This is a genomic window from Altererythrobacter chaiwopuensis (assembly GCF_054957735.1).
Map to the genome: position 1 here is coordinate 110,876 of NZ_JBTXJF010000002.1, position 365,348 is coordinate 476,223.

At 60.3% G+C, this 365,348-nt stretch carries 321 protein-coding genes, 3 tRNA genes, 5 pseudogenes and 1 other annotated feature (1 of these 330 cut by a window edge); of the genes and pseudogenes, 144 read left to right on the forward strand and 185 right to left on the reverse strand.

What is annotated here, in order from left to right:
- Positions 1 to 614 carry the final stretch of a TonB-dependent receptor domain-containing protein gene (locus ACX3VQ_RS09850; protein ID WP_462581204.1) on the forward strand. The gene continues 2,083 nt to the left of window position 1, outside the view, so 614 of the gene's 2,697 nt are visible here — the last part of the coding sequence; its start codon lies beyond the left edge, outside the window; the stop codon is at positions 612 to 614.
- Between the two features lie 105 nt (positions 615 to 719).
- Here the strand turns inward: ACX3VQ_RS09850 and ACX3VQ_RS09855 are convergent, their stop codons facing one another.
- The 4 genes from ACX3VQ_RS09855 to ACX3VQ_RS09870 all read right to left on the reverse strand — a co-directional run bounded on the left by ACX3VQ_RS09855 (position 720) and on the right by ACX3VQ_RS09870 (position 4,444).
- Positions 720 to 1,424, reverse strand: coding sequence for a response regulator transcription factor (locus ACX3VQ_RS09855; protein WP_462580882.1), 705 nt, complete (start codon positions 1,422 to 1,424; stop codon positions 720 to 722).
- 84 nt (positions 1,425 to 1,508) lie between these two features.
- A complete protein-coding gene (locus tag ACX3VQ_RS09860; protein ID WP_462580883.1) occupies positions 1,509 to 2,534 on the reverse strand; it encodes an aldo/keto reductase in 1,026 nt (341 codons plus the stop codon).
- Positions 2,535 to 2,551: 17 nt separating this feature from the next.
- The gene (locus ACX3VQ_RS09865) at positions 2,552 to 3,289 is read right to left on the reverse strand and encodes an SDR family NAD(P)-dependent oxidoreductase (RefSeq protein ID WP_462580885.1); all 738 of its coding nucleotides are present in this window, start codon (positions 3,287 to 3,289) and stop codon (positions 2,552 to 2,554) included.
- 12 nt (positions 3,290 to 3,301) lie between these two features.
- Positions 3,302 to 4,444, reverse strand: a complete 1,143-nt coding sequence (locus tag ACX3VQ_RS09870; protein ID WP_462580886.1) for an acyl-CoA dehydrogenase family protein — start codon at positions 4,442 to 4,444, stop codon at positions 3,302 to 3,304.
- 195 nt (positions 4,445 to 4,639) lie between these two features.
- Here ACX3VQ_RS09870 and ACX3VQ_RS09875 point away from each other — a divergent pair, with 195 nt between their 5' ends.
- Entirely contained in the window at positions 4,640 to 4,876 is a 237-nt protein-coding gene (locus tag ACX3VQ_RS09875; RefSeq protein ID WP_462572987.1) for a hypothetical protein, read from the forward strand.
- A 36-nt stretch (positions 4,877 to 4,912) separates the two neighbouring features.
- Here the strand turns inward: ACX3VQ_RS09875 and ACX3VQ_RS09880 are convergent, their stop codons facing one another.
- Together ACX3VQ_RS09880 and ACX3VQ_RS09885 are read right to left on the reverse strand one after the other, a co-directional pair.
- Positions 4,913 to 5,212, reverse strand: coding sequence for a YciI family protein (locus ACX3VQ_RS09880; RefSeq protein WP_462572985.1), 300 nt, complete (start codon positions 5,210 to 5,212; stop codon positions 4,913 to 4,915).
- The gene (locus tag ACX3VQ_RS09885; protein WP_462580888.1) at positions 5,212 to 5,967 is read right to left on the reverse strand and encodes an enoyl-CoA hydratase/isomerase family protein; all 756 of its coding nucleotides are present in this window, start codon (positions 5,965 to 5,967) and stop codon (positions 5,212 to 5,214) included. The genes ACX3VQ_RS09880 and ACX3VQ_RS09885 overlap by 1 nt, the downstream gene beginning before the upstream one ends.
- Before the next feature lie 356 nt (positions 5,968 to 6,323).
- On the opposite strand from ACX3VQ_RS09885, the gene putA reads away from it, so the two are divergent.
- The gene (gene putA, locus ACX3VQ_RS09890; protein WP_462581205.1) at positions 6,324 to 9,887 is read left to right on the forward strand and encodes a bifunctional proline dehydrogenase/L-glutamate gamma-semialdehyde dehydrogenase PutA; all 3,564 of its coding nucleotides are present in this window, start codon (positions 6,324 to 6,326) and stop codon (positions 9,885 to 9,887) included.
- Between the two features lie 122 nt (positions 9,888 to 10,009).
- Here the strand turns inward: putA and ACX3VQ_RS09895 are convergent, their stop codons facing one another.
- A complete protein-coding gene (locus ACX3VQ_RS09895) occupies positions 10,010 to 12,301 on the reverse strand; it encodes a TonB-dependent receptor (protein WP_462580890.1) in 2,292 nt (763 codons plus the stop codon).
- Between the two features lie 223 nt (positions 12,302 to 12,524).
- On the opposite strand from ACX3VQ_RS09895, the gene ACX3VQ_RS09900 reads away from it, so the two are divergent.
- A complete protein-coding gene (locus ACX3VQ_RS09900) occupies positions 12,525 to 13,508 on the forward strand; it encodes a LacI family DNA-binding transcriptional regulator (protein ID WP_462580891.1) in 984 nt (327 codons plus the stop codon).
- Positions 13,509 to 13,562: 54 nt separating this feature from the next.
- Here ACX3VQ_RS09900 and ACX3VQ_RS09905 read toward each other — a convergent pair whose 3' ends face one another.
- Entirely contained in the window at positions 13,563 to 14,846 is a 1,284-nt protein-coding gene (locus tag ACX3VQ_RS09905; RefSeq protein ID WP_462580892.1) for an MFS transporter, read from the reverse strand.
- A gap of 182 nt (positions 14,847 to 15,028) precedes the next feature.
- On the opposite strand from ACX3VQ_RS09905, the gene ACX3VQ_RS09910 reads away from it, so the two are divergent.
- Positions 15,029 to 16,612, forward strand: a complete 1,584-nt coding sequence (locus ACX3VQ_RS09910) for an alpha-amylase family glycosyl hydrolase (protein ID WP_462580893.1) — start codon at positions 15,029 to 15,031, stop codon at positions 16,610 to 16,612.
- 44 nt (positions 16,613 to 16,656) lie between these two features.
- Here the strand turns inward: ACX3VQ_RS09910 and ACX3VQ_RS09915 are convergent, their stop codons facing one another.
- Complete coding sequence (locus tag ACX3VQ_RS09915) at positions 16,657 to 17,508, reverse strand: universal stress protein (protein WP_462580894.1); 852 nt, start codon at positions 17,506 to 17,508, stop codon at positions 16,657 to 16,659.
- A 14-nt stretch (positions 17,509 to 17,522) separates the two neighbouring features.
- Positions 17,523 to 19,007 (reverse strand): SulP family inorganic anion transporter, encoded by a 1,485-nt coding sequence (locus tag ACX3VQ_RS09920; RefSeq protein WP_462580896.1) that lies wholly within the window; start codon positions 19,005 to 19,007, stop codon positions 17,523 to 17,525.
- Positions 19,008 to 19,104: 97 nt separating this feature from the next.
- Positions 19,105 to 19,158, reverse strand: a sequence feature (sul1 is cis-regulatory element that is thought to sense ions involved in sulfur or methionine metabolism; They are found in Alphaproteobacteria).
- Between the two features lie 629 nt (positions 19,159 to 19,787).
- On the opposite strand from ACX3VQ_RS09920, the gene ACX3VQ_RS09925 reads away from it, so the two are divergent.
- A complete protein-coding gene (locus ACX3VQ_RS09925; RefSeq protein WP_462580897.1) occupies positions 19,788 to 20,198 on the forward strand; it encodes a DUF302 domain-containing protein in 411 nt (136 codons plus the stop codon).
- 173 nt (positions 20,199 to 20,371) lie between these two features.
- Here ACX3VQ_RS09925 and ACX3VQ_RS09930 read toward each other — a convergent pair.
- Both ACX3VQ_RS09930 and ACX3VQ_RS09935 read right to left on the reverse strand, forming a co-directional pair.
- Positions 20,372 to 20,448: transfer RNA gene (locus ACX3VQ_RS09930), tRNA-Met, on the reverse strand.
- A gap of 74 nt (positions 20,449 to 20,522) precedes the next feature.
- Positions 20,523 to 21,035, reverse strand: coding sequence for a 2'-5' RNA ligase family protein (locus ACX3VQ_RS09935; protein WP_462580898.1), 513 nt, complete (start codon positions 21,033 to 21,035; stop codon positions 20,523 to 20,525).
- Between the two features lie 77 nt (positions 21,036 to 21,112).
- Between ACX3VQ_RS09935 and ACX3VQ_RS09940 the strand changes: the two genes are divergently transcribed.
- Complete coding sequence (locus ACX3VQ_RS09940; RefSeq protein ID WP_462580899.1) at positions 21,113 to 23,062, forward strand: alkyl/aryl-sulfatase; 1,950 nt, start codon at positions 21,113 to 21,115, stop codon at positions 23,060 to 23,062.
- 22 nt (positions 23,063 to 23,084) lie between these two features.
- Here the strand turns inward: ACX3VQ_RS09940 and mltG are convergent, their stop codons facing one another.
- From mltG to aspS, 4 genes are all read right to left on the reverse strand, one after another.
- On the reverse strand, positions 23,085 to 24,047 hold the full coding sequence (gene mltG / locus ACX3VQ_RS09945) for an endolytic transglycosylase MltG (RefSeq protein WP_462580900.1): 963 nt from the start codon (positions 24,045 to 24,047) through the stop codon (positions 23,085 to 23,087).
- 1 nt (position 24,048) lies between these two features.
- The gene (fabF, locus tag ACX3VQ_RS09950) at positions 24,049 to 25,308 is read right to left on the reverse strand and encodes a beta-ketoacyl-ACP synthase II (protein WP_462580901.1); all 1,260 of its coding nucleotides are present in this window, start codon (positions 25,306 to 25,308) and stop codon (positions 24,049 to 24,051) included.
- A 141-nt stretch (positions 25,309 to 25,449) separates the two neighbouring features.
- Positions 25,450 to 25,686, reverse strand: coding sequence for an acyl carrier protein (locus tag ACX3VQ_RS09955; protein ID WP_462572949.1), 237 nt, complete (start codon positions 25,684 to 25,686; stop codon positions 25,450 to 25,452).
- A gap of 118 nt (positions 25,687 to 25,804) precedes the next feature.
- Entirely contained in the window at positions 25,805 to 27,601 is a 1,797-nt protein-coding gene (gene aspS / locus ACX3VQ_RS09960; RefSeq protein ID WP_462580902.1) for an aspartate--tRNA ligase, read from the reverse strand.
- 181 nt (positions 27,602 to 27,782) lie between these two features.
- Here aspS and rnd point away from each other — a divergent pair, with 181 nt between their 5' ends.
- Positions 27,783 to 28,985 (forward strand): ribonuclease D, encoded by a 1,203-nt coding sequence (gene rnd, locus ACX3VQ_RS09965; protein ID WP_462572946.1) that lies wholly within the window; start codon positions 27,783 to 27,785, stop codon positions 28,983 to 28,985.
- Between the two features lie 621 nt (positions 28,986 to 29,606).
- Positions 29,607 to 30,503: a LysR substrate-binding domain-containing protein gene (locus tag ACX3VQ_RS09970; RefSeq protein WP_462580903.1), complete on the forward strand. Its 897-nt coding sequence runs from the start codon at positions 29,607 to 29,609 to the stop codon at positions 30,501 to 30,503.
- A 9-nt stretch (positions 30,504 to 30,512) separates the two neighbouring features.
- Here the strand turns inward: ACX3VQ_RS09970 and ACX3VQ_RS09975 are convergent, their stop codons facing one another.
- Both ACX3VQ_RS09975 and pgsA read right to left on the reverse strand, forming a co-directional pair.
- Entirely contained in the window at positions 30,513 to 30,851 is a 339-nt protein-coding gene (locus ACX3VQ_RS09975) for a hypothetical protein (RefSeq protein WP_462572942.1), read from the reverse strand.
- A gap of 118 nt (positions 30,852 to 30,969) precedes the next feature.
- Entirely contained in the window at positions 30,970 to 31,563 is a 594-nt protein-coding gene (gene pgsA, locus ACX3VQ_RS09980; protein ID WP_462580905.1) for a CDP-diacylglycerol--glycerol-3-phosphate 3-phosphatidyltransferase, read from the reverse strand.
- 115 nt (positions 31,564 to 31,678) lie between these two features.
- On the opposite strand from pgsA, the gene ACX3VQ_RS09985 reads away from it, so the two are divergent.
- Positions 31,679 to 32,989, forward strand: coding sequence for an MFS transporter (locus ACX3VQ_RS09985; protein WP_462580906.1), 1,311 nt, complete (start codon positions 31,679 to 31,681; stop codon positions 32,987 to 32,989).
- Here the strand turns inward: ACX3VQ_RS09985 and ACX3VQ_RS09990 are convergent.
- Complete coding sequence (locus tag ACX3VQ_RS09990; protein WP_462572938.1) at positions 32,986 to 33,177, reverse strand: hypothetical protein; 192 nt, start codon at positions 33,175 to 33,177, stop codon at positions 32,986 to 32,988. The genes ACX3VQ_RS09985 and ACX3VQ_RS09990 overlap by 4 nt on opposite strands.
- A 138-nt stretch (positions 33,178 to 33,315) precedes the next feature.
- Here ACX3VQ_RS09990 and ACX3VQ_RS09995 point away from each other — a divergent pair, with 138 nt between their 5' ends.
- Positions 33,316 to 34,977, forward strand: a complete 1,662-nt coding sequence (locus tag ACX3VQ_RS09995; protein WP_462580907.1) for a thiamine pyrophosphate-binding protein — start codon at positions 33,316 to 33,318, stop codon at positions 34,975 to 34,977.
- On the opposite strand, the gene ACX3VQ_RS10000 is transcribed toward ACX3VQ_RS09995, so the two are convergent.
- Entirely contained in the window at positions 34,974 to 35,399 is a 426-nt protein-coding gene (locus ACX3VQ_RS10000; protein ID WP_462580908.1) for an EVE domain-containing protein, read from the reverse strand. The genes ACX3VQ_RS09995 and ACX3VQ_RS10000 overlap by 4 nt on opposite strands.
- 178 nt (positions 35,400 to 35,577) lie before the next feature.
- On the opposite strand from ACX3VQ_RS10000, the gene dapF reads away from it, so the two are divergent.
- The 5 genes from dapF (at position 35,578) to ACX3VQ_RS10025 (ending at position 39,838) form a co-directional block, all read left to right on the forward strand.
- Positions 35,578 to 36,408: a diaminopimelate epimerase gene (gene dapF, locus ACX3VQ_RS10005; protein ID WP_462580909.1), complete on the forward strand. Its 831-nt coding sequence runs from the start codon at positions 35,578 to 35,580 to the stop codon at positions 36,406 to 36,408.
- Positions 36,405 to 37,580, forward strand: a complete 1,176-nt coding sequence (locus ACX3VQ_RS10010) for a MiaB/RimO family radical SAM methylthiotransferase (RefSeq protein ID WP_462580910.1) — start codon at positions 36,405 to 36,407, stop codon at positions 37,578 to 37,580. The genes dapF and ACX3VQ_RS10010 overlap by 4 nt, the downstream gene beginning before the upstream one ends.
- Complete coding sequence (ftsY, locus tag ACX3VQ_RS10015; RefSeq protein WP_462580911.1) at positions 37,577 to 38,515, forward strand: signal recognition particle-docking protein FtsY; 939 nt, start codon at positions 37,577 to 37,579, stop codon at positions 38,513 to 38,515. The genes ACX3VQ_RS10010 and ftsY overlap by 4 nt, the downstream gene beginning before the upstream one ends.
- Positions 38,515 to 39,165 (forward strand): inner membrane-spanning protein YciB, encoded by a 651-nt coding sequence (locus tag ACX3VQ_RS10020; RefSeq protein ID WP_462580912.1) that lies wholly within the window; start codon positions 38,515 to 38,517, stop codon positions 39,163 to 39,165. The genes ftsY and ACX3VQ_RS10020 overlap by 1 nt, the downstream gene beginning before the upstream one ends.
- Positions 39,166 to 39,265: 100 nt before the next feature.
- Positions 39,266 to 39,838 (forward strand): urate hydroxylase PuuD, encoded by a 573-nt coding sequence (locus ACX3VQ_RS10025; protein WP_462580913.1) that lies wholly within the window; start codon positions 39,266 to 39,268, stop codon positions 39,836 to 39,838.
- 74 nt (positions 39,839 to 39,912) lie between these two features.
- Here the strand turns inward: ACX3VQ_RS10025 and rimK are convergent, their stop codons facing one another.
- The 3 genes from rimK to ACX3VQ_RS10040 are packed head-to-tail and all read right to left on the reverse strand — an operon-like array spanning position 39,913 to position 42,316.
- Positions 39,913 to 40,818: a 30S ribosomal protein S6--L-glutamate ligase gene (rimK, locus tag ACX3VQ_RS10030; protein ID WP_462572926.1), complete on the reverse strand. Its 906-nt coding sequence runs from the start codon at positions 40,816 to 40,818 to the stop codon at positions 39,913 to 39,915.
- Positions 40,819 to 40,822: 4 nt separating this feature from the next.
- Positions 40,823 to 41,293: an ATP-dependent zinc protease family protein gene (locus tag ACX3VQ_RS10035; protein WP_462572925.1), complete on the reverse strand. Its 471-nt coding sequence runs from the start codon at positions 41,291 to 41,293 to the stop codon at positions 40,823 to 40,825.
- Complete coding sequence (locus ACX3VQ_RS10040; protein ID WP_462580914.1) at positions 41,294 to 42,316, reverse strand: Vgb family protein; 1,023 nt, start codon at positions 42,314 to 42,316, stop codon at positions 41,294 to 41,296.
- Between the two features lie 298 nt (positions 42,317 to 42,614).
- On the opposite strand from ACX3VQ_RS10040, the gene ACX3VQ_RS10045 reads away from it, so the two are divergent.
- The gene (locus ACX3VQ_RS10045) at positions 42,615 to 43,184 is read left to right on the forward strand and encodes a phosphoribosyl-AMP cyclohydrolase (RefSeq protein ID WP_462580915.1); all 570 of its coding nucleotides are present in this window, start codon (positions 42,615 to 42,617) and stop codon (positions 43,182 to 43,184) included.
- Positions 43,185 to 43,273: 89 nt separating this feature from the next.
- Here the strand turns inward: ACX3VQ_RS10045 and ACX3VQ_RS10050 are convergent, their stop codons facing one another.
- The 3 genes from ACX3VQ_RS10050 to ACX3VQ_RS10060 all read right to left on the reverse strand — a co-directional run bounded on the left by ACX3VQ_RS10050 (position 43,274) and on the right by ACX3VQ_RS10060 (position 46,649).
- The gene (locus ACX3VQ_RS10050; RefSeq protein WP_462580916.1) at positions 43,274 to 45,133 is read right to left on the reverse strand and encodes a M2 family metallopeptidase; all 1,860 of its coding nucleotides are present in this window, start codon (positions 45,131 to 45,133) and stop codon (positions 43,274 to 43,276) included.
- Between the two features lie 113 nt (positions 45,134 to 45,246).
- A complete protein-coding gene (locus tag ACX3VQ_RS10055) occupies positions 45,247 to 46,038 on the reverse strand; it encodes an alpha/beta fold hydrolase (RefSeq protein ID WP_462580917.1) in 792 nt (263 codons plus the stop codon).
- Entirely contained in the window at positions 46,002 to 46,649 is a 648-nt protein-coding gene (locus ACX3VQ_RS10060; protein WP_462580918.1) for a DsbA family protein, read from the reverse strand. The genes ACX3VQ_RS10055 and ACX3VQ_RS10060 overlap by 37 nt, the downstream gene beginning before the upstream one ends.
- A gap of 79 nt (positions 46,650 to 46,728) precedes the next feature.
- On the opposite strand from ACX3VQ_RS10060, the gene ACX3VQ_RS10065 reads away from it, so the two are divergent.
- Genes ACX3VQ_RS10065 through ACX3VQ_RS10075 form a run of 3 tightly spaced genes read left to right on the forward strand, consistent with a single transcriptional unit; the run spans position 46,729 to position 49,849 of the window.
- Positions 46,729 to 47,172 (forward strand): MarR family winged helix-turn-helix transcriptional regulator, encoded by a 444-nt coding sequence (locus ACX3VQ_RS10065; RefSeq protein WP_462580919.1) that lies wholly within the window; start codon positions 46,729 to 46,731, stop codon positions 47,170 to 47,172.
- Positions 47,165 to 48,253 (forward strand): HlyD family secretion protein, encoded by a 1,089-nt coding sequence (locus ACX3VQ_RS10070; RefSeq protein ID WP_462580920.1) that lies wholly within the window; start codon positions 47,165 to 47,167, stop codon positions 48,251 to 48,253. The genes ACX3VQ_RS10065 and ACX3VQ_RS10070 overlap by 8 nt, the downstream gene beginning before the upstream one ends.
- A 3-nt stretch (positions 48,254 to 48,256) precedes the next feature.
- Positions 48,257 to 49,849, forward strand: coding sequence for a DHA2 family efflux MFS transporter permease subunit (locus ACX3VQ_RS10075; RefSeq protein WP_462580921.1), 1,593 nt, complete (start codon positions 48,257 to 48,259; stop codon positions 49,847 to 49,849).
- Positions 49,850 to 49,861: 12 nt separating this feature from the next.
- Here the strand turns inward: ACX3VQ_RS10075 and ACX3VQ_RS10080 are convergent, their stop codons facing one another.
- From ACX3VQ_RS10080 to ACX3VQ_RS10100, 5 genes are all read right to left on the reverse strand, one after another.
- The gene (locus ACX3VQ_RS10080; protein ID WP_462580922.1) at positions 49,862 to 50,887 is read right to left on the reverse strand and encodes an aspartate-semialdehyde dehydrogenase; all 1,026 of its coding nucleotides are present in this window, start codon (positions 50,885 to 50,887) and stop codon (positions 49,862 to 49,864) included.
- A gap of 88 nt (positions 50,888 to 50,975) precedes the next feature.
- Positions 50,976 to 53,201 (reverse strand): S9 family peptidase, encoded by a 2,226-nt coding sequence (locus tag ACX3VQ_RS10085; RefSeq protein WP_462580923.1) that lies wholly within the window; start codon positions 53,199 to 53,201, stop codon positions 50,976 to 50,978.
- A 180-nt stretch (positions 53,202 to 53,381) separates the two neighbouring features.
- Positions 53,382 to 53,750, reverse strand: coding sequence for a 50S ribosomal protein L19 (gene rplS / locus ACX3VQ_RS10090; protein WP_462580924.1), 369 nt, complete (start codon positions 53,748 to 53,750; stop codon positions 53,382 to 53,384).
- Positions 53,747 to 54,607, reverse strand: coding sequence for a tRNA (guanosine(37)-N1)-methyltransferase TrmD (gene trmD, locus ACX3VQ_RS10095; RefSeq protein WP_462580925.1), 861 nt, complete (start codon positions 54,605 to 54,607; stop codon positions 53,747 to 53,749). The genes rplS and trmD overlap by 4 nt, the downstream gene beginning before the upstream one ends.
- Positions 54,604 to 55,524, reverse strand: a complete 921-nt coding sequence (locus tag ACX3VQ_RS10100) for a LysR substrate-binding domain-containing protein (RefSeq protein WP_462580927.1) — start codon at positions 55,522 to 55,524, stop codon at positions 54,604 to 54,606. Before ACX3VQ_RS10100 ends, trmD begins: the two co-directional genes overlap by 4 nt.
- Before the next feature lie 104 nt (positions 55,525 to 55,628).
- Between ACX3VQ_RS10100 and ACX3VQ_RS10105 the strand changes: the two genes are divergently transcribed.
- A complete protein-coding gene (locus ACX3VQ_RS10105; RefSeq protein ID WP_462580929.1) occupies positions 55,629 to 55,916 on the forward strand; it encodes a hypothetical protein in 288 nt (95 codons plus the stop codon).
- 98 nt (positions 55,917 to 56,014) lie between these two features.
- Here the strand turns inward: ACX3VQ_RS10105 and rimM are convergent, their stop codons facing one another.
- The 5 genes and pseudogenes from rimM to ACX3VQ_RS10130 all read right to left on the reverse strand — a co-directional run bounded on the left by rimM (position 56,015) and on the right by ACX3VQ_RS10130 (position 59,291).
- Positions 56,015 to 56,518, reverse strand: a complete 504-nt coding sequence (rimM, locus tag ACX3VQ_RS10110) for a ribosome maturation factor RimM (protein WP_462580931.1) — start codon at positions 56,516 to 56,518, stop codon at positions 56,015 to 56,017.
- Positions 56,519 to 56,637: 119 nt separating this feature from the next.
- Positions 56,638 to 57,102: pseudogene (rpsP, locus tag ACX3VQ_RS10115) on the reverse strand (30S ribosomal protein S16); the annotation flags it as partial.
- A gap of 33 nt (positions 57,103 to 57,135) precedes the next feature.
- Positions 57,136 to 58,626, reverse strand: coding sequence for a signal recognition particle protein (gene ffh, locus ACX3VQ_RS10120; RefSeq protein WP_462580933.1), 1,491 nt, complete (start codon positions 58,624 to 58,626; stop codon positions 57,136 to 57,138).
- Positions 58,627 to 58,797: 171 nt separating this feature from the next.
- Positions 58,798 to 58,873 (reverse strand) — tRNA-Ala (locus ACX3VQ_RS10125).
- Between the two features lie 79 nt (positions 58,874 to 58,952).
- On the reverse strand, positions 58,953 to 59,291 hold the full coding sequence (locus ACX3VQ_RS10130) for an FYDLN acid domain-containing protein (RefSeq protein WP_462572904.1): 339 nt from the start codon (positions 59,289 to 59,291) through the stop codon (positions 58,953 to 58,955).
- A gap of 197 nt (positions 59,292 to 59,488) precedes the next feature.
- On the opposite strand from ACX3VQ_RS10130, the gene aroA reads away from it, so the two are divergent.
- From aroA to rpsA, 3 genes are all read left to right on the forward strand, one after another.
- On the forward strand, positions 59,489 to 60,787 hold the full coding sequence (gene aroA / locus ACX3VQ_RS10135; protein ID WP_462581206.1) for a 3-phosphoshikimate 1-carboxyvinyltransferase: 1,299 nt from the start codon (positions 59,489 to 59,491) through the stop codon (positions 60,785 to 60,787).
- The gene (gene cmk, locus ACX3VQ_RS10140; protein ID WP_462580935.1) at positions 60,784 to 61,413 is read left to right on the forward strand and encodes a (d)CMP kinase; all 630 of its coding nucleotides are present in this window, start codon (positions 60,784 to 60,786) and stop codon (positions 61,411 to 61,413) included. The genes aroA and cmk overlap by 4 nt, the downstream gene beginning before the upstream one ends.
- 347 nt (positions 61,414 to 61,760) lie before the next feature.
- On the forward strand, positions 61,761 to 63,467 hold the full coding sequence (gene rpsA, locus ACX3VQ_RS10145; RefSeq protein WP_462572901.1) for a 30S ribosomal protein S1: 1,707 nt from the start codon (positions 61,761 to 61,763) through the stop codon (positions 63,465 to 63,467).
- A 66-nt stretch (positions 63,468 to 63,533) separates the two neighbouring features.
- On the opposite strand, the gene ACX3VQ_RS10150 is transcribed toward rpsA, so the two are convergent.
- The gene (locus ACX3VQ_RS10150; RefSeq protein ID WP_462580937.1) at positions 63,534 to 63,965 is read right to left on the reverse strand and encodes a hypothetical protein; all 432 of its coding nucleotides are present in this window, start codon (positions 63,963 to 63,965) and stop codon (positions 63,534 to 63,536) included.
- Between the two features lie 52 nt (positions 63,966 to 64,017).
- Here ACX3VQ_RS10150 and ACX3VQ_RS10155 point away from each other — a divergent pair, with 52 nt between their 5' ends.
- From ACX3VQ_RS10155 to ACX3VQ_RS10165, 3 genes are all read left to right on the forward strand, one after another.
- Positions 64,018 to 64,617: a TetR/AcrR family transcriptional regulator gene (locus tag ACX3VQ_RS10155; protein WP_462580938.1), complete on the forward strand. Its 600-nt coding sequence runs from the start codon at positions 64,018 to 64,020 to the stop codon at positions 64,615 to 64,617.
- Between the two features lie 61 nt (positions 64,618 to 64,678).
- On the forward strand, positions 64,679 to 65,434 hold the full coding sequence (gloB, locus tag ACX3VQ_RS10160) for a hydroxyacylglutathione hydrolase (protein WP_462580940.1): 756 nt from the start codon (positions 64,679 to 64,681) through the stop codon (positions 65,432 to 65,434).
- Between the two features lie 5 nt (positions 65,435 to 65,439).
- On the forward strand, positions 65,440 to 66,420 hold the full coding sequence (locus ACX3VQ_RS10165; protein ID WP_462580942.1) for an NADPH:quinone oxidoreductase family protein: 981 nt from the start codon (positions 65,440 to 65,442) through the stop codon (positions 66,418 to 66,420).
- Here the strand turns inward: ACX3VQ_RS10165 and ACX3VQ_RS10170 are convergent.
- From ACX3VQ_RS10170 to ACX3VQ_RS10210, 9 genes are all read right to left on the reverse strand, one after another.
- Positions 66,417 to 66,977 carry a PepSY domain-containing protein gene (locus ACX3VQ_RS10170; RefSeq protein WP_462580944.1) on the reverse strand — a complete coding sequence of 187 codons (561 nt, stop codon included), beginning with the start codon at positions 66,975 to 66,977 and terminating at the stop codon, positions 66,417 to 66,419. The genes ACX3VQ_RS10165 and ACX3VQ_RS10170 overlap by 4 nt on opposite strands.
- 165 nt (positions 66,978 to 67,142) lie before the next feature.
- Positions 67,143 to 67,676 carry a F0F1 ATP synthase subunit B family protein gene (locus tag ACX3VQ_RS10175; protein WP_462580945.1) on the reverse strand — a complete coding sequence of 178 codons (534 nt, stop codon included), beginning with the start codon at positions 67,674 to 67,676 and terminating at the stop codon, positions 67,143 to 67,145.
- Positions 67,669 to 68,163, reverse strand: coding sequence for a F0F1 ATP synthase subunit B family protein (locus ACX3VQ_RS10180; RefSeq protein WP_462580947.1), 495 nt, complete (start codon positions 68,161 to 68,163; stop codon positions 67,669 to 67,671). The genes ACX3VQ_RS10175 and ACX3VQ_RS10180 overlap by 8 nt, the downstream gene beginning before the upstream one ends.
- Before the next feature lie 78 nt (positions 68,164 to 68,241).
- Positions 68,242 to 68,469, reverse strand: coding sequence for a F0F1 ATP synthase subunit C (locus ACX3VQ_RS10185; protein ID WP_027442220.1), 228 nt, complete (start codon positions 68,467 to 68,469; stop codon positions 68,242 to 68,244).
- A gap of 46 nt (positions 68,470 to 68,515) precedes the next feature.
- Positions 68,516 to 69,274, reverse strand: coding sequence for a F0F1 ATP synthase subunit A (locus ACX3VQ_RS10190; protein WP_462581207.1), 759 nt, complete (start codon positions 69,272 to 69,274; stop codon positions 68,516 to 68,518).
- Positions 69,275 to 69,342: 68 nt separating this feature from the next.
- Positions 69,343 to 69,678, reverse strand: coding sequence for an AtpZ/AtpI family protein (locus ACX3VQ_RS10195; RefSeq protein ID WP_462572888.1), 336 nt, complete (start codon positions 69,676 to 69,678; stop codon positions 69,343 to 69,345).
- Between the two features lie 142 nt (positions 69,679 to 69,820).
- The gene (locus tag ACX3VQ_RS10200; protein WP_462572887.1) at positions 69,821 to 70,210 is read right to left on the reverse strand and encodes a YdbL family probable chaperone protein; all 390 of its coding nucleotides are present in this window, start codon (positions 70,208 to 70,210) and stop codon (positions 69,821 to 69,823) included.
- A 15-nt stretch (positions 70,211 to 70,225) separates the two neighbouring features.
- Positions 70,226 to 70,468 (reverse strand): YnbE family lipoprotein, encoded by a 243-nt coding sequence (locus ACX3VQ_RS10205; protein ID WP_462580949.1) that lies wholly within the window; start codon positions 70,466 to 70,468, stop codon positions 70,226 to 70,228.
- 11 nt (positions 70,469 to 70,479) lie between these two features.
- Complete coding sequence (locus ACX3VQ_RS10210; RefSeq protein ID WP_462580951.1) at positions 70,480 to 73,707, reverse strand: intermembrane phospholipid transport protein YdbH family protein; 3,228 nt, start codon at positions 73,705 to 73,707, stop codon at positions 70,480 to 70,482.
- A 26-nt stretch (positions 73,708 to 73,733) separates the two neighbouring features.
- Here ACX3VQ_RS10210 and radC point away from each other — a divergent pair, with 26 nt between their 5' ends.
- From radC to ACX3VQ_RS10255, 9 genes are all read left to right on the forward strand, one after another.
- The gene (gene radC, locus ACX3VQ_RS10215; RefSeq protein WP_462580952.1) at positions 73,734 to 74,492 is read left to right on the forward strand and encodes a RadC family protein; all 759 of its coding nucleotides are present in this window, start codon (positions 73,734 to 73,736) and stop codon (positions 74,490 to 74,492) included.
- 116 nt (positions 74,493 to 74,608) lie between these two features.
- A complete protein-coding gene (gene purB / locus ACX3VQ_RS10220; RefSeq protein ID WP_462572881.1) occupies positions 74,609 to 75,922 on the forward strand; it encodes an adenylosuccinate lyase in 1,314 nt (437 codons plus the stop codon).
- Between the two features lie 79 nt (positions 75,923 to 76,001).
- A complete protein-coding gene (locus ACX3VQ_RS10225; protein WP_462580953.1) occupies positions 76,002 to 76,334 on the forward strand; it encodes a DUF1049 domain-containing protein in 333 nt (110 codons plus the stop codon).
- The gene (gene pyrF, locus ACX3VQ_RS10230) at positions 76,334 to 77,008 is read left to right on the forward strand and encodes an orotidine-5'-phosphate decarboxylase (RefSeq protein WP_462580954.1); all 675 of its coding nucleotides are present in this window, start codon (positions 76,334 to 76,336) and stop codon (positions 77,006 to 77,008) included. The genes ACX3VQ_RS10225 and pyrF overlap by 1 nt, the downstream gene beginning before the upstream one ends.
- Positions 77,009 to 77,016: 8 nt before the next feature.
- Entirely contained in the window at positions 77,017 to 77,649 is a 633-nt protein-coding gene (locus ACX3VQ_RS10235; RefSeq protein WP_462580956.1) for a phosphoribosylanthranilate isomerase, read from the forward strand.
- Entirely contained in the window at positions 77,646 to 78,860 is a 1,215-nt protein-coding gene (gene trpB, locus ACX3VQ_RS10240) for a tryptophan synthase subunit beta (protein ID WP_462580957.1), read from the forward strand. Before ACX3VQ_RS10235 ends, trpB begins: the two co-directional genes overlap by 4 nt.
- A 570-nt stretch (positions 78,861 to 79,430) precedes the next feature.
- Positions 79,431 to 80,234, forward strand: a complete 804-nt coding sequence (gene trpA / locus ACX3VQ_RS10245; protein WP_462580959.1) for a tryptophan synthase subunit alpha — start codon at positions 79,431 to 79,433, stop codon at positions 80,232 to 80,234.
- On the forward strand, positions 80,231 to 81,079 hold the full coding sequence (gene accD / locus ACX3VQ_RS10250) for an acetyl-CoA carboxylase, carboxyltransferase subunit beta (RefSeq protein ID WP_462580961.1): 849 nt from the start codon (positions 80,231 to 80,233) through the stop codon (positions 81,077 to 81,079). The genes trpA and accD overlap by 4 nt, the downstream gene beginning before the upstream one ends.
- A gap of 115 nt (positions 81,080 to 81,194) precedes the next feature.
- A complete protein-coding gene (locus ACX3VQ_RS10255; protein ID WP_462580963.1) occupies positions 81,195 to 82,445 on the forward strand; it encodes a bifunctional folylpolyglutamate synthase/dihydrofolate synthase in 1,251 nt (416 codons plus the stop codon).
- Here the strand turns inward: ACX3VQ_RS10255 and ACX3VQ_RS10260 are convergent.
- Positions 82,442 to 83,767: an AmpG family muropeptide MFS transporter gene (locus ACX3VQ_RS10260; protein WP_462580965.1), complete on the reverse strand. Its 1,326-nt coding sequence runs from the start codon at positions 83,765 to 83,767 to the stop codon at positions 82,442 to 82,444. The two genes, ACX3VQ_RS10255 and ACX3VQ_RS10260, sit on opposite strands and share 4 nt — an antisense overlap.
- Positions 83,768 to 83,839: 72 nt before the next feature.
- Here ACX3VQ_RS10260 and ACX3VQ_RS10265 point away from each other — a divergent pair, with 72 nt between their 5' ends.
- The 4 genes from ACX3VQ_RS10265 to ACX3VQ_RS10280 are packed head-to-tail and all read left to right on the forward strand — an operon-like array spanning position 83,840 to position 88,690.
- Positions 83,840 to 85,012, forward strand: coding sequence for an aromatic ring-hydroxylating oxygenase subunit alpha (locus tag ACX3VQ_RS10265; RefSeq protein ID WP_462580966.1), 1,173 nt, complete (start codon positions 83,840 to 83,842; stop codon positions 85,010 to 85,012).
- A gap of 18 nt (positions 85,013 to 85,030) precedes the next feature.
- Complete coding sequence (locus ACX3VQ_RS10270) at positions 85,031 to 85,795, forward strand: pseudouridine synthase (protein ID WP_462572869.1); 765 nt, start codon at positions 85,031 to 85,033, stop codon at positions 85,793 to 85,795.
- Positions 85,792 to 86,337 (forward strand): 16S rRNA (guanine(966)-N(2))-methyltransferase RsmD, encoded by a 546-nt coding sequence (rsmD, locus tag ACX3VQ_RS10275; RefSeq protein ID WP_462580968.1) that lies wholly within the window; start codon positions 85,792 to 85,794, stop codon positions 86,335 to 86,337. Before ACX3VQ_RS10270 ends, rsmD begins: the two co-directional genes overlap by 4 nt.
- A 43-nt stretch (positions 86,338 to 86,380) precedes the next feature.
- On the forward strand, positions 86,381 to 88,690 hold the full coding sequence (locus ACX3VQ_RS10280) for an ATP-dependent helicase (RefSeq protein WP_462580969.1): 2,310 nt from the start codon (positions 86,381 to 86,383) through the stop codon (positions 88,688 to 88,690).
- Positions 88,691 to 88,719: 29 nt separating this feature from the next.
- Here ACX3VQ_RS10280 and ACX3VQ_RS10285 read toward each other — a convergent pair whose 3' ends face one another.
- Positions 88,720 to 90,135, reverse strand: coding sequence for a DEAD/DEAH box helicase (locus tag ACX3VQ_RS10285; protein WP_462580970.1), 1,416 nt, complete (start codon positions 90,133 to 90,135; stop codon positions 88,720 to 88,722).
- A 138-nt stretch (positions 90,136 to 90,273) separates the two neighbouring features.
- Positions 90,274 to 90,849: a hypothetical protein gene (locus ACX3VQ_RS10290; protein WP_462580971.1), complete on the reverse strand. Its 576-nt coding sequence runs from the start codon at positions 90,847 to 90,849 to the stop codon at positions 90,274 to 90,276.
- 135 nt (positions 90,850 to 90,984) lie between these two features.
- Here ACX3VQ_RS10290 and ACX3VQ_RS10295 point away from each other — a divergent pair, with 135 nt between their 5' ends.
- Both ACX3VQ_RS10295 and ACX3VQ_RS10300 read left to right on the forward strand, forming a co-directional pair.
- Positions 90,985 to 92,433: an FAD-binding oxidoreductase gene (locus ACX3VQ_RS10295; RefSeq protein WP_462580972.1), complete on the forward strand. Its 1,449-nt coding sequence runs from the start codon at positions 90,985 to 90,987 to the stop codon at positions 92,431 to 92,433.
- Between the two features lie 75 nt (positions 92,434 to 92,508).
- Positions 92,509 to 93,306, forward strand: a complete 798-nt coding sequence (locus tag ACX3VQ_RS10300; RefSeq protein WP_462580974.1) for a SapC family protein — start codon at positions 92,509 to 92,511, stop codon at positions 93,304 to 93,306.
- Between the two features lie 199 nt (positions 93,307 to 93,505).
- Here the strand turns inward: ACX3VQ_RS10300 and ACX3VQ_RS10305 are convergent, their stop codons facing one another.
- The gene (locus tag ACX3VQ_RS10305; protein WP_462580975.1) at positions 93,506 to 94,456 is read right to left on the reverse strand and encodes an N-formylglutamate amidohydrolase; all 951 of its coding nucleotides are present in this window, start codon (positions 94,454 to 94,456) and stop codon (positions 93,506 to 93,508) included.
- A 123-nt stretch (positions 94,457 to 94,579) separates the two neighbouring features.
- On the opposite strand from ACX3VQ_RS10305, the gene cpdR reads away from it, so the two are divergent.
- From cpdR to ACX3VQ_RS10330, 5 genes are all read left to right on the forward strand, one after another.
- Positions 94,580 to 94,969, forward strand: a complete 390-nt coding sequence (cpdR, locus tag ACX3VQ_RS10310; protein ID WP_462572858.1) for a response regulator — start codon at positions 94,580 to 94,582, stop codon at positions 94,967 to 94,969.
- Between the two features lie 82 nt (positions 94,970 to 95,051).
- A tRNA-Val gene (locus tag ACX3VQ_RS10315) sits at positions 95,052 to 95,126 on the forward strand.
- Between the two features lie 119 nt (positions 95,127 to 95,245).
- Complete coding sequence (locus tag ACX3VQ_RS10320) at positions 95,246 to 96,469, forward strand: NADP-dependent isocitrate dehydrogenase (protein WP_462580976.1); 1,224 nt, start codon at positions 95,246 to 95,248, stop codon at positions 96,467 to 96,469.
- 98 nt (positions 96,470 to 96,567) lie between these two features.
- Positions 96,568 to 98,208, forward strand: a complete 1,641-nt coding sequence (locus tag ACX3VQ_RS10325; RefSeq protein ID WP_462572856.1) for a GNAT family N-acetyltransferase — start codon at positions 96,568 to 96,570, stop codon at positions 98,206 to 98,208.
- Between the two features lie 60 nt (positions 98,209 to 98,268).
- Complete coding sequence (locus ACX3VQ_RS10330) at positions 98,269 to 100,032, forward strand: cation:proton antiporter domain-containing protein (protein WP_462580977.1); 1,764 nt, start codon at positions 98,269 to 98,271, stop codon at positions 100,030 to 100,032.
- Between the two features lie 11 nt (positions 100,033 to 100,043).
- Here the strand turns inward: ACX3VQ_RS10330 and alaS are convergent, their stop codons facing one another.
- The 6 genes from alaS to smpB all read right to left on the reverse strand — a co-directional run bounded on the left by alaS (position 100,044) and on the right by smpB (position 108,732).
- Entirely contained in the window at positions 100,044 to 102,710 is a 2,667-nt protein-coding gene (alaS, locus tag ACX3VQ_RS10335) for an alanine--tRNA ligase (RefSeq protein WP_462580978.1), read from the reverse strand.
- A gap of 49 nt (positions 102,711 to 102,759) precedes the next feature.
- Positions 102,760 to 103,590 (reverse strand): class I SAM-dependent methyltransferase, encoded by an 831-nt coding sequence (locus ACX3VQ_RS10340; protein WP_462580979.1) that lies wholly within the window; start codon positions 103,588 to 103,590, stop codon positions 102,760 to 102,762.
- A 195-nt stretch (positions 103,591 to 103,785) separates the two neighbouring features.
- A complete protein-coding gene (gene recA / locus ACX3VQ_RS10345) occupies positions 103,786 to 104,850 on the reverse strand; it encodes a recombinase RecA (protein ID WP_462580980.1) in 1,065 nt (354 codons plus the stop codon).
- 159 nt (positions 104,851 to 105,009) lie between these two features.
- Positions 105,010 to 107,412, reverse strand: a complete 2,403-nt coding sequence (locus ACX3VQ_RS10350) for a response regulator (protein ID WP_462581208.1) — start codon at positions 107,410 to 107,412, stop codon at positions 105,010 to 105,012.
- Between the two features lie 47 nt (positions 107,413 to 107,459).
- Positions 107,460 to 108,062, reverse strand: a complete 603-nt coding sequence (locus ACX3VQ_RS10355) for a DUF2062 domain-containing protein (RefSeq protein ID WP_462580982.1) — start codon at positions 108,060 to 108,062, stop codon at positions 107,460 to 107,462.
- A 187-nt stretch (positions 108,063 to 108,249) separates the two neighbouring features.
- The gene (gene smpB / locus ACX3VQ_RS10360; RefSeq protein ID WP_462572848.1) at positions 108,250 to 108,732 is read right to left on the reverse strand and encodes an SsrA-binding protein SmpB; all 483 of its coding nucleotides are present in this window, start codon (positions 108,730 to 108,732) and stop codon (positions 108,250 to 108,252) included.
- A gap of 191 nt (positions 108,733 to 108,923) precedes the next feature.
- Here smpB and ACX3VQ_RS10365 point away from each other — a divergent pair, with 191 nt between their 5' ends.
- Entirely contained in the window at positions 108,924 to 110,846 is a 1,923-nt protein-coding gene (locus ACX3VQ_RS10365; protein ID WP_462580983.1) for an alpha/beta hydrolase family protein, read from the forward strand.
- Between the two features lie 45 nt (positions 110,847 to 110,891).
- Here the strand turns inward: ACX3VQ_RS10365 and dapA are convergent, their stop codons facing one another.
- Positions 110,892 to 111,779 carry a 4-hydroxy-tetrahydrodipicolinate synthase gene (gene dapA / locus ACX3VQ_RS10370; protein ID WP_462580984.1) on the reverse strand — a complete coding sequence of 296 codons (888 nt, stop codon included), beginning with the start codon at positions 111,777 to 111,779 and terminating at the stop codon, positions 110,892 to 110,894.
- 104 nt (positions 111,780 to 111,883) lie between these two features.
- Between dapA and ACX3VQ_RS10375 the strand changes: the two genes are divergently transcribed.
- The 5 genes from ACX3VQ_RS10375 (at position 111,884) to ACX3VQ_RS10395 (ending at position 116,680) form a co-directional block, all read left to right on the forward strand.
- A complete protein-coding gene (locus ACX3VQ_RS10375) occupies positions 111,884 to 113,854 on the forward strand; it encodes a lytic transglycosylase domain-containing protein (RefSeq protein ID WP_462580985.1) in 1,971 nt (656 codons plus the stop codon).
- Positions 113,855 to 113,860: 6 nt separating this feature from the next.
- Positions 113,861 to 114,340, forward strand: coding sequence for a GreA/GreB family elongation factor (locus tag ACX3VQ_RS10380; RefSeq protein ID WP_462580986.1), 480 nt, complete (start codon positions 113,861 to 113,863; stop codon positions 114,338 to 114,340).
- Entirely contained in the window at positions 114,333 to 114,860 is a 528-nt protein-coding gene (locus tag ACX3VQ_RS10385) for a hypothetical protein (protein ID WP_462580987.1), read from the forward strand. Before ACX3VQ_RS10380 ends, ACX3VQ_RS10385 begins: the two co-directional genes overlap by 8 nt.
- 36 nt (positions 114,861 to 114,896) lie before the next feature.
- Complete coding sequence (gene rlmN / locus ACX3VQ_RS10390; RefSeq protein ID WP_462580988.1) at positions 114,897 to 116,147, forward strand: dual-specificity RNA methyltransferase RlmN; 1,251 nt, start codon at positions 114,897 to 114,899, stop codon at positions 116,145 to 116,147.
- A gap of 146 nt (positions 116,148 to 116,293) precedes the next feature.
- Positions 116,294 to 116,680, forward strand: a complete 387-nt coding sequence (locus ACX3VQ_RS10395; RefSeq protein WP_462581209.1) for a glycine zipper 2TM domain-containing protein — start codon at positions 116,294 to 116,296, stop codon at positions 116,678 to 116,680.
- Positions 116,681 to 116,748: 68 nt separating this feature from the next.
- On the opposite strand, the gene ACX3VQ_RS10400 is transcribed toward ACX3VQ_RS10395, so the two are convergent.
- The gene (locus ACX3VQ_RS10400; protein ID WP_462580989.1) at positions 116,749 to 117,594 is read right to left on the reverse strand and encodes a PhzF family phenazine biosynthesis protein; all 846 of its coding nucleotides are present in this window, start codon (positions 117,592 to 117,594) and stop codon (positions 116,749 to 116,751) included.
- Between the two features lie 65 nt (positions 117,595 to 117,659).
- Between ACX3VQ_RS10400 and ACX3VQ_RS10405 the strand changes: the two genes are divergently transcribed.
- From ACX3VQ_RS10405 to ACX3VQ_RS10415, 3 genes are all read left to right on the forward strand, one after another.
- Entirely contained in the window at positions 117,660 to 118,430 is a 771-nt protein-coding gene (locus tag ACX3VQ_RS10405) for an SDR family oxidoreductase (RefSeq protein WP_462580991.1), read from the forward strand.
- Positions 118,431 to 118,510: 80 nt separating this feature from the next.
- Positions 118,511 to 119,827: a class I SAM-dependent methyltransferase gene (locus ACX3VQ_RS10410; protein WP_462580992.1), complete on the forward strand. Its 1,317-nt coding sequence runs from the start codon at positions 118,511 to 118,513 to the stop codon at positions 119,825 to 119,827.
- Positions 119,828 to 119,841: 14 nt separating this feature from the next.
- The gene (locus ACX3VQ_RS10415) at positions 119,842 to 120,753 is read left to right on the forward strand and encodes a haloalkane dehalogenase (RefSeq protein WP_462580993.1); all 912 of its coding nucleotides are present in this window, start codon (positions 119,842 to 119,844) and stop codon (positions 120,751 to 120,753) included.
- Here the strand turns inward: ACX3VQ_RS10415 and lptB are convergent.
- A complete protein-coding gene (gene lptB / locus ACX3VQ_RS10420; RefSeq protein WP_462580994.1) occupies positions 120,750 to 121,496 on the reverse strand; it encodes an LPS export ABC transporter ATP-binding protein in 747 nt (248 codons plus the stop codon). The two genes, ACX3VQ_RS10415 and lptB, sit on opposite strands and share 4 nt — an antisense overlap.
- Positions 121,497 to 121,706: 210 nt before the next feature.
- On the opposite strand from lptB, the gene ACX3VQ_RS10425 reads away from it, so the two are divergent.
- Positions 121,707 to 122,954, forward strand: coding sequence for a class I SAM-dependent methyltransferase (locus ACX3VQ_RS10425; RefSeq protein ID WP_462580995.1), 1,248 nt, complete (start codon positions 121,707 to 121,709; stop codon positions 122,952 to 122,954).
- 120 nt (positions 122,955 to 123,074) lie between these two features.
- On the opposite strand, the gene ACX3VQ_RS10430 is transcribed toward ACX3VQ_RS10425, so the two are convergent.
- The gene (locus ACX3VQ_RS10430; RefSeq protein WP_462580996.1) at positions 123,075 to 123,866 is read right to left on the reverse strand and encodes a trypsin-like serine protease; all 792 of its coding nucleotides are present in this window, start codon (positions 123,864 to 123,866) and stop codon (positions 123,075 to 123,077) included.
- On the opposite strand from ACX3VQ_RS10430, the gene ACX3VQ_RS10435 reads away from it, so the two are divergent.
- The 5 genes from ACX3VQ_RS10435 (at position 123,865) to ACX3VQ_RS10455 (ending at position 130,147) form a co-directional block, all read left to right on the forward strand.
- The gene (locus tag ACX3VQ_RS10435) at positions 123,865 to 124,569 is read left to right on the forward strand and encodes a hypothetical protein (protein WP_462580997.1); all 705 of its coding nucleotides are present in this window, start codon (positions 123,865 to 123,867) and stop codon (positions 124,567 to 124,569) included. The genes ACX3VQ_RS10430 and ACX3VQ_RS10435 overlap by 2 nt on opposite strands.
- Positions 124,570 to 124,663: 94 nt before the next feature.
- Positions 124,664 to 125,905 (forward strand): S41 family peptidase, encoded by a 1,242-nt coding sequence (locus ACX3VQ_RS10440; protein ID WP_462580998.1) that lies wholly within the window; start codon positions 124,664 to 124,666, stop codon positions 125,903 to 125,905.
- A 117-nt stretch (positions 125,906 to 126,022) separates the two neighbouring features.
- Positions 126,023 to 126,769, forward strand: a complete 747-nt coding sequence (locus ACX3VQ_RS10445) for a hypothetical protein (RefSeq protein ID WP_462581000.1) — start codon at positions 126,023 to 126,025, stop codon at positions 126,767 to 126,769.
- A gap of 853 nt (positions 126,770 to 127,622) precedes the next feature.
- Positions 127,623 to 128,861, forward strand: a complete 1,239-nt coding sequence (locus ACX3VQ_RS10450) for an argininosuccinate synthase (protein WP_462581001.1) — start codon at positions 127,623 to 127,625, stop codon at positions 128,859 to 128,861.
- A 767-nt stretch (positions 128,862 to 129,628) separates the two neighbouring features.
- Positions 129,629 to 130,147 carry a septal ring lytic transglycosylase RlpA family protein gene (locus tag ACX3VQ_RS10455; RefSeq protein WP_462581003.1) on the forward strand — a complete coding sequence of 173 codons (519 nt, stop codon included), beginning with the start codon at positions 129,629 to 129,631 and terminating at the stop codon, positions 130,145 to 130,147.
- A 45-nt stretch (positions 130,148 to 130,192) separates the two neighbouring features.
- Here ACX3VQ_RS10455 and ACX3VQ_RS10460 read toward each other — a convergent pair whose 3' ends face one another.
- Positions 130,193 to 130,636, reverse strand: coding sequence for a CHRD domain-containing protein (locus tag ACX3VQ_RS10460; RefSeq protein WP_462572822.1), 444 nt, complete (start codon positions 130,634 to 130,636; stop codon positions 130,193 to 130,195).
- Positions 130,637 to 130,710: 74 nt separating this feature from the next.
- Positions 130,711 to 131,475 carry a hypothetical protein gene (locus tag ACX3VQ_RS10465; RefSeq protein ID WP_462581004.1) on the reverse strand — a complete coding sequence of 255 codons (765 nt, stop codon included), beginning with the start codon at positions 131,473 to 131,475 and terminating at the stop codon, positions 130,711 to 130,713.
- Between the two features lie 585 nt (positions 131,476 to 132,060).
- Between ACX3VQ_RS10465 and ACX3VQ_RS10470 the strand changes: the two genes are divergently transcribed.
- A complete protein-coding gene (locus ACX3VQ_RS10470) occupies positions 132,061 to 132,921 on the forward strand; it encodes a DUF7946 domain-containing protein (protein WP_462581006.1) in 861 nt (286 codons plus the stop codon).
- A 717-nt stretch (positions 132,922 to 133,638) separates the two neighbouring features.
- On the opposite strand, the gene uvrA is transcribed toward ACX3VQ_RS10470, so the two are convergent.
- Complete coding sequence (gene uvrA / locus ACX3VQ_RS10475) at positions 133,639 to 136,563, reverse strand: excinuclease ABC subunit UvrA (RefSeq protein WP_462581007.1); 2,925 nt, start codon at positions 136,561 to 136,563, stop codon at positions 133,639 to 133,641.
- A 213-nt stretch (positions 136,564 to 136,776) separates the two neighbouring features.
- On the opposite strand from uvrA, the gene ACX3VQ_RS10480 reads away from it, so the two are divergent.
- The 3 genes from ACX3VQ_RS10480 to ACX3VQ_RS10490 all read left to right on the forward strand — a co-directional run bounded on the left by ACX3VQ_RS10480 (position 136,777) and on the right by ACX3VQ_RS10490 (position 140,135).
- Positions 136,777 to 137,556, forward strand: coding sequence for an AraC family transcriptional regulator (locus ACX3VQ_RS10480; RefSeq protein WP_462581008.1), 780 nt, complete (start codon positions 136,777 to 136,779; stop codon positions 137,554 to 137,556).
- A gap of 78 nt (positions 137,557 to 137,634) precedes the next feature.
- Positions 137,635 to 139,188 carry a serine hydrolase gene (locus ACX3VQ_RS10485; protein WP_462581009.1) on the forward strand — a complete coding sequence of 518 codons (1,554 nt, stop codon included), beginning with the start codon at positions 137,635 to 137,637 and terminating at the stop codon, positions 139,186 to 139,188.
- Between the two features lie 296 nt (positions 139,189 to 139,484).
- Entirely contained in the window at positions 139,485 to 140,135 is a 651-nt protein-coding gene (locus ACX3VQ_RS10490) for a hypothetical protein (RefSeq protein ID WP_462581010.1), read from the forward strand.
- Positions 140,136 to 140,137: 2 nt separating this feature from the next.
- Here the strand turns inward: ACX3VQ_RS10490 and ACX3VQ_RS10495 are convergent, their stop codons facing one another.
- The 4 genes from ACX3VQ_RS10495 to ACX3VQ_RS10510 all read right to left on the reverse strand — a co-directional run bounded on the left by ACX3VQ_RS10495 (position 140,138) and on the right by ACX3VQ_RS10510 (position 145,185).
- Positions 140,138 to 142,195 carry a TIR domain-containing protein gene (locus ACX3VQ_RS10495; RefSeq protein WP_462581011.1) on the reverse strand — a complete coding sequence of 686 codons (2,058 nt, stop codon included), beginning with the start codon at positions 142,193 to 142,195 and terminating at the stop codon, positions 140,138 to 140,140.
- A gap of 379 nt (positions 142,196 to 142,574) precedes the next feature.
- On the reverse strand, positions 142,575 to 143,324 hold the full coding sequence (locus ACX3VQ_RS10500) for an ABC transporter ATP-binding protein (protein ID WP_462581210.1): 750 nt from the start codon (positions 143,322 to 143,324) through the stop codon (positions 142,575 to 142,577).
- Positions 143,324 to 144,301: a FecCD family ABC transporter permease gene (locus ACX3VQ_RS10505; protein WP_462581012.1), complete on the reverse strand. Its 978-nt coding sequence runs from the start codon at positions 144,299 to 144,301 to the stop codon at positions 143,324 to 143,326. Before ACX3VQ_RS10505 ends, ACX3VQ_RS10500 begins: the two co-directional genes overlap by 1 nt.
- Positions 144,298 to 145,185 (reverse strand): ABC transporter substrate-binding protein, encoded by an 888-nt coding sequence (locus ACX3VQ_RS10510; RefSeq protein WP_462581013.1) that lies wholly within the window; start codon positions 145,183 to 145,185, stop codon positions 144,298 to 144,300. The genes ACX3VQ_RS10505 and ACX3VQ_RS10510 overlap by 4 nt, the downstream gene beginning before the upstream one ends.
- Positions 145,186 to 145,374: 189 nt before the next feature.
- Between ACX3VQ_RS10510 and ACX3VQ_RS10515 the strand changes: the two genes are divergently transcribed.
- From ACX3VQ_RS10515 to lpdA, 7 genes are all read left to right on the forward strand, one after another.
- A complete protein-coding gene (locus tag ACX3VQ_RS10515) occupies positions 145,375 to 145,698 on the forward strand; it encodes a hypothetical protein (protein ID WP_462581015.1) in 324 nt (107 codons plus the stop codon).
- Positions 145,699 to 145,826: 128 nt separating this feature from the next.
- Positions 145,827 to 147,791, forward strand: a complete 1,965-nt coding sequence (locus ACX3VQ_RS10520; RefSeq protein ID WP_462581017.1) for a putative bifunctional diguanylate cyclase/phosphodiesterase — start codon at positions 145,827 to 145,829, stop codon at positions 147,789 to 147,791.
- Between the two features lie 205 nt (positions 147,792 to 147,996).
- A complete protein-coding gene (gene mdh / locus ACX3VQ_RS10525) occupies positions 147,997 to 148,959 on the forward strand; it encodes a malate dehydrogenase (protein WP_462581018.1) in 963 nt (320 codons plus the stop codon).
- Positions 148,960 to 149,042: 83 nt separating this feature from the next.
- Positions 149,043 to 149,933 (forward strand): succinate--CoA ligase subunit alpha, encoded by an 891-nt coding sequence (sucD, locus tag ACX3VQ_RS10530; RefSeq protein WP_462581019.1) that lies wholly within the window; start codon positions 149,043 to 149,045, stop codon positions 149,931 to 149,933.
- Between the two features lie 64 nt (positions 149,934 to 149,997).
- Positions 149,998 to 152,835: a 2-oxoglutarate dehydrogenase E1 component gene (locus ACX3VQ_RS10535; protein WP_462581020.1), complete on the forward strand. Its 2,838-nt coding sequence runs from the start codon at positions 149,998 to 150,000 to the stop codon at positions 152,833 to 152,835.
- A 12-nt stretch (positions 152,836 to 152,847) separates the two neighbouring features.
- Positions 152,848 to 154,104, forward strand: coding sequence for a 2-oxoglutarate dehydrogenase complex dihydrolipoyllysine-residue succinyltransferase (odhB, locus tag ACX3VQ_RS10540; protein ID WP_462581021.1), 1,257 nt, complete (start codon positions 152,848 to 152,850; stop codon positions 154,102 to 154,104).
- A gap of 99 nt (positions 154,105 to 154,203) precedes the next feature.
- On the forward strand, positions 154,204 to 155,604 hold the full coding sequence (gene lpdA / locus ACX3VQ_RS10545; protein ID WP_462581022.1) for a dihydrolipoyl dehydrogenase: 1,401 nt from the start codon (positions 154,204 to 154,206) through the stop codon (positions 155,602 to 155,604).
- A gap of 51 nt (positions 155,605 to 155,655) precedes the next feature.
- Here lpdA and ACX3VQ_RS10550 read toward each other — a convergent pair whose 3' ends face one another.
- Positions 155,656 to 157,470: an SLC13 family permease gene (locus ACX3VQ_RS10550; RefSeq protein WP_462581023.1), complete on the reverse strand. Its 1,815-nt coding sequence runs from the start codon at positions 157,468 to 157,470 to the stop codon at positions 155,656 to 155,658.
- 115 nt (positions 157,471 to 157,585) lie between these two features.
- Positions 157,586 to 159,256: a dipeptidyl-peptidase 3 family protein gene (locus tag ACX3VQ_RS10555; protein WP_462581024.1), complete on the reverse strand. Its 1,671-nt coding sequence runs from the start codon at positions 159,254 to 159,256 to the stop codon at positions 157,586 to 157,588.
- 155 nt (positions 159,257 to 159,411) lie between these two features.
- On the opposite strand from ACX3VQ_RS10555, the gene ACX3VQ_RS10560 reads away from it, so the two are divergent.
- From ACX3VQ_RS10560 to ACX3VQ_RS10570, 3 genes are read left to right on the forward strand one after another with little or no spacing between them, the layout of a single operon-like run.
- Positions 159,412 to 160,758 carry an amidase family protein gene (locus ACX3VQ_RS10560; RefSeq protein WP_462581025.1) on the forward strand — a complete coding sequence of 449 codons (1,347 nt, stop codon included), beginning with the start codon at positions 159,412 to 159,414 and terminating at the stop codon, positions 160,756 to 160,758.
- 6 nt (positions 160,759 to 160,764) lie between these two features.
- Positions 160,765 to 161,442: a PepSY domain-containing protein gene (locus ACX3VQ_RS10565; protein WP_462581027.1), complete on the forward strand. Its 678-nt coding sequence runs from the start codon at positions 160,765 to 160,767 to the stop codon at positions 161,440 to 161,442.
- Positions 161,439 to 162,077 (forward strand): trimeric intracellular cation channel family protein, encoded by a 639-nt coding sequence (locus tag ACX3VQ_RS10570; RefSeq protein WP_462581028.1) that lies wholly within the window; start codon positions 161,439 to 161,441, stop codon positions 162,075 to 162,077. Before ACX3VQ_RS10565 ends, ACX3VQ_RS10570 begins: the two co-directional genes overlap by 4 nt.
- On the opposite strand, the gene ACX3VQ_RS10575 is transcribed toward ACX3VQ_RS10570, so the two are convergent.
- The 35 genes from ACX3VQ_RS10575 to rpsL all read right to left on the reverse strand — a co-directional run bounded on the left by ACX3VQ_RS10575 (position 162,078) and on the right by rpsL (position 185,921).
- Entirely contained in the window at positions 162,078 to 162,848 is a 771-nt protein-coding gene (locus ACX3VQ_RS10575) for a hypothetical protein (RefSeq protein ID WP_462581029.1), read from the reverse strand. It lies immediately after the preceding gene.
- Between the two features lie 120 nt (positions 162,849 to 162,968).
- Complete coding sequence (locus ACX3VQ_RS10580) at positions 162,969 to 163,541, reverse strand: hypothetical protein (protein WP_462581030.1); 573 nt, start codon at positions 163,539 to 163,541, stop codon at positions 162,969 to 162,971.
- A gap of 135 nt (positions 163,542 to 163,676) precedes the next feature.
- Positions 163,677 to 165,038, reverse strand: a complete 1,362-nt coding sequence (locus ACX3VQ_RS10585; RefSeq protein WP_462581031.1) for a serine hydrolase domain-containing protein — start codon at positions 165,036 to 165,038, stop codon at positions 163,677 to 163,679.
- A gap of 137 nt (positions 165,039 to 165,175) precedes the next feature.
- Positions 165,176 to 165,595: a 50S ribosomal protein L17 gene (gene rplQ, locus ACX3VQ_RS10590; protein ID WP_462572794.1), complete on the reverse strand. Its 420-nt coding sequence runs from the start codon at positions 165,593 to 165,595 to the stop codon at positions 165,176 to 165,178.
- A 171-nt stretch (positions 165,596 to 165,766) separates the two neighbouring features.
- A complete protein-coding gene (locus ACX3VQ_RS10595) occupies positions 165,767 to 166,822 on the reverse strand; it encodes a DNA-directed RNA polymerase subunit alpha (RefSeq protein WP_462572793.1) in 1,056 nt (351 codons plus the stop codon).
- Positions 166,823 to 166,923: 101 nt separating this feature from the next.
- The gene (rpsK, locus tag ACX3VQ_RS10600; protein WP_462572792.1) at positions 166,924 to 167,313 is read right to left on the reverse strand and encodes a 30S ribosomal protein S11; all 390 of its coding nucleotides are present in this window, start codon (positions 167,311 to 167,313) and stop codon (positions 166,924 to 166,926) included.
- A 64-nt stretch (positions 167,314 to 167,377) separates the two neighbouring features.
- A complete protein-coding gene (gene rpsM / locus ACX3VQ_RS10605; protein WP_462572791.1) occupies positions 167,378 to 167,746 on the reverse strand; it encodes a 30S ribosomal protein S13 in 369 nt (122 codons plus the stop codon).
- A 320-nt stretch (positions 167,747 to 168,066) separates the two neighbouring features.
- A complete protein-coding gene (locus tag ACX3VQ_RS10610) occupies positions 168,067 to 168,750 on the reverse strand; it encodes an SRPBCC family protein (protein ID WP_462581032.1) in 684 nt (227 codons plus the stop codon).
- Positions 168,751 to 168,843: 93 nt separating this feature from the next.
- Positions 168,844 to 169,488, reverse strand: coding sequence for an adenylate kinase (locus ACX3VQ_RS10615; RefSeq protein WP_462572789.1), 645 nt, complete (start codon positions 169,486 to 169,488; stop codon positions 168,844 to 168,846).
- 33 nt (positions 169,489 to 169,521) lie between these two features.
- Positions 169,522 to 170,886, reverse strand: coding sequence for a preprotein translocase subunit SecY (secY, locus tag ACX3VQ_RS10620; protein ID WP_462572788.1), 1,365 nt, complete (start codon positions 170,884 to 170,886; stop codon positions 169,522 to 169,524).
- 115 nt (positions 170,887 to 171,001) lie between these two features.
- A complete protein-coding gene (gene rplO, locus ACX3VQ_RS10625) occupies positions 171,002 to 171,526 on the reverse strand; it encodes a 50S ribosomal protein L15 (RefSeq protein ID WP_462572787.1) in 525 nt (174 codons plus the stop codon).
- A 78-nt stretch (positions 171,527 to 171,604) separates the two neighbouring features.
- Positions 171,605 to 171,790 carry a 50S ribosomal protein L30 gene (gene rpmD / locus ACX3VQ_RS10630; RefSeq protein ID WP_462581034.1) on the reverse strand — a complete coding sequence of 62 codons (186 nt, stop codon included), beginning with the start codon at positions 171,788 to 171,790 and terminating at the stop codon, positions 171,605 to 171,607.
- Between the two features lie 5 nt (positions 171,791 to 171,795).
- A complete protein-coding gene (rpsE, locus tag ACX3VQ_RS10635) occupies positions 171,796 to 172,638 on the reverse strand; it encodes a 30S ribosomal protein S5 (protein WP_462581036.1) in 843 nt (280 codons plus the stop codon).
- Positions 172,638 to 172,982, reverse strand: coding sequence for a 50S ribosomal protein L18 (gene rplR / locus ACX3VQ_RS10640; protein WP_462572784.1), 345 nt, complete (start codon positions 172,980 to 172,982; stop codon positions 172,638 to 172,640). Before rplR ends, rpsE begins: the two co-directional genes overlap by 1 nt.
- Before the next feature lies 1 nt (position 172,983).
- Entirely contained in the window at positions 172,984 to 173,517 is a 534-nt protein-coding gene (gene rplF, locus ACX3VQ_RS10645) for a 50S ribosomal protein L6 (protein WP_462581037.1), read from the reverse strand.
- A complete protein-coding gene (gene rpsH, locus ACX3VQ_RS10650; protein ID WP_462572781.1) occupies positions 173,517 to 173,912 on the reverse strand; it encodes a 30S ribosomal protein S8 in 396 nt (131 codons plus the stop codon). Before rpsH ends, rplF begins: the two co-directional genes overlap by 1 nt.
- Before the next feature lie 11 nt (positions 173,913 to 173,923).
- Positions 173,924 to 174,229 (reverse strand): uS14 family ribosomal protein, encoded by a 306-nt coding sequence (gene rpsN / locus ACX3VQ_RS10655; RefSeq protein WP_462572780.1) that lies wholly within the window; start codon positions 174,227 to 174,229, stop codon positions 173,924 to 173,926.
- Positions 174,230 to 174,271: 42 nt separating this feature from the next.
- Complete coding sequence (rplE, locus tag ACX3VQ_RS10660; protein ID WP_462572778.1) at positions 174,272 to 174,862, reverse strand: large ribosomal subunit protein uL5; 591 nt, start codon at positions 174,860 to 174,862, stop codon at positions 174,272 to 174,274.
- Positions 174,855 to 175,175 carry a 50S ribosomal protein L24 gene (rplX, locus tag ACX3VQ_RS10665; protein WP_462572777.1) on the reverse strand — a complete coding sequence of 107 codons (321 nt, stop codon included), beginning with the start codon at positions 175,173 to 175,175 and terminating at the stop codon, positions 174,855 to 174,857. The genes rplE and rplX overlap by 8 nt, the downstream gene beginning before the upstream one ends.
- Positions 175,175 to 175,543: a 50S ribosomal protein L14 gene (gene rplN / locus ACX3VQ_RS10670; protein WP_066765590.1), complete on the reverse strand. Its 369-nt coding sequence runs from the start codon at positions 175,541 to 175,543 to the stop codon at positions 175,175 to 175,177. The genes rplX and rplN overlap by 1 nt, the downstream gene beginning before the upstream one ends.
- A 59-nt stretch (positions 175,544 to 175,602) precedes the next feature.
- Positions 175,603 to 175,893, reverse strand: coding sequence for a 30S ribosomal protein S17 (gene rpsQ / locus ACX3VQ_RS10675; protein ID WP_462572776.1), 291 nt, complete (start codon positions 175,891 to 175,893; stop codon positions 175,603 to 175,605).
- 11 nt (positions 175,894 to 175,904) lie between these two features.
- On the reverse strand, positions 175,905 to 176,114 hold the full coding sequence (gene rpmC, locus ACX3VQ_RS10680; protein WP_462572775.1) for a large ribosomal subunit protein uL29: 210 nt from the start codon (positions 176,112 to 176,114) through the stop codon (positions 175,905 to 175,907).
- Positions 176,111 to 176,548 (reverse strand): large ribosomal subunit protein uL16, encoded by a 438-nt coding sequence (gene rplP / locus ACX3VQ_RS10685; RefSeq protein WP_462572774.1) that lies wholly within the window; start codon positions 176,546 to 176,548, stop codon positions 176,111 to 176,113. Before rplP ends, rpmC begins: the two co-directional genes overlap by 4 nt.
- Before the next feature lie 21 nt (positions 176,549 to 176,569).
- The gene (gene rpsC / locus ACX3VQ_RS10690; RefSeq protein ID WP_462572773.1) at positions 176,570 to 177,265 is read right to left on the reverse strand and encodes a small ribosomal subunit protein uS3; all 696 of its coding nucleotides are present in this window, start codon (positions 177,263 to 177,265) and stop codon (positions 176,570 to 176,572) included.
- Position 177,266: 1 nt separating this feature from the next.
- Positions 177,267 to 177,644, reverse strand: a complete 378-nt coding sequence (gene rplV, locus ACX3VQ_RS10695; RefSeq protein ID WP_462572772.1) for a large ribosomal subunit protein uL22 — start codon at positions 177,642 to 177,644, stop codon at positions 177,267 to 177,269.
- Positions 177,644 to 177,919, reverse strand: a complete 276-nt coding sequence (gene rpsS / locus ACX3VQ_RS10700) for a 30S ribosomal protein S19 (protein ID WP_165197486.1) — start codon at positions 177,917 to 177,919, stop codon at positions 177,644 to 177,646. Before rpsS ends, rplV begins: the two co-directional genes overlap by 1 nt.
- A gap of 6 nt (positions 177,920 to 177,925) precedes the next feature.
- Positions 177,926 to 178,762: a 50S ribosomal protein L2 gene (rplB, locus tag ACX3VQ_RS10705; RefSeq protein WP_462572770.1), complete on the reverse strand. Its 837-nt coding sequence runs from the start codon at positions 178,760 to 178,762 to the stop codon at positions 177,926 to 177,928.
- Between the two features lie 11 nt (positions 178,763 to 178,773).
- Complete coding sequence (locus ACX3VQ_RS10710) at positions 178,774 to 179,082, reverse strand: 50S ribosomal protein L23 (RefSeq protein WP_462581038.1); 309 nt, start codon at positions 179,080 to 179,082, stop codon at positions 178,774 to 178,776.
- Entirely contained in the window at positions 179,075 to 179,710 is a 636-nt protein-coding gene (rplD, locus tag ACX3VQ_RS10715) for a 50S ribosomal protein L4 (protein WP_462572768.1), read from the reverse strand. Before rplD ends, ACX3VQ_RS10710 begins: the two co-directional genes overlap by 8 nt.
- 3 nt (positions 179,711 to 179,713) lie before the next feature.
- Positions 179,714 to 180,532, reverse strand: coding sequence for a 50S ribosomal protein L3 (rplC, locus tag ACX3VQ_RS10720; protein WP_462572767.1), 819 nt, complete (start codon positions 180,530 to 180,532; stop codon positions 179,714 to 179,716).
- 264 nt (positions 180,533 to 180,796) lie between these two features.
- Complete coding sequence (gene rpsJ / locus ACX3VQ_RS10725) at positions 180,797 to 181,108, reverse strand: 30S ribosomal protein S10 (protein WP_006831877.1); 312 nt, start codon at positions 181,106 to 181,108, stop codon at positions 180,797 to 180,799.
- A gap of 352 nt (positions 181,109 to 181,460) precedes the next feature.
- Entirely contained in the window at positions 181,461 to 182,651 is a 1,191-nt protein-coding gene (tuf, locus tag ACX3VQ_RS10730; protein WP_462572766.1) for an elongation factor Tu, read from the reverse strand.
- Positions 182,652 to 182,743: 92 nt separating this feature from the next.
- The gene (fusA, locus tag ACX3VQ_RS10735; RefSeq protein ID WP_462572765.1) at positions 182,744 to 184,837 is read right to left on the reverse strand and encodes an elongation factor G; all 2,094 of its coding nucleotides are present in this window, start codon (positions 184,835 to 184,837) and stop codon (positions 182,744 to 182,746) included.
- A gap of 63 nt (positions 184,838 to 184,900) precedes the next feature.
- Entirely contained in the window at positions 184,901 to 185,371 is a 471-nt protein-coding gene (gene rpsG, locus ACX3VQ_RS10740; RefSeq protein ID WP_462572764.1) for a 30S ribosomal protein S7, read from the reverse strand.
- A gap of 178 nt (positions 185,372 to 185,549) precedes the next feature.
- Positions 185,550 to 185,921: a 30S ribosomal protein S12 gene (gene rpsL, locus ACX3VQ_RS10745; protein ID WP_007164630.1), complete on the reverse strand. Its 372-nt coding sequence runs from the start codon at positions 185,919 to 185,921 to the stop codon at positions 185,550 to 185,552.
- A 583-nt stretch (positions 185,922 to 186,504) separates the two neighbouring features.
- Here rpsL and ACX3VQ_RS10750 point away from each other — a divergent pair.
- The 3 genes from ACX3VQ_RS10750 (at position 186,505) to ACX3VQ_RS10760 (ending at position 189,623) form a co-directional block, all read left to right on the forward strand.
- The gene (locus ACX3VQ_RS10750; protein ID WP_462581039.1) at positions 186,505 to 187,230 is read left to right on the forward strand and encodes an AbiU2 domain-containing protein; all 726 of its coding nucleotides are present in this window, start codon (positions 186,505 to 186,507) and stop codon (positions 187,228 to 187,230) included.
- The gene (locus tag ACX3VQ_RS10755) at positions 187,227 to 188,270 is read left to right on the forward strand and encodes a hypothetical protein (protein WP_462581041.1); all 1,044 of its coding nucleotides are present in this window, start codon (positions 187,227 to 187,229) and stop codon (positions 188,268 to 188,270) included. Before ACX3VQ_RS10750 ends, ACX3VQ_RS10755 begins: the two co-directional genes overlap by 4 nt.
- Positions 188,271 to 188,867: 597 nt before the next feature.
- Positions 188,868 to 189,623 carry a hypothetical protein gene (locus ACX3VQ_RS10760; protein ID WP_462581042.1) on the forward strand — a complete coding sequence of 252 codons (756 nt, stop codon included), beginning with the start codon at positions 188,868 to 188,870 and terminating at the stop codon, positions 189,621 to 189,623.
- Here ACX3VQ_RS10760 and ACX3VQ_RS10765 read toward each other — a convergent pair.
- The 10 genes from ACX3VQ_RS10765 to ACX3VQ_RS10810 form a co-directional block, all read right to left on the reverse strand.
- Positions 189,604 to 191,628 carry an ATP-binding protein gene (locus tag ACX3VQ_RS10765; RefSeq protein WP_462581044.1) on the reverse strand — a complete coding sequence of 675 codons (2,025 nt, stop codon included), beginning with the start codon at positions 191,626 to 191,628 and terminating at the stop codon, positions 189,604 to 189,606. The two genes, ACX3VQ_RS10760 and ACX3VQ_RS10765, sit on opposite strands and share 20 nt — an antisense overlap.
- 246 nt (positions 191,629 to 191,874) lie before the next feature.
- On the reverse strand, positions 191,875 to 192,900 hold the full coding sequence (bioB, locus tag ACX3VQ_RS10770; protein WP_462581045.1) for a biotin synthase BioB: 1,026 nt from the start codon (positions 192,898 to 192,900) through the stop codon (positions 191,875 to 191,877).
- Positions 192,897 to 193,133, reverse strand: a complete 237-nt coding sequence (locus ACX3VQ_RS10775) for a hypothetical protein (protein ID WP_462581046.1) — start codon at positions 193,131 to 193,133, stop codon at positions 192,897 to 192,899. The genes bioB and ACX3VQ_RS10775 overlap by 4 nt, the downstream gene beginning before the upstream one ends.
- A 112-nt stretch (positions 193,134 to 193,245) precedes the next feature.
- Positions 193,246 to 195,495 carry a methylmalonyl-CoA mutase gene (gene scpA, locus ACX3VQ_RS10780; protein ID WP_462581047.1) on the reverse strand — a complete coding sequence of 750 codons (2,250 nt, stop codon included), beginning with the start codon at positions 195,493 to 195,495 and terminating at the stop codon, positions 193,246 to 193,248.
- Position 195,496: 1 nt separating this feature from the next.
- A complete protein-coding gene (locus ACX3VQ_RS10785; protein WP_462581048.1) occupies positions 195,497 to 196,282 on the reverse strand; it encodes an enoyl-CoA hydratase-related protein in 786 nt (261 codons plus the stop codon).
- Between the two features lie 27 nt (positions 196,283 to 196,309).
- A complete protein-coding gene (gene mce / locus ACX3VQ_RS10790; RefSeq protein WP_462581050.1) occupies positions 196,310 to 196,759 on the reverse strand; it encodes a methylmalonyl-CoA epimerase in 450 nt (149 codons plus the stop codon).
- Positions 196,760 to 196,991: 232 nt separating this feature from the next.
- Positions 196,992 to 197,246, reverse strand: coding sequence for a hypothetical protein (locus ACX3VQ_RS10795; protein WP_462581051.1), 255 nt, complete (start codon positions 197,244 to 197,246; stop codon positions 196,992 to 196,994).
- An 8-nt stretch (positions 197,247 to 197,254) separates the two neighbouring features.
- Entirely contained in the window at positions 197,255 to 198,802 is a 1,548-nt protein-coding gene (locus tag ACX3VQ_RS10800; RefSeq protein WP_462581052.1) for an acyl-CoA carboxylase subunit beta, read from the reverse strand.
- 67 nt (positions 198,803 to 198,869) lie between these two features.
- Positions 198,870 to 199,592, reverse strand: a complete 723-nt coding sequence (locus ACX3VQ_RS10805; RefSeq protein WP_462581054.1) for an SDR family oxidoreductase — start codon at positions 199,590 to 199,592, stop codon at positions 198,870 to 198,872.
- Positions 199,592 to 200,611 carry an NAD-dependent epimerase/dehydratase family protein gene (locus tag ACX3VQ_RS10810; protein ID WP_462581055.1) on the reverse strand — a complete coding sequence of 340 codons (1,020 nt, stop codon included), beginning with the start codon at positions 200,609 to 200,611 and terminating at the stop codon, positions 199,592 to 199,594. Before ACX3VQ_RS10810 ends, ACX3VQ_RS10805 begins: the two co-directional genes overlap by 1 nt.
- Before the next feature lie 67 nt (positions 200,612 to 200,678).
- Between ACX3VQ_RS10810 and ACX3VQ_RS10815 the strand changes: the two genes are divergently transcribed.
- Positions 200,679 to 201,791, forward strand: coding sequence for an NAD(P)/FAD-dependent oxidoreductase (locus ACX3VQ_RS10815; protein ID WP_462581056.1), 1,113 nt, complete (start codon positions 200,679 to 200,681; stop codon positions 201,789 to 201,791).
- Between the two features lies 1 nt (position 201,792).
- Here the strand turns inward: ACX3VQ_RS10815 and gorA are convergent, their stop codons facing one another.
- Positions 201,793 to 203,139 carry a glutathione-disulfide reductase gene (gorA, locus tag ACX3VQ_RS10820; RefSeq protein WP_462581057.1) on the reverse strand — a complete coding sequence of 449 codons (1,347 nt, stop codon included), beginning with the start codon at positions 203,137 to 203,139 and terminating at the stop codon, positions 201,793 to 201,795.
- A 100-nt stretch (positions 203,140 to 203,239) separates the two neighbouring features.
- The gene (locus tag ACX3VQ_RS10825) at positions 203,240 to 204,652 is read right to left on the reverse strand and encodes a DEAD/DEAH box helicase (protein WP_462581058.1); all 1,413 of its coding nucleotides are present in this window, start codon (positions 204,650 to 204,652) and stop codon (positions 203,240 to 203,242) included.
- Between the two features lie 389 nt (positions 204,653 to 205,041).
- Between ACX3VQ_RS10825 and ACX3VQ_RS10830 the strand changes: the two genes are divergently transcribed.
- Entirely contained in the window at positions 205,042 to 205,821 is a 780-nt protein-coding gene (locus ACX3VQ_RS10830; protein WP_462581059.1) for a DUF2189 domain-containing protein, read from the forward strand.
- Here ACX3VQ_RS10830 and pgi read toward each other — a convergent pair.
- Entirely contained in the window at positions 205,813 to 207,354 is a 1,542-nt protein-coding gene (gene pgi / locus ACX3VQ_RS10835; RefSeq protein ID WP_462581060.1) for a glucose-6-phosphate isomerase, read from the reverse strand. The genes ACX3VQ_RS10830 and pgi overlap by 9 nt on opposite strands.
- A gap of 49 nt (positions 207,355 to 207,403) precedes the next feature.
- On the opposite strand from pgi, the gene lepB reads away from it, so the two are divergent.
- The 4 genes from lepB to ACX3VQ_RS10855 all read left to right on the forward strand — a co-directional run bounded on the left by lepB (position 207,404) and on the right by ACX3VQ_RS10855 (position 211,346).
- The gene (lepB, locus tag ACX3VQ_RS10840; RefSeq protein ID WP_462581061.1) at positions 207,404 to 208,234 is read left to right on the forward strand and encodes a signal peptidase I; all 831 of its coding nucleotides are present in this window, start codon (positions 207,404 to 207,406) and stop codon (positions 208,232 to 208,234) included.
- Positions 208,231 to 208,902 carry a ribonuclease III gene (gene rnc / locus ACX3VQ_RS10845; RefSeq protein WP_462572723.1) on the forward strand — a complete coding sequence of 224 codons (672 nt, stop codon included), beginning with the start codon at positions 208,231 to 208,233 and terminating at the stop codon, positions 208,900 to 208,902. The genes lepB and rnc overlap by 4 nt, the downstream gene beginning before the upstream one ends.
- A 109-nt stretch (positions 208,903 to 209,011) precedes the next feature.
- The gene (gene era, locus ACX3VQ_RS10850) at positions 209,012 to 209,908 is read left to right on the forward strand and encodes a GTPase Era (RefSeq protein WP_462581062.1); all 897 of its coding nucleotides are present in this window, start codon (positions 209,012 to 209,014) and stop codon (positions 209,906 to 209,908) included.
- A 184-nt stretch (positions 209,909 to 210,092) separates the two neighbouring features.
- Positions 210,093 to 211,346, forward strand: coding sequence for an MgtC/SapB family protein (locus ACX3VQ_RS10855; RefSeq protein ID WP_462581063.1), 1,254 nt, complete (start codon positions 210,093 to 210,095; stop codon positions 211,344 to 211,346).
- 11 nt (positions 211,347 to 211,357) lie between these two features.
- On the opposite strand, the gene ACX3VQ_RS10860 is transcribed toward ACX3VQ_RS10855, so the two are convergent.
- From ACX3VQ_RS10860 to plsY, 5 genes are all read right to left on the reverse strand, one after another.
- Positions 211,358 to 211,942, reverse strand: coding sequence for a response regulator (locus ACX3VQ_RS10860; protein WP_462581064.1), 585 nt, complete (start codon positions 211,940 to 211,942; stop codon positions 211,358 to 211,360).
- A complete protein-coding gene (locus ACX3VQ_RS10865) occupies positions 211,939 to 212,211 on the reverse strand; it encodes a hypothetical protein (RefSeq protein ID WP_462572718.1) in 273 nt (90 codons plus the stop codon). Before ACX3VQ_RS10865 ends, ACX3VQ_RS10860 begins: the two co-directional genes overlap by 4 nt.
- Positions 212,212 to 212,303: 92 nt before the next feature.
- Positions 212,304 to 214,832: a type I DNA topoisomerase gene (topA, locus tag ACX3VQ_RS10870; RefSeq protein WP_462581065.1), complete on the reverse strand. Its 2,529-nt coding sequence runs from the start codon at positions 214,830 to 214,832 to the stop codon at positions 212,304 to 212,306.
- 84 nt (positions 214,833 to 214,916) lie between these two features.
- Entirely contained in the window at positions 214,917 to 216,032 is a 1,116-nt protein-coding gene (dprA, locus tag ACX3VQ_RS10875) for a DNA-processing protein DprA (protein ID WP_462581067.1), read from the reverse strand.
- Between the two features lie 16 nt (positions 216,033 to 216,048).
- Entirely contained in the window at positions 216,049 to 216,639 is a 591-nt protein-coding gene (gene plsY / locus ACX3VQ_RS10880; protein ID WP_462581068.1) for a glycerol-3-phosphate 1-O-acyltransferase PlsY, read from the reverse strand.
- Between the two features lie 116 nt (positions 216,640 to 216,755).
- Here plsY and murI point away from each other — a divergent pair, with 116 nt between their 5' ends.
- From murI to ACX3VQ_RS10900, 4 genes are all read left to right on the forward strand, one after another.
- Complete coding sequence (gene murI / locus ACX3VQ_RS10885; protein ID WP_462581069.1) at positions 216,756 to 217,556, forward strand: glutamate racemase; 801 nt, start codon at positions 216,756 to 216,758, stop codon at positions 217,554 to 217,556.
- Positions 217,557 to 218,030 (forward strand): hypothetical protein, encoded by a 474-nt coding sequence (locus ACX3VQ_RS10890; protein ID WP_462581070.1) that lies wholly within the window; start codon positions 217,557 to 217,559, stop codon positions 218,028 to 218,030.
- Between the two features lie 128 nt (positions 218,031 to 218,158).
- A complete protein-coding gene (hemA, locus tag ACX3VQ_RS10895) occupies positions 218,159 to 219,379 on the forward strand; it encodes a 5-aminolevulinate synthase (protein ID WP_462581211.1) in 1,221 nt (406 codons plus the stop codon).
- A gap of 80 nt (positions 219,380 to 219,459) precedes the next feature.
- A complete protein-coding gene (locus tag ACX3VQ_RS10900) occupies positions 219,460 to 220,152 on the forward strand; it encodes a nitroreductase (protein WP_462581072.1) in 693 nt (230 codons plus the stop codon).
- A 35-nt stretch (positions 220,153 to 220,187) separates the two neighbouring features.
- Here the strand turns inward: ACX3VQ_RS10900 and ACX3VQ_RS10905 are convergent, their stop codons facing one another.
- On the reverse strand, positions 220,188 to 221,015 hold the full coding sequence (locus ACX3VQ_RS10905; protein WP_462581073.1) for a universal stress protein: 828 nt from the start codon (positions 221,013 to 221,015) through the stop codon (positions 220,188 to 220,190).
- A gap of 261 nt (positions 221,016 to 221,276) precedes the next feature.
- Between ACX3VQ_RS10905 and ACX3VQ_RS10910 the strand changes: the two genes are divergently transcribed.
- Positions 221,277 to 221,711, forward strand: a complete 435-nt coding sequence (locus ACX3VQ_RS10910) for a hypothetical protein (protein ID WP_462581074.1) — start codon at positions 221,277 to 221,279, stop codon at positions 221,709 to 221,711.
- Between the two features lie 88 nt (positions 221,712 to 221,799).
- The gene (locus tag ACX3VQ_RS10915; protein WP_462581075.1) at positions 221,800 to 222,576 is read left to right on the forward strand and encodes a hypothetical protein; all 777 of its coding nucleotides are present in this window, start codon (positions 221,800 to 221,802) and stop codon (positions 222,574 to 222,576) included.
- A gap of 56 nt (positions 222,577 to 222,632) precedes the next feature.
- On the opposite strand, the gene ACX3VQ_RS10920 is transcribed toward ACX3VQ_RS10915, so the two are convergent.
- Positions 222,633 to 223,853 carry a type III PLP-dependent enzyme gene (locus ACX3VQ_RS10920; RefSeq protein WP_462581076.1) on the reverse strand — a complete coding sequence of 407 codons (1,221 nt, stop codon included), beginning with the start codon at positions 223,851 to 223,853 and terminating at the stop codon, positions 222,633 to 222,635.
- A 57-nt stretch (positions 223,854 to 223,910) separates the two neighbouring features.
- On the reverse strand, positions 223,911 to 224,174 hold the full coding sequence (locus tag ACX3VQ_RS10925) for a hypothetical protein (RefSeq protein WP_462581077.1): 264 nt from the start codon (positions 224,172 to 224,174) through the stop codon (positions 223,911 to 223,913).
- On the opposite strand from ACX3VQ_RS10925, the gene ACX3VQ_RS10930 reads away from it, so the two are divergent.
- Positions 224,173 to 225,603 (forward strand): MBL fold metallo-hydrolase, encoded by a 1,431-nt coding sequence (locus ACX3VQ_RS10930; RefSeq protein WP_462581078.1) that lies wholly within the window; start codon positions 224,173 to 224,175, stop codon positions 225,601 to 225,603. The genes ACX3VQ_RS10925 and ACX3VQ_RS10930 overlap by 2 nt on opposite strands.
- A 3-nt stretch (positions 225,604 to 225,606) precedes the next feature.
- Here the strand turns inward: ACX3VQ_RS10930 and ACX3VQ_RS10935 are convergent, their stop codons facing one another.
- Together ACX3VQ_RS10935 and ACX3VQ_RS10940 are read right to left on the reverse strand one after the other, a co-directional pair.
- The gene (locus ACX3VQ_RS10935) at positions 225,607 to 226,785 is read right to left on the reverse strand and encodes a carboxynorspermidine decarboxylase (RefSeq protein ID WP_462581079.1); all 1,179 of its coding nucleotides are present in this window, start codon (positions 226,783 to 226,785) and stop codon (positions 225,607 to 225,609) included.
- Positions 226,786 to 227,034: 249 nt separating this feature from the next.
- Positions 227,035 to 228,258 (reverse strand): saccharopine dehydrogenase family protein, encoded by a 1,224-nt coding sequence (locus tag ACX3VQ_RS10940; RefSeq protein ID WP_462581080.1) that lies wholly within the window; start codon positions 228,256 to 228,258, stop codon positions 227,035 to 227,037.
- Positions 228,259 to 228,465: 207 nt separating this feature from the next.
- Between ACX3VQ_RS10940 and ACX3VQ_RS10945 the strand changes: the two genes are divergently transcribed.
- From ACX3VQ_RS10945 to ACX3VQ_RS10955, 3 genes are read left to right on the forward strand one after another with little or no spacing between them, the layout of a single operon-like run.
- The gene (locus ACX3VQ_RS10945) at positions 228,466 to 229,419 is read left to right on the forward strand and encodes a threonine ammonia-lyase (protein WP_462581212.1); all 954 of its coding nucleotides are present in this window, start codon (positions 228,466 to 228,468) and stop codon (positions 229,417 to 229,419) included.
- A 59-nt stretch (positions 229,420 to 229,478) separates the two neighbouring features.
- A complete protein-coding gene (locus tag ACX3VQ_RS10950; protein ID WP_462572705.1) occupies positions 229,479 to 229,928 on the forward strand; it encodes an MAPEG family protein in 450 nt (149 codons plus the stop codon).
- Complete coding sequence (locus ACX3VQ_RS10955; RefSeq protein ID WP_462581081.1) at positions 229,925 to 230,371, forward strand: MAPEG family protein; 447 nt, start codon at positions 229,925 to 229,927, stop codon at positions 230,369 to 230,371. The genes ACX3VQ_RS10950 and ACX3VQ_RS10955 overlap by 4 nt, the downstream gene beginning before the upstream one ends.
- Positions 230,372 to 230,393: 22 nt before the next feature.
- On the opposite strand, the gene trxB is transcribed toward ACX3VQ_RS10955, so the two are convergent.
- A complete protein-coding gene (trxB, locus tag ACX3VQ_RS10960) occupies positions 230,394 to 231,368 on the reverse strand; it encodes a thioredoxin-disulfide reductase (protein ID WP_462581083.1) in 975 nt (324 codons plus the stop codon).
- A 77-nt stretch (positions 231,369 to 231,445) separates the two neighbouring features.
- A complete protein-coding gene (locus ACX3VQ_RS10965; RefSeq protein WP_462581084.1) occupies positions 231,446 to 232,225 on the reverse strand; it encodes a tyrosine-protein phosphatase in 780 nt (259 codons plus the stop codon).
- 90 nt (positions 232,226 to 232,315) lie between these two features.
- Here ACX3VQ_RS10965 and ACX3VQ_RS10970 point away from each other — a divergent pair, with 90 nt between their 5' ends.
- Positions 232,316 to 232,483 (forward strand): hypothetical protein, encoded by a 168-nt coding sequence (locus ACX3VQ_RS10970; RefSeq protein WP_462581085.1) that lies wholly within the window; start codon positions 232,316 to 232,318, stop codon positions 232,481 to 232,483.
- Between the two features lie 13 nt (positions 232,484 to 232,496).
- Here ACX3VQ_RS10970 and ACX3VQ_RS10975 read toward each other — a convergent pair whose 3' ends face one another.
- The 8 genes from ACX3VQ_RS10975 to infA form a co-directional block, all read right to left on the reverse strand.
- The gene (locus tag ACX3VQ_RS10975; protein ID WP_462581086.1) at positions 232,497 to 233,249 is read right to left on the reverse strand and encodes an acyl-CoA dehydrogenase family protein; all 753 of its coding nucleotides are present in this window, start codon (positions 233,247 to 233,249) and stop codon (positions 232,497 to 232,499) included.
- Positions 233,249 to 234,400: an acyl-CoA dehydrogenase family protein gene (locus ACX3VQ_RS10980; protein WP_462581087.1), complete on the reverse strand. Its 1,152-nt coding sequence runs from the start codon at positions 234,398 to 234,400 to the stop codon at positions 233,249 to 233,251. Before ACX3VQ_RS10980 ends, ACX3VQ_RS10975 begins: the two co-directional genes overlap by 1 nt.
- Before the next feature lie 125 nt (positions 234,401 to 234,525).
- On the reverse strand, positions 234,526 to 236,169 hold the full coding sequence (locus tag ACX3VQ_RS10985) for an acyl-CoA dehydrogenase family protein (protein WP_462581088.1): 1,644 nt from the start codon (positions 236,167 to 236,169) through the stop codon (positions 234,526 to 234,528).
- Positions 236,170 to 236,375: 206 nt separating this feature from the next.
- Entirely contained in the window at positions 236,376 to 236,612 is a 237-nt protein-coding gene (locus ACX3VQ_RS10990) for a hypothetical protein (RefSeq protein WP_462581089.1), read from the reverse strand.
- A 76-nt stretch (positions 236,613 to 236,688) separates the two neighbouring features.
- A complete protein-coding gene (locus tag ACX3VQ_RS10995; protein WP_462572695.1) occupies positions 236,689 to 236,898 on the reverse strand; it encodes a cold-shock protein in 210 nt (69 codons plus the stop codon).
- Between the two features lie 199 nt (positions 236,899 to 237,097).
- On the reverse strand, positions 237,098 to 237,352 hold the full coding sequence (locus ACX3VQ_RS11000; protein ID WP_462581091.1) for a hypothetical protein: 255 nt from the start codon (positions 237,350 to 237,352) through the stop codon (positions 237,098 to 237,100).
- 2 nt (positions 237,353 to 237,354) lie between these two features.
- Complete coding sequence (locus tag ACX3VQ_RS11005) at positions 237,355 to 237,507, reverse strand: hypothetical protein (RefSeq protein ID WP_462572693.1); 153 nt, start codon at positions 237,505 to 237,507, stop codon at positions 237,355 to 237,357.
- Between the two features lie 45 nt (positions 237,508 to 237,552).
- A complete protein-coding gene (infA, locus tag ACX3VQ_RS11010; RefSeq protein WP_462581213.1) occupies positions 237,553 to 237,819 on the reverse strand; it encodes a translation initiation factor IF-1 in 267 nt (88 codons plus the stop codon).
- A gap of 315 nt (positions 237,820 to 238,134) precedes the next feature.
- Here infA and ACX3VQ_RS11015 point away from each other — a divergent pair, with 315 nt between their 5' ends.
- Positions 238,135 to 239,349, forward strand: a complete 1,215-nt coding sequence (locus ACX3VQ_RS11015; protein ID WP_462581093.1) for an alginate export family protein — start codon at positions 238,135 to 238,137, stop codon at positions 239,347 to 239,349.
- 15 nt (positions 239,350 to 239,364) lie between these two features.
- Positions 239,365 to 239,742, forward strand: coding sequence for a limonene-1,2-epoxide hydrolase family protein (locus tag ACX3VQ_RS11020; protein WP_462581095.1), 378 nt, complete (start codon positions 239,365 to 239,367; stop codon positions 239,740 to 239,742).
- A gap of 88 nt (positions 239,743 to 239,830) precedes the next feature.
- Here ACX3VQ_RS11020 and ACX3VQ_RS11025 read toward each other — a convergent pair whose 3' ends face one another.
- From ACX3VQ_RS11025 to ACX3VQ_RS11040, 4 genes are all read right to left on the reverse strand, one after another.
- Entirely contained in the window at positions 239,831 to 240,961 is a 1,131-nt protein-coding gene (locus ACX3VQ_RS11025; RefSeq protein ID WP_462581096.1) for an acyl-CoA dehydrogenase family protein, read from the reverse strand.
- A gap of 27 nt (positions 240,962 to 240,988) precedes the next feature.
- The gene (locus tag ACX3VQ_RS11030) at positions 240,989 to 242,185 is read right to left on the reverse strand and encodes an acyl-CoA dehydrogenase family protein (RefSeq protein ID WP_462572689.1); all 1,197 of its coding nucleotides are present in this window, start codon (positions 242,183 to 242,185) and stop codon (positions 240,989 to 240,991) included.
- Between the two features lie 380 nt (positions 242,186 to 242,565).
- Positions 242,566 to 245,028, reverse strand: coding sequence for a TonB-dependent receptor (locus tag ACX3VQ_RS11035; protein ID WP_462581097.1), 2,463 nt, complete (start codon positions 245,026 to 245,028; stop codon positions 242,566 to 242,568).
- Positions 245,029 to 245,266: 238 nt separating this feature from the next.
- On the reverse strand, positions 245,267 to 245,485 hold the full coding sequence (locus ACX3VQ_RS11040) for a hypothetical protein (RefSeq protein ID WP_462581098.1): 219 nt from the start codon (positions 245,483 to 245,485) through the stop codon (positions 245,267 to 245,269).
- Positions 245,486 to 245,572: 87 nt separating this feature from the next.
- On the opposite strand from ACX3VQ_RS11040, the gene ACX3VQ_RS11045 reads away from it, so the two are divergent.
- Positions 245,573 to 246,775 (forward strand): sulfotransferase, encoded by a 1,203-nt coding sequence (locus ACX3VQ_RS11045; protein ID WP_462581099.1) that lies wholly within the window; start codon positions 245,573 to 245,575, stop codon positions 246,773 to 246,775.
- Positions 246,776 to 246,914: 139 nt separating this feature from the next.
- On the opposite strand, the gene ACX3VQ_RS11050 is transcribed toward ACX3VQ_RS11045, so the two are convergent.
- Genes ACX3VQ_RS11050 through ACX3VQ_RS11080 form a run of 7 tightly spaced genes read right to left on the reverse strand, consistent with a single transcriptional unit; the run spans position 246,915 to position 254,374 of the window.
- Complete coding sequence (locus ACX3VQ_RS11050; RefSeq protein WP_462581101.1) at positions 246,915 to 247,520, reverse strand: 3,4-dihydroxy-2-butanone-4-phosphate synthase; 606 nt, start codon at positions 247,518 to 247,520, stop codon at positions 246,915 to 246,917.
- Positions 247,520 to 248,095 carry an NADPH-dependent FMN reductase gene (locus ACX3VQ_RS11055; RefSeq protein WP_462572681.1) on the reverse strand — a complete coding sequence of 192 codons (576 nt, stop codon included), beginning with the start codon at positions 248,093 to 248,095 and terminating at the stop codon, positions 247,520 to 247,522. The genes ACX3VQ_RS11050 and ACX3VQ_RS11055 overlap by 1 nt, the downstream gene beginning before the upstream one ends.
- Complete coding sequence (locus tag ACX3VQ_RS11060) at positions 248,092 to 249,591, reverse strand: glycerol-3-phosphate dehydrogenase (RefSeq protein ID WP_462581214.1); 1,500 nt, start codon at positions 249,589 to 249,591, stop codon at positions 248,092 to 248,094. Before ACX3VQ_RS11060 ends, ACX3VQ_RS11055 begins: the two co-directional genes overlap by 4 nt.
- Before the next feature lie 7 nt (positions 249,592 to 249,598).
- On the reverse strand, positions 249,599 to 250,396 hold the full coding sequence (locus tag ACX3VQ_RS11065; protein ID WP_462581103.1) for an LLM class flavin-dependent oxidoreductase: 798 nt from the start codon (positions 250,394 to 250,396) through the stop codon (positions 249,599 to 249,601).
- Entirely contained in the window at positions 250,396 to 251,310 is a 915-nt protein-coding gene (locus tag ACX3VQ_RS11070) for an aldo/keto reductase (RefSeq protein ID WP_462581105.1), read from the reverse strand. The genes ACX3VQ_RS11065 and ACX3VQ_RS11070 overlap by 1 nt, the downstream gene beginning before the upstream one ends.
- Complete coding sequence (locus tag ACX3VQ_RS11075) at positions 251,307 to 252,320, reverse strand: LacI family DNA-binding transcriptional regulator (protein WP_462581106.1); 1,014 nt, start codon at positions 252,318 to 252,320, stop codon at positions 251,307 to 251,309. Before ACX3VQ_RS11075 ends, ACX3VQ_RS11070 begins: the two co-directional genes overlap by 4 nt.
- Entirely contained in the window at positions 252,317 to 254,374 is a 2,058-nt protein-coding gene (locus ACX3VQ_RS11080; RefSeq protein WP_462581108.1) for an alpha-glucosidase, read from the reverse strand. Before ACX3VQ_RS11080 ends, ACX3VQ_RS11075 begins: the two co-directional genes overlap by 4 nt.
- A 123-nt stretch (positions 254,375 to 254,497) precedes the next feature.
- On the opposite strand from ACX3VQ_RS11080, the gene ACX3VQ_RS11085 reads away from it, so the two are divergent.
- On the forward strand, positions 254,498 to 254,698 hold the full coding sequence (locus ACX3VQ_RS11085; protein WP_462581109.1) for a hypothetical protein: 201 nt from the start codon (positions 254,498 to 254,500) through the stop codon (positions 254,696 to 254,698).
- Positions 254,699 to 254,732: 34 nt separating this feature from the next.
- Here the strand turns inward: ACX3VQ_RS11085 and ACX3VQ_RS11090 are convergent, their stop codons facing one another.
- Positions 254,733 to 255,770: a LacI family DNA-binding transcriptional regulator gene (locus ACX3VQ_RS11090; RefSeq protein WP_462581110.1), complete on the reverse strand. Its 1,038-nt coding sequence runs from the start codon at positions 255,768 to 255,770 to the stop codon at positions 254,733 to 254,735.
- Entirely contained in the window at positions 255,771 to 257,105 is a 1,335-nt protein-coding gene (locus ACX3VQ_RS11095) for an MFS transporter (RefSeq protein ID WP_462581112.1), read from the reverse strand.
- 173 nt (positions 257,106 to 257,278) lie between these two features.
- Between ACX3VQ_RS11095 and ACX3VQ_RS11100 the strand changes: the two genes are divergently transcribed.
- The 6 genes from ACX3VQ_RS11100 (at position 257,279) to ACX3VQ_RS11125 (ending at position 264,975) form a co-directional block, all read left to right on the forward strand.
- Entirely contained in the window at positions 257,279 to 259,750 is a 2,472-nt protein-coding gene (locus tag ACX3VQ_RS11100; RefSeq protein ID WP_462581113.1) for a TonB-dependent receptor, read from the forward strand.
- Positions 259,751 to 259,830: 80 nt separating this feature from the next.
- On the forward strand, positions 259,831 to 260,946 hold the full coding sequence (locus ACX3VQ_RS11105; protein WP_462581115.1) for a glycoside hydrolase family 68 protein: 1,116 nt from the start codon (positions 259,831 to 259,833) through the stop codon (positions 260,944 to 260,946).
- Positions 260,943 to 261,818 carry an ROK family protein gene (locus tag ACX3VQ_RS11110; protein ID WP_462581116.1) on the forward strand — a complete coding sequence of 292 codons (876 nt, stop codon included), beginning with the start codon at positions 260,943 to 260,945 and terminating at the stop codon, positions 261,816 to 261,818. The genes ACX3VQ_RS11105 and ACX3VQ_RS11110 overlap by 4 nt, the downstream gene beginning before the upstream one ends.
- A gap of 458 nt (positions 261,819 to 262,276) precedes the next feature.
- Complete coding sequence (locus ACX3VQ_RS11115) at positions 262,277 to 262,786, forward strand: PilZ domain-containing protein (RefSeq protein ID WP_462572666.1); 510 nt, start codon at positions 262,277 to 262,279, stop codon at positions 262,784 to 262,786.
- Between the two features lie 273 nt (positions 262,787 to 263,059).
- Positions 263,060 to 263,485: a hypothetical protein gene (locus ACX3VQ_RS11120; RefSeq protein ID WP_462581117.1), complete on the forward strand. Its 426-nt coding sequence runs from the start codon at positions 263,060 to 263,062 to the stop codon at positions 263,483 to 263,485.
- A 359-nt stretch (positions 263,486 to 263,844) separates the two neighbouring features.
- Entirely contained in the window at positions 263,845 to 264,975 is a 1,131-nt protein-coding gene (locus tag ACX3VQ_RS11125) for a cell wall hydrolase (RefSeq protein WP_462581118.1), read from the forward strand.
- 64 nt (positions 264,976 to 265,039) lie between these two features.
- Here ACX3VQ_RS11125 and ACX3VQ_RS11130 read toward each other — a convergent pair whose 3' ends face one another.
- Both ACX3VQ_RS11130 and ACX3VQ_RS11135 read right to left on the reverse strand, forming a co-directional pair.
- On the reverse strand, positions 265,040 to 265,702 hold the full coding sequence (locus ACX3VQ_RS11130; protein ID WP_462581119.1) for a LuxR C-terminal-related transcriptional regulator: 663 nt from the start codon (positions 265,700 to 265,702) through the stop codon (positions 265,040 to 265,042).
- A gap of 246 nt (positions 265,703 to 265,948) precedes the next feature.
- The gene (locus ACX3VQ_RS11135) at positions 265,949 to 266,551 is read right to left on the reverse strand and encodes a polysaccharide biosynthesis/export family protein (protein WP_462572661.1); all 603 of its coding nucleotides are present in this window, start codon (positions 266,549 to 266,551) and stop codon (positions 265,949 to 265,951) included.
- A 284-nt stretch (positions 266,552 to 266,835) separates the two neighbouring features.
- Between ACX3VQ_RS11135 and ACX3VQ_RS11140 the strand changes: the two genes are divergently transcribed.
- The 7 genes from ACX3VQ_RS11140 to ACX3VQ_RS11170 all read left to right on the forward strand — a co-directional run bounded on the left by ACX3VQ_RS11140 (position 266,836) and on the right by ACX3VQ_RS11170 (position 276,843).
- Complete coding sequence (locus tag ACX3VQ_RS11140) at positions 266,836 to 267,585, forward strand: sugar transferase (protein ID WP_462581120.1); 750 nt, start codon at positions 266,836 to 266,838, stop codon at positions 267,583 to 267,585.
- Positions 267,585 to 269,279, forward strand: coding sequence for an outer membrane beta-barrel protein (locus ACX3VQ_RS11145; protein WP_462581121.1), 1,695 nt, complete (start codon positions 267,585 to 267,587; stop codon positions 269,277 to 269,279). Before ACX3VQ_RS11140 ends, ACX3VQ_RS11145 begins: the two co-directional genes overlap by 1 nt.
- A gap of 69 nt (positions 269,280 to 269,348) precedes the next feature.
- A complete protein-coding gene (locus tag ACX3VQ_RS11150) occupies positions 269,349 to 271,484 on the forward strand; it encodes a GumC family protein (protein WP_462581122.1) in 2,136 nt (711 codons plus the stop codon).
- Positions 271,485 to 271,518: 34 nt separating this feature from the next.
- Positions 271,519 to 272,622 carry a glycosyltransferase gene (locus tag ACX3VQ_RS11155; RefSeq protein ID WP_462581124.1) on the forward strand — a complete coding sequence of 368 codons (1,104 nt, stop codon included), beginning with the start codon at positions 271,519 to 271,521 and terminating at the stop codon, positions 272,620 to 272,622.
- 12 nt (positions 272,623 to 272,634) lie between these two features.
- Positions 272,635 to 274,089 carry a glycoside hydrolase gene (locus ACX3VQ_RS11160; protein WP_462581125.1) on the forward strand — a complete coding sequence of 485 codons (1,455 nt, stop codon included), beginning with the start codon at positions 272,635 to 272,637 and terminating at the stop codon, positions 274,087 to 274,089.
- Between the two features lie 118 nt (positions 274,090 to 274,207).
- Positions 274,208 to 275,320: a GNAT family N-acetyltransferase gene (locus ACX3VQ_RS11165; protein ID WP_462581127.1), complete on the forward strand. Its 1,113-nt coding sequence runs from the start codon at positions 274,208 to 274,210 to the stop codon at positions 275,318 to 275,320.
- A complete protein-coding gene (locus ACX3VQ_RS11170) occupies positions 275,317 to 276,843 on the forward strand; it encodes a lipopolysaccharide biosynthesis protein (protein WP_462581128.1) in 1,527 nt (508 codons plus the stop codon). Before ACX3VQ_RS11165 ends, ACX3VQ_RS11170 begins: the two co-directional genes overlap by 4 nt.
- 49 nt (positions 276,844 to 276,892) lie before the next feature.
- Here ACX3VQ_RS11170 and ACX3VQ_RS11175 read toward each other — a convergent pair whose 3' ends face one another.
- From ACX3VQ_RS11175 to ACX3VQ_RS11205, 7 genes are all read right to left on the reverse strand, one after another.
- Positions 276,893 to 277,993: a glycosyltransferase family 8 protein gene (locus tag ACX3VQ_RS11175; RefSeq protein WP_462581129.1), complete on the reverse strand. Its 1,101-nt coding sequence runs from the start codon at positions 277,991 to 277,993 to the stop codon at positions 276,893 to 276,895.
- 51 nt (positions 277,994 to 278,044) lie between these two features.
- Positions 278,045 to 279,277, reverse strand: a complete 1,233-nt coding sequence (locus ACX3VQ_RS11180) for a class I SAM-dependent methyltransferase (RefSeq protein WP_462581130.1) — start codon at positions 279,275 to 279,277, stop codon at positions 278,045 to 278,047.
- Complete coding sequence (locus ACX3VQ_RS11185; protein WP_462581131.1) at positions 279,274 to 280,539, reverse strand: class I SAM-dependent methyltransferase; 1,266 nt, start codon at positions 280,537 to 280,539, stop codon at positions 279,274 to 279,276. The genes ACX3VQ_RS11180 and ACX3VQ_RS11185 overlap by 4 nt, the downstream gene beginning before the upstream one ends.
- 10 nt (positions 280,540 to 280,549) lie before the next feature.
- On the reverse strand, positions 280,550 to 281,605 hold the full coding sequence (locus ACX3VQ_RS11190) for an NAD-dependent epimerase/dehydratase family protein (protein ID WP_462581132.1): 1,056 nt from the start codon (positions 281,603 to 281,605) through the stop codon (positions 280,550 to 280,552).
- Positions 281,529 to 282,410, reverse strand: a complete 882-nt coding sequence (gene rfbF, locus ACX3VQ_RS11195; RefSeq protein WP_462581133.1) for a glucose-1-phosphate cytidylyltransferase — start codon at positions 282,408 to 282,410, stop codon at positions 281,529 to 281,531. Before rfbF ends, ACX3VQ_RS11190 begins: the two co-directional genes overlap by 77 nt.
- Before the next feature lie 3 nt (positions 282,411 to 282,413).
- Positions 282,414 to 283,331 carry a glycosyltransferase family 2 protein gene (locus ACX3VQ_RS11200; RefSeq protein WP_462573075.1) on the reverse strand — a complete coding sequence of 306 codons (918 nt, stop codon included), beginning with the start codon at positions 283,329 to 283,331 and terminating at the stop codon, positions 282,414 to 282,416.
- 377 nt (positions 283,332 to 283,708) lie between these two features.
- Positions 283,709 to 284,020 carry a hypothetical protein gene (locus ACX3VQ_RS11205; protein ID WP_462581134.1) on the reverse strand — a complete coding sequence of 104 codons (312 nt, stop codon included), beginning with the start codon at positions 284,018 to 284,020 and terminating at the stop codon, positions 283,709 to 283,711.
- A gap of 517 nt (positions 284,021 to 284,537) precedes the next feature.
- On the opposite strand from ACX3VQ_RS11205, the gene ACX3VQ_RS11210 reads away from it, so the two are divergent.
- Together ACX3VQ_RS11210 and ACX3VQ_RS11215 are read left to right on the forward strand one after the other, a co-directional pair.
- The gene (locus ACX3VQ_RS11210) at positions 284,538 to 285,251 is read left to right on the forward strand and encodes a GIY-YIG nuclease family protein (protein WP_462581135.1); all 714 of its coding nucleotides are present in this window, start codon (positions 284,538 to 284,540) and stop codon (positions 285,249 to 285,251) included.
- A 167-nt stretch (positions 285,252 to 285,418) separates the two neighbouring features.
- A complete protein-coding gene (locus ACX3VQ_RS11215) occupies positions 285,419 to 286,663 on the forward strand; it encodes a polysaccharide pyruvyl transferase family protein (protein ID WP_462581136.1) in 1,245 nt (414 codons plus the stop codon).
- Here ACX3VQ_RS11215 and ACX3VQ_RS11220 read toward each other — a convergent pair.
- A complete protein-coding gene (locus tag ACX3VQ_RS11220; protein WP_462581137.1) occupies positions 286,634 to 287,509 on the reverse strand; it encodes a glycosyltransferase family 2 protein in 876 nt (291 codons plus the stop codon). The two genes, ACX3VQ_RS11215 and ACX3VQ_RS11220, sit on opposite strands and share 30 nt — an antisense overlap.
- Positions 287,510 to 287,692: 183 nt before the next feature.
- Between ACX3VQ_RS11220 and ACX3VQ_RS11225 the strand changes: the two genes are divergently transcribed.
- The 4 genes from ACX3VQ_RS11225 to ACX3VQ_RS11240 all read left to right on the forward strand — a co-directional run bounded on the left by ACX3VQ_RS11225 (position 287,693) and on the right by ACX3VQ_RS11240 (position 292,679).
- Positions 287,693 to 289,324 (forward strand): glucosamine inositolphosphorylceramide transferase family protein, encoded by a 1,632-nt coding sequence (locus tag ACX3VQ_RS11225; RefSeq protein WP_462581138.1) that lies wholly within the window; start codon positions 287,693 to 287,695, stop codon positions 289,322 to 289,324.
- Positions 289,321 to 290,670 (forward strand): glycosyltransferase family 4 protein, encoded by a 1,350-nt coding sequence (locus ACX3VQ_RS11230; RefSeq protein ID WP_462581140.1) that lies wholly within the window; start codon positions 289,321 to 289,323, stop codon positions 290,668 to 290,670. The genes ACX3VQ_RS11225 and ACX3VQ_RS11230 overlap by 4 nt, the downstream gene beginning before the upstream one ends.
- Before the next feature lie 2 nt (positions 290,671 to 290,672).
- Positions 290,673 to 291,806: an aspartyl/asparaginyl beta-hydroxylase domain-containing protein gene (locus ACX3VQ_RS11235; RefSeq protein ID WP_462581141.1), complete on the forward strand. Its 1,134-nt coding sequence runs from the start codon at positions 290,673 to 290,675 to the stop codon at positions 291,804 to 291,806.
- A gap of 93 nt (positions 291,807 to 291,899) precedes the next feature.
- Positions 291,900 to 292,679 (forward strand): glycoside hydrolase family 16 protein, encoded by a 780-nt coding sequence (locus ACX3VQ_RS11240; protein ID WP_462581143.1) that lies wholly within the window; start codon positions 291,900 to 291,902, stop codon positions 292,677 to 292,679.
- A gap of 7 nt (positions 292,680 to 292,686) precedes the next feature.
- Here ACX3VQ_RS11240 and ACX3VQ_RS11245 read toward each other — a convergent pair whose 3' ends face one another.
- A complete protein-coding gene (locus ACX3VQ_RS11245; RefSeq protein ID WP_462581145.1) occupies positions 292,687 to 293,544 on the reverse strand; it encodes a proline dehydrogenase in 858 nt (285 codons plus the stop codon).
- Position 293,545: 1 nt separating this feature from the next.
- The gene (locus ACX3VQ_RS11250) at positions 293,546 to 294,616 is read right to left on the reverse strand and encodes a GNAT family N-acetyltransferase (protein ID WP_462581146.1); all 1,071 of its coding nucleotides are present in this window, start codon (positions 294,614 to 294,616) and stop codon (positions 293,546 to 293,548) included.
- A gap of 193 nt (positions 294,617 to 294,809) precedes the next feature.
- Between ACX3VQ_RS11250 and ACX3VQ_RS11255 the strand changes: the two genes are divergently transcribed.
- The 4 genes from ACX3VQ_RS11255 (at position 294,810) to ACX3VQ_RS11270 (ending at position 298,394) form a co-directional block, all read left to right on the forward strand.
- Positions 294,810 to 295,919 carry an NAD(P)/FAD-dependent oxidoreductase gene (locus ACX3VQ_RS11255; protein ID WP_462581148.1) on the forward strand — a complete coding sequence of 370 codons (1,110 nt, stop codon included), beginning with the start codon at positions 294,810 to 294,812 and terminating at the stop codon, positions 295,917 to 295,919.
- A gap of 60 nt (positions 295,920 to 295,979) precedes the next feature.
- The gene (locus tag ACX3VQ_RS11260) at positions 295,980 to 296,255 is read left to right on the forward strand and encodes a hypothetical protein (RefSeq protein WP_462581150.1); all 276 of its coding nucleotides are present in this window, start codon (positions 295,980 to 295,982) and stop codon (positions 296,253 to 296,255) included.
- A 244-nt stretch (positions 296,256 to 296,499) separates the two neighbouring features.
- Entirely contained in the window at positions 296,500 to 297,855 is a 1,356-nt protein-coding gene (gene gdhA, locus ACX3VQ_RS11265) for an NADP-specific glutamate dehydrogenase (RefSeq protein ID WP_462581152.1), read from the forward strand.
- A 5-nt stretch (positions 297,856 to 297,860) separates the two neighbouring features.
- The gene (locus tag ACX3VQ_RS11270) at positions 297,861 to 298,394 is read left to right on the forward strand and encodes a Pycsar system effector family protein (protein ID WP_462581154.1); all 534 of its coding nucleotides are present in this window, start codon (positions 297,861 to 297,863) and stop codon (positions 298,392 to 298,394) included.
- A gap of 11 nt (positions 298,395 to 298,405) precedes the next feature.
- On the opposite strand, the gene ACX3VQ_RS11275 is transcribed toward ACX3VQ_RS11270, so the two are convergent.
- Entirely contained in the window at positions 298,406 to 299,266 is an 861-nt protein-coding gene (locus ACX3VQ_RS11275) for a tetratricopeptide repeat protein (protein ID WP_462581155.1), read from the reverse strand.
- Between the two features lie 165 nt (positions 299,267 to 299,431).
- Here ACX3VQ_RS11275 and ACX3VQ_RS11280 point away from each other — a divergent pair, with 165 nt between their 5' ends.
- From ACX3VQ_RS11280 to ACX3VQ_RS11295, 4 genes are read left to right on the forward strand one after another with little or no spacing between them, the layout of a single operon-like run.
- A complete protein-coding gene (locus ACX3VQ_RS11280) occupies positions 299,432 to 301,882 on the forward strand; it encodes a cyclic nucleotide-binding domain-containing protein (RefSeq protein ID WP_462581157.1) in 2,451 nt (816 codons plus the stop codon).
- Complete coding sequence (locus tag ACX3VQ_RS11285; protein ID WP_462581159.1) at positions 301,882 to 302,766, forward strand: hypothetical protein; 885 nt, start codon at positions 301,882 to 301,884, stop codon at positions 302,764 to 302,766. Before ACX3VQ_RS11280 ends, ACX3VQ_RS11285 begins: the two co-directional genes overlap by 1 nt.
- Positions 302,767 to 302,773: 7 nt before the next feature.
- Complete coding sequence (locus ACX3VQ_RS11290) at positions 302,774 to 304,534, forward strand: cytochrome c3 family protein (protein ID WP_462581161.1); 1,761 nt, start codon at positions 302,774 to 302,776, stop codon at positions 304,532 to 304,534.
- 1 nt (position 304,535) lies between these two features.
- On the forward strand, positions 304,536 to 305,402 hold the full coding sequence (locus tag ACX3VQ_RS11295) for a phosphodiesterase (protein ID WP_462581163.1): 867 nt from the start codon (positions 304,536 to 304,538) through the stop codon (positions 305,400 to 305,402).
- Between the two features lie 18 nt (positions 305,403 to 305,420).
- On the opposite strand, the gene ACX3VQ_RS11300 is transcribed toward ACX3VQ_RS11295, so the two are convergent.
- The 5 genes from ACX3VQ_RS11300 to ACX3VQ_RS11320 all read right to left on the reverse strand — a co-directional run bounded on the left by ACX3VQ_RS11300 (position 305,421) and on the right by ACX3VQ_RS11320 (position 316,838).
- A complete protein-coding gene (locus ACX3VQ_RS11300) occupies positions 305,421 to 309,440 on the reverse strand; it encodes an LVIVD repeat-containing protein (protein WP_462581165.1) in 4,020 nt (1,339 codons plus the stop codon).
- Positions 309,440 to 311,263 carry a hypothetical protein gene (locus ACX3VQ_RS11305; RefSeq protein ID WP_462581215.1) on the reverse strand — a complete coding sequence of 608 codons (1,824 nt, stop codon included), beginning with the start codon at positions 311,261 to 311,263 and terminating at the stop codon, positions 309,440 to 309,442. Before ACX3VQ_RS11305 ends, ACX3VQ_RS11300 begins: the two co-directional genes overlap by 1 nt.
- A gap of 11 nt (positions 311,264 to 311,274) precedes the next feature.
- Entirely contained in the window at positions 311,275 to 313,221 is a 1,947-nt protein-coding gene (locus ACX3VQ_RS11310) for a heme-binding protein (protein WP_462581167.1), read from the reverse strand.
- Positions 313,218 to 314,525 (reverse strand): multiheme c-type cytochrome, encoded by a 1,308-nt coding sequence (locus tag ACX3VQ_RS11315; RefSeq protein WP_462581216.1) that lies wholly within the window; start codon positions 314,523 to 314,525, stop codon positions 313,218 to 313,220. The genes ACX3VQ_RS11310 and ACX3VQ_RS11315 overlap by 4 nt, the downstream gene beginning before the upstream one ends.
- 78 nt (positions 314,526 to 314,603) lie before the next feature.
- On the reverse strand, positions 314,604 to 316,838 hold the full coding sequence (locus ACX3VQ_RS11320; RefSeq protein ID WP_462581169.1) for a CHASE2 domain-containing protein: 2,235 nt from the start codon (positions 316,836 to 316,838) through the stop codon (positions 314,604 to 314,606).
- 237 nt (positions 316,839 to 317,075) lie between these two features.
- On the opposite strand from ACX3VQ_RS11320, the gene ACX3VQ_RS11325 reads away from it, so the two are divergent.
- From ACX3VQ_RS11325 to ACX3VQ_RS11335, 3 genes are all read left to right on the forward strand, one after another.
- Positions 317,076 to 318,206, forward strand: a complete 1,131-nt coding sequence (locus tag ACX3VQ_RS11325; RefSeq protein WP_462581171.1) for a hypothetical protein — start codon at positions 317,076 to 317,078, stop codon at positions 318,204 to 318,206.
- Positions 318,207 to 318,220: 14 nt separating this feature from the next.
- Complete coding sequence (locus ACX3VQ_RS11330; RefSeq protein WP_462572618.1) at positions 318,221 to 319,060, forward strand: FecR family protein; 840 nt, start codon at positions 318,221 to 318,223, stop codon at positions 319,058 to 319,060.
- A gap of 352 nt (positions 319,061 to 319,412) precedes the next feature.
- On the forward strand, positions 319,413 to 320,000 hold the full coding sequence (locus ACX3VQ_RS11335) for a hypothetical protein (RefSeq protein WP_462581173.1): 588 nt from the start codon (positions 319,413 to 319,415) through the stop codon (positions 319,998 to 320,000).
- A 210-nt stretch (positions 320,001 to 320,210) separates the two neighbouring features.
- Here the strand turns inward: ACX3VQ_RS11335 and ACX3VQ_RS11340 are convergent, their stop codons facing one another.
- The gene (locus tag ACX3VQ_RS11340) at positions 320,211 to 321,557 is read right to left on the reverse strand and encodes a sensor domain-containing phosphodiesterase (RefSeq protein ID WP_462581174.1); all 1,347 of its coding nucleotides are present in this window, start codon (positions 321,555 to 321,557) and stop codon (positions 320,211 to 320,213) included.
- A gap of 273 nt (positions 321,558 to 321,830) precedes the next feature.
- Here ACX3VQ_RS11340 and ACX3VQ_RS11345 point away from each other — a divergent pair, with 273 nt between their 5' ends.
- Positions 321,831 to 322,844: a GGDEF domain-containing protein gene (locus tag ACX3VQ_RS11345; RefSeq protein WP_462581175.1), complete on the forward strand. Its 1,014-nt coding sequence runs from the start codon at positions 321,831 to 321,833 to the stop codon at positions 322,842 to 322,844.
- A 200-nt stretch (positions 322,845 to 323,044) separates the two neighbouring features.
- Here the strand turns inward: ACX3VQ_RS11345 and ACX3VQ_RS11350 are convergent, their stop codons facing one another.
- From ACX3VQ_RS11350 to ACX3VQ_RS11365, 4 genes are all read right to left on the reverse strand, one after another.
- Complete coding sequence (locus ACX3VQ_RS11350) at positions 323,045 to 324,151, reverse strand: M14 family metallopeptidase (RefSeq protein WP_462581176.1); 1,107 nt, start codon at positions 324,149 to 324,151, stop codon at positions 323,045 to 323,047.
- Positions 324,152 to 324,238: 87 nt separating this feature from the next.
- The gene (locus ACX3VQ_RS11355) at positions 324,239 to 327,274 is read right to left on the reverse strand and encodes a TonB-dependent receptor domain-containing protein (RefSeq protein WP_462581177.1); all 3,036 of its coding nucleotides are present in this window, start codon (positions 327,272 to 327,274) and stop codon (positions 324,239 to 324,241) included.
- Positions 327,275 to 327,291: 17 nt separating this feature from the next.
- Complete coding sequence (locus tag ACX3VQ_RS11360; protein WP_462581178.1) at positions 327,292 to 328,149, reverse strand: alpha/beta hydrolase; 858 nt, start codon at positions 328,147 to 328,149, stop codon at positions 327,292 to 327,294.
- An 80-nt stretch (positions 328,150 to 328,229) separates the two neighbouring features.
- The gene (locus ACX3VQ_RS11365; protein ID WP_462581179.1) at positions 328,230 to 329,621 is read right to left on the reverse strand and encodes a dicarboxylate/amino acid:cation symporter; all 1,392 of its coding nucleotides are present in this window, start codon (positions 329,619 to 329,621) and stop codon (positions 328,230 to 328,232) included.
- Between the two features lie 210 nt (positions 329,622 to 329,831).
- On the opposite strand from ACX3VQ_RS11365, the gene ACX3VQ_RS11370 reads away from it, so the two are divergent.
- From ACX3VQ_RS11370 to ACX3VQ_RS11410, 9 genes and pseudogenes are all read left to right on the forward strand, one after another.
- Positions 329,832 to 331,502 (forward strand): sensor histidine kinase, encoded by a 1,671-nt coding sequence (locus ACX3VQ_RS11370; protein WP_462581180.1) that lies wholly within the window; start codon positions 329,832 to 329,834, stop codon positions 331,500 to 331,502.
- Positions 331,499 to 332,821 (forward strand): sigma-54-dependent transcriptional regulator, encoded by a 1,323-nt coding sequence (locus ACX3VQ_RS11375; protein WP_462581181.1) that lies wholly within the window; start codon positions 331,499 to 331,501, stop codon positions 332,819 to 332,821. The genes ACX3VQ_RS11370 and ACX3VQ_RS11375 overlap by 4 nt, the downstream gene beginning before the upstream one ends.
- Positions 332,822 to 333,258: 437 nt before the next feature.
- Complete coding sequence (locus ACX3VQ_RS11380) at positions 333,259 to 337,665, forward strand: chemotaxis protein CheB (RefSeq protein WP_462581182.1); 4,407 nt, start codon at positions 333,259 to 333,261, stop codon at positions 337,663 to 337,665.
- Positions 337,666 to 338,133: 468 nt separating this feature from the next.
- Complete coding sequence (locus ACX3VQ_RS11385; protein ID WP_462581183.1) at positions 338,134 to 338,280, forward strand: lmo0937 family membrane protein; 147 nt, start codon at positions 338,134 to 338,136, stop codon at positions 338,278 to 338,280.
- Positions 338,281 to 338,329: 49 nt separating this feature from the next.
- On the forward strand, positions 338,330 to 338,518 hold the full coding sequence (locus tag ACX3VQ_RS11390) for a Thivi_2564 family membrane protein (protein ID WP_462581184.1): 189 nt from the start codon (positions 338,330 to 338,332) through the stop codon (positions 338,516 to 338,518).
- Positions 338,519 to 338,625: 107 nt separating this feature from the next.
- A complete protein-coding gene (locus tag ACX3VQ_RS11395; protein ID WP_462581185.1) occupies positions 338,626 to 338,808 on the forward strand; it encodes a CsbD family protein in 183 nt (60 codons plus the stop codon).
- A 47-nt stretch (positions 338,809 to 338,855) separates the two neighbouring features.
- A complete protein-coding gene (locus ACX3VQ_RS11400) occupies positions 338,856 to 339,182 on the forward strand; it encodes a hypothetical protein (protein WP_462581186.1) in 327 nt (108 codons plus the stop codon).
- Between the two features lie 179 nt (positions 339,183 to 339,361).
- Positions 339,362 to 340,927, forward strand: a complete 1,566-nt coding sequence (locus tag ACX3VQ_RS11405) for a L,D-transpeptidase family protein (RefSeq protein WP_462581187.1) — start codon at positions 339,362 to 339,364, stop codon at positions 340,925 to 340,927.
- A gap of 900 nt (positions 340,928 to 341,827) precedes the next feature.
- Positions 341,828 to 342,109, forward strand: a pseudogene (locus ACX3VQ_RS11410) (DDE-type integrase/transposase/recombinase); the annotation flags it as partial.
- A 48-nt stretch (positions 342,110 to 342,157) separates the two neighbouring features.
- Here ACX3VQ_RS11410 and ACX3VQ_RS11415 read toward each other — a convergent pair.
- The 9 genes and pseudogenes from ACX3VQ_RS11415 to ACX3VQ_RS11455 all read right to left on the reverse strand — a co-directional run.
- Positions 342,158 to 342,463: pseudogene (locus ACX3VQ_RS11415) on the reverse strand (IS6 family transposase); the annotation flags it as partial.
- A 74-nt stretch (positions 342,464 to 342,537) separates the two neighbouring features.
- A complete protein-coding gene (locus tag ACX3VQ_RS11420) occupies positions 342,538 to 345,351 on the reverse strand; it encodes an autotransporter domain-containing protein (RefSeq protein ID WP_462581188.1) in 2,814 nt (937 codons plus the stop codon).
- A gap of 214 nt (positions 345,352 to 345,565) precedes the next feature.
- A pseudogene (locus ACX3VQ_RS11425) lies at positions 345,566 to 346,273 on the reverse strand (IS6 family transposase).
- A 314-nt stretch (positions 346,274 to 346,587) separates the two neighbouring features.
- Complete coding sequence (locus ACX3VQ_RS11430) at positions 346,588 to 350,031, reverse strand: pyruvate carboxylase (RefSeq protein WP_462581189.1); 3,444 nt, start codon at positions 350,029 to 350,031, stop codon at positions 346,588 to 346,590.
- Between the two features lie 145 nt (positions 350,032 to 350,176).
- Complete coding sequence (locus ACX3VQ_RS11435; RefSeq protein ID WP_462581190.1) at positions 350,177 to 350,833, reverse strand: DsbA family protein; 657 nt, start codon at positions 350,831 to 350,833, stop codon at positions 350,177 to 350,179.
- Positions 350,834 to 350,917: 84 nt separating this feature from the next.
- Entirely contained in the window at positions 350,918 to 352,540 is a 1,623-nt protein-coding gene (locus ACX3VQ_RS11440; RefSeq protein ID WP_462581191.1) for an AMP-binding protein, read from the reverse strand.
- Between the two features lie 173 nt (positions 352,541 to 352,713).
- Positions 352,714 to 355,170 carry a TonB-dependent receptor gene (locus ACX3VQ_RS11445; RefSeq protein WP_462581192.1) on the reverse strand — a complete coding sequence of 819 codons (2,457 nt, stop codon included), beginning with the start codon at positions 355,168 to 355,170 and terminating at the stop codon, positions 352,714 to 352,716.
- A 66-nt stretch (positions 355,171 to 355,236) separates the two neighbouring features.
- Positions 355,237 to 355,890: a glutathione S-transferase family protein gene (locus ACX3VQ_RS11450; RefSeq protein WP_462581193.1), complete on the reverse strand. Its 654-nt coding sequence runs from the start codon at positions 355,888 to 355,890 to the stop codon at positions 355,237 to 355,239.
- 3 nt (positions 355,891 to 355,893) lie between these two features.
- Positions 355,894 to 356,832, reverse strand: a complete 939-nt coding sequence (locus tag ACX3VQ_RS11455; RefSeq protein ID WP_462581194.1) for a fumarylacetoacetate hydrolase family protein — start codon at positions 356,830 to 356,832, stop codon at positions 355,894 to 355,896.
- Between the two features lie 33 nt (positions 356,833 to 356,865).
- Here ACX3VQ_RS11455 and ACX3VQ_RS11460 point away from each other — a divergent pair, with 33 nt between their 5' ends.
- On the forward strand, positions 356,866 to 358,026 hold the full coding sequence (locus tag ACX3VQ_RS11460) for an alpha/beta hydrolase (protein ID WP_462581195.1): 1,161 nt from the start codon (positions 356,866 to 356,868) through the stop codon (positions 358,024 to 358,026).
- A 72-nt stretch (positions 358,027 to 358,098) separates the two neighbouring features.
- Here the strand turns inward: ACX3VQ_RS11460 and ACX3VQ_RS11465 are convergent, their stop codons facing one another.
- Together ACX3VQ_RS11465 and ACX3VQ_RS11470 are read right to left on the reverse strand one after the other, a co-directional pair.
- Complete coding sequence (locus ACX3VQ_RS11465; RefSeq protein WP_462573147.1) at positions 358,099 to 358,743, reverse strand: TetR/AcrR family transcriptional regulator; 645 nt, start codon at positions 358,741 to 358,743, stop codon at positions 358,099 to 358,101.
- Positions 358,744 to 359,069: 326 nt separating this feature from the next.
- Positions 359,070 to 360,467 carry an MFS transporter gene (locus ACX3VQ_RS11470; RefSeq protein WP_462581196.1) on the reverse strand — a complete coding sequence of 466 codons (1,398 nt, stop codon included), beginning with the start codon at positions 360,465 to 360,467 and terminating at the stop codon, positions 359,070 to 359,072.
- Between the two features lie 395 nt (positions 360,468 to 360,862).
- On the opposite strand from ACX3VQ_RS11470, the gene ACX3VQ_RS11475 reads away from it, so the two are divergent.
- The 3 genes from ACX3VQ_RS11475 (at position 360,863) to ACX3VQ_RS11485 (ending at position 365,044) form a co-directional block, all read left to right on the forward strand.
- On the forward strand, positions 360,863 to 363,334 hold the full coding sequence (locus tag ACX3VQ_RS11475; protein ID WP_462581197.1) for a TonB-dependent receptor domain-containing protein: 2,472 nt from the start codon (positions 360,863 to 360,865) through the stop codon (positions 363,332 to 363,334).
- Positions 363,335 to 363,529: 195 nt separating this feature from the next.
- Positions 363,530 to 364,093 (forward strand): carboxymuconolactone decarboxylase family protein, encoded by a 564-nt coding sequence (locus ACX3VQ_RS11480; protein WP_462581198.1) that lies wholly within the window; start codon positions 363,530 to 363,532, stop codon positions 364,091 to 364,093.
- An 81-nt stretch (positions 364,094 to 364,174) separates the two neighbouring features.
- Positions 364,175 to 365,044, forward strand: a complete 870-nt coding sequence (locus tag ACX3VQ_RS11485; RefSeq protein WP_462581199.1) for a 3-hydroxyacyl-CoA dehydrogenase NAD-binding domain-containing protein — start codon at positions 364,175 to 364,177, stop codon at positions 365,042 to 365,044.
- A 218-nt stretch (positions 365,045 to 365,262) separates the two neighbouring features.
- On the opposite strand, the pseudogene ACX3VQ_RS11490 reads toward ACX3VQ_RS11485, so the two are convergent.
- A pseudogene (locus tag ACX3VQ_RS11490) lies at positions 365,263 to 365,348 on the reverse strand (IS6 family transposase); the annotation flags it as partial.

Genomic DNA, 365,348 nt, shown 5'->3' on the forward strand with positions numbered 1-365,348 from the left:
ATCCGATCGAAGCTTTCATCACCTCTTCAGGTGGCGGGCGCCTGCTTACCAGCTTTGCCAATGCACCCGAAGCCACGCTTTATGGCGGCGAGGTTGAACTGCAATACGGGATTGACCTGATTGACCTTGGCGGCTTGTTCGAAACCAAGCAGCTGTTGCTCATTGCCAACTATACCTACACCAAATCGGATATCTCGGTGGTTGATGGCGACATCACCTTGCTCCCTCCCAATGGGGCAACTCCGGCCTCGCAATTGTTCGACGATGGCGATGCGCTAACCGGCCAGTCAGACCATGTTGCCAACTTCCAGGTCGGGATCGAGGACACCGAAAAGACGCAGCAGGCTACCTTCCTGTTCAACTATGCCAGCAAGCGAGTGACCAGCCGTGGTTTCCAGCGCCCTGACGTGCTCGAGAATCCGGGCCTGACCGTCGATTTCGTTTCGCGGGCGGAAATCGGTGCGTTCGGGCAGCCATTCGAGCTTTCGTTCGAAGTGCGCAACATCTTCGGGCGCGACAATTTCGAATTCCAGCGGAACGAAACCAACCGCATCGAGATCAACAGCTACGATGTCGGTACGAGTTTCTCGATCGGAATCTCCACCGAGTTCTGACCTTTCCTCCCAAGGTCAGAAGGGCCGCCTTGTCTTGACGAGGCGGCCCTTACCATTGGACAGAACAGGGAATACGGCGGACCCCTCAATCAACCGCATGAGCGCTCAATATGTGTCGAACACATATCCCAGCGCGTGAACCGTGCGCAGCGGATTGCCCGCACCTGCGGCCTTGAGCCCGCGCCGCAATCGCCCGACCCAGACATCGACCGTACGTTCGTCGATCGGCGGTTCGCGCTTGCCCAGCCCCGTGATCAATTCCTGCCGAGACAGCACCCGGTCGGGATTCTCGGCGAAATAGCGCAGCAGGCGGAATTCGTTCGGGCTCAGTTCAATCGGCTCACCTGCCCACCTCGCCTGATGGCCAAGCGTGTCGATGGTAAGCTGGGCAAGCTCGATCAGCGGCACCATGCGGCGCGCAGCAAGCGCAGTGGTTTCCCCAACCGCGTCATGCGCCTTGAGCGCCAATACCCGATCAAGCATCATTTTGCGGTCGATCGGGCCGACCATATAATCATCGGCCCCTGCACGCAGGGCGCGGCGCCGGTCTTCAGGATCATCCTCTTCCAGCACCATCGTGATATGCGCATCGGCAGTGCGGGGATCGGCGCGCAGACGGCGGCACATTTCAAGTCCGGCAAGGTCTTCCATCACCCAGTCGACAAAGGCCCAGACCGGCCCTTCGATCAGGCTGCGCGGACCCTCCGGGCCGACCCGGTCGAATTTGAGATGGAATGCATCATGCACGAAATCGTCAAGCGTTTCGCCCAATTCGCTGGTCAGCAAAATATTGATGACACCCACAGCCATTCACCCTGTTTCCAGCGGTGGAATGGCGCATGCGTGTGACGCGTTCGTGACGGATTGGTGCGTTTTCGCATAGGCTAGCCGCGATCAATCCTGGCGCAGTGTAACATGCTCCATCGGCGGCATGGGCAAGCCCAGCCCGTTCGGCCACTTGGGCCGATAGGGCGCTTCGAGCGCGGCGATCTCTTCCGGCGTCAACCCGATTTCGAGGGCGGCCAGCGCAGCATCGATATGCTGCGGTTTGGTCGCCCCGATGATCGGCGCCGTGACCGCCGGCTTGGTATAATGCCACGCCAGCGCAACGCTGGCGCGCGCCGCACCGCGTGCATCGGCGACCTTGCCGATCACATCGATCACCTCGCGATCGGCCGCATCCCCTTCCTTGTAGAGCACCTTGCCAACGCCGTCAGTCTGGCTGCGCACGGTTTCCTGGTCATTGGCACGGGCCAGCCGACCGCGTGCCAGCGGGCTCCACGGGATCACACCTACCCCTTCTGCCTCGCACAGCGGCAACATTTCGCGTTCTTCTTCCCGATAGAGCAGGTTGAGCTGGTTCTGCATCGAGATGAAACGTGTCCAGCCATTGGCGCGCGCCGCCTCCTGCGCTTTCGCGAACTGCCACGCATACATGGAGGAGGCCCCGATATAGCGCGCCTTGCCCGCTTTCACGATGTCATGCAGCGCTTCCATCGTCTCTTCAATTGGTGTCGCATCATCCCAGCGATGGATCTGGAACAGGTCGACATAATCCATCCCAAGCCGCCGCAGGCTGTCATCGATCGCCTGCATCAGGGCCTTGCGCGAATTGCCGCCGGCATTGGGCGCGTTGCGCCACGGGAAATAGGCCTTGGTCGCGACCACGATTTCGTCGCGCAGCGCCATTTCCTTCAGCAACCGGCCGGTAATCTCTTCCGACGTGCCGCCCGAATAGACATTGGCGGTATCGAAGAAATTGATCCCGCTCTCCAGCGCCTTGCGGAAGAAGGGACGGCTCTGATTCTCGTCGAGCAGCCAGTCGCCGTGCCACCCCTTGGTCGTATCGCCATAGCTCATGCAACCGAGGCACAGCCGCGAAACCTTGAGCCCGGAATTGCCGAGGCGTGAGAATTTCACCTTCTATCTCCTTGAGTTTACAATGAAAGGCCGCCATCAACGATCAGCGACTGCCCCGTAATATAGCTCGCAAGCGGCGATGCCAGAAACAATGCCGCCCCGGCCATGTCCTGCGGCGTTCCCATCCGCGCGAGCGGAATGCGCGCAATCGCTCCTTCGCGGCGCTTGTCGTTCTCGGTCGTGATCCTGGTCATCTTGGTCGGCACAAAGCCCGGAGCGATACCGTTGACCCGGATGCCCTCGCGCGCCCATGCCTGTGCCAGCGAGCCGACCAGGCTGGCGGCACCGGCCTTGCTCGCACCATAGGCCGGGTTGCCGATCATGGCGTGGAACGCCCCGGTCGAGCTGACGATGATGATCGAGCCTTGGCGCTGTGCCAGGCCGTGATGGAAAGCCCGCGCGCAGTCCATCACCGAATTGAGATTGACGTCGATCACCGCGTCCCAGCCTTCGCGCTCGAATTCCTCGCGGCCATATCGCACCGCGCCCTGGCACAGCACCAGCACGTCCACCGCGCTAAGCTGTGCCGCCAGCCTGGCGGCGGCATCGCGGTCGGTCACGTCCAGCTGGTGGTAGGTCAGCCCGGTGAAATCGCTGTCTTCAGCTTCGAGATAGTCGCCTTCATCAGGACGCCTGCCGGTTACATGCACCTCAGCTCCCCGCTCGCGGAAGCCGTGAGCGATGCCATTGCCAATCCCGCCCGATCCGCCCACCACCAGGACGCGCCGCTGCGAAAAATCGAGTGGATTGGTCATGCTTTTCTCCCTTCAGATCGAACGGCTGATCACTTCCTTCATGATCTCGTTGGTGCCGCCGAAGATGCGCGTTACGCGCGCATCGCGCCACAGCCGGGCGATGGCATATTCATTCATGTAGCCCGCACCGCCATGCAGCTGCAGTGCCGTGTCGCAAGCCTCCCACTGCAGGTCGGTGTGCCACAGCTTGGCCGCGCTCGCTTCATCGGTGGTGAGCTCACCCTTGAGATGCCGAGAGATCGCCCAGTCGAGATGCGCCCAGCCCACCTGCAGCTTGGCCTTGAGATCGGCCAGAGTGAACTTGGTGTTCTGGAATTCGAACACGGTCTTGCCAAACGCCTTGCGATCCTTGGTGAACTTCACCGCTTCATCGAAAGCGCGCTGCGCCCCCGCCTGCGCCGCCACCGCAATGCCCAGCCGTTCCTGCGGCAGTTCCTCCATCAAATGGACGAAGCCCCGCCCTTCGCCGCCCAATATGTTCGTCTTGGGGACGCGGCAATCGTTGAAGAACAGTTCGGATGTGTCGGCGGAATGCTGGCCGATCTTGTCGAGATTGCGGCCACGCTCGAAGCCCGGCGTATCGGCATCGACCAGCACCAACGTGGTGCCCTTGGCCCCCTGGCTGGGATCGGTCTTGGCGACCACGACCACGCAATCGGCGTTCTGGCCATTGGTGATGTAAGTCTTGGAGCCATTGATCACCAGGTGATTGCCATCTTCCACTGCTGTGGTTCTAATACCCTGCAGGTCCGAACCCGCGCCCGGTTCGGTCATGGCGATGGCGGTGATGATGTCGCCCGATACCATGCCGGGGAGATACTTCTGCCGTTGTTCCTCGGTGCCCAGCCGCTGGAAATAATTGGCGGTGATATCGTTCTGGAGCGTGAAGCCGGCAGATGAACCGAGATAGGACAGTTCCTCGCACAGCACGCAGTTGAAGCCGAAATCGAGCCCCAGCCCGCCATTCTCTTCGCTGACCGTGGGGCAAAGCAGCCCTGCCTCGCCCATTGCCTTCCAGGTCTCACGCGGGACGATGCCCTTTTCCTCATGCTCATCGAGATAGGGAGTGAGGTGCTGGGCAAAGACCTTGCGAACCGTGTCACGAAAGGCCTCGTGGTCCTCATTGTAGGCGGTGCGCTTGCTGGTATCGAGCATTGATCTGGCTTTCTTAGGCTCAGGATTGAAACTTGTGGCCGCTGTTCATGGCAATCAGGCCGAACTGTGTCATGCCAGCACAGACGCGACAACAAAACTTGGCTAATATGACAGCATTGACCGATATTGGCGTTGGGGCGCAAGCACGCTATTCACTGCGACACAACCAGGGTCGCGCAATCTGGGAGGCGGTCAATGGATCCACTCGATTCCGGCGCGCTGGTAGGCTGGAAGATCAATGATCTGGGACAGCGCATGGTGCTGCGACTGCAAACCATGCACCGGACGGAACAAGAAGATAAACAGCTGCGCGAACGTGCGGTGCTGCTGGATCGCAACCAGGCAGTCCTGTTGGCGAATTACCTCTACGAAGTAACCGGCCAATCCAGGCCGAAACGGCGTGGTCTCCTGCAGATGCTGTTTGGCAATTGACCGTATCCTGGCGGTCGGCCGTGCCAACGTTCCGCGCTATTGCCCGCTACCGCCAGCCCAATCACCGAACAACGGCTGGAATTCGTCCGCGCGAATCGATTGCCACACCCCAACCGAGAAATAGGGGATGGCTTCAAGCCTGGAGCGGGCTTCGGCTTCATCCCTGGCCTTGATGATCAGCAGCGAACCAACAATCTTGTCGCCCTTGGCCAGCGGGCCGGCGACCGCGAAATGCTCGCCATGCTCTTCGAAGTGCTTGAGCAAGGCGTCATGGCTATGCTCGCGAAAAATCTCGCCGTGCTCGCCGTCGCGGCAGTAAAAGGCGAATAGCTTCATCAGCTGAATTCCGGTTTGCGCTTCTGTGCGAATGCAGCCGCCCCCTCGGCGAAATCATGCCGCGTGAAGGCAGCGCCAAAGATCCCCAGAGTTTCTGCATCATCCTGCGCCTGCCCATCGAGCACGCGGCGCACGAAGCGCTTGTTTTCGACGGCAGAGTGCGTGGAAGTGGCAAGAATCTGCTCGATCAATGCGTCCGAACTGTCCGCCAGGATTTCGACAAGTCCGATACGTTGGGCTTCCTGCGCGTTCAGAAGCTCTGCGGTAAACAGAATGCGTTTGGCCTGGCCGGGCCCGACCAGATCGGTCAGCAGCTTCACATCATGCAGCGGATAGACCAGCCCAAGCTTGCCCGGCGTGATGCCGAAGCGCGCTCGGCCCGTGGCAACGCGAATGTCGCACGCCAGCGCCAATCCGCAGCCGCCGCCAATGCAATCCCCATCGATAAAGGCAATGGTAGGCAAACTGACGCGCGCAAGTTCGCGCTGCACACGGTTTATTTCCGCCTGGTTGGCCTCGCGCCAGGCCATATCATCCTTGTGCGCGAGCATTTCCTTGATGTCGGCCCCGGCACAAAAGGCGCCCGTCCCCTCCGCTGAGCGCAGCTCCAGCACCCGGATCCCAGAATCGCTTTCAGCGTCGGCAATAAGGCCGGGCAATGCCTCCCACATCGTCATGTTGATCGCATTGCGCGCCTCAGGCCTGTCGATCAGCAGCCGGGCAACGGTCCCCGATTTTTCCAGCCTCAGGTTCATTGCGTACCTTTCTCACTCGCCTTGTCCCGGCTCGCCGCGCCTTCGCCGAATCTCGGGTCGCAAGCTTATCTGCTGCGAGTGGGATAGCAAAACGATTGCAGTGCGCCATAATAATGACGGTCCGGGCGGTGCTTGATAGCCATTCCAGAACGATTGCATCCCACATTGTAGCGGGCATTCGCGGTCATGGCCGCGGCATCGATAGCCCGCCACCGCAGGACTGGACGCTGGCCTTGACATTGCGCTGTCTCATCCGCACCTCGGGCAAAGTTGCCGCGCAATTCAGCCAGAGGGACAGCCAATTTCCCCGGCCTGGAAAAATTGCCCCCACCCACACCGGATTCGCCGTGGACCAGTTGACTCACTCCTCCCCCTTCACCCGCTTTGCCCCGCCGATCAGCGCCCCCACGCCGTTGCGGCGCGCGATTACCGCAGCCTATCGCCTGCCCGAGCCTGAGGCGGTTCTGCCGCTGATCGAGGCTGCACGGGTATCGGCTCAGGACAATGCGGCCATCGCTGCGATCACGCGCGAATTGATCACGCGTTTGCGCCGCAAGGGGCAGCGCGGCGGGGTCGAGGGGTTGGTGAAGGAATACTCGCTGTCGACGCAGGAAGGCGTCGCGCTGATGTGCCTTGCCGAAGCGCTGCTGCGCGTGCCCGACAAGGCCACCCGCGATGCGCTGATCCGTGACAAGATCGCGCATGGCAATTGGCGCGCGCACCTGGGCGATGGCCGTTCGATCTTCGTCAATGCCGCCACCTGGGGCCTGGTGGTTTCGGGCCGGCTGGTTTCGCCGGTGCGCGAGCGCGGACTTGCCGCCTCGCTCTCCGGCCTGATCAAGCGCGCGGGCGAGCCGGTGATCCGCAGCGGCGTGAACATGGCGATGGAGATGATGGGCGAACAGTTCGTCACCGGCGAGACCATCTCCGAGGCCTTGCGGCGCGCGCGCAAGCAAGAGGAACTGGGCTTTGCCTACAGCTATGACATGCTGGGCGAAGCGGCGATGACGATGCGCGATGCAGAGCGCTATTACGCCGATTACGAGCGCGCGATCCATGCCATCGGCAAGGCGGCGAAGGGCCGCGGGGTTTACGCAGGCCCCGGCATTTCGATCAAGCTGTCCGCGCTTCACCCGCGCTATGTCCGCGCGCAGGCCGATCGCGTGATGGGCGAGCTGCTGCCCAGGGTGCGCGAACTGGCGCTGATGGCGAAGCAATATGACATCGGGTTCAATATCGATGCCGAAGAAGCCGACCGGCTCGAACTGTCGCTCGACATTCTCGAAGCGCTGGCGCTCGATCCCGAGCTCGCGGGCTGGGACGGCCTGGGCTTCGTGGTGCAGGCCTATGGCAAGCGTTGCCCCTTCGTGATCGACTGGATTATCGATCTTGCCCGGCGATCGGGGCACCGCATCATGGTGCGGCTGGTCAAGGGTGCCTATTGGGACAGCGAGATCAAGCGCGCGCAGGTCGACGGCCTGCCCGACTTCCCGGTCTTTACCCGCAAGGTCCACACCGATGTCAGCTATCTCGCCTGCGCCCGCAAGCTGCTGGCCGCACGCGAGCACGTGTTCCCGCAGTTCGCGACCCACAACGCCCAGTCGCTGGCCACGATCTATCACCTGGCAGGCGAGGATTTCAGCACCGGCGATTACGAGTTCCAGTGCCTGCACGGTATGGGCGAAGCGCTGTACGAGGAAGTGGTGGGCAAGAAGAAGCTCGATCGCCCGTGCCGGATCTATGCCCCGGTCGGCACGCATGAGACGCTGCTGGCCTATCTGGTGCGCCGCCTGCTCGAGAACGGGGCCAACTCCTCTTTCGTCAACCGCATCTGGGACGAGCAGGTGTCGCTAGATGAACTCTCGGTCGATCCGGTGACAGAGGCCGAAGCGATCGATCCTGTCGGCTCGCTCCATCCGATGATCAGGCTCCCGTGCGAGCTCTATCCCGATCGCGTCAACTCACGCGGGCTCGACCTGACCGATGAGATGGTGCTGGCACACTTTTCGGAGACCCTGCGCGAAAGTGCGGGCAGAATGTGGCGCGCTGCGCCGCTCATCCCAGGCCTGCAGGCGACCCGCAAGGCCGAAGCCGTGCTGAACCCGGCCGCTCACCGCGATGTGGTGGGCCAGGTCGAGAATGCGCTTGCCCGCGATGCGCAGCTCGCCGCGCGCAACGCGGCCGCGGCCTTCCCTGCCTGGGCGGCAACGCCGGTTGATGCCCGCGCTGCCTGCCTGGAGAAGGCAGCTGACCTGCTCGACGCGCGGATGGAGGAACTGCTGGGCCTGATCATGCGCGAGGCGGGCAAGTCGGCCTCCAATGCCATTGCCGAAGTGCGCGAGGCAGTCGACTTCCTGCGTTACTACGCCAACGAGGCGCGCGCCGGGCTGCAGGGCGCCGAGGCGGTGGGGCCGATGGTCTGCATCAGCCCGTGGAACTTCCCGCTGGCAATCTTCACCGGACAGGTCGCCGCCGCGCTGGCGGCTGGCAACACCGTACTCGCCAAGCCGGCCGAGGAAACTCCGCTGATCGCCGCGCAGGCGGCGGCGATATTACATGAGGCCGGGATCCCGCCGGGCGTGCTGCAGCTGGTGACGGGCGCGGGCGAGATCGGTGCCGCGCTGGTATCGGCCCCCGAGACCTGCGGGGTGATCTTCACCGGTTCGACCGAAGTGGCCAAGCTGATCCAGCGCCAACTGGCCACCCGCACCCTGCGCGATGGCGCGCCCATTCCGCTGATCGCCGAGACCGGCGGACAGAACGCGATGGTGGTTGATAGCTCTGCCCTGCCCGAACAGGTGGTGCGTGATGTAATCGCCAGCGCCTTCGACAGCGCCGGCCAGCGCTGCTCAGCGCTGCGGATCCTGTGCGTGCAGGACGACATAGCCGACGAGCTGATGGAGATGCTGCGCGGCGCGCTGAAAGAGCTGCGGGTCGGCCCGACCGACGCATTGCGGGTCGATGTCGGCCCGGTGATCAGCGCCGAAGCGCAGGGCAACATCACCGCTCACATCGAAGCCATGCGCAAGGCCGGGCACCGGATCGAGCAGCTGGAGCTCGATCAGGCAGCTGACCAAGGCACCTTCGTTGCCCCCACGATGATCGAGATCGACGATATCGCGCAGTTGGAGCGCGAGGTGTTCGGGCCGGTGCTGCATGTGCTGCGCTATGCGCGCAAGGACCTGCCCGGCGTGATGCGGCAGATCAACGCCACCGGCTACGGCCTCACCTTCGGGCTGCACAGCCGGATCGACGATTCGATCGAAGAGATCATCTCGCACGCCGATGCCGGCAATATCTACATCAACCGCAACGTCATCGGCGCGATCGTGGGCGTCCAGCCCTTCGGCGGGCGCGGCCTGTCCGGCACCGGCCCCAAGGCTGGCGGGCCGCTTTATCTGGGCCGGTTGGTCAAGGATGCGGAGCCCAGTTCGGCGATCCTGCGCGACGAACAGGGCGCACCGATGCTGGGCCACATGACCGGGCTGCCCGGCCCGGTGGGCGAACGCAATCTCTACAGCGTCAAGCCGCGCGGGCGGGTGCTGCTGTTGCCGCAAACCAGCGAGGGGCTGTACGCCCAGCTGAAAGCGGTCGCGGCCAGCGGCAATAGCGCCGCGCTGCCCGATGACGCGCAGACGCGCCAACTGCACGGCGATCTGCCCGTGGAGGTGATCGAGGACACCATCTGGGTCGCCGACTGGACTGCCGAGCCGCCCTTTGCACATGTGCTGATCGAGGATGCGGGGCAGGACATCCGACCCACCCTCGCCGCCATTGCCGCCAAAGACGGGCCGATCCCGATCGTCCAGCTAGGCGGGGAAACCCGCGCCTATCGCACTGACTGGATGTTCGAGGAAGTCGCCATCTCGGTCGACACCACCGCAGCAGGCGGCAACGCCAGCCTCATGGCAGTGGTGTGACCCGGCCAATCCGGCAAACCGCCACAAATTCGTTTCACCAACAGAAAACTGGCGGGCCAAGGATTTTTCCCTGACCCGCCAGCCTCAGCAATGCGACCCTGCAAGAGCTGAGTTCAACCGCTTCAGAAGTTGTATCCGACCGTGAACTTGACCGAACGCCCAAGGATCGGGCGACCATTCGGTGCCGTCGGATTGCGCGGATCGCCTTCGGTGATGCCATGCGAATTGTTCAGATTATCCGCATGGACCTGGCCATAAAGGCCCGATTCATGGCGAACCAGAACGCCCAGATCAAGCTTCTGATAACTCGGCAAATCGACGGTATTGGCATTGTCGCCAAACCGCTTCCCGGCATGGGTCAGGCTGCCATAGAGCGTGCCAGATAGCGTTCCGAGATCGAAATCATAGCTTGGCGAAAAGCGGGCCTGGAATTCGGGCTGACGCTGAACCTGATTGCCGATGTCCGCCGTGATAGTCGATCGCGTGATATCCGCATCCTGATAGGTGAGCGTGCCGGCAAGGCCGAAACCGCCAAACCGCAAGGTCGATTCGACTTCCACCCCATAGGCTTCTGCGGTGAAGAACGAAGCGGGGACACTACCGCCAACCGTGTTCGAGAACTGGTCCGTCTTGGTGTAGAAACCGGTAACGAACAAGCCAACGGTGCCATTGTTGAATTTGGCGCCGGTTTCGGCCTGTTTGATGCTTTGAACAGCAGTCGAACCATCGCGAATCTGGTCAAAATCAGGGAACCGATAACCGTCTGAATAACGGCCATATACCATCAGATCAGGCGTAAGATCGTAGCTGAGCGCTGCGGTCCAGGCGATTTCATCATCCGATTCCGAAAAGGTAAGATCCCGTACACCGTCCGGAAAGCCCGGCCCGGTGTCGAGCACGAAATTGATGTCGATGTTCTCGAAACGAACACCGCCATCCAGTTTGAGCCCTTCGACCAGCTCGAAAGTTCCACCGGCATAGAAGGCCAGAATATCGGCATCGCCGGCATCGGCCAGGCCGAAGTTGAACCCGCCATTGCCGCCAGCTGTGGCAATATCTCCGGGAGTGACATTCGCCAGCGTATCGCCATTGGGCGCATTGTGAACGGCAATCGGGTTGCCAATCGACCACCAGTCATCCGAACTGAACGAGGAGGTATAGACACCAAGGGTGAGTTCGTGCTGATCACGATCACCGAGCAATTGCGTGAGGCTGAGATCGTTCGAGAACGATTCGATGTCCTTGAGCACAACCCAGTGGCCATAGGTCTGCACGAAGTCATCGGATGCCAGTGTCACGCCGCCAGTGGTTTCCACAGGGCCGCCGATCACGCTTTCAACCGCGCCCACGGTTACCGCGGAACCTGCCGGGACGAACCCGAAAGTATCCGCGTTGCCGTTGACGTAATTGAAGTTGTCACGCAGCGTCAGGCCGTCGGCAATTTCAAACTCGGCATTGGCGCCGACCACATAGCCGTCCCAGCCGCGACCGTCAGCGAAGTCGAAGGTCTCGGTTGTGCCGCTGGGGTCGACCTGAAGTGTGCGAAGCCGCGTGGCATTGCCCAATTGCGAGAACTCGCCAAGGTCGAGATTCGGGTTGGCGAGGTTGAACGGCAGATACCATTGGCCGTGATCATCGGTGTACCGCCCGTAGAGGTTCAGCTTGCCGTTATCAAAGTGCTTGGTAAGCTGAACGGTCAGCTGCTGCCCCTCTTCAGAGGTGAACTGAGCGTCGCGCACACCATCGGAACGGCGGACGTAGCCGCCCACCATGTAATAGAAATCATTGCCCAGCGGCCCGCTGAGCACCGTATCGAAGCGCGTTCCGCCAAAATCGGTAATCGACGCTTCCACCGCACCTTCGGTTACATCGGTGCCTTCCTTGAGCCGGAAGTTGATTGTCGCACCCGGCTCACCGCGCGCAAACACCGCATTGGGGCCGCCGCGCAGCACTTCGACGTTGCTGACCGTCAGGTCAGGCCGGAACAGGGTGCTGGTTTCGAAGAATGAAAGTGTGTTTGTCCCGAACAATGGCGAGCCGTTGACAGAGAATGTCACAAAGGGAGCATCACCGCCCGAAGGAATGCCGCGGACCATGATGTTCGCGCCAGCAACGCCGCCGGAGCTCTCAGACCAGATGCCGGGAACGCCCTTGAGCAGATCGGCCGAGCTTTTCGGGCTCAGGATTGCCAGGTCTTCCTGATCGAAGGTCGTGACAGAGAAGCTCGCGTCGAGCTTGTTGATGCCCTTACCGCCGGCCGTACCGATAATAATGATTTCGTTGCCAGCTGTATCAGCGCTCTCGCCGCCGGCAGCATCCGTGCTTTGCGCATATGCCGAAACCGGCAATGCTGTGATGGCCAAGGTGGCTGCACCAGCCATCAGGTTGAAAATTTTTATGCGACGGCTCTTCACGATACACTCTCCCTTGAAGACTACCCTTATTAGGACTTGGCGTCCTGTAACCAAATGTGAAATGCATTTCAAGCACCAGTTGCGCTTATTCCACGTTGTGGCATGTAGTGCCATGTTGCATCGGGGGAGGAGCGCAGCTTTGAGCGAACCGGGGAATGATTGAATGACCAGTGAAAAAAGCCCGCCAACGCGACACGGGAGGTCTCGCGCAATGGGGGTCAGCATGGCGGACATTGCCCGGCTGGCCAATGTATCCAAGCCCACCGTGTCGCGCGTGCTCTCTGGCAGCCCGCTGGTAACCGAGAAAACGCGCGAGCATGTGCTCAGGATCGCGCGCGAACATGGCTATGCCGTCAATCGCAATGCACAAAAACTCCGCCAGACCCGCACTGACACGATCGCAGTTGTGCTCGATTTCGGCTCGTTCCGCGGTGGCCGCATTGCCGATCCGTTCATTTTCGAATTGCTCGCCGGGGTAGCCGAAGCCCTTTCGGTCCGAAATCTTGACTTGCTCCTGGCCCCACCTTCTTCAGGGGACGCACGCGACTATCTGGACCAGATCAACGCAAGGGTGGTGGACGGTTTCGTTTTCCTGGGCCAGGGCGAACGCGATCCCTTGTTGCGTAAACTGGCAAAAACCAAGGTTCCCTTCGTGGTTTGGGGCGCGGTTGACCCATCTGAACCCTATTGCGCGGTGGGCAGTGACAATTTTCTGGGAGGGCAACTGGCGGGCCGTTATTTCCTCCGTTCAAATCGCAAGCGCTGGCTTTATGTCGGCAATGACAATCATATCGAATTTCGCATGCGACATGCCGGACTTGAATCGGCGGCGCACGAATCCGGCGCTGAAGTCACCATCGATACGCTGCCGGTGCCGGCTATGTCCTATTCCGCCACATTTGACGCGGTGAAATCCTATATCGGCCGGAATCCGGCCCCCGATGCGATTTTCTGCTTTTCCGACACTGCCGCAATGGCAGCAATCTCGGGATTGCGCGAAGCAGGCCTGAACTCTCCTGGAGATTATTCGCTGGTCGGTTACAACAACATTCCGCCCGCAGCGGACTTCACACCCGCAATCACCACGGTCGAGCAGGAGACCCACCTCGCGGGCGCCATCCTGGTCGAAAAGCTGATGCAGCTCGTCGAAGGCGGGCGGGCCAATTCGACGTTATTGCCGACCCGGCTGATAGAGCGGGAAACCTGAAACTGCCGACCAGCCCGAGCTAGCCCTTTGCCAAAGGGCCCCTGCCGCCAACCGTCAAGCCTGGGCCAGCCGGCGAAGCCAGACAGTGGCTGCAGCCAACAGGATGATCGGAAGCAGCAGGCTGTAGAGCACATCGGCACTGGGAATGGCGGAAAACAGCTCCGCGACCATGCGTGAGCCAGCGGTGCCGCCCAATGCCGAAAAGACCACGATCAATCCGATCAACCCTGCCTGCTTGGCCGGGGGAATGGTGGAAAGCACCACCGAATTGAGCGTTGGATAGATGGGAGCCATGAAAAAGCCGATCGCCGGCAAAACGAAGGTCACGAATGGAACATCGCCCCAATTCGTCACCTGCCTGCCATCGACGGCGGCAGCCAGGCTTGGAACCACTCCCAGAATCAGCGCCATTCCAATGAAGCACCCCATCAGAAGCGCAAACCATCCAACCCGTGTCACGACCAGTCCTGCACAGAAACGCCCGGCTGCTATCGCCAGCGCGAAGACCGAAGCCGCCTGCACGGCAATCTGGCCATCAAGCCCAAGCATCTGATGATTGATAGTGGGAAGCCAGGTTCCCAGGCCCTGCTCGATGAATACGTAGAGAAATACGCCGACAACGAAAATCTGGGTTACCCGCAGGACCACGAGGGCGATCATCTCGCGAAATGCAACCGACGCCGGCTTGCCTTCTGCTTCTTCTGCAAGCCGGCTTTCATCGATCTGCATCACAGCGACAAGCAGACCGGCCACAAGGCACAACGCTGCCAGTAACCAATAGGTATCGAGCCAGGATGACGAAGCGGCATCGGTCGGATCAATGAAGTATGCAAAGATCCACGCGCTGGCGACAACAGCGGTCATGAAGACCGCCTCGATAATGCCAAGCAAGCGGGCGTGGGTGGCCGTGCTGTCGCTAAGCAGCCCGACCGCTGAATAGACCGACACCTTCATCAGGGCGAAACCGAAACCGGTGCAAAAGAACATCGCCTGCGTTGCCCAGAACACGTCTGCAAGCGGAACCAGCACGCAACCTGCCCCGGCTATCGCCAAGGCGGCAAGCATCGATCGCTTGAGCCCGAAGCGAGGCAATTGCGCGGCGATAATGAATGATACGACCGCAATCGTCAGGTCCTTGAATGCCTCAAGCGTTGACGCAGTAACATTATCGACCCGAAAATAGACGATCGACTGAAGAATGACCGTTCCCACGCTATTGAGCAGGATTGCGAACACTGCATAGGCTGCACTCAAGATGGCCGCCGTCGCAAAAAGTCCTGTCATCCGGCTTTTCACCGATACGCCAACTGGATCAACAGCGCTTGCGTCAGACGTCATCGAGCTTGCTCCCCCCTCAATTAGCCCGGACCAGCGGTTGCTCCGCCCATCATTCGTCCAAGGTCACTTGCAAAAGCCCTATCATATCATTTATGAAATGCATATCATAAGAATTGCATCGCTGGCTTTGCAACGGTTTGCAACGACATGCCATCCAACAATCCCCGGAGGACCGAGCAAAAATGACCGAATGGTGGCGTGGCGGAGTAATCTATCAAGTTTATCCCCGCAGCTTTTGCGATTCCGACAATGACGGCGTGGGTGACCTGCCCGGCGTTTTGTCGCGCATGGATTACCTCGCGCAACTGGGCGTTGACGGAGTCTGGCTTTCGCCGTTCTTCGAATCGCCCATGCGTGATTTCGGGTATGACATCTCCGATTATCGCAAGGTCGATCCCATCTTCGGCACGCTTGCCGATTTCGACAATGTTCTTGAGGGGGTGCATGCGCGCGGCCTGAAACTGGTGATCGACCAGGTTTACTCGCATACTTCCGACCAGCACGAATGGTTCAAGGAAAGTCGCCGCTCGCGCGATAATCCCAAATCCGATTGGTACGTCTGGGCCGATGCCAGGCCCGACGGGGGGCCACCGAACAACTGGATCTCGCTGTTCGGAGGGCAGGCCTGGTCATGGGACTCGCGGCGTAAGCAGTATTACATGCACAATTTCCTGTCCGAACAACCCGATTTGAACTTTCACAACGCCGAAGTGCGCGCGGAGATACTCGATGCCGCGCGATTCTGGCTTGAGCGAGGGGTCGACGGTTTCCGCCTTGATGTCGCCAATTTCTATTACTGCGATCCGCAATTGCGCGACAATCCGCCCAAATCGCCGGACGGCGGGTTCGCCCGCCCCTATTGGCATCAACGGCATCTCCATGACCGGTCACAACCCGAAAATCTCGAATTCATGGGCGAACTGCGGCGCGTGGTCGACAGCTATGGCGAATTGATGACCGTGGCGGAGATCGGCAGCGATTCCTATATCGACCGCTCGATCGAATATACCGAACCTGGCAGGCTCCACACAGCGTATAACTTCCTGCTGCTCGAAAATGGACCGCTGACGACGGGACTCATCAGGAATGCGCTGGAAAGCTGGACCAGCGAAACGTCCTGGCCAAGCTGGTCGTTTTCCAATCACGATGTCGTGCGCGCCCGTACCCGTTGGGGCGGCGAGGCAGCCGGTGATGAGTTTGCGAATCTGCTGATGGGAATCCTGATGTGCCTGCGGGGCACAATATTCCTCTATCAGGGTGACGAACTTGGCTTGCCGCAGGCAGATGTGCCGTTCGAAAGGCTGCAGGACCCGGAAGGAATCCGGTTCTGGCCTGACAGCCTTGGGCGCGATGGCTGCCGCACTCCGATTCCCTGGGCCAAGGATCAGCCCAATGCCGGATTCAGCACCGTCGAGCCATGGCTGCCGGTGGATCCCCTGCATCATGACTATGCCGTGGATGTTCAGGAATCCGATCCGGCTTCCACCCTGGCGCTGACCCGCAAATTCATCGCCTTTCGCAAGGCCCACCCGGCCTTGCGGCTTGGCAGCAGCCGGTTCCTTGATGCGCCCGAGCCGATCCTGGCGTTTGAGCGCGGCGAGGCAGAAGGTGATGGCCCGCTGCTGTGCCTGTTCAATCTCGGCGACAAGGAGGTTGAATATCAACTTCCCTGTCCGGCCGAGAAACTGGATTATGGCCTGCCCGGAACTGTTGAAGGCAGCAAGGCGGTGCTGCCCCCTTGGGGCGGGCTTGTGCTCGCGATCTGAACGGCGGCGCAGCTCATCGCGGAAACGGGCTGGATCGATCGGCGCTATCGCACCATCAGCACCGGAACCTTCACCGTGCGTACCATCTCGGTCGTCGTGCTGCCCACGATCATGCGGCGGATCGGCGAGTGGCCATAGGCGCCCATCAGCAGCAAGGCGTGATCGGTTGAGGCGACTACGCCCGGAATGACCTGCTCGGCCTTGCCGCTTTCCATGATTGTGGTCACCGGATGGCCCGGCGCAAAGGCGGCCTCTGCCCTCGCAAGTTGCGCACGCTTTGTCTCGCCTTCAGCTTCGGCCATCACGATCGTAACCGGCAGGTCGCCGAACAACGGCGAATTGGCGAGCCGTTCAAGCGCACGGTCGGCCGCGGGGCTGGCGTCATAAGCAAAAATGACATGCTTCGGCTCGGCGTATTCGCGTGAAGCGACCAGCACCGGCTTGGCACTTGCCCTGACCACACGCTCGATCATCGAGCCGATGTGATCTGAAGCATATTCGTGCCCCACACCGCGCTTGCCCATAACCACGACCCGCGCATGGTCCTCGCGCTCAAGGATCGTCTCGACGACCCCGCCATGCCGGTGAAGCGTCGTAACATCGGCAATGCCCGCCTCGCGCAGCAGCTGCTCGCCTGCCGCCAGCAGCACGCGGCCCTTCTCGATCTCATTACGGCTGCTCGCTTCGGACAGGCGCACGAGCTCTTCCATCAGATGGCTCTTGACGCCAAGACCTATGGCACCTGACAGATCCCTGCGCGCGGTCACCGGATCTTGCCGCTGGACGACGTGCAGCAGTTCGACGGGAAGCGACAGGCGCCGTGCTGCCCATCCGGCATAGCCGCAAACGCTGGCCGCATAAGCCGAAGCGTCAATCGCCGCGAGGACGCGTTCCATTCTTGTCTCCCCCATCAGTGTCCTCCCAGCTGCGCATCGGCGCCGGGCTTGTCATGAATAGCATAGCGCTCGATCATGGTCGCGCTTGCCTCGTTCAGGCCAATGACTTCGACAGCCGTGCCTTCGCGGCGAAACTTGAGAATGGCCTTGTCGAGCGTACCCACTGCCGAAATGTCCCAGAAATGTGCCTGGCTGACATCAATCACCACGCGGTCGAGCACTTCCTTGTAGTCAAAGGCTTCAACGAAGCGGTCGGAGGAGGCGAAAAACACCTGTCCTTCGATCCGGTAAGTGCGCGTGCGACCGTCAGCCGACACCTCGCTTGCAACTGTGAACAGCCGCTTGACCTTGCTGGCGAAAAACAGGCCCGACATGATCACGCCCACGAGCACGCCCTGCGCCAGATCGTGCGTCCACACGACCACCACCACGGTGACGATCATCACCGCTGAAGACTGCCAGGGATGATGGCGGATGTCCTTGATCGAGCGCCACGAGAACGTGCCGATCGAAACCATGATCATCACCGCGACCAGCGAAGCCATCGGGATGATCGCCACCAGCGGGCCAAGCACCAGCAACAGGAACAGCAGGAACACGCCCGATACGAAAGTCGACAGCCGGGTCTCGCCGCCAGACTTCACGTTGATGACCGACTGGCCGATCATCGCGCAGCCGCCCATGCCGCCAAGGAAGCCGGTTAAGAAATTGGCGATGCCCTGCCCCTTCATCTCGCGCTCCTTGTCGGACGGGGTATCGGTAAGATCGTCGACGATCTGTGCGGTCATCATCGATTCAAGCAGGCCGACTGCCGCCATCGTTGCCGAATAGGGCAGGATGATCTGCAGCGTTTCAAGCGTGAACGGCACATCGGGGATGAGCCACACGGGCAGCGAAGAGGGCAGCTCGCCCATATCACCCACCGTGCGCACATCCATGCCGGTGTAAAAGACGACTGCGGTGAGGACAGCGATCGCGACCAGGGGCGACGGCACGGCCTTGGTGAGGCGAGGCATGACATAGATTATGGTAAGCCCCGCCGCGACCAGAATATAGGTCAGCATCGGCACGCCGGTCAGTTCGGGCAGCTGGGCGATAAAGATCAGGATCGCCAGCGCGTTGACGAAGCCGGTGATGACCGAGCGCGAGACATATTGCATCAGCAGATGCAGCCGCAGGAAGCCCGCAAGCACCTGGATAATACCCATCAGGATTGTGGCGGCGAACAGATATTCCACCCCGTGGTCCCTGACGAGCGGCACCACCAGCACGGCAATGGCTGCGGTCGCGGCCGAAATCATGCCAGGCCTTCCGCCAACCAGAGATATGATGACCGCGATTGAGAACGAGGCATAAAGCCCGACACGCGGATCGACACCCGCGATAATCGAGAAGCCGATCGCCTCGGGAATAAGCGCCAGCGCAACGACGATCCCGGCAAGGATGTCTCGCCGGGGATTGGAAAGCCATTCGCGCTTCAGCGCCGAAATATCGATCATGTGAACCTTTGTCTGACACGCGCAACCGGCAATGCGCACCGGCGCAGAGCGGCAGCAGCGACCACGATGTGCGGCATTTGAAAAAGCCGGTCTGGAAAATTGTCCCGGGGATAGGCGCCGGGCCAAGCCACCCGGCAGCGCCGGGTCCGATGAATGGCCGCGCACCTAACGACAGATGCCTCATGTTGCAAGTGCGAAGGCTTTTTCATTAATGACCCGGCTCAGGCCGGCCGCCATGGCCGTTGGACACTGGCAACCGCCATGGCGTTTGCCGAGGTCGCCGGGTTGATATCGCATTGGCTCAAGTACCCGCGCTCGAAACACGAACAGGCCCTGCTTGGCAACGAGACGTGGAGTGTTGGGCGTGGCGGACGTACACCGGCACAAGCGAGGCTGTGAGGGCACAAATTCTAGGGTCAGAACCCAATTCTGTTGAAGCAATCGGCGTCGGTCGTCGGGTAAGCGAAAGCATTTTGAGCTGAAAAGCCTGGTAGCCGAGGAGGTGGGCGCCCCCCGACACGCAAACGCCCTCCCTGCAACGTCGAATTCCTGATCTTGAGCCCTCATCCCGCCCCGGAGCCAGCCGATCAGGCGGTGCAATAGACGCCCTGCCATCGACAATCAGGACTCGAAAGAGATGCGAAGGTAATCTGAAGCTGACCTTCAACGTAGAGCCAGATGGCCGCCATTCGATCTTTGCGTTGAAAGGGTGTAGTTCAGCTTGGGTCAGAATGAATCCAGACACACACGTCTCACCTTCCAGCGAATGGAGACTATCCATTGACCTACTATCTAGCGACAATTCTGGAGACCTCGTTCTCCGAAGCGATCAAAAGGACCGAACTGGCCCTTCAGACCGAAGGCTTTGGCATTATCTCACGCATCGACATGCAAGAGGCTCTCAAGACCAAGATCGGTGTGGAATTCCGCCCCTATATAATCCTTGGGGCTTGCAACCCGAAGCTGGCCTATCAGGCACTGCAGATCGAGGACAAGGTCGGGACGATGCTGCCATGCAATGTCGTTGTGCAAGCGATCGATGATAGGCACACTGAAGTGGCGGCGATTGATCCAGTTGCATCGATGCAGGCTATCGAGAACCCGGATCTTGTGAGCGCTGCCGGCGAGGTGCGGGCAAAACTCGCCAAAGTTATTGAAAGCCTTGATGCCGGTAACGCTACAGATCGTTAATTCGCCAAACGGGTGTTCGCGCCGCACCCGATTTCGGCCAATTGGTTTAGGGGCAAGCGCATAAATGATGGAAATTCCGGGCGTCGACTGGATCGATGCCCAAGAGCCGAGCTTAAGCCAGCGCTCATGGCCAGCGGCGACAACGCAAACCAGACCGCAATTGCTGAATGAAATGGTAGCGGAGGAGGGACTCGAACCCCCGACACGCGGATTATGATTCCGCTGCTCTAACCACCTGAGCTACTCCGCCCCGAAAGGCTTGCCGGGGCAAACGCCCGCTCGGCAGGCGGCGCATTTAGGGCGCAGCCTCGCCCCGGTCAACTGCTATTGCCGCCGAAAGGCGCAACGCTTCACAAACTCCCACGGGCCGCCGCGATAGATGTGCAGTTCGAGCGCGGGAAAGGCGAACTCTCGCGGTTCGATGGCACCGCGCAAACCCGCCTGCAGCGCGCGCGCCTCTTCCTTCGTCACCTTGTTCTGGATGGTGATGTGCAGCCGCGGCTCGTGCAGGTCCTGCGCGGTCAGGCTGCCGTGAAAATGATCGGCAATCTGTGCCCTGATCCCGAGCAGTTCGGGGCTGTGAAGCGCGATCGCGGTCCCCTTCCCTAGATTCATCAACCCGGCAATCCGCCCCACCGGCGGCGCAAATTCGCGCGCAACCCGCGGCAAATAGTCGCGCAATTCCTGAAACAAGGCCGGGGCAAAGGCGTGGAACAGGGTGACGTGGGCATGCAGGTGGTTGCGTTCAGGCGGGAAGTGGGCACGCCGCAGGGCGTCGGCCCAGGCGAAGATGTCATCGGGCAGCGCCGCGGTGACGATGAATGGCGAGCTTCCCATGCGGCGCCTCCTGATATGATAGCTTGTCGCCGCAGCCCATATCGAGCAATCTGGCGACAAGACAAGGGGAGAGGGAAATGACAAGAACCATGCTGGCAGGCTTCCTGGCCGGGATCTCGTTCGCGAGCGTCGCAGCGGCGCAAGAGGGGGCAAAGGCCGCCTCGCCAGCAACGGTGGAAGCGCAGCAGGCCGTGGCAGCAGCCCTGCCGACTGACGGCACGCGCGATGCGGATTTCGCCCTGCGCGGCTTCGTGGCCACGCGCGATGACCCGATCATCCGCAATGCGGCAGGCGAGCCAGTCTGGAACCTCGATGCCTATGGTTTTGTCGAGGGCGAGGCGCCCGCCACGGTCAACCCCAGCCTGTGGCGGCACATGCGCTATCTGAGGCACCACGGCCTGTTCGAAGTGGCAGGCGGCGTGTGGCAGGTGCGCGGCTTTGACCTTTCGAACATGACGGTGGTGCGCGGCGAAACCGGGTGGATCCTGATCGATCCGCTGACCACCAGCGAGGTTGCAGCTGCGGCGCTCGAGCTGGTCAATGCTACACTGGGCGAGCGCCCCGTTTCCGCAGTGATCTACAGCCACAGCCATGCCGATCACTTTGGCGGCGTGCGCGGCGTGACAAGCGCCGAAGATGTGGCGGCGGGGCGCACACAGATCATCGCGCCCGAACATTTCATGGAAGAGGCAGCGTCCGAGAACGTGATGGCTGGCGGCGCCATGCAGCGCCGCGCGGCCTATCAGTTCGGTGCCGGGCTGGTGCCGGGGGATAGTGGCCAGATGGGCAGCGGGATCGGCTCGGCCGTATCTCGCGGCACGATCAGCCTGCTCCCGCCCACCGACACGATCACCCGCACGGGGGAGACCCGCACAGTCGATGGCGTGGAACTGGAGTTCCAGATCGTTTCAGGCAGCGAGGCGCCCGCCGAACTCAATGTGTTTGTCACGCCCGCCAAGACATTCCTTGCGGCCGAGATCGCGACCTGCACCATGCACAATATCCTCACCCCGCGCGGGGCGAAGGTGCGCGACGCACGTGCCTGGGCACATTTCCTCGACGAGGCAGTGCAGGATTTCGCGCCGAAAAGCGACGTCGTGATCTCGAGCCACTGCTGGCCGCAATTCGGGCGCGAGGCAGGGGTGGCGTGGCTCAGCGCCCAGCGCGACAATTACCGCTACCTGCATGACCAGACCGTGCGGCTGATGAACCGGGGCGCGACCATGGCCGAGATCGCCGAGGCGGTGCCGCTGCCGCCGCAATTGGCCGAAGAATGGTCGAACCACGGCTATTACGGCACCTACAGCCACAATTCGAAGGCGATCTACCAATATTATCTCGGTTGGTATGATGCTGTGCCGGCCCACCTCAACCCCCACCCGCCGGTTGCCCGTGCGGCCCGCCTGATCGCGGCGCTGGGCGGCGCCGATCGCGTGATCGCGCTGGCCCGAAATGCCATGGCCAAGGGTGACTATCGCTGGTCATCAGACCTGCTGCAGCAGCTTGTATTTGCCGATCCGGAAAATGCCGAAGGCAAGGGTCTGCTGGCTGACAGTTACGAGCAGCAAGGCTACCAGTCAGAAAGTGCGATCTGGCGTAACCAGTTCCTGGCTGCCGCCTACGAGCTGCGCAACGGAAGGCCAGACAATTTCGCCACGCAAAGCACTGATTTGATCGCCGCAGTTCCCACTGGCCTGCTGCTTGATTCGGTTGCAACCCGCTATGATCCCACCCGGCTTGGGCGCGATCTCCTGCGCGTGCAGATCAATCTCAGCGATCGCGGCGAAACGGCGGTCCTGGAAGCCAATGACAGCGTGTTGATCGCGCGGATGGGCGAAACCGGCGAGGCGGCGGCGGCGACCATCACCGGCCCGCGGCAATTGCTGCTGGGGCTGATGTTCCTCAAGCTGCCCCTGGCTCAGATGCAGGCAGCCGGGCTGAAGGTGGAAGGCGACGCGGGGGCGCTGCAGGACTTGCTTGACGCGCTCGACCCGATGCCGGGAACCTTCGACATCGTCACGCCTTAAGGCGCCGCCGAGGGTCCTGACCCTAGATGCCCTTCTCCGCGCGAAACCTGCGCCATGCCGCCACATTGCGGTTATGCTCTTCCAGCGTTTCGGCAAACACGTGCCCGCCGCTGCCATCGGCGACATAGTAAAGCGCGCTGGTTTTCGCCGGATTGAGCGCCGCCGTTATCGCCGCACGGCTGGGGTTGGAGATCGGCCCAGCGGGTAGCCCGGCTATTGCTCTGGTGTTGTAGGGATTGGCATCGCGCAGTTCCGACCGGCGGATCATGCGGCCCAGCGGCTTGCCCTTCGTGATCGGATAGATGGTGGTCGCATCGGCGCCCAGCATCATGCCGATGCGAATGCGGTTGGAGAGCACGCCGGACACTAGGCCAAGCTCCTCCTTGTCCTGCGTTTCCTTCTCGATGATCGAGGCCAGGATCACCGCTTGGCGTTTGGACTTCACTGCCGCACTGGGGCTGCGCTTTTCCCACGCCTGATCGATATAGCCGGTCATCGCATCCTGCATCCGCGCAAGGACCGCAGCGCGCGGCTCACCGCGTTCGAAATCATAGGTATCGGGCAATACCGATCCCTCGGCAGGCACCGCGACTTCACCCGTAAGCAGTTCCTCCGCCATCAGGCGTTCGTAGACCATGATCGACGGCATGCCTTCGGGAATGGTCACGAAACGGCGGATCACGTCACCCTGCTGGAAGGCGCGCAGGATGTCGCCCTGCCCCATATCCGGGGTCAGCCGGAATTCCCCGGCCTGAATCGGCGCATCTCCGCCCAGCAACCTGGCATGCAGAACGAAACCGTCAGCCGAACTGATCAGCCCTTCATCCTCAAGCTTCTTCGCCACTGCGGTGAGCGACGAGCCTGAGGGAATGACAAAGGCTGTCGGCTGTTCGATCCTGGCTGAACCGAACAGCACCGACAGCGCAATCGCCCCCGCCACGAGCAGCGCCAGGATGGCCGCAACGAGGCAGCCGCCGCGTTTCACGTCAGCTGACCTGCTTCATCACCAGCGAGGCATTGGTGCCGCCAAAGCCGAAGCTGTTGTTGAGCACGGCACGAACTTGCCGCTTTTTTGCCTTGAGCGGGACCAGATCAACGCCTTCCGTGCCCTCGTCCGGATTGTGCAGATTGAGCGTGGGCGGCACGATCTGGTCGCGCATCGCCAGGATACAGAAGATCGCCTCCACCGCGCCAGCGCCGCCCAGCAGGTGGCCGATAGCCGATTTGGTGCTGCTCATCGATGCCCCCGAAAGGTCATCACCCAGCACACGCTTGACTGCCGCTAGCTCGATCGTGTCGGCCATGGTCGAGGTGCCATGCGCATTGACATAATCGATGTCGCCACGTCCCATTCCGGCCTTGCGCAGCGCCATTTCCATCGCCAGCTGCGCACCCTTTCCTTCAGGGTGCGGGGCAGTGACGTGATAGGCATCGCCCGACAGGCCATAACCAACCACTTCGGCATAGATCTTCGCGCCGCGCGCCTTGGCGTGTTCGTATTCCTCAAGCACGACCACGCCAGCACCTTCGCCCATCACGAAGCCGTCGCGGTCCTTGTCATAGGGGCGGCTGGCCTCTGTCGGGCGGTCATTCATGCTCATGTTGAGCGCGCGCGCCTGCGCGAAACCGGCCACGCCGAGCGGATTGATGGTCGATTCCGAGCCACCCGCCAGCATTACATCGGCATCGCCATCCTTGATCATGCGCGCTGCATCGCCGATGGAGTGCGCCCCGGTCGAACAGGCAGTGACGACCGCATGGTTGGGCCCCATCAACCCGTATTTGATCGAAACCTGGCCGCTGATCAGGTTGATCAGGCGACCATGGACGAAATGCGGGCTGACACGGCCCGGCCCGCGTTCGTGCAGCACGATCGATTCGCTTTCGATCCCCGGCAATCCGCCAATGCCTGAACCGATCGAGCAACCGGTGCGCAGCTTCAGGTCTTCATCCATCTCGGCCAGGCCGGCGTCTTCGAGCGCCTGGCCCGCCGCGTCGATGCCGTAGATGATGAAGGGATCGACCTGGCGCTGGACCTTGTGATCGACGCGCTTGTTGGGATCGAAGCCGTATTCATGATCGGCCGGTTTCACTTCGCAGGCAATCTGACACTTCTGGTCAGAGGCATCGAAACGGGTGATCGGGCCCGCCCCGCTCTTGCCAGCGATCAGATTGCTCCAGCTCGTCTCTACATCGCCACCCAGCGGGGTAACAAGGCCAAGACCGGTAACGACGACACGACGCATCGATTTCTCCGTATTCCAGTTCAGGATCGCACTTTCGGGCGACCAGAATGCAACAGGCTCAACCCCAAGGGGCCGAGCCTGTCAATATCCCGCCAATGTGATGGCGTTGCCACCTGCGTGCGGGCGAAAGACGTGAAGGACCTAGCCCTTGTTGTCTTCGATATATTTCGTGGCATCACCAACGGTGGTGATCTTTTCAGCCGCATCGTCAGGGATTTCGACGCCGAATTCCTCTTCGAACGCCATCACCAGTTCGACGATGTCGAGGCTGTCTGCGCCCAGATCGTCGATGAAGCTGGCTTCCTGGGTGACCTTGTCGGCCTCAACACCAAGGTGCTCGACAACAATCTTCTGCACGCGGTCGGCAGTATCGCTCATAATGTTCCCTCTGCTTATGGGGTTTTGAATTTCGTCATTCGCCCTAATGAACGGATCGGCGCAGCGCAAGAGGCATAGGAATTCGCTTCTGCGACTTTGCGCCGCGCTTATGCGCCCCTTATGCCCCTTCACCCTCTTTCTTGGGCGGTTCGACCACCCGCAGGTGCAATTCGCGCAGCTGCTTGGGATCTGGCCTGCTGGGCGCGCCCATCAGCAGGTCTTCGGCCTTCTGGTTCATCGGGAACAGGGTGATCTCGCGCAGGTTCTGCGCCCCGCACAGCAGCATCACGATCCGGTCCACCCCGGCGGCCATCCCGCCATGCGGCGGCGCGCCATACTGGAAGGCGCGGTACATGCCGCCGAACTGCTGTTCGACGTCCGCCTTTGACAGGCCGACAATCTCGAACGCCTTGACCATGGTTTCGGGCCGGTGGTTACGGATCGATCCCGATGCGATCTCATAGCCATTGCAGACCAGGTCATACTGATAGGCGTTGATGGTCAGCGGATCCTGGTTCTCCAGCGCGTCGAGCCCGCCCTGCGGCATGGAGAAGGGGTTGTGGCTGAAATCGACCTTCTTCTCGTCCTCGTCATACTCGTAGAACGGGAAATCGACGATCCAGGCGAGTTCGAAGCGGTTCCGGTCGATCAGGTCGAGCTGCTCGGCCACGCGGATGCGCGCGGCCCCTGCCAGCTTGGCGGCATCGGACTCCTTGCCCGCAGCAAAGAACAGTCCGTCATTCTCGCCCAGGCCCAGCTCGGCATAGAGCACTTCCATACCCTCTTGCCCGTGGTTCTTGGCGATCGGCCCGCCAAACTCGCCCAACTTGCGCGTGACATAGCCCAGCCCCGCGAAGCCTTCCTTGCGTGCCCAGTCATTCATGTCGTCGAAGAACTTGCGGCTTTTCTCATGCGTGCCGGGCGCAGGAACCACACGCACCACGCCGCCGCCGCCCACGATCTTCTCGAACAAGCCGAAGCCCGACTGCTGGAAGTGCTGTGAGACATCGCTGATTATCAGCGGGTTGCGCAGATCGGGCTTGTCGGTGCCATATTTCAGGATCGCTTCGGCATAGGGGATGCGCGGAAAGCTGCCCGCGGGCGTTACATGTTTGCCATTGGCGAACGCCTCGAACGTGCCGGCGATCACCGGCTCCATCGTCTCCCACACCTCTTCCTGCGTCACGAAACTCATCTCGAGGTCGAGCTGGTAGAATTCACCCGGCAGCCGGTCGGCGCGCGGGTCTTCGTCGCGAAAACAGGGCGCGATCTGGAAATAGCGGTCGAACCCCGCCACCATCAGCAGCTGCTTGTACTGCTGCGGGGCCTGCGGCAGCGCGTAGAACTTGCCCGCGTGGATGCGGCTGGGGACCAGGAAGTCGCGCGCACCCTCGGGGCTGGAAGCGGTCAGGATCGGGGTCGAGAATTCGTTGAAGCCCACCGCGCGCATCCGCTCGCGCATGTCAGCCACCACCGCCACGCGGGTCATGATGTTCCGGTGCAGCGTTTCGCGGCGCAGATCGAGGAAGCGGTATTTGAGGCGGATATCCTCAGGGTATTCCTGCTCGCCCGCAACCGGCATCGGCAGTTCTTCGGCGGCACTCTGGATCGTGACCTCGCGCGCGAAAACTTCGATCGCGCCGGTCGGCAAATCCTTGTTCACCGTTTCGGGCGTGCGCGCCTTCACATTGCCGTCGATCGTCACGACCGATTCGAGTCGCAACCTTTCCAGCACCGGCAATGCAGCCGAATCCTCGTCCGCCACGATCTGCGTAATGCCGAAATGATCGCGCAGGTCGATGAACAGCACCCCGCCATGGTCGCGCTTGCGGTGGATCCAGCCCGAAAGACGGACGGATTCGCCAACATTTGCTTCACCAAGCTGTGCGCAATTGTGGGTACGATAGGCGTGCATCTAATATCTTTCCAAATTCGGGTGTATGGCGCTATGGGCGCGCCCAGGCAAAAGCGCGCAAGCCCGTGTGCGTTTCAAGCGCGCGCTAACAGGGGAAGAGGGTGGCTTTGTCAAGGTTCCCCTTCCGAAATGGGCCGCAAGGCCCGAGGGCGGTACTCCGCCCCACACAAAGAAAAGACGGATGAAAATACACGATCTGATAACCACAACCGACGCTCTGACACAGCTGTGCGAGCGCCTTTCCACTTCCGAATTCGTGACGGTCGATACCGAATTCATGCGCGAAAACACCTATTGGCCCGAACTGTGCCTGGTGCAAATCGCGAATGATAAAGAGGCCGCCGCGATCGATCCGCTGGCAGATGGCATTGACCTTGCCCCGCTGCTGCGGCTGCTGACGGAAAATGAGGATGTGCTCAAGGTGTTTCATGCCGGCGGGCAGGATGTCGAGATCATCGTCAACCTTGCCGGAAAAACCCCGCACCCGATCTTCGACACGCAGATCGCGATGATGGCAATCAGCCAGAACGACCAGATCGGTTATGCCAATCTCGTCGAAGCCTGGCTCGACATCACCATCGACAAGGGCGCGCGATTTACCGATTGGAGCCGCCGCCCGCTCACTGACCGGCAGATCGAATATGCCATCGGCGACGTTACGCATCTTTCGAAAATCTTCCCCAGGATCCTGAACAAGCTGATCAAGACCGGGCGCGGCGACTGGCTCGACGCGGAAATGGACAAGCTTGCAGATGCCTCCAACTATCTGATCGATCCTGACCAGGCCTGGCGGCGAATTCGCCAGTCCGGGCGCAATCCCCAGGTGCTTGGGCGGCTCAAGGTTCTGGCGGCGTGGCGCGAAAGCGAAGCGCAGCACAAGAATATCCCGCGCGGCCGGATCATGCGCGATGAGACCCTGGCCGATATCGCCAGCCACCCGCCGCGCCAGCAAGCCGATCTGGCCAAGGTGCGCGGGCTTTCATCCGCCTGGCGCGACAATGACATCGGCAAGCGGCTGATGAAAGTGCTCGAAAAGGCGGAGCCGATCGACAAGGACGAGATTCCCGAAAAGATGAAGCGCGGCGCGCCATTGGGCAAGGAAGGCGCGCTGGTGGCGGACCTCCTCAAGCTGCTGCTCAAGATCCGCAGCCGCGAGATTGACGTCGCCACTCGGCTGTTGACGCGGGCCGAAGAGATGGAGGCGCTCGCTGCCGGGGTGCGTGACCTGCCGGTGCTGCAGGGCTGGCGATATGACATTTTCGGGCGGGACGCGCTGCAACTGGTGGAAGGCAAGCTCGCCTTTGCGGTGAAGCGCGGCAAGCTGACGATGACGCATATCGACGATATACAGGCCGAGATGGAAGAGGCACTGGCAGCGGAGTGAGGGCTACCTGCGTGCGGCGGGTGTCGGGATCCGGGCAAGTTCTCGCGCGGAGACGCGAAGGCTAGACCGTGAGCCCCTCTCCCTCAAGGGAGGGGAGGTAAAGCTCGGCATCTCTGCGTGAGGCGACTCCCCTCCACCACCCTGCGGGCGGCCCCCTCCCCGCTTCGGGGCAGACCGCAAAAATCCCCCTCTCCCAACCCTCTCCCGCAAGGGGAGAGGGCTTGGCGCCTTTGCGCCTTTGCGCGAAACCAAATGTTGCTGACTGCCACACTGGATTGCTTCGTCGCTTCGCTCCTCGCAATGACGAGCTACGTGGCCCGCTTTCCTACTTACATCGCTAGGAGCTAGGCCTTGTGCCATGCCAGCAATCCCTAGCCCCATCGCTCCCACCCAAAAGTCACATGTCCTTCGCCGCAAAGTGACGCTTTGCGAGCCGCAGAGTCACGCTTCCGCGTAGCAGGTTTACACTTCCGCACGCCAGCTTCACGCTTTTCGGCAAACGGTCACACTTTTCGCCCCAAGGTTCACACAATGGCGCTTTTTGCCTTTAGACCGTGTTCCATGTGTTCCATCCTGCGGGACTTTGCGCCTTCGCCGTGTCGGGCTAAGGGCATAGGCAGCATGTCCACCTACCTCCCCACCATCAAGCAGCTGCAATATCTCGTCGCACTCCACGAACACGGCCATTTCGGGCGCGCGGCGGAAAGTTGCTTCGTCTCGCAATCGACGCTTTCGGCGGGGATTCGCGAGCTCGAATCGCTGCTGGGCGTGACCTTGGTCGAGCGCACGCGCCGGGTGGTGCGCTTTACCGCGCTGGGCGAGCAGGTGGTGGAAAAGGCGCACCGGCTGCTGCGCGAGGCAGAGGAGCTTTCGGATCTGGTGCAGGCAGCGGGCAAGCCGCTTTCGGGCACGCTGCGGATGAGCGTGATCCCCACAATCGCACCCTTCATGCTGCCGCGCATCCTGCCGCGGCTGAAGCGCGAGCGGCCCGAGCTCAAGCTGATGCTGCGCGAGGAAACCAGCCACGACGCGGTCGAATCGCTGCAGCACGGGCGGGTCGATTGCGTGCTGCTGGCCCTGCCCTTTGCCACCGGCGAGGTGGAGATGGCGCATATCGCCGATGACCAGCTTTATGTCGCCTTTCCCAAGGATGACCCGCGTGACCCGCCAGATTCGATCCCCGCCTCGATGATCGATGAAGGCAGGCTGCTGCTGCTGGAAGACGGGCATTGCCTGAAGGAACATGCGCTGGCGGCGTGCAACCGGCCCGAACTGCGCGCCTCTGCCACCATGATCGGCACTTCGCTGCATACGTTGGTGCAGATGGTGAACAATGATCTGGGCCTGACGATGCTGCCGGAAATGGCGCTCGATGCCGGAATCCTCAACGGCACCGATGTGGTCGCACGGCCATTGCGGGCGAAGAATGCCAAGCGCGAGATCGCGCTGATCTGGCGCAAGAACAGCCCGCGTTCGGAAGAGTTCGAATTGCTGGCGGAGGAATTGCGCGAAGGTTAGCGCAGGGTGTCAGGCCTTGGCGGGTGCGAGGCGGGACTTGGCGAAACGCTCAAATTTCCGCGCCGCGAACAATGGCACCACCACCGACAGCGCGATGCCGGCCAGCGAACAGAAGCCGAGCCACAGGGCCATGAGCGACCCGCCTGACTGATACATCGCATAGAGGACCGGCACAGCCATGATCACGCCGCGCACTTCGTTGAAGACGATGGCGACCCAGCCAATCTTGAGAAAGGCGGCAATCAAGGTGGAAAGCGTGGCGCTCATGGGGCCTTGGTATCCCCAAATGCTTTCCAAGAAGTTGATGTTGGCTGCGGCAAATGCCGCTGGCCAGATCAAACCATTCATGTTCGCGGCCTTTCGCTTTGCGAGCGCTCAGTTCCTGAATGGAATACGCACCAGAAGCGCATTTGGTTTCAAGACGCCGGTTGATTTCATGCCCGATTATCTGATTCGCAGCGAAGGTTCAGTCCATGTGCTTGAGGCCGACACGCAGGTAATCCCACCCCGTCATCAGCGTCAGGATCGCAGCCGCCCAAAGTGTGGTGAGGCCAACCGTATGCGGCACATTGGCCTCGATCCCGCCAATGTCCATGTTCCATTCGGGCAGCCCGCGCCCAAGGATGAGCGCACCCAGCGCGATGATCTGGAAGGTCGTTTTCCACTTGGCAAGCTTGGTCACCGGCACGGAGACCTGCAATCCGCCCAGGAATTCGCGCAGGCCCGACACGGCGATCTCCCGCACCAGAATGATCAGCCCGGCAATCACATGCATGTCACCGACATAGGGGCCGCGCAGCACGCCCTGTGCGGTGAGCACCAGGATCACGGCGGCTATCATGATCTTGTCCGCGATCGGATCGAGGAAGATGCCGAGCCTGGACACTGCCCCGCTGGAGCGCGCGAGATAGCCGTCGAAATAGTCGGTGATGCCCATCAGGCTGTAGAGCACGAAAGCGATCAAATAGCCGGTTTGCCAATTCGGCCACCACAGGAAGAAGGCCAGCAGCGGCACCGCGCCGATCCGGGACAGGGTGAGGATATTGGGCAAGGTCAGCATCAGGCACTTCCCTTAGCGCGTTGCGGCGCCGGGCAAAAGATGGCTGGAAAGGCTTGTTCACCGCTCACCCCCACCCTAGGATCATCTGCAATGAAGCGGCAGCGGGGCTGATTGGATGAGCACTTCAACGCATCTGCTGCGCCGGCGGCGCTTCCTGCCGCTGTTCTGCACCCAATTGCTCAACGCCTTCAACGACAATCTCTACAAGACCGCGATGGTGCTGTTCGTGGTTTACAGCGTCTATGATGACGAAAGCGCCGAAGGCATCTTCAGTGCGGTGGCATCGGCGCTGTTCATCCTGCCTTTCTTCATCCTTTCGGCGCTGGCGGGGCAGCTCGCCGACATGCGCGACAAGGCGAAGATCATCCGCACAGTGAAGATGTGCGAGATCGGCCTGATGCTGATCGGTGCGAGCGGGCTCTATCTCGCCTGGCGCGGAATTTCGGTCGATACGCTGGCGATCCCGCTGCTGCTGCTGGCATTGTTTCTCACGGGCGTGCAGTCGACCTTTCTTGGCCCGATCAAATACGCCATCCTGCCGCAGCACTTGAAGAAGGATGAAGTTCTGGCGGGCACCGGCCTGGTCGAAGCGGGGACCTATATCGCGATTCTGACCGGTACCATTCTGGCCGGATGGATACCGGTCGAATGGGCAGCCGGCGGCATCATCGCAACATCCGTCATAGGTTATTTGACAAGCCGCCAGGTCCCCGCTGCCCCGCCCATTGCCGATTACGAGAAGCTCGACTGGCACATCATTCGCGCATCGATCGGGCTGATCAGGAAAACGATGCTCGATCGGCAGATCTATTATGCCATATTGGCGATCAGCTTTTTCTGGACCATTGGAGCCGTCCTGTTCATCCAGTTCCCGCCACTGGCCAAGAACACGCTCATGGCAAGCAAGGAAGTCGCCAGCCTGTTCCTGGTGATCTTCTCGGTAGGGGTGGCAATCGGATCGATATCGATCAACGCGCTGCTCAAGGGCACCGTATCGGCGCGCTATTCACCAGCCTCGGTGATCGTGATGGGCCTGTTCGTGATCGCCTTCTACCTCGTGTGCCGCATGTGGCACGCTGACCAGCCGACCGAGCTTCTCAGCGTAAGCGAATTTCTCGCCTGGCCGCTGGCCACAGTCATCATGCTGTGCCTGCTGGGGATAGCGATTGCGGGCGGGATGTTCGTTGTGCCGCTATACGCATTTCTCACCACCCGCTGCTCGCCTGATGCCGCAGCGCGCACGATTGCCGCGAACAACATCGTCAATTCCGGTGCGATGGTGGGCGGTGCGCTGGTCGCCATGGCGCTAAGCGCGATTGGCGTGCCGGTGGTGGAACAATTGCTGCTCAGCGCGGCGATGTGCCTGATTTCTGCATACCTGGGCCGGCAGCTGCACAGGGCCGAGCTGGAGGCTGGGCCGGTCTAAGCGAAGAAAACGAGCACCGCTGCGAATGTCGCGAAGTAGGCGGTGGCGAATCCGCGCACATCTTCGCGCGTCAGCTTCCACAGCACTTCGGCGGGTGCCTCATACTCATTGCTGCGGACATGCGCCGGCAACAGCGCCCGAAATGGGTGCCTTGCCTGCTCGTCGGTCAATACCAGGTTCCTACGCATGGGGGTTTCTTAACCCGATGCTAACCATTTCGCGCGCTCTGATTTCGGGCTGTCGCAAGGCGGGACATTAAGCATCCCTGTTCATGGTGACCTGTGGATAGATTGCTTCGCTTGCAATGCAGGTTTAAGCCCCGCGACATGACTGCACGCCCTACTCCCGATGCCGCAAAGCTGCTGGTCGAATGCCTGATCGAACAAGGCGCAGACCGCATCTTCACCGTTCCCGGCGAAAGCTTCCTGCAAGTGCTTGATGCGCTACATGGCCGCGACGAAATCGATCTTGTCACCTGCCGCCAGGAAGGCGGCGTCGCTTTCATGGCCTGCGCAGATGGAACGATGACCGGAAGGCCGGGCATTGCCTTTGTTACGCGCGGCCCGGGCGCGACCAACGCCAGCATCGGGGTGCATGTGGCGCATCAGGATTCGCAGCCGATGATCCTGTTCGTGGGCGATGTCGACCGCTCGATGCGCGAGCGCGAAGGGTTTCAGGAAGTGGACTTCCCGGCCTTCTTCAGCCCGATCTGCAAATGGGCGGCACGGATCGACAGCGCGGACCGGATTCCCGAATTCGTCGCACGTGCCTTTGCCACTGCGATCTCGGGCCGCCCCGGCCCGGTGGTGCTTGCCCTGCCCGAAGACATGCTGGATGATGCCACGCAGGCTAAACCGCGCCCTTTCGTAACCCGGCCATCGCAAGCCGCCTGCCCCGATGCGATGCAAGCGCTGATGGCGCTGATCGGTGATGCGGCCAGCCCGATTGCGATCATCGGTGGGGCTGGCTGGAACCCCAAGGCACGCGAATACTTCCGGCAATTCGCCGAACGAATCGGCCTGCCGGTTGCGACGGCGTTCCGGCGGCAGGACGCAATTTCGCCTTCTTCACCGGTTTATGCCGGTAATCTTGGCTACGGGCCCAACCCCAAGCTGGTCGAGCGGGTCAAGCAGGCCGATCTGGTCATCGCAGTGGGCGCGCGCCTGGGTGAAGCGACAACAGACGGTTATACCTATCCCGAACTCGACCGCACCGAGCAGCGACTCGTGCATATTCATCCCGACCCGGAGGAATTGAACCGGGTCTATATGACCGATCTGGCGATCTGCTGCGCGATGGATGAATTCGCCGAGGCGGCGGCGCTGTGGGAAGACAATTCGATCATTTCTTTCGACGCCGGGGCTGAAGCACATGCAGAATGGAAGGCATGGTCCACGCCGAAACCGGCCGATTTCCCGCTCGACCTGGGCCAATGCGTTGCCTTCATGCGCGAAACCTGGCCCGCCGATACGATCATCTGCAACGGCGCAGGGAACTTCTCTGGCTGGTGGCACCGCTATTGGCGTTACGAAGGGTTCGCCACGCAGCTCGCCCCTACAGCCGGCGCGATGGGCTATGGCATACCGGCAGCCGTCGCTGCCGCGCGCCGCTTCCCTGATCGCGCAGTGGTGGCGCTGGCGGGTGACGGCGACTTCCTAATGAACGGGCAGGAACTGGCCACCGCCGCCCAATATGGCTGCAACTTGACCGTGCTGGTGATCGATAACGGCGCCTATGGCACGATCCGCATGCACCAGGAACGCGAGTTTCCCGAACGGGTTTCAGGCACACAGCTCGCCAATCCGGATTTTGCCGCGCTGGGTGCCGCATTCGGAGCATGGACCGCCCGCGCGGAAACCACCGATGATTTCAAGCGAGCGCTATCCGAAGCGCGCGGTCGCCAGGGGCTGAAGCTGATCCACTGCAAGATCGATGTCGAACAGCTCGCCGCCAGTGGCGCCACGGTTAGCGGGCTCAGAAGCCGTTAGACGCGATCGGCCAGGCCGCCGCCCATTTCCAGGATCACCTTCCATTCTTCGGGCGTGATCTCGGCTACTGAAAGGCGCCCCAGCCGCACCAGCTCGCAATCGGCAAGCTTTGGCTCTGCCTTGATCTGCTTGAGCGTCACAGGCTGCCTGAGCCTGGCCTTCGGCTTCACCTTCACCGCTGCCCATTTGCCTTCCGGATCAGTCGGATCGGTGATCCCCTCAACCGAAACGGTCACTACACCGACGATCTCCAGCCCTTCGCGAGAATGGTAGAAAAAGGCTTCGTCGCCTATCTTCATCGCTGCAAGATTGTTCTTGGCGCGGTGATTGCGCACGCCGTCCCAGGTGCCTTCCTTTTCGGCCACAAGATCGTCCCAGCTGTATTTGAACGGTTCGGATTTCATCAGCCAGTAGCGTGGCAATATTCTGCTCCTTCAGATTGGAATTTGCGCATCCCTAGAGGCAATTCCCATAAAGCCCAAACCCGCAAGATCGCCTTTGTCATGATCAGCCCCGGCCTGGTCAACCCCGAGATATTCATCCCGGTAGCGACCGAAATGCTGGACGCAGCCCCTGCGCAGGCATAGAGCGCGCTGCGCGATGCGTATTCCCTTCACCAAGATGCACGGCCTCGGCAATGACTTCGTCGTCCTGGATGGGCGCGAAAGCCCCTTGCCCGCGCTGAATGCATTGACTGCAGCCGCGATCGCCGATCGCCGGCAAGGCATCGGCTGCGACCAACTGATCGTGCTCGAGCCGTGCGAACATGCGAGCGCCGATTTCCGTATGCGAATTTTCAACTCGGATGGCGGCGAGGTGGAGGCATGCGGCAATGCCTCGCGGGCCGTAGCACTGCTGCACGGCTCACCTGCAAGGGTGATGACCGGCGGCGGAGTGATCGCGCTGGAGCCGACCGCTGGCGGCGCGCGGGTCGACATGGGCACGCCGCGTTTCGAGTGGGACGCTATCCCGCTCGCCTATGCCATGGATACGCTCAGCATGCCTGTCAGCTGGGAGGATTTGCATGCGCCCTGCGCGGTCAATATCGGCAATCCGCATATCGTGTTCTTCGTCGAGGATTGCGACGCAGTGGAGCTTGAGCGGCTCGGCCCCGAGATCGAGCATGATCCGCTGTTCCCCGAGCGCGTCAACGTGAACGTGGCAACCATCGAGGCAGCTGACCGCATCCGGCTGCGGGTGTGGGAGCGCGGCGCCGGGCTCACCCGGGCCTGCGGAACGGGGGCTTGCGCCACCGCGGTCGCAGCCGCGCGGCGCGGCCTGAGCGGGCGCGAAGTGACGGTAGAGCTTCCCGGTGGCGAGCTTGATATCGCATGGCAAGAGGATGGCAGCATCCTCATGACCGGCCCGGCGACGGAAAGCTTTCGCGGCAGCTTCGCGTGGGAGGACTACGCGAAAGTCACCGCGCGATGAAAGGCCCCAATATTATCTCGCTTGGTTGCCGACTCAATATCGCCGAGAGCGAGCGAATGCGCGGCATGCTCGGCGATGAGCACAATCTGGTTGTGATAAACAGCTGCGCTGTTACCGCCGAAGCCGTGCGCCAGACCCGCCAGGCAATCCGCCGCGCGCGCCGTGCGAACCCCGATGCCCGATTGTTGGTGACGGGATGTGCTGCCGATATCGAACGCGAGCAAATTTCCGCAATGCCCGAAGTGGACGGGTTGATCGCCAACCAGGCCAAGCTTGATCCGCGCGTGTGGAATGTGCCTGCTGCTGCAGTACCCATCGCGCCAAATCGTACCCGCGCCTTCATCGCAGTGCAGAACGGGTGCGATCACGCCTGCACCTTCTGCGTGATCCCGCAGGGCCGCGGCCGCAGCCGGTCACTCACGGTGGCGCAGGTCTTGCGCGAAGTGGAACAGCATCTGGCGCAAGGGGCGGCCGAAGTCGTCCTGACCGGTGTCGATGTTACGAGCTGGGGGTACGATCTGCCCGGCAAGCCGCCGCTCGGCAGCCTTGTGAGCGCGATTTTGCGCACTTTCCCGGAACTGATGCGGCTTCGCATGTCTTCGCTTGATGGTATTGAAATCGATGAAGAACTTTTCGATTTATTTGCCTGTGAACAGCGACTGATGCCGCATCTCCATCTCTCGCTCCAGCACGGTCATGATCTGATCCTCAAGCGGATGAAGCGTCGACACTTGCGCCGCCATGCGGCGGAGCTTGTCGCGCGGCTCAAGCAGCTTCGCCCTGAGCTGGCAATCGGTGCCGATCTGATCGCGGGCTTCCCGACCGAAACCGAAGAGCATCATCGGGCCAATCTCTCGATCATTGGCGAACTGGAAATCGTGCACGGCCACATCTTTCCCTATTCGCCTCGCCCCGGCACGCCCGCCGCCCGCATGCCGCAGCATGATAAGGCGCTGATCAAGCGCCGGGCCAGCGAGCTGCGCGGCATGGCGGCAGAAGTTCATAGCGGCTGGCTCCAGACGCTGGTTGGCAAGGAAATGTCGGTCCTCGCCGAACGGGACGGTACAGGCTATGCGCCTGACTTCGCACGGGTCGCGGTTCCCGCCGGCATTGAAGCCGGCTGCATCGTCAAACTGTGCCCGACACAGATCAAGGAAGGACTGCTCGCATGAGCGAGGCGGATAATCCCGGTAAATCCTGGACCGATCGGCTATTTGGCGGATTCCGCAAGACCTCCGAACGGCTGAGCGAAAACCTGACCAGCGTGGTCGGAACCGCCAAGCTTGATGACGCCACGCTCGACGATGTCGAGGACGCGCTGATCATGTCGGACCTTGGCCCGTCGGCGGCAGCGCGCATCCGCACCAGGCTGGCGGAAAAGCGCTTTGGCCTCGAAATCAGCCAGCACGAGCTGAAAGAAGCCGTCGCAGAAGAAATCGCCGAAATCCTGAGACCGGTTGCCAAGCCGCTGGAAATCACTGCCTTCCCGCGCCCGCAGGTGATCCTGGTGATCGGCGTCAATGGCAGCGGCAAGACTACCACCATCGCCAAACTGGCGCATCTGCTTCAGGAAGACGATTATGGCGTGATGCTGGCGGCGGGCGACACGTTCCGCGCAGCGGCGATCGGCCAGCTCGCCACCTGGGCCAAGCGGATCAATGTTCCGATCATTCGCGGCCCCGAAGGCGGCGATCCGGCCAGCGTGGTATTCGACGCGGTCAAGGCGGCGACCGATAAAGGTATCGATGCGCTGATCGTCGATACCGCTGGCCGGCTGCAGAACAAGCGCGAGCTGATGGACGAACTGGCCAAGATCCGCCGCGTGCTGGGCCGCCTCAACCCCGAGGCACCGCATGACGTGGTGCTGGTGCTCGATGCCACCAACGGCCAGAATGCGCTGGCGCAGATTGACGTGTTCAAGGAAGTGGCAGGCGTGACCGGATTGATCATGACCAAGCTGGATGGCACCGCACGCGGCGGCGTGCTGGTCGCTGCGGCCGAGCAATACGGCCTGCCGATCCATGCCATCGGCGTGGGCGAAAAGATTGACGATCTGCGGCCGTTCGATCCTGACCTTGTGGCACGCGTGATTGCTGGAGTAGCCTGATGACAGACAACGGGAAAGATAAGACCAAAGGCACCGGGTGGCTCAATGTCGCGGTCGATTACGGCCCGCTGCTGGTGTTTCTTGGTGTCTATCGCTGGTCCGCACCAGAGGAAGCCGCGCCGATTGCGGAACTGGCCGCTGTCATCAAAGGCACCATAGCATTCATGGTCGCAGCGGTGATCGCGCTGGCTGTATCCAAATGGCGGTTGGGCAAGGTTTCGCCCATGTTGTGGTTTTCAACCGCGCTGATCGTGGGGTTCGGCGCGCTGACGGTGTTCTTTGGCGATCCCACCTTCGTCCAGCTCAAGCCAACAATTATCTATACCATTTTCGGCGTCGCTTTGCTGGTGGGCGTATGGCGTGGGCGGGCACTACTGCAAATATTGCTCGAAGCGGTATTCGAAGGGCTAAGCCAGCAGGGATGGCTTAAGCTGTCACGAAATTGGGGCATCTTCTTCCTGCTGCTGGCGATCCTGAACGAAACTCTGCGCGCACAGATGAGCTTCGAGGGTTGGCTCTGGGCCAAGCTGTGGGTGTTCCTGCCGCTGACTTTCCTGTTCACTTTCAGCCAGATCCCCATGCTGCTGAAGCATGGCCTCAGCCTTGAAGGCGTGGACGAGGAAACCCGCAACCCTCCACCGGCGGGATAACACCGGGACTTGCCAAGCCCGGCAATTGTGACCAGTGTCCGCTCGCTGCGCGGCGCCACAAGGCTGCGCGTTCCGCAACGGACTCTTTAGGGGGAGAACAATGGCAAAACTCTTCGGAAATCTTCATCTCGTCATGGCAATCGGTCTGATTGCCGCACTCGCACTGATGCTCGGCTTTGGCGCCTATACGCCGGTTGACTCCAACTCGGTCGCTCGCTGGCTACACCTGTTCTTCGGCGTGCTGTGGATCGGCCTGCTCTATTACCTCAATTTCGTGCAGGTGCCGACCATGCCGTCAATTCCTGACGAACAAAAAGGCGCCATCTCGAAGCACATCGCGCCCAAGGTGCTGTTCTTCTTCCGCTGGGCTGCTTTGCTCACAGTGGTGACCGGCCTTTGGATAGCCATGGTCAACGGCTACATGGTCGAAGCTCTCACCTTCGCTGGCGAAGGCGCGGTCGACCTGATCGGTGCAGGCATGTGGATGGCGCTGGTGATGGCCTTCAACGTGTGGTTCATCATCTGGCCGGCGCAGAAAAAGGTGCTGGGCATCGTGGAAGCGAGTGCAGAGGAGAAGGCCGCAGCGGCACCCCGCGCACTGATCGCCAGCCGCACCAACGTGCTGCTGTCGATCCCCATGATGTGGGCGATGGTGAGCGCAAACCTGGGCTAAATCGCCGCTATTTTACGGGCCAGTGGGGGCGCTGCGGGCAAATCCGTAGCGCCCCTTTTCCTGTCTGGTCTCCATCAACCCTTGCCCTTGGTCTTGGTCTTACCGGCCTTGGCGTTTTCCTCGATGAACTTGATGATCAGGCCGGCCACATCCTTGCCGGTCGCTTTCTCGATCCCTTCGAGGCCGGGCGAGCTGTTCACTTCCATGATCACCGGCCCGTGATTGCTGCGCAGCATGTCCACGCCGCAGACATTCAGGCCCATCCAGCGCGCCGCACGCACCGCAGTCGCGCGTTCTTCCGGCGTGATCTTGATCACTTCGGCGCTGCCGCCGCGATGCAGGTTGGAACGGAAATCATCCGCCGCCCCGGTGCGCTTCATCGCCGCCACCACCTTGCCGCCCACCACCAGCGCACGAATATCGGTCCCGCCCGCTTCCTTGATGAATTCCTGCACCAGAATGTTCACATTGGCGCCGCGGAAGGCCTCGATCACCGACTTGGCGGATGACATGGTTTCCGCCAGCACCACGCCGATGCCCTGCGTGCCTTCCAGCAGCTTGATCACCACTGGCGGGCCGTTCACCGCCTTGATGATCTCCTCTGCCTGCTTGGGATCATTGGCATAGGCCGTCAGCGGCAACCCGATCCCGTGCTTGGCAAGGATCTGCATGCTGCGCAGCTTGTCGCGGCTGCGCCCGATCGCCACGCTTTCGTTGAGCGGCCACACCCCGGCCATCTCGAACTGGCGCAGCACGGCCAGGCCATAATTGGTGATCGAGGCGCCGATACGCGGGATCACCACATCATAGCCCTTCAGCGTCTGCCCATCATAGGTCAGTGTGGGCCGATGGCTGGCGATGTTGACCGTACAGCGCAGCGTGTTGAGCACATCCAGCGTATGGCCGCGCGCCACGGCAGCCTCGACCAGCCTTTTGTGCGAATAGAGATTGGCATTGCGCGCCAGCATGGCAATTTTCATGGGTTTATCCTTGAGATTTGAGAAGTTTGCGCTCTTGCCGGGATGATTGGAGCCAGGACCTCCCCGGATCGACCAGGAAGCGGTTCTTGAGCGCGGTTCGCCCGATCAGTATGGGAAATTTCATGTCCGATCGGTCTGCCAGGCTGAACTCGGCACGATATACATGTTCACCCAGCCTGAGCCGGGTCTTGATGATAAAGCGGTCCTGCCCTTCCCCGTTCGAGCTGGTGATGATGCGCCGGTCAGCACGCGGAACTTCGCAAGTGACCGGCTCGCTTCGCCCGTCGCCCAGGTCGAGCAGAAAGCGCACCCAGCGCTGGCCATCGCGGTCAAAGCGTTCGATCCGGGTCGCGTGAAGCGACGAAGTGCGCGCGCCCGTATCAATCTTCGCCGGGATCCGCGCCGGGACAAAGTCAGGCAATCCGACCAGCTCGCGCCAGCCGACAAGTGACTGGGATTTCTTCTCGCCAGGCACTCAGCTCGCGTCCAGAATCGCAAGGCCATCGCCGCCCTCGCCCGTGGTCAGGCGGCGCAGCACCTGGCCACTCTCGAAATCGACCTCGGCCACCGTATTGGTGCCGGTTTCGGCGACATAGATCCGTTCGCCATCGCCGGACCACGCGATGGTTACCTGGAAACGCCGCTCAGCCTCTTCCGGGCTGGATACGGCGATGGTGCGGATGACTTCGGCGCTGGCGGTGTCGATCACGGACAAGCCCCCATCGGCAAGGTCAGAAGTCACTGCCACGTCGCCCTGCGGGCGCACGGCGATGCGCAGCGGAAAGCGGCCAGTGGCGATCTCGTGGCGCAGTTCGAGCGTTTGCGGATCGAGCGCGAATGCCTTGTTCGAGCCGCGCGCGGAGACCCATAGCGTCCCGCCGTCCGGCGCAAGCGAAATGCCTTCAGGCTCTATACCCACCTCACGTGAAATGAGGGGATCATTCCCCGCAAGATCAATGCGCGTAACGGTCTTCGACCCAAGATCGGTGGTCCACGCGGTATGCGCGTCAGAGGCGACAGCGAGCATATGGCTGCCGCGCTGGTTGGTTGCGAACTCGCTGGTGTCGGCGGCACCGGTCGGATTCGCAACTCGGAAGATCGACTGGCGCCCTTCGGCGGTGACATAGAGATCGCCATTGGGGTGCCAGACGATGCCATGCGGCCGGGCATTTTCGCCCAGCTCGATGCTCTTGACCTTGGCCAGATCCGCAGTGCGGAACAGATCGACGCTAGTCCCGCCGTAACATGCCAGCGCGACATGCTGGCGGTCAGGAGAAACGGCCAGTTCGTGCGGGTTGGTGCAGCTGTCCACCCGTTTGACCTCTGCTCCGCTGGCAAGGTCGATCAATGACAGGGTGTTGCCGCGCTTGTTGGCGACGAAAACCGAGCCTTCTAGTGGCGCGCTTGATGCCAAGGCCTTGCCTTCAACCGGTCTATCCACCGGCTCGCAGGCAGCGAGGCCCAATGCGCAAACCGCCGCGCCAATCGCCAATCTCATCTCCGATCTCCCAAGGTCTGCATCACCCGTCTTTTTCGCGCCTTACCGCACCAATCGAGCCCAACCAAATCGCATTCTTGGTCTGCGAAAATTTTTCCGCCGCAGTCTGGAACCAAGCACGAGATATATTGTTATATGCGCACGGGCCGGGCCCCTCTGGCGTGCGACACGAAAACGCACGTGATGTCGGACCGTATCGACTCTGGTCGAGTGGCGGTCCGGCAAATGACTGCCTCTCCAGCGTCGATAATGCTCATCAAATTCCCCCCTAGGGGCACAAAATTCGTTGGAGAATTCAATGCGCAAGTTTGTAATGGTACCCGCAATCGCCGCGGCCAGCCTCGCTCTCGCCGCTTGCGGCGAAACCGCAACCGAAACCGCCCCGACCGGTGAAACCGCCGCCGCTCCGATCACTGCCGAAGAAGTCACCGCAGCCCAGCAAGCGTGGGGTCAAGGCATCGTCAACATCGGCAAGGTTTCGACCGACGGCGGTGACGTGAAGCAAGCCGCCACCGACCACATCAACACCTTCTACGCCTATGAAGACGGCATGCCTGTTCTGTTCAAGCCGACGCTGGCCGCCGAGGACCAGTTCCGCGGCACCTTTGACGAAGCGCTGAGCTACTTCATCGGGACCGAAGGCACCGAAGACGGCGGCTTCGCGGTCAAGCCCTGGACCAACGTCCGCTGGGAAAACGAAGGCACCATCATCGACGGCGACAGCGCGATCGCAATGGGCAATTATTACTTCACCGACACCGATGGTAAGGACACCAAGGTGGAATACACCTTCGGTTACAAGAAGAATGCCGACGGTGACCTTGTGATCGACCTGCATCACTCGTCGGTGCCGTTCAGCGCCGAATAATCGCGTCTCAGCGAGGTCGCTCCCATAGAGCGATGGAGGGCCCCCGTCGCAGCGATGCGGCGGGGGCCTTTCCGTTCCGGTCGAAGGCCTCACCAGCCCTTGGGCTTGCCCTGGTTCTGCTCTTCCAGCCACGCCATCAGCGGGGCGAAATACTCGACCATCGCCTTGCCGCTCATCTGGCGCTCGCCGGTGAATGCTTCGAGCGCATCGGGCCATGGCTTGGACGCACCGATTTCCAGCATCGCGTTCAGGTTCTTGCCCACTTCTTCATTGCCGTAGAAGCTGCAGCGATGGAGCGGGCCCTTCCAGCCCGCCTGGTCGCAGGCCGCCTTGTAGAACTGGAACTGCAGCACCCGCGCGAGGAAATAACGCGTATAGGGCACGTTGCCCGGTACGTGATATTTCGCGCCCGGATCGAACGCATCTGGGCCGCGCGGCACCGGCGGCACGATGCCCTGGTATTGGTAGCGAAGGCGGGTCCACGCCTCGTTGTAATCCTGGGGCGCAACCGATCCGTCGAACAGGCTCCAGCGATAGCGGTCAACCATCAGGCCGAACGGCAGGAAGGCAACCTTGTCCATTGCCTGGCGCAGCAGAAGGCCAATATCCTTGTCCGCACTGGGGACATCCTTGGGATCGAGCATGTCGATCTGGACGAGGTATTCGGGCGTGATCGACAGCGCAACCATATCGCCAATCGCTTCGTGGAAGCCGTCATTCGCGCCGCTCAGGTGCAGATAATCCTGCTGATTATAGGCACGCTGGTAATAGTTGTGGCCAAGCTCGTGGTGAATGGTGATGAAATCGTCCGCATTGGGCTTGATGCACATCTTGATGCGCAGATCGTCGACATTGTCGAGGTTCCATGCGGAAGCATGGCAGATAACTTCGCGGTCGCGCGGCTTTGTGAACTGGCTGCGTTCCCAGAAGGTTTCGGGCAGCTGCTCAAAGCCGAGCGAGGAGAAGAACTGCTCGCCCACCTTGACCATGTCGGTCTCCGACAGGCCCTTCTGCGCAATCAGATCGGTTATGTCATAGCCGATATCGCCGGCGCCTTCGGGCGCGACCAGCGGATAGATATTGCCCCACTCCTGGGCCCACATATTGCCCAGCAAATCGGCGCGGATCGGGCCGGTGGCGGGCTGCACATCATCGCCATATTTATCGTTGAGCTTGCTGCGGACATAGGTGTGCAGCGCAACATAGAGCGGCTTGACCTCCTGCCAGATGCGTTCGGTTTCGGCGGCAAACTGGTCAGGATCCATATCATAGTTGGAGCGCCACATTGCGCCCAGATCGGCAAAGCCCAGATCCTTTGCTCCTTCGTTCGCAATCGCGATCATGCGGGCATAATCGTCCTTCATCGGCGCGCCGACATTATCGTGCCAGCTGGCCCACATCTCGGCATATTCGGCGGGCGTATGATCAAGGCTGCCCATTTCGGCCTCGATGTCGGAACCGCTGATTTCCTTGCCGTTCAGCGTGCCCTTGCCCTTGCCGTAAGCCGAACCCAGGGCGGTCGCGATTTCGTTCAGCTCGGTCGCCGCCCCATCGCGCACTGGTGCAGGCATGACGATGCCGTTGCGCAGGATATCGAGTTTGCGCGCAACCACCGGGTCGAGCCCGGCCACAGTCGCGTATTTCGCCGCCTCATTGACATAGGCAACGCTCTTCTCGGTCGCGATTGCACCATACTTGGCGGCGAGTGCATCGGAATCGTGCGTGATGTAGGTCGCGTTTATCCACGAGACTTGCGCATAGTCGATGCCGAAACCGAACAGGTCCTTCTCGACCATGTCGATCCATGCGGCTGCGCCTTCCGGAGTCATGGGATAGGTCTCAGCAGCGGCAGGCGCGGCAGTGGTGCTTGCAACTTCCTCAGCTTGGACACTGGTGCAGGCGGCAAGCGATATTGCCAGCGCAGACAGCGCGACTTTCGTAAATCTCATTGGAGCGGTCCCTTTTTCACGAAACAGGTTTCATGTTAAACCAGTTTGGCCGCGCAGAGCCGTTGAATCAAGCGTCTGCCCTGAAAAATCGATGAATGGCGATCCAGCCTGGATCAACCGGCAAGAAAACGGGCAATTGCCTCACCCATCTCCGGCTTTGTCGCGCTGATCAGGTGATTGCCGGGTGTTTCGACGAAAGTGGCATTGGGCAGTATTGCCGCCAGCTCCTCCGCCGATCCATTGTCACGATCCTCATCGCCGCACACCACCAATGCAGGCATGGTGACGTTGGCCAGCTTATCCAGCGCCATGTCCGGCATGGTGCCCAGCAACATGCGTGCTGCGGCCCGGTCAACGCCTTGCGATTTGAGGAACTGGCGCGAGTACCACGCCGGATCATCGGGTTTCATCGTGTCGAATTCGTCGATCACGCGCTTGAAATGCGCCGAACGCTTCTGCCATTCGCCCAGCCCGGCGGTGCCCATCCCGCCCACGATCAGCCTTTGCGGGTGTAACACGCCGCCCGCCACCGCATGCAGCGCGGTGCGTGCGCCGAGCGAGAAACCGCCGAGATCATAATCCTCAAATCCGAGATACTCGATCAGCGCTGCGACATCGCGCACGAGCACATTTTCAGGATAGGCAGCGGGATCGGACGGGCTTTCGCTTTGCCCATGCACGCGGAAATCAAGCATGATGACTTCGAAGCCCTCACGCGCAATCCGCTGGTCATGGCCCCATTTGATCCAGTTCATTTCGGAACTGGAAAACAGCCCGTGCAGCAAAATGACCGGAGGCCCCTCACCTATGCGATGGATCGCCAGTTTGGTACCATCGAAGCTTGTGAAATACGAAGTCTCGACCCCGCTCACCGCTTTTTCAGCCCCTTTTGCTCCATCCGCCACTTGACCATGTCGATCCGGTCCTGGCCGAAGAAGGGCTCACCGGCAAAAACCAAAGTCGGCACGCCCCAATGCCCCGCATCCTCCAGCGCCTGCTGATTGGTGGCGATCTCGGCATCAAGCGAATCGGCCTGTGCTGCGACTTCGGCATCGAGTTCGGCCAGATCCAGCCCGGCACGCGCAGCGGCGCCAGCCAGGTGATCGCCCTCGTTCCAGCCCTCGGCCCCGCCCCAGATCAGCGCCGCGGCCTCAGCCGCAAAGCCAAGCCCCGTGCCGCGCCGCGCCGCCGCCTGCCCCAACCGCGTGATCCGGCGGATATGAGGCTGCTCGGGCGCAATCTCGCGCGTCATCATGTTCTGGATGATCGGATCGGGGCGCGGCGCACCAAAAGGTATACCGTGGAACTGCGCCACGCGGATCATGTCGCGCATGGTATAGCCCAGCCAGTTGGAGTGGTTGCGTTCGAAGAAATCGGATTGGCGCAGCGCCAACGGCCAAACCGGACGCAGCGCAATATCGAGGTCAAATTCCTCGGTCATCGCGCGATAACGCCCTACGGCGAGATAGCTGTAGGGCGAACGAAAGCTGAAAAAGAGATCTGCCTTGAGTGTCATGGCGGCACGCTAGCCGCGTTTTAAGCGCCTTGCCAGCCTTCGCTTGCACTTACTAAGCCAGCTTATTATATGTGCACGCATGGTTTCCGAACTTGGCTACCGGATGGCGGATAATTCGCGCATGTTGCGCCGCCTGTTTGACGACCGTGTGCGCAGCCTGGGGCTTACCGCCGTGCAGGCTAGGCTGCTTTTGTCGCTTGAACGGCAGGGCGGGCAAAATCAGGCCCATTATGCAGAATTGCTTGAAGTCGAGCCCATCACCTTGACCCGAATCATCGACCGGATGGAGGATGCAGGGTGGATCGAGCGGCGCCCGGACCCGAGCGACCGGCGTGCGCGCATCCTGCATCTCACCGCCAAGAGCAAGGGCATCGTAACCCGGCTTGAGGCAATCGTCGAAGATATGTTCGGCGAAGTGCTGCGAGGGTTTTGTGACGCTGACAGGCAAGCACTGTCGCAACTTCTGGAGCGTATGGGCACCAACCTTGCGCTCGCGCGCCAGGGGGCGGTGGTCAATGGCTGAAGCAGATCCAGCTTTCTCCGATCTGGAGCCCCAGGCGATACCCGCTGAAGCAAATGCGGGGCCCAAGGCCCGCCCGCGCAATCGCTGGCTGCGGCTGATAACCATGCTATCGGTTCCGTTGCTGCTGCTGGCCGGAGCGGGGATTTACTGGCTTGGCCTGCAAGGCAAGGTCTCGACCGACAATGCCTATGTCAAACAGGACAAGGTTTCGATCAGCGCCGAGGTGAGCGGCAAGATTATCGAAATCATGGTCGAAGACGGCGACATGGTCGAAGCCGGCCAATTGCTGTTCCGGATCGATCCCGAACCATACCTGTTGCAGCTGGCAGAGGCAGATGCCGCGATCGCAGCAGCGCAGGCCAATGTCATCGCGCTGAGCAATTCGACCGATCTGACCGGGGTCGATATTTCCGCCGCGCGCGAAGACATCGCCTTTGCCCAGGCCAAATTTGACCGGGTTGATGCGCTGCACAAGCGCGGCTTCAGCACCAAGGCTGATTTTGACGCCGCCTCGCACGAACTGGCCAAAGCACGCGAACAATTGCGCCAGGCGCAGGCGCGCCAGCGCGAGGCGCGCGCCAGGCTTGCCACCGGCGCGGCCGTGCCCGGCGTGAATCCGCAGGTTGCCGCGGCACTGGCGAGCAAGGCCAATGCCCAGCTCGCGCTTGCCCGCACCGAAGTACGCGCACCGATCGCCGGGCGCGTGGCACAGGCTGACCGCCTGCAACCCGGGCAACAGCTCGTCTCAGGTCTGCCGGTGCTGACGTTGGTGGCCGAGCAATCGACCTATATCGAAGCCAATTTCAAGGAAACCGACCTTACCGACATGGCCCCCGGCCAGCGCGCCAAGGTCGAATTCGATGCCTATCCCGGCCTTGAGCTGACCGGCCATGTCGAAACCATCGGTGCCGGCACAGGTTCGGAATTTTCGGTACTGCCTGCCCAGAACGCCACCGGCAATTGGGTCAAGGTAACGCAGCGCGTGCCCGTGCGCATTGCGATCGACCAGCAGAGCGAAAAGCGCCTGATCGCCGGCCTTTCGAGCGATGTAACGGTCTATACCGAACCGCGCGGCGAGTAGTCCGTGGCCAGCGCTGCTGCCCCTTCCCCCGCATCCGAAGCCCTGCCCGGCACTGTTCCCGGGGATGAGGCATATCTTCAAACGGGCAATTACTGGCTGCTGATTATCGGGGTCATGTCTGCATCGCTGCTGCAGATCCTCGACACCACCATCGCCAATGTCGCGATCCCGCACATGCAGGCTTCGCTGGGCGCGACGATCGACAGCGTCACCTGGGTACTGACCAGCTATATCATCGCCTCAGCCATCGCCTTGCCGATCACCGGCTGGCTGGCGGACCAGATCGGTGCGCGGCGATTGTTCATCGGATCGGTGGCGGGGTTCATCATCGCCTCGATGTTGTGCGGCATGGCCCAGAACCTTGAGGAGATGATCGCCTTCCGCGCGCTTCAGGGCGTCGCCGGGGCCTTTATCGCACCGCTCAGCCAGGCATTCATGCTTGATGTCACCAAACCCAGCAAACATCCGCAGGTGATGGCGATCTGGGGGATGGGAATCATGATCGGTCCGATCCTGGGGCCAATTCTGGGTGGTTGGCTGACCGAATCGGCCAACTGGCGCTGGGTGTTTTACGTCAACCTGCCAATCGGGATTCTTTCACTGGCTACGCTGATCGCTTTCCTGCCGCATCGCGAAAAGCGCAAACGGCGGTTCGACCTGACCGGGTTTATCCTTCTTGCCCTGGCGCTTTCGGGGCTCCAGCTGCTGCTCGACCGCGGCGGTCACGTTGACTGGTTCGATGCCACCGAAATCTGGATTTACACAATCGTGGCGGCGGCGGCGGCCTGGATGGTGGTGGTGCACCTGGCGACGGCGGATAATCCCTTGTTCCACGTCCGGCTGTTTACCGATCGCAATTTCGTGATTTCGCTTTTGTTCATGCTGCTTACCGGCGTGGTCATGTTCGCGGTGATGGCGCTGTTGCCGCCAATGCTGCAAAACCTGTTCGGCTATGGCGTGATCGACACCGGCATAGTGCTGATGCCGCGCGGAGTGGGCATTCTGATCAGCATGCAGTTATCCGGGCTGATGATGCGCTGGGGGTTCGATGCGCGGGCGATCGTGGCCACCGGGCTTTTGATGACCGCCTTTTCATTGTGGCAGATGGCGCATTGGTCGCTGGCAGTCGACAATATGCATATCATCGGTTCGGGCCTGATCCAGGGGCTGGGCATGGGGCTGGTATTCATTCCCCTGCAGGTGGTGGCCTTCGCCACGCTGCCCCCGCACCTGCGGACGGAAGGATCAAGTCTGCTCAACCTGAGCCGTTCGCTGGGCGCTTCGGCGGGGATCGCCTTGATGATGGTGTTGCTGGGCCGCAATATCCAGGTCAGCCACAGCGACCTTGCCGGACATGTTACTGCGCTGACCGGCAATATTATCGACGTTTCGACGATCGAACGATTTCAGGCCATGGGGGACGTGGTGCTGCGGATTGCCGATGCCGAGGTGAACCGGCAGGCGGCCATGATCGCCTATATCAATGATTTCTGGCTGATGATGTGGGTCACGCTTGCCGCTGCCCCGCTCGCCTTCCTGCTGCGGATCAACCGGCGAGCGAGAGCCGCCCCTGTGGCCGAGGCAGCCCCGCACTAAGGCCTGCGGGCGTCAACCCTTCTTGAGATGGCGGCGCCCCAGCAGCTCGGCAATCTGCACCGCGTTGAGCGCAGCGCCCTTGCGCAGATTGTCCGATACGCACCACAGGGTAATGCCGTTCTCCACCGTCGGGTCTTCGCGCACGCGGCTGACATAGGTCGCGCCGTCGCCCGCGCATTCGACCGGGGTGACGTATCCGCCGTCTTCACGCTTGTCGACCAGCATCACGCCAGGCGCCTCGCGCAGGATGTCCTGTGCCTGCTCGGCGGAAAGCTCGTTCTCGAACTCGATATTGACCGCCTCGGAATGGCCCACGAAGACTGGCACCCGCACGCATGTGGCGTTGAGCTTGATCCGGGGGTCGAGGATTTTCTTGGTCTCGACCACCATCTTCCATTCTTCCTTGGTCGAGCCATCATCCAGGAACACGTCGATATGCGGGATCACGTTGAACGCGATCTGCTTGGTGAATTTTTCCACCATAACCGGATCGCCGACAAAGATTGCGCGGCTCTGGTTGAACAGTTCGTCCATCCCCGCCTTGCCCGCGCCCGAAACCGATTGATAGGTCGACACCACAACCCGCTTGATTGTGGCGGCATCGTGCAGGGGCTTGAGCGCAACCACCAGCTGCGCGGTCGAGCAATTGGGATTGGCGATGATGTTACGCTTGGAATATCCGTCGATCGCGTCCGGGTTCACTTCAGGCACCACCAGCGGCACGTCAGGGTCCATCCGGTAGAGCGAGCTGTTATCGATCACCACGCAGCCGGCTGCCGCCGCCTTGGGCGCATATTCCTTGGCCGGGCCGCTGCCCGCCGCGAACAGGGCGATATCCCAGCCGGTGAAGTCGAAATGCTCGATATTCTTGCATTTGAGCATCTTGCCGGTGTCGCCGAATTCCACTTCGGTGCCGATCGAACGGCTCGATGCAACCGCCGCAACCTCGTCGCACGGAAACTCACGTTCGGCGAGAATCTGCATCATCTCGCGCCCGACATTCCCCGTCGCCCCGACAATCGCCACTCGATAGCCCATTCACACTCACTCCATTAAAGGCAAGACGCGAGGCCATAGCGTCTGTGCGCTGCACTGCAAAATAATTCGGCTTGGGGCGGCTAAACCGTCACTCCGGCGCAGTGACCCCGTGCCGCTCAAGGAAATTGAAGATGGTGTTCCACAGATGCGGCGAAATCTGCTCGCCCGCCACGCGGTGCGTCTGGCCGGGATAGAGCATCATCTCGAACTTCGTGTTGCTGCCTTGCAGCTTGGCGATCAATTCGGATGAATGCTCGAACACCACATTGTCATCCGCCATGCCGTGGATCAGCAGCAGCGGATCGGCGATCTTCGCGGCATTCTCCGTTGCATTGGCCGCGCGATAGGCCTCGGGCAGCTTGTTCGGGTCACCCATATAGCGCTCGGTATAATGGGTGTCATAAAGCTCCCACCTGGTCACCGGCGCCCCGGCAATCCCGGCGGCATAAAGGCCGGGATCGGCCTGTAACTGCTTGAGCGTCATGTAACCGCCATAGGACCAGCCATAGAGCGCGATCTTGGCCGGATCGACGAAATCGAGCGCCTTGAGGAATTCGGCACCGGCCTTCTGGTCGGCGACCTCGACCCCGCCCATTGCTTGATAAAGCGGTTGTTCGAATTCGACGCCGCGATTCGCACTTCCCCGATTATCGAGCACAAACCAGATATAGCCCCGGTCCACTACGGCCTGCGCCAGCGCGCCTTCCCAGGCGCGATCGACCATTTGCGGCCCAGGCCCGCCATAATGATAGAACAGCACCGGATATTGCTTGCCCGGTTCCATCTCCGGCTTGAGCATCATCCAGTGCATCGGCGTTCCGTCATCTGCGGCGACCGTGCCGAATTCAGGCGCGACATGGCTGGCGAGATAGGGCGCATAGGGATGGCTGGCATCAAGCGCATTCTCTTCGACCCATGCAATGCGTTTTCCTGCCGTATCTGCAAGATAGGTCTGCGAAGGCTGAGTGGGCGATGAGCGCGTCACCAGCAGGGACTGCGCCTTGTCGTCCATCACTGCGGCATGGACATGGCCTGGCTCGGTCAGCCGGTCCCACTTGCCGGGCGTGTCCAGATCAAGCGCGTAGACATGCCGTTCGAGCACGCCATCGGCATTGCCTTCAAAATAGAGGCGGCCCTGCTTCTGGTCGACGCCCGCAAGGCGTGTGACAACCCATCCGCCGCTGGTCAGCTGGGTCCACTGGCCATTCCTGAAATGATAGAGATGCCCGAAACCGTCGCGCTCGCTCCACCAGATCAACGATCCGTCATCCATGAAGCGGTAGTCATTGCCCAGATTGATCCAGTAATTCGCGCGCGCGGCATGCTCGGTGAACCAGGTTTCGCTTGCGCCGGTTGCCGGATCAATTTTCAGCATGTCGAGCACGGTCTGCTCACGGTTCTGGCGCTGAACATAGATCGCGCTGCCATCGGGTGCCCAGTCGACGCGCGCAACATAGATGTCGGCTTCCTCGCCCAGATCGATCCTGACCCGGTTCTGGCCATCAGGGTCCATCACGTAGAGTTCGACGATCGCATTGGCGGTGCCCGCGGCGGGATAGCGCTGGTCAAACACTTTGGTGCCGGTCGCGCCGATCGCCGCGCGGGTGACCACTCCAACCGGGCTTTCATCGGTGCGCTGAACCACCAGGCGGCTTTCATCGGGTGACCACCAAAAGCCGGTGTGGCGGTCCATTTCTTCCTGCGCGACGAATTCCGCCTCGCCCCAGCGGATCGTATCGGCCTCGCGGGGCGTAACCGGCCTAGCCTCTTCCCCTGCCTTGCCGACCCACAGTTGGCGATCGCGCACGAATGAGACAAACGCCGATTTGGGGCTGAGCGCGGGATTGAGTTCGCTTTCCTCGGTATCGGTCAGGCGCGTCACGCTGCCATCGAGCCCGGCAAGGTAAAGATCGCCATCGAGCGGGACGAGCACCGATGCACCGTCGCTCGCCCATTGATAGCTGATGATGCCCTTGAGATTGCCGACACGCAGCCGTTCGCGCTGCATCTTCTCGTCTTCGGAAAGCTCGCGGCCCGAACCGAGCTTTTCACTGTCGACCAGCATGGTCCATTCGCCGCTTTCGCGGTCATAGCCCCACAAATCGTAGCGTTCGCGGTCCGTTTCGCGGTTGCGCAGCAAGGTCAGCCAGCGCCCGTCTGGCGAAAGCTTGGGCTGGCGCGGGCTCGGCCCGTCAAGCGAAGGCGATGCGAAGACGCGCTCGAAGGTGAGGCTGGGGGCTTCAGCGGTCATTGGCTCCTCCGCAAAGGCAGGAGCGGCGGCAAGCAGAGCGGCAGCAAAAAGTAAGGAGCGCATTCCAATTCAGACCTCGTCATTGCAGGCGGAGCGAAGCAATCCATGGACGAGCGATGGATTGCCGCGCAAGCTTTCGGTTGCTCGCAATGACGAAAATCGGAAGTGATTGCAAAGCCCAAACGAAAAAGGGCGACCCCGCAGGGCCGCCCTTTGAATGCTTAGCGTTGTTTACGCCGCGGCCTATGCCTTGGGCGTGTTGTCGCGGCGTTCGGCGATGCGCGCACGCTTGCCGGTGCGGCCACGCAGGTAATAAAGCTTGGCCCGGCGCACCACGCCGCGGCGAACCACGGTGATGCTGTCGACGATCGGCGCGTAGAGCGGGAACACGCGCTCCACACCTTCGCCGAAGCTCATCTTGCGCACGGTGAAATTGCTGTTGATGGAGCGGTTCGAACGGGCGATCACCACACCTTCGAAATTCTGAATACGTTCGCGGTTGCCTTCCTTGACCTTCACGCCCACGCGAACGGTGTCGCCGGCACGAAATTCAGGAATATCCTTGCCAGCTTTGGCAATTTCTTCCGCTTCGATCTGCTGGATCAGATTCACTGGTCCATTTCCTTCTTTTTCGACTGCGCACCAGAGGCAGAGCGGACCGGATCGCCACTATAGCGTTCCCATAAGTCCGGCCTGCGTAGCCGTGTTGTCTCTTCCGCCTGGGCTTTGCGCCAGGAAGCGACTTTCGCATGATCCCCCGATCGCAGCACTTCAGGGATCGTGCGCCCTTCCCACTCTTGAGGTCGGGTGTATTGCGGATATTCGAGCAATCCGTCTTCGAAGGATTCCTCCTGCCCGCTTGAAGGCGCGCCCATTACGCCGGGGAGCAGGCGAATGCAAGCGTCAAGTATGGCCAGCGCGGCGGGCTCCCCGCCCGACAATACGATGTCTGCAAGGCTGACCTGCTCGATCTCGGGGCGCGCCTCGAACAGCCTTTCATCGAAGCCTTCGAACCGCCCGCAGATGATGGTGACGCCTGGCCCGGCTGCAAGTTCGCGGATGCGCGCTTGGGTGATCGGCTTGCCGCGCGGGGTCATGGCAAGAATGGGGCGAATATCCTCCCCCAGCGGGGGAGGGGGACCATCCAAGGCCTTGGCCGCCGGATGGTGGAGGGGCATGGGCGAATTTGCGGGAGGTGCCCCTCCACCGTCTTCGACGGTCCCCCTCCCCGTTTCGGGGAGGATTGAGTCAAGCGCCCTCGCCAGCACATCTGCTTTCAGCACCATGCCCGCCCCGCCGCCGGCTGGCGTGTCATCGACGGTGCGATGCTTGTCAGTCGCAAAATCGCGGATCTGGACAGTTTCGCACGACCAGTCCCCCCGCTCCAATGCCTTGCCCGCCAGCGAAACGCCCAGCGGCCCGGGAAACATCTCTGGGTAAAGCGTGAGGATGGTGGCGGCAAAGGTCATTCGGGAACTTCCCATATTGTTGCGCGCGAATGCTTGCGCTCTTCCAACAGTTCGTCGTGCAGCCATTCGCGGAAACGCTCGATCTTGCGCACACCGACCCTGCCCGCCGGATTTACGAGATAATGCGAACTGAGCGGCACGTAGAGCGATTCGAACGGCTGGACCAGCCGACCTGAATCGATGTCCGCGCGCCAGAAGATCGGCGTGAGCAAGGCAATGCCATAACCTCCAAGAATCGCGCTCGCTTCCTGCATCTGGCTATCCATGACTACGCCCGGGCGCGGCGGCGGCGGCGGAGTGTCCAGTCCGGCAGCGGCAAACCAGTTGTTCCACACGGAATCGTTGGGCGAAAGCCTTTCAACCCGCAAGATATCTTCCGGTTTCGAGATTGCATTGCGTTCGATAAATTCGGCGGTGCAGACCGGTGAAAAGTGCTGTCGAAACAGGAAATCTGCGCGCAGCCCGCTCCATTGTCCGCGACCGGCCCGCAATGCCACATCGACGCTGCTGCCGGCAAAATCGATAAGTTCGTTCGACAGCGAAAGCCGCACGGCAATGTCCGGATAGCGCAGTTGGAAGCGACCGATCCGCGCTGAAAGCCACGCCCCGCCGATCGACATGGAAGCATTCACCGACAGGATTTCCGCGTCATCTTCGCGCAGCGTTTCAAATGCATCGGCAATTCCGGCAAAGCCGCCGCTGACCGCCGGAAGCAACCGCTGGCCCGCCTCGGACAGCCTGACGCGGCCCTTTTCACGCACAAACAGTGGCTTGCCGACCCGGTCTTCCAATTGGCGGATTTGATAGCTGATGGCCGCCTGTGTCAGCCCCAGTTCCTCCGCCGCTCGCGAAAAATTCTCATGGCGGCCCGCCGCCTCGAAGGCGCGGACAGCGGTAAGAGGAGGGAGCCGATTCATTCCATTACCTATAAATTCAACTTATAGCTATTGCCAGCGCTTTTGTTGGCTCAATGCGTACGAATGAGGCATTTGGCATCCATCACGAGCCAAGGAGAATACCAATGTTGGAAGCCCAGATTATCCGGAGGGACAGCGATCTGTTCGCCGGTCGTCCAATCGAGAACGAGAAAAACCTGATCGAACAGCTCAAGCCCTATCTGTCATCCATTGAAGTCAAGTTGCTCGGCTTCGATCCGGCCAACGACGAAGGCCAGGGGCATAGCTATTTGCCTTCGTTCCTCGCCGGACTTGGCGCAACTGCCTCGACCACACTGCTCTTCAGCGTGGCCTGGTTGCTGGCAACGCTCGGCCTACCCGATGCCGCGACCGTTGCTCCCCGGCTCGTATGACCCCCACAAGCGAGCCGATACCGTCGGGCCGAGGCTGACAGGCGCCCCCCTAAGCCCCGAAAAGTCAGCCTCGGCCCTTCAAGCGCTGCCCACGGACCTCACTGATCCACAAAGTCGCCGGAGATTACCAGCCACTCGGCATCCCACCTGGGAACCGCCTGCGGCGTCATCGGCACCATAAAGGTCTTCTGGCCCTTTTCGGGTGCAGGGTCTTTCTCGATCTCGATGATATCGGTGGCGCCGAAATTGTGCACGGCGATTGTGCGGCCAATGCCCTCGCCGCTATCTGTCACGACCGCAAGCCCGATCAGATCGGCGTGATAGTATTCGCCTTCTTGCAGCGACGGCAGTTTTTCACGCGATACGGTGAGCGCCGTGCCGCGCAGTTTTTCAGCCGCATCGCGGCCTGAAACCTCGGCGAAGCGCGCGATCGCCCCGCCCTTGTTGTCGCTGCGGATTTTCGTGAGGGTCAGCGACCCCTCGTTGAAGCTCTTGTGGGCGATGAGCGCATCGACGCCCTCGCCCAGCAGCTTAAGGCGAACTTCGCCCGCCACGCCATGCGCACCGGTGATGGCGGCAAGGGTGACGGGCTTGTTCGACATGGGAAGGCTTACTCGGCCTTTTCTTCAGCAGCGTCCTCAGCGGGAGCTTCCTCGGCAGGAGCTTCTTCGGCTGTAGCCTCCTCGGCGGGAGCCTCTTCAGCAGGTGTCTCTTCAGCAGGTGCCTCTTCGGCGGCTGCTTCTTCAGCCGGAGCTTCCTCGGCGGCTGCTTCCTCGACAACTGCCTCTTCTTCGGCCGGAGCTTCTTCAGCAGGTGCCTCTTCGGCAGCCTTGGCGGCTTCTTCGGCTTCAGCCAGCTTGGCTGCCTTTTCTTCGGCGCGTTCCCTGGCTGCTTCGCCCGGCTCACCCTTCTTCGGGTTGCTCTTTGGAGCACGCTCAAGGATGCCGGCTGCATCAAGGAAGCGGTGCACGCGGTCAGAAGGCTTGGCACCAACCGACAGCCAGTGACGCGCACGATCTTCGTCAAGCTTCACGCGCTCGCCCGAATCCTTCGGCAGCATCGGGTTGTAAACGCCGATCTGCTCAAGATACTTGCCGTCACGCGCGGATCGCGAATCTGACACCACGATGCGGTAATAAGGACGCTTCTTCGCGCCACCGCGCGACAAACGGATTGCAACTGCCATAATAAATTACCTTTCCAGTCTAAATTCTTGAAATTACTTCTTGTTCAATAAATCACGAAGATCGGGCGGCAGGGTGTCGGGATCGACCGACGGCCCCTTGGGCCCGCCCAGTCCGTGCATATTGCCACCCATTCCAGCACCGATTCCAGGCCCGCCCAGGCCAGGCATGGCGCCGCCCAGGCCGCCTTTTCCGAACAGTGCGCCGAGCCCCTTGAGCCCGCCCATCTTCTTGATCTGCTTCATCGCGCGGCCCATCTCCTGGTGCATCTTCAGCACCTTGTTGACCGCCTGCACATCGGTGCCGCTGCCCGCCGCCACGCGCTTCTTGCGCTTGGCATTCATCAGTTCGGGCCGTGTGCGTTCCTTGGCCGTCATCGAGCCGATGATCGCATCCATGTGAACCAGCACCTTGTCATCCATATTGCTCGCCGCGAGCGCCGCCTTAGCCTTCTTCATGCCCGGCATCATGCCTGCCAGCATGCCCAGCCCGCCCATGCTCTGCATCTGCTGCAGCTGCATGCGAAGATCGTTGAGATCGAACTGGCCCTTGGCCATGCGCTTGGCCAGCGCTTCAGCGTCCGCTTCCTTAATCGTCGCCGCGGCCTTTTCGACCAGGCTGACGACATCGCCCATGCCCAGGATCCGGTCGGCCACGCGCGAGGGATGGAAGGCCTCGATCGCGTCGAGCTTCTCACCGGTACCCGCAAACTTGATCGGCTTGCCGGTGACATGGCGCATCGAAAGCGCCGCACCGCCGCGCGCATCGCCGTCCATCCGGGTCAGGATCACGCCCGTCAGCGGCACTTCGCCGCTAAAGCTCTGGGCCACGTTGACGGCATCCTGCCCGGTCAGGCTGTCAACCACCAGCAGGACTTCGTGCGGGGTTGAAACGCCTGCGACGGCCTTCATTTCGGCCATCAGCGCTTCATCGACATGCAAGCGCCCTGCGGTATCGAGCAGCAGCACATCGGCATTCTGCAGCCGCGCCGCTTCCATCGCGCGGCGCGCGATATCGACCGGCTGCTGGCCCGCCACGATTGGCAAGGTGGCGACATCGACCTGCGTGCCCAGCACCGCCAGCTGTTCCTGTGCAGCCGGGCGGTTGACGTCGAGCGAGGCCATCAGCGCCTTCTTGCCGTGCTTCTCACGGATCAGCTTGCCCAGCTTGGCGGTGGTGGTGGTCTTGCCTGAGCCTTGCAGGCCGACCATCATGATCACCACCGGCGGTTTGGCATCGAGATCGAGGCCGGGAGTATCCGCCCCGCCCAGCATCTCGACCAGCTCGTCATGGACGATCTTGACGACCTGCTGCCCCGGCGTGATCGAGCGCAGCACGTCCTGGCCCACGGCCTTTTCGGTGACCGCATCGATAAAGCGGCGGGCGACCGGCAGCGCGACATCGGCTTCGAGCAGGGCGATGCGGACTTCGCGCATGGCATCGCGCACGTCCTGCTCTTTCAGCGCGCCGCGGCCCTTGAGCTTGTCGAACACCCCGCCAAGGCGATCGGACAGATTGTCAAACATCGACTTCTTCTCCTCGCCCGCCGGACATGGCAGGTGTTCCTTTCCGGTCGTTTCCCGAACTGAAAAAGTGAAACGCCACTTTTTCCGGGGGACTCCCGTAAACGCGAAAAACGCCGGCGGACGAATACTCGTCGGCCAGCGTGCGGTCGTTAAACCGACTTTTACAGTGACTGGTGGAGCCTAGCGGGATCGAACCGCTGACCTCTACAATGCCATTGTAGCGCTCTCCCAGCTGAGCTAAGGCCCCGCGCCAGTCATTCATGCAAGCCCTAAGGCCTGCGGGAAGCGCCCTTTATAAAGCGCGCTTCCCCTTTGCAACAGCTAAATCAGCTTTCATCATCCTCGTCGTCGCCCTTGCCCTTGCTCACGCCAAGGTCGTCATCGCCGCCAAGGTCAACGTCATTGTCGGGCGAATCGTCATCTTCGTCGATATCGCCCAATTCTTCCAGATCGTCATCGCCGCCAAGATCGCTGTCAGCCTCGGCTTCCTTTTTCTTCTTCTCGTCCTCTTCGAACGGAATCGGCTGCTTGGGCTTGAGCACGGGCTCTGGATCCCATTCCTCGCCGCATTCGATGCAAGTTACCGGATTGTCATTACCCAGATCGTAGAAGCGTTCCCCGCATTTGGGGCAGGAACGCTTGGTGCCCCATTCTGGCTTGGCCATATCTTTCGTATTCCCTTGGTCCGGCCCGGTTTCGTGCTTGGCGGGCCGCGCAAAAATTTCTCTTTCTTGATGGGTAGCGATTCACGCCGAATCAAGAGCGCGGCGCGCCTTGCCATAGGGGCATGGCGCTGTCAAAAGCCGCGCTCGCAACTGCAACCCCGTTTTCAGCCGAGATTCCCTTGCCTGCTCACCGCTTCATGCCCCTTGGCCCGTTCAATGGCCGCCTGCGCGTTCCCGGCGACAAGTCGATCAGCCACCGTTCGATCATGTTCGGTGCGCTAGCGGTGGGGGAAACGCGCGTCACCGGCCTGCTTGAAGGCGAAGACGTGATGGCCACTGCCCAAGCAATGCGCAAGATGGGCGCCACGATTGAGCAACGGGGCGATGAATGGTGCATCCACGGCGTGGGCGTTGGCGGGCTGCTAGAGCCTGAAAGCGCCCTCGATATGGGCAACAGCGGCACCAGCACTCGCCTGCTGATGGGCCTCATCGCAAGCCATGCCATCAGCGCCCGCCTGGTCGGCGATGCCAGCCTTTCGAAACGTCCGATGGGCCGCGTGATCGAACCGCTCAGCCGGATGGGAGCGAGTTTCGATGCGTCGGAGGGCGGCACCCTGCCGCTGACCATACGCGGCGCGCAGCCAGCGGTGCCGATCAGCTATCGCCTGCCGGTGGCATCGGCGCAGGTGAAAAGCGCCGTGCTGCTTGCCGGGCTCAATACGCCGGGCATAACCACGGTAATCGAACCTGTGCCAACCCGCGACCATTCGGAGCGCATGCTCAAAGGCTTCGGTGCGGAACTCGAGGTAGAGCAGGTCGGCGGGGAGCGAATCATCCGCATCCGCGGCGAGGCGGAACTGAAGCCGCAGCGGGTGGAGGTGCCCGGCGATCCCTCTTCCGCCGCCTTCTTCATCGTCGCGGCGCTGATCGTGCCCGGTAGCGACCTCAGAATCGAGAATGTCGGGCTCAATCCCACCCGCGCGGGCCTGATCGAAGTGCTGCGCCAGATGGGCGGCAGTATCGACGAACTGAACCGCCGCGAAGTGGGCGGCGAGCCGGTGGCGGACTTGCGCGTGCGCCATTCCATCCTCACCGGGATCGAGGTAGATCCGGCAGTCGCACCCAGCATGATCGACGAATTTCCGGTGCTGTTCGTGGCCGCCGCGCTGGCGCAGGGGACGACGCGAACCAGCGGACTCGATGAATTGCGGGTCAAGGAAAGCGACCGGCTGGCCGCGATGGCAGCCGCGCTGACGCTGGCAGGTGCGCGGGTCGAGGAAACTGACGATGGGCTGGTGATCCACGGCACCGGCGGTGATCCGCTGCCCGGCACGCCAAAAGGCGCCGCCATTGCCACCCATCTCGACCACCGTATCGCGATGAGCATGGCGATTGCCGGGCTTGCCAGCCGTGAAGGAGTAGAGGTTGACGACACCTCGCCCATCGCCACCAGCTTTCCGGGTTTCATAAGCCTGCTTGAGGACGCCGCAGCATGATCATCGCCGTTGACGGCCCCACCGCATCGGGCAAGGGCACCATTGCCAAGGCGCTGGCCGCGCATTTTGCCCTCCCGCATCTCGACACCGGCCTGCTCTATCGCGCGGTCGGGCGGCAGGTGGCGCTTGATGGCGGCAATCCTGACGATCCCGCCGATGCCCTGGCCGGTTGCGAATTCGCTGACGAGCTGGTTGCTGACCCAGCCTTGCGCAGCGAGGAAACGGGCGGGTTCGCCAGCCGCGTCTCGATCCATCCGGCGGTGCGCCAGGCGCTGTTCGAGCGCCAGCGCGCCTTTGCCACGCAGCCAGGCGGCGCGGTGCTGGATGGGCGCGATATCGGCACGGTGATCGCGCCAGATGCCGACGTAAAGCTGTTCATTACCGCCAGCGTTCATGAACGCGCGCGGCGGCGCTGGATGGAAATGCAGGATCGCGAACTTGAGATACCGCTGGTGGAAATCGAACGCGACATCGTGATGCGCGACGAGCGCGACATCAGCCGCAAGGATGCACCCCTTCGTGCAGCGCCTGACGCGCTGGTGATCGACACCACCAGCCTTGGCCGGGAACAGGCGATCGAGGCAGCGATAGCGGCAGTGCAGGAGGCGCTTGGCCCAGCCTCATAGTTTTACAAATCCATGTCCTACATCGGGGCCCCGTGGCATGGTCATGGCATGTTGCTCCGTTCCGCCATGGCCCCGCCCGGATTCGATCTTCAGGACTGTGTTCCATGTGTTCCATCCTGTTGGATTTGACGCTCGCCATCCGGGGGCTTTGCGCTTGCCTTTTGCGGCCATTTCCACTAGGCGCCCGACCGTTCATGCAATCCCCGGATTGAAGAACTCCTGCGGCGGCATTCGGCCCTGCGGGAAATCGGCCCTTTGCCCCGTTTGCCCCGCAATGGTGCGGGAGACGGAGAAAGACCCCGGAAAAACCGGCGGCCGGTAGCAAAACGAACAGGAAACCCACATTGATGGCAACTTCAGCCAATCCAACGCGCGACGATTTCGAAGCGCTACTCAACGAACAACTTGGCGGTGCAGGCGACGAAGGCTTTGAAGGCCGCGTCGTCAAAGGCACCGTGACCGCCATCGAAAACGGCATGGCGATGATCGATGTCGGCCTCAAGAGCGAAGGCCGCGTCGCATTGAAAGAATTTGCCCGCGGCGAAGACGACCACGGCCTGACCGTCGGCAGCGAAGTCGAAGTGTTTGTCGACCGCGTCGAAAATTCCGACGGCGAAGCGATGCTAAGCCGCGACCGCGCCCGCCGCGAAGCCGCATGGGACAAGCTGGAAAGCGAATTTGGCGAAGGCAAGCGCGTCGAAGGGCGCATCTTTGGTCGCGTCAAGGGCGGCTTCACGGTCGATCTCGACGGTGCGGTTGCCTTCCTGCCAGGTTCGCAGGTCGATATCCGCCCGGTGCGCGATGTCACCCCGCTGATGGAAGTGCCGCAGCCGTTCCAGATCCTCAAGATGGATCGCCGCCGCGGCAATATCGTGGTTTCGCGCCGTGCAGTGCTGGAAGAAACCCGCGCCGAACAGCGCAGCGAACTGATCGACAAGCTGGCCGAGGGCCAGATCACCGAAGGTGTAGTGAAGAACATCACCGATTACGGTGCCTTTGTTGACCTGGGCGGGATCGACGGCCTGCTGCATGTCACCGACATGAGCTACAAGCGCGTCAACCACCCCAGCGAAGTGATCGAAATCGGCCAGAGCGTGACCGTGCAGATCATCCGCATCAACGAAGATACCCAGCGCATCAGCCTGGGCATGAAGCAGCTCGAAAGCGATCCGTGGGACGGTGTGGCGGCGAAATATCCGGTCGGCATGAAGCTGAGCGGCACTGTCACCAACATCACCGAATACGGCGCCTTCGTGGAACTGGAAGCGGGCATCGAGGGCCTGGTCCACGTTTCGGAAATGAGCTGGACCAAGAAGAACGTGCACCCAGGCAAGATCGTGTCGACCTCGCAGGAAGTCGAAGTGATGGTGCTGGAAGTGGACAGCGACAAGCGCCGCATCTCGCTCGGCCTCAAGCAGGCCCAGGGCAACCCATGGGAAGAATTCGCCGAGAAGCATCCGGTGGGCAGCGAAGTCGAAGGCGAAGTCAAGAACGCCACCGAATTCGGCCTGTTCATCGGCCTGGATGGCGATGTCGACGGCATGGTCCACATGTCGGATATCGCATGGGGCATCTCGGGCGAGGACGCGCTGGCGCTTCACCGCAAGGGTGAGCAGGTCAAGGCGATCGTGCTTGACGTTGATGTCGAAAAGGAACGCATCAGCCTGGGCATGAAGCAGCTCGAAAAGGGCGCACCTTCGGCAGAGGGTTCGGGTTCAGGCGCACTGCGCAAGAACCAGACCGTGACCGTGACCGTACTCGAAGTGCGCGATGGCGGGCTGGAAGTGCAGGTTGGCGAGGATGGGGCGACCGGCTTCATCAAGCGTTCGGACCTTGGCCGCGACCGCGACGAACAGCGCCCCGACCGCTTCCAGGTCGGCCAGAAGCTCGACGCCATGGTGATCGGTTTCGATCGCTCGAAGAAGCCGAACTTCTCGGTCAAGGCGCGCCAGATCGCCGATGAGAAGGAAGCGGTTGCCCAGTTCGGTTCGTCCGACAGCGGCGCATCGCTGGGTGACATCCTGGGTGCAGCGCTCAAGGGCAAGGACAGCTAAGCAAAGCTGCCCGTCGATTGATAAGGAAAGGCCCGCCGGTTCAGATGAACGGGCGGGCCTTTCTGGTTAGCGAAGTTGTGCAGTCTCGCGCTTCCCTGCGGTCAGCAGCAAGCCGGCCAGGATTCCGCCCGCGGCGGCCATGACCATTACCGCTGCCTGTGCGGCGGGGCTCAAGGGAATGCCGTCACTATGGCTCATGGAGCCACCGTATAGCGGGCTCATAAAATGCGCGACAAGGAAACTGCCGATGACGATCAACCCGACCACGCAGCCTTCGCGCTCGCGACCGCGCAGCCACACCAGCCAGGCCATATAAAGCGCAAGGGTGGAGTGCGTTATCAGTTGCCAGACATCGTGCAGCCGCGCATGGCCGGGCCAATCCGGGTTGAACACATGAGTGGGACTGACTTCCAGTACCGGCGTGACGACAGCAAATGGCAGGATTGCCAGTGTAAACAGTAATTTTCGAATCATCTCGTCCTCCGTTGATATTGACATTGTCAATATAAACTTGATTGACAGTGTCAATCTTCCAGGAAAAGGCGCAAGCATGGCGAGAGTGGGTTCTAGCGGCCAACGAAAAGGTGACGCAGCGGAAAAGCTGCTAATTGCAGCCCGCAAATTGCTGGACGCAAAAGGCGCCGATCATGTCACCATCCGGGAGACCGCGCGCCAGGCGGGCGTCTCCCACGCAGCGCCTGCCAATCACTTCGCGGATCGCCGGGCCCTGCTTACTGCGCTCGCGGTTCAGGACTTTGACGATCTGGCCGAGCAGGTAGAAACGGCGACCTCCCGGCTACCGCCGGCCACCCCGGCACGTGCGCGTACCATGGCGGATGCGGTGCTGAAATTTGCGTTGCACAATGCCCACCGTTATCGCTTGCTGTGGCGCGCTGACCAGCTTGACCTTGCAAATCCGCAACTGGAAGACGCCATGGAGCGCCTCTATGCAAACTTGCTTGCGACCACGGGTGACGAGGCTCGCCTAGAAGTCCCGGCCAGCACCAGTCGCTCGCTGGCATTGTGGTGCCTGGTCCATGGCTATGTCAGCCTGACAATCGACAGTCTGCTAAGCCTGCAGGCGGACGAGACGTCCGGCGCCCCTCGACTTCATGCCATGGTCGACCTGTTGTTTGACGACAAGCTATAGCATCAACAGTTCGCCCGGTTCGGCCTTCCCTAGCGCGCCATTCGCTCCTACATTGCAGGACATGCTACAAATCCACCAATTCCCATGCCTGTCCGACAATTACGGATTCCTCATCCACGATCCCGCCAGCGGAGAGACCGCCGCCATCGACACGCCCGATGGCAAGGAGTATCTGCGCCAGGCCGATGCCAAGGGATGGAAGATCACGCAGATCTGGAACACCCATTGGCACCCCGATCACGCCGGCGGAAACAAGGACATCGTCGATGCCACCGGCGCCATGATTGTGGCGCCGGGCGAAGTCGAGAAAATCAGCTCGATCGATCGCGTGGTGAAGCACGGCGATTCCGTTGCGCTTGGCGATTTTACTGCCGACGTGATCGATGTATCGGGCCACACCAATGGCCACATTGCCTATCACCTTCCCCAAGCGGGCGTAGCCTTTGTGGGTGACAGCGTGTTCGCGCTGGGTTGCGGGCGAATGTTCGAAGGCGAACCGAAGCAATTCTGGTCAAGTCTTGAGCGGATCAAGGCCCTCCCGCCTGAAACCACGCTCTATTGCGCGCACGAGTATACCGCGGCGAACGCACGCTTCGCGCTGCACGCCGATCCGGGCAATGCCGCCCTGCAGGATTATTGTGCAGAGATTGATGCCAAGCGGGCCAAGGGCGAATGGACCGTGCCGACAGGCCTCGCCCGAGAGTTGGCGACCAATCCGTTTCTGCGAGCTGACGATCCGGAAATGCAGGCGAAATGGGGCGGCAGCGCACCGCATGAAACCTTTGCCGCGCTTCGCAGTGCGAAAGATAATTTCTAGCCGCCATGCAGGCGCTGCGCGTCGAAAAGCTGGCTGACGACCTGTCCGGCGTCACGCTGGCTGACATTCCCGAGCCCGAGCGATGCCCTGGCGAGGTACTGGTGCGTGTGCGAGCGGCCTCACTCAATTTCCCTGACCTGCTGATGACGCAGGGCAAATACCAGTTCAAACCCGATGTGCCCTTCACCAGCGGGATGGAACTGGCGGGCGAAGTGATGGAAGCCGATGCCGATAGCCGGTTCAAGCCGGGTGACCGGGTGATCGGCGGCAACAAGACTGGTGCCTTCGCCGAATTTGCCGTCATTCCGGAACGCGGCCTGCACCCCCTCCCTGCCGGAATCGGCTTTGCAGATGGAGCGTCAATGGGCGCGGCCTATTCCACTGCCTATACCGGGCTGGTCGAGCTTTGCGGGCTCAAGCCCGGGCAATGGGTGATGGTAACGGGCGCCAGCGGCGGGGTGGGCCTGGCGGCGGTCGATCTGGCGCAAGCTTTGGGTGCAAAAGTGATCGCGGCTACCGGTGTTGAAGCCAAGCGCGCGCGAATCGCCGCGCGCTATGCGCCCGAAGCGGTCATTCTGAGCGAAGGCCGGTTCCGCGAACAGGTGAACGAGATCACCGCAGGCCACTTGTGCGATGTGGTTTTCGACCCCGTTGGCGGCGATGTGTTCGACGAATCGACCCGCTGCGTCACCTTCGGCGGCAAGCTGGTGGTGGTCGGCTTTACCAGCGGCCGGATCGCCGAGATTGCCACCAACATCCCGCTGATCAAGGGGTTCTCGATCATCGGCTTGCGAGCGGGCGAATATGCCCGGCGTTTTCCAGAGCGCGGTGCCGCCATCAGCGCAGCCATTGCCGAACTGGCGTCTCAAGGGCGCATCAAACCCGCGATTGACCGCACACTGCCGCTTTCGCGCTGGCGCGACGGCTTCGAGGCGATGGCGGGGCGCGAACTGATCGGCAAGGTGGTGTTCGAGCCGGGTGCCTAGCCCAGCAGCACGAAACCCACGAATACCGACAGGCCTGCCACGCCGCTGCCGATAGTGAGCTTCCGTAGCGGTTTCGCCTGAAGCCCCATCACTACCCCGCTCAGCACAAGCAGAAAAAGCGTAACGGCCAGCAGCGTCGCGTAGAGCTTGAACGCCGTGCTGCCCTTGGCCTTGTGCAACTGCACCAGCCAGCGGTGAAACGTGGCTTCCTTGACCGTAACTTCGGCGACCATCGGATCATCGGAGGCCGCTACGCTCACTTCGCTGCGTGCGCCCGTCCAGGCAAGGGTCTGCCCTGCTCCCTCGCCGCTCAAGCTGATCCCACCGCTCGGTTCAGGCAAGCCGTTGGCTGCCAGTGCAGCAATGGCTGCGCCGCGCAAGTCCGCATCGCTCTGCTGGGCATAGGGCTGCGATAATTGGGTCAGCTCGGTGCGCTCACGCCACTCGCCCTTATTGCCCCAGGTATAAAGCGCGCCGGTGGTAAGAAACATCAGCATCGCCGGAAACATGAATGCTGCGAAAGCAAGGTGAAGCTTGGTCAGAATGGTGCGGTTCACGAAGAGAGAATCCTATCGATTATGAATTGCGAATACTTCGCATTAGCATCTGATTCTTCCGCGCCAAGACCTTTATGTGGCGGCTCCCGATTGACCGGGATTCCCGCGCCCGAGCAAAGAAAAGGCGGCCATTGGCCGCCCGTCCCTGTTGGAATTGTTGGTCGATCAGATCGAAGCGATGACCTCGTCGGCCAGCTTCTTGTCTGCATCCGCGCCGTGGTATTCGGCAATCAGTTTGCGCGCGGCAGTAGTTGCGGCAGAGACGGCAGCGGCCTTGACCTGTTCGATTGCCTCACGCTCGGCGGCCGAAATCTTGTCCTCCGCCATGCGCTTGCGCCGTTCCACCATCAGCTTGCTGTCAGCTTCTGCCTTTTCGAGTATCGCATCGGCGTCACGCTGGGCATTGGCCAACATGGCATCTGCATGCTTTTCCGCATCAGCCATCTTGGCGGCGTATTCATCGCGCAAGGCCTCGGCTTCGGCGCGCAGCGCCTTGGCTTCGTCAAGCTGGTCCCTGATCGCCTGGATCCTGGCGTCGAGCCCACCGGTGATAAGCCCTGGGACCTTCTTCCAGATGAAGATGCCCACCAGGATGAGCATCGAGAGCGAAACCCATTGATAGGAATCAAGGTTAAGCGCGGTAGGTTCGGAATGGGCGCCTTCTGCGGCACCGGCGAGGAGCATCAGAATATCAGCCATTGGCCAAGGCCTCCTTCACAGCCGCATTGGCTGCGGCAGCATCAACAGATGCACCAGCCAACCGGGCGACGATGTCTTGCGCCGCTTCGGCAGCGACGGCCGCAACTTCCGTCATTGCAGCGCTGCGCGCCTGAGCGACCCGCTGTTCCGCTTCCGCCAGCTTTTTGTCCAACCGCTTCTGGGCGGCGGCCACTTTCTTTTCGGTCTTGGCCGAGCCATCAGACTTGGCCTTGGCAATTACCGCCTGCGCCCTGGCATGATTATCCAATTCGCGCTTGCGCCATGCCTCTTCGCGCTCATCTGCTGCATCCCGCGCAGCCTGGGCTGCAGCGAGATCGTCAGCGATCTGCTTGTCACGCAGCGCCACGGTGTCCATCACCTTGGGCACCATACCGCGCCCGATGACGAAAAAGGTGAAGCCGAAGAAAATCAGCAGCCAGAAGACCTGGCTGGCATATGTATCGGCAAGCTGCGCAATTTGAGGCATGTGTCGGGTCCGAAAATCAGTCGACTGGAATATCCCACAGCCGACCGGCATGAACCGGTCGGCCGTTGGAAACCGTCGTTAGGCGACGAAGATCAGGATCATCGCGACGACGAAGGCCAGCAGGCCCAGAAGTTCCGCCGCAGCGAAGCCGATGAACAGGCGGCCCTGCTGGCCATCTGCCGCACCCGGATTGCGGAGCGCCGACTCAAGGAATGAGCCGAACACGTTACCCACACCGATGGCGGCCATGCCGGCACCGATTGCTGCGAGGCCAGCACCGACGAGCTTGGCTGCTTCTGCTTCCATTTGAAAAACTCCTTTGGGTAGAAACTGTCGTTTGGTTGAATGAAACTTAGTGAAGATTCTCTGCGTCGTTAATATAAAGCGACGTCAGAAGAGCAAAAACATAGGCCTGGATACCGGCAACGAGAATCTCGAGCGCGCTGATTGCAACCATCAGCACCAGGCTTGGCACGCCGACAAACCCACCAAAAACGGCGCCCGCGTTGACGCTACCGATCACGAAACTTGCGAGAACCTTGAGCAATACGTGCCCGGCCATCATCGCCACGAACAGACGCAGACCAAGACTGAAGGGTCGCACCATAAACGAAATCAGCTCGATCACCGGGATCAGCCAGATCAGCCACAGCGGCGTGCCATGCGGCACAAACAGGCTGAAGAAATGCAGGCCATGTTTCCAGAAGCCAACAATCAGCACGATCGCAAAACTCAGGATCGCGAGCACGCCGGTGACGGTGAAATGGCTGGTAAAGGTGAAAGGATGCAGTCCGAAAATCCCGATCGGCATCAGGCCCAGCAGGTTCGCAAACAGGATGAACATGAACAGGCTGAAGATATAGGGCACATATTTGCGCCCTTCCTTGCCGACATTCGCCTCCAGCATATCGTCAATGAAGCCGGTGAAGCTCTCCACCGCCATCTGCCAGCGGCCGGGCACCAGCTGGCGCTTCATGCCGCCCGCCACGAACGCCCAGAGCAGCACTGTGGTGATCAGCATCCACAGCGCCGAATTGGTGAAAGCGATGTTGTATCCGGCCACTTCCCATCCGCTCGTGCCGAACATCGGCTCGATGGCGAATTGCTTCATCGGATCGACCTTGCCCTCTGCGGCTGCCACGATCGTTGTTTCCCTAACGCCTGTTTTCCGACCCGCCGCTATTGATCCTTACCGGGATCGTCAGGGCGCGTGTTCGCTGCACGAATTATGTTCCTGAAGGCAACGATGATCCCAAGGAACAGCATTACCAACAGACCCCAGGGCGCTGTCCCGGCGAAGCGATCGATCGCCCAACCGATGACAAGGCCTCCGAAAATCCCACCAAGCAGATCCGCCAGTACCCGGTTGCCGCTGCGATAGTTCGCGTCAGCACCTTTTACCTGCGGCCGGTTGCGCTTTTCTTCACGCTCGCGTGCGGCCTTAAGCCGCGCTTCGAGCGCGTCGATACGCGCATCTTCAGCGATGGGTTCCCGTGCGGGTTTCTCGTCGCTCATGCCAGCCTCCGATTATTGGAACGCACAGCACGGGCAGAGGTGCCCGCCGAGGGCGCCGCCCCCTTAGGCGGGGGGCATGGGCGAGTCAACCGGTGGAAGGGGGTTCTTGAGTGCGAATTGACCGGGCAGCTTGGCCCGCCGCTCAGGGGCAACGAGCGTCACGCTGCGGCGGGGCATCGGTGCGGGTCTGCCACACGCCGCCCGGTGCCTGGTACTTTTCCCCCGGCACGGTCTTCATGATCAGCTGACATCCGGTGGAAAAGGCGTATTCTTCCAGCGTCACATTGTTCTCTTGCGCCCTCTCGGAATAGACAGCGCGGCGCTTGATATTGATGTCACTGACCAGCCGGCGGAGTTCGGGCGTTTCCGCCACGACGATGCCGAGATAGCCGTCCATTTTCTCGCCGATCTGGCCCGAGGAACGCGCTTCGGCATAGGCCGGATCACGCTGTGCCTGAACCGGCGCGGCAGCCACGCCCAGCGTCAGCGCGGCCAGCACGCCCGAAATGGCTATATTGCGCAACCTATTCATCCTGTTTGCCTTCCTTCAGAAGATATCTGCATTCTCTTCGATCGTCTCGGCCGCATCTTCGGCGAGCATATAAACCACTTCCTGCCGGATATTTATGTTCAGCTCGATCACGATCGGCTTGTCAGGCGTCTCAACGTTGATGCACCCTCCGATCATCGCGACTGGTGCCAGCAGTGCTCCGGCCTTGAGCCACGCCCATCGATGATGCCTTGCCCCGCGCATGGGCACGGTTGTGGCATCGCCTTCAAATGCGGTCAATTTCGCATGTGTCATCGCATGCTCTCGCTTTCTTCTGTCTGAATGGGCTGTTTTTCACCGGAAAGCTCCGGCGTGTCTGAAGCTGTATCGGGTTCGTCCTTTGCATCCTGCGGGCGCACCAGACGGCCGCCAGCCACGTCGAGCAACCCCAGGTCGCGCGGATCGCGTATGAAGGCCGGATCGTAGGTTGCTTTGAGGCTGGTGATCAGCTGATAGAACGGCGCGCGGATATTGACGCGGAATCGGATCGGAAGCTTGGCAATCCGGCGGGTAATGAAGTTCTGGTTCGCACCCTGCCCCTGCCTGACGCCGTCAAAATTCACCTGCGTCACGATCTCGCCCGTCAGCGGGCCGTTCATTTCCACCATCATCTGGTTGAAATCGAGCGAGCGCAGCGACTGGAAGGCGAAATTGGCGATTGCGCCAGTGTCTTCATAGGTCAGTTCGCCAATGTACGACAGATTGCCGCCTGGTGGCCGCGAGATCAGCAAGCCGTTCACGATTTCGCCATTGCCCATCTCGTCAAACACCAGCGGCACGGTGCCGTCGAAAATACCGGTCGCATTGAGATTGCCCATCTCCATCGCGGCCATGAATTGCGCCGCGTCGGCGCCGACGATCTCGATCACATAGCTGCGCTGCTCGGCCGCAGCGAGGTTGAGCTCGATCGGGCGCAAGATCATCGTACCGCCGAAGAATGGCCAGCGCCCGCCGCGAACCGAAACGAAGGTCGTATCGCGCACAGCGAAATCGAGCACCCCGTCGAACACTTCGACACCGGGGTTGATCGCGCCAATGTTGAGCCGCTGAGGCCCGGCAGTGGTGAGGTTGAGCAGATCGCTGAATTCAACCGTGCCCGAAACGCTCTCAACCGGGCCGAAAGCCGCAGCGAAATCGAAATCCCTGGTTGAGAAAGTGCCATTGCTGGTAACCCCGTCCGCGTTCCAGTCGATCCTGCCATCGCCCGCAATTGTCCCATCCGCCAGCGCGATGACACCATCGGCCAAAATGGTCAGCTCGCTTGGTTGCAGCCGCTTGTCGAACACCAGGCCGGGCACGGAAAGGTCGGCATGGCCGGTACCGCTGGCAAGATCGTGGCGCAATGTGACATCGGTGACCTCGCGGCTGCTGCCAGGGTGTTCAAGCCTGGCCTGCGCCGCAATCGTATCATCGCGCAGGGTGAGCAAGGCACCGCGACCGCGCAGCGGGTAGAAACGTGGCTCGGCCTGCCGGTCGCTCAGCGTGAAACTTGCTTCAGCCAGCGTCAGCACGCCGCCCTCATAGCGCCACTCGCCCGCACCCTTCGAGAGGTCGAGCGGTACCGCTGCCAGCTTTCCCGAAACGCCGCTGAAGGTGCCTGCCATGCCGCCTGCCGATGATGATCGGATTTTGTCCGCAAGAAGTTCGCTGCGCGAATCCCCCTCGCCCAGCGTCGCGGCGATCTTGCGCGCCATAAGCCCTTCTGCAGAGGTAAATTCCAGCTCGCCCACTCCAATCGAGAGCGCACCTTCGCCGAGCTGCCCTTGCAGCGCCAGCCCTTCGGTTCGCGCGGAAATCAGGGTGCTTTTCCCTGTGGTCCGCACGATCGCGCCACCGGCAGCTGGGCAAAATCCGACGTTCTGCCGCTCGAGCGTGAGGTCAGAAAGCGCAAGCTTGCCGATCGTCACCTGCACGCACCGCTGCCATAGCGCCAGCTCCCCGACATGCGACAGCTGGCCGGTTACCGGCACTACCAACCCCTCGGCAAAGCCGCCCGGTATGGCACCGCTGGCAGCGAGGAGGCCGTCGATTTTCCAGTCGCCTGCTGCGTTCTGCGCCAGGTTCAGGCGCGGCAGGGCGAGGCTGCTGGAGCCGCTGCTATAGGGCTCCATCCGCAGGCGCAGGGTGGTGCCGCTGCCTTCGCCTGCTTCCATTCGCCCGTGAATCTGTGGCAGGCCTTCGCCGCCGGTAGCGAAATTACCGGCCAGGCGCGGCGCGGCGTCCCCGCGCGAACTGTATTGCAATTGCGAGGCGGCCAGCAGGCTGTCGCCGCGCGAATCGCGCAGACGCGCTGTTGGCGCCACTATGGTGAAGCCGTCATTTGACTGGCGGTAAGTCAGTTCGCTCTTGAACGTGCTGCCCGGCAAAGCCGCGCCTAGCCGCCGCGCGAATTGATCCAGCAACGGCTCCGCTAGCGTTCCTGTGCTGGCCTTACGCCAATCTTCGAGCGACGCCTCGAAGCCCGCACCAAGCCGCGGGTCATTAGCATCGATGGCTGCGTCGATCTCGAGTCGCCCATCCTTCGCCCGCATTCGCGCGGCGCCGCGTGCTTGAAGCCCGGCAAGAGATAGTGCGGGCGACGAAACCCTGCCCGCGCCGAGCCGATAGCGCGCATTGGCAAGCCCGTCGCGCCAGTCGAGATCGGCTGAGCCCTTGATTCCGGGGCTGCGCAGGTCCCCAGCCTGAATGGCACCGCTATTCAGCGCAAGCTTGGCCGCAAGCCCGGCAAGGTCACGATCACCGGTCAGTTCCAGCGCGATTTCGATCTGGTCGACGGTGGTTTCATTATCGGAACAGGCGGCCCTTTCCACTTGCAAGGGCCCATTAAAGCGCGGCTGCCCCCGCGCTACGGAGATTCGCCCGGCCAGGCGTGCATTGGCGATCTCGCAGCCGCCCAATTCAAGCTTCGGGCCTGCTGCTGCCAGGATGCCGCTGAATCCGTGGTTGAGCCGCCCCTCCCCTTCGGCCTTGGCGCCGATCACACCATGGTCGGTGAAGATACGCGCCCGTCCGTCAACAATTTTCAGGCGCCAGCCGGGCAAGCTGACCGGCTCTTCGCTTTCGATCTCGAGCAGCGGATCGAGCGCGCCAAGGCTCAGCCGTCCATCCTTGTAGCTCGCACGCAGCCGTGGGCGGATCAGCGTAATAGAGCCAATCCCCGGACCGGTAAAGCCGACGACGGGCACCACCTCTACCCGTTCGATCGACAGGTCGGGCCGGGCCGGGTCGCCAATGGAGAAATTACGCAGCACCTGCCGCGTTGGGCCGATCGAATCGATCTCGTAGCTCGCATCGATGCCCAGGCGTTCGAGCTCGGATTCGACGAGATTGCCCACAATGGTCTCGCGCGAGTGCCATGTCAGTATGCTCGAGACCACCAGCAGGAAGATCAACACGAGCAGGAACTGCCAACGGCGGCGGCGCGGCCAGTAGCGCCGCGATCTGGCTGTGTTCTCCGGGATTTCTTCGGCATCCGCCATTGGTGCGCACTCTTGCGCCTTTCGCGATGCGAAGGCAATGCTGTGATCAATGGGTCGTAGCGGGGGCAATCTTGCCGCAAGCTGAAGAAACTGCTGGCAAACATTCAGGGCAAAGGCATTCGGGCCTTGGCCATCGCGCCCGCTTGCGCGAAAGGCTGATCAGCGGCGGTACAGAGGCGCTGGCCGATTACGAACTGCTCGAATATCTGTTGTTTGCCGCGATCAGGCAGGGTGACACCAAGCCAGTGGCCAAGGCCTTGCTCAAGCGATTCGGATCATTGGCCGGCGTGCTCAATGCCGATCCCGCCGCGCTGCAACAGGTAGAAGGCATCGGCGAAACCAGCGCGGCCGCGCTCAAGAGCGTGGCGGTGGCGGCGCGGCGCATGGCGCGCAGCGAAGTGCAGGGCAAGCCGGTGCTGGGTAGCTGGCAGTCATTGCTCGATTACCTCGCGATCGACATGGCGCACCTCACCGTCGAGCGTGTGCGCGTGCTCTATCTTGATGCGCGCAACCGGCTGGTCGACGATCATCATGTCGGCGATGGCTCGATCGACGAAGCCGCGATCCACCCGCGCGAGGTGATCCGCCGGGCGATGGACCTGGGTGCCAGCGCACTGATCCTGGTCCACAATCACCCCAGCGGCAGCCCCGAGCCGAGCCGCGCCGACATCCAGATCACCGCCCGCATCGCCGAGGCGGGGCGGCTGCTGGGCATCACCGTGCACGATCACGTGATCATCGGGCGCGAAGGCCATGTGTCGCTGAGATCAAAAGGGCTGATCTAGAGCAGTTTCCGCTCGAGACGGGGAAATTGCCATGGTGCCGGGCGCGCAACCCTTGCATTGCAGCGCCACTCGGCATAGCCGCCGCCCCAGTTCAGATTGCCACGCCGGAGTTTTCGATGGTCCCCCGCTACGCCCGCCCCGCCATGACTGCGATCTGGGAACCAGAGGCGCGCTATCGCATCTGGTTCGAGATCGAGGCGCACGCCACCCAGAAGCTTGCCGAGCTGGGGGTTGTGCCGGAAAGCGCGGCCAGGGCATTGTGGGACTGGTGGGCAACCAATCCCGCCATCGATGTTGCCGCGATCGACGCCAAGGAAGCCGTGCTCAAGCATGATGTGATCGCCTTCCTCGATTGGGTGGCTGAGCAGGTCGGGCCCGAAGCGCGCTTCATGCACCAGGGCATGACTTCGAGCGATGTGCTCGACACGACGCTGGCGGTTCAGCTCAGCCGTGCAAGCGATATCCTGCTTGATGACATGGACGCGCTGCTCGCCGCGATCCGCCGACGTGCCGAGGAGCATAAATATACCCCCACGATCGGGCGCAGCCACGGCATCCATGCCGAACCGACCACATTCGGGCTCAAGCTGGCGCAGGCCTATGCCGAGTTTGACCGCTGCCGCACGCGGCTGGCGAATGCGCGCACCGAAATCGCCACCTGCGCCATTTCAGGTGCGGTTGGCACCTTCGCCAATATCGATCCACAGGTGGAGGAATATGTCGCAGCGCAGCTTGGCCTTGCTGCAGAACCGGTTTCGACCCAGGTTATCCCGCGTGATCGCCACGCGATGTATTTCTCGACGCTGGCCGTCATCGCCAGCTCGATCGAACGGCTCGCGGTCGAAATCCGCCACCTGCAGCGCACCGAAGTACTGGAGGCGGAGGAATATTTTTCGCCCGGCCAGAAGGGCTCAAGCGCGATGCCGCACAAGCGCAACCCGATCCTGACCGAAAACCTCACCGGTCAGGCGCGCATGATCCGCAGCTATGCCCTGCCCGCACTGGAGAATGTAGCACTGTGGCACGAGCGCGATATCTCGCACTCTTCGGTCGAGCGCTTCATCGGGCCGGACGCCACGATCACGCTTGATTTCGCGCTCGCGCGCCTCACGGGGGTGGTCGACAAGCTGCTGGTTTACCCCGAACGGATGCAGAAGAATCTCGACCGGATGGGGGGCCTTGTCCATTCGCAGCGAGTCATGCTTGCGCTCACGCAGGCCGGCCTAACGCGCGACAACGCCTATCGCCTGGTTCAGCGCAACGCGATGAAGGTCTGGGAATCGGACGGTTCATTATCGCTGCTTGAACTGCTCAAGGCCGATGCGGAAGTAACCGCGGCGATGAGCGGCACGGAACTCGAGGAGAAGTTCAACCTGGACTACCACTTCAAGCATGTCGACACGGTTTTCGAGCGGGTGTTTGGTGGCTGACTGCTTGGCAGAAGCGCTGCCTAGACTCTGCCGAGAAAAGCCTTAGGCTCATCCATGAGCGCTTGCAGGGAGAAGACTTATGCAGATTGTGCGCACGATAATCTGGGTGCTGATCCTGTTCGGATTGCTGCTGTTTTCCATCTTCAACTGGGACCCGGTCGAGGTGCGCCTGTGGAACAATCTGGTGCTGGAAACCAAGGTTCCGGTGCTGGTGATCGTGGCCTTCATACTGGGCCTGCTGCCGATGTGGCTCTATCACCGCACTTCGCGCTGGAATCTGCACCGGCGGATCAGCTCGCTTGAGAACGCCGTGCGGTCGAACGCACTGAGCACCCGCCACAATCCGCCGCCCACTGGCTCGGTGGGCGAAGGCACACAAGCTGACGACACGTTGAAACCCGGCGACATCTGATGGGCAACCCGGTTTACCTCGCGCTGGACGTGCCGCAGATCGATGCGGCCAAGGATCTGGTTTCAAAGATCAAGTCGCACATCGGCGGGGTCAAGCTGGGGCTGGAGTTCTTCTGCGCGCACGGGCACCACGGGGTGCATGAAATCGCACATCTGGGCCTTCCCATTTTCCTCGACCTCAAGCTGCATGACATTCCCAACACCGTGGCCGGCGCGATGCAGGCCATCCACGTACTGGAGCCTGCGATCGTCACCGTCCATGCCGGCGGCGGGCGGGCGATGATGGAAGATGCCAAGGCCGCTGCTTCAAATGGCACCAAGGTGGTTGCCGTCACCATGCTCACCAGCCTTGATGAGCGCGATATGGCGCGCACGGGCATAGGCGGCAGCGCGCATGACCAGGTGCTGCGCCTGACAGAGCTGGCGCATGATGCCGGACTCGACGGGATTGTGTGTTCGGGCCACGAGCTGAAGGCCGTTCACAAGCAATGGAAGGACGGTTTCTTCGTCGTTCCGGGCTTGCGCCCGGGCGGGAAGGCGACGGGTGACCAGAAGCGCGTCGTCACCCCGCGCCAGGCCCGTGATGACGGGGCCAGCGTGCTGGTTATAGGGCGTCCGATCAGCCGCGCGGAAGATCCGCTTGCAGCTGCAAGGGCGATAGAGGCGACGCTTTAAGGCAAGGCATGGGCGTGAAAATCAAGATCTGCGGGCTTTCGACCCCCGAGACGGTGGAAGCTGCCATCGCAGCGGGCGCAACGCATATCGGGCTCAATCTGTATGAGCCAAGCCCACGCTATGTCCCGCTCGGCACGGCTGCGGAGCTGTGCGAGCTGGCGCGAGGACGAATCAAGGTGGTGATGCTGCTGGTTAACGCCGATCCTGAATTCACCGCACGCGCCATTGCCACGATAAAGCCCGACGCGGTCCAGTTTCATGGCAACGAAACTCCCGAATGGTGCGGGCTCGTACGCGACAGGAGCGGGCTTGAAGTGTGGAAAGCGCTTGGCATGAAGGACGCCGGTACGCTGGAGCGCAGCATGAAGTTCTTCGGCAAGGTTGACCGGCTGTTATTCGATGCCCCGGCCAAGGCCATGCCCGGCGGCACCGGTGAGACATTCTCGTGGGACCTGCTCAAGGGACACCGGCACACGATCGACTGGGCGCTGGCAGGCGGATTGACGCCGGAAAATGTCACCGATGCCATCCGCCAGACTGGTGCGCCGCTGGTCGATACGTCCTCTGGCGTTGAGACCGCGCCCGGCATCAAGGATGTGGACTTGATCCACGCCTTCTGCAAAGCGGCGCAGTTGATATGACTGACATCAAGAATTCCTTCCGTAACCAGCCGGATGAGCGCGGCCATTTCGGCCAGTTTGGCGGGCGTTTTGTCGCCGAAACGCTGATGCCGCTGGTGCTCGATCTGGAGCGGGAATATCGCGCCGCGCAGGCCGATCCCGCGTTTCAGGCCGAGTTTGACGATTTGCTCGAACATTACGTAGGTCGCCCTTCGCCACTCTATTTCGCGCCGCGCCTCACCGAAGCGCTCGGCGGCGCACAAATCTGGTTCAAGCGCGACGAGCTCAACCACACCGGCGCGCACAAGATCAACAATTGCATTGGGCAGATCCTGCTCGCCATGCGCATGGGCAAGACGCGCATCATCGCGGAAACCGGCGCGGGCCAGCACGGGGTGGCCACCGCCACGGTCTGCGCGCGCTTCGGCCTGCCCTGCGTGATCTACATGGGCGCAACCGACGTGGCGCGACAGGCGCCCAATGTGTTCCGCATGAAATTGCTGGGCGCAGAAGTGATCCCCGTCACCAGCGGCGCAGCAACGCTCAAGGACGCGATGAACGAGGGGCTGCGCGACTGGGTCGCCAACGTCCATGACACCTTCTACATCATCGGCACCGCCGCCGGCCCGCACCCCTACCCCGAGATGGTGCGTAATTTCCAGAGCGTGATCGGCAAGGAAGCGCGCGCGCAGATGCTCGACCGGGTGGGCCGCCTGCCCGATTTGCTGGTCGCGGCGATTGGCGGCGGCTCGAATGCATTGGGCCTGTTCCATCCGTTCCTTGATGATGCCGACGTAAAGATGCTGGGCGTCGAGGCGGCGGGCTATGGGCTTGACGGCGATCAGCACGCGGCATCGCTGCTGGGTGGATCGCCCGGAATCCTCCACGGCAACAAGACTTACCTGCTGCAGGACGAAGACGGCCAGATCACCGAAGGCCACTCGATCAGCGCGGGGCTCGACTATCCCGGCATCGGCCCGGAACACGCCTGGCTGAAGGAATCGGGCCGGGTGGAATACACCGCCGTCACCGATGACGAGGCGCTAGACGCTTTCCAGCTGCTCTGCCGCACCGAGGGGATCATTCCCGCGCTCGAGCCCAGCCACGCCATCGCGGCAGTCGCGAAAATCGCGCAGGATATGCCCAAGGACGCGATCATCCTCGCCAATTTGTGCGGTCGCGGCGACAAGGACATTTTCACCGTGGCAGAAAAGCTGGGAGTGGAGATGTGAGCACTAGTCCGGAAATTCCGATCCGTAGGCTGCTAATTGCCGCTTCAATAGCGGCCTTCGGACTCATCCCGGTGCTATGGTTTTATGCTGAGGTCGATGTCGCCTATTACTGGAACTATTGGGAAAGTCAGGGGCGACCCGGTCGGAATACGAAATGGGTCTTGGTGCTCCCTTTAGCGCTTTATTTCGTTTTCTTGGGCTTCTTGGCCAGATGGTCAAAAGGAAAAGGCCAGGATGACTGACCGCCTCTCCTCAGCCTCCCACAAACCCCAAAAGCCCTCTCACCGACAGGAGAGAGGGCTAATGCGCAACGCCACACAATTCGTCATTCCGGACTTGATCCGGAATCCAGGGCGGCTCGAATTGCGCTCTGTAACTCTGGATTCCCGCTTTCGCGGGAATGACGATTGTTGGACTGTCCTACATACCCACATCAATGCCAGAAGACACATATGAGAACCGCATCAAACCTCAGGAACATCGGCGAAAATCGCGACAGCTTGGCGAAACACTTTTCGCCCCCAGGACTGTGTTCCAAGTGTTCCATGCTGTAGGACTTCGCGAGCAAAAATGACCGAATCCAACCGCCTTTCCACCACCTTCGCCGCCCCTCACCCCGCGCTCGTGTGTTTCATAACGGCAGGCGATGGTGACACTGCGGCCAATCTCGACGCGCTGGTCGCGGGCGGCGCGGATGTGATCGAGCTGGGAATGCCCTTCACCGATCCGATGGCCGATGGCCCGGCGATCCAGGCAGCGAATTTACGCAGTCTCGCGAAGGGCACGACGACCGCTGACATTTTCGCCATCGCGACAGCTTTCCGCGCGCGTCACCCGGACACTCCGCTGGTGCTGATGGGCTATGCCAACCCGATGGTGCGGCGCGGGCCGGAATGGTTCGCCGCCGCAGCTGCCGAAGCGGGCGTTGACGGCGTGATCTGCGTGGATATCCCGCCCGAGGAAGATGATGCTTTGGGCCCGATGTTACGCGAATTTGGCATCGCCCCAATCCGCCTCGCCACCCCCACCACCGATGCCGCGCGTCTGCCGCAGGTGCTGAACGGTTCGGCGGGGTTCCTCTATTACGTCTCGGTCGCCGGGATCACCGGCAAGCAGCAGGCCGCAATCGAGTCGATCGAAGCCAATGTTTCCCGCATCAAGCGTTCGACAGACCTGCCCGTTGCGGTCGGCTTTGGCGTGCGCACGCCGCAGCAGGCAGCCGAGATCGCCAGGGTGGCGGACGGTGTGGTGGTTGGCTCCGCTCTCGTCGAACTGGTCGGGGAATTTGGCAAAGATGCCCCGGCCAAGCTAAAGGAGCTGACTTCAGCCCTCGCCAGCGCGGTCCACGCCGCCCGTCAGGAGCAACAGGCATGAACTGGTTCACACGCGTCCGCAAATCCTTCAGCTTCGGCTCGAAGCGCACCAGCGATAAAGACTTGTGGGTCAAATGCCCTTCCTGCGCAGAAATGCTGTTCGAGCAGGAATACCAGGACAATCAGTGGGTCTGCCCGCGCTGCGACCATCATGGCCGGATCGGCGCCGATGCGCGGCTGGCGCTGCTGCTGGACCACGGCTTCGAGATGCTGCCGCAGCCTGAAGTCACCGAAGACCCGCTGAATTTCAAGGACAGCAAGAAATACACTGACCGGCTCAAGCAGGCCCGCGCAAACAATCCGCATGCCGATGCTTTCAGCGTGGGGTCAGGCACGATTGACGGGCGCGCGGCGGTGGTGGGCGTACAGGATTTCGGATTCATGGGCGGATCGATGGGCATGGCGGTGGGCGCGGCCTTCGTCGCCGGGGCGCAAAAGGCACTTGATCGCAAATCCGCTTATGTCGTGGTGACCGCCGCCGGGGGTGCACGCATGCAGGAAGGCATATTGTCGCTGATGCAGATGCCCAAGGCGACAGTGATGACCCGCCGCCTGAAGGAAGCCGGGCTACCCTACATCCTGCTACTTACCGACCCGACAACCGGCGGCGTCACCGCCAGCTATGCCATGCTGGGCGATGTGCATATCGCAGAGCCAGGTGCGCTGATCGGCTTTGCCGGACAGCGCGTGATCCAGGACACGATCCGCGAGAAACTGCCCGAAGGTTTCCAGCGCGCTGAGTATCTGCACGAACACGGCATGGTCGACATGGTGGTACACCGGCGCGACCTCAAGGCAACGCTCGCCACGCTGCTCGGCTATCTCCAGCCGCGCAAGGCGGCGTAAGGAGCTGTGTCATTGCGGGGAGTGAAGCGACGAAGCAATCCATGGAGCTGCGCCTGCCGCAATCTCGATCCATGGATTGCCGCGCGGCTTCGCCGCTCGCAATGACGAGGCTGGCTTGAAAGACTTCGGCAGATCCGATCATCCCGGCGTCCAGGCGCAGCTTGACCGGCTAGCCGCGCTCAGCCTGCCGCAGGGGCGGCTGGGGTTGGATACGATCCGGGCAATGATGGCACAGCTAGGCGATCCGCACAAACGCCTGCCGCCGGTGTTCCATGTCGCGGGGACCAATGGCAAGGGATCGGTCTGCGCCTTCCTGCGCGCGATGCTGGAGGCAGAGGGATACAAGGTTCACACCACCACCAGCCCGCATCTGGTGCGTTACAACGAGCGTATCCGCATTGCTGGCGAGTTGATTTCGGATGAGGCACTGGCGGTGCTGCTCGAGGAAGTACTCGACGCTTGCGAGGACATCGGCCCCAGTTTTTTTGAAGTCACCATCACCGCCGCCTTCCTCGCCTTTGCCCGCGCGCCTGCGGACGCCTGCGTGGTCGAGGTAGGCATGGGTGGCCGCTTCGATGCGACAAATGTTCTGGAGCCGGGCGTGCTTGCAGCCTGCGGGATCGCCGCTCTGGGCATCGACCACGAACGCTTCCTGCTCGCGCCAGAGGAAGGCGCCCCGCAAGAGCCGATGGCGCGCATCGCCTTCGAGAAAGCGGGAATCGCGAAACCGGGCGTGCCGCTGGTGACCATCGCCCAGCCGGAACTGGAAATGACCGCCATTCGGGCTGTAGCGGAACGGGTGGGGGCGCCGGTTATCCTGGCCGACCCCGCACCCGACCTTCCCCTCTCCCTGCCCGGTCCGCACCAGCGCGTGAACGCCGGGCTGGCGGTGGCGATGCTGCGCGCGCAGAACGCGCTGCCGGTGTCCGCCGAGGCGATTGCTAGCGGATTGATGCAGGCCCGCTGGCCCGCACGGTTGCACATGCTCGCGCCCGGTCCGCTTGCCGGTGCACACCCAGATGCCAGGGCGGTGTGGCTCGACGGCGGACACAATCCCTCTGCGGGCGCGATGCTGGGCGCGCATTTCGCAGGACAGAAACTGCACCTTGTGATCGGGATGATCGAAGGCAAGGACCCGGCGGCGCTGACGAGGCCGCTCGCCGCCTCGCTTGCCAGTATCACGGCAGTGCCTGTGCCGGCGCATGATTGCCACCCGCCCGAGGCCTTCGGACCAGAGGCAAAACCGGCACCCGATGTGCCCGCCGCGCTCGCCGCGCTGCCCGATGACGGACTGCCGGTGCTGATCGCAGGCTCGCTCTACCTCGCAGGCGAGGTGTTGCGGCTCAATGGTGAGATGCCGGGCTAGCGTTCTTCGGTGCCGGCGGTGCCCATTGCTGCATCGACCAGCCCTGTTCGCATCATCCACCAGAACAGGGCAATGCCCGGCAGCGCTAGCACCGTGGTGAGCAGGTAGAAATTCACATAGCCCATCCATTCGATCAGCGCGCCCGCCGTGGTGCCGGTGAGCAACCTACCAACGATACTCGCACTCGCAGATATCAGCGCATATTGCGTCGCAGTGAAGCGCAAGTCGCATAGCGCCGAGAAATAAGCCACCACCACTACGCCGCCATAGCCGCTGGCGAAATTCTCGAATCCGATTGCCGCCGCCATGCCGATGTTCGATTGGCCCGCAGCAGCTAGTGCTGCAAAGCTGACGTTCGAGACCGCCATCAGGATCAGCGCGATCAGCACCGAACGCTTGAGGCCCATCCGCGCATAGATGATCCCGCCCACGAATACGCCGATGATCAGCGCCCAGAAGCCTACCCCAACATCGTAAATCGCGATTTCGTCGTTGCTGTAGCCGAGATCGTCAAAAAGCAGGCGGAAGGTAAGATTGGCCAGCGTATCGCCAATCTTGTGGACCAGGATGAACAGCAAGACCATCCAGGCGCCATTGCGACGGAAGAATTCAGCGAAAGGTCCCGCCACCGAATGCCACATTTCGGCCATGCCCTTGCGTTCACCGGGTTCCCTGTGACGCGGCGGTTCGCCCATGATTAGCGCTGTCAGGATGGCTGGGAGAGCAAAGATCGCACAGGCCATATAGGCCGCGCTCCAGCCGTATCGCGCCGCGACGACAAGCGCGAGCGCGCCTGCACCTGCTGCCCCGATGCGCCAGCCATACTGGCTCATGCCCGATCCGGTGCCGAGCTGATAAGGTTTCAATGTCTCGATCCGGTAGGCATCGATCACGATATCGAAAGTCGCTCCCGCCACACCCAGGATCACCGCGCTGGTCGCCGTCCACACAATGTCCCCCTTGGGATCGGCCAGCGCCATATTGACCGTTGCCGCCATCACCAACAGGCCCACCACAATCATCCACGAAACGCGCTGCCCCAGCCGGCCCAGCACGGGAATACGCACCCCGTCGATGACCCAGGCCCAAAGGAACTTGAGGTTGTAGACCAGAAAGGCCAGCGTGAAGGCAGTAATGGTCGATTTCTCGATCCCGTCCTGCGCCAGCCGCGTGGTCAGCGTTGCTGCCAGCAAAGCGAAGGGAAACCCCGACGAGACGCCGAGGAAGAACGCCGCGAGCGACTCTTTCTCGAGGTAGGGCTTGATCGAGTCCCACATGTTCCGGCGCGTGGCCGGGACGGTTTGCCCGAATACCTCACCCATTCCCTAGCGTCCTTCCTGATTTCACCAATTTATGCGACACTAAACGCGGAGAAGAGAGATAGGAACGCCCCGATGAACGAGGCCGACACGAAATCACCACCTTTGCGCCCGACCAAGGGTCAATTGGCCTTGGCCAGAGCGATCGAACGCGGCGAGCAGCGCGCGGAAAGCGGCATCACCCGCGTTCCTGCCAGCGTCTATACCGATCCCGATCACTGGAAGCGCGAGAAAGCCGCGCTGTTCGATCGGCTGCCGCAGGTGCTCTGCCCCAGTGCGGTGCTTCCCGAACCGGGCATGGCTTTGCCGCATGATGCGACCGGGCGCCCGCTGCTGATAACCCGCGATGGCGATGGCGAAGCGCACGTCTTCCTCAATGTCTGCCGCCACCGCGGAACGCGGCTGGTCGAAGGCGATGAGGTGCAATGCGCCAAACGGCTGGTATGCCCCTATCACGCCTGGACCTATCGGCTTGATGGCAAACTGCTCGCGCTGCCCCGGCCGGAGACTTTCCCAGGCATGGACAAGGGCGAATTCGGCCTGGTCGAACTGCCCAGCTGTGAGGCGGGCGGGCTGATCTGGTTCTCACCCGTTGAAGATGCCGATTTTACCCATGCACGCGAGTTGGGGGCGGACATGGACACTTTCGGCACGCGCGACCTCGTGCTGTTCCGGCGCAAGCTTCACACGGTGAAGGGCAATTGGAAGCTGATCATGGATGCTTTCCTGGAAAGTTACCATGTCACCCGCCTGCACGCGCAGACCATCGGCCCGTTTTTCAAGGACGGGGTGACCAGCGGCGACCAGATCGGCCCGCACCAGCGCAGCGCCGTTGGCAGGCTCGAAGAAATGGAAGGTGTCGACCTCACCGATATGGCCGCGCTGCGCAGGGTCGTGACTTTCGCCTACCAGTTGCTTCCGGCCACGGTGATCATCCCCAGCCCCGATTATCTCAACGTGATGGTGCTGATGCCGCAGGCGCATGATTTGACGCTGGTCGAGGATTTCATGCTCATCCCCGAGGCGCCCGCCACCGGCCCGGAAGGTGATAGGGCACGCGGCCATTGGGAACGCAGCTGGGCGCTGCTCGATGGCGGCGTTTTCGCAAGCGAAGACTTCCGCGCCGCCGAGCTGGGCCAGCAAGGCCTTGAAACCGGCGCAATAGACCATCTTACCCTGGGCACACTGGAAGGCGGCATCGACCGTTTCCACCAGATCGTCGATGAGGCGTTGCGCGCAGCCAATTGAACGCCTACTCGGCGGATGATGAAGTCGGAACCACGCCCCGAAGGCGAACGTATTGCAAAATTGCTCGCACGCGCCGGCGTTGCCAGCCGCCGCGAGGTCGAACGCATGATCGCCGATGGGCGTATCGCGATCGACGGATTGATCCTTGAAACGCCGGCTACGATCCTGAAGGATCTCACGGGCGTGACGGTTGATGGCAAGCCGGTTGCGCCGCCCGAGCCCACGCGGCTGTTTGCGTTCCACAAGCCGACCGGCCTGATTACGGCCGAAAGCGACCCCAAGGGGCGCCCCACGATCTATACTGCATTGCGCAATGCCCTGCCGAAAAAAACCCCGCGGCTGATGCCGATCGGTCGGCTCGATCTCAATACCGAGGGGCTGCTGCTGCTGACCAATGACGGCGAGCTCAAGCGTCAGATGGAGCTACCTTCTTCGGGCATCCCGCGCACGTATCGGGCCCGCACCTTCGGTGATGTGACGCAGGAGCAGCTTGAAGAGCTGATCGAAGGGATCACAATCGACGGCATCAATTACGGCAACATCGATGCCAATCTGGAGCGGAGCACAGGGCGCAACCAGTGGGTCGAACTGACCATAACCGAAGGCAAGAACCGTGAAGTGCGCCGGGTGCTCGAACATCTCGGGCTACAAGTCAGCCGCTTGATTCGCACCGCCTATGGTCCGTTCGAGCTGGAAGACCTGCCGCGCGGCGCGGCGCGCGAGATCCGCAGCCACGAACTAGGGCGCTTTCGCAGTCAGATGAAGCGCACATCCGGCCAATGAGAATCATTGCAGGGGATTGGCGCGGGCGAAAATTGATCGCACCGCGGGGAGACGCGACGCGACCAACGGCTGATCGTACCCGCGAAACGCTGTTCAATATGCTCGCCAGCAGGCTGGGCAGCTTTGCAGGACTGCGCGTTGCCGATCTGTTCGCCGGCTCGGGGGCGCTGGGGCTGGAGGCGCTTTCGCGCGGCGCGGCGCATTGCCTGTTTGTTGAACAGGACAAGCCCGCTGTCGATGCCATCCGCGCCAATGTCCTCGCGCTGGACGCCCGCGAGCGCGGCGCGGTGCAGCATGGCTCTGTCATGTCGCTTGGCTCGGCAAAGGAGCCCTATGATCTGATCCTGCTCGATCCGCCCTATCGCACCGGCGCTGCTGCGGTGGCGCTGGACCGGCTGCTGCGGCTCGGCTGGATCGGCCCCGCGACCTGGGTTGCTGTCGAAACTTCGGACAAGGAAAGCGTTGAAGTCAAAGGGCTTCAGATCGCCGCCGATCGCAAGGTCGGCAAAGCGCGGATCACGCTGTTGACCAGCGCCGCGTGAGGCTTGCCCGCTTCGCCAACGTTCTCTACCTGTTCACATAGCGATGCCCGATCCGAACACCCTTCCCCCTGCCCCGAACGGCCGCGATCTGCCGCCCTATGCCGCGCAGCTTAACCCGCCGCAGCGCGAGGCCGTGCTAACGACCGAAGGCCCGGTGCTGATGCTGGCCGGTGCGGGCACTGGCAAGACTGCCGCCCTCACCGCGCGATTGGCGCATCTTGTCGCCACCCGCCGCGCCTGGCCCAGCCAGATCCTGTGCGTCACCTTTACCAACCGGGCGGCGCGCGAAATGCGCGAACGCGTGGGTCGGCATCTGGGGCAAGCGGTCGAGGGCATGCCGTGGCTGGGCACTTTCCACTCGGTCTGCGCCAAGATGCTGCGCCGCCACGCCGAACTGGTGGGGCTGGAAAGCAATTACACCATCATCGACCCTGACGACCAATTGCGCCTGCTCAAGCAGCTCATCACGCAAAACGACCTTGACGAGAAGCGCTGGCCCGCGCGCCAGCTCGCCAGCTTGATCGATCGCTGGAAAAACCGCGGGCTGGGTCCCGGCGATCTCGATGCGGTGGAAAACGAAAGCTACGCCAATGGCCGCGGCAAGCAGTTCTACCAGCTCTATCAGGACCGGCTGAAAGCATTGAACGCCTGCGATTTCGGGGATTTGATGCTGCACATGCTCAACATCTTCCGCACGCACCGCGAAGTGCTGGAGGAATACCAGCAGCGCTTCAAATATATCCTGGTTGACGAATATCAGGACACCAATGCCGTCCAGTACCTGTGGCTGCGGCTGCTGGCGCAGGCGCACAGGAATATCTGCGTTGTGGGTGATGACGACCAGTCGATCTATTCCTGGCGCGGGGCGGAAGTCGCCAATATCCTCAAGTTCGAGAAGGATTTCCCGGGCGCCAAGGTGGTCAAGCTGGAGCAGAACTATCGCTCTACCCCGCATATCCTTGGCGCTGCGTCGGGCCTGATCGCAGCGAATAGCGAGCGGCACGACAAGACGCTGTGGACCGAGCATGACCATGGCGAAAAGCTGCGCGTGATCGGCGTGTGGGACGCGCCCGAGGAAGCGCGCCGCGTGGGGGAGGAAATCGAGCGGCTCGAGCGTGAAGGCGCTGCGTTAGACCGGGTGGCGATCCTGGTGCGCGCGCAATACCAGACGCGAGAATTTGAAGACCGCTTTATCCAGATCGGCCTCAATTACCGGATTGTCGGCGGATTCCGCTTCTATGAGCGCGCCGAAATCCGCGATGCACTGGCCTATCTGCGGGTGATCGCCCAGCCGCAGGACGATCTCGCCTTCGAGCGGATCTACAACCAGCCCAAGCGCGGGCTTGGCGCGAAGACACTCGAAAAGATGCACCTTCATGCGCGGCGCACCGGCATGCCGCTTGCAGCCGCCTCGCTCCAGCTGGCGGACAGCGACGAACTCCCCGCCCGCGCCGCGAACACCATCGGCGCCCTGCTGCGCCAGTTCCTCCACTGGCGCGAACAGTCTGAGCAGGTCACCCCGGCCGAATTGCTGCGTATGGTACTCGATGAATCGGGCTATTCCGCCATGCTGGATGCCGAGAAGACTGCCGAGGCCAAGGGAAGGATCGAAAACCTCTCCGAACTCGCCCGCGCGTTGGAAGAATATGAAACATTGGGCGATTTCCTCGAGCACGTATCACTTGTGATGGACAATGACGCCGCCGATGATGGCGAGAAGGTCACCATCATGACCATGCATGCGGCGAAGGGGCTTGAGTTCGACCATGTCTTCCTGCCCGGCTGGGAAGAAGGCGTGTTCCCATCACAGCGCGCGCTCGATGAGGGCGGGTTGGCGAGCCTCGAGGAGGAGCGCCGCCTGGCCTATGTCGCGATCACCCGCGCACGGCGGCGCTGCACCATCCTGCACGCCGCCAACCGCCGGATATACGGGCAATGGACCAGCAGCATCCCCAGCCGCTTTATCGAGGAGCTGCCCGAAGAGCATTTCGAGCAGGAAACGACACTAATTGGCGGCGCATCGCTGTGGCGCGCCAACTGGACCGAGAGCGAGGATCCCTTCGCGCATGTCAGCCGCGACCGGCCCGAACGATCGTCGCACAGAGGGCCCGGCTGGCAACGCGCGATTTCAACCGGTTATGAGACGAAACAGGTGCGCGTGCGCGAAAACACCCGCTCTGCCGCCAGCTTCGCCGCCAAGCCGCGCAGCGACATCGCTATTGGCCAGCGCGTGTTCCACGAGAAATTCGGCTATGGCACCGTTACCGACCAGGAAGGCAACAGGCTGGAAATCCAGTTCGAGCACAGCGGCACCAAGCGGGTGATCGACAGCTTTGTGAGCGCGGCGGATTAACCCAAATCCGCCGCCCGGGGCAATTCGGGCTAGCCCAGCCCCACATCAAGGAAACCCGGGCGCGGGCCATTCCATTCCCCGGCGGGAACGGCTTGATCGTCTTCATCGCGGGGCTTGCGCGGCGCCCTGGCCTTTTCAACCCTGGCGGGCTTTTCGCGAGCCTCTTTCCTGGGGCGCTTTTTGGGGCGCTCCTCGCGCGCCTCGGCATTGCGTGGCTCATTCTCGCGAGGTTTGTCTTCGCGAGGCTTGTCTTCGCGCTGCTCGGATTTCGCGCGCTGCTGCACGTCAGGCTTGGCTTCGTCTGCCGCAGCCTTGAGCTCTACCCGCACATCTTCCTTGCCAAACACCTTGATCTTGTTGCCGGTCAGTTTTTCGACATTCGCGATGGCTTCGGCATCCTCTTCGGAAACGAAGGTGAACGCACGGCCCAAAGCCCCTGCACGGCCAGTGCGACCAATGCGGTGAACGTAATCGTCTGGATGCCACGGCGTGTCATAGTTGAAGACGTGGGAGACACCTTTGACGTCCAGCCCGCGCGCCGCAACGTCGCTGGCGACGAGAATGTTCACATCACCCGACTTGAACCTTTCAAGCTCCTTGATCCGCGATGACTGGTCCATGTCGCCATGGATTTCGCTGCTGGAAAATCCGCTTTGCTGCAGATACTTGTTTACCTCGCGCACGGTGGTTTTGCGATTGGCAAAGATGATCGCGGTCTCGACGTGGTCGTTCTGTAGCAGCCACCGGAGCGTATCGCGCTTTTGCCGCGACTTAACCGGAACCTTGAATGCGGTGATGTTTACATTGGTCGACGCCGCGCGGCTGACCTCGATCCGTTTCGGGTTATTGAGGAACGTCTTTGCAAGCTTTGCAATCGGCGGCGGCATGGTTGCCGAAAACAGCATGGTCTGGCGCGTTTCGGGAAGTTTGGAGCAAATGAACTCGATGTCGGGAATAAAGCCCATGTCCAGCATCCGGTCCGCTTCGTCGATGACCAGCAGCTCGCATCCACTGAGCAGGATCTTGCCGCGCTCGAACAGGTCCATCAACCGCCCCGGCGTGGCGATCAGCACATCAACCCCGTCGGACAGCGCCTTGAGCTGATCACCCATCTGCACGCCGCCAATGAGCAGTGCCATCTTGAGATCATGGTTTTCGCCGTATTTGACGAAGTTTTCCGCCACCTGGGCGGCAAGCTCGCGGGTAGGCTCAAGAATAAGCGAGCGCGGCATCAGCGCGCGCCGGCGCCCGCTCGCAAGAATATCGATCATGGGAAGCACGAAACTGGCGGTCTTGCCTGTGCCGGTCTGTGCGATCCCGATCAGATCTTTCATCATCAGCACGGCAGGGATAGCCTCTGCCTGGATTGGAGTCGGCTCCGTATACCCGGCAGCTTCAACCACCTTGAGCAATTCAGGAGAAAGGCCGAGATCGGCGAATGTCATGCGTAGATTGTTTTCCGGATAATGGGCGCCAAAAAGGCGCCGGTAATTGAGCGGCCGCGCTTTACTGCGCCGCGCACGCCGCGCCTGTTGCCGAAAACCGGCTCAAAGTCAAGAAATCAAGCGTTATCGGCGCTGGATTCAATCTGACGCAGGCACCAGTTCGCGCAACCGGTCAAGCTCGCAATTCGCACCGGCGCGCGACAGCAATTTGTCGCGATCGACACAGATCTTGCCGTCCTCGTTTCGCTCGAGATAAAAACCGGAATAGAAATCACGCGCGCGGCAGGCTTTCTCCAGCCGCGCACTGACCATCCTGCGGTCACGCAGGAACAACACCAGCCGGTCACCACTGCCGGTTTGGACACCTGTGATATCGTCGATCGCCAGGCATTTGCCCATTTTGCGTTCTTCAAAACGGGTGGGTTGTGGTGGCCGGGGAATTTCAGCCATCAGGCTTTGGCGCGGGGCGCTGCTTCGCGGAACGACGCGGACCGTTATCCGCCGCTCAATCCTGACCTGGTGCGCACTGTCGCGCTGCACAGCCCATTCACCGACCAGCATGTTTCGCACCGCGGCAGAGCGCTGTACCGGCAGTTCGGCCTCGTCCGGGCCGAACCTGGCCGAGTCCTGCAGAACAGGCGAACGAGCCTCTTCCACAGCCCCGAAAGGCAGCAATAGCGCAAGTGGCGCGAAATAGGCGAGCAGGCTGGGCATTATGTGTAGGATCAGGACCCCTGAGTAGCCAAGACCATGCCGATCTAGCATGTCGGCTTGAATGGAGGCTTAATCCATTTTCCTCAGCGCGCAAATGCTGGCTATTTCCGGCAGCACTATGGCATAGGCACAGCCATGACTTCGCCCGATCAATTTGCCCGCCGCGCGGCCGACCTGCTGGGGCCCGGCGGCTTCACCTGTGATCCCGAACTGCTTGAACCCTGGCTCACCGACTGGCGCGGGCGCTATCATGGCAGGGCGCTGGGCCTGGCCTCACCCTCATCGCGCGAGGAAGTTGGCGCATTCGTGAAGCTGTGCAACGAATATCGCGTGCCGATTGTCCCGCAAGGCGGAAACAGCGGCATGTCAGGCGGGGCAACGCCCGACGAAAGCGGAGATTCGGTCCTGTTGTCGCTGCGGCGGATGAACAGAATACGCAAGCTGGATGCTCCTGCCAGGCAGGCAGTGTGCGAGGCCGGCGTAATCCTGCAGACGCTGCATGAGGAAGCCGAACGGCACGACCTGCGCTTCCCGCTGACGCTGGGCGGAAAGGGTTCGGCTACCATCGGCGGATTGGTTTCGACCAATGCCGGCGGCACGCAGGTGCTGCGCCATGGCACGATGCGCGCGCAGGTGCTGGGAATCGAGGCAGTCCTGGCTGACGGGCAGATATTTGACGGGCTTACCGTGCTCAAGAAGGACAATCGCGGTTTCGACCTCAAGCAGTTGCTGATCGGTTCCGAAGGGACGTTGGGGATCGTGACCGCAGCAACACTGCGCCTGCTTCCAGCGATCGGAGAACGGGTTGTAGCATGGGTTGGCCTGGGCTCGATCGGTGATGCGCGGCGCTTGCTGCTGCATTTCGCCGATGAAATGCCCGAGGAACTGGAAGGCTTCGAAGTGGTGCCCGCACATTGTCTCGACAGCGTGCTTGCCTACCTGCCAGATGCCCGTGCCCCGCTGGCCGAACCATACCCCTGGAACGCGCTGGTCGAGTTGGTGGCATCGCCAGCGCAAGCCCATGCCCTGCGTGAAAAGGTGGAGGCTACGCTGGTTCAGGCGCTGGACGCCGGCCTTGTGCGCGATGCCGCGATTGCCACAAGCGAAACCCAGGCCGAACAGTTCTGGCAGCTGCGGGATGCGATCGCTCCGGCGGAGCGCGCGATCGGCCCCGCAATGCAGCACGACATTTCAGTGCCGGTGGAAAGCATGCCCGATTTTATCGAGGCAGCTATTCCCGATGTAGAAACGCGGTTTCCCGGCGTAACCGGTGTGGCCTTCGGGCATCTGGGGGACGGCAATGTGCATTTCCATGTGCTTGCGCCACCAGGCGTGGTGCGCGGCGAATGGGAACAAGCCGAAGGCCAGTCCATCAGTCGGCATGTGCATGACCTGGTGACCGAATATGGCGGATCGATCAGCGCTGAACACGGAATCGGACGAATGAAACGTGACGAACTGGGGCGCCTGGCCGACCCTGCCGTGCTGTCGATCATGCGCAGCATCAAGCAAGCGCTCGATCCCATGGGATTGCTCAATCCCGGAAAACTCCTGCCGCTTGCCTCTTCAGGCACTAAGCCCTAAAGCGCCCGTCGCTCGGCCCGCTGGCTGTCCAGCGAGGCCGCTTCATTATTCAGATTGCCATTTTGGAGAATTTCAATGGCCAGCGCGCCGCAACCCCAACTGCCACTGTTCTACAAGGACTTGATGCCGCTCAACAGCCGTGACCACAAGGGCTGGAAGGTCACACAGTTCGAAACCGCCGCCTTTATCGGCCAAACACATGCCGTCCCTGTTACAGTGGATGAGTTCATCGACACGCAACGTCACTTCCCGATCGTTTTCAGCGCCGGTGAAAATCCGGTTCCGCTGGCGCTGATGGGTCTCAACGAAGGTGTGAACACCTTTGTGGGCGAGGACGGCAAGATCTCCGAGAATGTCTACCTTCCTGCCTACACGAGGCGATATCCTTTTATGCTCGCCAAGTTGCGCCCGGATAGCGAAGAGCTGTCGCTGTGCTTTGACCCGAGCGCGGGCGTGGTCGGCGAATTTGCCGAGGGTAACGAGGTGTTCACGGCTGACGGCCAGCCCACTGAATACACCAAGGGCGTGCTCAATTTCTGCCAGTCGTTCGAAGAATCGGGGATGCGGACACGGGCATTCATGGACGAGTTGAAAAAGCACCAACTGCTGATGGATGGCGAAATCGCCATCACCCGCAATGAAGATCCTGACAAGCCGTTCATCTATCGCGGATTCATGATGGTTGACGAAAAGAAGCTGCGCGAGCTTCCGGCCGCAACGCTTGAAGAGCTCAACAAGGGCGGTGCTCTGCTGCTCATCCACGCGCATCTCTTCTCGCTCAATCTGATGAGCGTTATCTTCGGCCGGCAATTGCAACAGGGCCGGGTTCCGTTGCCCAATGCCGGCACTGAATCGATCGACGCGGTCAGCTGACGGCATCCAGCGGCGCTGTGCCAGGCCCTTGAAAGCCTTCGCACTAGCTCCTAGATTGCAAGTGTTCGGGTAGGCTTCCCTCATTGCCTGCCCGGATTTTGCACCTTTTCAGGTGCATCCTCCCTGAACCTTGGCCACCTCGTGCGCTTGCACGAGGTGGTTTTTTATTTGTTATCAGGAAATTGATGTCACAGCGGCGCTATTCAGCCGCCTGCCGCATATCTCCGCCGTGCCCCATGCGCGCGGTTGCCTCGCCCAGATCGCGCACCAGGCCGGCCAGCAGCCTTGCCAGCGGCGCTATTCGCGCGGTTGGCCGCTCAAGCCGGGCGTCAAGATAGATCGAGCGACACACTTCGAGCTGCAAGGCATGGATGCCCAATGGCGGGGCGGAATGGGTATCCAGCACAAACCCGCCAGCATAAGGCCGGTTAAGCGCTGCCCCCTTGCCCCTGCTTTCCAGATACTGGCAGCCGCGAGTAACCAGCGCCCCATCGCATGCCGTGCCAAAACGATCCCCGATGACAAACTGCACCGGCTCGGGCCGGTCGTTCGACACGCGCAGGGGCGGCATCGAATGAAGGTCGATCAGCAGCGCAGCGCCCCACTCGTCACGGATTCTCTGAAGTTCACGCGAAGTCGCAGCGTGATAGGGTTGATGAATCCCCTCGATCCGCCGGGCAAGCTCTTCGTGTTGCAGTTTTTCCCGCCAGATCTCGCCAAAGCCCGGCAATCGTCGAGGCACCAGCCCCAACCCGCTGCGAGCACGGCGATTGGCCTGCGAATGGCGCACCGGGTGGGGTTTGGATCCTGCGATCATTTCCCAATCGACGTCATCGCGCGCACGATTGAGATCAAGCATTGCCCGCGGCGCATGCGCGATAATCAGCGCTGCCCCGGTCGCATCGGCAATCGCCTGCGCAACCTCGTCGATATAGCGATCTTCCAGCCTGAGGCAGGCGAAATCAGGGTCGCGCATTTGCGCCAGCAACGATGAGGGATAGTCACGCCCGGCATGCGGAACCGTGATCAAGACAGGAATAGGCAGCGATTTCGGTGCCGTCAGCGAGAACGCCGGCCGATCGTCGAGCCCGGTGATGAAGCCGCCCGGTTCCAGCCGGATATGGGATGATTCGACCTTGTGGTTAACCATGCAGCATTGCTGCATGCTCGCGGAACTCCTGTCAAAGCCCAAAACCATGCGGCGCACCGCAGGGACAGTCAGAACAGGGAGGGTGAAAAAGGTTTCTTAAGTGCTTCGTGCTAACTGGGGCGGATGACAGCACAAAATTCCTTGCGCATCCTGTTGGCAGAGGACGAGGAAGCCATGCGCACCTATCTGGAGCGCGCGCTAACCAAGGCAGGATATGAAGTGGTCGCGGTCGATCGCGGCACGGCTGCGGTACCTTTCTTGCAGGAACAGCACTTTGATCTCCTGCTATCCGATATCGTGATGCCGGAAATGGACGGGATCGAATTGGCCCAACGCTGTGCGGAAATCGCGCCGCGCACCAAGGTTATGTTCATTACCGGGTTTGCCGCGGTTTCGCTGAAGGCCAGCCGTGAACAACCCCATGCAAGGATACTCTCCAAGCCGTTCCACCTGCGCGATCTCGTGTTGGAAGTGGAACGGATTTTTGAAGACCAGCGCGAAGCGTCCATTTGAATATTCCCGAATCGCTTGATCGGGCGCGAGGCTCAAGCTAAGGGGCCTCTCCCCCGTTCCTGGAACGGCATTGCGATGGTGCGGGCGTATAGCTCAGTGGTAGAGCACTATGTTGACATCGTAGGGGTCGCTGGTTCAATCCCAGCTACGCCCACCATCGAAAACCCGCCGCAAGTCGGCGGGTTTTTTATTGCGCCCCGCCTCCCTTGCACGCGCGCCTTGCTCTGCTAAAGCCCTCGCAAATTCGAACATCCCCATAAGAGGCAACAGGCAACCATGCAGAAAATCCAGGTCAAAAACCCGATTGTCGAGCTCGACGGCGACGAAATGACCCGCATCATCTGGCAGTGGATCCGCGAGCGGCTGATCCTGCCCTATCTCGACGTCGACCTGAAATATTACGATCTTTCCGTCGAAAAACGCGACGAGACCGATGACCAGATCACCATCGATGCCGCCAATGCGATCAAGCAATATGGCGTGGGCGTGAAGTGCGCGACCATCACCCCCGATGAACAGCGGGTCGAGGAATTCAGCCTCAAGAAAATGTGGAAGAGCCCCAACGGCACGATCCGCAATATCCTGGGCGGGGTGGTGTTCCGTGAGCCGATCGTGATCGACAATGTCCCGCGGCTGGTGCCGGGCTGGACCGACCCGATCGTGGTCGGCCGCCATGCCTTCGGGGACCAATACAAGGCCACCGACACGCTCATCCCCGGCCCCGGCAAGCTGCGCCTGGTGTTCGACGGTGAAGACGGCACCAAGATCGATCTCGACGTGTTCGATTTCCCCAGCGCAGGCGTCGCCATGGCGATGTATAATCTTGACGATTCGATCCGAGATTTCGCCCGCTCGAGTTTCAACTATGGTTTGAACCTTGGCTGGCCGGTTTACCTTTCCACCAAGAACACCATTCTGAAAGCCTATGACGGGCGCTTCAAGGATCTGTTCCAGGAAGTGTTCGACAACGAAGGCTTCGCGGAAAAGTTCAAGGAAGCAGGCATCACCTACGAACACCGCCTGATTGACGACATGGTTGCCAGCGCACTCAAGTGGAGCGGCAAGTTCGTGTGGGCCTGCAAGAACTATGACGGCGATGTGCAGTCCGACACCGTGGCGCAGGGCTTTGGCTCGCTCGGGCTGATGACTTCGGTGCTCATGACGCCTGATGGCAAGACCGTGGAAGCCGAAGCCGCGCACGGCACCGTTACCCGCCATTATCGCCAGCACCAGCAAGGCAAGGCAACCAGCACCAATCCGATTGCCTCGATCTTCGCCTGGACGCGCGGGCTGATGTATCGCGGCAAGTTCGACAGCACGCCCGACGTGGTGCGCTTTGCCGAAACGCTTGAGCGGGTTTGCATCAAAACCGTCGAGAGCGGCGCGATGACCAAAGATCTGGCGCTGCTGATCGGCCCGGAACAGAGCTGGCTTACCACCGAGCAGTTCTTCGAGGCGATCGTGCAGAACCTTGAAAAGGAAATGCAGGGCTGGAACTGATCTTGGGAACAGCAACTACGCCATAGCGCAAGTTAAGGGCAGCCTATTCGAAACCGGAAAGGCTGCCCTTTCTATTTAAGGTCGGGTAGAAGATTTATATGACACAGCCGCGAAGCAAAGCCCGCCTGGAAGTTCGTCAGGCCGAACTGTCCGACGTTCGTGCCATCGCGGACCTTGTGCGCCGCGCCTATCATGACCTGCCCGCCTATACGCACGGCGAGATCCGCGGACAGATTAACAATTACCCAGAGGGCTGCTTCATTGCACGCCTTGACGGCAAGCTGGTGGGCTATTGCGCCTCAATGAGGCTCAGCCAGCAACTCGCTTTTTCCGATCACAGCTGGGACGAAGTGACCGGCAACGGCTTCGGCAGCCGCCACAATGCCAAGGGCGAATGGCTGTATGGCTATGAAATGTGCGTCGATCCCAAGGTCCGCGGCACACGGATCGGGCGGCGGCTCTACGAAGAACGCCGCGCACTGGCCGAACGCCTGGAACTGAATGGAATCGTGTTCGGCGGTCGAATGCCCGGATTTGCCCGCGCCCAGCGCCGCAAGACCAACCGCACGCGCACGCCCGGCGAATATCTCAAGATGGTGCTCGAAGGTAAGATCCACGATCCTGTCCTGCGTTTCCAACTGGCCAATGGCTTTGAGCCGCAAGGTATACTCGAAAAATACCTGCCTGAAGACAAGCAGTCGAAAGCCAATGCCGTGCGGATGGTGTGGCGCAATCCCTATGTCGATGGCGACACTCCGAGGAAGCATCGCCTGCCACGTGACGTCGAGAGCGTTCGGATCGCCACTTGCCAGCTCCAGGCGCGCGCGGTTTCGGGATTCGACGAGTTCATGAAACATGTCGAATATTTCGTTGACGTAGCGGCGGATTACGAAGCCGACTTCATCGTCTTTCCCGAAATGTTCACGCTGATGCTGCTGAGCGCGGAGGAAAAGGTGCTGAGCCCGCAAGAAGCGGTCGAAACGCTGAGCCATTATACCCCGCGTATCCGCAAGGCGCTGAGCGAAATGGCGCTGGGCTATAATATCAACATCATCGGCGGGTCGCACCCGACGCAGATGGATGACGGCGACATCCATAATGTCGCCTATGTTTGCCTGCGCGACGGATCGATCCACGCGCAGGAGAAGATCCACCCCACTCCCAATGAAGCCTATTGGTGGAACATCAAGGGCGGCGACAGTATCGACGCGATCCCGACCGATTGCGGGCCGATCGGCGTGCTAATCTGCTATGACTGCGAATTTCCCGAGCTCGCCCGGCGGCTGGTTGATGAAGGCGCGCGGATCATCTTCGTGCCCTTCTGCACCGACAACCGCCAGGGATATATGCGGGTGCGCTATTGCGCTGCGGCCCGGGCGGTCGAGAACCAGTGCTTTGTCGTGCTTTCGGGCAATGTCGGTAATTTGCCCAATGTCGCCAATATGGACATCCAGTATGCACAAAGCTGCATCCTGACCCCATGCGATTTCCCCTTTGCACGCGACGGGATCGCAGCCGAAGCAAGCGAAAACGTAGAAACGCTGACGATCAGCGACGTGAACCTCGCCGATCTCAGCTGGGCTCGGGCGGAAGGCACAGTGCAGAATCTCGCCGATCGCCGGTTCGATCTTTACCGTATCGAATGGGACAAGCGCGTGGGCCAGGTGAGCCCGCGGATCGGCGAAGATGGCGACTCGGTAGAGCCGTCAACCGGTCCGCATGGCGGGCGCGGGGGATAGACCGGCGGGATAGAGCGGCAAAGCGGGTGACGGACGCGACGGGCGCGCTATAGATACCCCATGGCTGGCGAACTTGCTCCCTCTCCGATGTTGTCCGATGCGCTGGTGATCCTGGGCGCCGCAGGGATCGTGATCCCGGTCTTCGCCCGTTTCCGCATCACGCCGATCATCGGCTTCATCCTGATCGGGATAGCGGTTGGCCCCTTTGGGCTGGGCACGCTGGTGCCCGAGATACCTTGGCTCAGATATATCACGATCACCGATTCCGGACGCCTCACGCCGTTTGCCGATTTCGGGATCATCCTGTTGCTGTTCGCAATCGGGCTGGAGCTCAGCTTCAATCGGTTGTGGCAATTGCGCAAGCTGGTGTTCGGCCTGGGCGCGCTGGAACTGCTGATCATCGGCACCGCTCTGGCGGCCTTCCTGGGCCTGGCAGGCGGACAGGCCTGGACGGGGGCGCTGGCGCTGGGTTTTGCGCTCGCCTTCTCCTCGACTGCGATCGTGCTGCCGATATCGGGAACCAGAACACCGGTCGGGCGCGCCGCGCTGTCGATGCTTCTGTTCGAAGACATCATGATCGTGCCGATCGTCTTCATCCTGGGCGCGATGGCCCCCTACGCGGCCGACGCCGGCTGGGAAGGAATGGCCAACACATTGTGGCAGGGCGGGCTGGTTGTGCTGGTGCTGTTGGTGCTTGGCCGCATCGGCTTGCCCCGGTTGTTCGCGCAGGCTGCACGCACGAAGAGCCCCGAACTCTTCCTGGCCGCCTCGCTACTGGTGGTGATCGGCGCAAGCCTTGCCACGTCTGCAGTCGGATTGTCGCCAATTGTCGGGGCCTTGATCGCGGGCCTGCTGATTGCCGAAACCGAATATCACGGCGAAGTCGAATCCATCATGGAGCCATTCAAAGGCCTGGCGCTGGGCGTGTTCCTGATTACGATTGGCATGAGCATCAACCTGATCACCATCTGGGAAAATCTTGGCTCGATCACAATGGCGGTGGTGGGCGTGCTGGTATTCAAGGCACTGGTGACGGGCATATTGTTGCGCCTGATGGGCGCGCGGCGCGGCACTTCGGCAGAAACCGGCGTGCTGATGGCGAGCCCCAGCGAAACCACGCTGATCGTACTTGCCGCCGCCAGCTCGGCGCTGTTGATCGACGCTGAAACCGCGCAGTTCTGGCAGATAGTGACTGCCATCGGATTGACGGTCACGCCGTTGCTCGCTCGCCTCGGCCGGTCGATCGCATGGCGGGTCGAGCCTGCACCGGAACTGCCCGAGGATGACAAGGACGAGCCGCGCACGATCATCGTTGGTGCCGGACGGGTAGGACGGCTGATTGCAGATATGCTTACCGTGCATGGCAAGCCTTATGTTGCGGTTGATTCGGATTCAGACATGATCGAACGCGCCAAGCGGGAAGGCTATCGTGCGATATTCGGCGATGCAGCGCGCGGAGATGCCTTGTCGCGGCTCGGTATCGAAACCGCGCCCGCAGTTGTGCTGACAATGGACGAGCCGGTTCTGGTGCAAAGGCTGGTCGCAAAGCTTCGCGCCCAATATCCTGATTTGCTGATCGTCGCCCGCGCGCGAGATCCCGAACACGCTGCCGAGCTTTACCGCGCCGGGGCAAGCCATGCGGTGCCCGAAACGCTCGAGGCAACACTGCAATTGTCGGAAGCCGTGCTGGTCGATATCGGCGTGGCAATGGGCCCGGTGATCGCCTCGATCCACGAAAAGCGTGACGAATTCCGCTTGCAGCTGGAACGGGATGGCGAACTCGACCATCGCCCCAAACTGCGCACCGGCACGCTCGAAAGTTAACCTGGCAGGGGTTAGGCGCTGACCTTGGCCAGCGCATCGCGCACGGCTGCAAGCGCTTCCTGCGCCTTGCTGCCATCGGGCCCGCCGCCCTGTGCCATGTCGGCCCGCCCGCCGCCGCCCTTGCCGCCCAGCGCCTCGACGCCCACGCGCACCAGGTCGACTGCGCTGAAACGCTCGGTCAGGTCGTCGGTGACTGCCACGGCAAAGGCGGCCTTGCCGTCATTCACCGCCACGGCTGCCGCAATGCCCGATCCAAGCCTGTGTTTGGCTTCATCGAGCAGTGGCCGCAGCTCCTTGGGGTCGAGCCCGTCGAGCACTTGCCCGCTGAAGGTGACGCCGGCGATTTCCTCATCCGCTATTTGCACCGGCCCCGAAGAACCGCCGCCCGCAAGCGCCAGTGCCTTTTTCGCTTCGGCCAGCTCCTTTTCCAGCACCTTGCGTTCGGCCAGCAAAGCCGCAAGCCGGGCAGGCACCTCTTCCGGGGTCGCGCGAATTTCGCTTGCGGCAGTCTTCAGCGCTTCCTCGCGGTCGACCAGCCATTTGCGCGCCGCCTCGCCGGTAAGCGCTTCGATCCGGCGCACGCCTGAACTCACCGCGCCTTCCGATACGATACGGAAAATGCCGATGTCGCCGGTTGCCCGCACATGCGTGCCGCCGCACAGTTCGACCGAGTAATTGCGCCCGCCCTCGCCCGCGCGGCCCATCGCCAGCACGCGCACCTCGTCGCCATATTTCTCGCCAAACAGCGCCAGCGCGCCCGCTTCCACAGCATCATCGGGGCTCATCAAACGGGTCGAAACCGGCTCATTCGCGCGAATCTCGGCATTCACTTCGGCCTCTACGGCTGCGATTTCCTCTGCTGTCAGCGGCTTGGGGTGAGAGAAATCGAACCTGAACCGGTCATCCGCAACCAGCGAACCCTTCTGCGTCACATGCGCACCCAGTGCGTTGCGAAGCGCCGCATGGACGAGATGGGTGGCCGAGTGGTTGGCACGAATCCGATTCCGCCGCGCAGCATCGACTGCGAGGTGGACGGTATCGCCAACCGCGACTTCACCGGCGGCAATCCTGACATGATGCGCGTGCAACCGGCCAAGCGGTTTTGAAGTGTCAACGACATCCGCCCGCAGGCCCGCCGCAGTCGAAATGCTGCCCGCATCGCCGGTCTGCCCGCCGCTTTCGCCATAAAAAGGCGTTTGGTTGGTCAGGATCACCAATTCATCGCCCGCAGTCGCGCGAGCCACTTCGGCACCGTCCTTTACCAATGCGACGACACGCCCTTCGCCGCTGGTGGCAGTATAGCCGGTAAACTCGGTCGCGCCTTCGCGCTCGGCAATGTCGAACCAGACCTCGCCCGAGGCCGCATCGCCAGAGCCCTTCCACGCCGCGCGGGCCGCCGCCTTCTGGCGCGCCATCGCGGCATCGAAGCCGGCGCGGTCAACACTGATGCCGCGCGAACGCAGCGCGTCTTCTGTCAAATCGTATGGGAAACCGTAGGTATCATAGAGCTTGAAGGCGGTTTCGCCCTCGAGTTCTCCGCCCTCGCCCATGCTGCCGGTCGCCTCGTCCAGCAGGCGCAGCCCCTTGTCGAGCGTCTTGCGAAACTGGGTTTCCTCACGCTCGAGCACTTCCTCGATCAATGCCTGGCCGCGCACGAGCTCGGGGTAGGCCTGGCCCATCTCGGTGACCAGCGCTGGCACCAGGCGGTGCATGAGCGGCTGCGACGCGCCCAGAAGATGCGCATGGCGCATTGCCCGCCGCATGATCCGGCGCAGCACATAGCCGCGCCCTTCGTTGGACGGCAGCACGCCGTCGGCCATCAAGAAGCTGGTCGAACGCAGGTGATCGGCAATCACGCGGTGGCTGGCTGCCTGATCGCCTGCGGCCTTTACCCCGGTGAGGTTTTCCGAGGCGCTGATCAGCGCCTTGAACGTGTCAGTATCGTAATTGTCATGCACGCCCTGCATCACCGCAGCGATCCGCTCCAGCCCCATGCCAGTGTCGATCGAAGGCTTCGGCAGATTGCTGCGCGAACCGTCCGCCTGCTGGTCGAACTGCATGAACACGAGGTTCCAGATCTCGACAAAGCGATCGCCGTCCTCATCCGGGCTTCCCGGGGGGCCGCCGAAGATATGCTCGCCGTGATCGTAGAAGATTTCCGAGCATGGCCCGCACGGCCCGGTGTCACCCATCGACCAGAAATTGTCACTAGTGGGAATACGGATGATGCGTTCCTCAGGCAGGCCGGAAATCTTGCGCCACAGATCGAACGCCTCGTCATCGGTGTGATAGACCGTGGCGGTGAGCTTTTCCGGAGCCAGGCCCCATTCCCTGGTCAGCAGGTTCCAGGCGTGCAGGATCGCCTGCTCCTTGAAATAGTCGCCGAAGGAAAAATTGCCGAGCATCTCGAAGAAAGTGTGGTGCCGCGCGGTATATCCGACATTGTCGAGATCATTGTGCTTGCCGCCCGCGCGCACGCATTTCTGCGAGCTCGTGGCGCGCGGAGCCGGCGGGGTTTCAAGCCCGGTAAAGGCATTCTTGAACGGAACCATCCCCGCATTGACGAACATCAGGGTAGGATCGTTGTAGGGCACAAGCGGCGCGCTCGCGATCTCGGCATGTCCTGACGAGGCGAAATAGTCGAGAAAGGAGCGGCGGATTTCGTTGGTCGATATCATAGAGGGCAGTTAGGCAATCACACGCGCGGCGACAAGCCGCTTACGACAATCAATTGCTGCGGGCGCTAACGATCCACACGCCGGCCGTAAGCCCGACCTCTCCCTTGTGAAGATGGTGTTGCGAAAACTCGCGCAGCCGCTCCTTGAAGGACGCGCGCAAACTGTCATCCATCGCCGCAATCGCGCGCGCCGCGGGCCCGATCCGGGTAAAATAGGATACCGCATCACTGACCGGATCATCGCCTGCACCGGCGATCATCCGAAAATCGAACCGATCGAAGGTCACTCCTTCCCACCCGGCTTCGTTCAGAATTGCGCGGACCCGTGCATCGTCCGCAAAGGCAAAGGGGCCGGGAGCGGCGGGGTCAGGCGGAGGCGCCGCGCCTTCGAGCAACTCGCCGATCGCGGCAAAAAACGGGTTTTCCTGAATGGATCGGAAGCATGAAAACAGCAGCCGCGCGCCCGGCGCCGCATGGTGACGCAGATTGGCAAAGGCGCTGACCGGATCGCTGAAGAACATCACACCGTGGCGCGAAAACAGCACATCGGGCACGAAATCCGGCGCGGGTTTCCAGCCCGCCGCATCAGCCAGTTCGAACCGTAAATTGCCGACACCGCTTGATCGATCGCCCGCCACCTCGATCAAGTCCGGCGAAATATCGACGCCCAGCACCTGTGAAGCTGACATGGACCTTGCAACCGCAATTGCGAGTTCCCCAACACCGCAGCCGATGTCAAGCGCAGCAGAGAAATCGATCGCTTCGATGCGGCGCAGAAGCTCCGCAGTCAAAGGAGCGAAGCTGCGATCGGTACGTTGCCATTCCGCCGCCCACGACTTGCCGACGCGGCCCTGCCATTCCTGCGTGTCGAAATTCGTCACTTTCAATCCTCCACCAACCGATCAGCCATATAGATCGGTTCGTTCCCTCATGGTGGGTCAGGCAAAGCATTGCAATTCAGGCACAGAGGCAGAAACGAAAAGTCGGCGCCAACTCGGAAGATGAGCGAGCGCCGACTTTCCGGTTTTCCGGGCACGCCCGATGAACCGCCAGGGTTCAGCGCGCCCGCTTGAGGATCAATCGTCGGAATCCGCGTCCGGGCCCGCCATCATCACCTCGGCGACAGCATCGGTGCGGCCGCGGATAGCGGCTTCCAGCTTGTCGCAAATCTCGGGGTTTTCCTTGAGATAGGTTTTTGCATTCTCGCGGCCCTGGCCGATGCGGATGCTGTCATAGGAGAACCAGCTACCCGACTTCTCGACAATGCCGGCCTTGACGCCAAGATCGAGAATTTCGCCGATCTTCGAAATGCCTTCGCCATACATGATGTCGAATTCGACCTGCTTGAAGGGCGGTGCCACCTTGTTCTTGACCACTTTGACGCGGGTGGTGTTGCCCACAACTTCGTCGCGGTCCTTGATCTGGCCGGTGCGGCGGATATCGAGCCGGACCGAAGCATAGAACTTGAGCGCATTGCCGCCGGTGGTGGTTTCGGGATTGCCATACATCACACCGATCTTCATGCGCAGCTGGTTGATGAAGATCACCATGCACTTGCTGCGATTGATCGAACCGGTCAGCTTGCGCAGCGACTGCGACATCAAGCGGGCCTGCAAGCCGACATGCGAATCGCCCATCTCGCCTTCGATCTCCGCCCGCGGCACCAGCGCAGCAACAGAGTCTACCACCAGCACGTCAATCGCGTTCGAGCGTACCAGCGTATCGGTAATCTCGAGCGCCTGCTCGCCGGTATCGGGCTGCGACACGATCAACTCGTCAATATCGACGCCCAGCTTCTTGGCATAGACCGGGTCAAGCGCATGCTCGGCGTCAACAAAAGCAGCGGTGCCGCCGTTCTTCTGCGCTTCGGCAATTACATGCAGCGCCAGCGTGGTCTTGCCCGAACTTTCAGGGCCATAAATCTCGATCACGCGCCCCTTGGGCAGGCCGCCAATCCCCAGCGCAATGTCGAGGCCAAGCGATCCGGTTGAAATCGATTCGACATTCATCGTCTCTTTCGAGCCGAGCTTCATGGCCGATCCCTTGCCAAAGGCGCGATCGATCTGGGCCAGCGCAGCTTCAAGAGCTTTTTGACGGTCCACCGAGGATTCCTTTTCTACCAGCTTCAGATTCGTCGCCATCGCATGGCCTCCCTTGCTTGCCTAGAGGCGGTTATCGAGTTTTAACCAGCCCCTCTGTGGGAATGCAATGTATCTGATTTGTTCCAATAGAACAAGTAGGGAACGCAATTTTTTCAACCAGGCTTCAAAGCCAGGGCAAACAGCGACTTGGCTGAGGCGTTACTGGCGCGCAATCCCGCGCATCACACCGGCTACCTTGTCACTGATCTGCTGGACGCTGAACGGCTTGGGGAGGAAATGCATCTTGGGAATGTCGATATCCTTGCGCAGTTGCTCTTCGGCATAGCCCGACATGAACAGCACCGGCAGGTCAGGATGTGTCTCGCGAATGGCGCGCGCCATGGTGGGTCCGTCCATTCCCGGCATCACCACATCGCTCACCACCAGATCGAATTGCCCACCACCAGTGATCGCGGCGAGACCCTCCTCGCCGTCGGCGCAGGCAGTGACTTCATAGCCCGCACGGCTAAGCGAACGTTCCGCAACCGCGCGCACCATATCCTCGTCCTCGACCAGCAGGACACGTCCTCCACCCGACCAGTCGCTGGACTGCTCCTCGATCGGCGCCTGCGCCGCTTGCGGCACCGCCCCCTGGTGCACTGGCAAATAGACTGAAAAACGCGCGCCAATCACGCGCCCGCCGCTGCCCTTCACATTGTCTGCGAACAGGAAGCCGCCCGATTGCTTGACGATACCGTAAGCGGTCGACAAGCCCAGGCCGGTGCCCTTGCCTTGCTCCTTGGTGGTGAAAAACGGTTCGAACAATTTGGGCATCACATGCGCGGGAATACCGCCCCCGGTATCCTCCACCACCAGCACGGTATAATCCGCCGCAGGCAGGATTTCAGAGCCCATCTGCTCCACTTCGCGCATGTTGACGCGCTTTGTGTTCAGCGTGATCCGCCCGCTTCCGCCCCGATGCATCTGGATCGCATCGCGCGCGTTCACGGCCAGGTTCATGATCACCTGTTCAAGCTGCTGCGGGTCTGCCCTGACCGGACCCAAGCCGCGGTCATGCTGCACCTTGTATTCGATCTTTTCGCCCAACAGGCGAGCAATCAGCGGGCCAACTTCGCTTACGACATCGGGCAGTTGCAGCACCTCGGGGCGCAGCGTCTGCTGGCGCGAAAAGGCCAGCAACTGGCGCGTCAGCGAGGCGGCGCGGTTCGAATTGGCACGGATCTGCTGAATATCGTCATAGTCGCTGTCACCCGGGGTATGGCGCAGAAGCATCAGATCACAGGTGCCAATAACCGCGGTCAGCACATTGTTGAAATCATGCGCCACCCCGCCTGCCAGCTGGCCCACTGCCTGCATCTTGGTGGCTTGCGCCACCTGCCGCCTGAGCTGAGCCTCCTGGCTCGAATCAGCCAGGCTCAGCAACACCGCCGCCTCGCCCAGGCCGCGCACCCCCGCAAGCCCCATCGAAATCGTCTCTTCGGGTGAATTGCTCAGGCGGACTGCCATATTCCCGCTGGTCGAGGGGCCACGCCCGTGGCGCCGCACGGCATCGGATAGCGCCGCCTTGTCTTCGCGTACAACCAGGTCAGTGGGAAAAGCGGGCAGGCCGCGCTCCTCGCGTTCGACTGCGCGCAGGAACGCCTCGTTCGCAAACAGGAAGCGCCCGTCGCGATCGGTCATCGCCAGACCAAGCGGCAATTGGGCCAGCAAGGCTTCAAGCTGCGCCACCCCTTGCGAGGAGGATTCCCAGCCCGATCCGATGCCCACCCCGCTATCGACCAGCAGCATCAGTGATTGCACCTCATCCGGCCCCGCCGGTGAAGGGTCGTCCGGATCGTCCAGCGGCACGTGGATCAGTGTTTGCGGCGTACCGCTGCGTCCCTCTCGCGCGAAGTAGATACGGTCACGGTCGTCTGAGCGGAGGAAGGATACGAAGTCCTGCCCGGCCAGGGTCGAGCTGGAATCGCCCACCGCACGCTCGCCGAACCCGGCGCTGGCGGACTTGATGGTACCGTCCGGCCCGGTGATCGCAGCTTCGATACCGGCCTTGGCCAGCATCCGGCCAAACGGGCCGGTCACATCGTAGCTGGCGAGCGGATCTGCCACCCGCGGCTCGATCTTGCGGAAACGCCAGATCAGGTGATCGTCGCCCCGCCCCGCGCGCTCTGCCGCCGCGCTCCAGTGAACCGCGCCGCCTTCGCCTTCAAGCCGGTCGGCCCGCGCACTTCCATCGCGCCAGGCCCGGCGCATCAGGCGCACCAGTTCTTCGAGGCTCTGCCGCTCGAGCGCTAGGTTGGGCGGCGCCGCCGTGGCACCGAACCATCCGGTATAGGCCGCATTGGCACAGGTCAGGCGATTGGCGCGGTCGGTAATCGCGATGGCTTCACCCGGTTGCTCGATCGCCGCGACAGTAACCGACCAGTCCGGCACCGTCATCGTTTCTGCCTGCGGCAAGCGCTGGACCCGCTGCAAGGCCAACCCGCCGCTCAGCAGCACGCCAAGGCCAAGGGCGTAAGCAAGCACCAGCAAGCTTTCCCCGGTTGCGAGCCACAGCACCCCCGCGCTTGCCAACATCGCAACGGCGATGCCGCCGAAAAGCATTACCGGCTGGTTGCCCCCGCCTCCTTCGAGCAACTTGGCGGTCAGCTTCATCCCTGCCTGACCCCCAGCCGATCATCCAGGCGAGCTTCCATTCCGCGTAATTGCCGGGCGCGCCTTCGCATGACCATGATCCGCCATACGAAGCTGGCGAGCACATATCCCATCGCCGCGCCGACAATGGCCAGGACAACAAAGCCGAACACCGTGACCAGCACTGTCACGCCGGTCCCCTCGAACAGTTCGAGAAGCCACGCCCAGCGGCCGCTATCGATTTCCGATTGGGCGGCCCCCCCTGTCGCTGCGCTGTCAATTTTCAGTATGAGAGCTCCGACCCGGTTGGCCACCACAGCCCAGAATGGAAAGGTAAAAGGATTGGTAACGAAGGTTACAGCAGCCGACAGCGGAACATTGGCACGCGCCGGCAAGGCCAGGAACGCGGCCAGAAATATCTGCCCGACCGGAATGATAAAGCCCGCAAACACGCCCAGCGCCACCCCGCGCGGAACCGAACGGCGCGTAAAGCGCCAGAGTTCGGGGCTGAGAAAGCGGTGTGCGATCGGCGCAAGCCAGCGATTGCTGGCCATTTCCTCGCGCGTGGGGAAATGGCCGCGAATTTTGTCCGCCAGCCAGGTTTTCGATCTTTTAGCCATCACTTTTCCGCCGCCGCATTGCGCCTACAGGAGCCGATCCGCAAGGGCATCCGGCGCTTATTTCGGCAAAGCGGTTATACTGTCCGATATGGGTAGCCCGGCCTCCCTGACAATATGATGAATCCACCCGGATTTGCATATTTTTCTGGTGGGCTGGGAGCGCCCGCAGCCTGGCCGCGTTCGCGCTTCAGGATTTCTCTCTGAGGATTCTGGCCTTGTCGCGCTTCCAGTCACGCTCCTTGATCGATTGGCGCTTGTCATGTGCCTGCTTGCCCTTGGCCAGCGCCAGTTCGACCTTGGCCCGCCCGGTCGAATTGAAATAGATTGAAAGTGGCACCAGCGTCATGCCCTTGCGCTCGACTGCGCCGAACAGCTTGTCGATCTCGCGTTCGTGCAACAGCAGCTTGCGCGGCCGGCGCGGTTCGTGATTCAGCCGGTTGCCGTGGCTGTATTCGGGAATGTTGGCGTTGATCAGCCACACTTCGCCGTCGCGTACCTCGGCGTAGCTTTCCGCAATCGAGGCTTCGCCCGCCCGCAATGCCTTCACCTCAGTCCCATGCAGCGCCAGCCCGGCCTCGAACTTGTCCTCGATGGCATAGTCGAACCGCGCGCGCCGGTTTTCGGCGACGGTCTTCTGCTTGTCGAAAGTGGCGGGTTTGGGGCGGGCCATGATGGCGCGCCAGATAGACGCCTGCAGCGATTTGGCAAAGCCCTGTAAAAAAATATTGCCATCGCCACTTCCATGGGATTTACTGATGCGGTCGCAGAGAGGCGTGGAAGCGCCTGAATTTCGGGGATCAATCCATTCTTTCAACTATCCGTGTTGTAGTCGCTGCAGCTTGCAGCCTTGGCCTGTTCTTTATGCAGCCCGTTGCCGCGCAGGAGCCAGCCTCGGCTCCGGCAGCACCGAAGCCTGTCTCCCTTGAAGAGTACGGCAAGCTGCCAGATGTCGAAGATGCGGCGCTTTCTGCCTCCGGCAATCGCCTTGCGATACTGTCAACGGTGCAAGGTGTCCGTAGGCTGATCATAATTGAAGACCAGACAAAGGTCGTGACCTCGATCGGGGTCAACGACATGAAAGTCCGCTATTTCGAATGGATCGGTGATGACCGTATCCTGCTGGTCTCCAGCCAGACTCAGGATCTTGGCTACTCCTTCACCACTGACAAGGCGGAAATGTATGTTGCGCGGGTAATTCCTGTTTCAGGCGATGCGCAGGCAGGACTGATTTTCGGCAATCGCCGCGATCTGGTCGGGGCAATTTTTGGTAATTACGGCATCCGTCAAATCGATGGCCGCTGGTATGGCTTTTTTGGCGCGCTCGAACTGGAAAAAACAGGCCTGACGGGGTACTCATTCAATCATGGCCGCCCGTTCCTTTACCGCGTTGACTTGCAAGACTTCTCGAGCAGGCGTGTGGCCGCTGCGGCGCGCGAAGGGAGAGATGCAGATTGGCTGCTGGATGCCAATGGCAATGTCGCGGCCACGATGGAAATCAACAATTCCAATGGCGAATGGAAGCTGCGTGGCCCGCAAGATGATATCATTGCGAGCGGGACGAATCCCCTCGGAAGGATTGGCCTGATCGGCCTTGGTTATGACGGCACTAGCGCGCTGATCACGGAACGCACTGAAGACGGGGTCGAATGGTTTGAAATCCCGCTGGCCGGAGGAAAAATGCAGCCCTTCCTGAACGAGGAGGATGTTGATCGGCTTTATTTCGATGACCTGACCGGACACCTGATGGGTTACCTTGAAGGCGGCAAGTCTCCCCAGCCAGTGCTGCGCAACCCCGCCCATCAGGAGGCCGCGCGCAAGGTACGCAAGGCTTTCGCCGATTTCGATATGCGGATGATCGATTGGACCAGTGATTTCGGCGATGTGATCGTGCGTACCACTGGCAATCTGGATAGCGGTACGTGGTTTACGGTGGATCTTGCCAGCCGGCGTGCCAATGCCATCGCCTATGAACGTTTGGCGATCGCCCCCAACCAGGTTGGCCCGATCTCGGTGTTTGAATACACCGCAAGCGACGGCATGGAAATGGACGGCATCCTGACCTTGCCGCCGGGCCGCGAGGCGCACAACCTGCCTGCCATCATCATGCCCCATGGCGGTCCGCACAGCCACGACACCAAGAGTTTCGATTGGTGGGCGCAGGCCTTTGCCTCGCGCGGCTACGCTGTCTTTCAGCCCAATTTCCGCGGGTCCACCAATCGCACGGGCGCGTTCCGGTTGGCAGGCTACGGCGAATGGGGTCGCAAGATGCAAACCGACAAGTCCGACGGGCTGATGGCGCTGGTGGAGCAAGGAATCGTCGACCCGTCGCGCGTATGCATAGTGGGCGCGAGTTATGGCGGATATGCCGCCTTGGCGGGAGTAACCTTGCAGCAGGACATCTATCGCTGCGCTGTGGCAGTTGCGCCGGTCAGCGATATTGCCAACATGTATCTTGAGGATTACCGCGCCTCTGGCAACCAACGGACCACCAGAGCGGCCTTGCTCGACCAACTTGGCCCGCGCGATGGCTGGAACGCGGTGTCACCCTTGCGCGCCGCAGACCGCGCCGATGCCCCGATCCTGCTGATCCATGGCCGCGACGATGTGGTGGTTCCCTATAGCCATTCGACCCGCATGGCGAAAGCGTTGAAAAAGGCAGGCAAACCGCACGAGCTAGTCACACTTGATGGCGAAGATCATTGGCTGTCCCGCTCGCAGACACGGCGGCAAATGCTGGAGGCAGCAATTGACTTTGTGGAGCGGCACAACCCTCCCGATCGCTGAGCTATCGGTCCAGATACGGTGGCCAAATACGGCCGTCGTTCCCGATTACGCGGCGATCATTCCGGCGTGCTCCAGCGCCTCGTCCACCGCCTTCTTCGCCGCGTCACAGCATTCGACCAACGGCAGCCGCACCGTAGGCTCGATCCAGTCATGCACCCGGCTCAGCGCATACTTCACCGGCGCGGGCGAAGCATCGCTGAACATCGCGTAATGCAGCGGGAACAGCCGGTCGTTGAGTTCGCGCGCGCGTTTAAGCTCGTTGGCCGCAATCGCTTCTTGGAATTCGGCGCACAGTGCGGGCGCGACATTGGCGGTAACCGAGATGCAGCCCCTGCCCCCTGCGGCAGAATGCGGCAGCCACAGCTCGTCATTGCCCGATAGCTGGCAGAATTCGTTCGACAGGCCCATGCGGTGGTCGGCCACGCGCGACAGATCGCCGCTGGCATCCTTGATCGCCACGATCCGGTCCGGATATTTGCGTACCAGCGCTACCACCGTCTCATCCTCGATATCGGTCACGGTGCGGCTCGGCACGTTATAAAGAACGATTGGCAAATCGCTGTTTTCCGCAAGAAAGCTGAAATGCGCGATCAGGCCGGCCTGGCTCGGCCGGTTGTAATAAGGAGCAACGCACAGCCCCGCAGCCGCGCCCGCCTTGCGCGAGAAATTCATATGCAGCAGCGCGTTGCGCGTGTCGTTGGAGCCGCAGCCCGCAATCACCGGCACCCGCCCCGCCGCCTGCTCGATGCATACCTCGATCACCCGGTGATGCTCTGCATTCGACAAGGTCGATGCTTCGCCGGTTGTCCCGCAAGGAACCAACGCCGAACTGCCTTGCTCGATCTGCCAGTCAACCAGCCGCCGGAATGCGGCTTCGTCGAACACTCCACCGCGAAAAGGAGTCACCAGAGCCGGAATGGAGCCAGAAAACATTGATCTTAGACCTTTCTCGGTGGCATAGTCAGCCGCGAGGGGAAAATCGCAGTGCCATAAGCCATTCATGGCCTGATAAGGAGCGGACAGGCACAATGTCCAGCATGCAAAACAACCCTCGCAGCAAATATATTCTGGTCACGGCGCTGCTCGGCACTGCCGGGCTGACGATGGGTGCCCCCGCTGCAACGCAAAATGCCGCCAGCTGGGACATGGCGCGGGCGCAACTGGTGGCACAGCAGCCAACCGGGATGAGCCTGGCGATCAGCCGCTGGGAAGAGCTTAATGCCAATGACCGGCTGGGTTTCAACGCCTATTCGGGATTCCTGCTTGCCTATCCCGATTTTCCGCGCCCCAGCCGCTTGCAATCGCGCGCCGAGAACGCGCTCGACGCAGAGGCACCTTCATCCGAAGCGCTGGTCGCCTATTTTGACGAGCACCCACCGCTGACCAATTCGGGCCGGGCGCGCTACGCTTTGGCGCTGGCTGCGGTGCAGCGCCCCGAGGCGGCAGAAACCGCGCGTGCCGCCTGGCGTAACGGCGCGATGAGCGAAACGTCCGAGGCTTACCTGCTGGGCCGATATGCAGGCAGTTTCACCCAGGAAGACAATGACGCGCGGATGGAGGCCTTGCTGTGGCAGGGCGAGGCGGATGCAGCCGCACGCCACATTTTGATGACATCGCCCGGCAAGCGCGATTTGTTCGGCAAGCGCCTGGCGCTGTTGCAGGACGAATTGCCGGTTGATGACAGCTTGGCGATCCCCCGCGACGCGCTAAGTCAGCCGGGCGTGGTCTACAATCTGGTCCGTTATTTCCGCAAGAACCACAACTTGCACAAGGCGATTGAAGTGCTCGCCAGTCGCCCGGCCTTCACCACTTTGCCGCATGACAGCGCCGACATGGTGAGCGAGATGCTGGTGATTGCCAAGGGAGCGGGCGCACGCCGCGCAGTGCAAATCGCCGCTTCGGTGGACGATTCGTTCGCGCCCGGCACGGACGTGAGCGAAGGGTCATTCCGCCTGCGTGACAAATACACCGATCTGGTGTGGCTGGGCGGTACGGAAGCACTCTGGAAGCTGGGCGATGGCGCCGCGGCCGCACCGCTGTTCTACCGCTATGGCGCCGCCGCCAAGACCCCGCTCACCCGCGCCAAGGGTTTTTACTGGGCGGGCCGGGCCTCACAGCAGGCGGGCAATAGCAATGACGCCAATCGTTATTTCGGCATGGCCGCGCAATATGCTGACCAGTATTACGGCCAACTGGCGCTGGGTGCGCTGGGCCAGCCGATGCCGCAATTTGCCGAGCCGCCCAAGGTTGAGCCAAGCGCCGAACAGCGAACTGCGTTCAACCAGCAGCCGCTGGTCAAGGCGCTACGTGCCTTGGCCACTTCGCGGCGCGACTGGCGTACCGAACGCGCCTTTTTCGAAGCCTTGTCGGACAAGGCAACGACGCCGCAAGACATGGCGCTGCTGGCCGATCTTGCGCGCGAACTTGATATGGCCGAATTTGCAGTGGTCGCCGGGGCCACAGCGCCCGAGCATGGCCTGGCCGGCTTCGAACGCTTTGCCCATCCCACCGTGCAGGTTCCGCTCACTGCCGACTGGACCATGTCGCATGCAATCATGCGGCAGGAAAGCGAGTTTGACCGGCACCGCGTCAGCCATGCCGGCGCGCGCGGGATGATGCAGCTGATGCCGGGTACTGCGCGCGAACAGGCGGGCAAGATGGGCATGAACTACATGTCGGCCGATCTGACCGGCGATACCCAATACAATATCCGGCTGGGCGATGCCTATTTCCGCCGCATGCTGGACTATTACGGTGGTGCCTATCCGCTCGCCATCGGCGCCTATAATGCGGGCCCGGGCCGGGTGAACCAGTGGCTGCGGATGAATGGCGACCCGCGCACCGGCGAGATCGACTATGTCACCTGGATCGAGAAGATCCCGGCCAATTTCGAAACCCGCTATTACATCATGCGCGTGCTCGGCAATGCGGTGGCCTATGACAATATGCACCCCAGCCGCGCACCAGCCGGGAAGCCGCGCACGATTGCCGATTTCCTGCGCCGTTAAACACCGATGAAACCGCAAGGTGATCCCATTTCGCCCCAGGGTATGGCGGCGCTCAAGGCGCGCTACGATCACCTGCTGGGCAGCGAGCGGCCCGAAATCGTGGAGATCGTCAGCTGGGCGGCGGGCAATGGTGATCGCAGCGAGAACGGCGATTACCTCTATGGCCGCAAGCGCATGCGCGAGATTGACCGCGAACTGGCACATCTCGCCCGCCGGATGAAGGCGCTGCGGGTGGTCGATCCACACGAACAACCTGACCGATCAAGGGTGTTTTTCGGCGCGAAGGTCGAGCTCGCCGACGAGGATGACGCGCGCAAGATCGTGACGCTGGTCGGCGACGATGAGCAGGATGCCGGCGCAGGCCGGATCGGCTGGAATTCACCCATGGCCCGGGCGCTGCGCGGTGCATCGGTTGGGGAATTGCGGACGGTGCGGCTTCCCTCCGGCAGCAAAGAGTGGGAAGTCGTGACGATCCACTATGAATAAGCGCCGCCGCCCGCTCCTGTTTCTTGCCATTGCCGCAACGCTGGCCTCACCGCTTGCCGCCAAGGACAGCCTCGGCGTGTTCAGCGGTTGGGCGGCGTTCCGCGATCCGCAGATCCCGCGCTGCTATGCCATCGCCAGGGCGCAGCCGGTCGGCCCGCAAGGCATGGCGGCGCGGGACTACGAACCCTATGCCAGCGTGGGCACCTGGCCCCAGCGCCGGATCAGGGGGCAAGTGCATTTCCGCCTGTCGCGCGAGATGGCCAGGGGCGCGCGGATTTCGCTGCGAATCGGAAGTCGCAGTTTCGCCCTGACCGGCGGCGGCGGCGACGCATGGGCGGCGGACCATGCCATGGACGCTGCGATCCTTGGCGCGATGCGATCCGCCGATACGATCAGCGTTACCTCGACCGCGCGCAACGGGCGGCGCTTTACCGACCGCTACCAGCTGGCAGGCGCTGCCACTGCGATCGATGCCGCTGCGCTTGGCTGCGCCCCGGCGGCGCTTGGCCGCAAGCGCTAGCCAAATCCTTGCCCGCACACTATATGCGCGGCCTCCATGGCCGATACCGCTCTCATGCCGATCCCCGGACAGGTGGATCCCCTTCCCGTCGCACGTGAGATCACGCCGCGCGCCGATGGCCGTATCGATCTGATCGGCCTGCCCAAGCAGCATATCCGCGATCTTTTCGCGGAGGCCGGGCTTGACGCCAAACAGGCCAAGCTGCGCGCCAAGCAGGTGTTCCACTGGCTCTACCATCGCGGCGTGACCCAGTTCGAAGCGATGACCGATATCGCCAAGACCATGCGCCCCTGGCTGGCGGAACGGTTCGTGATCGGCCGGCCCGATGTCATCGAAGCGCAGCATTCGACTGACGGCACACGCAAATGGCTGCTGCGCACGACGGACGGCCACGATTTCGAGATGGTGTTCATCCCCGATGCTGACCGCGGCACGCTGTGCGTTTCCAGCCAGGTCGGCTGCACGCTCAATTGCACCTTCTGCCACACTGGCACGATGAAGCTGGTGCGCAATCTCACCCCCGGCGAGATCGTGGGTCAGGTGATGCTGGCGCGTGACGCGCTGGGCGAGTGGCCCAAGGGCAATATGGCCTTTGATCATGGGGCGGGGCTGGATGACGCCGAAGACGCGGGCCATTACACTGCGGACGGGCGCCTGCTCACCAATATCGTGATGATGGGTATGGGCGAGCCGCTCTACAATTTTGACAACGTCAAGGGCGCGCTGGGGCTGGTGATGGATGGTGATGGGCTGGCGCTGTCAAAACGCCGCATTACCCTTTCGACCAGCGGCGTGGTGCCGATGATGGAGCGTTGTGGTCAGGAAATCGGCGTGAACCTGGCAGTCTCGCTCCACGCGGTGACCAAGGAAATCCGTGACGAGATCGTGCCGCTCAACCGGAAATACGGGATCGAGGAACTGCTGGCCGCCTGCGCCGCCTATCCCGGCGCGAGCAATGCCCGGCGCATCACCTTCGAATATGTCATGCTCAAGGACAAGAACGACAGCGACGAAGATGCGCATGAACTGGTTCGCCTGCTGAAACAATACAAGCTGTCCGCCAAGGTCAATCTGATCCCGTTCAACCCCTGGCCCGGCGCGAATTACGAATGCTCGACGCCCGAACGGATCAGGCGTTTCTCCAACATCGTGTTCGAAGGCGGCATCAGCGCGCCGGTGCGCACGCCCAGAGGGCGTGACATTGATGCTGCCTGCGGCCAGCTCAAGACAGCGGCAGAAAAGAAGAGCCGCGCCCAGCTGGATCGCGAAGCGGCCGAGTCGGCCTGAGCCATCGGATCGCGGCAACGGTTCGTCGGACATCGTCCTGCAATTCGTCGCAAATGCCCCATTTACCCTGCCCGTTCAGCTTGCGTTGTGGCGCAATGAACGAGATCTCGCATGTCTCCGTCAGAAACACGGAAGGGACAGAAATGATGAAGAAAATCGCTCTCGCATTCGCCGCCGGCACGATGGCTCTGACCGGGCTTGGCACAGCTGCCCCCGCAGCGGCTGATCCGCCGCCCTGGGCCCCTGCCCATGGCAAGCGCGCCAAGGACCGCGCCATCTACGATTCGCGCGGCTATTACCTCGAACCCCGCCGCGTTACCCGTGACAGCCGTATTTGGCGCGGCGATGACGGGAGATATTATTGCAGGCGCGACAATGGCACCACCGGGCTGCTGATCGGTGCCGGTGTCGGTGCGCTGGCCGGCCACGAGCTGGCGGGGCGCGGCGACAAGACGCTGGGCGCATTGCTGGGCGCGGCAGCCGGCGGCGTGGTCGGTCGCGCGATCGACCGCGGCGACCTCAAGTGCCGTTGAATTAGAGCCAGAAATTCCTGAAGGGCGCGTCCATCATGCGTGGGCGCGCCCTTTTTGGTGGTCACTACTCAAACCAGGGCCCTCAACGCCCCTTGCGACGAAACGGTGGCGCAGTTCCCGCCAATCCAGACATCGCCGCTGCCATCCTGGCTGCACTGGACAAGGCCGTTCGCGCCGGTCTTGCGGCCTTGCGCCGCGCGATAGCTGCCCCTGGCCAGCCCGGTTTCGAACAGGTGCATTGCCACGCCGGCATTGAAGCTGCCGGTAACGGGATCCTCGACGAACCGCCCGATCGCGTCGGCAAAGAAAGCGCGCAACTCCCACTCAGTTTCCTCGTTTTCTCCGCTGGGTCCGGCGAGCCCGATATCGGTGCCAGTGGGTGCCTTGGCGACGGGATCGGCGGCCAGAACATCTTCCGCCGAACGCAGCCGCAGCAATTGCCACTTGGGGCCATTGGCGACATGCACGGCTTCGACCACGGCAGCCGGATCGACACCGGCCAGTTCGATCGCAGCCGCCCGTTCCCGCTCGCTCAGGGGCCCGTGGCGAGTAAAGGGCGGCGCCTTGAAGGCCAGCGCGCCGCCGTCCTGCCTTACCTCGACCAGCCCGACGCCGCATTCCTGCACCACCGTGCCCGGCTCCCGCGGCACACCCCCAGCCTCAAGCCAGGCATGGCAGCTGCCCAGCGTTGGATGCCCGGCAAACGGCAGCTCGCCCGCAGGATAGAATATCCGCACGCGGTAATCCGCTGCTGGATCGGTCGGTGGCAAAAGGAACGTGGTTTCCGAGAAACCCAGCCACCGCGTCAGCGCCAGCATCTGCGCAGCATCGAGATCATCAGCGCCATGCACCACTGCCAGCGGATTGCCGCTAAGCGGGCCAGAGCCGAATACATCCACCAGATCGAGTTTCATCACATATCTCCATTGAACCTGGCCACTCCCTAGCCAAACGGCAGCGAATCTGCTGAATAGAATTTATGTCGAAGCCCGCAGTATTGGTAACCGGAGGCGCAGCTCGGATTGGCGCCTGCATTGCGCGGGCATTTGGCGATGCAGGCTGGCATGTGGTGATCCACTATCTCGGCTCGGACGAGGAGGCGCGCACGCTGGCTGACAGCCTGCCCACTGCCGAAATCATCCAGTGCGACCTTGCCGATGGCGATGCTGCGGTGGCGATGGTGCAGCAGCTTGCCGCGCGGCTGCCCGATTGGCGCGTGCTGATCAACAATGCCGCAATTTTTCCCTACGATGCGGCCACCGATCTTGACCCCGCGAGCAATCGGTCAGTCATGCAGGTCAATGCGCAAACTCCGGCGCGCATGGCGCAGGCTTTCCTTGCCAAAGCGCGCGCCGAAGGTGGCAGGCGCGTTATCCATGTCACCGACCAGAAGCTGGAGAACCCCAACCCGGATTTCTTCAGCTACACGATGAGCAAGCACGCGCTGGCGGCAACCATTCCAATGCTGGCCATGGGCCTGGCGGGTCCGCAGGACCGGGTTTACGGCCTTGCCCCCGGGGCGATCCTTCCCAGCCATGACCAGAGCGAAGAGGAGATCGAGCTTTCGCACCGTTTGAATCCGCTCGTTCGCAAGACCGGGCCAGGCGAAGTCGCCGCAGCCGCGCTGATGCTGGCACAAGGGTATCTGCGCAGCGGAGAGACGATCTTCGTCGACAGCGGCCAACACCTGCTAAGCCAGCCGCGCGACGTGATCTACCTCGCGCGCGAAATGACGGCGGCCAGATTGTGAACCGCCACGCCCTTCGCAATTGACAGGCTGTTGCTGCACGCGCACTTTGAGAATTTGACCAATATGGGGGACGCAAGCCGATGTGGCTGCTCGACAAGTTTCTGAAAAAAGCGATCAATCACGGCCAGCTGGTGGTCACCGACCATGACGGCAGGGAATATGTCTATGGCAGCGGAGCGGGCAGTTATCCTGAGGAACAAGGCGGCAAACCCGGCCCGGTTCGCATCAGGCTGACCCACCCCAAGGCCGCAGCCCATATCGCCCGCTATCCGCAGCTGGGCGCTGGCGAAGCCTTCATGTGGGGCTGGCTGGTGGTGGAAGAGCCACACGATATCCGCGACATGATCCTGTTCGTCACGATGAACGCCCGGCGGCTGGGTGAAGAGGCCCTGAAGGCACAAGGCCCGCTGCGCAAGCTGGCGCAAAGGGTGATCGCGGCGGTTGATGGGATCAACCAGCGCGCCTCCGCCCGCAAGAATGCCGAGCATACCTACAACCTCACTCGCCAGCTTTATGAGCGTTTCCTCGACGAAGACCGGCAATACACCATGGCCTATTACCGCGAGGGCGATCCGGCATCGACCTCGCTCGAACAGGCGCAAATGGACAAGAAGGCACATCTTGCCGCCAAGCTCTATCTCAAGCCAGGGATGAAGGTGCTCGATATCGGCTGCGGCTGGGGCGGCTTCGCGCTTTACCTCAACAAGATGTACGATGTTGAAGTGCTGGGCGTGGCACTTGCGCCTGACCAGATCGCTTTCTGCAAGGAACGCGCCGAGGCGCTTGGCGTGGCCGACAAGGTCAAGTTCGAACTGATGGATTACCGCGATGTCACCGGCGAGTTCGACCGCATCTCTTCGGTCGGGCTGCTCGAACACGTCGGCACGGTCCACTATCCGCAGTTCTTCGAACACACGAACCGGCTGCTCAAGCCCGATGGCGTGATGATCAGCCACTGCTGCGGGCGCGCGGGCCCTCCGGGCTATACCGATGCCTGGACGCGCAAATATATCTTCCCCGGCGGTTATATCCCGGCGCTGTCGGAGCTGGTGACCGAAAGCGAACAGGCCGGCTGGCAGGTGATGGATGTGGAGGCGATGCGCTTCCACTACAGCTATACGCTGGAAGAATGGTACAAGCGCACGGTGATGCACCGCGACGAGATTACCGCGATGTATGATGACGAATTCTATCGCATGTGGTTGTTCTATCTTGCCGGGGCGGAACAAAGCTTCCGCAATGGCACGATGGTGAACTGGCAGGTGCAATATGTGAAGGATCGTAACGCAATCCCGATGACCCGCGAATATATCGAAGAAGAGTCAGCCCGCTTGCGCGCGAAGGGTGAAGTGCCGACATGGCGTTTCGATCCCGAATTGAAGGAAGCGGCCGAATAGAGGGAAAATAAAAAATGGCAGGAATTTACCGCACACCGGACGATCGCTTCGCAGACCTGCCCGATTTTCCCTTTGCCCCGCATTACCACGAGCTAACTGGCGGGCTGCGGCTGCATTATCTCGACGAGGGGCCGCGCGATGGCCCGGTAGTGCTGATGATGCATGGCGAGCCGAGCTGGTGCTTCCTCTACCGCAAGATGATCCCGCCGGTGGTCGCCGCCGGATACCGCGTGCTTGCGCCCGACCTGATCGGCTTTGGCAAATCCGACAAGCCGACCGCCAAGAGTGCCTACAGCTATGCCGGGCATGTCGCCTGGATACGCGAATGGCTGGAGGCGATGGGCGTGAAGGACATACTGCTCGCCTGCCAGGACTGGGGCTCGCTGATAGGGCTCAGGCTGGCGGCGGAGATGCCCGATCACTTTGCCGGGGTGGTGCTGTCAAACGGCGGGCTGCCCGAAGGGCAGGAGGCGCCCAAGGCATTCGCAGCCTGGCGCATGTTTGCGCGGATCACTCCGGTGTTCCCGATCGGCGGGCTGTTGCAGAAGGCGACCAAGACGCAGTTGAGCGAGGCGGAGGTCGCCGCCTACAACGCCCCCTTCCCCAATCGCGCGAGCAAGGCGGGCGCGAGGATATTCCCTGAACTGGTGCCGCTGGGCGAAAATGTCGCCGTGCCTGACCAGAAAGTGGCGTGGCAAGTGCTCGAAAGCTTCGACAAGCCATTTACCTGCGCCTTTTCTGATGGCGATCCGATCACACGCGGCGGCGACGCGCCATTCCTTGAACGTGTTCCCGGCGCAAAGCTGGGCGCGCACCGCACGCTGAAAGGCGGCCACTTTATCCAGGAAGACGATCCGGCAGGGTTTGTTAGCGCGATCTTCGATACCGCCAGGGCGGCGGGGACGGCGCCGGCAAGTGCCGCCTAGTTCTGCGTATTGCCAAGATAGCGTTCGATCACCGCAGCATCGTGGGACATATCCTGCGGCGATCCCTCGAAGATGACTTCGCCTTCGTGGATTACATAGGCGCGATCGATAACGCTGCGCATTTCACGCACGTTCTGATCGGTCAGCAGGATGCCGATATCGCGCCGTTTCATCTCGCCGATCAGGTCCTTGATGCTGCCGATCGTAAGCGGATCGATCCCTGCGAACGGCTCGTCCAGCATCATGATCTTCGGGTCGAGCGCCAGCGCCCGGGCCACCTCGCAGCGGCGCCGCTCCCCCCCGGACAGCGAATGGGCCATGGCATCGCGCAGATGCGACATGTGCAGCGCGTCGAGCAGTTCCTCCAGCCGCGCGGCCCGCGCTTCAGGCTCCGGCTCGACAATCTCCAGCATGGCGGAAACATTCTGCGCCACGCTGAGCCCGCGAAAGACTGAAGGTTGTTCGGGCAAATAGCCCAGGCCCAGGATCGCCCGGCGATAGAACGGCAGCCGCGTGATATCCCGCGTGCCCAGCGTGATGCGCCCGCCATCCGGCCGGAGCAGCCCTAGCATGCAGTAAAAACTGGTTGTCTTGCCTGCACCGTCACGCCCGAACAAGCCCACCACTTCGCCTTGCTGCACAGTCAGCGAAAGTCCCTTGAGCACCTCGCGACCACCGAACGACTTGCGGACCTCCACCGCCTTCAGCGTGACCGGGCATTGCGGATCGCCAGCATGATCCATCACCGGGCACAAGGCCGCGTCACTGCCGGTTCTGGCTGGTCGGGATGAGGATCGTGACAGGCTGGAAATGACATTCTGCAACAATATTAGGGTTGAATGGACATGCAGTGCCACAGGAATTGGGCTATAGATAGGTTGACGATTGAGAACTCTGACCCGGTGCGAACGAATTGAGCCGCGCAAGGGCATCTCGCAAGGCATGAGGTTCGCATGAAAAACGCTTTGGTCGAAAAGTTTCTCAAATCTGCGATCCGCAAGGGCAAGCTGACCCTGACCATGGCCTCGGGCACGGTGCATGAACTGGGCGAACTGGCAGAAGGCTTTCCCGAGGTCGCGATCCGGCTGACCGACCACCGCGTGCCGCGCGACATATTGCTCGACCCGCGGCTGGGCGCGGGCGAGGCCTATATGGATGGGCGGATCGTGATCGAGCGTGGCGATATCATGCAGCTGGTTCAGCTGCTGCGGATGAACAAGCCGTGGGAAAGCGGCGCCGGGCTGATGGAACCTTCGCTGCTGCGACGGGTCGGCGGGCATCTCAAATTCCTGGCGACATCGTTCAACCAGGCACGCTCGGCAAAGCGCAACGTCGCGCATCATTATGACATCGGCAACGATCTCTACCGGATGATGCTGGATGCCGCCCACATGCAATATAGCTGCGCCTATTGGGCGCCCGGCGTCGAAACATTGGCCGAGGCGCAGGAAGCCAAGCTTGCGCATATCGCCGCCAAGCTGGCATTATCAGACGGGCAGCGCGTGCTCGATATCGGCTGCGGCTGGGGCGGGATGTCGATCTATCTCGCGCGCCATTTCGATGTGAAAGTCACCGGCATCACCCTGTCCGAAGAACAATTGGCGCTGGCACGCGAGCGCGCCGCGGCCGCCGGGGTGGCAGGCCGCGTCAGCTTCGAGCTGATCGATTACCGCGACCTGGCCCGGGGCCGGTCCAAATTCGATCGCATCGTTTCGGTGGGCATGTTCGAACATGTCGGACGGCCCCAGTACGAAACCTTCTTTCGCGCCTGCGCCAATCTGCTGACCGATGAAGGCGTGATGCTGCTGCACACGATCGGGCGTTTTGGCGGGCCAAGCTCCACCGATGCCTTCACCGCCAAATATATCTTCCCCGGCGGCTATATCCCGGCGCTGAGCGAGACGCTGGCCGCGAGCGAAAAGTCACGCCTGATCCACAGCGATATCGAAACGCTGCGGCTGCATTACGCCAAGACACTGCGGGCATGGTATGCCAATTGCGAGGCCAATCGCGAGGCGATTATCGCCATGTTTGACGAGCGCTTCTACCGCATGTGGACCTTCTACCTATCGGGCGCGACCGCCGCCTTTGAAAGCGGCGGCATGGGCAATTACCAGATCCAGTATACGCGCAGCCGCCACGCGCTGCCGCTGACGCGCGACTATATGGGCGAGGCTGAGCACAAGCTGCGCGGGGGTTGAGGCAAAGGCGGCAGCGATTGAGGCGGGTTTGACCGGAACTCAGGCCTCGGAAAACTGCTCAGGCTTCTTGATCGAGGCTTTCGCCAGAGCAGTTGCATAATCACAGCTATGATCTGGAATTCAGAGAGACTCTCGCAATCCTTCGGCAGAGTCGCTCAGAATTTCTTCGATCCAGTCGGCATAGAAGGACAGGCGGACACTGTATGTCTGTTGCCCGTATACGCTCGCAGGAAGGCGAAGGTCAGGGTTACCGCCTTGCCACGATGTCAGGCCTGCCAGCATCCAGCGGCCTTTCTCCTTGATAAGCACCGGCCCGCCGCTGTCGCCACTGCCACTCATTCCTTCCAGACGATGCGCACGGCGCCCCTTGTCGAACGTGTAGGCGATCCAGCGGTCATCGACTTTCGAAATCCGGTTGAACGCCCGGCGCAGGGTGCCCCGTTGCGGGCTATCGGGCAACACGCCGGTCAGCCCGGTTCCGGTCGCACCCTTACCGAGTAATTGGACCGTCCTGCCCAGTTCCCCTTGTCCGGTGTAGATGCCGACCGGCTCGACATCGGACACAGGGTCCGACAGCCGGATCAGGGCGATATCGTGATTGGCGGCAAGGAACTCCATGGCCTCGGTCGCATCGTTCGCCGCCAATGCCCGCTCCACCATGATCTCGGGCAAGCCGCGATATCCAGGATGGATGATGACCCGCTCGACCTTGCGGGCCTGTCCGGCGATCACGATCTCTTTTATCTCGCCCTGAATCGTATGTGCCGCAGTTACCACCCATTGCGGGGCGATGAGCGCGCCGTGCCCCACGCCGGGCATGTCGGCCAATTGCGGAAACATGCCTTCATCGGCCTGATACCGCTCATCCGGCGTATCATGTCGAATGACAACGGCCCAGGCGGCTGAACACATGAAAAACGCACACGCGCCGACGAGAAGCCATATGGAAGGGCGGAACATGCGATGGTTTTCCTGTTTGTGGCTGGTGCGCGCGCAATCGCTGCTGGTGCGGCTGCCTGGCGGTAAGTCACTGCTTTTCCGAAGTCAACCGGTGGACCTTGACGCCCGAATTGGGCTGGCGCAAGCTCGGCAAGCAGATCGCTGGAAGGCGGCATTCAAATCAATTTGGGGCGCATGTGATATGAAAATTGCTTCGGTAAGCTGGGTTATCTCGGCCGCAATCCTCGGCCTGGCTTGCGGGGCCGCGTCAGCAGCACCGGCCTCGATCCATATACCGCCGCCGGGAAAGACCCCGGAAGCCACAGGCAGGCCCGTCCCCCAAGACCTTTTGCGGAAGGCCGATGCAGCAAGTCTCGCCTATGTCGATTGCCGCTTTGCGGTCGGGCGTGACGCGCACCAGGCGAATCTGTCGGCCAGTGATTTTGCGCGGAATTTGGCGAAATCATGTGCTGCCGAGGAACGGGAATGGAAGCGGAATCACATGGCAATCCTGCAGTTTCGTGGAGATCCTACGCCGCGGGCGACAACCGAACGTTTCGCCCAAGAACTCCGCGCCAATGCCATCGAGGTATATCGCAAGAACAAGGCCATCTCCAAGGAATTGCAAGACTTGGAAGCGAAGTGTGGCTCCGATTATCGGCGCTGCCCGAATTGAGCCTTGCTTGGCTGGTCAGCCGCAACCTGTCGCCCGCCGAACCCGCAATGCGGTATCCTCAAGTTGATTACGTCGCAAACTCAGGAAAACATTGATGCTTAAAGCCTTTCTAGTTGCCGGATGCCTGATCGCAGGCGCGGGTGCACCCGCGCTCGCACAGGATTATGTTGAGACGTTTGACGCGCTCGACCAATCGGTTCGATCCAACTTTTACGATCCGCACTATGGGGGGCGCGACTGGAACGAGATCAGCAGGCGCTATCGCGCACAACTCGACGGTGTGAAGTCCGATGCGGAATTCCAGCGTCTGGGCCTGCAGATGCTCTCCGAACTCGGGGTATCGCACGTTGGCCTTAACCGGCCCGACAGCTCGGGCCCGACCATGGGGCTGGCGGCGCTGTGGGAGACGATTGACGGCAGCCCGGTCATTGTCGACATCGACCCGGCATCAGGCGCGCGGGCGGCAGGTTTGCGCCTGGGCGATCGCATCCTCAATCCGGCAGCCATCAGGGGGCCGCGGCACGAGCCGGCGCTGCTCGATATCGAGCGTTGCGACGGCAGCCAGGTTCGCCTTTCGGTGCCACGTGAATCCGCCTATTGGCCTCCCCGGCAACGCACGATTTCCTGGAGTGTGCTGCGGCGCGGCGATGGCCGGTCGGTAGGTTACATTCGAGCCGACCGGTTCTCAGACGATGCAGCCGGCCTGATCGATGCTGCCATGGAAAGCCTGGGCAAGACCGACGGTTTGCTCATCGACATCCGTAACAACAGCGGCGGGAACACTTCGGCGCTTCGTTTGCTGGCCTATTTTGCGAAGCCGGGGCCCGCCGTCGCGCTGTTGTCCAGGCCGTTTCTCGAAACTCTGGATGGACCCGTGGAGGCAGAGGATCTCACGTCAATCCATCGGGTCTCGCGTGCTTACACCACCGAAGCTGTCTTCGATGCAGTGCGCGAAGGTAACGGGGCAGTCATGATGATGATCGAGGATCTCGCTGAGCGGCGATATGACCAGCCGGTGGCGGTGTTGATCGGGCCGGAAACCGCAAGCGCGGGCGAAGGCTTCGCATGGACGGTAAAGGAGCAGACCGACGCCACACTGGTAGGGCGCCACACTGCGGGCGTGCTGCTCAGTTCTGAGCGGTTCAACCTGCCGGGAGGCTGGCGGGTGACCCTCCCGGTCCACGGCAACTGGGCGCCTGACGGCCGGGATTTTGCCGATAAGCCGGTTCCGCCCGATGTCATGACGGAAACTACCCGCCAAACGATCTGTAACGGCGAAGATGCCGACCTTGTGGCGGGCATCCGGAGCCTGGAGATGGCATGGGATAAGCCATAGCCCCATCGAAGCGGAGTTCCGGGAATTCCGGGGACGAATTCCGGTACTGTCCCCGGAATTTCCCGGAATTTTTTGTCGGGCATTGAGCTCCACGGTCGTTTTTCACAAGGAAGGCAAATGAGATTTCATATTAGTGCGGCAATTGTCACACTTGGACTAACTGCCTGTCAGCAGACGGATAACGAGAGCGCGCTGCAATCGCCTGCCGAGGAGACTGACATGGCGTCAGTTCTTCGAGAATTGAGCAAAGACCCGCAGTTCGTCTGGCTTGCGACTTTGCAGAAACTTTATCCTGGCGAATTTGAAACGGTAGGGGCGACCATGCAGCAATCTGCAGACAATGGCGCGGAGCTTCGCAGTACCAAGTTAGCTTTAGCCGAGGTGCTAAACCCAATTATGGCGCGACATCGCGACGCGGTGAAGGGCGCGCCGGATTCTGAAATCGTTTCATACCTTACCCGCACTGCCGCTGTGACGGAAGCCCTCGCCGAACAGGATCCGAAAGCCTGCGCCGAAGTCTTTCAGGGCAATTTGGACCCCGCGACCGAACTTCCCGACGCGACGTGGAAATTGATGTCGGAAGGGACTGCCCAGTTTTTGGAGGCCGCCCATGCGGGCGAAACTTCCCCAGTGCATCGGACTGATCTCGCGCTAACGCCAGATGACTTTCAGTCATGGTGGGCGGCCATGGAGAGCGTGGGTGCCGACGCCGACACATTCCAGATAATAACGGACCCGAAACGAAAGGCGGCAGCCACTCCAACTGAGACTTGCCGCGTTCGCCTCCAGATGATGCACGGGGCACTTAAACTGCCCGATGCGATCGCGGCCAAAATCATGCTTAACACGCTGGGCTTGCGCTAACACTCCATCCGTTTCGATTACGGTGACACGATTGCGATTACGGTGACAGTGCATTAATTTGACCGCCCAGCCAGAGTCATCCGCGCTGCAAATTGGGCGCGTTTCCAACCAATTGCACGCTATCTTTGTGCCTTTGTGTCTTCGTGTGGGAAAAATTCTATCGACCTTGCAGATTAGTACACCCACCCCCAACCCCTCCCTCATGGGAGGGGAGCTAAAACTCTGCGTGCTCCATACCTTCGCGATCTTCGCGTTCTTCGCGTGAGCCAAAATATCGCTACCCGTCAAACTGGATCCCGGCCTGCCGCAAAGCGGCAGTTTATCCTGAGCGACGCCGCAGGCGACGTCGAAGGGCCGGGATGACGGATGCGCAAGGCACATTTCCTACTCGCATGCCGCGCGCTAATTCGGGTGGATGGCCAACGCCTCATTCGTCATTGCGAGGACACCGGACCTACTCCGGGGGACGAAGCAATCCAGCATCCGGCCTTGCAGGGTGCGGGTAGGTCACAGGCTGGATTGCCGCGTCGCCGCCTTCGCTTCGCTCAATCGGCTCCTCGCAATGACGCGGATGGATTTAAGTGTCGCTCCTTTCACGCCGCGCAGCCGCAAGGTGACACCTTACGGGGCGCAGGATCACACATTTGCGCGCCAGGGTGACGCTTTGCGACCGACGATCACACTTTTCGCCCCCACAGTCACACAATCGCGCTTTTTGTCTTTGGACCGTGTTCCATGTGTTCCATCCTGCAGGGCTTGCAGGCGGATTGCTCGCGGCCCAGCCGCCCTTTTCGCAATTGCACAATGGCGCTGTGCCTGTTACCCGCGCGCCGTCAATTCCGGGGTAGATTCCATGTCCGATATCAAACGTGTCGTCCTTGCCTATTCCGGGGGTCTCGATACCTCCGTCATCGCCAAGTGGCTTACCGTCGAACGCGGGCTGGAAGTGGTGACCTTCACCGCCGATCTGGGCCAGGGCGAGGAAATCGAGCCTGCGCGGGCCAAGGCGCGCGCCATGGGCATCCCGGACAAGCATATCTTCATCGAGGATCTGCGCGAGGAATTCGTACGCGATTTCGTGTTCCCGATGATGCGCGCCAATGCCCGCTATGAAGGCGATTATCTGCTCGGCACCTCGATCGCCCGCCCGCTCATTTCCAAGCGTCTGGTCGAGATCGCGCATCAGACAGGGGCCGATGCGATCGCGCATGGCGCCACCGGCAAGGGCAATGATCAGGTGCGCTTCGAGCTTAGCGCCTATGCGCTCGACCCCGATATCAAGGTGATCGCGCCGTGGCGCGAGTGGGACCTTACCAGCCGCACCGCGCTGATCGCCTGGGCCGAGGCGCACCAGATCATGGTGCCCAAGGACAAGCGCGGCGACAGCCCGTTTTCGACCGATGCCAACCTGCTGCACACCTCGTCAGAAGGAAAGGTGCTTGAGGATCCGTGGGAAGAAACGCCGGACTATGTCTATTCCCGCACGGTCAACCCCGAGGATGCGCCCGACAGGCCCGAATATATCACGCTGGAGTTCGAGCGCGGCGATGGCGTTGCGCTGAATGGCAAGGCGATGAGCCCGGCGACGCTGCTCACCGCGCTCAATGAGCTGGGCCGCAAGCACGGCATCGGGCGGCTCGATCTGGTCGAGAACCGCTTTGTCGGCATGAAAAGCCGTGGCATGTATGAAACGCCGGGCGGCGAGATCTATGCCCGCGCGCATCGCGGGATCGAGCAGATAACGCTCGATCGCGGCGCGGCCCATCTCAAGGATGAGCTGATGCCGCGTTATGCCGAGATGATCTATAACGGCTTCTGGTTTTCGCCCGAGCGCGAAATGCTGCAAGCGGCAATCGACCACAGCCAGGCAAAGGTTTCGGGCACGGTGCGGCTCAAGCTCTACAAGGGGCAGGCAAGCGTGGTTGGCCGCAAGAGCGCGAACTCGCTTTATTCGGAAGCGCATGTGACCTTCGAGGACGATGCCGGCGCCTATGACCAGAAGGATGCGGCGGGCTTCATCAAGCTCAATGCCCTGCGTCTGCGCCTGCTGGCGCAGCGGGACAGAGAACGGGATCGCAGCAAAGGCAGCTGATTTTTGCGACCAAGCGTTGAGTTATCCACTCTCGTCCACAGCTGATCTGCGGAAAAGTGGAAAACTCGGGGTTGCCAAACTTGCGCGACTCACTGCGAAGGCGCAGTCTCAAGACATCGGAAGGGAGAGAAATCCAACCGGAAATTCAGCTCTAACGAGTTGATTTCACGAGAGTTTCTCAGAACAACCGACGCGGTGGTGATTGTCCACGCGGTCTTTGAGACTGGACATGCAGAAGGTGCAAGCTGGAAGCAAGTGCAGTTGTCTGAGGAGAACGCGATCGCAGATCCACCGGATAGGCCAGGAACCTGGTTGCTGATCGATGGAGGGATGACGCCCAGGCGAAATCCAGCCGCTTGAGAGAAGTGACCACCAAAAGGGGAATGGTCTCGGAATCGCCGGAAGGTCGGCACCGCTTGGAAAGGCTTCGGCCATGAAGAGCAGGATCGACGGGAAAGCGAAACCGGATGCCGGCGCGAGCGCCGGTGACGAAACCCTCCAACCCGTTGGAGGATTAGACATCGGGCGCCAAGCGCTTCTTGAAAGGTTCGCCGGAAGAGAAGTCCACGCGCTGGTGAGAGTGGGGTCGGTAGCAATACCGGCCCCATTTGCATTGCGGCGGCCATTTTATCTTGTCCTATGCCCATAGCGAATACTTTCAGTTCACCGCAAAGCACGCACCATTCTAGCTCAACCCGGCTTCGCTTGCGCCGATTTGCACAGCGCCGATTTGCACTGTTCGCCGTACCCGGTGTAAAAAGCGCTCCATGGAATGGGAGGCTGTCCCGGCTGGAGCGCGCCTGTGGCTTGCGCTTGCGCTCAGCGCGCTGCTGGCGGCGGGCGTGCAGGCCCAGGAGTCAGATCCCGCCCCCTCGCCCGATTTCGAAAGCGGGTTTGCGGAATTCGACATACCGCCGCCCCCGCACGATCACCCAGAGAGCGCAGTCGACCTGACCGAGCTTGCTCCGCCGCCCCCCGGCGAAGTGGTGCAGCAGCTCGGCAGCGGCCGCGCGTCATACTACGGGCGCCGCTTTGCCGGCCGCCCCACCGCCAGCGGTGAGCGCTTCGATCCGGGCCAGCTCACCGCCGCGCACCGCACGCTCCCCTTCGGCAGCAAGGTGCGGGTCATCAACCCGAAAAACGGGCGCTCGGTGGTGGTGCGCATCAACGACCGCGGCCCGTTCCACGGCAATCGCGTGATCGACATCAGCCGCGCCGCCGCCGAGGAAATCGGCCTGGTCAGCAGCGGCGTGGGCGAGGTCGAGCTCGAGCTCCTCGCCGACTAGCGCGCCCGCACCAGCGCGCCCACGCGCCTACAGCCCCCCGCCGGCCTATTCGCCCAATTGCCCGCGGATCGCGCCCTCGGGAAAAGCTGCCGTGTGGACATTGACGTAATAGCGCTCCGGGCTGCGCGCGATCTTCTTCAGCAATTCGGCATCGACATCGGTGCACACATCGTCACCACTGTCGCCCGCCAGTTCCAGCGCAGCGACGGGCGGCCCATTCTTGCCCGGTGCGGCTTCATGGATATGCGCGGCGGTGAATGTGTCGAGCCCGTCGACCTCAAGCAGATAGCACATCCGCCCCTTTGCCAGGTCCAGCTCGGCGGAAAAATCGCCGCTGGCTTCCTCGCCCGCGCCGGTGTGGTCCACTTCGTTCTCGCCGAACAGGCTGGCCCCGACATAGGCGAAATTGCCGCTATCCTGCGCGGCAGCGGCGCCCGCGATCCCCAGTGCCAGCGCCAGCGCGCCAGTTGAAGCAATACCGAACTTCATCCAGTCTCTCCCGCAACAAAAGCGCCCCGCACCGGCCATACAACAGGCGAGCGAGTCGGGCCAAGCAGCTGCAGCTAGCCGGATTCGTGCTCCCCCTCGCCGGAAACCAGCCACCACAAATCCATCCCCGCCTCGAAAGCGAGCAATTGCCGCCATTCAACCTCGCCCGCATCGCCCAATTGGCTGACCGGCGGGGCATCGGCGGGCCGCGCCGCCTCCATCGCCCGCAGGCGCAGCTCTAGCGGGGGCTCGGGCAGGGATTCGCCCGCCTCCTCCGCCGCATCTTCCGCCGGATGATCCCCATGCGATGGAACACATGGAACACGGTCCTGTTGAAAATTTTCCGCCTTATCGTGAGGTCCTGCGCAGGCAGGAGCCCCGGGCTGCTCGCACGGCGGCTCCACCAGCTCCTCCCCGCGCCCCAGCGCCTCCACCGCATCGTCGAGATCGGCCAGCGCGGCGCTCACCTCCGCCCGCTCGGCCAACTTGTCGAGCCGGGCAAGATGCGCGAGCAGCAGCCGGTCGGAATAGCGGCGGCGCGTCGCCACCTCCTCCCCGTGATAGAACACCGCTTCCTCCCACCCGTTGAGCGCACGATCGGCCAGCACCTCCTCGGCATGTTGGCGGGCCGCGAGCAGCGCCGCATCCCACAGCGCCGCGAATGCGGGGGACTTGCGACGCGCGCGATAGGCGGTTTGCGGGCTGACCGAACCCGCGCGGCAGGCGAGCCGCACATTGCCGAACTGCGCCAGGTGTTCGAGGAATGCGGCCCTGGCGCGCGGGGTGAGGATGGAATGGCCCTCTCCCTGCGGGCCAGCGAGCGACACAAGCGCGTTCATGCTGCTCCTCCAACGCTGGTGGATGGCGATGTATCGGGCCGAAGGCCCGCAAGGGCGACCGCCCGCCCGAGCTTATGCGAGGAAATCGCGAGCGCGGATGCGCTTGCGGAAAACAAAAGGGTCATAGGTCCGGCTCCGTGAGGGGAAAAGGACCGAACTAGTTATACCTGTTGGTGTGTGTAGGACAGTTTTCCCCTCATTCGTCATCCCGGCCCCCGAGCCGGGATCCCGCTTACTTCGGGTGCGCCGGAAAAGGGATCGGGACCCCGGATCAGGTCTTCCTGCGGAAGAGCTTCGCTTCCCGGGGTGACGAAGATGGCGGATGCCCGCGCCGGCGCTTGAGGCCAACAAAAGCGCAAATGGACCGGGTTATTTAGGGCATGTGTAGCTCTGTAGGAAAGTAGAACCCTTGGTATACATCGCGCCCTATCACCGAACGGAGCTAACGTACTATCCTGAATCATTCTAACGGCACTGCATTGACCTTAGCGAGCACGCGTTCGAAGTAGACAATTCAATACTAGGCAGTATTGCATATAAATTTAGAACTTCTTCTGATTCAAAGTTTGATGTGAGGGCCACATAATGCTCGATTTTGAGCTGACATTCGAGGGCGGCGAGGCCGATCAGGGGCTGCTCGAATTTTATGATGCCGCACGTTCCCTCGCTGGCTTTCAAAGATCACTGGCCCTTACCGTTCACCTTGTACTGCACGGTGAAATTATTACTCAAGCTCCGGCCGCAAAGGGTTTCACAATCTATGTCCCACCCTTCGAAGAAGGTAGCTGGAAAACAAAAGCAAAAGTCGCAATCGGCGCGGCTTTCATAGTGGGATCAGTTGGAAAGGATTCGCCGGTCGGGCATGTCGTCACATCCATTTACGACTTGGCACTTCAGACTACCATGGGCTTTCCTGCCGACTACGATAAAACGCTTCAACAGCTCTATTATGAGAACCGCAAGGGTACGATTACTGAGAGCAAAATAGACAGCCTTTGCGAGAAAATTGAAGCAAGCGTGGCCGATATGCATCGTCCAATTGTGATCTCGAAGTCTGCAAATCGGGCACAGATTACGAAGTGTGGTTATGATAGCCGTGCTGTTGGACCATTGATGACGCCACTTACATACGATTACGTGAAGCAAACCAAGAGGGAGCACAGTGAAGACGACTTTTTAGGTTATATATCAAGCTATAATATAAATACATACACGGGAAGAATTTTTTCAATAAAAGAAAACAGGCCTATACCGTTTGAATTGGACGAAGAATGTCGTGACAAGACGACTATTGGAATCATTACGCGGAGCCAACACTTTAACGGGCAGAACCCATTTGATGAGAAGGCTTTGGTAACTTTGACCTGTGATCAGCTTGTTAGTGCGGCAGGCAAGTTGAAGAGGTTAGTTGTTCTCGCTGCAGTCGAGGGCGATAGCAGTCTCTAGCCTTCCCCCATGTCCAAAGTTTCTGCGGTGCAGCCGCCATCCGCACGCCATCTTCGTGTCTTCGTGCCTTAGTGCGATCCAAAAAATCTGGCCCCCGCCTGCACCGGGGTGACGGGTTAGGTCTCGCTCCGTGCGGACGTGCCCCTCCACCACCCTTCGGGTGGTCCCCCTCCCCGTTTCGGGGAGGAACTCTTTGCGTCTTAGCGCCTTTGCGTGAAATTCCCCCTCTCCCATCCCCGGATCAGGTCCGGGCAGGCTCCTCTCCCGCATTGGGGAGAGGGCTCCTTCTACTCCGCGTCTCTGCGCGAAACGAAAATAGCTGGACCCCGGCCTGCGCCGGGGTGACGAGGTACGGGGGCCTGCGCCGGGGTGACGAGGTACGGGGGCCTGCGTCGGGGTGACGAGGTACGGGGGCCTGCGCCGGGGTGACGGGTGAGGGTGTGGCTCCGGCTGAACGTGCCCCTCCACCATGCGTTGCATGGTCCCCCTCCCCGTTTCGGGGAGGATCTGATCCGCCGCTTCGCGCTGCCGACAAGCTCAGGATGAGCGGATGTGGTCCCCCTCCCCGTTTCGGGGCGGAATTCTTCGTGCCCAACTTCTGACGTGGGTGCACCCACCCCTCAATCCCCTCCCTCAAGGGAGGGGAGGACTTATTCGCCAGCGTCGTCCATCTGGATTGCCGCGCCGCCTGTCGGCGGCTCGCAATGACGGCTTACCTTACTCCGCCGCATCCCGCTGCCGATCAAGCATGGGTTTCAGATACTGCCCGGTAAAGCTGCGCGGTTCTGCCGCCACCTGTTCGGGCGTGCCCTGCGCCACCACTTCCCCGCCGCGCACGCCGCCATCGGGGCCAAGGTCCAGGATCCAGTCCGCCGTCTTGATCACATCCAGATTGTGCTCGATCACCACCACCGAATTGCCCTGGTCGACGAGGCGGTGCAGCACTTCCAGCAGCTTGCGCACATCCTCGAAGTGCAGGCCGGTGGTCGGCTCGTCCAGAATGTAGAGCGTTTGCCCGGTGCTGCGCTTGGACAGTTCCTTGGCCAGCTTCACCCGCTGCGCCTCGCCGCCGGACAGCGTGGTCGCCTGCTGGCCCACCTTGACATAGCCCAGCCCCACCTCGTTCAGCATATGCATCTTGTCACGGATGGGGGGCACGGCCTTGAAGAAGCCCTCCGCATCCTCGATCGTCATGTCGAGCACGTCGGCGATGGAGTGGCCCTTGAACTTCACCTCCAGCGTTTCGCGGTTGTAGCGCTTGCCGTGGCATTCCTCGCAGGTGACATAGACATCGGGCAGGAAGTGCATCTCGATCTTGATCAGCCCGTCGCCATGGCACGCCTCGCACCGCCCGCCCTTGACGTTGAAGCTGAAGCGGCCGGGCTTGTAGCCGCGCGCCTGCGCCTCGGGCAGGCCGGCAAACCAGTCACGGATATTGGTGAAGGCGCCGGTGTAGGTGGCGGGGTTTGAGCGCGGGGTGCGGCCGATCGGGCTCTGGTCGATCTCGATCACCTTGTCGCAATATTCGAGGCCGGTGACCTTGTCATGGCTGCCTGCGACCACGCGGGCCCCGTTGAGCGCGCGCGCGGCGGCGGCATAGAGCGTGTCGATGGTGAAGCTGGACTTGCCGCTGCCCGATACGCCGGTAACGCAGGTGAAGGTGCCGAGCGGGATGGCGGCGGTGACATCGCGCAGGTTGTTGGCGCGGGCGCCGTGGACGGTGAGCTTGTGGCCATTGCCCTTGCGGCGGGCGGCGGGCACCTCGATCCGGCGGCGGCCGGTGAGGTAATCGGCGGTGAGCGAGCCGGGGGTGCGCAGCACGTCTTCCAGCGTGCCCTGCGCCACCACCTCGCCGCCGTGGACCCCGGCGCCGGGGCCAAGGTCAACGATATGGTCGGCGCTGCGGATCGCATCCTCGTCATGCTCGACCACGATCACCGTGTTGCCGAGGTCGCGCAGGCGCTTAAGCGTTTCCAGCAGCCGGTCATTGTCGCGCTGGTGCAGGCCGATGCTGGGCTCGTCGAGCACGTAGAGCACGCCGCTGAGCCCGCTGCCGATCTGGCTGGCGAGGCGGATGCGCTGCGATTCCCCGCCGCTCAGCGTGCCGCTGGTGCGATCGAGGTTGAGGTAATCGAGCCCGACATTGTCGAGGAAGCCCAGCCGCTCGTTGATCTCCTTCAGGATGGCGCGGGCGATCTGCTGCTGGGTGTCGGTGAGCTGCGCCTCCAGCCGCAAGAACCACGCCTTGGCGTCGGCCACGCTCATCCTGGTTGGCTCTGCGATGTCGGTGCCCGCAACCTTGACTGAAAGCGCTTTCTCGTTGAGCCGCTTGCCGCCGCAGGCCTCGCACGGCTGCGCGGTCTGGTATTTGCTCAGCTCCTCGCGCATCCACGCGCTCTCGGTCTGGAGCATCCGGCGGTTGAGGTTGCCGATCACCCCCTCGAACGGCTTGGAGACGGTGTATTCCTTGCGCCCGTCCTTGAAGGTGAGCGCAACCGGCATCCCGCCAGTGCCGTGGAGGATGATCATCCGCTGGTCCGGCTCAAGCTCGTTCCACGGCGTGGTCAGGTCAAAATCGTAAGCCTTGGCCAGGCTGGCCAGCACCTGCATGTAATAGGGCGACGGCGGGTTCGACTTGGCCCAGGGCACCACCGCCCCCTGCTTGAGCGAAAGCGCCTCGTTCGGCACCACCAGCTGCGGATCGAACAGCAGCTTCTCGCCGATCCCGTCGCATGTGGCGCAGGCGCCCTGCGGCGCGTTGAAGCTGAACAGGCGCGGTTCGATCTCCTCGATGGTGAAGCCCGAAACCGGGCAGGCGAACTTTTCGCTGAACACGATGCGGTTGGCGGGGATGCCGGCGCCTTTCATTCCCGAGGTTTTCGCGTGGCCTTCGACAAGCTCAGGCTGAGCGGAACTGGGCGCTACATCCGCCAGATCGACATAAGCCAGCCCCTCGGCCAGCTTCAGAGCGGTTTCGAAACTGTCGGCCAGCCGCGTTTCAAGGCCCTCCTTCACCGCCAGCCGGTCAACCACCACCTCGATATCGTGCTTGTATTTCTTGTCGAGCGCAGGCGCTTCCTCGATCGGATAGAACTCCCCGTCAATGCGCACGCGGGTGAAGCCCGCCTTCTGCCATTCGGCCAGCTCACGGCGGTATTCGCCCTTGCGGCCGCGCACCACCGGCGCGAGCAGGTACAGCCGCGTGCCTTCGGGCAGCGCCATCACCCGGTCGACCATCTGGCTGACGGTCTGCGCGCTGATCGGCTCGCCAGTGGCGGGCGAATAGGGCACGCCCACCCGTGCCCACAGCAGGCGCATGTAATCGTAGATCTCGGTAACGGTCGCCACGGTACTACGCGGGTTGCGGCTAGTGGTCTTCTGCTCGATCGAGATGGCGGGCGAAAGCCCGTCGATATGCTCGACATCGGGCTTCTGCATCATCTCGAGGAATTGCCGCGCATAGGCGCTCAGGCTTTCGACATAGCGCCGCTGCCCCTCGGCATAGATCGTATCGAAGGCGAGCGAAGACTTGCCGCTGCCTGACAGGCCCGTGACCACGATCAGGCTATCGCGCGGCAAGTCGATATCGAAACCCTTGAGGTTGTGCTCGCGCGCGCCCCTTACTTTGATGTGGGTCAGCATGAGCGAAGCTCATGCAAGGCGGAAATATGCGTGAGTGCCATGCTGGGCCGTGTTCCGGTAATGTTCGCAATTGTCAAGGGGCTTCTGCCGCGACTTGCGAGGCGCGAACCGCTCAGCCAGGGCGCAAGACTTGACAGCACTGTATTATGTCGACAACACAGTATGATGTTAACGGACTTGGGGTTTCAACCGGCAGCTTCTGGCTGGCGGCGAATGGGTGGCGGCGGCGGCCCGGTGGGCTGGTTCAATCAGCGCACCCAAAGCCTTGCGATCTCGCTGGCCTATTATCCGCCCGGTCACGAACAAGAGCTGCATTGCCATGATCATGCGCAACTGACCTTCCAGCTGGCTGGCATGTTGCAGGAGTGCATTTCCCGGCAGGAATATGAAGCTTTGGGAAGCGCGATCGGCTTCAAACCCGCAGGATCTCCGCATAGGGACCGTTGGGGCGCGGCCGGAGCCATGCTGCTGACACTATCGATGCCGCAGGAATTGGCTGACCGGCTGCTTGGTGCGCAAGAGCCGGGATGGACGCCCAATTCATTGCCATCGTCAACCATCCAGGCAATCGGACTGTTGCTCGCTGGCCAGCCCGCAGAATTCAAAAACGAGACGGTGATTGACCTTCTGGCCCTGGCCAGGCGACGTGAAGGGTTTGCGGCGGCGCAGCAGGCACCGCAATGGCTTGTACGTGTCAGGGACGCGATCGCGGGCGATCCGGCGGGCTGCAGGATTGAACACATTGCTGAAGCCGCAGGGGTCCACCGGGTCTATCTGGCGCGCCAGTTCCGCCGTTATTTCGGAACCAGCCCAAGCCTGTTCAGGCGGAGCATGATGACTGCGAGCCTGATAAACCATATGTCAAACCGGGATCTGCCGCTTTCCCTCAGCGCCCAGGATGCAGGCTTTTACGATCAGAGCCACGCCGCGAAGTCGCTGCGCGGCGAGTTGGGAATCAATCTGTCTCAGGCCCGTGCATTATTCCGGTGCTGATGGTTTCATCGATACAAGCCGTGCCGTCTTTCGCATCCTATCGTGTGCGGCAATCAGGCAATTTGCGAAAGGCGATCGATGACCCGGAATTCCCTCAAATCTCTCCTTGCGGCAACGTGCATCGCGGTCACCTTCCCCTCAATGGCGGCGGCACAGGAAACCCGGACTGCGCCCGCGATAGAGGCCCAGGATATGGCGTTCAATCGCGACCTTGATGCACTGGTAAACGATACCCTGGCGCGGTTCGACCGCGTGCCGGGCCTGGCGGTGGCAGTGACCCGCAGCGATGGACCCGTGCTGGCCAAGGGTTGGGGCATGGCTGATCTGGAACGGCAAATTCCGGCAACTGCGGATACGAGATATTACATTGCATCGACCACCAAGGCCTATGTCGGCACCGCGCTGGCGGCGCTGGATGCGAGGGGCGAAATCGACCTCGACTGGACGCTGGCCGAATTGGCACCCGATGTCACATTCAAGCCGGAAGTGCGCGCAGGCGAGGTCAGTTTGCGGCACATGATTTCGCTGCGGCATGGTTTGCGCAATGATGCGATCCCGTTCCGGCTGGCCTATAGCGGACAGGCGGACACACAGACCCTGTGGTCCCTGCTGAGCCGGACCGAAACCAATCCGGACGCTCCACTGGGGACATTCCAGTACAACAATCTGGGATTCAACCTGGCCACTCTGTTGATCGAGCGTAGACTGGGCTTGCGCTGGCAGGAAATTCTGGAAAATGAGATATTCGCGCCGCTTGGCCTGCGTCAGACGCACGCCCAGGGCTTGATCCAAGCGCGCAAGGCAGCGCAATTTGCCGCGCCCTACCAAAGCCTGCATCCCGATGGGACCGAGCGGCTCTATCTCGAAAAGCATGACGATACGATGCAATCGGCAGGCGGGCTCTATTCCAGCGCCAATGACATGGCATCCTGGCTCCAGTTGCAATTGAGCGCGGCCAGCAGCGCTGCCCGCACGCCCTTGGCGCTCGCGGCGGCCCAGGCGCACCAGCCGTTAAGCAGTTTCAACAAAAGTTTCGGACCGTCGATCAAGCGCACAGGCTACGGTCTGGGCTGGTATTCAGGCCCCTATCGGGGTGCCACCCTTTATCACGCCTTCGGATCATTTTCCGGAACGCGCGCCCATGCGTCATTCCTCCCGGAACATGACCTTGGTGTAGCAGTGATGGTGAATGACGAGGGAACGGGCTTCATGCTGGCCGATGTCATCGCCGACTTTGCCTATGACTGGTTCATTCTTGGGCCGGAGCAGGCCAGGGGCAATGCCGCGCAGGCAATGGATTTGCTGAGTGCAGGATCGGCCAGGCAGATCGAGAAAATGCGCCAGAGCATCGCCCAGCGCGCGGAACGAAGCTGGCTGCTGTCGCTTCCCGCAAGCGCCTATGAAGGCAGCTATTGCAACCATGCCTTCGGAACGATCGCGGTTCAATCTGGGGACGATGGCCTTTTCGCGCAATTTGGCCGCCTGAAGGCAGCGATGGAGCCCTTTACCGAAAGCGATTCTGCGCGGGTCGAGCTTGTCCCCGGCAGCGGCCAGGTGATCCGCTTTCAAATCGCGGATGGCCGCGTGGAGAGCTTGCAGGCCGATGGGCAGGATTACCCGCGCTGCGATTGAAAACACAGAAATACCCTTGAGGCTATGCTCGCGCGCGCTGCAAGGCGGCCAGCCCCACCCTTCCGCACAGACATTTACATTTCCCCGATTCAGGCGCAGTCTGCCGCGTAGGCGCTGTGTCTGACAGAGCAGCGCAAGATCGGCACCCAATAGGCTGAATGCCCGCACGAATGGCGGGCGAAAAGCAAGACTGGAGGTGCCGCAACGCAATCGGGTCTGCAAAGCAGCTGCGCAAGCCGGGGTAATACCCCTGTGCCGGCCTGCGCGCCCATGCGTATCAAGGGGAAAGGGAACCGATGATGGAACAGCAAATGTCCGCGCAGATGCAAAGCTCGCCGCAGGATGACAAGAAGGATCGCAAACTGACGATAACGGTCACGCCAACATTGCATTGGAACAGCACCGATCCGCTCGATATCACTGCGTCAATTGCCTTTGCGGCGTCAGACTGCAAGCCAGCCGATACCGCAACGGTCGATAGCGCCACCGGCAAGATCGATATCTCGCACATGCCCCCAGACACCGGCTACAATGAGAATATCGACATCGAACTGTTGCTCGATACGAGCCAGATGAAGGATGCCAATGGCAATCCCTTGACCGGTAACGCTACCCCGCGCTGGGCAAAGGATGACGAAGGGCCGACCTATACGGATTCGAAGGGCAAGACCAAGCATCTGGGCTTTGGCTGGTTCTGCAAGATCAACGATCTTGGCCCGCCGCTGGATTACGATGTCTCGCCTCCGATCAGCATCGACAAGATGAGCTTCAATCGGAACAGTGGCACCAAACTGCTGATCGATGACGATACGCCCGATGCCAGCCCCGCCTATGCCTACATGATGGCGTTCGTGCTGCCAGGCTCCAATGACTACTATATCAGCATCGATCCGATCCTCACCAGCAAGGGGCTGGGGAGCAATGATTCCTTCATGCTGAAGAAATAGCGTTACCGTTCGCGAAGATAGGCGGGGTGGCGGTAGCCCCGCCTGTCGAGACTTTCAGCAAGCTGCATCGCGTCCTCGCTTCGCCCGAGCCGCTTCAGCAAGATATATTTGTCGCCCTCCGCCCCCGGGTGCGAGGGTGACAGCGCAAGGGCTTCCTCCCAGAATTGCCGGGCACGCGCGCGATCGCCCGATTTCAGCGCAATGTCGCCGGCCACGCGCCGCATTCTGGCCGAAGCCGCCTGATCCCCCTCATCGCCATATTTGTCCAGCAAGGCCAGGGCCCGGTCGGAATAAGCCTGCGCCCGTGCAATCTCGCCCAACGCCAATGCCAGCCTTGCGCGATTGCCAAGTTCGATCCATTTGAGGTCGCCCGACCAGATCGTGTTGACCGGATCGGCTGCAATCATCTTTGTCAGCAATCCCGCCGCTTGATCGAGCAAGGCACGGCTTGCCTCGAAGCGCCCGGCATAAATCATGTATTCCGCCTGTGCGAACTTTCCGCGAACTTCGGTTTCCTGCCATTCGGTATTGTCCGGCTCCAATGCCCTCAACTGGCTGCCGACTTCCAGCGAGCCTTCGATAGCGTCAATCGCCGCGTCGACTTTGCCCGAATTGAGCTCCTGCTCTGCGAGAAACTGCATCACCACGGCAAGGCGATATTTGGCGGGCGCGTTGGCAGGATCGCGCCGCAGGATATCCTCATAATGCGCAGCTTCGCGCCGATGCAGTGACAGGGCCTGCGCAATCTTGCCAAGCCGCGCCCGAGTTTGGCCAAGCCAGTTGATCGTCGCCCCGACTTCAATCTGCCTTCCGGCATCGTAACCTTCGCTTTTGGCGACCGCTTCGATCCGTTCCACACCCCGGACGAAGAAGGGCTCCGCTTCGGCGAAGCGGCCTAGTCCGAAAAGCATCACCCCCAGATTGGTTTCGGCATAACTGCTTTCCAGCTGCCATTCGGGCTTGGCGGGATCGAGTTCCACCAGCCGCGCCGCCAGCCGCTGATATTCGCGGAACTGCGCCTCGGCCTGCTTGGTCTCACCGCGTTCAAAAGCAATGGCGCCAACCCAGAACACACTTTGCGCATGGTCGAACACCCGCTGTGCATCGTCCGGATTGCGTTCGAGCAGCTCGCCGGTCGTTTTCGCTGCCTGTTCGAACGCCGCCAGCCCCGCCGCGCTATCGCCACGCAGATTGCGGATTTCGCCCACCAGATGCAGCGCGCGGCTGCGCCGCCCCAGCGAATCCGCATCAAGGCTGGATAGCTTCTGCGCCGCATAATAATCGAGCGCGCGCTGGCCCACCACGTCCAGCGCATCAAGCCGCCCGACCGGCTCGAGCTTTTCGCGCAAATCGGTGAGCATGAATTCGATCAGCCCGTCGGCCTCGGCGCGCTGGCGTTCGGCTTCGTCGCGCGCCTGCACCGCCACCCAGGCGAGCGTGCTCATCACCAGCGCCAGCAAAAGCGATGCGGCGACCACGATCCGCGTGCGCAGCGTGCGCCGCCGTTCGTCGCGATTGACCAGCTCGTCGAGCCTGACCCCCAGCATCGCTGCCGCGATCTTCAGCTTGGCGCGGCGCTTGCCGTCGCCGCTATCGCGCGCATCGGCTGCCAGCGGGGTGTCGACCAGCGTGTCGGTGATCGTCAGATCAGGCGCCACTTCATGCGTCAGCGCCCTGGGAAAGCATTCCTGCTCACCGCCGCCCGGCTCGCCATCCACGATCAGCGCCAGAACCTTGTTCGGATTGCGGTGCTTCTTGAACCAGGCGATCTCGCGATTGACCCATTGCGACTGTGCCGATCGGGGCGAACAGATCACGATCAGGAATTCGGAATCGGCCAGCGCTTTTTCCACCGCTGCACCGATGCTGGTGCCGGCGGCCTCTTCCTCGCGATCCTTGAACAGGGGGTGCAGCCGCGCGGGCACCTCCCCATGGGCAGCCTGCTTGCCCACCAGGGCGGCGGGCGTGCGATAGGTCTCGATCGCGTGATGGAGCCACTTGCCCCACTTCGCATCGGCCCAGCTATAGCTGATGAACGCCTTGTAGCGGTAGTTGCTCACCCCTGCTCCTTTGCCCGGGCGCAGCGCGATGGGTGCATGGCGCATCCATCCTGCGCTCGGCGACCTGCGCCAGTCTACTCGATCCTTGGGTCAGAGCAAAGGGATTGGCGTATGCGGGGGCGTGAAGGCTGATGCGCCGCAAAAATCGCGGCAATGCCCGAACTTCAGGCATTTTTCTCGCGTTCGCCCCGGGTGCCCTACAGGAAAACTGAAGTCGCGGCAGGGCGCCTGAAGCGGCAGGTACGGCTTCTCTTTGCGAGTCTATTCCTGAGCCTTTCGGGTCGCGCCAGGGCCGCAGGTCAGGGTCGCAAGAGACGGGCCTTCGGCCCGGCCGGGCATGCACCTCTCCCGCATGTCCGGCATATTCCTGGAGTGCGCGCTATTCCGCCACCAGCGCGAATGCGCCCGGTTCACCGATCCAGCGCGCGGCAACACCCCAGCCCTGAGCGATGATCGCAGGCGTGAGCGCCTGCTGCGGCGCACCGTCGGCCAGCAGCAATCCTTCATGCAGCACCAGCACCCGTTCGGCATGGTTCATCGCAGTGGCGAGATCGTGCACCACCAGCACCACCCCCGCACCCGCCTGTGCCACTGTGCGCAAATGGCGCAGCAAACCGCGCTGGTGCGCCAGGTCGAGCGCGGCAAAGGGCTCGTCAGCCAGGATCCATTGCGGTTCGCCCGCCAATACACGGGCCAGCAGCGCACGCGCCTTCTCGCCGCCCGACAGGTGTGAAACGGGCCGCTGTCTGAGCGTTCCCAGGTCGAGCGCCGCAATCGCCGCCTCCACCGCTGCCTTGCCGGAAACGCCCAGATCATCGCGGTGCGGCATACGCCCCAGCCGAACCAGGCTTTCGACCGCGACATCCCATGCCACTTCAGCCTCTTGCGGCAAGTATCCGATCAGCTGAGCACGCCTGCGTGGATGCATGGAAGAAAGCGCCTCTCCGCCCAGCGTGACCGCCCCTGCCGCCGGATCGAGCAGCCCGGCCAGCGCCATCAGCAGGCTGGACTTGCCCGCACCATTGCCACCGCAGATCGCGGTCACCTGGCCCGGTTCGAGCACAGCGCCGATCCCTTGCAGCACCGGCACGCCGCCACGATGGAGCGAGAGGTTCTCCGCCGCCAGCATCACAGCCGCCCCTGCCGCATGCGGATCAGCAGCCACAGGAAGAAGGGCGCGCCAAGCAGGCTGAGCGCAATGCCCAGCCGCAATTCGGTCACCAGCGGCAAAATACGCACCGCGCTATCCGCCGCCAGCACCAGGCAGGCCCCGGCCAGCGCGCTGGGCAGGATCAGGCTGGATGGCAACCGGTCGGTCAGCGGGCGCACCAGATGCGGCACGATCAGCCCGACAAAGCCGATTATGCCCGCCACCGCCACGCTCGCGCCTACAGTAAAGCCCACGCCGCCCACCAGCAGCGCCAGCAGCGCTCCGGGCCGCACGCCAAGCGAGCGCGATGCGGCCTCGCCCAAGGTCAGCGCATCGAGCGGCTTGGCGGCCAGCACCAGCAGAGCGATCCCCACCGCGACCAAGGGTGCAGCCAGCATGACTTCGCGCCAGCTGCGATCGGTCAACGCGCCGTTGAGCCACAGCACGATCTCGCTCATGGCGAAGGCATTGGGTGAAAGCGTGATGGCGAGCGCAGTGAGCGCGCCGGCCAGGCTGGCGATCATCAGGCCCGCCAGGGTGAACAGCGCGATCCCGCCGGTGCGCCCCGCGATCAGCGCCAGCAGCGCCATGCCCGCTCCGGCACCTGCCAGCGCCATCAGCGGCAGCAGCCAGGGGCTCGCCGCCCAAGGCAGAATGGGGCCGAACCACAGGCTCGCCACCGCGCCCAGCGCCGCCATCGGCGCGATCCCGAACAGCCCTGGATCGGCCAGCGGATTGCGCAGATAGCCTTGCATTGCCGCCCCCGCCGCGCCCAGCCCGGCTCCGATCGCCACCGCCAGCAGCGCGCGCGGCAAACGCAGTTCCATCAGGATCAGCGCGGCGTTCGGCCCGCTGCCCGCAATATCGAACGGATCGATCCACACCCGCCCGGCCAGCAGCGAAAGCGGCATCAGCAGCGCCAGCAGCAGGGCGAAGACCAGCGCGGCGCGGTTCATGTTGCTGCGCCCCTGATCTCGGCCAGCCGCTCGGCAGCGCGGATCATGCTCGGCCCCGCGCAATAGAGCAGCGCGGGATCGAAATGCGCGACGCTTGTATGGCGCAATTGGCTTAGCGCCGGATGCTGCTGTGCAGGCGCATCCCCCGCCACCAGCAGCACCTGCGGAGGGTCGGCCAGCAGCGCTTCGAGCGAAAGATAATCGGCCTGGCCCATCCCGCGCACCGCGCTAAGGCTGGTAAAGCCCGCTTGCCGCATCAGGTGGCTCACCAGCGTGGCCTGGCCCGGCACGATCTGCCCCGGCTGCCACAGGATTGCGGAAACTGGCTCCGCACCGGCGGGCGCGGCGCTGCGCTCTAGCGCGGCCGCTATCCGTTCGGTCAGGGCTTCTCCGCGCGCGCCCTGCCCCAGCAATGCTGCAATTTCGCGCATTTGGGCATAGCTCGCCTGCGGCGTATCCGCGATGCCGAATGTCACTACCTCGATGCCCAGATCGGCGAAAGCCTGCCGCGTCGCAGGCGCGATGAAGCTGCTCGCCAGCACCAGATCGGGGGCCAGAGCAAGCACTTCCTCCACCGTCCCGCCGGTAACGGGAAAGCGTGAGGCGACCTGCTGAGGGATCGAACTCGACAATGGATCGCGGCTGTAATGCGATAGCGCCAGGATCTGGCCGGGCGCGGCGACCTCTACCAGCACTGCATCTACGCACGGATTAAGGCTGACCACGCGCGCCGGCGCGGCGTTCGTTTGGGCAAGTTCGGGCACGTCACGGCCAGTGCCCGCGCCAGCTCCGCCGCAAGCCGCCAGCGCCAGAGCGGCGGCCAGCGCAAGGCATCGCCGGGCCGCTGCCCGATGTTTCGCCATGACTGAAAATTTGCTGCCCATCGCACCCCTTTGCTGGGGCGTGCGATAGATGCCCCGCCGTGCGCCTGCAAGCGGATCGCGCCCTGCCCGCTTCCGGCCCGGGATCGATAACGCGGCGTTAACCCTCTCGCAGAACCAAGCCTTAGCGCCCGCCGATGTAGGACAGCGGCAATCAAGAACATGTTGAATTCCCATAACGAGGTCGCCCCCATGCAATCCACTGGCAATGCCGCGCGCAAATTTCGGCGCGGATTGGTCACTCGCCTGCTCGCCAACCGTCCTGTTGCGAGCCCGGCCGCCAATGACAATGTTGACGAGCCGGTCAGCCAGGCCATGCTGGAGGCATCGCTACGCCACTTTGCCGCACATGGCCTTGGTGCGGCGCGCGCAGCGCGCCATCAAGCGCAGCAGGCCTTTTTTGCCGGTGACCAGGCCGCCTATCACTGGTGGCTGGGCATTTGCCGGCTGCTTGACCGGCGCATGGCAATTATCGCTGCACGCCGATTCGAAACAGCCGCAAAGCCGCGAGGGTGAGCGGACGGCGCGGCGCGCCTCATCAGCCGCCGCCGCACAGCGTTCCGATCCGCGCAGTTTTGCTGCGGTATTTTGGTAAGTGCCGCGTTAACCACTCAGTGACCACTGTACGCTAAACCGGAACGGTGATGGCAAGGTCCGAAACCTTCGGCGCGCTATGCAAGCGCTTCTTTTTCCGTATCCGCAGGGACGATCTGTCCGCGCAGGTACGGCGTACACTTGTCTCAACCCTTTATACCCAGCCCACAAGCCTGGCCATCGGCGCGTTCAACGGCATCGCCTCAACCGCGATCGCCGCCTGGGTATCGGGCATCAACTCTCTCTATATCGGCTGTATTGTCCTGACCGTGATTGCCATGGCGCGCATCACCGCGTCATTTGGGCTTTCCCCCACGGAGCGCAATGTCAGCACGCGCAAGCTCGAACTGGTCTATGAAGTCGGCGCCTTCAGCTATGCCTTCGTGCTCGGTGCGATTGCCGCTCTGGCTTTTATCCTCAAGGCCCCTGGCGAAGTGGAAGTGCTGCTGATCGCCAACGCCACTGGCTATGGCGTAGGTATCTGCGCGCGAAATGCCGGGCGGCCAATAATCGCAATGGGGCAGCTGTTCCTGGTGTGCCTGCCGATCATGCTGGCCGCGCTCTGGATCGGGTCGCTGGCCTATATGGCGCTGTTCTTCACCATGCTGCTGCTGATCCCGGCGATGGCTTCGATCACGTTCAATGTCTTCAAGGTGCTGCGCGATTCCATTGCCGCAGCGGAAACCAGCGCGCGGCTGGCGGACAAGATGCAGGTACTTGCGCGGACCGATGTCGTGACCGGCCTGGCCAATCGCGCCGGGCTCAACCACGCCATGATCGAAAGCATGATGGCGCTTGAACCCGAAACGCAGATGGCAATGTTCTGGATCGACCTTGACCGGTTCAAGGAAGTCAATGACCTGCTGGGCCACCCGATCGGTGACCGCGTGCTGCTGGAAGTGGCCAATCGCCTGCGCGACGTGGCCCCCGAAGGATCGACCATCGCCCGCTTCGGCGGTGACGAATTCATCATCTATTGTCCGATCAGCGGGCGCAAGGACGCCGAGCGGCTCGCCAGCGAAGTCCATATCGAGATCATGCGTCCGGTACGGATCGACAATTCACGGCTCGATGTGCGCGCATCGCTGGGCGTGGCGCTGATGCCCGAGGATGCGGAGGATATCGACGCACTGATGCAGCGCGCCGATCTGGCGCTCTACCATGCCAAGGTGGCGGGCCGCTCGCAGACCAGCTTCTTCATATCTTCGATGACCCGCGAACTGGTGCGGCGGCGCGAAATCGAAGGCGAACTGCGCGCCGCACTTACGCGTGACGAGTTGTCAATCTACTTCCAGCCGATTGTCGACCTCGAAACCGGCAAGATCCGCTCATTCGAAGCGTTGGTGCGCTGGTTCCACCCTGAAAAGGGCGAACTGCGCCCGGACGAATTCATCCCGGTGGCGGAAGAAACCGGTGTGATCGTGACGCTGGGCAACTGGATCACCGCGCAGGCCGCCCGCGCGGCTGCCCAATGGCCCGATGACGTCAGCCTGGCGGTCAACCTCTCGCCGCTACAAATCCGTGCGCCGGGTGCAGCACTGGGCATTCTCAACGCACTGCGCGAGGCCGGGCTCGATCCCAGGCGACTCGAACTCGAAGTGACCGAAAGCCTGTTCGTCGACGACAATCACGCCACTGCGGACTTCATTCATGAACTGGCAAGCCGCGGCGTGCGCTTTGCGCTCGACGACTTCGGCACCGGCTATTCCTCGCTGGGCTATATCCACACCTTCCCTTTCTCGAAGATCAAGGTCGACCGCAGCTTCGTGTCTGGCCCCAATGTCGGCAGGAAGAGCGAGGCGATCATCCGTGCGGTGGCCGAAATGGGTGCGCAGCTCGATATGGAGATCGTCGCCGAAGGGATCGAGACGATCGAACAGGTCAACGCCGTGCGCCGCGCCGGCTGTACGCTGGGCCAGGGTTACTACTTCAGCCGTGCCGTGCCCGATTACCTTGCCGCCATGCTGCTGGCGCAAGAGCGCGACGAAACCATGCCTTCGCGCCATATCGCCTGAGCAGCGCACGCTTATCGTTATTGCAAATCAATTGCAAAGATAAGTACCCAAGCTAGCCTTTTCACGGTTGATTTCGCGCGTACAGCGGCCTAGGCCGAGCTGGAAACGCCAGGCGACTTTCCTTCTGGGAAGCAGGGGAACGCGCCGCACCTGGCCACGGCTGTTCGCGCGTCACGCGCAAAGAGGAAAGGACCTCCCCCCCACCATGGCACGCAAGAAGATCGCCCTTATCGGCGCCGGCATGATCGGCGGCACCCTCGCCCATCTCGCAGCGAAGAAGGAAATGGGCGACATCGTCCTGTTCGACATCGCTGAAGGCATGCCGCAGGGCAAGGCACTGGACCTCAGCCAGTGCGGCCCGATCGAAGGGTTCGACGCCCAGATCAAGGGCACCAATGACTATGCCGACATCGCGGGCGCAGATGTGGTGATCGTCACCGCTGGTGTGCCGCGCAAGCCGGGCATGAGCCGCGACGATCTGCTGGGCATCAACCTCAAGGTGATGAAGGCCGTAGGTGAAGGCATCAGGAACCACGCGCCTGACGCATTCGTGATCTGCATCACCAACCCATTGGACGCGATGGTGTGGGCGCTGCGCGAATTTTCCGGCCTGCCCCATAACAAGGTCGTCGGCATGGCCGGCGTGCTGGACTCGGCGCGTTTTGCCACCTTCCTCGCGTGGGAATTCGGCGTTTCGGTGCGCGATGTGAATGCCTTCGTGCTTGGCGGCCACGGCGATACCATGGTGCCGGTGCTGAGCTACTCCACCATTTCGGGCATCCCGGTGCATGACCTTGCCAAGATCAGGGGCGTAAACCCCGCTCGTCTCGACGAGATCGTGGCGCGCACCCGCTCAGGCGGCGGCGAGATCGTTGGCCTGCTCAAGACCGGATCGGCCTATTATGCGCCCGCCACCAGCGCCATCGCCATGGCTGAAGCCTATCTGGGCGATCAGAAGCGCATCATCCCCTGCGCCGCCTATGTCACCGGCAAATATGGCCTCAACGGGCTCTATGTCGGCGTGCCCGCGGTGATCGGCGCGAACGGGATCGAGGACGTGGTCGAGATCGAGTTGAGCGACGAAGAACGCGCCAACCTCGGCGTCAGCGTCGATGCGGTCAAGGAACTGCTTGAGGCGTGCAAGGCGCTGGACGAAAGCCTGAAATAGGTGCCGTCACCCCGGCGCAGGTCGGGGTCTCGCGCGGCTAGAGGGGCCGGCTTGGGCTGGCACGACGGAGAAGGACTGATTGAATGAGCATCCTCGTAAACAAAGACACCAAGGTCATCACGCAAGGCATGACCGGTGAAACCGGCACTTTCCACACGCAGCAGGCGCTGGCATATGGCACGCAGATGGTTGCGGGCGTGACCCCCGGCAAGGGCGGCACCACGCATATCGACCTGCCGGTTTATGACACCGTTGCCGAGGCGCGGAAGGCCACCGGCGCCACCGCCAGCTGCATCTACGTGCCGCCGCCCTTCGCGGCAGATTCCATCCTAGAGGCGATCGATGCCGAGATGGAACTGATCGTCTGCATCACAGAGGGTATTCCGGTGCTCGACATGGTCCGCGTCAAGCGCGCACTGACCGGCAGCAAGAGCCGCCTGATCGGCCCCAACTGCCCCGGCGTGCTCACCCCCAATGAATGCAAGATCGGCATCATGCCCGCCAACATCTTCAAGAAGGGCAGCGTCGGCATCGTCAGCCGTTCGGGCACGCTGACCTATGAAGCCGTGCACCAGACCACCATGGTCGGCCTGGGCCAATCGACTGCGGTCGGCATCGGCGGCGATCCGGTCAACGGCACCAACTTCATCGACGTGCTCGACCTGTTCCTTTCCGATGACGAGACCAAGAGCATCATCATGATCGGCGAAATCGGCGGCAGCGCCGAGGAAGAAGCCGCCGAATTCATCAAGCAGCAGGCGAAGAAGGGCCGCAGCAAACCGATGGTCGGCTTCATCGCCGGGCGCACCGCCCCTCCGGGCCGCCGCATGGGCCACGCCGGCGCGATCGTTTCCGGCGGACAGGGCGGCGCAGATGACAAGATCGCCGCGATGGAAGCCGCGGGCATCCGTGTCAGCCCCTCGCCATCCGAACTCGGCACCACGCTGGATGCGCTGCTCAAGGAACTGGTGTGATCGTTTCGGAAATTGTGAGTCCCGGCGAAGGCTGGGGCTTGTGAGAGTTTCGTGAGAAAGAGCCATGGGTAACGAGAACCACGATTTCCTGCCCGAGCTGGGCGATCAGGACGGTCCGCAACCCGGGCCGAGCTGGGCCAATCCGCGCTGGCTGGAAACAGTGGCAGATGCAGGCGCAGACCTGACCTCCGCGCTTGATCCCACCATGCTCAAGCAAGCGGTCGCGCAGGCTGCGGCGAAAGCGGGCAAGCCGACCGATCCCAAGGCGATCGAGCAGGCGGCGGACGATTCAATCCGCGCGATGTTGCTGGTGCGGCTCTATCGCGTGCGTGGACACATGGCCGCCGATCTCGATCCGCTGGGCCTGCATGCGGCCAACATGCCGGAAGACCTCACGCTCGAATGGCACGGCTTTGCCGGGCAGGAGGACCGCGAGGTCTATGTCGGCGGAGTGTTCGGTTTCGACTGGGTGACCGTGGGCGAACTGCACAAGGCGCTGCTCAGCACCTATTGCGGCAAGGTCGGGCTCGAATACATGCACATCGCCGACACTGAAGAGCGGCGCTTCCTGCAGGACAAGTTCGAAAGCCCCGGCGAAACGATCCAGTTCACCGAGGAAGGCAAGCGCGCCATACTGCAGGCGGTGATCCGCGGCGAACAGTATGAGGAATTCCTCGGCAAGAAATATGTCGGCACCAAGCGCTTCGGGCTGGATGGCGGCGAATCGATGATCCCCGCGCTTGAGGCAGTGATCAAATATGGCGGCACGCTGGGCGTGCGCGAGATCATCTACGGCATGGCACACCGCGGGCGCCTCAACGTGCTCGCGAACGTGATGGGCAAGCCCTACAAGGTCATCTTCCACGAATTCTCCGGCGGCAGCGCCAGCCCGGAAGATGTCGGCGGCTCGGGCGATGTGAAGTACCACCTTGGCACCAGTACCGACCGCGAATTCGACGGGATCGAAGTGCATATGAGCCTCGTGCCCAATCCCTCGCACCTCGAAGCGGTCGATCCCGTGGTGCTGGGCAAGGCCCGCGCGCAGCAGGCAATCCGCGACGATCTGAGCAAGCACGAACAGGTACTGCCGGTGCTGATCCACGGCGATGCGGCCTTCGCGGGCCAGGGCGTGGTGTGGGAATGCCTGGGCATGTCGGGCGTGCCCGGTTACAACACCGGCGGCTGCCTGCACTTCATCATCAACAACCAGATCGGCTTCACCACCGCGCCCAAGTTCTCACGCGGGTCGCCCTACCCGTCTGACGTTGCCAAGGGCGTCCAGGCACCGATCCTGCACGTCAATGGCGACGATCCCGAAGCGGTCACCTTCGCCTGCAAGCTGGCGATCGACTATCGCCAGACCTTCAAACGCGACATCGTGATCGACATGTGGTGCTATCGCCGCTTCGGGCACAATGAAGGCGACGAGCCGAAATTCACCCAGCCGCTGATGTATGACGCGATCCGCCAGCACCCCAAGGTGAGCTCGATCTATGCCGACCGGCTGATCGAGGAAGGCGTGATCGAAAAGGGCTATGCGCCCCAGCTGCGCGACGAATTCATCGCCCAACTGGATGAGGAATTCGAAGCCGCCAAGAGCTATCAGCCCAACCATGCCGACTGGTTCGGGGGGCGCTGGGCGGGCCTCAACAAGCCGGCCGATCCCGAAGGCGCGCGGCGCAATGTCGAAACCGCGATCGAGAAGAAGCTGTTCGACAGCATTGGCCGCACGATAACCACAATCCCCGACGATCTCGAAGCGCACAAGACGCTGCGCCGCGTGATCGACGGGCGAGCTGAAATGTTCAAGCAAGGTGAGGGGTTCGACTGGGCCACCGCGGAAATGCTCGCTTTCGGTAGCCTGGTAACCGAGGGCTTCGGCGTGCGCCTGTCCGGCCAGGATTCGGGCCGCGGCACCTTCAGCCAGCGCCATGCGGTATGGGTGGACCAGAACACCGAAGAGAAATACATCCCGCTATGCCAGCTGCCGCACGGCAAGTTCGAGGTTTATGACAGCCCCTTGAGCGAATATGGCGTGCTGGGCTTCGAATACGGCTTCGCCATGGCCGATCCCAAAACACTGGTTCTGTGGGAGGCGCAGTTTGGCGATTTCGCCAATGGCGCACAGATCATGATCGACCAGTTCATCGCCAGCGGTGAGGCCAAATGGCTGCGCGCCAACGGGTTGGTGATGCTGCTGCCGCATGGCTATGAGGGCCAGGGGCCTGAGCACAGCTCGGCCCGGCTCGAACGCTTCCTGCAGCTATGCGCCAATGACAATATCCAGGTCTGCAACATCACCACGCCAGCGAACTATTTCCACGTGCTGCGCCGCCAGATGCTGCGCCCGTTCCGCAAGCCGCTGATCATCATGACGCCCAAAAGCCTGCTGCGCCATCCCAAGGCGAAAAGCAGTGCCGACGAGTTCATGCGCGAGCAGCACTTCATGCGCATCAAGTCCGATCTGCAAAAGATCGATGACGAGAAAGTGCATCGCCTGGTGCTGTGCAGCGGCAAGGTCGCCTATGACCTGATGGACAAGCGTGACGAGGAAGGGCTGGATGACGTTTCGATCGTGCGGATCGAACAGCTCTATCCTTTCCCCGGCGAAGCGCTGAGCGTACGGCTCAAGCGCATGAGCAATCTGGAACAGGTCATCTGGTGCCAGGAAGAACCGAAGAACAGCGGCGCTTGGTACTTTGTCGAAAGCCAGATCGAGGAAGCGCTGACCAATGCCGGGCATCAGGGCATGCGCCCGCGCTATGTCGGGCGCGACGCTTCCGCTTCGCCTGCCACCGGCCTGGCCAAACGGCATCAGCAGCAGCAGGAGGCGCTGGTCGCCGCTGCGCTGGGGCTCGATGGCGCCGCCAATTCCACCAAATCCCCCAAGAAGAAGGGCTGAGGAAACAAGCACATGGCCACTGAAATCAAGGTTCCCGCATTGGGCGAATCGGTCACCGAGGCAACCCTCGGCGAATGGCTCAAGCAGCCTGGCGACAGCGTTGCCGCCGATGAGCCGATCGCCAGCCTCGAAACCGACAAGGTCGCGGTTGACGTGCCCTCGCCCGTCGCCGGAGTGATCGGCGAGCACAAGGTCAAGGTTGGCGATACGGTCGAAGTCGGCGCGATAATCGCGACGGTTGAAGAAGGCGAAGGCGCACCAGCCAAGAAGGCGGAGAGCAAGGAAGAAACCGCCAAGCCGGCCGAGAAAGCGAAGAGCGCGACCTCGAAGGCCAAGGAAGACGCGGAAAGCAGCGGCGACGCAGTCACCATGTCCCCTGCGGTGCGCCGTGCGGTGCTCGAGCACGGGGTCGATCCCACCACGATCAAGGGCACCGGCAAGGATGGCCGGCTGACCAAGGAAGACGTGCTGGAAGCAGCCAAGAGCAAAGGCGCTTCGACAAGCTCAGCGCGAGCGGATGTTGCGCAAAGTCCCGCTCATCCTGAGCCTGTCGAAGGACGAGCGGGCACCCGCAAGGAAGAACGCGTCAAGATGACGCGCATGCGCCAGACCATCGCCAGGCGGCTCAAGAGCGCGCAGGACAATGCCGCGCTGCTCACTACTTTCAACGATTGCGACATGTCGGCAGTGATCGAGGCGCGTAACCGTTACAAGGATACCTTCGCCAAGAAGCACGATGTGCGGCTGGGCTTCATGGGCTTCTTCGCCAAGGCTGCCTGCCTGGCGCTGAAAGATGTGCCTTCGGTCAATGCCTATATCGAGGGTGACGAGATCGTGTACCACGACTATGTCGATATCTCGGTCGCGGTCTCGGCCCCGAACGGCCTCGTCGTGCCGGTGGTGCGCGATGCCGACAGGAAGGGCTTCGCGCAGATCGAGAAGGATATTGCCGATTTCGGCCAGCGCGCCAAGGAAGGCACGCTGACCATGGAAGACATGAGCGGCGGCACTTTCACCATCTCGAACGGCGGCGTATTCGGATCGCTGATGTCGACCCCGATCATCAACCCGCCGCAAAGCGCGGTGCTGGGCCTGCACCGGATCGACGAGCGCCCTGTGGTGGTGAACGGCGAGATCGTGATCCGCCCGATGATGTATATCGCGCTGAGCTATGATCACCGGTTGATCGACGGGCGCGAGGCGGTGACCGCACTCAAGATCATCAAGGAAGCGATCGAGGATCCCACGCGGATGCTGATCGATTTGTGATTTGATAGCTACCCTTCGTCATTCCCGCGAAAGCGGGAATCCATATGCGAAGGGCGCCAATTGGATCCCCGCTTTCGCGGGGATGACGAGAGAAGAAACATGAGCAAGGATTTTGACTACGACGTCCTCATCATCGGTGCCGGCCCCGGCGGCTATGTCGCGGCAATCCGCGCGGCGCAGCTGGGCCTGAAAACCGCCTGCGTGGAAGATCGCGCAACGCTGGGCGGCACCTGCCTCAACGTCGGCTGCATCCCGTCGAAGGCGATGCTGCATGCGTCGGAATATTTCGACGCGGCCGCCAATGGCAAGATGGCGAGCATGGGCGTGGAAGTGACGCCGAAGCTCAACCTTGACAAGATGCATGGCCAGCGCCGCGATGCGGTGAAGGGGCTGACCGGCGGCATCGAGTTCCTGTTCAAGAAGAACAAGGTCGACTGGAAGAAGGGCTTCGCCAGCTTCCAGGATGCGCACACCGTCAAAATCGGTGACGAGACCGTCACGGCCAAGGATATCGTGATCGCCACCGGCTCCTCGGTTACCCCGCTCCCCGGTGTCGAGATCGACAACGACAAGGGCGTAGTGGTCGATTCCACCGGCGCTCTTGAACTGCCCAAGGTGCCCAAGAACATGGTGGTGATCGGCGGCGGCGTGATCGGGCTCGAGCTCGGCAGCGTATGGCGGCGGCTGGGCGCCGAGGTCACTGTGGTCGAATTTCTCGACCAGATCCTGCCCGGCATGGACGGCGATGTGCGCAAGGAAGCGCACAAGATATTCAGGAAACAGGGGATCAGTTTCAAGCTCTCAACCAAGGTCACCGGCGTGACGGTCAAGGGCAAGAAGGCCACGCTGACGCTCGAACCGGCTGCCGGCGGCGATGAAGAAAAGCTCGAGGCCGATTGCGTGCTGGTGTCGATCGGGCGGCGGCCCAATACAGAAGGGCTGGGCCTTGAGAACATCGGGTTGGAAACCAACAGCCGAGGCCAGATCGAGACCGATCACGAATTCCGCACCTCGGTCGAGGGTGTATGGGCGGTAGGCGATGTGATCCCCGGCCCCATGCTGGCGCACAAGGCCGAGGATGAAGGCATCGCAGTGGCGGAAAACATCGCTGGTGAAACCGGCATTGTGAACCACGATGTGATCCCCAGCGTGGTCTATACCATGCCCGAGATTGCAGGGGTTGGCCTGACCGAGGAGCAGGCGAAGGAAAAGGGCGAAATCAAGGTTGGAAAGTTCCCGATGCTGGCCAACAGCCGGGCCAAGACCAATCACGAACCTGACGGTTTCGTGAAGGTGATAGCCGACGCCAAAACCGACCGCGTGCTGGGCGTGTGGGCGATCGCCAGCGTGGCCGGCACGATGATCGCCGAAGCTGCGATTGCCATGGAATTCGGCGCGACCTCAGAGGATATCGCCTATACCTGCCACGCCCACCCGACCCATCCCGAAGCCACCAAGGAAGCGGCGATGGCGGTGCGGGGGAAACCTATTCACATTTAGGCCGATCCATATGTGATCGGCGCCTTGGCCAGAGCCAGGGCAGCTTTGGCTTTAACCCAAGAAAACCAGATTGATCCCGAAACACACTGCAATTCCGACCACGATATTCATGGGCAAGCCAACCTTCACAAAATCCATGAAGCGATAATTCGCCGCGCCGTAGACCAGCGTATTGGTCTGGTAGCCGATCGGTGTCGCAAAACTGGCGCTTGCACCAAACATCACTGCGACGACCAGCGGGCGCGGATCGACCCCCAGCGCACTGGCAAGGCCAATCGCAATAGGTGTCATGATAACCGCCACAGCATTATTGGTCACTATTTCGGTCAGAAAGCTTGTAACCGCATAAACCGCTATCAGCAAAAAAAGCGGCGACAGGGTAGCAAGCAATGGCAGCAAGCCGGATACAATCAGATCGACGGTTCCGGCATTCTCAAGCCCTTTCCCGAACGCGAGCATACCGAAGATCAGGACGAGCGTGTTGCCGTCGATCGAACTCCAGGCATCTTCCGGCTCAAGGCACCTCAACAGCAAAACCACCCCTGCCCCGGCAAGGGCTAAGGCAGAAATGGGCAAGTTGAACAGAGCGGCGAGAATGACGACCCCGGCAAGGGTAGCGATAGCTATGGGGGCCTTTGTGCGGCGGAACGCCCTGACGGATGCCTTGCTTACATCGACCAGGCCGGCATTTGTCTGCAACGCCTGCGCGGCGTCATTCCCCGCGGCAATCAAGAGCCGGTCACCTGCTCTCACCCGCACATTGGCGAGATCGGGCCCTGCAAGATGGCGCGGCCTGGCAAGGCCCAGCACACGTACCTTCAAACGCGATAGCAGCGGGATATCGGCCAGCCTTCGCCCGATGATGGGATGCGTGGGCGAGATAACAGCCTGAACAAGCCGCAAATCCTCTGGCCGTCCGGTTCCGGCCGTCGCCACTCCGCCGCCAACACCCATCAGGCCCGTCCGAAAGTCATGCGCTTCAGCGAGAGAAGCCAGTTCAACGGGACTGGCGGCAACAATCAGCTGGTCACCGCCTCTCAATTTCCACTTATCGAATCCGCGACGTTCGATAGTCTTGCCGCGCTGGACCCCCAGCAATCGCAGGCCTGGTCTGCGGAACAGGCTGATTTCGCCGATTTTGCGATCAACGTAATCGCTGCCCGATGTGAGCGTGAGATGCGAAAGAAACGTGTCACTTTCGCCCTGTTCGTCAAGACTATGCGCAGGACGGTCGGGCAACAGGAACTTTCCTGTGAGGACCAACAGCAGCACGCCTGCCGACGCGGCAAAAATGCCGACAATGGTGATCTCGAAAATACCGAAGGCTTCAAGCCCCTGCTCCTGTGCAACGCCATCCACCAGCAAGTTGGTTGAAGTTCCTATCAGTGTCAGCGTTCCGCCAAGGATCGAGATATAGGACAAGGGAATAAGCAAGCGCGTTGCGGCAACGCCAATTACACGAGCAAGACGCTGTATGATCGGGATCATGACCATCACCACAGGAGTGTTGTTCATGAAGGCAGAAGCAAGCATTGTTCCGCCGCCGATTTCCGCGATCGCCAGGCGGGGCTTGCGCAGCGTGCGGCGGATCACCCAGCCTGAAACCTCTTCAAGAGCCCCGGTGCGCAGCAGAGCTCCGCTGAGCACGAACATGGCCGCAATCGTAATGGGCGCGGAATTGCTGAAAACGCCGAGCAGCTCAGCGGGAGAGAGAAAACCCGCAGCCATCATCAGCAGCCCGCCAATGATCGCAACAACCACCGGCGGCCTGCGCTCGAACGCAAAGGCGGCAAGCATTGCGATCAGAAGAAATAGCCCCGCGTAGGGCGCAGCTGCGGGCAATATGCGGCTTATCAGCTCAACCATAAGCCTGCCTTTGCGTTGCGGCTGAACGGCTTGCCAGAATTATTTTCAAGCTTCGGCCTGATTCCGCACATTACGGGCGAGGATACCTCAGCACCCCTTCGCCGCAGTGCGTCTTTCAGACCCCATTCGGATAGACCGGCAGGATATCGACCGGGATGGCGTCCATCCGCGCAATGGCCTGGCGCGCATGCTCATCGAGACGGGCATATTTGGCAAAGAACGCCTTCACGCCATCGTAATCGCCCGTGGCCTGAAGCATCAGCTCCTTGTTGAGCAGGCTTTTGATGCCCGCTTCCATCTTCACCGGATCGATCACAAAATGGCCCTGCGCGGCGTCCCAGCGGAATGCGCCGAAGTCCTTGAGATAGCCATATTGCAGCGCCGAACCATTGCCATGTGCGCTTTCGGTGCCGAAGCGGACCGAACGGAATATGCCGGCGAAATAGGTCGCGAACAGCTGGTCCTTTTCTGCCGCGGGCAATTCACCGCGCTCCATCATGTAAAGGATGTTCCACACGCCCATCAAATCGGCCTTTGATTCTTCGAGCTGCGAATACTGATCCTTCAGTTCTTCGTTCACCGTGGTCTTGCGGCCGTCAACCGTGATCGTGCCCGGCCCCAGGCTGTGCGAAAGCTCGTGGAACAGCGTTTCGAGCTGCATATATTTCTTCACCACCAGCGGGGCCTGCGCGTCGCTCAGCACGACATCGGCAATCGGATCGAGGATGCGGTCGAACTTGGCGCCCAGCACGTTCGACAGGATCACCTTCTTCGCGCCCTTGGCCTCGCGCACGCGCTCGTCATTGGGCAAATTGAAAGCGATCGTCTGCACGCCCGGAACATTGTCACCGCCGCCCTGGACCTGGTCTGCCACCGCGATCGGGCTGGCAAAGCCGCGCTGGAAATTCTTGTGCTCGTCGGGGATCGGCAGGTTGGCCTCCATGTCGCGGAGATAACCCTTGTATTTGTCAAGCGCGGCGGATGCTTCGGGATCCTTCAGCGTCACGAAGCTCTCGAACGCGGTCTTCTTGCCATAAAGCCGGTCAGTATAAACCTCATACGGGCCGATCGCGACTTCGATCGGCGTGCCTTCCAGATCCATCCAGGCCAGCTCGCTCTCGAAGTAATCGTCAGTCAGGAAAGCCTTGGCGCGCAGCGACAGGAATTTCTTCAGGCTGGGATTGCTCGTCACCTGTGATGCTTGCTCCAGCAGGCGCGCGGCGGGCACCAGCCACTGCGCATAAGCCTGCGAATAGGGCACGGCGATCAGCCGGTCGCCTTGTCGGCGCACCACAGTATAGTCGCTGGTAAGCGCCGCCGCCTCATCCGGATGCGCCGCCAGATAGGCATCGAATTCTGCGCGCGTGAGATCGGCGGGATAGAAACCGGCACCCAGCGGCATTTCCTCTGTCCCCCAGAACGGGTGGAGCTCGGCCAGTTCGTCCCATGGGCCGAAATTGCGATCGAACATGGCCAGCAGCAAATCCCGGTCAGCGCGGCGATTGTTGGCAACCGCGCTGCGGGCCTGATCGTAATTCACCAGCCGCTGGCGCTTGTAGATCTCGCTCATATGGGCTGACGCTTCGATAAGCAGATTGACCACCTGCCGCTCCTCTGCGCTGAGATAGCTGGTGTCGGGCGCCATCTCGACCACGGCAAGCTTGCCCATCTGCGCGCGCAGATCATAGGCGGGTGCAGTTGCGGCGGCGGTTTCAACCGGCGCTTCTGGCGCAACAGTGGCACAGGCGGCGGTGGCAAGCAGCAGGGGAAGTATCGCGATGCGCATGGAAATCCTCGATTGGTTTTCGTGCCCTTGGGTAAACGCCCATTAAGCGCATGGCCGGGGTGAATGCAATTGCCACCAATTGCACCGGCCCCATTGACGCGCTGGCAGGCGCACAGCATCAAGCGCAAAGGTTCAGGCCCTTGGGGGAGATTCCGTTGGCATATCCGAAACTGACCGATCAGCCCGGCGCGCTCGAGATCGCTGCATCCATCCGTGCTGGCGAGCTGAGTCCGCACGAAGCGGTGGAAGATGCCATCGCGCGGATCGAACATCTCGACGTGCACATAAATGCCGTTGCCGTGTGCGATTTCGAACGCGCCATTGCTGCCGCAAAAGCCATGGACGGTAAGGTTCCCGGCGAACACCAGCCGCTGTTCGGCGTCCCGATGACAATCAAGGAAAGCTTCGATATCGCCGGGCTGCCGACCTGCTGGGGGCATACCGAACATGCCGAGAATATCGCGCGGCGCGACGCCAAGGTGGTCTCCCGCCTAAAGGCTGCAGGGGTGATCTTGCTGGGCAAGACCAATGTCCCGATCGACCTTGCGGACTGGCAGAGCTTCAACGCTGTATATGGCCGCACCAACAACCCGCACGACCATTCCCGTTCGCCCGGCGGCTCTTCGGGTGGCTCGGCAGCAGCAGTGGCCAGCGGGATGGTGCCGATCGAATATGGCACCGATATCGGCGGCTCGGTGCGGGTGCCGGCGCATTTCTGCGGCGTGTGGGGGCACAAAACGAGCTGGGGCCTGGTCAGCAAGCATGGCCACGATCATCCCCTTATGGCGGGCAAGGACGCGCATGACGGTGCGCTCTCGATTGCCGGGCCGCTGGCGCGCAATGCCGCCGATATCGAAATTCTGCTGCGACTCACCGCCGATTTTCCGATGTTCGAACGCAACAAGCCGATCCGGCAATGCCGCTTTCTGGCGCTGCTCGACCACCCTGACAGCCCGCTTGACAGCAGCGTGCGCGGCCCCATGGAGGCTGCGCTGGACACGCTCGAGGCGGCAGGCGTCAAGATCGACCGCGCAAGCGATTTGGTACCCGATCTTGCGACGCAGCAGGCCGATTATCTGCGCATGCTCAACATCGCCATGGCCCGCGGCATGCCTTCGCCCGATGGCAAGCGCGCAAGCGCAACCGACTGGTTCGATTTGCTTGATCGGCAGACCTGCAACGAACTGGCGTGGGAGCAGGTGTTCGAGGCCTATGATTTCGTGCTGGCCCCGCCCGCGCCGGTGCTGGCCGTGCCGCACCGCAATGAAGCGGTGTTTCGCGGTGACCTTGACATCAATGGCGAAGATCACCCGGCCTCGGGCGGGCTGGCCTGGGCGGGCCTGGCTACCTTCCCCAACCTGCCCTCAACCGTGCTGCCGATCGGCCAGGGCTCCTATCTCGGCTCCACCCTCCCTTGCGGAATGCAGGTGATGGGCCCGCGTTGGCGCGATCTCGACTGCGTGGCCGCTGCGCGCGACATCGATCTGATTGTAAACGGATAGAGCCGCATGATGCTACGTCTCGCCAAATGGCATATCTGGCTCGGCTGGCTGGTCGGCTTCCCGATCCTGATGTGGATGGTGACGGGGCTGTTCATGGCCGCCAGGCCGATCGAGGAAGTGCGCGGCAACCACCTGCTGGTCGAACAGGAGGCGCAGCCGCTGGTGCTGCCCGGCAGCGCGCTGGCAAGCGCCGAATTCCCGCTGCGAGAAATGCGCGCGGTGATGCAGGATGGCCGCGCCGTGGCGATACTGACGGGAATGGACGGCAACGTGCAGCGGGTCGACATGGCGAGCGGCTCTGCCTTGCCGGCGCTCACCGCCAGCGATGCGCGGGCCATCGTGGCCGCACGGGTCAAGGGCGGCAACAACGTGCGCAGCGTCACCGCGTTCGCAGCTGACCGGGTTCCATTCGATTTCCGCCGACCCATGCCGGTGTGGCAGGTGGCGCTGGAAAATGGCGCGCATGTCTATGTCGGGCGCGATACCGGCCAGATCGAAGCGGTGCGAACGCGCTGGTGGCGGGCGTTCGATTTCATGTGGGGCCTGCACATCATGGATTTGCAGACCCGCGAGGATACCAGCCACCCGATCCTGATTGTGTTCGCGCTGCTCGGCGTGATCGGGGCGCTATTCGGCTGCGTTTTGATGTTCCGGCGCCGCAAGGCACGGATAAGGACACGATGACCGGAACGGAGGTCCTCACGCCGGTCCTCGATGTGCTCGACATCCTGGGGCTGGCGATATTCGCGCTCACCGGCGCGCTGCTGGCCGCCAAGCTGCGCCAGACCTTCGTAACAATGGCGTTTTTCGCTCTGGTAACGGGCGTTGGCGGCGGCACGGTGCGCGACCTGCTGATCGGGGCGCCGGTGTTCTGGATGACCGATCCCTGGGTTGCGCCAATCTGCCTGGGCACCGCGCTGATCGCGTGGTTCACACCGGTGCGCTGGTGGGAAGGCAAGCTGCTGGATTATGCCGATGGCGCCGGGCTTACCGCCTATGCTGTGCTCGGCAGCGCCAAGGCGATGTCCTATGGCATTCCGCCCGTGCCCGCTGCGCTGATGGGCATCATTACCGGCTGCGTGGGGGGAATCACCCGCGATGTCGTGGCGGGGCGCCCGTCGATCATCATGCGGCCGGAGCTTTATGTCACCGCAGCCGCAGCCACTGCCGCGCTCACCGTTGGCGGGATGGCGCTGGGCCTGGCCAGTCCGTTGGTGTGGGGCGGCGCGTGGATCGTTGGTTTCGCCCTGCGCAGCGCAGCTATCCGTTGGCAGATCGCGCTGCCTTCCTACCAGGAGGAAAGCAGCGCGGATCGCTGATCAATCGGTTGGTGCCTGCGCCATGGTATAACGGTCATCTGGCGTTTCGCCTTCTAGGTCGCCATCAACCGGACCGCCAGGATATGGGGGCAGTGGTTCGGCGCCTTCGCCAGCCGGGCTCGGAGTGGTCTCGCTATCCACTCGCGCCCAGGCGGCGCGATAGCGATCATCGCTGTACTGGCCGTCCTCAGCAGGGGTGGCAGCGGCCAGGCCCCTGCCATAGTCGACCTGCTCGATGCGACCGTCCTCCCCGATTTCGCAAGTAAAGCGGTCACCGTTGAAGATCGTGCCGATCACACGCCACCCGTCACCGGAGCGATCGACACTGTCGACGCTCTCGACCCGCACATCGCGTTCGATTTCAGCCAGGCACATGTCAACCGCGCCTTCGATCCCGCGACCACCGCCTGAACGGCGCGTGGTGCGGTGATCGCGGTAATCATTGCGGTCTTCGCGGTAGTCACGATAGCGCACATCGCGATCGCGCCGCTCCGAATTCGAGGCGGCACTGGCAATCGCGGCGATTCCGCCAATGATCAGAATCCCTGCCAGCACGTCCCCGCCATCGACCCGGCCATGGTGGCGGCGATAGCGCCAATAGCGGTGGCGCTGGGCAGTAAGGCTGCCTTCATCAAAGGCAGTGGGGGCGGCATAGTCGGGCTGGACAAGCAGGCTGCGGGTGGGAAGTTCAGCGGCGGCGGCAGGCGCAGCAGCCATCGAAAGTGCCGCGACCAAACCGCTGAATGCGGCGACTCGGTAGAATTGGGCCATATCGGTGCCTTCAATTTTGCAGCGAGCGCCACCACCGCCCGGATGATGGCGATTGGATTAGGCAGCCCAGGCTTAGCGAAGCCTGAACCGCCCGTGTCTTTTTGCTGGAACCTGCGGCGCTTATCTCAGTCCGCGAATCCCGCGATAGTCAATGTCGATTACCTGCCCGCGGCGGATTTCGCACTTGAAGCTGCCCCGATCGAGATCACGACCACCGTGGCGATAGCGGTCGCGCCGGTCGCCATAGCTCACTCGCTGGCGATAGTCGCGACGGTATCCATCATCGACCACAAGCCGTCCGGTGACTTCCCAGCCGCGCCGCTCGCGGTCGACATCGCGGATCTCGGTCACATCGGCATCGCGGTAACCGGCGCGGCGCGCGTCACGCTCGACCGCACGGACGCAGCGCTCTATCGCTGCGCGGGAATTGCCATGGCCATAGCGGTTGTCGCGATAATTGTTGTCACCATAGCGGTAATTGTTGTCGCGATAGCCATATCCATCGCGATCCTTGCTCGCCGCGCTGGCCACGGCCGCGATTCCGCCGATGATCAATGCACCGGCGATTACATCGCCCGTGCTGATACCGTCGCGGTCGCGCGCTTGTAGCGGCGTCGCTCCAGCCAGCGTCATGGCACCCAGAACTGCCGTTGCGATCCCACCCTTCGCAATGGTCTTGATTGACTTGCTCATTTGAGGCTCTCCTCATCTGGGCCGTGGCGGGATTGCCGCGGCTGTGAGGAACCTCCTAAGCGATTCGCGCTGATGCGATGCTGAATCGGGCTTGCAGCAGCCGTTCAGGTTTATTGGCTTTTTTATGAATACAAACTAATCCAGCGCCGCCAGAACATCGCGGGTGAAGGCAGCAATATCGAAGCGCGCACCCACCGGATCCTCGCCGCGGCGCACGATCACGACATTGCGGCTCGGCACAATCACGACATATTGCCCGCGATTTCCAAAGGCGGCGAATGTATCGGGCGGCACGCCGTCCGACTTGTTGAGTAGCCAGAACCCCGCGCCATAGCCAAACGGTCCATCGGGCTGCGGGCCGGCTGGCGTGGAGACGTATTTGGCCCAGCCTTCGGGCAGCACCCGGGTGCCATCTCGAAGTTTGCCATCGTTAAGGTAGAGACGCCCCAGCTCGACCAGGTCGAAGGGGCTGGCCCAGACCTGGCTGGAAAGCACATAGTTCCCCTGCCAATCGGCCTCTGCCGTGGTGTTGACCATCGCGATAGTGCGCAACTGATCTGCAACGCTTTGATCGGCAAACCCGTGAGCAATTGCCGCTACTGCCATCAGAGTATCGTTATTGGCATAGCGATAAACCGTTCCTGGCTGGTGGATCAGGGGCCAGTTTGCGGCGCGCTCGCCCACTGTCGCACCGCCGAAATAGAGCGGGTCGGTGCGGTTGCCCGGCGTGTCGGAATAGCGGCCCGAGGCCATGCGCAAGAGGTGATCCACGGTGATCGCACGGCGGGGGTCGCTTGCGTCCGCTCCCAGCCCGGCAGATGCGTTCACATCGACCTCGCCGCGCTGCACCGCCATGCCGACCAGCGTTGCCGCAATGCTCTTGGCGACCGACCATGTGCGCTGGGGCATGAACGGGCCAAAACCATGCGCAAATAGCCCGTCGACAGTTTCCCCGCGCTGGTCGACGATCACCGCCGTAGTGCGCGTTCCCGCACCGTAATCGCCTGCAAGGGCAGCCTGCAAATTCGCGCGGATCGGCGTTGTGGTCCGCGCGTGCCAATTGCGCACCAAGGCGTCACGGTAAGGCGGATAATCGTGGCCCGCGACCTTCGGCGGCTCCTGCCCGATGGGCATGACGGCGCAGCCGGCTTCTCCGCGATATTGCGCCACCCTGGGCGGCATATCGCCAGACCATTGAACCACGACATGGTCGATCACGCCGTGTGCATTGCGCACGATCTGATGCGGGAGTCCGCCGATGATCGAATCGAGCGGCGCCTGGATGCCGGCAAATTCCCATTCAACCACGCTTTCAGGAGTTCTATCCTCCCCAACCCGTTCGGCATTGGCGATGCCGCCGCACAGCATCAGCGCTTTGTAACCGGCGGCGAGCGCGCGGTCATAGCGGGTATCGAGCTGTTCCTGCTGGCTTTGGGCAACAAGCGGGGACGATATAGCGAGTGTGGCGGCAGCAGCCGCAAAGATCAGGGTTTTCATCCCACTTTCATGCCAATTCCCGCCAAAAAGAAAAGGGCCGGCAAGCGTCTCCGCCCCGGCCCTTTCTTGTCTCTGTGAAGTCCTGCGAGAACGGGAGTCCATGCGTTCCTACCCTCGCAGGAACGCACAGCCCGGCATTACGCCTCTTCGAATTCTTCCTCGGCCTGCACCGGGCCGCTATCCTGGCCCTTGGCATCCACGTCGCGGTCAACCAGTTCAATAATCGCCATCGGCGCAGCGTCGCCGCCGCGATATCCGGCCTTGATAACGCGCGTGTATCCGCCATCACGATCAGCATACCGCTCTGCCAGAACGTCAAACAGCTTCTTGAGCTGGGTCTCGTCACCGAGACGGCTCATCGCCAGGCGGCGGTTGGAAAGCCCGCCGCGCTTGGCCAGCGTGACCAGCTTTTCGACATAGGGGCGCAGTTCCTTGGCCTTGGGGGCCGTGGTAAGGATCTGCTCATGCTTGATCAGCGCGGCTGCCATATTGCGGAACAGGGCCGTGCGGTGGCCCGATTTGCGGCCCAGCTTGCGCTGTGAAATACCGTGACGCATTGTATTCTTCCTTCGTTTGCAAAGGGGCCGTTTCAGGTACCCCAGTTCCGGTCCAAATCAGGGCTTCGAACCTTTGCCCATTCTCGTCATTCCCGCGAAAGCGGGAAACCATATGCAACCTTCGTGGCTCCGCTCTGGATCCCCGCTTTCGCGGGGATGACGAATTTTGACTCAGCCCAGCAGTTCCTGCTCGAGCTTCTTGGCCATTTCCTCAATGTTCTCCGGCGGCCAGCCAGGGATATCCATGCCAAGGCGCAGACCCATGCTGGAAAGCACTTCCTTGATCTCGTTCAGTGATTTGCGGCCAAAGTTCGGCGTGCGCAGCATCTCGGCTTCGGTCTTCTGGACCAGGTCGCCGATATAGATGATGTTGTCGTTCTTGAGGCAGTTGGCCGAACGCACCGACAATTCCAGCTCGTCAACCTTCTTGAGCAGGTAACGGTTGAGTTGGTTGGCGTCATCCTCCTGCGGGGCAGCAGCCTGGCCGATCATTGTCGCCTGTGGCTGCGGGATGCCATCTTCAAAATGCACAAACAGCGTCAGCTGGTCCTGCAGGATGCGCGCAGCATAGGCCACCGCGTCTTCAGGCGCCACGGTGCCGTCGGTCTCGACCGTCAGCGAAAGCTTGTCATAGTCAAGCTCTTGCCCAACGCGGGCGTTCTCGACCTTGTAGCTGACCTGGCGCACCGGCGAATAAAGGCTGTCGACCGGGATCAGGCCGATCGGCGCATCGACCGGGCGGTTGGCCACAGCCGGGACATAGCCCTTGCCGGTGTCGGCGGTCAGCTCCATGTTGAGCGTCGCGCCTTCATCGAGGTGACAGATCACCAGATCCTTGTTCATCACTTCGATGTCGCCCGAAACGGCGATGTCGCCGGCCTTGACTTCGGCCGGGCCAGTGACGGAAAGCTGCAAGCGCTTGGGGCCTTCGCCCTCCATCCTGAGCGCAATCTGCTTCACGTTAAGCACGATATCGGTCACGTCTTCACGCACGCCGGAAAGCGAGCTGAATTCGTGCAGCACGTTCTCGATCTTGATCGAGGTGATGGCGGCGCCCTGAAGCGAGCTCAGCAATACCCGGCGCAGCGCGTTGCCGAGAGTAAGGCCAAAGCCACGCTCAAGCGGTTCGGCAACGAAAGTCGCCTTGCGGGCCTTTTCGCCGCTTTCCTTGATCTCGAGAGTGTTGGGCTTCTTAAGTTCCTGCCAGTTCTTGATATTGACGGACATGGATTTCCCCTAGGGTTCAAGTGCGGACAGGACCGGAGCGCTGGTGGCGCGTCCGGTCCGAATTCTGAATGGCGACCCGAAGATCGCCCGTCAGCAACGGATCAGACGCGACGACGCTTGGACGGCCGCACACCATTGTGCGGGATCGGCGTAACGTCACGGATCGAAGTGATGTTGAAGCCGACGGCAGCAAGACCGCGCAGTGCGCTTTCACGCCCCGAGCCCGGCCCCTTTACCTCGACTTCCAGCGTGCGAACGCCGTGCTCGGCAGCTTTCTTGCCGGCATCGTCGGCAGCAACCTGGGCGGCATAGGGAGTCGACTTGCGGCTGCCCTTGAAGCCCATCGTTCCAGCTGAAGACCAGCTGATCGCATTGCCCTGCGCATCGGTGATGGTAATCATGGTGTTGTTGAAGCTGGCGTTGATATGCGCAACGCCGCTTGTGATATTCTTTTTATCGCGGCGCCTAATGCGGCCGGGTTCGCGTGCCATGTCTCGTATTCCTCTTTAACAATCCAAAGAAGGCAAAAGCGTGAGGCCCAAGGGCCCGCCGCGCTTACTTCTTCTTGCCGGCAATCGGCTTCGCCTTGCCCTTGCGGGTACGGGCGTTGGTGTGGGTACGCTGGCCGCGAACCGGCAGCTGGTTGCGATGGCGCAGGCCGCGGTAGGAACGCAGATCCATCAGGCGCTTGATATTCATCGCAGTGTTGCGACGCAGGTCGCCTTCCACGGTGAGCTCTGCGTCGATCGTCTCGCGGATGCGCAACACTTCCTCATCGGAAAGGTCCTGCACACGGCGGGTGTGATCGATACCCAGCTTATCAGCAATCTGCACGGCCGTGGTACGGCCGATACCGTGGATATAGGTAAGCGCGATAATCACGCGCTTGTTGGTGGGGATATTGACCCCGGCAATACGAGCCACTTACTTCTCCATGCTCCACAGGGTCTAGGCAGCTTGGGCCACCTGCCCCTATCTCAACGCTTTCAATCTCAATGCCCGAAACCGCCGAGCAGATGCTCACACGGCAAAAAGCCCGGTTGGCGCGCATTGGGCTGCCACCTGCCGGACTGTTTTCGAACATGTCGAATGAATGGGGCGCTTAGTGCGATTCTTGGGCCACGTCAACAGCCAAGCGGGCGCAGCACATCGTGCAGCCAGATATGGGCCGCCGCATTGCAGTTCCGAGCCTATATCAGTTTTTCACGGCGGCCAAAAGTGCCAACGATCACGCTGTGTGAAAACTATTTGTCCGCCAGCGCATCGATAGCTTCTTCCAGTGTCGGTTCAGCGGGCTCGGCGCGCGCGCCGACTTCACCTTCACCGCCTTCGTCCAGCTCCGTTGCGGCCTTGCCTGCGCCGGAATCGGCGGGCTGATCCACCCGGCCCAGCAAAGTCGCCAGGCCATCAAGTTGCTGGCTCATCACCCCGTCAACCGCGGCCGCGATCACCGGCCCTTCGTACCGCATATACCCGCCCACGACATATTCCCACACGATCCTTGTGCCGTTTTCGGCTTCGCTGATCGAGATCGTCAGGACGCCGCTCGCCGGTTCGCTCTGCAATGGCCCCAGCCCCCCGCGCATGCGCAGCGCGCGTTCGGGATAGGCCTGGATTACGCGCATATGTTCAACGCTGCCCTCGAGCGTGATGCGTGAAGGATCGGGAACTTCGGGAATCCGCTCGCAAAAACAACCGCCGGCCTGCGGCTTGAGCGTCAGATTGGCGGCATCGGCTGACCAGGTGTGGGCAGAATTCCACCACTTGGCCGGGCTGATCAGTGCCAGCCACACTTCCTTGGGGGTCGCATCGACCACGGCAACATCGCGGGTAACGAACCCCGTATCATCGCTGGCAATCACTTCGGCCTGCGCCGCCGTGGCCCATGCCAGCAGTGGAGCCAGCGTTGCAGCCGCCAAATATCTCATGGTGATAGGCCCTCCCTTGGCCAAGGTGTTTAGGCGAGAGGCAGAGGCAGGGAAAGTTCGATTATGCGAGGCGCACACGCGCCCGCACAAACATCATTTCAGGATTGCGTCGATCGCCGCGGCCACTTCGCCGATGCTGGCCATGCCGTCCACCCGGCGCACGATGCCGCGCGCTTCATAGCCCGGCAGGATTGGCGCGGTCTTGGCACGATATTCCTGCATCCGCGTGCGCACGGTTTCTTCATTATCGTCGGGGCGCCGCTTGAACTCGGTCGATCCGCACACATCACACACGCCAGCTTTGGCGGGCGGATTGGCTGTGTCATGATACAGCGTGCCGCAATTGGCGCAGGAAAAACGGCCGGTGATGCGTTCCACCAGCGCATCTTCATCGACTTCGAGTTCGATCACGTAGTCGAGACGGCGCCCGTGCTTTTCAAGCAGGCCATCAAGGCTCTGCGCCTGCGCTGCAGTGCGCGGATAGCCATCAAAGATCGCACCGGTATCGGCTTCCATTGTGGCAAGTTCGACGTCGATCAGGTCGGATACGATCTCGTCGGAAACCAGTTCGCCTGCGTCCATCACGGCTTTCGCCTTGATGCCAACCGGTGTTTGCGCCTTCACCGCCGCGCGCAGCATATCCCCGGTGGAGAGCTGGCGCATGCCGTATTGTTCGACCAGCCGAGCGCTTTGCGTGCCCTTGCCAGCACCCGGAGGCCCAAGAAGAATGATATTCATCTGACTACTCAACCCCCGAAGAGCGTGGCCGGATTAGCGCGTGCGGCCCTTTAGCTTGGCCTTCTTGATAAGGTCACCATACTGGTGTGCCAACAGGTGTGACTGGATCTGGCTGATCGTATCCACGGTAACATTGACGACGATCAGCAGGCTGGTGCCACCAAGGAACAAGGGGATACCGGTCTGCGCGATCATATATTCAGGGATGACGCAAACCAGCATAAGGTAAAGTGCGCCGACCACCGTGATGCGCGTCAGCACATAGTCGAGATAGTCCGACGTCCGCTTGCCCGGGCGGATCCCGGGAATGAAGCCGCCATTCTTCTTGAGATTTTCGGCCGTTTCTTCCGGATTGAACACCACCGCAGTGTAGAAGAAAGCGAAGAAGATGATCCCGATCCCATACAGCGACATGTAGATCGGCTGGCCGTGCTGCAGATACTGGTTGAGCGACTGGATCACGCCGCCTGTGGTGCTCGAAGGATCGATCGAGTTGCCTGCGAACTGCGAAATCGTCAGCGGCAGCAGCAGCAGCGAACTGGCGAAGATGGGCGGGATAACGCCGGCAGTGTTGAGCTTGAGCGGAAGGTGCGAGCTATCCGCCTGCATCATGCCGCGCTGCGTCGCGCGCTTTGGATACTGGATCAGCAATCGCCGCTGGGCCCGCTCCATAAAGCTGATCAGCAGGATCAGCACCACCACCATGACGATGAAACCGATGATGATAGCCGGCGCGATCGAGCCTGTGCGTCCGCCTTCGAGCAGGTTTGAAACGAAGGTAGGGAATTGCGCCACGATCCCGGCCATGATGATCAGCGACACACCATTGCCGATGCCGCGGCTGGTGATCTGTTCGCCCAGCCACAGCAGGAACATGGTTCCGCCAACCAGGCTGATGACCGCGCCCACGCGGAACATGTAGCCCGGATCGACGACCGCCTGAAGCCCGGCGGAATTGGAGAAACTTTCAAGGCCCGCCGCCAGGAACCAGCCCTGGATGGAGCACAGAAAAACCGTTCCATAGCGCGTGTACTGGTTCAGCTTTTGCCGACCGGTAGTGCCCTCTTTCTTGAGCGCGGCCAATGTCGGGTGGAGCGCGGCGGCCATCTGCACCACGATCGAGGCGGTGATGTAAGGCATCACGCCAAGCGCGATCAGGCTCATGCGTTCAAGGCTGCCGCCCGTGAACATGTTGAACATGTCCAGGATTCCGCCCTGCGTCTGGTCGGCCAGTTGCGCCAGGGTGAGCGGGTTGATCCCCGGCAGCGGCACAAAGCTGAGGAAACGGAACACGATAAGCGCCCCGACCGTGAACCAGATACGCTGGCGCAGCTCGGTGGCTTTCGAGAAATTGGCGAGGTTCAGATTGCTCGCGATGCTATCGGCGCGTGATGCCATTGTTTCAGGTTAATCCTAGCGTCTGTGCGTTGTATCGCCGGACCCTCCCGGCTCAGACAGGATAGATAGGGAGCGGGGGAGCCATTGTCGAACCCCCCGCTTGCCATTTCATCAATTACTTGGCCTTGGCGGCCTTGTTTGCCTCGCGGCGCGCAGCCTTCTTTTCATGCTCTGGCTGGGCAGCGGCGATAACTTCAACGCTGCCTCCGGCTTTTTCGATCGCTGCGATCGCACCCTTGGTTGCGCCGGTAACGACAAATTTGGCCTTGGCGGAAATTTCGCCCTTGCCCAGCAGCCGCACGCCGTCCTTGCCGCCGCGCACAAGGCCGGCTGCACGAAGGGCTGCTTCGTCGATGTCCTTCTTGGCGTCGAGCTTCTTGGCGTCGATAAACTTCTGCACCATGCCCACGTTCACTTCGGCATAATCCTTCGCAAAGGGATTGTTGAAGCCGCGCTTAGGCAGGCGCATGTGAAGCGGCATCTGGCCGCCTTCGAAGCCCTTGATGGCCACGCCGGAACGGGCCTTCTGGCCCTTCTGGCCGCGACCTGAGGTTTTGCCCTTGCCCGAACCGATGCCCCGGCCGACGCGGATGCGGCCCTTGCGGGCACCGTCGTTGTCACGAATGTCGTTGAGTTTCATTGTGTGCACTCGCTTTCGCTTTGTTTCGCGCTGAAATGAGCGACCCGGCAATACGCCGGGCCACTGATGTCTGTCTGCTTAATCGACCACCGCAACCAGATGCGGGATCTTGGCGATCGCGCCGCGCACCTCGGGGGTGTCCTGGCGCTCCACGATCTTGTGCATCTTGTTCAGTCCAAGACCGATAAGGATCTTGCGCTGGCTTTCGGGGCGACGGATCGGCGAACCGATCTGCTTGATCTTGATGGTTTTCTTCTCAGCCATCGGGGTTACTCCGCTATCGCGGCGGCGCTAGCTTCCGCCTCCGCCTCGCTGGCGCCACCACGGCCAAGCAGGTCAGCGACCTTCTTGCCGCGACGCTGGGCAACCGACTTCGGCGAAGTCTGGTTGACAAGCGCGTCAAACGTGGCGCGGATCATGTTATAGGGGTTTGACGAACCGACCGATTTGGTCACCACGTCAGCAACGCCCAGGCTTTCGAACACGGCACGCATCGGGCCACCGGCAATGATGCCCGTACCCGCTGGTGCTGTGCGCAAGGTCACCTTGCCTGCCCCGAAACGGCCATTGCCATCATGGTGCAGCGTACGGCCTTCCTTGAGCGGCACGCGGATCATCTTCTTGCGCGCGGCGGCGGTGGCTTTGGTGATGGCTTCGGGCACTTCGCGTGCCTTGCCATGCCCAAAACCGACGCGGCCCGAACCGTCACCCACAACAACCAGTGCCGCAAAGCCAAAGCGTTTGCCGCCCTTCACTGTCTTGGAAACACGGTTGATGTGAACCAGCTTCTCGATGATCCCGTCATCTTCTTCTTCGCGGCGGTTGCCACGGCGATCGTCACGGCCGCCGCGGGCACGGCCACGTCCACCATCACGGTTGCCGCCACGGCCCCGGTTTCCGCCAGGTCCCCGACCTTCCTGCTGCGGCTGCTCGGCTTCCGCAGCTGCCGGTGCAGATTCAGCAGCAGGTACGGCTTCCTCAGCGGCAGGCGCAGCCTCTTCAGCGGCAGGCGCAGCGTCTTGCGCTGCGGCTTCCTGGGCCGGAGCTTCGGTCGCTTCGACCTTCGCTTCTTCGTTCTTGTTTTCGGTTTCGTTTGCGTTTTCTGGCATCATCAGAACTCCAGCCCGCCTTCGCGAGCGGCATCGGCCAGCGCCTTGACGCGGCCGTGGAACAGGAAACCGCCGCGATCGAACACGACGGATGTCACGCCCGCCTTCTTGGCAGCGGCGGCGATATCCTTGCCGACCTTGACAGCGGCATCGACATTCGCACCCGAATTCTTGGCCCCAAGGGTCGAAGCTGCGGCGAGCGTCTTGCCTTCCTGATCATCGATGATCTGGGCATAGATGTGGCGACCGGTGCGATGCACCGACAGGCGAGGACGGCCACCACCCTTGCTCCTGAGAGCAGTGCGCACACGGCGGCGGCGACGTTCAAAGAGAGAAAGCTTTGCCATCTTACTTCTTCTTCCCTTCCTTGCGGAAGATATATTCACCGCGGTACTTGATGCCCTTGCCCTTATAGGGTTCAGGCTTGCGCCAGCGGCGGATCTCGGCGGCGAACTGGCCAACGGCCTGCTTGTCGATGCCGGAAATTTCCACAGTGGTCTGGTCCGGTGTCTTCACCTCAAGGCCTGCCGGCACATCGAGATCGACATCGTGGCTATAGCCGAGCTGCAGCTTGAGCTTGTTGCCCTGCGCCTGAGCACGGTAACCAACGCCGGAAATTTCCAGAACCTTGGTAAACCCATCGGTCACGCCTTCGACCAGGTTCGACACCAGCGTGCGCTGCATGCCCCAGAAAGAGCGCGCCTGCTTCGTGTCATTGGCCGGCTTGACCTTGATTTCCTCACCTTCGACCTTGTAGTCGATCAGGTCGGAAAGCCCGAGCGAAAGGGCGCCCTTGGGCCCCTTCACGGTAAGCGTTCCCTGTTCGATGGTGGCTGTCACCCCGCTGGGGATCGCCACCGGCTTCTTGCCGATGCGGCTCATCAGAACACCTCCGCCAGCACTTCGCCGCCGACGTTCTGGCTACGCGCTTCGGCATCCGAAAGCACGCCCTTGGGCGTCGAGACGATGGTGATGCCAAGGCCGTTGCGGACAGTCGGAAGTTCTTTCGAACCCGAATAGATCCGCCGACCAGGCTTGGAGACGCGAGCGACGTGCTTGATCGCCGGTTCGCCCTCGAAATACTTCAGTTCAATCCGCAGCGCCGGGTGCTTGCCGGTCGCGTCTTCGCTGTAGCCACGGATGTAGCCTTCACGCTGGAGCACTTCGAGCACGTTCGCACGCAATTTGGAAGCCGGCGAAAGGACGCTGTCCTTTTTCGCCTGCTGGCCGTTGCGGATACGGGTGAGCATGTCACCCAGTGGATCGGTCATTGCCATAATCTAGATCCTCACCAGCTCGACTTGGTCAGGCCTGGAATCAGGCCCATGTTGCCGAGTTCGCGCAGCTCGATGCGGTTGATGCCGAACTTGCGGTAATAGCCGCGCGGGCGGCCGGTGGTGGCGCAACGGTTGCGCACCCGTGTAGGGTTCGCATTGCGCGGAATTTCGGCCATCTTCAGGCGTGCCATCAGACGCTCGCTCTCATCGAGCGATTCATCGTCCGCAATCGCCTTCAGCTTGGCGTACTTGTTTGCGTACTTCTTCACGAGCTTCTTGCGCCGCTCGTTCTTGTTTATGGAACTCAGTTTCGCCATTGGACTTAAGCTCTCTTCCTTATCTCAATCAAAGGGGGCGGCTTACGCCGCTTCCTTTTCTTCCGACGCTTCGGCCGGGAACGGGAAACCGAACAGCTTCAGCAGTTCGCGCGCTTCCTCGTCGGTTTTCGCAGTGGTGGTGACGATGATATCCATCCCCCGCACCTTTTCGATCTTGTCGTAGCTGATCTCCGGAAAGATGATCTGCTCCTTGATGCCCATGGCGTAATTGCCATTGCCATCGAACGATTTCGGGTTGAGGCCACGGAAGTCGCGGATGCGCGGCATCGCAATCGTCACCAGACGATCGAGGAACTCATACATCCGGTCACGGCGCAAATTGACCTTGCAGCCGATCGGCATGCCATCGCGCAGCTTGAACTGTGCGATCGACTTCTTTGCCTTGGTGATGACCGGCTTCTGGCCGGCAATCAGCGCCATTTCCTCGGCAGCCGTCTGGACCTTCTTCTTGTCCTGGCTCGCTTCGCCCACACCCATGTTGAGCGTGATCTTTTCAAGCCGGGGAACTTCGAGGCGATTCTTGTAGCCGAATTTCTCGGTCATCGCCTTGACGATCTGGTCTTCATACATCTGCTTCAGGCGTGGGGCCGAAGCTTTGGACTTATCAGCCATCGATGGTCTCCCCACTCTTCACGGCCACGCGCACCTTCTTGCCGCCCTTTTCTTCAAAGCGGACACGGGTGGGCTTGCCGGATTTCGGATCAGCTACAGCCACCTTGGAGATGTGCATCGGGGCCTCGCGGCGTTCGATGCCACCCTGCGGGTTGGCCTGGCTGGGCTTGCGATGACGGGTGGCGACGTTCACGCCCTCGACAAGGACCTTGCCTTCCTTGGGCAGAACCTGGGCGACCGTACCGGTCTTGCCCTTGTCCTTGCCTGAAAGGACAACGACGTTGTCACCCTTCTTGATCTTGGCAGCAGACATCACAGCACCTCCGGCGCAAGTGAAATGATCTTCATGAAGCCGCGGCCACGCAGTTCGCGCACCACCGGGCCAAAGATACGGGTGCCGATCGGCTCCTCGTTCTTGTTGACCAACACGGCAGCATTGCTGTCAAAGCGGATCACGCTGCCATCGGGACGGCGAACGTCCTTCTTGGTGCGCACGATCACGGCGCGGTGTACGTCGCCCTTCTTGACCTTTGCACGCGGCTGGGCTTCCTTCACGGAAACCACGATCACGTCGCCGACGGACGCAGTACGGCGCTTCGAGCCGCCCAGCACCTTGATGCACTGGACGCGCTTGGCGCCGCTATTGTCCGCGACGTCGAGATTGGATTGCATCTGGATCATTGATCCGTTTCCTTCTCACTGGCTTGCCGGAACCAGTCCGGCAGTTCCCTACGTCTAAATCAGTTACCGGCGGCTTCGACTTCGAGATCAGCCTCGATCGCCTGCGTGCCACCTGCTTGCACCCGGTCCTTCACGGCCCAGGTCTTGGTTTTCGAGATCGGCTTGGTTTCCTCGATGCGGACAACATCGCCAATCGTGTATTCGTTCGCTTCATCGTGCGCGTGATACTTCTTCGAACGACGGATGATCTTCCCGTAGAGCGGGTGCTTCACCTTGCGTTCGACCAGCACGGTCACAGTCTTGTCGGTCTTGTCGGAGGTGACAGTTCCGATCAGGATACGTTTCGGCATTGTCTGACTCCTTAAGCCTTGACGGCGGCAGCAGCCGCACGTTCGCTCTGCAGCGTCTTGATCTTGGCGATCGTGCGACGCACTTCCCTTACCCGGGCCGACGCTTCAAGCTGATTGGTTGCCGCCTGGAAGCGCAGGTTGAACTGCTCGCGCTTCAGCTCGACAAGTTCGCCAGCCAGCTGGTCGTCGGTCTTGGTGCGCAGATCTTCGATCTTGCTCATTTGTCGCCTCCCAGGTGCGAAGTGTCACCCAGGCGGGCGACGACCTTGGTCTTGATCGGCAGCTTCATCGCCGCGCGCTCGAAAGCGAGCGCGGCAAGCGGGCCGGGCACACCATCGAGTTCGAACAGGATGCGGCCCGGCTTTACGCGGGCGGCCCAGTATTCGACCGAACCCTTGCCCTTGCCCTGGCGGACTTCGGCAGGCTTCTTCGAAACCGGCACATCAGGGAATACGCGGATCCACAGACGGCCCTGGCGCTTCATGGCACGGGTGATGGCACGGCGAGCAGCCTCGATCTGGCGCGCGGTAAGGCGGTCGGGCTCGAGAGCCTTGAGGCCATAGGCGCCAAAATTCAGCGTGGTGCCACCCTTGGCATTGCCATGGATCCGGCCCTTGAACGCCTTGCGGAACTTGGTTTTCTTCGGTTGCAGCATTTTATCTTACCTATCCTGCAATCAGCGTGCCGGACGGACGCCAGAGGTCTGGGCTTCCATCATGAGGCGATCCTGTGCGGTCGGATCATGAGCGAGGATTTCACCCTTGAAGATCCACACCTTGATGCCGATGATTCCGTAAGCGGTGAGCGCTTCGGCTTCGGCATAGTCGACATTGGCGCGCAGGGTGTGCAGCGGCACACGGCCTTCGCGATACCATTCGACACGTGCGATTTCTGCACCGCCCAAACGGCCGCCGCAGGTGATCTTGATGCCTTCAGCACCAAGACGCAGCGCCGATTGCACGGCGCGCTTCATCGCACGGCGGAACGCGACACGGCGAACCAGCTGGTCAGCAACGCCCTGAGCGACGAGCTTGGCATCGATTTCCGGCTTGCGGATCTCAACGATGTTCAGCTTCACTTCGCTGTCAGTCATCTTCGACAGTTGGACGCGCAGCTTCTCGATATCTGCGCCCTTCTTGCCGATGATGACACCCGGCCGCGCTGCATAGATCGAAATGCGGCACAACTTGGCCGGACGCTCGATCACCACCTTCGAAATCGCTGCCTGCGGCACGGTTTCGACGATGTACTTGCGGATCTCGATGTCTTCCTTGAGCAGCTTGGCATAGTCACGCCCTTCGGCGTACCAGCGGCTGTCCCAGGTGCGGTTGATCTGCAGGCGCAGACCGATCGGATTGCTCTTCTGGCCCATGTTACGCCTCTTCCTGCTCGCGCACCACGATCCGAAGCCGACTGAACGGCTTGAGGATCCGGGTCGACTTGCCGCGACCGCGGGTGTGGAAACGCTTCATGGTGATCGACTTGCCAACCGAAGCTTCGGCCACGACGAGCGAGTCAACGTCCAAATTGTGGTTGTTCTCCGCATTGGCAATCGCCGATGCGAGTACCTTGCTGGCGTCTTTCGCCATCGCCCGCTTCGAGAAAGCGAGGATGTTCAGAGCCTCTTCGGCCTTCTTGCCGCGGATCAGCTCAGCAACGAGGTTGAGCTTCTGCGCCGAACCACGGATCGTGGTGCCGACGGCCAGCGCCTCGTTATCGCCTACGCGGCGGGGTGCCTTTGCCTTGCCCATTATCGCTTGCCCTTCTTGTCGGCAGCGTGGCCGGGGAAGTTGCGCGTGGGCGCAAACTCGCCAAGCTTGTGGCCAACCATTTCCTCGGAAACCGAGACGGGGATGAACTTCTGCCCGTTGTAGACGTTGAACGTCAGACCAACGAACTGCGGGAGGATGGTCGAACGGCGCGACCAGGTCTTGATCGGCTTGGTGCTGTTCGCTTCCTGTGCGTCCTCCGCCTTCTTGAGAAGGCTGAGTTCGACAAACGGACCTTTCCAGACGGAACGTGCCATGTGTCCTTACCTCTTCTTCTTGGCGTGGCGCGAACGGATGATCATCTTGTCCGTCTGCTTGTTGCTGCGGGTGCGTGCACCCTTGGTCGGCTTGCCCCACGGGGTCACCGGATGGCGGCCCCCGCTGGTGCGGCCTTCACCGCCGCCGTGGGGGTGATCGACCGGGTTCTTGGCGACGCCGCGGGTCAGCGGCTTCACGCCCATCCAGCGCTTGCGACCGGCCTTGGCAAAGTTCTGGTTCTGGTTGTCGGGGTTCGACACCGCACCAACCGTGCCCATGCAATCCGCACGCAGGTAACGCTGCTCGCCCGAGTTCAGGCGCACGATCACCATGCCGCGGTCACGGCCGACGATCTGCACATAGGTGCCCGCCGAACGCGCGATCTGCCCGCCCTTGCCCGGCTTCATCTCCACATTGTGGCAGATGGTGCCGACCGGCATCTGGCCCAGCAGCATCGCGTTGCCCGGCTTCGTGTCGGTCCGCTCGCCGGCCACCACCGTATCGCCAACAGCAAGGCGCTGCGGGCAGATGATATAGGCCAGCTCGCCGTCCTCATACTTGAGGAGCGCGATGAAAGCAGTGCGGTTGGGATCGTATTCAATGCGCTCGACCGTCGCGGGAGCATCCCACTTGCGGCGCTTGAAATCGATGAAGCGGTACTTCTGCTTGTGACCGCCCGCCATGCCGCGCGAAGTGACATGGCCCTTGTTGTTCCGGCCACCGGTCTTGCGCTTGCCTTCCGTCAGCGACTTGACCGGCTTGCCCTTATAGAGCCCGGACTTGTCGATCAGGATGAGGCCGCGGCGTGCGGGGCTCGTCGGTTTGTAGTTCTTGAGTGCCATCTTCTCTGCCCTCAGATCCCGCTGGTGACGTCGATCGAGTCACCCTCTGCCAGGGTAACGATCGCCTTCTTCATATCGGAGCGCTTGTAGGGCTTACCCTTCCAGCGCTTGGTCTTGCCCTTCACGACGATGGTATTCACCGCCACGACCTTCTTGTCGTAGATCGCTTCCACCGCTTCCTTGATCTGCGGCTTCGTCGCATCGCCAGCCACCTTGAACACAACTGCGTTCTGTTCCGAAGCCAGGGTCGACTTCTCGGTGATGTGCGGAGCCAGAATCACGTCATAGTGACGCGCATCGATTTCCTGCTTCTTAGCCATTGAAGCGCGCCTCCAGCTTGGCGACAGCGTCCTTGGTCAGGACCAGCGTGTCGTGGTTGAGGATGTCGTAGACATTGGCACCAATGGCGGGGAGCACATTGACGCCCGGCAAGTTGCCAGCGGCCTTCCTGAAGCCTTCATCCACGCTTTCGCCGTCGATCACCAGAACCTTGCCGGTCAGGCCAGCCTTGTCGAGGTGACCCTTGAGCACCTTGGTCTTGGCGTCCTTCAGCGAGAGGCTGTCGACGACCACCAGGCCATCCTTTGCCTTGCTCGAAAGCGCCATCTTCAGGCCAAGCGCACGCAGCTTCTTGTTGAGCGACTGGTTGAAGTCACGCTTGCGAGCGCCGTGGGCCTTGCCGCCGCCGATGAAGATCGGGGCCGCGCGGTCACCGTGACGGGCCGTGCCGCCGCCCTTCTGGCGACCGAACTTCTTGCCAGTGCGGGCAACATCGCTGCGCTCGCGCGTCGGACGTGCGGTGCCACGGCGGTTTTCAAGCTGCCAGGTGACGATGCGATGCAGGATGTCGGCACGCGGCTCAACCCCGAACACGGCATCATCGAGCTCGATATCGCTCCCTGCACCCGAAACGGCCTTGCCGTCGATTTTCTGGACCTTCACCTTCACGGCTCAGCCCTCCTTGTTTTCGTCGCTTGCCGGAGCGTCAGCTGCGGGAGCGTCTGCTTCGGGAGCGGGTGTTTCAGCTGCGGCATCTACAGCGGTTTCTTCAACCGGTGTTTCCACTGCGGGCTCTTCAACCTGCGGCGCGTTCGTATCGATCACCGCTCCGGGGAACGGCAGATCCTCGGGCAGAGGCAGCTTCACCGCATCGCGGACCAGCAGCCAGCCATTCTTCGAGCCAGGGACCGAACCCTTGACAAAGATGAGGCCGCGGGTCGCATCGGTGCGCACAACCTCGAGGTTCTGCTGGGTACGTTGACGGTCGCCCATGTGGCCGGCCATCTTCTTGCCCTTGAACACCTTGCCGGGATCCTGGCGCTGACCGGTCGAACCATGCGAACGGTGGCTCAGCGAAACGCCGTGCGTTGCGCGCAGCCCCCCGAAGCCCCAGCGCTTCATCACACCGGCAAAGCCCTTACCCTGGGTGTGCCCGGTGATGTCGACTTTCTGGCCGGCAACGAAGTGGTCCGCACTGATCGTGGCGCCAACCGGGACCAGCCCGTCTTCACCTTCGACACGGAATTCGGCGACGCGCTTCTTCAGGCCAACCTGAGCCTTGGCAAAATGCTCGCGCTGCGGCTTGTTGACATTTTTCTGCTTGGCTTCGCCCGCACCCAGCTGGACCGCGAAATAGCCATCGCGATCGGCGGTCCGGTGCGAAACGACCTGGCAGTCTTCCAGCGAAAGAACCGTCACGGGAACGTGACGTCCATCCTCCTGAAACAGGCGGGTCATCCCGACTTTCTTTGCGATAACGCCTGTGCGCATCGTCAAAACTCCTACACAGAGGCACACGAGGCCCATCCCCGCGTGCGTGCCAGCCCAAATTGTTGTGCATCGCCCCGTCCGGGCTGAATGCTCACCGTGCCGGATGGCATGGTAAGCGAGACGGGGGACGCAGACCCGGATCAAATCCGGCGGTATCCCAATGTCTGCGGGAAGTTGATCTTCCCACTGTGCGTTCCTGTGAAAGCAGGAACCCAGAGCCTTGGTGCCCTGGACCCCGGATCAACTCCGGGGATCGCTCACCAATCAGGCGAGCTTGATCTCGACGTTAACGCCCGCAGCCAGATCGAGCTTCATCAGCGCGTCGACGGTCTGGGCGTTAGGCTGCACGATATCGAGCAGCCGCTTGTAGGTGCGCACCTCGAACTGCTCGCGCGACTTCTTGTCGATATGCGGGCCGCGGTTCACGGTGAACTTCTCGATACGCGTCGGCATGGGAATGGGGCCGCGAATAAGAGCACCTGTCCGGCGCGCGGTGTCTGCAATCTCGCCAGTAGCCTGGTCAAGAACGCGATGATCGAACGCCTTGAGGCGAATGCGGATATTCTGAGCTTCCATTACCTACACCGATGCGAAAGAGCCAAAGGAGCGTTCCAATCTCTTGGGCGACCCCTTAAAAAAACAAAGGCCCGCCCCGCTTATGCCCGGTTTCCCGGAAAGGGCGGCCCTTCAAAATTCTTGTTACGGCAGCGACGAATCCCCGCCTGTTGGCGCGCATATACGTAGGAGGCCTGCTTCTGGCAAGCCCTGAATTGCGCGCCTTCGCCGCAATCGGGGCCTGCTGTCAGCCGGGGCGCTTGCGCCCCACCCTCATCCGCAAAATGCAGCCTTCATAAAAAAGAACCCGGCGCCCATCTCTGAGCACCGGATCCTTTTCAAACCTGCGTGCACCCGTGGGTGCAAACGCGATTTACTTGGTGATTTTCGAAACCACGCCCGAGCCAACGGTGCGGCCGCCTTCGCGGATAGCGAAGCGCAGGCCTTCGTCCATGGCGATCGGTGCAATCAGCTTGACCGAGATGGTCACGTTGTCGCCCGGCATCACCATTTCGGTGCCTTCGGGAAGGATCACTTCGCCGGTCACGTCAGTCGTACGGAAGTAGAACTGCGGACGGTAGTTGGCGAAGAACGGCGTGTGACGGCCACCCTCGTCCTTCGAAAGGACATAGACTTCCGCGCTGAATTCGGTGTGCGGCGTAACCGAGCCCGGCTTCGCCAGAACCTGACCACGCTCCACATCCTCACGGCCGATGCCGCGGATCAGCGCGCCGATGTTGTCGCCAGCTTCGCCGCGATCAAGCAGCTTGCGGAACATTTCAACGCCGGTCACGGTTGTCTTGGCGGTGTCCTTGATGCCGACGATTTCAACTTCGTCGCCCACGTTCACAACACCGGTTTCGACGCGGCCGGTAACCACCGTACCACGACCCGAGATCGAGAACACGTCTTCGATCGGCATCAGGAACGGCTTGTCGACCGGACGGTCGGGCTGCGGAATGTGCTCGTCCACGGCTTTCATCAGCTCAAGAATCGAATTCTTGCCGATCTCGTCGTCGCGGCCTTCAAGCGCAGCCAGAGCCGAACCCTTCACGACCGGAATGTTGTCGCCGTCGAAGTCATAATATGACAGCAGTTCGCGGATCTCCAGCTCGACGAGTTCGAGGATTTCCTCGTCATCAACCTGGTCAACCTTGTTCATGTAGACAACCAGCGCGGGCACGCCCACCTGGCGGGCCAGCAGGATGTGCTCGCGGGTCTGCGGCATCGGGCCGTCAGCAGCGTTCACAACCAGAATTGCGCCGTCCATCTGCGCCGCGCCGGTGATCATGTTCTTCACATAGTCAGCGTGGCCCGGGCAGTCGACGTGGGCATAGTGGCGGGCAGCGGTTTCGTACTCGACGTGTGCGGTCGAGATGGTGATGCCGCGCTCGCGCTCTTCCGGAGCCTTGTCGATGTTCGCAAAGTCGACAGCCGAACCGCCATAGGTTTCAGCCATAACCTTTGTGATAGCCGCAGTCAGCGTGGTCTTGCCGTGGTCAACGTGACCGATGGTGCCGATATTGCAGTGCGGCTTATTGCGCTCGAATTTTTCCTTAGCCATTTCTCGAATAACCTCTGAGTTGAAATTGAATCTCTGCGGGACGAGGACGGCACCCGCTGAATACGGCGCCGCCCCTAGACCGTGTCGCTTGCTTAGGCAAGCTTCTCCTTGACTTCCTGCGCGACATTCGCCGGCACTTCGTCATAGTGGCTGAACTGCATCGTGTACTGGGCACGGCCCTGGGTAAACGATCGCAGCTCGTTGACGTAGCCAAACATGTTGGCCAGCGGCACGAAGGCATCAACTGCCTGGGCATTGCCACGGGTATCGGTTCCCTGGATCTGGCCACGGCGGCTGTTGAGATCGCCGATCACATCGCCAAGGTAATCCTCTGGCGTGACAACTTCTACCTTCATGATCGGTTCGAGCAGCTTGATCCCCGACTTGCTGGCGACTTCGCGCATGGCACCGCGACCGGCGATTTCGAACGCGATCGCGCTCGAGTCGACGTCGTGATACGCACCATCGAACAGCGTGATGGAGAAGTCGATGATCGGGAAGCCGACGAGGTGGCCGCTTTCGGCCTGTTCGCGGAAACCCTTTTCAATCGCAGGGATATATTCCTTCGGAATGTTGCCGCCCTTGATCTCGTCCTGGAAGATCACGCCCTGCCCACGCTCACCGGGCGTAACCCGGACCTTGACGCGGCCGAACTGGCCCGAGCCGCCCGACTGCTTCTTGTGGGTGTAGTCAACTTCGACTTCGCGAGCGAGCGATTCGCGATAGGCCACCTGCGGCGCGCCCACGTTCGCTTCCACCTTGAATTCGCGTTTCATGCGATCAACCAGGATGTCGAGGTGAAGCTCGCCCATGCCCTTGATGATCGTCTGGCCACTTTCGTGGTCGGTTGAAACACGGAAGCTTGGATCTTCGGCAGCCAGGCGATTGAGCGCAACGCCCATCTTTTCCTGGTCGGCCTTGGTCTTGGGCTCAACCGACAGCTCGATAACCGGTTCGGGGAACTCCATCCGCTCGAGAATGATCGGCTTGGCTGGATCGCACAGCGTATCGCCGGTGGTGGTGTCCTTCATGCCCGCCAGCGCAACAATGTCACCGGCGAATGCTTCTTCAATGTCCTCGCGATTGTTCGAGTGCATCAGCAGCATGCGGCCGATCTTTTCCTTCTTGTCCTTGACCGAGTTCAGAACCTGCCCCTTGGTGAGCTTGCCCGAATAGATGCGGGTGAAGGTAAGCGAACCAACGAACGGGTCGTTCATGATCTTGAACGCCAGCGCGCTGAAGGGTGCATCGTCGCTCGACGGGCGTTCCGCTTCTTCGTCGCTGTCAGGCAGCACGCCCTTGATCGCCGGAACGTCAAGCGGGCTCGGCATGTAATCGACCACTGCATCAAGCAGCGGCTGCACGCCCTTGTTCTTGAACGCCGAACCGCATAGCACCGGCACGAAAGCCTGCGCCATGGTGCCCTTGCGGATCAGCCGCTTCAGCGTTGCCGCATCAGGCAATTCGCCTTCAAGATATGCTTCCATCACGTCATCGTCTTGCTCGACGACAGTCTCGATAAGCTTTTCGCGATATTCGGCAGCCTTGTCGGCAAGATCAGCGGGGATATCGACATAGTTGAATGTCGCACCCAGATTTTCATTTTCCCACACGATGCCGCGATTGTTGACGAGATCGACCACGCCCTGAAGGTCGCTTTCCACACCGATCGGGAGGTAAAGGACCAGCGGGTTCGCGCCGAGGCGGTCGATGATCGACTGCACGCAGTAATAGAAGTCGGCACCGGTGCGGTCCAATTTATTGATAAAGCACATTCTGGGTACTTTATACTTGTCGGCCTGGCGCCACACGGTTTCAGACTGCGGCTCGACGCCGGCCACCCCGTCGAACACCGCCACAGCTCCGTCGAGCACGCGCAGCGAACGTTCGACCTCGATGGTGAAGTCAACGTGGCCGGGCGTGTCGATGATGTTGATGCGGTGCTTGGGCCCCTGGCCATCCTCGGCCGACCAGAAGGTCGTCGTCGCGGCAGAGGTGATGGTGATCCCGCGCTCCTGCTCCTGCTCCATCCAGTCCATCGTCGCCGCGCCATCGTGCACTTCGCCGATCTTGTAGGACTTGCCGGTGTAGTAGAGGATACGTTCGGTAGTCGTGGTCTTGCCGGCATCGATGTGGGCCATGATGCCGATATTGCGGTACCGCTCCAGCGGATATTCGCGTGCCATGTTGGGTTCCTTGCTTGCCTCCGCTTCCCTTCGACAGGCTCAGGGTGAGCGGAGAAATTCCTGTTACCAGCGGTAATGCGAGAAGGCGCGGTTGGCGTCAGCCATGCGGTGCGTATCTTCGCGCTTCTTGACGGCATTGCCGCGGTTGTTGGCCGCATCCATCAGCTCGCCCGAAAGGCGCGCGCTCATGGTGGTTTCGGGCCGGCCGCGCGCGGCGGTGATCAGCCAGCGGATCGCCAGCGCCTGGGCACGCTCGGGGCGGACCTCGACCGGCACCTGGTAGGTGGCACCGCCCACACGGCGGCTGCGCACTTCAACCTGCGGCTTCACATTGTTGAGCGCTTCGTGGAACAGCTGCACCGGATCGGCCTTGGCCTTGGTTTCGACCGTGTCGAGCGCGCCATAGACGATGCGCTCTGCAATGGACTTCTTACCATCCAGCATGAGGTTGTTCATGAACTTCGACAGCACCTGATCACCAAACTTGGGATCAGGCAGGATTTCCCGCTTTTCGGGACGACGACGACGTGACATCGGATATTCTCCTGTCGGACTTGCCCGGTTCGTCACCCTGAACTTGTTTCAGGGTCCATTTCGAACCTTGGGGCAGACCTTTCAAATAACTTGCGAACTCAGCACCAGGGGGATCCATGGATCCTGAACTGCGCTCGCTTGTGGCGAGCTTTTCAGGATGACCCATCCCCCGGATGGATCACTTCGGCCGCTTGGCGCCGTATTTCGAACGGCTCTGCTTGCGGTCCTTCACACCCTGCGTGTCGAGCACGCCGCGCAGCACGTGATAGCGCACGCCGGGAAGGTCGCGCACACGCCCGCCGCGGATCAGCACAACGCTGTGTTCCTGCAGGTTGTGGCCTTCGCCCGGAATGTAGCTGATGACTTCGCGCTGGTTGGTCAGGCGCACCTTGGCAACCTTGCGCAGGGCAGAGTTCGGCTTCTTCGGCGTCGTGGTATAGACGCGGGTGCAAACGCCGCGCTTCTGCGGGTTCTGCTCCATCGCAGGGACCTTGCTCTTGGCCTTCTGCGGGGTGCGGCCCTTGCGGACCAGCTGGTTGATCGTCGGCATAAGTACTCTTCACCTTCGTATTCCAAGGCTGCGGTAGTGCAGCCTTGGGCTCGCCCCTTCCGGGCGCAAAACCGGTGCCCACTTTTGCATGAAGGGGCTCGGTCCTGCCCGACACGGGCTGGCGGCACATGGGCGATGTGGAGGGAGGTTTGCCTGGTGCCCTGCCCGCATCCGTCATCCCGGACTTGATCCGGGATCCAGCGAGACGATAACGCCGCCGCAAGGCGACATTCGGCTACCAAGCTGAAACGCTCCACCCAAACCGGCCCTTCGGCCACCGGGTTACTTTGACGGCTGCCCCCAAACCCACTTTCGTCATTCCCGCGAAAGCGGGAATCCACATAAGTGAGTCCAATAGAAAAGAGCCTCGGCGCAAGCGCACCAGGCCCCCGGGACTAAACCGGCAATGTTCAGCTCTATTGCCCGATAGGGACTCGAAAGCCCCGCTCGGTTGGCGCGCCTTTATGCCCGAATGTTGGAAAGGTCAAGGGTGTGGGGCTGGGTTGACCACCTTGCGCCCTAATAGCGGTCATTGGCGGACCCAATTCAAAAGCTTGCAAAGCATTGCGAACGGTCTTGCCTCATGTCACCATATGGTGTGGCAGACCAACAGGACATAGAAGAGGTGCTCCTCCTACTGGAGACCTACGCCAAACGCCTTAATGATACTGTCTCAAGAGCGGTATCATTACACGCGACGTTCAACACACTCAACGGATCGTTGGCACAAGATCAGCATGATATTCTTGGCCCGCTAGCTGGCACTTTCAATTTCATCCAGACCAGCCTTCTCCGTGAAATGATACTGATTATTGTCCGGATTTTGGACAAACCGCGCAACCTGCAAACCAACGATAAGGTCTCGTTCGAAGTTGTAAGGCAGCTCTTGGAAAATGACGCAGTTAGCGAAGCGATCGTAGAAAAGGCGCGTGGCCGCCACGGGGAAAAGTGGGCACGCTTAAACACGATCAAGACCAGACTTGGAATTCGTCGGATAAAGAGGAATCTGCGTCGCCTTGAGAAGGAATATCCAAATCGTGAGCAGCTGCTGAGAGACTTCCGCAACGATTTCCTAGCTCACGAACTACACCATGCAGTTCCCAATGATCTGCCCGAGTATGGCCATCTGATGGATATGATTACGGAGATAAAGATACTTGGCTTTCAAACTCTATATGTCTGCACGGGGTACGACATCGGCTTCGAACACATTGAGGCGGAGGCACGGGAAGGGGCTGAGCAACTGTGGCGAGCGGTCGCAGAGCGGAAGTTTCGGTGGCATCCAAAGTTGGGGGTCGTCGACAAGTGAGTTCCGAAGATGAAAACCTAGATTCCTACGTGCTGAAGATAGTCGCCCGTGCAGCGTCGAGCGAAGCGTTCGCGAACGGGCAATGCTTTGCTTGTGGCGACGAACCGGATGCAGGCATTGGTGAGCATATAGTCCCTCGCTGGGTTCAGAAGCGTTTTGATCTTTCGAGCAAACTACTAACTTTAATTAACGGAACACGAATCCCCTACCGACAGCTGACCACTCCATGCTGCAAGAAGTGTAACAACGGTTTCTTGAGAGATATCGAAAATGCGGTGATCCGCTTCGTTGATTCACCCAAATCTCCAGATGACCCCGTGCGCTTCACCTTTGGACGTTGGCTAGCCAAGATCTACCTCGGCATTCTTGTCAAAGAGACTTCCTTACTTGGTGATCGAAGCGATCCCAGGAAAGGCGCGATCCTACCAACGGACTTTTTGGAAGAATTCCGTCACGCTCAATTCATTTTGCAGAGCGGTCGAAAGAAAACTGCTTTTCGATCCATGCATGGGCTGCACCCGTTTACATTGTATCTCTATCAAATTGAAGAAGATGCGAAGTTTGGAGGATTCGACCTGACGACCAATCTTTTTGGGCAGTCGATTGCGTTACGGATTGGTCCGATCGGCATGGTTTTCGTGAATGACGGAGGCCTCCAGCATGAGGCAGGGCCCACAGGTCCATTAGCACTCGAATGGCGAAAGCTTCATCCGATCCAATTCTCAGAAATCTCTGCAATGGTTCACTACAAGGCAACTTTGCGTGATGCTACTCACACCTACATCTCGAGCGAGACACCGGCCGAGCTAGTGGTTGAACAGGTTGCAATACAACCGTTTTCTAAATCGCGCTTACCCAATGGCGATGTCAGTATCTTTCGTGAATGGGATGATGTCGAGTGCGCTCACATGATTCAGAGATATCGCCAAGTAGATTGGGGCCCTGTTTTCGATCCTTCCAGCGGGCTATTCTCTTCGACATTACGCGATGAGAACGGCGATTTACCTCCACCTCGTCACTTCATTCAGCGCGCCAAATAGACCCCACAAGTCTTTCGAATTTTTCTAAAAAATGCGCTGAAATATTGACAGGCAAGTCGCAAGTCGAAGTGTAAATTTCATGTAAATTAGTGACTAGATGGCCGTACCAGTTTTCTCGCACACTACCAATTTCCGTTATGGTCCGTTTGAATTTGCAGAGTTAAAGAATGAAATAAAGCGCGATTTCTTGCAACTTCGCTTAATTTGTGATCCTAGCATCTGGCAGTCTGCACCCGACCCAAATTCTGACAAGCCATTTTCCTACTTGGGTTTTGTTTGCTTTGGTCCCTCAAGCGCCAGCGCTCACATCCGTTCGCTTGGCTCCGCCGCATAAGCGGCGTCGGGCGGTCGCCCTCTGGCTCGCCTGCGGCTCGCACAAGCTCAGTATGAGTGGGAGAACGCCAGCCAGAAACCATTTTCCTACTCCCCCAATTTCTGCAATCTGGGGTGGGTTATGGACCGCCCTATCCTTGTCAGCCCCTTCGCGCCTTCGCGTCTTCGTGTGAGAAAAAACTGCTCTGCCCCAGCCGGTCGCGCAACCCTGCAGGTGCCCCTCCACCAGCTCGCGCTGGTCCCCCTCCCCCAAGGGGGAGGATCATGAGGAACAAGCGCGCCATTCCCCGCCAGGCCACCAGCGCGGTTGCGGTGGAGGGCCATCCCCCCGCGCCTGACGATCCGCTGCTGTCCTTCGCCCCCTATCTCCACGCGGCGCCGCGCGGCAATTCCATCACTCCCGATCTCCAGCGCCGCTTCATTGCGCAGCTCGCCGCCACCGGCATCGTTACCCAGGCCGCGCGCCGCATCGGCAAATCGATGGAGGCGCTTTACAAGCTGCGCCACCGGCCCGGCGCCGAGGGCTTTGCCGCGGCGTGGGATGCGGCGGTGGAGCGCGGCGTTTCCCGGTTGGAGGATGGCGCGCTCGCCCGTGCGATCGCGGGGGAGGAGCGCATGGTCGTCAGCTCGGGCAAGCTGATCGGCACCGAGCGCCGCCATAACGAGGCGCTGGTGATGTTCTTCCTGCGCCACCGGCGGCGCGAACGCTATGGGGCGGAGCGGGATAGGCCCGCCGATGCCGTTTATGCCGAGGCGCGGAGCCAGGCGATGGCGGCCGCGCGCGAGCTGATCGCGGAGCACAAGCGGCAGGAGCTGGGCGAGCTGATGGCGCTGGTCGAGCACATGGTGGCGAACCGGCTGGCGGGCCGTGCCGCTGTTGCCGGGCTGGATACCGCCAAACCGCTGCACGAAAACGCGCGGATGCTGCGCGAAGCGGCGGCGGCGCGGGATGCGGGCGGCGCGGGCAGTGCGGACGGTGCGGACGGTGCGGGCAGCGCGGCTATTCCAGCTCCAGAATAACCGCGTCCACCGCCAGGCTGTCACCCTCGGCCGCGTTGAGCCTGGCCACGACTGCCTGCTTTTCGGCGCGCAGGATGTTTTCCATCTTCATCGCCTCCACCGTGGCGAGCGGCTGGCCGGGCTGAACCTCCTCGCCCTCGGCCACGTGCAGCTTCACCAGCAGGCCCGGCATCGGGCAGATCAGCAGCTTGGACAGGTCAGGCGGCAGTTTCTCGATCATGTGATCGGCCAGATGGGCAATGCGCGCGGGCAGGATGCGCAGGTGATGCGTCGCGCCGCGCGTGGTGATGGCATAGCCCGTGCGGGTGTGCGCGAGCTGGATCGTCAGCGCCTCGCCCGCAAGTTCAAGGTCCACCATCACATCGCCCGGTGTGTAGTCGAAGCTGACTTCCACCGGCTCGCCATCTACGGTGATCGCCTCTTCCTCCAGCGCCACGACATATTCGCTGTCACCGATACGGACGGACCAGTCGCCCGGCGCGGCAAGCTCCTCGTCCGCCAGCTGCTGGTCGATGCGGCGCGCACGGTCGGCATCCGCCGTGGCGATCACCCCGCCGATCGCGGCGAGGCCCCGCAGCAGCTCGTCTGATGCCGCCGCGCCGTGGAACCCCTCGGGATATTCCTCGGCGATGAAGCCGGTGGTGAGCTCGCCGCTGCGGAAGCGCGGGTGCTGCATGATCGCGCTGAGGAAGTCGACATTGTGGCCCAGCCCCTTGATGCGGAAGGCATCGAGCGCCTGCACCTGCAAATCCGCCGCCTCGTCGCGGGTGGGCGCCCAGGTGATCAGCTTGGCGATCATCGGGTCATAGAACATCGAAACCTCGCCGCCTTCATAGACGCCGTCATCCACGCGCACGCCGTTTACCCCGCGCCGCCCGTTGGCGCTGCCATCGTCGGTCCAGCCTTCGAGCGGCGGCTTGTATTCGACCAGCCGCCCGGTGGAGGGTAGGAACCCGCGATAGGGATCCTCGGCATAGACGCGGTTTTCGATCGCCCAGCCGTCGATGCCGATATCGGCCTGCGTGAAGGAGAGTTTCTCGCCCGCCGCCACGCGGATCATCTGCTCGACCAGGTCCACGCCGGTGATCGCCTCGGTCACGGGATGCTCCACCTGCAGGCGGGTGTTCATTTCGAGGAAGTAGAAGCTCTCGCCGCTCGGGTCCGCGCCGCTGACGATCAGCTCGACCGTGCCCGCAGAATAATACCCCACCGCGCGGGCCAGCGCGACGCACTGCTCGCCCATCGCCTTGCGCATTTTGGGCGTGACGAAGGGCGACGGCGCTTCCTCCACCACCTTCTGGTGGCGGCGCTGGATGCTGCACTCGCGCTCGTTCAGGTAGAGGATATTGCCGTGCTGGTCGCCGAGGATCTGGATCTCGATGTGGCGCGGATTGAGGATGAATTTCTCGATGAACACGCGGTCGTCGCCGAAGCTGCTGAGCCCCTCGCGCTTGGTCGCCTCAAAGCCTTCGCGCACGTCCTGTTCGTTATAGGCGAGCCGCATGCCCTTGCCGCCGCCGCCCGCGCTGGCCTTCATCATCACCGGATAGCCGATTTCCGCCGAAATCCGCACCGCGTGCTCGGTATCCTCGATCTCGCCGACGAAGCCTGGCACGACATTCACGCCCGCTTCTTTCGCCAGCTTCTTGCTCTCGATCTTGTCCCCCATCGCCGCGATGGCGTTCACCGGCGGGCCGATGAAGGCGATGTTCTCCTTCGCGAGTGCCTCGGCAAAGCTCGTCCGCTCGGACAGGAAGCCATAGCCCGGATGCACCGCATCGGCCCCGGTCTGCTTGCAGGCGGCGATGATCTTGTCCGCGATCAGATAGCTTTCAGCCGCGGGCGACGGGCCGATATGCACCGCCTCGTCCGCCATGGCGACGAAGGGCGCGCGCGCATCCGCGTCGGAATAGACCGCAACCGTGGCGATGCCCATGCGGCGGGCGGTCTTGATCACCCGGCAAGCAATTTCGCCGCGATTGGCGATGAGGATTTTTGAGAACATCAGTTGGTCTTTCGTGATTCCGGAAAATCGTCATGCCGGACTTGATCCAGCATCCCGCTACCTTCCAGTGCAACGCTCGAAGAAAAGCTAGACCCCGGATCAAGTCCGGGGTGACGAAGTTGGTGAGTGATCACTCCGCCGCCTCCCTTGTCATTGCGAGGAACGAAAGCGACGAAGCAATCCAGCCAGCACCGCATCTGGATTGCCGCGCGACCTGTCGGTCGCTCGCAATGACGGAAAAGAGACTCACTCTGCCGCCTCCATCGCCTTGCAAGCCCTGCCCTGAGCATGTCGAAGGGGCTCCTCGCCCTGTAGCGCCGTCAGCCCCAGCTTGGCGAACAGGGCAGCATCCTTGTCATCGCCGGCATTGGCGGCGGTGAGCAGTTTGTCGCCGGTGAAGATCGAGTTCGCGCCCGCCATGAAGCACAATGCTTGCGTGGCCTCGCTCATCGACTCGCGCCCGGCGGAAAGCCGCACCATGCTCATCGGCATGCAGATCCGCGCCACCGCCACCGTGCGGACGAATTCGATGTCGTCAATCTTGGCCAAGGGAATGTCCGCCAACATGTCACCCAGCACCGTGCCCTTGATCGGCACCAGCGCGTTGACCGGCACGCTTTCGGGGTGCTGCGGCAGCGTGGCGAGCGTGTGGATGAAGCCGACCCGGTCCTCGCGCGTTTCGCCCATTCCCACGATCCCGCCGCTGCACACGTTGATGCCCGCATCGCGGACATTCTGCAGCGTGTCGAGCCGGTCCGCCATCGTGCGCGTCGAAATCACGCGCTCGTAATATTCGGGGCTGCTGTCGATATTGTGGTTGTAGTAATCGAGTCCAGCCTCGGCGAGCATATCCGCCTGTTTCGGGGTCAGCATTCCCAGCGTCATGCAGGTTTCGAGGCCCATCGCGCGCACGCCCTTCACGATCTCGACAATCGCGGGCATGTCGCGGTCTTTCGGATTGCGCCAGGCTGCACCCATGCAGAACCGTTGGCTGCCATGGTCCTTCGCCTGCGCAGCGGATTGGAGCACTGCCTGCACATCCATCAACTTGGTCGCCTCGACCCCGCTGTCCGCTTTCACCGACTGCGAGCAATAGCCGCAATCCTCCGGGCACCCGCCGGTCTTGATCGACAGCAGCGTGCACAGCTGCACCTGCTCGGGTGGATGGAACTCGCGGTGGACCGTCGCCGCGCGGAACAACAGCTCGGTAAAGGGAAGGTCGAACAGCGCTGCGATTTCGTCGCGGGTCCAGTCGGTGCGGGGGTGGGTCAATCTTTGTCTCTCATTAAAAATTTGGTGAGCAGGACGCCGCCAATAAAGAAGCCGATAGGAACTCCATAAACCATCAACGCACGATCAAATTCAGACGGGCAATCATTACCTTCGGGGCAATCGCCAATAGCGCCGCTAATTGCGAAGCCCGCTGAAATGAACCCGCCGATAAGCGCATAGAGGCCGCAGCCCAGCTTCTGGGAGAAGGTTAACCTTCGGTCGCTGAAGCTCACGCAAAGTTCTCCCTCGTCATTGCGAGGAGCGATAGTGACGCGGCAATCCAGCCAGCACCGTATCTGGATTGCCGCGCGACCTGACGTTCGCTCGCAATGACGGAATTTGAGGTCAAAGTTCGTCCTCCACCGGCGGCATGTTGTGGCCCAGCAGCGTCAGAATATCCGCCGCGCATTCGACCACGTTGGAGCCGGGGCCATAGATGCCCTGCACCCCCGCCTCGCGCAAGAAGTCGTAATCCTGCTGGGGGATCACGCCGCCTGCCGTCACCTTGATGTCGGGGCGGCCCGCTTCTTTCAGCAGCCGGATCAGTTCGGGGATCAGCGTCTTGTGGCCCGCCGCCAATGACGAAGCACCCACCACGTCAACATCCTTCTCCAACGCCATCTTCGCGGTTTCCTCCGGCGTCTGGAACAGCGGACCGCTGACCACCTCGAACCCCATGTCGGCAAAGGCGGATGCGATCACATTGGCCCCGCGATCGTGCCCGTCCTGCCCCATCTTGGCGACCATGATTTTCGGCGCGCGGCCCAGCCTGCGCGTGACCGCGGCAACCCCTTCAGTCACCTGCGCAAAGCGGGCATCGTTCGCATAGGCAGCGGTATAGACCCCGCGCACCGGATGCGGAACGGTGTCATAACGCCCGAAGGCCGCCTCCATCGCTGAGGAAATCTCGCCCAGCGTGGCATCGTGGCGGGCCGCCTCGACCGCACGGGCGAGCAAATTCGATCCTCCCCAGGCTGGGGAGGTGGCATCGCGCAGCGATGACGGAGGGGACTCTCCGCCAAAAGGAGCGCCATAAGGCGACTCCCCTCCACCACCCTGCGGGTGGTCCCCCTCCCCGTTCCGGGGAGGATTTTTCGCGGCTTCGGTCAAGGCCCCCAGCGCCGCCTGACAGGCCGCCTCGTCACGGCCCGCACGCACTGCTTTCAGCCGCGCAATCTGCGCTTCGCGCACCGCATGGTTGTCAATATCGAGCGTCTCGATCGGGTCTTCCTTGTCCTTGCGGTACTTGTTGACGCCGACGATCACCGTGTTGCCCTTGTCGATCGCGGTCTGCTTTTTCGCAGCGGCTTCCTCGATCGCAGCCTTGGGCGCGCCGGTGGCGACATAGGCGGTCATCCCGCCCGCCGCGTCTACCTCTGCCATCAGTTTTTCGGCCTGCTCCACCAGCGTGGCGGTGAGCGCCTCGACATAATAGCTGCCGCCCAGCGGATCGACCACGTTGCAGATGCCGCTTTCCTCCTGCAGCACCAGCTGCGTGTTGCGCGCGATGCGGGCGGAGAAATCGGTCGGCAGCGCAATCGCCTCGTCGAGCGCATTGGTGTGCAGGCTCTGCGTGCCGCCCAGCGTAGCCGCCATCGCCTCGACGCAGGTGCGGATGACGTTGTTGTAGGGGTCCTGCTCCTGCAAGGAGACGCCCGAGGTCTGGCAATGCGTGCGCAGCATCTTGCTGCGTTCGCTCTTCGCGCCAAGCCCGTCCATCACGCGGTACCACAGGGTGCGCGCGGCGCGCAGCTTGGCCACCTCCATGAAGAAGTTCATGCCAATGCCGAAGAAGAAGCTGAGGCGGCCCGCGAAGGCGTCAATATCCAGCCCTGCCGCCATGGCACGCTGCGCATATTCCTTACCGTCGGCGATGGTGAAGGCGAGTTCCTGCACCGCCGTCGCCCCAGCCTCATGCATATGGTAGCCCGAAATCGAAATAGAGTTGAATTTCGGCATGTTGGCCGAGGTATAGGCGATGATGTCCGAAACGATCCGCATCGATGGCTCGGGCGGATAGATATAGGTGTTGCGGACCATGAACTCTTTCAGAATGTCGTTCTGGATCGTCCCGTCGAGCTTGTCCTGGCTCACCCCCTGCCGCTCTGCCGCAACGATGAAGAAGGCCAGCACTGGGATCACCGCGCCGTTCATGGTCATGCTGACGCTCATCTGGTCGAGCGGGATCTGGTCGAACAGGATCTCCATGTCGCGCACGGTGTCGATCGCGACGCCGGCCTTGCCGACATCGCCCACCACGCGCGGATGGTCAGAATCATAGCCGCGGTGGGTCGCGAGGTCGAAAGCGACCGAGAGGCCCTTCTGCCCCATGGCCAGATTGCGGCGGTAAAAGGCGTTTGATTCCTCGGCGGTAGAAAAGCCCGCATATTGCCGGATGGTCCATGGGCGCCCGGCATACATGCTCGCCTTCACCCCGCGTGTGAACGGGGCGAAACCCGGCAGGCCGGGATCGGCTGTGGCATCCTCGGCCGTATAGAGCGGCTTGATGCCGAAGCCTTCGGGCGTTTCCCATGTCAGGTCACGCCCTTTGACTTCCTTTTCGGCCAGGGCCTTCCAGTCATCAAAATTCGCCATCTTACCTGCCCTTGAACTCCGCCTTGCGTTTCTGGAGGAACGCCATCCCGCCTTCCATCGCATCCTCGCTCGCCCCGGCAATGCGCTGGCCTTCAGCTTCGGCGATCAGCACTTCGGGCAGCGCGCCATCCAGCGCCAGGGCGATGTTCCTCTTCATCGTGGCATAGGCCAGCGTGGGGCCGTTCGCGAGCCTTTCAGCCAGCGCGCGCGCCTCGCCCATCAGTGTGTCGTCATCTACCGCCTTGTAGATCAGGCCCCACTCTTCAGCCTGCTGCGCGCCGATCTTCTCGCCCAGCATCATCATGCGGGTGGCGCGGGCACGGCCGATCGCGCGGGCCAGCAGCCAGGTGCTGCCGCCGTCGGGCACCAGGCCGATATTGACGAAGGCCTGGAGGAAATAGGCGCTCTTGCCAGCCAAGGTGAAATCCGCCGCCAGCGCCAGGCTGCACCCCACCCCCGCCGCCGGGCCGTTGACCGCGCAGATCACCGGCACGGGGGAGCGCATGACGTGGCTGATGGCCGGGTTATAGTGGTTCTGCAGCGCACGGTGGCTGCCGCCCTTGGCTGCGAGTGCGCTGGCTTCACCCCGCGCAGAAAGGTCCGCGCCGGAGCAAAAGCCCTTGCCCGCGCCGGTGATCAGCACCGCCCGCGCATCGTCCAGGCTATAGAAGGCCGCACCGATCTCGTCCGCCATTGCGGGCGCCATGGCATTGAGCCGCTCTGGCCGGTTGAGCGTGATGGTCAGCAGCGGTCCGTCGCGCTCGACAATGATGGTTTCATAGGACATTTCTGGTTTCTCTTTCGATTTGCAGGATCAGTTCGACCAATGGGTGCCTTCGCCAGGCGTTTCCATAATCTCCGTAAGCATGCCCTGCATGTCTTTGGGATGGACGAAAAAGATAGGTGTGCCGTGCGCACCGATGCGGGTGGGGCCAAGGATACGCTTGCCGAGCGCCTCGAATTCGGAGCGCGCCTCGGCAATATCGGGCACTTCGAAACAGACATGGTGCTGCCCGCCGAGCGGATTTTTCTCAAGGAAGGCGCTGATCGGCGAATTGGCATCGAGCGGCTCGATCAGCTCGATCTGCGTGCCGTTCATGCCCGAATGGGTGGGCGTGTTGACGAAGCACACCTTCACCCCCTGCTCTGGCATGTCGAAGGGCTCCTCGATATCGCTCGCACCCATGACATCGCGGTAATGCGCGATCGAGTCTGCGATGCTTGGGGTGGCGACCCCGATGTGGTTGAGACGTCCGAGTTTCATTTATTTCACCTCTTCGTCATTCCGGCGAAGGCCGGAATCCAGCTTCCGGCGCTGCAATTCTGGACCCCGGCCTGCGCCGGGGTGACGGAAACTGTTGGGACAACCTAGTTTCATGATGTGCTTCCTTCCACGTCATTGCGAGGAGCAACGCGACGAAGCAATCCAGCTTGCTACCTTTCTGGATTGCCGCGCCGCCTGCGGCGGCTCGCAATGGCAACTGAGGTGAACAAGTCTATTCCTCGCTTTCGAATTTTCTGGATAGTTCAATGTTTGCCGCAATTTCTCCCAAGGCTTCCTTCAGTGGTGCTTCCAATGTCTGTAACTTCTGAAAGTCAGTGTCGCTCGGAAAGAGTTTGTTCATTTCAGCTCCATAGGCTCGGTAGAGATCGTCCTGGAGCTGCAAAATAGCCCGCTCGTATTTCTGATCGGAGAGCAGGACGATCAGGAGTTTTTGAATTGCTTCCAGTCGGCCAAGTAATTCGTCCATTTCAGTTCCTAAAGCGGAATATTATCATGCTTCTTCCACGGGTTCTCGAGCTGTTTGCCGCGCAGCTTGCGCAGCCCCAGCGCGATCCGCCGCCGCGTCGCGTGCGGGTAGATCACCTCGTCGATATAGCCCTGGCTCGCCGCCACGAAGGGGTTGGCGAAGCGGTCTTCATATTCCTTCGTCTTTTCGGCGATCTTTTCCGCATCGCCCCGATCCTGGCGGAAGATGATCTCCACCGCGCCTTTCGCCCCCATCACCGCGATTTCGGCGGTGGGCCAGGCGTAGTTGAGATCGCCGCGCAAATGCTTTGACGCCATCACGTCATAGGCCCCGCCATAGGCCTTGCGGGTGATCACGGTAATCTTGGGCACAGTCGCCTCGGCATAGGCGAACAGCAGCTTCGCCCCGTGCTTGATGATGCCGCCCAGCTCCTGCGCGGTGCCGGGCAGGAAGCCGGGCACGTCGACAAAGGTCAGGATCGGGATCTCGAAGGCATCGCAGAAGCGCACGAAACGCGCCGCTTTCTTGCTGGCATTGATATCAAGGCAGCCCGCCAGCACCATCGGCTGATTGGCGACCACGCCCACCGTGCGCCCCTCAACCCGGCCAAAGCCGCAGATGATGTTCGCCGCATGGGCCGCCTGCACTTCGAAGAAATCGCCTTCATCCAGCACTTTGGCGATCATCTCCTGCATGTCATAGGGCTGGTTGGCATTGTCGGGGATCAGCGTGTCGAGGCTCGGCTCTTCGCGGTCGAACGGGTCGCTGGTTGGCCGCAGGGGCACTGTATCCCCGTTTGCTTTTGGGCGGTTCGAAAGCGGCAGGTAATCGAAGAATTCCCGCGTCGCGAGCAGCGCCTCGATATCATTCTCGAAGGCGATATCGGCAACCGAAGTCTTGGTGGTGTGCGTCACCGCCCCGCCTAGTTCTTCCTGCGTCACCACTTCATTGGTGACCGTCTTGACCACTTCAGGCCCGGTCACGAACATGTAGGAGCTGTCCTTCACCATGAAGATGAAGTCGGTCATGGCGGGCGAATAGACCGCCCCGCCCGCGCACGGCCCCATGATGAGCGAAATCTGCGGCACCACACCGCTCGCCAGCACATTGCGCTGGAACACCTCGGCATAGCCGCCAAGGCTGGCCACGCCTTCCTGAATGCGCGCGCCGCCGCTGTCATTGATGCCGATCACTGGCGCGCCGACCTTCATTGCATTGTCCATCACCTTGCAGATCTTTTCGGCATGGCGTTTCGACAATGAACCGCCAAACACGGTGAAATCCTGGCTGAAGACATAGACCAGGCGGCCGTTGATGGTGCCGCTGCCCGTGACCACGCCATCGCCGGTGATTTTCTGGTCCTGCATCCCGAAATCGGTGCAGTCATGCTCGACATAGGTATCAAGTTCTTCAAAACTGCCTTCGTCGAGCAGCACCTCCAGCCGTTCGCGCGCGGTCAGCTTGCCCTTGGCGTGCTGCGCATCGATGCGCTTCTGGCCACCGCCCAGCAAGGCTGCGGCACGGCGACGTTCCATTTCAGCGATATTGGCGGACATCGGTTTTCCTGTAATGGCTGCAAATGCGCCAAGGGCCTAGCGACGGAAAACCGCCAAGGTCAACGTATCAAAATCGCAGCATGACACGCCGCGCGAGCGCAGGCGACAGCGAATAGACCCAGCGCAGCAACCTGACCTGGCCGACATTGGCCTCATCTGCATTGCTTTCAAGCGCGTCGAGAATTTGCGCGGCGCATTCCTGTGGCGGCATCTTTTTCATCTGGCGATCCGCGGTCATCTGCGTTTCGACCACCGGTGGCAGCGCCTCGATCACGTGGATATTCGTGTCTTTCAGCTGTTCGCGCAGCGCCATGGTGTAGCTGCGCAGCCCCGCCTTGGTGGCGCAATAGACCGGGCCGCCAGCGCGCGGAGCAATGGCAAGCCCGCTGGTGACATTGACGATCGCTGCCTCGCCCCTCCTGCCCAACATCGGCACCAGCGCGGTAGTCAGGCGAATGGGGGCATCGAGATTGGCATAGATGCAGGCATCCGCCGCATCGGCATCGGGCAGTTCCTGGCGAAAGTCATGATCGACCCCCTGCCCGGCATTGTTAATCAATATGTCGATTTCGCGATTGCCCAGATCCGCAATCAGCCCGTCAACCCCCTGCGCGCTGGAGAGATCGGCTTCGATCGCTTCGAACCCTTCGTCGCGCATTGCCGCCAACCGCTCCTTGTCGCGCCCGGTAATGGCAACCCTGGCGCCTTTGCCCTTGAGCTGCCGCGCCAGCTCGCGCCCGATTCCCGCGCTGCCGCCGGTAAGCAAAACCGATTTTCCTTTGACGTCCATCAGAGTTTCACGATCCCTTTTTCAATGAGGCTGTTCGCGCAATCGACAATCGTCTGCCTTTCATCGCGCGTCTTCCAGCCCAGGCGTTCAAGCGCATGGCTGGCATCGGCATTGCGGGTCTTGCCCAGTTCGGCCTTCACCGAACGGATACCGGGATTGAACAGGGCCAGCACATGGACGAGCCAGTCCGGCATCCTGCGGGTCGGCACCTTGCGCGCCTTGTCGCCCAGATTCTCTCGCAGCACCGCCCCAACATCGATGAATTTCATGAACTTGCCCGATGCGATGAAACGCTCGCCGGCAAGGCCGGGTTCTTCGAGGCATTTGACATGCAGCGCCGCGACATCGCGCACATCGACCACGGCAAACCCCAGATCGGGGGCAAGCGGCACCGCGCCCGAGAGCAATTGTTCGATCGCGCTGACCGATGTGGAAAAATCGGCACTGTGGACCGGACCGAGCACGAGCGAGGGGTTGATCGAAACGAACTCCATCCCCGCGCCATGTTCTGCCACCCAATCGCGTGCCGCCCGTTCAGCTATCGTCTTGGATTTGACATAGGGGTAAACGTCCGGGTGGTTGACGTCGGTCCAGTCGCTTTCGGTGACGGTATATTCCTTCTCGCTTCTGCCATAGGCGATTGCCGCCATCGAACTTGTCTGGACAAATCGCTTGACGCCCGCAGCCCTGGCAAAGCGCAGCGCGCGCAATGTGCCCTCGCGCGCGGGAACGATTAGATCATCCTCGTGTCTGGGCGGAGCGAGCGGCAGGGGTGAAGCTACATGTGCCACTGCATCGCACCCGGCATTGGCCTCGGCCCAGCCTGCATCGCTCATCAAATCGGCCTGGAAGACCTTGAGCCGTTCCTCCGCAGCAGGCCAGCGCGCGCGCAGGCGCGGCTCGCTGCGGGCTGCGTCCCTCACCGTGGTATGGACCGTGTAGCCCCTGGCCAGCAGCTGATCGATCAACTCGCCGCCGATATAGCCGGTGCCGCCGGTTACGAGTATTGTGCCTGTCATTGCATGCCTCCCCTTGAGCGAGAGGAATATGCGAAATAGCGGCAATGGGCAACGAGAAGGGACGTGAATGCAGCAGGTCGATTTTCTGGTGATCGGAGCGGGCATTGCCGGGCTGTCTGCTGCCGCCCGTCTGGCCCGGCGGGGCAAGGTGGTGGTGTGCGAGGCGGAAGGCGCGCCCGGCGTGCATGCCTCGGGGCGCAGCGCGGCCTTCGCCCATTTCGACATGGACGAACCCATCGTCCGTGCGCTGACCGCTGCCAGCCTGCCGCTGCTCGATGAGCCGGGAGCGCGGGTGCACCCTGCGCTGTTCGTGGCGCCCGGTGGGCAGGAGGCCGCGCTTGACCGGTTGGAGGCGAACTATCGCCGCTTGGCGCCCGGTGTTCAGCGGCTCGACCCTGAGGCGGCGCGGGCGCTGGTGCCGGTGCTCAATATCGGCGATGGCGGCATTACCGGCGCGCTGATCGATCCGAACGGGCGCAAGCTCGACGCCCATGCCATGCTGGAGGGGCATCGCCGCGTGCTGCGCGAAAACGGCGGCAGGATCTCGCTTGATGCGCCAGTCAGGGCGATGCGCCGCGATGGCGAGCGCTGGATTGTCGACACGCCGCAGGAAAGCTTTGCTGCAAGGGTAGTGGTCAATGCCGCGGGTGCATGGGTTGATGATGTCGCCGCGCTGGCTGGCGTCGCAGCGATCGGCATCCAGCCCATGCGCCGCACGGTCATTACCTTTGATGTGCCCAAGGGGCTGGACGTGTCTGCGTGGCCCTTCACCAAAACCGTCGGCCCAGGCTTTTATATCGAGCCGGAGGGGCGCGGAAGGTTGCTGGCCTGCCCGATGGACGAGCATCCCTCCGCCCCCTGCGATGCGCAGCCGGAGGAAGAGGACGTGGCGCTTGCGGCCTGGCGGGTCGAACAGGCGACCACGCTGGAAATCCGCCGGATCGCCAGCAAATGGGCGGGACTCAGGAGCTTTGCGCCTGACCGCCGCCCGGTCGCGGGCTTCGATCCCGATGCGCCCGGCTTCTTGTGGCTGGCGGGCCAGGGCGGATTCGGCCTGCAGACCTCTCCAGCGATGGCATTGGCCGCCGAAGCGCTTGCCTGCCGGCACGATTGGCCGGAGGAATTGCGCGCCGTGGGGGCCCAGCCGGAAATGCTTTCGCCCGCGCGGCTGCGCGGCTAGCTCACTTCAGCAGCACCAGTTCCTCGGCCATCGAGGGATGCAGCGCCACCGTGTCATCGAAGGCCTGCTTGGTCAGCCCGGCCTTCACCGCCACTGCGGCAGCTTGCAGGATCTCGGGCGATTCCGGGCCGATCATGTGGATGCCCAGCACTTTCTCTGACGTCGATTCGACGATCATCTTGTAGAGCCCGCGCTCTGCATGGGGGGCAAAGATGTTCTTCATCGGCCGGAAATCGGAGGTGTAGACCTTTACATCGCCATGGGTTTCGCGCGCCTGCGCTTCGGTCAGCCCCACGCCAGCCAGCGGCGGCTGGCTGAATACCGCGCTGGGAATGGCGGAATAATCGATCGTGCGCGGATTGCCGCCGAACACCGTATCGGCAAAGGCATGGCCTTCGCGGATCGCCACCGGGGTCAGCTGCACCCGGTCGGTCACATCGCCCACGGCGTAGATGCTGTCGCAACTGGTGCGGTTGTATTCGTCAACCTTGATCGCGCCATTGCCGGCCATTTCCACGCCCGCGCTTTCCAGGCCCAGCCCCTTGCTGTTGGGGTTGCGCCCGGTGGCGATCAGCACTTGGTCAACCTTGACCGGATTGGTGTCGCCAAGGTCCACGATCAGGCAGCCATCATCGGCCTTTTCGACCGATTTGATCTGGCTGTGCATGCGGAAATCGATCCCGCGCCCCATCGCGATATGCAGCATCCGGTCGACAATCTGCTGGTCATAGCTGCGCAGGATACGGTCAGTGCGGTTGACCACCGTTACTTCGCTGCCAAGTGCGTTGAACACGCCAGCAAATTCCATCGCGATATAGCCGCCGCCAACCACCATCAGGCATCTGGGCTGCTGTTCCAGATGGAACACTTCGTTCGAGCTGATGCAGTGCTCGGCGCCGGGGAAATCGGGCATGGCGGGCCAGGCGCCGGTCGCAATCAGGATATATTTCGCGGTGACTTCGCGCCCGCTGGCAAGCCGCACCGAATGCGGACCGGTGATGGTCGCGCGTTCGGCGAATACTTCAACCTCATGGCTGGCCAGCGTCTGGCCATAGAGGCCTTCGAGCCGGTCAACATCGGCATTCACGAAATCGCGCAGTTTTGCCCAGTCGAAGCTTTTGCCCTCGATCGTCCAGCCCAGCGTTTCGGCATGGCCAAGTTCCTCTGCGAACATGGATCCGTAAACCAGCATCTTCTTGGGCACGCAGCCGCGGATCACGCAGGTGCCGCCAACCCGGTATTCCTCTGCCACTGCCACCCTGGCACCGTGCGCGGCAGCGACGCGGCTGGCCCGCACGCCGCCCGAACCGGCGCCAATGGTAAAAAGGTCGTAATCGTATTCGGCCATGAACAAGCTCCTGCTGGGTGGGCGGCATATGGTGACAGGCAGCACGCTTGCCAACCGCCGCCGCCCGGCAGCGTATTGTTCGCAGGCCTGTGCGGCTCAGTTACGCGCTGGCTGCGCGCGGCCCCCTGTTGCCGCCCGACCCGCGGCGACCGCCGCCGCCCGGCTTGCCGCGAAATCCGCCCGGGCGAGAGGGCTTGCCCTTGCGCGCCGGGTGCTTCTGCTTGGGGGCGCCCTGCGACTTGCCAGGCGCGTCGCCTTGCGAACGCGATCCGCCGCGCGGCTTGGGGTCGACCCGCTGGCGCTGGCCAGGTGCCGCCCTTTTGGTAGGGCCAACGCCTTCAACAACTGCGCGGAAATTGTCCGGCAGGGGCAAGCGCTCGAACTCCGCGTCGGTATTGCGGCGAATATCCCTCAGATAATCGCGCTCATCCTCGGCGCAGAACGCAATCGCAATCCCGTCCTTACCCGCACGCGCGGTGCGTCCGATGCGGTGGACATATTGTTCGGGCACATTGGGCAGTTCGTAATTGATCACATGGCTGACGCCGGGGATGTCGATCCCGCGGGCAGCCACATCGGTTGCCACCAGAATCGGCGTCTTGGCGGATTTGAATTCTGCCAGGGCGCGCTCACGCTGCGGCTGGCTCTTGTTGCCATGGATCGCATTGGCGGGAATGCCGCACTGGTGCAGCTTCTTCACCACCCGGTCCGCGCCATGCTTGGTGCGGGTAAAGATCAGCACACGCTCGAACTTGCCCGGCACTTTGTGGCGTTCTTGCAGCATCATTTCGAGCAATGTCTGCTTCTCGTCCTGCTGGACCATGAACAGATATTGGTCGACGCGCTCAGCCGTGGTGGCTGCGGGCGTAACCGATACCTGCACCGGATTGCGGCAATATTTGCCGACCAGTTCCTTGATCGCCTTGGGCATGGTGGCGCTGAAGAACAGCGTCTGCCGTTCGGCAGGAACCAGCTCGTTGATGCGGCGCAGCGCATGGATGAAGCCGAGGTCAAGCATCTGGTCCGCTTCATCGAGAACAAGGATTTCCACGCCCGAAAGGTTGAAGGCCTTCTGGTCTATCAGGTCGAGCAAGCGGCCCGGCGTGGCGACCAGAATGTCGGTCCCGCGGTGCAGCTTGTTGCGATCCTTGCCCACCGAAGTGCCGCCCACGATCGACTGGACCTTGAGGCCCGCAAGCGCGCCGTAATCCTTGGCGCTCTGGGCAATCTGCCCGGCGAGCTCGCGCGTCGGTGCAAGCACCAGCATGCGGCAGCTCTTGAATGGGCTGTGGCCTTCACCATCGCGCAAACGGTCAATGCTGGGCAGCATGAATGCCGCCGTCTTGCCGGTTCCGGTTTGCGCAATGCCCAGCAGGTCGCGGCCTTCCAGTACGGGCGGAATCGCCTGTACCTGGATCGGCGTTGGCGTGGTGTAGCCCTTCAACTCGAGGGCCTGGAGCACTGGCTGCGACAGCCCGAGTTCGTCAAACTGACGGGGAGTTTCGATTGTCATTATATGTATTTAACTCGCAATTTATGCGGCGCGCGACTTGCCCCTTGGCGGATTCCGGATGGAATCGTCGCGCGGCGCGGGTGTCTCAAACGACCCGCGTGAAAAGGGAAGTCTTCTAGAAAAACCGAGGCGCGGCCGGGGCGGATATTTTCAGTTTTCCGCCGCTTCACGCAGGCTAGCGCGCTTCGATCGGCGGCATGTGGGGGCGAGCGCAGAAAAAGTCAAACGAATTCGCTGCGCTGCAACAAGGGCTGGTGCGCATCAGCTATCCACGACAGGGATTGGAAAATTGAGAGAATTCGGGGAAAACCGCTAAGATCTGCCGATTCTGCCATGCCGGGATTGTCTGCCCCGGCGGGCTGGCAATGAAATCATGGGGGAGATTGAAAATGAGCGCTGCGGGATCAACACAGGTCGCATTCATGCCAGTGGCAAACAATCTGGCCCTGGCTGATCTTGGCCGGGCACTGGCAGCAGGATGGCACGATTTCCGCAGATTTCCCCTGCCTGGCCTTCTGTTTGCCGGAATCTTCGCTGCGGCAGGCCTGTTTCTCCTCTTCGCGCTCAAGAGCCGCAGCGAATGGGCCTGGCTGGTTCCCGCCGCTGCGGGCTTTCCGATCCTCGCCCCCTTTGCCGCTGCTGGCCTTTACGAGGTTAGCCGCCGGATCGAAACCGGCGAACCGATCGGCTGGCGCCCTGTGCTTGGCGCTGTGCGCGGGCGCGGCGACGATCAATTGCCTGTGCTGGGCATGCTTGCATTCGTGTTCTTCGCCTTCTGGGTGATCATCGCGCATACGGTCTTCGGCGTGTTCCTCGGCCCAAACGGTCTGGGGGCGGATCCGCTGGCGGCACTGACCTCGCAAGCGGGCATCGCCATGCTGTGTGTCGGCGGCGCGATAGGCGCAGTGCTGGCCTTTACCTTCTTCGCCATGACCGTTGTCAGCATGCCGATGCTGGTCGACCGCGAGGTGGATTTCATAACCGCCATCATCGTGAGTTTCCGCGTGGTGCGCGCAAATATGCGCACGATGCTGGTGTGGGCCGCCTTCGTGGCAAGCGTGCTGTTCGCGGCGATGGCGCCGCTGTTCCTGGGGCTACTTCTGGTGCTGCCCGTGCTGGGCCATGCCACCTGGCACCTTTATCGCCGGGCGACGAGCGTGTCAGGCTAGCCCAGCCGCCTTCAGCAGCGCCTGCGTGCTCGGATCGAATTCACCGCCGCCGGCCTCGATATCCTTGGCCATTTTCTTGCCCAGCTCCACGCCGAACTGGTCGAAGGGGTTGATCTGCATCAGCACGGCATTGGCAAAGGTGCGGTGTTCATGGAAGGCGATCAGCGCGCCCAGCGTTGCCGCGTCTAGATCATCGCATAGCATGGTTGCACTGGGCCGATCGCCGGGGAAGGCGCGCGCTGGGTCATTCCCGTCTTTCGCCATGTTCCCGCCTGCCATCAGCGCCGCCCCTTGTGCAAAGCAATTGGTCAGCAGGATGGCGTGATGCGCGGGATCAAGCGCGTCGCCCGGCGCGATGCTGGCGATGAAATCCACCGGCACCAGATGTGTGCCCTGATGCAGCAGCTGAAACACAGCGTGCTGCGCGTCGGTGCCCACCCCGCCCCATGTGATCGGCGCAGTTGAGCCATCGACGGGCGAGCCGTCCGCCTTCACCCGCTTGCCGTTCGATTCCATCTCCAGTTGCTGGAGATAATCGGGCAGCAGGCCCAGCCGCTCGTCATAGGCAAAGCACGCGCGCGTCTCGCAGCCGCGCAGGCGGGTGTAATACTGATCGGCAAAGGCTGCGCGCAGGCACAGGTTTGCCGCGCCATCATGATCGCGGAAATGCTCGTCCACTGCCCGCGCACCCGCCAGCATGGCGGTGAAATCGTCCATCCCCACCGCCAGCGCGACCGGGAAGCCGATCGAGGACCACAGCGAATAGCGCCCGCCCACGCTTTCGGGGAAGGGCAGCACGCGGGTTTCATCGACGCCCCATTCCACCGCCTTTTCGGGCAAGGCGGTGAGCGCCACCACGCGGCCCGAGGGATCGGAAACGCCGTTGTCCGCCAGCCATTTCAGCGCTGATGCGGCATTGGTCATGGTCTCGATCGTGGTGAAAGTCTTGCTGGCGACCGCAATCATGGTGGTCGCCGGATTGCAGGCCGCAAACGCCGCCTCGAGCGCCACCCCGTCGATATTCGAAACCACATGCACGTCCACCAGGCTTAGATCGCGCGTCAGCGCGTCCACCGCCAGCGCCGGGCCGAGCGCGCTGCCGCCAATGCCGATATGGATCAGGTGGTTGATCTCGCCCAAGGCGCCGCCGTGAATCGCCTCGACCAGCATGCCCATGCGCGCGAGCAGGGCCTCACCCTCCTCGACATCGGCATCATCGCCCACGCCGCGCATCGCGCTGTGCGTGGCGGCACGCCCTTCGGTAAGGTTGACCACTTCGCCGCCAAGCAGCTTTGCGCGCTGCCCGGCAAAATCGCACGCTTCGGCCAAGGCTTCGAATCCGGCCATCAGATCGGCGTCAAGGTGGGTCTTCGACCAGTCGAACAGGATCCCGCTTTCGCCGCCCTCATCCGGCCATCCGATCCGCCCCGACAGCTCGGCCACGCGCCCCGCATCGGCCGCGAACAGATCCTGCAGGCTGCGCCGTGGCAGCGATTGCAGATGGTTCCATGCGGCAGCGATCTTGTCAGACATCACGAAAAGCCTTTCACAACTTACGTCACCGCGATTAGGGACGTGGGCGATGGATGGGAACCCTGTAGATACGAATGCATTGGCCGGCGAGGCGGCGCAGCAGCACGAAAGCTGGGGCGGTTTTGCCGCCTTCGTGCTCAAGCTGGCATTGGTGGTGCTGATATTCCGCAGCTTCGTGTTCTCGCCCTTCTCGATTCCCAGCGAAAGCATGCTGCCCCAGCTGTGGAATGGCGACTATCTGCTCGCCGCCAAGTGGCCCTATGGCTATTCGAGATACTCCCTGCCGTTCGAACTGCCGCTGATCCCCGGCCGCGTGCTGGCCAGTCAGCCCGAGCGCGGCGACGTGGTGATCTTCAAGCATCCGGTCGACGGCAGCGACTATATCAAACGGGTTATCGGCCTGCCGGGCGATAGCGTGGCGATGGTGGGCGGGCAGGTCGTGCTCAATGGCGAAGCGATCGCGAAGGAGCGAATCGGCGATTTCGTGATCCCCGCATCCGCCAATACCAGTTGCGCCACTGCCGCCGCCCGCGAACAAGATGCGGCTGGCATCGTGACCTGCCGCTATGCGCGGTTCCGTGAAACCCTGCCTTCGGGCATAAGCTATGAAGTGATCGATTTCGGCGATCGCCCGGTCGACAACACCCGCGCGCTGATCGTGCCCGAAGGGCGCCTGTTCGTGATGGGCGACAATCGCGACAATTCGCAGGACAGCCGCTTTGAGTCCCGGCCCGGCGGCGGGGTGGGCCTGGTGCCGCAAGATCTGCTGGTGGGCCGCGCGACAATAATCATGTGGTCGACCGATGGCAGCGCCGAATGGATCAAGCCGTGGACCTGGTTCACATCTGCGCGCTGGAGCCGCATCGGGGACCTGCTGTGACCGAGCTTTCCGCTGAAACGCGCGACTGGCTGGCAGGGCTTGGCATCACACCCGAAAATGAGCCGCGCTGGCTTGCGGCGCTTACCCACGGCAGCATGGCGGCCAATGTGAATTATGAACGGCTGGAGTTTCTGGGTGACCGGGTGCTGGGCCTGGCGATGGCGGAATGGCTGTTCGAAGAAAGCAAGGCCGCCGAGGGCACGCTGTCGCAGCGCCTCAACGCGCTGGTCAGCCGCCAGACCTGCGCCCGGGTCGCCGCCGAGTTCGGCCTTCCTGACCATATTCGGCTGGGCAAGCAGGCGCGCGACGATGGCGCGCGCGAAAGCACCAATATCCTTGGCGATGTAATCGAAGCGCTGCTGGGCGCGCATTTCCTCGACTTCGGTTTTGCCCCGACGCGCGATCTGATCCGCACCTTGTGGGCGCAGCAATTCACTGGCGGAGCGGGCAAGACCAAGCATCCCAAAAGCGCGCTGCAGGAATGGGCGGCTGGCAACCAGCGCAGGCCGCCTGAATACGAACTGGTTGCGCGCGAGGGGCCGGACCATGCGGCGCGGTTCACCGTGCGCGTCAGCGTAAAGAATGTCGGCGAGGCACAAGCCACCGCCGCCAGCAAGCAAGAGGCCGAGCGGCTCGCCGCCGCCGCCTTTATGGAGCAATATGCATGAAGGAATTGATGGAGCCACACGATCGAAACCGACAGGTTTCGCAAGGCCAAGCGGCCGTCCGCAGCCGCTCTGGAGCGCAGCGGAAGAACAGCGGCGAGGAAGTCATGCAATGACCAATCAAAAATGCGGCGTAGTGGCAGTGATCGGCGCGCCCAATGCGGGCAAGAGCACGCTGGTCAACCAGTTGGTGGGCCAGAAAGTCGCGATCACCAGCCCCAAGGCACAGACCACCCGCGCGCGCATGCTGGGGATCGCGCTGGAGGGGCCGGTGCAGATGATCCTGGTCGATACACCGGGCATTTTCGCACCCAGGCGCAAGCTCGACCGCGCGATGGTGAGCGCGGCCTGGGAAGGCGCCGAGGCGGCCGATGCCGTGCTGTTGCTAGTCGATCCGGTCAAGCAGCGGCGGCACGAACTGGAACCACTGCTGGAAGCGCTGGCCAAGCGCCCTGAGCGCAAGTTTCTGGTGCTCAACAAGGTCGATGTGGCGAAGAAGGAGCCGCTGCTGGCACTGGCGCAAGAGCTTGGCGGCAAGGTTGATTTCGCTGATGTGTTCTTTGTCTCCGCGCTGACGGGTGACGGCGTGCCCGAAATGAAGGCGGCGTTGGCCAAGCTGATGCCGGAGGGGCCGTGGCATTACCCCGAGGATCAGGTTTCGGATGCGAGCGAACGCCTGCTCGCCACCGAAGTCACCCGCGAACAGCTCTATCGCCAGCTGCATGAAGAGCTGCCCTATGACTCGGCCGTGCGGCCCGAAAGCTATCAGCACCGGCCCGACGGCAGCGTCGAGATCCACCAGCAAATCGTGATCGGGCGCGACAGCCAGAAACCGATTGTCCTTGGCAAGGGCGGGTCACGGATCAAGGCGATTGGTGAGGCCGCGCGTGCCGAACTGAGCGAAATGCTGGGCGTGAAGGTCCACCTGTTCCTGCATGTGAAGGTCAGCGAAAACTGGGCCGAGGACAAAGAAATCTTCGAGGAAATCGGGCTCGACTGGGTGCGGTAGCCCAATTGCCCATTTCGTCATTGCGAGCGCAGCGAAGCAATCCAGATACAGAGGTAGCCCCTCTCGCGGATGTTCGAAGCTGGATTGCCGCGTCGCCTCTGACGAGGCTCCTCGCAATGACAAGCATGGGTAAGGCGATCAATTTCACGCTTGGCCCGGATTGAGGCGCTGACTACAAACCCCCATGCCCTCCACCGAACTGCTTCTCCAGATTGGTTCCGCCCTCGCGGTCGGCCTGCTGGTTGGCGTTGAGCGCGGATGGAACCTGCGGGACGCGCAGGATGGCATGCGGGTTGCGGGAGTGCGCACTTTCAGCCTGCTGGGGCTGGTGGCGGGGCTCGCGGGACTGCTCGCCGCTTTGGAATACCAGATCGCCTCCGGGGCGATCGTGATCGGCGCGGCGGCGGTAATTGCGATTGGCTATGCACAAGCGTCCAGAGCCGACGGCAAGCCCGATGCGACATCGGCCATTGCCGCGATTGTCACGCTGGCGCTCGGCTTCCTGGGTGGCAGCGGCGAGCCGGCACTGGCGGTCGCGGGCGGTGCGGTGGTCACGCTGATCCTGGCGCTCAGAGCCGAGCTGCACAATTTCGTCAGCGCGCTCGACGCCGAGGATGTGAAAGCCTTTGCCCGCTATGCCGTGATCGCGCTGGCGGCGTTCCCCTTCCTGCCCGAGGGGCGCTATGGCCCCTATGACGCGTGGGAACCGCAAATATTGTGGCTCGTGGTGGTGATCGTCACCGGCTTCAGCTTCCTGGGCTATGTCGCCAACCGCATTTTCGGCGCCAAACGCGGAACGATTGCGACGGCAGTGATCGGCGGAGCCTATAGCTCCACCGCAGTGACGCAGAGCTTTTCCCAGCGGCTTGGGGCTGGCCACGGAAGCGGCGCTGAAAACGCCGGAATCGCGCTGGCCACAGCAGTCATGTTTATCCGCGTGATCGTGCTGGTGGCGCTGATCGCCACCCCGCTGCTGGTGCCATTCGTGGCGGTGTTGTCCCCTGCAGTGCTGGTTGCCTTTGCCGTGAGCTACTGGCTTTACCGCAAATCTGAACACAGCAGCGGCCCTGCCCCGCCGGGCAACCCGATCGCCTTGCTCCCGGCTTTCGGCTTCGTCGCCTTCGTTGCTGTGGCAGCCGTGGCAGCACGCTGGGCACAGGAAAGTTTCGGCGAGCAAGGTATCGCCGTATTGTTGTTCCTTATGGGCACGATGGACGTCGACGCCTCGATCATCACCGCCGGAGGGCTGGAGCCCGGCACGATCAGCGCGCAGCTCGCCGCGCTGGCGATAGCAGGCACGATCATGGCCAATATGAGCGTAAAGCTGGGCGTAACGATTACCTATGGCCGCGCCGCAGCCAGGCAAGCCGCCTGGGCATTGGGCGCAAGCATGGTGGCGCTGGCCGCGAGTCTTCTGATCGGCTATCTACGGATTTAGGTGTCAGACAATCAGCTGACGCCAAGCTTTTCAAGCTTAGCTGCAAGTGCCTTTTCGTCGAACGGCTTGGTCACGTAATCGTCCGCGCCCGCCGCGATCCCTTCATGGATATCGGTTGCAGCCCCTTTCGAGGTGCAGAATACCACCTTGGGTGGATGCGCCGTGGGTATTGCGCGCAAGGCACTGACAAATTCAGGCCCGCTCATCACCGGCATCTGCCAATCGGTCAGCACGAGATCAGGCATGGCGCGCCTGCAGTAGGCCAATGCCTCTTCGCCATTCTCCGCCTCCAGCACGTTGAAACCAAGGCTGGTCGCAATCTTCGTTGCCACCTTGCGGATCACGCGGCTGTCATCCACCACCAGGCATGTGCGCACACGCGCGGCGCGCGTTTCGTTCACGTCGCGCATGGCCTTGGCTGCGCGCACGATGGCATCGGTGCCTGACTCCTCTGCCTCGGCATCCTCCGGCTCTACCTCGTCACTCGCATCGACCTCCGCCTCGTCGCGGTTTGCGGCAAGCTTTTCCGCCAGCGTCATGCCTTCGAGTGCCCGGCCTTTCTTTCCGGCGCTATGGCCGGCGGACCGCTTGATCAAATTCTGAATGGCACGAACTCCCCTTTGGCGTCAAAGCCTTGCTGCGGGTGCACAGGCGCAACTTCGCCTGGTGTCATGCGGACATGGAGGAACGGAATCCAGACATCGCCATATTCGGCCTTCTGGTACCACACGTCGAGGACGTCATAACTCGCCCAGATCCCGTCCGGCTCGCGCAGACGCAAGCCTTCGCCAATCCGCGGCACTGCGGCAAAGCGCAGCCGTGATTGCGTCTGGTGGGTCTCGTTCTGGACTTCGATCTCGATCACGCTCGCAAACCCTTGATGAGGGTTAACCAGTAACGCGCAATCCTTGATGATTTACGAACAAGCCGCAGTGAACACGCCCCGACGCATAATGGTTACTTTGCGCTTGCCGGTTTCTTTTTCGCGGTTGATTTCTTGCGCTTTTTCTTGGCCGGCCCCTTGGCCGCACGGGCATTGATCAACTCGACTGCCTGCGCTTCGGTAACATCCTCAGGCTTCACGTCCTTGGGCAGGGTCGCGTTGGTCGTGCCATCGGTGACATAGGGGCCATAGCGGCCCGGCATCACCTTGATCTCGCCGCCGCTGGTAGGGTGCACGCCGAGCGTCTTGATCGGCTCAGCCTTGGCCCGCCCTTCCCCGCCATTCTTGCGATTGGCTGCCTCGGCCAGGATGGTGACCGCTGCATTCATCCCCACGTCGAATACGTCGCGTGTCGATTGCAGTTTCCCGTATTTGCCGTCGTGGCGAAGATAGGGGCCGTAGCGCCCGATCGCGGCTTCGATTTCCTGGCCGGTTTCGGGGTGCGTGCCGACTATGCGCGGCAGATCGAGCAGCTTCACCGCCCATCCGAGATCGAAATCGTCGATGTCCTTGGGGATCGAGGCGCGCTTGGCCTCCTTGCCGTCCCCCATCTGCACGTATGGGCCGAAGCGTCCGGTCTTGCGGTGGATCTCCTCACCCGTTTCCGGATGCGTGCCCATCAGGCCGTCATCCTCGCCCGCTTCGCCCTCGCCGCCCGGCTGCGCAAAGCGGCGGGTGTATTTGCATTCGGGGTAATTGTTGCAGGCCACAAACGCCCCGAATTTGCCGCCGCGCAGCGCCAGCCGGCCGCCCTCGCGGCCTTCATCGCGGCACAGGGGGCACATGCGCGGATCGGTGCCATCCTCGCCCGGCGGGAACAGATAGTCAGACAGATATTCGTCCAGCACCTCGGTCACTTCGGATGGCAGCTTCTCCATCACCTCGTCGGCCTTGGGCTTGAAGTCCGCCCAGAACTTCGAAAGCAGATCCTTGTATTCCTCGCGCCCGTCGGAAACCGTATCGAGCTCGTCCTCCATCCCGGCGGTGAAGTCATATGCGACATAGGTGGGGAAGAAGCGCTCGAGGAAGGCGGTCAGCAAACGGCCCGATTCCTCGGCGAAGAAACGGTTCTTCTCCATCCGCACATAGTCGCGGTCCCGCAAAGTCTGGATGGTCGAGGCATAGGTCGATGGGCGCCCGATGCCGAGCTCCTCCAGCCGCTTGACCAGCGAGGCTTCTGAAAAGCGCGGCGGCGGCTGGGTGAAGTGCTGGTTGGCCTCGACGCCCTTCTTGAGCGGGCTGTCGCCCTTGCGCAGCACCGGCAGCAGGCCGTCTTCCTCATCGTCAGACTTGTCATCAAGCCCTTCCTGATAGACCGCAAAGAAGCCGGGGAATTTCACCACCTGGCCGGTCGCCCGCAATTCATGCGTGCCGGTGGGATCGCGCAGCGTCACCGTGGTGCGTTCAAGCTGGGCGGCAGCCATCTGGCTTGCCATCGCGCGCTTGAAGATCAGCTGGTAGAGCTTGGCCTCATCGCCCGAACCGGCCGCATCGCGGCGGAAATCGGTTGGCCGGATCGCTTCATGGGCTTCCTGCGCGTTCTTGGCCTTGGTGGCATAGAAGCGCGGCTTTTCGGGCAGATAGGCGCTGTCATAGCGCTCGCCGATCGCCTCGCGCAGGGCCATGATCGCCCCCGCATCCATCTGCACGCCGTCGGTGCGCATATAGGTGATGGCGCCCGCTTCATAGAGGTTCTGCGCGCAGCGCATTGTGTGGCTGGCGGAAAAGCCCAGCTTGCGCGCGGCCTCCTGCTGCAGGGTCGAAGTGGTGAACGGCGGCGAGGGATTGCGCTTCAGGGGCTTGGTCTCGATATCCTCGACCGTGAAGCGCGCGCCCTCGACTGCGGCCCTGGCGGCCATGGCGCTGCCCTGGTTGCCCAGGCTGAGCTTTTCCAGCTTCCTGCCTTCGAACCTGACCAGCCGGGCATCGAATTCGGTCCCGTCCTGTTCGAGCTTGGCCACCACCGACCAGTATTCATCGGCGCGGAAGGCCTCGATCTCGCGTTCGCGGTCAACGATCAGGCGCAGCGCCACCGATTGCACGCGGCCCGCACTCTTTGCGCCGGGCAGTTTGCGCCACAGCACCGGCGAAAGCGTGAAACCGAACAGGTAATCGAGCGCGCGGCGCGCCAGATAGGCGTCGATCAACGGCTGGTCGAGATCGCGCGGGCTCTTCATCGCTTCGGTCACGGCATTCTTGGTGATCGCGTTGAAGGTTACGCGGTCAACCTTCGCAGGCAGCGCCTTGCGCTTCTTCAAGAGCTCGCGCACATGCCAGCTGATCGCCTCCCCCTCGCGGTCAGGGTCGGTCGCGAGAATGAGGCGGGTGGCATTCTTCGCGGCGTCGGCGATTTCCTTGAAGCGGCTCTGCTTGTCGCGATAGAGCTCCCAGTCCATCGCGAAATCCTCGTCCGGGCGCACACTGCCGTCCTTGGGCGGCAGATCGCGGACATGGCCATAGCTGGCCAGGACCTTGAAGTCCCCGCCCAGATATTTCTCGATGGTTTTCGCCTTGGCTGGCGATTCGACGATGACTAGCTGCATTGCGGTTTTTTGAAGCCCCTACGCGTATACGTGTACACACGCGCGAAGGTGGGGCCGGGATTCGCGCTTCGTCAAGAGCGTTGATCAGGCAGTGCTAAGGGACACCCGCCCGCCCGCATGCCGTGCCAGCACGCCCGCAATCTCCAGTTCGAGCAGCGCCATCTGCACCGAAGCCGCACCGGCGCCCGCCTGGCGGATCAGCTCGTCAACCGCGATGGGCGCGGTGGTAAGCAGCGATGCGATGTCGGCCGGTTCTGCCGCTGCCAGCTCATCCACATCATAATCAAACGCTGGCGCCTCCTCGCGGAAGCTGGAACGCGGCGTGCCGTCAAAGCCGCTCAGCAGCTCGATCACGTCTTCCGGCGATTGCACCAGCACCGCGCCTTCGCGGATCAGCTGGTTGCACCCTTGCGATCGCGCGTCGAGCGGGCTGCCAGGGATCGCCATGACTTCCCGCCCCGCTTCGCCCGCCAGCCGCGCGGTGATGAGCGAACCCGATTTGGGTGCGGCCTCGACCACCAGCGTGCCTGCCGCCATCCCGGCAATGATGCGGTTGCGGCTGGGAAAGTGGCTACCCTTGGGCTCGGTTCCCGGCGGCTGTTCGGCCAGCAGCAGAGCCTCGCGCGCGATCCGATCCTGCAAATCCTGGTGCTGCGGCGGATAGGCAATGTCGATGCCGCTGGCGATCACGCCGATGGTTCCAGGCAATGCGCCTTGGTGCGCCGCCCCGTCTATGCCGCGCGCCAGCCCTGAAACCACGGTGAAGCCCCTCTGCGCCAATGCATTTGCGAATTCGCGCGCCAGCTTGATCGCAGCGGCCGAGGCATTGCGCGCGCCGACCATCGCGACACATGGCCGCGCGGCAAGCGTGGCGTCTCCGCGATAGGTGATTATGGGAGGGGCGCTGTCGAGCTGAGCCAGCAGCGCCGGGTAATCGGGCTGATCGTGGAACAGATATTTCGCGCCCGCACGGCGCACGGCAGAGATTTCGCGCTCTACCGTTTCCTCCGGCGCCGCGCGATACTGCCGCCCCCCGCGCTTGCCCAGATCGGGCAGCGCCTCCAGCGCAGTGCTCGCATCGCCGAATCGGGCAAGCAGCTGGCGAAAGCTGACCGGGCCGATATTGGGCGACCGCAGCAAGCGGATGCGTGCGAATGCTTCTTCCTGGGAAAGCACCGGTTGCGACCCTGCGCTTTCCATCAGCGGGCCGTTCGTATCATTTCTTGCCGCCCAGGCGCGGTTCCTCACCCTTCATCAGTCGCGCGATATTGGCGCGGTGGAGATAGATGATCAGGCCCGCGATTGCCGCGAGCACCGGGAAATAGTCGGGATAACCGAACAGCGGCGCGGCGGCCGCGGCGGCCACTACCGCGCTCATTCCCGCGAGCGAGGAAATGCGGAAGATCGCCAGCACGCTGAGCCACACCAGCGCATAGGCGAGCCCGATCGGCCAGGCGAGCCCGAAGCTGACCCCGGCATTGGTGGCCACGCCCTTGCCGCCCTTGAAATTGAGCCACACCGGGAAACAGTGGCCGATCACCGCTGCTCCGGCGGCGAAGGCCATCGTCGGTCCGCCCCACAGCTCGCCCGCGATCCACACCGGGGCAAAACCCTTGGCCAGATCAAGCAGCAACGTCGCAGCGGCCAGCCCCTTGTTCCCGGTGCGCAGCACATTGGTGGCGCCGATATTGCCGCTGCCGATGCTGCGCACATCGCCCAATCCGGCGGCTTTGGTCAGGAGCAGGCCGAAGGGGATCGAGCCGAGCAGATAGCCGAGCAATGCTGACAGAATTACTTCAGTACCCATCAAAATTCCTAACCGTTCACCCCGAGCTTGTCGAAGGGTTGTCCTTTCTTCTAATGGTTTGTCAGCAAAAGAAAAGAACAGGGCTATGGCAAATTCAGGGTCAGGACGGAGTAAGAATGACGATTGATGCCAGCTCCCCCATCCTGCTGTTCGATTCCGGCGTTGGCGGGCTGACCGTGCTGGCCGAGCTTCGCAAACTGCTGCCCGATGCCCCGGTGATTTATGCCGCAGACCTGGCGGGCCTTCCCTATGGCAACAAGTCGGAGGCGCAGATCGCGGCGCGCGTCGCGGGCCTGCTGGGCCGGCTGAGCGAGCGCTATCGCCCGCGCCTTGTCTGCATCGCCTGCAACACCGCCAGCACGATCGCGCTGGGCATGGTGCGCGAAGTGCTGGAAATCCCGGTGGTTGGCACGGTGCCCGCAATCAAGCCTGCCGCAGCGCAGTCGCGCAGCGGGGTGATCGGGCTGCTGGGCACAGAGGCGACCGTGCGCCAGGCCTATGTTGACCGGCTCGAGGCAGAATTTGGCAACGGCCACCGCTTGCTGCGCCACGCCGCGCCCGGCCTGGTCGAAGCGGCGGAGGCCAAGCTGCGCGGGCTGCCAGTGGACATGGCGGTGATCAAGGCTGCAGCAGATGCCTTGCACGCCATGCCGGATGGAGAATCGATCGACACGGTCGTGCTCGCCTGCACCCATTTCCCGCTGCTGGCGGGGGAGCTGGCGCAGGCTTTCGGCCCCGATGTGCAGCTGGTTGACGGGGCGGCGGGAATTGCGCGGCGGATCGTGCAATTGACCGAGGGGCAGGTTTTCGCCCGCACCGTGCCCGACCTGGCGGTGACGACCGGCCCCCTGGCGGACCTCGAAACGCTGGCGCCGCAATTTGCCCGTCACGGGATCGAGCGGCTGGAGCATTTCTGAATGGCCACCCGCATGGCGCTGGCCGAAACGAGCATGGCCCGGCTGGCCGAGCAGAAAGGCGATATCACCGCGCCCGTGCTGGAGCGGTATTACCGGCACATGCCCGATGCGCGCACCTCATTCATCCATCACGGGCTGGGCAATCAGGCCGAGCTTGAGGGGAGGATGGTCGCGGAAACCGTTTTCCTGCTGCTGAGATGGGCGGAAAACCCGGCCATTGCCAAGATCGAACAGGGCACCACCATCGTCCATCACCAGGATACGCTGGTGATCGGCCCGCACCTCTACATCGGCTTGATTGACGCGGTGCTGGGCGAGCTGATGGAGACAATTCCCCCCGGTGCGCAGGGCGAGCGAGAGTTGTGGCTCACGATCCGTGCCGAGATAGCGGGCTTCATCGAATCGGTCAGGCCGGAGTTCTGGCGCAAGGACGATTCCGGCCCGCTGCCTGCTTTTCCCACAGCCGCGAAATAGCGCGCCACGAACCGCCAGCCAAACTGCGAGTCGTTCGCAAAGATCGCAGTGGCAAAACGAAACCGAAAGCCCTAAATCCGCCACGTTTGGACAGCAGCCCTGGCTGCAGCAGCGAAGCGGACGACGGCGTGAATTACGACCAGATCTTCGACAAGGCGATCGATCGCCTGCATGAGGAAGGGCGCTACCGCGTCTTCATCGATATCATGCGCAACAAGGGCGCGTTTCCCAACGCGCGCTGCTTCCACGGCCACAACGGGCCAAAGCCGATCACCGTGTGGTGTTCGAACGATTACCTCGCGATGGGCCAGCACCCCAAGGTGATCGAGGCGATGGAAGCTGCGCTGCATGATGTTGGCGCCGGTTCGGGCGGCACGCGCAATATCGGCGGCAACACGCATATGCATGTCGAGCTGGAAAATGAGCTGGCCGATCTGCATGGCAAGGATGCCGCCCTGCTGTTCACCAGCGGCTATGTTTCGAACGACGCCACGCTCTCGACGCTGGGCAAGCTGCTGCCCGGTTGCGTGATCTTTTCCGACGAACTCAATCACGCCAGCATGATCGCAGGGATCCGCAATTCGGGCTGCGAGAAGCGCGTGTTCCGCCACAACGATATCGAGCATCTCGAGGAACTGCTCGCCGCCGAAGATGCTGAAACGCCCAAGTTGATCGCGTTTGAAAGCGTCTATTCGATGGACGGCGACATCGCCCCGATCCACACGATCTGCGACCTGGCCGAGAAATACAACGCGCTCACCTATATCGACGAAGTCCACGCCGTGGGCATGTATGGCAACCGTGGCGGCGGGATTTCGGAGCGGGACGAGGCCGCGCACCGGATCGACATTATCGAAGGCACGCTGGGCAAGGCATTCGGCGTGATGGGCGGCTATATCGCGGCAGACCGCAAGATCATTGACTGCATCCGTTCCTATGCCCCCGGCTTCATCTTCACCACTTCGCTCTCGCCGGTTCTTGCCGCTGGCGTGCTGGCGGCGGTCAAGCACCTGAAGCAATCGAGCGAAGAACGCGACGCGCAGCAGGCCAATGCGGCCCTGCTCAAGCAGAAATTCCGCGATGCCGGCCTGCCGGTAATGGACAGCGTGACGCATATCGTGCCGCTGATGGTGGGCGATCCGGTGCGCGCGAAGAAGATCAGCGACATATTGCTCGCCGAATACGGTGCCTATGTTCAGCCGATCAATTTCCCCACCGTGCCGCGCGGCACAGAGCGGCTGCGCTTTACCCCCGGCCCGGCGCATAACGAAGCGATGATGGACGAATTGGCCAAAGCGCTGGTGGAAATCTGGGACCGGCTGGAGCTGGAACTGCGCCGAGCCGCCTGAAATATCTGCATTGCCGTAGCGTATTTTGCGATGCCTGAATCCTGCGCTAGCTCTCGCCGCACCAGGCAGGGGAGATTTCCGTGAGCGGTACACCAGAGCAGACCTATGAAGAGATCGTGCGCGGGCGCCGCAGCATTCGCGGCTACCTTGATCGTGCCGTGCCGCGCGAACTGATCGAGGAGGTGCTGGAACTGGCGATGCGCTCGCCCACCTCTATGAACACCCAGCCCTGGCATTTCCACGTCATCACCGGCGAGCCGCTCGACCGCATCCGCCGGGGCAACACCGAACGCATCCTGGCAGGCGAACCTGACAGCCGCGAATTCCGCCGCGGGGAACCGTTTGCGGGAGTCCACCGCGAGCGGCAGGTCGAGGTGGCCAAGCAGCTGTTCGGCGCGATGGGGATCGAGCGCGATGACAAGGAACGGCGGCAGGACTGGGTGCTGCGCGGTTTCCGCCAGTTCGATGCGCCGGTGTGCGTGATCGTGACCTATGACCGCGAACTATCGGGCAGCGACGATACCGCCTTCGATTGCGGGGCCGTCACCACTGCCCTCGTCAACGCCGCATGGAGCCGAGGGCTTGGCTGCGTGATCAACTCGCAAGGTATCATGCAATCACCGGTAGTGCGCGAACACGCCGGGATCCCTGATGATCAGGTGATTATGAAGGCAGTGGCAATGGGCTGGCCTGACCCGGACTTCCCGGCGAACGCCGTGATCAGCCACCGCAAACCGGTTACTGAAGCCGTGCGCTTCGTGGGGTTTGATTGAGCTTAGCCCCTGACTCAAACAGGTAGAAAGTCAGCCTAACTCTTCGCGTTTCGCGTGTTGACAACCAGGACATCGGCTTCGACAAAGCGAAGCAGATCGCTGGTTACGCTGCCGATTGTCGCTTGGCGAAACCCGCTTGCGCCGTGGCTGCCGAGCACCACCAATGCATCCCGGCCAAGTTCAAGCCCAGCGTTGATCGCCTGCAGCGGACTGCCGCGCATAAGTGCGGTTGTAGCATCAGCCAGCCGCGCCTCACGGGCGACCAATTCAGATTGGAAATCCGCCATTTGGCTGGTTTCACCTTGTTCAATTGATTCAGCGACATAACGATCCTTTTGCCATCCTGCGAAGGGCACGTACCATGCATGGACGATGTGGATGGCGGCCGCAGGAAACATCCGTGCGGCAGTGATGATCGCATGGGCTGAATTGAGCGAGAAATCGGTGCCAGCGACGATGTTGCTATACGGTCGCCTTGCCCGGTTCTTGACGACCAACACCGGTTTTTCCGTGTGTCGCAAGACATAATCGACTGCAGTTCCAAGAAAGTAATCGCCGAGCGAATTGTAACGTGCTGGTCCGATTACCAGAAGATCGACATCATCGGCCTCGCAAGCCTTGGCAATCGCCCTCGGCGGAGATCCGGTAGGATAAACGAATTCGACTTCGCTATCTTCGCCAATGCATTGGCGCATTTTGTCATCGAGTTCACGGCGATCAACATCGCCTGCATCAACGAGATCCAGCGCATGAATTACTCGCAGCTTCGCGTTCATCTCCCCGCGCAGCTGAAGCGCGCGATCGATGGCGCGATCAGCGCGGGCGCTAAAATCTGTGGCGACGGCAATGCCGGGGCGAGACATCCAGGTTCTCCCTCATTGGATTTGATTGGACTGGAACCGCCGGATATACCAAGTCATCTACGGTAGCAAACCGTTCGCAGGCATAGCGCGCAAGCCGTGGCCATATCCACATTGGCCCCGCCAGTAATGCGACGCCTTGTCGCATTAAGCCAACAGTCGGGCGCGTTAACTCTTCTCGTTCAGGTCGGGTAAGTGCAATTTCCCTCCCATGACGCTTGCAGGTTATACGAAGCCCGTAGCGCCAGCCCTTTGGAGGACAGCATGAAAAGATCACTTCTAACCATTTCAGCCGCGTCGATCGCATTCGTGGGTCTTTCGCCCCTTGCCGCGCAGGATGATGGCACGAGCGACCCGGAGGCCGAAACGCTCGAGGAAACCAGTGGTGCGACAGTCATCCGCGAGGAAATCACCGAAGAACGCGAAGTGCTTGACGAAAACGGCGACCCGGTGCTCGACGAGAACGGTGCCCCGGTGCTGGAAACCGTCACCACCGGTTTCGTGCAGACGGTGGAGACGCCATCGGGCAATTTCCACACCATCACCAAGGAGGAAGGCAGCCGCGCGGTCGTGACCCATGAGCGCCCGGAGCGGGTTGCCCGTGCGGAAAAAGCCGCGCGGCCTGAAAAACCGGAAAGGCCCGAAAAGCCGGAGAAACCCGAAAAGCCCGAAAAGCCTGAAAAGGGTGGCCGCCCGTAACTCGCCGGGTGAATTGACGAGGCGGGCCGCGCGGCATGATGCATGCCAGGGCGCGGCCCACGCCACATAAGCGCAAAGGGAAATATCCATGAGGGACCACAAACATGTAGCACTTGCTGCCGCGCTGGCAGCTGCGGCTTCGCTGACCACTCCCGCCCTGGCCCAGGACGAATATGTGCAGTTCAATACCGGGATCGATTATTCCTCGGGCGACTATGGCGACACGATCGATACTGACTTCCTGGCGATCCCGGTCGGGTTGAAATACCAGGTCGACAATTTTTACCTCAAGGCCTCGATTTCCTACCTTGATGTGAAGGGGCCATCGGGCGTCATTCCGGGCGATGGCGGGGTGAACACCGGCCCCGGCGGCGCCGTGACCTCGCGCAGCGGCATTGGCGATCTGTGGCTGACTGCCGGCTATTCGATGCCAATCGGCAGCAGCACCTGGTTCGACGCCGTCGGCAAGGTCAAGCTACCCACGGCTTCGGAGGCCAAGTTCCTCGGCACGGGAAGCACCGATTTCACCGCGCAGGGTGAAATCCTCCACAGCCTCGGCGCGGTCAGCGTGGGTGCCTATGGCGGGCGGCGCTTCAACGGCAGCAGCGACCTGTTCGACCTGCGCGACGTGTGGCTTGGCGGCGCGGGCATCTATGCCACGATGGACAAGGTGATGCTGGGCCTCGATTATGACTGGCGTCAGGGATCAACCCCGACTTCGCCCGAGATCAGCGAGCTGACCGGTTCGCTGACCTTCGAACTCAGTCAGGCACTGCGCCTGCAGGGTTATGGCTATACCGGCTTTGCCGACGGCAGCCCCGATCTGGGCGGCGGAGTGCAGATCCTTTACCGCTTCGGGCAATAGGCCAGCCAGGATACGCCAGCGAGAACCCCGGCAACTCTGCCGGGGTTCTTGTTCGCCTAGCGCAAATTCACCACATTATCGATTTCGGGACGCACGCGGTCGCCGCGATAGAGGCTCATCATCGGCTCGTCAGTGACGACGACCTGCTCGGCATTGCCGAAGCCGTTGAAGCCGGTTTTCATCGCCGCACCATAAGCGCCAAGCATGCCGATCTCGATATAGTCGCCCGCCTGGATATCACCCGGCAGCGCGAATGGACCCTGCATATAGTCGGCATCGTCGCAAGTCGGGCCGTAGAAAGCGAAGTCCATCGGCGGATCGCGCAAATCGTCTTCCAGCGCAGCCACCGGGAAGCGCCAGTCGACATGCGCGGCATCATAGAGCGCGCCGTAAGCGCCGTCGTTGATGTAAAGCTCTTCCCCGCGGCGCTTTTCCACCTTCACGATCATGCTCGAATATTCGGCGCACAGCGCGCGGCCCGGCTCGCACCACAGCTCGGCGTTGTAAGCGATCGGCAGCGCTTCGAAATGGCGGGCGATGATGGCGAAGTAATCTTCCATCGGCGGCGGTTCGAGCCCCGGATAGGCGCTGGGGAAGCCCCCGCCCACATCGATCATGTCGATCACCACCGAAGCTTCGGCAATGGCGGCGCGGGTGCGATCAATCGCCTGGACAAAGGCAAACGGGCTCATCGCCTGGCTGCCGACGTGGAAGCAGATGCCCAGCCAGTCGCAATGCTGGCGCGCTTCCTGCAACAAGGCAGGCGCTTCGGTCAGATCGCAGCCGAACTTGCTCGCCAGCGAAAGCTCAGAATATTCGCTCGACACGCGCAGGCGCACCGCAAGCCGCAGATCGCGCGCCGGTTCACCGGTTTCAGGATTGCGGCAAGCCTCGACGATCTTGTGCAGTTCCTCAGCCGAATCGAGGCTGAAGGTTTTCACGCCGTGTTTGAAATAGGCTTCGCGGATCGCGCTGGGCGTCTTGATCGGATGCATGAAGCACAAGACGGCGTCGGGCAGCAGGCCACGCGCCAGCCGCACCTCGGCAATCGAGGCAACGTCATAATGCGTGATCCCCGCGTCCCACAGCACCTGCAGCAGATCGGGCGAAGGGTTCGCCTTCACCGCATAGAGCGACTTGCCCGGAAACTTCTCGATAAAGAAGCGGGCAGCGCGCGCCGCAGCATGCGGGCGGTTGAGGATGACGGGTTCGTCCGGACGGAGGTCGCGGACTACAGCCCGTGCATCTACAAAAACGTCGTCAGGATAGATGTGCAACTCAAGGGACCCCCAAAACGGTTTGTTGAAACCATGAAACGACAAGCTGCCTTGCGGTTAGGAAGTCCCCTTGGGGCAGCGAAGGCGCGCATATAGGCCGTCTGCGACGAATCGCAAGTGAAATATGGGCCAGAACACCGGCGTTCTAACTTCCGCAGCATAGCTTTTCAACGACAGGCCAAATTCGGCCGATGCAGCATGGCTGGTTGGTCGATAGCTCTTGTACATCTGCAGAGAACCGCTGGATCGCGGACATTGGTTCTCGATCATGTCGAGCATGGTCAGGATTCTCATTGCCACAGCGATTTTCTCCAGCATCATGGCCTTCCCGGCCGCCACGGCCCTGTCCGAAACAAACGGCACGGAATCGGCCCGCCGCATCTGCTATCACGGCGAATTCGCGCTGGGCTCCCGCATGCAGGGAATGGATCCGGAGCAGCCCGAGTGGGTGCCCACGTCATGGTGCTATACGAGCGACGACAAAGGCAACGTCAAGTTCACGGCAGTAGGCAAGTCGAACAGCGATGTGTCCGGAAGTTTTGCAACTTTCTATGAGCCTGCGAATGGCCGCATTGCGGTCGGCCCGCTTGAAGCGCCTGACGTAGTGTTCGAGGGCGGGGACTTCGCCGCCGAAGCACTGCGCACACGCCGGATGGACCCGTTGCTGCTCGCCGAATATCTGCGTGGCGACCGGCCTAGCCTTAAGGACGGTATCCATCGATTGCCGCAAGGCGAACACGAGCAAGCATTTGAGGTTGCCGTGCGCGGGGGCAGAGTGAGCGAGGCGCGGGGCACAGTCGCCGTTCCGCTCCGCGGACTGGTTCCAATCGTTTACCGCTGGGATTGGGAGCGGGATTCGGGCACCCCTGACGGCCTCGAGGTAATACTCGATGTCGAGCCGGTCTTTCGCGGCAAGGTGGAGGTCGATACCGTGCCTCTTTCGTTCGCGTCATGGGTGCCCGACGACACGCCCAAGGCACCGGCTGCATTGTGGCCATCAAGGGTTTCGATGCGGCTTGAAGAGATCATGCCGGGCGTCCATTTGATGGTCGGCGCGCGCACGGGCTTTCACCACCTTGTCGTAGAGACGGAAGCCGGGCTAGTAGTCGCCGATGCCCCGGCTGGTTGGGTCGAGCTTCACCAATTGCCGCCTGGCGAACTCGTGCCCGGATTGGGCATAAGTGGGCTCTCGGAGCAGTTCGTAGACGTCCTGCATCAATCGTTCCCAGGCGCAAAAATCCGTGGCGTTGCGCTCACTCACCACCATGACGATCATGCGGGCGGCGCGCGAGCTTTCGCAGCGGAAGGTGCTGCAATCTACGCGCCAGAAGGAGTTGCAGACTTCCTCCAGCGCGCACTCTCACGCGAAGAGATGCCAACGGACCGAGCTACGGATCGAACCACCAAGATTCCTGTGATGGGCGTCTCATCACCCGCGCGGCTGGAGGATGCGGAGCGGCCCGTCGAACTGATACCCATGGATGGCACGCCTCATGCGCACCATATGCTGGGGGTCTGGTTACCCAGGCAAAAGGTCTTTTTCCAATCCGACCTGCATGTTGCCAACACGCAAGAGCCTGAGCCTCCTGCCGCCCGTGCGGCCGGCGAGTGCTGGTTCGCAGCCTGGGCAAAGGAAAATCTTCCAGAGGATGCGCAAGTTCACAGCTCACACACGCGCCGGGTTACAAGCCGGACTCAGCTCGATGCATGGTTTGAAAGTGATACCTGCAAGCGCGCGCTTCCGAGCTGAATCTCAGCTCAGCCGGTCGCGAAAATCCTCGTAGTCGAAGCGCTTCACCAGCTCGAGTGCGTCGCTTTCGCTGTCCCACAGATAGATCGATGGCAGCTGCACGCCGTTGAAAGTATTGGTTTTTACCATCGAATAATGGGCCTGGTCGAGAAAGGCGAAGCGTGCCCCCGGTTCGGCGGGAACCGGCAGCCGGTAATCGCCGATCACATCGCCAGCCAGGCACGACGGCCCGCCGAGGCGGATCCGGAGCATCTCCGCGTCCTCCAGCTCACCCAGCATGGCAGGACGATAGGGCGCCTCGATCACATCGGGCATGTGGCAGGTGGCCGAAATATCCGTGATCCCCACCGGCATACCGTTCCAGCCGGTATCGAGCAGCGTGCCGACGAGGATGCCGGCATCGAGCGCCACCGCCTCGCCCGGCTCCAGGTAGAGCTCGGCGCCGGTATCTGCCTTCACATCGCGCAGGAATTCGACCAGTTCCTCGCGCTGGTAATCGGCGCGGGTGATATGGTGTCCGCCGCCCATGTTGATCCATTTGAGCTGGCCGAAATACGGCTCGATCGCATCGAATACCGCATCCCAGGTGCGCTTCAATGGCTCCAGATCCTGCTCGCACAGATTGTGGAAGTGGATGCCGTCCACACCCTCAAGATGCTCTTCGGTCAGCTGGTCGAGCGGGAAGCCCAGCCGCGATCCGGGCGAGGAGGGATCGTATTTCGCCACTTCACCGGTCGGCACCAGTGGATTGATCCGCAGGCCAATATCGAAATCCTGCCCCCCTGCCCGCGCGTTTTCGAGGATCAGCGCGGCGCGGCGCAACTGATCGGGCGAATTGAAGATCACATGGTCTGACAGCCGGCAGATTTCCTCGAGCTCCTCGGGCTTGTAGGCGGCCGAATAGGTCGCGATCTCGCCATCGTAGAACTCGCTTGCCAGCCGCGCTTCCCACAGCCCGCTGGTGCACACCCCGTCCAGATATTCGCCGATGATATGCGCGGTCGACCACATGGAAAACGCCTTGAGCGCGGCGAGCACCTTGATGTCCGCCGCATCGCGAATGTCCGCCAGCACCTGGCAATTGGCGCGCAGCTTCGCCGCGTCCACCACGAATGCTGGGCTGTCGACGCGATTGAGGTCGAAGTGGGCGAAGGCACCCGGATCGCCGGCTTTGGTTTGCATACTCACTTACTCTTGTCCGTCATTGCGAGGAGGCCCGAACTTGCTTCGGGGCGACGCGGCAATCCATCTTCTGACGCTGCAATAAAGCGAAAGGCCCGAAGCTGGATTGCTTCGCTACGCTCGCAATGACGAGTTGGCCCGGATCGCCTGCTTTGGTTTGCATGTCTGATATCGTGCCTTTGTTGGTTCACGCAGAGACCGCAGAGGAAAGGAGTCCGCAGAGGGTGTGGGTCTCTGCGTGAAACAAAACTAGAAATCCACCGGCCCGTCCAGCTCCTCTACCGTCCACGGCAGGCCGTGCTTGTTCAGCATGTCCATGAAAGGATCGGGGTCCATCTGCTCCATATTGAACACGCCCCCTTCTCCATTGGCACCGCTCCAGATTCCCTGCACCATCAGCGCGCTGCCGATCATCGCGGGAACGCCGGTGGTATAGCTGACCGCCTGATTGCCGGTTTCCTCGTAAGCGGCCTCGTGCGAACAGATATTCTTGATGTAGAACGTCTTTTCGCCCGAACCGTCGAGCGCTTCACCGGTCGCGATGCAGCCGATATTGGTGTTGCCCTTGGTCGTTTCGCCCAAGGTTTCCGGCTTGGGCAGCACAGCGGCGAGGAATTGCAGCGGGATAATCTCCAAGCCCTTGTACTTGATCGGCTCGATACTGGTCATGCCGACATTCTGCAGCACGGTGAGGTGGGTAATGTACTGCTCACCAAAGGTCATCCAGAAGCGCGCGCGTTCCAGCTCGGGCACGAATTTGGCGAGGCTTTCAAGCTCCTCGTGATACATCAGATAGGCGTTTTTCGGCCCCACCGCTTCGAAATCGAACTCGGTCTTGATCTGCATCGCCGGGGTTTCGACCCATTCGCCATTCTCCCAGTGGCGCGCGGGCGCGGTCACTTCGCGGATGTTGATTTCCGGGTTGAAGTTGGTGGCGAAATGCTGGCCGTGATCGCCGCCGTTGCAATCGAGGATGTCGAGCGTGCGAATGGTCTTGAGCTTGTGCTTCTTGAGCCACATGGTGAACACGCTGGTCACGCCCGGATCAAAGCCCGAACCCAGCAGCGCCATAAGCCCGGCCTGCTTGAACCGTTCATGATAGGCCCACTGCCACTTGTATTCGAACTTCGCCTCGTCCTTGGGCTCGTAATTCGCGGTATCGAGGTAGTTGACCCCCGCTTCCAGGCAGGCATCCATGATCGGCAGGTCCTGGTAAGGCAGCGCCAGATTGACCACCAGGCTGGGCTGGATCTGGCGGATCAGCTTGACCATCGCCGGCACTTCCTCGGCATCGACCTCGTAAGTCGCCACGGCCTCGCCGGTGCGCGCCTTCACGCTCTCGGCAATCGCATCGCATTTGCGCTTCGTGCGGCTGGCGAGGTGGATGTCGGAGAATATCTCCTTGTTCATCGCCATTTTGTGGACGCAGACCGAGCTGACACCGCCGGCACCGATGACGAGTACTGTGGACATGAAGGCTACCTTTCGAATTCGAATCTTGCGGGACTCTCTAGGGCAATGTGCAGGGTGCGTAAATCGATCCGGCGCTTTCCTACCCACTCGGCGAGTCGATATGTTCGGCCTATGACGCCATCCTTGCAGCCTCGAAAAAACCGGGAGTGATTCCAATGTCAGGACTGTGTTCCATGTGTTCCATCTTGTAGGCCTTCGTGCATGAGCATGACTTTTCATATGCCCACCCGCGAGGGCGTTATCGAAGCTGCCGCCAAGGTGGCCGCGATCCTGCCGTCCACTCCGCTATTGCCGGTCGAAATCCTTGGCTCACGCTGCTGGGTGAAGGCGGAAAACCTGCAACCGATTGGCGCGTTCAAGATTCGCGGCGGCTGGCACCGGCTGACCGCACTTTCAGAGCAGGAGCGCGCGGCGGGCGTAGTAGCGGTTTCCAGCGGCAACCATGCGCAGGGTGTGGCCTGGGCAGCCCGGCGGCTGGGCATTGCCGCCACCATCGTGATGCCGCATGACGCGCCGCAGGTGAAGCTTGATGCCACCCGCGCGCTTGGGGCCGAAGTGGTGATCTATCAGCGCCCGGTCGAAGATCGCGACGAAATCGCGGGCCGGATCTGCGAAGAAACCGGGGCAGTATTGGTGCACGCCTTTGGCGATCCCTGGGTGATCGAAGGGCAAGGCAGCGCCGGGATCGAAATCGCCGAACAGTTGGGCCGCGAACCCAGCAGGATCGTTGCGCCCTGCGGCGGCGGCGGACTTGTGGCGGGACTCGCCCTCGCCTGCCCGGACAGCGCCATCGTGCCAGTCGAACCGGCCGGATGGGATCAGATCGGCCAGAGCCTGCGCGCCGGAGAAATCGTGCGCCAGGGGCCAAACCCGCCCCGAACGATTTGCGATGCCTTGCAGCCGCTGGCGACCAAACAGATCAACCTCGACCTCCTGCTGGGGCGCAGCGAGCCGGGCATTGCCGTGACGGACGAGGAAGTGCGCGCGGCGCAGCGCCTGGCCTTCGAACAGCTGCGCCTGGTGGTCGAACCGGGCGGCGCGGCGGCGCTGGCGGCGGCACTGGCGGGCAAGGTACCGCTGGACGAAAACACGGTCATCATGCTCACCGGCGGCAATGTCGATCCGCCAACTTTTGCGCAAACCATCTCAGGCCGGTCATAGGTTGCGTTTGACAATTGAACGCCGCCTGCGCAGTTTCGTATCCAGGAGGAGGGAAACCCATGCAAGCTCAAATACTCGCCCCGGCTGTAGTGCTCGTTCTGTGGTCACTGGCCATGCTGATGTGGACCGCCGGGACACGTTTTCCGGCGATGGCCAAGTCTGGAATGGACCTCAAAAACAGCAAGCCCGGGGGTCGTGGACAGGATCTCGAAGGTGCGATCCCCGACAAGGTAAACTGGAAGTCACATAACTATACACACCTGATGGAACAGCCCACCATCTTCTATCCCACGGTCATCATCCTTGCGATCATGGGTGCTGGCGCGATCGACGTGCTGCTGGCCTGGGCCTATGTCGGGCTGCGGATCATTCATTCGCTCTGGCAGGCCCTGGTCAATGTGGTTGCGGTCCGTTTCATGCTGTTCATTCTCTCGACGCTGGCTCTGCTTGCGCTGGCAGTTCGTGCACTGTCGGTGACCCTGCTGGCCGATCCCGGAGTTGTCGCATGATCGGAATGGCTATCCTGCAATCCGTCGTCGCACTTGCGGCATGGACCATGGTGATGTGGCTGTGGATGTACGCCACCCGCATTCCGGCAATGTCCAAGTCACAGGATATCGGCCCGCCATCAAAACTGGTTGGCACGACCGGTGCTGTCCTGCGCACGAAATTGCCCGATCGGGTCAACTGGAAGGCAGACAATTACAATCACCTGCACGAACAGCCCACGGTGTTCTACGCGGTGGCGATAGTGCTGGCGATCATCGGCCAGGGCGACGGCATGAACGCCTTGCTCGGATGGATTTATTTCGGCTTACGGGTGATCCACTCGCTGATCCAGGTAACCGCGAATGTGGTGCTGGTGCGTTTCGTGCTGTTCGCGCTGTCAAGCCTGGTGTTGATCGCACTGGTCTTTCACGCTTCCGTGAGCGTGTTCGACATCCACTTCTGACCCGGTAGATTGCCGGAGCCGCCTATTCCGCGGCTTCGGCAGCTTCCTTCGCGGCAAAATCTAGCGTTGCCAGGAAGCGCTCGGCATCAAGCGCGGCCATACAGCCCATGCCCGCAGCAGTCACCGCCTGGCGATAGGTGTGGTCAGTCACGTCGCCTGCGGCGAATACGCCGGGAATCTCGGTCATGGGTGAGCCGGGTTCGATCAGCAGATAACCGTTCGCGTCCATGGGGAGCTTGCCCTTGAACAGTTCGGTTGCCGGTGAATGGCCGATCGCAACGAAGGCACCGTCAACCGCAAGGGTCGATTCCTCGCCGGTCTGGGTGTCCTGCAGCACAATGTGCGACAATGCACCGTCCTCGCCCGCTTCGAAACGGGTTACCGCCTTGTTCCACAGCGTGCTGATCTTGTCAGACTTGAACAACCGCTCTTGCAGAATCTTCTCGGCGCGCAATTCGTCGCGGCGGTGGATCAGGGTAACATCGTCGGAATGGTTGGTGAGATAGAGCGCTTCTTCGACCGCGGTGTTGCCGCCGCCGATGACCGCCACTTTCTTGCCGCGGAAGAAAAACCCGTCGCAGGTGGCGCAGGCTGACACGCCCTTGCCGCCCAGTTCCAGTTCGCCCGGCACGCCCAGCCATTTGGCCTGCGCACCGGTGGCGATCACCAGGCTGTCGGCGATATACTCATCGCCGCTGTCGCCCACTGCACGGAAGGGCGAACCGCCCGCCAGATCAACCTCGACGATGGTATCCCACATCATCCGCGTGCCAACATGCTCCGCCTGCTTCTGCATCTGCTCCATCAGCCACGGGCCCTGGATCACATCGGCAAAACCGGGGTAATTCTCGACATCGGTGGTGATGGTCAGCTGGCCGCCCGGCTGGATGCCCTGCACCACGATCGGCTCGAGCATGGCACGCGCGCCATAGATCGCGGCGGAATAGCCAGCCGGGCCTGAGCCGATGATGAGCATCTTGGTACGATGGGTTGCCATAGTGAAATCCTGTTGGTGCCGGCGAGTGACTTAGGCGGTCGTTCCCCGTGCTTCAATTCGCCCCGGCAAGGAAAGCGTTACACATCCACAAGTTCAGCTTTCAACGCCTCTCGTTTCGACGCGTCGACGCCCAAAACCTGCTCCAGATAGGCGTCGGTCGAACCGAACTGCCGTTTCAGGGAATTGCGCGTAGCTTCGAGGTATGCCGGATCGACTCCCATCAGCACGCGCACCGTGGCTTCATCGATGCCGCCATATTTCTCGCCCATCAATTCCATCCCGTGCGCGATGCGCTGTTCATTGCGAGGGGAATTATTGGTGAGCAGATAATCCGCCATCGCATCATCGGGATGGACGCCGAGCACGTGGTGGAGCAGATCGACCGCAATGCCGGTACGGTCCTTCCCGGCTGCGCAATGCACCAGGCTAGTGCCCCGGGATTGCGCCAAAGTGGCAAAGTAACGCTTGAGGATATCGTTGAGCCCTTTTCGCTCAGGCAGGGCACCATACAGCTCGACCATCGCGCGGTGCGCGCTGGCGGCATCGACGCTTCCCTCGGCAGCCTGGAGATGCGGCGCAAGACCCGCAGTTTCGCCTTCGAAGTAAAGCACTTCAGCCGCGAAACCGGCAGGGCGGCGGCAGGTTTTCTGCGCCCGCTCGCTATCGCCGCGAAGGTCGATCACATGCTGCAGATCAAGCCCGGCAACCGTGGCGAGATCGCCTTCGTCTGCATCGGCATGATGGCCGGAACGGAACAGCTGGCCGGTCTTCACATGGCCTCCGCCCGCAACTGCATAGCCGCCATAATCGCGGAAATTGTGAATCGCAGTGGTGGTGAGGAAACGATCCCGAATCATGCATTCTGGCGTGGCAGGGCCTGCACACTCTTTCAAGCGGCGAAACCGATGTTGCCCCGCCGCAAGCAATAGCGCTTCGCCGGATTTGAAATGGCACGCCTGGCCGAATTCACCCGCAAGGAAACCGCCTTCGCCATGGAAGTGTTCTCGCGCAGCCAGAGCGTAAACGGCGTGGTCGTAGCGCTGGCCGGAAGGCTGGCGCTGCGCGTTTCGTGCAAGGCAGGCCTGCCGCCGCTGTTCAAAGGCGCCTGCAACTGACCAGGCCCCAAGGTCAGGTTTCGCCAAACACTTCCCCGCGCAGCCAATCGACCGAACTGGCATCGCTGCCGAGCAGAGCCGCGCCAATCATGCGATTGTGCAGGCTCTCTGATCCGCGCTCCACCCGCCAGCGGTGCAGCCGCCGGGTATAAAGCTGCAGGTCGTATTCCGCGCTGATGCCGATCGCGCCGTGCACGCCATGCGCAATATTGGCGATGCGCGGTGCCGCAGCTGAAGCCGCCGACTTTGCCAGCGCCGCGCGCAAGGCATCCGGCCATTCGCCGCCCCTGCCGGTCAGCTCCACGGCGAGCCTGGCGGCGATGCAATCCTGGGCCATCACCGCAAGCTGTTGTTGCAGCGCCTGCTGGCGCCCGATCGGTTTGCCGAACTGGACCCGTTCATTGGCATAGGCCGTCGTCATCTCGAGCAAATGGTTGGCGGCCCCGGCGATTGCTGCGGCGCGCAGGATAGCCTCTGCATATCGCGCTTCTGCCTCGCCGCGCCCGGCGCGCGCGATCATCGCGCTGCCGATTTCAAGCGGGGCTAGCCTTCCGCCCAGCGCCATGAACAGCGGGATCGCGGCGTCAAATGCCAATCCCGCACCGCCCGCATCCTCGCCTGCCAACAGGTCAAGAAAGCCCGAGGCTTCGATCTCTGCCATTTCGGCATCCCACCGCGCGCCCTGGTCAATCTCGCGCACGCGCTCAGCCGGAAATAGCTTGGCAAGCATGCGCTCGAACGGTTCGAGAAGTTCGTTCCGGTCCATCAGCGCAGCCCCAATCCGCGCGCAATGATGCCGCGCAGTATCTCTCGCGTGCCGCCGCGCAGCGAAAAGCTGGGTGCGACAAGGGTGATGTAGTCGAGCGCCAGCCGCAGCTCAGGGTCAACCGCTTCATCGGGATGCGCTGCAAGGTCGTCAGCTATCGCCAGCGGCAGATCCTGTTCGAAGCCAGTGCCAAGGTCCTTGACCAGCGAGGCTTCGACCACCGGGCTTTCCCCCGCCGCGAGGCGCGCCGTGCAAGCAATCGACATCGCCCGCAAGGCAGCCATGCGCGCGATGAAACTGCCCGCCAGAGCCAGGGTTGCCTCGTCACGGCGCCCAACCGCGCGCAGATGCGCCAGCCAGCCATCGAGCAGCACCACGCTGGAATAGATCCGCTCCGGTCCGCTGCGCTCAAACGCCAGCTCGGCGGTGACCTGCTGCCAGCCCTGCCCCTCTTCGCCGATCAGCGCTTCGGCAGGCAGGTCAACATTGTCGAAGAACACTTCGGCGAAATGGGCATCGCCCGCCAGATCCTCGATCGGCCTCACGCTTATGCCGGGTGTCTTGAGGTCGACGATCAATTGCGAGAGCCCCTTGTGCCGGTCATCCGGCCCGCCCGATGTCCGCACCAGCGCGATCATGTAATCCGAATGCATCGAATTGGAGGTCCAGATCTTCTGGCCGTTGAGCCGCCAGCCACTATCCGTCCGCTCCGCACGGGTGCGCACCGATGCCAGGTCAGATCCCGAACCAGGCTCGCTCATGCCGATGCAGAACAATGCCTTTCCGCGGCAGATACGCGGAAGATAGAATTCGCGCTGCGCCTCGGTGCCGTAATTGAGGATCAGCGGCGCGCTCTGGCGGTCGGCGATCCAGTGCGCCGCCACCGGCGCCCCGGCGGAAAGCAGTTCTTCCACAACCACGAAGCGCGCGAACGGGCCGCGCCCACCGCCGCCATATTGCTGCGGCAAGGTGAGCCCAAGCAAGCCCGATTGCCCCAGCTTGCGGCTGAACCCGGCATCGAAGCCGGACCATGAACGCGCACGCTGCGCCATCGTCATGTCTGCGGTGACTTCGCGCGCCAGCCTGCGCACCTGCTGGCGCATATCCTCATCGCCAGGCGGGATTTCAGCGAAAGTGAAATCATCAAACATGCATGCGCACCGTGTTCAAAACCATCCTTGCAAGGGTCATCCTAGCAAGGAATGTGTGCCCGCGGCGAAATCCGCAAGGCCGAATTTTGACAGCACATTCTTGTTCCAGCCGAGTGAACGGCGATCTAGCCAGCCGGGTGCTTCTTGACCCAATCCTCAAGCAATCCGCGCGCGATCACCTTCAGCGCCAGCGTTTCCTCCGCCCCTTCGAAGATCGAAAGCACGCGCGCATCGATCCAATAGCGGCTGACCGGGGATTCCTCAGCATAGCCCATGCCGCCGTGGATCTGCAGCGCCTCGCGCGAAACGGTTTCGGCTGAACGGCAGGCGATCAGCTTCGCTACGCTTGCCTCCGCACCATCACCCCCCTCGTCGAGCCGCTTGCCAACCGCAAAGGCAAGGTGCCTGCAAGCCACGAAGCGCGCGGCCATGCGGGCGATTTTTACCTGCGTAAGCTGGTATTCGGCCAAAGCTGCGCCAAACACCTTGCGGTCCCGCGCATAGGCGATCGCAGCCTTCAGGCTGGCACGCATCAGGCCCAGTGCGCGCCCGGCAGTCTGAATCCTTCCGCCGGTCATCCCTGCCATGGTGAGGTAGAAACCCCTGCCCAGCCCGCCTTCCTCGCCAATCACATTGGCATCGGGCACGAAGAAGTCCTGGAAGGAAAGATCGAAACTGTGCATCCCGCGATAGCCGATCGTGGGAATCGCCTTGCCGGTCAAGCGGCCTCCGCCCGGTTGCTCGACGGCAAACTCATGCCCCTCGAAACTCGGCTTTTCGACCAGCAGCACGCTCAGGCCACGGTGGCCAAGCGAGCGATCGGGATCGGTGCGAGCCACCACCATCAGCAATCCCGCCTTTCCGGCAAAGGTGCACCAGCTCTTGGCGCCGTTGAGCAACCAGCCGCCCTCCGCCGGCGTTCCGCGCAGCGACAGCGCCGCCACGTCAGAGCCGAAATCGGGCTCGGTAATCGAAATCGCGCACAGCGGTTCACCCGCCGCAATGCGCGGCAACCAGTATTGCTTCTGTGCCTCTGTGCCCCCCGCCAGCAGCGCCCTTGCCAGTATCTCCGGCCGGGTAATCAGGCTTCCTGCTGCTGCCAGCGACGCCTCCGAAAGCGCCTCGGTTACCGCGATCATCATGGCGGTATTTTCGCGCTCGCCTGCGCTGCCGCCATATCGCTCTGGGATCGACAGGCCGAACACGCCCATCTCGCGCATCGGCTGAAGCAGGCTTTCGGGAACGGTCAGGTCCTTGCGGTGGATTTCCGCAGCCATCGGCGCAACCACATCGGCGGCAAAGCGGGAAAAAGCCTCGCTTGCCATGGTGGCCATTTCATCGAGCTTGACGTGGCCCAGTTCAGCGTCGCATTCGGCTAATTGGCGGCCAAGCCCCGCCAGCGCATCGGGCGTGGCATATGCCAGTCGCAATTCGGCCAGCGCATCGCTGGCGCGCAGTTCGAGCAATTCCGAAGTATCGAGCCCCAGCCCCGCCTGGATTTCTTCCAGCCGCCCAAGCGCGGCGATGCTTGCTTCTGCCACGAAGGCCAGCGCCAATCCGCGATCGAGCGCGGGCATCGCTTTGAGCGCCGCAGCGCAGGTTTGCGCTGCCAGCATATCGGCATGGGCAATTGCAATCTCGTAACAGGTGAGCTGATGCGCATCGGCGGCCCGGTTATCTATCCGGCCGTCTCGCGTGCAGGCCTGCGCAAGCGCGGCAAGGGCGCGGTCCAGTTCCCGATTGATCTGATCGAGTATCGCTGTTGGCACGGTTCCTCCTTGCCGGCCTTGCCCGGACGAATCGGATCAAGCCAAACCCATGCAGCAATGCCCCGGTGGCGCATCGGGCACCACTCGCAAATTGCGCAAAATGCGCCGGGACAGCGCAGTTCGATCTGTTTGGTGGAAAGTTTGAAGGTACGCAAACAGGCGATGGCCTGTCTGGCAAAGCCGTGAAATCAGATGGATCGCGCGGGTTAGATATCGTGGACTTTGACCTGGCCTTGGCCGTCCAGATCATTTGAGCTCGCGATCACTCGTTCGAGGCGTGCACGTGTTCGTGCGCGCTCGACGCTGAGCGCGCGGCCAGCCATGTCACGCCACGCAGCTTCCGAACGCAGGGCCATGCGGCGGACATTGTCCAGCGTAGCCTTCTCGGCGTGTATTCCGGCCTCTTCGGCACGGGCGATCAAAAACTCATAGGTCAGCGCCATTGGCTTGGCTCCGCAGGAGAAATGGCGATGGGGTAGGCCCCGGCTCCCTTTGTGAAGGCAGCCGGGGACTTCCACCTTAGTCAGCGCTGCTGAGATTCACTGCGCTGGCTTTGCCGTTGCGGCCGGTTTCGATTTCGTAGTTCAGCCGCTGATCCTTGTTCAGCGTGTTCATTCCCGCGGCCTGGACGGCGGAAATGTGAACGAAGCTGTCAGCCGAGCCGTCATCAGGCTGGATGAATCCATAGCCCTTGTCTTCGTTAAAGAATTTTACGGTACCAGTAGTCATGTACGTTTCCTTTCAAGAAACGGAGTGTTTCAGCCGCGAAATTGCGGGCCGAAGTTATGCGTCTAGTCGTCAATTGAAAGGAACTCGTCGTCTCGCAGACGGGAGCCATTGCTGGCCCCTGCCCGTAACCAATTCGTCGATACCCGTCGTAATCCAACGAGAGCAATTTGCTTTGCCTTAGCCAGCTTGACCTGGATGTTCAGGCATTGTCGGTTGCGGCGTTTTGTGATGCACACAATACACTTGCTGCGGCAGCCCCGAATTTCTTCTGGAACCCGTAAATCCGCCCGGCAATGTCCGACGCCAAGTCAAGAGGCATCCGGCAAATTTCATCATTGCAGGCTTTACCTGCAGAGATCAACGTTTTTTGACGGGCTGCATATTCCGGATCGAGGTCCAGATCAGTTCCCAGCGCGTGCAGAAACGCTGCGGCATGGCCGCTTGTCCGGTTCATCTTCAGTCGACCATCGCCGCGACTAGCCGCCGCAGCTCCAGTGTCGGAAGGAATGTTTGGCGCGCCAGATGGCTGGCCGGATCTCTATTGGTCCCCTCGCCGAAGCCGGGGAAAGTCGTTCGGCGCGTAGTGGCGCCGGTATAATTGATATTCATCGTGTCCTTGTCGGCAACGCTCTGGTTGCCATTGTCTAAATCGTGTCAACGCCTGAACCCGCGCTTGCGGTTTCCGCCGGGACCTTGCCCCGGCGTCCGCTCGCGGAATACGATCCGACCCTTGGTCAGATCATATGGCGTCATTTCAACGTGCACGCGGTCTCCAACGACCGAGCGGATTCGGTAGCGGCGCATTTTTCCCGCCGTATAGGCGATGATGCGATGCTCATTGTCGAGTGTAACGCCAAAGCGTCCATCCGGCAGGACCTCGTCGATCTCGCCTTCCATGGCAATGAGTGCTTCTTTCGCCAAACCAAATCCTAGCGTGCAGAAAATCGATCTGCTCACGGGCGTATCCCGCAGCAGAGCCAGGCAGCATGAAAGGAAATAGGGAACCGCCGTAGCGGTGAACAAATTCCGTCGCAGGCGACGTAAGCAATTTGTATATAGCGCATTGTAAATAAATTTCAAGCCAAGCCCTCGATTGCTCTCGGTTCGGCCTTGAAGCTAGGCGGTGTAATTGTTCCCGGCCCCATCCTTCCTTGCGCGCCAGACACTATTGCCCTGCATTCGATCATCTTTGATAGAAATCAATTACTGTTCGGATTATTCCCGTATTCAGGCAACATGAATCAACTGCACCTCTTGCCTGCGGCCCTGCTTGCCGCACTGCTCTTCCCCTCCACCGCTCTGGCGGAAACCGATGGGAATGTATCCGCCGTGCCCTATGCCGATATCCGGTACCGGCTGGAACTGGTAGACCAGGACGGGCTGCCTGAGGATGCGACAGCCTCGACGCTGCGCGTAAAGGCGGGCGTCAAGCTTGGCGAATGGCACGGGTTCAGCGCGCAGATTGAAGGCGAAGCCATCACCCGTATCGGACCAAGAGATTTCAATGATACCGTCAATGGCCGCACGGAATTTCCGATAGTGGCAGATCCCGCAGATGTCCTGCTCAACCAGGCCTTTGTCCGTTGGCGTCCGCTTGATGCTGTCGAAGCGACTGGCGGGAGGCAAGCGATCAATCTTGACAACCAGCGCTGGATCGGATCGGTCGGCTGGCGCCAGAATGATCAAACGCTCGATGCCGCGCAGCTTTCGCTCAAACCGCACAAGGGGCTGTCGGTCGACTATCTTTATGCCTGGCGGGTGAACCGGGTTTTCGGCCCTGATTCGACCCAGGGCACCTGGCGCAACACCGATATTCACGGCGTCCGCGCTGCCTATGATGTCAAACCGATCGGCAAGCTATCGGCCTATGGTTATTGGCTCGACATCCCGGCCAATCCGGGGGGCAGTTCCAAAACCTTCGGGGTAAGATTGGCCGGCACGCAGTCGATCAACCAAAATGCAAAGCTGCTCTACGTTGCCGAATATGCGCATCAGACCGACCATGCGGCCAATCCCGGCGAATTCGGGCTCGATTATCTTTCGCTGCAACCGGGCTTTTCCGTTTCCGGCTTGACGGTCAATGCCGGGCTGGAACGGCTCCAGGGCAATGGCAGCTCGGCTTTGCAAACGCCGCTGGCGACGCTGCACGCCTTCAATGGCTGGAGCGACAAATTCCTTTCGACCCCGCCCAACGGACTGCGCGACCTCTATGCCGATGCGGCTTACAAATTCAGCGATAATTCGGCGCTGAAGGGGATGACGCTGCGAATTGCCTATCATGACTTCGCATCAACCAGGGCAGGTCTTGATTATGGCACGGAATGGAATGCACTGGTTGCCTTTGCGCTGACCAAGCGCATAACTCTGCTGGCAAAGTTTTCCAGCTATGATGCCCGGGATTTTGCGACAGATACGGAAAAGGCGTGGTTTCAGGTCGAGGCCATGTTCTAGCGTCAGGAGGAAGCGGTGGACCGCAATGGCAATGTAGCAATCATCAGCAAGTTCATTGCGGCATGGTCGCGGCTGGATGCAGACGAACTGGTCAGCTTTTTTGCCGATGATGGCATCTATCACAACATGCCGATTGCTCCCGTTCAGGGCCGCGATGCGCTGCGCCAGTTCATTCGCGCCTTCCTTGGCGGTTGGACAGAGACCGAATGGGACATTCTCACCATTGCCGCGAGCGGGAATATTGTCTTCGCCGAACGGCTGGATCGCACCATCGCCAATGGCAAGGCGGTCAATCTACCTTGCTGCGGAGTGTTCGAGCTTGAGGATGGCAAGATCAAGGTGTGGCGCGATTACTTCGATATGGCCACCTATCGCGCCGCACTGGAAGCATAGTATCTGGTTTCGGCAGCGCGCATGCTGAAAGCGATTATGGAGGCCGTCAGATCGGCAACGGCCCCCATATTCCCGTCAAAACCGCATTTCACGCAAGCGCTATATGCCGCCTCATGTGGTGATCGATATCACCGAATTCCGAATTGAAGATCGTCAACCGCTTGAAATAGCCACCAATCGCCAGTTCGTCGGTCATGCCCATGCCGCCGTGAATCTGGATCGCTTCCTGGCCGATGAAACGGGCGGCCTGGCCGATACGGACCTTGGCTGACGAAACCGCACGCTTGCGCTCTTTCTCAGGAGCATCGAGCTTGAGCGTCGCGAGATAGGTGAGCGAAACCGATTGCTCATACTCCGTGAACATGTCGACCATGCGGTGCTGAAGCACCTGAAACGATCCGATCGGCACACCGAACTGCTTGCGCTGGCGCGAATATTCAACCGTCATCTGGTGCGCGACTTTCATCGCTCCGCAAGCCTCGGCGCAATGCGCCGCAATCGCTTCATCCGCTACCCGCTCGATCAGGGGAAGCCCCGCCCCCTCTTCACCGATCAGCGCATCTGCCGGCACGCTCACATTTTCCAGGTAGACTTCAGACGCGCGGCGGCCATCAATGGTTGGATAGTCGCGCGTAATCAGACCATCGGCAGCCTTTTCGACCACGAACACAGACACGCCATTCCTGTCCCGCTGTTCGCCCGAGGTCCGGGCAGTCACGATCAAATGCGTTGCCCACGGTGCCCCCACAACAACAGCCTTGTGGCCGTTCAGGACATAACCGCTGCCATCCTTCTTCGCGGTGGTTTGAATATCCGCATAGTCATACCGGCCGCGCGGCTCGGCATAGGCGAAGGCATAGACGCGGCTGCCATCGACAATGCCGCCGATATGCTCTGCCTTCTGTGCTGCGGTGCCTGCGTGCTTGAGGAAGCCGCCCGCACACACAACCGTGGGCACAAACGGCTCAACCACCAGCCCCTTGCCGAATTCTTCCATGGCGATCATCGCCTCTATGGCGCCCCCGCCAAAACCGCCATCCGCTTCGGAAAACGGCATTCCCAGCAGCCCCAGTTCGGCCAGCTGCGCCCAGATTTCGGGGCGCCAGCCCGGTTCGCCCTCAACCACGCGGCGGCGCGTTTCCCAGTCATACTGTTCGCGCACGAGGCGCGACAGACCGTCGCGCACCATCGCTTGTTCTTCGGTGAAATTGAAATCCACAAATACTCTCCAGGATATCCGGTGGCCTTACAGGCCGAGGATCATTTTCGTGATGATGTTGCGCTGGATTTCATTCGATCCGCCATAAATCGAAGTTTTGCGCATGTTGAGATAGGTCGAGGCAGCGTGCCGTGCGTATTCCGGGCCAATCGGGTATTGGTTCGATCCGTTCTCGGCGATGTTGCCGTATTGCGGCGTGCCATAATTGCCGACCGCCTCAAGCGTAAGTTCGGTGAGGCGCTGCTGAATCTCGGTTCCCTTGATCTTGAGGATCGAGCTTTCGGGCCCTGGCCCCTTGCCTGCCTGTTCGCCTGCCAAGGTGCGCAGTTCGGTAATTTCAAGCGCCGCCAGATCGATTTCAAGCTGGCTGACCTTGCGGGCGAAATCGAAATCATCGATCAACGGCTTGCCATCGAGCAGTTCCATTCCGGCGATTTCGCGAAGCTTCTCGACGCCCCGCTTGGAGCGGGCAACCCCGGCAATTCCGCTACGCTCATGGGCCAGCAGGAACTTCGCATAGGTCCATCCCTTGTTCTCTTCACCGACCAGGTTCTCGACTGGAACGCGCACATCGGTGAGCCAGGTCTCGTTGACCTCATGCCCGCCATCGATGAGCTTGATCGGGCGCACTTCGACACCCGGTGATTTCATGTCGATCAGGATGAAGCTGATCCCCTCCTGCGGTTTCGCGGCGCCCGGATCGGTGCGGCAGAGGAAGAACCCCCAATCGGCATATTGCGCAAGCGTGGTCCAGGTCTTCTGGCCATTGATGATGTAATGGTCACCATCGCGCACGGCGGTCGTCTTGAGCGAGGCCAGATCGGATCCCGCGCCCGGCTCACTGTATCCCTGGCACCACCACACCTCGCCGCTGCGGATGCCGGGAAGATGCTGGTCTTTCTGGGCCTGGTTTCCGAAGGTGTAGATAACCGGGCCGACCATCGACACGCCAAACGGCAGCGGCATGAAGGAATTGATCCGGGCATTTTCTTCCGACCAGATATAGCGCTGAGTGGGGGTCCAGCCGGTTCCGCCATACTCTTTCGGCCAGGCCGGCACCGACCAGCCCTTTTTTCCCAGGATCTTGTGCCACGCGACCATATCTTCCGGCGACATGTCTTCCCGCATGCCGAAATCGGCGAGGTGCGCAGGATAATTTTCGCTGATAAAGGCACGAACCTCGTCGCGAAACGCCAGTTCTTCGGCGGTGAACTCCAGATTCATCAGAAATGTCTCCAAGGTGTATTCTCTGAGGCCCTACTGCCATGAGCGCGCGCAGGCTGAAAGCCGAAAAAAGAGAGGCGGGGCGCTGACAAGGAAGGGGGCGCCAGATCTCGGCTGCGAATAGTGGGTCAAACCGGTTCCACCACATCCGCATCGTCTGGTGACAGGTGTCGATACCGCGCTCGACAAGCAGATCTTCAACTTCCCGCAAACGGGCGGGTATCGCACATGGAACATCACCGCCATGCAGATGGCTTTTGGCGATGAGTGGAAATAACGGGCCGGTTTCGTGGCTGCGCTTACCAGGCGCGCCAGTCAACCGGCCCTTTTTCCTGCATCCTCTTGACGTCAGCTCCTGAAATTGAGTGACGCCTTAGCATCTAGCCGCCGAAGTCGAACTTCAGGCGCAGCCCGATCGAGCGCGGCGGCAGGATGTGGGTCGAGAACGCGCGAGGATATACATTCCCACCGTCGAAGTCTGTAACGATCTGATTATTCAACGGTGTTCCGATCGCGCCAGTTTCGGCGAACTTGTCAAAAAGATTGTCTACGAACAAGGTGGCAGACCAGCGGTCCGCTTGGTAGGTCACTGCTGCATTGGCAGTGCCATAGCTGTCCAAGGTCAAGCCGGAGCCTCGGCCGCCGGTGCGGGTGAGCACATTGCCCTGATGGGAATAGCTGGCGTTGAAGACCAGGCTGTCACCATTGACCAGGGGATATTCATAGGCGCCGAAGACCGAGAACTGGGTCTTGGGCGAGCCCGGCAAGCGGTCTCCGTCCTGCCCATCCTCGAAGTCAGAGCCAAATCCCGGTGGGGTGATCGTGCGGATAAGGTCCGGCGTCAACGTGGTCAGCTGCGAATCAGTGTAGCTGAAATTACCACGCAGTTGCAGGCGGTCGGTGGCCCGCCAGTTTGCCGACAGTTCGACACCCCTTGACTCGGCACCGCCACCATTCACCGTGATCGGGATATTGGCGTTGACAGTCGACGAACCCAGCTGCGGATCGATCCAGTCGATGTAGTAAACCGCGCCGTTAAAGGTGAGATCGCCTTCCAGCAATGTCGACTTGAAACCAACTTCGTAATTCCGGGTCTGGTCGGGCCTGAACTGACGCTCGTCGCGGATCGAAATATCGTCTGGCCCCGGGCCAAACCGCTGCCCCGGCGCCAGAGCGCAAGCGCCTTGGTTGGCGTTGGGATCGAATTCGCCACATTCGCCCACACCGTTGACGCCGCCGATCCGGTAGCCTTCGCTTACCGTGGCATAGAGCAGCAGGTCATCATTGACCTCCCAGGACGCGTTGAACTTGTAGAGGAAGCCATTGTCCGATTGCGCAAGATCGGGATCGAACGGGTTCTGCTCGATCTCGTTCAGTGTCTGAGGAGAATAGCTGAGGGGTTCGAAAAGCGGGAAGTCCACCGATGACGCGGCCTTGAGGCTATAATCGTAATAGCGCCCGCCAAGCGTCAGCGTCAGCTGGTCGAAGAACTTGTAGCTTAACTCGCCAAATGCGGCGACTTCGACAAGACGTTCACGATCGGTCGAAAAATATTCCAGCGCGTCGGGACGATCGGTCAGGCCGAAGTCCAGCGCGGGCTGGTTGACATAGGCTACATAGTTGGGAACGAACTCGGACGACGAAGCGGCCAGATCGAACCTGTTGTAGTATCCGCCCACGATCCAGTTGAACGGCCCGTCATTCTTCGAAACGAGGCGCAGTTCCTGGTTGATCCGCTCTTCCTTGCCCTCCTCACGCGTGAACGCGGTGAAGGCTGGGAACAATTCATAGCTGTATTCCAGCGTAATCAGCAGCGTCGTCTGGTCACGCTGGCCATCATCCTTGAAAGTGCTCCAACCGGTGGCCGAAGTCAGGTCGGCAAAGCCTAGGTCTGCCACCATTTCCAGCGCGACAAGATCATTGGTGATCTTGTTGGGCTCGCGCACGCGGAAGGCGTTTTCATAGCGGCCCACGCTTGGCGTGCCGTCAAGCAGCCCGGGCACGATGTCGCGATAGTGCGATACGCGGCGCCCTTCGATATCGGCTTCCTGGTAGTAATAAGTCAGCGTCGCATCGAACCACGGAGCCGGTTCCCATCGGGCGGCGATGCGGCCGGAAAGCGTTTCTTCGCCATCGGCATCCTTGATCCGGTTCAGGCCTTCCGGCGTGTCGGGGTTCGTCACCCCGATCTGATCGACGACATTGACGTAATCGATGAAACCCGAATCGTTAGTCCAATCCAGCGATCCGCGGATCGCGAAGGTATCGGAAATACCGAAGTTGATCGTGGCGCCAAGCTCGTGGCTGAGGCTCGAGGCCTTGGAATACTTGGAAGCTTCCGCACGCGCCGAGACAGTGGTTTCGCCAAACTGCGGCTTGCGCGGAATATAGCGGATCGCGCCGCCAAGCGTACCCGCGCCATAAAGCGTGCCTTGCGGGCCAAGCAGAACTTCGACGCGTTCGAGGTCGTTCAACTTGAGATCCACGAAAACCGGAATTTCGCCCAGGTAGGTCGCGACCGTTCCGCCGCCGTTGTTGTTGCCGTCACCCGAACCGATTGCATCGACGTTCAGGCCGCGAACGATGATCGGGTTACCCTGGCGTCCGCCGCGATCGACGATGTTGATGCCGGGAACGAAGGGCAGCAGCTCGGAAAGCTCGGTCAGCCCCTGCTCCTCGATCTGCTCGGCGCCGACTGCAGCGATATTGAGCGGAATGTCCTGCACGGATTCAGCACGGCGAGTGGCGGTCACAATGATGACATTGTCATCATTCTCCCGTGCCCCTGCTTCCTGGGCAAGCAGTGGCGCCGAATATGCCGATGCAATTATGGTACTGCCCAAAAGAGCAATCCGTGCAGCGCGTTGTGTGAAATGTGCATTCATTTTCATCGAACCCTCATGTTATGTTGTTTAAAGGCACAGTCCCGATGCCGCAGTGCAGCATTTCCATACTGGTGCATTCAGGTTTATCGCATGTCAAACGGGTTGAAGGAGAAACCAGATAACGGGACGAATCTCTGCGCTGGGTGTCGCCAAAAAAGAACTATTTTTGGGGAATTTCCAGAAAGCGCACGCTGCGTCACAACAGGCGCTGCGCGAAAACCCTCTTGAATACGATGCAATTCTGGTGATGGCCGCGATTGCCGTGGAGCACGAAAATGCTCTTGGCGCTGGCAAACTTTGCCGCATGTTGTCCGATGCTGGAGTCCAGAATCGCTGGCTTGCGGTTTTGCAGGCGCGCGTCGCGCTCTTGCAGCAGGATCAGGAACAGGCCCGGCAGTTGGCATTGGAAGCGCACGCGCTAGCCAGTGATGATCCGCATGTTGCAAATCAGCTTGGGGTCGTCCTTTCGCGCACGGGGCGTCATGATTTGGCCATTGAGCCTATGTTCCAGGCCATACAGGGCGTGCCTGACAATGCCGATTATCGCTACAATCTGGCGGTGGCACTGCAGTTTGCCGGTAGGCTCAAGGAAGCAGAGGATCAGTTCAGGGAAGTAATCTCGCTGAATCCAGGACATGCCAAGGCATGGCTGGCGCTGGTCCAGTTGGCGAAATATCCGAATCCGGATTGGTTTGAAACGCTGGCCGCACGGTTCGAAGCGTCAGTCGTTGCAGAGGATCGACTCCTGCTCGGACACGCTCTGGCCCGCCTCGCTGAGGGCGCAAAACAATGGGACATTTCGTTCGCATGGCTGGGCAAGGCCAAGGAACAAAAGAAAGCGGAGGTTGGGCATGATCGGATCGCCACAGAAAGGTTGGTGGATGCTGCCGTTGCCGCTGTATCTGCCCATCAGGTGGCTGACGTTCTGCAGGGCGATCAGAGCCCGCTCTTCGTGGTCGGCATGCCGCGTAGCGGGACAACCCTGGTCGAACGTATCCTGACTTCGCATTCGCAGATAACATCGGTTGGCGAATTGTCCGACTTCGCGATCCTTCTCAAACAGGCTTTGGGCACGCCCGGCCCCATGGTGCTTGACCCGGCCGTTCTGGCAGCCGCGTCCAGCCAATCCAATCTCGACTTTGTCGGCATAGAGTATCAGCGAAGGGTTACCGGGCTTGCAGGAAGCGCAGGGCGCTTCATCGACAAGATGCCGTTCAATGCGTTCTATGTTCCAGCAATCCTGCGTGCCTTGCCCGGCGCGCGAGTTATCTGCCTCAGGCGGTCGCCGTTCGACGTGCTGTTTGCCAATTACCGCCAATTGTTTGCCACGGGTTTCAGCTATTACAGCTACAATTACGATTTCGGCGATACGGCGCACTTTGTGGCCCAGTTTGAACGTATGGCGAAAACATACGAGGCGGAATTGCCGAGGAGCCGTTTCCTTGCAATCCGCTACGAAGATGTAATCGCAGACCAGCGCGGCCAAACCGAAAAGCTGCTGGATTTTTGCGGCCTCGATTGGGAAGACGCCTGCATGGACTTTCACCTGAACGCAGAGCCGGTCGCAACTGCGAGTTCGGTTCAGGTACGATCACCGATCTACTCCAGCTCGATTGACCAATGGCGACGCTACACCGAAGGCGCAAGGCGCGCGGAATCGGAGCTCGGACGATATGGCATTTCGCCCTCAATTGTGGGCGTGTGACGGCCTTGTGCCAGCGGGTGTCGCAGTATCGGCTCTCTCATCTGGCAGCCGTATTGTCGGCCGACCGTGAGAGGCCGAAGGAGTTCAGGCCATAGCGATCCGCCATTATCCGATGGCCCTGTCAAAAGGATCGGACGCTTCACTCCTCGCCGCGCAACTCGAGTAATTGAGCGATATCGCAAACTTGCAGGCCCCGTTCCGAAACGAGATGGCCGATGTCTTCTATCCGCGCCATCTCGCCATCATCGCGCATGATCGAGCAAATGACAGCGGCGTCGCCTGCGCCGGCCCGGCGGCACAGCTCGATTGAGGCCTCTGCCGCAGCAGGTCGCACGCTAACGCCGCCCTCGGCCGTGATGAGCGGAAACACATGCCCCGGTGAAACCAGATCACCTGCTGCCGTATCGGGCGCAACCGCAACTTTGATGGTATGCGCGCGATCGGCAGCGGAGATGCCCGTCGTAACTCCCCTCGCCGCCTCGATCGAACGGCCATGCGGCCTGCTAGATTGCTGGTCCGGGCCTGGATTGATCAGCTCGATCCCCAGATCGGATGCACGTTTCGGGGTGAGCGCCAGGCAGATGAGGCCGCGCCCGTGGGTTGCCATGAAATTTATCGCATCTGGCGTGACATGGCGGGCAGCCATACAAAAATCGATGTCGCCGCCGCGCAGCCGATCACCGGTGATGATAATCATGCGCCCCCCGGCAAGCGCGTCCAACGCCGATTGAAGCCGGTCCATCATCACGCCCCATCTTCGAGTGATGCGAGCGCACGGGCGCCACGAAAGGTCTGGCGACCGACCAGTTCCAATTGGAGCCGGGCACGATCTTCAAGGCATTCCCCATCAGGCGAGAACAATCCGTGATAGGTCCGGATTGTGGCCCCCATCGGGGTAGGCCAGCCGCGCAGCGCATGAACGATGCTGCGCAGCGTCAACAGCGTGCTCATGGTTGCCTGGTCACCATAGGCGGTCGTGATCAGGCCAACCGCGCGCCCATCGAGATAGGGCCGCTCGTCCCGGGAAAGGTCCTCCAGATAGTCGAGCGCGTTCTTGACCAGGCCTGAAATTGTCCCGTGATAGCCGGGCGCGGCAATGATGACACCATGGGCTTGCCTCACTGCCTCGACCAGTTCGTTGCCACTGCCGGGTTCATGGCCTGCGCCCCGGTAATGGGGCAGGCGGCCAAGATACTCTCCGCCGAAGATACGGGTTTCGGCGCCCTCGCTCGCAGACTGTGCAGCCGCAAGGCGCAGTGCCTGTTCGGTGGTGCTGCCGGGGTTTACCGTGCCTCCGATGCCAACGATCCTAACAGTCATGCACAAACCTTTTCATTGAGATAGCCAGCAAGACGCTCTGTTTCTTGGGGCGAGAACCGCAGCCCTAGCTTGGTCCGGCGCCACAGGATATCTTCAACAGTCAGGGACCATTCCCGTGTAACCAGATAATCGACTTCGGCTTGCGTGAGACCATGGCCGAAATGATATCCGCAGTCCTCCAGGGCGCGCGCGTCACCCAAAATCTCCATTGCCAGCATACCGTAGGCATGGGCCAGCCGGACGGCCCAGTGCGGTTCGAGAAACGGATAGCGGGCGCGCAGTTCGGCGATCCTTGTCGCCACCGTGCCGACAGCGAAGTCACCGCCCGGTAACGGCACCCGATCGGTCCACCCATCCCCCTTGAGTTGCGGTAACCGCTGCGCCATTTGCTCTACCGCTTCCTGCGCCAGATGCCGGTAAGTGGTGATCTTTCCTCCGAACACGGAAAGGATCGGGGGGCCGTCATCCTCGTCTGAAAGGTCGAGATAATAGCCGCGGGTCGCCGCTTCGGGCTTGCCTGAACCGTCATCGATCAGTGGGCGCACACCGGAATAGGTCCACACGACGTCACCAGGAGTAACAGGCTGTCTGAAGAACCGGCTTGCTCCTTCGCACAGATAGACGATTTCCTCGAAGCTCGCCTCGACATGGTCCAGCCCCCCATGGTGATCGGCATCAGTGGTTCCGATCAGCGTGAAATCGTGCTCATAAGGAATGGCAAAGAATATCCGCCCGTCCGGCAGTTGGAAGAAATAGGCGTAAGGGTGATCAAACAGCTTGCGCACGACGATGTGCGAACCGCGCACCAACCGCATGCCGCGCTCGGCGGGTTCATGCGCCAGCCCTAGCAGCTTGAGCACCGCCGGGCCGGCGGCATTGACCACGGCGCGGGCATGGAAGGTCTTGCCGCCTGCATCGATCCGCCACAGCTCGCCCTCGCGCGTCAAAGCTGTCACGCGGCAGCGCGTATGGACCTCAGCCCCGCGATCGGCTGCATCCCGGGCATTGAGCACCACCAGCCGGGCATCATCGACCCAGCAGTCCGAATAGACGAAGGCTTTCGCAAATTCGGGCTTGAGCGGCGCGCCCGCTGGGTGATTGGCCAGCGCGATATTCTCGGTCGCGGGCAGCAGCTTGCGCCCGCCGATATGGTCGTAAAGGAACAGCCCCAGCCGCACCAGCCAGCGCGGGCGAAGGCCCTGGACATGTGGCAGCACGAAGCGCAGCGGCCATACGATATGCGGCGCAATTGACCAAAGACGCTCACGTTCCGACAGCGATTCCCTGACCAGGCCGAATTCGAAATGCTCCAGATAACGCAAGCCGCCATGAATCAGCTTGGTTGAGGCAGATGAAGTCCCGCTGGCCAGATCGCCTGCCTCAAGCAGCACGACCTTGGCCCCGCGTCCCGCCGCATCGCGGGCGATACCGCAGCCATTGATCCCGCCTCCGATGACGGCAAGATCGAAAATATCGGGTTCAGGATCAGCCACCACTGCCAACTCAGAACTGCAGCGGTGCGTGTGCGATTTGCGGCAACACGTAGCGTGCGAACATGTCGCATTCGTTCACATGCGGATATCCCGAGAGGATGAATGCCTCGATCCCTTCGTCCTGATAGGCGCGCAGCTTGGCCAGAACCTGGTCAGGTGTACCGACAATGGCTGCACCGCAACCCGACCGGGCACGACCGATACCGGTCCACAGATTGTCCTCCACAAAGGCATCGCCACCGGCTGCACCGCGCAGCTCGGCCTGGCGCTGTACCCCGTAATTCTTCGCGTCGAGCGATTTTTCACGGATTGCCCGCCCGGCTTCGTCATCCAGCTTTGACAGCAAGCGATCGGCATAGGCGCGCGCCTCAGCCTCGGTCGCGCGGCGATAGCGCGGGCCGCTATCGAGCTTCTGCCCAGGCATGTCGGAAGAAATGATGTTGACGTTTAGGCGTCCTCCTGTGCCCGCTGCGTCAGGCCCCAGGATGCGGTCAAGCGTAGCGATCCGCCGGGCAAGTTGCGGCGGCCAATCCTCGCCGATGCGGGTCGCCCACAGCAATTTCATGCGCTTGATCTGAGTTGCCACGGCGGCGGCGAAAACAGTTGTATCCAAGCCCAGTTCGTAGCCAGAAGGCAGCAGGATATTGTCAAAGCCACCCTCTTCGGCGCGCAGCACGATGTTGCGGCAATGCTCCCAGCTCGATTTCAGGTACTGGTCAGGGACGCCAAGGAATTCATAATCATCGTCACACAGCGCTGAGAACCAGGCGATCTCGCATTGCTGCCTACCGGTTTGCTTGTCAGTCATCAGGGAAGCCTCTCTCCTCTTGCGGCCACCAGCACCGCGTACCAATCCTGCCGGCTCCAGCGCATGTCCAGCGCTTGCACCCCTTCGGTTATTCGGGCCGAATTTTGTGATCCAATGATCGGAACAATCCCGGCAGGGTGAGCCATCAGCCAGCCATAGGCAGCAACCGAACGGCTCACGCCCTGCGCCTCGGCGATCCGGTCAAGCTGTGCCGCCACCTCCCTTTCGCAAGCGGATACTGGTGACAGCAGCCTGCCGCCGCCAAGCGGTGACCAGGCAAGCGGCGTCAGGTCCTTACGCATCGCCTGGTCAAGTTCGCCATTTTCGAAACAGGCAATTCTGAGCGGGCTAATCTCAGGCTGGGTGGCTACCAGTTTGTGACCAAGAAAATGATCCAGCGCGTCAATCTGGGCGACCGTGAAATTCGATACGCCAAGCGCACGGATCTTGCCCGCATCCACGGCATCATCAAGTGCCTTTGCCACCTCCTGCGGGTGCGCCAGGATGTCAGGACGATGGATCTGATAGAGATCGATCACATCGGTATTCAGGCGTTTGAGCGATGCATCAATCGCATGCGAAAGATATTCGCGCGACTGGTCATAGGGGAGCGGCGGGCGAATGCCGCCCTTGCTGGCCAGCACCATCCGTTGGCGCAGGCCGGGTTCCGATTGCAGCACTTCGCCAAGCAGCGCCTCGGCATCGCCAAACCCGTCTGCCCCATCGAAACCATATATGTCGGCCGTATCGAACAGTGTTATTCCGGCATCGAGCGCCGCATGGACAAGCCGTGCCGCATCACCCGCGCTGCGTTCGCCTTCGGCAAGCCGCCACATTCCCCACGCAATCGGAGCGATCTCGATACCGCTTTGTCCCAACTGACGGTTGGCAGGTGGAGGCAGCAATGCGTTCATATTTCTGTCCTTTTGGGCGCCGTTATCGAAGCGCGTTCGACCAATCGGTGCGGCAGTCGGCGGTGCGTGATATCGCCGCCATTGACGAGGATTTCAGCAGCGCTCCGGGCAAGTTCTACCATCGGCTGGTGAATGGTTGTGAGTGGCGGCCAAACCGTCCGCGCAAGCGTGGTATCATCAAAGCCCGCAACCGAAAGTTCGCCGGGCAAGTTCATGTTGCGATCATGTGCCACTGCCAGAACTCCGGCAGCCATATCATCATTGGAGGCGAAGATTGCCGTGGGCGGACCGCTCATGTCCAATAGCAGGCGCGCAGCGCGCACCCCGCTATCAAAGTCAAACTCACCGTCGCACACCAGGCCGGGCTCGAAGGGTATTCCCGCGCGGTCGAGCGCGCGGCGATAACCGAACAGGCGCTCTTCACTTGCCATATGGCTCCTGTGGCCCTTGATGAAACCAATCCGCCGGTGTCCGCAATTGACGAGATGGGTTGTCATATCATCGGCAGCCTGCACATCGTCCATGAACACGGAACTTGTCAGCGCGTGGTTTGTACCGGGCGAAATCCGCACAAACGGAATGTCGAGCGCGTCAAGCGTCCGCAAAACCGGCTCACAATCGGTGACCGGCGATGACAGTATCAATCCGTCGACCTGCGTTTCCGAGACGAGGCCGCGCACCTGCTCGCCGACATCGGGATCTTCGACATCAACCGGCTGGGCAAGCAGGCGTATGCCCTTTTCATGGCAATAGTCCCAGCACCCCTTCTGGATCTGGAACATGTAGTAAGGGCTGTGATTGTCATAAATCAGCGCGATCTGGTTGGATTTCGCGCCTGACAGGATCCGGGCTGCGACGCTGGGCCGGAAATCAAGCGCTTTCATGGCCGATTCCACTCGTTCGCGCATTTCCTTGCTGACGTAGGGATGGCCGTTCAAAACCCGGCTGACAGTCTTGACCGCCACGCCTGCCTTGGCCGCAACATCCCTGATATTGGCCCGTTCGCTCATGCGGCGAGCACCTCCTTCAGACCTGAAAACAGCGTGGCATGCGCGCTGTCAGAGTTATAGAATACAGGCGGCTGTCCAATCGGCGCCGCAATCTCGTGCGTGCCGGGGGCAAAGTCCATGCCTGTCCAGGCGTGCCGCCAGGCCCGATCGCCCGGCAGGCTCACGCGGCGCGACGTCACGTCAGCTTCAATGACCGGTGCCACCAGCAGGTCGGCTCCGTACAGATATTGGTCCTGCACCGCAAACAGCCCGGTATCCTCAGGATAGTGCAGAAAGATCGGACGCTGCAATGGCAGCCCGCTCGATGCCGCCTCGCGGCAAAGCATGCGGACATATGGTGCAAGATGGGCGTGCACCCTGCTCCACCGCGCAAAGCAGCCCAGCAGCTCGGGCGTGCTGTCATACTGCAAATTCTCGTCGGGGCGATTGCCTTTATGGCTGCGCATTACCGGCGCAAATGCGGCAAGCTCGCACCAGCGCTGCATCAGTTCCTCAGTCCGGATATTGCCAAGCAACGAAGTGTATCCGCCGCAGTCCGAATGGCTATATGCATTACCGACAAGGCCTGCCGAAAGTGCAGCTGTGATTACCGTTCCAATCCCGTCATGGCGGGAGAAATCAACCGACTGGTCACCTGCCCAAAGCAACGGACAATGCACCTGCACCCCAGAAAATCCGGCCCGCATGAAGAACACCGCATCGCCTGTCTTGCCGCGCTTGGCCACGGCATGCGCGTTGACTTCGGCCCACAGCACCGGCCAATTGTTGTGCGCTTCCATCGGGTTCGACCCGTCAGACAAACGAACATCGGTTGGCAGATATTCGCCAAAATCGGCCATCCAGCCGGAGATGCCGATGTCGAGCATTTCGCGCCCCAATATCCTTTCGGCAAACCACTCGCGAGTTTCCTCGCGCGTAAAGTCGAGCACGCCGCAATCGAACTCGCCAAAATCAACCAGATAAACCTCATCGCTGTCCGGCCTGAGGCAGAGATGCCCGCCTTCGGCGGCTTCACGGTAGAGGCTCCCCTCTTTGCTTAGGTAAGGGTTGGCATAGGCAAGGAAGCGGATGCCGCGCTGTTTAAGGCGAGCGATATGCTGCGGCAAATCGGGGTATCGCCGCTCGTCGCGCTGCCAATCCCAGAACAGTCGACGGCCAAAGCTCGTCTCGCGGATGCCGGCCCAATCCTCGCACCACAATCCGGAGATAGCCGCCCCGGCCTCAATGAAACGCTCTAGCCGATCAAGGCTGCTCAATCCGTCTTTCAGACCGACGATCGCGCCGCCGATTGCCCATTCCGGCAATTCGGGCTGGCGGCCGAACCGGCCGGCCAATTGCTCCACCAGCCCGGCCGGGCCTTCATCCACAAAACATTCGAAGCGCGCTTCCCCGGCCCAGACCTCGACATTGTGCCGCGCCGGATCGGTGAAATCGAGCGCGCTGAAGCAAGTGGCATCAAGGTGCAGCGCCAACCAGCGCGAAGTAAGGAAGGTGGGCTGCGGATAATTGGTGTTCCAGTAATCACCGCCAGCCATTCCCTGCGCATCCATTTGCCGGGTAATCTCGCTCGACTTATCGCGGCCGACGCCGGGTTCGCTGGTCCACATCGGAAAGCGCCGTCCGTTGAGCGCCAGGTGACTCATCTGTTCGCCCCCGCCCCATACGGTTTCACCCGCTTCGGCATAAAGGCTCAACCAAAGCCGGTCAGCCGCCGGATTTTGAGCGCGCACGGTGAAACATTCATCGCCAAGCGTAATTCGGGCAACCGGATTGCCTTCGACGAGCAGATCGACGCCGCCAGGCCGCACCTGCCATTCGCGCGGCGTCAAATGATCGGTGGGGCTATCCTCGATCCGGAAATTGCCGCGATACATCTCCACAACGGGCGCGCCGCGAGCTATGACTACCGCAGGACAGTCCGAGGTATGGTGCAAGACGATTTTTCCCCTAACAAGGAGTTCGAACCCGCCAGAATCCTCCAAAACCCGCAGTTGCACGCGGAAAACCCCCTTCAAATCCCGATATGTGTTATTCTGATCACATACACGCCGCATCAATATGACACCGCTTGACATATCGCCGCGGCCAGCGCAAATCAAGCAGCAATTACGTTAAGGACGGGATGTGCCCCGGCGCAATCCTCGTCTGCTGGATGACATGGGAAGAGGAGGGATTTGATGAGGTACAACACCACCATGCGAGCGCGCGCGTTGGCCATTTCTGCGAGCGCTCTGGCTCTCGCAGTCAGCGTTCCTGCGCTGGCTCATGGCTGGGCGATTACTACCTGGCAGGTGGCGGGCAGTATCTGGGCCGCTGGCTGGATCACGGCTTCTCGGGGTAAAAGCGAGAGCCCGGAAGGATATGCTTCGGGCGGATGATTTGCCGGGGCGTCGTCAGTTTCTCCTGAAACTGCTATGCGGTTTCACGGGCTATCAAATGTGGTGGCAAAACCAGGCTTTCAGTATCCACGCCGGCAAGCCTCCGCAGGAGCAAATCTACAAGGCCTTTAGCTCCTGCGGCAATGTCCTGTCTCACAGTCGTAAGCGGCGGGACCGTCTGGCTCGCGATCGGTAGATCGTCGAAGCCGATCACTTTCACAGAATTTGGCACCGACACTCCACGCTCTCGAAGCTCTCTCAAGCAAGCAACCGCTACTGCGTCGGTGGCCGCAAAGATTCCATCGACCTTGCCTTCGATCTCGCTCAAATGCTCAGCGATCTCTCCGTTCATGCGATCAGCCGAAAGATGTGTAGGCAGCGCGCGGATCGGGATCGACATTCGATCGGCGATTTCTTTCGCACCGGCAAATCGGGCTGCGAACTCGATCGGCTCGGTATCGCCCAGAAAGGCAAGGCTCCTGGCCCCTGCGGCAATCAGCCTTTCAGCGGCGAGCTTGCCGCCGAGCCGGTTGTCACTGCCGACAACGCAGTGGCGCTGCCCCTCCTGGTGGTTGCCCCAAACAACCATTGGTAAATATCCATCGGCAATCTCTTCGATCCGGTCGAACTGGTCGGACTGGCCGATCACAATCACGCCATCGACTATGCCGGAGCCGATAAAGCGATCTAGCCAATCCTCATCCTGTGCCGGGATCACGCGCCGCAGCATCAGGTCATACCCCTTATCCGTGAGCTCATCGGCCAAATGGCCGAGCAGCGTCATGAAGAAGGTATCGGAAATCTGCTGATGCACATCGTGGCCAAGCGGAATGGCCACCCCTATCACGCCGGTCTTCTGCCTGCGCAGCTTGCTCGCCATCTGGTTGGGCCGGAACCCATGCTTTCGCGCAAGCGCTTCGATCTTTTCGCGCGTTTTGGCGTTGACCAGGCTCTTGCCTGCAAGTGCCCGCGATACCGTGCCCGGAGACACGCCTGCAAGCCTGGCCAGATCGGTAATGGTACGGACGGGCCGGCTAGTGTTTTCCGATTCAGGATGTTCGTGTTCGGACATTTAGCTTGCAATCGGTTCTTGCTCACGCGGTACGCGATGTCCAGCGTCAACAAACAGCGTTGCTATCGCCCCGGCAATCATCAGCATCCCGCCCAGCATCAGGACATTGCGCGGATCGCCGCCTAGTATCGGGTTGTAGATCAGCGGCATCGTCAATGTCTGGATCAACATGGGAATTACAATGAACATGTTGAAGATGCCCATATAAACTCCATTGCGTTCAGCCGGGATGGAATCCGCCAGCATCACATAGGTATTCCCCATCATTCCGGCCCAACCGATCCCGATCCCCAGCATCAGCACGAACAACGCGGCCGGTGTTTCGACCCCGGGCAGCATCAGCATGGCCGTGCCCGATGCAGTCAAGCAGGCCGCATGTACCAGCCTTGCGCCCAACCGGGCAACGATCGGGATCAGCGCGAGTGCACCGACAAAGGCGATGAAATTATAGAACGCACCGGCTTGCTGTGTGGTGAGCGTCGCTTCCCTGAAAGCGGCGCTTGACGGGTCACTGGTATCGTAAAGAGCCCGGCCAACGGCAAACGTCACATACTGCCAATAGGCAAACATTGCGTACCACTGACACAGCATGGCCACGGCAAGTTGTCGCATTGGCCTGGGCATGTCGCGGATGGCGTCGCCGATCTCGGTCAATGTGGCTTTGACAGTCATCGGCTTACTTTCGAGCACATCCTTTTCGTCATCGGTCATCGGCAACTCGGGAACGCGCCAGACCGACCAGACGATTGTCGAGATCGACAGGATCGCTCCGATCGTGAAGGCGATGCGTACGATAACCGGGATCCCGTTATCGTCGAGAACGTCGCGGGCGACGAACGCGGTCAGCAAAGTCGGAGCTAGATAGGAGAGGGTCTGTGCAAGGCCAGTAAATGCGCTTTGTGTGAGGAATCCCATGGAGCGCTGGCCGGGCAACAGCCGATCGGCAACATAGGCACGGTAGGGCTCCATTGTGATGTTGTTGCCCGCATCGAGTATCCAGAGCAGCGAAGCTGCCATCCACAGCGTGCTCGAATAAGGCATCAGGAAAAGGCTGATCGTGCAAATGATCGCGCCGATTAGGAAATAGGGCGTACGGCGGCCATAGCGCGAATTGGTGCGATCGCTCATCGCCCCCACGATCGGCTGGATGATGAGGCCGGTCATCGGCCCAGCCAACCACAGCAGCGGCATGGTAGCCTCGTCTGCGCCAAGGAAACCATAGATCGGCCCCATGTTGGCCTGCTGCAGCCCGAAACTGAACTGAAGGCCGAAAAAGCCGATATTCATTTCGATGATTCGCAGCAGTGAAAGCCGTGGTTTTCCGGCAGTTTGCATGATCAGATCCCTCTCCCGCACCAGCATTCCCCTGGCGTTGTGGCATTTTCGTGACATAGAACACCCGCAATTGCAAACGTTTGCAACTTTGTTATTGCAATCGTTTGCATTGGAATTATTCCTTGCCGCGAATCGCGCATTGATGGTGCGAGCCAATGAGGAGAGTTTTTGCCATGAAGTTTCGTCACGCTCTGGCTTTCGGCGTTGCGCTGAATGCCATTTCGACCCCCGCTTTCGCGCAGGATCAGTCCCCCGCCGCGAATGCCGGTTCGGCGCAAGAGGACAATGTCATCATCGTCACCGGTGTGGCCCGCAGCCAGAACCGCCTCGAAAGCTCGGTATCCATCAGCGCAGTCAGCGCAGAATCGATTGCCAACCTTAATCCGCGATCTTCTGCTGACCTTATTCGCCAGATCCCCGGCATCCGCTCGGAAGCCTCGGGTGGCGAAGGTAACGCCAACATCGCCGTGCGCGGCATTCCCGTGTCGACCGGTGGTGCGCGCTATATCCAGCTTCAGGAAGATGGGCTGCCGGTTCTCGAGTTCGGCGACATCGTTTTCGGCAATGCTGACAATTTCGTTCGTGCAGATCGCAATATTGCCCGGGTTGAAGCGATCCGCGGCGGTTCGGCATCGACATTTGCTTCGAACTCACCCGGCGGCATCATCAACTTCATCTCCAAGACGGGCACCCAGGAAGGCGGCGCCATCCAGGGAACGGTTGGCGTGGATTTCGAGACCTACCGCCTCGACTTCGACTATGGCTCAAGCCTCAGCGAAGACACCTATTTCCACGTCGGCGGTTTCTACCGCACTGGCGAAGGTGCCCGCGACACCGGCTTTAACGGCAATAACGGCGGCCAGATCAAGGCAAACCTGACCAAGGAATTTGACAGCGGCTTCGTCCGCTTCTCCGCCAAATATCTGGATGACAGCACGCCCACGATCCTGCCCCAGCCCGTGTTCGTCGGCGGGACTGACAGCAATCCCGATTTCAACGCGATCCCAAATTTCGATCCGCGCCGGGATTCGCTTTACAGCCGCTTCATCACCAACGCGGTGACGCTGGATGGCGACAACAATCCCACCTCGTTCAATTTCAATGATGGCCTGTCGGTCAAGTCCAAGGCTTTCGGCGTAGAAGCCGAGGTCGAGTTCGCCCCCGGCTGGACGCTCAACAACAAATTCCGCTTTGCTGACAATTCGGGCAGCTTCCTCTCGCCCTTCCCGGCAAGCGCCGGAGATGCCCAGTCTATCGCTGACGGAATCGGCGGCGCGGGCTCGAGCATTGTTTTCGCAAGCGGGCCCAACTCCGGCTCGGTTGCTGACCCAGCCCTCATCGGCGGCAATGGCCTGCTGACCAATGTCGTGGTGTTCAACGTCCGGCTCAACAGCCTCGACAACATTACCAACGACATGCGCGTGTCGAAGGATTTCGATTTCGGTGGTGGTTCAGCCAGCTTCACGGCCGGCTTCTACGCATCGCGTCAGGACGTGAACACTGACTGGCTATGGACTTCGCACGTCCAGACGGTTGAAGGCGGCGGAAACGCCGTGCTGGTCGACATCCTCGATGCGAATGGCGATCCGGTGACACAGAACGGCGTCGTCGGTTTTGGAGCCAGCTTCTTCGGCAACTGCTGCCGCCGCAATTACGATGTTCGCTACGACACATATGCGCCCTTCGCTTCGCTTTCGCTCGAACTCGATCGCCTTACCCTCGATGGCAGCATCCGCTATGACTTCGGTGAGGCTGACGGCACGATCACCGGATCGGACAGCGGCTTTGGCATTGGCCTGACGAGTTTCGATTTCAACAATGACGGCGTGATCGATCCAGCTGAGGCGCAAACCGGCGTCTTGCCGCTGACCGATGCCCGCTCGGTCAATTACGACTACGATTTCTTCTCGTTCTCGCTAGGTGCGAACTATCTGCTCACCGATGATCTCTCGATCTTCGCACGTTACAGCCAGGGCGGGCGCCATACGGCAGACCGGAGCCTGTTCTCACCTGCGGTCAGCGCAGTCGATGGCGATACGCCCGGCGGTGACGGCGGGGTGATTGCAGACGTCAATCAGCTGGAGGCAGGCCTGAAGTACCAGGGTGGAGGTGCCTCGCTTTATGCCACCGCCTTCTACGCCGAAACGAGCGAAACCAATGTCGAAATCGCACCACTCGTGCTCACAGACACGGACTATGAAGCATTCGGTATCGAGCTCGAAGGCGCTTACAGAATGGGTCCGTTCTCGATTTCGGCCGGTGCAACCTGGACGGATTCCGAAATCAAGCGGGCGCTCGACGCCAGCGTGGTCGGTAATACTCCTCGGCGCCAGGCTGACTTCGTCTATCAGGCCACTGCACAATATGAAGATGACTTCATCACGGCTGGCCTGAATGCCATCGGCACGACTGACAGTTTCGCGCAGGATTCCAACCAGCTGAAATTGCCGGGCTATACTCAGGTCAACGCCTTCCTTGCGGTGCGACCGCTTGAACGTCTTGAACTGTCGCTCAACGCGAACAACCTCTTCAATGACTTCGGCTATACCGAAGCGGAAGAGGGCTCGATTCCGGCCAACGGGATCGCGCGCGCGCGTTCCATCGCCGGTCGTACGATTTCGGCTTCGGTCCGCGTCAATTTCTGACCGGACGAGGACTGGGCCGACCGGATTCCTCCCTTCCGGTCGGCCCTTATTTTTTCTGACGCTTTGACTAGGGTGCTGGAATGACCACAGCCTGGACCGCCGATTGCGTGCGGAAAATCGATCTGCAGCATGCGTCGCGCGTGCCGGTCATTCACACAGTCGGCCGATCCGAACTCGATCCTGACCGCGTCTATTGGGACATGTGGCCGGTCCAGGATCTTGACGGGCGCATCGCGAACCTTGGCGGCCGCGAATTATGGATGGCGCTGTCTGCTCCAAGGCGTGACGATCCTGCACTTCGCCACTTCGAAGCGAAGATTCGCCTGCTCGAACGGCAAAGCGATTGCTGGATCGATCGGGGCGATGCATTGCCTGATTTTCCGGTTGATTATGAACGCGAATGGGCAGGCTCGGCGGTGAGCGATGGCACCAGCGTAACGCTATATTTCACCGCCGCCGGAACCAGCGATCGTCCGGGAGGCTATCAGCAGCGCATTGTCGAATCCCATGCAGTCATCGGTTCCGATGGCTTGCCCGAGGCCTGGACTGCGCCACGGCCAAGTTTTGCTGATCAGTCGCCGCACTACATGCCTGCCAACGCGCACGAAGGCGAAGCTGGCAAGATCAAGGCCTTCCGCGATCCGGCATATTTTCGCGACCCCGCGGACGGAAAGGAATATCTCATCTTCACGGCCTCGCTCGCCGGTTCCAAAAGCGCGCACAATGGCGCGGTCGGCATCGCGCGCCGAAGCGCCGATGGCTGGCAACTGATCGCCCCGCTGATCCACGCAGATGGCGTGAACAACGAACTCGAGCGCGCCCATGCGGTTTTCCATGACGGACGCTATTACGTGTTCTGGGTTACCCAGAACGCCACATTCGCGCCGGACTTGCAGCACGCGCCCACCGGGCTTTATGGGATGGTGGCGGACAACCTGCTGGGCGATTATAGGCCGCTCAACGGCTCTGGTCTCGTGATTGCCAATGCCGAAGATGAACCGTTGCAAAGCTACAGCTGGTTCGTCACGAAAGAGCTGTTGGTATCAAGCTTTGTCGACTTTTATGGATTGAAGGGCAGATCCTTGCCAGAACAGGCGCATGAGGCGAGCAAATTCTTCGGCGGTGCTCCCGCTCCCTTGCTGCAACTGTGCATCGATGGTGATCGATGCAATTTGGCCAAGCCGGATTTGACATGACTGAAACTGGCCAGAAGCTGTTGGGAGCGATTGAGGCGGGCGGCACGAAATTCGTTCTTGCTGTGGGTCATTCGCCGTCAGAAATCACCGCCCGGCACACGATACCAACCCGAGATCCGGCGACCACCCTGGCACAAGCTGCTGAATGGTTTGAAGGCCAGGGCAATCTTGGTGCTCTCGGCATTGCCAGCTTTGGCCCCGTCGAGCTCGACAGAACGTCGCCTGACTGGGGGCACATCACAAACACTCCCAAGCCAGGCTGGGCGCTTTGCGACATTGCCGGGTATTTTTCCGAGCGGCTTGGCGTGCCAATCGGATTCGATACTGACGTAAACGCTGCAGCACTTGCAGAATACAAGCACCGTCCATGCAAGAATGCCACATCGCTCGCGTATGTCACTGTCGGAACCGGCATCGGCGGAGGTCTGGTGATCGATGGAAAACCGGTTCATGGTGCAGCCCACCCCGAAATGGGGCACATTTTCCCGCAGCGCCATCCAGCCGACAAGCGTTTCAGCGGTATCTGCCCACATCACGGCGATTGCCTGGAAGGACTGGCGAGTGGGCCGGCAATCAAGGCCCGCTGGGGCGATTCATTGTCGCAGCTTCCTTCAGATCACGAGGCACACGAAATAGTCGCCGCCTATCTGGCGCAGCTTTGCCATACGCTTATTGCCATTTCGGCAGTGGAGCTCGTCGTGCTCGGCGGCGGGGTTATGAAGACAAATCGTCTGCTCGAGCTGATCAATGCGCGAGTTTCCGAACTGGGAGCGAGCTACTTCCCCGGACAGTCCAAGCACAGGATTGTTGCGCCGAGCTTGGGTGACGATGCCGGGATCATTGGAGCGCTAACCTTGGCGCGGACCGCTTGACGTCCGCTTTCGGGAACTTGGAAACTGAGACTTAACGCCTTGGACGAGGTGCAAGGTGTCGTCGGCCAAACGCCAACCACTCACCGCATGTGGCAATGTATGGTAACCGCGAAGCGGATTGGCCGGTTTCCTGCGTGTTGGCGGCCGGATGGACTATCCGTTCGGCCTCAGCCGCCACCAGTTGCAATCGGTGTGATGAAGCCCAAGGGCTCTGATATCGCCCGAGAACGTCAACAGCCGGTATAATGCGTCTAATGTGAGCCCCTCATCCTCACCGCGCCTGCTCAACCATGGTATAGTGCTCCTAACACCAATGTCCTGTTGATAGATCGGCTGCATCCTGACAACACGTGCCTATTGCGCGCCGAGTCCCAGCACGAAGAATTGCAAGCGAACCGGAAGATGTGTGAGAAAGTTTAGAGGTTCAGTGCCTCTCGCAGGCTAAGGTTATTTACCTGATGGGTAAATTCGTCCGTCCATTGAAAGGTGAAATTCAGCGGGAAAACCGCAGCGATGAGCGGCGCACGCTTCGTTTGTCGGCAAGGGTCTCCTCTTCAAGCGATTGGGCTCAGGTTCTGATCCATGACCTGTCCGAAACAGGGTTGATGTTCGAAACCTCTGCCGGGCTTGCGATCGGCGAGATTGTCTCTGTCGATTTGCCATATATCGGCAAAAGCGAGGCAAGAATCGTATGGAAGGAAGGGGGCTCCCTGGGGTGCGAATTTTTGGTCCCCGTATCTCGAAAAACTGTAAGTGCTGCCTTGTTGCAGGCGTCCCGCGATCTGCGGGATAGTGAAATCGAGACGACCGTTGAGGAATTTCCAGTCGGTATCAAGCCAAGCCTGGAGGATTTGACAAAGTGGAGACTGAACTTTGAACAAACCAAGGCCGCGCAGGGTTACAGACTTGTCGGGTTTCGGCAGGCACCCGATGGCATGACTATCGCCATGATAACGAAGACAAACTGATCAAACGCGGCCCATTGTTTCGAATTCAGGGCTGCCAAAGCGATTAAGCCATTTTCGAGGTTCATCTGCGCGCATACTGCAATCAAGCGCTGTCGGCCCAGCGGCTTCGCTGCTGCACCACTCCCCCCTCTTTTGGATTATATCCGTTGTGGGACTGATCATGTTACGCTCGTTCGTATAGATGTTCGGGGTGCGAGCCAGAGACATATTGTACCCATTGAACCGGATGAGAACTGGCCATGCGGTCTGTGCTTGTTTTGAGGGGTGACTGCGATGAATAGCAATGAAGAGCAAGAACGCCGGCGGAGCTTGGCCGAGATTGAGGTTGATCTCATAAAGGCCGAGAACGCATTCGCCGATGCCGATGCGCGTTTCAAAAAAGCGCAGCATGATCGCCGTGAAGCGATCAACATGATCGACAAGCACCAAGTCGAAATGGATGAGTGCTTTACCGAATTGCGCCAGCGCAGTGTGCCAGGCTCGAAGTGGCGCCAAGAGTCTGGCGAACCCGGGGAGACATTAGTGCTTCATTCGGAGGACATCGTGTCAGGAGAAGCACGGCAAACTACGGACGACGAACGCCTGACATCGGAGTCGACCAAGAAGGCTCTCGGCAGGGATTTCGATCGCTTGAGGGAATCTGCCAACTCAACGGCAGAAGACCCGGTGCTCAAAGTCGTTTCCGGCCCAAGAAGGTAGAACCCTCCAAGCTCCTGCCTTAGTCGCCGCTGAACTCGGTTGAGTGATCTCAACTGCCAATTGTGTCCGGCTGCAGTCGGCTGCCCAGATGCCGAAAATTGGCTTGGCCTGTCATCCTCCGCGATGAGCTGCGTGACGCGGCGCCATGGCTGGCCGCGCGAATTGTGATCATTATGGGGCCGATCACTAACTCCAAAGCGCAATAGCCGTGCAACTGCGATGGATGGTAGACCTCAAGACTTGCTTGATGTCGCATTGGGAGCCGAATGAGGAACCCCTCGAACACCGGTATCGCTAGACAGAGTCTTACGAATTTCGCGAGATTGCGCCAGCTCGTGCAAGGGTCTCTGCCGAAGTTTATGTCCTTGGCATTCGCCGGTAGCGTCGCAACTTTCGTCATCGTTTCCGGCCCGCACCAAAGGCCCGATTGGCGGACGCAGGATGACCTGTCTGGCGGTGCAGACAAGGCCGACCATCGTGCAAGAGCGCACCCGGATGATCCAGACGGCGCCTCGCTTTTTCCGGCGAGCGCAGGTGCCGCCTTAGGCTTGTCAGGATTATCGAAGGCCGAACCGTTCCACTATCAGGGTACGCCGCTCAACCGTGCAAGAGCCGCGGAATGTCTTGCAGCCGCAGCATGGTATGAAGCCGGCGATGATCCGGCCGGGCAACGGGCGGTTATTCAGACCGTGGTCAACCGGGTGAACCACCCGAGCTGGCCCAATTCGTTCTGCGGTGTCGTGTTTGAAGGATTCGAACGGCAGACCGGGTGCCAGTTCACCTTCACTTGCGACGGCTCGCTCAAACGGCGCCAGCCTTCAGGTGCCGCATGGAAACGCGCCATCCTGCGCTCAGAGCAGGCCCTGAACGGCTTCGTGGATGAGAGCGTGGGCGCAGCAACGCATTATCACGCTTCCTATGTGTCCCCCTGGTGGAGCGGAAAGCTTCAACGTTTGACCTCTGTTGGACCACATATTTTCTACCGCTGGGCTGGCGGAAAGGGAGCAAACCGGCAGCAAAGGCATCTTGGAACAGAGCAGGACTACAAGACGCTGGTGCTGAAGAGCGTAGAGCGGTTGAAGGTTTTTGAACTTGCTGCCACGCAGCCGACCGATCAGCTTTCGGATCGCATTGAGGCAGCCATACCAGAAACCGCGCCGGATGCGGCAGCCATGCTACCTGATCGTGCCATATTCCTGCCTCTTAAGGAAAGCGAAGCAAGCGGCCGGTGGGCACTTGCGGCAATGAAATCCTGCAAGGGCCGCCAGGATTGCCAGGTTTTCGGCTATGATGATGGGGATGACATCAAGCGGAATCAGGCTCGAGCCGCGCAAGAGCGGGAACGACCAATTTTTCTGTTTGTTCGCGATGCAGCTTCGGCAATGACCCTCGCGCTGTGGGACTGCCAGAGGGTTGAGCGGCCGCGGAAAAGCGAATGCCTGCCGATCGACAGACGGGCGCTGACCGAACTTATGCGAGAGCGCGGTTAATCAGGTTGGTCTTTACGCGAATTCCGCGCTGTGCGGCTCAGCTATTGACGGCCGGTAGCCGGTGCTATGCGGCCATGTGATAGTTTGAAAAACCTCTCGTGCTCGCCCAGATTGCAGCTTGCGTTCTGTTGCTCACATCCAACTTCCGAAGAATGGCTTTCACGTGCACCTTCACGGTGGCTTCGCAAACGTGAAGCTCGCGCGCAATGACCTTGTTGGAGTATCCCGCCATAAGGCAGCACAGCACATCGCGTTCACGTACTGAAAGGTTCGCGCTCTCCATCTCATGCTCCAGATCTCCGCCCGGCACAGCGTGATCCAGATTATGCCGACTTAGCACCTCCGCAAGCTCGGACGGCAAAACCTTTTGTCCAAGTGTTACCAGGCGAAGCGCGGCTATAAGAGGCTGCGAGCTCATCGATTTGACGATATAACCGGCCACTCCGGCATCGAAGCATTCGACCATGCTGCTTATTTCGAATTTTTCAACGAGAATGGCAATTTTTAACCCAGGGTAAGCCGCGTTGATCGCCCTTACGGCCTCCATCTGGGTCTCGTGATCCTGCAAATCGATCACGACCGAGCAGTCAGGATCGATCCCCGATTCAACAATTCGGCTGACATCTCGACATGAAATAAGAATATTGAATCCATCCGAAGACAGAATTCGATGCAGTCCTTCACGAGAAATATCGTGCAAGCTGACTAAGCATAGGTCGCTGGACATGGCCGTTCCTTGGCAATTTCGATGTTTACCCCAGACCGTTCAGACCAATAACCACGGTTGGAATTATTATCGAAAAATTGCCGTGGCAGCGACTCCGAACGGCGAACACGAATGATGCGGTAATGCGACTAACAAATCAATGATCTTTTTTAACCAGCCCAAGGAAGTCGCATTACGGGACAGTCTGGGAAACAGGTTCTCGGGCTTTATCACGCTGCCAAGGCGCAAGAACAACCCCAGGGTGGCTCAGAAAAACGCCTCCTGCACGATAATCGTATCGCCAGGGGCAACCTTCAGCGCAGCTTTTTCCAGCTTGATCAGTTTGCTTTCCGCCCAGTCCTGGCGCTTCAGCACAACCGACGACTTTTGGGCACGTGGTGTGAAGCCGCCTGCCTTCGCAACAGCTTGCTCCAAGGTAAGCTCACCCCCATGCGGGTACGCGCCAGGCGCAGCGACTTCGCCAAGAATAAAGAAGGGACGATATTCGAGGATGTCTACGGAAACTCTAGGATAGAGCACATAGCCGCCAGCAGACAGCTTTTCCTCTATGATCTGCGCAACCTGCCTGGGATTCATGTTCTTCACCATGATGGGCTCCAGCAGCGGCAGAGATATGGCTCCCCCCATCCCCACATCATATTCTCCGGTCAGCGGCTCTTCATCGAATACCGTTACCTTCAGCTTGTCTCCTGCATCGATGAGATAACCCGTTGCGAGCTCGCTGTTGGCTTGCGACACGGTCATGACCGCCAGGTTATTCGACGCGCATGCCGCAGCCAGGCCGAACAATGCGGTAAGGATTGCTCCCCTGAACAGTCGCCGCATCGAAACGATCGTTGCTTCAGACATGCAATCTTCCCTTTTCCTGACAAATCCGAATGATGGATTTCGCGCCACTCGGTTTTAGTTGGGTTAGGCCATGCCGACTTACCTTTGAATTACCATTTGGGGGGATCTGCGCGGGTTTTCGGTCGCCCCCGTTAGCCCCTTTGGTTGGACTAGACTTACAACCGATGCGCGATTGTTCATGTGGCCATTCTGGTGAAGCTTGTGGTTCTGGTACCCGTTGGATCGAACCGATTTCCGGACGAGCCAACGGCCCCAGTTAATCAGCAACCGAACAACCGAGCGCCATGCACACGACCAAACATGACAGTGCCCTGAGAGATGCAAAAGCATCTGGCGACACGCTGTTTTTCGGCGCGAACTCGTCGCTTTCCGAACGTGAGCTGATCGTGATGGCATCCGATCTGGCCACACAATCCCGAGCGACGAACGGGCTGCTGGTTCGGGTGCGCGACATAGCGATTTCGGCCGCCATGCTCGTTGTGCTTTTCCCGGTGATGGCACTTGCAGCGTTGCTCATTGCAATTACGAGTCCGGGCCCGGTCGTATTCAAACAGACGCGCGTTGGCATGAACGGGCGGGGTTTCGGCTGCTACAAATTCCGCTCGATGCGGATTGACGCGGAAGAGCATCTTGCAAGTTTACTTGAAACAAAGGCAGAGCTCCGACACGAATGGGACCGCAATCATAAGCTTAGCCGCGATCCGCGAATAACCCCGATCGGCCGGTTCTTGCGGCATTCCAGCATCGATGAGCTGCCCCAATTGATCAATGTCATCCGTGGCGACATGAGCCTGGTGGGGCCACGCCCGATCGTGTCTTCCGAAGTGCCAAAGTACGGTCGCTACATTACGAGCTATTTCAGTGTCAGGCCCGGCCTGACTGGCCTTTGGCAAGTTACCGGTCGCAACGATTCGACTTATCGCCGCAGGGTCGCAGCCGATGTACTGTATTCCCGGTCGAAATCGCTGTGGTTCGATTTCAAGATCTTGCTGTTGACCATTCCCGCAGTGATCACAGGCAAAGGATCTTGCTGATGCGCCATTTGTCCGATCACCAGACCAACCAGAACAAGATGGCCCAGAGCGCCAGGGCAGCTGGCAAAGCGAAAAGTACACCACGGGCAAAGCTAGGGCGCTGCGGCTTTCGATCACAACGAGGCCGAGAGCTGGTTGGTTTGGAAGATTCCAGCATGCTGATCGCACTATCCATAGTGGTTATAGACCTACTCCTTTTGGCTGAAAATTTCTATAGGGGAATTGGTTTAGGCATCACCCGTGTCCTAACCCTGCTGAAGGCTCGCAAGTCTTCTGCGGCCAAGCAACGCCGCTCTCAGCGGACCCGGCCCATCAAGAACTCGGGCTTGGGAAAGAATTTCGGGCAGGAGCTTGAGGACCTGGCGTTCATCATCTGCTTGGCGTTTGTGCCGAGGAGGCGAAATTCCAAATCCATGTATGAGGCGATCTCGGCCAGGGCATTGTCTGGAAGAAGGCACCATGGCGGCATCATTTTGCGTCTCGCTGCCTTCACGTGCATGTGCCTCGTGGCCCCGAGACTGGCACTGGCCGAAGCGCCAGAAGTTGTAACGCCGGTCAAGCTGTTCGATCCGGATTCAGGCGAAGGGGTCAGGGTTTCGCCGGGGTTCATCCTGTATCCGCAGGCGATCGTGGACCTGACCTACGACACCAATATCTATAATGTCGATTCCGGCGAGATCGAGGACGGTGTCGTGTCGCTAAGGCCGGCCTTCGCCCTTCGGTCCGACTTCTCGCGGCACGCTGTCAGCTTGGAAGGCGCCGCTGAACTAAGGCGATACTTCGACATATCCGATGAGAATAGCGAACAATACAGGCTGAACGCCCGGGCTCTGTTGGAGCTGGGCCTTGGCATCGATGTTTCGGCCAATGCGGGGTACAACCGGGGGATCGAACGGCGCGGGACGGCTGGCGATATATTCTTCAGCGACGAGCCTATTTCATTCCATGAAAAAACGGCCGGAATCGAAGTGGCGCGGACCGGGAACAAGCTGGAAATCGCGCTTGGGGCCGGTGTCATCAAACGAGACTATTCGGACACCGTGCTCGGTGGGGCGCCAATCGATCTTTCGTTGCGCGATGTCACTGTGCGCAAGGCGAAATTCAGGGCTGACTTGGGAGTCAACGCCAAGACCAAGATCTTCGGCGAATTGCGCGGCAATGAAATCGATTACCAGATTGCGACCATCCCCTCGCGAAACTCGAGCGGATATGCGGCGCTGATCGGTGTCAGGCATGAACTCACCGGCCTGATCGATCTGGAGGCAGGCGTTGGCTATATCAGCCAGGATTTCGACGACCCTTCGATCAAGTCGGCAGGCGAAATAAACTACCGGCTTGCAGCGAGCTGGACTCCTTCGCCGAAATGGAAACTTGACGCCAGCGCCAGCCGTCTTGTCGATCCGAGCAGGAGCCAGGAAGCGCCGGCAATCATCACAAGCGAATTCAAGCTCTCAGCGCAGCACGCCATCGGCGATCGCGTCTTGGTAGGCGCCGAGGCCGGCTACCTGGAGGAAGAGTACAAGACCACCCTCCGCAAGGACAAACGCGCATTTGTATCCGGATCAACAACTTACAGGTTAGCGGACAGGATCGGAGTTTTCGTGTCGGTTGGATACCGCGACCAGGACGGGGGAGCATTCGGCCGTTCATACAAGGGCTTTGCAGGCACCATAGGCCTGCGATCGGCATGGTGAGGTCGAAATGAAACGGCAGCGCCAGCTCAATAATTATCGTTTCTGCTGCAGGAAACGTGGAGATCATGGATGAGTGGATCGACTGATCTGGTCAGGGCAGGCGCGCCTGGTACCGGAATGACCAATTATGGTGCATATCCACCGGCCCAGACCGACCGGCTAGATTTGCGCGAGAGCGTAAGTTTCTTCCATCGGCAGCTCAAGCTGATCCTGCTGGTAACAGCCGCGGCCCTGCTGGCCGGTCTGGCGATTTCGCTGTTGGCTGGAAAGACATACCGCGCGGAAGCGACCGTGATGTTGACGAACGATGCAGCGATCGTAACTCAATCGACATCCACACTTTCGGCCCAGCCTGTGTTGAGCGATGAAGTGGTCGAGACGCAGATACAGATCATCACTTCTCAGGAGATGGCCCAACGCGTGGCTCAGGAGCTGGCCCTCACCGAAGGCATGTCTGACAGCGATCAGCGTGCCCTTCTTGAACAGCTCCAGGAAGATGTTTCAGCAAGGCGGGCGGGCGAAAGTTACGCCTTGGCCATTTCCTTTGAGGCCGAGGAGGCAAAGGCTGCTGCCGATATAACGAACGAATTTGCACGCCAGTTCGTCAATTGGGAACTCGATTCAGAAAAGCAGCGAAATGCAGAGGCCCGCAATATCGTGGAGCAACGCCTGGCCGAGCTGCGCGATCAGGCTCAGGCCGACACTCAGGCACTCCAGCAATACAGGATAAAGAATAACCTGCTCAGCACTTCGGGCGCATCCCTTACAGAGCAGGAAATCGCAACCTACAACCAGGAGGTAACAACAGCGCGTGCGGCAGCGGCAGCAGACCAGGCGCGGCTGCGAACCGCCCTCGCCCAGCTCAGTTCCGGTTCAACGGGGGATGATGTCGGTGAAGCGCTGGATTCGCCGGTCATTTCCTCATTGCGCTCCCAGGAAGCCCTGGCTGCGACCAGCGTTGCAGACCTGTCGGCGAAATACGGCCCCAATCACCCACTGCTCATTCGCGCGCAGAGCCAGCTGGACGAGGTTCGGCGCAGGATCGAAGCAGAGATCGGTCGAGTAGTTTCCAACCTGAGGGCCAAGCAGGACGTCTCGCAACAGCGCCTCGCATCTTTGACTTCCAGTCTCGCTGCGGCGCGCGGTCGGCTTTCCCAAAACAATGATGCAATGGTTGGTCTCAGCGAACTGGAGCGCGCCGCCGAAGCATCTCAAGGCATCTACGAAACCTATCTTAACCGCTTCAAGGAGCTTATTGCAGCGGAAGGCAGCGAAAAGCCGAGTGCAAATATCCTCACCTTGGCGGAAGCACCAATCTTTCCCGCTTCGCCGAACATAATCCTCAATATGGTATTGGCATTGGTCATTGGCCTGGGCCTGGGAGTATTGGCAGCCTACATCAAGGAAGCCCTGTTCCATGGTCTTTCCACGCCCGAAGAAGTGGAACGCGACCTGGGCATTCCGTGCCTGGCGTCGATCCCGCTCCTGTCATCGATCGACGATGGCAACGACCACCCGGCAACGGCCATACAGGATGCTCCGAAATCGGGATTCTCAGAGGCGTTCCGTTCGCTCGGCGCATCGATTGATCTGGCCACGCAGGGACAGGCAAAAGTTATCGCGATTACGTCCGCGCTGCCCAACGAAGGCAAAACGGTCATGTCGTGTTGCCTGGCCAGCGTATTGGCGGCGGGCGGGATGCGCACCATGCTGATTGATTGTGATTTGCGCAGGCAAGGCATCAGCCGGCTGCTGAACATGCAGGCAGGGCAAAAAGGTCTTATCGATGTATTGAAAGGGACGGCGCCGATCGATTTTGAGCAATATGTAGGAGAGAATGTCTTCTGCGTTCTTCCGCTGTCACCAAGCGCGGAGGAACCGGAGCACCTGCTGCGCGGACAGGAATTCGTGGACCTCCTGGAGCGGCTTCGCGGCCATTTTGACAGGATCATTCTCGACCTGCCACCAGTCCTTCCGATAGCCGCCTCTCGCATATTGGCGGGCCGCGCCGATGTTGTTGTATTTGCAACAAAATGGCGCGCAACTTCGAAGTTTGCGATCCGCGCCGCGCTGAGGAGGCTCCCACCCGACAAGGTCAATGTCCTTGGCGCCGTGCTTAACGGTGTCAACATGAAACGCCGGTCGTTCCTCGATCCGCACGACCCGTATTTCTATTATTCGCAGTACAAGGAATATTATGCCTAGACTGGCCGCCGAGCGGACGGGCTTGGATCATTCTTTGATCAATGGAACCTTTTCGGAACGGCGCGTGGCGATTGTGCACTATTGGTTTGTCGCAATGCGCGGCGGCGAACGGGTGGTCGAGCGGCTCCTGCGGATCTTCCCGAATGCCGACATTTTTACCAATGTCTATGACCCGCGCAGCATGTCGGCGACCCTGAAGCAGGCGCCGATCAAAGCGGGTTTCGTCAACCGGCTTCCGCTCGCACGGCGTTTGTATCAATATTACCTGCCGCTGATGCCGATGGCGCTCGAGTGCCTCGATCTCACTGCCTATGACCTTGTCATAAGCAGTGAATCCGGCCCTGCAAAAGGTGTGATCACCCGGCCAGACGCGATGCACCTGTGCTACTGCCATTCCCCCATGAGATACTTATGGGATCACTATCACCAGTATCGCGCCGAAGCACCCTTGCTTGCCCGCGGGGCGATGCCGTTGATCTATCATCGCTTGCGTCAGTGGGACGTCACCTCAAGTGCCCGGGTCGACCAGTTCATTGCCAATTCCCATTTCATCCAGCAGCGCATCCGCAAGGTCTGGCGCCGCGAATCCGAGGTGATCCACCCTCCGGTCGATACCAGTCTTTTCCACCAGTCGGACGAGATTGATGACAACTACCTCTGGGTCGGACAGATGGTGCCTTACAAGCGCCCTGACCTTGCGGTTGAAGCCTTCAATGCAAACGGCTTGCCGCTGACCATGGTCGGCACGGGAAGCATGTTGAAGAAATTGCGGGCCATCGCGCAGCCGAATATCGTCTTTATCGATCGGCTCGATTTTGCCTCGCTCAAGAATGCCTACGCGCGTTGCAAGGCGCTGGTCATCACGGCGGAAGAAGACTTCGGCATTTCCCCTGTCGAAACCATGGCTTCGGGCCGACCCGTGGTCGCATACGGACGCGGCGGGGTAAGGGACAGCGTCGTACACGGCCAGACCGGGATCTTTTTCGACGAGCAGACGGCTGGATCGCTCATCGAAGCAGTCGAACAGATGGAGTTTTTCGTGAAGGACTTTGATCCTTCAGTGGCCATCAAACAGGCAAGCCTTTTCGAACCGGAGCAGTTCGACCGGAAGATATTGCAACTGGCGCAGCCGAACTGAGCGAAGAGGGCAATGGAACTCACCATTATCGGCATGGTCCAGATCCTGATCGGCACCTATGTCGTGCTGGCTGGCAGCGTGCGAGGCGCACTTATCTTTCTTGTCATCAGCGCGCTTCTTGATGGTTCCGCCGCCATTTCACTCCCTGGCTTGGGGGGCTCATCCATCCCGCCGGTTCAATTCGCGCTGCTGTTTACCAGCCTGAGAATTCTGGCTCCAAAAGGCGGCTATCTCCGCTTTTTGCCAGCTGCTGTGAGCGAGAATAAATGGATCGTCTTCTTTGTTATATACGGCATGGTCTGCGCGTACCTGGCGCCGCGCATGTTCGGAGGCATGGTGGATGTTTTTCCCATGCGGCCGGACCCATCGATGGGCCCCTTCGACACCGTCCCACTGCAGCCTACCTCGCAGAACCTGACCGCTGGTTTCTATCTGTTGGGCGCACTGCTGCTCGCAATCTCAAGCTATATATTTTGCCGTCTCCCCTCGGGTGGTGACGCCCTGGTCACGGCGCTCATCCTCGCCAGTTGGCTTCATATAGGAACGGGTGTTCTTGACCTGCTGACACGTGGGACGAGTTTCGAGGTAATCCTCAGTCTATTCCGAAATGGTGGTTACACACCGCTCGACTTGTCCATTTCAGGCTTCATCCGCATCAGAGGCGTGCTTCCAGAGGCATCGAGCTATGCTGGCCTGGGCTTCACTCTTTTTCTCGCGATGGCTGAATTGTGGTACCGGTCAATCCGGACACGGGCGACGGGATTGGCGGCTGCGGCTCTTGCACTGATGCTGGTGTTAAGCACCGCATCAACCGCATATGTGGCGCTTGGTGCCTACGCCCTGTTCTTCACTTTTCGCGCAATGATCTTTCCTGCTGCAACCCCGCCCGGGAAATTGGCGCGCGCGGTAATTGCAGCCTGCGGTATTCTGTTCTTACTGGCCGTCCTCATGGCGACTATCCCTCGGCTGCCATTCGCCGTTTATGAGTTGATCGTTGACATGACAGTCGGAAAGCCAGCCAGCTTTTCCGGTCAGCAAAGGCTGTTCTGGGCTCTCCAGGGTTGGGACAGCTTCATTGCTTCGTATGGACTGGGAATTGGCCCGGGCAGCTTTCGATCATCGAGCATGGTCACGGCCATCCTCGGTTCGACCGGATTGATCGGCATGGTAACATTTGGAATCTATCTGAAATCGGTTTTCCAGGCTTCGAAGAAGTCGACCTGGGGTATCGGCCCGATCCCATACCAGTCCATCGGCGGTGCTCTGGCATCCGCAGCGGTGATGAGCCTCGTACCAGCAGCAATATCCTCACCTCATGCGATACCCGCCGCCCTGTTTTCCATCATGGCCGGTGCTGCGATAGCCTTGCGGACGAGCTTGGCAGATGTGGCCGAAGAACTGAAACCCCGGTTTAAGGAGTTTCGCTGGGAAAGCCGGGTTAAGACGGAAAAGGTCACCACTTCGTGACCCGCCCGCGACTGCCCTGCCCCGCAGCCACCCAGACAGCTGCCATGCCCTGCCAAGCTCCGGGCCAGGCTCCGGGCCGGGCACCCGCCGAAGTCATTCGGCTGGGAAAGTGAAGGCCATGCGAAGCCATTCTCTGCAAGCCAGCGAGCTTACGCCAGACCTGATCAAACTCTGGAAGACGTTCTGCCGGGCAAATCCCCTCTATCACAGTCCGTTCTACTGGCCCCAGTTTACGCAGACAGTTGCCGAAGTCCGCTGCGATGTACGCATTGCCATTTTCGAACAACATGGCGACGTAGTGGGATTCCTGCCATTCCATCTTTTGCGGAGCGGCGTTGGCAAGCCGGTTGGTGGGCAGCTCAACGATTATCAGGGACCGATCTTGGCTCCAGATGTGCGGATCAATCCGCATAACCTGCTTCAGGCGGCGGGAATTTCCTCTTACGACTATAATCATCTGCCAGCCTCGTTTGAGGAACTGACTGCCGATGCACAGGGCAATTCAATTTCACCGCAGATGAATCTTGGTGAAGGATACAATGCGTTTGTAGCGCGCAAGGATTCCAGCTGGACCAAGGCAAAGCGCGAAATGCGCCGGCGAAGCCGCAAGACCGAGAAGGACATCGGGCCGCTTCGCTTCACATTCCACGATTCCCACGATAGTGTTTACCGGCGCCACATCGAGATGAAGAACGCTCTATATGTGCGAGCCGGCACGCAATTTCGGATCAGGTCCGATTGGACTGGCGAAGTGCTTGAGAGGCTGCGTCATTTTTCCGACCCCGAATTTTCAGCCGTCATGACGACGCTACACGCTGGCGACAGGCTATTGGCAGCGCATTTCGGATTGAGGACATCAAGCGTCTGGCATTGGTGGTTCCCGTCTTACGATCTTGCGGCCTACAAGCTTGGACCAGGCATCAATCTGGTGGACCGATGCGCTATGGCAGCGGAGCAGCATGGCATTGCCCTGATCGATTTCGGCCGGGGCGACGGTGCATTCAAATTGTTGTTTGCCGACCAGTATGTCGACCTGTGCGAAGGTGCGATCTCGCGTCCGGGGAGTTTGGCCAAAATCCTCAGGAATGGAACCAATGCGGTGGTAACGGTCGCCGAGCGCCTGCCGCTTGGTCGCTTCGGCACATATCCCCGCCGTGCGGCAGCCAAATTCGTTTCAGGGGTGGTGTTGCCGAACGATGCCCAATCCGCCGGTCATCGGAACGTGCTTTGAATCTGCGGCTGGGCGTAGTGCGCGGTGCATTCTCCCTTGGGGGCGCGCGCGTTGCATCGAACCTGCTCAGCATCGGCGCAATACTTGTCCTTGCCAGGCTGTTGACGCCAGAAGATTTCGGCATCGTCGCGATCGCGACAGCCATCCTCACGGTCGTGCAATCCTGCACCGAACTCTCGCTCAACAATGCCCTGATCCAGAAGGACGAAGTCGACAGATCGCACATTGATACGGCGTGGACCATGGCACTGATCCGCTCGATCATCATCTGCCTGTTTTTCGCGCTGGCTGCATGGCCATTGTCATTGGTCTATTCGAACGCCGACATGGTCCCGGTCTTCATCGTTTCAGGGATCACCGGTGCGATGATCGGATTGCAAAACCCGCATATCTGGTTGGTGACGAAGAAGATGAGCTTCGCTTCCCTCGCCCTGGTGCAGTTTTCGCAGAAAGCGGCCGGAGTTGGCCTTGCAATCATTCTTGCACTGATTCTGGAATCCTATTGGGCCATCATCCTTGGCAATGCATTTGGCGCGGTAGCCGCAGCCTTGCTGAGCTATCTGCTCATTCCCTATTGGCCTCGTCTTTCGCTCAAGCATGTAAAGGAAATCTGGGCATTCTCAGGCTGGATTTTCCTCAACCAGCTATTCGAAACATTGAACTGGCGGATCGACCAGCTGATCATCGGCCTCGTCGTTCCCAAGGCCCAGTTGGGCATCTATGCGATGGCTGACAATTTCGCGGTCATCCCAACCCGCGAAACCATACAGCCCATCAAGCACGCGCTTTTCCCGGGTCTTGCCAATCTTTCGAAGGAAATGGCGCGGTTGACCCGGTCGCATCTGCTTGCACAATCCTCCATTGCCATGTTGATTGCGCCGCTTGGCATCGGCCTGGCGTTGGTAGCCGGGCCTGCGGTCAAGATCGCGCTGGGGGATCAGTGGCTGGCTGCGATCCCCTTCGTGGAGATTTGCGCCCTCTATTATGCTTTGGGTACCTTCACCGTGGGGCTGCAGCCGGTCGCCATGGCGCTTGGCAAAACGAAGCTGCTTTTCATCCGCCAGATCATCGCAGTATTCGTCAAGATACCCTTGATCGTCGGAGGTTTGATTGGCGGAGGGCTGATTGGCGCAGCCATCGGCCGTCTTGTCAGCGAGCTGATAACTGTGATGATCGAACTGCTGTTCTTGCGTCATCTCCTGAATATCTCGTTGGCTCATCAGGTGAAGCATCACGGCTTCACGATCTGCGGTCTTGTTTCGATGACATTCGGGGTATTTGCTGTCGACCTTCTGCTCGCAAACGCCAATGTCGGCGTCACGATCAACCTGGCCGCAAAAATTCTGGCGGGCGGCGCATTCTATGCCGCGGCCATCTGCATGGCATGGCTCGCAACCGGACGGCCAGCAGGGCCTGTTACCGAGATCGTTACTCTGGTTCAGCGGGTCAAAGCCGGGCGGAGGAGCCGCCATGAGTCCAAGGCTCAAGCTGATGGCACCCTTGACCAGAACTTGCCGAGTTGAGTTGCCAACCCGCGAGCACGCAATGTTGCAGCATTGACCTTCGCGCTGGTCAGGCGAGGCCTATCGGACGGCCCTTGCCGTGCCCGTCCAGTACTCCCTCTGGTGGGCGGATGAAACTGCGCTCGCCATGCGCTTCGGAAACAAGCGCGCGAGCCATGTCCTCGACATCCTTGCTGTTTCGCGGCGCCCAGGGAAGTTCGGAATTGTCGGAGCGGTGCCTTGGCACCTTCATCATATCCAGAACGACAGGCGCATAAAGCGCAAGCGCGTTGCGGATTTTTGGTGCGTAGCGGAACCTCAGAAAATCGAGCTGCGAGCGGATCTTGTCGCCAGTGGTTTGTTCAGGGATGAACCCCGACCAGATCGTATCGCGCAATTCCTCCCGGTACCATTGTGCCGCATCCGCCCACCGGGGTGGCCGCCTTTTCGACCAGGGCTTGGTCGAGGTATAATGTTCCAGGTATGGGGTCAGCTTGCCGCCAAAGTTGAGATAAGTCTCGTGCAGATTCCACCGCGGATCGAGTGGCAACCACTTTCCTTCAAGGGCATGGTTGAGCGCGTCCTGATCGGGCGCCTCCATGCAGCCTTCAGGGTTGTCGACCAGAAATTGTCGTGCGCGTTCGAGTGCGCCGTCCGCCAACAATTTTGGCCAGTCGAACACCATCACGCCTGACTGAAGGTAAGGGGCGTCATCAGACAGAAACAGGTCCCGGCGGCGGCGCCTGATGTTGCCGCTCAGGTAGTATACGAAATCGTGCACTGCGGCAGCGGGAAACCCTTGCAGGTCCAAGGCTAGCAGTGGCTCGATCGAGGCCATGATGCGCGTATCAGCGTCAAAATAGATCAACCGATCGACTTCCGCACCGAAGATCATGTCGAAGTAGAGCCGCAGATAGGCCGCTCTAGGCCATCTCTGGTTGATCGGCTTGATCTGTTCATCGACGAAATCGGGGAGGATGATTTTTGCCGGTACACCCTTGTTTTCAAAGAATGCCCGCGCCGCTGCGATATCCCCTTCGCTGACATCGCAACAGACCAGGTTCAGGCTGACATCGTATCCATCAGGCAAATGATCGGCGACCGATTTGAGCTGGCAGCAAGCTGCCGGCAAATAGCCGCTATCCGTTGCCGTTGTAATCGCGATCTTCATGTCAGCTGCGACCTCAAATATGATCCTTCCTGGATAGGTATCCGATTTCCATCACAGCCATACCACATTGCAGGACACGCCCATGGCCAAGAGCGACTGCGAAATCTCGCCCTCGTAGATCCGGTTCATGACAATCACCAATCCCGGCTGTATCTCCACCAGCTGTTCAGGCGGGACAATCAGCTGGCCTGTACCCGGCATGTAGTGATTGTGGCGATTGGGATTGATGTCAGTGACGAAATCGACCTGGTCGGCAATCCCAAGCGATGTCAGGAACGACACGGCCTTCGAGCCTGAGCCCCAGAGGACCACCGTCTTTCCTTCGGACTTCGCTTGCTGGACCTTTTCGCGCCAATGCTGCTTGTGAAGTTCGAGCCGTTCCGCAAAGCTGCGCACAAGATCGGCAAGTTCGTCGATCGCGGCGCGTGTCCCCGTTGCCGAATTCCCGGAGCAAGGCACCGCTTCGATCGTCAGGTACTGATCATCATATTCAATGGCGGTCCTTGTGACCTTGAAACCGCTCCGTTCGAACAAGTGGCGAAGCGAACTCTCGGTGAAATAGGAACAATGCTCGTGGTAGATATCCTCGAAGGCGCAATGCCTGATGATCCGGTCTGCCTCGGGCACCTGGAAGAACACCACGGTCTGCCTGGATTCGTCCAGCCCGGCACGGATCGTTTCGATGAACTCGGAAGTTTGCGTGATGTGCTCGAGTGTCATCTTGCAGCACAGGAAATCCGGCTGGACCTGGCAATGCCGCGGTTCGAAATATTCGGGAATAAGCGTGACCCGCTCTGCACCGGGCACTCCTTCGAGCCGCTCCGGCAAGGCGCTGGGGTCCACCCCCACGCCGCGATTTTCTCCCAGCTGCGAAAGCAGCACAAGAAACTCGCCCTTGCCGCAGCCGATCTCCATCACGTCCCGACCGGACAGGCCGTGCCGCTCGATCATTTCCTCGGCAAGGTTGCGATGGAAGCGTGAGAATGTTGGCGAGAAGCCCTGGGTCTCCTCGTAACGCCCGGAATACTCGGTCAATTCCTGCTTGAAGCTGGCGTTGTAGATAAAGCCGCAACCATGGCAGAATCGCAGCGCGATGGAGCCCTTGTTGCAGTTCAGCGCCTCTTCCCGGGTCTCGAACAGGATGCACGAGTTTGTGGGGACGTTTTCAACCTCATGGAAGAGCTCGGTCCTGCCGGAGTTGCAAGTGGGGCAGGTGAACTGCTCTGAAAGATCATCAGCTTGGGAAATAGTGTCCGCCGCCAGGAAGCTATCGCCAAGGTTCATGCGACAATCCTTGGATGTGGCACGGGTATGATGAACTGACCGCCTTGCGCCAGATAGGCTTGCTGCTGCGCGATGATTTCATCCGCGAAGTTCCAGGCAAGCATCAGGACATAATCGGGCTTGCGCTCGGCCAGAGCTTCAGGTTCAAGGATCGGCAGGTGGGCACCAGGCATGAACTTGCCTTGCTTGTTGACGTTGCGATCAACCACGAAATCAATCTGGGTCCGGTCCAAACCGCAGTAATTGAGCATGGTCGCCCCCTTCGCAGCGGCCCCATAGGCAGCGATCGAATGCCCCTTCGCCTTGAGGTCCGCGATAAGCGCAACCAGTTCCTTCCTCAGCGTATCGACCCGCGAGGAAAACTCGGCGAAGAAGCTGGCCTGGTCGAGGCCAATCGCGCGCTCATGGGCAAGCATGCGGTTGACGCTCTGCTCGACCCGCTCGCTGGGTTCGACGAAGATGCGCAGCGACCCACCATGGATCGAAAGCTCCTCGACCCGGTTCAGGAAAAGTCCGTGCCTGCGGAACAGTTTGTCCAGCGCCGTAAGCGAGAAATAGCACAGATGCTCATGATAGATCGTATCGAACTCTATGTGCTCGATCAGCGGCAAGAGATACGGCATCTCGATCACCGCTACACCTGTCGGCTTCAGGATCTTTGCTATCCCGGCCACAAACCCATTGGTGTCTGAAACATGAGCCAGGACATTGTTGCCATGCACGACGTCCGCCAGGCCATGGGTTTCGGCAAAGTCTGCAGCGAATTCCTCGGTAAAGAACTCGCATAAGGTCGGCACTCCGATCTTTCTGGCAGCAGCGGCAGGCCCGTCCGCAGGGTCGATACCGATTACAGGAACGTAGCTCTCGACATAATTGCGCAGCAGGTAGCCATCATTGCTGGCGAGCTCGACCACAAGGCTCGAGGGTCCAAGCTTTCGCTCCTCAAGCTGTGCCAGCGCATTCGCACGCGAATGCTCCATCAATGCTGGTGAGAATGACGAATAATAAGGGTAGGCATCGGCAAACAGGATTTCCGGCGCGACTGTCTCCAGGATCTGGACAAGCGAGCAGTCCGGACAAAAAGCGACAACAAGCGGAAATGTCAGCTCAAGCTCTTCCAGCATCTCTTGGGTCAGGAGCCTGTCGGCCAGCGGTGTAGAACCCAGGTCAAGGAATGGTTCGAGCGAATGTCCGCCACAGGAACGGCAGCACGTCTCGGTGCGCGAATATTTGCCGGGTTGTTCCAGGAAAATCTGGTTCATCATAAGCCTTTCAGGCGGCAACCATTTGCCGGACGGGAAAAAGGTCCTCGCCCACTGTACCCTGGGCGATCCTCTGCTTCATGTGGGCAATGCGTTTGAAGCGAGGGCCCTCGAAGTCCTCGAGCGTCAGGCCGCTGGAAACGAATGCATCATAGAGTTGCTCAACGCCGCGGCGGCACGTCCATTGCGGTTTGAAATTGTGCAGCTTTCGCGCAATATGGTTGCAGTCGACCCGGTAGTTACGCACATCGGGGCTTGCGCCGGCGGAAAAGCCGATCCGCGAATTGGGCACCACATCACGGACTATCTCTGCAATTTCCCTGATCTGGTAGTTTTCCGAGGTTTGGCCGACGTTGAACACTTCGCAGTGCACTGCGCTGCGATCGGCTTCAAGGCTGGCAACATAAGCCAGCGCTATATCCTCGACATGGACGATCGGGCGCCAGGCGCTGCCGTCGCTCTTGAGATGGACTTCGCCAGTCGTACAAGCCCAGGCTGTCAGATTGTTTACGACGAGATCGAAGCGCAGCATCGGCGACAAGCCGTAAGCTGTCGACGCGCGCAGGAACGTCGGGCTGAAGCTTTCATCGGCATAAGCCTCGATGGAAATCTCCGCCTCGACCTTCGAGACGCCATAGGGCGTTACCGGGTTGAGCGCCCCGCCCTCATCGATAAACCCATCGCCCGACGCGCCATAATTGGAGCAGGATGAGGCATAGATAAAGCGCTGTACGCCGGCCGCCTTGGCCAGACGGGCGAGATCGATCGAGGCCTTCGAGTTGATTTCCTGCGTAAGGCCGGGCCGGTAATCGCCCAGCGGATCGTTGGACAGGCCCGCAAGATGGATGATCGCATCGAGACCGCGCAGCTTGTCTGCGGCAAAGGGATCAAGCACGAATTCCCTGATATCTCCCCCGATCGAGGGAATCTCGGCGGTCTCCGGAAGGAAAAAACAATCCTCGAATAGATTGCTGTCAAGGCCAACTAGATCATGACCGCGCTCCAGCAGGCGTCGAGTCAGCACCGTACCGATGTACCCGCGGTGCCCAGTCAAAAGAACTTTCATTGGTCTGGTCCTTCCATATCTTCCAGGGCGCCTTTCCAGACGACCAGTATTCATTGAGTAGCTGCTTTTCGCGCATGGTATCCATGCACTGCCAGAAGGACTCATGGCGGTAAGCCATCAGCTGCCCATCCTCGGCCAGCCTCGACAACGGGCGATGCTCAAACATCTCGTCTTCGTGATCGATGTAGTTCATCACTTCCGGCTCAAGGACGAAGAAGGCACCGTTGATCCAGCCCTCGCCGATCTGCGGCTTTTCGGTGAAGTCAGTGATGAGGTCCCCGTCAAATTGGAGGTGACCATATCTGGCTGGCGGCCTTACCGCGGTGAGTGTCGCCAGCTTTCCGTGGGATTTGTGGAAAGCCAGGAGCTTGCCGATGTCGATATCGGCAACACCATCACCCCAGGTCACCATCATGGTCTGGTCGCCGAGCCAATGGGCCAGTTTCTTGATCCGGCCGCCCGTGCCTGACTTCATTCCGGTTTCGACGAGGTCGACATTCCAGTCAGGGACGCAGTCCGGAGAATGGCGAAGAACCCCGCCCTTGCGCGTGTTCAGCGAGATCGAGCCCGACACACTGAAATGTTCGCGGAACCACCGCTTGATGTAATCGCCCTTGTAGCCCAGCGCGATGCTGAAATCGTTGAAGCCATAGTGCGAATATATCTTCATGATATGCCACAGGATCGGCATTTCACCGATTTCGACCATCGGCTTCGGGCGGGTCTCGGTTTCCTCGGAAAGACGCGAGCCAAGTCCACCGGCGAGAATGCCGACTTTCACTTTCGTCAGGTCAAAACTTGTCATGTCCTACACCATCTTGCTTGCTTCGTGGTTGCGTTGAGGCTTCGCGAAAACCCGCTTCGCAGCCTGCGCAGCAGCGGGTGAAACCATATGGACCAGTTCAAGGCCGTATCTTCCCAATTGTATCGGGAGCAGGCTTCGCCGGATCAGCGCCGCACGCAGCGGCCAGGGCGAAGTGATGTCGCTGTGGCGGGAAGCAATCTCGAACAGATGGAGCGCCAGTTGCAGATGTTCAGCTGCTGCTCCGCGGCTCTTCCTGCCGGTTTGCCAGAAGCTGCGCTGGACCTTGTCATCGATGTTGATCGAGCGCTGCTCGTGTTCGCGATTGTAGAAGATCGCTTCCTCGACCCGCAGGAATTTTCCCATGATCGCGGCTTCGGCCAGCACTGCCCGGTCCGAGCCGTAATAGGGGCGATGAAGGGTAGAGCGCTCCAGGTTTTCCCTTCTGAAGACGCCGAAAATGGGAAAGCATGTGCCTGACAGTTCAATCGCTCGCTGGAACCGTTCAGCGGGGCTGTCGCTTTCCAGCGATGGCGTTTCATCGCCCACCGGACGTACGATTTCATTCTTGCCCGTAATGCCGAGCGTCGACCCAAAGGCCAGCGCGACATCCGGGTTGGCATCCATCACGCGAATGCAGGCTTCAAGGTAATTGGGGCTCAGCGTATCGTCATGAGCGCACCACTTAAGATATTTTCCTCGACCGTGCTTGAAGCCTAGATTGTAATTCGCCGACGCACCGATGTTGCGGGGGTTTCTGATCAATTCGATGCGGCTGTCCTTCGCGGCGTATTGCTGGACGATTTCGCGCGTGTCGTCTTCGGACGCATTGTCACAAACTATCAGTTCGAAATCCGTAAAGGTTTGGGCAACAATCGAATCGAGCGCATCCCGAATAAAATTCGATCCGTTGTAAACAGGCATTGCCAATGTAACTTTTCTATTTTTCTCTGACACTATCTTTCAAGCCTGTTTTTGCATTAGATCCCGCAACTATAGAGAAAGCCATTTTGTTTGATTCATAGCTTCTTATTTTTGAAGGCCAATCGGTGCGGGTCTGCATTCTCATTGACTAGCCATCCTCCCACCATTCATATCGCCTGGAGGCCGCGGGCGGGAGACGCGCACTGTGCTTAGACCGAACGCGCATCCGTCTAATCCGAAAGGACGAATTGCGGGCAGCGCTCGCCGAGCGTGCAAGGTCAGGAAGCGGAGCTGCTCAAGCCCCGGCTTCGCGAGATATTGCGCCCGAACTACGTTATCACCGGGCCGAAACCCGATGTGTCATTGTCGCAGTGCGATCAGCGGTTGCAGGTATCAGTCTTCTGATCGATACGATCAGCAAGGCCGCGCAAGATCTTGGGAAGGCTGGCCTGCATGCCGAACAGGTCATAGAGGTTCATTGTGGCGCCCAGCATGGCAAACCCTACCATTTCGCGGGGCATTCCCTGGCCAACAAAGCGTGCATAGCCCGCCATCAGCATGTCCGACACTTCGACCATGTCGCTAAAATGCACGGCACCATTCGGATCGAAAGAATTTCCAAGCTCGTGGTAAAGCCAGGCGTGATCCGAAACGTCATCATATATATCAGTCGCTTGCCTGTTAGCCATGACGATCTCGACCACTCCTATACTTGCCGTTGGCCAGCTATCGGCTGGCATCATGCAGGAAAGCCCCCAAAACGCTCACAGTCATGCACAGCACCCAAATTACAAGTTCCGTCGCTAACGGCAATCCCAACCGGTCCCACTAGTTCGCTATTTCCAGACCGAGGCCGATTGCGCAAAATCAATGTCCTTAAGGTCTAATCCGATGGAAGAGGCGCGGTGCACAAGTACCGGATCAAGTGATGAAATTACTCTGATCGGCGTTCGTCATTAACGGCTAACGGGGGGCTGAAGTTCTTCAAATCCAACCAGTCAGAGCGTTTATGCAAGCAGCGCGGCTGCAAGGCTTCACCGGTCAAAATTGAACTAGTCCGAGATATCCTTTGCAGAAGCAGCGCCCTGCACCCTAGGTTGAATTTTTGACCAAGGTTTGAAGGTTTTTCGTTGATCAGACAAAGCTGCCCACAAGGCTTTTTTGATCTGCCAGTTTCAAGCGGGTCGATATAGCGGAGTGTGTTCGATGAGTGGGCAAGAAGGGACCGCCTTCATCCTGACGAACGATGCAATGCCGGGCTTCGTAAGGTTTGAATATACAGCCAAGGACGATTTGGCGAACAAGATCCGCAAGATCAATGACAAGGATCTCCCGATCCCGTTCCGCTTGTATTATGCCGCCAAGGTGCCCGATTGCGAGTCACTGGACCGGAACCTGCACTATCTTTTCTCTGACCATTGTGATGCGCGCGATTCACGGTTCTTCAGGATGAACCCGGACATGTTGCGCGCCGCGATCGAACTGGCTGCCACAACAACCGTGAATTTGAGCGACGAGGAACTTGGCATTTCCCCGCAGGTGCGCGCACGCATGGAGCAGATCAAGGCTTCGCATGACGCGTCCCGCTTCGGAGCGTTCAGCGCAAAACCCGATACTACGCTCTACTTCTCGAAGGATACTTCCATCACCTGCACTGCGCTGGATAACGGAATGGTCAAATATGAAGGCGAAACTGTAACCCCGCAGGAAGCGACCTTGCGTGCCCTGCACAGGATCGGTTTTGACTGGGCTGAGGTGTCCGCGACAGATTACTGGGTGCGGCATGAGTTTCAGCCTTCGTATGCAGCCCAAGCCAAAGCCAGTTCTACCTTCGTCTATGATGAGACCCAGCATGTGCCCGTTGCTCGCAACGATGCCGATGAATCGCCGGTGATGTTCATAAGAAACAGGAAGATATAGGCGCAGGAAACCCATCCGGTCCTGAATCGCGATTGGAAAGGAATGCAGTTCAAGGCACCAGGAAATCACATGCGACCTTGTTCGATGCCTGGCCCTTTTACACTGGATCGCCTTCGGTCCGGAACTCTGATAGCGAGACCGCAAACTGGATCCGAGCGGCTGCTGTCATGAAACGAATTGCCCTTCTCAACGTCAAATTCAGCCCGAATTTGGGCGATGGTGTCATTGCCGAATGCCTTGAGAGCGAGCTTGCCCGCGTCCAGCCGGATTGGCAGGTCCATTCGATCGATCTTGCCGGAAGGGAAAGCTTTGGCAGCGGTTTGGATGCAGGGCGCGGCCATGTTCTGAAGTTCCTTGATGCCCTGCCCCCGCTGTTGCGGAGCATGGGGACCGTTACGGCCCTGGTCGCCCTCATCCAGTTAAGGTACCGGAAAATCTGGCGACGGCAGCTGTCGGGAGTGAGCGGCGTGATAGTTGGCGGAGGGCAGTTGCTCGCCGACACGGATCTCAATTTCCCACTCAAGCTGTATACGGCACTGGGCGAAGCGCGGCGTGTCAATGCGCTGCTGGCTGTCTTTGGCGTTGGCGTTTCAGAGCACCTGTCGAAACCCGCGCGGCGCCTTTTCTTGAAGGCCTTTTCCCGTTTTGGCCTGGAACATGTGGCTGTCCGGGACAGCGTGTCGCGATACAACTGGAATCGCCACTTCGGGCGATCCGGTTTGGCCAAGGCCAACCTCTGTTCAGATCCCGGGCTTCTGGCAGCGGATGTCTATACGGCCAAACCGTCGCCCAGAAGCACTGGCATTCCTGAAGTTGGCATTGGCATCGCCAATCCTAGAACGCTTGATCGTCACTCCAGGGATGACGACGACTTTTCATTCAACACCGCGCGGGATTTCTGGTGCGCACTTGCAAAAGAACTGCTCTCGCGCGGGCTTGGCGTTACGCTGTTCACAAACGGGCCGCAGGACGGCGAAGCCTTTCTGGAAGTCGTTCTCGACGCTGTCGATGACCCAAGGGTAAAAAGGATGCCGCGCCCGCTCGTTCCGAGCGACCTGGCAGAAACGGTCAGGTCTTTTGACGCCATCGTTGCGCACAGGCTGCATGCCAACATCCTGGCCTATGCTTTCCGGATCCCGCATGTTGGCATGGCGTGGGATCCGAAAATGGAAGCCTTTTTCGATAGTGTTGGAAGGCGGCAATATTTGGCCAACCACACACAGTCCGAACCAGGTCAGGTTGCCGATTTGATTGAGGCATCGCTTCGTGAAGGGATTGACAGCGATGTACATGCCGAAGTGATCATCAAGACGAGGCAAGCGATCGAGGCTTGCGCCCGTGAACTTGATTCAGCCATATCTGCGCGCGGCGACCGCAGCCGGTCACAGTTCCAGAATTCGGTCCGGGCGTGACTGGCCCCGCAAGATATCGAGAAGGCCCACCAGATTGCCCTTGAGCCGCCCGCGGCGGTCAATGAAGGGTTCGGGCCGGACGGATCGTATCAGGTTCACCGCCAGATATTTTATGATGTTCTCGTACATCGGCCGCCTGGGGGCAGTGCCCTTCCGAATGAGATAGACGGCATTGGCTATCTGCGAATAGCCCAGGCGAACGCCAGACGTTCGAGCTGCCTTGATACCCCGGTGTGCGCCAACCAACCGGTCCAGCCTGAGAAGGCGGCCTTCCTGTAGCAACTGGTTTGTAAGATCGAGATCCTCAAGCCAACCGTAGAGAGGCATCTTCTCGTCAAACCGCCGGCTGCCAAGTGCCTTTGTGCGGACAGCCATGTTGCAGCCGTAAAGGCCGAAAAGCTGTGTCTCGCGCTCGCTCCCCTTCGGAAAATGCTCGGTCTGGCGGCGGATCGCTGCAAGCGCCTCTTCGCGCTCCAGCCCTGCTCCGTTCACGCCGTCGGCCACCACCAGGCCTGTCAGACCGGCAATGTCATCATCGGCAGCGAAGGCATCCTCCAGCCGCTCCAGATATGTTGCCTCCGGAATGAAATCGTCATCGAAAAATACAATGATATCGCAATCTGAAACAACGTGATCGAGCGCGCAATTTCTTTGCACGCAACTTCCCTTGCGCTCACACAGCAACGTCTCGTTGCCCAATCTTGCGTTGGGCATCGGAGCATCCTCAGCTGTCGTAACCGCAAATATGACCCGATCCGGCAACCGCGTCTGAGCGCAAAGATCATTGACCAGATCTTCAGACGCCTGGCGCCTTCCCAACGTGGCAACGATCACCGCAATTCGCACTTATGATGTCTCCGGTCATCCCGCTGGCAGCCAGTAGTGACAGGCCGAAACCCATAGCCTTCGGCCACCTCCGCCTGTGCAGCGGCTATATCGGCAGGTTCCCCGGATTGCAGCCCTAACCAACATTCGTACCACTTAATATTCCATGCCGGGAGGGCGATGTAGCGGTATGAAGTAACCACTATGTCCAAGAGCGAGTCATTGGCGCCGCCGTTACGCGTGGGAATCCTGATCTATCCTGGTCAGGACTTCGAGCCATGGGAACTCTCGCTGTTTGAACGCCTGAACCGGCATCCCGCGATATCGCTCGAGGCATTCCTCACCGACCAGCGTTTTGCCCGCAAGCGCAAGCCCTCTGTAATTCTTCAGGCCCTGTCAAAAATCGAGAAGGCGTTGTTCTTGCGGGCTGGGAAACCATACGCGCGCCTATCGGGTGGGAAACTCGGCAATATCCCCAGCAGGCCCGCGCATGATGAAGCCATGGCTGAAGCCGGGCTGGACGTGGTGCTTTCCCACCTGCCTGGCGCACATGCGGATTGCCTGCCCAACTGCGGCAAGGAGTTCTGGGAATATCACTTCTACGCGGACGCTTCAGGGCTGCCCGAACTATTCGGTTTTCATGAGAGTCTGGAAGCCATTCCGATTACGCAAAGTGCGATTTTGCGCCGGATGCACGACGGCTCGAGGGAAGTCATCGCCACCTGCACGACCAACACGAAATTCAGTGCAACCCTCAATGCGCAATATGCCAAAGACATGTTGCCCGCGCTGGTCGAACGGGAAATGCTCGGGAAATTGCGGCAGAGAGGCGGTAAGACCCGCTCTGCCGGCCACGCTGCCTCAATGCCCCCCGCGCCATTCCCCGAGTTCGGCTGGCGCGAAGTGCTGCGCTATGGCGCCAAACTGATTGGCCGGACTGGCAACCGGATCGCCAAACTCGCTCTCGCGCGCATGGGAGGGCAACCAGATAACTGGTCGCTGGTTATCGGCGAGGGTGACGTGCTGAGTTCAAGCCTGGATAACTTGCGGGAGCTGCCGCAACCGAACGGCGAATTTCGGGCGGACCCCTTTCTTTTCCGCAAGGGCGGCGAAAGCTGGGTGTTCTTTGAAGCCTGGAACGGGAATGGTCATGCGGCCAAGATTTGTGTCGGCCGCCTGGATGGGAGCTCGATCAGGGACGTGATCGGGATCGAGCTTGGCGACGTCCACCTCTCTTACCCCTACGTGTTCGATGCCGGTGGCGAAACTTTCCTGATCCCCGAAACTCATGAACGGAATCGCGTCGAGATTTGGCGCTGCACGGACTTTCCGGGCAAATGGACACCCCATGCAACCGCTCTTGAGGAAACATCTCCGGCTGACACCACCCTGATCGAATGGGACAAGCAGTGGTGGATGTTCACCAACCTGTGTTCGGGGAATATTCTCGACCATTGTATGGAGTTGCACGTCTTTCGCGTCGACGGGCCCGATTTGCAGCATGTCGAGCCGCACCCCATGAACCCGGTAGTCCTTGATACGACAAGCGCGCGCAACGCTGGGCGCCCATTTGTCAGGGATGGCCGCCTGATCCGCCCCGCACAGATCACCAGCCACGGCCTGTACGGTTACGGATTGAAGTTCATGGAAATCACCGAGCTTTCGATGGATGCCTATTCCGAAAGGGAGGTCAGAAGGATCGAACCGGATCGGGCCCAGGCGACTACAGGGTGCCATCACATCGACAGCTGTGATGATCTCTTCATCATGGACGTGAGACGTGCTTACGGGTCCAGGTTCTTGGGGGCGCGTCCTATTGCGCTCAGCGCTTCATGATCCCCGACCCGATCATCATTATCAACGATGCTTCGAAACCGGTCGGAGGCGCCACTTCGCTGGCCCTGCTTTCCGCCCGCCTGTTCGCGGAAAGCGGATACGAAGTTGTCTATGTAACCGGGGATTCGGGCGAGGCACACGATCTGCCCGCCAATGTGGAAATTGTCGCGCTCGGGGGCAGCCCATTGCTCTCGCTGCCGTTTCTGGAGCGCATTGAGAAAGGACTGTTCAACAAAGCGGCGTATGACTTTACAAGACAGGTTATCCGCAAGTTCGACAGCCCCAATGCTGTCTATCACTTGCATGGCTGGGCACAAATTCTGTCACCGTCAGTGCTTTACGCGCTCGCGAGCGTTGAGGACCGCCTTGTCATTCACGCCCATGACTTCTTCCACGCATGCCCCAATGGGACTTTCTTCAATTTTCGCCAGGAAAGCGTTTGCAGTCTCCAGCCCATGAGTCTCGCGTGCATGAGCACCAATTGCGACAAGCGGAGCATATCGCAGAAGACTTTCCGTGTGGCGCGCATGGCAGTGAAAAGGCACCTTCTCGATCTTGGTACAACTGATGCCCTTGTCGCTGCCATTCATCCATTCATGAGCGAGTGGTTGCAAAAAGCCGGCATCGCCGAAGACCGTATCCGGGTAGTACGCAATCCGGTGAAGCCCTTTCGGACAACCAGGGTTAAGGCGGAACAAAATTCCGACCTGTTTTTCATCGGCCGGGTCGAGCAGGAAAAAGGCGTTGAATTGGCGGCAGAAGCCGCTCAGCGGGCAGGCCGCCAGCTAAGAATTATCGGAGATGGTTCAGACCGCCCACGCCTGGCGAAAAAATTCCCCGATATCGCCTGGGAGGGCTGGTGCTCTCACGCGCAGATAGCCGAACTTGTCAAATCCGCGCGGGGCTTGATCATGCCCAGCAGGCTTCCCGAGCCATTTGGGCTGGTTGCCCTCGAGGCGCTTCAATGCGGTGTTCCGCTTGTAGCGTTCGCGGATTCTTTTGTTGCGCGTGAGGCTGCCGAGATGGGGTGCGCTTTCCTGGCCGCTGATCGACAAGCCGGTTCCCTTGCAAAGGCCGTTCAAAAGCTTGACGATGACGAAGCGGTGGAGAGCGCCAGTCACAAGGCGTTCGATTGCACCATGGCCCTTTCATGTACGCATGAAGGGTGGCGGGACGAATTGCTGGCGCTTTATGATGAGCTGCTTCGCACGGCCAGATCGAAGGGCCTGGACCAGAGTTCTGCACATGCCGGAATTGCCGATTCTTCGGCCAGCAGCATGGCTGCGGCTAACCGTCAGATCATGGGCAAGCTTGTGGGAATGAATAACACAGACGGAAGAGGTTGATCATGGACGGTTTGGCAGGATTCAAACGGTTATTCGCCTTCCTCGTCGCACAAGCGGGCCTGCTTTTGGCATGCGCAGCCTACCTCGCATACGTCGCAATCCATCACTCCGCCCGGTCGGACCTGGCTGCTGCCGGTGCGTTTGCACTAGTGTTTACTGCCAGCTCTCTGCTGGTGCTGAGATACGCTTGGCCCATCGGCACCAATGGTGTCGAACTGTTCTGGGGGACAAGCGTAAAGCTGCACATCGAGCGTTTATTGCAGCCCGCCCTTGTCCTTGGCGCGCTTGCAATGCTGGCCTCGGCAATGTTTCTGCTGCTCGCAAATGATACCTACCTGGCCAGAGCCATTGAGATCGTGCTTACCGCCGTCGCGATTGGCGCACCTCTCGCAATTTCCTTTCTGCTGATGATTTCGGCCGTCCGACGCTTGAAAGCTTACCGGCGAAGCCTCGAGCTTATGGCTGCGAACGATCGAGCAGGAGTAGCGCTTGAGAGAGTGCGTGCTTCGATCAATAGCGAAGCCGGCAATAGCGACACGACCGTCAGGCCCAGCCCCCAAGGCTTCACATTCGCCGGTCTGACATCACGGCCATGGCATGATGTGAAGGATTTTCCGTGGGTCAAGGCATTCGAGGATTCTATTGACGAGATTACCGGGGAATTTGAGGCTGTAAGCAAGCGGCACAGGGATGAAATTCACGCCTACAAATACGCCGGCCTTGAAGGTGACTTCTGGAAAAGCTTCCAGTTCGTGACCAGGCACCGCGAAATCCCGGAATGTGAAGCGATGTGTCCCAAGACAACTGCATTGTTGAAGACGATCCCGCACTATCCCTCGTTCCGCGATGCGATGTTCTCGATCCTGGATGGGGGCGGAGTCATCCAGCCGCACCGGGATGTGTCCAACGTCTTTCTGACCATGCATTTGCCGCTCATCGCGCCGGGCAACGGCTTCATCGAAGTTGGGGGGCTGCGCCGCGAATGGCGCAAGGGCGAGGCAATGATCTTCGATTCATCCTATCATCACCAGGCGCAGAATAATTCCGACGAAGTCCGCGTGGTATTGCTGGTGGACTTCCTGCACCCGGATTTAACGCCCGAAGAAGCCGCCTGGATCGCTGCGTCACGCCTCTAGGTTCGGAGAAACATGGCTGAACGGAATGGAGGATTAGCCGAGATGTCACAATGGCCCCATGGTTTAGCGCTTCAGATTTGTTCATCACTGGCCATGCTGAGCCTGTTCAGCTGTGGAGGGGCCGCTGAAACAGCCGCACCCAGTGAATTGGAGCTCTCTGATTTCGAACCATCATTCAGGGAGGAATTCGATAGCCTCGATGTCTCCGAATGGGGGTGCCTTTCCAGGTGGATTGCGCATACACCCTGGGCGGGGGATTTCGGCTCCGCGCGGTTCATGGCGCCGCAGCGCGGTTTCCCGTTCGAAACACGGGACGGCATCCTGCGGATCGAAGCGAAGAAACTGGCTGATGGCAGCTGGGCCTCGGGCATGTTGTCATCCTGGGATGCCTGTAACAGCGGCTTCGCCCAGAAATATGGATATTTCGAAGTCAGGGCCCGCTTGCCGGAGGCGCCCGGATTCTGGCCCTCGTTCTGGCTGATCGGCGTCGACAAGCGGCAGGGGACTGCCGAGATCGATGTATTCGAATATCTGACGCATGATCCCGACAGGCTCAGCCTGGGGATACACAAGCATCCGCGCGTCGAAGGCGAAGCCAGGCAAACCTTTTCCACGCATCACAGTGTCGCCGCCGGAATGCTGAACAAGCAATTCAACACCTTCGGCGTTGAAGTCAGCGAGGAAGAAATCGTGTTTTATTTCAACAGGCAGGCGATCTGGCGGACGCCGACGCTCGAAGAAATGAAGCAGCCGATGTACATGCTCGTCTCCTTTGCCGCCGATACGAGCCAGATGGACGAGACCACTCCGGATTCAGTGCTGATGGAAGTCGATTATGTACGAGCCTTCCAGCGCAAGCCGATCGGTTTCTAATTATGGCTTAGACAGCTTCGCGTTGCGGCACGTTGAATTTGCGCCCCAGGATTGTGTCGCGTGCCAACCAGTAAAGCATGATCGGATTGGCGGCTGCACGCGAAAGCGAATAGGGCAGCCACGCCGATCCATATGGCAGGTAAACCCGTGCCGCCGCACCGAACCGTTTCCCCTCCTCCATCGCGGGCGCGATTGGCAAAGGGAAAACAAATTCCTGTTCGAACGGCGTGCCAGCCTCGGCAAGGATTTCCATCGCCTTACGGGCAAGCGGCGCATCATGTGTTGCGACGCCAACGAAGGAAGCGCGCCCGGCCAGGCGTTTGATCACTTGCAAATATCCCTCTCGCAGGTCGATGTCCGGATCGGTCGGGTCAGCCCATTGCCCCTTTACGACCCGCACTCTCACGCCAAGCTCGATCGCCCGTTCGGCATCTTCCAGGCTGCGATGCCAGCGCCCCGGAATGGCCCATCCCATACCCTCGGGGCCGGTTTTCTCAAGCGCCGCGATGATATCATCCGACTTATGGGGGTCATGGGAATCGAAGATCACCGGAAAGCCGAGCTCGCGCGCCCTTTTGACGACCCGGTCCACTTCCTCCTGCCGCTCCCAAAGCGCGGGAAGTTTCGCGGCCAGCGCCAGGTCGAGGCCTCGCTCAGATCCTTGTGACAGGATCTGGAGATATTCGCTCGCCACTATTGCTGGCTCTTCGGTGCCATCGTTCCAGTAACATAGCGTGCAGGAAAAGCCGGCCTCGCGGACGCGGCCTGCCAGGCTCAATGCTTCACCAAGGTCATCGCCTGCAACATAGGTGCGCGTCGCGCGCTTCACGATCGGCATCACTATGGGCTTGATTATGTTTCGCAACTCAGCCTCCGTTTCGTTTTCTCAGACGCGCTGCAATCCGTTTGGCGGCCAAGCCGATGGCATCAGAGAGAAAGGCACTGACACCTTGCAAATTGTAGGGGTAGGTCCGGATCGTGGCGATCGGGCGAGCGTGCGAGGCCCAAAGCTTGGTCCACTCGGCTTCCTTGCCCAGAAACTCATATCCTTCCAGCCCGCGTTCCGCCGCATATTTGATGGTCTCCCGCATGAGGAGGTTGCCGGGCGAAACGTGCTTGTAGGCCTCGTCATAGCCGACCTTGATCAACCAGAAGCGGTTTTCGCACTCGACCGCAAATTGCATGGCAGCCGCCACACCGTCGATGCGCATGAAGCACAATCGCAAAATGCCTGCCTCCATCGCGCTTCTGGCATAGGCACGGTAGAATGCCTCAGTCCTTTGGTCCTGCTTTATTGCGGTACCCGAACGGCCCTTCCAGCTTCGCGCCTCGATATCGAATGCCTCGTCCATCAGCGCCTCAAGCGTCTCAGAACTGGGCTCGACAATCTCGAATGTTACTTCGCCAGATGACTGGGCCTTTCGCGCCATTCGGCGGAAATCCGATCGCCGCCGATTGCTGAAGTGGTTCTCTGGCTCAGTCCATGAATGATCGAGATCAATCTTCGGCATGGCGCCCATCGGCTGCCGGGCCATGACTACCCACCCCTTGCCGCGGTAGGCCTGTACCAGGTATTCATGAAACGGTGTGTCGATCGGGTGATGCCCGAACCGTAGCGGGAGGCCGCTGATCGCGATGGTTTCCGCAAGGTCTCGCAGCGTCTGCTTATCCTGCGCAGCGACCTCGACAGATTCCCAGATATCTTCCGCACCCAGGAGAACCTGCCTGCGCGGACCATTCGCCGGCTGGGCAAATGGAGCGACAGCAAGCGGTTTCGACTGCGGACCGATGACAAAAGTCCGAACGTCTCCGTTCGCCAGCGTATCCTGGTAGGCGGACGCCCATATATACTGCCGCATCGGCGTGCGCGGCCGTGCAGGTATTGCGTCCCATACCTCCCGATCGATTTCGGAGAGGGGAATAGTGGCGGCAATCATCACACTGACCGTTTAGCTCAAGTGTGAAGTTGGCGTGAAACGCTCTTATGTCGTACCGCCTTGGGGCAGTTCCCCATGCCTGGCAGGGCTAATACGGCCTAGCGACCCGGTCGCCACTTGCCTGCGCGCGCGCGGGACTGGATATAGGCCGGGCGGGACACGGCAGGACGCGTGTTGCGAAAGCGGGGCCAACATGGAAAATGTCGAATGCATCGTGGTTGGTGCGGGCGTCGTCGGCCTTGCCTGCGCAGCTGCGATCGCTCGCTCAGGACGTGAAGTGCTCGTCCTTGAAGCCGAAAATGCGATTGGTACGCATACGAGCAGCCGCAACTCGGAAGTCATCCATGCCGGAATCTATTATGAACCGGGAAGCCTGAAGGCCGAATTTTGCCGGCGCGGCAAGCAGCAGCTCTACGCCTATGCCAAGGATCGCGGCATTCCATTGCGAAACACGGGAAAGCTGATCGTCGCCTGCTCGCAGGAACAGGTCGTGAAGCTCGAAGCAATTCGGCGCAACGCCATCGCCAATGATGTCATGGACCTCGAATTGCTGACACAGGCCGAAACGCACAGGCTGGAGCCTGCGGTTGCCTGTCATTCCGCGCTACTCTCCCCCTCTACGGGTATCATCGACAGCCATGCATACATGCTGGCATTGGCAGGCGAGCTGGAAGCGCATGGCGGCATGATCGCGCTGCAAACACCAGTTTCGGGCTGCGCCGTCAGCGATGACGGGATCTTCGTTGAAACAGGCGGCAAGGATCCCACCCGGTTGAGTGCACGCCATCTCATAAATTGCGCCGGTCTGATGGCGCCAGCGGTCGCCCGGTCCATCAGAGGCCTGAAGGAAAACAGTGTACCGCAGGCCCACTATGCCATCGGACACTACTATCGGCTTGGCGGGCGCAGTCCCTGCCAGCGCCCGGTCTATCCCCTGCCCGAACCCGGCGGCCTGGGTATTCACCTGACCGTCGATCTGGGCGGACAGGCCAAGTTCGGGCCCGATGTACGATGGATCGACAAGATCGACTATTCTTTCGATGATAGCCGCTTCGCAGACTTCCTTTCTGCGATAAGGACCTATTTGCCAGAGCTGCCGGTGGATCGGCTGGCTCCTGACTATACCGGGATAAGGCCCAAAATCGTCGGGGCCGGACAGCCAGCCGCAGACTTCCGGATCGATGGGGCACAGGTACATGGCGGGCGCGGCGTTGTAAACCTGTTCGGGATCGAATCTCCGGGGCTGACCGCAAGCCTTGCCATTGCCGATTACGTTGCAGATCTGGTGCGCCGCTCAGGCTAGAGTGCTGTTGTCAGTTTCATCAGCCGATCCAGACCGGCAAGATACTCCAGGTACCAATTCATGACACAATACAATCGAATCCTGTCGTCGATCCTCTGGGCGCTGACCTTTGCAGTAGCGGGAGGAGCGGCGCGTTATGCGTCGCGGTACCTGATCGAAACCCGCTACATTATCGCGCTGTTCTGCCTGCTTGCCATCGTTCTGGAATTTGTCATCCGGCCGGCCATGGGTGGACGGCGAGATTTCGCTGCGCTCCTGTTGAATTGTACGGCGGCGACCGTTGCAATCGTCACTGTCAAGTGGATCATGGAGGGTATTCATCCGTGGCTTCTGTGAAGCCGGACTAGGGTCAGGCTGGTATTCTCTCACCCTGTCAATCCCGAGGCATTCCGGGCATAATGAGCGTGCCTCCGGCCGGACCGACGTATCGTTGGGCATTAGAACAACAGCATCTTTCCTGCGAGCCCTCAAAGTCGTAGGCTGGTTTTTGCCTTGCCCTACCTGCTGGATCGCAGGATTCGCTTGGTAAGCCGGTCGCGCATTCGCGTTCTACGCGATACAACCTTGAGGGGGAGAGCATATGGCCGTGTCAGATCACGTTGACTTTGCCGGGTTTATGGAGGGCGTCAAACGCCGCAATCCGCATCAGCCCGAATTTGTCCAGGCAGTGCAGGAAGTGGCGGAAGACATTTTCGACTTCATCGCCGACAAGGAAGCATATCACAGCGAGCAGATCCTGAGGCGCATGGCCGAGCCCGACCGCGTGATCAGCTTTCGGGTGTGCTGGGAAGATGACAATGGCTGCATTCGCGTACAGCGTGGCTGGCGGGTCCAGAACAACAACGCAATCGGGCCCTACAAGGGAGGCATCCGCTTCCACACCAGTGTGAACGAGAGCGTGCTCAAGTTTCTCGCCTTCGAGCAGACGTTCAAGAATGCGCTTACCGGCCTGCCCATGGGGGGCGGCAAGGGAGGCTCAAACTTCAACCCCAAGGGCAAGAGCGAACGCGAGATCATGCGTTTCTGCCAAAGCTTCATGACCGAGCTCTATCGCCACATCGGCGCCGATATCGACGTACCGGCAGGTGATATCGGGGTTGGCGGCCGTGAAATCGGTTACATGTTTGGTCAGTACAAACGGATCACCAACCAGTTCACCGGAGTATTGACCGGTAAGGGACTGGAGTATGGCGGTTCGCTTATCAGGCCGGAGGCGACCGGATATGGCGCGGTCTATTTCCTCCAGAATATGCTCGCGACCAGGGACATGAGCATCGAGGGGAAGACCGCAGTCATTTCAGGTTCGGGCAATGTGGCGACCCATGCTGCGGAGAAAATTGTCCATCTCGGCGGAAAGGTTCTGACCTTGTCTGATTCCGGCGGCTTCATTTACGATCCCGACGGGATCGATTTGGAGAAGATAGCCTGGGTGAAGACCCACAAGACCCATCGACGCGGGCGGATCGAAGAATATGTCGAGGCCTTCCCGAATGCCCAGTTTCATGCCCGCATGACCCCGTGGAATGTAAGCTGTGACGTCGCACTTCCCTGCGCAACGCAGAATGAACTGCTGGGCGAGGATGCCCGCACGCTCGTGAAGAACGGCTGCATGGCAGTATCGGAGGGAGCAAACATGCCCACCGATCTTGAAGGGGTGCATGTCTTCAAGCATGCCAGGATCCTCTATGCCCCCGGCAAAGCCGCCAATGCCGGAGGTGTCGCTGTTTCCGGCCTTGAAATGAGCCAAAATTCGCTACGCCGCTCGTGGAGCGAAGAAGAGCTGCAGGTCATGCTCAAGGAAATCATGGAGGGCATCCATTCGCGCTGCCTCACACATGGCCGCCAGAGCAGTGACTATGTCGACTACGTAAAAGGCGCAAATATCGCGGGGTTCAAGAAGGTAGCCGATGCGATGCTGGCCTTTGGAGTGGTGTAGGCAAGATGAGTGACAGCAGTGAACGGCGCTTCTCAGCGCAAGCGATCCATCTCGTTCGAACAGCCACCATATCCAACCTTGCGCTGAGCCAGATGGCCGATCAGAAGGCCAGCCTGCTGATGGGCGCATCATTCGTGGTGTTTTCGCTGGCTGTCGGCCAGGCGCGAAGCGGAGCTGCGTCACCAACCCTCATCCTGCTGGGTTGCTTTGCGTTCATCGCGGCCTTCCTTGCGGTTGCAGCGGTAATCCCGTCTGCAGGGTCGAAACCGGTAGCCGATACGCGCGCGAACATCCTGTTCTTCGGCGTTTTCACACACATGGATGAAGAGGAGTTTGCAAACAGGGTGATCGACGAACTGGGTGCAGACGAGGACGTGTTCCGCCTGATGCTGCGGGACATCTACCAGAATGGGCAAGTGCTCCGACGCAAGAAATATCGACTGCTCGGCTGGTCCTATCGCGTCTTCATGCTCGGCCTGACCTTGACGCTGGCAAGCTTTCTCATTGAACAGCGCGGGGTGATCTCAAGCCTGCTTTAATCTGCCGGGATCTAGCGCACGCCCAGCGCCTGCGCCTCACGTCGCAGCCGGTTTTCATCTTCCGGGTTGGTGCGCAACGCCGCTGCCAGCGCCTCACGCGCGCGCTCGGGTTGCTCAAGCGTCATCCGGCTCCGCATCAGCATGACCCAGCCCGCGACATCCTTGGGGTTTGCGTCCAATCGCTGCTCGAGCCGTTCGACCATTCCCTCGGCCATAGCGCGCTGCTCGCTCGGCGGGATTGACCCGGCGGCCGCCAGCTCCGCCTGCGTCGGCCCGCGCGGTGCAGCGCCTGTGGCCTCGATAGCACCCGGCCTTGCCGCCATGGCCATGTCGATCTTGGGTTGCACTTCAATTTCGTTCAACTTCCCCACCTGCTCGATGGTTCGCACGAGATCGCGCTCCCAGGGTGCGCCCGCCGGAGTCTGAGCCAGCAGCGCAAGCCAACCGGCGATCGCCCCGTCATGATCGCCGTCAAGGTCTTTCTTCACGTTAGCGAAGTAGAGTGAGCGCGGATCATTTGCATCCAGGGCAAGAGCCTTTGCAAAGGCCTCGGCCGCTTCGGGCGGCATAGGGTCGCGTTCGCTTGCCATCACACGCGCCTCGCCGAGCGCCGACCAGAGCACAGCCTCGTCGCTGTCGATGGCCACCGCCCTTTCATAGGCGCTGGCCGCCTCGGCGAACTCGTTACGCTGAAAATGAGCGAAGCCCAGTGCTTGCCATGGCCTGGCATCATCCGTGGACGACTCGGCCGCGCGCTTCAATTCTTCAATCGACGACGGGGCAGACATATCCAACGACGGTTGCGGCAGGTCCGCGCCCCCGGTGCGGTAAGCAATCGCTCCAGCCAACATGGCGATGGCAACCAACAGCATGACCAGGCTGCCTCTTGCGCGGAGCAGCCCGGCACCACCCATACCCGTTGCGTACTTGTTCATCATCCTCGGTTAGCATCCCCGATGCCAGGCATCAATTCGTACTGGTGCAGCCGACCTTTTGTCCTATGATGAGCGTTCGAAGGTGGATCAGGGGGAGACGTTTTGCCCGAGGTGTTCCGGGTTGCGATCATCGGTTCCGGACCTGCCGGCCTGAGCGCTGCCGGGCGCGCTGCCGCGCTCGGCATGAGCCATGTGCTGCTCGAAAAGACTGACCATATTTCCGATACAATCTACAAATACCAGAAGGGCAAGCACGTGATGGCGACGCCGGCCAATCTCGTGCTCCGCAGCGATCTCGATTTCGCGGCGGGAAAGCGCGAGGCGATACTGGACATCTGGGGTCGCCAGCTGGCCGAACACCAGGTCAACGTGCAGCTCAATGCCGAAGTGACCGCCATTGCTGGAGAGCCGGGGAACTTCACCATTACCCTGAAGAACGGTGAGGCGATCAATGCACAAGCGATCGTGCTGGCGATCGGCACGCAAGGCAATCCCAATCGCTTGCGCATTCCCGGCGCCGATCTGCCGCAGATCCAGTATCAGCTTGACGATCCCGGCGAGTACTTCGACGAGCACATCACGGTAATCGGTTCGGGCGACGCGGGGATCGAGAATGCCCTGGGCCTGGCTGCTGACGACGCCCAGCGCAACACCGTGACGATTCTCAATCGGGGCACGGACTTCGCCAGGGCAAAAGATGCCAATGTCAAACTGCTTGAGCAGGCTGAGCAGGAAGGCAGGCTGATTGTCCGGCGCGAAACCAGCCCGGCAGAGGTCCGGCCTGGAGAATTGGTGCTCGAAACGCGCGACGGTCAGGAAACGATCCGTTGCGACAGGATCATCGCTCGCACCGGGTCACAGCCACCACGCGGCTTTGTCGAAGCTTGCGGGATCGAATTCACCAGCGAGGAACGCAGCGCCTTTCCCCGGCTTTCTCCCAGCTTCGAAACCACCAAGCAGGGCATCCATGTGATCGGCGCACTGGCGGGCTATCCGCTGATCAAGCACTGCATGAATCAGGGCTATGACGTTATCGAGTTCCTCAATGGCAACCGCGATCTGAAGCCCGCCGACGAGCCGATACTGGCAGAGAAATTCGCCCGCCTCCCCGGAAAATACAGCGTCGACGAATGGCTCGACCTGTTCGGCAAAAACATCACCGTCCTGCAGGAACTTTCGCCGCTGCAGTTGCGCGAACTGATGCTCGACAGCAAGGTTCATGCCTTCGCATCCGGAGAAGTGATTTTCGCGCGCAACGATCCAGGCTCGTCGATGTTCGCGATCTGCCAGGGATCGGTGGCGGTAGAAACCAATCCGCTCGACCCTTCCGTGACTGTTGCAATCGAGCAAGGCTCCATTTTTGGCGAAGTTGGCCTTATTTCGGGCCGCCGGCGCGGCGCGACAATCCGCGCCGCCGAACCGGTGGTGGCGATCGAATTTTCGCGCATGGTCGCGCTGCGGCTACTTGCCACTTCTCCAGCTGCCAATCGTGCGGTCACCCGCATCTCGATCGAGCGGCAATTGCTCCAGATGTTCGGATCCGGCCTTTCAGCAAATGACGTGGCCGAACTCGTCGACAATGCGGAAGTGGTGGAACTGAGAGCCGGTGAGGTCGTGATCGCAGAAGGCGATGAAGACAAGGACGTTTTCATCCTCAGGCGCGGCTCAATGATCGTCGAAAAGGCGATCGGCGGCAGGCAGGTGTTCCTCTCCTATCTCCCAGCCGGCACCTATTTCGGCGAGATGGCCTTGATCGACGGGCAACCACGCTCTGCCACCGTGAAGGCAGCGATCAAGTCACAGGTCATTCGCCTGCCAGGCGCGGGCTTCATGGCCCTGCTGGATCGCCACCCCAGATTGCGCGAACGCGCGCTGGCAGACATGGCCAGCCGCCGCAAAATCAACGCCTTTGTCGAAAGCCGCAAACACAGTTTCGCAAGCGCGGTCGACATGTACTCCGAAACCGCGCAATTCCTGGTCGACAATGGCATCGGCGAAGCGACCGACGTGCTGCTGATCGACGAGAATCTGTGTATCGGCTGCGACAATTGCGAAAAGGCCTGTGCCGACAGCCATGACGGGCTTTCCCGGCTCGACCGCGAAGCCGGCAAGACATACGCCCACCTTCACGTGCCAACTTCTTGCCGTCACTGCGAACATCCGCATTGCATGGCCGATTGCCCGCCCGACGCGATCAAGCGCGGCCCCGACGGTGAAGTCTTCATTGATGAAACCTGCATCGGCTGCGGCAATTGCCAGCGAAACTGCCCCTATGGCGTGATCCGGATGGATGCAAAGCCGCCTGAGAAACCGTCGCTGGTGCAGTGGCTGCTGTTCGGCAAGGGCCCGGGGCCTGGGGAAGCGCCATATGTCTGGCGGAAGAAGGAAACGGAAAAGCTTTCGTCCGATGCGCCGAAGGTCGCGATCAAATGCGACATGTGCGCGGGTATTGAGGGCGGCCCAGCATGCGTCAGGGCATGCCCGACCGGCGCCGCGATCCGGGTTGCTCCCGAGAAATTCCTTTCGGTCGCGCGGATTGGGGAATCGGATTGATGGCCAGCACTCCCAAAGACCGTGCCGATTTCCGCGAAAGCCGCCATTCGTCCGATCACGAGAGTTTCCTGGTCTATCGCCGGATGCGTTGGGCCAAGATCGGGGCCGCGCTTAGCCTTGCGCTGTTCCTGGGCTATTTGCTGGTCGACCAGCAGCCGCGGCCCAATGGCGGCAGCTGGTATGGCTACACGCTGGGCACGATCGGCCTTGGCCTGATAGTCTGGCTGTCGCTGCTGGGGATACGCAAACGCAAGATAACCGATGGCCACTGGAGTCTGAAGGCGTGGACCAGCGCGCATGTATATCTCGGCCTGTCACTGGTCGTGATCGGAACCTTGCACACCGGTTTCCAGCTGGGCTGGAACGTGCACACACTGGCCTGGAGCCTGATGATGCTGGTGATCGCCTCCGGCATCTACGGGGTGGTTGCCTATACTGCGCTGCCCAGCCAGCTGAGCGCCAACCGCAAGGAAATGACCCGCGGGCAAATGATCGAAGCACTTGCCGCGATCGATCGCCAGCTTGAACAGGCAGCCCAGCCGCTGGATCGCGACAAGGCCGATCTGGTGCTCGCCGCGCTTGAGCAGGACGTGTTCCGCGCGGGTGCATGGAAACGGTTGACAGGGCGTTATCCCAACTGTGCCACGAAGCGCGCAATAGAGGGCTTTCCCGATGACTATCGCACCTTGTCGGACAACTCCGGCCCGGAAGACCGGGTTCGTGCGCTTTTGGGTCGCCGCGCTGCGCAGCTTGCCCAGATCCGCCGGCAGCTAAGGCTGAAGGCGCTGCTCGAGGTATGGCTGTTCGTGCATGTCCCGGCGACCATTGCGCTGCTGGCTGCATTGTTCGCACACGTGTTCAGCGTATTCTATTATTGGGGTTGAGCGGGTTATGTTCCTGATCCGAACCATCGACCATACCGCCAGCGGACGCGAGATCGTTCGAGAGCGGGAGCTCGATCAAGCCAGCCTCATGGTCGGGCGCGCCGCCGAAAACGACATCCATCTGCCCGATCTTGCCGTTGAACAGAAGCACTTGCGGATCGAGCCTGCAGCCAGCGGCCAGCTGAAGATCGAAGCGGTGGGGACGCTGGGATTCGCCATCGACGGCCGCACTGTGACCTCGGCAATGATCGATCCCCACGAAGGGGCGGAAATCATGCTGGGCTCCGCGATCCTCGCGATCACCCAGCAAAGTGGCAACCGCGCCGTAGAGGTAACGATCAGGCAGGCCCCTTCCAGCGAAGGCCGGACCGACGCGAAGCGAGGCTTCGCACTGGAAACCACCCTGCCCGGCAAGCGGGCAATATCATGGGCGCTTGTGGCAGCCATCCTGCTGGCGTTTCTGGCAATCCCGGCAGTATCGCATCTGACCCGCGAGCGGATCAAACCGGACGCCGAGCGCGCAGGCCAGGTCGTATTCGACGCCAGCTGGAGCGCCGGCGCACTCAGCCGGGCGCACCACAGCCTGGAGAACAATTGCGAGGCCTGCCACGTAGATGCCTTCGTGGCGGTGCGCGACGACACTTGCCTGACTTGCCATGCCGAGATCGGGGATCACGCCGCCGCACCCCGGCTGGCTGATGGGCGGGCTCCGCACGGATTGGGCGAAAGCTTTCAATGGGCGGTTGCAGGCATGTTCGGCAAGGAAGGGCCGGGTGCCTGCACCACCTGCCACACCGAACACGAGGGCCCCACGCGCATGGAACCCGCCAGCCAGCAGTTCTGCGCAGATTGCCACGCTTCGCTCGATACGCGGCTGGCCGATACCTCGCTTGGAAATGCCAGCGATTTCGGCAAGCAGCATCCCGAATTCAAGCCTGCAATCTTCACCGAGCTGCGGCAGGAAAAACCGCTGCGGATCTCGCTGGGTGACAAGCCCAAGGAAAAGAGCGGGCTCAAGTTCCCGCACGAGCTCCACCTTGACCCGCAAGGCGGGGTTGCACGCATGGCGATACGGCTGGGCGCCAGGGAGGGTTATGGTGCGCCGCTGGCGTGCAAGGATTGTCATGCCCCCACGAGTGACAGGATCGGCTTCGAACCGATCGACATGGAAAAGAACTGCGAGAGCTGCCACAGCCTGGTCTATGACAAGGTCGGCGGGACGTTCCGCACATTGCGCCACGGCGATGTCGCGGAAATGCTGGCCGATCTGCGCGCGATGGACCGCGCACCGCGCCGCCCGATCGTTACCGGCCGCTCACGGCCAGACAAATTTGCCCGCGGGGGAGTCTATTACTCCAATTTCGGCTCTCCGCTGCGTTCACTGGTGGGCATCGACCGCGCGCTGGCACCCGGCGGGGTCTGCGGCGAATGCCACTTGCCCGCCACTACCAACGGCCAGCCGGACGTGATGCCGGTTAACCTGCCCCAGCGTTACTTCGTACTCGGCGGGTTTGACCACGGGGCGCATCGCCAGGAAAAATGCAGCACCTGCCACGAGGCTGGCACCTCCAGGCTTTCGAGTGACGTCCTGCTGCCCGATCTCAAGAGCTGCCGCGAGTGCCACCAAGGCGAAGGCGCGGTCAAAGCCGAAGTTCCGTCAAGCTGCGCGATGTGCCATTCCTATCACGTGCCCGGTGGGCCTATGCCGGAAGACCATCCTGACAAACGCCGCGATGAAGTTGCGCTGCTGAACTGGTGGGAGCGCTAGCATGGCGGGCGATGAGCAGCTTCTGATTGCGCAGCTGACCGACATCCATATCGGTTTCGATCGGGAAGCCGGAACTGGCGAGCTCAACCAGGTCCGCTGCCGCACCGCGCTGGCGCGGCTACTCGCGCAGCCGAACACGCCCGACATGCTTGTGCTCAGCGGGGACCTGACCGAACGCGGCGATGCCGAAAGCTTTGCTCGGCTGGCCGATATGGTCGCGCCGCTGCCCTTCCCGGTCTATCCGCTGGTTGGCAATCACGATACGCGCGAAGAGTTGCTGCGCGCCTTCCCTGACTGCCCGAGCGATGAGGGTTTCATCCACTATGCGGTACAGCAGAAGGGCCTGCGCGTGCTCTGCCTCGACACCTTCGAGCCGGGGCGGCACGGCGGGGCGTTCTGTGATCGGCGCGCGGCGTGGCTTGCCGATCAGCTGAACGCGCATAAGCACACGCCCACGCTGATTCTCATGCATCATCCGCCGGTCGTGACCGGGATAGACTGGATGGATCCCCGCCCTGACGAGGACTGGATCGTCAATTTCGGGGAAGCAATTGCAGGGCACGCCCAGATCAGGGCCATTCATTGCGGGCATCTGCATCGCCCGCTGCAAGCGAGCTTTCGCGGCATCCCGATGGGCGTTACGCCGTCGGTCGCGCCCGCTGTATCGCTCGATCTGCGCCCGGTTGACGCCGCCGTGCCCGATGGCCGCGCGCTCATCACCACCGAGCCGCCCGGCTATGCGCTGCACCGCTGGCACGGCGGATCGCTGGTAACGCATTATGAGAGCGTGGGCGACAGGCAGACGCTGGCCAGATACGGCCCGGAACTGCAACCGATGATGCGTCAATCCCTCGCCGAACGGGAGTGAAGCGAGCGAGATCAAAGGTTAATTGGCTGGTTGGCGCTTGATCGGTCCGCGCCCAGGCATCCAGACGCTCATGTCGGCCTCATCGCGCACCTTCCACGGCACGCCATCGCGGCGCAGGAACAGCCGCTCCATCTCGGGCCGGGTGAAGGGGCGCGAGCCGAGCCGCCCGAACACCGCCATCTGCCCGCCTGTCTCGTCCACCGCGCGGTCACGGTCGAGCCCCTTGCTGAGCGCAATCGCTGGTGAGGGCGTTTTCGCCCAGGCGATCAGTTCGGGCACCGGAGCCGGGCTGAAGCCATAGAAATTGCGCTGGCTGTCGGGGCTGGTCAGCTGGAGCACCTTGAGCCCATTGCGGCCATCCGCGACATAGGCGAACAGCGAGGCGTTGGTCGAAGCCACGATCACGTCCTCGGCATCGTTCAGCCTGCCGCCCAGTGTTTCCTTTGAATAGACCTTGGGCTTGAGCGGGTTCTTGACATCGAGGATCACCAGCCCGTCAGCCTTGGCCGCCACATAGGCATAGGTGCGCGCGACATAAAGCCGCCGCGCATCCGCCAACGGCACGGTCGCCTGCGGCATGGGAACCGGATTGCGCAGCTGCGTGACATCAAACAGTTTCACGCCCTCTGCATCCGTCACCCACAGATAGCGGAACTGGACCGCGCTCGCCCGCGCGTCGCGCAGATCGCGCACGGCGGCCACTTGCGGATCAAGCGGATCGGCCAGGTCAACCACCACCAGGCCGCGCCGGGCAGTGATGTAAGCAATCTCTCCAGCCAGGTGGATATGGCGCGCGCCGTCCAATACGCCCTCAGGGTTCCATGCCTTGCTGCCATCGGCAAATTTGGCGCGGCGAAGCTTGTTGTTGCGGAATTCCCCATCGGCCAGCGTGTTCACATCGACCAGCACCAGGCCTTCCTGCGCGTCCGTAACCACCGCGTAATTGTAGATTGGCAGGAACGCTTGCTCCTGGTTCATCGCGCGCATCTCGGGCGTATTGCGCAGCGGGTTGACCGGCTGGTTCGTGGCCAGCGCCATGCAGGTGGCGTTCTTCGTATTGACGCGAGTGTTGTGGCCAAGCGGGGAGAAAGGCGCGGTGACGATCCGTTCAGAGAAGCCCTTGTTGGCGATGGATGCCACGTCATAGGCGCGGAAGCCGCCCTTCCCTTCGGCAACGAACATATATTCGCCGCGCAGTTGCAGGCACCCCACCCGGTCGCCCGTACCTTCATGTGTGTTGACGAACTGCTCGAAACTCCTGGTCTCGCCGCTCAGCTTATCGTCAAAGGTTTTGCCCCGCACCCAGTTCTTGAGTTCGCGCCCATTGCCTTCGACATGCATCCGCCAATAATCGGGATAGGCATAGCGGTGGAGATAGGAACCGAGCACGGCCTGCGGCTCTTCCCATTCAGTCACGCGAATGGCGGAGAAGCCGCCTTCCAGCCCGGTCCAGGCGTTGAGCCCCACAAAGTTGACATAATTCGTGCCAAGCAAGAGCAGCTGCGCCATGATCGCGTTGTTGTCATCCTTGGCGGAAAGGTGGCAATCCGAACAGGTCTTGGTCTCGGTTTTGCGCACAGTGTGCGGGAAATGCGGGGCAAAGGCCTGGCTCGAAAAGCCGATCGCGGAAATCGGCGGCTGCTGCACATAAATCCGTTCGCGGTTGATGTTGGTGGAGGACAGCACCAGCGCACTTGAAGACCGCACCGGCGCAGTCTGGTTGCCTTTGGTCGTCTGGTGCTTGCCCAGCTGGAACATCTCGTCACGCGCGACCTGCGGGTTGTAAGTGGCGAAATTGCGCGTCGTCTCGCCTTCATAGCGATGCACTTCGCTTTTCCAGTTGGCTTCGATCGGAAGGTGGCAGCCGCCGCAGGAGGTGGTCCAGGAAAGATGGCAGGTGAAGCATGCCATCTCCGGATCGCGGTGCGCCCGGTCCTGCTCGGGAATACCCAGGCCGAATTCGAACTTGCCGGTTTCCGCACCCATACGGCTCATCAGCTTTGCGCGCGCTGCCTTGGCGTTGAAACCCGCGCTAGCAGGGTCAACGGTGTCCCTGACCAGGCTGACCACCCATTCAAGCTTGGGATCGACGATCGATCGCTGGATCAGCTGGCGCGTTCCATCATCCTGGTCGATCCATTCGAACCTGCGGCGCCCGTCGGGATTGCGCAGCAGGCTGAGGTCATTGCCCTTGGGCGGTGCTGCCGGGCCGCTGGTAAGCAGCGTGGGATAGGCATCGGCGGTGCCGTGGCAGTCCTTGCAGCCGATCTCGATCGCATTGGCAACTTCGCCATAGATCAGGCCATTGCCGTGGCTATCCTGCGCATAGTGGCAATCGGCACATTGCATTCCCTTCTCGGCATGGATGCTCATCAAATGCACCGCCTTGCCGGGATTGGTGCCGGGTTCGACAAACTTGCCCTCGCCCTTTCTGCGCCACTTTTCAGGATCGTCAGGGTCGACAATGTTCCCGCCAGCATCGAGCAGATTGCCGTCGCGATCACGCTTGAAAATGGCGCGGAAATTCCAGCCATGGCCGTGATAATCGGCAAATTGCGTGTCCTTGAGCAGCGGGTTCAGATCATAGACGTTGCGCAGGAAATCGAGATCGGCCCACTTGCCACGCGGCGCCGCACCCTCCGGATTGCGGTCAAGCACGGCGCGCACCTCTTCTGCCGTCGGGTACTTCTGCTGCTGCGGCCACATCAATGGCGCGTCGCTCTCGTAATCCCACATGGTGTAGCCAAGGTAGGAATTGAGGAAGATATTGGGCTGGTGCATGTGGCAATTCATGCATTGTGCGGTGGGGATCGCACGGGTGAAGACATGCTGCAGCGGATGCCCCTTCTCCTTCACAGGCGCTTCGTCCGAATGACCGCCCGGCTGCTTCAATGCACCGTGGCCAGTTTCAAGCTTGCTGGCGATGGTGGGATCGGCGGTAACGGTTTGCCCGTCGCGCCCGTATTGCGCATAGACCAGCGAATGGCGCGGCTCGCGGTCATTGGCATAGATCACATGGCAACTGGCACACCCTGAATGGCGATAGTCGCCGGGCTGGTCGTTGGTGCCCATGAACCAGGTATAGGGATCGTTGAGCCTCGTCTTGTGGATGTTGAGCGCGGGAATCGCGACCCTGAGCCCCGTTGCCGGGCCGCGGTTCGACTGCTTGAGATCGGGACGCCCCGGCTCTTCCAGCCGCTGGATTTGCCCGGTGGGATTGGGCAGGCCGATCTCGGGGAATTGCGAGTTGATGGTCCGCCCGCCGCGCTCGAACACGCGGAAGATGTCTCCCGGCGGGATAACCTGCCAGGTCGGCAAGGGGTATAGTTCGGCCAGCGCCCCGCGCGCCTTTTGCTGTTCCGAGAGTTCACCCGGCGGATCGCCCGGCGTCACGATCTTGGCGGGTTCGCCATCACGGGTATAGGCCTCGCCCAGAACGTAGTTCTTGAAGGGCAAAATCCCGTTGTTGTAGGCGGCACCGCCCCACAGCATGGCACCCGTCGCCATGATCGATCGCTCGCCCGCTTCGATCGTCTGCATGTGGCAGGAACCGCAGGCTTCACGCGCCACACGGTAATCGCTGGGGTTGATGAAGCGCACGAATTCGGGTGCCTCGCGGTTGAGCAAGGCATAGCTGCGCTTCGGATTGGCCGACGAGGGCCAATGCCAGCTTTCCGGATATCTGGGCAGGACATGCGCCAGATCGCGCGCCGCAACATAACTCGGGTGGTCGTGCTCCAGTTCGGGGTTCCCCACCACGCGGGCATCACCGCCGTGGCAATCCGTGCAGCCCAGTTGCACCGCAGGTGTGACATGCATGGTGGGCGCATCGGTACGCACATGGCATGAGATGCAGCCAGCGGACTTGGCCAGCATATCGGCGTAAGTCTGGCGCGCAGGTGCCGGCGGCGCAGTTACGCGAGTGTAATCGCGCGCAACAGGTTTCTCGCCTTCTGCCGCACGGATCGAGCCGAACGACAAGGTTCCCGTAAGAAGCACCCCCGCGAGCAGGAACAGGATATGGCGCAGCTGCAGCATCAGTAGGTCAGTATCGCATTTGCGAGGACGGAATAATAGGTGCTGCCCCCGCCCAAACTGTCAAACAGGTCGCGGAATCCGTCACCCGAAACGAGTGCGGCGGCGGACAGGCGGACGACGATGTTCTGCGTAGCCTTGGGTCGCCAGATCGCCGCAGTCGAGAGATCCCAACCGATATCGCGCGGCACCGAACCCTCGTTGCGCAAGGTTTCGATCGTGGCTGTGTTTTCGAACCACAGGTGATTGGCGTTCGCCGAAACGCGCAGCTCCGGCGTCAGATCGAAATCGGCACCCGCCCCTGCCAGGATCAGGCCGGGGTTGTTGAAATTGGACTGCCCCTGCTCCTTCGACGAGCGCAGCGAATTGAGGATGCCATTGCGGCCATTGACCGAAACCGCCCGGCCGCCTCCTGCAAAGGGGATGGTTTGCCTGATCCAGTAGCTCGTGTCCGCCCCCGCGAAAATCGGGTTTTCGAAAATTGCGTCGAACCCGCCCTCTGTGTTGTCGAACGGATCGCCGTCACCGCTGGCATAGGCACCCGACAGGCGGAACCGCATCCAGTCCTTGTCATAACTCAGTTCGGCAGCGCCAAAATAGGCCCGTATATCGGAGGGTTCGCCGGTGAAGAAGCTGTTCCGGTCTTCTCCCAACGCGGCATAGGCACTGGCCGTCAGATTGATCCGTCCGATCCGCCCATCGGCATTGTAACCCAGGTAGAACACGTCATAGTCGCGCCCGCGCAGGTCACCCAGCAGCGCGGGCCGCACCGGGAATCCATTATCGTCGATCTCGATCTGGTCCCCTTCGCGATTGCGATTGTATGCAAGCGTTATCTGGCTGGTCAGCGCCGGGATCAGGAAATCCTGGCGATACAGATTGGCGACCAGAAGCCAATCGTCGCGCGGGCGCTGGAGGACCGAGTTCAGCCCGCTGTTGGTATCCTTCTCCAGCCGCCAGAACGCCGCCAGATTGTATTGGAAGCGGTTGTTGTCGCGCGTGCCGAAGAAGCGCAGGCCCAGCTGCTGATCATTGAACAGGAAGCCGCGGAAATCGGACTGGAACGGCTGGATACCGATCCGCACCGAGTCAAAGTCATAGCGGGTCGACACATTGCGGAAGTGATAATCGAAAAAGGCTTCCTGCACGCCCAAAAAATGGTCGAATCGGTGGCTGGGGCGCGATGGCTCGACGAACAGCACTCGCCGTTCCGGCACGTCCACATAGTTCATGTTGAACGCCAGGATGACGCGATATTCGACGTCTGGCGGCTTGAACGCCGTGCTGCCCTTGATCAGCGCCGCGCCGACAATGAACGTCTGCGAGAAGACGGTCGAGAAGTCATTGCCGAACACGTCGGTCCTGCCGGGATCCTCGGTCGTCTGCACGCCAACGGGGATCGGAAAGCTGCGCGGTTCCAGCACAGTGTCGCTGACGGCATTGGCCACGAAGAACCAGTCATGGCCCTTGATCGGCAACCACGGAACCTTTTCGGGATTGATTGGCCGATCGCCCTTGTAGGTGTTCTGGTTATACGGGTCCCACCAGCGCTCCTTGACCAGCCCCAGGCTTTCGATCAGCCGCCAGCGATCGGGGATAGGGATTTCGTCGACAGGAAAGGCTGAAGGCGGCGGCGCGCGCACTGCGCCCGGATTGTCTTGCTCCACCGGATCGGGCAAGGGATCGCTGTAGTCTGGCCTGCGGCGGCCTTCGATGACTTGGGGATCGACCGGCGGCGGATCAAATTCCCATGGCGGATCGGGAACAGGCTCCTGCGGCTCAGGCGGCGGAGCAGCCTGCGCCTGCAATACCAGCGGCAGGAGCATCGCAGCCCCGCTCACAGCCCCTCGCAGACATTGTTCTGATCGCTGCCGAGAAACGGAGCGAAGGGGCAATTGACATAGCGCAGGCGCACTTGCCGCCCGCCGACATTGACCACGATCTGGTCAGCCCTGATCGCTTGCGGGGCATTGCCGATCCCCCCCACTCTCTGGCCCCCATTGTGCAGCCCCAGGAAGCTGATCATGTCATCCTGGTCGATGCCGTCGCCTGAAACGCCAATGCCGCCAACCAATGTGCCGCCGCGATAGACCGGCACCGATCCCGGGAAAATCTGGATGCCATTGGCGATCCGCGTGTGATCGGGCGTGACCTGCGGCAGCGAGGTGCAAAAGCGCGGCGTGTCGGAAGGGGCCGCACCGGTAACGAAGCCCAGGTGCTGCGCCAGATTGCCGATCACCAGGGCCGATTGAAGGCCGGTCGAGAACGGATTGAACTGCGCGATCGGCCGCGACAACGGGCCATGGGGCTGGCCCACCTCGCCATCCGGGAAATAGGGCCGCGACAGATTGCCGCCTGACCGGTCAGCAAAAGCGAATTGGCCGGTCAGGGCGTTGGGGTCATTCAGGAAGGTCCGCAGCCGATCGACGAATTGCGGCACTTCGCCAGCGGCCGACTGGAGTTGCCCCGCAGCAAAGGCGCCAGAGATGAAATTCGCGGTCCGCGCCTTCTGCAAGCTTACATCGATCCCGAATATCGGGGCGTCGGGCGACCGGACGATCCCCAGCACTTCGCCGCGGGTATCAACCAGCGATATCGTCACTTGTGCGCGGCTGTCGAGCGGCTGGCGGATCTGCGCACGGGCCCGGCTCATTATCGCGAACGCCTCTTCCAGGATGGCGCGCGCCTCGCCCAAGCTGATCGGCCCGGCCACGTCGGCTCCATCGGTGCCTGCACGAACCGGGTAGCGGTTGGTACCTGCGCCGTTGGTCAGGATAAAGGCATCCAGGTTGGAGAATTCGGCTGCGCTGGCGGGGCGGATACCCGACGCTTCGCTGCCGTATGCCGTGCCGCTGCGCAATGCGGCACCATCGTAATAGCCCTTGACCGCAACAAGCGCGCCGGAAGTTCCTGCAAAACTGGCCCCCATCACGTCGGCCAGCGAATTGTAGCTTACATCCGAATACCGCAGCGAGGTGCCGTCAACGAAGATACGATTGGCGCGCACGCTATCGGGCGCCTCGAAGCCCAGCGTTCCGGCAAGCGCAATCGACTCGTCGCTATCAGCGTCGGTATCGAGCACATTCGGATCAAAGCCGTATGCCCCGTCGGCCGCCACGCCGATGCCGCCCACCACCACACCGTTCTTGTAGAGCGGGAATCCCCCCGGATCGGCGGCAAGGCCCAGCGGCGAACGTTTGGGCCCGATCAATCCGTCGCTGGCGCGGGCGGAAAGGTCCGAGCATGGAAGCTGGCTGAATTGCACGCCGAACAATGGGCCGCTTTCCAGTCCGGCAGTGCTTGGCGCAGGAGGGAAATGTTGCTGCACGATCATGCTGGCGGTGCGCGTGGAAAAGGCATTGCCCCCGCTCGAAAGATAGGCCCCGGTGATCGCCTTGGCGATCGCGGCCGCAGCTGCAGGCACGGCCAGCCCCTGCGCATCGATATTGTTGCCGTTTGGAGCTGCGGAAATGGCAACGGTCGGCAATGCACCCGGCATGGCGAACACCGCCAGGACATTGCCAACCCGGTCAACCACCGCAATGGTCGCGGCATGGCCCTGCGCATTTGCCTGCGCCGCGGCGCGCGCAACCACTGTGCCGACTTCTGCTGCGCTGAGCGATTCCTGAGCGGGCACGGAATACAGCGCCCCGCCGGGCGGCGGGGTGGGTGTAGGAGTTGGCGAACCGCCCGATCCGCCGCCGGACGAGCCTCCTCCGCCGCATGAAGCCAGCACCAGCGCAGTGGCCGAAACCCATGCCTTGCACCGGCCCAGCCGCATCATTGCAGCATCCCGATCGACCGGGCTGCCGCACCCAGCGCGCTGCGGAACTGGCCAGGCCGGTAGCTGTTGGGATCGTCAACTGCGGCATAGGCGACTGCGATATCGGCCCTGATTCCTGCTGCCGCGCCAACGGTTATCCGTCCATCGCGAACCAGCGCATTGAGCAAGGTGTCGATCGCCATTACCGCCTGGACCGAGCCAGCATAATCGGTGAACCGGGCCGAAGTTGCTTTCCCGGCAATGGTCGCGATCACCATGAACGCATCGCCGCCGCCGCGCGCAGCCAGGCCATCTGACAGCACGCCCGCCTGCCTGCCAAGCGCAACCGCAGCTTCACGGGCGCTGGCCGCATCTTGGCCCATCGCCCGGTGGAATGCGCGGCTGGCGGCAAGGAAATCCTCGGCCTGCCCGGGCGCGAGCGCGCGGGCCGCGGCTGAAAGCATGATGATGTTTTCATCGTTGAACGGCGGATTTCCGAAAGGGATGGGGCGGCCAGGATTGCTCTCGAAGGTGAGTTTGCGGCGCGGCCCATCGGCAATGCTGCGATGGCAACTGTGGCAGTCGTAAAAATAGAATTCCGGGAACATCCCGCGCATGCCGAATGCGGGCTGGGCGAACAGCCCGGTGGAGCGCCGGACGGCCTCTGCCTGGCCGATCGCCCACAGCTTGACGCTGTCGGGCCGGCCCTTGCGGTCGATATAGTCGGCGTCGACGTCGTGATGCTGCTGCAGCGCGCTGAACAGGTCGAGCTCGAACGAGATACGCGGGTGCCCCGCTGCCATCATCGAATGGGTCACGAACTGGCCAGTCCGAGCGGAGCCGAAATGACAGTCAAGACAAACCCTGGCGCGCGTTTGCGGATCTTCCAGCGGCACCAGCCCTGCGGCCACATTAGATGCGTGGGTTGCAGGGCGCGCATAGTGCAGCGGCAGCCAATCGCCCGATGCCCCGTGGCAGCTTTCGCACCCGACCCCGTCAGCCAGCAGGAAACGATCACCACGCTGATCCACTGGAGCAAAGGTCGTATGGCATCCAAGGCAGGCTGGCGCGGAAGTGGCCGCCCCCAGACCCAGGCTTGCTGCGATCTGCCTTCCGCGCTCGCCGGTAAGCGCGGCATAGGCGCGGCTATGCGCTCCCGTAGCAGAAGATGGCTCCTGCCAAGTCGCTATCTCATCCTGGCGGACAACCGCTCCATTGCCTTCGGCGCGGCCATGGCAGGTCGAACCGGCGCAGGTCGCTACGCCTTCATAGCGGGCATTGCTGTTCGCCTGCGAGGACGGAATCAGGCCGGTCACCAGCAGCATGCCGAGAAGCAGGCCCAGCCTGGTTCGCCTGATTGCAGGCACGTTGGTCAAGTCCCTCGCCTCCCTCTCCCGCGATAGTCACTTCTCGCTGGCGTTGTATACCCCATCCCAATCGCCCGGCGGCGGTGATCGGCGCAATTGCGATGCGCGCGCACGATAGATTGCATACAAGCCATCGAGGCCAAAATTGTCAGCTTGCGCGCCCCATTCGTCAAGCAGGCGCTGGGCAGTATCCCAATCCATTGCACGATAAGCCGCAAGCATCGCCGAGTGCCCAAGGGCGAATGCGCGGAAATCTTCGGACGAGCCCAGCTCTTCATCACCGATCAGGGCAAAGATCGCTTCGGGGGTTTCACGCCCGACCACACGGACGAGATCCAGCTCCACGGTCGCGAAGTCGGGAAGCTCCTTCTGCAATGCGCTGCCCACTGCGATATCGACCTTGTAGAGTTTGGTTAGCCCCTCGATCCGCGAAGCCAGGTTTACGGTATCGCCCAGCAGCGAATAGGATAGCCGCTGCGCAGAGCCCATGTTCCCCACGCAACATGACCCGGAATTGAGCCCGATTCCGATAGCGACTTCGCCGGGCCATACCTGGCCAGGCTGGTTTGGCATCTCCCGATTGAGCGCCTTCAGCCGTTCCCGCATTGCCAATGCTGCACGGGCCGCATTGGCATACTGGTCAGGATCGTCGAGCGGAGCGTTCCAGAACGCAAGGATGGCATCACCGATAAACTTGTCGATGGTTGCCTTGCGTTCGAGCAGGATGTCGCACATCGGCGTCAGGAAGCTGATGAGGAACGAAATCAGGGATCGGGGTTCAAGCTTTTCAGAGATTCGCGAGAAGCTGCGAATATCGCAGAAAAGCACGGTCATTTCGCGCTCCTCCCCGCCGAGGTCGAGCTGATGGGGGTCCGCAGCGATCCGTTTCACCAACTCTGGTGACAGATATCGGTCGAAGGCCTGGTGGATATAGGCGCGGGCCTTCTCCTCGCGGTAGTAATCAAGCACCGTGACAGTTCCATAAACGCCCAATACCGCCAGGATCGGAAAAGTCGGATCAAGCAGGAATTGCTGCTCGCTGAAGGCCCACCAGCTTCCCGCAGATACTGCTGCGATCATGGCAAAACCCAGGATCGCCCCCCCGCTCGCGCCAAGTCGGGGCAAGAGGAGCAACAGCAACGCTCCAGCCAGCAGCACCAGCGCGCGCTCGAGCCCCACAGCCCAGTCGGGCCGGGTGAGGAAATCGCCCAGGATCATCTGCTCGATCGCTTGCGCATGGACCATCACGCCAAGTTCACGCTCGCGAATTGGGGTCGAAACGAGATCGCGTAGGCCGATCGCACCGGCCCCTACCAGCACAATCCGTCCCTCGAACCTTTCGGCCAGCTCCTGGTCTGCAGTCGCCGGATCGAGAACCTGCCACGCTGGCACGGTTCTGCTGGCGACGGGCTCGGTGTAATGCATCCACAATTCGCCGGCGCGGGTCGTCGGTATCTCGAAATCGCCGACCTTGAGCGAAACAACTCCTGGCTCGGCGCCTGCCGCTATATTGCCGCTGCCATCGCTCATCTTGACGAGGATGGAGCCCGCCCCCTGGGCCACTCGCAAGGTCTCAACCGACAAGGCCGGGAGAATCTGATCCCCCTGCCGCGCCAGCAATGGCGCACGACGCACGATCCCGTCGGAATCGCCGGTCAGAGTCAGGAATCCCCTTCCCAGTGCCGCTTCGTCAAGTTGCGGCAGCGGCAGAATCGCATTCGAATATTCCGGAATCGATTCGACATGGACCGAACCTGAAATCGCGATGCCGGCCTTGGGAACGGCCTCGCTGCGCTTCGGATCATGTGTCAGGAAAAAGCCGTTGACGACGGGCATCTGCACCAGGGCTGCGGCAAACTCATCGTCATTGTCGGGCAGCGCCCGAAGTGCATCCACTGTCGATCCGGCAACCCCCTGGCTGGCCAATGTGGAGGCGATCAATCGCGGCGAGGTGCGATCGGCCTCGGAAAAGACAATATCAAGCCCGATTGCGGCGGCCCCCGCTTCGTTCAGGCGCTGAAGCAGCCGCGCGACGTTTTGCCGCGGCCAGGGCCATTGACCTTCGCGCCTCAGCGATTCCTCGTCGATGTCGACGACGACCACAGGCGTGGAAACATATTCGCGCGGTTGGGCACGGGCAAAGGAATCGAAAACCAGATTACCAAGCACCGAAAGCGATTGTGACTGGGTCAGTTGCAGCAGGAATATGACCAGCAAGGTCAGCAGTCCGGCAAGGCCGGTGCTTTTGATAAAGGCCCTAAGCTTGCCCACGCGAGACAGCGCCCCTCCTCTTCGCCTCCCTGCACCTTCGCAAAGCCGCAGCCCTCTGCAAATCCGGCCCAACTGCTGAAGGCTAGCTGATGGAATCCATCTGTGCTAGATACGGGGCGGGATTTTTGGGGGATGGTGATGCAGTTGCCAAGCAGGCGCTTAGCCTTGGGAGTTTCCGTACTTGCACTAACCGCGCATGCGCCGGCTGCGCTTGCGCAAAGCGGCGCTCAGGCGAACTTGCTCGACGAATTGAGCGAAGCGGCGGAGAAGGCCGACATGGCGCTGGAAACCGCGACAGCGCAGGAAAACGCGGGAAACCTGCTGGGAGCCGCAGCCACTTTGGAGCGGGCCTTGCTCAAGCATCCTGAAGCAGATGACGTCAGGATCGCCTACGCCACACTGCTCTGCCGTCTGGACAACCGACAATCGGCGCAAGTCGAGTTGGGTATGCTGCGGTCACGCCCGACCTCCAGTGCTGGATGGAACCGGATGTTGGAAACATGCGGTGAAGATTTCGGGCAGTTCACCCCCCGTACCGGTCGCATCAATGGCCAGATCAGGGTTGGCATCGCTTATGATGAAGATGCATTCGGCGAACTGAGCACATTCACATTCCTGCCGCCGGAATCGACCGATGGCCTTGCCATCGTCACAACCAGCCAGATCAACGCTCGCATTCCGGCGGGCGACGCGTTCTTTTATGGCGATCTCTTTGCCCAAACTCACAACGATATCTCCGGTCCGGACTCCGATTACCAGTTCGGCGATGCAGCGATCGGATTTGGTATCGAGAATGGTGCGAGCGAGTTTAGTGTTGGCGGCCTGGTCCGGCATGGCCGAATCTCGGGCGACAAATATCTGACCGCAGTGGGCGGCGAGGCACGGGCCAGCTTCCGGGTCGGGACAAAAAGCCGCCTTACATTGCGCGCCGAAGCCGTGGATGAGGATTTCGTGACCGGCTTGCTGGATGGCTGGCACTATACCGGGCAGATCGCCTACGAAGTGCACCCCACCCTTCGCAGCTCGATATTCGTCGCAGCCACTGCGGAAACCAAGAGTGCGGAGTTCAAGTTCCTGGGTTACGATGCCTTCGGCATTGCCGGTGCGGTCGAATTTCCATTGAGCGAGGGGGGCACCTACGCCAAGCTTTCCTCCACCCTCCGGCGGGTGAATTTTCAAAATGAGGAATTCTTCGAGGATCGGCGTGAATGGCGGCTCTACCTGCGCGGCGCGGTTGGCGTGCCTTTGGTGGGCAGGAGTCTCTATCTGGAAGGAGCCGCAAGATACCGGTCTCGCGAAAACAGCCAGCAGTTCGTTGATGATTACAGCAGCCTGGGCGCAGACCTGATGCTGGTATGGAGGTTTTGAGAGGGATGCCCGCGATGAAGACCTTGACCCAGAAAATCATAGTGTTGAGCGCGCTTTCGGCGTTAGCTTTGCCGGGTGTTTCGTTTGGCCAGGATGTGGGGATTACCGCAGCCGTGCGAAACGATGTCCGGGTAACGACGCCCGTCAATCCGGTGCTTCATCCGGCGAAGGTTCGTGAACGCATCGCGCTTGGGAATGACATCGTCACCGGCAAGAACAGCATGACTCAATTGCTGCTGCTGGACCAGACAAGTTTCACCGTCGGCGCCAATGCAAGGGTGAAGATCGACCGCTTCGTCTATAACCCAAATACAAATGCCAGCTCGGTCGGGGCCTCGGTGGCAAAGGGTGCCTTTCGCTTCATGTCCGGTCGCTCGCTGCGCAATGGCAGCACCCGCTCTTCGATCGAGACTCCGGTTGCCTCGATTGGCATTCGAGGCACGATCATCGAAGGGGTGGTTGGTGAAGAGGCGATTGATATAGCCAGGCGTGAACCGGGAATTGACCGGGATTTCGTAGCCGATCCGGAAACGGCCACCCTGATCGTGCTTCGCGGACCCGGCCGAAACGCGCAGGGCGTGCAGCCGGGTGCGATAGATGTGAGCGTGGGCGAAATCGTGATCCCGATGGAGGATGCGGGATTGGCACTGTTTATTCCGGCGCCGGGCCAGGAGCCCATCGGGCCTTTCATGCTTTCGCAGCGGGGCACCGCGTCATTGCGCGATCTACTCGCACCAAGACCCATTCCGGGGCCTGACCGCAATTTTGAAAGAGATCCGACCACCGATCAGATTTTCGAGTGCGAAGGTGGTCGCCAGGGTTCGCCCGGAGGGTGTTTCTCCTCGCTGCAATGATCGCGTTTTTGGCGGCGATGCCGTCAGGCAAGCGCCAACTCGCTTCCGCGCATGCAGAGATCGCGCATTCGCCGAGTGGCAATGTGTATTCGCTGCAAATGGAGAATTTCAGCTGCGTGCCTTTATGCGCGCTCAGGACGCAGGGCTGACAATTCCCGCCGTGCGGCTACTCATCCAGCCCAGCTTCAGCTTCTGGACCGCTTGCTGGTTAGTGGTTTCAGGTAAGGATGAGCGAATTTTGGGCCAATGGTCGCAGTGCGTCGCCGACTGCCTGCGCCGCATCAAATTTGTCAAGCTCCGGCAATCGTCCTAACCTTGCTCCATTGAGGGTCGGCAAGGAGGAGGACAGAACATGAAGATGTTACCGGCCTGCATGGCCATTTCAATCCTGAGCGCTGCAGCTGCCTGCAACAATACTGGCGACAATGTCGGCGGCGAGAGTGCCACTCAAACCGAAGACGATGCACTTGATGGACATGCAGCACTCATCGCAAACGCACTTTCTGCCGGCCCGAATGACGTAACAAAGGAAGCGGCAGTCATCGATGGTGAGGGGAATGTCCTGCGCGAGGGGAGCAATGGTTGGACCTGCATCCCCGAGACCCCGGGCATGGGGCCAATGTGCAATGATCAGACCTGGATGGCAGCTCTCGCCGCGATGCAAGCAGGCGAGGCGTTTCCAACCGGTAAGTTCGGTGTGTCCTATATGCTTGCAGGCGAGGGAAATGCGCCCGGTGTAAGCAATCTGGACCCGGCTGCTACCAAGCCCACAGCCGACAACATGTGGATCAAGGATGGGCCGCATATGATGATCATCCTGCCAGACCCCGCGCTTTATTCTGATATGTCCAACAATGTGGACGATCCGGTCTACGTGATGTGGAAAGACACGCCATTTGCCCATCTGATGGTCCGGCTGGGAGATGCCGAGAGCAAGTAAGGCGAGGCTGTTTGTTGCCCATGGACGCCATATCGTCCCACTTGCTTTGGCGGCAACCAATCACCCCCTTGAGGACGCCCGCAATTGGGCCGGTTGCAGTATGTCCGATCCTGGCGATCGCTCCAAGGAAAGCGGACTATTATCGCGATTGGAAGCAATCGCTGGCAGCGATCCAATTGTGGGCACTGTAATTTCTGGCCAATGCCCCGGTCAGAAATTTCGTCGTGCCTTGCTTCTGGGCCAGCCTCTTTCACCAGTTGCAAGGCCGGCAGCATTATTCTGGTTCGAGTGCGACAATTCCTCACGGGAACTGGCCACATCGCAAGACAAATGCTCAACAACGTTCAGTAGCGGCATGGGGCGGCAAAGGAGGTAGCCTTGGGCCTTGGCGACACCAAGCCTGGCCAGTTCGTCCAATTCCTCTTTGAGCTCTACGCCCTCTGCCACAATCGACGAGCCCAAAGTCCTGGCGAATTGGACCATGGCCTTGACAAAAGCGGATCTCGCAGGCCGGTTATGAATGTCCCGCACCATTGAGACGTCAAGCTTGATAATATCGGGGCCAAGGTCAAGGATGTGCCGCATGCTGGAATAGCCTGCACCCACATCGTCTATTGCGAGTTGCGCGCAACCATGAAGCTCTTCAATGCGCTGGTTTAATTCTTTGTAGTCCTCGACTGCTTCGTGCTCGGTTAGCTCGATGACAACACGATTGGAGGACAGGCCTTCGAATACCGATTTAAGTTCGCCGGACAAGAGCGTTTCAAGCGAGACGTTGACCGACAGATAAACATTCTGGGGCAGATGAGTCAGCCCCTTCAGCGCCCGCTGAATGGTCGCAATTTCAAGTTCGACGGTAAGCCCAACCTCGTCGGCCTCATCGAACCAATCGCTCGGTGAGCGCTCTTCCGCATCAGGAAATCGGACAAGGGCTTCGACACCAACTGGTTTGAGATCTGCGATACTGTAAATCGGTTGATAAACGGTCGTATAGTGACCCACTTCAATAGCCTTCGTGATCTTTGCAGACAGTTCTTTCTGACGCGATTCTTGCATCGCCCGTCGATCAATCAAGTCCCCAGTCAGCTTCGCCGCCATCTTTAAAACATCGAGATTGCGCCGATTCAAATTGAAGTCTGCCTCAAAGGCAAAGCAGCACATGGTGCCGTAGGTCGTACCGTCACGAAGCTTGAGCGGAACGCTCAGATGTGCTCCAACTGGGAGTTCCTTCGTAACTGGCATGGCGGCCGCGAAGGGAATGGCTGCCGCATTCTGGATAAGTTCAGGAAGGCGCCCCTCCACAATATGGTGGCAATAGCTATCGACTAGCGGATCAGAACCACCAACTTCGATCGGAGCTTGTTTGGTAGCGCAGCTTACGTAACGAAAGACCCTTTTCCCGTCGAGGAACTCGGAAATGAACGCCACGTCCATGGAGAGATGCTCGCGCAGCCCGTCAAGCACCCCTTGTATGATGCTGCTAGTGGACTCGTTGCTATCCGCCTCCTTGATGCGCAGCAACTCTGCTAAAGCGACATGGTTTCTTCGATGCGCCACTTATTCCTTTCCTTTGAGAACAATCTCCTAGCGGGGAACCTTTACCATAAAATGAAACAGAATCAGGGGCGCTGACTAGAGTTTTCACCGTATTAAGAAAGCAGATCTCCTCTTAAAGCCGCTTTTCTTAAAGCCGCTTTGCACCCGCTATCTGGTGATAGGTATTTGCTGGGCCCCTTTTGGCCAAAGTCCAGGCGGCGAGCAATGGACTTAAGGGCATAGCCTGGGTTCTTGTTAGCAGAATGTTAGCGATACTTGAGCTATCGACCGTTTATGCGACCCGAAGGAATAACCGAACGGCGAAAAGCAAAAACCCAGGCCTTCAGGCTTGGGCAGCCGCTGTTCATTCAGGTTCCCAGAACAATCGCGGCGTCGGTACTGGCTGGTTGCACGCTACTGGCCTTGGCCGCCAGCAATCTGACTTTTCCAGCGATTGCATTTGGCCCGGTGTTCCTGTTGATTTGCGCTTTCGGAGCGTGGTTCGTGGGCAGTCGCTATGCTGTCGTGCTACTAATGTTCATCGCGGCTATCGAGCTCCTGAACGGCCATGCTGTTTTCCTTCATGATAGACCAATTGTCACAGGTATGGACCTGGCCATACGGGCAAGCTGCGCATTAGCTGTGGTTCTCATGCTCGGTGTCGCCAGGGAAGCTCTTGAAATTGAGTGGCGCTTTGCGCGGGTTGACCCCTTGACTGGAGCGCAAAACAGGAAGGCGTTCTTTGAGGCCGTGGCATCTGATGCCGATACAAACGGTATAGCGGTTTTGATGTTTGCAGATGTCAATGGGCTGAAACGTGTCAACGATCGACTGGGGCACGAAGCAGGTGATGAGGCGCTCCAGGACTTTGCAGCTCGCGTCAAGAAGGTAATCCGCAAGGAAGATCTCTTCGCCCGAATAGGCGGTGACGAATTTGTGATCTTCTTCAAAGTTCAAGATCGATCGGCGGCACATGTTGTGGCTAGCCGACTGGATACCGAACTTAATCGTGGCGTAAAGCGAGACGGGACTCATCTGACATGCAGCTTGGGCGTCTTGATCTTACTGGCAGGTTCAAAGAACATCGACGCTGAGCTCCAACAGGCCGATAGGCTGATGTATTTTGCGAAGAGAGAACGGATCGGAGTTATGATGGCAACCTCAATCGATGGGGAGATGCAGCAGCTTATGCCCATTGCGCCTGAGGTCGAATCTGTCAGACGGCAAGCGGCTGCATTCAGAGCGATTGAGAGATACTCCGAGAATGCAGGCATTCAGAGTTCTCCCGACCGCTCTGCGGCCGCTTAGGAGCGGCTGCCACAGGTTTAGAGTCAGCCCACAACGATAGTCCCGTTCCATCCAAACTCCAGTCGCCATCCATTGAATGAATCTGGGCCGTCAGCAGTCCGTCCGGTTCCGGGATTGTCGTATCTGATTTCTGTCGACTTATTGCGGATCGATTACGCAGTCCGTTACATCGGACGCGTCCTCGCCGATGTTCTCGAACACTACCTTTCAAGAACTTCAAGGGATCCTGGAAGTCCCCTCGCAAATACCGCTGCGGCCTGACGGATCGCCATACGATCGGCATCGTCAGCCACTTCATAGGTGTATGCGGGAATGCCGTAGGCCTGGTGAAACCAGTTCTTGGCTGTCCCGCTGCCAGGGTTCGCATTGCGCCGCTCGATCGAAAAAATATAGCCCGGGAGCGAGTTCTCCTTCCCCTGAAGCCACGCGCCAAGGAACTGTTCCTTCCGCTCGCTTGCTTCATCGCCCTGGACATAGAAGAGATTGCGATGGGTTGAATGGAAGTCGAGCATGAGGACTGGCCGGACCCCTGCCGGCAGTGCGTCAAGCCAGCCTTTGATGGCCTGCGTCTCTGGCTGGCTGAATTCTCCCCAGTCGCGGTTGATATCCTTTCCGCCAAGGTTTGCACGCCAGTTGCCGCGGGCCACCCCGTCGGGATTGAGCAACGGAATTACGAGAAACTGGTAACGCTTGCCCATTTGCGGATCGGCTGCGAGCAGCGCGGCTATCCGGTCGACAAAACTTTCCATCGCTATTGCGCCGGTAACCTCGGGCGGGTGCTGGCGACCAAGCAGCACCACTAGCCGGGGGGCATCCGCGAGGCCGAGACGAACGGCCCAGATCGGCCTGCGATCGTGCGACCTTCCCAGCACGAAGCGCCGAGCGAGCGGGCCCTGCGCCCATCGCTCCAGTGCCTCCTCGTAATCCCCGCTGTCGAAGATTTCCTGCGCGCTAACCGTCGCCCGGCCGGGGGGCAGTCGCATGGTGGCGGTGGTGCCATCCTCACTTGTCTTGACAGTCAGTTGGCGCCTCTCGGTTCCGTCGGTCCATTTCGGCACGTACCGGTGCTGGCTAGCGAGATAGCGCAAGTGAACGGTCAGCTCACCGCCGGCGCGCGCCTCGTAGCGAAAGGCATACCAGGGGCTGGGATTGATCGGCGGCAGGTGCTCGGGCGCTACCAGCACGCTGAATTCTCGCTCCCCCTCGATCACGCAGCGCGCAAATGATGCGGCCTCGAAATCGAAGGACAACTTCGCTGAACTTGTGGTGCAGGCACTGCCAACCGGCCCCTGAACGGAACTGTCCAACGGGGGTGCACCTGCTGTGCATGCCCCCGTTGCCAACGCGATTCCGAACAGCAGATGCCGGAATTCCATAGGCTATCACCTCGTCCGTCAGAACTCCTTGCGAAGTTCGATATGGAACACGCGCCCGCGCGCACTGTGCAGCTCGCTGAAGAAGCCAAACTGCTCGTCTGCCAGAGGCGGGTCCTTATCGAACAGATTGTTGATCGCAAAGCGCAACCTGGTTCCGTCGAGTGGGGTATCGTTTTCGATCTTGTAGGCGATCGAGAAGTTTACCACGAACTGATCATCCACACGCCAGAAATTGCCGTTCGGATCGTCGGTTTCGATCAGGTCGTCTCGCGTTACACTGGTATCCCAGACCTTGCCGACATAATTGCCGAACAGGCTGACATCGACTGGCCCGCTCTCCCAGTTGATCGAGCCACTGAAGCGCCATTTGGGGCGCCCTTCGATTTCCAGCAGCTGGCCAAGGCCACCGACCGTCACGTCAGGTGGCAAGGCGCCTGCGGCAATTCCTTCGAGCAGTTCCTGGCTCTCCGGTCCGGCCGACTGGATGAAGCTATTCAGGCGAGCCGCATTGAAGCGAAGCCGGAATTTGCCGAGCCCGAAATCGGGCACCCGATAGAACATGCCGAAATCCCACCCCTTCGACACGCGGCTATCGAGGTTGAGGTAGGGGTCAAATACCCGAATAATCTCGCCCGCAGGTGAAAGGCTGGTGCCGGTAAACAACGCGATGGCATCAGCATCCGGCGCGGCCCTGATCACGTTGGGATTGGTGCTGCCATTGAGGCGACGCAGCAGGTCAAGCGCGATGGCGTTGTCATCGCCAAAAGTGCCAACTAGACCGGTCTGCTTGACGCGCCAATAGTCAGCCGTCAGCGTCAGCCCGGGGATGAAGGTCGGCTCCAGCACGACACCCAGATTGATGCTCTCACTATCCTCGGGCGTGAGATTTTCGCTGCCGGAACGGAAACTGACCGTGCTCTCACCAGGACAGGCTCCCAGGTTCGCCAGCGTGCCCTTTTCCACCCTTGCCTGGCAGATGACAAGATCATCCCGGGTGTTTACGCGTGTCGTGCCCGCGTCATTTACCTGTACGAGGTTCGGCGCGCGGAAACCTTCGGACCAGGCGCCGCGGAAGGTCACGCCGGGAATCGTGGTCCATGATGCAGCGACACGCGGCACCAAGGCACTCTCCTTGATGTCATCGAAATATTCATAGCGGCCCGCCAACTGGACATTGAATTCCTCGACCAGCGGGATGTCCATGTCCGAACTCACGACCGGCACAAACACTTCCGCATGGGCCGAGTAAACGTTGCGGTGGCCGCTTGTGTCGGGCGTTGGGCTGGTTCCGACAACATCGCTGCCGACAAATTCGCCAGTAATGCTGTCGGTGAAGGTGATCGTTCCATCGAGCCGGGGATCGCGATCGTCGAAAAAGCTCTCGCGCCGCCATTCGATACCCGCTGCAACGCCAAGGTTGCCGCCGGGCAGCGATATCAGATCGTCCCGGCTGACCTTGAAATCTGCCAGCGCCAGGGTGGTGCCACCCTTGCGGAAAACATCGATTCGAATGGAATCGAGCACTTCCTCCGGATTGGGGGTGCAGTCGCCCTCGCCCGGATCGCCAAGACAGCCGCCATTGAAGGGGTTGTAGGCATCCGGCGTGGTCCGGTTGATGGCTTGCTGTGCCAGCGTCATCGAGACGCGGTTGCGCGCAAGGTCGGTCAATCTCGCTTGCGAATAGAGGAAGCCGGTATCGAATTCCCAAGCGCCAAGGCTACCGCGCAGCCCCCCGAGGAGGCGGTAGGTATTCTTGTCGACCGATACGTCGCGGCTGCCGACATCCACGAAGCGATAGCGTTCCATGATCACGTCTGCGCCGCCGGCCGCAATGGTGGTTCCAGGCAGCCGGTTAGGGCTGCCGACCGGACCGAAGGGATTCCAATAGGCATCGCGCGAAATGCCTATTGGCGTTGCGCCCAGAATGGCAGAAGCCTCGTTGTTACGGCGGCTTTCGGAACGGTAAAAGCTGCCTTCGAAATAGGCTTCGAGATTGTCGGTCAGCTCATAATTGAGCAGCGCCATCGCGTTGTAGCGGCTCTTCTCGCTGATGAGAGTGCCATCGAAATTCTGGTTGTAGCGTACCGCGGCGGGCGGCGTGGGGGCACCGGTCGGCCTCGACGGGGCTGAGGCGCAAATACCGTTACCGAAATCCAGGCGGCAATCCGGGAATGTGCTTGGCTGGAGCCAGAAATCGTCGTCACCGATCGGCGTGCTGGATCGAGATGCCTGGATATCGAACTGGCCGAACGGGCCGAATGTGTTGCGGTTGTTGAACGAGGCATCGCCCTCGAAATCCGTACCTTCAACCAGCGGCAGGCGATTTTCATCAGCAGCATATCGCCGCGCCGATGTCGGCAGGCCGTTTTCATGGAAATAGCCGCCATAGACCGTGAGATTGCCGCGACCGCCCCCGAAATCGAATCCCAACCCCCCGCTAAGGCGATAGCTGTAGAGGCTCGTACCATCGGAAGCGCGCCAGTCGCCCTCGAGGAATCCTCCCCTCATATTGCCCTTGAGCACGGTGTTGATGACCCCCGCGACCGCGTCCGCGCCGTAAATGGCCGAAGCGCCATCGCGCAGGATTTCGATCCGGCGAATACTGCCCGGTGCGATTTCATTGGTGTCGGAGCTGACCACGGGCACCAGCAATTCAGTCTGGAAGCCGGGGTGCAAGGTCATGCGGCGGCCATTGATCAGCAACAGGGTATTGCCAGTACCAAGATCCCGCAGGTTGATCGATCCGACATCGCCGCGCGCGCTGTTCTGGGTTGTCGCGTTCTGCTCGTTGAAGGCAACCGTGCCCGCCTGCGGGATTGCGCGGAACAGTTCATCGCCCGATGAAGCACCGGTGTTTTCGATTGCCTCTTCGTCAAGCACAGTCACCGGCAGAACGTCATTGATCTTGGCGCCCTGAATCTGGGAGCCGGTGACGATAATCACCGGTTCGTCAGGCGGTGGAGGCGCAGCCTGCTGCGCGGCGGCTGCAGTGGCGGTGGCTGCCAGGCTCGTGCCCGACAGCAGTATGAGCTTGCTGATTTTTCCTATGTTCATTGTTATTCCTCCCGAATTCACTGTCCCAAAGTTGAATCAAACCATTTGGCGAAGAGCATTGGCCACTGGCTGATGACCTGGTCCGGCTCGCCCAGGCCCCAGCCATGACCGCCCTCGCTGAAAATGTGCAGCTCAGCTGGAGCACCTTTGGCACGCAACGCCTCGAACAATGTGATCCCGTGCGCGGGCGGAGTGATCGGGTCGTCAGCAGCGGAAAAGATGATCGTCGGCGGCGCTTCGGCGCTCGCATGGGTGTCGAGCGACCATTCCCTCTGCGCATCCATGGATGGCTCGCGGCCAATGATTTCGCGCCGGGTACGGGTGTTGTCGAACGGCTCGCGCAGCGACACCACAGGGAACAGCAGCACACTGAAATCGGGGCGCGAGCTGACCTTTTCGTATTGGTCTGCCCCTTGGTAGAAGGTCCTTTCAGGCTGCAAGGCAGTGAAGCCTGCAAGATGCCCGCCCGCGGAAAATCCCATGACCCCGATCCGGTCGGTGCGCAGGCCGAATTCCTTCGCCCGCGAGCGGATGATCTTCATGGCCCGCTGGGCATCGGCGAATGGAGCCCCCGCATCCCACCCGTCATTAGGTAGGCGGTAGATCAGTTCGAACACTGTAAAGCCGCGTTCCTGCAGCCACTGTGCCGCCGGCGTACTTTCCTTCCACAACTGGATGCGGAAATAGCCGCCGCCGCCGCACACCAGTACAGCACTGCCATTGGGCCGCAAAGGCCGGTAAACGCGCATCCGCGGCACCGAGATGTTGGAAACCGCGCCATAGCCCGATCCAGGGCCCCCGACCTTTTCTGGCCCGGTGGGGCCACCCCTGCCCGGGGGGCGTCCCGGCCAAAGCGGGATTTCCTCCTGCTCCATGGCACGCAAAGGTGCCCATCCAGCAAGACCGGCGTATGACCCAATGACCGCAGCGGTCGAGATCAAGGCACGGCGCGAAATCACGCGTCTTGTACTGCCACTTTGGCGGCGAGCGCCTCGCTATGCGGGCCGGTTCGCTCGTGGCGTTCGATATCTTCCTCAGGCAGCGGCAGCGGGTTTCCGGCCATTGCGGCGGCGAGCCGCGTCCGGTCGAGCGCTCCCTCCCATCGGGCAACCACGATAGTAGCCACGGCATTCCCGATGAAATTGGTGAGTGCGCGGCACTCGCTCATGAAGCGATCGATCCCGAGTATCAGTGCCATTCCGGCGACCGGAACCGAGGGAACCACGGACAGAGTGGCGGCGAGGATGACGAAGCCGGCGCCAGTCACGCCAGCGGCCCCCTTCGAACTGATCATTGCCACGAACACGAGAGCCAGTTGCTCGCTCCAGCTCAAATCCACGCCCACTGCCTGTGCAATGAACAGTGCAGCAAGTGTCATGTAGATATTGGTTCCATCGAGGTTGAAGGAATATCCGGTCGGGACAACCAGCCCCACCACGGTCTTGCGGCAGCCGGCGATCTCCATTTTTTCCATCAGGCTCGGCAGTGCCGCTTCGGAGGACGAGGTGCCAAGCACCAGCAGCAGCTCCTCGCGCAAGTACCGGATGAGCGAGAAGATCGAGAAACCAGCGAAGTAGCCGACCAATCCAAGCACCACGAGCACGAACAGCAAAGAGGTAAGATAGAATGCGGCGATCAGCGTGGCGAGATTGGCGAGTGACCCGATGCCGAATTCACCGATCGTGAATGCGATGGCGCCAAAAGCGCCGATTGGCGCGAGTTTCATCAACATATGTACAAGCTTGAAGATGATCTCGCTGAGCGACCCGAGGACATCGAGCACGAGATCACTGTGCGGGCGTGTCATTGCAATGGCCACGCCCGCCAGGATTGCGACCAGCAGCACCTGGAGGATTTTTCCTTCCGTCATGGCACTGAACAGGGTCTCAGGTATGATATTGAGCAGGAATCCGGTGATGCTCTGCTCTTCGGCAGATTGGGTGTAACTGGTGACAGCGCCCGCATCGAGCGATGCCGGATCGATTCCGAGCCCCTCCCCGGGGCGTACGATATTGGCCACTGCCAGTCCGATGAAAAGCGCCAGGGTCGAGAAGAACAGGAAGTAGACGAAGGCCTTTCCGGCAACACTCCCGACCGAGTTTATGTCGCGCATCCCGGCGATCCCGGTAGCGACGGTCAGGAATATCACCGGTGCGATGATCATCTTGACCAGCTTGATGAAGCCATCGCCAAGCGGTTTCAGGGCAGCGCCGAATTCGGGAAACACATGACCGACGATTGCGCCCAGCAAGATTGCCGAGAGCACTTGAAAATAGAGTTGCCGGTAGATCGGTTTTCTCGGCGCGGGCCGATCCGGCTTTTGCGCGATGCTATCCTGCAACCCCATCAAACGTTCCCCTCCACAGGCCAAGTTTGGCTCTGCCCAGGGAAAGGCTAGTCAGGTTTGCGAATACGACAAGTCCGGGCGCCGGATATATTTTCATATTCAAAATCAATGTATTGAAACGTGGTCCGAGTTATTTTGTGCGATATTCCGCACATTACCTTTGACTTCGGTGCGATATTTCGCACAAGCGCTTGAGGCAAGGAGGCGGTTTTGGGCCAGAGATTCGGTAGCTGGTATTTGCGGGGCATTGCCGGTGTGGCGATGATCCTCATAGCCCTGCTTGCCATGTTGGCCGTCGACCAAACGATGCGCACCTCGGCGCTGGCCGAAACCAAATCGGCTGCGGAAAGAAATTTGGCGATCCTTGCGGCGGGCCTGGATAGCAAATTGGAAAAGTTCAGCCTGGTGCCTCGCGTCCTCGCGGTCGACCCCGAGGTGCGAGCGCTGCTCGCTGGCGACAGGCGCCAGCGGGCCGTCCTAAATCGCCGACTTTCCGATCTTGCCGACCAGACCGGTGCATCTGCGATCTATCTTATGGACACGAAAGGACTCACGCTGGCAGCAAGCAACTGGAGCCTGCCATCAAGTTTCGTCGGTTCGAACTATGGATTCCGGAATTATTTTTCCGAAGCGATCGCGCATGGTTCCGCGAGTGAATTTGCCTTGGGCACAGTAAGCCGCCGTCCCGGTCTCTACATCGCGCAGCGTGTTCAGTCGGGAGCGTCGACGCTTGGAGTGGTCGCGGTGAAGGTTGAATTCGATGTGACCGAGCAAAGCTGGCGTGGAGTGGAAGAGGGTGTATTCGTTACCGACGCCGATGGGGTTGTATTGATCACCAGCAACCCGGAATGGCGCTTTCGCACTACGCGTCCGGCAGCCATGGGGGTCCGTGATCCGGCGCAGGATGAATTGCGCTTCGGCAAATCATCGCTCGAACCAATGCTGCCTGCGGCGAGACGGCGTGGACGCTCGCCGACTTCCCTGATCGAGATGAGCCAGCCGATCTCGCCGGAAGGGTGGGAGTTGCACCTGATGGTCGATCCGGCGCCCAGCCTTGCCGCTGCGATTGCCAACGGACGCTTGCTGGTCCTGCTGGGATTGATATTGGCGGCTGGAGCCCTGGGTTTGCTGTTGTGGTGGCATGGCCGCCGCGAAGCGCAGGCGGAATCGCTTTTGGCTGAACGAACCGCAACACTGCGCGATCAGCTTTTGCAAGCCAACCGCCTGGCCACGCTGGGCCAGGTTACAGCCGGAATTGGGCATGAGATCAGGCAACCGGTTGCCGCGATGCGGGTCTTTGCCGAGAATGGGGCGCGTCTGCTTGAAAAGGGCCAAAACACCGCCGCCGCCGATAATTTCGTGAAGATCGTGGGGCTGACGGCCAGAATCGGGCAGATCACCGAAGAGTTGCTGCGTTTTAGCCGACGCGGGGCGCGAGAGCCGCGGGAGATGCCACTCGCACAGGTGATCGACGGGGCGCTTCTGCTGTTGCGCGACAGGATCGAACGCCATGGTGCGACGGTGTCACGGCCGGATCCCCAGATGGCGCAAACCCTGGTTCAAGCAGAGCATGTCCGGTTGGAGCAAGTATTGGTAAACCTACTTCAGAACGCGCTGGATGCCTCCCCAGCCGGCAGCAGGATCGCGATCGAACTGGCGTCTGAGGGGGATTACTGCCTTCTTGCAGTCACAGATGAGGGGCACGGCATAAGTGACGAGGTGCGGGCAAACCTGTTCCAGCCTTTTGCGACGACGAAGGAAGAAGGCCTCGGCCTGGGGCTCGTCATCTCGCAAGACATCATGCGCAGCCTTGGCGGTGACCTCAGGGCCGAGAGCAGCAAGGCCGGCGCACGCTTCACCATGGTGATTCCACGGGCATGACCGAGTTGCCCCATCTCGATGTCGTGCTTGTCGAGGATGACCAATCACTGCTCGAAGCAACGGTGCAGGCGCTGAGCCTGGAGGGAGTACAAGTGCGGGCCTACAGCGATGCCGAAACTGCGCTGAAGTCCCTCACGAACGAATTTCCCGGGGTTGTAGTGAGTGATATACGCATGCCCAGGATGGACGGTCTCGAATTCTTCTCGCGCCTGCGCGAGGTGGACCCAGAATTGCCCGTTATTCTCACGACTGCGCATGGCGATGTGGAAATGGCGGTCGAGGCGATGAAGGACGGAGCCTCTGACTTCCTGACCAAGCCCTATTCCTCGGTCGAACTTGTTCGTTCAGTCAGGTCCGCTGCCGAAAAAAGGGCCCTGGTGCTTGAGAACCGACGCTTGCGCAGCGAACTCGGCGAACGATCCGATGCCTCGGTTCTTGGCTCGTCCGAGGCAGCGCAAAAGCTGAGATCCGTGATCGAAGCGGTGGCTCGATCCGAAATCGATGTCCTCATTGAAGGGGCAGCTGGCACTGGCAAGAGTTTCACCGCGCGCTTGATCCACGATTCAAGCCCGCGCAGGGGCAGGCCATTCGTCACGATCGACGCGGGCATACTCGCACATGAGGATGCCGACCTTCTGCTGTTCGGACGTGAGCCATCGGCAGGTCTTTCACGGACCGGTCTCTTGGAACGGGCAAACGGCGGGACCCTGTTTCTCGATGAGCTGCGCTTCGTTTCGGACCAGACCCATTCCCGGCTTTTGGCGATGATCGACAGACGTTCGGTGATCCCCATCGGGGCTGATCGGGCCCGCAAGCTCGACGTCCGGATTCTGCTCGCGAGAAATCCGGATGCCCAGGATCTGTCACCGCCGCAACTCCTCCAGCTTGAACAGCGCCTTGCAGCGGTGCGCATTACCCTGCCAACGCTCGCGGAACGACGTTCGGACATTGCCGAGTTATTCCGCCATTTCGTCCGTGTGCATGAGCGCGAACTCGAGAATGAAGCGGGCGGGATCAGCGAAGAAGAATGGCGCCACATCCAGACGCACGACTGGCCCGGAAACCTGCGCGAGTTGAGTGGTTATGCGCGGGCCTTCGTGCTTGGCCTGTCTTCGCTCGAACCGCGGCCTCTCCCGCTCTCGGGCCCACGCCCATTGCAGCAGATTGTGGCCGATTTCGAGCGCTCGCTGCTTGACGATGCGCTGCGCCGATGCGGTGGCAATGTCGCGCCTCTCCAGGCAATGTTGCAGATCCCGCGCAAAACACTCTACGACAAACTGGCGCGCTATGACCTTAAGCCGCGGGATTACAGACAATAGCTGCGGCGGGCTGCTGAAAGCTTTGCTCAGTGCGCGACAGAACGAGCAAGGCGAGTTTCCCTGCCAGGATGCTGTCAGTCCGACGTTAACCGCTCACCACTTGGCGTAACTGCCCCTAATGTCGGCTGCAAACGGCGGGACGAAGTGAAGGTTCGCATTGCTGGCAAGCGAATATTATTGTGGCAAACCGTCTACAAGGACGGTGAGGCCATCGTTACCGACAGGTTCGTTTACTGCAAGGCGACGAGTGACAGAAGGCAAATGAGTTCAAGGGCTTGCTCATCCGCTCCGGCTTGCTTGCTTTGAAAGTACCCTTGCGCTGTGACGTTTTTTTGGGGGGGACAGATCGAAAGGTGATACTTTACTTTGGAACCATGTCAGTCGGTGAGCTTTTACATAGTAGAACATTGGCAATTACCTGCTAGGATAAGCGAATTATGAAAGCAGATAGCCATCCTGACCGGCCCGGCCGCAAGAATGATAAGGAAGGCAATCGTACTGCAAAACGATCCGATTTGGGAACGAGCCAGCTGGCAGGCACAAAGGGTGCGTCTGCGCCGAAGTTTCCCATAGTCGCAATCGGGGCCTCCGCAGGCGGGCTTGATGCGGCAGCAAAACTTTTCGATGCCATTCCAGATGATCCCGGCATGGCCTTCATTCTGGTTCAGCATCTCGACCCCAACCACGAAAGCCAGATGGCCGAACTGCTTGGCACGCATACGCGGATGCGGATCAGGCAAGCAGAAGAAGGCATGCCGATCGAGCAGGGCGAGGTCTACCTATGCCCTCCGGGCCGTTATCTCGGAATTCGTTTCGGCGTGCTCCATCTCTCGCTGCCGCACAACGGCAATCACGCACGTTTGCCGATCGATTTCCTCATCCGTTCCCTGTCGGACGAGTGCGGTTCACGAACTGTTTGCGTCATTCTTTCCGGCACCGGTTCGGACGGCAGCGGCGCCCTTGCAGAGTTGAAAAAGAGCGGCGGCCACATCGTTGTACAGGAACCTGAAGAGGCTGAATATGACGGGATGCCGCGCAGCGCGATCCTGACTGACCTTGTTGACGCGGTTGCCCCTCTGGCCCGGATACCTTCAGAGCTTGCGAGTATTGCCAGGCAGATCGGCACAACCACGCCAACTTCAACTGATGTTGTTCAGAAGGATAATCTGGCCGAAATTCAGGCGATCATTGCCCTGCTGCAGGAAAAGACTGGTCAGGATTTCAGCGCCTATAAGCGCGGAACGCTTGAAAGGCGCATACAGCGCCGAATAGGCCTGTGTGGCCTGCCAACAAATGCGTTTGAGAAGTACCGTGAAGAATTGGCCGGCAATGACGCAGAATGCAATCTGCTGGCCGATGACTTGTTGATCAACGTTACCAGTTTCTTTCGCGATCCTTCGGTTTTCGAGCGTCTCGAGCGGGAGGTTTTACCCGATCTGATCCGTGACCACGCAACGGACCAGGCACTGCGAGTCTGGGTGGTCGGATGCAGTACGGGCGAGGAAGCCTATTCGCTGGCCATGATCTGCCGCGATGCGATCATGGCCTCCCGGCGCGATATCAAACTTCAGGTCTTCGCCTCGGACATTGATCCGCAAGCCATCGCGACCGCGAGAGAAGGCGCATACCCGCTCTCCATAAAGGAGGAGATCCCCCCTGATCGGCTCGCACGCTATTTCGTGCAAGAAGATGATAGCTATCGAGTAATGCCTGGCCTGCGCGGATCACTGGTCTTCACGGTTCACGACGTAATACGTGATCCGCCCTTCTCACGGATGGACCTGATATCCTGTCGCAACCTTCTGATCTACCTGAAGCCCGAAGCTCAAGCGAAGGTCGTTTCGCTGTTCCATTTTGGGCTACGTGAGAAAGGGATTTTGTTGCTCGGCCTGGCCGAAACGCCCGGCAGTGCAGGTGACAAGTTTGAAGTCCTGCATAAGGCAGAGCGAATTTACCAACATGTTGCACAAGTCCGGGTTGGCGAACCCGGTTTCCCACTGAGCTTTGTCGAGAGCATTCCCAGGTTGAGCATCCAGGAGAGCAGGCAGCAGCTGTCGCGGCAAGCTACGTTCGCCGATCTGTGCCGCGATCTGGTGATAGACAACTTCGCCCCCGCCAGCCTGCTGATCAACAGCCAGCGCCAATGTATTTACTCGATAGGGCCGATAGGCCGGTATTTGCGGGTCGCCTCCGGGCCACCTACGCTCGATATTCTGGAGATGGTGCCGCCCGAACTGCGGGCCAAGCTTCGCTATGCAATCGGCCGGTCGGACAAGACCAGCCCCTTGTCTCAAACACGCGTGTGCCAGACGGTTTTCGAAGGCGAGCCTATTCGCTTCATCGTTCATGTGCGGTTTGTCATGAGCGGTGATGAAGCTTTGCATCTGATCAGCTTCGTTGAACAAACGGAAGCCGATCAGGCCGAGCCGGATGTCATCGATGACGAAAGCCGGGCGCGGATAGTCGAACTGGAACGCGAACTTGAAATCGCAAATGTGGAACTGCGGAAGGCGATCCAGAGCCGGGATGCGCTGGTGCTTGAACAAAAGGCGATCAATGACGAGGCGCTTTCTGTCAATGAGGAATTCCAGTCAACCAATGAAGAACTTCTTACATCTAAGGAAGAACTACAGTCTCTGAATGAAGAATTGATTGCTCTGAATAGTCAATTGCAGGAAACTCTCGATCGGCAGAGGACGGCTTCGGATGACCTGCAAAACATCCTCTACAGCACAAATGTCGCAACAATCTTCCTGGACCGGAATCTGTGCATCCGTTTCTTTACGCCGGCTACAAGAACATTCTTCAACGTGATCCCCGGCGATCTCGGGCGACCGCTGTCTGACCTTCATTCCCAGGCCGACGACAACAATCTGCTGGCCGATGCGCGGCTAGTGCTACGTGACCAGAACACGCTTGAGCGCGAAGTCAGTGCAGAAAGCGGCTTGTGGTTCCTGCGCCGCATTTTTCCCTATCGCACCCACGATGATCGGGTTGAGGGGGTGGTCATCACGTTTATTGATATCACCGATCGCCGGAATACTGCGGCGGCTCTGGAAGAGGCGAGGCGCCAGGCCGATCAGTCAAACCGCGGCAAATCCCGCTTCCTTGCCGTGGCCAGCCATGATCTTCGCCAACCGCTCCAGTCGCTCAAACTTGTCCAGGAACTGCTGCTGCAAAGCGTTGAGGGGGACAAGGAGCGCGAGCTTGTCGGACGATTCGACAAGTTGCTGGAAGCGATGTCAGTCATGCTCGATTCGCTGCTGGACATAAATCAGATCGAATCGGGAGTGATCGACACAAATATCTGCGAGTTTCCGGTCTCGAACACCCTTAGCGGGCTTAAGGTAGAATTCCTTCCGATTGCGGAAGCACAGGGCCTGGCGCTGCGGGTTATGCCAAGTTCCGCCATATTGAGCAGCGATCCGCGCCTGCTTGAAGTCATATTGCGGAACCTGCTGGCAAACGCTTTCAAATACACGCTGAAGGGCAAGGTATTGATAGGCTGCCGAAGTTCCGGTGACTCAACGCGAATTGAGGTGTGGGATACCGGTGTCGGCATCGCGGCTACCGAACTAACCAAGATTTTTGACGAGTTTCATCAGGTTGATAATGCCGCGCGGGAGAGGAAACACGGCTTCGGGCTTGGCCTTACCATCGTTCGGGAGCTGGCCCATTTGCTCGGGCATAAAATAGAGGTCCGGTCATGGCCCGGCAAGGGTTCGGTCTTTTCGATCACGGTGCCGAACGGTACGCAGCGGCAATTGCCTGCCCCCGCCGAACTTGATGCGCAAAGCCCGCTTGAGATCGCCGATGCGCCCGGATGTATCATTGCTGTTGTTGAAGACGATCCCGATCTGCTCGAGTTGCTGGACCGGCTGCTGACTGGTGCAGGCCATATAATACTGCCGGCGCTGGACGGTCAGACTGCATTGGCAATGGTTGGCGAGGCAGTGCTCACGCCCGAGATCGTGCTGACCGACTACAGCCTGCCTGGTGGCATTTCGGGACTTGAAGTACTGGCGGGTATAAGAAAGCAGCTGAAGGAAGATGTGCCCGGCATCATTTTGACCGGGGACATCTCAAAGGAAGCGCTGGCAGAAATCGGGCGCATTGACGGCATTCTTCTCAACAAGCCGGTTGCTCCGTCCGCGCTTCATGCCGCGATCAGGGATCTCGCCCCGGCCCGCCCGTCCACGCAGCATGCAAGTGAAGCGCAGAGCGATGAGCAATCCTCCCCGATCATTTGCGTAGTCGAGGAAAATCCTGCCTGGCAGAAAGCAATCTGCGCCGTGCTGCAGCAAGAAAATCTATCGGTCAGTGGCTATTCCAGCGCCGAGGCCTTTCTGGCAGATCCCGCAGGCGCGCGTGACCGTTGTCTGATTGTCGATACCAACCTTGCTGATATGAGCGGGATTGCGCTGATCGAGCATCTTCGCCAGCAAGGCGACCCGGTGCCGGCCATCCTGATAACCGGAGGCGGAGATATCGCCATGGCAGTGCAAGCCATGAGATCCGGGGCGAGCGACTTTATCGAGCGACCGGTCAGCCGCAGGGAACTCATCGAAAGCATCAAGCGGGCTACTGCCAGCGTTTCGCAGGGCCTGCCTCAGGGCGAGCGCTCCACTGAAACGGCCGCGCGCATGGCCACCCTGACTCCGCGGCAAAAGATTGTGCTGGATATGGTTCTTGCCGGAAAAGCGAGCAAGAATATTGCCGCTGACCTAGAAATCTCCCAGCGTACCGTTGAAAGTCATCGCGCGCAGATCATGCGCAAGCTTGACGTGCGCACTATACCCGATCTGGTCCGGGTCGCGCTCTCGGGACCGCCAAGCCAGGGCTGACCCGCGCAAAGCCTGGTGCCCTTACCGGGCTCCGACCTCCGTAGATTCCGAGGCTTATTACCTGGACTGGAATCTCCCATATCGGAACTGCGACCCGAGCCTAGGGCGCTCGACCGAAACATTAGTTCTACTAGGCTTCGATCGAGCGCCCACCTTTTGCGGAATTGGATCATGCGCAGGTCTTTTGCATGTGTCGTGGCTACCGCGAGGGCCAACACCCGTACCGTGGACGCTGGCGATCGAATGACGATCCAATCGACCGCGATCAGGTCAGGGCAACAGTCGCGCCTGAAATGGAGAACCTGGCTTTTTGGTTCTGGTGCTTCCGGTTCTGGCGAGGGGTGGAATTTCGAGCCGTGTGATGGCTCCTCGCCTTTCGACAAGGGCCCGCAAGGCCGATGCCGCAGCCAGAGCTGGGGAATAGCTGAAACCTGGCGCGGTTGACGCTTGTAAGAAAGGAGAATGCGAATGCTTTACACGGTCATTGTGGTGCTGCTGGTTCTGTGGGTTCTTGGGCTTGCCACTTCCTATACTATGGGCGGGCTCATTCACCTTCTGCTGGTTATCGCGCTCGTCATCTTCCTGCTGAACTTTTTCCGCGGACGAAACACCTGACGATCAGCCAGTCAATTATTCACGCTTTGAAATATCGGGAGGGTTAAACATGTCTCTAGTTTCCGTCATAGTTGTTCTCATCGTTGTTGGTGTACTTCTCTGGTTGATCAACACTTACGTGCCGATGGACGGCAAGATCAAAAACATACTCAACATAGTTGTTGTGATCGCCGTCGTTCTTTGGCTGCTACAGGCTTTTGGAGTGCTGGGATCTCTGGGAAATATAAATGTTTCTTGATATCTAATTACATACTTTAGCTTGAAATACATTTAGCGACTAATTGTACGTAGGGCTTTTTACTACGTTATCCGCGCATAACTTGCGCGATTTATTGGAGAATAGACATGGGTGAATTCATCGACAAGGCCAAGGGCGCCACTAACGAAGCGATCGGCAAGGCCAAGATCGCCGCTGGTCGGAAAGCCGACAAACCCGGCCTGATTGCGAAGGGCGCAAAGCAACAAAGCAAAGGCAAGGCGCAGAAGTTGGCGGGTGCGGTCAAGGGCGCGTTTGGCGATAAGCTATAGACCCGAATACCCGCCTCCGCATCACAGCCAATTGCAAGGAAGTTACCATGTCAAAATCAGTAACCTATGAGACGCCGGACTATGTCGAGCCTGCGCTTGACGCTGTGGCGCGCTCGTTGCGCGAAGCAGCCGAACTCACCAAGGGCTTGTCGGAAGACGCGAGCGCGGTGTTGGCCAGCGCTGCCGCTGACGTTGCGCGGATGGTGGAAAAGCAGGGCAAGCAGGCGGTTCGTGCAACCAGGTCCGTCACACGGCAAGCCAGCAAGAAAGTAAGGCGGCATCCGATCGCGTCGATTGCAGCGGCGCTTGCCGCAACAGCAACCGTGATTGGGCTGATTTCCGCCCGTCGAAACCACAGGAACGCGGCCAGCTGAGCGCATGGTTGTCGCTCAATTGGGCGCGGCTAGCCGTCTGGCGAAGTACTGCAGCTTAAGTGGCATCTCGCAATTCGGCGGCAGCGCCGAGACCGCTGGTGCGTGCATGCTCGACATTCCCGGAAACTGGCCGACGTCGGAGATGCTCATTGAAGCAGCTCTGACAAAAGGATGAGCTTGTGAAATTTTGGCTGGTTTCAATCTTGCCAGTCGCCCTTGTTCTTAACGGAAGTTGCAGTGGCGCCGAGCCGGACGGAGCCGATGCGCTTGAAGGTGCATCGCAGCTGTCCGGCATACCGCCTAGCATTGCAGCCTCTGCCTTGCAGGCAGAAGCCAAGGAGCCAATTGTACGTGATCTCTATGCAGGCATAGGCTGGGTTTCGCTCTGGTCGCCGCGTGCGGAACAGGCATTTGTAAGTTCTCTGGAAAAACGGTCTGCACACGGGCTGGACCGACTGAACTTCTTGCCCGACTTGCGGCAGCTCTCCCAAGCAGAGCGCGAGATTGCGCTGACCCGTGCTGCGTTGAATTTCGCGGGAGCATTGGCGCACGGTCTGGTCAATCCGGAAAAACTGCACGCCATCTATACCATTGAACGGCCCGAGATAGACCTGAGCCGAGGATTGCTTGCCGCAGTTCGAGACGACCGGATGGTTTCGTGGCTGGATAGCCTTGCGCCAGATACGGCCGAGTATCGTGTGCTCGCAGATGCCTACAAGCAGCAACGCAAGGCAGCTTCTGAGGAGATCAGCGGACAAGTCGCCAGTGGAAGCCTGATCCGGCCTGGCGACCGAGATCCACGCATCCAGCAGATTGTGCACGCGCTGGTTGATAACAGCTATCTGGCCATCCAACCACAGCCTGCCGCCTCTTCGCGGTCACAAGCCGGCGAACAAGACATATACAAGCCAGCTATCGTCATGGCCGTTAAGGAATTCCAGCAGGATTACGGCATAAGGGATGACGGCGTTATCGGCGCGGACACCTTAGCTATTCTCAATGTTCGGCCAGGCGATCGCGCAAGATCGATTGCTGTTGCCATGGAACGTTTGCGTTGGCTGGCACGTGACCCACCTTCAACGCGCATCGACGTTAATGTAGCGGCAGCTGAACTCAGTTATTTCCGCCATGGCAAACTGGTTGACCATCGCAAGGTTGTTGTCGGCAAACCAGGCACGGAAACTCCGCAAATATCGACTTCCCTGTTCCGTCTGGTTGCAAATCCGACATGGACGGTGCCAAAGTCGATCCAGCGAGGTGAGTTGGCAGGCAAAAGCGCGGCATACTTCCGGCGCAATAACATGACCTGGCGTAACGGCTGGATCGTTCAGGGATCGGGGCCGCGCAATTCACTTGGCCTGGTAAAATTCGACATGCGAAACGACTTTGCGATTTACCTGCATGATACGCCTGCAAAAAAGCTTTTCGACCTGCAACAGCGGCAATTGAGCCATGGTTGTGTGCGTGTCAGCGATGCTTTGGGGTTTTCGAGAATGCTCGCCGAACATCAAGGCATCACCGTCCGATGGTCCAAGGCACAAGCCGCCCGCTCGATGAAATTCGTTGAGCTTCCTACAGAAATCCCTGTTCGGCTTTATTACCGCACTGTCTATGTCGATCACGCCAATAAGCTGACCTACCGAACCGATCCATATGGCTGGAATGTCGCAGTGGCAGAGGCGCTCGGCTTTGGTAAGGATGCTGACAATAAATTCGGCGCGCGGGGCAATGCCATTTGGCCGTGAGGGTTCATACTGTCATCGAAAGCTGAACCAGCAGTTTGTACTTTTGGCTCACGGATCGGCTTATCCATTTGGAATCCGCTGACACCACTGGCTGCACCGCCGACCATATAGCTGGGCGCGGCATCCCCGATACCGCCCATTGCGGTGCGTGAAGCCTTCCATTCGCCGGTGTTGGGATCGGTAACGCACGCAGCGGTGCTCATTGGTGCGATTGGCATGGGCGCAACCGGAAGATCATAGGCCCGCCAATCCGCAATAGGGTGTGCGTTTCAGCCAGAATCGCAGGCGCGAAGTGGTACAGCGGGTACGACAAGCGACGCTGCGCCAACCCGGCAATGCTGGATATTTGCCTTCGGTTGGATGCTTCTCGCGCTTAGCCGTAAGTAGATTCCGATTCTATCGGTGCCGACCGGGCGCGATTACATTTTGCGACATAGAACTCCACACCCCTTTGCCCGGGCGCGACTGGCTCCCTCCCACCCCTCCCCGCCACCTGCGCCCGGGCAATCTTGCCAGCTGACCTGTTTTCGGCCGGGAGGCAGGCAGCAATTCGTCAGGGGTTAGCCCCTTGATCTGCAGGAGGGGGAACCTCTCTAATTCCCGACCGCCGCCGCGCCGCTTCAACCCGGCCAAGGCCGACAACGATCACGCCCTGCTCATCGACCAGAACCGGATTGATAAAGCCAGGCGCGCGGATCGAGCCCATCAACACTTCAAGCTGCGCCTCGTCATGCGTCCTGGCATTGCCGGGGGCTGGTTACGGGCGCTTCCGGCGCGGAGTGCTCGATGTCCAGGTTCAGAAGCGGCGGAACAAGGCGACCGGGCTGAAATTGCTACTGAAAATGCTCAAGCGTCAAGGCTGCGTGCCCGAGGCCATCGTGACGGACGGGGCTTCGTTCGTACCCGGCAGCGCTACGCGAACTAGGCGCACTGGCCCTGCACCAACCCGGTCGGTTGCAGGAAAACAATCGCGCCGAGAATTCACATTTGCCCGTCCGCAGGCGCGAGCGAAAGATGCAGCTATTCAAGTTGCAGGGACAGGCTCAGCGTTTCGTTTCAACCCACCCGGCGATCTACAACACGTTCAACATCCGGCGTCATCTCACCTCACGAAAGACAATGCGAACCTTGAGGAACCGCGCAATCGAGGAGTGGAATGCCGCACCCGCTGCAAATGGATGAATTGGAACGACGCCGCATTGCCGCACCCCGCGGCCGTTAACTTGACGATGCCCGCCACAGGTAGTGCCGCTCGCCGTTGACCCTGGCGCTGGCACCTCATCGAGGTGCCAGCGCCAGTGCCGAAAACCACGCATTCGCAACACGCGCTGTCGCTTGATGTCGGCCGCGAACATCGGCCCGAACCGATTCCACCAGAGTCGAACGGTTTCGTGACACAGGTCGTAACCGCGCTCGAAGAGCAGGTCCTCGACGTTTCGAAGCGACAGCGGATACCGCACGTAAAGCATCATGACCATGCGGATGATGTCTGGCGAGGAGTTGAAAGTACCTGAACGGATTATCAGCCTTGCTCATCCGGTCCGGCAGCAGTCCATCCCCCCGCCCCGCCATCCCTTTGACATCACCCTTTGGTTCAATTCATCTAACGATCAGAACCGGATGCGCAGTCCGGCGCGCGCGCCATAGGCATTGAAGTTACTACCCTTGGCGCCATTGGCTTCGATAAAGCCGCTGACCCCGTCAGGCGCACCGATATTCACTCCCAGAACGCCCTCGCCATAATCGCCCATCGCGCGGTTATCGATTTGGACTGTCTGGCCATTATTGGTGAATGCGACACTGTCATCCCCCTTAAATTCGTGGACATAATTGCCGCCCGCATAGAGAACCACGGTATTGAAACGCGCGCTCGGGAAGCTTGCACCGATCCGCGCGCCCAGCTTGCCGCGCAGGCCATCGTCATCCAAGAATTCGATCGTCGAGCTTTGGACGTTCAGATCATCCAGATCGGTACGAACATAGGCGATCGATGCGACCGGTTCGAGGAAGAAGCGATCCGATCCGAGGCGGAAACCGACTTCACCTTTCACACCATAGGCGTTGCCATCAAAGTCGGCAGAGTACTGTCCGATCACGCTGGTCGAGTCCGCCTTGATCCAGTCATATTTGGCCAGAACATTGGCAAACAAACTACCTGAATTGACCCCCGCATAGACCCCGGCGTTGAACGCATCGAAGGAGGTGCGATCAGCGACATTATTGAAGTGCATTTCGGAGTTCACATAGCCGCCGGTGACGCCAAACGAGAAGTTGCCATTTTCTCCCGCTGAACCCCCGAAGTTAAAGCCGAGCTGGCCCCCGAAATAATCCTGATCATAGCCGACATCAAAAGTGCGGTTCATGCCAAAATTACTGACCGAAGTAACGTTATCACGCTGTTCCAGTGCGCCGTGCATCTGTATCCAGAGACGTCCACCCGCCCCACCTGCGCCGCTACCCCAGGCACTGTCGCGAAGCCCGCGCAGATGCGCCGACCAGGCATCTGCCGAAACGTGCCACAGGTTGCGTGCACCTTCGACAAAGACCGCAGTGCGATAGACCGCAGCTGAAGGCGCGCCAACCAGCACAAAGTTATTGTTGGCACCGTCGAAAACAATATCGGTTTCGATGAGGCCGAAGTTACGGCTCCCGCCGTCCAGTGTGAACGCATCTGCCTGTGTACCCGTCCCGCCATCCACCAGAACCACACCCGAGTTGAGACCAGCAGACCCAGAATAGTCGATCAAAACGCTAGTTGAGCCGGTCGCGGCTCCCCCGATGATCAGGGTGTCAGCGGTCCCGCTGCCCGAGAGATCGACATCCAAACCGAGCCCGCTGTTTGCCGAACCATTGAAAGTGCCTGGCAGCGTAAGCGTATCGCCGGCAACATCGTTACGTAGCTCTATCAATCCACCCGTGTTGTTGAACGTTTCCAAACCAATGAATGTGCGCGAAACCGGGGTTGTGGCTCCGGAAGCGAAACTGACCGTGCCACTGTTGTTGAATATGTCTGAACCACCGCCGAAATCGGGATTTGCATCGACAATGAAGGTCCCTGCATTGTTCACTCTGTCAGAGCCTGCTGTGAACAGGATGTCGCTGGTCAGCACACCGGAATTGTTGATCGTGAGTGGGCCACCAAAGGCTGCAACGGCAAAACCGTTGCTGTTATCGGCGGTGATGCCGGCATTGTTCAACGTGCTCCCGTTGGCTGAGATAAGAACTATGCCGTCGCCATCTGCTGCAAAGACATTGGCATTGGCACCAAGCGTCACGCTGGCCGTGTTTCCCCCTTCGACGATAACGGCATTGGTATCAGCACCGAATGCTTCGATCTGACCATTAAGCGTAGCTGTTGCATCATTCGTTGCTGTGACCAGCAACGCGCTGACGCCATCGCCGCTCGCAGCCACATTGTTCACGATGGCACTAGCGTTGCCGTCAGTGGCGGTTGCCGAGACAGTTGCCGGAGCAGCGCCTGCAAAGCCTGTCCCGCTGGTTTCGGCGGAACCCGTCACAAGAACTGAGGCATTGGCACCAGTTGCCGAAATTGCTGCGCGGCCGCTGTCGATGTCAATCGCCAGGGTCGAAACTGTGCTGACGTTGTTGGCGACAACATTGGCATCGCCGGTGCTGGAGGTAGCGAAGATGCCGCCGCCATTGCGGCCGCTGGCGACAACCAACCCGGTGCTTGTGACGTTCACGTCACCTGTGTCCGATATGGCCATAATGGCGGTCGGTTCGGCGCCCGTTACGGCCACATTGTCGGTGGTAACATTAATTTCACCGCCGACCACAGCGACGGAGATGCCGTCAGCACCTATGCCCGAGGTCGAGATTGATCCGGCATCAACTTGTGCCGGGCCCGACATCGCCAGAACATTAATCCCATCGGCGTTTGCGCCCGCCGTCGATATGGTATTCACATTGACTGTCACCAGCCCGCTCTCGGATGTAGCGAATATGCCGCTGGCATTGTCTCCGGTTGTGGTGATGTCATCCAAGGTCAGGCTCAAGGCCCCAGAGGTAGTCGCGCCGAGTACGCCGAAGGCTCCCTGCGCATCGGTTGTGATGGCCGTGTTCGTGCCACCCAGAACGGTGATACCTGTAGCGCCATTGCCCAGGACCTGCACACCCGGGTTGAGTCCGCCGGACGTGTCGATCACAACGCCGTCCTCAAGCACGATAGTCAGATCATCGAGCGGTGCGATATAGGTCACGCCATTAGGGTAGGGATTGTCCGCCGTCTCGCAGGTGACCGTGCTGCTGCCAGCCGGAGCGAGACCGCATTCATCTTGCGCCACAGCTGCAGAGGGCAAAGCAAATATTGCGAAAGCTATCGCTCCAGCAGCTGAACTTGATCGTAGCGCTATGTGTGAAAAAGCCGATGACTGGACGGCAGGAATTTTAATCAAATTTTTCATTTATCATCTCTCGTTATGTGATGAGATGCATTTGTTCTTTTTTTTATGTTCTAGGCAGCCTCGGAATATACGGAATGCCATCTATTTTTATGATAACTAGGAAGTTTTATCTTGGGGCAAATGCGCAATAATGGTTAGGTGTCACCGGAGTGAGCTGTCAGGCTAACGATAACTCTCCTCCACCTGACGCAGCCATCCCTACCCTCACCGACGTTCAGGCCATGAGGTTTTGCCACTCTGCAAGGGCGGCTGAGCGGCGGGTCTTGTAGCTTTGTCTATCGATGAGATGGCGTTCTGAGTTGAAATGGTCGTACACACTCGCGTGGATCGACGCGAACTTCTGTAACGATTTCATTTGCCGAAATCGCAAGATGGCCCGCTCTCTTCGTCGGAACGGCAGATGCGAATTCTCAGCCCGGTTGTTTAGCCAACGGCCCATTTCCCGACGATCCTCGATGCCCAGTTGTTTGAGTGCGGCAGGGTAGGATCTGAGCCCATCAGTAACGATCTCGACCGGACTGCCATGCCGCTTCAGCGCCTTCTTTATGAACGCCAAAGCCGCAGATTTGTCCCGTTTCTTGGTGACGTAGCTTTCCAGGACTTCGCCTTCGTGATCGACCGCGCGCCAAAGGTAATGGGTCTCGCCGTTGATCTTCACGAAGACTTCATCGACATACCAGCGGCACTAGGTGAAGCCCATCATTCTGCTTATGCGCTGCCGTTTTATGTCCTCTGCGAACATCGGACCGAACCTTTTCCACCACAGCCGCACGGTTTCATGGCAAATGTCGATCCCGTGCTCGAAGAGTAGATCTTCCACGTTCCGCAACGACAGCGGATACCGGACATACAGCATCACCGCCATGCGGATCACTTCTGGCGATGAGTGGAAATATCGGAACGGATTTTCAGTCTTGCTCATCCGCTCCGGGTAGCAACCTGCTCACCGACCCGCCATCCCTTTGACAGCACCGTCAGGATAGGCCGAGACTAGCTGGCGGTGCTGTCAGTCTAATACTAACTCGTCTCCTCTAGGCTGAACTAGGCCTGCTTCCCGCTCAAAAAAATCCCCTGAGGGAAACCCTCAGGGGAAAGTCTTGCCGACTGCGCCTTGGAAGAGAAAAATTCAGCAATCGGCCGAGTGCTCATGACAGAGCCTCATTGCGGTTATCGCGGGGTCGACTTGAAAGGTTTCTTGTTCTGACAGTGATCCCACCTGAACTGAACCACGTTTGCCTATTCGCCAGTCTCTAAAATACAAAGCAACTCCTTGGCCTCGACAGCCTCACCAACATTTACAAATACTTGCGCAATTTTGGCGTCGATTGGCGCCGAGATGGTACTTTCCATTTTCATTGCCTCGATTGAAAGGATTACATCTCCCTTTTTCACCTTCTGCCCGTCAGAAACTGCGATCATCGACACCACCCCGGGCATAGGCGAACCAACATGCGCTGGATTGTCTCCATCTGCGAGCCGCACGGCCTCTCGCCCCGCGATTGCACTCTTCTCGCGCATTCTGATCGTGCGCGGTTGGCCATTGAGTTCAAAGAAAAGCTTTCGCTCGCCCTTGTCGTTGAGTTCGCCAATGGCGAGGAGCACGATGTTTAGTGTTTTGCCAGCCTCTAGCTCCACTGCGATAGATTCCCCCGGCAGCATACCGTAGAAGAAGGTTCTTGTTGGCAGTTGGGCAACAGGACCGAATTTCTTGCGTGCCTTTGCATAGCCGGCAAAGATTTGCGGGTACATCGTGTAGCTGGCCAGCTCAAACTCACTTACTTCCCGACCGCACATCTCCTCAATTTCTTTTCGCTTAGATTGTAGATTGGCGGGAGGCAGGCGCTCAGCAGGACGGCAAGTGTATGGAAGCTCATCACCAAGCGCCAAATCTTGGATAGCCTTCGGAAATCCGAGGTATGGCTGTCCAAGGTCACCACGGAGCATACCTTTAACAGAATCAGGCCAAGCGATCACTTGCTTTCCGCTCTCGATATCTTCGGTAGACACATTCTGGGACACCATAGTGAGAGCGAGATCCCCCACCACTTTAGATGAAGGTGTCACCTTGACGATGTCGCCGAGGAGCATGTTGGCATCGTGATAGGCTTGCGCGACCTCGTGCCAGCGCTTTTCAAGACCCATTGCCCGGGCTTGTTCTTTAAGATTGGTGAACTGCCCGCCAGGCATTTCGTGCAGGTATATCTCTGACGCACCGCTTTGCAGATCGCTTTCAAAGGCCGCATACTGCGCGCGAACCGTCTCCCAATAGGCGCTGAAACGGATCACCTGGTGCTCGTCAATACCGGTGTCACGCGAACCATGTCGCAAAGCATGTATGACCGAGCCTAAGCAGGGCTGGGAAGTTTGTCCGGAAAAACTGTCCATTGCAGTATCAATCGCGTCGACCCCTGCCTCTGCGGCCGCGATCAACGTGGCCGCCGCCGCGCCAGAGGTATCGTGGGTGTGCAAGTGCAGAGGCTTGTCGGTAACGTTGCGGAGTGCAGAAATCAGTCGTCGAGCGGCTTCCGGTGTCAATAGCCCGGCCATATCCTTGATTGCGATCAGGTGGCATCCAGCTGCATCGAGCGCCTCGGCAACTTCGCAATAGTATCCAAGACTGAATTTCTGGCGCTGCGGGTCCAAGAAATTGCCAGTATAGCAAATGGTCCCTTCGGCGATCTTGCCACACTCGGCGACAGTATCGATCGCAACTCGCATATTTTCGACCCAGTTGAAGCAGTCAAAGATGCGAAAGATATCGATGCCTTCCGCCGCTTGGCGGATGAAGTGCTGGACTACGTTGTCGGGATAATTGGTGTAACCCACCGCATTGGAGCCGCGGATCAACATCTGGGTCATAATGTTAGGCAGCTTCTCGCGTATCGAGAAGAGGCGCTCCCACGGATCTTCTTGGAGAAAGCGCATGGCAACATCGAAAGTGGCCCCGCCCCAGCATTCGAGCGAAAGTAGCTGCGGAAATGCTCGAGCGTAATCAGGCGCGATCCGTTCCATGTCAATCGAACGCATACGCGTGGCCAAAAGCGACTGATGAGCATCACGCATAGTCGTGTCCGTGACGAGCAGCTGCGGCTGTCTTCTTAGCCAGTCAGCAAAACCTTCCGGCCCGAGTTCAGTGAGTAATTGCCGGGTGCCGGGAGGGGGCTTGATATCGAGAGCTGGAGGAGCCGGGGCAATGTCGACGGTGGAAGGCACCGGTCGCCCTGCCACGTCGGGATGACCGTTGACCGTTACATCTGCTATATAGGTCAGTAGCCGAGTTGCCCGATCTCGCCGCCTCTTTGGCGCCAGTAGATCAGGATGGCTGTCGATAAACCTTGTATTGTAATCAGCTTCGGCAAAGGCGGAGTGGCTAATCAAGTTGTCAAGGAACGGCAGATTTGTGGCTACGCCGCGAATACGGTATTCACGCAGCGCCCGCAGCATGCGCGCCTGAGCTTCCTGCGCAGACGGTGCCCAAGCAATGATCTTCTCCAGTAGCGGGTCGTAGTATCGGGTGACGACCGCGCCGGAATAGGCGGTACCACCATCGATCCGTATCCCATTGCCGAAGGCGCCACGATAGGTGCTAATTCTTCCATAATCGGGAATGAAATTGCATTGCGGATCTTCGGTCGTGACCCGGCATTGGATAGCATGTCCCCGAAGCTCGATATCCGCCTGTCTTGGAATGCCAGTTTGGTCGAGAGAGCCGATGGCTCCATCGGCCGCGATACAGATTTGCGCCTTTACGATGTCGAGCCCGGTCACCTCTTCGGTAATCGTGTGCTCGACTTGTATCCGCGGGTTGACTTCGATGAAGTAGAATTCGCCGCTTTGCCGGTCGAGCAGGAATTCCACTGTTCCAGCACTGTAATAGCGGGCATGCCGCCCGATTTTGAGTGCCGCCTCGCAAATATCGGCACGCTGAGCATCGTCAAGATAGGGGGCCGGAGCTCGCTCGATAACCTTCTGGTTCCGGCGTTGGATCGTGCAATCACGCTCAAACAAGTGGACCAGATTACCTTGCCTGTCTCCTAGAAGCTGCACCTCTACATGACGCGCGTCGGAAATCAGTCTTTCGAGATATACCTCGTCCCGGCCAAAGGCAGCCTTCGCCTCGCGCCGCCCTTCCTCGACTGCGCTGCTCAACTGCGAGGGGTCATGAATGGGACGCATTCCGCGCCCGCCCCCGCCCCAGCTTGCCTTGAGCATTAGCGGGTAGCCCATCTCGGCGGCGATAGAGCGCACATCTTCTTGGCACTCAGGAAGTGGCTGACTGGCTGGAATGACTGGAACCCCAGCCGCAATGGCAATCTGTCGGGCCGAAACCTTATCCCCCAAACTACGCATGCTGTTTGGGTGAGGTCCGATGAAAATTATCTCGTTCTCGGCACAAGCGTCTGCAAAGTCGGGATTCTCGGATAACAAACCATAGCCTGGATGGATGGCATCAACGCCGGATTTCAGCGCGATGCGAATAATGTCGTCAATAGCGAGGTAGGCTTCGATCGGTCCCTTCTTCGGATCGAGGCGATAGGCTTCATCTGCCTTGAACCGGTGTAGCGACAACTTGTCTTGCTCGGCATAAATCGCGACCGTGCCAATTCCCAATTCGGCAGCGGCCCGAAAAACCCGGATCGCGATTTCTGAACGGTTGGCGACGAGTATCTTGCCAAACACCCTAACAAGCCCTCCTACTTAGAATGTTCGATTGGAATTGGGAGCAGCCTTGGCAATTACGAGGCGAGAGACCGCAACGGGTTAGGCAATGAAGCAAAGGGCGTCTGATTCCTAACTGGGCAGTTCGATGCATAATCGATGGGTCTCAGGAAGGTTGCTCTCCCCTTGAGAGCCCAAGTTTTCCAAGGCGCCAGCGCAGACAATCTATTCGATCCTGGCCGAAGAATGGCTCGCCGCGCACGACCATGGTTGGTACACCCCAATGGCCCGCCTCTTCGAGCGCTGAATGGTTGCGCTCAATTTCCTCGAGATGATCTCCTTCGCAGATAATTTGTTGCATCGTCGCGAGATCAAGCCCGGCCGCAGCGGCCGCCTTAGAAAGATGCTCACCTTCGTGCCAATTTCGTGTCCCACCGAAAATCTCTCGAGACACGTTTGCTGCAAAATCGAGACCTTTACCGCACCGCTGCGCTTCAACACCGAGCTTCGAGAGATGGTAGATGTAGGGTTGCGCTTCTGCGATACTCAATGTCTCCAGATCCTGTACGATTGGATCCGGGCTCGGCCAGCAATGGGGGCGACCAAGAAACTCTGCTCGCCGCTCCCAATCAAGCTGAATGTACCGAAAGGGCTTAGTGTTGCTCGGATCGAAAAGCGTTCCTTTTTGCCGAATTGCAAGTGGAAGAACGATGCGTAATTTGATCTCAACGTCGAATTCTTGGCGAAGTCTTAACAAGTCAAAGGTTACAAGATACGAGTAAGGGCTCCTGAAAGACCAAAATACGTCAATTAATTGAGACATTTTGACTTTTCCTCATTTTTCTTCAATAATTTTTATTGATACGTAATCGTATTTACGATTAAATTTTACTCTAAGAAATTCCAGTCATAGTCTCTCTCGCAAGACGAATTTTTGAATTTTCCCCGTCGATGTTTTGGGAAGGACCCCAAAAATGACTTTGGTCGGACATTTGAAATGAGCCAATAAGTCTCGACAGTGGTCTATGATGGCTTTTTCACTAGCCGACCTTCCCGACGCTAGCTCAACGAATGCAACTGGCGTTTCCCCCCATTTCGAATGGGGGCCAGCGACTACTGCGACAAGCGAAACCGCCTCGTGCTTGTAGATGGCATTTTCCACTTCGATCGACGAGATGTTCTCCCCGCCAGAGATGATGATGTCTTTTGACCGATCGCGAAGCTCAATATGTCCGTCAGGGTGCTGAACACCAATGTCGCCGGAACGGAAATATCCTCCGTGCATCGCTGATCTGGTCGCATTGGGATCTTTCAGGTAACCTTTCATGACCGCGTTACCGCGAAACATAATCTCCCCAAGCGCCTCGCCGTCCGCCGGCGTCCGCGCGAGCGTTTCGGGATCGCGCACACTTAGCTCTTCCTGGATGGCGTAGTTGACGCCCTGACGCGCTCGCTTTTCAGCACGCTCCTCTTGAGACAACTGATCCCATTCAGATCTCCAAGCGCAGATTGCCGTCGGACCGTATACTTCGGTAAGGCCATAGACGTGGGTAACATCGATGTTTCGCGCCTCAGCCCGCTTTATTATTGAGGCAGGCGGCGCAGCCCCGGCCGTCATAAATGCAAGTGGAGTTTCGAATTGCAGATTTTCAGCCTCCAGTGCCTCCACAAGTAAGCTTAGGATGATCGGGGCGCCGCACATGTGAGTTACATCTTGGTAGGAAAGAGCTGCTGTAATCTGGCTTGCTTCGGGGCTGCGTAGGCAAATATTGACCCCCGCCTTCGCAGCTATGGTCCAAGGGAAGCACCAGCCGTTGCAATGAAAAAGCGGCAAGGCCCAAAGATACCTAAAGTGAACTGGCAAACACCACTCGAGGGCGTTGCCAATCGCATTTAGATACGCACCGCGGTGATGGTAAACTACGCCCTTGGGATTGCCGGTTGTGCCCGATGTATAGTTCAACGCAATTGCATTCCATTCGTCTGCCGGAAGCCAGGAGTGGAGATCCTTTCTCGATTCAGCGCCCGCAATCATGGCCTCGTAGCTAGTCTCCCCACTTTCCAGCCTTACCGCGAAATCATCGTCTTCGATTAAGACGACTTTCGGTGAATGCTTGGCAGCCTTGAGCGCCGCTCTTCCAAGGTCTGCAAGAGCAGCGTCGATGAAAAAGACTTCTGCCTCTCCATGGTCAATTATATAGGCTATGCTAGCGGGATCGAGGCGCGTATTGATCATATTGAGCACACCGCCAGAAAGCGGCACCGCATAACTTAGTTCAACGGCACTTGGGATATTCTGGGCCAACACCGCGACGGTTGAATTGGCCCCCACCTGCACAGATTGCAGGGCACCTGCCAGTGCGACGCATCGCGCGTAAGTATGCTCCCAAGTCTGGCTTTTATCCTTGTAAACGATGCAGGGAGCATCCGGATATGCGTGAACTGCCCGCCTCACCAGCGACACCGGTGACAACGCAACATAGTTTGCCGCTCCCTTTTCAAGACCGGCTTCATAGCTACCATTGCTCATCACAGTCTCCGTTCCATTCGCTAGAAGGCGAGCGTATATCTGTTTCGAAACAAGACTCGGATGCGATCGTTTTGATTGGGCAATATCTTAGCGCCAATCGGAACTGCGCCGCCGCACGATTTTGAACACGACTTTAGCCATTGGCCCTCAAGCGATCGATTGCTCAGGCAAGCCTAAAACCGGACGCGCGCCCTGAGTGAAATGGTACGGGGCGCTTCCGGTAAAGCTTGCCTCGCAGTGTCGATAAGCGGCGTATCATTCATATAGCTTATCGTTCTCTTGTCGGTCAGATTTTTGCCGATCAACGAGATATCCCAGCCCCCTGACGTTGGGCCAAAGGTCACAATTGCATTTATCTTTGCATGCGCCTTTTGCAGAGCAAACGGATCCAAGTCGTCCTGCACGTACTTGTCGCTTTGATACAGCGCCGTCAAACCCAAACTGAGGTCAAAATCGTCGCCGATCGGCTGCTCATAATTCAGGCCAAGATGCCCCGACAATTTGGGTGCGTGAGCTGAGGTTCTGCCCTTTAAGTTATTGTTTTCGCCAGGCACACCGGCGACCGGTGTCGACCCGGAGCATTGCCCCAATGTCTGCAATGCTCCTGTGAGTAGGCTACCGGAAGCAACGCCAACGGCATTGCGGAAAGCAATCAGCTGGTCTGCGGTACAGCCAGCATTGGGAAACTCATCAAACTCAAAGTCGATAAAGCCCAGCCCGCCGCTAACGGTGAGCCTATCACTTGCTTGCCATCGAGTATCGATCTCTAGGCCTTTCGACGTTGCTTGCGCAGCATTCTGCACGATGAAGGAAGTCGATCCAGTAAATACTGAAGTCTGAAGATCGGTGTATTCCGTATAGAAAGCTCCGATATTGATCTCCAAAGAGTTATTAAACAGTCTTGTTTTTGCACCCACCTCAAACGATAAGACGTCTTCAGGTTCATATTCCGCGTTGGCGGGATCAGCTTTCAGTGCAAAAGAATTGAAGCCACCGGATTTATTGCCTGTGGTCGCTGATGCATAAAGCATGGCATCATCGCCAACGTCCCATTGAGCATTCACGGACCAGGTCCAACTGGACTCCTTTCGGCTCAATTGGTTCTCGTGGTTTTGAAGCTCCAGCAGCGCACCAACGATGAGCGGTCCGCTATCACCGTTCTCGGGAATCAACGTTCCAAACTCCGTCGCACGCGCGCCCTGTACGGCCTCCTTTTCCTCGCGAGAATATCGCAAGCCTCCGGTAATTCTGAACGTATCAGTGAAGTTCACCGTTGCCTGTCCGAAGACCGCCCACATCTCAGAGTTTTGATCCAAAAAATTGTATCGCGTGACAGGAGGTTCGCCAGAGACGGCCGCACCGAGAAAGCAGGTCCGAAATTGCTGCGCGTTGGTAGGGACTCCAATGCTTGCACAGGCAGCATCCAAGAGAACGTCATAGGCTGGAACATTCAGATCCAGGCGCCCCTGAGCGAACAGGCTGCTCTTTTGATAGTAACCGCCAAATAGATATTCGATCGTCGAACCCTGCGCAGACGCATATCGAAGCTCAACGCTGGTTTGATCAAAATCTTCACTGTCATCGAACCTTATGCCCGGCAGGGGTGAAAAGTCTGCATCCAGGAAGCGGTCAAACTCGTACTCCGAGTAGCCGAAGATTCCGGTCAAAGTAGCGCCATTCTCAAATTCATGATCTATGGTGAGCGCAGCTTCGAGGTTCTTCCCGTCGAATTTCTGAGCCGAACCAAAGTCCAAGACAGCGTCAATTGCTGGTATTCCAGAAGTGTTGCCCATCCGGGACTTTCCATCGAACACATCATTATTCAGACCAAGGGCGGCAAGCGGGCCAGCGTTGATCGTGTCCATGGCGTACTCACCAACGTCCCAGTCCCCTCGCTCGACACGCAGCCTGACGAGAGTTGAATCCGATGCATCCCAATCGAGGCTACCGCGTACGGCCCATTCCTCCAGATCCGGTGCTCCATTTCCATAGAACTCGTTCTCGACGTAACCTTCCGCGATATCCCGATAGACGAAGCCAATCCGCCCTCTCAAAGTATCCGAAACAGGTCCAGAAACGTGCCCAAGTGCCTCAATCTCTTCGGTATCGAAATTGTACAGAACCGATCCGAGCGCACTGAAGTCATAGGTTGGCCTAGCAGTCGCAATATTCAGCGCTCCGCCAACGGTGTTCTTCCCGAAAAGAGTGCCTTGCGGACCGCGCAATACTTCAACCCGTTCTATGTCGAGAAACGAGAACCTACTTTGCACGCCTCGACCGCGATAGATTCCATCAACATAGGTCCCGATTGACTGCTCAAAACCAGCGTTGTTTCCCGACTGAATGCCTCGAATGTTGATCTTGTCTCCGATCGGGTCTGTCGCGACATTGAAGCTCGGAACCATGCCGGAAAACTCTTGCATGCTTGGCAGAGCGGCGTTGTTTATGGCTTCGCCAGACATTGCAACAACGGACACTGGAACATCCTGAAGGCTCTCACTGCGCTTCTGCGCAGTCACGACAATTTCGTCGAGAGTTGGTTGTGATTGCGCATTTGCGGCCAACGGCACGCTTGCCAATGCAGTGCCACAACACCAAATGGCAGCTCTCCTTTTAGACATCGTGCTCATAATTCTAAGCTCCTCCCTCGCCACGTACATTTCGTTGGCTCTTTTCGGCCGGTTTAAATTTGAAGTTTAGCGTTTGGACATCGCGTGAGCTTCTCGAGCTCTCGCCGCAACGAAGCTTGGTCGAGCCTCTATGTCGGTGCGATGTCGGTTAATTGATGGACAATTCGAAAGATCCACACCCCCAATTTCGGCGGAGGTGTAGCACCAGTGCAAATAGACATCGAAGATCGACCATTCTTCGCCGTAGTAGAAAGATTGTCTGCTGAGTTTCGTTTCCAGGTCGCTGATCAAGGGCTCGATCATTTCCATCCCGCGCGCCCTGACGGGCTCCTCTTCACCATCGGTCAAGCGACTGGGCATTCGGATCGATCGCACAATCGGGTGCCAGGTTGATGCGGCCCACATCAAATCAGAATATTGTTTGGCTGAAACGAATTCACTTGATGACGGCGGCAACAGAGCCGCCTGTGGGTTTGTCCGATGTAGCCATATCAATATCGCCGCATTCTCGGCCAAAAGTGATCCGTCAACGAGAAGGGCCGGGACCTTCCCGCGTGGGTTGAGGTCTCTGTAGCTTCCATATTGCTCATTCTCATAAAGGTTGACGAGCACGTCCTTGTAGACGAGCCCAATCTCCTCAAGTGCCACAAGCGTGACAGTCGAGCAGGCTGTCGGAAAATGAAATATGGTTAGATCGTAATTGGTCGCTGCGTTTGACATCCGCTAGCCTCCCACTGCTTGATCGGCGACTATGTAGTTTTCCTGAATGCCCAGGTTCAGAGAACCATCGTCAGTGGCAATTGAAGCGGAAATCCGGTCGCCAGCCTTCAAATAGCGCTCTGGATGTTGAAGCTCAGACTTGATGAACTCACCCAGATCGCCAGTCGGCTGCCGCATAGCTACCCCACCAGGAGTACCCGTCAGGATGACGTCGCCGGCCCGAAAATTCTGGATCGCAGACAACTCGGTCAAAGTGGCCGCGGGCCTGAAGATCATCTGCTTACAAAGTGCTTGTTGGCGCACCTCTCCGTTGACGGCCAAGGTCAAGCGCAGATCATCGAATTTCCTTAGATCGTCAGCATCAACCAAGGTAAGAAATGGCCCGGTTGGAGCGAAAGTCCGATAGCTCTTCGCCTTGTACCATTGCATCATTGGCCCGAACTGCTTCTCTCGAGCGCTAATGTCGTTGACGATAACAAGAGCTCCAACATAGTCCGCGACGGTTTCCTCCGTCACAAGAATGGGCTCTTCGATGTTTCGCTTTAGAACGATCCCAAGCTCAATTTCATAATCGAGCAAGGTGACGTCATGAGGCTTGATAATATCAACGTTAGGACCGGCGATACTCGAGGATGCCTTCCTGAATATTACGTTCGCACCAACGCCCTTGCTGGGCAGGCCGACTTCTTCGAGATGAGTGCTATAATTTACACCCTGACAAACCAGGGCCTGATCTGACGTAATCGGGCTCAACAGTGTAACATCGTCGAAACCGATCAGGTCATGTCCGTTTTCCGCAGCCTCGCTAATCTTCTCCACTCCATGATAGAGCAGTTCGCCGGTCGAATTACAGTCAAAGTCGATTCGGCGAAGCCCATCAGCAAGTTTTACGGCCCATATCAGGTCGCCGCCGTATTCAGCACGGCAAATATTAAGTGGCATCCAACTTCCTTCTATTCATCTTACAATTTAGGAATGCAATTCTTTTATTTATTGCAACGCGAGCAGAATGGCATGGATATGCATCCATCTTTTGCTCAGATTGATTTTGTGCGCACTCACTATTTAAATAGCGTAGCGCGATTGAGCCACAGACGAATGCGCCCCATTTTGTGGAATGTCAATTCCTCTTTTTTGATTGCCGTCGGTTTTCCGGTGAGGTACAAGGCAATTGGAGGTAACAAGATGGTAGATGGTGATGAAGTTCAGCGCATATTGAGTGCATTGCAAACATTTCATTCTAAAGATTTTTTTTCAAAATCGGTAGATGTTATCCGTAGTGAAATGGCGCAAATCAGCCAGGGTCTCGACATGAAGGAGAAGCCGGTCGTTGAGAATATATTTGAACTGATAGTTCCACTAAAAGGGGGTGATTCGGTGAATGTCCGAATGTACCGGCCAGAGGTGCCCGAGCCGGTGCTGCCGCTGATGGTATATTTTCATTCGGGTGGTTACGTCTTCGGCGACGTGGATATGCTAGATAGTTTTACGCGACTAATCGCTCGAGACGCCAAATGTTGCGTTGCTTCGGTAGAATACGGACGCGCTCCCGAATTCAAGTTTCCGACTCCAATCAATCAAGGCTTAGAGGTTGTGTGCTGGATGCATGAGAATGCAGATAGGCTCGGTATCGACCCTGCTCGTATCGCTGTGGGTGGGGATAGTTCGGGCGGAACAATTTCGATCGCCATTGCCCATATCTTGGCAAAACGTGGTGGCCCTTCGCTTCTGAAGGTATTCACTTGGTATCCAGGAGTCGGGGATCTCGGAGATACAGAGTCGGCCAAAGCTTTTGGAAGCGGCTTCGTTCTTAGCCAGGAGCTTCAGGCTTGGACCTGGAGGCAATACCTCAATGATGAGAGCGAACTAGCCAATCCATTGGTCCAGCCGCTGTTGGCTACAGACTATGGGGGCTTTCCGCCGCTTTATGTCATGTCCGGTGGTCTCGACGCGCGCCGCGACTGCAATGAGCAATTCGCAGCGAAGGCGGCTGCTCACGGAGTAGAAGCGACCTATGATTGCGCGGAAGGGGCATTGCATGGTTTCTTATTCATGCTCGGCGCTCACAAGGAAAATGGTCTTCCGGCCGCCAAGCGATCAGTGGAGCATATTCGACAGACGTTCTGGCCCAAATAAAGGATCAAATGAACATCAATGGTTCGAATGTCCTGCAGCCAATGAGTAGGCACGATCGCTAATCCGTCAGTCTCAATTCAGCTTAAGCTGGCTAGATACCTGTGGCTCTTGACTTCCTTGAAAATAGACCGGGCTCCCGGCGACTTGGCATAGAAGCTGCTCGACGATATCTCTCAGAACACCTTCTTCGGGCCTCGCTTTGGCACTTACTCTCAGTCCGTGGAGGCCGTTGATAAACGACCTTGCAAGTGCCATCGCATCACGATCGCTCGATATTTCACCCCTATCTTGAGCAATTAGAATGCGAGAATAGAGATTGGCCTCAAATCGTGCGATGTGGTCTCGGGTTTGCTGCATAAAGGGACTCAATTGATCGTCTGTGGTCGTAATCGCCGCGATCACCAAGCATCCTTGGCGGCCAGTGCCGGTCACAGCGTTCTCGATGATCGGCTCCAAGATTCTCCGCAGCAGAGATAGGATTGGTTCATCCCGAGGCGCGTCTATAATTTTTTGCCCCACACTCTCTGCCACATAGTGAGTGACCGCTTCATCAAATAGACCCTGCTTATTCGTAAACTCCGCATAGAGGCTCGAACGATTGATGCCCGTTGCATCCACTAGATCTTGAATGCCCGTGCCCTCAAAACCTTTTCTGCAGAAAACATCTATAGCAGCACCAAGCACCTCATCTCGTTCAAATTGCTTGTGCCGTCCCACAAAAGTTTCCTTCACTACCTTGTCTGTTACGCCTCTAAGACGTCATCGATTTGGAATATAAAATCTGGATACAAATAGGGCGATTTGGCAAAAAATCAACCCGGATTCGCATTCCAATCGATCAAAACGGCAAGAACTTCGGCCTGGCCAAACTTGGAGTCTATCATTCTCTTCTCTCGGTGAGAGTGGTTTCGGACGCTTTGTGGACTGGGATGAGCACGCAAAATCTTCTTAATGGACGAGGGAACCTATCTCGCCCCGGCGGGGTACCTTGCTGGCTCGTGCGTGGCTGTGGCGCCAAACCAAGTATGGCGGGTTATCTCAATTCATCCGCCCATGATATTCTTTTTGGAAACATGTCGCCTGTCCAGTTCTTCGCGTATCCTCTTACAAGTTTTCCGGTCTAACGTGAAACGGCAAAAAAGGACAGCGCCAAGGAAGAATAGCGCTGCTGGGAAAGCGCTCATGAGCAAGCGGATCGCGTATACTGTCTCAGGCGACTGCTGTTCATTGGGAATATATCCGACGCCCTGTAAAATTACACCAGCTACCATAACGACCAAGCCTACGCCCATTTTGAGGGAGAAACCCCATAAGGCGCTATATGCGCCTTCTTTGCGCTCACCGGTTTTGTGCTCGTCGTCGTCGATTATATCCGCCAGAATTGATTGCCCGATAGCTGAACCAGCGGCGTTGGCGCCGGCACCAGCCAAAAACAGCATGGCGAAGAACAGCGCGCGTTGACCAGCATCAATAAAAAGGAGCGCACTGAAGGCGACTCCGGTAAGAGTCATGGCAATGGTCCATGCGCGGCGCTTTTCAATTCGCTTCGATAGCCAAACCCACAAAGGTATGGTTGTTAAGCCACCAAGAGCGTAGCTGGCAAAAGAGTATCCAGCTACCTTCTCATTGAGCACATATTCCGCGTAGTAGGGTGTGATAGCGCCCATCACACCAATGCCCATATAGTCGATGAGCACGACCACCAGCACCAGTCGCGCGTGCGGATTTTTCAACACGTCCGTAAAAGCAGCGATAGGATTTTTCGCCCCCCGGCCCTGGTTCTCAGTCCGTTCGCGGTGCGTCAGGGGTGTGATCAGCATAATCGCGCAGCATACAACGCCAGAAACGGTGACGAGTGTCGCAACAAAGGCCTTCGGATCGGCGGAAGTATCACTGAGCTGCAAGGCAGCAAAGGCAGCAAAGGTACCAAGGATATGCAGGGCACGAATAGAACCAAAAAGCTTGCTACGCTCATCGTAATCGGTCGTTATCTCGGCAGCGAACGACATATAGGGTATGTAGTAAACGGTGAAGCATGAGTAGAATATAAACATGCAAACCGCGAGCCAGGCGATCTGACCAAATTCGGTCAAATTCGCAGGCGGCAACCAAAGAACTGCGAAACTGACGGCGACCAGTGGGGCTCCGATGAAAAGCCATGGTCGACGACGCCCCCACCTGCTCTTTGTACTGTCACTTAAATATCCAACCAATGGATCGCTAAGTGCATCCCAAATGCGGCCCGGTCCAAGCAGGAAGGCGATTATTACAGGCGCAATTAGCAGGACATCCGTTGCGTATTTCAGAAAGTAAAACTGCACGAAGCTAATACAAAATGCGTAGCCAGCGGGCGCCGCAGCAAATGAGAGAAGAGCTGAGAGCGGCAGCTTCTGCGCCGCACAGTTCTTCGTGCTCACCATTTCAATGTCCGGCGCCTTCACGCCTTGACTCCGCCTTGAAGACATATCCCCCTCCAAAAAGGCAGAGCGCAGCCGCGCTGGACCATCCATGGCAGCATCATCTGCACTCAACGTCGGGAATATCTATTCCATTTTTTAAGCCAGGTCCACTAACTTCTCCTCCAGATCATGTCTTTCCAGCCGCCTCTACAAAGAGCGACCCTTACCCCCTTTAACCCTCTCATATTACGTCTTTTAATCTTAGCAATTTGCAGAATGAGTCTACCCTGGAGAGTGAAGTCAGGCCCCGATATCTGAGGAATCTATTTTTCGCTTGACCATTTATGAAACTTTCGTTCCATTAAAGGCCGCAATCGAATCACGCAGTTGCACACGCATGGCCGCATTAACGAAATTACATTCTTGGGGAGGCGAATATGTTTTTATTTCCGATGAGGGCTTCGAATCGCACTGAAATATGTGCCGGTCGGATCAGCAAAAATGATCGATTCGATTGCGATAATTATAACGGGAACCAGCTTCGCCGCGCGGTCTGGCTGGCGTCGTCTGCTGCAATAGCATTGAGTATGATGGCCACCACGCCTGCTTTCGCACAAGATGCCGAGCAAACAGGCGAAAATAGAGAAGCGTCGCGCTCGCCGGGGGTCATCATTGTCACAGCGCAAAAGCGCGCAGAAAATGTGCAAGATGTGCCGATATCCATAACGGCATTCTCAGGCGAGTACTTAGAAACTAACGGCCTAGATGACGTTAGGGATATAGCGGCGTATTCGCCAAATTTGAATATCACCACGCAAAATACGATTGGCAACACGCTGATCAGTGTGAGGGGTGTCGGCTCACCCGGCAATAGTGGGATCGAGCCCAGCGCCGCAGTATTCGTCGATGGAGTTTACGTACCCCGCTCAGCATCGATCGTCAGCACGCTATTTGATATTCAAACCTTTGAACTTCTGCGCGGCCCACAAGGCACTCTGTTTGGACGCAATACGCCCATGGGAGCCATCAACATCACGACCCGTCCAGCTAGCCAGAATTTTGAAGCTTACCTTCAACTAGAGGCAGGCAATTTCGAGCAACGTTCGGCAAAGGGGTATATCAACGGCGCGCTGTCCAACACACTTTCAGCGCGCGCCTCGTTCGTTACCACTGACCGTAGCGGCTATTTCGAGAACGAACTTGAAGGCCGCAAAGTTAATGATCTCGAAGAATTTGGTGGACGATTAAAGCTGCTCTGGGAACCAAATGCAAATTTGTCGATAAGTCTCGCAGCGGATTACGTAAAGACAAATGGATCCTTCGGAGAAGCGGAGTTCGTTAATCTCACTGACAATTTTGTCGCCACGCAAGAAGCGGCTTTTGGAGTGACCATCACCGACACAGATCTAGATTTCAAAACATCAAATTTGGTCAACACGGACGATGGGAGCGACGAGAATTACGGCTTCTCAGTCCAAGCCGACCTGGACGTTGGGGAACATACTCTCACATCAATCTCCGCCTATCGGAAGTGGGATAATATATATACCGGCGATGTCCTGCATCTTCCGGGCGAGGTTTTGGATCTCGTGCGCCCGCAGGGGACAGAGCAATTCAGCCAAGAGCTGCGTGTCCTCTCTCCGACCGGGCGATTTTTCGAATATCTGGCCGGGCTTTTTTACTACAAAGAGGACTACTACATCAGCGATATCTTTTTTGCTGGACCTGACACCTGCCTCTTACCATTCTATGCGAACAACGCAGGACGCGCGGCCAGCTGCGCCGCCGAAGGCTTCGATAGTGAGCCAGATTCTGTCGGAGATTTCAAAACCGATCTGGAGAGCATTGCCGCCTTTGGCGAGGTGACCCTCAACTTTTCTGAAAAATTAAGTGTGACAGGCGGGCTCCGGTATACGCGCGACGATAAGCAAGGCACATTCCTCTCTGTCAACACTCCGGTTCTATTCTTCATCCGTGCAGACGAATTTGAAGGCAATCGTACGGACGAAGCCGTTACTTGGCGACTTAACGGGCGCTATTTCCTCAACGATGATGTGATGTTCTTCGCGACGGTCTCAACCGGATTTAAGTCCGGAGGGTTTAATGGCCGGCCCAATGCCTCTCGCCGTGAATTCGGTGAGGAAAGGACCACCAATTATGAACTGGGTGTAAAGAGCCAATTTTGGGACGGTCGTGCTCAGGTGAACGCCACTCTATACCGAACAAAATTGGAAGATTTCCAAGATACGGTATTTGACGGTGAGACGACGTCTTTCGAGGTTCTCAATGCCGGTGACTTACGAGTTCAGGGTCTGGAAGTCGATTTCCAGCTGCAGTTCACGGACCAATTTTCTGTCCAAGGAGGTCTGGCGTACCTTGACTCTGAATATACCGACTATTTTGGCGCTCCAGTGCCATCAGGCTTTGGTTTAGGCGATCTTCCCACTATAGTTTTGGGGTGCGAGAACGTGACCCGGGTGTGCACCGATACAGAGGCTGCAAACGGCGAAGGAGTTGTTGTCCAGGATCTTACTGGACAACGCCGCCAGTCCTCGCCCAAATGGCAAACTTCCATCAGCGCTGTGTGGGAAGATGAGCTTCCCGGCGCTTCCCAGATGGGTTGGTTTGCTCGCGGTGAATGGCAGTTCTTGGACGAGCACTTTCTTTCGGGCGAGAATGATCCTGTTTCTCTCGAACCAAAGCGCTCGTTGTTCAATGCGCGCGTTGGCATTGAGGGAGATGGCGGCGATTGGGAGGTGGCGCTTTGGGGTCGTAACCTTACCGACAAAGCCTATTGCGTCAGCCGATTTGACAGTCCGCTGGGCGGGCCGACCGGCGCGACAAGAATACATCGTTGCAATCTCGGCGCTCCCCGTACTTTTGGCGTAGCCGCAAGTTTTAGATACTAAGAATTGGGACGGCATCCATCACCCAAATGAGGATAGATGGATGCCGTCGATTATCTTAAAGGCAGCGGCCCAAGCATTCCATGGGGCGCCTGATGATGTCGCGATGAAACTTGGCACTAAAAACAGCGGAATCGTCGAAGCCTGAAAGCCCCAGGCCGGCGTCACTTTTTTTGCCAACTTTTGGGAGGAGCAACCATGTTGGAATTTGAAATTCACACGCTTGAGACAGCGCCTGACGCAGCAAAACCGGCGCTTGAAAGTGCAAAGAGAAAGTTCGGTTTTATTCCTAACATAATGGCCATGTTGGCAGAAGCTCCCGCCGCTTTGGCAGGCTATGAAGCTTTGGCCGCATCCATCCTGACGAAATCGAGTTTCACGATGCCGGAAGCCCAGATTATCGCGCTGTCAGCGAGCTACGAGAACGGATGTGACTACTGCAAAGCCGCTCATTCCCATCGCGCCCGACAAATCGGCATTCCTGACGATGTAATCGACGCGTTTAGATATGGTCGGTCATTCTCAGACCCTCGCCTTGAAGCACTTAGAGTGTTTGTAACTACGGTTGTGACTAAACGCGGCAGGCTCGATGACGGCGATTTGGACGCATTCTTGTCGGCAGGCTTTACGCGGGCGCAATCTCTGGACGTAGTACTCGGCGTCGCATGGAAGACGTTGAGCAACTACGCCAATCACATCATGAAGACGCCTTTGGATGAGGGCTTCAAAGACGCGGCTTTGGCCGCGCCTGAAGCCGACTAAGTAATTCACCACTATGGCTAGGTTGGAGGTACGATGATGGCTCTGGATGCCGATCAATTCTGACGCGATTGGAGCCAAGCTATGCAGCAGATTGGAATAATTGGATCAGGACAAATGGGTTCGGGCATTGCCCAGACGGTTGCCCAGAATGGCGTCAAGGTCCTGCTCAGCGATGTCGACATTGCCCTTGCAGAGAAAGCTAAGACGAAAATCGAAAAGGGCCTCGTCAAGCTGGTTGGGCGGGGCAAGATCGAAGCTGCTGACGCCGAAGCTGCCCTGGGGAGGATTACTCCTGTGGGGGACTACCATGCGATGGTCGATGCCGATCTGATTATCGAAGCGGCAACGGAACGCGAGGAGATCAAGAAGGCAATTTTCGAATCAGCCGGCAAGGTACTGGCAAGAGCGGCAATCATGGCGTCGAACACCAGCTCAATCCCGATCACCCGCATGGCCAATTACTCCCCCGACCCCGAACGGTTCATCGGCTTGCATTTCTTCAACCCAGTTCCAGTAATGGGCCTGATTGAGGTCATCCCCGGACTTGCCACATCTAAAGAGACAACCGAGCGGATCGTATCATTCGCTGAGAGCCTGGGAAAGGAAGTTGTCCTTTCGCAGGATGATCCGGGATTCGTGGTCAACCGCATTCTACTACCGATGATCAACGAAGCGATCTTCGTGCTCGGCCAGTCGACAGCAAATATTGACGATATCAACAAGGGTTGTCGGCTGGGCTTGAACCATCCGATGGGGCCGCTTGAGCTGGCCGATTTCATCGGTCTCGACACTTGCCTCGACATCATCAAGGTACTCTACAAGACCACTCGTGACAGCAAGTACCGCCCGGCACCGTTGCTAGTTAAGTATGTCGAGGCCGACTGGCTTGGCCGCAAGAGCGGTAAGGGATTTTACGATTATTCGGGTGAGACTCCCGTTCCCACGAGATAGAGAAGGAGTGCTGTGGCAATAGACCACATGGTTTAGCCAGCCATCAAACGGTTGGTACGAAAATCAGAGTTCACATAGATCGCATTTATCATTCTGAAGGTCGGACTTGCGTCGCAATTCAAATAGCAGCTTTTGTAGCTCGGTTGCTTAGAGCGGTGCTGTCTGTCCGACGCCAACTCGTCTCCACTTGGCAAGGCGGTCCCTACCCGCGCCGCGCTTCAGGCCATCAGTGATTGCCACTCGACCATGGCGGCAGAGCGGCGGGCTTTGTAAGTCTGGCGATCGATGAGATGGCGTTCTGAGT

Bases quoted from the DNA above. Each gene is read 5' to 3' on its own strand.
- ACX3VQ_RS09855 (WP_462580882.1), bottom strand. From the start codon at position 1,424: ATGGCTGTGGGTGTCATCAATATTTTGCTGACCAGCGAATTGGGCGAA.
- ACX3VQ_RS09865 (WP_462580885.1), bottom strand. From the start codon at position 3,289: ATGACCAATCCACTCGATTTTTCGCAGCGGCGCGTCCTGGTGGTGGGC.
- ACX3VQ_RS09870 (WP_462580886.1), bottom strand. From the start codon at position 4,444: ATGCTCGATACCAGCAAGCGCACCGCCTACAATGAGGACCACGAGGCC.
- ACX3VQ_RS09875 (WP_462572987.1), top strand. From the start codon at position 4,640: ATGGATCCACTCGATTCCGGCGCGCTGGTAGGCTGGAAGATCAATGAT.
- ACX3VQ_RS09880 (WP_462572985.1), bottom strand. From the start codon at position 5,212: ATGAAGCTATTCGCCTTTTACTGCCGCGACGGCGAGCACGGCGAGATT.
- ACX3VQ_RS09885 (WP_462580888.1), bottom strand. From the start codon at position 5,967: ATGAACCTGAGGCTGGAAAAATCGGGGACCGTTGCCCGGCTGCTGATC.
- ACX3VQ_RS09900 (WP_462580891.1), top strand. From the start codon at position 12,525: ATGGCGGACATTGCCCGGCTGGCCAATGTATCCAAGCCCACCGTGTCG.
- ACX3VQ_RS09905 (WP_462580892.1), bottom strand. From the start codon at position 14,846: ATGACGTCTGACGCAAGCGCTGTTGATCCAGTTGGCGTATCGGTGAAA.
- ACX3VQ_RS09910 (WP_462580893.1), top strand. From the start codon at position 15,029: ATGACCGAATGGTGGCGTGGCGGAGTAATCTATCAAGTTTATCCCCGC.
- ACX3VQ_RS09915 (WP_462580894.1), bottom strand. From the start codon at position 17,508: ATGGAACGCGTCCTCGCGGCGATTGACGCTTCGGCTTATGCGGCCAGC.
- ACX3VQ_RS09920 (WP_462580896.1), bottom strand. From the start codon at position 19,007: ATGATCGATATTTCGGCGCTGAAGCGCGAATGGCTTTCCAATCCCCGG.
- ACX3VQ_RS09935 (WP_462580898.1), bottom strand. From the start codon at position 21,035: ATGGGAAGCTCGCCATTCATCGTCACCGCGGCGCTGCCCGATGACATC.
- ACX3VQ_RS09940 (WP_462580899.1), top strand. From the start codon at position 21,113: ATGACAAGAACCATGCTGGCAGGCTTCCTGGCCGGGATCTCGTTCGCG.
- fabF (WP_462580901.1), bottom strand. From the start codon at position 25,308: ATGCGTCGTGTCGTCGTTACCGGTCTTGGCCTTGTTACCCCGCTGGGT.
- ACX3VQ_RS09955 (WP_462572949.1), bottom strand. From the start codon at position 25,686: ATGAGCGATACTGCCGACCGCGTGCAGAAGATTGTTGTCGAGCACCTT.
- aspS (WP_462580902.1), bottom strand. From the start codon at position 27,601: ATGCACGCCTATCGTACCCACAATTGCGCACAGCTTGGTGAAGCAAAT.
- rnd (WP_462572946.1), top strand. From the start codon at position 27,783: ATGAAAATACACGATCTGATAACCACAACCGACGCTCTGACACAGCTG.
- ACX3VQ_RS09970 (WP_462580903.1), top strand. From the start codon at position 29,607: ATGTCCACCTACCTCCCCACCATCAAGCAGCTGCAATATCTCGTCGCA.
- ACX3VQ_RS09975 (WP_462572942.1), bottom strand. From the start codon at position 30,851: ATGAATGGTTTGATCTGGCCAGCGGCATTTGCCGCAGCCAACATCAAC.
- pgsA (WP_462580905.1), bottom strand. From the start codon at position 31,563: ATGCTGACCTTGCCCAATATCCTCACCCTGTCCCGGATCGGCGCGGTG.
- ACX3VQ_RS09985 (WP_462580906.1), top strand. From the start codon at position 31,679: ATGAGCACTTCAACGCATCTGCTGCGCCGGCGGCGCTTCCTGCCGCTG.
- ACX3VQ_RS09990 (WP_462572938.1), bottom strand. From the start codon at position 33,177: ATGCGTAGGAACCTGGTATTGACCGACGAGCAGGCAAGGCACCCATTT.
- ACX3VQ_RS09995 (WP_462580907.1), top strand. From the start codon at position 33,316: ATGACTGCACGCCCTACTCCCGATGCCGCAAAGCTGCTGGTCGAATGC.
- dapF (WP_462580909.1), top strand. From the start codon at position 35,578: ATGCGTATTCCCTTCACCAAGATGCACGGCCTCGGCAATGACTTCGTC.
- ACX3VQ_RS10010 (WP_462580910.1), top strand. From the start codon at position 36,405: ATGAAAGGCCCCAATATTATCTCGCTTGGTTGCCGACTCAATATCGCC.
- ftsY (WP_462580911.1), top strand. From the start codon at position 37,577: ATGAGCGAGGCGGATAATCCCGGTAAATCCTGGACCGATCGGCTATTT.
- ACX3VQ_RS10020 (WP_462580912.1), top strand. From the start codon at position 38,515: ATGACAGACAACGGGAAAGATAAGACCAAAGGCACCGGGTGGCTCAAT.
- ACX3VQ_RS10025 (WP_462580913.1), top strand. From the start codon at position 39,266: ATGGCAAAACTCTTCGGAAATCTTCATCTCGTCATGGCAATCGGTCTG.
- rimK (WP_462572926.1), bottom strand. From the start codon at position 40,818: ATGAAAATTGCCATGCTGGCGCGCAATGCCAATCTCTATTCGCACAAA.
- ACX3VQ_RS10040 (WP_462580914.1), bottom strand. From the start codon at position 42,316: ATGAGATTGGCGATTGGCGCGGCGGTTTGCGCATTGGGCCTCGCTGCC.
- ACX3VQ_RS10045 (WP_462580915.1), top strand. From the start codon at position 42,615: ATGCGCAAGTTTGTAATGGTACCCGCAATCGCCGCGGCCAGCCTCGCT.
- ACX3VQ_RS10050 (WP_462580916.1), bottom strand. From the start codon at position 45,133: ATGAGATTTACGAAAGTCGCGCTGTCTGCGCTGGCAATATCGCTTGCC.
- ACX3VQ_RS10060 (WP_462580918.1), bottom strand. From the start codon at position 46,649: ATGACACTCAAGGCAGATCTCTTTTTCAGCTTTCGTTCGCCCTACAGC.
- ACX3VQ_RS10065 (WP_462580919.1), top strand. From the start codon at position 46,729: ATGGTTTCCGAACTTGGCTACCGGATGGCGGATAATTCGCGCATGTTG.
- ACX3VQ_RS10070 (WP_462580920.1), top strand. From the start codon at position 47,165: ATGGCTGAAGCAGATCCAGCTTTCTCCGATCTGGAGCCCCAGGCGATA.
- ACX3VQ_RS10080 (WP_462580922.1), bottom strand. From the start codon at position 50,887: ATGGGCTATCGAGTGGCGATTGTCGGGGCGACGGGGAATGTCGGGCGC.
- ACX3VQ_RS10085 (WP_462580923.1), bottom strand. From the start codon at position 53,201: ATGCGCTCCTTACTTTTTGCTGCCGCTCTGCTTGCCGCCGCTCCTGCC.
- trmD (WP_462580925.1), bottom strand. From the start codon at position 54,607: ATGACCTTTGCCGCCACCATCCTCACGCTTTACCCAGAGATGTTTCCC.
- ACX3VQ_RS10100 (WP_462580927.1), bottom strand. From the start codon at position 55,524: ATGAATCGGCTCCCTCCTCTTACCGCTGTCCGCGCCTTCGAGGCGGCG.
- ACX3VQ_RS10105 (WP_462580929.1), top strand. From the start codon at position 55,629: ATGTTGGAAGCCCAGATTATCCGGAGGGACAGCGATCTGTTCGCCGGT.
- rimM (WP_462580931.1), bottom strand. From the start codon at position 56,518: ATGTCGAACAAGCCCGTCACCCTTGCCGCCATCACCGGTGCGCATGGC.
- ffh (WP_462580933.1), bottom strand. From the start codon at position 58,626: ATGTTTGACAATCTGTCCGATCGCCTTGGCGGGGTGTTCGACAAGCTC.
- ACX3VQ_RS10130 (WP_462572904.1), bottom strand. From the start codon at position 59,291: ATGGCCAAGCCAGAATGGGGCACCAAGCGTTCCTGCCCCAAATGCGGG.
- aroA (WP_462581206.1), top strand. From the start codon at position 59,489: ATGCCCCTTGGCCCGTTCAATGGCCGCCTGCGCGTTCCCGGCGACAAG.
- cmk (WP_462580935.1), top strand. From the start codon at position 60,784: ATGATCATCGCCGTTGACGGCCCCACCGCATCGGGCAAGGGCACCATT.
- rpsA (WP_462572901.1), top strand. From the start codon at position 61,761: ATGGCAACTTCAGCCAATCCAACGCGCGACGATTTCGAAGCGCTACTC.
- ACX3VQ_RS10150 (WP_462580937.1), bottom strand. From the start codon at position 63,965: ATGTCAATATCAACGGAGGACGAGATGATTCGAAAATTACTGTTTACA.
- ACX3VQ_RS10155 (WP_462580938.1), top strand. From the start codon at position 64,018: ATGGCGAGAGTGGGTTCTAGCGGCCAACGAAAAGGTGACGCAGCGGAA.
- gloB (WP_462580940.1), top strand. From the start codon at position 64,679: ATGCTACAAATCCACCAATTCCCATGCCTGTCCGACAATTACGGATTC.
- ACX3VQ_RS10165 (WP_462580942.1), top strand. From the start codon at position 65,440: ATGCAGGCGCTGCGCGTCGAAAAGCTGGCTGACGACCTGTCCGGCGTC.
- ACX3VQ_RS10175 (WP_462580945.1), bottom strand. From the start codon at position 67,676: ATGGCTGATATTCTGATGCTCCTCGCCGGTGCCGCAGAAGGCGCCCAT.
- ACX3VQ_RS10180 (WP_462580947.1), bottom strand. From the start codon at position 68,163: ATGCCTCAAATTGCGCAGCTTGCCGATACATATGCCAGCCAGGTCTTC.
- ACX3VQ_RS10185 (WP_027442220.1), bottom strand. From the start codon at position 68,469: ATGGAAGCAGAAGCAGCCAAGCTCGTCGGTGCTGGCCTCGCAGCAATC.
- ACX3VQ_RS10190 (WP_462581207.1), bottom strand. From the start codon at position 69,274: ATGAAGCAATTCGCCATCGAGCCGATGTTCGGCACGAGCGGATGGGAA.
- ACX3VQ_RS10195 (WP_462572888.1), bottom strand. From the start codon at position 69,678: ATGAGCGACGAGAAACCCGCACGGGAACCCATCGCTGAAGATGCGCGT.
- ACX3VQ_RS10200 (WP_462572887.1), bottom strand. From the start codon at position 70,210: ATGAATAGGTTGCGCAATATAGCCATTTCGGGCGTGCTGGCCGCGCTG.
- ACX3VQ_RS10210 (WP_462580951.1), bottom strand. From the start codon at position 73,707: ATGGCGGATGCCGAAGAAATCCCGGAGAACACAGCCAGATCGCGGCGC.
- radC (WP_462580952.1), top strand. From the start codon at position 73,734: ATGCGAAGGCAATGCTGTGATCAATGGGTCGTAGCGGGGGCAATCTTG.
- purB (WP_462572881.1), top strand. From the start codon at position 74,609: ATGGTCCCCCGCTACGCCCGCCCCGCCATGACTGCGATCTGGGAACCA.
- ACX3VQ_RS10225 (WP_462580953.1), top strand. From the start codon at position 76,002: ATGCAGATTGTGCGCACGATAATCTGGGTGCTGATCCTGTTCGGATTG.
- pyrF (WP_462580954.1), top strand. From the start codon at position 76,334: ATGGGCAACCCGGTTTACCTCGCGCTGGACGTGCCGCAGATCGATGCG.
- ACX3VQ_RS10235 (WP_462580956.1), top strand. From the start codon at position 77,017: ATGGGCGTGAAAATCAAGATCTGCGGGCTTTCGACCCCCGAGACGGTG.
- trpB (WP_462580957.1), top strand. From the start codon at position 77,646: ATGACTGACATCAAGAATTCCTTCCGTAACCAGCCGGATGAGCGCGGC.
- trpA (WP_462580959.1), top strand. From the start codon at position 79,431: ATGACCGAATCCAACCGCCTTTCCACCACCTTCGCCGCCCCTCACCCC.
- accD (WP_462580961.1), top strand. From the start codon at position 80,231: ATGAACTGGTTCACACGCGTCCGCAAATCCTTCAGCTTCGGCTCGAAG.
- ACX3VQ_RS10260 (WP_462580965.1), bottom strand. From the start codon at position 83,767: ATGGGTGAGGTATTCGGGCAAACCGTCCCGGCCACGCGCCGGAACATG.
- ACX3VQ_RS10265 (WP_462580966.1), top strand. From the start codon at position 83,840: ATGAACGAGGCCGACACGAAATCACCACCTTTGCGCCCGACCAAGGGT.
- ACX3VQ_RS10270 (WP_462572869.1), top strand. From the start codon at position 85,031: ATGAAGTCGGAACCACGCCCCGAAGGCGAACGTATTGCAAAATTGCTC.
- rsmD (WP_462580968.1), top strand. From the start codon at position 85,792: ATGAGAATCATTGCAGGGGATTGGCGCGGGCGAAAATTGATCGCACCG.
- ACX3VQ_RS10280 (WP_462580969.1), top strand. From the start codon at position 86,381: ATGCCCGATCCGAACACCCTTCCCCCTGCCCCGAACGGCCGCGATCTG.
- ACX3VQ_RS10285 (WP_462580970.1), bottom strand. From the start codon at position 90,135: ATGACATTCGCCGATCTCGGCCTTTCTCCTGAATTGCTCAAGGTGGTT.
- ACX3VQ_RS10290 (WP_462580971.1), bottom strand. From the start codon at position 90,849: ATGCCCAGCCTGCTCGCCTATTTCGCGCCACTTGCGCTATTGCTGCCT.
- ACX3VQ_RS10295 (WP_462580972.1), top strand. From the start codon at position 90,985: ATGACTTCGCCCGATCAATTTGCCCGCCGCGCGGCCGACCTGCTGGGG.
- ACX3VQ_RS10300 (WP_462580974.1), top strand. From the start codon at position 92,509: ATGGCCAGCGCGCCGCAACCCCAACTGCCACTGTTCTACAAGGACTTG.
- ACX3VQ_RS10305 (WP_462580975.1), bottom strand. From the start codon at position 94,456: ATGGTTAACCACAAGGTCGAATCATCCCATATCCGGCTGGAACCGGGC.
- cpdR (WP_462572858.1), top strand. From the start codon at position 94,580: ATGACAGCACAAAATTCCTTGCGCATCCTGTTGGCAGAGGACGAGGAA.
- ACX3VQ_RS10320 (WP_462580976.1), top strand. From the start codon at position 95,246: ATGCAGAAAATCCAGGTCAAAAACCCGATTGTCGAGCTCGACGGCGAC.
- ACX3VQ_RS10325 (WP_462572856.1), top strand. From the start codon at position 96,568: ATGACACAGCCGCGAAGCAAAGCCCGCCTGGAAGTTCGTCAGGCCGAA.
- ACX3VQ_RS10330 (WP_462580977.1), top strand. From the start codon at position 98,269: ATGGCTGGCGAACTTGCTCCCTCTCCGATGTTGTCCGATGCGCTGGTG.
- alaS (WP_462580978.1), bottom strand. From the start codon at position 102,710: ATGATATCGACCAACGAAATCCGCCGCTCCTTTCTCGACTATTTCGCC.
- recA (WP_462580980.1), bottom strand. From the start codon at position 104,850: ATGGCGACGAATCTGAAGCTGGTAGAAAAGGAATCCTCGGTGGACCGT.
- ACX3VQ_RS10350 (WP_462581208.1), bottom strand. From the start codon at position 107,412: ATGCTTTTCGGCGGCATCGCCGTTGCGATGTTGGCAAGCGCGGGGGTG.
- ACX3VQ_RS10355 (WP_462580982.1), bottom strand. From the start codon at position 108,062: ATGGCTAAAAGATCGAAAACCTGGCTGGCGGACAAAATTCGCGGCCAT.
- smpB (WP_462572848.1), bottom strand. From the start codon at position 108,732: ATGGCCCGCCCCAAACCCGCCACTTTCGACAAGCAGAAGACCGTCGCC.
- ACX3VQ_RS10365 (WP_462580983.1), top strand. From the start codon at position 108,924: ATGCAGCCCGTTGCCGCGCAGGAGCCAGCCTCGGCTCCGGCAGCACCG.
- dapA (WP_462580984.1), bottom strand. From the start codon at position 111,779: ATGTTTTCTGGCTCCATTCCGGCTCTGGTGACTCCTTTTCGCGGTGGA.
- ACX3VQ_RS10375 (WP_462580985.1), top strand. From the start codon at position 111,884: ATGCAAAACAACCCTCGCAGCAAATATATTCTGGTCACGGCGCTGCTC.
- ACX3VQ_RS10380 (WP_462580986.1), top strand. From the start codon at position 113,861: ATGAAACCGCAAGGTGATCCCATTTCGCCCCAGGGTATGGCGGCGCTC.
- ACX3VQ_RS10385 (WP_462580987.1), top strand. From the start codon at position 114,333: ATGAATAAGCGCCGCCGCCCGCTCCTGTTTCTTGCCATTGCCGCAACG.
- rlmN (WP_462580988.1), top strand. From the start codon at position 114,897: ATGGCCGATACCGCTCTCATGCCGATCCCCGGACAGGTGGATCCCCTT.
- ACX3VQ_RS10395 (WP_462581209.1), top strand. From the start codon at position 116,294: ATGAAGAAAATCGCTCTCGCATTCGCCGCCGGCACGATGGCTCTGACC.
- ACX3VQ_RS10400 (WP_462580989.1), bottom strand. From the start codon at position 117,594: ATGAAACTCGATCTGGTGGATGTATTCGGCTCTGGCCCGCTTAGCGGC.
- ACX3VQ_RS10405 (WP_462580991.1), top strand. From the start codon at position 117,660: ATGTCGAAGCCCGCAGTATTGGTAACCGGAGGCGCAGCTCGGATTGGC.
- ACX3VQ_RS10410 (WP_462580992.1), top strand. From the start codon at position 118,511: ATGTGGCTGCTCGACAAGTTTCTGAAAAAAGCGATCAATCACGGCCAG.
- ACX3VQ_RS10415 (WP_462580993.1), top strand. From the start codon at position 119,842: ATGGCAGGAATTTACCGCACACCGGACGATCGCTTCGCAGACCTGCCC.
- lptB (WP_462580994.1), bottom strand. From the start codon at position 121,496: ATGGATCATGCTGGCGATCCGCAATGCCCGGTCACGCTGAAGGCGGTG.
- ACX3VQ_RS10425 (WP_462580995.1), top strand. From the start codon at position 121,707: ATGAAAAACGCTTTGGTCGAAAAGTTTCTCAAATCTGCGATCCGCAAG.
- ACX3VQ_RS10435 (WP_462580997.1), top strand. From the start codon at position 123,865: ATGAAAAACGCACACGCGCCGACGAGAAGCCATATGGAAGGGCGGAAC.
- ACX3VQ_RS10430 (WP_462580996.1), bottom strand. From the start codon at position 123,866: ATGTGTTCAGCCGCCTGGGCCGTTGTCATTCGACATGATACGCCGGAT.
- ACX3VQ_RS10440 (WP_462580998.1), top strand. From the start codon at position 124,664: ATGCTTAAAGCCTTTCTAGTTGCCGGATGCCTGATCGCAGGCGCGGGT.
- ACX3VQ_RS10445 (WP_462581000.1), top strand. From the start codon at position 126,023: ATGAGATTTCATATTAGTGCGGCAATTGTCACACTTGGACTAACTGCC.
- ACX3VQ_RS10450 (WP_462581001.1), top strand. From the start codon at position 127,623: ATGTCCGATATCAAACGTGTCGTCCTTGCCTATTCCGGGGGTCTCGAT.
- ACX3VQ_RS10455 (WP_462581003.1), top strand. From the start codon at position 129,629: ATGGAATGGGAGGCTGTCCCGGCTGGAGCGCGCCTGTGGCTTGCGCTT.
- ACX3VQ_RS10460 (WP_462572822.1), bottom strand. From the start codon at position 130,636: ATGAAGTTCGGTATTGCTTCAACTGGCGCGCTGGCGCTGGCACTGGGG.
- ACX3VQ_RS10465 (WP_462581004.1), bottom strand. From the start codon at position 131,475: ATGAACGCGCTTGTGTCGCTCGCTGGCCCGCAGGGAGAGGGCCATTCC.
- ACX3VQ_RS10470 (WP_462581006.1), top strand. From the start codon at position 132,061: ATGCTCGATTTTGAGCTGACATTCGAGGGCGGCGAGGCCGATCAGGGG.
- uvrA (WP_462581007.1), bottom strand. From the start codon at position 136,563: ATGCTGACCCACATCAAAGTAAGGGGCGCGCGCGAGCACAACCTCAAG.
- ACX3VQ_RS10480 (WP_462581008.1), top strand. From the start codon at position 136,777: ATGGGTGGCGGCGGCGGCCCGGTGGGCTGGTTCAATCAGCGCACCCAA.
- ACX3VQ_RS10485 (WP_462581009.1), top strand. From the start codon at position 137,635: ATGACCCGGAATTCCCTCAAATCTCTCCTTGCGGCAACGTGCATCGCG.
- ACX3VQ_RS10490 (WP_462581010.1), top strand. From the start codon at position 139,485: ATGATGGAACAGCAAATGTCCGCGCAGATGCAAAGCTCGCCGCAGGAT.
- ACX3VQ_RS10500 (WP_462581210.1), bottom strand. From the start codon at position 143,324: ATGCTGGCGGCGGAGAACCTCTCGCTCCATCGTGGCGGCGTGCCGGTG.
- ACX3VQ_RS10505 (WP_462581012.1), bottom strand. From the start codon at position 144,301: ATGAACCGCGCCGCGCTGGTCTTCGCCCTGCTGCTGGCGCTGCTGATG.
- ACX3VQ_RS10510 (WP_462581013.1), bottom strand. From the start codon at position 145,185: ATGGGCAGCAAATTTTCAGTCATGGCGAAACATCGGGCAGCGGCCCGG.
- ACX3VQ_RS10515 (WP_462581015.1), top strand. From the start codon at position 145,375: ATGCAATCCACTGGCAATGCCGCGCGCAAATTTCGGCGCGGATTGGTC.
- ACX3VQ_RS10520 (WP_462581017.1), top strand. From the start codon at position 145,827: ATGGCAAGGTCCGAAACCTTCGGCGCGCTATGCAAGCGCTTCTTTTTC.
- mdh (WP_462581018.1), top strand. From the start codon at position 147,997: ATGGCACGCAAGAAGATCGCCCTTATCGGCGCCGGCATGATCGGCGGC.
- sucD (WP_462581019.1), top strand. From the start codon at position 149,043: ATGAGCATCCTCGTAAACAAAGACACCAAGGTCATCACGCAAGGCATG.
- ACX3VQ_RS10535 (WP_462581020.1), top strand. From the start codon at position 149,998: ATGGGTAACGAGAACCACGATTTCCTGCCCGAGCTGGGCGATCAGGAC.
- odhB (WP_462581021.1), top strand. From the start codon at position 152,848: ATGGCCACTGAAATCAAGGTTCCCGCATTGGGCGAATCGGTCACCGAG.
- lpdA (WP_462581022.1), top strand. From the start codon at position 154,204: ATGAGCAAGGATTTTGACTACGACGTCCTCATCATCGGTGCCGGCCCC.
- ACX3VQ_RS10550 (WP_462581023.1), bottom strand. From the start codon at position 157,470: ATGGTTGAGCTGATAAGCCGCATATTGCCCGCAGCTGCGCCCTACGCG.
- ACX3VQ_RS10555 (WP_462581024.1), bottom strand. From the start codon at position 159,256: ATGCGCATCGCGATACTTCCCCTGCTGCTTGCCACCGCCGCCTGTGCC.
- ACX3VQ_RS10565 (WP_462581027.1), top strand. From the start codon at position 160,765: ATGATGCTACGTCTCGCCAAATGGCATATCTGGCTCGGCTGGCTGGTC.
- ACX3VQ_RS10570 (WP_462581028.1), top strand. From the start codon at position 161,439: ATGACCGGAACGGAGGTCCTCACGCCGGTCCTCGATGTGCTCGACATC.
- ACX3VQ_RS10575 (WP_462581029.1), bottom strand. From the start codon at position 162,848: ATGGCCCAATTCTACCGAGTCGCCGCATTCAGCGGTTTGGTCGCGGCA.
- ACX3VQ_RS10580 (WP_462581030.1), bottom strand. From the start codon at position 163,541: ATGAGCAAGTCAATCAAGACCATTGCGAAGGGTGGGATCGCAACGGCA.
- ACX3VQ_RS10585 (WP_462581031.1), bottom strand. From the start codon at position 165,038: ATGAAAACCCTGATCTTTGCGGCTGCTGCCGCCACACTCGCTATATCG.
- rplQ (WP_462572794.1), bottom strand. From the start codon at position 165,595: ATGCGTCACGGTATTTCACAGCGCAAGCTGGGCCGCAAATCGGGCCAC.
- ACX3VQ_RS10595 (WP_462572793.1), bottom strand. From the start codon at position 166,822: ATGTCCGTCAATATCAAGAACTGGCAGGAACTTAAGAAGCCCAACACT.
- rpsK (WP_462572792.1), bottom strand. From the start codon at position 167,313: ATGGCACGCGAACCCGGCCGCATTAGGCGCCGCGATAAAAAGAATATC.
- ACX3VQ_RS10610 (WP_462581032.1), bottom strand. From the start codon at position 168,750: ATGAGATATTTGGCGGCTGCAACGCTGGCTCCACTGCTGGCATGGGCC.
- ACX3VQ_RS10615 (WP_462572789.1), bottom strand. From the start codon at position 169,488: ATGAATATCATTCTTCTTGGGCCTCCGGGTGCTGGCAAGGGCACGCAA.
- secY (WP_462572788.1), bottom strand. From the start codon at position 170,886: ATGGCATCACGCGCCGATAGCATCGCGAGCAATCTGAACCTCGCCAAT.
- rplO (WP_462572787.1), bottom strand. From the start codon at position 171,526: ATGAAACTCAACGACATTCGTGACAACGACGGTGCCCGCAAGGGCCGC.
- rpmD (WP_462581034.1), bottom strand. From the start codon at position 171,790: ATGGCTGAGAAGAAAACCATCAAGATCAAGCAGATCGGTTCGCCGATC.
- rpsE (WP_462581036.1), bottom strand. From the start codon at position 172,638: ATGATGCCAGAAAACGCAAACGAAACCGAAAACAAGAACGAAGAAGCG.
- rplR (WP_462572784.1), bottom strand. From the start codon at position 172,982: ATGGCAAAGCTTTCTCTCTTTGAACGTCGCCGCCGCCGTGTGCGCACT.
- rplF (WP_462581037.1), bottom strand. From the start codon at position 173,517: ATGAGCCGCATCGGCAAGAAGCCGGTGGCGATCCCCAGCGGGGTGACA.
- rpsH (WP_462572781.1), bottom strand. From the start codon at position 173,912: ATGGCAATGACCGATCCACTGGGTGACATGCTCACCCGTATCCGCAAC.
- rpsN (WP_462572780.1), bottom strand. From the start codon at position 174,229: ATGGCGAAACTGAGTTCCATAAACAAGAACGAGCGGCGCAAGAAGCTC.
- rplE (WP_462572778.1), bottom strand. From the start codon at position 174,862: ATGGCTGATAAGTCCAAAGCTTCGGCCCCACGCCTGAAGCAGATGTAT.
- rplX (WP_462572777.1), bottom strand. From the start codon at position 175,175: ATGTCTGCTGCCAAGATCAAGAAGGGTGACAACGTCGTTGTCCTTTCA.
- rplN (WP_066765590.1), bottom strand. From the start codon at position 175,543: ATGATCCAGATGCAATCCAATCTCGACGTCGCGGACAATAGCGGCGCC.
- rpsQ (WP_462572776.1), bottom strand. From the start codon at position 175,893: ATGCCGAAACGTATCCTGATCGGAACTGTCACCTCCGACAAGACCGAC.
- rpmC (WP_462572775.1), bottom strand. From the start codon at position 176,114: ATGAGCAAGATCGAAGATCTGCGCACCAAGACCGACGACCAGCTGGCT.
- rplP (WP_462572774.1), bottom strand. From the start codon at position 176,548: ATGCTGCAACCGAAGAAAACCAAGTTCCGCAAGGCGTTCAAGGGCCGG.
- rpsC (WP_462572773.1), bottom strand. From the start codon at position 177,265: ATGGGCCAGAAGAGCAATCCGATCGGTCTGCGCCTGCAGATCAACCGC.
- rplV (WP_462572772.1), bottom strand. From the start codon at position 177,644: ATGGGCAAGGCAAAGGCACCCCGCCGCGTAGGCGATAACGAGGCGCTG.
- rpsS (WP_165197486.1), bottom strand. From the start codon at position 177,919: ATGGCACGTTCCGTCTGGAAAGGTCCGTTTGTCGAACTCAGCCTTCTC.
- rplB (WP_462572770.1), bottom strand. From the start codon at position 178,762: ATGGCACTCAAGAACTACAAACCGACGAGCCCCGCACGCCGCGGCCTC.
- ACX3VQ_RS10710 (WP_462581038.1), bottom strand. From the start codon at position 179,082: ATGGCTAAGAAGCAGGAAATCGATGCGCGTCACTATGACGTGATTCTG.
- rplC (WP_462572767.1), bottom strand. From the start codon at position 180,532: ATGCGCACAGGCGTTATCGCAAAGAAAGTCGGGATGACCCGCCTGTTT.
- rpsJ (WP_006831877.1), bottom strand. From the start codon at position 181,108: ATGGAAGCTCAGAATATCCGCATTCGCCTCAAGGCGTTCGATCATCGC.
- tuf (WP_462572766.1), bottom strand. From the start codon at position 182,651: ATGGCTAAGGAAAAATTCGAGCGCAATAAGCCGCACTGCAATATCGGC.
- fusA (WP_462572765.1), bottom strand. From the start codon at position 184,837: ATGGCACGCGAATATCCGCTGGAGCGGTACCGCAATATCGGCATCATG.
- rpsG (WP_462572764.1), bottom strand. From the start codon at position 185,371: ATGTCACGTCGTCGTCGTCCCGAAAAGCGGGAAATCCTGCCTGATCCC.
- rpsL (WP_007164630.1), bottom strand. From the start codon at position 185,921: ATGCCGACGATCAACCAGCTGGTCCGCAAGGGCCGCACCCCGCAGAAG.
- ACX3VQ_RS10750 (WP_462581039.1), top strand. From the start codon at position 186,505: ATGTCACCATATGGTGTGGCAGACCAACAGGACATAGAAGAGGTGCTC.
- ACX3VQ_RS10760 (WP_462581042.1), top strand. From the start codon at position 188,868: ATGAGGAACAAGCGCGCCATTCCCCGCCAGGCCACCAGCGCGGTTGCG.
- ACX3VQ_RS10765 (WP_462581044.1), bottom strand. From the start codon at position 191,628: ATGTTCTCAAAAATCCTCATCGCCAATCGCGGCGAAATTGCTTGCCGG.
- scpA (WP_462581047.1), bottom strand. From the start codon at position 195,495: ATGGCGAATTTTGATGACTGGAAGGCCCTGGCCGAAAAGGAAGTCAAA.
- ACX3VQ_RS10785 (WP_462581048.1), bottom strand. From the start codon at position 196,282: ATGTCCTATGAAACCATCATTGTCGAGCGCGACGGACCGCTGCTGACC.
- mce (WP_462581050.1), bottom strand. From the start codon at position 196,759: ATGAAACTCGGACGTCTCAACCACATCGGGGTCGCCACCCCAAGCATC.
- ACX3VQ_RS10795 (WP_462581051.1), bottom strand. From the start codon at position 197,246: ATGGACGAATTACTTGGCCGACTGGAAGCAATTCAAAAACTCCTGATC.
- ACX3VQ_RS10800 (WP_462581052.1), bottom strand. From the start codon at position 198,802: ATGTCCGCCAATATCGCTGAAATGGAACGTCGCCGTGCCGCAGCCTTG.
- ACX3VQ_RS10805 (WP_462581054.1), bottom strand. From the start codon at position 199,592: ATGGACGTCAAAGGAAAATCGGTTTTGCTTACCGGCGGCAGCGCGGGA.
- ACX3VQ_RS10810 (WP_462581055.1), bottom strand. From the start codon at position 200,611: ATGACAGGCACAATACTCGTAACCGGCGGCACCGGCTATATCGGCGGC.
- ACX3VQ_RS10815 (WP_462581056.1), top strand. From the start codon at position 200,679: ATGCAGCAGGTCGATTTTCTGGTGATCGGAGCGGGCATTGCCGGGCTG.
- gorA (WP_462581057.1), bottom strand. From the start codon at position 203,139: ATGGCCGAATACGATTACGACCTTTTTACCATTGGCGCCGGTTCGGGC.
- ACX3VQ_RS10825 (WP_462581058.1), bottom strand. From the start codon at position 204,652: ATGACAATCGAAACTCCCCGTCAGTTTGACGAACTCGGGCTGTCGCAG.
- ACX3VQ_RS10830 (WP_462581059.1), top strand. From the start codon at position 205,042: ATGAGCGCTGCGGGATCAACACAGGTCGCATTCATGCCAGTGGCAAAC.
- pgi (WP_462581060.1), bottom strand. From the start codon at position 207,354: ATGTCTGACAAGATCGCTGCCGCATGGAACCATCTGCAATCGCTGCCA.
- lepB (WP_462581061.1), top strand. From the start codon at position 207,404: ATGGATGGGAACCCTGTAGATACGAATGCATTGGCCGGCGAGGCGGCG.
- era (WP_462581062.1), top strand. From the start codon at position 209,012: ATGACCAATCAAAAATGCGGCGTAGTGGCAGTGATCGGCGCGCCCAAT.
- ACX3VQ_RS10855 (WP_462581063.1), top strand. From the start codon at position 210,093: ATGCCCTCCACCGAACTGCTTCTCCAGATTGGTTCCGCCCTCGCGGTC.
- topA (WP_462581065.1), bottom strand. From the start codon at position 214,832: ATGCAGCTAGTCATCGTCGAATCGCCAGCCAAGGCGAAAACCATCGAG.
- dprA (WP_462581067.1), bottom strand. From the start codon at position 216,032: ATGGAAAGCGCAGGGTCGCAACCGGTGCTTTCCCAGGAAGAAGCATTC.
- plsY (WP_462581068.1), bottom strand. From the start codon at position 216,639: ATGGGTACTGAAGTAATTCTGTCAGCATTGCTCGGCTATCTGCTCGGC.
- murI (WP_462581069.1), top strand. From the start codon at position 216,756: ATGACGATTGATGCCAGCTCCCCCATCCTGCTGTTCGATTCCGGCGTT.
- ACX3VQ_RS10890 (WP_462581070.1), top strand. From the start codon at position 217,557: ATGGCCACCCGCATGGCGCTGGCCGAAACGAGCATGGCCCGGCTGGCC.
- ACX3VQ_RS10905 (WP_462581073.1), bottom strand. From the start codon at position 221,015: ATGTCTCGCCCCGGCATTGCCGTCGCCACAGATTTTAGCGCCCGCGCT.
- ACX3VQ_RS10910 (WP_462581074.1), top strand. From the start codon at position 221,277: ATGAAAAGATCACTTCTAACCATTTCAGCCGCGTCGATCGCATTCGTG.
- ACX3VQ_RS10915 (WP_462581075.1), top strand. From the start codon at position 221,800: ATGAGGGACCACAAACATGTAGCACTTGCTGCCGCGCTGGCAGCTGCG.
- ACX3VQ_RS10930 (WP_462581078.1), top strand. From the start codon at position 224,173: ATGGCCTTCCCGGCCGCCACGGCCCTGTCCGAAACAAACGGCACGGAA.
- ACX3VQ_RS10925 (WP_462581077.1), bottom strand. From the start codon at position 224,174: ATGATGCTGGAGAAAATCGCTGTGGCAATGAGAATCCTGACCATGCTC.
- ACX3VQ_RS10935 (WP_462581079.1), bottom strand. From the start codon at position 226,785: ATGCAAACCAAAGCCGGCGATCCGGGTGCCTTCGCCCACTTCGACCTC.
- ACX3VQ_RS10940 (WP_462581080.1), bottom strand. From the start codon at position 228,258: ATGTCCACAGTACTCGTCATCGGTGCCGGCGGTGTCAGCTCGGTCTGC.
- ACX3VQ_RS10945 (WP_462581212.1), top strand. From the start codon at position 228,466: ATGACTTTTCATATGCCCACCCGCGAGGGCGTTATCGAAGCTGCCGCC.
- ACX3VQ_RS10950 (WP_462572705.1), top strand. From the start codon at position 229,479: ATGCAAGCTCAAATACTCGCCCCGGCTGTAGTGCTCGTTCTGTGGTCA.
- ACX3VQ_RS10955 (WP_462581081.1), top strand. From the start codon at position 229,925: ATGATCGGAATGGCTATCCTGCAATCCGTCGTCGCACTTGCGGCATGG.
- trxB (WP_462581083.1), bottom strand. From the start codon at position 231,368: ATGGCAACCCATCGTACCAAGATGCTCATCATCGGCTCAGGCCCGGCT.
- ACX3VQ_RS10965 (WP_462581084.1), bottom strand. From the start codon at position 232,225: ATGATTCGGGATCGTTTCCTCACCACCACTGCGATTCACAATTTCCGC.
- ACX3VQ_RS10970 (WP_462581085.1), top strand. From the start codon at position 232,316: ATGGCACGCCTGGCCGAATTCACCCGCAAGGAAACCGCCTTCGCCATG.
- ACX3VQ_RS10975 (WP_462581086.1), bottom strand. From the start codon at position 233,249: ATGGACCGGAACGAACTTCTCGAACCGTTCGAGCGCATGCTTGCCAAG.
- ACX3VQ_RS10980 (WP_462581087.1), bottom strand. From the start codon at position 234,400: ATGTTTGATGATTTCACTTTCGCTGAAATCCCGCCTGGCGATGAGGAT.
- ACX3VQ_RS10990 (WP_462581089.1), bottom strand. From the start codon at position 236,612: ATGGCGCTGACCTATGAGTTTTTGATCGCCCGTGCCGAAGAGGCCGGA.
- ACX3VQ_RS10995 (WP_462572695.1), bottom strand. From the start codon at position 236,898: ATGACTACTGGTACCGTAAAATTCTTTAACGAAGACAAGGGCTATGGA.
- ACX3VQ_RS11000 (WP_462581091.1), bottom strand. From the start codon at position 237,352: ATGAACCGGACAAGCGGCCATGCCGCAGCGTTTCTGCACGCGCTGGGA.
- ACX3VQ_RS11005 (WP_462572693.1), bottom strand. From the start codon at position 237,507: ATGAATATCAATTATACCGGCGCCACTACGCGCCGAACGACTTTCCCC.
- ACX3VQ_RS11015 (WP_462581093.1), top strand. From the start codon at position 238,135: ATGAATCAACTGCACCTCTTGCCTGCGGCCCTGCTTGCCGCACTGCTC.
- ACX3VQ_RS11030 (WP_462572689.1), bottom strand. From the start codon at position 242,185: ATGAATCTGGAGTTCACCGCCGAAGAACTGGCGTTTCGCGACGAGGTT.
- ACX3VQ_RS11045 (WP_462581099.1), top strand. From the start codon at position 245,573: ATGTTCCAGGCCATACAGGGCGTGCCTGACAATGCCGATTATCGCTAC.
- ACX3VQ_RS11050 (WP_462581101.1), bottom strand. From the start codon at position 247,520: ATGATGGACCGGCTTCAATCGGCGTTGGACGCGCTTGCCGGGGGGCGC.
- ACX3VQ_RS11055 (WP_462572681.1), bottom strand. From the start codon at position 248,095: ATGACTGTTAGGATCGTTGGCATCGGAGGCACGGTAAACCCCGGCAGC.
- ACX3VQ_RS11065 (WP_462581103.1), bottom strand. From the start codon at position 250,396: ATGACTGACAAGCAAACCGGTAGGCAGCAATGCGAGATCGCCTGGTTC.
- ACX3VQ_RS11070 (WP_462581105.1), bottom strand. From the start codon at position 251,310: ATGAACGCATTGCTGCCTCCACCTGCCAACCGTCAGTTGGGACAAAGC.
- ACX3VQ_RS11075 (WP_462581106.1), bottom strand. From the start codon at position 252,320: ATGAGCGAACGGGCCAATATCAGGGATGTTGCGGCCAAGGCAGGCGTG.
- ACX3VQ_RS11080 (WP_462581108.1), bottom strand. From the start codon at position 254,374: ATGCGGCGTGTATGTGATCAGAATAACACATATCGGGATTTGAAGGGG.
- ACX3VQ_RS11085 (WP_462581109.1), top strand. From the start codon at position 254,498: ATGAGGTACAACACCACCATGCGAGCGCGCGCGTTGGCCATTTCTGCG.
- ACX3VQ_RS11090 (WP_462581110.1), bottom strand. From the start codon at position 255,770: ATGTCCGAACACGAACATCCTGAATCGGAAAACACTAGCCGGCCCGTC.
- ACX3VQ_RS11095 (WP_462581112.1), bottom strand. From the start codon at position 257,105: ATGCAAACTGCCGGAAAACCACGGCTTTCACTGCTGCGAATCATCGAA.
- ACX3VQ_RS11100 (WP_462581113.1), top strand. From the start codon at position 257,279: ATGAAGTTTCGTCACGCTCTGGCTTTCGGCGTTGCGCTGAATGCCATT.
- ACX3VQ_RS11105 (WP_462581115.1), top strand. From the start codon at position 259,831: ATGACCACAGCCTGGACCGCCGATTGCGTGCGGAAAATCGATCTGCAG.
- ACX3VQ_RS11110 (WP_462581116.1), top strand. From the start codon at position 260,943: ATGACTGAAACTGGCCAGAAGCTGTTGGGAGCGATTGAGGCGGGCGGC.
- ACX3VQ_RS11115 (WP_462572666.1), top strand. From the start codon at position 262,277: ATGGGTAAATTCGTCCGTCCATTGAAAGGTGAAATTCAGCGGGAAAAC.
- ACX3VQ_RS11120 (WP_462581117.1), top strand. From the start codon at position 263,060: ATGAATAGCAATGAAGAGCAAGAACGCCGGCGGAGCTTGGCCGAGATT.
- ACX3VQ_RS11125 (WP_462581118.1), top strand. From the start codon at position 263,845: ATGTCCTTGGCATTCGCCGGTAGCGTCGCAACTTTCGTCATCGTTTCC.
- ACX3VQ_RS11130 (WP_462581119.1), bottom strand. From the start codon at position 265,702: ATGTCCAGCGACCTATGCTTAGTCAGCTTGCACGATATTTCTCGTGAA.
- ACX3VQ_RS11135 (WP_462572661.1), bottom strand. From the start codon at position 266,551: ATGTCTGAAGCAACGATCGTTTCGATGCGGCGACTGTTCAGGGGAGCA.
- ACX3VQ_RS11140 (WP_462581120.1), top strand. From the start codon at position 266,836: ATGCACACGACCAAACATGACAGTGCCCTGAGAGATGCAAAAGCATCT.
- ACX3VQ_RS11145 (WP_462581121.1), top strand. From the start codon at position 267,585: ATGCGCCATTTGTCCGATCACCAGACCAACCAGAACAAGATGGCCCAG.
- ACX3VQ_RS11150 (WP_462581122.1), top strand. From the start codon at position 269,349: ATGAGTGGATCGACTGATCTGGTCAGGGCAGGCGCGCCTGGTACCGGA.
- ACX3VQ_RS11160 (WP_462581125.1), top strand. From the start codon at position 272,635: ATGGAACTCACCATTATCGGCATGGTCCAGATCCTGATCGGCACCTAT.
- ACX3VQ_RS11165 (WP_462581127.1), top strand. From the start codon at position 274,208: ATGCGAAGCCATTCTCTGCAAGCCAGCGAGCTTACGCCAGACCTGATC.
- ACX3VQ_RS11175 (WP_462581129.1), bottom strand. From the start codon at position 277,993: ATGAAGATCGCGATTACAACGGCAACGGATAGCGGCTATTTGCCGGCA.
- ACX3VQ_RS11180 (WP_462581130.1), bottom strand. From the start codon at position 279,277: ATGAACCTTGGCGATAGCTTCCTGGCGGCGGACACTATTTCCCAAGCT.
- ACX3VQ_RS11185 (WP_462581131.1), bottom strand. From the start codon at position 280,539: ATGAACCAGATTTTCCTGGAACAACCCGGCAAATATTCGCGCACCGAG.
- ACX3VQ_RS11190 (WP_462581132.1), bottom strand. From the start codon at position 281,605: ATGAAAGTTCTTTTGACTGGGCACCGCGGGTACATCGGTACGGTGCTG.
- rfbF (WP_462581133.1), bottom strand. From the start codon at position 282,410: ATGACAAGTTTTGACCTGACGAAAGTGAAAGTCGGCATTCTCGCCGGT.
- ACX3VQ_RS11200 (WP_462573075.1), bottom strand. From the start codon at position 283,331: ATGCCTGTTTACAACGGATCGAATTTTATTCGGGATGCGCTCGATTCG.
- ACX3VQ_RS11205 (WP_462581134.1), bottom strand. From the start codon at position 284,020: ATGGCTAACAGGCAAGCGACTGATATATATGATGACGTTTCGGATCAC.
- ACX3VQ_RS11210 (WP_462581135.1), top strand. From the start codon at position 284,538: ATGAGTGGGCAAGAAGGGACCGCCTTCATCCTGACGAACGATGCAATG.
- ACX3VQ_RS11215 (WP_462581136.1), top strand. From the start codon at position 285,419: ATGAAACGAATTGCCCTTCTCAACGTCAAATTCAGCCCGAATTTGGGC.
- ACX3VQ_RS11225 (WP_462581138.1), top strand. From the start codon at position 287,693: ATGTCCAAGAGCGAGTCATTGGCGCCGCCGTTACGCGTGGGAATCCTG.
- ACX3VQ_RS11230 (WP_462581140.1), top strand. From the start codon at position 289,321: ATGATCCCCGACCCGATCATCATTATCAACGATGCTTCGAAACCGGTC.
- ACX3VQ_RS11235 (WP_462581141.1), top strand. From the start codon at position 290,673: ATGGACGGTTTGGCAGGATTCAAACGGTTATTCGCCTTCCTCGTCGCA.
- ACX3VQ_RS11240 (WP_462581143.1), top strand. From the start codon at position 291,900: ATGCTGAGCCTGTTCAGCTGTGGAGGGGCCGCTGAAACAGCCGCACCC.
- ACX3VQ_RS11250 (WP_462581146.1), bottom strand. From the start codon at position 294,616: ATGATTGCCGCCACTATTCCCCTCTCCGAAATCGATCGGGAGGTATGG.
- ACX3VQ_RS11255 (WP_462581148.1), top strand. From the start codon at position 294,810: ATGGAAAATGTCGAATGCATCGTGGTTGGTGCGGGCGTCGTCGGCCTT.
- ACX3VQ_RS11260 (WP_462581150.1), top strand. From the start codon at position 295,980: ATGACACAATACAATCGAATCCTGTCGTCGATCCTCTGGGCGCTGACC.
- gdhA (WP_462581152.1), top strand. From the start codon at position 296,500: ATGGCCGTGTCAGATCACGTTGACTTTGCCGGGTTTATGGAGGGCGTC.
- ACX3VQ_RS11270 (WP_462581154.1), top strand. From the start codon at position 297,861: ATGAGTGACAGCAGTGAACGGCGCTTCTCAGCGCAAGCGATCCATCTC.
- ACX3VQ_RS11275 (WP_462581155.1), bottom strand. From the start codon at position 299,266: ATGCTGTTGGTTGCCATCGCCATGTTGGCTGGAGCGATTGCTTACCGC.
- ACX3VQ_RS11285 (WP_462581159.1), top strand. From the start codon at position 301,882: ATGGCCAGCACTCCCAAAGACCGTGCCGATTTCCGCGAAAGCCGCCAT.
- ACX3VQ_RS11290 (WP_462581161.1), top strand. From the start codon at position 302,774: ATGTTCCTGATCCGAACCATCGACCATACCGCCAGCGGACGCGAGATC.
- ACX3VQ_RS11295 (WP_462581163.1), top strand. From the start codon at position 304,536: ATGGCGGGCGATGAGCAGCTTCTGATTGCGCAGCTGACCGACATCCAT.
- ACX3VQ_RS11300 (WP_462581165.1), bottom strand. From the start codon at position 309,440: ATGCTGCAGCTGCGCCATATCCTGTTCCTGCTCGCGGGGGTGCTTCTT.
- ACX3VQ_RS11305 (WP_462581215.1), bottom strand. From the start codon at position 311,263: ATGCTCCTGCCGCTGGTATTGCAGGCGCAGGCTGCTCCGCCGCCTGAG.
- ACX3VQ_RS11310 (WP_462581167.1), bottom strand. From the start codon at position 313,221: ATGATGCGGCTGGGCCGGTGCAAGGCATGGGTTTCGGCCACTGCGCTG.
- ACX3VQ_RS11315 (WP_462581216.1), bottom strand. From the start codon at position 314,525: ATGCTGCTGGTGACCGGCCTGATTCCGTCCTCGCAGGCGAACAGCAAT.
- ACX3VQ_RS11330 (WP_462572618.1), top strand. From the start codon at position 318,221: ATGAAGACCTTGACCCAGAAAATCATAGTGTTGAGCGCGCTTTCGGCG.
- ACX3VQ_RS11335 (WP_462581173.1), top strand. From the start codon at position 319,413: ATGAAGATGTTACCGGCCTGCATGGCCATTTCAATCCTGAGCGCTGCA.
- ACX3VQ_RS11345 (WP_462581175.1), top strand. From the start codon at position 321,831: ATGCGACCCGAAGGAATAACCGAACGGCGAAAAGCAAAAACCCAGGCC.
- ACX3VQ_RS11355 (WP_462581177.1), bottom strand. From the start codon at position 327,274: ATGAACATAGGAAAAATCAGCAAGCTCATACTGCTGTCGGGCACGAGC.
- ACX3VQ_RS11360 (WP_462581178.1), bottom strand. From the start codon at position 328,149: ATGGAGCAGGAGGAAATCCCGCTTTGGCCGGGACGCCCCCCGGGCAGG.
- ACX3VQ_RS11365 (WP_462581179.1), bottom strand. From the start codon at position 329,621: ATGGGGTTGCAGGATAGCATCGCGCAAAAGCCGGATCGGCCCGCGCCG.
- ACX3VQ_RS11375 (WP_462581181.1), top strand. From the start codon at position 331,499: ATGACCGAGTTGCCCCATCTCGATGTCGTGCTTGTCGAGGATGACCAA.
- ACX3VQ_RS11380 (WP_462581182.1), top strand. From the start codon at position 333,259: ATGAAAGCAGATAGCCATCCTGACCGGCCCGGCCGCAAGAATGATAAG.
- ACX3VQ_RS11385 (WP_462581183.1), top strand. From the start codon at position 338,134: ATGCTTTACACGGTCATTGTGGTGCTGCTGGTTCTGTGGGTTCTTGGG.
- ACX3VQ_RS11390 (WP_462581184.1), top strand. From the start codon at position 338,330: ATGTCTCTAGTTTCCGTCATAGTTGTTCTCATCGTTGTTGGTGTACTT.
- ACX3VQ_RS11395 (WP_462581185.1), top strand. From the start codon at position 338,626: ATGGGTGAATTCATCGACAAGGCCAAGGGCGCCACTAACGAAGCGATC.
- ACX3VQ_RS11400 (WP_462581186.1), top strand. From the start codon at position 338,856: ATGTCAAAATCAGTAACCTATGAGACGCCGGACTATGTCGAGCCTGCG.
- ACX3VQ_RS11420 (WP_462581188.1), bottom strand. From the start codon at position 345,351: ATGAAAAATTTGATTAAAATTCCTGCCGTCCAGTCATCGGCTTTTTCA.
- ACX3VQ_RS11435 (WP_462581190.1), bottom strand. From the start codon at position 350,833: ATGTCTCAATTAATTGACGTATTTTGGTCTTTCAGGAGCCCTTACTCG.
- ACX3VQ_RS11440 (WP_462581191.1), bottom strand. From the start codon at position 352,540: ATGAGCAATGGTAGCTATGAAGCCGGTCTTGAAAAGGGAGCGGCAAAC.
- ACX3VQ_RS11445 (WP_462581192.1), bottom strand. From the start codon at position 355,170: ATGAGCACGATGTCTAAAAGGAGAGCTGCCATTTGGTGTTGTGGCACT.
- ACX3VQ_RS11450 (WP_462581193.1), bottom strand. From the start codon at position 355,890: ATGTCAAACGCAGCGACCAATTACGATCTAACCATATTTCATTTTCCG.
- ACX3VQ_RS11455 (WP_462581194.1), bottom strand. From the start codon at position 356,832: ATGCCACTTAATATTTGCCGTGCTGAATACGGCGGCGACCTGATATGG.
- ACX3VQ_RS11460 (WP_462581195.1), top strand. From the start codon at position 356,866: ATGCAATTCTTTTATTTATTGCAACGCGAGCAGAATGGCATGGATATG.
- ACX3VQ_RS11475 (WP_462581197.1), top strand. From the start codon at position 360,863: ATGTTTTTATTTCCGATGAGGGCTTCGAATCGCACTGAAATATGTGCC.
- ACX3VQ_RS11480 (WP_462581198.1), top strand. From the start codon at position 363,530: ATGTTGGAATTTGAAATTCACACGCTTGAGACAGCGCCTGACGCAGCA.
- ACX3VQ_RS11485 (WP_462581199.1), top strand. From the start codon at position 364,175: ATGCAGCAGATTGGAATAATTGGATCAGGACAAATGGGTTCGGGCATT.